The organism is Roseibium polysiphoniae (assembly GCF_014842925.1).
GTDB lineage: Bacteria > Pseudomonadota > Alphaproteobacteria > Rhizobiales > Stappiaceae > Roseibium > Roseibium polysiphoniae.
The window spans coordinates 115344-569837 of sequence record NZ_JACYXJ010000005.1 but is presented as its reverse complement, the minus strand read 5'-3'; the positions used below and the strand labels follow the sequence as shown (position 1 = coordinate 569837).

Genomic DNA, 454494 nt, shown 5'->3' with positions numbered 1-454494 from the left:
TGTCTAAAAGATCAGCGTACCTGCGTAACTCTCACTTAAAACACTCAGCAACATAAGCAACCAAGCATCCGCAAGAACAACGCCGTCCACGCTTCCCTTCCTTCAATACAAATTGTCAAAGAACACTGGACCCGAAAGCCCAGTTTGGTTTTCCCGTGCCACCCGAAGGCGTTTTCCGAAGAACCAGATGCCCCAAACGAGGCCTGAAGTGGAGCGCCTTATCGTCGAACCAAAGCCCGATGTCAACACTCATTTTCAGTAATTTTGGACGCAGTGTCCGTCCGCCAGCGACGTTGCCGCCGTCGATGAACGTGGTTATAGGACCACACCCCAAAACCGTCAACGACAAACTCCAAAAAAAACAAACTAAATAAAAATACAAAACTACAACTGTGGACAAAGAGAAAAAGAAAGAGGAGGAAGGCAGCAAAACCCTACGTAATTCAATGAGATGGCAAATTGGGACGTCATTCTTCGCTGGGGCTTCTCGGGCTGATCTCGGCTCCAGATCCGGTTGCCGGCAAAGGAAATGTCCGAAAGCCGCTAGCGACTGAGCGCCAGCGCCGTGCCAAGGCCACCGGCGGCTGCGATGCTGCAAAGCCCCGTTGCTCCTTCCACCTCGCGCTGAAGCTCATGAAAGAGACGAACGGCCAGGATTGCACCCGACGCGCCGATAGGGTGTCCCCGGCCCAGGGCGCCTCCGGAACGGTTGATCCTGTCTTCGGGCCAGCCCAGCGCAGCCACCGTGGCCATGGCCTGAACCGCATAGGCTTCCATCAGCTCTAGGCCCGCAAAGTCCTCAGGTCTCTTACCGAGCCGGGTGAGCAGGGTTCGCATGGCGTCAATCGGCACGCGTGCCGCGTCTTCGGGCGGGCCGCCCCGAGAGACGCCGTCCAAAATGCTCGTCCGCGCAAGACGTGAGGCGGACGGGGCCAGGCCCTGCACGAAACCTTCCTCGACCACAAGGACGGCTGCGGCAGCGTCTGCTTCGACGGCCACTGTCGCAGCAGAAACACCGCTCCCTCTGTCGCCTGCAAGAACCGGGGCCCTCAAAGCCGTTGCCTGTGTGAGCGGTCTGGCAAAGGCGTCCCGTTCAAGAGGAGCCTCCGGCAGGATGACAAACTCAGTGAGGTCGGGTGCTTGCTTCGTGGCAGATATGGCCTTCGCGTGTGAGCACACCGCGTAGTCGGCCTGATCCTGCCGCGAGATCTCCAACTCCGCGGCCAGGCTTGCAGCCGCCGCGGTCAGGTCCGGGTCGCGCTCGGGAAACGGCGCGAAGGCCGGACGGTCATAGGGAGCCGGCTTTTCGTCCCTTGTCGTGGGGCGATGCATTCGGATCGGCGCACGCGAATAACTCTCCATGCCACCGGCGATCACACAACGGGCCGCGCCCGAGCGGACCAGATGAGATGCCATCAAGATCGCGTCAAGGCCGGAGCAACATTGGGTGTCGAGTGTCAGGGCCGGGACACGATCTGGAAGACCTGCCCGCAGCGCCGCCAACCGCGCGGGATTGCCGCCGCCATAGAGAGCATTGCCGAAAATGACATGGTCGACGGCCTGCCTGTCGACCCCGGCATCCGCCAGCAGTGCCTCGATAACCGGTGCTGCCAGTTCGTCCGCCTGCAGGGCTCGGAAAGCCCCACCGCGCGGGGCGACCGCCGTTCTACGTGCTGCCAGGATCAGAGGGTGGGCGGTCATTGGACCTGCTCGGAATTCTGAAGCTCAGCCTCGAGCCTCATCAGATCAATTTTTCCGCCAGGCGTCAGCGGAAATTCGGAGCGAAACAGGAAAGCGCGCGGCGTTCTGGACCGCCCCAGGCGCTCCGCACAATGGCGACGAAGACCTGCCTCCGAGACAAGAGCGCCCGTTTCAAGACTTACGACCGCAACGAGCTCACTGCCGCGAATGGGGTCTGGCCGGGCAACCACCGCTGCGAGCGCCACGCCTTCATGGGAGACAAGCGCGTGTTCAACTTCTTCTGGATAGATGTTCACTCCGGAGGTCACGATCATGCGTTTTTCCCGGCCGCTCAGGAACAGGAAGCCATCTGCATCAAGGAACCCGCGATCGCCGACCGTCAGCCAGCCGTCCTCCCAGGCAATTTCAGATCCGCCGCCGCAGATATAGCCGTCGAACAGCATGCCGCTCCGGGCCCAGATCAAGCCGGTTTGACCGGGTGCCAGCGCCTCGCCCCCACTGTTCCGGATGCTGAGTGATACACCTTCGGCGGCACGGCCAACGGAACCGGAGGGGACATTGTCCTCCGGTGTTGCAAGGGTCAGGAAGCTCATTTCCGATGCTCCATAGAACTCGACAAGCCGCGCCACCGGAAAGACAGCTGCCATGGCGATCCGGTCAGCGTCGCGCCATTTCGCCCCACTCGCAAGCACCAGACGGAGGTTCGGGGCGGGGCCGGAACGCCGTAGCTCCTGGGCAACATAATGGATCTGGGTCGGCGTTGCGTAGAAGACTGCCGACCCGGATTGACGCAGACTTGCCGCCACCAGACGAGGATTGAAGCGCTCTGCCACATCCACCTGGGCCCCGACGCAAAGCCCCTGCACAGCGCCATAGAGGTGCAGCGAATGCACCATATTGCCGGGAATGATGACCTGATCGCTCGCGGCGATGGCAAATTCACGCGCACTGACACCAAAGCTCTCCAGCCACGACCGGTGCGAGCGGCAATAGCCCTTGGGCACGCCTGTGGAGCCGGAGGTAAAGCCGACATAGAAGGGATCTGCCTCATCCGGCCGATGTCGCGGCTCCTGTGACAGGGGGCCCTGATCCTTCAATGCGGTCAGAAGATCGTCAAAGCTGTCCTTCTCCAGAGTGAGCGGCGGCTGCACGGATCGGTCGATCCAGGCGCGACGTTCCAGGGGCCAGTCGGGATCATAGACCATGGCAATGGCACCTGATCTGGCGACCGCGAAAAAGGCAGCGAGCAGCAGGACAGGGTCCCTCATACACAAGGCGACCCGCGCTCCTTTCGGAACGCGGGTCTGAAGAGCCTCAGCGAGAGCCAGAACCTCGGCGAAAAACGCCGCGCGTGTCCAAAGACGGCCCGAGCAGCTTATCGCGGGAGCCTGGGGATCAGACTTGGCGAGGGCTTCAAGTGTCTCGCCAACAAATGCCATCCTAGTGCACCGAACTTCCGTCAGGCGCGCGACAGCAGCGCTCGTGGAAGTCCACGAGCAACTGTTTCCGCGACCACGGCCGTGATGGCTACCTTGATCAGGTCACCTGGAATATAGGCTGCACTGCCGATCGCCGCCGACATCAAGGGCAGATCGGCCATGAAGGCGACGCCCGGAATGCCAATCAGATACACAATACCGATACCGCCAACAGTTGCGGCGATGGCGGCCGCAGGCAAAACCCGCAGGCTACCGGTCTTCTGCATGATCAGGCCGGCGACAAAGGCACCGATCGGCCAGCCGACAAGAAAGCCGACCGAAGGCGAGGCGAAAACACCAAGACCACCACGGCCGCCGGCCAAAAGCGGCGCACCCAGAGCAACGAGAAACAGAAAAAGCAGCACAGCCAATGCGCCACGGACGGGCCCAAGCATGACACCGGCAAGCATGACGCCGAGCGTCTGCGCGGTGATCGGTACGCCGCCCATCACGGGGATTGCCACCTTGGGCAAGAGACCCAGTGCCGCGATCAGTGCGGCGTAAAATGCAATCTGGACCAGGGAACGGTCGTTCATCATTTCGTCCTCATCAAGACGCCCTGAGGCGCGTTATCGTCTTCCCTTGGACCCCATCCGGGTCAGGCTTTGTCTTGGCGAAGTCCATCGGCCCCACCGCGGGCGCTCAATGCCTCGGCGACGTTTTCCGACATCGCAAGCGACTGCAGGAGGAACGGCGCCATCAGTCGCCAGCTCGTCCGCCTGCCGCTGCGCGCCTGATAGGCTTCGCGCAAGGAGGAATATACCGACAGCAACACGGGCGCAAACCGCAGAACCAGTGTGACCGCAAGTGCCGGTTTTCGCGGTGACATTCCGAGCAGTCTCAAAGGAGCGAACAATGGCATCACCGCTTCCATCATGTCGTCCATGCGCGTCGTGATCGAAACAAGGTTCGCGAGCAGGACCATGACCACGAGCCGAAGAACCGCCGTAACGCCCTCGAGCCAACTGCCGGCGACGATATGGAGAAGAAAGATGATGACAACCAGCGAAACAAGCGGCTTTAGGGCCTTCAATTGGCGCAGGCCCTGCGGGCCCAGACTTCCGTAGAGCCCGACGACAACGATCAGCACAATGCCCAGAAGGCGTGGATCGGAGATCGGAAAGATCAGCAGGCTCGCGATGGCAAGACACAGCAGCTTCAAACGGACCGGGCATCGATGGAGCCAGCTTTGACCCGGAAGATAGAGGGAGATCAAGGTTGCAGCCCCTCCGGGTCGCGCTCAGCGCGCTGCTCTAGATCTGCTTCGTAGGCCGGAAGGACGTCACCAGGCACACTGTCCATGCGTATCTTACCTTCATCCACCCAAAGCACCCGGTCAAAATTCCGCAACAGGTCAAGATCGTGGCTGATCATCAAGATTTTCTGGTCAAGTTTGGCGAGCTTCCGCCCGATCCTCCTGGTCGCCAGTCCATCCAGCGAGGACATGGGCTCATCCAGAATCAAGAGTTTTGGCTTCATCACGAGAACCGCCAACAGACAAATGAGCTGCTTCTGCCCCTCGGACAAATCAGCGAACGGTTTTTCCGCCAAATGCCCGCAGTGATGGCGGTCCAGAAACGCGAGGGCCTGAGTACGCGCCTCGGCCCTGGCAACACCCAGCTGCGTCAGGCCGAAAGCAATCTCCTCCTCGACTGTCGGAAAAATGGCCTGGTGGTCCGGATTCTGAAACACAAAGCCAACATAGCGCGGCAGCTCTTCACGCAAGGCTTCAGTCGAAACCCCGAACATGCGCACCTCGCCGCCGGTGGGCATACGTAGGCCGTTGAAGAGACGCACGAGGCTGCTTTTGCCAGATCCATTTAGCCCGACGATCCCGACCCGCGCTTCTTGCAGGGACAAGGAGATGTCTTGAAGTACCGGCCGGCCCTCAAGCTCCAGCGAAACATTCTGCAGCACCGCATATGGCTTGTCCGAGGCGTCAAAATCGGCCGCAATGGCCGCTTCCTTCGACTTGGTGTCTTTGTTTTGTCGGGTCCAGAACGCCATTTTCCATCCGGTTCTTTCCGGTTGATCAGCCGCAGGCAGGCGGTTGATCACCAGTTTGCCTGCTTATTGACGCAGACCAGAGCAATGTCAAAGAAAGGCTGCCGCGACTATCCAACCGGCGACGCCCTGAACCGCTCTCCGGGGTCAGATGTGCGGGCCCAGTCAAGAAGCTCCAAGGCCCTGCGAAACTCGATTTCGCCGACGATCGAACCAAAAGTCACGCGCATATAAGGCTTCACGCCTCGATCTGAGACCTGAAAGTATCTTGACGACAGCGCTGCGACGCCCTGATGGGCCAGATTTGCCTCAACCACACCGGGATCAACGCCCACAGGGAGACCCAACCAAGCGAAAACCTTGTCAGCTGCTCCTTGCAAACGGGACGTGCCTAGAACCGCCGAAGCCAATTCGTAACGTATGGCGTTGGCCTTGCGCTTTTCGGCGAGCGTGCGTTTGAGGGTTCCGTCGCGCACCCAGCCCGAGATCAATTCAGCGGTGATGGGCGATGCCATCCAGGTGCTTTCGCCAATCAGGTTTCGAACCGAGTTGCCATACTCACGCGGCACATGCACGAAACCAATGCGGCTTCCAGGCGAAATCAGCTTGGAAATGCTTGCAATGGACGCGGTGAGTTCCGGCGCCAGTGCGCCAAGGGCAGGCAGCTTTGTTTCGACGAACGGCGTGTAGGGGTCATCTTCAATGATTTTCAGTCCGAACTCACGCGCAACCGCAACAATCGCCTCCCGCTCGGCCAGAGTCATCGTGTGGGTCGTCGGATTGTGCATGTTCGGCATCAGGAAGACGCCTTTGACGTCCTGGCTCCTTGCAGCTTCTGCCAGAGCGGCAGGATCCATACCGAGAAATTCCCCACTCGTCGCCTGCATCAACGGAATTGGCACCAGCTTCAGGCCGAGATGCGGCGCGGAATTCAGGATCGAAGGATAGGTGAACTCGTCGACGGCCACCCCATCCCCAGGACGAAAGAGTGCCTGAAGCAGGACCTGGATCCCATGCTGGGCGCCGCAGGTCAGAGCGATGTTGGAGGGGTCGGCCGTGAGATGAAACAGATCGAACAGCGACGCTCCTGTTTCCCGATGGCTGGCAAGGCCTTCGGATGGCACGAATCCGTTCAACCTGTCGATGCCAGGGGTCCTGGCCAGTCGTGCAAGTCCCTTGCTCAAGTCCGGATTAAGATGCGGGTAAGCGAAATTCCGGGCCAGATCGAGATCCGAGCTCCTGTCCTCGCGGGGGATCAGTGGTGACACATCCATTTCTTCGGGTGCGACGTAGGTTCCTCGCCCTGTTTCGCCGCGCAAAAGCCTTCGACGCTCTGCCTCACGATAGGCGCGCGTGACAGTGCCGAGGGTAACGCCCAGCTGGTAGGCCAGCTCCCTTTGCGGCGGCAGACGTTCGCCGACAGCGAGTGCGCCAGAGCGAATATCTGCCTCGATGGCATCTGCAACGGCCAGATAGATCGGCCCAGAGGCCATGCTGAGGTCAGGGCACCATATTGTCATGACTACAATAAATACATTGACCTGTAACATCGATCAAGAGATAGCTTTTCAGCGACCTAATTGTATCTATTGTAGCGAAATCATGGATCTCTCAACCCTTGCCGCCTTCGCCCTCTTCGTAGCGGTCATGACCGGAACGCCCGGTCCGGGCAATCTGACCTTCATGGCAATCGGGGCCACGTCAGGCTACCGAACAGCTTTTCCCGTGATTGTCGCCTCGCAGCTGGGATCGCTGGTGCTGAACCTCTGCGTCGCTTTTGGCCTGGGGCAGGTGATGGCCGAGGGCGGCCCGCTGGTGACCGTCTTCAAGGTGTTGAGCATGACCTATATGGCCTATCTCGCCTGGCGCATCGTCTCCTTGAGCATCAAACCGAAGGGCGATGTCCGCCTGCCGAGCTTTTGGGAAGGGATCCTTATCCATCCTCTCAGCCCCAAGACATGGGCCATGAGCCTTGTTGCATTCACGACCTTTTTCGCCGGCAATGGCTTGGCACTTGGGGAGAATGCGGCGCTCCTGACCGGTGGCTTGCTGATCGGCGGCACGATCGCCCATTCCATCTGGGCCCTCGTCGGGGTCTCTATCCTCGCGGTTCTGGGCGATGGCCCACTCCTGCGCGCGACGACCATCACCATGGCTGGCGGGATGCTCGCAGCGACCGCCTGGGCGATGCTGCTTTAGTATCTGACCTTCCGGCGCTGTTCGTCCGCCGCCTTGCGCGCGAGCATCACCTGCAGCTCACGCCGCCACTTGTCATCCAGATCGGTCCCACCTGAACCAACCCGATCCAAGCCAATGTCTGCGAGCGCGCGGGTCGGGAGCTGAGGGTCGACCTGGTTGATGCGGCCCCGTGAATTGCGAACACCGAGGAACTTCCGCAAAAGACCCCATATTTTGGACAAGAGGCGCAAAGGCAAAGCGGGAGCGCCCCGCCGAGCCGATCGGTTGGCGGTCATTTAACTAATTTCTCCAGTGTGTTATTGACCTCAGGATGCCAAGGAACGGGCTTTTTCGCCAACTGGTTTTGCGCTATCCTGCATAAGGAGACCTTATGCATATGATCCAACCTCTGCCCCCGCTTGCCGCGATACGTGCTTTTGATGCCGCAAGCCGGCATCTGAGTTTTACCCGCGCCGCAGATGAGTTGGGCATGACCCAGGCTGCGGTGAGCTACCAGATCAAGTTGCTGGAAGAAAAACTCGGCTTCGCGCTGTTTGTGAGAAAGCCGAGGCAGATCGAGCTGACCGAGAAGGGCAAGCGCCTGGCAGACCGCGTTACCTGGGCGTTTGAGGAAATCCGGCAGTCTTTCGATGACATTCGCGAGGAAACCGCCAACACGCTGATTGTCTCCAGCAACACGACCTTTGCCGTCAATTGGCTCGCGCACCGGATCCACGCCTTCGAGGTACAACACCCGAACCTCAATGTGCGGATCATTCCCTATGGGCCGGCCGCAAGTCCCGAATTCGACACCGCCGACGTTGTTGTCTCGGCCTGCTATCCACCACCGGCGGACTGGACCAGCCACGCCATTGTCCGAGCGCAATTCACGCCGATGCTGAGCCCAGCGCTCGCCGACACGATCGGCGGCGTCAAAGAGCCCGCCGACATTCTGAAACTACCCATCGTGGATGCACGTGATCCCTGGTGGGCGATCTGGTTCAAGGCGGCAGGCATGCCGGAGGTCAATCTGGACCATCTGCCGTTTTCGCGGATGGGCTCTCAGGCCCTTGAGGCGAACCGTGCCATTGCCGGTCAGGGAGTCGCGATCCTCACGCCCTATTTCTGCCGGGAGGCGCTGGCACAGGGCCTTCTTATTCAGCCGTTCGGCATTCTGGCAGAGGTGCCGGACGAAAAGTGGTCACTCTGCTACGCGCCAACTGTCCGGAACACGCGCAAGGTTCGCTTGTTCCGGGACTGGGTTCTCGCCGAGTTGGAAAAAGACAAAGCTGCCGAACAGGCTGCCTGAGGTCAGCGGCTTACCGCGGCAACGAGCTCACGAACCCGATCGGCATTGTCTGCGGCAAGCTCGCCATCTCTGTTCCAAAGCCCGTTCTCAAAACCGATACGCGCCTTGCCGCCATTCGAAATCGCATGGACCAGACAATCGGTTTCCCGGTGCCCGAAGGCGCATACGCCCCAATCAAGTTCAAGCTCGAGCGACGCGTCTGCCACGGTTGCCAGAAACGGGTCGAGGCCGGAGGGCACGCTTTCCTGCTGTTCTGCGTAGCGCCCAAGCACGAAGAGCAGCTGATGCTCGTGGCCTCCAAAGACATCCAACTCGACCATCTTGTAGAAACGGCCAAGGTCCTCCGCGCTGTAGAGAATGTGCTGGACCGCGATACCAGCTTCGCGAGTCCATGAATAGAAGTCGCGAACTTCGCCTGACGGGTCTTCCGGAATCATTTCCCGCACCGCTATGGAAACAAACTCCGGCACGACATCATGAACGAGCTTGCATTGCTCGGCCGGGCTGTACTTTCCGACGGCTTCGGTGGTGATCTGGACCGCCATCTTTGGGACCTGTTCGCGCATCTCCGTCAGGAGTTCACGGTAAAGGCCCGCATCCAGAACATGGGCGCCGGCTGCGTCGCGCACGTGGGCGTGCAAGCCGTCGGCGCCTGCCTCATGACAGGCAACAGCGGCAGCGACGGTCTCGCCAATCGTCATGGGAAGGGCCGGATGATCGGCCTTGGTCCGGCGCGCGCCATTGGGCGCCACCATGATCTTGGGCAGGGAGTTCATGACACTCAAAGCACCTTCTTGAAGGCAACAGCCAGCTTATCGACCACTTCGCCGACCTGCGCCTCAGTCATGATGAAGGGAGGGGCCAGAAGAATATGATCTCCTCGAACACCATCAATCGTGCCGCCCATGGGATAGCAGGCCAGGCCGGCTTCGAACGCAGCCTTCTTCAGCGCCTTGTTGACGCCCCGCTTCGGATCGAACGGCGCCTTGGTATCCCGGTCTTCCACGATCTCTATGCCGCGAAACAGGCCGCGACCGCGAATGTCGCCAACATGCGGGTGTTGGCCAAAGGCGTCCCGCAAAGCTCCATCCAGCATACGACCCAGCGGATTGACCTGATCGACCAGGCCGCCGGTCAACTTCCTGAGCACGGCAAGCGATGCTGCACAGGCTGTCGGATGGCCGATATAGGTATGGCCATGCTGGAAAAAACCGGAACCGCTCTCGATCGCGTCGTAGATCTTGCCGGAACAAAGCATCGCGCCAATGGGCTGATAGCCCGCGCCGAGGCCCTTGGCGATCGCCAAAATATCGGCGGTCACACCATCCTGCTCACAAGCAAAAAGGGTTCCGGTGCGTCCCATACCGCACATGACCTCGTCGAGGATCAGGAGAATGCCGTTGGCGTCGCAAATTTCGCGGATACGCTTGAAATAGCCCTCAACGGGCGGCACGGCGCCCGCTGTCGCACCGACCACCGGCTCAGCGACAAAAGCCATGACATTTTCAGGCCCCAGACGCTGGATCTCTACTTCCAGCTCGTTCGCAACCCTTTGCCCGTAGTCAAAGACGCTCTCACCATTTTCGCGCCCACGGTATTCGTAGCAAGGCGAGATATGTGAGGTCTCGATCATCATGGGCGCGAAGGGTTCACGCCGCCAGGCATTGCCGCCGGTCGCCAGCGCTCCCAAAGTGTTGCCGTGGTAACTCTGCCGGCGGGCAATCACCCTGTGGCGACTAGGTTCATCGATCTCGAGAAAATACTGCCGGGCCAGCTTCAGCGCGGCTTCCATTGCCTCAGAACCGCCTGAGACGAAATAAACGCGCTCAAGCCCATCCGGCGCATGTTCGATCAGAAGATCCGCAAGTTCCTCGGCAGGTTCGGAGGTGAAAAACCCGGTGTGTGCAAAAGCAATCTTATCGACTTGTGCCTTGATCGCCGCCGTCACATCCGGGTCACTGTGGCCAAGACATGAGACGGCCGCGCCGCCCGACCCGTCAAAATACCTCTTGCCCGCGCTATCGATCACATAGCAACCATCGCCTGCCACGGCGACGGGGGGACTGGCCTTCGTGTGACGGGGAAATACGTGAGACATCGGGACTGTTCCTGGCAGCAATCTTGATCCGGCCGCGCGATACGAGGCGGATTTTCAACATTCATGCCTAGCGTATCGACAGATACCCCGCCATAGGCAATTGGACGCTGCCACAAGATCGTTGTGCGGCCTTGCCGAATTTCTTAACAAACCTCGGCATTGGCGCCGCAGATTTGCTTGAACCTTAACCACGTTTTTCATGACAATTTTAACTTTATGGCCGGAAAATAAGAGCTCAAATCTGCATTTCAAACGTGGTCTGCGTCATGGTTTCGCGTATCAGATCCATTATCATCATTAGCGCCGTTTCGCTCGCCCTTGTGGGGTGTGGAAGCGTTGCGGGCGTGACCGGATTCGGTTGGATGACCGGATCCCATAGCGCGATCGCCTATAACGACACGGCCTGGTGCGTTCCGCGCAAGTTGAAGAAAGTCCTCAACCGGGTCGCAAAGCGCTACGGCTCTGTCCAGGTTCACTCGACCAAACGCTGGTGGCTAGAAAACTGGTGGAAGGGCGGGGCGAAAGATTCCTATCACCTCAACTGCCGCGCGGTGGACTTTTCCGTTCGCGGCAGCCCGTCATCTGTCGTTGCCTTTTTGAAGGCACAGCCCGAGGTCGGCGGATACAAGCATTATTCTTCGGGCCATTATCACATCGACACCGGCCCCAGACGCACCTGGTAGGTCGCTTACTTCAGCTCGCCAAGTTCGAGGGACATTTCCCAGGCGACGGGATCGAACCCGATAAAGTTCTTGCCCTGTGCTTCAACGATCGGCCGCTTGATGGTTGATGGATTTTCGATCATCACCGCCATCGCACTTTGCGCGTCGGTCACGCTCTCCTTCACGTCGTCATCGAGCTTGCGCCAAGTGGTGCCTTTTTTGTTCAGGACCGTGTCCCAGCCGAATTCCGACACGAAAGCAGTCAATTTGTCTGCGTCGACGCCTTCTTTCTTGTAGTCGTGAAAGCTGTAGTCGACACCGGCTTCTTCCAGGAATTTCCGGGCTTTCTTGACGGTGTCGCAGTTTCGGATGCCATAGAGCTTCACAGCGCTCTCCATGTTCTAGATCTCTTTGAGATGGACCTTTGCCGCTCCGCCGACAGCTTTCAAGGGCGCCTGCCGAAAGGCCGGGGAAAACCGGCCTGAGAAACCGCACAGCTATGAGACCAGTTTGCCCGGGTTCATGAGTGCGTGGGGATCGGCGATCCGCTTGAACTCGGGCTGAGGCGCGTCGACCCTCTTCCAGCCCGCGTTGTCCAGAACATAGGTATGGGGATTGGAGACCTGAGCCCCTAGGGCTTCGAGCCGCTCAATGACCTCATATAGCCGCTCATCTGTCGAGTAGGTCACAAGCGGCAGCGCAGAGCAGGTCACGCGGCCGAAACGCCTTTGAAATTCAAGGTGAAGCTGAACTTCATCGCCGAATTCCGACGCCACCCGGTTCACGATCTCCAGATTGTTTTCAGGCGGAAACTTGACCTGCAGATAGGTTATGGCCGGATCGCGCTTCAGGGCATGCAGCGTGGTGTGGTTCCAGGTGTATTCATAAAGGGGTCCGTAAGTTCCGTGACCCTCAAAGGCTGCGCTTTCCGCCTCCTTTGCTCCACGTTCAAAAACCACGTCGCCATTGTGAAGGCCAGCGATCTCGGTCATCGCACCCGCCTGAGGCTCACTGACCATCACGATCGCAGCAGCTTTTCCCTCGGGCACGAGTTTGCCCACCCGTCCCAGCTTGGGCGGTATCCGCGGATCGAAGACCGACACGAGCTTTTTCGCAATGCCGTCCGCTTCGGTAAATGCCTGCCCGAAAGCCGCCGCCTCTTCAAGCGTCGGAAAGACCACGATCTTCTCCGCCCACGTGTGCGCAGGGGCCAGGGGAACCGTCACGGAGACAATAACCCCGTTGACACCATAGGCATGGAGCACTTTGCGCACATCAGAACCTTCGAGGGTCATCACCCGGGGCTCTTCTTCGATGGTCACAACATCAACGGCAAGGACAGCGCCAGGATCGGACAGCTGCCCCCAGGTGCAAGAGCCCGCTCCGGCAGCACCGCCGGCGACAAACCCGCCGATCGTCGCCTGCTTCCTTGTTGAAGGGTAAAACCGCAGTTCCCAGCCCTTTGGAGCCAACGCCTTGTCGATTTCGAGCATGGTCGCGCCTGCTTCGAACGTCCCCACCCCCGGTTCGAGCGAGATCACCCGATCCAGCGCCCCCATGTCGAGAATGACACCACCCTCAAGCGGCACTGCCTGACCATAATTACCTGTGCCGCCGCCACGCACGGTGATCTTGCTGCGTGTTTTCGCGACAACCGCCGCGATTTTCATCACCTCTTCAATGTTCCGCGGCCTTACGACCACATCTCCTCGACAGTCTTCGAGTTGCCGTTTCAGCAACGGCGAGAACCAGAAGAAATCCCGACTCTTCAGGCGCAGGGTTGCCGGATCGTCGGCGATTTCAAGGCCGCCGAGCTCTGCAATCAGTGCGGGCAAATAGTCCATTGGGATTTCTCCTGGGAGGGGCTTGCATCCGGGCGCAAGACGGTCAGAATCCGCGCAGCGTCTTCCAAAAGCAAGGCGTGCGCCAGATTTTGGTCCAGACCGGAAAGACATCTCCAGACAATGACCGCGAAGATGAAACGGCACCCGCCAGGTGCAGGCTCCATTGAACAACAGCTTCGTCTTTACGCCGGGCTGGTTCTGTTCGTTTTCGTGTCACTGCATTTTCTCAATCATGCGCTTGGCAATATTTCTCTGGCGGCGATGAACTGGGGGCAGGATCTACGCTATTCCATCTGGCACTCAAAGATTGGCGGCTGGGTTCTCTATGGCGCCCTGACCACTCACGTCGCCCTGGCATTGTGGAAAATCGCAAGGCGCAGAACCTTCAAAATGCCAATCTGGGAGGCTGTCCAAATCGTCCTTGGCCTTTTGATCCCTTACGTTTTGATCAAGCACATTGTCACCACCCGCGGTGCAGAAGCCGCCTTTCATTCCTACATCGACTATCAACACACGCTTTCTGCTCTCTGGCCAAATCACGCCTTTTTGCAAAGCAGTCTTCTTGTCATCGTCTGGCTTCACGGCTGTATTGGACTGCACTACTGGCTGAGAATGAAGAGCTGGTATGCCGCAATCAGGATTCCGCTGTTCCTCCTTGCCGTCATGATCCCCCTGCTCGCCCTCACAGGCTGGATTTCCGCCGCGCGCCGGCTCGTCCTTGAAGGCAAGGTCAAGGTCAATATCACCGCAGCGCAGCAGGCCGAGCTTTTTACGATCACGGAGGCTGCGAGGGGCGTTTTCTATGCGATCGCAGCCGGACTCGTTCTGTTTTTCATTCTTCGCAAGGTCGTAGACGCCCTGCGTCATCGCATTTCCATTCGCTATCTCGACACCCGAACGATCAAGACGGTTCCCGGTCCGACGCTTCTGGAGATCAGCCGGATGAAGGGCATTCCGCACATGTCGATTTGCGGCGGGCGGGCGCGGTGCTCAACCTGCCGAACGCTTATCTTGTCGGGACAGGCGACGATCAAAGACCCGGGAAGCACCGAGGCACAAGTCCTCAAGCGCATCGGAGCCAGCAGCAATGTCCGACTCGCCTGCCAGATTCGTCCGACATCCGACATGACTGTCCGGCCGCTGTTCTCTGCCGGACGGGCCATCAGCGGCGAAGGCCTTCTGGATCGCTATCGCTGGGGCGTCGAACAAAAGATCGCGATCATGTTCATCGATCTGCGCGGCTTTACGTCCCTGAGCGAGGGCAAGCTGCCATTTGACGTGGTGTTCATTCTCAATCGCTACGTGGACGGCGTCGTCCGCATCATCAAGAAGAACGGCGGCATGGTCGACAAGATCATGGGCGACGGCATCATGGCCCTATATGGCGTCGAAACCTCTTTCGAAGCCGGGGTGCACTCGGCGCTCGCGACGCTTGCCGATCTTTCCGAAGAGCTCTCACGCGTGAATGACGATCTGGCCGAACATCTCGATGCCCCCTTGCGCGTTGCCGTGGGCCTTCACGGCGGGACCGCCATCCTTGGCCGCATTGGACTTGATGGCAAAAGCGGTGCCGCTTCCGGCCTGACCGCCCTTGGAGACGTGGTGAATGTGGCGGCCCGGCTCGAGGGCGTTGCCAAGGAAGAGAATGCCATGGCTGCGATCTCACGCGAACTGCTGGAGGTCGCAGCGGTCAGCGCAGGGGTCGAGAGTTCTCGCCGCTCGGTGGTTGTGCGCGGACGCCAGGCGGCGCTTGAAGTGGTCTGTTTTTCAGACTTTGGACCTTTTGAAAGACCGACGCAGACGCGAAGTGACCCTTCCAAAGCAGAAAATGCCAGTCTTTAAAGGATCTTGAAAAAGAGGTGCGCAAAGGGTTTCATTCGCGCGTCGGCCCCGACGCTTCGGCCACATCCACTCTCTTCAAGCCGGAGGTGCCATTGGCAACCCGCTATTCCCCCACCGAAATGCTGGCGAAGCTCGTCAGCTTTCCCACGGTTTCCGATCGCAGCAATCTCGATCTGATTGACTTTGTCGAGACTTATCTCGCCGACAATGACATTGCTTCCACCCGTGTCTATGACGAGACCGGTCAAAAGGCGGCCCTTTTTGCGACCATCGGTCCGGATGTGGACGGGGGCGTGGTGCTGTCAGCCCATACGGACGTCGTCCCCGTCGTCGGCCAGGACTGGACTTCGGAACCCTTTGTCTTGCGCGCTGACAACGGACGGCTCTACGGACGGGGCTCTGCCGACATGAAGGGGTTTGCCGCGAGCGTGCTCGCCGACGTGCCGAACATGCTGACATCAAACCTCAAGGCACCCATTCACATCGCCCTTTCCTACGATGAGGAAGTTGGCTGTCTCGGTGCGCCACCGATGATCGAGCGTATGCTTGAAGCGGGGCTGAAGCCGCGGTGTGTCATCGTTGGGGAACCGACCAACATGCAGGTCGTGACGGGCCACAAGGGCATCAAGGTGCTGAAGACCCGTATCCTCGGCCATTCCGTTCACTCCAGCCAGTTGGACCGCGGGGTTTCAGCAATCTCGGTGGCAGCCCGGCTGATTTCCTGGATGGATGCCCGCACCGCAGAGAACAAGGAACGGGCCGATCCCGACTGCCCCTTCGATCCCCCCTACACCACACTCCATTGTGGCACGATCAAAGGCGGCAGCGCCCATAACATCACGGCCGCTGAATGTGAGTTCGTAACGGACATCCGTCTTCTGCCGACCGAGAGCGGTGAAGAGTGGGTCGCGCGGTACCGCAGCTTCGTCGAAGAGGACGTGCTCCCGGGCATGAAAGCGATCGCCGAGGCATGTGACATCGAGGTGACGGAGACGGCCGACGTTCCAGGTCTGAGACCCGAGGAGAATGGCGCGGCCGAGGAACTCGTGCGTCAGCTCACCGGCGACAACGCCAGCCACGTCGTGGTCTACGCAACGGAAGGCGGACAGTTTCAGGAGCGAGGTCTTTCCAGCGTCGTTTGCGGTCCCGGATCCATCGACCAGGCGCACCAGTCCGATGAGTTTATAGACGTTGCGGAACTCGAGAAGTGCCAGGCTTTTCTCGAACGGTTACGAACGAAATTGTCTTGAAATTTCTTCAAGATAGGGGTGGACTGCCAAAAAATGACGCGCCATGATGCATGCTGAAATTTTTCGCAGATCGTCGTTTCTGCGTCCAAGTTCGGGCCCCGGCTGCGGGGCTTGCAAATCCGGAAACCGGAACACCGCGAGGGGAACATGAACAAACTTAACCTGGGACTTGCCTCGGCCATCTTGGCCACTGGCCTGACCGCTTCGGCGGCCCATGCCGAAACCTTGAAATTCGCATTTCAGGGCGCCTTGAACCAGCTGGATCCATACAGCTTGAATGAGACCTTCACCCTGTCGGCACTCGGCAATGTGTATGAGGGTCTGACTCGCCGCAATGAAAACCTGGAAATCGAGCCGTCCCTTGCAGAGAGCTGGGAAGTGGTCGAGCCGAACCGTTGGCGCTTCCACCTGCGCGAAGGCGTGAAGTTCCACAATGGCAACGATTTCACGGCTGAAGACGTCGCCTTCTCCGTTGAGCGTCTGCATGGCGAAGGGTCCGACCTTGCCAAGCGCGTTGGCAGCGACGTGAAGGTCGAGATTGTTGACGATCACACAGTCGACTTCGTCTTGGCTGGACCTAATCCCATTCTTCACTATGAGTGGGACACTTGGTACATCATGGACAAGGAATGGACCGAGGCAAACGATGCCGTGGCCATCACCTCTGCTTCCGATACGACTCCGAACTACGCCGCTTTGCATGCCAACGGCACCGGACCCTTCAAGCTTGTCAGCCATGAGCCGGGCGTAAAGACCGTCTACGAAAAGTATGACGGCTGGTGGGATGAAGCCACGCACAATTTGGATGGTGTTGAATTCACGCCAATCGGCTCCGATGCGACCCGCGTTGCAGCGCTGCTGTCCGGCGAGCTGGACATGGTTTATCCGATCCCGGTTCAGGACGTGAAACGCGTCAATGACAATGCCGGCACGATGGCAATGACTGGTCCTGAGCTGCGCACCATCTTCCTCGGCATGGACCAGATGCGCGACGAGCTGATCTATTCCGACGTCAAGGGCAAGAACCCGTTCAAGGACGTTCGCGTCCGCAAAGCGTTCTACCAGGCAATCGACATCGAAGGCATCAAGCGCAAGATCATGCGCGACCTGTCCACGCCGTCCGCAATCATGATTTCGCCGTTCCTGTTCGCCAAGTCCGGCGACTTCGAGCGTCTTCCCTATGACCCGGATGCGGCCAAGGCGCTTCTGACCGAAGCCGGTTATGCCGACGGCTTCTCCGTTGGCATGGACTGCCCGAACGATCGCTACGTCAACGACGAGGCCATCTGTCAGGCGGTTGCCTCCATGCTGGCACGCATCGGCATCAAGGTTGACCTCAACGCCCAGCCGAAGGCGAAGTACTTCGCCAAGGTTCTGGCATCGGGCGGTTTCGACACCTCCTTCTACCTGCTTGGCTGGACCCCCGGCTCCTTCGACAGCTGGAACATCCTGGACAACTTGATCCAGTGCCGCGATGAAGCCGGCAAGGGCGGTGCCTTCAACCTCGGCGGCTACTGCAGCGCCGAAGTCGACGCTCTCGCAGACAAGATCCTAGTCGAGAACGATCCGGACAAGCGTGATGCGCTGATCGCCGAGGCCTACACACTGTCCAACAACGACGTGGCTCATATCCCGCTTCATCAGCAGGGTCTGGCATGGGGTGTTGCTGAAGGTGTCGAGCTCGCCCAGCGCGCTGACAACCAGTTCCACTTCCGGTTCGTCACCAAGAACTAAATCGATCACCATGCCCCCGGCGCAAGCTGGGGGCATGGCACATTTCCTGGAAAGAGCCGCCATGTTTGGTTTTGCAATACGTCGCCTGCTGCAGGCGATGATTGTCATGTTGGTCGTCGCCCTGCTCGCGTTCACGCTGTTTCGTTTTGTCGGCGACCCGGTCAACCAGATGGTCGGCATCGAGACATCCATCGAGGAACGCGAAGCCCTGCGCGAGCGGCTTGGGCTCAATGACCCGATCCCAGTCCAGTTTTTCCGGTTTGTCACCGACGCCGCGCGGTTCGACTTCGGAACCTCCTATCAGTTCCGGCAGCCTGTCTCGGATCTGTTCGCCAAACGAATCCCGGCGACGCTTGAGCTCAGTTTCATGTCCGCCCTGTTCGCCCTGGTCGTCGGCATTCCCATGGGCATTTACGCGGGCCTGAACCGCGAAGCCGCCCTGTCCAAACTGTTCCTGTCGGTCTCGCTCGTCGGCATTTCCCTGCCGACCTTTTTCATCGGCATTCTGCTGATTTTCCTGTTTTCCGTGACCCTACAGTGGCTGCCCAGCTTTGGCCGCGGCGAGGTTGTCGAGGTTGGTTCCTGGTGGACCACCGGCTTCCTCACGATCTCCGGCCTGAAAGCTCTGGTCCTGCCGTCGATCACCCTTGGCCTTTACCAGATGACGCTGATCATGCGCCTGATCCGTGCAGAGATGCTAGAGGTCATTCGGACCGACTACATCAAGTTCGCCAGAGCCCGCGGCCTGCCCGACCGGATCGTAAATTTCCGCCATGCGCTCAAGAACACCATGGTCCCAGTCATAACGATCACGGGCCTGCAGCTCGGCTCGATCATCGCCTTTGCAACCATCACGGAAACGGTTTTCCAATGGCCCGGCATGGGGCTGATGTTCCTGCAGGCGGTGCAGAACGTCGACATACCGATCATGGCAGCCTATCTGCTTTTGACCGCTTTCCTTTTCGTCGCGATCAACTTCATCGTCGACATCCTGTATTTCGTGATCGACCCGCGTCTGCGGATCGGACGGGCCTGAGCGGAGAAACATCATGCCTTTATTCGGCAACGAAGACGTCAAGGCCGCGGTCGCAGACAGAACCCCGGAAGCGTCGGTGGAACCCCGGCGCAGCAGCATGTCTGCTTTCCTGGACAGCGACATCTTTCACTCGTTCCTGCGATCAAAGGTGACGGTCGCAGCCGCACTGGGAACTGCGACATTGTTTCTGCTGGCACTCCTCGCTCCTTGGATTTCTCCTCATGATCCCTTTGATCTGGCCACGCTATCGATCATGGACGCCCGCGTGCCGCCGGTCTGGATGGAATATGCGGATCCGCGTTTCCTCCTGGGAACAGACGACCAGGGCCGCGACCTGCTGTCAGGTATTTTTTACGGCATGCGGATCTCGCTGATCGTAGGCTTTTGCTCGGTGATCGCGGCGGCCGTTCTCGGTATCAGCCTTGGTCTGGTTGCAGGCTATATGGGCGGGCGCGTGGATGCCGTCATCATGCGCATCGCCGACATTCAGCTGACCTTTCCGGCGATCTTGATCGCGCTTCTCGTGGACGGGGCAGCGCGCGGCATCTTCGGTGGCATCGACCGCGAAGTCTTCTCGTTCTGGATCCTGATCTTTTCCCTCGCGCTCTCCTTCTGGGTTCAATACGCCCGCACGGTGCGCGGCTCGACCATGGTGGAAAAGAACAAGGAATATGTTCAGGCCGCACGCGTGATCGGCATTCCGTCAGTGATCATCATGGTCCGTCATATCCTGCCCAACGTCACCGGGCCGGTGCTGGTCATCGCCACGATCAACCTGGCCTTGGCGATCGTGACCGAAGCAACGCTGTCGTTCCTCGGTGTCGGCATGCCGCCCACCCAGCCTTCGCTGGGCACACTGATCTCCATCGGCAACGACTTCCTTTACTCCGGCGAGTGGTGGATCGCGATCTTCCCCGGGCTGGCCCTGGCGCTGCTGGTTCTCAACGTCAACCTTCTGGGTGATTGGCTGCGCGACGCCCTGAACCCGAAACTGCGATAGGGAGGTCAGCATGAGCGTTCTCGATATTCATGACCTCAAGGTCGAGTTCCCGGGCCGGAAGTCGACATTCGTCGCCGTGGAAGGCGTTACACTGAAGCTGGAAGCAGGCAAGGTCCTCGGCGTCGTCGGGGAATCGGGTGCCGGCAAATCAACCGTCGGCAATGCGGTGATCGGGCTTCTGCAGGAGCCGGGCCGAGTTGCCGAGGGTGAGATCTTTCTGCACGGCCAGCGGATCGACAATCTCCCCGACAAGGAAAAGCGCCTGATGCGCGGCCGTCGGATCGGGATGATTTTCCAGGATCCGCTCACGTCGCTTGATCCGCTTCAAACCGTCGAGTCTCAGCTCGTCGAGACGATCCGTACCCATATGCCCTTCAACGCAAAAGAGGCGCGGACACGAGCTATCGAATTGATCGACGCGGTCGGCATTCCCGACCCCGCCGAACGGATCAAGCAATATCCGCATCAGTTTTCAGGCGGCATGCGCCAGCGCGTCGTGATTGCGCTCGCACTTTGCGCTGAACCTGAGCTGGTGATCGCCGACGAGCCAACCACAGCGCTCGATGTTTCGATCCAGGCGCAAATCCTCGAACTGATGAAGAAGCTCTGTGAGGAGCGGAATGTCGCCATGCTGGTGATCACCCACGACATGGGTGTGATTGCCGACATCACCGACCACGTTGCCGTGATGTATCAGGGCAAGCTGGTGGAATACGGCGAAACGAAACAGGTCCTGGGTGCACCGAACCATCCCTATACCCAGAGCCTGATTTCAGCCGTGCCGCGGCCTGACGTTCGCATTAACCGCTTTCCGGTAGTGAACTACATCGAAAAGGCTGGTGTTCCGACCAAGCACATCGACATCTCGACGCATTGGCTGGGTCAATCCCGCAATTATGAAAAGGCGAACGGTGCGCTACTGTCGATCAAAGACCTCGAAATGCGGTTTGAAACCCACGGGTCAATCATACCCTCTAGGCGTCGTTATTTTCATGCCGTCAAGAAGGTCAGTTTCGACATTCAAGAAGGCGAGACCTTTGGCCTTGTAGGCGAATCCGGATCCGGCAAGTCGACCATCGCACGACTTGTCACCGGACTTTATCATCCGAGCGGCGGGTCGATCCTCTTTGCGGGGCAAGAGCTGACGTCTTTGAAAGACCGCAAGCAGGTGCTTGCCATGCGCCGCCAGATGCAGATGATCTTTCAGGATCCCTTCTCATCGCTGAACGCACGCATGCGTGTCCGTGACATCATCGCCGAGCCGATCAAGTTCCACAAATTGGCGTCATCCAATTCCGAGGTCCATCAAATCGTCGCCGACCTTCTCGATCATGTTGGCCTAGGGGCGGCGGCTGGCCAGAAATTCCCCCATGAGTTTTCGGGCGGGCAACGGCAGCGGATCTCGATTGCCAGGGCTTTGGCGACACGCCCAAGGTTCCTGATCTGCGACGAACCGACTTCAGCCCTGGACGTGTCGATCCAGGCCCAAATCCTGAACCTCTTGAAGGATCTGCAGGAGGAGCTTGGTTTGACCATGCTCTTCATCAGCCACGACTTGGCCGTCATACGTCAGATGTGCAACCGAATCGGCGTCATGCGCCACGGAGAACTATGCGAGGTGTCGGATTGCGACGCGTTGTTTGATACGCCACAGCATGACTACACCCGCCAATTGCTCGGTCTGATGCCGTCCCTCGACCTGCTGTCACGGGATAAGTTGCAGGCGGTCTAGCCTTTCTTGAAGTGGCCGAAGTGCCGCCCGATGCCGACACGACAAAAAAAGGAGGGGGCAAGCCCCCTCCTGTCTGAAATACTCAAAAAACAACACAGAATATAATGTTTCAATCCCTAAATATCGCGGATCAACTCAAATTCCGTAGGGTAAGAATAGCAACTTTTGACATGGTTTAAAACCCATAATTGCCTTCATTTTATTCAATTCCTTTTTTTGATCGCCAAAATCGACTCCACCGTGCCTCATTCTTGACAGATCCTGCCTGTTGATCGACGTGCGGGACGGACGACAGCAATGCTGTTCTCCCGTAATGTGCGCAGCCCGAGTCTGCTTCCTGACTCCGATTTCCCATTTCAGGCCTCTTTGATGACCGCGATACGTTTCAACGTGCTCTCTCGTCTGCTGACTGGCGCATGCGCCCTGCTTTTTGCCCTCTCCCTCATCCTAACCGTCCTTTCGGCAATCCGCGGCCCGCTCTTGCCGGGCGCAACGATAGAGCTGATCTCTCTGATCGTGGCCCTCGCCAGTGGAGCCGGTCTTCTGGCTTGGCAAATAGCGGGCGACTTGCGCCGCAAACTGGACGTGGCAAGTCTTGCGGTTACGACCCTCAGTCTTGCAGCCGCCGGAGCGTTCTACCTGAGTGGCACCGATCCAGAGCAGATCATCAACCCACTCTTCAGCGCCGTCTGTCTTGCAAGTGGGCGCGCGCTTGCAAATGCAGCACGCCAGAGGTTCCCCGATACCGCTGACCAAGATGAGATGTCGGCGCTGCGGCAAGCCTATGGCGCGCTTACCCTTGCCCTCGTCAGTCTGATTGGCTGGTGGGTCTTCTCAGGTCCCTTTGACGGTTTGACAGCCGGAACAGCAGCGCTTGCCCTTGCATGGCCCTACGCGCCGGAGTTCACAAAGGCCCTGATGCTGCACATTGGCGTTCGAAAAGCGCAAGACATCGGTGTCGAGTTGAATGGGGTGGATGCACTCACGGCCATTGCCGCCAGCACCGCCGTTGCCTTTGACAATCCAACATTACTTGCGGACGACCAGTGTGTCGTCACAGATGTCCACGCCTTCGACAAGGGGTCGGAGCGCCTGCTCGCCGTCGCCGCCACCACGGAACGCTATGCAAGACATCCGATCGGCGCCGCCATCCGCTCCATTTCGGAGGACTGGTCCCTGCCCCGGAACGCGCCAGATGAGTGGGAAGAGGTTTCGGGCCTCGGGGCCGTCGCCCTGATCAACGGCAGATCCGTTGCAGTTGGCAACACGGCTCTCATGGCGCAGCTGAAGGTCGACTGTTTCATGGCCAACTCGCTCTGCAAGCCGCTTCAGGCTGCCGGAAAGACCTGTGTGATTGTCTCGGTCGGCGAGCGGGCTGTCGGCATTCTCGGTCTTCAGGGCACGCTACATCCGCAAGCACATGATCTTATTAAGCGCCTCAAGCAGATGGGCGTCGAAAGCCTCCTCGTCACGGGAGCCCATCTTCAAACGGCGGAGGCGGTCGCTACAAATCTCGAGATTGGCAGTGTGACCGACGACATCAGGCAAAGAGATCGGTTCGCGGTCGCACAATCCAGGTTCTCCCAGGCAGAGGGGCTCTATGTCGGGATCGGGGCGAGCGACCGGCGCGGTGTTTTTGCCCTGTCTTCGGAAACAAGGAGCGAGGCCGTTCTGCTGGCAACCCTGCCCGAGGGGCAGCTCGAAGCCCTTGCCGACCTTTTGACCATGGCCTCGAGAATGGACGAGCAAACACGCCTGGTGCGCGGCTTTAACCTTGTCCTGCGAACGCTTGCGGGCCTTCTGGGTGCCGCCGCACTTATGCCTGGTACCGCGGCGCCAATTGTGTTTGTCGTCGGACTCTTGGGATCCTGGCTCATCGCCGACAAACTTGCGAACCGGCTGAAGTTCTGAAGCAATTGTATTTCGACAATCGAACCACTTTGATGCAATCGCGACTTTACAGACGTTGGGGTCGGTGGTGTTAATCGGTTCAAATTCAACTGCGCCGCAAAAGTCCTGAGGGGGAGAAACTCATGTCCAGCAAGAAGACACCCAAGTTGCGATCAACTGCCTGGTTCGACAATCCGGATAACCCGGGCATGACGGCGCTTTACATCGAACGCTATCTCAACTTCGGCCTGACCCGTGAGGAACTTCAATCCGGCAAGCCGATCATCGGAATCGCGCAGACCGGCTCAGATCTTTCGCCCTGCAATCGCCATCACATCGAGCTTGCCAAGCGCGTGCGCGAGGGCATTCGCGAGGCCGGTGGCATCTGCTTTGAATTTCCCGTGCACCCGATCCAGGAAACCGGCAAACGTCCCGGCGCCGCGCTGGACAGAAACCTTGCCTATCTGGGCCTTGTCGAGCTGCTCTACGGCTACCCGATCGACGGTGTCGTGCTGACGATTGGCTGCGACAAGACCACCCCTGCCTGTTTGATGGCGGCTGCAACGGTCAACATTCCGGCCATCGCCCTTTCGGTCGGACCAATGCTCAACGGTTGGCACAAGGGCGAACGGACAGGGTCAGGCACCATTGTGTGGAAAGCGCGCGAGATGCTGGCCGCCGGTGAAATCGATTACGACGGCTTCATGGACCTCGTGTCCTCATCGGCGCCGTCTGTCGGCTATTGCAACACCATGGGGACAGCGACCACCATGAATTCCCTGGCTGAGGCGCTCGGCATGCAGTTGCCCGGATCAGCCGCGATTCCAGCGCCTTACCGTGAACGTGGCCAAATCTCCTACGAGACCGGCCGCCGCATTGTCGACATGGTGCATCAGGACATCAAGCCTTCCGACATCATGACCCGAGAGGCGTTTGAAAACGCGATCGTGGTGAATTCGGCAATCGGCGGCTCAACCAATGCCCCGATCCATCTCAACGCGATCGCCAGCCACCTGGGTGTGCCGCTCGACAATGACGATTGGCAGGAGCTGGGCCACGAAATTCCCCTTATGGTCAACCTTCAGCCCGCTGGCGAATACCTCGGCGAGGACTACCATCACGCCGGCGGTGTTCCCGCGGTCGTTTGCGAATTGATGAAACACGGCAAGCTGCCCCATCCGGGCGCCATGACGGTCAACGGAAAAAGCATTGGCGACAACTGCGGCGATGTCGAGATCGAGATGGCGGAGGTCATCCTGCCGTTTGACGAGCCCCTGAAGGAAAGCGCCGGGTTCATCAACCTGAAGGGCAATCTCTTCAACAGCGCGATCATGAAAACCAGTGTGATCTCCGAGGAGTTCCGCGATCGCTATCTTCTGAACCCGGACGATCTGAACGCCTTTGAAGGCCGCGCGATCGTTTTCGAAGGTCCCGAGGATTATCACGACAACATCGACAATCCCGAGCTCAACATTGATGAACATTGCATGTTGTTCATCCGCGGCACCGGCCCGATTGGCTATCCAGGCGGGGCTGAAGTCGTCAACATGCAGCCGCCGGCGGCCCTGATCAAACGCGGCATCCATTCGCTGCCTTGCATCGGCGATGGCCGCCAGTCGGGGACCTCCGGCTCTCCCTCGATCCTCAATGCATCGCCAGAGGCCGCAGCGATGGGCGGTCTCGCCCTGATCCAGACCGGCGACCGGGTGCGGATCGACCTTGGCAAGGGTACCGCCAATATCCTGATCTCCGACGCAGAACTGGCTGAGCGGCGCTCGGCCCTCGAAGCCGAAGGGGGCTTTGCCTATGCGGAGCACCAGACACCATGGCAGGAAATCCAGCGCGGCATGGTGGATCAGTTCGACAAGGGCATGGTGCTGAAGCCCGCTGTCAAATATCAGGACGTTGCTCACTCGAAGGGTCTGCCGCGTGACAATCACTAGGTGTCCTTCGGTCCGCGCATGGATAAAGGCAGCCAATGGCCCGGTTCTGACTTGACGATTACGTAAAGGTCATGCTTCATCTCTCCCGAACCGGTGCTGCTGGCGCCGCAATGTTTATGGAGGAATGAAATGAGCCTGGAACAATTGACCGAGACGGTCCGCGGCAAGGTCGCAGGCGGTGGCATCGACGAGAGTGTGAAGTTCGACCTGGGCGAAACCGGCAAGATCTTCGTTCAAGGCTCGAACGTCAGCAATGAAGATGCCGATGCCGACTGCACCATCACGATGTCGCCCGAGGATCTTTCGGAGATGCTTGCCGGTGATCTCAACCCGACGGCGGCCTTCATGGGCGGCAAACTCAAGGTCGATGGCGACATGAGCGTCGCCATGAAGCTTGGCAGCATCGTCTGAGACACGTCCGGTCAACCGGTCTGATTTCAATAAAAGCGCTGGTCCCTCAGGGGCTGGCGCTTTTTTCGTTCAAGCCTCCGTTGTTCTGCCAGTTTTGACAAGGCCGGCCATCGGCGTTCTACTCGCTCTTCGAAAGGAACTGGCACTCAGGAGACTTCCGATGCAGACCTTACAGGATCGGCGGGCCCGTTTCATGGCTCTCCATCAAGAGACCCGCGCCTTTCTCATGCCAAACCCTTTCGACAAAGGGACAACTCAAATCCTTGAGGGCCTTCGCTTTGACGCGCTTGCCACGACCAGCGCGGGATATGCCTTCTCACGGGGCCTGAAAGACGCTGAAGGATTGATCACCCGGGATATGGCGCTGTCCCATGCGGCTGAAATCGTTGCCGCAACGACCCTGCCGGTCAACGGTGATCTGGAAAACGGGTTTGGCGACACCCCGGACGAGGTTGCCGAAACGGTTCGCGGCGCGATCGAGGCCGGTCTCAGCGGGTGCTCGATCGAGGATTTTTCGACGGATCCGGTCGCACCCTTTTATTCCCAAGAGCTTGCCGTGGAGCGCATCCGTGCGGCCGTGGACATCAAGAAGCGGCTTGCGCCGGATTTCGTGCTGACTGCCCGAAGCGAGGCGCCGATTGCCGATCCTGAACACCTCGAGATGACGATCGAACGCCTCAATGCCTTTGCAGAGGTGGGTGCAGACTGTCTCTATGCGCCGGAACTGGTGAAACACGACGACATTGAAGCGGTCCTTGGCCGGATTTCCAAACCACTGAACATTCTCGCAGGTCGGCAGCATTTCAACCTCACGCGCAAGGAATTGGCCGACATGGGGGTTGCCCGCCTCTCCATTGGCTCGGGTCTTGCGCGGATCGCCTATGGCGCGTTCACTGCTGCAGCCGAAGACATGAAGGACAGCGGCACCTTTGGCTGCTTTGACCGGGCTGTGGGGCTATCGGACTTTGACCCCTTCCTGAAGGGACAAGGATGACCCGCACAGGTGCCCTGCACATGCAACGGGCGGGCCCAAGTGATGCGCCAGCGCTCGCCGATCTGGCGAACCGCGCCTACCGGGACTGGATCGACGTCATTGGCTCCAAGCCCCAGCCCATGGGCGCCGACTACGATGATCTCATCGACAAGGACGAGGTCTGGATGACCGGCCCCCGGGGCATGCCGGAAGGTTCTCTCGTGCTGAGGCAGGAGGATGACCATCTCTTGCTCTGGAGCATCGCAGTCTCGCCGGGCACGCAGGGCACGGGTCTCGGCAATCGCTTGCTTGATTTCACCCTTGCACGGGCTAGAAACCTCTCGTTTTCAGAGGTTCGCCTCTTCACCAACATGAAAATGCAAAGCAATCGAGACTGGTATGCCCGCAAGGGCTTCCGTGAAGCCGAGCGCAAGATGATTGGCACAAAACACGTGGTCATCATGACGCGATCGGTCTGATCTGCACTTGGCGCACTCATCCTCCTGCGCTTACTGTCGACCAACGACAATGACGGGGGGACACATCAGATGACTAGCATTCTCGTAATCGGAGCGGCCGGAATGGTCGGACGCAAGCTGGTGGATGCGCTGATTGCACGCCAGCACTTGCGCGGCACGGAACTCAGCAAGCTCACGCTGGTCGACGTCGTCGAGCCCGATGTTCCAACGGATGCGCCCTGCCCAGTGTCAGCCATTGCCTGCGATTTTTCCGCCGAAGGCACGGCCGAAAAGCTCATCTCCGATCGGCCGGATGTCATCTTCCATTTGGCTGCGATCGTGTCGGGCGAATCAGAATCAGACTACGACAAGGGCTATCGGATCAATCTGGATGGTTCGCGGCATCTGTTTGAGGCGATCCGGAAAGCCGGCGATAACTACTGTCCCCGGGTGGTCTACACCTCCTCGATTGCCGTTTTCGGCGCACCCTTTCCCGACCCTATCCCCGATGATTTTCACCTCACCCCGCTGACTTCCTACGGCACGCAAAAGGCAATAGGAGAGATGCTTCTGGCCGACCTGACGCGGCGTGGCATGATGGACGGCATCGGCATCCGCCTGCCAACCATTGTCGTGCGTCCGGGCAAGGCCAATCTTGCGGCGTCCAGCTTCTTTTCCGGGATCATTCGCGAACCGCTCAACGGCCAGGAAGCTATCCTCCCAGTCGACGACGATGTTCTTCACTGGATGGCCAGTCCGCGTTCCGCGGTGGCGTTCCTGATCCACGCGGCAGAGCTGGACGGAGAAGCCATCGGCCCGCGGCGCAATCTCACCATGCCGGGCGTGGCGGCAACGGTTGCTGAAGAAATCGAGGCTTTGCGCAAGATTGGCGGTGAGGCCCGTGTAAAACTGATCCGGCGGGAGCCAAACGAGATCATTCAACGAATCGTGGGAGGCTGGCCGCGCCGGTTCGATGCTGCCCGCGCTACTAGCTTGGGCTTCAAGGCAGACAGCTCCTTCGAGGCAATTGTCCGAACCTATATCGAGGAAGAAGGTATATCGGTCTAGCGTCCCTTCAGATAGGACCGGTTGATCACAGTGTCCGGCAGGCCACCCGCCAGAACTTTGATGATGCTGTCCGCCGCAGATTCTGTAATCTGACGCCGTATGTAGGTTACGGCAGACCCCAGATGAGGCGACAGGACGGTCTTTGGTGACGTGATCAAGCGTGCCTCGATGGACCGGGGACGCTCGACACGTGCCCAATCCTCAAACTCGAAGACATCGGCCGCGTAGCCAGCAATTGTTCCGGCCTCAAGTGCATCAGCGATCGCCGCTTCATCAACCAGCGACCCTCTTGCCGTGTTGATCAGGTAGGCTTGAGGCCTCATCTGCTTTAGAAATTCTGCGTCGACAATGCCTTGCGTTTCAGCGGTTAGCGGCAGTGCGAGAACCACGGAGTCTGCCCTCCGGCATATCTCCACAGGCGAGACGTATTCAGCGGAATAGGCTTCTTCCTACTCTAAACTCAATCGTTTGACGTCATGATAGAGCCGCGGGCCGCCAAAGCCTGTAAGCATGCGCATGACTGCCTGACCAAGTTTGCCCGCTCCGATGATGCCAACGGTCGCTCCGACAAGGGACGATCCGAAAAAGGTCGGTCGCCAGCCATTGAATTTACCAGCGCGGACATGACGGTCAGCAGGCATAGAGTGCCGAGCCAAAGCGATCATCATTGCCACGGTCAGCTCAGCGGTCGGGTCCGTTAGAAGATCCGGAACGATGGACACAGCGACACCTCGCCTGGAACAGGCGTCAACGTCGATGTTGTCATAGCCCTTGAGGGCACCAGCGACAATTCTCAACTCGGGGCAACGATCCAGGAACTCCGCATCGATCCGCTCGGTCATAAAGGCCATGACAGCTGAAGCCGACTGACAGCGGTGCGCGAGCTCCTCCGAACCAAAAGGCTCTGGACCCGGGTTCATGTCCACAACGCCAGATTGTTCGAGTACGTTCACTACGTTGTTCTCGACCGGCTGTGCCAAAACAATAGATTCCATCTGCCTATTTCTCCCATTCAGCCATCTAGTTGCGTATCTGGGAGTTAACGATTCAAGATTTCATACAAATGACACGCCGCCGTTACGCAGAATGCCTACCGTTATGCTTAAGTTGCCGCGCATTGGCAAGCAGGCGGCAATATGTTGAAGACGGTATACAGAAAAAAGCTGTAAAAGAGGATCTAACCGGGTCCCAATCCGCGGTTTCCCTGAGTTCGGTCGGCGTGACCTATCCGAATGGAACAATCGCCCTTGAACCGCTTGATCTCAAGTTCAATGCCGATCAGATGACCGTGCTGCTAGGTCGCTCAGGTGCGGGGAAATCTTCGCTTCTGCGCTCGCTCAACCTACTGGTGCGGCGGACCAGCGGAACTGTGGCCACCTCGACGCTCGGCACCTTGGACACGAAAGACAAGATTCGGGATCACCGCAGGGAAACGGCAATGATCTATCAGCAGCATCAGCTGATAGGCCGCCGAACTGCCTTGCAAAACGTCCTTACCGGCCGAATGGGCCGTCATTCCACGCTGCGGACATTGTTTCCTTTTTCCAAGGAAGAGCGCCTGCTCGCGCTCGCGTGCCTTGACCGGGTCGACCTCTTCGAGAAGGCGCTGATCAGATGCGACTCTCTCTCCGGCGGCCAGCAGCAGCGGGTCGGGATCGCCAGAGCACTTGCCCAGCAACCGCAACTGATCCTGGCCGATGAGCTCGTCGCCTCGCTAGACCCGGCCTCTTCGGTCCGGGTTTTGAGCATTCTCCGCGACATCTGCAGTCAAGACTCCATTCCGGTCATCTTGAGCTTGCATCAGATCGACTACGCCCGTGATTTCGCTGACAGAATTGTCGGCCTTTCCAGCGGGCGCGTTGTTTTCGACGGTCCGCCTCAAGACCTGTCGGAAACTGCCTTGAGAGAAATCTACGGGGACAGCTGACCCCGGGATCAAAGCAAACTCAACCTTTGGAAGGGAATGAACATGTTCCGACGTCTCGCAATCGGCCTTCTGGCCGGACTCACTATGGGGCTCACTGCCGCCAGCGCCGAAGATTACAATCCCGACACCCTGAAAGTGGCTTTGCTGCCGGACGAAAATGCGGCGACCGTCATTCAAAACAATGAAGGTCTTGCAGATTACCTCGAGAACGCTCTCGGCAAGAAAATCGAGCTGATTGTTACGACCGACTACTCTTCGATGATTGAAGCCATGCGCTTTGGCCGTATTGATGTGGCCTACTTCGGTCCGGCTTCCTACACGATTGCCAAGGACAAGATGAAGGGTGGCGACCTAGACATCGAACCTTTCGCGGCGCGCCTGAAAGGCGGCTCAACCACTTATCAGTCCGTTCTGATCGCAAATGCTGACAGCCAGATCGAAAAGGTCGAAGACATCAAGGGCTCCGGCATCGAGCTGGCCTATGGTGACCAGGCATCGACCTCCAGCCACTTCGCGCCGAAGTACATGCTGCTAAAAGCTGGCGTCAAAGTCGAAGACGACTACAAGCAGAACTTTCTCGGCGCACATGACGCTGTTGCCGTCAACGTTGCGCGCGGCAACGCAGCCGTCGGTGGCCTGAGCCGTCCAATTCTGGAAAGTATGCTCGAAAAAGGCACGATCGATGCCGCCCAGATCCGCATCCTAGGCTATTCCGACCCAATCCCTCAGTATCCTTGGGTCCTGCGCACCGATCTAAACGAAGATGTGATCACAACGCTCAAAGCAGCTTTCTACAACCTGGAAAAAGGCAACGAGGCGCATGACGCTGTCCTGAAGCCGTTCAAGTCGGACGGTTTCGCAGCCATCAAAGATGAAGACTACGACATCATTCGCGAAATCCGCGCCAACGTCCAATAGTCCCATTTCTCTGAGCCGGCATTCACTGCCGCTCAGCACCTCTTCAGGATACAGCCATGACGACATCGCCTTCACTCTCCAGATCCTCAGAAGACGTCGACGCCGTTCTGGCTCATGAAAAATCTGCCCGGTTGCGCAATCTCATTGGAACCGGACTTGTGGCCCTGTTCGTTCTGGCCTGTCTGTGGCTGACCGAGACGTTGAACGGACCACGTCTTGCGGAAGGGCTGCCTGCAATCGGTGTCATTCTGGGTGAAATGGTTCCGCCTGACTTCACCCGATGGCAGCGTTGGTTGTCGCCGCTCCTTGACACTCTCGCCATGTCGGTCGCTGGTACGGCACTGGCTGTGGCTCTCTCTTTGCCACTAGGCTTTCTGGCCGCGCAAAACACCACACCGAACACGACGACCTATCATATCGCCCGGCTGATCCTGAACATCCTACGGTCCATTCCCGAGTTGATCATGGGTATCATTTTCGTCGCTGCGGTCGGCTTCGGCATGTTGCCCGGAGTGCTCGCGCTGGGACTTCACTCCGTGGGTATGGTGGGAAAGTTCTTTGCAGAAGCGACCGGAGCGTCAAAGCTGCAAGTCATCCAATCCTCGGTTTTCCCGCAGGTTTTCCCGCAGTTCGGCGACGTCACCATGTACCGCTGGGAGTATAATTTCCGCGCTTCGACGGTCATGGGAATGGTCGGCGCCAGTGGTATCGGCACGGAGTTGGTCGGATCGTTGCGGCTCCTGGACTACCCCCAGGTTGGCGCGATTCTCCTGGTTATTCTGGGCGCTGTAACCCTCGTCGACCTGCTGAGCACCCGCCTGCGCCGAGCGTTCAAATAGTTTGAGAGCGCCTACAGGCTGCGAGACTGCATTCAATGGCGCAACCATTTAGACTATCTCGCGCCGCGGGCGCTCACCAACATAGGTTGCCCTAGGTCTGATTTGTTCCGGGGTCGCATATTGTTCCAGAGCATGAGCGATCCAACCGACAATCCTGCCTGCGCAAAAGAGGCTCTTGCCGGCGTCTTCAGGCAGGCCCAACGTGCGTTGCGCGGCCGCCAGGGCAAAATCGATGTTGGGACACACGCCGAAGAGATCGTCCGCGGTCTGAACGATCTCCGGCAAGAGCCTGGCGAAGGGATGCCCGCCCGCAGACTCTTTGAGAATCCGCAAAAGACAGTCCGCTCTCGGATCTCTGCCGGTATAAATGCCGTGGCCAAAGCCAGGCAGTTCCTCACCCCTTGCCAGCCGTCCGCCAAGAACGGTTTCAATATCTCGCTCTTCAGAGATTTCAGCCAGCCAGGCTCTTGCGCGATCCGAGGCGGCGCCGTGACGGGGACCGGAAAACGCGCCGATGCCAGACAACAAGGCTGCATGCAGCGGTGCGCGGGTCGAGGCAGCGCAGCGCACAGCAAAAGCGCTGGTGTTGAGTTCATGGTCCGCAGCCAAGACCAGAGCGGCACGCAAAACCTCCTGGCCTGCGCCCGAGATGTGCCAGGCGTCCGCGAACTGGACATGGATTGGTGCTGTTTGCGGCTCTGTCTGCAGCAGAATCGCCACGCCGTAACGCAGAAGCTGAGCACCTTTCTTGCGCAACAGCTGCGGTGACAACGTATAGGCAGCGCGATCCGAGGCAGGCCAGACGGCATAGGCCCCCATCAACCGGTCGACAGCGCCCAGCCCATCCGGAACCGCAGGAAGCTTGACGTCTGGCGCTTCGGCGAAAGGATCATCGCTGCAATCCCAGAGCAGGGTCGCGACCGCTTCCAGGGTCGATGTCTGCGCCAGGTCCGTTGCGAGAAGACCCCGATAGAGAGGGCCGTCCTCTGTGATCATTGTCAGCCGCGTTTCAAGCACCGAGTGTCCCGACAAACCCGGCGTGCCGGACCCCTCATCGGTGTCCTTGCCGGTCTTGAGCCGCCGCACATCTGCAGCGTCATAGCGCTTCTGTTTGCCAGGCCCTGGAACGGACTGGATCAACCCGCGGCTGACATAGGCATAGAGGGTTGCCGGGCGAACGCCCAACTCGGCAGCGGCCTCCTGAGCGGAAAGATAGATCGGCGTCGACATATATTGATTGTATTTATCAATATTGACGATATCAAGCACGATCGGGTTATGTCGCTGCCAAATCAAGGAGCAGTACCCATGACCAAAGCCCTGAAACACGGCGAGCTGACCCCCGCCAACGCCACCGGACTGGAAGGCGTTATCGTTGCGAATACGGTTCTCAGCGACATCGACGGTATCAAAGGCGAGCTCCTCCTGCGGGGGAAACCCATCGAGGCGCTCGCCGGTCACCTTTCCTTTGAAGACGCCATTGCGCATCTTTGGCAGGATCTCGTGTCCCTGCCATCGGGAGATCTCCGGCGCGCGTTCGGCACGGCAAGAGTTCGAGCTTTTGCGGGCGTGGCGGCCATGCAGGCAGCACCAGCGGATCTGACAGTCTTTGAACGCATGCGCGTGGGGCTGAGCGCACTATCGCTTCACGAAACACAAACCCCCGATGCCGTGGCAATCTCGGGTGCCATGCCCGTTCTTTTGGCCGCAGCGCAGCGGATCAAGGAGGGACTTTCCCCGATTGCGCCGGACTCCGGCCTTCGCACCGCTGAGGATCTGCTGCGGATGCTCTTGGGTACCCCCGCGCCTGGCCATGCCGTCGAGGCCGTCGACCGCTACCTGGTTACGATCCTCGACCACGGACTTAACGCCTCAACCTTTGCAGCAAGAGTTATCGCGTCAACCCAGGCGGACATGCGCGATGCTGTCATCGGCGCCATGGGCGCCTTGAAGGGGCCTCTTCACGGCGGCGCGCCCGGTCCGGTGCTCGACATGCTTGATGCCGTGGGCCAGCCCGACAACGCCGACAGCTGGATTGAACAGGAGCTGTCCTCCGGCGCGCGCCTCATGGGCTTTGGCCACCGGGTCTACCGCACCCGTGATCCCCGGGCTGATGTGTTGAAAGCCGGACTGCGGAAACTGCCCCAGGACAATCCGAAGCTCGTTCTGGCAGAAGCCGTCGAAAGCGCCGCCCTTGCAGCGCTGGCCAAAGCCAAGCCGGATCGCGCGCTGGATACGAATGTGGAATTCTACACCGCCGTGCTTCTGGATGCGGTCGAGATCGACCGGTCCCTGTTTACACCGCTCTTCGCAGTTGGCCGGACACCGGGGTGGTGCGCTCATGTTCTGGAACAGCAAGCGGCCGGAAAACTGATCCGCCCTGCCTCGCGTTATGTCGGGCCGAAGCCTGACGCTTGAAACTATTCGCTGCCCTTCTTGTAGGCCATGCCGATGGTTGCGGGCGCGGTTTCCCGAAAGCCGAATTTCTCGTAGAGCCTGTTTGCCGGCACGTCGGCGAGCAGGTTCACATAGGCGGTATCGGGAATATTTGAGGCGATGTAATCGCTGAGCGCCTGAACAATCAGCCGACCATAGCCCTTGCCGTGATATTCAGGACGAACGACGATGTCGACGATTTGCACCGAGAGGGCGCCGTCGCCGACGATCCGTCCCATGCCGATGTCTTCGCCGTCAAGCTCCAGAACGACGCAGTGGAGTGACTTCGGAAGACCCATCCTTGCGGCCTCCAGCGAATAGCTGCTCAGGCCACCGGCCGCGCGCAGGTCCAGATATGTCTGCGGATCAGGCAAGCGTTCAACAATTTCCGGGGCCACAGACTGTTCCTCCTCATCATGGTCAGGGCCAGAGACTTGATGAAAACATGCGCGACTTCAATGAAAAAGGCCGGAGCAATGCCCCGGCCTTATTGCAGATGCGCTCGCGACACCGCCTATTGAATGACGATCTCCGGACCCATCAGGCTATAAGGCAGCCAGGTCGAAAGGATCGGTACATAAGTGACGAGGACCAGGAACAAGAGAAGCACCAGAACAAATGGCGCAGCGGCCTTGACCACCTGCACCAGGCTCATGCCGGTGATGCCCGATGTCACGAACAGGTTCAGGCCGATCGGCGGTGTGATCATGCCGATTTCCATGTTTACCACCATGATGATGCCCAGATGGATCGGATCGACGCCCAGCTCCATGCCGATCGGGAACACAACCGGTGCAACGATCAGCAGCAAGCCGGATGGCTCCATGAACTGACCACCGATCAACAGCAGGATGTTGACCGCAATCAGGAACGTGAACCAGTTGAAGCCGGCTTCGACCATCCAGTCGGTGATCACCTGAGGGATCTGTTCCGCCGTCAGCGTGTGGGCGAACAACAGCGCATTGACGATGATGAACATCAACATGATGGTCGTCTTGGCCGAGTCCGAGAAGACCTTCTTCGTGTCCGCATGGAACAGCGCAGGGAAGAACTTCAGAACGATCACGCCAAGGTTCCGGCCCCAGGCCGCTGCGCCCCTCGCATAGGTTTCCGGCAGCTGCGCCGGTGAAAGACCGGCACGCAGCATGGGATAGGCCACCATCACGGCTGCGACGACAACCCAGAACCACAAGGTCCAGAAGCTGGCCGTCACCTCGAAGGCAGCCAACAGGCCGGAGACGGCAAAAGCCGCGACGATCGAGTAAAGGTAGCTCTTGAAGCCGGTCAGCCCCAGGGCGCCATCACTTTCCTCGATCCAGGCGATGCCCGTCAGCGGACCCATGTCGCGATAGACGAAGAGTGCAATCAGACAGGCATAGACTGCCGCGACAGCGGCCGCTTCCGTCGGTGTGAAGATACCGCCGTATATACCGCCAAGAATGATCACCATCAGGAAGAGGCCAACGGCTGCTTCTGCCAGCGCGCCCCAGATCTCCTTGAAACCGGGCCATGGCTGGGCCGGCAGGTTCTTGACGCGCGCCATGATATAGATCGCGGTCATCAGCATCAGACCGGCCAAAATGCCCGGAATGACACCGGCCAGGAACATGCGGCCGACGGAGACGTTGGTTGCCGCGGCATAGACGACCATGACGATGGATGGTGGAATCAGGATGCCAAGCGTACCGGCATTGGCGATGACGCCTGCCGCGAAGTCCTTGGTATATCCGGCCTGGCGCATTCCGGCGATGGCAATGGTGCCGATGGCGACCACGGTTGCCGGAGAAGAGCCGGACAGCGCCGCAAACATCATGCAAGCAAAGACCGCCGCAATCGCCAGACCACCACGGATCGAACCGACCGTCGCAATGGAGAAGCGGATGATCCGCCGCGCCACGCCGCCGGTCGACATGAAGCTCGACGCCAGAATGAAGAAGGGGATCGCAAGCAGCGTGAAGTTCTGCGAGGCATTGAAAAGCTGCACCGCGACCGAACTCATGGAGTCGTGGCTGAACAGGGCTATGTAGAGGACTGCGGACAGCCCCAACGAAACGGCAATCGGCACGCCCAAAAACAGGAAGCCGAAGACGAAGATGAAAAGAAAGGCTGTTTCCATGGGTCTCAGTCCTTCAACGCATCTTTGTTCTCAGCCACAAGCTCTTCGGCTTCATGGGCTGCAATCATGGAATCTTTCTGTCCGGTCACGATCATCCAGAAGGCCTGGGCTGCACGGAAGCCGAGAAGGACCAGGCCGATCGGCAAGATCACATAAGGCATCCAGCGCGGGACACGCTCGCGCACCTCGAAGGTCTCCTGAACCCATAGAGGCCACTTAAGGTCCTCCATGCCGATGGGCAGCTTGTAGAACTTCGCGACATAGGCATAGGCGCCGCCGGTGGAGCCCTTGTTTTCAAGACCGAACAGCGCGCCAAACCAGCTGGCGTCGAACAGAAGCGCCGCATAGAGAACCGTCAATCCGGCGCCAAGCAGTGCGGCAATTCGGAACAGGGGTTTCGGCAAGAGGCGAATGACCGCGTCGACGCCCAGATGGGCTCCGATCTTGATGCCGTAGCTCATGCCAAAGAGAATCAGCCACGCAAAGAGAACGCGCGTGAATTCCAGCGCGCCGCCCCAGCCGGAATTAAATCCGTAACGCGCCACCACCTGGCTGAATGTAACGAGTGTCATCAGCGCCAGAATGGCAGCGATGAAATTTTCTTCTGCGGCGTCGATGAACCGCCCGAGACGGGACATGAGTGCCTCCCCCTACCCTGCAGCCTGATGGCTCCATGGACATCAATTTGTTGAATTAGGTATCCGTTTGCAACGAAGGGCCCGGAGATCCGGGCCCTTCGGCATAAGGTCGATCCTTAAGGCTTAGCTTGCCTTGTTGGATGCAACAGCTGCGTCGATCACGTCCTGACCGATGTCGTCGCGGAACTGGTCCCAAACCGGCTTCATGGTTTCGACCCATTCGTTGCGCTGTTCAGGTGTCAGGTTGCGAACAACACCACCGGCATCCATGATCTGCTTCTTGTTGTCTTCGTTGATCGAAGCAGCGCGCTGGTTGTACTCATCGCTGACTTCGGTGAAGATCTTCACGAACTGGTCACGTACGCCCGGCTCCAGGCTGTCGAGCCACTCCTGCGACGTCACAGCAAGATAGGTGAGGAGCTGGTGGTTGGTTTCGGTTGTGCCGTCCTGCACTTCGAAGAACTTCTTGGTGTAGATGTTCGACCAGGTGTTTTCCTGACCATCGACGACACCAGTCTGAAGTGCGCCATAGACTTCCTTGAACGCCAGCTTCTGAGCGTTTGCGCCCATGGCTTCGATCATGGCAACGGCCACGTCAGATGTCTGAACGCGGAACTTGAGACCAGCGGCATCGGTGGGAACGTTCAGCGGCTTGTTGGCAGAGAACTGCTTCAGGCCGTTGAAGACATAGCCCAGGCCGACGAAGCCGTATTCTGACATTGCGCCAAGCAGTTCCTGACCCTTGTCACCCTTGGTGAAGGTGGTCACGGCGTCCATGTTGGAGAACAGGAACGGCAGATCGAAAACGCGATACTTGAGCGTGTAGGACTCGAACTTCGACAGGGACGGAGCAGCCAGCTGCACATCTCCCAGAAGCAGAGCTTCCATCACCTTGTTGTCGTCGAACAGCTGAGACGACGGGAATACCTGCATGCAGGCGGTGCCGTCCATTTCGCTGTTGATGCGGTCTGCCAGTGCAGATGCCATTTCACCCTTGGGGTGGCCCTGAGCGGACACAACATGGCTGAACTTGATGACGATCTCGCCGTCGGCGCACTCATCGGCAGCCTGAGCAACACCAGTGAACGCAAAAGAGGCTGCTGCAGCGGCAGCCAGAACGAATTTTTTCATGAAATGTCCTCCCAGACATTTTACTGACACTCCGGACACGGACGCATCCGGCAGCGCGGTTTTCACGCTGGCCCTATGTTAGCAATGCCCATGCCAAGCAGGCAAAATGCCCGAATTCTGCCGGAAATTCGCCATCCTTTGTCGACAACACATCGTATTTGCGCTGGATATGGGTCGAAACCGACCCGTAAAGAGAGCGTTAATGTGTCGATATCGACACATCTGAGCTTCGTGTGCCCAATCACCGATCGAGATCAATTGATGCTCAAGCCACCGTTGGAGATCTCATGGTGCGCGCGCAGCCGCAGGGTTCGCAGCTTTTCAGGGTTGCGGGTGATGAAGATCTGGCGCGCCATGCCATCGTCCGAAAACTCGGCGCTCAGAACCGCAACGATCTCGCCGTTTTCGAATGCGATCAAGCCCTGCCGCCCGTTGATCTCGGCTCTTTCGAGCTCATATCCGGGCCACGTCTTGCACAGCACATGAAGCAGAAACTTCTCGATTGTCTCCCGGCCAGAGAGAACGCGCAATGCAGCCCGAACCTTGCCGCCACCGTCAGTGTGCAGCTCGATGTCTTCGGACAAGAGTGTGCTGAGAGACGACATTGATCCTGTCGACACCGCCTCCTGGAACGCTGCCAACAAGACCTCCTGACGCTCCGGGCTTGGGACATAGCGCGAGGCGTCCCTGCCAACGGTGCGCCGGGCTCGCGACACCAGCTGCCGGCAAGCGGCTTCAGAAAGATCGAGGGTTTCCGAGACCTCCTCATAGGAGTGGCCGAAAACCTCCCGCAGGAGATAGGATGCTCGCTCTTTCGGACTCAGCCGCTCCAGCAGGAGAAGAAAAGCTGTGGTCAGAGATGCAGCCAGCTCATGGCTTTCTTCCGGCCCGGCGACGGTTTCGGTCTGCAGCGGCTCGGGCAACCAGGGGCCGACATAGTCCACCCGCCTGCGGCCAGCAGATTTCAAAATATCGAGGCATCTGTTGGTGCAGGCCGTGGTGAGCCAGGCGTCGGGATTTCGAATGTCTGATGCCTCAACGCCTTGCCACTTCAAAAAGGTGTCCTGCACGGCGTCTTCCGCATCCGCCCAGGATCCGAGCAGGCGATAGGCCAGTCCCAACAATCGGGGCCTGGCCATTTCAAACTGATCAAGTTTGATGCTCTCATTCATGTCAGTAGTTCGATATCTGAATGCGGTTCCAGAGGTTTATCATGGCAACCGCCGATGTCAGCAGACTGATCTGCGCTTCCTCAAAATGTTCTCGGAGCGCGGCGCGCAAGGGGCCGAAGTCCCGATCAGAATCCACCACGGTCAAAGCTTCCGCCCAGGCAAGAGCTGCCTTCTCTTTGGCATCGAAATCTTCCACGTGGCGCCAGACCACAAGGCGCTCCAGACGCTCCGCCGTCTCACCGGCGTTCTGGGCTTCCTTGATGTGCATCTTGACGCAAAAGGCGCATTGATTGATCTGCGAAACGCGTAGATCCACCAGATGTTGCAGCTTCGGATCAAGCCCGTTTTGTGCGAAGGATGCCGAGACAATTCCCAAAGCCTGAAGCACCTGCGGGATCTGCTTTCGATGATCTATATGGGCTGTTTGAATTGTCATTTGTGTCACCTCGTCAATGGATCGAAATTGTTTCGATAACTGGTTGACGAGACAGCTGCCGCTGCTGTGACATGCGGTCAATTTTTACCGGTAGGACCACAGATTCCAGGTAGGCCTCTGTTTTTGAGAGGCCTGTGACGGGATCAAGAGCCGCGACCGGCATTCATTGGGCATCTTTGCGCTCAAGACCGTATTTCTTCATTTTCTCGTACAGCGCTTTTCGTGACAGACCCAGATTCTCGTAAGTCGCCTTGATCGATCCGTCGTTGCGCTTCAGTTCCGCTGCGATCAGGGTCTTTTCATAGGCCGCGACCTGATCAAACAGGTTTGAGGCCGCCTCTGTCTCAGCCTCTGCTGAACTTTCCAAGCCCAACACAAAGCGATCCGCCACATTGCGCAGCTCGCGGACATTTCCCGGCCAGTCGCGCGCCATCAGCCTGGTCAGATAACTCTCGGAGACATCGGGGATTTCCCGCCGATAGCGTGCCCGTGCTTCCACCGCAAGATGCTGGAAGAGCAAGGGAATATCCTCCAGCCGCTCCCTCAGCGGAGGAATTGCGATTGATACGACGTTAAGACGATAAAACAGATCCAGACGGAACCGGCCTTCCTTGCCGGCCTCCTCTAGATCCTCTTTCGTCGCTGCAATAAAGCGGACATCAAGCTCGATCGACTTGTTCGAGCCCAGGCGTTCAATGGTTCGGGTCTCGATCACCCGTAGCAGTTTGACCTGCAGCTCGAGCGGCATGGATTCGATCTCATCAAGGAACACCGTACCGCCGTGGGCATGTTCCAGCTTGCCGATACGCTGCCCGCTGGCACCAGTGAAGGCGCCCTTTTCATGGCCGAACAGTTCAGATTCAATGATCTCGGCTGGAAGCGCGCCGCAGTTGAGCGCAACAAAGGGCCGGTTGTGCCGTGGTCCCTCATCGTGGAGAGCCCGGGCAACCACTTCCTTGCCTGCGCCCGTCTCCCCGACGATCAAAATATCCGCATCGGTCGCGGCCAGCGCCAGAACGTCGCGCCGGAGCTTGTCCATGGCTGCGGCGCGTCCGACGAGACGGCTTTCCAGGCCATCGCGGTCTGCCAGTTCCTCGCGCAATTTACGGTTCTCAAGCACAAGCCGACGCTTTTCGATGCCGCGCTCGGCCACCGACGCGAGGCTCGACACCGAAAAGGGCTTCTCCATGAAGTCATAAGCGCCGGCGCGCATGGCCTCCACGGCCAAGGGCACATCGCCATGACCTGTGATCAGGACCACAGGAAGGGCAGGATCGATTTCAAACGCCTTGCGCATGACGGCAAAGCCATCAGTTCCGCGCATCCTGATGTCGGTCACCAAGACGCCGTAAAACCCGCGTGTGATCAGCTCGAGCGCGGCTTCGGGATCGCCCGTGGCAACAACCTTGTGGCCAGAGAGTTCCAGCCCCTGCGACAGCGATGCCCGCAAGTCTTCCTCGTCATCCACCAGCAGAACGCAGGCCTGATCCATCGTCGTTTATTCCGCCGCTAGGGTTTGCGCATCCACCACCGGAATACGCATGACAAACCGGGCCCCACCGGCCTCATCGTTTTCGGCAGCAAGTGTTCCGGAGAAATCGTGAACGATCTTGTAGGCGATCGAGAGCCCAAGGCCCAGCCCCAAGCCGACATCCTTCGTCGTGAAAAACGGGTCGAAGATCTGCGGCAGAACCTCGGCATCGATGCCACCGCCATTGTCAGAGACGGTAATGACGGCATATGAGCCGGTCTGCGCTAGCGTGAGTTCAACGCGCGGCTTAGAGGCAGACCTGACAGCATCGAGCGCGTTGGAGACGAGATTCATCACCACTTGCTCAAGGCGGATCTTGCCGCCGCGTACGATGATATCGTCTTCCGGCAAGGTGGTCCTGAGCTCGACACCGTTCTGCTTGATCTGCGGCATCAACAGCAGAAGCGCCTCGTCAATCACCTGGCGCAGGGAAACCGGCTTGATATCGGTTCCAGCACGGCGCGAGAATCCCTTCAGGGTCCTGGCGATTTCGGCCATCCGGTCGACCATCCCGCCGATGCGCCCAAGATTGGCAGCCGCCTTGTCCGGTGTTCCGCGCGCGATCAGCATTTCGGCAATCTCTGCATCTGATTTTATCGCTGCCAGGGGCTGATTGTATTCATGACTAAGCGCTGCCGACATTTTGCCGAGGGTGGCGAGCTTGGCAGCCTGCACCAGCTCCGCCTGCGCGTGGCGAAGGTCCGCTTCTGCCTGCTGGCGATCGCGGACTTCCTGCTCAAGCTGTGCATTCGCCTTGCGCAGCTCCGTTGTCCGACTTCGAACGCGCCGTTCAAGGCGCAAGGACGCTGCCCGGTTCCGCCGTGATCGGCGCGCCTGCTCCTCGCGACGGTTCAACATCGCCCACAAAATTCCGCCGACGATGACGCAAAGAAGAAGCGAGATCACCATGGCCCGGGCAGACTGTCGCCGCGCTTCGGTCGTGTCGGCAAAGATCACGACATTCCATCCGAGCACGGGAAGCGGCTTGCCCAACTCCAGCCGGCTGCTGCGGGGACGCCGGTCCGCCAGCTGGACAAAATTGGACGGATTGCCGTCCTCGATCACCAATCTCAGATCGGCATCCGTTTCAACCTCGGAGACGTTCAGGCCGCGCCAGCTCGCGACATTGCTCACCAGGATCTGGCCGTCGCCATCGATCGCGATGATCGGGTCCTTGCTGAGCGCCCAGGCCTGTTCCACAACCGCAAGGCTCACCATGACCGCGAGCACCCCGACTGTTTGACCTTCGAGGCGTACCGGAGATGAAAAGACGTAGCTTGCCGGCCGGGACGCAGACCCTTCGATAAACTCGCGCCCAAGCTGGCCCTGCATGGCCTGAGCAAACGCGTCGGGAATTGCGCGGCTTCCGCCTGCGGCGATCGACTTGTTCGATGCATTGCTTGAGGCGATCGGCGATCCGTCCGCGGACAAAAACCAGACCTCCTCTGCGCCCGCCATCCCTGCGGAGATGGAAGCCATGCCGCGGCCGGCGCTGCCGTCTTGGCCAGAAACGATCCGTGACGCATCAGGACTTCGCGCCAGAAGGGGTGACATGAGACGAAACTTGTCGAGCAGGCCTTCCAGAACAGCGGCCTGAACTTTCAGGCTCGCTTCCGATCGGGTTTTCACATCGCTGACGAAAAACCCAAGACTGATCACTCCGGTGACCCAGATCACGGCAATGCTCACGATGAACATTGCGGTTATGCTGAGGAACTTGGCCTTGCGTGCCTGCCTGCGTCGGGTCACCGTCTTCATAGGAACATTATACCAGCGTTTGCGCCGATACGGCATCATCGTTCGCGAGGCCAGACGCCGGTGCGCTCTGGCGGCGGTCGATCGCGACACTCTTGATGAGAAGATAGATCTGCTTTCCCGGCTGCAGAGCCAGTTGCGCGACGGACGCCCGCGTCAGGCGCGCACGCACATTCTGGCTGCCAGCAGAACACAGGATCTCGGTATAGGGGCCGGCTTCATCGGATATCGACTTCACCTCGCCGGCTATGGCGTTTCGAATGCTGATGCCCTCGGGCTTTTGCAAGGCGACTGCTACGTCTCGCGCGCGAATCCGCAGCCGAATGGCCTCACCGAGAGCTGCGTCGAGGCCAGGGACTTGAACAGACTGACCATCGCCGATCTCAACATGGCTGAGACCCCACTCCTGATCGATGCGGACGACCCTTCCCTCGAGCAACGCGCTCGCCTCATGACGGCCGGTTGCTCGCCCGAGGTCGACGCGCGACAGCACATCTGCCACCGGCCCATGTGCAATTGTCTCGCCCTTTGAGACGATGACCAGCGTCTGGGAAAGGCGCGCGACCTCTTCCATGGCGTGGCTGACGTAGAGGATCGGAATGCCCGCTTCGGTTCGCAGCCGATCCAGATAGGGCAAGATGTCGGCCTTGCGACCCTGATCGAGAGACGCCAATGGCTCATCCATGAGCAGAAGACGCGGACCGGACAGAAGCGCCCGGCCGATGGCCACCCGCTGACGCTCCCCGCCGGAAAGATTGCCCGGTCGCCGATCCAGCAGGCTGCCTATTCCAAGCAGCTCAACGACTTCCGAAACGGGCCTAGAGTCCGCTCGCCCTCCGGCCCATCGCGCGAACGTCAGATTGGCTTTGACGGATAGATGCGGAAACAGACGCGCATCCTGAAACACATGCCCCACCCGACGCTTTCGCACCGATAGGTCGATGCCCTTCTGGCTGTCGAAAAGAACTTCACCATCGACTGCAATCCGCCCACGATCCGGCCGCAAGAGCCCGGCGATCATGTTGGTGATCGTGGATTTGCCTGCGCCCGATTGGCCAAAGAGCGAGGTCACACCGGACGACCCGACAAAATTCGCCTTCACTTTGAAGGTGCCAACATGGCCTGTGATGTCGACGTCAATCATCAACGCCTCCGATCCGTTTGCGCAGTCGGCGGGCCCAGACTTCAGATGCAATCAGAGCGCCGAAGGCAACAATCGCCGCAATGAGGGTCAGACGAAAAGCCGCCAGATCGCCTGAAGGAGACTGGGTCGCAGTATAGAGCGCAAGGGACAGGGTCCTGGTTTCGCCGGGAATGTTGGAGACGAAGGTAATCGTCGCCCCGAACTCACCCATTGCCTTTGCAAAGCCAAGGATTGCACCGCCGAGAATGCCGGGAAAGGTCAGTGGCAGCGTGACGACCACAAACGTTACAAGGCGGTGCGCGCCCAGGGACGAGGCGGCTTCCTCCAGCTTCGGGTCGACCGCCTCGAACGCCAGACGGATCGGCCGGACCATCAACGGAAACGCCATCACGCCGGCGGCGATCGCCGCTCCCATCCAGTTAAAGGCAAAGCTGATGCCGAAGGTGTCCCAGAGGAAACGACCGATCGGACCGCTACGTCCAAAGAGGATCAGCAGAATATAGCCGGTCACCACCGGAGGCAGAACCAGAGGCATGTGTATGAGAGCGTTGACAACACCGTGGCCGGGAAACCGCCATCTGGCAAGACCATAAGCCGCAAGGATTGCGAGCGGCAGAGCGAAAGCCAAAGCGACCAGCGCGACCTTCAATGTCAGGATCAGGGCCTGCCATTCCTGGGGCTGGAGCTGAAGAAACGCCAAATTTTACCCTGTCCTTCACCGGATACCCAGCGCCGTGTCCTATTTCACTTGCGCAAATCCCAGACGCCGGAAAATGTCCTGCGCTTCGGCACGAAGTAAAAACGCCATGAAAACAGCTGCTTCTTCAGAGGCCTCTGTCGTCTCGGCCGCAGGATAGCGGATCTTCGGGTGAGATTCTTCAGGAAATACGGCAAGCACCTTCACTCTCGGCTCGACCAGGGCATCCGAGCCGTAGACAAGGCCCAACGGCGTATCGCCCCGGGCGACCGAGGCCAGCGCCACTCGCACATTGTCCATAGGGGCCAGCGTGCCTGAGACGCCTTGCCAGAGGCCGGTCGCCTCCAGCGCGTCCTTGCCATATCGACCGGCCGGAACGGTCTCGGGATCTGCTATTGCAAGACGGTTTCCCGCCAATCGTTGACTGATCTCATCAGGCTTCAGTCGGAGTGGCTTCGCTTCTTCAGAGCCGATGAGGACGAGAGTGTTGGCCGCCACCGCGCGAATTGTGTCCGGTTTGACTGCACCCTTTGCGCTTACATAGTCCATCCAGGCTTCGTCGGCTGACACAAAGACGTCTGCCGGTGCACCTGCCTCGATCTGGCGCGCCAGGGTGCCCGTGCCTGCAAACGAAAAGACGACCTCCGTGCCGGTCGAGGCTTCAAATGCCTGACCAATTTCCGTCAGGGCTTCGGTCATGCTCGCCGCGGCGAAGACCGTTATTTTCCCTGCCGCCTGCGCCTGATCGCAGAGCATCTGGCCGCACAGCATCTGGCCGACCACAAACAAGCCGGCGATTTTACTCATCAAGGACATGGAGGACCCATCGCAATCGATCTCGCAGTTGATCGTAGGCGGCGGACAATCGGGTTTCAAGTAAACCAGACACCACTCCAGCCAACGCGTCGCGTGATCCGAAACCCCTCAAGCCGAACTCATAACTCAGTGACCGGCCCGGCGATCTTCCCGGATCATGTCAGCACCCTTTTCCGCAATCATGATCGTCGGGGCGTTGGTATTGCCTGACGTGATTCTGGGCATGACCGATGCATCAATGACGCGCAGGCCGTCGATCCCCCGCACCCGTAAACGCTCGTCGACCACAGAGGCGGAATCTGCTCCCATGCGGCAGGTGCCGACCGGGTGGAAGATCGTCGTACCGATGTCGCCTGCTGCCTTTGCAAGGTCTTCGTCAGTCTCGAACCGTGCTCCGGGCAAATATTCTTCAGGCGCATGTTTCGCGAGGGACGGTGCGGCCATGATCTTGCGTGTCAATTTGATGGAATCGGCTGCCACTTGCCGATCGATCTCGGTCGAAAGGTAGTTCGGCTGTATCTCGGGCTGATCATCGCGATCCGGCGACGTAATGTGGATGTGCCCGCGGCTGGCGGGACGGAGATTGCAGACACTGGCGGTCACCGCCGGAAAATCGTGCAAGGGATCGCCAAACTTGTCCAGCGACAGTGGCTGAACATGATATTCAACGTTTGCGGTCTCGAAGGACGGATCGGTCTTGGCGAAAACACCCAGTTGGCTCGGGGCCATGGACATGGGCCCAGTCTGCTTCAGCATGTATTCCAGGCCGATCTTGGCCTTTCCGAACCAGCTGTTGGCCATCTGGTTCAGCGTGACGGCATCCTTGATCTTGTAGATTGTGCGCAGCTGAAGGTGATCCTGCAGGTTTTCACCGATCGCGGGCAGGGCATGAGCGGTTTCGACGCCGGCATCCTGCAAAACTTGCGGATTGCCGAAGCCGGACAGCTCCAGAAGCTGCGGCGACCCGACCGCACCGGCTGACAGGATCACTTCGCCGTTGGTCGAGACCATTGCCGGTGTGCCTTTGACCGTCAGCTCCAGGCCCGCGACCTTACCGTCCTCGACAACCAGACGACTTGCATGCGCTTGGGTGATCACACGCAGATTTGGCCGGCTCATGGCAGGCTTCAGGAAGCCTTTTGCGACGCTCCAGCGAATGCCGGATTTCTGAGTGACCTGAAAATAGGAGGCGCCGAAATTGTCGCCCTTGTTGAAATCAGAGATCTTGGGAATGCCGACTTCAGCGCAGGCATCGCGGAACGCGTCCAAAACGTCCCAGGACAACCGCTGTTCCTCGACCCTCACTGCCCCGCCCTGGCCATGCAGGTCATCGTTCAGGGCATAATGGTCCTCGGATTTGCGGAAATAGGGCAGGACGTCATCCCAGCCCCAACCGCTCAGGCCGAACTGGCGCCACTGGTCATAGTCCTGGGCCTGACCGCGCATGTAGATCATGCCGTTGATTGATGAACAGCCACCGATGACCTTGCCGCGCGGATACATCAGCGACCGGCCGTTCAAGCCAGGATCCTTGGCTGTGTGGAAACCCCAGTCCGTGCGCGGGTTGCCCATGCAGTAGAGATAGCCGACGGGAATATGGACCCAGATGTAATTGTCGTTCTTGCCCGCCTCGAGAAGCAGGACATTGACGTCAGGGTCTTCCGAAAGACGGTTGGCCAGGACGCAGCCGGCAGAACCCGCGCCGACAATGACATAGTCCCAAGTGCCCAGATCCTGCATGCCACCTCCCATTCGGCGTTTTCTCCCAAGGTGATGGAGCCACGTCAGACGACAAAGGGCAAGCAGAAGTCACGCACATTGGAACTTTACTGAGCGCATAATAATATCGTAAATGCCACGCCCTGTTGTGCATTTTTGCAAGGTTTACGTAAAAATTTACAGAGATGCGGCAGGATGCGCGCAGCAATCGAACCTGATCCGGAGCGACCCGTGACCCCTGCTGCCAGACTTCTGGAAACCTGTTTTCTCACTATCTATAGCGGGACCTGCAGACTTTATCGTCCGCTCCGGCATGTGATCGGCGCTTTGGTGCTCACGGTTTTCGCGCTGATGGTGGCGGCAGTCGTCCAGATCTACCCAGTCTCCAACTGGGATATGGTCGCCTATACGGCAAGCGTTCTGGAAAGCGACATTTCCGATCCGATCGAACTGCACGACCGCTCCTATGCCCTGCTGAAAGAAAACGTTTCTGAGGGCGAGTTTCAGGCTCTGACCGGCGATCGCGAATATCGCATTCGGCAGTTTGAGGATCCGGACGCCTTCGCCACCATGCTCGGCTTTTACCGGTTGAAACTCGGCTATGTGGAAACGGCGCGAGCGCTGTCTGCCTTCATGGATCCAGTCAAATCCCTCCGAATGATCTCGATGCTTTCCGCCGTCGCCGTTGCCGGGGTCCTCCTGGTCTGGCTGGCGCGGCATGGCGCGCTCATGTACGGCCCCATTGTGGTCGCCATGCTGATCATCGCCGATTTTGGCGGATCCGCAGCGCTGCTGTCACCCGACCTATATGCCTCGATCTTTCTGCTGCTGGCTGGTTTTCTTTACATCGAGCGGCAAGACCTTGCCGCAGCCGCGAGCCTCATCGCTGCACTTTTCATCAGGCCTGACCATCTCGCCTTTATCGGCGTCTTCTTTGTCTTTGCGCTGATCTATGGTCCAGGCCGATGGGTCATGACCGCGACCTTTGTCCTTTCGGCCCTGGCCTATGCCTTTGTCTTGAAGGGCGAGAGCCACCCGGGCTGGTGGATCCATCTCTGGTTCACACATGTTGAATATGTGCCGACGCTCGAAGGTTTCGACCCGCCGATGTCCCCCGTGATCTATCTGCAGATGCTGGTGCGCTCCACCGTGCGGTCGCTGATGAGCAACACCTGGCTCGCCGCCTTGTTGGCGCTCGTCATCTTCTTCGCAAAGGTGATCAAGCCAGCGCAGATGGCAGATCGTGCGAGGATCCTGCTCTATGCTATCTTCACATCGATCTGCGCCAAATATCTGGTCTTCCCGCACTACGAGACGCGGTTCTATTTCCCCTATCTGATCGCGATGGGGACGATCCTGCTGATCGCGTGGCATCAGCAGGACAAGACAGCAAGCAGATCTAACCCCGCCTGACTTCAGCGGCAAAACAGCCCCTGCGGGCATAATGCAGGTGAAGATAGTCGACCGACGGGTTGTCGAACATCCTCGCGATGATCCCTTCGACGTCACGCCCCTCAACGACCTCCGCGTCAACGATGGCGTGCTCTGCATCGAAGGCGCGGACCGACAGCAGGCGGCAGGCGATGCTTTCAGGGATCGTATTCACCTCCGGACGGTGCGAAACGGCGTCTGCCTTGACGAAAATCGCGTGGCTTGCCCGATAAGGCGTGTCATTGGGCTGATGTTCGAAGTGAAGCAGGAAGACAGTTTCACCGATCTCCGCATCTTCAAGACTGACCCGGCAGGGAAATCCCGGTTTTGCGTCAGCCACGTAGGTCTTGATGTGCCGCTCGGCGAGCTCCTCCTCTGACAAGGCGGAGAGAAAGGCGAAGTCGGTGGACGGAAGCGGATGGATTTGAAACACTTGGAAGCTCCTTGAGGTTGGTCCGACAAATTTCAAGGAACACCCCAAAGAATACGACCCGATTTGCGAGCCCGACCTGGTATGAGTCACGACGATCAAACGCTGGATTTTTATGCCAGGGAGGCAGAAGCCTACACTTCACGCGAAAAGGTGGAAAATCGACAGCGGTTGCTTACCTTCCTATCCGCTTTGCCCGATAACGCGCGCATTCTCGAACTCGGGTGTGGGGCCGGGCAAGACAGCGAATTCATGATCTCGCAGGGATTTTCCGTGCAACCGACCGACGGCTCACCCGAGATCGTCGAAGCCGCGCAAGCGCGATTGGGCGTTCCTGTCCAGCAGCTCCTGTTTGAGGACCTGGACGAACAGGCAACATATGATGGCGTTTGGGCGAATGCCTGCCTGCTCCACGTTCCACGCACGAGCTTGGCCAGTGTTCTCGCGCGGGTCTTTGCAGCGCTGCGTGATGGAGGCCAATTCTTTGCGAGTTTCAAGGCTGGCGAAGATGACGGCCGCGACCGGTTCGGCAGGTACTATAATTATCCCTCAGCCCGGAGGCTGAAGGATCTCTATGAGACGTTGCCATGGCAAAGCATCGTGATTGAGTCGGGAAAGGGCGGCGGTTATGACGGCCTTCCCACCGATTGGCTCTACGTCACAGCGACCAAAGGCGGTTAGCCGGCTTCTGCTTCGCGAACGGCCATCTCGATTTCATCAACCAGGGCCGGATCAAGGTCAAGGCGTGCGGCCAGCATCTGCAGATATGCCTTTTCCGCGCCATGGTCGGGATCAATCGCAAGCCGTGATGCCGCGTAGATTTCCGCAGCATGTTCCGGCGTGTCGGCGCTAGCCACGACCTTGTCGAGATCCAGCGGTGCGCGGAGCTCGTCCATCAGGAAGGCCTTGGCTTCACTGTCGAGGCCAGCCTCATCGATCTTCGCAAAAATCCGGTTCTGCTCATCCGCATCAATATGGCCATCGGCCTTGGCGGCAGAAATCATCGCGGTCAACAAGCTGATTGCAAAAGCGTTTTCGCCGCCTTGCGCACCAGCGGGATCAAAGGCCGTGCCGCGCGGTGCGTCCAGTGGGACAGATCCGGCGTCAGGATATTGCGGGCGCGGTGCGCCCTGCTGATTGGCCTGATAGCCCTGGTAAGCCTTGTAGGCAAGGCCGGCGACCAGCGCCAAACCACCGTATTTCACCGCCGAACCGCCGATCTTGCGGCCGGTTTTGGTGCCAAGCATCATGCCGGCGAGACCGCCAAGCGCCAGTCCGCCGCCCTGGGAGGACAGGAAGTCCTTGCCTTGAGACATCAGATCGCCTGATGCGCCGTTCCCGGACCTGCGGTCGGATCCGCCGCTCGCGGCTCCGCCCGCTCCACCGAGGAACTGGTCCAGCAAAGACTTTGCATCAAACATTCTGACTTCTCCTGCGCGTGGCCACCTGGCCGGTCATTTCAATTCCACTCCGATTTGGGGCGCCTTGCCCGCTGGCGCAAGGTTTTTTGCCAATTCTTCATGAAAGCGGCAGGGAATTGTCGTCCTTCAACGTCTCCATGGCGATGGAGGAGCGGACATTTTGGACCGCTTCATGAGGCAGCAATTCGTCGTTGATCACCCGGCTGAGCGCCTTCAGGTCTTTCACAACCACTTTCAGCATGTAATCGACATCGCCGGTCAGGGTGTGCGCCTCCTGCACCTCTGGCATTGCGGTCACCATTTCGCGGAACCTTCGGGCGTTTTCCCGGCTGTGCGCCCCGAGCGTGACCCCGACATAGGCCGTGACGCCTAGGCCGAGCGCATCCGGATCAAGCGTTGCCCGATACCGGCGGATGACGCCGTCCTGTTCGAGCCTTTGACGGCGGCGCGACACCTGACTGGCGGAGAGACCTATCCGCTCGCCGATCTCCTGATTGGTCAGGGCGGCATTGTCCTGAAGAACGCGCAGCAATTTCAGATCAAAGCCATCCAATGCAAGTGACATGCATCAACTCCATCTTTTTCGAGATTTTCATGCGCCATATTACGGATCTTTACGCGGTTTGCACACACTTTGCACGTCCGGGCGCGCATTCTGGGAGGAGCTTTTTCTGGAGGAGAGATTCATGGGCCCGTTTCCCCACGCCGCACCGGTCGCCAAAATCACCGAAGACAATCCAGCCGGCACCGACGGCTTTGAATTCGTCGAATTCGCTCATCCGGAACCGGAAAAACTGGCCGAACTCTTCACGCGCATGGGCTACACCAAAGTCGCAACCCACAAGTCCAAAGACATCTCGGTCTGGCGTCAGGGCAATGTGAACTATCTGGTGAACGCGGAGCCCGGCAGCCACGCCATGCGCTTTGTCAATGACCACGGCCCCTGTGCACCTTCCATGGCCTGGCGGGTTGTCGACGCAAAACACGCTTTCGAGCATGCCGTTTCCAAGGGCGCCGAACCCTACGAGGGCAACGACAAGGCGCTCGACGTTCCGGCCATCGTCGGGATTGGCGGCTCGCTGCTTTATTTCGTCGATCAATATGGCGACAAGGGCTCGGCCTATTCAGCCGAGTTCGACTGGACCGGGGACGTTGATCCGAAGCCGGCCGGGGTTGGCTTTTATTACCTCGACCACCTGACGCACAATGTCTATCGCGGCAACATGGACAAGTGGTGGGCCTTCTACCGCGAGCTGTTTGGCTTCACCCAGATCCATTATTTCGACATCGATGGCCGGATCACGGGGCTCGTCAGCCGCGCGATCACCTCGCCTTGCGGCAAGATCCGTATTCCGCTGAACGAATCCAAGGATGACACGAGCCAGATCGTCGAATATCTGAAGAAATACAAGGGCGAGGGCATTCAGCACATCGCGGTGGGAACCGACGGCATATATGACGCCACCGACAAGCTCGCCGCCAATGGCCTGAAGTTCATGCCCGGCCCGCCTGAGATCTATTACGAGAAGAGTGTCGACCGGGTTCAGGGCCATGACGAGCCGATCGAGCGCATGAAGCAACATGGCATCCTGATCGACGGCGAAGGCGTCGTGAACGGCGGCATGACCAAGATCCTGCTGCAGATCTTCTCCAAGACCGTGATCGGCCCGATCTTCTTCGAGTTCATCCAGCGCAAGGGCGACGAGGGCTTCGGCGAAGGCAACTTCCGCGCCCTGTTCGAAAGCATCGAAGAAGACCAAATCCGCCGCGGCGTGATCGAAGTCGATGCGGCGGAGTAGGCAACCAGCAGCCGACTCGGACGAATTTCTGGACTTAGACGGCCTTGGCAGCCAGTATCTGCGCCAATTCGCCACCGTCATGGGCCAAAAAGATTTGGGTCTTGGGGAGCTTGGGCAGACCATAATTGCCTGACACCTGAACCAACCCATCCTTGGCGAGGGAGACCGGCAAAGCAGCGACCGCGAGATCAGCACGCAGGGCGGCCAACTGGCCTGCGGATGTATCGCTGGAATAAGCGACACGATAAGGTATTCCGGTCGCATCCAACGCCTGCAGCGCAGCACGTCGCCAAGCGCAACGGATTTCGGCAATAGCGAGCGGAAGCGGTGAGCGCTCAATCGCCCGTCCACCCTCATTCATCAGCCATACAAGGGGTTCTGAGGCCAGCTCACGAACCTGCAAACCCGGTTCTTCCACTTCATTGAACAATGCGACACCCGCTTGACCATCGGCAAAGATGCTCTGCACGGCGTCGCTCGTCTCAAGCCGAACATCAACGACGATTGCCGGATGCGTCTCTGCCAATTTGTTCAGGAGGCCTGGGACCAGGGACACCCCCAGATCAAATGGTGCGACCAATCGAAGGCGCCCGGCCAACGAGGACCCACGGAAATATGCCATCGCTTCGGAGTTAACGCCCAGAAGCTTGCGTCCGTAGCCCAGCATCACTTCGCCCTGCTCCGTCAGGGCGATGTGTCGTGCATCGCGGGTCATCAGCCGAACGCCAACCTGTTCCTCCAGCTTGGCGATATGCAGACTGACTGCCGACGGCGAGAGGTTTACTCGTGCTGCGGCGCGCCGGAATGTTCCGGTTTCACAAATCGCCACAAAACTGCGCACTGCATCCAGATTGAACGCGCGGTTGCTCCCGGCAAAAGTGTCGGGACCCTGCTTTGTTGAGAAAATCTCGTCCATAGATCCTCAATGTATCGTTTTTCTGATCCTTCGTCAAAGTCTAGGTTGCCGGTACTTCAGGAGACCGACATGATCAGAACCAACAAAAACTTTGCTCTAGGGGCACTCTGGGCGATCTTCGCAATCGTGATCTGGGCCGGTTCGCTCGTGCTGTTGAGATTTGGCACGATCACACATCTCAACGCCTATGATCTGACCGCCCTGCGGTTTGGCTTGGCTGGCGTGCTGTTGTTGCCCATCGTCGTCCGGCAAGGATTTGCGCGCGATCGACTTGGCCTCAAGGGTCTGTTTGTCATGATCGGCGGTTTCGGTGCGCCCTACATCATCTTGATTTCCTATGCATTGAGGAGCGCCCCAGCGTCTGCCGCGGGCGCCGTGAACCCGGGCATTATGGCCGTCTCTTCTGTCTTGCTGGGGGCGGTCGCGTTCAAAGACAAGGTGGGCGTCAGACATGTCGCCGGCATCCTGTCGATCCTGATAGGATTGCTCATTCCGGTGCTATTGAGCTCGGCAGGCTTTACCGGCGGGCAGGCCATCCTGGTTTTGACAGGGCTCATGTGGGCGTCCTATGCCTTGATCGTGCGCAAGAGCGGTGTTGCGGCCCTCCATGCCACTGCCATCGTCGCGGTTGGGTCTGCGGCCGTGTACATGCCTGTGTACATTCTGTTTCTCCCGAAACAGATTGCTGAGGCGCCTGGCCGCGATATTCTGGTGCAGATGGGATTTCAGGGCGTTTTGGTCAGTATCTTTGCGCTATATGCCTTTAATCGCTCGAGTGAATTACTCGGGCCTGTGACCGGATCCACATTGCCTGCACTGATCCCTCTCGTCACGCTGCTCATGGGATTTATTGTTCTTGATGAACAGGCTGGCTCTATCGAAGCGATTGTTGCGATCGCGATCGGTATCGGCGTCGCGCTGATCCTTTCGGCTCGAAAACACGTCAGTTCTAGTCAGATCCAGTAAGGCGCAGACTCACGGCGCGGATTGCAGGATCAAGTCCTGCAATGACGAGGGAGGGTGGCGCCACAAGCTGTTCCTATCCACGACGTTTCACAGACCTCACGTTCGTCATTGTCGGGCTTGTCCCGGTAAGCCAGAAGGTATCGCCTGAGAGACTGGAAGTGTGGATCCTCGGGACAAGCCCAAGGATGACGATGGAGAGGTTGGCTGGGCCGTCCCCATCGCTCCTCCCTGCGACGACAGCAGGGGGTATGGAACGCTGGCCGTTCTGCCTGAACCACCGACGGTCATCCCCGCCTTGTGCGGGGATCCAATCCATGGCGCGGCAAACGGAGAGCAGTAGGAGCGGACGTGGGCAGGTCTGAAAGCTGAGGACCTTCAATACCCACACCCGCATCAGCTCTGGAAATGAATAGATCCCCGCACAAGGCGGGGATGACGGCTGAGTTGGAGGCAAAACACACTCGCTTCGCTCCATGTCTTCCCGGACGCAGCGAAGCAGAGATCAGGGGTCCAGTACGACGGGACCTCACGACTTGTGCCGCGATGCCTACGACTACTGGGTCCCTGCCTGCGCAGGGAAGGCAAGGAGGGGTGAAACAGGTTTTCCATCAGTCGCCGGGCTAGGCCTTCCGTGAGGCATTGAAACCACGCTTACTCGACGAGGAGAGGTCCTGTGGCTTCGTTCTGACAGCCGCTCAGGCGACCTTGGCTTCCAGCACGTCCCAGACCCGGGCGGCGATGTCCGGGCCGCCGAGTTTTGCGACGGCGCGGATGCCAGTGGGGGCGGTGACGTTGATTTCCGTGAGGCGACCGTCAATGACGTCGATGCCGACCAGGATCAGACCCTTTTCCTTCAGGGACGGGCCAAGGCGGGCGCAGATTTCCCGCTCCTTGTCGGTCAGCTCGCTCTCCCTGGCCGCGCCACCGCGCACCATGTTGGAGCGCAGGTCGCCTTCGGCCGGAACCCGGTTGACCGCGCCGGCAAATTCACCGTCGACCAGAAGGATGCGTTTGTCGCCATGCTTCACATTGGGCAGGAACTGCTGGATGACCCAGGGCTCGCGGAAGGTGGCGGCAAAGAAGTCATAGAGCGAGCCATAGTTCAGATCGTCGCGGGTGATGCGGAACACCGCCGCGCCGCCATGGCCAAACAGCGGTTTCATGACGATGTCGCCATATTCGGCACGGAACAGATCGATTTCGTCGCGATCGCGGGTGACGAGCGTCGGCGGCATCAGGTCGGCAAACTCTGTGACGAAGAGCTTTTCCGGCGCATTTCGCACCTCAGCTGGATCGTTCACCACCAGAGTGTTCGGATGAACCTTCTCCAGAATGTGGGTCGCGGCAATATAGGAGAGGTCAAACGGCGGATCCTGGCGCATGAGCACCACATCCACATCGGCCATGTTGAAGCGCTGCTTCTCGCCAAGCGTAAAGTGATTGCCGGTTTCGTCGCGCACCTCGACCGACTCCAGACCGCAGTAGACATCGTCACCAATCATCGCCAGACGGTCGGGCGTATAGTGATACAGCGCATGACCGCGGGCCTGCGCCTCGAGCATCAGCGCAAAGGCGCTGTCTCCGGCGATGTTGATCGAGGAAATATGGTCCATCTGGACCGCGACCTTGAGGGCCATGTGAAACGTCTCCCGGCAGGGGCGCTGAAGTTTCGCGCGAGGGAATTATGGTTTGGTTGGTCCAGATATGCGGTCGCCGCAGGGCTTTGTCCAGTGGAGCTTGGTCGCGAGATGGAAGTGCTATGCGTTTGAGGGAGGTTTGAACGTCTTTCCGCGCTTAGGAAGCAAATGCGCTGTCATTCGATCGGCAAAGCTGAGACCTAACCTTAGTGTCTCAGCTTCTTTTTCCTCGAACAAAGCGTCAACAGTCTCGTTATAGGCCAAAGCTCGAGCCGCAGAGTAAGCCGGGGGCTCTTCACCTGAGATTCGATATATCTCGGAGCGCACTAACGCCGCCTTTTCATCGGATGAACTGAGTTCAAGATCGGCAAGTAGCGCGGTGTACCGCGCACGAAATATTCGATGCTCTCTAGCGGCGGCGGCTGGGTCAATTATCAATAAAAATATGCCAATAGAAGCACCAAACAAGGCAACCCACTTCGCCAAGTTGATGCCGACGGTGCCGACAATAGCGGCGAATGCCGCTGTTGACGTAAGCACCTGCATACCAACAAGTATTTTCGCTACTCGGCTAAAAAACAATTCCCGAGAGACATGGTAATTAATGTTCCGAACCAACTCAAATTGAACATCATGAACCGTCGACATCGTTACCCTCGCGGCGGGGGCGGACGAAGAGGTAAATCACGCTTAGTTGACGGTGTCGGCCGGGGAGGAGGTGGCGGCGGCGGGGGTTTAGGTTTATCGTTCATGCTTGGCTCCCCTTCCCTATCAATTAAGTCTTCTACAACTTATAATTACATCTCAGTTTTTACAATCCAGCCCCCCAATCTCGTGACGCCTTCACTCCCACGCCTCGAAGGCGCTGACGATCCGCTCGGGCCAGCGCCAGGGCCGCACGATCATGACATCGAAGCGCAGGGTGTAGAAGCCGGCCTTGGGATGTTCTGTGACGAAGATCTTCGCGGCCTTGATGATCCGCTTCTGGCTGGCTGGCGTGACGGCCTCCATGGCCGCGTCCCGGGTCTTTCGTGCTTTCACCTCGATGAAGGCCACTGTCTTGCGCCTTTTGGCAATCAGATCGATCTCACCGGCTTTGGTCTTGTAGCGACGCTTCAGGATGCGCCAGCCGGTCAAGCGCAAGGCCCATGCAGCACGAATTTCGGCGAAATGGCCGAGACGATGGGCTTTTTGACGCCTGGCCGCGCCGCCGCCGTCCTGTCGTCCTGCCATGATCCGCTTCCGCCTCGTATCAGGTGCCCACGTCCGCCTTGAGTTCAAGCGCGCGTTTGTAGAGCTCATTGCGGTCCAGACCGGTCTGTTTGGCAACCGACTTGGCCGCGGCGCTGACAGGCATGTCCCTCAGCGCCTCGCTCAAGAGCGCATCGGCGTCCTCGGCAGCGGCTTCCGGGCCGTCTTCGGCCGGGGCGAGCATGATGACAATCTCGCCCTTCGGCGCGTCGCCGGAGAAGGTCTCGGCAAGCTCGGCCAGGGTTCCGCGCTCGAACGTCTCAAACCGTTTGGTGAGTTCACGGGCCACCGCAGCTTCGCGCGCCTCGCCCATGATTTCTGCCATGGTCGCCAGCGTGGCCCCGAGCCGACGCGGGGATTCGTAAAGGACCAGCGTCGCCGGGATCTTTGCAAGCTCCGCCAGCCTGGTCTTTTTCGGACCGCCCTTTTGCGGCAGAAAACCGGCGAAGAGCACGCTATCACTCGGCAGTCCGGAGCCAACAAGACCGGCAAGCAAGGCTGATGCGCCCGGGATGGGGATGACCTTATGACCGGCTGCGACCACGTCGCGGACGAGCCGGTAGCCAGGATCCGAAATCAGCGGCGTGCCCGCATCGCTGACAAGGGCAATCGCGTCACCGCGGTCGAGCGCTTCCAGGATCTTCGGTCTCTGGCGGTCGGAGTTGTGCTCATGATAGGGCATGAGCGGCGTTTTCAGCCCGAACCGATGGGTCAAGGTCCCCGTCACGCGGGTGTCCTCGCAGGCGATGACAGACGCTCCCGCAAGGGTTTCGAGGCCGCGCACCGTGATATCGCCAAGGTTTCCGATCGGCGTGGAAACGATATAGAGCGCCGGCTCCAGACGGGGCGCGGAAAAGGCGTGTTCCGACAAGATGTAACGGCGTTGATCGGTGCTCTCGGCGGAGGTCATGCGCTTCCCGGTTCGGTCCTGGCAAAGGTTGTTGCGCTGCAGATACTTGCAGCGCAGCGATGCCTCAATGCCGGCTAAAAATGGTCCATGTCTCTGGCTAATGGTGAGCGAACCCAAGCGCAAGCGCAAATCCGGGGACATCAGGCCCCGGCAAGAGCGGCGTGGAAACTGGACAGACGCACGGTGAATCCGTAAGTGTTTGAAAAGGTGTTCGAGGAGGCAGAATTGATCGACACAGGCGCATTCACCGGTTGGAGCCGGACCGCAGGAAGACTGAAGACATATCTGCGTGCAGGATTTGTCGGTCTTGGCGCTCTGACGCTCGCCGGTTGCATGGGGTCCACGCTCGGCTCCTATCCGGGTCAGTCGATCAACGCCGGCGAGCCGGTCACGACCACCGGCGAAGTTGTCGGCACCGGCAGCGTGCGCGTCGGCTTGCTGCTGCCCATGAGCGGCGGCGGCAGCGCAACCTCCATTGCGACAGTGTTCAAGAACGCCGCCGAACTTGCGCTTGCCAATTTCCCGAATGCGGATGTCCAGCTTCTGGTCAAGGACACGGCTGGCACGGCACAGGGTGGCCAGGCGGCGGCGCGGGCGGCCATCTCTGAGGGCGCTGAATTGATCCTCGGCCCGGTCTTCGCGCCTGCCGTTTCGGGTGCTGCCACCGTGGCAAAATCATCCGGCGTACCGGTTGTCGCTTTCTCGACCGACGTTTCCGTCGCCTCGCGCGGTGTCTATCTGCTGAGCTTCCTGCCCCAGACCGATGTCCGGCGGATCATCGGCTATGCGGCCAGCCAGTCAAAACGCTCCTATGCGGCGCTGATCCCGGACGACACCTATGGCGCGGTCATTGAAGCCGCCTTCCGGCAGGAAGTCGGCCGGACAGCCGGCCGGATTGTCTCGATCCAGCGCTACAAGCTCAACGGCACAGATACCGCGGACCTGCTTGCCAAGACCCAGGCGCTGTCGTCGGCCATGGGTCAGATCGACAGCCTGTTCATTCCTGCGGGCGGCGGCGTCGCGCCAGTGGTCATGCAGACATTGACATCAGCAGGCGCCAATCTTGGCCAGGTCAAAATCCTGGGAAGCGGCCAGTGGGATACGGCGGACATGAAGTCGAACCCGCTCATGGTCGGCAGTTGGTATCCGGGCCCTGAGGACAAGGGCTTTCAGGCCTTCGCCAGCCGCTATCAGGGCGCCTACGGCACGCCGCCTCCGCGCAACGCCACGCTCGCCTATGACGGTGTAACCCTGGCTGCCGGGCTGGTTCGTTCCGCAGGCCCCCAGCGCTTTGCGACAAGCGTGCTGACCAATCAGGACGGCTTCATCGGGATCGACGGCCTGTTCCGGTTCAAATCGAACGGCCAGAACGAGCGCGGACTTGCGGTCTATCAGCTCACCGGCAGCGGCACCCAGGTGATTTCCGCGGCGCCGAGAGATTTCCGGTCCGGCACCTGACGGGCCATCAGGAGCAAAAACAGATGCTCACCGACAAGCGTGTGGTGCTGATCATTTCCGGTGGCATCGCCGCCTACAAGTCGCTCGACCTGATCCGGCGCCTGCGCGAGCGCGGCGCACTGGTCCAGGCCGTGATGACCCGAGGGGCGCAGCAATTCATCACGCCACTCGCCGTCGGTGCTCTGACAGCCAGCAAGGTCTATACCGAGCTCTTTGATCGGGAGGCAGAACAGGATGTGGGCCATATTCGCCTCGCCCGTGACGCGGATCTGATCCTGATCGCTCCAGCGACAGCGGACCTCATGGCAAAGATGTCCCACGGCATCGCCGACGACCTGGCAACTGCGGTTCTTCTGGCAACGGACAAGCCGGTTTTGGTTGCTCCGGCCATGAACCCGAAGATGTGGTCCCATCCGGCCACGACCCGCAACGTTGCAACACTCAAGGCTGACGGTCTGGCGTTCATTGGCCCCAATGCCGGCGAAATGGCCGAAAGCGGGGAAGCCGGTGTCGGGCGCATGGCGGAGCCCATCGAGATTGCAGACGCGGCCGAGCGCATTCTTTCAGAGACACCTTCCCGGGACCTGCCCGAGCTGCCGCTTGCCGGCCGGCATTTCCTCATCACCTCCGGCCCGACCCATGAGCCGATCGATCCGGTGCGCTACATTGCAAACCGGTCTTCCGGCAAACAGGGCCACGCCATCGCAGCAGCCGCCGCGGCCGACGGTGCACAAGTCACCTTGGTTTCTGGCCCCGTCGCGATTCCCGATCCGCAGGGAGTTGCCGTTGTCCACGTTGAAACGGCCGAACAGATGCTTGCCGCCGTCACCAAGGCCCTGCCGGCAGATGTGGCCATCATGGCGGCTGCCGTCGCGGACTGGCGGGCCTCAAGCGAGGGCGCGCAGAAGATCAAGAAGGACGGCTCCGGTCAGCCTCCTGCGCTGAATCTGGTAGAAAATCCGGACATCCTGGCGACCATCGGCCATCACGAGCGACTTCGGCCCAGATTACTTGTCGGCTTTGCTGCCGAAACCCAGAACCTTCTGGAAAACGCCCGCGGCAAGCTGGAGCGCAAACGCGCCGACTGGATCGTCGCCAATGACGTCAGCCCGGAAACGGGCGTCATGGGCGGGGATGCGAATACGGTCAGGATCGTCAGTGCAGAGGGTATTGAGGACTGGCCAAACCTGGACAAGACGGAAGTCGCCCGCCGCCTTGTCGCGCGGATCGCAGATTATCTGAAGTCACAGGGCGCCTAAGCAGCTTCTGCCGACGGAAAGCGGTAATAGCTCATGCTTATCGTGCCGTGGGAGTAGCTGCGATGCAGCAGCTCCGGTGCCGCTTCTCGGCCCGAGGCACCCATGGCGAAGAAGAGCGGCAGAAGATGCTCTTCCGTCGGATGGGCGCGACGAAACTCCGGCCCGGCGCCGAGATCAGAAAACCACTCGATTTTTCCGCGGTTCAGACCCTCTTCCAGCCATTGGTCAAACCGAATGGCCCAGGGAGCCGGCTCGGTACCCTCAGGAAACAGCTCGCGCAGATTGTGCGTCGTGCTGCCGGAGCCGATGATCAGGATTCCCTGCTCTGACAATGGAGCAAGGCTTCGGCCGAGGGCATGAACGCTCTCGGGTGTGCTGTTATATGGCAGCGACAGCTCAACGACCGGAACGGGTGGATCCGGGTAGGCAAGGGAGAGCGGCACCCAGGCACCATGATCGAGACCCCATGACCCGTCCTCTTCTGCCGGAATTTTGGCGGTCTGAAGAAACTGAGCAACCTGGCTCACCAGATCTGGACTGGCTTGCGCTGGATATTGGATGTCGAACAGCGCCTGCGGGAATGCTCCAAAGTCGTGAATGGTCTTCAAGGTTCCGGGAGCGGAGATCTTCTGCCCCTCCGTCTCCCAGTGAGGTGACAAGATGACGATACCCTTTACTTCCGGCATGGTTCCAGCGAGCGAACGGAGGAACCGGTTGGCCGGGATGTCGGTGATCGCCAGCATCGGCGAGCCATGCGCCAGAAACAGCGGCGCAATCGCAGCGGAGTGAGCAGTGTCCGGGACTGTCATGACCTTCTCCATGTGAAACCCAGCCGTCTTTGAACCGCATAGCGGTAGGACGGCCTTTTCAAAACCAAGATGGGTCTCGGTCGCCGGCCTGAGAAGCCGGGAATTCGTCACATAGTCGTTCACTCATAGCGAACAATGCGCGCGTCAAAATTGCGATTGGTCAACAAATCGTCTGACCCTACCGGGGCGAGATCACGCCCCGGCAGGATCTTGGTTGCGACTGATCGTCAGAAGCCGACGTTGATCAGCTGGACGCGCCGGTTGATCTCGGCGTCCGGCTTGGAAGGGTCACGAAGCTGCTCTTCACCCAAACCAACGGCTTCAAGCTGGCCTGCAGGAACTCGGAACGTCGTTACAAGAGCGTCGCGAATGGCGTCGGCGCGGCGCTGGGAAAGATTCAGATTGTATTCCCGATCCCCCTTGGCATCCGTATGGCCGACCACAAAAAAGGTCTGGCCCATCAGATATGGCGTGTGCAGGGCATCGGCGATGATCCCGACCGTCTCGTAGGATTCAGGACGAATCCGATCCGAGTCGAAGTCGAACGTGATCTCGACGTTGAACTGGCGCAGTTGTGCCAGTTTCGCCGCCAGTGGCAATACTTCGGTCGAGTTATCGCCAGGATACTTCTTGATGTGCTCGAGCGCCTGCTTACGCAGATCGTCGGCGCTGATATCCACCTTCGCCTGAGCACCTTGAAGAGAATTGACGATCTCGTTGCGCGAAAGGGCGGTCTGAGCATTGACGGCGGAGAGACCCAGTCCGAAGACAACCGCAAAGGTCGCCAGTCCCGTGGGCAGTGGAGTATTGAATTTCATGATCTTACCTCAAAAACTGCTGGGAACGGGTCAGCGATAGCCGGCCAAGTCTATGGCCGTATTGCACTTTTCGCTGACGCTCGGCTGCGCCTTCAACAGACAGCGAAGAACGTTGCCGTTGCCCGGCTTGACCAGCTTGCAATACTGTTGAGCATCCCGGTCACAGAGCTTGGGAGCAGCTGCCTGAGCGGCAAAGCGGGCCTCCAGAAGGGCCGTTACCGTAATGCTGTCCGCCGCGCACTGAGCCGAAATCTTGGATTGATTCTGACTCAAACACTGGCCGATCTCGTTGTTTCCAAGGTTGGCGGTCTTGCAATAGGTGTTGATGTCCTTGCCGCAGCTGGCGCCCAGAATCTTGATCGCGTCTGCGAACCCAACCGTTTGTGCAGCGGCGGGCAGAACTGGTGCCATTAGAAAGCAGGTCATTATGAGCGCTAGAAATTTATTCACGTGAAAGCCTCCCGTTTTACTCTTCAAACTAGAATCATGTGCACCTTTTCATCCCGCCGCACCTACCGCAAGGGGAGCTTCCAAAAATCGGGGAGGGAGTTTCGGGACAGTTGACAAAGGCCTGACCAAATCCATTGAGTAGCCGACCATTTTCATGTTCCGCAGGAGCCTTCATGACCGTCCGCCTCGAACTCAAGCGCCTGCCCCATGGTGCCGATTTGCCACTCCCTGCCTACCAGAGCGACCTTGCAGCCGGTCTCGACCTTCTGGCCGCCGTTGATGAGCCCCTGGTGCTCTCACCCGGCAAGCGCGCGCTGGTGCCGACCGGCCTTGCCATGGCGCTGCCCGCAGGCTTCGAAGGCCAGGTTCGCCCCCGTTCCGGACTGGCAGTGAAAAATGGCGTGACGGTTCTCAACACCCCAGGCACGGTCGATGCGGACTATCGCGGCGAGGTGAAAATTATCCTCGTCAACCTTGGCGATGAGCCTTTCACGGTCGAGCGCGGCGCGCGGATCGCGCAGCTCGTTGTCGCTCCGGTCCTGCAAGCGGATCTGATCGAAGTCGAGACCCTGTCTGAGACAAAGCGCGGCGCAGGTGGCTTCGGCTCGACGGGCACCGGTTCATGAGCCCGCACGCGCCACTGTTTTCATGATGAGCTGCCAGATTGGAATTTCTTCCCTCGCAATTCACTGCGATTGCACCTAATTTTCATTCGTTAAAAGGCGATCTTTCAACGCCAAATCTGGGGGACCACCATGAGCGACAAAAAGCCGGGCCGCGGCCGGATCTATTCTTCCATCACCGAAACCATTGGCGATACGCCGATCGTTCGGCTGGACCGTTTGGCGCACGCTCATGGCGTGAAAGCCAGCCTGCTGGGCAAGCTCGAGTTTTTCAACCCGATTGCGAGTGTCAAAGACCGCATTGGCGTTGCCATGATTGAATCCATGGAACAGACCGGAAAGATCACGCCGGGCAAATCCGTGCTTGTCGAACCGACGTCGGGCAACACCGGCATCGCCCTCGCGTTCGTGGCTGCTGCAAAGGGATACCGGCTTGTCCTGGTGATGCCGGAGACCATGTCGGTTGAACGGCGCAAGATGTTCAAGATCCTCGGCGCCGAACTGGAATTGACCGATGGCGCAAAGGGCATGAAAGGCGCAATCGCGCGCGCGCAGGAACTCGTCGACGAGACTCCAGATGCAGTGATGCCGCAACAGTTCGAAAATCCGGCAAACCCGGAGATCCACCGCAACACCACCGCCGAAGAGATCTGGAACGACACTGACGGCGCTGTCGATGTCTTTGTCTCCGGCATCGGCACCGGCGGAACGATCACCGGCGTTTCCCAGATCCTGAAAGCCCGCAAACCCGACCTGCACGTGGTTGCCGTCGAGCCTACGGACAGCCCGATCCTGTCTGGCGGCAACCCGGGACCGCACAAGATCCAGGGCATTGGCGCTGGTTTTGTCCCGGGCATTCTGGACACATCTGTCTTCGATGAAGTTGCGACAGTCTCCAACGACGAGGCTTTCACGATGGCCCGGGAGGTTGCCAAGACCGAAGGCGTTCCCGTCGGCATTTCGTCAGGTGCTGCGCTCAGCGCCGCCATCAAGGTCGGCCAGCGCGACGACATGGCCGGCAAGACCATCGTGGTGATCATCCCGTCTTTCGCGGAACGCTATCTGTCGACCGCCCTCTTCGAGGGGCTGTAAGCCCACGCTCTCTTAGACAAGAGCGACACATGAAAACGGCAGGAGACGGGCCCAAACCCGCTCCTGCCGCTCAGTTTCATCGGCAAGTGGCTAGTCAAGCACACCTTCGGTCGAAAATGCGCAGACCTCAGCCATTTTCAGGTAGGCCGCCGAGAATCCGTTCAGCGAGGCGATGATCAAACTGCCTCCGGCGACGGAAACGGCCAGCTCGCCATTGCGGCGCATTGCCTGAAGGGCCAGAATATTATCCTCCTGCGCCACCCGCCCATTGGCGAAGGCAAAACCCTCTTCATCGAACCCGGCTTCGACCTTGCCCGTGACGCTATCGCCGTCATCGAATGAGAAGAAGACCGGCTCACCGTTTTTCATAAGTGTTGCGTGGCCGCGAAAGGCCCGTTCCAGAACAGAGACCTCCGGATAGCTATAGGGAGGACCAACATCTCCGCTGAAAAATGTCGCGGAAATGGTCGGGAGACCGTCGCCACCGGTGAAAATCACGCACCGTTTGTGGTCGTCCTGCTCCGATTCAACTTTCTCAATCGAAACATTCCAGTCCTTGTAGCTCCAGAAGTCCTGGGCGCCGGCAGTCTGAACGAGACCCAGGCCCGTCAGCACACAAGACAGGCTAATTGCTAAAAAACGCATATATCGTCCTTACGTCAAATGACTACGGCGTTTTTCTTGCCGCAAACTGATTACGATTCCTTGCAGGAATCGCATTGAAATCAACCTATTGCGAAGAAACGCGGCACTGTCACCGATGGTGCAGAATCCGGCCCAGCGTGTTCATCAGGATCTGGGCGGCGAGTGTGCTGGTGGATCCCGTGGGGTCATAGTCCGGCGCTACCTCGACAAGATCAAGACCAACGATGGAGCCTCGCTGCGTCAGTCCGTCGATGAATTCGAGGACCTCGTAGTAGAGAAAGCCACCGTGGCTCGGCGTTCCGGTGCCCGGCGCAATCGACGGGTCGAATGCATCGATGTCGATGGTCAGATAGTAGCGCGCGCCTTCGGGAATCCGCGCCAGCATTTGCTCCACGCCAAGCTTGCGGAAGTGGCGGACAGACTGGATGTCGGATCCCATGGCTCTCGCATCCTCATAGCCGTCCCGGGCTGTCGAGGAGACGTTGCGGATGCCAATCTGACTGAGGCCTGTGACATAAGGCTTTTCGGCGGCCCGGCGCATGGGGTTTCCATGGCCGTAGCGGACGCCGTGGCGCTCGTCGACGAAGTCCAGATGGGCATCGATCTGGACCACATGGATCGGTTCTTCAGCGTCAAAGGCGTTGATGCAGGGAATGTTGATCGAGTGATCGCCGCCAAGCACCACAGGCAGGGCACCGGCGGCCAGGATCTTGCGAACGCCGGCCTCGATGTTGGCGTGGCTGTGGATGGTGTCCGTGTGGATGATATCCGCGTCACCAAGGTCAACGATCCGCGTCGTTTCGGCGGGCAGATAGGTGATGTCGTCCTCGAAATCATAAGCCCCGGCATGGCCGAAGGAAAACAGCGTAGAGGCCTCACGAATGCCGCGCGGTCCCATGCGCGCACCCGACCGCCACTGGGTGCCCATATCGAAAGGAGCTCCGAGAACCGCAACGTCGGCGTCTATGGCATCCCAGTCCGCCTGATAAGGGTACTTTCCAAAAGTACAAATGCCGACAAAGGGCAGGTTCAAACGCCCGGTTTCATAGCCATGGGATGTCAAATTGGGATCTCCGCGACGGTTGCCATAAGTCCCTCACCGTAGAGGACAGGCTGATCTGCGACCAACAAAAAACCCCGCCCGGTTAACGGGCGAGGTTGATGTCGCAATTCTGGAAACGCGGTATCAGCGAACGTCGAGAAAACCGATGATCTTGCGAACGTCCTTAAGGACCGGCTCGGCAATGGCCGAGGCTTTTTCAGCGCCGGTCTTCAAGATTGCGTCGATTTCCGATGCGTCGGCCATCAGGCGGCGCATTTCATCGGTCATCGGCGAGAGTTTTTCGACTGCCAGATCTGAAAGGGCCGGCTTGAAAGCCGAGAACTGCTGGCCGCCAAATTCTCCAAGGACATCCTGCTTAGACTGACCTGAAAGCGCGGCATAGATGCCGACCAGATTGTCTGCCTCCGGGCGATCCTTCAGGCCATCGACCTCACTCGGCAGAGCCTCGGGGTCGGTCTTAGCCTTCTTGATCTTCCGCGAGATCGCCTCAGCGTCATCGGTCAAATTGATCCGCGAGAGATCCGAAGGATCAGACTTGGACATTTTCTTGGTGCCGTCGCGCAGGCTCATGATGCGGGTCGCGGGACCTGCGATCATCGGTTCGGTGACCGGAAAGAACAGATCTTCCGGCAGCTCCGGCGAAGGCGTCGGGTTCGGCACGCCAACGTCCAGCTCCTTGATCCGGGCGGCAAAGTCATTGTTGAACTTTTGCGCGATGTCGCGAGTCAGCTCCAGATGCTGTTTCTGGTCGTCACCGACGGGAACATGCGTTGCCTTGTAGGCAAGAATGTCGGCAGCCATCAGGCTCGGATAGGCCAGAAGACCAAGAGAGGCGTTTTCCTTGTTCTTCCCTGCCTTGTCCTTGAACTGGGTCATCCGGTTCATCCAGCCGATGCGGGCGACGCAGTTGAAGATCCAGGCCAGTTCCGCATGCTCGCGCACCTGGGACTGGTTGAAGATGATCGATTTCTTTGGATCGATGCCAGCGGCGATATAGGCCGCGGTCACTTCACGGGTCGCGGATGCCAGCTTGCCTGCATCGGGGAAGCCAGCCGTGATCGCGTGAAGATCGACAACACAGAAGATCGATTCCATCTGATCCTGGATCGGAACCCAGCGAGATACCGCTCCAAGATAATTGCCAAGATGAAGATTTCCGGTCGGTTGAACGCCGGAAAAGACGCGGGGCTTGAACGCCGTCATTTTCTGTCCTTTTTCGCAAGATGCCGGTTGGAAGGGCTCTTGGGGTGATCGATGGCACGGTCTTACGGCACCAGGCAAAGTTCTTGCAAGCACCGAGCTTGCCGATGGTGAATTCTGCATGTCAGGTGTTGCGCCGCTTCAACGCCCGGAAATGCGCGACGAGATTGCTGCCCCCGGACAGCTGGGCAAAGACACCGAAAACGATCATGCCTGTCGCGACAAGTGCGGCGAGGCCTGCAGCGCGGATCAAGAGGTTGGCCCCGGAGATCCAGGGGGCCAAACCGATTGCGGCAAAGTGGATTACAACGCCCATCAGAGCGCTCGCGATCAGGATCAGCGCGAGCTTCCTCAAAACCGTCAGGTCAGGCGTGAAATGGCCACGCCGCCACAGAACGATCACCAGAAGCCCGGTGTTCACCCATCCGGCGACCGTCGTGGCCAAGGCTATGCCCACGTGCTGCAGGAACGGGAAGAACGCAAGCGAAAGGGCGACGTTGACCGCCATCCCGATGCCAGCAAACCACATGGGCGTCTTCGTATCCTCGCGCGCGAAATAGCCTGGAGAAAAGACCTTGTTCAAGACAAAGGCCGGAAGCCCGAACGCAAAGGCGGCGAGCGCAGCAGCCGTTCCTTCGGTCGCGAGCGCATCGAACCGTCCGCGCTCAAAAAGCACGGAGACAATCTCATGGGGAACGACCGCCAGCGCCACTGCCGAGGGCAGCGTCAGCACCAGAGAGAACTCAAGCGCATTGTTTAGGCTGCGCTGGTACTGGTCTTCATGACCGGCACGCAGCTGACGGGTAAGGCTTGGCAACAGGACCACGCCGATGGCGATGCCAATCACACCGAGGGGCAATTGATACAACCGGTCGGCATAGTAAAGCAGGGCATTGGCGCCGTCCTGGAGCGAGGCAATGACCTGGCCAACGGCGACGTTGATCTGGGTGACGCCGCCGGCGATGACGCCGGGCACACCCAACGCGAGGAGACGTTTTGCCGATTTCGTGTAGCGCGGGCGATACACGGGAATGCGGAATCCCAAGCGCTTCAGGTCCCACAGGACAACCGATAGCTGGACGACGCCCGCGACGGTCACACCGACCGTCAGAATGACGCCAAGGGTGTAGGGATCCTCGATGCCGGAGAGGATCACGCCGCCAAGCACCAGGCTCATGACCACATTGAGCATGACTGGCGCAAAAGCGGCAGCCGCGAACCTTTGATAGGTGTTCAAGATACCGCCGATGAAGGCGAGCATGGACATGAAGACGAGGTAGGGGAAGGCGATCCGGGACATGAGGACCGTCAGGTCGTACTTCAGCGCGTCGCCGACGAACCCGGGGGCCAGGGCCCAGACGACTGCCGGCATGAAAATCTGCGCCAGTGCCGTCAGCACAAGCAGACAGAACAAGAGGCCAGCTCCGATTTCACCGGCAAACCTGCGCGCGGCATCATCGCCCTCTTCTTCGACGGCACGTCCGAAGAGAGGGATGAAGGCGGAGTTGAAGGCCCCTTCGGCAAACAGACGCCGGAACAGATTGGGAAGCCGGAACGCAACCACGAAGGCGTCCGCGACCGGGCCCGTGCCCACCGCAGCGGCCAGCAGTGTGTCGCGCACGAAACCCAGCAGCCTGCTTGCCATCGTCGCACCGCCAACCGTGGCGAAGTTCTTCAAAAGGCTCATGTTTCAAATCTCATGGCCTCGGGAACAACCCGCGGCGGTCAAATATCAGGTCAGGACGCCTGCCGGGCGATCGGGGCGGCCGCACTCATATCGACCTCTCCACCCACTGCAGCGGCCAGACGCTCACGAATAATCTCCTGACGGCCGATGTTGGCAATCTTTTGTCCGGTCAGATCGGTCACGTAAAACACATCGACCACGCGCTCACCAAAGGTCGAAATATGGGCTGACCCAATATTGAGGTTCAAGGTCGCGATCGACCTCGTCAGGTCATACAGAAGACCGGACCGGTCCAGACCAGAGATTTCCAGAACCGTATATTCGTCGGACCAGGAGTTGTTGACCAGAACGTCCGCCTCGACCTTGAAGGCCTTCATACGCCCCTTGACCGACGCCTTCTTGATGGTGGTCTCCGGCAGAGGCGCCTCGCCGCGCAGGGTCTTGCCGATCAACTTGGCAATTCTCTCACCGCGCCTGCGCTCATCCGCATCGTCCGGCAGCTCGCGGCTGATGAAAATCGTATCAAGGGCGAACCCATCGGTCGTTGTGTCGATCTGGGCGTCTACAATGTTCGCACCGGTCGCAAAACACGCGCCTGCGATCACCGACAGCAGGCGCGGGTGATCGGGGGCCAGAACGGTGATTTCCGTCACGCCCTCGAAGGAATGCGGCGTAACGTCAAAGGCAAGCTTGTCGTCATTTTGGTCGACCTTGCGGATCAATTCCGCATGGGCCAGAGCGCGCTGCGGGTCGATACGCAGCCAATAAGCCTTGTAGTGACGGTTCACGTAAGCGTTCCGCTCCTCTTCGCTCCAATGTCCCAGCTCGGAAACAAGCGTCTCCTTGGCCTGCTCAACAGCCTGGCGGTGGGACACCTTCGTGTGTCCACCGGTCAGATGCGGCTCGCACTCGTAAAAGAGGGTCCTCAGAAGCTGCCCCTTCCAACCGTTGAACACACCGGGACCGACCGCGCGAATGTCGGCGACGGTCAGGATCAGCAGCAATTTCAGCCGTTCCAGTGACTGAACGACATTTGCAAAGTCCGTAATGGTCTTGCGGTCGGACAGGTCCCGGGACTGGGCAATGGTGCTCATGTCCAGATGATGTTCGATCAGCCAGGCAACCGTGTCTGTCTCTGCACTGGTGAGACCGAAACGCGGGCACAGCTTTCGCGCCACACGGGCACCAGCGATGGAGTGATCCTCCGGGCGGCCCTTGGCGATGTCGTGGAGGAACATGGCCACATAAAGCAGCTTGCGGCTTTGCAGAGTGCTGATCAGATCCGACGCCAGTGGATGGTTTTCACCTGAATCGCCGCGTTCGATCTGCGCCAGAACGCCGATGGAGCGGATCAGGTGCTCATCAACCGTGTAGTGGTGATACATGTTGAACTGCATCATCGCCACGACCTTACCGAAGTCCGGAACGAAGCGGCCCAACACGCCAGCCTCGTTCATTTTCCTGAGGGTCTTTTCCGGATTGTTGCGGGACGTCAGGATCGAGACGAAAAGCCGATTTGCCTCCGGATCATTGCGCAGGCCGCGATCGACCAGTTTCAAAGACCGGCGGATCAGCTTGGTCAGTTCCGGATTCAGATTGAAATCGTTCTTGTCGGCGACCTGAAACACACGGATGAGGTTGATCGGTTCATCGGCAAAGACAGTTTCCGACGTTGCATTGAGCCGGTTGTTCTCGACCTCGAAGCCTGCAAATCCGGCCACGGGCTTTGCTGCAACTGAAGGTCGGCCGACACGAAGCCGGCGCATGAGGCCTGAAATACCCTGGCCGCGCGGTTCCTTGACATGCTGGCTTTCCAGCGCGGCGCATAGAATCCGCGTCAGGTCACCAACATCCTTGGCCACCAGGAAGTAGTGCTTCATGAAGCGTTCCACATCCTTCTGGCCGGGATGCTGCGTATAGCCCAGCCGGATGGCGATCTCGCGCTGGACCTCAAAGGAGAGGCGCTCTTCGGGGCGTCCGGTCAGAAAGTGCAGGTGGCAGCGCACCGCCCACAGAAAGTCCTCCGACTTGACGAAGCGCTTGTACTCGGAGCGAGACAGCACTCCCTTCTTCACCAGCTCAGACTGGCGGCGCACCTGATAATGGTATTTCGCGATCCAGAACAAGGTGTTGAGGTCACGCAGACCGCCCTTGCCTTCCTTGATGTTCGGCTCAACCAGATAACGGGATGTGCCTTGCCGGCGGTGACGTTCGTCCCGCTCTTCCAGCTTGGCCGCAATGAATTCAGAACTGGTGCCGGCGACGACCTCGTCATTGAACCGTCTGACAAGCTCTTCATAAAGAGCGTCGTCGCCCCAGATAAACCGTGCTTCCAGGACCGCCGTCCGGATGGTCATATCCTGTTTGGAAAGGCGAATGCACTCCTCGATGTTTCGGGTTGCATGACCGACCTTCAATCCGAGGTCCCAGAGCATGTAGAGAATATATTCGACGACCTGTTCGCCCCAGGGGGTCTGCTTATAGGGCAGTACAAACAGGAGATCGACGTCCGAACCCGGCGCAAGCGTGCCGCGGCCATAACCGCCGACGGCCACAACCGACATGCGTTCGGCGGCAGACGCGTTGGTCACACGGTAGACGTGGTGAAGCGCGAAGTCATAGATCACGCGAATCAGCTCGTCCTGCAGGAATGACAGGCGCTGTGCGCACAAGAGACCGCCACCGTCTTCATTAAGGCGCTCTTCCGCAATGGTGCGGCCGGCTTTCATGACGCTCTTCAGCTCGCCAAGAACCTTCGACCGGATCTTGAGATCCGAGCCATCGCCATCCGTATCCTTCGTCAGGTCAGACAGGCGTTGCCGCAAGGCATTCGCGTCGATCAGGCCAGCAAGGTCTTCAGCGGTGTTCTTCATCAATCAGGCCGTTTTCCAAAATGTAGATGTGCCGGTCGGTTTGCGTCGTAAAGCATTGGCGCCAGGACCAGTATGCGCAGCAAAGGCTTTACAATCGGAGAATGCCTTTAAACTCCGTCCTTTGCCGCGACAACCCTCAACTGGTGCAGGAGGTGGGCAAGGGACTCCGGCGACAGGCCTCCGATGCTCCCGGCCAGACGGTTGGCCAGCTCGGTCGCCTTCGGATCCATACCCGCGGTTTCTATCGTCACCTTCGGATCCGACAATTCTGCAAGCCGCTGGATTTCCTCGGCTTCATCCCAGATGACATTGAAAAAAGTGATGATCCTTTGCACAAGAAACCAGGTCGGCTTGCCGCGCTTGCCATGCTCAAGTGCCGATAGATAGGCGCTGGACACGGAAAGTTCCGCCGCCATGTCCTTCAAGGATATTCCGCGCTTTTGGCGCAATTCGCGGATCTTTGCTCCAAGAGGGGTCACTGTTTCACCTCCGTCTGCGGATACGCACGTAGAGCGCACCTGACCCACCGTGGGTCACATGCGCCTCTTCATAGCCGATCACGAGGGACCGCATGTCCGGCATCGCCAGCCACTGTGGCACAACGCGGCGCAGAACGCCGCGCTCATCCATGAAGCCGCCGCTTTCGCTGCGCCCGCCCTTGCCCGTGATCACCAGCACGACCTTGTAACCTGAAGCCTGCGCCTCATACAAAAACCCGCGCAGGCGCTGATGGGCCTGATGCTGGGTCAGGCCATGCAGATCTATGCGGCCATCGATGGGTTTCACGCCACGGACAAGCTTTTTGCGGTAGCGATGTTCGAGCTGATGAAGCGGAAGTGGCGCGGCCGGCTTGGGCGCTTTAGGTGGCGTGCGCATAGCCGTTTCCGTGCCCGGTTTGGGCTTCGCCGCCTGTTTCTTGCCGTCGAGCATCTCTGAAAAGTCTTCAGGCTCGACCGGTTGTGGGGCCTGAGGGTGCATGGGTGTCAGTGTTTTCGTGACCTTGGCCCAAAGCTCCTTGTCCTCGGAGGTCAGCTGGCCCTTTTTGCGCTTTTTCGGCGGTTTCATCTGTTGCCGCGCTCTGATCTGGCCGATTTGGGCAGCAGCACCGTCATGCGCGCCGCGTGGCGGATGTCGCCGGCAATTCGACCGGCGGCCAGTCCGGAGCCAACAAAGAGATCGCCCCGTGCCGCGCCCTTGATCGACGATCCGGTGTCATCGGCAATCACCAGCCTGCGCAAATCGGCCGTCAGTCCCTCGACATCCGACAGATCCTTGACGTCTGACAAGCTAGTTTCAAGAAAAATCGGCAACCCAAGGGACAGATGCGCGAGATCCACGGCCAAACTGCGCCCGGCAACCAGTGGCAACCCGGCCGCACCGATAGGGCCGTCTTTTGGATCTTCGATCTCGACTTCACGGAAGAAAATGTAGGAGCGGTTCTGGCCCAGGAGCTCGTCACGGCGATCGGGGTTGTCCACGAACCATTTGCGCAGACCGGTCATCGTAAGCTGCTCAGGGGTTCCCTCGCCACGGTTCACGAGGACACGCGCCACCGATGTGTAGGGGTGCCCGGTCTTTCCGGCATAGCCGACGCGCATGGCGGCGCCGTCAGTCAGCCGCAGGCGCGCGGAGCCTTGGACATGAACGAAAAAGGCTTCGACCGGATCTGAAAGATAGACCAGATCGAGACCTTCTTCCGCCAATGCGCCCGCCATGATCGCCGGGCGGTCGGGCAAGGGAACGATTCCTTTGGCTGTCTGCCGACCATGGCTCAGCTCTTCCGGCCAGTTCCTGGGGCGATTGCTGCTCGTGATCTGGACAAGGCCCTCGGGCGCTTTCAAGAGCGGTGCAGGGAAGGCACCGCTTTGTGTCCTGGATGCCGCCAATTCCGGCTCATAATATCCGGTCACAAAGCCTTTTGCGTCAATCACATGAGGGACGAACTCGGCTTCAAAGAACGCCCTTGCCGCGGCATTACCTGCGCCTTCGGCCGCCAGAGCGTTCTTGCAAATTTCATCTGCCCGCTCCGCAGACAGGCGGATCGGACCCTTGGACAAGAGCGTTCCCGAGGATCTGCAGAAGCGAAGAAACGCCGACAGGGCATCCGCGTGATTGTCATCTGCCCAGCCCGGCAGAGCGTCAAAGCCGGTCTCTACAAATCCGTCTGGAGTCTTGCCGGCCGGAGCGGCCTCGGTTTCTTCCGTCACCATCAAGAGCGCCCCGACACCAAGACAAAAGCCAAGAAGTCCCGCCCGGACGCACCGTCCGGAACCCTGCCGCATTACTCTGCAGATTCGGTGGCAACAAGCTTCCAGTTCGGATCGCGCGAAGAGGTGTCACGCGCAAACGTCCAGATGTCGATGACCTCGGTGACCTTGCTCGGGTCGCCGTCGACAATCTCGCCGGACTTGTCCCGGGTCGCGGAAATCAGCTGACTTTGAACCTTCACCGTCACCTGCGCCTGGGTTCCCTTGAGAGCTGCTTCCACGATTTCGGCCTTGTCGATGCCGACGAAGGTGGATTCGATGGTTTCGCCGCGCTTCTCGCGGTCATCGATGGCAGAAACAAAACCCTCGTAAACGTCCTTGGACAGAAGCGATTTCAGGGCCTTGCGGTCGCCGTCGGCAAAAGCCATGACGATCATCTCGTAGGCCGCCTTGGCGCCTTCAACAAACGGTCCCGGCTCGAAGCTGCGATCGGCAGAGAGGATCTGACGGAGCGCTTCGTTGAGAGCGGAGCCGGCCGGCGCAACCTTTTCGATCACGACGTCATCGCTCTGGCCCTGATCCAGACGTTCGGACTGCGGGGCGTTTTGACCTGGCAGCGGGATCACGTTGTCGTCGCTGTCTGCATCTCCAGCCGGTCCGGCATCCTGATCCTGCCTGTCGGACTTTGAATAAGGATCGAACGGCGGGCGCTCGTTGCCGGTACGCTTGCCCAGCACCGACCGCAAGCGGAAGATGATGAACACAGCCAGCGCCAGGAAGATGATGTTGTAAACGTCGAAAATTTCGTTCATTTCGTGCTACCGGCTATCCTGTCGTGGCACTTCGGACGGCATCAGGCTCGAAGGCCGTGCCAACCCTGAAGTGCAGGCGTTATGTCCTATGTAGGTGCCCTTGAACCAGCATCCAGAGCCAAGGGCAAGACAGTAATTTGACAAAGGTTCATTTGCGAGGCGCAAACCCCTCGCAATCCCTAGCCTAGATGACTACCTTTAGCCAGAGTAACACAGAGACGACGGAAACTTCGTGGCCCTTTATATTCTTGCATTCATCATTCTGCTGCCGCTGATCGAGATCGCGGTCTTCATCCAGGTGGGCAGTGCCATCGGCGTTCTGCCAACAGTGATCCTGACTGTCCTGACGGCCGTGGCGGGCACGATCATGCTGCGTCAGCAGGGCCTGTCGCTCATCATGCGGATGCAGAGCGAGATGGATGCAGGTCGGGTGCCCGGTCGCGACATGATGCATGGCGCGCTGATCGTTCTGGCCAGCCTCTTCCTTTTGATCCCCGGCTTCGTCACCGACGCGATCGGCCTTCTGCTGTTTGTTCCGCCGGTGCGCGATGCGGTTGCGCGTTTCATCATTGCGCGGGCCAATGTCACCATTGTTGAAGGTGGATCCATGCACCGGCGCGAAGAAGGCGTCGTGGATCTGGACGAAGGCGACTGGAGCCGAGCGGAAGACGAGACGTCGCCGACGGGCACCCCCCGTATCAGCCCGTGGTCCGGTGACGACAAGCCCGGATCCTGAGGCTCTCAGCTACGCTCCTCACACCATTGTGACGTGGAACGCCGGTTTTGGCGCCCGCTTGACCACGCCTCTTAACCCCTCTTCAGCGCACCCATCGTAAGATTTGAGGAGATCTGAACCAAGGGCGAGGCGGCGCGGATGTCTTCGACGCGCATTGACTGGGTCGATACGGCCAAGGGTATCTGCATCATTTTCGTGGTGATGATGCACTCTGTGCTGGGCGTTGAGGCCGCAGCGGGCGAAACCGGCTGGATGCATGCCATCGTCGCCTTTGCAGCGCCCTTCCGTATGCCGGACTTCTTCCTGATTTCCGGACTGTTCCTGTCGAATGTCATCACACGCGACTGGCGTCTTTATCTCGACCGGAAAGTCATTCATTTCGCCTATTTCTATGCGCTCTGGATGACGATCCAATTCGCCGTCAAGGCACCCGTCTTTGCCGCGGATCTCGGCTGGCTCGGCGCGGTTCAATACTACTTCGTCAGCTTCATCCAGCCGTTCGGCACGCTGTGGTTCATCTATATGCTGCCGGTGTTCTTCGTGGTCTGTAAGCTAACGCATGACAGGGGCCTGCCCTGGCAGCTTGTTCTGGGCATCGCCGCGCTTCTGCAGATTGCGCCAATCCACACAGGCTGGCTTCTGGTCGATGAATTCGCCTCGCGCTTCGTCTATTTTTACGCAGGCTATATCTTTGCGCCAAAGATCTTCCAGCTGGCCGATTGGGCCAGGGCACGCGTCCCGCTCAGCCTGACAGTGCTTGCGATCTGGGCTTTGGTCAACGGCGGGCTGGTCGCTGCCGGCTGGTCCGGTCTTCCCATTGTCTCCCTGGCGCTTGGGGCTGCGGGCGCAGGCGCCATCGTTCTGACCAGCACGTTGATCACAGAGGCAGGCCGGTTCAATTTTCTCTCCCACTTCGGCGAAAATTCCATCGTCATCTATCTGGCGTTCTTCTTCCCGATGGGTGTGACGCGCGTTATCCTTTTGAAACTCGGCTTTCTTGATATCGGCACCATATCGCTGATCGTCACGGCAGTTTCCGTGATCAGTCCGATGATCCTGTTCTGGATGATCCAAAAGACCAATTTCGGCTGGTTCCTGTTCCGGCGGCCGGGATGGGCCTATTTGCCGGGAACCTTGGCTCCAAAGGCACGATTGCAGCCGGCAGAATAAGCTCAATCGGCTGCGGACAGGTTGGATTAGGTCTTTTCTCACGGTCGCCTTGCAGGCATGATCCGCGCCATGTCGACAGAGAACTCCCTTCCCGCGCTCACCGCTGATGACCACCTGATCCTGGTCGATGGCTCCACGTTCATTTTCCGCGCCTATCACGCGCTGCCGCCGCTGACGCGCAAGCCGGACGGGCTGCCGGTGGGTGCTGTATCAGGCTTCTGCAACATGCTGTGGAAGCTTCTGCAGGAAGGGCTGACGCCGGAGAAGGGCGATGAGCCGACACATTTCGCGGTGATTTTCGACCATTCGTCAAAAACATTCCGCTCGGATATCTATCCTGAATACAAGGCGCAGCGGCCCGAACCGCCCGAGGACCTCATCCCGCAGTTCGGCCTTATCCGTCAGGCAACTCGCGCTTTTTCGGTCCATTCCGTCGAGCAGGAAGGCTATGAGGCCGACGATCTGATCGCGACCTACGCCGTGCAGGCCGCCGAGATGGGCGCACGGGTGACCATCGTTTCCGGCGACAAGGATCTCATGCAGCTGATCGGCCCGAAGGTGGGCATGATCGACACCATGAAGAACAAGATCTTCGGCGAAGAGGAAGTCTTCGAGAAATTCGGCGTTGGTCCGGACAAGGTGATCGAGGTCCAGTCGCTGGCAGGCGACAGCGTCGACAATGTCCCCGGCGTGCCGGGCATCGGCCTGAAGACCGCCGCGTTGTTGATCAATGAATATGGTGATCTGGAAACACTTTTGTCCCGCGCCAGCGAGATCAAACAGAATAAGCGCCGGGAAAACCTTATTGAATTCGCCGATCAGGCGCGTGTTTCCAAACAGCTTGTCACCCTCAAGCAGGATGTGCCGGTCAACGTGCCGGTGACGCATCTTTCGGTGACCGACCTGGACGGCCCCAAGGCGGTTGGCTTCCTCAAGGCCATGGGGTTCACGACGCTGACCAAGCGGGTCGCCGAGACCACCGGCGCTGAGGCTACCAACATCGAGCCGGCCGACTTCCAGGTGCCGGGCTGGGATATGCCTGACCACAAGGGCCGCCTGGTTGAACATGCCGCGCCTGCTGCCAAATCCACCTCTGCCGCAGGCGGTGATCCCGCCGATCTGCCGAAAGGCATGATGGTCCCGCAGACCGTGGCCGAAGCGCGGGCGGAAGCAGCGCGCGCGACCGTGATTGACGCCAGCGCCTATGAAACCGTGACGACGCTCGAGAGGCTGAAGGAATGGATCGCGGAAGCCTATGAAACAGGCCATGTCGCCTTCGATACGGAGACGACATCCCTGGATGCCATGCAGGCAGACCTTGTCGGCCTGTCTCTCTGCTCCGTTGCGGGCAAGGCCTGTTACGTGCCGCTGGGCCATGTCGACGGTGAAGGCGACCTTCTCGGCGGTGGCGGTCTCGTCGCCGGTCAAATCCCGATGGATGACGCGCTTGCCGCGCTGAAGCCCATGTTGGAAGACCCCAGTGTTCTGAAGATTGCACAGAACCTCAAGTACGATTGGCTGGTCATGATCCGGCACGGCATCGACATCGGCCCTGCCGACGACACGATGCTCCTGTCCTACGCGCTCGATGCGGGCAAAGGCGGCAACGGCATGGACGAGTTGTCCGAACGCTGGCTCGGCCACAAGCCCATTCCGTTCAAGGAAATCTGCGGGTCCGGCAAGTCGATGATCACCTTCGACAAGGTGGTGATCGACAAGGCGACCGCCTATGCCGCAGAGGACGCCGATGTCACCCTGCACCTGTGGCAGGTGCTGAAGCCACGGCTTGCCTCCGAACACATGGCTACGGTCTATGAAACGCTTGAACGGCCCATGGTGCCGGTTCTGGGCCGGATGGAAAAACGCGGCATCTCCGTCGACCGGCAGATGCTCTCGCGCCTTTCGGGCGACTTTGCCCAGGGCATGGCCGCGCTGGAGGACGAAATCCGGGAGCTCGCTGGCGAGAACTTCAACATCGGCTCTCCCAAGCAGCTGGGCGATATTCTCTTTGGCAAGATGGGCCTTCCGGGCGGCAAGAAGACCAAGACCGGTGCCTGGTCGACGTCTGCATCCGTGCTGGAAGACCTCGCAGCCGAAGGTCACGAGCTGCCATCACGCATCGTGTCCTGGCGGCAGCTGTCCAAGCTGAAATCCACCTATTCCGACGCACTTCCCGGCTTCATCAATCCGGAGACAAACCGGGTTCACACCTCCTACTCCCTGGCGGCGACCACTACAGGGCGCCTGTCCTCCTCCGAGCCGAACCTTCAAAACATTCCGGTTCGCACGGAAGAAGGCCGCAAGATCCGTAAGGCCTTTGTCGCCGAAAAGGGTCACAAGCTGATTTCAGCCGATTACAGCCAGATCGAATTGCGTGTGCTGGCCCATATGGCAGATATCCCGCAGCTGAAAAAAGCCTTCGAGGATGGTCTCGACATTCACGCCATGACCGCCAGCGAGATGTTCGGCGTGCCGATTGAAGGCATGGATCCGATGGTGCGCCGTCAGGCCAAGGCCATTAACTTCGGCATCATCTACGGTATTTCCGCCTTCGGTCTGGCCAATCAGCTTGGCATCGGCCGCGGCGAAGCCAGCGACTACATCAAGACCTATTTCGAGCGTTTCCCGGGCATCAAGGACTATATGGAAACGGTCAAGAAAGACGTCCATGCCAACGGCTATGTGACGACCATTTTCGGGCGCAAGGCGCATTATCCCGAGGTCAACACCAAGAACCCGAACATGCGCTCCTTTTATGAGCGGGCCGCGATCAACGCGCCGATCCAGGGATCTGCCGCCGACATTTTGCGCCGCGCGATGGTTCGCATGGAGGACCGGCTGTCCAGATCAAAGCTCGACGCGCAAATGCTTTTGCAGGTGCATGACGAATTGATCTTCGAAGTGCCGGAAGATCAGGTGGAGGCGACGATCCCGCTGGTCCGCGAAGTCATGGAAAAGGCCTGCGAGCCCGTGCTCCAGCTCTCCGTCCCGCTCCAGGTGGACGCCCGCGCCGCCGACAATTGGGACGAGGCGCATTAACGCCTGAAATGCCTCTTGGCCTTACCGGGATGATCGGCTGTGGCGGTATGCCCTGCGAGCGAAATCATCATGGAGGCGCTGAGACCACTCAATTCGCGGATCCGACTCGGCGTTCATTCGTCTCGCCTTCAAGATCTGCGATCAGCGCCTTCATCTCTGCAATCTCCTTGACCTGGGCCTCAACAATCCGCTCAGCAAGGTCGCGGACGCGCGGATCGGAAAGTTCCGCGCGGCGGCTGGTGAGGATCGCGATCGAGTGGTGTGGGATCATTGCCTTCATCCAGGCAGCGTCCTGAATGGTTTCCTGCGATCGGACCAAAAAGAGCGCTCCGGAGAAAATCACCACAGCAGCAGCAAAGATCGCGATATTCGCTGTCCGATTTCGGTACATGTGCAGCATGAAGGCGAGCATCACCACCATCATCGCCGCACCCATATACAGCGCCATGTACACCCTCGTCTCGCTGAAGAAGACATGATCGATCGCGTAGGTGTTCAGATACATCAGGGCGAGCATGAGCGCTGTCGAGGTGGCGATCATTGCGAAAAAACGAGTATAGGAGCCGTGCATAGCTCATCTCCGGGAACATCGGGTTGGGGTCAGGTGCTTCTGACAGCAACGCCGACACCCCGGATGTGTTCCCATATTTGCCTTGGCAGGCCCTGTAAAACAGGCAGGGGTCTGCTTGGCTAACTCAGCCCGGCCGCCTTTCTGAGGGTCGCATTGATGCGGTCCTGCCAGCCGGGGCCGTCTTCCTGGAAAAAAGCCAGGACATCATTGTCGAGACGGACGGACACGGTCTCCTTGCCGACCGGAATGGCCGACGTCTGGGCCTTGGGCGCTTCTTCGACCGGCTTTGTCGTGGCTTTCTTGAACAATGCCTCCGCCTTGTCGACGGCACTTGTGGAACGGCGGGGCGGATAGGCCATGATGTGCTTCCAGTTTGAAGGAGTTTGTGCCCCAGCATAGCCAAATTGAAGCGATGCGGGGGTTTTCTTTCTCACCCACCAGTATTTTACATCGTGCCCGCGAGATCCATACGCCTCGATCTTTTGTTCTTTATTCGTTCTTGTTATTTCCGAAAAAGTGTCTTAGCGTCATATGCAATCTTTGGTGGAGGCGCGTGATGGTAAGCCGTGTGACGACTGTTGCCTTTCAGGGCATCGATGCCCTGCCGGTCGATGTTCAGGTGCAGGTTGGACCTGGCATGGTTGCCTTCACGATCGTCGGGCTGCCCGACAAGGCGGTCGGCGAAAGCCGGGAGCGGGTGCGAGCTGCCCTTCATGCCTCTGGTCTCGCCCTTCCGGCCAAGCGAGTGACCGTCAATCTTGCACCTGCCGATCTTCCCAAGGAAGGCTCCCACTATGATCTGCCGATTGCGCTCGGGGTCATGGCTGCCATTGGCGCAATCCCGGCAGACATGCTCGGCGCATATGCGGTTCTGGGCGAGTTGGGTCTTGATGGCCGTCTTGCACCGGTCGCGGGCGTTCTGCCAGCTGCCATGGGCGCCAATGCCATCGGCAAAGGACTGATCTGTCCGGCGGACTGTGGCGCTGAGGCCGCTTGGGCGGATGCAGAGATGGACATTCTGGCGCCTGTTTCCCTGATCCAGCTCGCCAACCATTTCAAAGGCACCCAGGTTCTGTCCCGTCCCTCGCCAAAGCTTCAGGGCACACCCGGCAACCTGCCGGATCTCGGCGAGGTCAAAGGCCAGGAAACTGCCAAGCGGGCGCTGGAAATCGCCGCAGCCGGTGGTCACAACCTGCTGATGTTGTGGTACATTAATGGAATTGAATTCCGCTCCGGGATTCGGAAAGCCAAGCCCTGCTTTTCGCCCCGCCATGGGCGTAATGGGTTCCCGGCAAGTCACACCTTCCTCGCCCGCGCAACTGGATATTAATTCTGGTGCTCGAGAATCGAATAAGCTACCCTGATTCCCGAGTAGTGACGAATGCCGTCATGTTGAGAATTCTGAATGTCAATACCAATAGAAACAGAAAAACTTCTCGGGCCGCTCAATGACTTCGAGCGCAAACACGCACCTCGCGAGTTGTATTTGGAGGGACGGAAATCCCTTCTTCAAGACGGCCTGCGGGTTTCTGTTGTCGGCTCCCGGAAGGCCAGTGAAAATGGCGTAAGGCGCGCCCAGGCGTTAGTCAAAGCGCTCGTTGAACACGGCATTACGGTCGTCAGCGGCCTCGCCGATGGTATTGATACGGTTGCGCATGAAACCGCCGTCGCTCTTGGAGGCAACACGATCGCCGTTCTCGGCACTCCACTTGATAAAGCCTATCCGGCCAAGAACAAGGACTTGCTGGAACTGATTAAACATAAGCATCTAGCGGTGTCTCAGTTTCCAATGGGTTATCCGGCGAACCCGAAGAATTTTCCGCAACGCAATCGGACTATGGCTCTTATTTCAGATGCGACGATTATCGTCGAGGCTTCCGAGAAGAGTGGAACACGGCACCAAGGTTGGGAAGCAATCCGGCTCGGTCGACTGGTCTACATTATGAAAAATGTAGCCGATGACACTTCCCTCACATGGCCTGCTGAGTTGATCGCGTATGGCGCCCAAGTGCTGACGAGAGATGATATGCCGGACGTGCTCTACGACATCCCTAGTTTCACGGCTGGTGTTGAGAGTGCCTTCTGAGTACGTTTACGGCACGTTCGCGAACTATTCTCCTCGAGGTACTTCGGAGCTTTCGGTCAGATCCCGTAAAACCTGCGGTGGGATCAAGCGCGGCAGTACGTCGTTGATCAGAAATGCCCTTCCGAAACTGGCGACGCCCGATGCGCGGGTCTTGCAACCATTCCTGAATCCTGAGGTGACCTTGGTACCAGTGCCGCGAAGTGCTCCGCTTGCGCCTGGGGCTCTTTGGCCCGCCAAGGTCATTGCCGATATACTCGAGGCTGGTGGTTACGGAACTGTCCTTCCTGCACTCCAAAGGACTAGGGCTGTCAAAAAGTCATCGTCTTCGTCGAATGCTGGCGGACGGCCACTTATCAGCGAGCATGTCGCAAGCATGCAAGTCGATCAAGGTGGCCTATTTCAACCAGACCAAATCACGATTGTAGACGATGTCCTCACTATGGGCCGTACAACTGCCGCATGCGCAGAGCTACTCCATCAAGCATTTCCACACGCTGAGATCCGCATCTTTGCGATGATAAGGACTCAAGGCATGGTGGATGACATCGACAAGATATTTGATCCCGCCGTCGGTACCATCACCGCATATAATTCCGGGAAATCGCATCGAGAGCCATGATCAGGTCTCATCGGGAATAGGCAAACGCCGTCAGTCGCGAAACTAATTTGAAACGGAAATTATTTCCGTCCAACGTTTGATCGTTACCGGAGAGGCTTCGACCGAGATCAAGCGCTCCCGGATTCGTTCCGCGGCGTCCTTGGTTGACGTCCGTTCTGGTTGGTTGCTCCAGAAGAGAGCTTGGTCAACCGGGCGGCCCACCCTGATTAATATTGTGAGCGGCCCTCGCCCTTTCCTGACCATAGGCGAATTCCGTCTGCCGCCACGCGGGCGGTCCTTTTGCATGCCCAAACCGACACCGCATTCATGACGGATTTACCGAATCCTGTCGCTAGGAGGGTCCCTGCGTGAATCCTTGAACGAGTCCTTGCGCCCGGCTTTTGATCAGACATCGCCGGGCATCGAGTCCTTTGCTTGCACCACTTGAATCCTTAAATAAATAATCCAATACTTAAAGTAAAAAATGAGTCCTTATAAGTTAATAATGAAACAAGCAATCGTTAACAAAAACAATGAAGAGCAACTTTTATATATATCCTGAAAAAGATTCCGACATGGACTTGACTCTTTATTTAACGTGCTGGCTATAATGAACCAAGTCGCTCGAAAATTTTGACGCGACGTGTTTCAACTTCTCATGAGAAAGCAAAGGAGACTTCATGAGTGACGAGTGTAGGAAGTACCTTATCGAGCAGGACGACGGACCAGATCTGCAATTCACCGGAAAAAGAATCGCGTCTGCGGCGTCCAGCACCGACCGGCAAAGCGGGATTTACAGCGGACAGGTCGGCAACTGGGATGAGCTCGAGCTATACCGAACCAGCGCTGGCAACTTCGTCTGCGTGATTGAGAATCGCACGGCATGGCAGGGGGAACGCAACGTTCGGCGCGCTACCGTCGCCAACGATGCCAAGGCGGTCATCAACTTTTTCGGTCAGGGTTGGCTCGCGAAAATGATCTACGACGAAGCCGGCATTGAGAATGTCCAGAACGTCGCCTGACCCCTGTTCCGACAACCTGGTGCCGGAATTCCGGCACCATTTTCAAAATGTTCCTGACATGCACAGGAGAGTTGATGAAGACCACGAGCACAGAGACGGAGGAAGCGGCATGAACATCAGTTTGAAAGTCAGGTGGGTGCCGGCCATCCCCGTGATGACGGTTTTTGTGAGCACCGGACTACCGGTTCCGGCTGACATCCAAGCGCTTCTCGTTGAGCACCGTCGCCTAGCCACCGCCGACCGTCGAGGGCGCGACGTACTAGAACGGCAACAAGGCGCATACACGTCGACAATCGAGATGGCGGGTCATGAAGTCTGCGTCCGTGAGGAATTCGGTTTTCGCGGGCACGTGATCTACATCATGACCGTCCGTGAACGTGTGTCGGACACGGTGGAGGAATGGCTTGAATTTGAATGGGGGGAGCCAGATGAAGATTGATTGGACACCGGGCGTTCCTCAATCGCCTTCCGATAGACCGGATTTTTATGCGTCTGAAGCCGGAGACTATTCCGTGTGGGTGGAGATAATCCGAAATTGCCCGGAGGAGCCCGAAAGACCGGGGAACTGCTGGGTTTGGATGATCGACGGTCCGGACAATGAAGGCATAATGAGCATCCTCGCGAGCGGAGTTGAATACGGCGCCGCCTCTGCCCGGCAGACCGCGGAACGCGCGGTTCATCTCAGGCAACATGGCGTGACGTCCGACTTCACGGAGAAGCGCATGACCACATTCGAAACATTCAAAGACGGCCCTGCTCGCGAAATTTTGAGCAGGATCGGCGTCGATCTCGACGCCTGCCTCGGATGGGCCGACTTCCGGTCGCGGTTCGTCGAGCAAAACCGCGAGATGCGAGACAAAAATCCGGACGACAGCCTCGCATCTCGTGCGCGCGATCTCGACGGCATCTTAAGTACTGGCGAACGGTCCGTGCTGCATGCCGCGCTCGCGGCGGCAGATTTCGCGGATATCGCCGACGAATTGTGGAACTGGGAAGTCATTGACCGATTGGATCCAAGTCACCGCGAGGCCGTGGCTGCGGCCATTCTGCGGGAGGACGCGGTATGACGGCAGACGATGTGATTCAGGCCTACTTTGAGGCCCTGAAGCCGACTCCGGAAGAGGTACAGCGAATGATCGAAGCATGGCCCGTCCTTGCCGAGGCTGGACAAGCGGCACAGCATCCGGAACAAAAAGGAATGAAAGAAGATGTTTGAAAGACAAGTCCGCGAGAGGATTGAAGCCGTTTTGTCAGGCGAAAAAACTCCTGAAGAACTGACTGGGGCGACGTCAGTGCGATGCGCCACCGGTCTTGTTCTCGGCAGCTTGGAAGGCATCACAACGCTCTCAGAAAACGATGCGTGGGATTATCTCGATCCGGCCAATGTGTCGCGGGTCTTCACTCTCAAAGAAGAGTACCGGGATAGATTGACAGAATGGAGAAGTCGCCTCTGACGACGCTCTCCATGCGATCAACAAAAAAAGCCTTCGTGGATTTGATTCCTCGAGGGCTTTTTTAGGCACTGCGGCAGGCCGGAGGGAGGGAGCGGAGCGCGCCCATCATCATGCGCCGTAGCGAGCTCCCTTCCTCCGGCCGGACGTCGTTTCCTGAGCCACGAATTGAGATCCGAATCCCTTACCGACTTCACGGACCCGGAGGTGGCGGCGATCCGGCGTCGTCGTCACCGTTGTCTTCGTCGAACGTGTCCGGTGGCGGTGTATAACCGGGCCGGAGTTCTGGGAAGTCCCGATCCCGGCCTGCAAGCCAGTGGTCAAAATAATTTTGGTCCGATTTTGGCATCGGCGCGCCTCTCAGCCGCCATGGCTCGCGGCGTTCGTACAGTACGCGAACTAAATAGCCTTTCAATTCGTCTGGCGTGCGATGCCACAGCGCTTCCGTTTCGGGCAAGCTCATGAGATCCTTTTTCAAGCTGGCAGCCGAAATCCTCTTCACAAGCTCTCGCAAGCTCATGCCGTGTATTCGCATCTGTGCTCTTTCGCTCCAAGCCATCTGACCTCCTAGAAAAATATCCTGGGATTGGCATCCCCGAAAAAATCGTCGTGATCAGCAGGATAAGCCATGAAACGAGACCGCGCTTCCGCCGGCGACGACGTCGCATGAGGACTTGATGGCGGAGACGATCCCGGAAATCCCGACGCCGCTTCCGATGCCGGCGAGGTAACGTCGCTTTCATTTCGATTCCCCGCGTATTATCCCCCATAGAGACCTCCTATCGTGTGCCCTTCCGGCTGTAGATCGCGTTCGGCGCGATGCTCCTCAGCCAAACGAGTGGCCTGTCGGCGGCGAGCGGCGGCGGCAAGAGCCTTTTGACCACCGAAAGCAATCGCCGGATCTTCGGTGAGCGCCGCACGTGCGTCAGGGATCAGTGAGGCTTGGCTTACCATGCGTTCCCGCTCGCGGCTTCGAGTATCGTCGTGACCGCTCTGACGGACCTCTTGAGCGGTCCGCAGTATATTGATTTCGCGGCGGACGGCAGTGACCGGTATCAGGAAGCGTTCGCGCTCAGCAGATAATGCGGCGAGTTCTCGAGATGCGACGTCGTATCGTCCCGTCGCGCCGAATGCCCAAGCCCAGAAGCTACGAGGACGCCCAGAGGCGGTTCGAAGACGGAGCTCCGTAACACGAGTGCCGTTGTGAGCATCCCACGCAGCCAGTTCCTGAGCGGCTCCGGCGAGGCGGCGCCGGGCGTCTGTAAGCTCGGCAGGCTCAGGAAGGCGATCCGGACAAAAAAGTTCCGCGATCCTGCCGCTGAGATTGGCGTCGAGGCGATCGAGGAAGCTGTTCGCGGCGGCGAAGGCTTCTTCCGGAGTGCGGCGTCGAGGCTGTTTTCCGGATGAAGGATCACCCGTGGCAACTCTGGAATCGCGCTGTACGGGCTTCTCTGGACGTTGAGGGTTCCAGGAAGTGCGCCCTTTACGCGATTTTGTGGGCTTTTCGGCGTCCGGAGCCAACGCCGAGCGCTGACGGGCGTCGGGAGGCTTCTCCCCGGTCAGGCGGTCAAGAGTACCGAGTGGCACGCCATTGCGGAGGACGCGCCAGGTGCCGTCACGGTCGGGCGCGATCTCGTAACCAGCGTTCCGGAGCGCGGCGACGCCTCCGGATTCCCACGCGGTCCGGATTTCATCGCGAGTTGCCGCCGTGCGCTCGGCATGCAGGCGTCGGGCGGCGCCCATAAGCGCTTTCTCGCCACCATAGGCAAGGCCGGGGTCTGCTCGTAGAGCAGTATCGGCGGCGTCGAGAACTGCGAGCCCGCGGCGGCACTGGGCAACCTCGCGGCGGGCGTCGGCATCGGACAGCGCCTGAGAGGATTCTAGGATCGCCCCTTTAAGGGTCGCACGGCGGCCCTCGATCCAGCGGCGGGCTGCGGCGACTGCAAGACGGTCGTCAAGGCGGACGTTGTGTCCCTCGGCGAACTGACGCGCCTGCTCGGCGCTCGCTTCGGAAACCTGCTCAGCACCGCTCTTTTTGCGGCCATACAAGGGCGGACGGGTTCCGGTTCCAGATCGGACCGGACGAAAAGAGGCCGATTTTTCGGATGAAGGATCAGCCGTCGAGGGTTGAGAAACGCTCTCAGCGGGCTTCCCAGGCCGTTGAGTGTTCTCGGATTTGCTCTCTTTGCGGGAAATCCGATCCAGATCGGCTTCCATGACCAATCGGACGTCGGCGCGCTTCTCGCCCGTCAAACGATCGAGTGCGCCGATTTCGACGTTACCCGCGGAGACGATGTAGACGCCGGACTTCCGGCCGGGCGCGATTTCGTACCCCGCGGATCGCACCGCCTCGGCACCGCCGGACGTCCAGGCATCGCGGATGGCGGCGCGGGCGTCGGAAAAATTGACGCCCTGCCGGGCGAGCGCCTGACGCTTATCTGGCGAGGCTGCGGACGTCGGACGTTCAGGGTCAGGGCCGTGAATGGCTTCGAGCCACGAAGCCACGTCCTCGCGACGGTTGTTTCGAAGCCAGTGGACGGCGCTGGCGTGATGTCGGCCGAGGGTCGCCGGCTCGCCGAGTTCATGCTCAACGATCCGAGAGGCGGTCTCGATCTTGATTTTCTCGTATCCGGATTCGAGAACGCGACCCTCAGGGCTCACGCGGCCAAGAACTAAGTGGGCGTGGCGATGCCCGTCGCCGTCGCGGCGCTCTTTATCATGGAACACGAGCGCGGCCGGATGCCCCTCGGCGCCGAAGTGGCCGATCACGATCTCAGCAGCGCGAGCGAGCTCGTTGTCAGACATCGCAAGGGAGGGAGATAGAAAGATGTGAAGAGCGGCAGCGTCTGCTTTCGACGCGTCCCGGAGCCTTTCCATGTCTCGGACGGCATCGGGAAGATCGGAGGCGAGCGTACCGCCGAGAATGCGGACGCGCGGATTGTTCTCGGGCTTGAGGAGGTGCGTTACCAGCGCGCGGGAATCACGGCGCGTGCGTGCGTGACGCCCGACGCCCGCGATCATGCCTCCTCCGATCCGCCCTCATCGTGCGCGGTGACGGCGGAATGAAGTGCGACCACCTCGGCCCTTAGGCGGTCGAGCGCGGTGGCATCGACACGGCCGCCGGAGTTGGCTACGCGAGCAAGTTGATTGAGATTGTTGCCGAGCTTGCCCGCCTCGCCCGTCCATTTCCCGATTGCGCGGGATAGCTCGGTCCGGGCGACGCCGCGGGACGGAACCGGGGCGCCTGCGACACGAGTCAGCGTTTCGCGAGCCCACGTCCCAGGCCCGCAACCAGCCGCCTCGGCCGCGCGCTCTATCGCCTGACGCTCGGAGGGCAGGAGGCGGGCGCTCACGCTCGCCGTGCGTTGGCGTGTCTCGGAGCGACGACGGCGGGAAACGGCAGTCGCGGCGGATGTGATGTCGTCGGGTGTCACGGTGGCGTCTCCTTTTCTCGGCGCCTGCAAGGGCGTGGTGGGGGTCAACGGGGGCAGGCGAAGCCTCCCCCTTGCCAGATCGGGTGGTAACGGAGTTGCCGCCCGCGCCTGGCTCCCTTCCCGGAGGAAGGGTTTTGAACTCCAAAAGGATTGTTCCGCGGGAATCCGATCCAGGCAAACCGCCGGCGGAAACGCCACTCGACTGCGTTGTCGGAACGTGCGGCCAGCTAGAGCATCGTTAGTCACTGTCCTCCCATTCGACTAGGCGACGATGCTCTCTCTCCTCATTGCGACAGTGCTCGAGGTACCATTCCGTACCGAGCTTGTCGCGGACACATTCGCACACTCCGATCGTCATCCGGTTGTATGTCGCGACATAAGGCGTGCCCGCTTTTTTGCAGCTCTGGCAACGATTATCGATGAGGTCGGGCCGCTCCGTCGGATCGATGTTGTCGTGGTCGGTGTCGAAATTGTACATGTCGTCTCCGTATTCGAGGGACCTGTCCAGGTCGCTTTGAGGTCCAAGGGGAAAGCTTAGGCCCCTACCTGTGGGAAGGACTGTTGCTCACATGAAAGATTGTCGTGGAGGAAACGGACAGGAGCAAACCGCCGACGGAAATTCCGCCCGACTGCACGGTGGCTATTGGTCGACCGCCCGACGGAAACGGTGCACGCCGAATCTGCTATTTTGCTTCGTTGCAACCCAAGTCTTGGACTGAGAAATATGTTTGACGTCACGCCTGATGAAATCGCTGAACTGAACGATTCCGATCTGCGGGAACTGGTCGGACTGCTTTGTGAGGCCGAGCTTGAGCAACGCGGCCTTTCGCCCTCTGCGGTTACGTATGGCGGCAATCAAAATGCGCCGGACGGAGGTATCGATGTCCGGGTGGCATTGCCGCCCGGTTCCGAAATCGGCGGTTTCGTTCCCAGGAGCCTCACCGGTTTTCAAGTCAAGAAACCTAATATGACAAGGGCCGAAATCATCCGGGAAATGAGGCCTGATAACCAGATCCGACCCTCGATCCAGAACCTCGCCAATGAGGCTGGCGCATACGTAATTGTCAGTTCAGGAGCTTCGACGTCCGATACTGAACTTCAGGAACGCCGAACCGACGGAATGCGTGAGGCACTCGCCGACATCGAAAATCCGGATCAACTCGAAACCGAGTTCTACGATCGGACACGCCTTGCGACATGGGTAAGGCGTCATCCGGGTTACATCGCCTGGGTAAAGGAGAAGATCGGAAGGGCATTTTCTGGATGGCGTCCCTATGGCCCTTGGAGCGGAACCGCTGAGGATATGGACGCCGAATATCTGTTGGACGACAAGTTACGGCTTCACCTTGGACAACGCGGAGAACCCCGGCCTGTTTCGGACGCCTTGGACGAACTCAGGGATACACTCGCGGAGCCCGGAAAAGTCGTTCGATTGGTAGGTCTGTCTGGCGTCGGGAAAACGCGCTTGGTCCAGGCTCTGTTCGACGATCGAGTGGGAGAACGTCCCTTGGCGCCGGCGTTGGCCGTTTACGCAAACATGAACGACAATCCGGATCCCCAACCGACGGGGCTCGCATCCGACCTTTTGGCAAAAGGCGCGCGTGCCATCCTCATCGTCGACAACTGCACCCCGGATCTGCACGGGAGATTGACGGACCTATGTCGAGGCGGTGACAGTACGATCAGTTTGCTCACCGTTGAATACGATATCCGCGATGACCAGCCGGAGGGAACTGAAGTCGTCAGACTGGACACGTCCTCCACGGAATTGATTGAGAATTTGGTCCGCCGTCGATACCCGCACTTGTCGCAGGTCGATGCCAGCACCATCGCTGAAGCTTCCGGTGGAAACGCCCGAATTGCCATTGCATTGGCCGAGACGGTCGAGCAGACGGAGTCAATTGCGGGTATTTCAGATGACGATCTTTTCCAGCGGCTCTTCCGACAACGCAACGAAACGAACGATGCTCTCCTTCTTGCGGCACAGGCATGCTCTCTCGTCTATTCGTTCGACGTAGAAACAATGCTGGGAGACGGTGCCGAGCTAATGCGTTTGGGGGAAATCGCCGAACTGGGACCTGTGGCGATGTACCGTCATGTCAGGGAACTCCTCAGGCGCGACCTTGTTCAAGAACGTGGTGTTTGGCGTGCCGTGCTGCCGCATGCCATAGCCAATCGACTAGCAGCGCGAGCCCTCGAAGATACGCCCTACGAGTTCATCCATCAGAAAATTCTCGAAAGCGGGAATGACCGCCTCGCAAGATCCTTCTCTCGCAGGATTATGTTCCTCCACGATCATCCACAAGCTGTTGCCGTCGTGGAAAGATGGTTGGCTCCTGAAGGGCTGTTGGGAGACGTCGCATCACTCGACGATATGAAGCGGGCGATTTTCGAGAACGTCGCTCCCGTCCTGCCCGTGAGAGCCTTGGAAGCCTTGGAAAGAGTTGCTGACGGTGCGCCAGAAGGTGCTTCACAAGTATTGCGGCGGCACACAGCTTTGTTGCGTTCTCTCGCATACGATCCGGACCTGTTTGATCGAAGCGTCCGCATTCTTTCCCGCATCGCACTCGACGTAGATGATGAGCACGACGAAAAGGAAGCAACTGAAGCCTTCGTTTCCCTGTTTGGCCTCTATCTGTCCGGAACGCACGCCACTATCGAACAGCGCTTAAGGGTCATCGATGACTTACTTCGATCTCAGGACGAAAGTGCGTGGGCACTAGGTCTTTCAGCATTGGATGCCGCGCTGGAGGCCTCCGACTTCGGTTCCGTGTTCCAGTTTGAATTCGGAGCGAGGTCTCGGGACTACGGGTTTGAGCCCCATAGTGTTGAGGAAGCCTCGCACTGGTATTCTGCGGCATTGGAGATGATCGAACGCCTGGCGTTCGACGAAAATATCCATAACGAAAGACTTCGTGAGACTCTCGCGGGAAACCTGCGCGGCTTGTGGTCGTCGGCTTGTCCACCCGATCAACTGGACCACCTTGCTCGCAGGTTCGCAGGAAACGGCTTCTGGCGTCGCGGTTGGCTGGCTTGTCGAGCATCCCTTCGATACGACACCAACAGGATGCCGCCCGACTTGATTGCTTGCATCTCGACCCTTGAAGAGGCATTGAGGCCGACGAACCTTTGTGAACAAGTGCGGGCAATTGTTCTTGGTATCGATTATCATGACTTCGACTTGGGGGATGATGATCCCGAGGACGATGGCACGATGGGACACGAACGCGTAGTGCGGCGGAGCCAAGAGCTTGGCGAGTCGGTCGCATTGGACCAACCAGTATTTGCTGAACTGCTTCCGGACCTGCTCCGAGGAGGTGAGAGAGTCTGGCCATTCGGACGAGGCCTTGCCGGAGCTGTGCCGGATCCCCGCAACACATGGAACAGCTTTTTGGAACGGCTGAACGACGTTCCAGGACCAGAACGCGATGTCCGGGTTATCCTTGGCTTTCTTGAGGGGGTGAAGGAACGAGACGGCGAACTGCTTGAAGAGTTTCTCGATCAGGCGGTAGACCAGCCTGCACTGGTTCCGTTCTTGCCGTCCCTACACATGGCTGTCCAACTCAACGAACGTGGAGTAGAGCGTCTGACAGGTGCTCTGACGTCCGGACAAGTGCCTGTCGGGAAATTCGCGATATTGGCTGGAGGGCGAGCCACCGATCAAGTGGACGGCGGCATTCTCAGGGATTTTCTCTTCCTCATCGCGGATCAGCCTGATGGCTGGGATGTGGCCATCCATATTCTTCAGATGCGGTTCTTCTCCGACCGTTCCGAACACCGCGCATATGATCCGGAGCTCATATTCGCCGGTCAGGAATTGCTTCGCCGAGCAATCTTTAACAGGGATCAACAGCGTCGAGACCGTCACCTCGGAGAGGTTGCCGCGATTTGCCTGCGAGATGCAGATTGCGGGCCGCTCGCAGGCGAGATCGCTGGACGATTAAGGCAGGCCGTCGCGGCCTACGAAACTTATGCCATCCAAAACGATGGTCTGTTGAGGGCCATGTTGGAAACCCAGCCTGTTCGCGTTCTTGATGCACTGCTCATCGGCGATGATGCGGAAGTCAGGGCCGGTCAAAAACTCTTCAAGGACGTCGGGCGGCATGGGAATAATCCTGCGCGTATCATTTCAGACCCGGTTTTCGTTGAATGGTGCGAAGCGGATCCTTCGGCGAGGTATCCGATCGCGGCATCGATCGTGCCGCTTTCTGGTCGTTCCGAAGAGACCGGAATGCCGATATGGACGGAGGCGGCCCAAGCGTTGATCAGAGGTGCACGAGATCCCCAACGGGTGCTGGAAGTGTTGATATCACGCTTCCGACCGAGCGGTGGGGATGGGTCCTTGGCGGCAATAATGGAGTCAAATGCCCATTTGTTCGAACAATTGGAGGCGCTTGTCTCTCCTGAACTTCTGCCTTTCATCGTCGAGGCAAAAGCGAGATTCGCTGAAGAAATCGAAAGAATGAGGAGCTGGGAAACAGAAATTGACCGAGGTCGGGACGAACGTTTCGAATAGCCCTGAGAGTACGGCGCACGCACCGGATATTTGAAGCCCCGGATCGTTCTGAACGGAAATCTCCCGACGTCTAGGCTTTGCGATCGAGACCCTCGGCGCGAAAGTCGTAGTTTGGCTGCATGACGAACCGCCATAAAGGCAGGGTACCTTTGTAGTCATCCGGTATATTGAGTGAGAAAACATCAGGGTCGTGTTTCACGTCGAGTGCCACCACTGCTCCCCCGCGAACGGTGTACTCCTTGATAGCGTTGCTCACCATCTTGCTCAATGCGCCCACCATCTGAAAGCCTTGTCCCTCCACCGGGTCGCTAGGGGCATAGATGAAGCGCATGCCAACCACCTTTCCGTCCTGCATGATGGCTTGGTCGTGGTCATCCCTTTCGATCCACTCGCCGTACCGCATAAGGTAAAACGCAATGTTCTTCCCTAGGCGGTCCGTGACTTCCTTGCCTCCGCAATAAATCCGAATTTCACGGGTAGTGAACAGCACTCTTCCATCTTCGTCTGGCACCGAGCACTCGGCTGGGTCGCCCAACAAGTCGATGCGCAGATCGTGCTTCGTCGCAATCGTCTTGTCACCAAGCAGGGCCATTTCGCTTCGAGCAATTGCTTCCACGAAATTGACCCGAAGCATATCTCCATCACCATTGAATGCCTCTCGTGACAGGAGCACCCAAGAGTTCAGGTTCGGGCAGTAGATCGCCAGTTTCAACGGGAGGCCATTGAGGGCCGCGTAAGCCTCAAGCTTCGAGAAGTAGGCCGCATCGATAGTAAAGTCTTGTCTGAAATCCTTCAGACGGAAATTCTTCACCTCGACGAGGAGAATCGTTCCATCGGTCAGGATGAGTCGATAGTCGGGGATTGCGAGATCCCTCCCATTCAGGAATACCGCTCCCGCATCTTCCTGCTTGATCAGGCGGCAACGTCCCAACGCTCCTGCGATGTGGGCGAACATCGCTTCGACTCGTTTGCCATGAAGCATTATGGGGGTTGCGATCGCCTCTTTCAGGGACGTGCCGACGCGATCCAGGAACTCTTCAATGTTTCCGTCGGAATCAAGTCTATAGTCGTTTTCTCGGCCGATTGCCGTGAATAACTCCAAGGGATCGAATTTCTCTGGATCTCGCTTCTTGCGCTTCATAGATCGGCCTCCAACTCGACCACCTTACCGAGATAGTTGGTGGACCGCACTGAAATATACTCTGGATGGAGACCTCAAGACCAAGGACATCACCCGCCGTATTGTCTAGCTTTTTTTCTATACACTGAACTTTACACTTTTTCGGATCACGTCACGGTTCGTCAGATCAACAACGAAATAGCTTCGTCCCAGTGGGCGTAAATTGTCGGTCGCGACAGACCCGTTCGTCGGGATACTTCGGATTTCGAAATTTTCCGCCCCTCGGCGCGCAACACCGCGATTGCCTCCCGGATCGCCTGAACCGACTTCCGCGCCCGCTCTGCGGCACCATACCGCCCTCCGACCGCGTGGCGTTCGTGAAGATTCAGTCCTTCGACCTCGGCCGCGCAAGCACCCCGGTCTTTCCGCTCATCACGGGAAGCCCGTACTGGGTCCCACCGTGTCGCCGCGAACGGCGTGACACGGTAAAGGATCGCCAGCGCCTGTTTCGGGTGCGACGCCATGGTAACGGCTTCCGGAACGAGTCTGTCGAACAGGGCTTCCGCCAGTCGGCCGCGGTTTCCGGATGAAATGGTTTCAACGTAGATGGGGTCATTCGACGTCCGCATTTCCCTCAGGACCTCGAATGCGCGCCGCTGAAGGGTTGTGAACAGTGCGTTGGAGGCCGTCTTGTCGAGCCTGGAGAGCCTTTCCGCGCTTTCCCTGATCATTGCGTCCCGGGACGTCGAGGTATCAACCCATGAGGCCCATTCGGACAAGTCAGGAAAAGTCTGCTCGTTCCACACTTGAATGTCCCAAAAGGGGCTCATGGGATTTTTGATACGCACCGGATTTGACAGGGCACCGGGGTCTGCGCCAAGCGGCAGGAATGCCTTAGTGATGCCGGCATGGACGCCCCGCCACAAGCTCATGATGTCCCTCCGGCAGCGAGGATCCTCCGGGTCGAACCACACCTCAGACCCAAATGGGAGAAAATAGAGCAGGTGCGGCCGTTCGATCGAACCATCCGGAAGTTCGTGTCCGACGACGACATGCGGCAGGCACGGCAAGGATAGCTGCTCGATTTCGTATCGGAGCGTATCCCAGCCACGAAAGGTAATATCCAGGTCGATGCGGAAAACGCCTCGGACTTTGCCGTTGAGCACCAGCCAGGGCTCGTCCAACGCGAGAACCTTCGCGTCAGTACCCTGCATTACAGCCTTGTCCCTGCCGGATTGGAGACGTGAAGCCCGGGGCGTCAGGTGAACGAGCCGTCGCAGAACATGATAATCATCGGAGCGAAGGCCATGCTCGGTGAAGGGGACGCGATACCGTCCACCGACGGTTTCGCCGAAACACTGGAAACCGTCGTTCAATCTGCGTCGCACCGCATCCCGCCGGCTGTTTGCACGGTCAACATAGAATTCATCTACAGGTCCGGCGTTGCGTTTCGAGCGCTTTGATTCATTGCCGATCCCTCGAAGCCATTGCGCCTCAGCCCATGCGGTCTCGAAATTGAGGACAGATGCGGGTTGGTCAACATTTTTGACTGAGGGGGTATTTTTCGGCGTCGGCTCGGAGGGGGCATATCCGAGCCCGCGGTTCAAGTATCAACCGACCTGCGGTTGACTGCGATGGGAAGCAATCCGACCATGGAAACCGTCCAATAGATACACCCCAGGGAGCGGTTACCGCCGCGAAGATCTGGGGTTTATCTATTCAGGCTGGCTGTCGGCGGAACGGCCGTCAAGGGGGACTGGAGTGTTCAGATATCGGTTCCATGGGGGTGATATCCAATCAGTTGATCTGGAAACCCCGAATTGCGGCTGCTAACCAGCAATGTTTTCTGACGTCACCCCATTGGCTCAGCTTCTGAATTGATGGACGTATCGTTCTGGACGCCACTATTTATTTTTTCCGTTCGGCTTGATTGAGACGGTGCCAAGGTTGGCCAGTCGCGCGGCGATGCTCTCCTTGGTCAATGGCTCCGTAGGACCTTTGGCATTCCGATTTCGCGAGGTTGGTCTTGCGGGTGTCTGGGAACGTTTCCCGGTATTGTTCCGCCGCGGCTCCATTGACGTCGCATCGTTGAATATCAACGCCAGGAGGAAATACACCAACCGAGGCGTCCACTTGGAACCGTCAGCAGTCCGGAACCCCAGAAAATTGAGTCTGGGTGCTACGTCCTTTGGCTTTCTCGTTCCTTCACGCGCCAGCTGTTTTACGACTGGCTCCAACCGGCGATACAGTTCCTCAAACGTCACAGCTCCGCTTTCGAAATGCACCATCTCGGATTTCTGCATGTCGAGTTTTGACTTCGGTAAGACGCCCGGTTTGTCCCGGCTCGGGCCCAACCGGCTCCGATCTCCATCCCGCTTATCATTTGCCGAAGCCGATTTTCTGGGCTTCTTCCGCTTTATCAACCGGGCATCTTTCGGGGAATAAAGAGTACCAGCCAAAGGTGACGTCGGAGGCTTTCTGCCGTCTGGCTCAGGTTCTCCGTCGAGGTTCACCGACCCGCCAAATGTGAAGAACGTCGGCGACAAGGAGTGCCTGGAAACACAAGACACCTGATTTCCCTTCACGCTGATGAATTCACCAGGCGACAGGAACTCTCGATCCGAATAGCAGGCGAAACCAAACACTCCGCCCGACTTTGTATCGAGGAACTCCGCTTCGATCTGGTTTTCGTTCCCCAGCCGTCGAACCGCATGGACGACCGCCAGTGACCAAACATCCTCCTTTTTGCCTCCTGGCTTGCCAGGCTTGCTTAATCCGGCTCTTTGGGCCGCGGCCAAGAGTTCCTTGACCTCGCCAATCGGCCTTCTGCTTGGCCCCCTATTCGTCAATTCGGTGCTGGAAATCCTTTGAGGGCCATTATCCGTGCATGGATGTTTCGGCCATGGAGGCCCCAGATCGTCGAAATATACGCGACTGCCTGCTGCATTCGCGTAGAAGAAGACGGGCGCATTGCAAACCGGACAGCGCGCGTTCGGATTCACATAACATCCTGCGACCGAATTCGCGTTGTATTGCTTCAGAAGCGAGCGCGCGTCACGGTATGCGAAGGTGTTTTGGATGTCTGTGCGGCTTACACGGCTCCATCCGTAATTGACGCACCAGCCGCATGCACAGTCGGGATAATGATTGTAACCTGGCACACCATCGCACCTTCAATTATTGAGCCCTAAGGCCTTCCATCACCGCTTCCGGATCGACTGCGTCTCCACGTCGTATTCCAGACTCACGATCGATCCATCCTTGATGGCCGCGACCGCTTTGGCGACCGTGTCCGGACGCACGTAGAACCATTCTCTCGGGCGGACATTCCTGCCGAAGCGATCCGGAACGGAAATGTCAGCACGAGCGCCTTCGAAGAATGCGTGCAGGATGTGTTCGACCCGGTCACGGCGCATACCGACCAACTCGAAAGTCGCGACTATTTCGACGGGGGCAAAAAGAAAGGTCGGATCGTTTCTCGCGTCGGCAATGCGGCGCTGGACGTCGCCTGACGTCACCCCGATCTTGTGAAGGATAAGCCTGTCCCGCTGGATGTCCGGTTGGGTGGATTTACTCCGGGCAACGTAAACCACACCATTCACGATGGCCTTATCGTCCTGCCACCTGTCGTCCAGGGGGCCGAAGCCGCGCCCCTCGACGCGACGCGCAGTCGGATCATCGTACATACCCTTTTCGAAGGAACGCATCAGGATGTCGCTTTCGGTCCCGTTCGAATAGATCACGCGTAACCGGTGATCCGAGCGGCCGCCCTTCATGGTGCGTTCGCCCTTCTCGGCGACATAGGCGTATTGCCCCTTCTGGATGAAGAAGTCGCCTTCCACGGTTTCCGTGCCGCCCTTCTTCGTGAAGGGAACGAGTTCGCGATCCCCACGCTGGACGGCGGCATGAATGTCCTCGAACAGAGGTTCGAAGATCTTGAAATCCCGGCAGGGGCGGCGTTCCGCGCGATGGTCGCTCACGTTCCTTTCCGCCGCGGGCGTTACCTTCGACGGCTTGACCAATCCCGCATCGAGCTCGAAATCCTCATCATCGAAAATATCGTCGAGGGACAAGTCAGAGGCCTCGTCTTCCGGAACTTCGTCTCGCCATGAAGGTTGAGGCGGTTCCGCAGGCTCTTCTTGCAGGACAAGCATGCCGGACGCATCTTCGCCGCGAAGATCGACGGCATGGGCGCCGTCCCGGACTCGTGCCAACCTTCGTCCCAGAATCGCTTCGTTGATGTCAATCGCGTCACGGTCCGGAGCGCGGCCATTCTCCTTGAAGAAGGCGGTCGCCTGTTCAAGAACAGCCCGGTCCTTTTCCAGGTCGGCAGATACACCACCGCTTCTTCCGGGTTTCACGTCGAGTAGACCGAACGGGTCATCATCCTCGAATATGTCGTCCAATGTCCGGCGCGCCATGGATCAGGCCTCCGCCGCCCGCATGCGTTCCGCTTTTTTCGCCCGGATATAGGAATGGGCTTCGCCGAGACGCTTTTCGAGAGGATCGGCCGCGTTGGGATTGGGCGCTCGTCCCTCCTGTTCACGGAACCGTTTGATCCGGGGCCAGAGGGCGACTGCTTCCGCCTCGGTCATCTGGATCCTCTGGGCGACCATCATTGCCTGGATCTGCGACAGCACCTGACTGTCGAGTGCCTTCGATGCGACGTCATAAGATTCACGGAAGGGATTCACGCTGTCGATCAGATCGATATCGAGGTCCCGGACATTGATGAACTTCTTCACCATCCTGAGCAGACCGGAATAGTCCCGCTCGGCGCCGTCTTCGTCCATTTCGCCGCCCGAACCTTCGCCTTGAGTGTATTCGGCGTCGTTCTCTTCGGCCTGGCGCTGAGCTTCCCGGCGCGCCATGTTCATCAGGTTCATCCGGGCGGCTAGATGCTGGCGGACTTCCTCGGTCTCATCATTCGACAGGTTCTCGTAGCTGCGTTCGATGATGTCGGTCATCACCATCTGGGTGGCGACTTCCGGAGCGATGTCGTCGGCAATCGTCCGGCGATCCATCGACTGGCAGGCCTTGGCGACCAGATCGTCCATGTCGTTTTCGATGATGGCCTTGGAGCGATCCGTTGAAGGCATCGCCAGCCCTTTGATCTCGACATGGATGGTGCCGTTTTCATCCTGCCAGGCGTCGCTCTCATCGGCGTCGTCCGGACGGCGATGGAACTTGAAGCTGGGGGCCAGAACCTGCTCCATCAGCAAGGCGCCGGAGATTGCTTTCAGCATGTCGTTGACGGCATCGACCACAATGCCTTCTTCGGCAGCCGGTTCCGCGATCAGATTCGTGAATTGCGCATGAGGCTTCCCGGGGGCGTCCCGGGTCGCGCGCCCTATGATCTGGATGATTTCCGTGAGGGAGGATCGATAGCCGACCGTCAGGGCGTGCTCACACCAGACCCAGTCGAACCCCTCCTTCGCCATGCCGAGGGCAATGATGATATCGACGTCGTCCTTGTCCTTCGCCTTCTGAAGGGACGAAACGACCTTCGGTCGCGTCGCACTGTTATCATCGACAAGGTTGGCGACCTTCAGCACCTTTCCGTCCGACGCCCGCTTGATCAGGTCGTACCCGGTGTTCGGATCGATGCCCCAATGGTCGCCGATGGCGTCCATGATTGCGCCGACCTGCTGGTCCTTGTGGTCATAGGCTTCCGCCGACATGACATGCGGAATGTGAACGATGGTCTTCTTCGACGTGTCGAGGACATCCATTAGGGCGTCGACATACCGTCCCCGGTAGAAGTGATATCCAATCCCCAACGTCTTAAGGTGCTCATAGCCATCGAGCTGCTCGTAGTAGGAATAGGTGACGCTGGTGAACTTGGCTTCGTCCTCCGGGCGCAAGACGGGCGCCGTGTCACCCCGGAAGTAGGATCCGGTCATCGCCATGATGTGGGCTCGATCCCGGGCGACCAGCTCCCTTAGGATTTCACCGAGGCGGTTTTCCTCCGACGCACTGACATGATGGAACTCGTCGATGGCCACCATGGACTTGTCGAAGGCTTCGACGCCGACTTCCTCAAAGGCGAAGCGGAAGGTCGCGTGGGTGCAGACCAGGACCCGGCCGGGAGACGCCATGAAATCCTTGAAAGCCTTCACCTTGGCTCTCGCGGCGTCGCCCGCATCCGTCCCGGCGGTGCAGAGGTTCCAACGAGGTTCCACTTGCCAATCAGCGAAAAAGCCGTGGCTGGTCAGGTCCGTGGAGCTGAAGGACGATCCGATGGAGCGCTCCGGAACAGCAACAATGACCTTTTCCAGTCCCTGATGATGAAGCTTGTCCAGCCCGAGGAACATCAGGGCGCGGGATTTTCCGGCGGCCGGCGGCGCCTTCAAGAGCAGGCATTGAGCATTGCGGGCGTCGTAGACTCGGGCCTGCATGGGGCGCATACCCATTTCGTTCGTCGTCTTCGACTTGCCGCTCTGGGAATAGGTGACTTTGACGAGATCGGTCATGAGTCAGGCGCCTTTCTTCAGCTCGGCGACGCGGTCGGCATATCGCTTGAAGAGGTATTCCAGCCGCTCGGTATCGTTTCGAAAGGGACGCCCGATATACATGGATTCCAGCAGTTTATCGTTGCGCCGATGCGCCTGCCTCAGATCGTCCGGCATCTTGTCCGGATCATAGAGCTGCGCGATGGTCTTGGGGTGATGATCGGCACGCACCAGAAGGATTTCGCGCGCGCTTTCTTCAAGCGCAGATTTCTGTTTGTCCGTGAATGCCGGAACGGGGAACGTGTTCCAGCCGAGGGTATTGGAATACCGGAAATCGGATTTCAGCTTGCCGCAAACAGTTGCGATCCAAACGAGATGAAGCTTGGAAGCGATCAGCGCGATGCACCAGTCCGGGGCGTCGTAAAGGACCTGATTCAGGTCAGATGAAATTACGTCAGCACCTACTCGCTCGACCGGAAGGTAGGGACGTCGTTCAGACGTGACGCGAGGAACAAGGATGGCATGGCTTTTCGAAGTGAAAACCTGCTTAAAGCGATAGGAAAGGGGTAGGAGCTTTTCACGTACATACGCGTCTGGGCTTTCAGCCCGGAAACTCCTTACGCTCTCAACTCGTTCACGTATCTCAGGAAACTGAAGGGCATCTGAAACCGTTTCGTCAGTGATCCAAAAGCAATATCGCTGGAACCCTTTTGTGATCTCCTGTGATCCCATGAATGGGCGAAGAAATTTCGACAATTCCGGCTCTTCTTCGATGAGCCTTGACCGTGTGGTCTCGTCAACAATGAGATGTCCACCTTCGACAGGCTTGTTGCCGTAGTCCATTGCGGGAAGCCCAAACATGCCATGACGGGTCCCATGTACATATACGGTCGGTCCATTGACAAGATACGGATTGATATTGTCGACCAAGCTTGTTGTATCGCCAATAAACAGCCGCTTTCGGGACGCGCCTTGATTACGGAGTCCGACGATTGAGCATATTACCGCCGCGTTGGACGATGCATTATTCCGCCACTTGAAATCCTTGTGAGCGAATCCGATTTCCAGGTGACGCCCCAAAACGTGAGGCCAGAGCGCCGCAACCGAATATCCTTGGCAAATGGAATTGGTAGACACGAAGGCCGCCCGGACGGTCCGTCCCTCAAGATACCGAGATGCCTTGAAGAACCAAGCTGCCACAAAATCAAAAGCGGCAAAATTTTTCACATCGCCCTTAAATACATGAGCTAGATCTGCCTTCTGTTCCTTGGTCTGATAGGTCGATCCAAGGAAGGGTGGGTTCCCGGCAATGTAAACTTCCTCCACCAAGTCCGGTGGTGGACAGACAGCGTCCCAATTCACCCTCAGAGCGTTGTCGCAGACGATGTGCCCGCCATCCCGGAGAGGCAATGCAGGCGGCATGCGACCGAAGACGTCCGCAAAACGCGCATTCGCCTGATATTCGGCAATGAAGAGCGCCAGTTTCGCCGTCTCCGCGGCGAAGTCGGTAATTTCGATGCCGTGGAAATTGCTCAGGGAAACGGAGGAAAACATTTCCATGGCATGGCCCGGGTCAATTTCCTCCAACCGCTTCAGGATCCGGATTTCCCTGTCCCGAAGTTCCCGGTAGGAGACGACGAGAAAGTTTCCGGATCCGCAGGCAGGATCGAACACCCGGATCTTGGATATCCGTTGCAGGACGGCGCGCAGGGCCGACGCCTTGGTCCAGGCCTTGTCGATGGCCTCGTCCAGATCATCCAGGAACAGCGGACCGATCACCTTCAGGATGTTCGGCACGCTGGTGTAATGCATGCCGAGTTCCGACCGCGCCTTCGGGTCGGCAATGGACTGGATCATCGAGCCGAATATGTCCGGATTAATCTCCTTCCAGTCCATCCCTGCGGCTTCTTTCAGGTACTGAAAGGCTGTTCGCGAAAAGATGGGTACCGCAATTCCTTCCGCGAACAGGCCGCCGTTCACATAAGGAAAATCATCTGCCCATTTGGGCAGGTCGTGTCGCTTGTCCGACGACGTCGCCATAGCCGTGAAGGCCGCAAGGATTGCATCCTGCGCCGTCTCACCTGCGTTCCCGCCGTAGTCTGTCAGACAACGGGCAAAGAGATTGTCGGAAAGGATTCCCGTATCCTCCGCGAACAGACAGAAGACGATCCGCGTCATGAACTGGTTCATGACATGCCGGTTATCGTCTTTCCCCCATTCCGGATTGGCCTTGATCAGGGCGTCATACAGCTTCGCGAGGCGGCTGGTGGCGCGAATATCGACCGGGTTTTCATCCGCCGCCTTGAAGCGCTCGAAACCTGCAAGAGGCAGGAAGAAGCCGAAATTGTTCTTGAGTTCCGCGTAGTCGCAAAACCGTGCCTCACCGGATTTCATGTCCCGGGCGGCAACAGCCGTTCCGTCGGTGGAGATCGCGACCCGAACCTTGCGGGTCTTCGTGGCCTTGGATCCACAGAGGGTTTCCAGCGCCTCTTCAGTCTTCCCTTCTTCGGCGGGAAAGAAGTGGAACTTTCCGTTGAGCAGTGTACCGCCTGGAAGATCCGTCCGGTTCATGGCTCCAGACTTCAGCTTGGAAATGTTGGCATTTGAGGTACCGATGGCCTCGGCCAAGGCAATCGGGAAAACTTCCGGATCGAATTCTCCGGCAAAAAGCCGCTCAAATGCTTCTTCGACTTCAACGACGTTCACGAAAACACCCATCCCCAGAAGACACCGCACGAATCCTTCGACGCCTTGCAATTCTCAGTTTTAATCAGAGAGAATACCGGTTTGCATTCATAGGTCTAGGTCGGAAGCCTGGAATTCGAATCTCGTGACGGGGAGAGTTTCAAGCACACAGACTTCCGGGGCCCTCCACAACAAGAAATGGCGCCCTCTTACGGGGACGCCTTCCCCACCTACTGGATCACGAAACTTTTCGTTATGAGTTGCCAGCTTAGCCTCCCACCAAACTAGGAGGCGACAATGAAGGCTGTGGAACTATTTTGCGGCGCCGGCGGGATGACCGAGGGTCTGAAGCAAGCCGGGTGGGACATATTGTTCGGCTACGACAATTGGGGCCCAGCACTCAAGATCTATAAAGCCAATCACCCCAAAACAGTTTTCAGGGGTCACCCGCGCTCTCGTTACTCCACGAAAGTCGATGCAAACGTCGATTTAGCCGACGTACTCAAGATCGCGTATGACTTGGAAGATTATGACCTTGATGTCATTTGCGGCGGCCCGCCCTGCCAGGACTATTCAACAGCCGGGAGCCGGAAAGAGGGCGACAAAGCCCGGATGACAGTGGCCTTCGCCTCCGCCATCGTCACGCGGAGGCCTGAATGGTTCTTCATGGAAAACGTTGAGCGGGCGCAAACCTCAAAGACCTACCAGAAGGCTCGCGGAATCTTCAAACGAGCAGGATATGGGCTGACAGAAGAGGTTGTTGATGCCTCGTATTATGGTGTACCGCAATCAAGGAAGCGACTGATCGTTGTTGGACGCCTCGGCGAACGAGACGGTTTTCTGACAAGTGCTATCAAGAAGGCCAGGTCAGAACGACCAATGACATTGAGAGACGCGTTTGGCACATCGATCGGGGTTCATCCTGGTGATGGGTTTCCCGAAGATGCCAGAGCCATTCGCATATCGCGGCGAAGACGAACCACGCTGTCAATCGACGAGCCCTGTTTGACAATCGTCAGCACTGCAAGTGCGCCTCGGGCCGGTGAACAGGAGCTTCATGCTCCCAAAGGCCCAAACGGCAAAGCAGACTACGCAGATCCTGCGGCAATACCATTCCTGACATTTCAAGAGATGGCCCTCATTCAAGGGTTCCCGATTAACTACGACTGGTCAGGCGTCGCGGAGGGGAAACATGCCGGAGGGCTTGCGGTCGCAAACGCGGTGCCGCCACCGTTGGCCGCTGCCTTGGGTCGCGTCATTAAGGAACGGCACGAAGGCAAGTCGATGCCAGCAATCGAACCCGGCTTCGATACTTGGCTTCGTCAAACCAAAGGGCAATCAGATAGTGTCGCTCGAAACCGGAAGTCACAACTGAATCGAGCGCGTCGCCTGCTCAAGGGACGCACGTTTTCCAATCCGGCTCTCGAAATTGCCGAACTTGACGCTGACCCACAGTATCAATCGCTTCCTGACAGCACCCGGTCTGATCTCAAAAAAGCTCTCCAGCTCAATGTTGAGTGGCAGGATGTTTACTTGCCCCGACAGGCTCGTAGATCGTCAGAGATCAAAACGCTAAAGGGTGAGTTCAAAGAATACAGGTTTCCAGTCAGCCAAAGGAAATCGGTATTGGAACGCTTTGAAGAGCTATTTGATTCCGGTCACGATGATGCCCTCAAACAGGTTCGATTAACGCTACCTTGGAAAGGCGACTTCTACTTCGACCCGGAAGAATACAACTTTATTGATGATTTATACGAGGAAGAGCGGCGTCTACAAAATCCCACGCGGCGTTTGTTCGGAAAACGGAATTCTCGCAGCGCCGATTGATGGAAATTGAATTCCCCAATCTTAGAGGACTTCAAATTCCATCGGATCATCGCATCGACGGGCAATTGGGTGTTTACCCGGGCGTTTGCCATGGTGGTGAAGTGGCCACCTCGGTCTTCAGGTCCATTTTCACGAAATGAATGGCGACAAATCGAGACCACGCGGAATCGGCATGGATGCGATTTTCTCGATTTCTTCGGACTGTATGACCGGGAACCCATACCCCCTGCTGACGTTCGCCGGGGCATGACCGAGTTGGCGGTCGGCGGTTCGCTCGCCGAGTTCATTCGCGTACCAGTGCTTCGCGTTATGTCTCAAGGAGTGGAACGTCTGACGGTGCCGCTCATGAATGGCGATCTTTTTCATCCAATTCGTCATTTGTTTTGACGCCGCATCTGCCGGATCGCCCGCCGCGTGAAATGCGGAAAATACGAATCCACGCTTCCGGATGTCCCGGGCGTAGTCGACGAACCCAGCGTCGACCAGAAACGACGGCAGACCTACAATTCTTGGACTGGTCTCCGTCTTAAGTTGGCGATCAACTTCTTTCCGGTCGATCATCAGAGGACGTCGCAAATCAATGACAGTGTACTCGTCAAGCTCGACCAAATCGGACACCTGAAGCCAGACGATTTCTCCTCCCGAACTACCTAATTAAAGTTCCCAAATCCCCAACAATTGGGGATTTGGGAGCACTTGGGCCTGTGTTGTAGGCAAACGCTTTATGCGGAAGGTCTGCGCTTCGTTGGCGGCGAGCTAGTCATCGGAAGAGACTTTGTGGCCGGGCCACCGCCGCCCGCCTCTATGCCTGTCCAACATTTCATTGGACACTTCATCGAACATTTCGTTGAATTCCCAAGGTGCGGTACCGTTTCCGTCGTGATCCCAATTCAGATCAAGACGCCAAAGCCTCTTGGTTGAATCTCCCCAAACAAAGGGAATGTCACTCTCCTGAAGATCGGGGCGAATTTTCAGGTCGGCTTCGACGCCGATATCTGGAAGGAACCAAATTACATCAACGATTTGCCGAAGCTGCTCCGCAAGTCGTGTCCGGATCGCCGTGCGCTCCTCCGCCGTCGCATCATCCATTGCACGAGAGAGATCCACTGCATCTGCAAGTCGGGTCTTAAGTCCTGGATCGGCCGAAATCTGAGATAGCGTCTTTTCCGCCCTCGCGAGCTCAGCCTTTATCTCGTGAATCTCAGCTACAAGTACATTGAACAGCTTGACTGCGGCTTCGTCCCCGGTTGCCACAACCCGAAGCACGGCGTCGCGCTTCGCTTCGGTCGCCGTAAGTTTTGACCGAAGCGATTCAACTGCTTCGGCCTCCTTCCTGAATGTCTTACCGTGAAGGACTGCATCTACATCAATGTAAGATAGGTGCTTCAGCAAACGTCTTTCAATCACGTCCACCCGCCACCGTTTTCCGTTGTCGCATCCTGCTCTCCGGCTCGCCGTTGAGCATTGCAGGTAGAGGGCGCCCTTCGGAGGTTGCCCTTTGTTGATGATGTGCATGGGACCTCGACAACTGTGGCACTTTCCCAGCCCGATCAAAAGGTGGGAAACGCCATGACCTCGGCGGCCCCCCTTGCCACGCACAACGGTAGTCTCTCCCCCAGCTGGATTAATCCGGCGCCCGGCGATGACGCCTTGGGCTCTCCAGTAGGTGGTCTCGTCGACGATAACGGGAAAGTAGTTTTTGATCGGGTCGCCTTCGGGACGATGGTTCCGGGCCGAATTACTACCGATTCCGGGCTGGAACTCACCAAAAACAGCACGGCTCGACAGGATTTTCGCAATTGACGAGGCGTGCCACCCGTTCTTCCCCCGAAATGCCGGGACTCCTTCCTCGTTCAAACGATTCGCGATAGTGCGACGTCCATACCCTTCGATCGTCTCCCGGAAAATTCGTTTGACGATGTTCGCCCGGTCTTCATCCGGAACAAATTCGTCACCGACCAGTTCGAGCCATGCAGGCGCGCGGCGGGTCAACTTATGACTGCCATTGCGGGCGAGTTCACGCTTATTCGCCCATGCCCTGGCGACACGGATGCCCTTCACGCGCGACTCGTCGTGAGCGCGGGCCATGACCGCAAGGCTAACGATCAACGGGTTCCAATTCTCGCGAATTTCCTCTGCCGAGTACTCTTGCTTGTCGGTCAAGGTGACGATGCGGATGCCTGCATTAAGCAGGTCCAGAAATCTCGGGAGCGCAACAAGTACATTTTCACGGGATAGCCGATCCAAAGACTCAACGATTAGGATTGAGCCCCGCTCGACCTTCCCGGTCTTCACCAGCTCGAGAAAACTCCCGAGCCCGCTGCCGACTTCGGCATTCGACCCTTTATAGGCCGAAATGCCGAGGTCCCTAAGCGACTGGTCCAGGACGAGTCCTCGACCGGCACACCACTCCTCTGCATCAGCAAGCTGTCGGCGCAGAGAGTCGCCTCGCGCCTGCTCCGGTGTGGAAAAACGAATATAGGAGTATACCTTAGACACCATGACCATCCGAGATTCGAATCATCAATTAATGTACCATAACTTGCTTCAATAATGCGCCCCGGACCTGAAGGCAGAATTCACAATATATTGAAATTAAACACTTTTCGCTCTATGTGTTAAATGCACGCTAAATTGAGTGTGCTTTGTGGACGGAGAAGTGCCTAGCTCCACGCATTTTCTGTAGCGCTTCCGTTCCAGACGTTGGGCAATCTGCGTGTTGTCCATAAAGCCGAACTCCATTTTGGACGCGGTGAATTTCCGGGTTGGGAAGACCACGTACCTTCGTCCGATTTCTGCGATATCGGCTTCGAGCACGTGCAAGGCGTAAGAAGCTGTTTACGTCAATCAAGCTCGGGGCGCAGGCATCTGAATGGCAAGAGGCACGACACCTTTATCTCGCAAACTCGCCAAGCTAGCTCGTATTTTCATTCAGCCCCAAGCCGACATTAATCATACTATAGGTCGCATCAAGTTAGAATAAATCAACTAATAGTTGATCAAAGTTCGGGATTATATTACCTTACGTAATGTGTGAGGAGTAACTCGCGCAAAAATTGTAGCAATCTTATTTTCAATGTCTAGCGCCGGGGAGGCCCGATATGGCAAGTCCAAGCGGAAAATTCGACAAGAAGTCATTTGGTGATCTGAAAAGGGGAAAGGAGCCGATCGGTGCCGAGAACAAGTTCTCTATCACCCTTGATGGCATCTCCTTGGACGACCGTGGCCTTGAAGGTGTCAGAAATGCGGCGATCAAGGGCGCGCTCGAGGCAGCCAAGGAACTTGGCAAAGCGGCACCGGGCACAAGGAGCGTGGACGAATTCTCGACGTTCTCGACCTTTTCCACGTTCAGTTCAGCCGCCTAGCCCGGGCCCAAGCAACCGGCCATCGCGTGCAGATTTTCAACGCGCGATGGCTCTGCCGCGTATTTCGAAGATGCTATGGCGATGCTGACGGATATTGATTTCACAGAGCATTATGTTCCGTTTACAACGTTTGTTGTGAAGGTGGTCAGCAGGTGCAACCTGAATTGCAGCTACTGCTATATGTATAACCTTCAGGACAGCACCTACCGGAGCCAACCTGGGCGGATGAAGCTAGATGTCGCCGAAGCGATGGCCGGCCGGATCCGGGAGCATCTCCTCGGCCACGGCCTGAAAGGCACTGCGATCATCCTGCATGGCGGCGAGCCGCTGCTGATGGGCCGCAACTACATGCGCCAATGGCTTAATGTCGTCCAGGAGGGACTTGGCGGCGGCATCGAAGCCTCCTTCAACATTCAATCCAACGGCGTCCTGATCGACGACGAATGGATTTCGTTTCTCGCCGATTCCAATGTCCGCATCGGGTTGAGCATTGATGGCCCCCGGTCCGTCCATGACAGGTTCCGCCTCTATCATGATGGCCGCGGCAGCTATGATGACGTGGTCAAGGCGATCAGGCTTTTGAACGCGCATCCGCGCGGGCAAGAGATTTTTACTACGGTCATGTCGGTCGTGAACCTTGACGTGGACCCGGACGAAGTCTGGGCCGAATTCAAGTCCCTTGGCATATACGGTTTCGACATAAGCCTGCCGCATGCCAATCACGCCCATCCTCCGCCCGGCGGAAGATGGACTTACCGGGATTGGCTCATTCGCCTGTTCGACCTGTGGTTCGACGATCCGCAGACCCACGGGTTCCGGTATTTCGAGAATGTTATCCGGATGCTCGCCGGGTATCCGCACAGCAGCGACAACATTGGCGGAAAACCCGTCGGCGTCATCGTCGTCGAAACAAACGGTGACTACGAGGGCACCGATGCCCTCAAGTGCACCGAACATGGCATGACCAAACTCGGGCTCGGCGTCGTGAAGAACCCTATCGATGCGGTCTATGATGTGCCCATGGTGGCCAAACTCCAGCAAAAACATGTGCCGGTGTGTGGCACTTGTCAGGACTGCCGTGCTTCCGATGTCTGTGGAGGCGGATATTTGCCGCACAGGTATTCAACCCTTGCCGATGGTCCTCTGGAGCAGGGGTTCAACAATCCGAGTATTTATTGCAATGCCCTCTACGGGCTGATCGAGCACGCCTACGAGCGGCTGTCCGTCCATATCGAGAAAAGTCGAAACAGGGCAGGAACCGGAACCCGTCCGTGCCTGTAGCAGTGGGAGCGTCACATGGATAGCCAACTTACGCCCAGGGACTTTGTCATTGCCAACCACAACGTCGACGCAACGCGCATGCTGCGAAAGACGGCCGCCGTCCGCCAGCTCCAGGAAATCGCGCCGTTTCTTGCCCATATCGGATCGCGGCCCGATTGCGGTGCCTATTCCGAAGTTGCCCGCAATGCGCTGATGTCCGACGGAACCCGTCTTGCCGAGCTGTGCGAGTTGCCGGTCTTCCGGGCGTGGTGGCAATCGGTCGCCAGACTGCCCGACTGGGACGCAATCGATGCCCATAAACTGCGACTGCTAGGCGAGTTCGACAGCTTGCTGTTCGATCCCGAAGGCCCGTCCGACGGGAAACGCCCGGATGATGAGATCGCACTGGCAGTGGGCGCGCGCTATGCGCCCGCCCACCTGCAATGGTTCTTCCAGGCAGACAATCACGGGTGCCTGACCGTGCCGGCCGGTGCCCTGCGAAACGCTGCGGAAATTGCCGCAGAGCTGGAGCCCGGCGCGTCCGCTCAGATCGACCGGAGCGGGGTGCCCGGCCAGGTTACCCGGTCCGTGCTGATCGGCGGCCGCATGACAGTGACGAACTTTCATCCGAGTCTGAAGCTGAAACTGAGCGGCACCAACCAGCGCAATTCCGGCATTGACTGGCAGAAAGTTGACTGGGAGAATTATCCGGACGACTGGGATATGCCGACCTATCGCGCGCCCTTCGATCTTCTAGAAAAGATCTGGCCCGAGGAATTCGATGACCAGCTGGAAACGCTCGTCTGTATGGTGCCGCGGAAATTCGACGAGGGCAGCCGCTCCATCGCCTTCACCGTCTCGAGCCATCAGGGCGCGATGTTCGTGTCTCCCGGCGATCCGCGCAGGATGCTGGAAATGATCCTGCATGAAAAGGCTCATGTGAAGGAAAGATATGTCCGCGAGGTGTGGCCCCTGCTGGAAGCGGAGCAGACGCAGGAGAGGTTTTCCGTTCCGTGGCGTCCCGACCCACGCCCCATATTCGGGATCTTCGAGGGTATTTATGTCTTTCTGCAAGTCGTCATTGGCCTGGCTCGCTACCAGGATGCTGGAATCGAGGACGTAGCCGGTCGTGCCAGGAAGCTGGCCGGCGATCTGGACGCAGCGATTAGGCTGATCGAGAAACAGGCAAATCTCACGCCGGCAGGCAGGGAGTGGCTCGGCGAAATCAAGACGGTGTTTGAAACGGTGACCAGCAAAGGTACGGGAGATCCCTATGCAGCAGTCTTCGCCGAAAGCTGAACCTCCCCTTGATGAGGGCTATCATGTTACGATCTCCTTTTGTGAGATCGACCTCTCAGAGGAGGATATAGCGAAAATAAAACAGTACTTCATCGATTGCACCCGGCAACTCATCCGGGAGCGGGACCTGCGGGCGGAGAGCGGCAAACGGATCAACACCAAGGTTCGCGTGAATTCGTTCCGCCCGGACAAAGCGTAGACCGTGGCTTCCTAAAAATAGCTTCGTAGAGAAATAGCCTAGCATTCAGGTAGCCGCAAGCCGAGTCCGCTTCGCTTCATTGGATGCCTGAGAGACGAATGCCTCAATGAGCATCTGTTTCGCAGTTATCGGCAACAAGCCACCGAATTCGTTCATGAAATCCATCGGCAATCCCAACCTGCCGGTGGTGCCATAAGGCCGAGAATAACCGCAAATCGTGGTCCAGCGTTCGGGGCAGGCTCAGTAACTAATCACTATCGCAAGCGCATTGAGGATTCCAGTCGTACAACGCAATGCGATAGCTAAGAATCCTATCCACGTACGATCAGGCCAATACGGCCCGCAGTGGAGCTGCGGTGAAAAGAAAATGAAGTCAGCAGCCTCTCAGCTAGATCTCCCGGTCGGACGCAATTCAACTGAATTTAGCTTTCAGGCAACTCGTCCGTTAGGCTGCACGTTCGCGACCACCTAAACAGCAACATCGGGTGGCGAACTGTTGAACCCGAGATCCATACAAATGCTAGGTTTCGCGGTGAACGGTGATTTCGAATTCTATGCTAGCATGAAGTTATCTCATCTCAGAGAAACAATTAATGTAACATAACTTGCTCTACTTTAGAGCCCCGGATTCGGACTGATGTTCCGAAACAACGGTCCGCGAAGGCTTGATCCCTTGGCAGAACTGCCCATTCATGTTCCAACTTGACGTTGTGGATGTTGGTGTTCGGTTGGGGAGCTGCGCTTTCATGTTTCGAAGAGTGAGGAACCGTCTTCGCTGGATACGATTTGTCGACCTGACATACTGGGGTAAGTCTCTACTTTTGGCTGTTGTGATCGGTGGTCTTGCCGGTTTGTTGCAAGCCTTGGGTTTTGCGCCAAAGGTAATGGTCGAAGTGTTGGAGCAGGCTCAAGGCGCGCTTGCGGTCGTCATCCGGAACGTGAACGAGAGCTGGGGTGCTGATCGGATTGTTCCCGACTGGGCAACCTTCGGGCTGCTTGTCGGTGTGGCGGGGCTCATGGTGCTCCGCCCAATGATGCCAATTCTTTGGCCTGGGTATCCGGAAATCCTTACTCCCTTGAAAACACCTAAGGATGTTGGAGAGGATCACCCTCAATATCCCGGTAGGCCACTTGTCGGCCGCGACGAGGACAAACGTGGCTTGCGGATGTTCGCGGGTCGCAGTTCCGGCGAACACCCAAGATGGATCGTGATCAGCGGCCCCATGGGGATCGGCAAGACGAAACTTGCGCTCGAATGGATGACGGAACTTCAGGCACAAGGCTGGGACGTGGGCATTCTGTCTCTGGCTCACTCCGCAAAAGACATCGCGGATGCCCGCTTCAGGCGGGAGACTGCAATACTGATTGATGACGCGAACAAGGCTGACCTGAGGGATCGACTTGAAGCTCTCCTGGATCATAACGAACGCCTCCGCGTCCTGTTGACCTCGCAGGTCGACATTCCCGAATTCGTATCCCGGGAGATCGCAGCAGACGCACGACTGAAGGAACGCCGTTGGCCAACACGTCGGTTGGATCCGCTCTCTGATGCTGAGTTGGCCAAGATTGCACCAGACCGGAGCGAGGAAGAAGTTGCCCGGGCGGACGGGCGCCCGCTTATGGTTCTACTTGGTTCCGATCCGGAAAAAACGATCAGGGCGCGAGCCCGGGATCTGATGCCTGCCGGCTCGCCGGACGGCAACCGTTATCTGGCCTTCGCCTCACTGGCGGCGCCTGTCGACAACAAGGCCCTGCGCGCGAGCCTGCAATCGGTCCCGGGTCTTTCGGAACGGGTTGTTTTGCATCAGGGACATGAGCGGAAAGAGGTCAAGGAGTTCGTTCCGGCACTGTCACCAGAGCCATTGGCGGACACCCTCCTGTCGCTCTGGTTCGAAGAGGCTAGCCAGAGCGAATTCGAGGAACTGATATCGGCCGCATGCAACGCCAATCCGGATGCGGTCGAGGCGCGGCTGTTCAGTTTAGGGCGGGACATGCTGGGCAGTTCCGACGTTGAGGCGGTTCGAAAGAGCCTCCATTCGATCTTCTACGGCCGATATCCGGATCGGCTCCAGGCTCATCGAGACCGCGCAGGGGCAATTGTTGAATTAAGTGCTGATAATGTAACTGGGACGGAGAGCAAAGAATTTCCTGCCTTGGAACTCGAACAGTTATGGGGCTTGGCAAGTGCACTGCCCGAGGAGGCAGACATTCAGCTCTATCTGGCCATGGGCGCGGTCAACGCGATCAATCTCTACGGTGAAGCCCGCAAATTTGATCCCATGGAGGTGTGGGGTGATCGGCTCGTCGGACTTGCGAGCCTGCCGGAGCGGTCCGGGAATGCCAACATTCAGCTCCACCTGGTCATGGGCGCGTTCAACGCGATCAGCCGCTACGCTGAAGCCCGCAAATTTGACCCCATGGAGGTGTGGGGTGATCGGCTCGTCGGACTTGCAAGCATGCCGCAGTGGTCCGGGAATGCCAACATTCAGCTCCACCTGGCTATGGGCGCGGTCAACGCGATCGACAACTACGGTGAAGCCCGCAAATTTGATCCCATGGAAGAGTGGGGTGATCGGCTCGTCGGACTTGCAAGCATGCCGCAGTGGTCCGGGAATGCCAACATTCAGCTCCACCTGGCCATGGGCGCGGTCAACGCGATCAAACGCTACGGTGATGCCGGTAAGTTTGCATCTTCGGAGGAGTGGGGCGATCGGCTCGTCGGCCTTGCGAGCCTGCCGGATTGGTCTGGGAATGCCGACATTCAGCTCCACCTGGCCATGGGTGCGGTCGACGCGATCAGCCGCTATGGTGAAGCCCGCAAATTTGATCCCATGAAGGAGTGGGGTGATCGGCTCGTCGGCCTCACGAGCCTGCCGCAGTGGTCCGGGAATGCCGACATACAGCTCGAACTGGCCAGGGGCGCGGTCAACGCGATCGGCCGCTACGGTGAAGCCCGCAAATTTGATCCCATGAAGGGGTGGGGCGATCGGCTCGCCGGCCTTGCGAGCCTGCCGCAATGGTCCGAGAATGCCGACATTCAGCTCCGACTGGCTATGGGCGCGATGAACGCGATCACCGCTTACGGTGAGGCTGGTGATTTTACGTCTCTGGAAGTCTGGGGCGATCGGTTGATCGAGCTTGCGAGCCGGCCGCAGTGGTCCGGGAATGCCGACATTCAGCTCGAACTGGCCAGGGGCGCGGTCAACGCGATCCATCGCTACTGTGAAGCCGGCGAATTTGTGCCTGTGGAGTTATGGGGCGATCGGCTGGTCGGCCTTGCGAGCCTGCCGCAGTGGTCCGGGAATGCCGACATACAGCTCCAGTTAGCCAAGAGCTCGGTTAACGCGATCAGACGCTACGGCAGAGTGAACGACAATGTCTCTTGGAAGAATTGGTGGCATCGATTGAGAACGGCGGTTCAACGCGCCCCGCATTCTCCACAAATTCAGGAAATAGCTTCAGGATTTGGCATAGGTCCTACGACTGGAATTGAGTAGAAAGCCCAATTAAATTAATGTGACATAACTTGCTCATGAGCGGACCACCGGGGGCGGGTAAATCCATGCTCGCCAGCCGTCTTCCGTCGATCCTGCCGCCGCTCAGACCGCGTGAACTTCTCGAAGTCTCGATGATTTCCTCGCTTGCGGGAGAGCTCGCAGATGGCCGTCTGACCGATCGCAGGCCATTTCGTGCGCCTCATCACTCCGCCTCCATGGCCGCGCTGGTCGGCGGCGGCATCAGGGCCAAGCCCGGGGAGGTGTCCCTCGCCCACAACGGCGTTCTGTTTCTCGACGAATTGCCCGAGTTCAATCCCCAGGTGCTCGACAGCCTGCGCCAGCCGCTGGAAAGCGGTGAGGCCGTGATTGCCCGCGCCAACCATCGGGTGTCCTACCCCGCGCGCATCCAGCTCATCGCCGCGATGAACCCCTGCCGCTGTGGCTACGCGGGAGAGCCTGGCCACCAGTGCCGCCGTGGCGCACGCTGTGCAACAGAATATCAGGCCCGGGTGTCAGGGCCGCTGCTCGACCGGATCGACCTCAGGATCGACGTGCCTGCGGTGACCGCCGCGGACCTGATCACACCGACAGCGTCCGAGACCTCGACGGCTGTCGGCGCGCGCGTGGCAGAGGCAAGGCGGATCCAGCGTGAGCGCTTTCTCGCACTTGGCGTTTCTGCGTCGGCCAACGCGGAGGCCCCTGCCTCCGTGATCGAAACGATTGCGGCGCCGGATCCGGGCGGCCTGCAGTTCCTGCATGATGCAGCAAGAAGCCTTGCCCTCAGCGCCCGCGGATACCACCGGGTCTTGAAGCTGGCGCGCACCCTTGCCGACCTTGATGGCCTGGACACGGTCGGGCGAATCCATCTGGCAGAAGCCCTGAGTTACCGCGGTCAGGATCTCGCACGGCAGGCCGCCTGAGCCAGGAGCAGAGCCAAACCCGGAAAGAAACGGTTTCTCAAAGGTTGTCCGCGACACTGCTGGTTCTTCGTGACCAAGTAGAGAGTATCGGTCCTTGGCAAGCCAGAACAACAAACGCGCCGATGAACGGCAGGATTTGACGTACCGCGCCGAGTTGGCGTCCGAATCCGCCACCGGCGAGTTGAACCCTAGGGATCCCAGACCGGCTGAAAACCTGGAAGGCCGTCGAGGGCCACGTGATCTGCGGGAAAAAGTCTGGCCCAGCGCCCGTTTCAACCGGCCCGAAGCGCCCACATTTTCTGATCGGGACGAAGAAACGAACGCGGCGAAGCCTGCGGCTTCAGCCGTCAACGCACCTTCAAAGCCACTCCTCCTGCTCTCGGCTGCGGGCGCTGCCGGCGGAGCCCTCGGCGCTTTCATGCTCGTCGGCTCGCCCTCCACGCGGCTGATCGCTATCGCCTTGGCCTTTTTTGCCGGCGCCATGGCCGTCTGGCGGCTGCTGGCCGATGACCAACAGCGCGCGGCAGAGGGACTTGCGGCGAAAGACACGCGAATCAAGATGCTTCAGGCCCGTTGTGAAGAGCTTGAAGACCGCACCTGGGAACTCAGGGAAAGCGACGAACGGCAGGCGAGCATTCTGTCGACCCTCGGAGACATCGTCATTCGGCGCGATACGGACAGCACGGTTGTCTACGCAAACACAGCCGCACATGAGGCTTTCGGCAACAGGGAAGGTCCTATGATCGGCCTGCCGCTGACCCTGCCGCGGGTCAAGCAGGCAGGTATGGCGGGCGGCCATCCCCTCGAGGATCCCGAAGGCGGCTTCGGCGACGTCATGCTGGAAACCAATCACGGAACCCGCTGGTTTTCGCGGATTGACGTGAGCGTGCGTGACACCACGACAGAACAACCCCTCATCCAGACGGTTTTGCGCGATGTTACCGACCGCCGCATGATCGAGGACGAATTGCTGGCCGCGAGACACTCAGCCGAGAATTCGAATGAAGCCAAGTCCCGTTTTCTTGCCACGGTCAGTCATGAGATCCGCACTCCGCTGAACGGCATTCTTGGTATGGCCGCGCTCCTGCGTGACACCCGTGTGACCAAGGAACAGACCGCCTATATCAGCGCCCTGGAGACCTCGGGAGAAACGCTTCTCCTGCTGATCGATGAAGTTCTGGACTTCTCGAAGGTGGAAGCCGGCAAGCTTGAGATTCAAACCGGCCGGACGGCGCTCGCCGGCATTGCAGAAAATGTCGTCGAGTTGCTCGCCCCCAAGGCGCATGCGAAAGGACTGGAAATCGGCACCCGTATCGATCCGGCCCTGCCCGATCTTGTCACGCTGGACGCAACGCGCGTACGGCAAATCCTGTTCAATCTTGCTGGAAACGGGGTGAAGTTCACTGATGAAGGCGGTGTGTCCATCGAGATCGATGGCCGCGACAATCCGGACGGCGGCTGCTTTCTGGATATCTGCGTCCGGGACACCGGCATCGGCTTCAACAAGGACCAGGCTGATCGCTTGTTCCAGGAGTTCGAGCAGGTCGATCATGGTCCAGCGCGCAAATTCGGCGGAACGGGTCTTGGTCTGGCGATCGCCCAGAGGCTTGCAGGCCTGATGAATGGCCGCATCTACGCCGAGCCTGATCCTGACAAGGGCGCCCGGTTCACGGTGTCCCTGCCGATCCCCGAAACCCTGCGCGGCCCGGCAGATGCATCAACGTCGGGCAAATCCGTGGTGCTGGTCAGCACCGGGCAGATTGAGGCGCCTTTGCTCGCCTCCCGCCTTGGCGCCGAAGGGGCGCAGGTGCATCTGGTCGCGCCCGGAAGCGCTGACATGCAGGATCGGTTGGCGCATGCAGACCTGATCCTGATCGACAATTCCGCCGTCCCCGATGCCGGAGGATGGCTGGCGACCGCGCGTCTGGCCGGTTGTTCCGCCCCTGCTGTGGTCCTGGTGGCCCCACCCGAACGCGACCGGCTTGCACGTCTGCGCGAAGCAGGATACGCGGCCTACCTGATCCGGCCTGTGCGGATGGAAAGCCTTTCCCAGGTTACCTCGGGCCTGCTCAGGGACGCTGACGCCGCCCATTGCTGGGACATCGAAGCCACGGCGACGCCTCCCGGTAGCCTGACACAATCATCTCTCGTCCCGGCACGTCCCTTGCGGCTCCTCGTGGCGGAGGACAACGACATCAATCGTCTCCTCAGCGAGGCGCTTCTCAGAAAGCTCGGCCACGAACCTGTGATGGTCATTGATGGCGAAAAAGCCGTGGAAGCGGCGGCCAAAATCCAGTTTGATGCGATCCTGATGGATCTCCACATGCCCGGCCTCGACGGAATTGGCGCAATCGAGCAAATCCGGGCGCAGGAAGACGCCGCGGGCCGTCCGGCTGTACCGATTCTGATGGTCACCGCCGATGTCATGCAGGACGCCCGGGACAAGGCCGCGGCGGTCGGTGCCGCCGGTTATCTGACGAAGCCGCTTTCGGCCGAAGCAATCAGCACCGCACTGACTTCACTCCCGCGCACCGAAGCTTAAGCGACCGCACTTTCTTGCTTTTCAAGCGTCACCTTTAACCGGGTGCCAGCGTTCCCGCGCCTTTGGTTATTTCGGCATGTGTCATTTATTTGTTGGAAAACTATGGTCTACGGCACGGTCAAAGCCTGCCACCTCAGTTCGCGAGACCCTGTCGTGGCAAAGGCAAAAGGCCTGTTGAAACAATTCGGTCTGCGTGAGATGTTAACGCGCTGCCGCGGCAGATAAAATAAGGACCGCACGTCCATGATGGGGTCGGGCATGTTTTCGCCGAGGAAACTCGTTCAAAAATTTTCACCGAACAACCGGCCTTTGCCGCTTGCACCACGCTGGATGCCGGCAGGCGCGAGGCCCGCAACGCCTGGCTTTCAGGGTACGAAAGCGAGCGCAAGCCTCGGCCGGATCGGCGCCCTTGAAGTGCGCCTGGCGCGCGGCGCGAAGGAAGTGAAGAAAGCCCAGCGATTGCGCTATCAGGTTTTCTACGAGGAAATGTCGGCCATCGCCGATGCACAAACCCTGGCAACACGCCGGGATGCCGATCCCTTTGATGCCTTCTGCGACCACCTGCTGGTCATCGACCACGATTCGCAGAAACGCAACAAGCTTGGCCGGCTAAGACCCGAGATCGTCGGTACGTATCGCCTGCTCCGCCAGGATGTCGCGGATCAACATGGCGGTTTCTACACGTCCGGCGAATTCAACATCCAGGCGCTCGTTGACGCAAATCCCGACAAGCGTTTTCTCGAGCTCGGCCGCTCCTGCGTTCTCAAGCCCTACAGGAACAAGAAAACCGTCGAACTGCTCTGGCATGGCATCTGGGCCTACGTCCTGCAGCACAAGATCGATGTGATGCTCGGCTGTGCCTCGATCGAAGGCACCAACCCGGACATGATGGCCGATCAGCTTGCGTTTCTACACCACAACGCCCGTGCGCCAGAGGAATGGCGCGTGCGCGCGGTCGACGAGCGCTACGTGGAAATGAACCGGCTTCAGGCGGACGCCCTGAACCCGAAACAGGCGCTCCGCGCACTCCCGCCGCTGGTGAAGGGTTACCTTCGTCTCGGCGCCTACATCGGTGACGGTGCTGTCGTGGACCACCAGTTCGGCACGACCGATGTTCTCATCATCATGCCGGTTTCGGATCTCAATGCCCGCTACGTGAACTATTATGGCGCGGACGCCAGCCGCTACGCAAGCTGACACCGGCAACCAGTTCACCAATCGGCTATTTGGCTATTCATCCATCGCCAGGCTGCGGCCCATCATAGCCTTCAACAATGATCAGATCGCCTTCTGACGCGGGTTCCCGCAAGCTTTTCGCCCGCTCATACTCTGGCGATTTGTAGCAGGCCATGGCCGTGGCATAGTTCGGAAATTCGATCACAACGTTCCGCGTGCGCGAGCAGCCTTCCATGGTTTCGAATTGTCCTGCCCGCACAAGGAATTTCGCCCCATATTTGGCGAAAGGTTCCGCGTTTGCAGCGACATACTGTTTGTAAGCCTCGAGATCTTTCACATCGACCCGGGCAACCCAATAGGCTTTAGGCATCTTTTGCTCCATTCGCTCTGCTGACGAGACGGAAAAAGCTCCGCTCTTGCAACACATAAAGCAGAATTGGCCGCCCTTCTCCAGCGCACGCGATGGGCTCGCCTGGAGCAGCTCAAGGCCGGGAGCCTTAACACCCCCTTAAATCGCCGCACTTTAAAGTCATCTGGGGATTTTAAGGCAGCTCGCCTGGGTTTGAACGGGACATCTCAAGGTATGGCACGCAAGGCAGCGCGCAAACAGCGGATCGAACCGCGGTTTGAAGACGGGTATGACCCGTCTGCGCTCGATTTGCGGCCATCGCAACGCGATCGTCCGTCCACACCTACGGCCAAAAAGCCTCGAAAGAAGGCCGCAAAACCGGCGACCAAAGCGCCGGCGCGACGCAAGCCAACCGCCAAGAATGCTGGCGGTGGATCGGGGCGCGGAACGGGTGGCGGAAAGCCACGCAACAACACGCGAAAGCGCAGCCGCAAGACAGCCTCAAGCAAACGATCCGGTTCCTGGATCACACGGCTGATGCGCCGCGGCCTCTACTGGGGCTGCGTTCTGGGCATTTGGGGCGTTGTCTTCGCCGTTGGCATCCTTGGCTACTATGCGGCCTATTTGCCGCCAACGTCCGAATGGCAGGTGCCACAGCGGCCACCAAACGTAAAGATCGTATCCGCGAGCGGTTCACTTATCGCCAACCGTGGGGACACGGGCGGGGAAGCTGTCCGCCTTGAGCAACTGCCGTCCTATCTGCCCAATGCAGTGATCGCGATCGAAGACCGGCGGTTCCGCTCACATCTGGGCGTCGACCCGATCGGTCTTGTTCGAGCCGTTTACATCAATCTGACGGCGGGAACCTTGAGGCAGGGTGGATCGACGCTCACGCAGCAGCTGGCGAAGAACCTGTTTCTCGAACCAGACCGGACAATGAAGCGCAAGATGCAGGAACTGGTCCTGTCCTTGTGGCTGGAGGCGAAGTTCTCGAAGGACGAGATCCTCGAGATGTACCTCAACCGTGTGTATCTGGGCGCAGGCGCCTATGGCGTCGATGCCGCCGCGCGGCGCTATTTCGGCAAATCCGCACGTCTCGTCACCGTGCCCGAAGCCGCGACACTTGCCGCGCTCCTGAAGGCGCCGTCCCGTTATTCCCCTGCCAACAACCCCGATCTTGCGGAAGAGCGCGCCCAGTTGGTGCTCGCGGCCATGCATGAAGAGGGCTATATCACTGCCGACGAGGCCAAAAACGCGCTCCTGGCCCCGGCAAAAGTGGTCCGCCGGCACACCACTGCCAGCGAAAACTACGTCGCCGACTGGGTCATGGATGTGCTGCCACATTATGTCGGCTCCTTTGATACCGATATCATCGTCGACACGACCATTGATGTTTCCATTCAGCGGGCCGCCGAAGATGCGCTGCGGGACGCTCTTGCCGAAAACAGCGCGAAACTCGGCGTTAGCCAGGGCGCGATCGTCACACTGGACACCGCAGGCGCGGTCAAGGCGCTGGTCGGCGGTGCTGATTACTCGAAGAGCCAGTTCAACCGGGCCGTCTATGCCAAGCGGCAACCCGGATCCTCTTTCAAGCCCTTCGTCTATCTTGCCGCTCTGGAAAAGGGCATGACGCCGGAGACCGTACGGCAAGATGCGCCAATCACCATCCGGGGCTGGTCGCCGCAGAACTATTCGAAAAAGCACTATGGAAATGTAACGCTGACGCGGGCGCTCAGCCTGTCGCTGAACACTGTTGCTGCGCGGCTTGCCTATGAGGTCGGACCGAAAGCGATCATCCGGACCGCCCGAAACATGGGCATTTCCTCGGACATGAAGTCCAACCTGTCCATCGCCCTGGGAACCTCCGAGGTGACGCCACTGGAAATTGCTTCGGCCTATGTTCCCTTCTCCAATGGCGGCTACGGGGTCCTTCCCCATGTGGTGCGGCGGATCAAGACGATGGACGGCAAGGTGCTATACTCACGCCAGGGAGATGGCCGTGGGCGGGTGATCTCGCGTGAGCATGTTGGTGCAATGAACCGCATGATGACCGAAACGCTGCTGACGGGAACCGGCAAGAAGGCCCTTCTGGCAGACAACCGGCCCGCAGGCGGCAAGACCGGGACAAGCCAGGATTTCCGCGACGCCTGGTTCATCGGCTACACCGGAAATCTGACCACTGCGGTCTGGTTCGGCAACGACAACAATTCACCGACCAAGAAGGCCACCGGTGGCTCCCTGCCAGCAACAGCGTGGAAAAAGACCATGGAAGGCGCCCATGAAGGTCTTCCAGTCGCCGACCTGCCTGGCGTTGCCAACTACCGCGTTCCGGTGGCGACGCCCTCGACCAAGGCTCCGAGGCCGCCATCAAATGTCGGTTCGGAAGGCGAGGTTATCCGTCCGCCTGCCGGAGAAAGCCGCGGCGGGCCACTCAATCTCTTGAAAAACCTGTTCGGTGGTGGCGACTAAGGCCGTTCGCTAGCCGTAGCCGTGGAGCCTTGCGCCATTCTCCTTGAGCCATTTGCGTGCCTCAGGCGTCTGCGGGGCCAATTCCTCGCAAAGGCGCCAAAAGCGGGCGGAATGGTTCATTTCCCTGAGATGGGCCACTTCATGTGCGGCGACATAGTCAAGAATTTCGGGCGGGGCGAGGACTAGTCGCCAGGAGAAGGACAATTTGCCATTGGAGGCGCAAGAGCCCCAGCGGCTTTTGGTATCCCGCACCGTCAATCCGGCAATGTCCTTGCCAATACGCCCCGCATGATGGTGCGTCGCGCGCACGAGATCGGCTTTGGCTTCCGCCTTGAGCCAGGTCGTCAGCTTGCGCGGGATATGGTCTTCGGCGCCCGGCACAAGCAATTCGGGCATATCTGTTGTCCGGGTTTGCACCAGGCCCCGGAGTTTGCCCGTCGCCGCGATGCGATGGTCACAGCCGCGCAGAGGAACAAGGTCTCCAGGACGAAGGGCAATGTGCTCTGGGCGTTTTTCAAGCCGTTCCAGAAGCCAATCAACATGCTGGCGCGCGAAACGCTCGGCCCGGGCGAGATTGCCTCCACCTGGAACCGTCAGCACTGGACCAGAGTAATCGGCCGGGAGACGCAGGAGATAGCGGCGCGCGCGCGGGTCCGCTCTCAGGCGGATGCGCAGGGGCGCGCCGTCTGCATCAATTTCGATATGATCGGGAAGCGCCGTCTTGCGGCGCGGGCGCATCAGCATCGTGGTCGCGGGCCAGTTCGAATCAGGTCAGAAGAGCTTACGCGGTGCTTACAAACGACGAAAGCGGCACTTTTACAGCGCCGCTCTCCGTCACAACATCCCCTGTTCGTGCCAGTTTAGGCAACACGGGATTGGTCCTATCAGGCGATATCCGGTGCGCCACGTCCTTTCGCGGACATGAAACGATCGAATTCTTCCTGGTCCTTCGCCCGGCGAAGCTCGGTCAGGAAGTCGTCGAACTCGTTGCGCATCTGGTCAAGCTTGGCACGCTCTTCCTCGAGGCGCTTCAGCTCCTTCTGCCGATATTCGTCGAAAGCGACGTTGCCGGTGCGGGCATAGGCGGTTCCGGTGGCCATTTGGTCTACTGCTCCTTTAAAGGGACTTGCGCGCCATTGGTCGCGAGCATCGCGTGCCATGCCACTGAAGCGGTCACCCCAGAGGATATAGGCAAGCATTGCCAGACCGAGCGGCCAAAACGCCACGAAACCAAGGACCATCAAACCGATAGTTACCGGTGTCCAGCCCGGTTTAATCGAACAACTTGTCGTCGTCATTGTTTCACCCATGATTGACATCCACGGCAAATTACGTGGGGTCGACAAGGAGCCAGTTCAAGAAAAAGAGAGCCGGAATAACCTTCACGAGAGCAGGACTAAACCCCAAAAAAGAAAGGGAACCAAGGCGGTTAGCCCGGTTCCCAATTTTCGTTCAATTATCTTTTTGCGACCTGAAAAGACCGCTTAGCTGACAACTTCGGACAACTTGCGGGCCTGGTCGATCCAGTTGTCGCGGGCGATGCGGCCACGGAAATCAAGCTTGTCATCCAGTGCCTCGATCTGCCGATCGGTCAGGCTTGAAATCTGCCAGAAGTGGAAGATTCCGGCTTCGTTCAAGGCCTGCTCCAGTTTCGGACCAACGCCATTGATGGCTTTCAGGTCGTCAGCCACGCCTTGCGGGCTCGCCAGCAGGATTTCGGCAAGCGGATCGGCCTTTGCTGCCGCCTTCTTGGCCGGGGCTTTCCGGGCAGGTTTTTCGACCGCCGGAGCCTTCGAAGCGGCGGCTTTTTTCGCAGCCGGCTTTGCCGGTGCCGCAGCTTTGGCCGCCGGCTTGGTCGCGGCAGGCTTTGCCACAGGTGCCGCCTTGGGGGTAGCGCTCTTGCGGTCCGGGCGATTGGACAGAATGAAGTCCATCACCCGCGGCGCAATCTCGGCGCGCCAGCGAGAGCCGTTGAAGACACCATAGTGGCCGACATTCGGCTGCTCGTAGTGAGCCTTCATCTCCTCGGGCAGATTGTTGCAAAGGGCATGCGCGGCCTGGGTCTGCCCGCGGCCGGTGATGTCGTCCTTCTCACCCTCAACCGTCAGAAGCGCCGTCCGGCGGATCTTTGAGCAGTCAACCAGGGTATCGCCATGCATCATCGTTCCCATCGGCAAGGAATGCTCGATGAAAACGTTTTCGACGGTCTGGAGATAAAACTCGGCCGTCAGATCCATGACGGCCAGATATTCATCGTAGAAATCGCGGTGCTTTTCAGCGCTATCGCCATCACCTTCGACCAGATGCTGGAAGAAGTCCCGGTGAGCGGTCATGTGCCGGTCCAGGTTCATGGACATGAAGCCCGTGAGCTGAAGAAAGCCCGGATAGACATCGCGCATGAAGCCAGGGTGCGGGAACGGCACCTTCATCACCACATTGCGCTTGAACCAGTCGATGCCCTTGTCCATCGCAAGGTCATTGACCGCTGTTGGCGCAACACGCGTGTCGATCGGTCCGCCCATCAGGGTCATGGAGGACGGCACATAGGGATCGTCGCGCCCTTCCATGACAGCAACAGCGGCCAGGACCGGAACGGACGGCTGGCAGACACCCAAGATATGCGTGTCTGGGCCGAGGAAGTGCAACATCGAGATGATGTAGTCGATGTAATCGTCCAGATCGAACTTGCCGTCCTGGAGAGGCACCATGCGCGCGTCGATCCAGTCGGTGATGTAGACGTCCGCCCGTGGCAGCAGGGCCTCGACCGTCCCGCGCAAAAGGGTCGCGTAGTGGCCGGACATCGGTGCGACCACAAGGATTTTCGGATCGTCCTTCTTGCGCTCTGTTGCCCGTTCGAAATGCAGCAGATCACAGAAAGGACGGGACCAGACGACGTTCTCGTGCACCGGAACCCTCACGCCGCTGACAGTCGTCTCGCCAAGCCCGAATTCCGGCTTGCCGTAACGGCGGGTCATGCGCTCCATGACTTCACAGCCAGCCGCGATCGACTTGCCGTATTCGGTGTGGGTCATCGGATTGAGCGGGTTCTGGAAATACAGACGCGTCATGTCAGCGGCGGCCCGCATGGGGCCCATGACGGCATGGTTGAGCTCGTAGAGATGGTAGAACGGCACGCGCACGTCTCCTTGCGAAATCTCCCCCGGCTTGTGAGCCGGTCGGCATCTTCGACGCCTTATTGCATTGCAACAGAATAGGCCGAACAGGGGATCCGTAGCAATACTGCTATTTTCCGAGGGTTCTGAGACGTCTAAACACAAATTCGTTGAAAGCTCAGCGACCCCGAAATCCATTGAAGGTGCTGAGATTCAAAACGATATGGGCTTGAAGGCCGGCAGGTCAGGCCGCGAGGTCGGCAACCACCGCGTCCAGAACGGAAAAACCGTCACGTGTGGCGCGCAGGCGATTGTTACCCAATTCCTCCACCATGCCATGCTCCAGAAGAGCGGCCAGTCGGCGTGGGTCAATCTTGCGGTGCGCGAGGGCCTCATAACGGGCAAGGTCGATGCCTTCGACAAGACGCAAGCCCATCAGCAGGTACTCATCGCCCTGTTCTTCTTCGGTCAGGCCGACGTTCTCGACCATGCCGTGACCATGGGTCTCGACATTCTCGAGCCAGGTTTCCGGATGGCGCTCGATGGCGGTCGCCAGCTTGTTGACGCCGACAGACAAGCGCCCATGAGCACCAGGGCCAACGCCGACATAGTCGCCATAGCGCCAATAGACCTGATTGTGGCGGCACTCCGCCCCGGCGCGGGCATGATTGGAGACTTCATAGGCCGGTAGCCCGTTGTCCTCGGTCACACTCTGCGTCAGCTCATAGAGTTCCGCACCCAGTTCCGGATCGGGAACCTTCAGCTTTCCAGCGTTGTAGAGCGTGAAAAACGGCGTACCTTCCTCAATCGTCAACTGGTAAAGCGACAAATGATCAGCAGCGAGCGCAATCGCACGCTCCAGCTCGGCCTTCCAGGCCTCCGGAGTCTGATCGGGCCGTGCATAAATCAGATCGAACGACAGACGCGGAAAAGTTTCGCGGGCGGTTTCGATAGCCTTGATCGCTGTCTCCACGTCGTGAAGACGCCCGAGAAGCTTGAGATCCCGATCATGAAGGGACTGGACCCCAAGAGAGACGCGGTTCACGCCGGCAGACCGGTAGCCTCGGAAACGTTCGGCCTCGACGCTTGACGGGTTTGCCTCCATCGAGATCTCGGCCGTCGCGTCCACGGTCCAGAGACCGGAGATGCAATCCAGAATCCGCTCGACGGTCTTCGGCGCCATGAGCGAAGGTGTTCCACCACCCAAAAAGACCGACTGGACCGTCTGGCCTTTCGTGAGGTCGGCAAAATGGGTCAGCTCGCGTTCGAAGGCAGCGGCGAAACGGTCCTGGTCCACCGGCTGGTGTCGAACGTGGGAATTGAAATCGCAGTAAGGGCATTTGGCCGCACAGAACGGCCAATGCACATAGATCCCGAAGCCGCCATCAGGCGCCTTCACCGCAACGTCGGCCATCAATCCTCCAGGCAGGCTTTTGAGAAGAGCTGAAAAGCCCTGGCCCGGTGCGACAATGCCGGCTCGGTCCGCGACCAGCCATGCTTTTCGTCCGACGTCATCTCGCCAAAGGTGCGCTCATGTCCGTCCGGCTGGAAGACGGGATCGTAGCCGAAGCCCTTTTCGCCGCGCGGCGGCCAGACGATCTGGCCTTCCACTTCGCCGCGGAAGAACTCCTTATGGCCGTCAGGCCATGCCAGACACAAGACGGCGACGAAGGATCCGCGCCGCTGATCAGGGTTCACGGCTCCTTTCTGCTGCATCTTCTCTTCGACGTTGCGCATGGCCATTGCGAAGTCCTTGTCCGGTCCCGCCCAGCGCGCGGAATAGATCCCGGGATCGCCGTCCAGAGCCATGACACAGAAACCGCTGTCGTCCGCAAGCGAAGGGAGCCCGGAAGCTTCCGCCGAGGCCACTGCCTTCAGTTCCGCATTCGCTTCGAATGTGGTGCCGGTTTCCTCGGGCTCGGGAAGATCCAGGTCACCCGCAGAAACGACATCGAAACCGTAAGGCGCGAGCAATTCGTTGATCTCGCGGATCTTGCCCTTGTTGTGGCTGGCGACGACCAGGCGGCCCGGTTCAAGCTTGCGGTGGCTCATGGTGGTATCCTTAGAGAATGGACATCTTCTGGAGATCAACGAGACGGCCGATGCCTGTCTTTGCGAGACCAAGCAACTGACCGAACTCCTCTTCGGAGAAGGGTGCGCCTTCCGCAGTTCCCTGAATCTCGACGATGCCGCCAGAGCCGGTCATGACGAAATTGGCATCCGTCTCAGCCGTGCTGTCTTCGGCATAGTCCAGATCAAGAACCGGTGTGCCGCTGTAGATCCCGCAGGAAATCGCGGCGATGTGGTCCTTCAGGACGTCCTGCTTCTTGACCATATCGCGGGCACGCATCCACTCGACGCAATCGCGCAGGGCGACCCAGGCGCCAGTGATTGCAGCTGTCCGGGTTCCGCCATCGGCCTGGATCACGTCGCAGTCGACCGAGATCTGGTACTCGCCCAGCGCTTCCAGATCCACCACGGCACGCAGGGAGCGGCCGATCAGGCGCTGAATTTCCTGAGTACGGCCGGATTGCTTGCCTGCACTCGCCTCGCGGCGCATGCGGTCGCCGGTTGCCCGGGGCAGCATGCCGTATTCGGCAGTGACCCAGCCGCGCTGCTGGCCGCGAAGCCAGGGCGGAACACGTTCTTCAAGGCTTGCCGTGCACAGAACATGTGTGTCGCCGAATTTGACAAGACAGGAGCCTTCAGCGTGCTTGGATACCCCCCGTTCAAGGGTCACGGGACGAAGTTCGTCGACGGCGCGTTTGGACGGACGCATGGATGGCTCCCAAGTCACTGCTAAAAACCGTCCATCACGACGGCAATTGTCCCGATTATCCGGGCTTCTCCCGCGCCTTGTAGACCTTGAGCGCGGACAACGCAAAGGCCTGCTTGCAACGGAAGCAGATTTTGCGCCTATATCTAGGGTAATACTCTTTCGGCCCGATCGGGTCATTGGCAAACAAGGAGTGGCCAGCGTGAGTCTGAGCGATCTCGACAAGCGTTCTCGTGACATTTTCCGGTCTATCGTGGAATCCTATCTCGACACCGGCGAGCCCGTCGGTTCACGCAATGTATCGCGCGCCCTGGGCATGTCATTGTCGCCGGCGTCGGTTCGCAACGTAATGTCGGACCTTGAACACATGGGGCTCCTGCATTCGCCCCACACCAGCGCAGGCCGACTGCCGACAGAGATCGGATTGCGGTTTTTCATCGATGCACTGCTGGAAGTTGGCGATCTCAGCGCAGACGAACGGCAGCAGATCGAGGTGCAGGTGCGCGCGTCACAGCGGTCCAATTCTGCCGAACAGGTGCTGACCGAGGCGAGCCAGATGCTCTCCGGCCTGTCGAGCGGCGCCGGCGTCGTGCTGACCCATAAATCGGACATGCGGCTCAAACACATCGAATTCGTGCGTATCGAGCCGCTGAAAGCACTTGCGATCCTGGTCGGTGAGGAAGGCGAGGTGGAAAACCGCGTTGTGGACCTTCCGGCCGGACTGCCGCCTTCGGCCCTGATCGAGGCAGGAAATTATCTCAATGCCCATTTGCAGGGCCGGACAATCGCAGAAGTCCGAAAGGAACTGGAACGAGTCAAGGATGTCGATCAGGCCGAACTCAACCAGTTGAGCCAAAAGGTTGTCGATGCAGGCCTGGCAGTGTGGAGCGGTGCGTCCGAAGAAGAGCCGGGAACGCTGATCGTGCGCGGCCGCTCCAACCTTCTCACCGATCTGGAGGCGGTCGGGGATCTCGAGCGCATCCGCCTGCTCTTCGATGACCTCGAGAACAAGCGCGACCTGATCCAGCTTCTGGGCCTTGCTGAAAAAGGCGACGGGGTCAGGATTTTCATTGGATCGGAGAACAACCTGTTTTCCCTGTCAGGGTCATCGATTGTCGTTTCGCCCTACCGCGACCGGGAACAACGCATTGTCGGTGTCCTTGGCGTGATCGGCCCGACACGCCTCAACTACGCGCGCGTCATCCCGATGGTCGATTACACGGCCAAACTCGTCAGCCGTCTTCTGGGCTAGTGACCGGCGACTCGAATATGATGACTCCACACCGCACATCCCATCCAACCGGAATGCTCTATGCTCACACCTGCCGAACTTGAACGCTACGCCCGCCATATCGTCATGCAGGAGATCGGCGGACCGGGGCAGCAAAAACTCAAGAACGCCCGGGTTCTGGTGATCGGGGCAGGGGGGCTTGGCGCTCCCTTGCTGCAGTATCTGGCCGCAGCGGGCGTCGGCACGCTGGGCATCGTCGATGACGATACGGTCAGCCTTTCCAATCTGCAACGGCAGGTCATTCATGACACGGACCAGCTCGGCGAGCCCAAGGTGGCCAGTGCCGCCGAGGCGATTGCCCGGCTCAATCCCAACGTGAAAGTCGAGCTCTATCCGACCCGGATTGCCGGTCATAACGCCATGCAATTGATCTCGAACTACGATCTGGTGGCTGACGGCACAGATAATTTCGGCACCCGCTACCTGGTTTCGGACGCGTGTTTCTTTTCCCAGAAGCCGCTCGTGACCGCAGCAGTCGGCCAGTTCGATGGCTCGCTCACCACCCTGCGCCCTTTCGAGGAAAATGCTGAAGGTGTGCCCAATCCGACCTATCGTTGCCTGTTTCCAGATCGTCCCCGCGATGGGCTCCTGCCAACATGCGCAGAAGCGGGCATTCTTGGTGCGCTGACGGGAATTGTCGGGGCGATGCAGGCGATGGAAGTGATCAAGGAGATCACCGGCACAGGCGAGGGTCTCGTCGGCCGCCTGATGCTGTTTGACGCCCGCTCGTTTCGAATGGAAACGATCCGCTACAAGCGGTCAAAGAAAAATCCTCTTCATGGCGACGCCCCAAAAACATGGGCCGAGATGCTCGAAGAAACCTGACTGCCACCGAACGATCCCTGAAATGCAAAAGGCCGCGGCAAATGCCACGGCCTTTTTCAATTCAATCCGAAAGCAGGATCAGTTCGGCTTCGGCTGCTGATCGCCCATGTTCTGGCGATAAAGCTGGGCGAAGTCGATCGGATCAAGCAGGAGCGGCGGGAACCCGCCGTTGCGCGTTGCTTCGGCCAGAATGTTGCGCGCGAACGGGAAGATCATGCGCGGGCACTCGATCATCACGAAAGGATGCATGTGCTCGTCCGGCACGCCGGTGATGCGGAAGAGGCCGGCATAGACCAGTTCGACGTTGAACATCACCATGTCGGGACGCTCGGCCTTGGCGTTCAGGGTCAGCACGACCTCGAACTGACCTTCTCCAACCGGCTGCGCGCTGACATTGACGTTGATGTCCAGCTTCGGCTGCTCGCCCTGCTGCAGGGAGCGCGGCGCATTCGGGTTTTCGAAGGACAGGTCCTTGATGTACTGGCCAAGGATGTTCATTCCCGGTGCGGCCGGGGCGTTTTCAGCCTGCGGCTGTGCGCCGGCGTCGTTGGTATCGCTCATCGTGTCTCTGTTCCGTTTCGCGGCGCTTTTCAGGACGGGCATCCAAAATGGGGAAGACCGCCGGTTGGCGACCCGCTTCCGCCGCACAACCCGTTTTGCTGGTGGCTACCACTTAGGGCCGCCTCACACAAGGGCAACGGCCTTGCAAGCGGCCAGAAACCGCTTCAAAAAGAGGGCATGCTCGATCATCCGGAAACCCAATTCTCGCTGACTCACCGCCGTCTCAGACTTGATACGCTGGTGCGTCTTCGCTGGCTTGCAGTTGGCGGCCAGACCGCCGCGCTGCTTGTGGTGCATATCGGTCTGGGCTACCCGCTGCCGATCGGGCTCGCCTTTTCGCTGGTCGCCTTCTCCGCCTGGCTGAATGTCTTTTTGAAGATCTATTCGCCGGCTTCCCTGCGGATCTCCGAAAGGGCGGCAACGCTGCAACTTGCCTATGACATCCTGCAGATGAGCGGATTGCTGTTTCTCACGGGCGGGCTCGGCAACCCCTTTGCGTTCCTGCTCATGGCGCCTGTCATGGTGTCGGCCACCGCATTGTCGGCTCACAACACGCTCATTCTGGGCATTTTGGCGACGCTATGCGCCAGCGTTCTTGCCGTGTTTCACCTGCCGCTGCCCTGGCCCGGCGGAAGTGGCTTCAACCTGCCAGCGGTCTATTCGATCGGTGTCTGGATCGCTCTGGTCTCCACGCTCGGCTTCATGGCGGTCTATGCCTTCCGCGTCGCCGAAGAAGCGCGGCAGCTCGCCGATGCTCTGGCCGCGACGGAACTTGTCCTGGCGAAAGAACAGCATCTCAACGCCCTCGACGGATTGGCAACCGCCGCCGCGCATGAGCTTGGAACACCGCTCGCGACGATCTTTCTGGCGGCGAAGGAGCTCTCGGACGAATTCGAGCCCGAAGATCCCCGCACCGAGGACATCGCGCTGATCCGGTCCCAGTCGGAACGATGCCGGGACATCCTGCGAAAGCTGACCAGCCTTTCCAGCGATGAAGATGCGACCTATCAGGCCATGAAGGTCTCTCAGCTGATTGAAGATGTCATCGATCCTCACCGGGGCTTCGGCATTCAGATTGCCGTCTCTGCCTCTGGCCAAGGACCCGAGCCTGTCGGCAGCCGAAATGCAGCCATTCGCTATGGTCTTGGAAATCTGCTCGAAAACGCCATCGACTTTGCTGAAACGACGGTCGAAGTCTCTGCGCTTTGGGACACCAAGACAGTCAGCATTTCGATCAGGGACGACGGGCCGGGGTTCGCGCTGGAGGTGCTCGCAAAGATTGGCGATCCCTATGTGTCGGTTCGCAGCGGCAAAACCGCGCGCAAGGACGCCGGCGGCGGCCTGGGGCTGGGCTTCTTCATCGCCAAGACTTTGCTGGAACGCACGGGGGCCAAGCTTTTCCTTGAGAACCGCGCCCCGCCTGAACACGGTGCGCACATCCGCGTGACATGGCCACGTGCAGCGATAGAATCTCTCGGGCATATGGACGGGCAGGACTTTTCCTTGCATAAGGACTAGGACTTGGAAAAGCCATGAAAGACCGCGGCCAGTAATCCAAATGAACTGTGCCGGCGTAAAGCAAGAAAAACCGGACAATGACCATGACCGAGCAAATACCGGATTTGGAAACATTTGCAGACAAGAGCCTCTTGATCGTCGACGACGACACGGCCTTTCAGCAGCGTCTTGCCCGGGCCATGGAAAAACGCGGTTTTGAAACCGAAACCGCCGATGGCGTCCGCGAGGCGGTCACCAAGGTCGGCACTCAGGCGCCTGCCTTCGCCATTGTCGACATGCGGCTCGAAGACGGGAATGGTCTTGATGTGATCGAGGCGATCCGCCAGAGGCGTCCAGATTGCCGGGCGATCATCCTGACCGGCTACGGCAATATTGCCACTGCCGTCACTGCCGTAAAACTTGGCGCTGTCGATTACCTGGCAAAACCAGCTGACCCGGACGATATCCTTGCCGCGCTTTCCCGGCGCCCCGAGGACAAGGCTCCTCCGCCAGAGAACCCCATGTCCGCGGACCGTGTCCGCTGGGAACACATCCAGCGGGTCTATGAGCTTTGCGATCGCAATGTGTCCGAGACCGCCCGGCGGCTCAATATGCACCGTCGTACGCTTCAGCGGATCCTGGCAAAACGCGCTCCACGCTGATTTTTCGAAAAAGGGCGCCGGCGAGGGCCGCGAGAGCTTGCTCTTTTCGGTGTGTTTTGAGTAACTTTCCGAAAAATTGATCGATATTCTTCTGGCAGCTTACGGAGACCGTCCATGCCGCTTTCGGCGATAGGCCCTTCCCGTCCGTTCCTAACAGGGCTCGCAGGCACTCTCCTCCTCGTTGCCACGTCCACGGCCTTCGCGCAAACTGCGCCCGAGACCATCCGCATCAATGTCGAACCAGCCAAACCCGGCATCCGCTCGGTCACGATAGACCGCAAGTATCGGCCGATCATCAGCCGGGACGACGCAGGTGTCGTGATCGACACGCTGGGCAGTGCGGCGGAACTGCCCCCTTGCGACGTCGAACTTGAGGTCACCCTCGAAAACAGCCGTGTGCTCCATCGCAGCGCCGACATCTGTTCGGGCGGAACCCTTGTAGTCGACGTCACCAATGACGGCAAACCCGGCAAGGCGCGGGTCATCGGCGGAACATCGGGAACAGTTTCTGCGCCCGCAGCCCCCTCAGCGCCGAGCGCGACAACAATCACCGAGCAGGCAGCCCCTTCCTCTGGCGGCTTGCAGCCGGTCACCACCGAACAACCTGCCATCGTGACGCCTGAAACAGATCAGGCGACCTCAGAGCCAGACAGTCTCCTGAAGCCTCTGGAACAGGTCGAAATTGACGGCGGGTCTGACCTGTCCGGGATTGGCGGCGAGACAGCACCGTCTTCCGACACATTTGGCACCCCGTCCGTCGACCAGAACGGCATCACCATTTCGGCCTCTGACGCACGCGTCTGGACGGCCCAGACCGGCAGTGGCGGCGGCACGCGAACCGACCTCACCCATGGTGTGCCTGAAACTGACGACATCGATTTCCGCGCTGCCTGCCGCACGCAATCGGGTCAGGCAACCATCGTCTTCAGCCAGACATCTTCTGCCACGGCCGAGGGTGTCACGCAGCCTGTGCAGATCGTCGCTGGCGATTTTTCCGCCACCTATACGGCGATTGGTGGAAGCACGAGCAATCAGTACGGCCAGTCTTTCCCGCAGATCGCCTTGCCGATGACCGATCCGCTTTGGCAGGCTCTCATCGCCCAATCCGAACTGACGGTGCAGGTTCAAGGGACCCCGGCCTATGCCGTCTCGCTCAAGGGTAGTGCTCAGCCGGTACGTCTCTTCGTCGCCACCTGTTCCGAGCCACAGCGTATTCTTGGTGAAAGCGGTCTTCCAGGTCAGGGCGGCACACCTGTCGCGGCCGGTTCAGATGTTTCGTGCCGGGAGCTTGGCCGCGTCCGGTCTCTCGACGGCAATCGGCCGGGACAAATCGTTTTCCGCAACACAAGCCGCGACGCCGTCGACGTCCACTGGATCGACTACAACGGCGGCGAGCGGGTCTATGCCCGTCTGCAGCCCGGCCAGATCCTCGAACAGCAGACCTACGTTTCCCATGCCTGGATGGTGCGCAGCGCTGGTGGCCAGTGCCTTGGCATCTACGTCAGCAGGACACCCTATCGGGAGGTTGTCATTTCTGGTGGCAGCACCGCTCCGTCGCAGCCTTCTCAACCCCTTGGCGCGCCTCAAGAACCATTCCTCCCGGCAGGGCCAGTCCCGCCCGGAAGCGTCGGCGCCGGACCAGGCCCCTCTTTCGACAACCGTACCTCGGCGACGCTCTCCGCCAATGGCAGGGTTGCCGACTATCTCTGCACGGCAGGTGTCGATCTCCAGGTCAGTTTTTCAGCTGACGGAAGCACCGCAACTGTCGCAGAAATGGGACAAGGCGTCGTCACGCTGCCCCGCCAGGGCGGCCCCTCCAGCTTCAACTACGCGTCCCAGGGCTATATCCTTCGCGGTCAGATTCAGAACGCGACCTGGTCTCGTCCGGGCATCAGAGACGTTTTTTGTGCAATGCGGTAGTAATCTGCAATTACTGGTATAGTCTTACCCAAAGACAACCCTCTATCTATTCTATATATCGGTAATTTTAACGATATACGATTATTTAAACTATTCAGCGTTAACTTCGATCATCTTTTCGAAGTCGGATGCATGAATATGAAATTCTCCCGTCTCCCAGTACTCTGGAAAATCATCATTCCAGTTGCTACCATCTTTACGTTCACGATCGTTCTTGGTCAGGTAAGCTTGAAATCGCTGCATGACTCTATGCTGCAAGAGCGTATCACCACGATCGAGCACATCTCCGGAACAGCGAAAACCATTGCCGCGGCCTATCACGCCAAGGAAGTGGCAGGTGAGCTGTCGCGCGAAGAAGCGCAGGAGATGGCGAAGACCGCAATCGGATCGATGCGGTACGAAGGCAACAACTACATCTTCGTCTTCGACTTCGACTCCGTGACCCTAGTTCACGCCAATCAAAAGCTGATTGGCAAGGATCTCAGCGATCTCACAGATGCAAACGGAACCCGGATCATTGATGGCCTTGTAAAGCAGGCCAAAGCCGGCGGCGGCATGTTGCTTTACCAATGGCCACGTGCCGGCAGCGACGTGCCCATCGACAAATGGGGCTGGGCTGAAGGATTCGAGCCTTGGGGCTGGATGATGGGAACCGGCGTTTATGTAGATGACCTGGAAAGCGCCTATTGGAGCCAGGCTCTGTTGATCATTGCAATTGCATCCTTGGGAGCGGTCATTGCTTTCACAATTGCATTTATCTCGATCAAGAGCATTGTGACGCCGCTTTCCGCACTCACATCCAACATGAACAGCCTCGCAGAGGGCAACAGTGACATCCAGATCTCCGGCGCAGACCGGGGTGACGAGATCGGCCAGATGGCCTCTGCCATGGAAGTCTTTGTTGAGAACGAGCGCAACCGGAAGTCTCTCGAAGCCAGCCAGCAGGAAGCTCAAGAGGCAGCAGTTCACCGCGGCGAGGAAATCCAGCAGCTGTCCAGCGACTTCGACAGTCGCATCATGGAAATGATGGATGTGATTGAGCAGTCGGTCCACAACCTCCAAAGCGCTTCTGCCGAGATGACCAACGGTGCCGCTCGCACGACCGAGCAGAGCGGCCTGGTGTCGACGGCCTCCTCCCAGGCGTCTCACAACGTGGAAACTGTGGCTGCGGCTGCAGAAGAACTCTCCGCGTCGGTCAACGAGATCCGCCGCCAGGTTCAGTCCTCGAGCGAGATCGCTGCCAAGGCAGCTTCCGAAGCCAGCTCGACCAACGAGCGGATGAACGGCCTCTCCGATGCAGCCGGTCGTATCGGTGAAGTCGTGACGCTCATTCAGGCCATTGCCGAGCAGACCAACCTTCTGGCTCTGAACGCCACGATCGAGGCCGCTCGCGCCGGGGAAGCCGGCAAGGGCTTTGCGGTTGTTGCCGCCGAGGTGAAGGAACTCGCGACCCAGACCTCGAAGGCAACCGAAGAGATCTCCAGCCAGATTTCGGCCATTCAGGGCGAAACCGAACAGGCTGCAGGCGCCATCTCGTCGGTCACAGAGATCATCAACCAGATGAACGAGATCGCCAGCTCGATTTCTTCCGCAGTGGAAGAGCAGGGCGTTGCGACCCAGGAAATCGCCGTCAATGCGACGGAGGCTTCCCGGAGCACGATCGAAGTGACGACCAACATCGAAAGCGTCTCCCAAGCTGCCGAGAACACCAAAACGACCGCAGAAACAGTCGACGCTTCGGCACGACAGCTAGAAGACAATGCAAACTACCTGAAGCAGACCGTGTCTGGCTTCCTGGTTGAGGTGCGCAGCCGGTCTGCTGCTTAACACCTCAGAATAGCTCAACAAAAAACCCTGCCGGGCACACGTTCGGCAGGGTTTTCTTTTGCGTTCAAGACACTGTTCAGACCTTGCGAAGGGCGACCTTGGCGATCTTGTGGCTGGCGTCCTTGGTCAGGATCAGGTCCGCTCTCGGCCGCGTCGGCAGAATATTATCACGCAGGTTCACCAGGTTGATCTGGCTCCAGATCTGATGCGCCGTCGCCAGGGCTTCCTTGTCGTTGATGCGCGAGTATTTGTGAAAATACGATCCCGGATCGCGGAAGGCCGTTTCACGAAGCCGCATGAAGCGCTCGACGTACCAATTCAGAAGCAGTTTTTCATCCGCATCGATATAGACCGAGAAATCAAAGAAGTCGGAAACAAACGGCACAGCCCGGCCATCCTTCGGCAGCTCCCGGGTCTGCAGAACGTTCAGTCCCTCGACGATGAGGATATCCGGATTGTCCACGGTGACCGTGTGGCCGGGCATGACGTCGTAGTAGAAATGAGAGTAGATCGGCGCCCGCACATTTCGCCGACCGGCCTTGATGTCAGACAGGAATTTCAGCAGTCGTGGGCGGTCGAAACTTTCGGGAAAGCCCTTCTTCTGCATCAGGCCCTCGGCCTCCAGAACGGCGTTGGGATATAGGAAGCCGTCGGTGGTGACCAGATCCACCTTCGGACTGGCAGGCCAACGCGCCAAAAGCTCGCGCAAGACACGCGACGTGGTTGACTTGCCCACCGATACCGACCCGGCGACGCCAATGATGAAAGGCGTTTTTCGATCGCGAATGCCAAGAAATTCCTGGGTCGCCTGATGCAGGCCGACGGTCGCTTCAGCGTAGAAGGCCAGAAGGCGCGACAACGGCAGATAGATCTTCTCGACCTGCTCGATCGACATGGGATCGTTGAGACCCTGAAGCTGGGCGACTTCCGCGCCTGTCAGGGTCATGGGGGTATCGGCTCTCAACCGGGCCCATTCGCGCTCGGTGAAGACACGATACGGGGACAAGTCCATGTCCCGCTTCAACTCGACTGTCTGATCCATGTCCAATAGCAGCCCCTGCTGCAATGCTCGGCCGACCAAGCCGGGAAAGTCAATCCCGAGGTCTGGCGGCCTTCTCCTCCAGACCGGTTTGCCCGGTCCGACGTGCCAGTTCTGCCAGGACATCCTCAAGGCCGACATCGCAGACCTTCAGAACCACAAGCAGATGGTAAAGGACGTCCGCAGCTTCCCCTGTCAGCTCGTCCCGATCATGCTGAACGGCCGCGATGGCCGCTTCGACCGCTTCTTCCCCCAGTTTTTGGGCGCATTTCGCCACGCCCTTACCCATCAACTTGCGCGTATAGGACATCTCGTCGTCACTGACGGCCCGCGCCGCGATAATGGCGTCCAGATCGGCAAGAGTAAAATTCGTCATTGGTCTAGTCTTTCCGCCGAAGCCTCGGCATTGACCCAGCTCATGTCAAAAAGCGCAGCAGACCGCGCCTAGCCATTCATCCGCATGGCAACGCCAGCGTCATTCATATGCGCCTTGGCTTCATGAATGGTGTATTCGCCGAAATGGAAAATGGAGGCTGCCAGCACGGCGGTGGCATGGCCGTCGCGAATGCCTTCGACCATGTGATCAAGTGTTCCCACACCACCAGATGCAATGACGGGAACCGGGACCGCATCGGCGATCGCACGAGTCAGGGCAATGTTATAGCCGGATTTGGTGCCGTCGCGATCCATGGAGGTCACCAGAAGTTCACCTGCGCCCAGCTCCACGGCCTTCCTTGCAAATTCCACCGCATCGATCCCCGTCGGGTTGCGACCGCCGTGGGTAAAGATCTCGAACCGGTCCGGCTCACCTTCTGCATTCACCTGCTTGGCGTCGATGGAGACGACGATGCACTGGGCACCGAACTTCTCTGCCGCCTCACGAATGAACTCGGGGTTCTTGACCGCAGCCGTGTTGATGGAGACCTTGTCGGCACCGGCAATCAGCAGCTTGCGGATGTCTTCGACCGTGCGCACGCCACCGCCGACAGTCACCGGCATGAAGCAGGCTTCAGCGGTTCTGCGCACAACGTCAAAGATCGTGTCCCGGCCTTCGTGGCTGGCGGTGATGTCCAGAAAGCAAAGCTCGTCCGCACCGGCAGCGTCATAGGCCTTTGCAGCCTCGACAGGATCGCCGGCGTCAACAAGATCGACAAAGTTGACGCCCTTGACGACACGGCCGTCCTTGACGTCGAGACAGGGAATAACTCGGGCCTTGAGGGTCATGATGCTTCCTTGCGCGCGGCCTTGATCAGGGCCATCGCCTCCTGGGGGTCGAGACGCCCATCATAGAGGGCCCGGCCGGAAATGGCGCCCTCCAGAATGCCGCAGTCAGGCTGCAATAGCCGTTTGACGTCGTCAATGGACGCAAGTCCGCCTGATGCAATGACCGGAATGGAGACCGCATTGGCAAGTTCCAGCGTCGAGGGAATGTTCAACCCCTTCAGGATGCCGTCGCGGTCGATGTCGGTGTAGATGATCGCCGAAACGCCAGCGTCTTCAAAGCGCTTTGCCAGATCCACCGCCGTCAGTTCGGAGGTTTCGGCCCAGCCTTCGACAGCCACATATCCACCCTTTGCATCGATCCCCACGGCAATCTTGCCCGGGAAGCGCTTGCAGGCTTCCTTCACCAGCTCCGGATCCCGAACCGCGACCGTGCCCAGGATCACCCGCGTGATCCCTTTATCAAGCCACGCCTCAATGTGCTCCAGTGTCCGGATGCCGCCGCCAAGCTGCACCGGATTGCTGGTTGCGGCCAGAATGGCATCTACAGCCGCGCCATTGACGCTTTCGCCCGCGAAGGCACCGTTCAGATCGACCACATGCAGCCACTCGAAGCCCTGATCTTCAAAGGATTTCGCCTGGGCGCCGGGATCGTCATTGAAGACAGTCGCCTGATCCATGTCTCCAAGCTTCAGCCGAACACACTGGCCGTCTTTGAGATCGATGGCTGGAAAAAGAATGGTCATGAGCTTTTCTAGGTTCCTTCGACCACGACGAGATCCGTCTCGGCGTAGCGTTTCCGGACTTCGGCCGCGGCCTGATACTCCGGTGAGTTGTAGCAGTCGAGCGCCGTCTGATAGCTGTCGAACTCGATTACAACGTGGCGCTCGCGCTCCTGGCCTTCAAAGGTCGTGTACTGGCCACCAAGCACGAGCGAACGACCACCGAACCTGTCCAGTGAGGGCAGTCCGATATCCAGATAGGTCTTGAAGCCTTCCGGATCATGGATCTGGACGCGCGCGACGATGTAACCCTTCTTCATGGCAGCCTATTGGCCTTCAACGATGACGATTTCACCATCGGCAACCTTCTGGCGGATTTTTACAGCTTCCTGATACTCAGGAGAATTGTAACAGTCGACAGCGTGCTGGAAGCTTGGGAACTCGATGACAACGTTCCGCGCACGCCCCGGCCCTTCGATGGCGTTCGTCTGACCGCCCCGTGCGAGGAAATTCGCACCAAAGCGCTCAAACGCCGGCTTCGCGGTTTCGACATATGCCGGGTAACCATCTGCGTCATGTACGTCAACGCGTGCAATCCAATAGCCTTTGGCCATGAGTTTCCTCCTTGTTACGGCGTCCAGTTCAGGAAGTTCGCGATCAGCCCGAGGCCGAGCCGCTGGCTCTTTTCCGGGTGGAACTGGGTTCCGACCATGTTGTCCTTGGCGACCATTGCCGTGAATGCGCCGGCATAGTCAAAGGTCGCCAGACAGTCCTGCTCACGTGCCGTGGCAAAATGATAGGAATGAACGAAATAGGCGTGTAGTCCGTCCGGGCCTGTTTCGAGATCCTTGAGAACCGGATGTCCGGCACCGCGCACATCGATGGTGTTCCAGCCCATATGCGGGATCTTGAGGTCCGGATCAGCGGGTTTCATTTCGGAAACATCGCCTTCGATCCAGTTCAAACCTTCAACCGTTTCGAACTCCAGCCCGCGGGAGGCCATCAGCTGCATGCCGACACAGATGCCAAGAAACGGCTTTCCCTGCTTGCGCACTGTTTCTTCCAGCGCCTCGGGCATGCCCTCGACCGCAAACAGACCGCGTTTGCAATCGGCAAAGGCCCCAACGCCAGGCAGGACGATGCGGTCCGCCTTCAGCACCCGCTCGGGATCTGCCGTCACGATGACATCCGGGGTCCGGGCATGGTCACGCGCAGCGCGTTCAAATGCCTTGGCCGCCGAGCGCAGGTTGCCCGAGCCATAGTCGATAATGGCGATGCTCATCGGCTCGTCTCCTGGCCCAAAGTCAGACCGACAACGGTTTCCGTGCCAATTTTCGGGATCACGCGGGACGGCCGCACAATCGGGGCAGGGGGCTGGCTTGCCGGCGAAGAGCCGGAGGATTTGGATTGAAGCGACTGGAAGAAACGCAGCTCGGCTTCGGTCTGATCCGAGCCACATGCAAGGCCCAGAACCCTCCAGCCGGAGCGCTCCATCGTCCAGCGGCGTAATCCATTGGCCTCAAAGCCGAACAGCAAGGCAACAGCAAATGCTGCGACCGCCGGTGCTATACCACCGGCAAAGGCCGCGGTCACTTCCAGCGCCAGAGTGATCGCCAGATAGCCGAGCAAAACCAACCACATACGGTGCCAGATGATCCAGATGATTGAAATGACAAAGGCAGCCCAAGAGAACCGGTCGGCCACAAAGACGAGCCGATCCGCCTCATGCGGACTGGCGACGGGATCCTTCAGATCCGGCGGCGCCATGACATAAAAAGTGCTCATAATGTGTGTCCGTCCTCAGCCGCCAAGCTGGCCCTTGGTGGTCGGAATTCGGTCCGCCTGACGCGGATCGATTTCCACCGCCTTGCGCAACGTCCGTGCCACCGCCTTGAAACAGGTCTCTGCGATATGATGGCAGTTGGATCCATAGAGGTTGGCGATATGAAGTGTGATCCCGGCGTTCATCGTGAAGGCCCGGAAAAACTCCTCAAACAGCTCGGTATCGAAGTCCCCGACCTTGTCCCGGTCGAAGGTCACGTCCCAGACCAGAAACGGACGGCCAGACACATCCAGCGCGCAACGGGTCAGCGCTTCGTCCATGGCAAGGTGCGTGTCGCCATAGCGGGTGATGCCGGCCATGTCGCCCAGCGCCTCACGGATCGCCTGACCGAGCGCGATGCCCGTGTCCTCGACCGTGTGGTGGAAGTCGATATGCGTGTCGCCCTCGGCGCGTACGGTGATGTCGATCAGCGAATGTCGCGCAAGCTGCTCCAGCATATGGTCGAAAAACCCGACGCCAGTCGCCACATCATAGGCGCCTGTTCCATCCAGGTTGATTTCAACGGAAATGCGGGTTTCCTTGGTGTCACGCGAGATCGTCGCTGTGCGCATCTCTGATCCTTCCTTGGCAGCCGGGAAGTTTCCCGGCGAAACGGCGCCGTTTTAGCAGGCCAGCCCGCTTATTGAAACACTTATCAGGCTTTGAGCGATTGCTGCCAAAGGCTTGGGGCTCAATCTACCGCGAGCCCGGCGACCCAGGGGCGGAACGATTAAAATTGTAGCTGGCGAAACAGTGCCGCCAATGCTAGTAAAATCCGCATATTCTTCCAGTCTGTTTCAACGCCCGCGCCCCTTTGGCGCAACTTGGGATGCTGACCATGTTGATGACGCCCGCTCCAAGCCCCTTCAAGCCACAATCTGCTAGTGAACGGCTGATGTTGCCGGTCGACGTGCCAACCGTGGAGGAAGCCCGCGCGCTTATAAAAGCCACCGAAGGTGTCGTTGGCGTCTACAAGATCGGAATGGAACTCCAGTTTGCCGGCGGGTTGGACCTGACGCGGCAGCTGGCGGATGAAGGTCACAAGATCTTCCTGGATGTAAAACTCCACGACATCGACAACACAATCTTCTGGGCAGTGCGCAACGTCGCCAAGATGGGTGTGCGGTTCATGACGATTCATGCCTATCCGAAGACCATGCGGGCCGCTGCCAAAGCTCTGGAAGAAGACAACATCGATCATCTGTGTCTTCTCGGCGTTACGGTTCTGACCTCGATGGATGATGATGACCTGCACGACGCCGGCTACCGTGGCCGCGTCGCGGAGCTTGTCGGAACACGAGCGGAAGATGCCAGAGCCGCGGGCATGGGCGGGATCGTCTGTTCGCCTCATGAGGCCGCGGCCATGCGGCCTATCCTCGGAAAAGGGATGGTCATGGTGACACCAGGTGTGCGCCCCGCCGGAAGCAGTGCAGACGACCAGAAACGGGTCATGACACCGGGCGACGCCATTCGCGCCGGAAGCGACTATGTGGTCATCGGACGGCCGATCTCACGTGCCCGGGACCCCCGCGCCGCTGCCGAGGCTATTGTCGCCGAAATCGACGCAGCGCTTTAGGTCCCTGACACCATTTTGGCGATCTTCACCGCATAGCGATCCGTCATTCCAGAGACATAGTCGGACAGGGAGTGCAGTGCCGAATAAGGGCTGTCCACATCGCGAATGTCGATACCGGCAGCCTTGATCAGCTGGCGATGGTAGGAATCCAAATCCTCTGCCTGCCAGTTGGCGGCGTGAAGCTTCACGTAGACTTCTGAGACACCTTCCAGAACACGGTGCACGACGTTCCGGCCCTGCACTTCCAGTTCCGTCTTGCGCGGCGACGTGAAAAGGCGTTCGCGCGCCAGTTTCTTGATGGCCTTGAACTCTTCGGCCTTTTCGGACACATCGATCAGAGCATCAGAGAAGGTGCCATCCATGATGGCCTGGTAATTGTCCTTGAAGGCGGCAACGCAAGCCTTGATGGCGATGCCGATCCCCCGGGCACGGGCGTAGGCAATACGGTCCGGATCCGCCATATGGGACAAGTCCTTGCTGGATTTCCCTGTGATCGGCTCCAGATGCCCAATTACCGTTTCAGCCGAGAAGTCGCCTGAGGTGAAGGCGTCTTCGAGATCCAGGATATTGTAGCAAATGTCGTCGGCAGCCTCGACGAGGAACACCAGCGGGTGACGGCGCCACCAGATACCTTTTGCATCAGTCTCCGCAGGCAGCCCGACAGCATTGGCGACCTCTTCAAACTGATCGAACTCGCTTTCAAAAATGCCGAATTTTTTCAGGCCGCAGTAGGATGTGGACAGGCCGTTTCGGGTCTGCGCGGTGACCGGATATTTGGTGAAGGCTCCCAGCACGCCGCGGGACAGGCGCATGCCGCCTGCATTTCGATAGAGCTCAAGCCGGGTCAGAATCCGGAATCCCTGAGCGTTGCCCTCGAATTCCTCGAACTCATGCCGCAAGCCTGTGTCCAATTCGGCAAAAAGCGCTTCGCTTGTGGTGAACTTGTCCGCAAACCACTGGCCAATGGCCGCCTCACCGGAGTGTCCGAACGGCGGGTTGCCGATATCATGCGCCAGGCAGGCCGCGGAAACGATCCCGGACACGACATGTCGTTCGCCTTCCGGGATATGCCCTTCACTCTCGAGCCACTCGCCCACCTCAACACCCAGCGAGCGTCCGACACTGCTGGTCTCGAGACTGTGAATCAGCCGGTGATGCAGGTGGTCATTCTCATAGAGCGGATGAACCTGTGTCTTGTTCGCCAGACGCCGAAAAGGGGCCGAGAAGGTAATCCGGTCCGCATCCTGAAGATAAGAGGGTCGATTTGGGCGCTTGGTGAACTCCGGTTGGCTCAGAAGCCCTTCATCAAGCAATTTGGACCAGTCCACACCTGTCTCCCCGGCGTCTCACAAAATAAAGCCCGCCAATCTCGCGATCAGCGGGCCTATCCATACACGGGTCACAAAGACGGGTCGAGGCGTTCTGCCCTCAGGCGGCAGCGCCATTGCCTTTCGACTGTGAGCGCAAGACCATGCCGTAAAGATCTCGCGGGTCATCCGGGTCGGCCAGCAGGTCCAGCTTGATGAAATGGCCGGTCTTGGGCAGCAGGTCGTGCACAAACCGCAGGGCGGCAAAGTCCTCGATGGCGAAGCCGACGCTGTCAAACAGGGTGATCTGGCGTTCGGAGGTCCGGCCCGGCGCCTTGCCCGAATAGACCTGCCACAACTCGGTCACCTGATGGTCTTCCGGAAGCTGCTGAAGCTCGCCCTCAATGCGCGTCTGTTCCGGGAATTCGACAAAGATGTCCGAGCGCAGAAGGATGTCCTTGTGCAGTTCCGTCTTGCCCGGACAATCACCGCCCACTGCATTGATGTGCACGCCCGGCCCGACCATGTTGTCGGTCAGGATCGTTGCATTCTTCTTGTCCGCCGTGACGGTCGTGATGATGTCTGCGCCTTCGATGGCGTCTTCCGGCGTCTTGCAGATGGTCACATTGAGACCGGATCCGGCCAGATTGCGCGCGAGGCGCAGGCTCGCCTCCGGATCAATATCATAGGCGCGGATCTCGGTGATCCCGACCAGCGCCTTGAAGCCCAGGCACTGAAAGTCAGACTGCGCGCCGTTGCCAATCACGGCCATGGTCGTCGAGCCCTTTGGCGCAAGGTATTTCGCCGCAAGCGCAGACGTTGCAGCTGTGCGCAGGGCCGTGAGAATCGTCATTTCGGTGAAAAGCAAAGGATAGCCGGTCGCAAGATCCGACAGAACACCGAAACCGGTGACTGTCTGCAAGCCATCCCGGGTGTTGCCCGGATGACCATTGACGTATTTGAAGCCGAAGGTCTTGCCGTCGCTGGTTGGCATCAACTCGATCACGCCTTCAGGCGCGTGCGCAGGGATGCGCGGCTTTTTGTCAAAGCTCTCCCAGCGCAAAAAATCAGCCTCGATATATTCAGCCAATCCCTTGATGAATTCCTCGACACCGACGGTGGCGACATTCTTCATCATGTCGTCGACGCTGACGAAGGGGACATAAGCGAGCTCGGAAGGGGCCAGATTGGTGATCTTCGTGCTCATGAGACATCAACTCCAGGTCAGAAACAGGATCAAAAACTACGTGTGGGACGATCAAAGACGCGGCGTCCAAACAAGGACCCGACAAGGTCGACCATCAGGCGGGCGGTTCGCCCGCGGTCATCAAGGAACGGATTGAGCTCAACCAGATCGAGCGATGTAACAAGACCGCTGTCGTGGAGCATTTCCATCACCAGATGGGCTTCTCGGAAGGTCGCGCCACCAGGAACCGTCGTTCCAACGGCAGGAGCAATCTCGGGATCAAGGAAATCGACGTCCAAACTGACATGGAGAAGGCCATTTTCGGCTGAGACGCGTTCCAGGAACGGCGCCAGCAGAGAGCCAATCCCCTTTTCGTCGATCATGCGCATGTCACGGACACCAACGCCCGACTTTACCAGGAGCCTGCGCTCTTCCGGATCAATGGATCTGACGCCCAGGATCTCGATGTTCCCGGGATCGACTGGATGCGTTAGAGGCTGACCGAGAAACCCGTCAAAGCCGGGCAGTCCCGCAGCGAATGCGAGCGGCGTGCCGTGCAGATTGCCGCTCTGGGTGCTTTCGAGTGTATTAAAATCGGAATGGGCATCGAGCCAGAGAACGAAAAGCGGGCGCCCTAGATCATGGGCAGCAGCGGCATGTCCCGTCACGGTTCCAGCAGCCAGGGCGTGATCGCCGCCGAGATAAATCGGAAAAACCGGATCATTGGCAAGGTTTTTCGCGCATGAATGCAGAGATCGCGTCCAACCGACAACGTCATTGTAGTTCTTGAGGTGTGCAAGCGGCGCGCTGACACGTTCAACGGCCTCAGGAGCCAGATTGCCGAGGTCCCGCACCCTGTGACCCAGGTCGGTCAGGGCTTCAGATATGCCTGCGGTGCGGAAGGCATCAGGACCCATGACGCACCCGCGACGACCCGCGCCTGCCTCTATCGGAGCTCCGACCAGAACGATGTCTTCAGACGTCACAGCTTTGTACCCTCACGGCTCGATGAATAGGCGATGGGCAAAGCGTGACAGGCAGAACTGGCGGAGTAAATCCAGACGGTTGCTCAAATTCGCAGTCTGATTTATCATTTTGATATCCTCAATTGATCAAAATGAACCTGATGGACACTCTTGACCTACAACTCATCTCGGCGCTGAGGTCCGACGGGCGGCGCTCCGTCTCGGATCTTGCCGACGATTTGAAAGTCTCCCGAGCCACAGTGCGGGCCCGCATGGACAAGCTTCAGGCCTCCGGCGAGATCCTCGGCTTTACGGCCGTGCTGCGCGACGACTGGCGCGATCTCCCCATCCGTGCTGTCACATTGATCGAGATCGCCGGGCGCAACACGGAGCCTGTCGCCCGCGCGCTGACAGCCATGACGGAGGTGCGTGCCATCCACACGACCAACGGCAAGTGGGACCTTGTGCTGGAAATCGCGACGCGCGACCTGACCGCTTTCGATGAGGTGCTCCATCGCATCCGCCTGATCGAGGGCATATCCGGCTCCGAGACCAACTTGTTGCTTTCAACCCGCAAGGGGCCCGTAGCGTCCGCGTCGGGCTTCGGCACCTGACACAATGACCGCTGCTCTCGCAAATCGGGTGGCGAAGCGCCCCTGGCTCGCACTATGGTCCTTTTCAGACAGTTTTCGGAACCAAGCGCATGACCAAGACCCTTGATCCCAACAGCCTGACACCCAAGGCCACGCCGATATCAATCGGCCCCGACGCCGAGGCCGACTATCGCGTCGTCCGGCAAACGCTGGAACGCATTACGCTCAGCTGGCGTGAACAGCCAAGCCTGGAGCAACTGGCGAAGGAGGCCGGACTCCAGCCGATCCAGCTGCAACGTGTCTTTTCGAGATGGGCCGGCCTGACGCCAAAGCAATTTCTGCAAGCGATCACACTGGATTACGCAAAGGCCTTGCTACGCGATTCCGCCAGTGTTCTGGACGCGAGCTATGAAGTTGGCCTGTCGGGGTCGAGCCGTCTCCACGACCTCTTCGTAACCCATGAGGCCATGACACCCGGCGCCTACCGCGGCAGGGGCACCGGCCTGACCGTCTTCTATGGCTTTCATCCATGCCCCTTTGGCCAGGTTCTCCTGATGGTTACCGACAAGGGGCTTGCGGGCCTCGCCTTCGCCGATCCTGGTGAAGAGGCGGCGGCGCTGGAGGACATGTGCGACCGGTGGCCGGCCGCCCGGTTCATCGAAGACACAACCGCGACGGCCCCCTATGCGTCACGCGTTTTCGACCCTGGCGAATGGGACGGTGACACGCCACTGAATGTGGTTTTGATCGGAACCGATTTTGAGATCCGCGTCTGGCAGACCCTTCTCAAGATTCCGATGGGGCGCGCCACGACCTATTCGGACATCGCCAGGACTCTCGGAAATCCCAAGGCCTCTCGCGCGGTCGGCACTGCCGTCGGACGCAATCCAATTTCCTTTGTCGTGCCCTGTCACAGGGTGCTTGGCAAAAACGGTACGCTCTGCGGTTACCATTGGGGCCTGACCCGCAAGAAAGCTATCCTCGGCTGGGAATGCGGCCTCAACGGCCCGGTTCTGGAAGCTCTTTAGGCAGTAGTCGGATCCTAGTGGATTGGACCATCCGGCATCGGCATGTTCGCTGTGATCTGCCATCCGAACGACGCAATGCGCTCCGCCGCAAGGTCGGTGATATCCCCTGTCATGAGGAAATCAACGGCCGTTGGCGGAAACGGCAGATCTGAAAGACCTTCATTCATGGTCGCAAAGGCACTCGCCGTTGCTTCCGTCCAGGCCACCATGTCCAGAGGCATGATCAATGCGGCTGCACCGTCGCGTCTTATCGCGATCGGATAGCCGGCCACCTGCCGGATGCTGGCCAGCCCTGCGATGGTCTCGTGGTAGTGCAGCGTCAAAACGACCTTTCTCAGCTGGAAATAGGCCTCGTCGCGCCCCTGCGCGGCGGCCGCCTTCACAGCGAGGATGTCGAGACCGTCAACCATTGAAAACTGCCGCAAGTGATATGCAATCACTGCGCGTTCAGCCGGCGTATAGAATGGGTTCTTGAGCAGCTGATCAATCACGTTGTCTGAAACACCGACCTCACGCAGAGTGTCTGCGGTGCGCTGTTCCAGCTCTGCGCGCGTGCTGTCGACCAGAGATGTGCGGAAAGACTCGGCGCGTCCGGCCACCTGAGAAATCATCCCGCCCGGAACAAGCGCCAGCAAAGCGTTGACGGTCAGGCTGCCGGCTGTCGAGACGCTCGCCGCCTGATCCAGCTTGTCGGACAGCGGCTTGTAATTTGTATAGGGGTCCACGCCAAGCTTCACGGCAAGTTCCCGCCGGGCGCGCGCCTGGCCGGCAATGGATTTGGCCAGTTCAGCGGGCGATCCGGCCTCGCCGGACACCGCCTGTTCGACGCCCCTGGAAAGCCGCCCGAACATCTTTCCAACGCCGGAAATCGTGTTCTTCGCGGTGCCGACAGGATCTGAGACTGTGCTCTCGACGAATTCCGCCGGGCGCATGGCCGCCTTCTTCAAACCATCCAGAAAGCTCGCGTCGGACTCGAGCTTTTCCATTGCCGACAAGACCTTGAGTTCATGAAGGCGCAATTCCAGCAGGCCATCGCCCGATAGACGTTCGATGCCCAGATCAGTCTCAACCTCGTAGAGCCGCAAATAGCCATCGCCACGCACCGGCGACAGGACCAGATAGCCAGGACCGACCTCCCGGCCGTCCAGAACAACGGCCGGATCCTGCTCGGGAGCTGTCTCGTAGGTATCAGTAAAAGCGACGCTCAAAGGAACAGGGAGCGCCGCAAAGGCAAGCCCGGCAAAGAGGGCTGAGGCCAGGGCGGATTTGGCGCGTTTCATAGTCGATCCTTCGGCAATGCTCGCGGCACCCTTCTAGCGCGGCGGCATGTTGTTCGCGGCGAGAACCTCTCCGGCCAGATAGAGCGACCCGCAAATCAGAATACGTGGTGCCTCTCCGTCTTTTTGTGCGCAGCTCACAATGTCGGCAATGGCATCTTCAAGTGACGAAAATGGGGACGCTTCGAGGCCCGCCAGCCGCGCGAAATCTGCAAGTTCCAGCGGCCCGCGAGCGGTGGTGGTTGTCGAAATCGGAACCGTTGCCACATGGCGCGCTAGCCCGTCAAACGACCGGAAGAACCCGACTGGATCCTTTGTCGTCAGCATACCGCAGATCAAATAAACGGGCTTCGGGCTTCGCTCTTCCTGCTCGCCCATGAAGGACGCAATGGAGACACCAGCTCCCGGATTGTGACCACCATCGAGCCAGACTTCCGCTCCTTCGGGACACTTGTCTACCAAAGCGCCATTGATAAGCGGCTGCAAACGGCCCGGCCAGTTGATGGATTTGAGGCCTTCGGATGCCGCTTTTTCGCCAGACCAAAGACCGGCGGCTTTCAGGGTCGCGATTGCCATGCCTGCGTTGATGACCTGATGCGCGCCCAGGAGCGACGGCATAGGCAGGTCGTAAAGTCCTTCCTCGTCCTGGAAGGCCATACGCCCCTGATCCGCATAGGAATTGAATTCCTGGCCGAAGCGATAGACCGGTGCTTTCAAACGCGCCGCCTTGCGTTCAATGACGGCCAGCACCTCGTCGTCCTGCGGAGCAACAACAACAGGGCAGCCAGCTTTCAGGATGCCGGCCTTTTCCGCTGCGATTTCGGCCAGCGCCTCTCCCAGGAATTTCTCATGGTCCATGGAGATCGGCGTGATCACGGTTGCGAGCGGCTCGTCGACGACATTCGTGGCATCGAGACGGCCACCCAGGCCGACCTCAAGCAACAACACATCGGCCGGGTTTTCGGCAAACAGAAGGATCGCGGCGGCGGTCGTGATCTCGAAGAAGGTAATCTCTTCTCCCGCATTGGCTTCTTCGCAGGCGTAAAGTGCCTTGAAAAGCTCGGGATCGGAGACGAATTCGCCACTCGCACCAAGCCGAATTCTCTCGTTGAAAGCCACAAGATGAGGAGAGGTATAGACATGACAGCGTTTGCCATCGGCTTCGAGCATCGCTCGCAAGGTCGCTGTCACCGAGCCCTTGCCGTTCGTACCCGCGATATGGATCGTCGGCGGCAGCCGCTTTTCCGGTGATCCGAGGGCTTCAAGCAAGCGATTCATCCGCCCGAGAGAAAGGTCTATCTCTTTCGGGTGCAGCGCCAAAAGGCGATCAAGAATAGCGGTAATTTGATCCAAGACGTCCTCGCCGATCAGGTCCCAGCGGGTCGAAGCCGAGTGTGTCCGGCCTTGGTGTTTCAGGCAAGAGCCTGAGGAAAAAGTGGCAGGTAAGCGTCGCTTTTTCGACACTTACCCGTCTGTTTCGCAAAGATCAGGCTTCAGCACCTTCTGCGACCGGCTCTTCGGCAGGTTCAGGTGCGGCCGCTTCCGGGCTCGGCAAGGACGGAACCTCGACTTCACGCTTCATGAGGATACCACAGATGCGCGCGATGGTGTCTTTCAGGTCGTGCCGCTTGACGACCATATCGACCATTCCGTGCTCAAGCAGATATTCTGCGCTCTGGAAACCTTCCGGCAGTTTTTCCCGGATCGTCTGCTCGATAACACGGCGGCCTGCGAAGCCGATTTGCGCGCCTGGCTCGGCAATGTGAACGTCGCCCAACATGGCATAGGAGGCTGACACGCCACCTGTGGTCGGATTGGTCAGAACAACGATATAGGGAAGGCCTGCTTCCCGCAGCATCTGCACGCCAACAGTCGTCCGCGGCATCTGCATCAGGGACAGAATGCCTTCCTGCATGCGTGCACCGCCAGAGGCAGCGAACAGAACAAAGGGCGTGTGTTTGGCGACGGCCGCCTGCATGCCGGCCAGAATGGCCTCTCCTGCGGCCATGCCAAGCGAACCACCCATGAAGGCGAAGTCCTGAACAGCTGCAGTCAGATCCGCACCATTGACCTTGCCCTGCGCCACATGCACCGCGTCGCTCTCGCCGGTCTTGGCCCGGTATTCTTTCAGGCGATCGACATATTTTTTCGTATCGCGGAACTTGAGAGGGTCCGCCTGGACGTCAGGCGTTTCAATCACCTCGTAATTGCCGGCGTCGAAAAGCGTTTCAAGGCGCTTCTTTGCTGGCATGCGCATGTGGTGGCCAGAGGCCGGCACGACCCACAAGTTTGCTTCCAGATCGCGGTGAAACACCATCTCGCCCGTTTCCGGGCACTTGATCCAGAGGTTTTCCGGCACTTCGCGCTTCTTCAGGAGATCGCGGATTTTGGGCCGTACGAGGGAGTTGATCCAGTTCACCGGGCGTGTCCGTTCTTTTAAACAATTACTCTCAGGTCAGGCCATGGGCCGAACCTGCGGGAATTCAGGCGTTGCGCGCACGGGCGGCACCGCCAGCAAGCGACGCAACGAGATCCGTAACCGCAGTAACAGTCTTATCGGTTGCCTTTCCGGCATCATCAAGGCTGTCACGAATAGCATTCACAAGCACCGATCCAACGACCACGCCATCAGCGTTTTTGCCGATAGCCTGTGCGTCTTCGGCCGTTTTCACGCCAAAACCAACCGCGACAGGAAGAGCCGTATGACCTTTGATGCGCTGAACCGCGTTTGAAACATTGGTCACGTCAAGCGCACCGGTTCCGGTGATCCCGGTCACAGACACATAGTAGACAAAGCCGGAGGTGTTGGCGAGCACCGCAGGAAGGCGCTTGTCGTCGGTCGTCGGCGTGGCAAGACGGATGAAGTTCAAGCCTGCATCAAGCGCCGGAATACACAATTCTTCGTCGGCTTCGGGAGGAATGTCGACGATGATCAGTCCGTCAACGCCAGCATCCTTGGCCTCGACAACGAATTTCTTCGGATCGCGGATATAGATGGGATTGTAGTAGCCCATCAGGATGATCGGCGTATCCGGATCATCTTCACGGAATTCGCGCACCATCTGGAGCGTTTTGTCCATGGTCTGACCAGCGGCAAGCGCGCGTTGGGTCGCCAGCTGGACCGGAACGCCTTCGGCCATCGGATCGGAAAACGGCATGCCGAGCTCGATGACATCGGCACCTGCGGCGGGCATGGCTTTCAGAACCGCTTTGGATGTTTCAAGATCCGGATCGCCTGCCGTGATGAAGGTCACCAGAGCCGGGCGGTTTTCATCCGCACAGGCCTTGAAGCGGCGATCGATACGCGTTTCCGTCATGCTATTCCTACCCTGCTACGCTTGAAACGCGGGAACCACCAGCATTTCAGTTCCGTTTGGATGTAGTGGGCAGGATTGCCTCATGTCAATCCGCCTTCGCCACCCGACGCATCGAATTGATGGTCGCCGGAAGGTAAATTCGAACAAACAGCTTACCCGTGGTCGTAGATTTTCGCGTAGACCGTCTGCGAAATCTCATCCCGCTTCAGACCAAGGTTGGCGAGTTCTTCGTCGCTCATGCCTGCGAGATCCGCATAGAGAACCTTGGCAGCACGCGCGCGACCAATGCTTTCGCAAGTCTCCAGGAAGGAACGACCGAGGGAAGACGCAATGCTGGAAATTGTTTCGATTGGAGAAGCAGCGTGGGAAAGAGCCATTTGGCGACCTTTCTGGTTTTTCAAGATGGTGATGGCCAAACCTGAGAAAGAATTAGGCATTGGCTTAAGTCGCCCAAATAATAAGCCGTCTATTTTGCAATGCAATATATCGATGGTGCGCAGCAGCACTGCGTTCATGGCATAGCGCGCCGTCGAAAGCGGGCCCTTCACCACCGTGAAACGCATAGCGCGCAGATCAGATGCGCGATAAAAGCAGTGGCGATGCACTCAGTGCGCATTATATTAGCCAGCGTAGCCCATAGCAAACCAACAACAAGGGAGACACCCATGGCTCTTGCCCCTCAACTTGATAGCAATACCGACCTCTCCACCTTCTGGAACCGGGTCAAATCCTATGTCCCGACCGGCAAACCTGCTGAAAGCCTCTTTGAAAGAGACGTCACGACCCCAGCCAGCCAATCCGCCGAGCAAATGGATGCGCGCGGCAGGCAGGCCTTTCTTATTGCCCGTATTGCTGCAGTGGGAATGGGTGGCCGCTGATCGGGCGACCGCCTGAAAACACAAAAGCCGCCGGCAAAACTGCCAGCGGCTTTGTCTTATCTATATTTTTTCAGTGCTTTAGAGATCAAAGCCCAGCATTTCGCCGACTGCGAAGACATCCTTGTCGCCGCGACCACAGAGGTTCATGACGATAATCTGATCCTTGTCCATGGTCGGCGCCAGCTTGGTGACATGGGCCAGAGCATGAGCCGGTTCGAGGGCAGGAATGATCCCCTCCACCTTGGTCAGAAGCTGGAAAGCCTCGAGAGCTTCATCGTCCATGGCAGGAACATAGCTAACCCGGCCGGTTTCCTTGAGCCATGAATGCTCGGGGCCGATGCCGGGATAGTCGAGGCCGGCCGAGATCGAATGCCCTTCGAGGATCTGGCCATCATCATCTTGAAGCAGGTACGTCCGGTTTCCATGAAGAACGCCGGGCTTGCCTGCGGTCAGGGACGCGCAGTGCTCTTCGCCTTCAAGACCTCGACCACCGGCTTCGACACCATAGAGCTTTACGCCGGGATCATCGAGGAACGGATGGAATAGACCGATTGCGTTGGAGCCACCGCCAACAGCAGCAACCAGGGCGTCTGGCAAACGGCCTTCAGCCGCCATCATCTGCTCGCGCGTTTCCTGACCAATCACAGCCTGAAAGTCACGGACCATTTCCGGATAGGGATGCGGGCCGGCCGCGGTTCCGATCAGGTAATAGGTGTCATCAACGTTGGTGACCCAGTCACGAAGCGCTTCGTTCATGGCGTCCTTGAGCGTACCGGCACCTGCCGTGACCGGGACGATCTCGGCTCCAAGAAGCTTCATGCGGAAGACGTTCGGCTTTTGCCGCTCCACATCCGTCGCGCCCATATAGACCACACAAGGCAGACCAAAGCGGGCGCAAACGGTAGCCGTCGCGACACCATGCTGCCCAGCGCCGGTTTCCGCGATGATCCGCGTCTTGCCCATGCGCTTGGCCAGAAGAATCTGACCCAGGCAGTTGTTGATCTTGTGCGATCCGGTGTGGTTCAGCTCGTCACGCTTGAAATAGATCTTCGCGCCGCCGAGGTGCTCCGTCAGCCGTTCGGCAAAATACAGCGGCGACGGCCGTCCCGTATAATGCGTGTTGAGCTCTGTCACTTCCTCGGCAAAAGCCGGGTCGTTCTTCGCAGCTTCATAGGCCTTTTCAAGGTCCAGGATCAGCGGCATCAGGGTTTCGGCGACATAGCGACCACCAAAAATCCCGAAATGGCCGCGCTCGTCCGGTCCGGACCGCATGCTGTTCGCCATCGTGGTCAACGCAAGTTACTCCCCTGCCACTTTTGCGCCTCGGGCGGCTGCCACGAAAGCGCGAATAAGTTCTACATCCTTGACGCCTCGCTCCCGCTCCATGCCGGAGGATGCGTCGATCGCCTTCACACCACTTTGGGCAATTGCGTCAGCAACGTTTGACGGATCAAGTCCCCCCGAAAGCATGAAGGGCTTGGAAAGGTCAAGGTCTTTGAGCAGAGACCAGTCGTAGGAAACGCCGTTGCCGCCCGGTACATCCGACCCTTGAGGCGGTTTGGCGTCAAAAAGGATCATGTCAGCAACGATAGAGTAGAACTGCGCCTGTTCAAGGTCCGCGGCCTCGGAAATCGGAACCGCCTTCATGACCTTTTTCTTGTACATGACCTTTGCGGCGGCACAGGCTTCCGGCGTTTCGGAGCCGTGAAACTGAAACCAATCAGGCGCAACCAGCTCGTTGATCCGCGACAGTCCGTCCAGGTTCATGTCGACCGTCAGGGCAACAATCTCCGCCTTGCCACGCGCCATGTCCGCCAGCTTGCAGGCCTGTGACAGCGATACGTGACGCGGGCTCTTGGGAAAGAAGACAAGCCCGATCATGTCAGCGCCGGCATCCAGCGCCGCCTGCATGGTTTCTTCGGTCGATAGACCGCAGATTTTGATGATGAGATCAGCCATGGGTTCGAGATATCGCCGCTGAAGAAGACTTTGTCAAAAGAGAATGCCCGAACGCAGCAACAGAACTCAAACCGATTTCTTGCTCGACATTTGGGCCACACACGTTTTTGACGAGCGAGGCGGCACCAAGGACACTACAAGGATGTCAGATAGTGCTTCCAATGTGATCGGAAAGATCGAATGCTGAACTGGTCGCAATCGAGGTCGAGCGGACCTTCTATTCTGTTTCTTCATGCCGCCGGCTTTGACCAGCGCATGTGGCAGGAGACGATCGGCTTACTGCCTGATTACCGCTGCATCACGATGGACTTGCCTGGACATGGGCTCAGCAAAGCCACGGCTTTAAAAACCTTTGCTCAAGCCGCCGATGAGGTCGCCCTGACTATTCGGGCAATGGGAGATGGTCCGGTCCACGTCGCCGGCGTATCCATGGGTGCCTATATTGGGTTTCAATATCTGCTTCGTCATCCGGATCTGGCAAAAACCGCTGTTTTAAGTGGTTTCCAGCATAAGCCAATCCAGATTCCAAGAGCCGCATCCATCATGATGGATGCGTCATCCTGGCTCATGGGGCTAAAATCCATTCGCGAAAAGATGGCCCGATCTATGGGCATTCAAGATGTCAATCTGATCAGCGCCCTGGAGGGTTCTGCAAATTGTTCAGCCAAGACAACACGCCTCGCCAGTCGTCTTGCCTTAAATTTCGATGCGGAGGCAGCGCTACCAAAGGTGAAAACAAAGACACTTGTTCTCGCCGGGGCCAAGGAACATTCGGCGATCAAGGAAAGCCTGTCAGCGTTCAGCAGTTTGCCCAACGGCGCGGCCCGGATTGTACCGGACCTAGGCCATGGCTGGATTGGACAAGCTCCGGATCTCTTTGCTGATGCCCTAAGGGCCTGGATCCAAGATTCCCAACTTCCTCAAAGGCTCGTTTCGCAAACCCCGACCTAGACTTCCGCTTAGGTCACATTAAACGCCGCAATGGCAGCCATGTTGACGATGTCGCTGTCCTTGGCTCCCATCGGCACGATCTGAACCGGCTTGTCGAGCCCGACCAGAAGCGGCCCGATCACCGTGGATCCGCCAAGTTCCTGCAGCATCTTTGTGGAGATCGAAGCTGAGTGGAATGCAGGCATGACCAGAACATTGGCAGGGCCGGTCAGACGGCAGAACGGGTAGGAGGCCATCTTGTCCATGTTCAGGGCAATGTCAGCGGCCATTTCACCGTCATACTCGAAGTCTACCCGGCGACGGTCGAGTATCTTCACGGCTTCCTGAACCTTCTCCGACCGCTCGCCCTTCGGATGCCCAAAGGTGGAATAGGCCAGCATGGCAACCCGCGGCTCATATCCGAGCTTGCGCGCGACATGTGCTGCCTCTTCGGCGATATCGGCCAGTTCTTCCGATGTCGGCATGTCGATGACCGCCGTGTCGGCAATCAGGACAGTGCGACCACGGGCGAGGGCCAGCGAGACACCGATGACACGGTGGCCCGGCTTGGTGTCGATGCAGGCACGGACGGTGTCGAGGGCGACCGAATAGTTTCGCGTCAGGCCGGTGACCATCGCATCCGCATCACCGCGCGCCACCATGATGGCGCCCCAGTAGTTACGGTCGTTGTTGACCATGCGCTGACAGTCGCGGAGGAGGTAGCCCTTGCGCTGCAGACGGCCAAACAGGAACTGGGCATAATCGCTGTTACGATTTGAAAGACGCGCATTCTGAATGACGATGCCGGGCCGGTTGATATCGACGCCTGCGGCAAGGGCAACGGATTTAACCTCGTCCTCGCGGCCGATCAGGATGGCTTGGCCGAGTCCCTGGTTGACGAAGCTGACCGCCGCCCGGATGACTGGCTCCTCCTCGCCCTCGGCGAAGACAACACGCTTTGGCATCTGGCGGACCTTGGAGAAAATCCGCTGCAGGGTTCCTGCGACCGGATCGCGGCGCGCAGAAAGCTGCTGCTTGTAGACTTCCATGTCGACGATCGGGCGGCGGGCAACCCCTGAGTCCATCGCAGCCTGAGCGACGGCCGGCGGGATGGACGAGATCAGACGCGGATCGAAGGGAACGGGAATGATGTACTCCGGTCCGAACTTCGGGCGATTTCCGCGGTAGGCTGCGGCAACCTCATCAGGCACTTCCTCACGGGCGAGCTCTGCCAGCGCCTGGGCACACGCCACCTTCATTTCATCATTGATGGTCGTCGCCTGCACATCCAGCGCGCCCCGGAAGATGTAAGGAAAGCCAAGAACATTGTTGACCTGGTTCGGATAATCCGACCGGCCTGTCGCCACGATGGCATCATCGCGCACCTCCGCTGCCTCTTCCGGTGTGATTTCCGGATCCGGATTGGCCATGGCAAAAATGATCGGGTTCGGCGCCATTGCGCGCAGCATGTCGTGGGTCAACGCGCCCTTGACCGATACGCCGAGGAAAACGTCAGCCCCTTTCAGGGCGTCATAGAGTGAACGTGCCTCGGACTCAACCGCGTGGGCAGACTTCCACTGGTTCATGCCTTCTGCGCGGCCTTTGTAAATGACGCCCTTGGTGTCGCAGAGGATGACATTCTCATGGGGCACGCCCATGGCCTTGATCAACTCGATGCAGGCAATGCCAGCTGCGCCCGCGCCATTGCAGACGACCTTTACGGTTTTCATGTCCCGGCCGGTCAGGTGAAGCGCATTGATCATGCCCGCCGCGGCGATGATTGCCGTGCCGTGCTGATCGTCATGAAAAACCGGAATGTCCATCAACTCGCGCAAGCGCTGTTCGATGATGAAACAGTCGGGCGCCTTGATGTCTTCCAGATTGATGCCGCCAAAGGAGGGCCCGAGGTACCGGACGGAATTGATGAACTCCTCGACCTCTTCCGTGTCGACTTCCAGATCGATGGAGTCCACGTCGGCGAAGCGCTTGAAGAGGACCGCCTTGCCCTCCATGACCGGCTTGGACGCCAGGGCCCCCAGGTTGCCCATGCCCAGGATTGCGGTGCCGTTTGAAATGACCGCGACCAGGTTGCCACGCGTCGTGTAGTCGAAGGCGCGACTGGGATCATCAGCAATAGCGCGAACCGGAACCGCTACGCCGGGCGAATAAGCCAGTGACAGATCCCGCTGGGTCGCCATCGGTTTGGTTGGCGTGACTTCGAGCTTTCCCGGCCTGCCTTCCTGATGGAACTGAAGCGCTTCCTGGTCGGTGAAGCTGACGGACGTTTTGGAGGTCTTGTCGTTGGCGGACATGGTTTCGGCGTTTCCTTTTTCGGCCTTCTTGCGCGGTCGTGGGCAAGACCTTATCCCCTGAAAATTGCCCACTCAAGGCGAGATCGGGCATAGCATTTGTGAAAGCACGAAAAGGGTTTGCTACTTTCGCCTCATGTCAGAAAACCAGTCTCTCAAAGCGCCGCAGGCGGAAGCCCGCGTCACCCCGATGATGGCCCAGTTCATCGAGATCAAGACGGCCAATCCGGACAGCCTCCTGTTCTACCGGATGGGAGATTTCTACGAGCTGTTTTTCGACGACGCCGAAGTTGCTGCCCGGGCACTGGGCATTACCTTGACGAAGCGCGGCAAGCACCTTGGCGAAGACATTCCCATGTGCGGGGTCCCGGTCCATGCGGCTGATGACTATCTGCAAAAACTGATTTCGCTCGGCCATCGGGTTTCCGTGTGCGAGCAGACTGAAGATCCGGCCGAGGCGAAAAAACGCGGCTCCAAATCAGTGGTGCGCCGGGATGTGGTGCGGCTGGTGACGCCGGGAACGCTGACCGAGGAGCGGCTGCTCGATTCCAGCGCAAACAACTTCCTGTCCGCCATGACGAGGTTGCGCGGCGGATCGCTCGCAGGCGACAGCGTTTATGGCCTGGCGTGGATCGACATGTCGACGGGGTCGTTTCAGGTCGCCGAGACGGATGACCAGCGGCTTGCGGCCGATCTCGCCCAGATTTCCCCGCGTGAGTTGATCCTGCCTGACACCCTCTTGCAGGAGGCTGATCTTCGGCAAACCGCAGAACAGCTGGGCGGTGCCCTGTCGCCCGTGCCGCGTGCCTTCTTCGACAGTTCGACCGCCGCAGATCGCCTGGCTCACTACTTCGGCGTCAAGACGCTCGACGGCTTTGGCACCTTCTCCCGCGCAGAGCTGTCCGCAGCGGCCGGCATTCTTGCCTATATTGAAAAGACCCAACTGGGCGAACGACCGCCACTGGATACGCCCACGCGTGAGGCCGGCGCCGGGCGCATGCTGATCGATCCGGCGACGCGGGCAAACCTGGAGCTGACCAGAACCCTTGGCGGAGAAAAACAGGGCAGTCTGCTGGCAACCATTGACCGGACGGTCACTGGCGGTGGTTCACGGCTTCTTTCAAGCCGGCTCGCCGGCCCCCTGATCAATCCGGATGAAATCTCGCGCCGTCACGACGCGGTCGAGTTCTTCCTGGAAAATGAAATGATGCGCGAAGGCCTGCGCCAGACGCTGAAAGGTGCGCCGGATATGGCCCGCGCCCTGTCCCGGATTGCCCTGCAACGTGGTGGCCCACGGGATATTCTTTCTATTGCACAAGGCCTTACCGCCGCCCGAGCGGTTCTGAATCAAACCGGAAGCGTTTCCGCCACCATTCCTGCAGAAGTCGCGGCCGCCCGCGCAAGCCTTGATGCAGCGCCTCACGCACTGGGCGAAGAGCTGGTCACCGCGATCAAGGAAGATCCGCCCCTGCTGAAACGAGATGGCGGGTTTGTTGCGTCGGGCTACAATTCCGATCTCGACGAGCTCAGATCTCTTCGGGATGAATCGCGAAAGGTCATCGCCCGGCTCCAGGCGGACTATTCCGAAGAGCTCGGAATTCGCTCCCTGAAGATCAAGCACAACAACGTTCTTGGCTGGTTCATCGAAGCGCCAACCGCACAGTCGGAAAAACTGACCTCCGACCCGGCGCGTTTCATCCATCGCCAGTCCATGGCGGGCGCGATGCGGTTCACGACCACAGAACTCGCGGATCTGGAATCCAAGATCGCCAGTGCCGGGGAACGGGCCTTTGCGATCGAGACCGAGATCTTCGAGCGACTGGCGGGCGAAATCATCTCGGCGGGTGATGCCATCAAGGCTGCCGCGCAGGGCCTCAGCATTCTGGACGTCTCTGCAGCGCTCGCGAAATTGGCACAGGAAGACAGCTACATCCGACCCCAGGTCGATGACAGCCGCGCCTTCAACATCGTCAGTGGCCGTCACCCGGTGGTGGAACGCGCGCTCAGGACATCCGGCGGTGAGAGCTTTGTTGCAAACGACGCTGATCTTGGGCCTGAGGAAGAAGAACAAACGGGCCGCATCTGGCTGATCACCGGCCCCAATATGGCCGGTAAATCGACCTTCCTGCGCCAGAACGCACTGATTGCCGTTCTTGCGCAAATGGGATCCTTCGTTCCAGCCGCATCAGCTCATATCGGCGTTGTCGACCGACTTTTCTCACGTGTGGGCGCAGCCGATGATCTGGCACGCGGCCGGTCTACCTTCATGGTCGAAATGGTCGAAACGGCCGCGATCCTCAATCAATCCGGCGACCGCTCCCTTGTGATCCTGGATGAGATCGGCCGCGGTACAGCGACCTTTGACGGACTGTCGATCGCCTGGGCAACGATTGAACACCTGCACGAGATCAACAAGTCGCGGGCTTTGTTCGCCACGCACTACCATGAGCTGACCGCGCTCTCGCAAAAGCTCGACCGGCTGTCCAACGCCACCGTGCAGGTGAAAGAGTGGAAAGGCGAGGTGGTCTTTCTGCACGAAATCGTGCCTGGCGCCGCGGATCGCTCCTATGGCATTCAGGTTGCGAAACTTGCTGGTCTTCCGTCCAGCGTTGTCGAGCGGTCTAAAGCGGTTCTCAGTCAGCTTGAGGAGCAGGACCGACGGTCACCGGCAGAATCCTTGATCGACGAATTGCCGCTCTTCGCGGCGCTGACACCGACGCCCAGCGCTGCTACGGACTCAGGCGAGCCTGATCTTCTTGCTCAAGAACTCGATACGATTGACCCGGACGACATGACGCCGCGCGAGGCACTGGAAGCGCTTTACCGGCTCAAGGCAGCGCGCTCAAACCGGGATCAGATCTGATTTGGCTTCATCAAGGCGTGACAGAAATCGCCTAAACGCATAGGCTTCAGACGCTCTTCCTCATCTGCGTTCATTCTCGCGCAGCACCAATCGGATTGAAACATGATTGCCTTGCCTGTCCTGCCCAAGCAGGGCCTCCATATCGTGTTTCTTCTCGTCCTCGGCTCAACCTGCACCGCATCGCTTGTGCCGGCCATGGGCTATTTCATTGTCGAGGGCCTGCAACAGCCGCCGTGGAAAATCGGCCTCTACACTGGATTGGTGACGCCGCTTACCATGTTGGTGAACCGCCGGTTTGGACGGTTGCTCGACGGGTCCGTACCTGTTCGAAAGCTGCTTGGCCTGTCCGTCGGTTGCTACGTGCTCTTTGCCGGTCTGCTGGCCAGCGGCCCACGTTTTGAAGTTCTCGTCTTAGCTGGTGCACCGATGATGGCGATTGCCAATGGTGCGACAGCCACAACCTTCACCTTCGGCCGGCTATATGCAAACGCCAATGACATCGACGCAGGCCGCTTCAACGCATTGCTGCGAATGGGCGTTTCGCTCGCGTGGATGATCGGGCCAGCGCTGACCTTCGTCCTGATCGCCGAGATCGGTTTTCAAAAAACCTATTTTCTGTCGGCCGCTCTTGGCCTTGTCTGGCTGGCAAGCTGGTATTTTCTGGTGCCGGGCGGTTTCACCGCGCCGCCCAAGACCCGTAAGGATGAGCCGGCCAAGCGCATGGATTGGGCGCTTTTGCTCGCAGCTCTCTGCTGCACCATGTTTGCACTGGCCAACGTTCTCTTCACCACCGCGGCCCCGCTCTTTTTCATCAAGGAAGCAGGCCTGCCGGGCTTTACACCGGGCATGGCGCTTTCGATCAAGTGCTTTGTCGAGATCCTGGTGATTTTCGCAGCCGCCCGGCTTGCGGAACGTTTTGGCGCGCGGCAAGTCCTCCTGGTCGCCGCTCTTCTTGGCGTTTTTGCGTTCGGCCTCATGGCCCAGGTCACGACAGTGGCGGAGGCAGCTGCCTATGCTGCCCTGGAAGGGCTGTACTACGGCCTCTTTGCCGGCATCGCCATCACCTACGTCCAAAGCTTCATTCCTGAAGAGCCCGGCAAGGCGACCGCAATCTACATGAACAGCCTGTTCCTCGGTGGCATGATTGGTGGAGTTTCGATGGGCTTCATCGCCGACGTCTTCGATTTTCAGATGGTCGTATACGCTGCTGGCGGCGTCGGCGCCCTTGCCTTCGTGGTCCTGATCTTGACTAAAAGGACGGGGCGGCGCGTATCCTGACGACTATCGCGAAAGCCGATGATCAGATTTGATCTGATCAATTTCCGCCTGCATCACCCGGAAGGCATCAAGAGCGAGACGCTCCTCCTTCGTGAGATCGCCAAGCTTGGGTTCGAGCTTTTCGATGAGGACATTCAGAGCATCGCCCATGCGCCCGAGCTGGCGCCCGTAACTGCCGACTTCCTGAAGGACCTTCTGTTCGATCTCAGGTGCCGGCGACCTGCCGAGATTGATGTTGATCAGACCGAACTGACTGCCAAAGGCCTTGAACATGTCAAACCAGGGATTGATGGCCTGGGTGACGTCACCGGAAAGAGGGAGTCGGAACTCGGGCATTGCAGGAAGCCTCTTGTTACCTCGCGCAGCCTTTGCGGGACGCGGACATGAAAGGTGGCAACAAGTTACAGCAAGCCTGCCCGCTATGCGTGCTCAAATAAAAAGCGCACTACAGTAGATGCGCTGCAACGCTCAGATACTGCCTGCCTTGGCGGTGGCAAGGGCATTGGCCATCGCGCCGGCAAAACTGGTGCGATCTTCAGGGTTCAGGAAATTTCCGATGTCGATATGTTCGCCTCTCGAACTCAAAGACAACCGGGTGACGCCTTCATCTTCGAGGCGGGTCATCGACATGCGCACCCACAAGGGATTGAAGCGAAATTCCTGATGACGTTTTCCCGGCCCGACCTTTCGCACGACAATTTCGTGCGCCGAAACCACAACTTCCTCATAGGTCTTGGCCGACACATAGTTCAGCCTGAACGCCAACCAGATGAGCAGGACATCCAGGCCGAAAAAACCGAAGACCGGCCAAGCGCCGATCGCCAGAAAGGCAATTCCGGAGATGAAACTCACCGCGCCGACACACAACATGAAAACCATGAAGCCGCGCGGGCTCAACGAACGATAGGGCGTCAGCACGGCCGAGAAGAAGGGCTCTTCAGTGCTGTAGGCATCGTTTTCAGGCTCGGGTTTCGGATTGTCGGCTGTCATGAAGAAAGATTATAGAGTGGGCATGGCAGATTCAAAGATCACAAAGCGTCGCGCCACGTCTCCAGCGACTGCGACAAAGAAAAAGACCGCGCCGAAACGGAAAGCGCCGTCCGTCGACAATCCGGGCAAAGTCTTGAAGCGGTCCCGCTATACCAAGGCAGAGACCTACGCGATCTTTCAAAGATTTCATGCAGATAACCCCGAACCCGAGGGCGAACTGGACTATGTGAACGCCTACACATTGCTTGTGGCCGTGGTCTTGTCCGCACAGGCGACGGATGTCGGCGTCAACCGCGCAACAAAACATCTGTTTCAGATCGCCGACACTCCGGAAAAGATGGACGCGCTTGGCGAAGACAAGGTTCGCGAGGAAATCCGCACGATTGGCCTTTACAAAACCAAGGCCAAGAACGTCATCCTCCTTTCGCAGCAGCTGCTTCGTGATCACGGCGGCGAAGTGCCCGATGACCGTGAAGAACTGGAGAAGCTGCCTGGCGTTGGCCGCAAGACGGCGAATGTGGTGCTCAACATCTTCTTCGGCCAGCCGACAATCGCGGTCGACACGCATCTGTTCAGGCTCGGCAACCGAATTGGCATTGCTCCGGGGAAGACGCCGCTGGATGTCGAAAAGGCCATGGAGCGGATCATCCCGCCGGAATTCAGCCTGCACGCGCACCATTGGCTGATCCTTCACGGCCGCTACATCTGCAAGGCGCGCAAGCCCGAATGCAAACGCTGTCTCATCTACGATCTCTGCAAGAGTCCCGACAAAGAGCCCTATGACGCCACTCCGGAGATCGCCGTGCGCACCGCTGCGCTTGTCGCCGCCGGCAAAACCCGTCTGGATGCGGAATGAATGTCCCGAACGCGACGCAGCGACTGAAGTTTCGTGAGGCGAATGAGGCCGACGCCGCGTTCTTTCTGAAGCTGATGAACGAGCCGGACTATCACCGTTACATCGGCAACAGGCAGATCTCGGACCTCACAAAAGCTGCCAATTATGTGCGTGAGAAGCTGATCCAGAGCTATCGAAGCAATGGTTTCGGGTTTTGGTTGGTGACCAGGCTGAGCGATGGTGAGCCGCTCGGAATTTGCGGGATCGTGGAGCGCGAGGGATTTGATGGTCCGGATCTCGGCTATGCCTTTCTCGCAGAACACGGCGGATCAGGTTTTGCGCGAGAAGCGGCCCATGCAGTTCAGAAGCATGCGGAACGCGAACTCGAGTTGACGCAGCTTCTTGCCATCGTCACACCCGACAACAGCCGGTCCATCAAATTGCTGCAAAAGCTTGGATTTACGCGATCAAACGAGATGGTTTTTCCGGGAACGGACGATCTCGTTGATATCTATTGCTGGAAAGCTGCGCTCGACTAGACGAGCTGCGAGCTGGTGCAGCAGGTCCTAGTCTTTCTGACGGACCCGGACGATCACATCGACGCGAACAACTTCCATCCCGTCCGGCGCCTGCGGTATACGGCCGATGCCGACGCCTTCACCTGGAATATCGATGACCTTGTTCTCACCTTCGATGAAAAAGTGATGGTGATCCGAGACATTGGTGTCGAAGTAGGTCTTGTTGCCATCAATCGCGACTTCTCGCAAAAGACCGGCTTCCGTGAACTGATGCAGCGTATTGTAGACCGTGGCCAGAGACACGGGAACATCGGCATCGACGGCTTCTTCATGCAGCAATTCAGCTGAAATATGCCGGTCGCCCTTGGAATAAAGAATCTCGGCGAGTGAGACACGCTGCCTCGTTGGGCGCAAGCCTGCGCTCCGGAGCATGTCAGTCACATTGTGTTCGGCATGATGTGTTTGCATCGTGTCGGTCATTCCCAGATCTTGCTTCCGAGGTCTTTTGCCTGTTGCAGCACCCTACCTAAACGTAGTGTCCGCAGTGTTAATTGGCAATCAACCGGGATATTCAGCCTATAATTGGCATTTCTTGGCTCATGGATGCAAGTTTTTCCTCAACCTCATTTCGTCTATCGTCAGACCCATCCTTGAAGGAATTGCGGCTGTGGCCGGTTCAAACCGCGTATTTTGGCTTAAAGTTACGAGAAGGGTGATCTTTCGGACCGGTTTCCCCTGTGTTAGGAAGGCGCCCTAACAAATCGATCAAAACCACCATCCGGCGAGCCGTTCGGGCGAAACCGGGTGCGAGAGATAACAACGGACCTCGAATGACCGAGCGGCGATCCAGCTACGAATACGAAGACCTTCTTGCTTGCGCACGTGGCGAGCTATTTGGACCCGGCAACGCACAATTGCCGCTGCCCCCCATGTTGATGTTCGACCGGATCACGGAGATTTCCGAAACCGGTGGCGAATTCGACAAGGGCTTCATTCGCGCTGAATTCGATATCAAGCCCGACCTCTGGTTCTTCCCCTGCCACTTTCAGGGCAATCCGGTGATGCCGGGCTGCCTGGGCCTCGACGCCATGTGGCAGCTGACCGGATTTTTCCTCGGCTGGCTCGGCCTTGAAGGAAAAGGCATGGCGCTTTCGACCGGCGAAGTGAAGTTCAAAGGCATGGTCACGCCGGAAGTCAAAAAGGTCGAATATGGCATCGACTTCAAGCGGATCATGAAGGGACGTCTTGTTCTGGGTATCGCCGACGGCTGGCTAAAAGCCGACGGACAGCCCATCTACAAGGCAACCGATCTGCGCGTCGGTCTTGCCAAGGGCTAAAAGGCCTTACGACATAGCTATCAGTGCACAATTCGATCCGGCGCCCTCGCGTGCCGGATTGCCTTATGAAAACAAACCCGACCGGACGGCCGTGCACGCTGAACCGGCGGATGAGAAATCTGAATAGGAGACCGCGATGAGGCGGGTGGTTGTCACCGGAATGGGTATTGTGTCGTCGATCGGCAACAACACCCAGGAAGTTCTTGCAAGCCTTCGCGACGGCAAGTCGGGCATCAGTTTTGCATCAGACTACGCAGAACACGGCTTCCGCAGTCAGATCCACGGCATGCCGAGCATCGACATTCCGTCGCACGTTGACAAGCGGAACCTCCGCTTCATGGGCGATGGCGCGGCTTACAACTTCATTGCCATGGAACAGGCGATCGCCGACAGCGGTCTTGAAGACACCGACATCTCGAATGAGCGGACGGGTCTGATCATGGGCTCTGGTGGTCCGTCGACGAAAAACCTCTTCCAGGCGCACAAGATCGTCATTGAAAAGGGCGCACCCAAGCGCATGGGCCCGTTCATGGTGACCCGCGGCATGAGCTCGACCAACTCGGCCTGCCTTGCGACCCCCTTCAAGATCAAGGGCATCAACTATTCAATCACGTCGGCCTGTTCGACGTCGGCGCACTGTATTGGCGCTGCGACCGAGCAGATCCAGTTCGGCAAGCAGGACGTCATGTTCGCCGGTGGTGGCGAGGAACTGGACTGGACGCTGTCCTGTCTGTTCGACGCCATGGGCGCCATGTCTTCCAAGTACAACGACACCCCCGAAACGGCCTCCCGCGCCTATGACGCGACCCGCGACGGTTTCGTCATCGCCGGCGGCGGCGGCGTTGTGGTTCTTGAGGAACTGGAACATGCCAAGGCCCGCGGCGCGAAAATCTATGCGGAAGTGACCGGCTACGCTGCCAATTCTGATGGCTACGACATGGTCGCCCCATCGGGTGAAGGTGGCGAGCGCTGCATGCGTCTGGCAACATCCACCCTGGGCGAGCGCAAGGTCAACTACATCAACTCCCATGGCACATCCACGCCCGTTGGCGACATCGGCGAGATCCAGGCCATCCGCCGCGTTTTCGGCGAAAATCAGCCTCCGGTGTCCTCGACCAAGTCTCTCACCGGCCACAGTCTGGGCGCGACCGGCGTTCAGGAAGCCATCTACTGTCTGTTGATGCTGGAAAACGACTTCATCACCGCGTCGGCGAATATCACTGAACTTGACCCTGAGCTGAAGGACGGCGAGATCGCCACCAAGCGCATCGACGATGCCGGCCTCGATACGGTTCTATCCAACAGCTTCGGCTTTGGCGGCACCAATGCGTCGCTGGCCCTGTCGCGCTTCCACGGGTGAGGACTCGAATATGTCTGACATCATGAAGGGCAAACGCGGCCTGGTGATGGGTGTGGCCAACGACCACTCCATTGCCTGGGGCATTGCCAAGACGCTTGCCGACCACGGCGCTGAGCTTGCTTTCACCTATCAGGGTGAGGCCTTTGGCCGCAGGACCAAGCCGCTGGCTGACTCCGTTGGTTCCAACCTGCTTCTGCCGTGCGATGTGGAAGACATCGACAGCGTGGATGCGGTTTTCGCAAAGCTGAAGGAAGAGTGGGGCACCATCGACTTCTTGGTGCACGCCATCGGCTTTTCCGACAAGAGCGAGCTAAAGGGCAAATATGCAGACACCACACGGGATAATTTCTCCCGGACCATGGTGATCTCCTGCTTCTCCTTCACGGAAATCACCAAGCGCGCGGCCGAACTGATGCCAAATGGCGGTTCCATCATCACCCTGACTTATGGCGGCTCCACCAAGGTGATGCCGAACTACAATGTCATGGGTGTTGCCAAGGCGGCTCTGGAATCCTCCGTACGCTACCTGGCAGCCGATTATGGTGAGCAGGACATCCGCGTGAATGCGATCTCGGCCGGTCCGGTTCGCACGTTGGCAGGCTCCGGTGTTTCCGATGCCCGGCTGATGTTCAACTATCAAAAGCGCAATGCGCCACTGCATCGGACAGTTTCGCTTGAGGAAATCGGCGGAACAGGACTTTACCTGCTGTCTGATCTGTCCGGTGGCGTGACCGGTGAGATTCACTTCGTTGACAGCGGCTACAACATCATGTCGATGCCGCGTCTTGAAGAACTCAAGACCCAGGAAGCCAAGAGCGACTAGGGTTCAGGCATTCTTGCCAAACAAAAAGGGCGGCCTTGATGGCCGCCCTTTTTCATTCTGAAGATCATCAGATGACCGATCAGTCGATCAATTCATCCGGATAGACGCCAAAAAGACGCGTCTGATCGATCCAGCCGTCATATCCCTCGCCATGGACGCGGCACCAACCACCAGCGCATCCATCAACCGTGGCCAGTACATTCGCCTGCAACTCGGCCACCATTTGAGCATCCGACTTGGAACGCGCTCTCAGAGGCGTTTGAACCGCATCGTCCCACGGCGTTACCAGAGCCGTCCTGCGACCGGACAGCAAGGAATGGAACACCCAGCCTTCCTTGCCTTCCCAGTCGCGTATGCGCCGCCAGTTCTCGAATTCCTGAATGATCTCGACCGGCAGACCAGCCTGAACAAAGGTCCAGGCAACGTCGTGGTCCCTCGACGGGCCAATGCGAACATTGACGCGATCCGATTTCAGACTGACGAAACGGGGAACCGGCAATCCGCTGGCGCCCGTTTTGGTTGCCTGGGAAAAAGCCTCGATCGGCGAAAGCGCAAGGACTGCAAACAGAAGTGCGGCGGAAAGGACATCCTTCAACGAGGTCATCAATCGGGCCATATTATTCGCTTGTCCAATTGTTAAGTGTGAGCAACATCATGCAAAACCTGTAGCGAAGTTGGCGTCCGAAAACCAGCGCGCTCCAAAAGGGACCGTTGGAAAGGAGAGGGCTCCCGCATCCCCTTGTTTCTCACTTGCCATCTCGGTAAGGAGAAAGGGTGTGGCGTGCGCGTTCTCCGCAAGGTGCGCTATGGTGGAACCGTTGTGGTTAACGTGACCTCAACGATACGCAAAGGCAGGGAACATGGCGAAAAAGAAGCCAGTGGTCGTCGTGACCCGGAAACTTCCGGATGTGGTTGAGACGCGCATGCGCGAACTCTTTGAAACACGCCTCAATGAAAACGATCGGCCATTCAGCCAGGCAGAACTGGTGGACGCTGTGAAAACGGCTGATGTGCTGGTGCCGACTGTCACCGACCGCATCGATGCTTCAGTCCTGTCCCAGGCAGGGCCTAATCTGAAACTGATTGCGAACTTTGGTAATGGCGTCGACAACATCGACGTTTCAACCGCCAACAACCGCGGCATCAACGTCACCAACACACCTGGCGTGCTGACGGAAGACACCGCAGACATGACCATGGCGCTGATGCTGGCCGTGCCGCGACGTCTTGCTGCGGGCATCAAGGCCCTGGAATCAGGCGAATGGGCCGGATGGTCGCCGACCTGGATGCTTGGCCACCGGATCTGGGGCAAGCGCCTCGGCATCATCGGCATGGGCCGCATCGGCCAGGCCGTTGCGCGACGCGCCAAGGCCTTCGGCATGTCCATCCACTATCACAACCGCCGGCGTGTCACGCCCGATATGGAAGAAAGCCTTGAGGCCACCTATTGGGAGAGCCTCGACCAGATGCTGGCCCGCATGGATGTCGTCTCAATCCATTGCCCCCATACGCCGGGAACCTTTCACCTTCTGTCAGCGCGGCGTCTGAAGCTGCTCAAGAAGGATGCCTATGTGGTCAACACGGCCCGTGGTGAGGTGATCGACGAAAATGCGCTCATCCGGATGCTTGAAGCAGGCGACCTGGCTGGCGCAGGACTGGATGTTTTCGAACATGAGCCTGCGGTCAATCCGAAGCTGGCATCGCTGGAAAACGTGATGCTGCTGCCGCATATGGGCTCGGCCACCATCGAGGGCAGGATCGAGATGGGTGAAAAGGTCATCATCAACATCAAGACCTTCATGGACGGGCATCGCCCGCCGGATCGCGTCTTGCCGTCAATGCTTTGACTTGATTTGCAGCATGGGCTGGTTCCATGAAGCCTCCTGAAACCCTTGCGCATGTTTGCGCCTATGAGGGTGGTGCAGCGTGGCTGGCCCGGCTACCGGACATTTTCGATCAGTGTGTCGAAAATTGGAACCTGACCAAGATTGGAGCGCCCTATGGGGGCTCCAATGTGTCTTTCGCGGTTCCTGTCGAACGAGATGGCGACGCAGCCGTCTTGAAGATCCAGTTGCCATCACCTGAATCTGAACATGAAGCAGCGGCTCTGTCGATCTGGGATGGGGACGGAGCCGTTCGCTTGCTGGCGCATGACCCAGCGCGCTGTGCCCTTTTGCTGGAGCGGTGCGAGCCCGGTGATTATCTTGCAGACGCATCAGATGTGGATCCGCTAACGGTTGTTTCCAACCTGCTGCCGCACTTATGGAAACCGGCCGCCGCACCCTTCACACGTCTTGCCGATGCTGCTGCCCAATGGGCACAAGAGATGCCCGAAGGATGGAAAAAGGCGGGCCAACCTTGCGAACGCTATCTGGTGGATGCTGGCATCGACTACCTGACCGAACTCGGCAAAAACCAGAGAGAGTCGGTCCTGCTGCACCAGGATCTTCATGGTCACAACATCATCTCGGCTGAGAGAAACGCCTGGCTTGCCATCGACCCGAAACCATTGGTTGGCGAACGGGCCTTCTCGATCGCACCTTTGGTGAGGAGTTTTGAGTTCGGCCATACGAAAGAGGCAACGCTCTATCGGCTCGACCGGCTTTCCGATGAACTCGGTTTGGATCGCAAACGCGCTCTTGGTTGGACAGTCGCTCAGACCATGGCCTGGAGCTTTGATGGCGGCTATGTTGCGACCCACCATCAAACCGTTCGCTGGCTGCTTGGACGCTCGTCCTGATCAGGGAAGGTATTTTTTCCAGACCGCGCTGTCGCCCATGCCTTCGATAAAGGCCTTGTGGGCGGAATATTCCGTTTCCTGAAGGCGTGACGCCAAGGCTGCTGGGCGCTGGCGGGCATTGAAATTTCCTAAACCATCTTCAATGCTGACGGACTGGGACCCGGATGCTGCGGCCCGATCGTCTTCCGGCGACAAGATCAACGCTTGCTGCTTGCCGCCCATGAGCTCGAGATAGACTTCCGCCAGGATTTCCGCGTCGAGGAGAGCGCCGTGTTTGACGCGGCGGGAATTGTCGATGCCATACCGATTGCAGAGCGCATCGAGGGAATTCGGACCGCTGGGATGCCGCCGGCGGGCGATATCAAGCGTATCGATGACCTGATCGTTGGAAATCGTGCGGCGGCCCGCCCGTTCAAGCTCCATGTTGATGAAGCCCATGTCGAAGGCTGCATTGTGGATCACGAGGGTCCCATCTCCGACAAAATCAAGAAATTCATCGGCGATATGCCCGAACAGCGGTTTGTCCGACAGGAATTCTTCCGACAGGCCATGAACGTTGAACGCCTCGATCGGCATGTCGCGCTGTGGATTGATGTAGACGTGGTAGTAATTTCCGGTCGGAATATGGTTGAGGAGTTCTACCCCGCCGATTTCGACCAGCCGGTCGCCGCCTCTCGGATTAAGGCCCGTGGTTTCCGTATCGAAGGAAATTTCCCGCATCATACCGCCTTGCAGATTGTCTAACCGCAATGTGCCGACTGAGCCGGCGTGAGCCAAGCGGCTTTGCGGCTTTTCCCCGTATTGCCCATGTTCGAGACCTAGGGCATGCTCGCCAAAGCTCTAAGAATAGCCTTAACCGAGCGCCTGGCAGCCTCCATTCCCTGCCCTGTTTCGATCAGGAAGTGGGCTCGCCGCCGTTTTTCGGCATCTAGCATCTGCTTTGCCAGAATGGCTTCAAACCGCTCCACGGTCATGTCGGGCCGTGCCAGGACCCTCTCGCGTTGAACGGAGGCATCCGCCGTCACGACCACCGACACATCGACACGCCGGTCGCCGCCGGTTTCAAAGAGGAGGGGAATGTCGAGCAAGACGGCCCGGCGGCCTTCAGAACGCCCCTTTTCAAGAAACCGCTGTTCTTCTTCTCGCACCAGTGGATGAACGATCGCTTCGAGACGCTTCATCGCCTCGGGCTTTCCAAGGACCTGCGGAGACAACAACGACCGATCGACCTTGCCTTGAACGACTGTTCCTGGAAACGCAGCTTCGATCAGGGGTGCTGCGCGGCCAGCATAAAGAGCATGAACCGCTGCATCGGCATCGTGGCCTGGGACACCTGCTGCAGCAAACAAGCGCGCAGTGGTCGATTTGCCCATGCCGATGGAACCGGTCAGGCCGATCCTGATCAACCGTCCTTCTCCAGATCCGCAATCATCATTGCCCGCAACTCTTCATCCACCTCCGGGCGCATGCCGAACCAGCGTTCAAAAGCCGGAACAGCCTGATGCAGCAACATGCCGAGACCATCAACCGTGCGGTTTCCCCGCGCCTCGGCCTTCTTCAGGAGGTCCGTTTTCATCGGCACGTAAACGATGTCGGACACCAGAGCGGATTCGGGCAGCGGACCCAGATCGATTTCCAGCGGTGCCTTACCCCTCATACCCAACGACGTGGTGTTGATGAGCAGATCGGCTTTCCCGATATAATCCCCAAGGTCATCCCAGGCATGTCCAATCGTTGACGAACCGAACTTCTCGGCCATTTCCATGGCCTTTTTAGCTGTACGATTGAAGATATGCACAGTCTCGAACTTTCGAGACAAGAGCGACCAGATCACGGCGCGCGCTGCACCGCCTGCCCCCAAAACGATCGCTGTACCTGGGTTATCGTCCCAACCCGGTGCGAGCTGATCCAGGTTGCCAAGAAAGCCAATGCCATCCGTGTTGGCGCCGCAAAGTTTACCGCTGTCGTCAATCCAGAGCGTATTTGCGGCACCCATGGCCTCGGCAGCCGGATCAAGTTCTGCGCAAACCGAAGCGGCAAGCTCCTTGTGCGGCACGGTTACATTGCAGCCCACAAGACCTGAATCCTTGAAATTTCGGTAGAAGTCTTCCGCCGTTTCGGGATCCACATCGCGGCGGCCGTATTCACCTTCCAGGCCATACTTTTTCAGCCAGTGGCCATGAACCAGTGGCGAGCGAGAATAGGTTACGGGCCAACCGGTAATGGCAGCTTTTGGGGTGTTACTCATGTATCAAGCACTTTCTGGCGGCGGAGTTCTTCGAAGAGCGGCAAGAGCGGCAGTCCAAGGATGGTAAAATAGTCTCCATCGATCTTGTCAAACAACTGAACCCCGGGCCCTTCCAGCTGGTAGGCCCCAACGCTGGAGAGGGCCGTTTCGCCAACGTCTGCCAGATATTTTCCGATGTATGCCGGCGTCAGCTCGCGCATGGTCAGCCGAGCGGTCGACACGTGCCGCCAGATCGCCGATCCGTTGCGTGAAAGCACGACAGCGGACAGAAGTTCATGTGTCTTGCCCGAAAAGCGGAGCAATTGACGCCGCGCGGCTTCCATATCGTCAGGTTTGGTATGGCGCTCACCCTCGAACGCCAGGATCTGATCCGCGCCAATCACAAGATCGCCTGATCTGCGGCCGCTGACATCATTTGCCTTGGCTTCCGCGAGCACCGTCGCAAGGTCCTCGGGGGGAAACCCGGCCTCGATCAAGGGCGCTTCAACCGCCCGTTCGTCGACGTCGGCAGGATCAACCTCGAAGTTCAGGCCTGCGTTTTTCAAGAGTTCGCCGCGGATTTTGCTGCCGCTCGCCAGAACCAGTGTCATTTGAGACTTCCCATCTTTGACAAGGAGGATCACACCTCCTGATCGTCAACCTGTTTTGTTTTGGCCGCTCGATACAGCGCCATGATTTCAGCCGCGGTTTCTTCAATCGATCGGCGCGTGACATCTATGAGCGGCCACTCATTGTCGGAACATAAGCGCCTGGTCAGATTGATTTCCCGCGCGATTTCCTTCCGATCGACATATGTGTCGTTATAGTTTTCCGACTGCAAGGACAGAACCCGGTTGCGCCGGATCTGCTGAATGCGTTCGGCCGATGCAATTAGTCCAACGACCAGCGGCTTTTTCAGTTCCAGAAGCTGTGGAGGCAATGGAATGTCCGGCACCAGAGGCACATTCGCGGCCTTGATGCCCCGGTTCGCCAGATAGATGCAGGTCGGCGTCTTCGAAGTGCGTGAGATCCCCACGAGCACGATATCGGCGGCCTCGAGATCCTCCCAGATCTGACCGTCATCATGCATCATGGTGTAATTGAGCGCGTCTATACGCTTGAAATATTCCGCGTCCAGCTCGTGCTGACCGCCGATCCGGTGGGTTTGGGTCACGTTCAAGTAGGACTGAAAGACCGCAAAGACCGGATCGAGAATATTGACGAAGGGAATTCCGAGCTCACGACAGGTTCGCTCAAGCCTTGCCGATATATCCTTGTCCACCAGGGTATAGAGAACAATGCCGGGTGCCGCCTGGATCTCGCTGACAACGCGATCCAGCTGTTTTTGAGTTCGGACGAGAGGATAGACGTGCTCGATCTCCTGAACGTCTTCATACTGGACCGTCGCGGCGCGGGCGACCGTCATCAGGGTTTCGCCCGTCGAGTCCGATACCAGATGGAGATGAAAGTAGTTTCTGGACTTGTTCACGCAGTCATCCCCACCCCTGTTGAATAGCCGGGAAAATTGGCTCTTTGTCCGGTTCCGGCCCGAATTTGTGCCCGCTGACCTGTTTTTATAAACAGCACATGGTTTTCAAATGACTCCCGGCGAAACGGTCTGCTGACCATGTGGATTAACACAGTCGCCGCAAATCATGGACAGGTTTTCCACGTCTGCCCAATTCATTAATAGAGTGTTAAAATTCTTCTAAATCACTTAATAGAAACGAAATTCCGAGTTATCGACTCCTGTGGAGGGTAACTTGTCCAGAACACGCGACGATTTATCCCGTGTCGAATATGACTGTGAATGATTGTGGAAGCCAAATGATCCCGGTAATCCACTCTCAATAATAAAAAACAGATTCAAATATAGAATCTTTATTAGACAGGATTGTGGGAAAGGGGCTCCGCCTTATGAGATCCGAAGATCGTAGCGTGATGCGTGTGTTGGCAGGAGAGAAAATCTGGCCACCCCCCATCTGGATGATGCGTCAGGCAGGCCGTTATCTTCCCGAATATCGTAAGGTTCGCGCCAAGGCGCCAAACTTCCTAGACTTTTGCTACAATCCGGATCTGGCCACCGAAGTCACTCTTCAACCGATCCGCCGGTATGGCTTTGATGCGAGCATCTTGTTCTCGGACATCTTCGTCGTGCCGGACGCGATCGGCTATCCGGTAAGGTTTGAAGAAGGACGTGGTCCAGTTCTTGAACCTCTATGCAACGATCTGGTTGATCGTCTGGAACAGGAACGAGCAGAGGATCATCTTAAACCGGTCATAGAGACGGTTTCGCGTCTTCGAGCTGAGCTGCCCAAGGAAACGACGCTTCTTGGCTTCTGTGGCGCTCCCTGGACCGTTGCGTGCTATTCTGTCGCCGGACACACAACCCAGGACCAGGTCGCAGCCCGTGTGGGATCCTATCGGGACCCGGATCTTCTCGCCCGCTTCATCGACCACCTTGTTACCGCTTCGATCCGCTACCTCGTTCGTCAGCTTGATGCCGGTGCTGATGCGGTTCAGATCTTCGATACCTGGGCAGGTGTCTTGGACGATGCGGGGTTTGAGCGTTGGTCAATCGAACCGACCCGGGCTATTGTCCAGGGCGTGAAAGCTCAAAGGCCGGATGCGAAGATCATTGGCTTCCCGAAGTCATCCGCAGCGCGTATGGAAACTTACATCGCGAAGACAGGCGTTGATGCGGTTGGACTTGACTGGACCGCACCCGACAGCCTGGCTCTCGAGATCCAGAAGAAAGTTCCGATCCAGGGCAATCTCGATCCAATGCGCCTTGTCGCAGGGGGATCTGCGCTGGATGAAGGCGTTGATCACATCTTGAAGACATTCGACAAGGGTCCGCTCGTTTTCAACCTTGGCCATGGTGTGACGCCGGATGCCGATCCGGAAAACGTTGCGCGGATGGTCGAGCGGGTTAAGCGGGGGTAGGGCTGATGGGTGTCTATGAGTGGGTGAAATCCATACACGTGATTTCGATCATCGCCTGGATGGCGGGCATGCTCTACCTGCCACGGCTCTTCGTCTATCATGTCGACGCTGAGGTGGGATCAGACAAGTCGGAAACCTTCAAGGTGATGGAACGGCGCTTGCTGAAGGCCATCATCAATCCGGCCATGATCTCGGCCTGGATCTTTGGTCTGTGGGCTGCTTACGAGATCGGTGCATTCAGCCAGGGTTGGTTTCATGCAAAGCTGACGCTCGTCATCCTGATGTCCGCCGCACACGGTTACCTCTCAGGATGTGTTAAGCGTTTCGCACGAGACGAGAATAAAAAGTCGGCGAAATTCTATCGGATCCTTAATGAGGTGCCGACGGTCTTGATGATATTCATTGTTATTCTTGTCATCGGGAAGCCGTTCTGACCGCGAATTCTGTTGGATGGCAGATTTATCTGCCATCTACGCCTTTTTATGTACTTGCAGATTTTTTTGAAATCACTTAGGGTTTCGCCAAATTCCAGCTGGCGTTGTGGAGCATAAGCATCCAACGGTCCCGGCAGCCACGTCTGATCTAGACCAAACTGGCAGTCTCTCAGAATACCTTCCTATCTTCTTCTGAACTCTCGTTCCTAGTCCTGGTTTAAGAAGAACAATCAAGGCATTAATCCATCAAAATGACAGAGCCCAACTCGATTCGGGAAATGAAACTCAAAGACCTCAAACAGAAAACACCAACCGAGCTTCTGCAAGTTGCGGAAGAGCTCGAAGTTGAAAACGCGAGCACCATGCGCAAGCAGGAGCTCATGTTCGCGATCCTGAAGAACCTTGCGGCCCAGGACGTTGAAATTATCGGCGAAGGTGTCGTCGAAGTCCTGCAGGACGGCTTTGGCTTCCTTCGCTCACCAGACGCAAACTATCTTCCCGGACCTGATGACATCTATGTCTCTCCCTCCCAGATCCGCAGATTTTCCCTGCGGACAGGTGATACGGTTGAAGGACAGATTCGCAGCCCCAAGGAAGGCGAGCGCTACTTTGCCCTTCTGAAGGTCAACACGATCAACTTTGAAGATCCGGACAAGGCGCGTCACAAGGTTCACTTTGACAACCTGACCCCGCTCTATCCTGATGAAAAGTTCAAGATGGAGATTGAAGATCCAACCAAGAAGGATCTCTCTTCTCGTGTGATCGATCTGGTTGCTCCGCTCGGCAAGGGCCAGCGCGCATTGATCACCGCGCCGCCGCGCACAGGTAAGACCGTCTTCCTTCAGAACATCGCACAGTCGATCACGACCAATCATCCGGAGTGCTACCTGATCGTTCTTCTGATCGATGAGCGTCCGGAAGAAGTGACGGATATGCAGCGCACGGTGAAGGGCGAAGTTGTTTCTTCGACATTCGATGAGCCGGCAACGCGGCACGTACAGGTCGCTGAAATGGTGATCGAAAAAGCCAAGCGTCTGACGGAGCATGGCCGTGACGTTGTCATTCTTCTTGACTCCATCACGCGACTGGGCCGTGCCTACAACACCGTTGTGCCGTCTTCCGGCAAGGTTCTGACCGGTGGTGTCGACGCCAACGCCCTGCAACGCCCGAAGCGTTTCTTCGGTGCAGCCCGTAACATTGAAGAGGGCGGGTCACTGACCATCATCGCGACCGCTCTGATCGATACGGGCAGCCGTATGGATGAAGTCATCTTCGAAGAGTTCAAGGGCACGGGTAACTCTGAAATCATCCTGGATCGGAAGATCTCGGACAAGCGGGTTTATCCTGCGATTGATATTCAGCGTTCTGGCACACGTAAGGAAGAGCTTCTCGTTCCTGCCGAACGGCTCAAGAAGACGTTTGTTCTTCGCCGGATTCTCAATCCGATGGGAACTGTCGATGCGATCGAGTTCCTTCTCGACAAGCTGAAGCAGACCAAGTCGAACGACGACTTCTTCGACAGCATGAACACCTGATCTGAATCGGATCCGAACCGATTTCACAAAGGCGCGGCAATGTGGAAATTGCCGCGCCTTTATTATTTGTTAAGCATGTGTTTCACGTGAATCCATTGCCGTTGAGTCAGTTGAATCGGATGCGGGACGAAAAATGCCAGAGATGATAATGGAGACTGAGCGCCTGATCTTGCGCTCCTTCAGGGAAACCGACCGGGATGTCTTCGCGAGCATCAATGCTGACCCTGAGGTCATGCGTTACTTCCCGGCACCCCTGTCACGCGAGTTGAGCGATGCGCTGATGGACAAGGCCCTGGCAAAGGAAAAGTCCGACGGGTTCTGCTTTGCCCCGATCGAAGAAAAGGCAACGGGGGATTTTCTCGGTTTTGTCGGATTGTCCCGGCCGTCCTACGCCAAGCCTCTGCCATGCGATCCTTGCGTTGAGGTTGGCTGGCGGCTTGCGCGCAGCGCCTGGGGCAAGGGCTATGCAACAGAGGCGGCAAGGGCCTGGCTTCGATTCGGTTTCGTAACTTTGGACCTGGAGGAAATCGTCTCCTTCACCACCGTCATCAATGCTCCTTCGCGTCGGGTGATGAAGCGACTTGGGATGACCTACGATCCAGCTGACGACTTTCTTCATCCAGCTGTCGAGCAAGGTCACCCGCTGGAGCCCCACGTGCTCTATCGCCTGGGCCGGAAGGACTGGGTCGCGCAGACGGGCGGCTAGTCGACTTTCTGCAAGATTGTTTCAAGGTCTCGACGGCTTTGGATCGGGAACGAACATGCTCCCTCGCGGCAGAGATAGACGGTCGGCTTATCATCCAGCGCGTTCTTGTATTTCGCAGGGTGACCTTCTGGAAAATCATCGGTCGAGCTGACAAGGATTTGCATCAAGGCGGGATCAACCGCGCGGTTCAGAACCTTGAGAAATGGATTCGGATCCGTTCCTTCCGGCGCAACGATCACAGCCAACCGTCCGTTGGTTCGCGTATCAAAGGCCGAAAGGAGAGAGGCGGTCGCGAAGATGTTCTTCGGTATCTCTGCCGACAGAGCCATCAGCAGTTTGTCCGCCAGTGTTTTGTATCGCTCCTTGCCAGTCATCAGATAGAGCCTCGAAAAAGCTTCTGCCGCTGTTCCATTGGCGTTGGGTGTGGCTTCATCCGCAACGCTGAATGGGCGGGTGATCAGGCCCGGCGCGTCATCTGCTGTGAGGAAATAGGCGCCTTCTTCGCTCTGATAGTGCTGTTCAAGGACGGTTGCCAGGTTCTCGGCGTCCGCTATGTAGCGCTCGATCCGGTCTGGATCGGCTTCGGCAAGGGCGAGGGCTGCGACCATCATGCTTGCCTGATCTGTGGCAAAGCCCGGGAAGACCAGCGTTCCATCACGCCAGGAATGGCCGATGCGGCCGTCGCGGCTCATTTCGCTCATGACGAAGTCATAGGCTGTGCGCGCTGCCTCCAGATATGATTCACGTGAAACAAAATGGCTGGCACGGGCAAAGCCTGTGATGGTGTAGCCATTCCAGTCGGCAAGGACCTTGTCGTCCATTGACGGTCGAATGCGGCTTTCACGGCGTTTCAGAAGTTTCTCACGCATCTTGGCCAGCCGTGTTTCTTCCTTGGCAGAAACGCTCGGAGACTTCAGCCGGTTGAGGATCGTAATGCCTTCCCAGTTGCCGGAGGGATGAACGTCGTAGGCCTTGGCGAAAGCCAGGGCATCTTCCTCGCCGAGCACCTCGGTTATCTCATCCGACGACCAGACGTAAAATCGGCCTTCTTCGCCTTCGCTGTCCGCGTCCAGGCTGGAGGCAAATGCTCCGCCGGGCAGCTTCATCTCACTCAGCAGCCAATCGGCAGTCTCTTCGATTCGGCGTCGAAACAGCTCATCGCCGGTCGCCTGATAGGCATTGACGAGATGCCCGAGGTACTGGCCGTTGTCGTAGAGCATCTTTTCGAAATGGGGGACAAGCCAAAGGTGGTCGACCGAATAGCGGGCGATCCCGCCTTTGAGATGGTCATATATCCCGCCATTGCTGATCTGTCTTAGCGTATGAAGGTAGGCGTCCTTGGCGGTATCGTTGCCACCGCGCAGCCCGATGCGCCATACGAGATCGAGCACGGACGCTTGCGGGAATTTCGGCGCGCCCTTGATCCCGCCATGCTCGGTGTCGAACAGGCCGACAAGACGGTCACCCGCAGCCATCATGAGACTGCGATCGATCGGGGCAGTGGGTGTGATCTCTGCCTTCAGGGCTTGCATCAGACCGCTTCGGTTGTTTTCGATTCGCTCCCGATCCGTCTCGAAGGTGTTCGCGACAGCTTCGAGCGTATCGACGAATGAGGGACGGCCCCACTGTGCGGTCTTGGGATAATAGGTTCCGCCCCAGAAGGGTTCACCCTCTGGCGTCAGGAACATGGTCAGCGGCCAGCCACCCTGTTCGCCAAGGGCGTGAAGTGCCTTCATATAGATCTGATCAATATCGGGACGTTCCTCGCGATCGACCTTGATATTGATGAAGAGGCGGTTCATTACCTCCGCAGTCGCTGGATCCTCGAAGCTTTCATGAGCCATGACGTGGCACCAATGACAGGCTGCATAGCCTACCGACAGGAGGATCGGCTTGTTTTGGCTCTTGGCCGCTGCAAGCGCTTCTTCGCCCCATTGGTACCAGTGAACCGGGTTGTCCTTGTGCTGGAGCAGATACGGACTGGTTGATTGGGCAAGGCGGTTTTCGGTCATGGGGAGTTGCGGTCCTAACGGGATTTGCGGGTCGCTGGATGGCTAAGGTTCAGCAATTCGCCGGCGAGTGCAAGCGGGGCACGATGACCTGCTTGAATGAATGATGTGAGAGTGATGTCAGATACGATCTATGCGCTATCGAGTGGAGCCCTGCCTGCAGGTGTCGCGGTCATCCGGATGTCTGGCCCGGCTGTTGAGTTGGTCCTGAACCGTCTATGTGGGGTGGTGCCCGAGCCGCGCAAGGCCGCCTTGAAGCGCCTGGTCGATCCTGTTTCCGGAGATGTGCTTGATGAGGCGCTGGTCCTCTACTTCAAGGGGCCGGCGAGCTTTACAGGCGAGGACGTTGCAGAGCTGCAATGCCATGGCGGCCGGGCAGTTGTCGCGCGCATTCTTGATGTGCTTTCAGAGTTTGAGGGGCTGCGTCCGGCCGAGGCTGGTGAATTTACCCGGCGTGCTTTTGACCGGGGGCGGATGGATCTGACGGAGGTGGAAGGCCTGTCGGACCTGATTGCTGCTGAGACCGAGGCGCAACGCAAGCAGGCCTTTCGTCAGATGGGTGGTGGCCTTGGCCGGCTCTACGAAGACTGGCGCAAACGACTGATCCATATGCGCGCCATGATCGAGGCAGACTTCGATTTCGCCGATGAGGAAGATGTTCCAGGCAGCGTCGCGGATCAGGTTTGGGATCAGGCAGAAGGCTTGATCGGAGAAGTCGATCAACATCTGGAGCAATCGAAGAGCGGTGAGCGGCTACGATCCGGCTTGCAGGTTGTTTTGATGGGGGCGCCCAACGCAGGCAAATCAAGCTTGCTGAACGCCATTGCGGGCCGCGATGTCGCCATTGTCACAGAGGAGGCTGGAACGACGCGCGACGCGATTGAGGTTCATCTGGACCTTGGCGGTTATCCAGTGACGCTGGTTGATACGGCCGGGCTTCGCGAAACGGAGGGGCGTGTCGAGCAGGAGGGGATCCGCAGGGCCCAGGCACGTGGAGAGGCAGCCGATCTCATCCTGTGGGCGATGGAGCCCGGTGGGCTGGCCCCGGACCATTCGGTCTCCGGCCTGAGCGCGGACGTTCGTCAGTCTGTTCCGGTCTGGATCGTTCGGACAAAGGTTGATCTTGAGACTCTTCCGGAACGAGACTCTTCCGGAACAACCCTTGAGATTCCTGTATCGTGTCTGGACAAGAACGGTCTCGAAGCGCTGATTGACCGTCTTTCCGGTTTCGTTGGTGAAATGATATCAGTCGGTGAAGCGCCGCTGGCGACCCGCGCGAGACACCGCCACTTCCTGCGTGATTGCCGTGCAGCGTTGCATCATGGCTTTACGCGGGACGATCTGCCGGGCGAGCTCAGGGCAGAGGATCTTCGCTCTGCAGCTGACGCTCTTGGCCGGATCACGGGTCGGATCGATGTAGAGGATCTGCTGGATGTTATCTTCCGGGATTTCTGTATCGGGAAGTGAGACCTGTTTCACGTGAATCATTGAGGGGTTTGGCGCATCGGTTCTGACCCGGAACATGTTTCACGTGAATCATCTTCCTGTTTTCTTTTGACCAAAAATCCAGGTCAATTTATAAGGACGTCAACGGAACCGGCCAGGGGTGCTTGTGCAAATTGCTCAGCCTCTGCCGTGCGCGCCAAGAGCGCTGACAGACCAGATGGTTCCCTTGAAACTCGCTACGGTGATTTGATCCCTTTGTGCGATGGTTTGCCATCGACCGATGAATGAATATGACCATGACAAATATGATCTATGATGTGGTGGTGGTTGGCGGCGGCCATGCGGGCTGCGAGGCTGCTGCGGCATCTGCAAGGCTTGGCGCGCGGACAGCTCTTGTCACTCATCGTGCCGACACCATCGGAGTGATGTCCTGCAATCCCGCGATAGGGGGGCTCGGCAAGGGCCATCTTGTTCGAGAGATTGATGCACTTGATGGCCTGATGGGTAGGGTCGCCGACAAGGGTGGCATCCAATTTAGAATGCTGAACCGGCGGAAGGGTCCAGCTGTTCGCGGGCCTCGTGCCCAGGCAGACCGGAAGCTTTATCGCGAGGCCATGCAGGCGGAGATCGCCGCCATCGACAAACTTGATGTCGTCGAGGGTGAAGCCGATCGGCTGACATTTGATGATGGCGCGATCTCCGGGATCGTCCTTGCAGATGGACGGGAGATTGTTTGCCAGTCTGTTGTTCTGACCAGCGGCACCTTTCTGCGCGGCCTCATTCACATCGGCGACAAGAAGATACCGGCCGGACGGCAGGGAGAGGGACCAGCGATGGGGCTGTCCGTCTCCCTCGAGGAGATCGGTTTCGAGCTCGGCCGTCTGAAGACCGGTACGCCGGCACGCCTCGATGGTCGAACGATTGATTGGCAGAAGCTCGAAGAGCAGCCGGGTGATGCGGACCCGATCCCGTTTTCGACGCTGACGGAGAAGATCGAGGCGCCGCAGATCCCTTGTCATATCACACGGACGACGCCTGAGACCCATCAGATTATCCGTGAAAACCTCTCGCGCTCGGCGATGTACTCTGGCGAGATCAAGGGACGGGGTCCTCGATATTGTCCATCGATCGAGGACAAGATCGTTCGGTTTGGTGATCGCGACGGGCATCAGATTTTTCTGGAGCCTGAGGGCCTGGATGATCACACTGTCTATCCGAACGGCATTTCGACCTCGCTGCCGGAAGATGCTCAGCTGGCGTTTCTCAAGACCATTCCTGGACTTGAAAATGTCGTGGTGATCCAGCCGGGCTATGCGATTGAATATGATCATGTGGACCCACGTGAACTTTCGACCACGCTGGAGGCGAAGAAGTGCTCCGGGCTTTTCCTGGCTGGTCAGATCAACGGGACGACTGGATATGAAGAGGCGGGAGCCCAGGGCCTGATCGCAGGTCTGAACGCAGCCTTGAAAGCTGCCGGTCGCGACGCCTTCGTCGTCGATCGAAGCCAGGGGTATATTGGCGTGATGATCGATGACCTCGTCACTCGCGGGATCACCGAGCCATACCGCATGTTCACGTCACGGGCGGAATACCGCCTGTCCTTGCGGGCGGACAATGCGGATCAGCGTCTTACGCCGATCGGGGTTGAGCTGGGCTGTATCAGTGAGCAACGTCGAGTCGCTTTCGAAACGAAGATGAGCCAGATTGTTGCTGCCGGCGACTTGCTTAAGGGTCTTACCGTCACGCCGGCGGAGGCGCAGAAAAAGGGACTGCCAGTCAATCAGGATGGTATCCGTCGATCTGCCTTTGATCTGTTGTCCTATCCGGATGTGACATTCTCGCAGCTGGTCGAGGTCTGGCCGGAGCTGGAGACTGTGGGTGAGGCCATTGCCGAACAGGTGGCAACAGACGCGCTTTATGCCGTCTACCTTGAGCGCCAGGCTGCGGATATTGCAGCCTTGAAGCGGGATGAGGCCTTGGAGATTCCTGCTGGTTTCGACTTCAATGCATTGGTCGGTCTGTCAAACGAGGTTAAGCAGAAACTGGATACTGTGCGTCCGTCCACGCTCGGACAGGCGTCGCGGATGGATGGGGTCACGCCTGCGGCACTCACGCTGCTGCTGTCTCATATCAAACGTCAAAGCCGTAAGGGGGCGGCGTGATGGCTCGTCCGGTGCCTTTGAACAACTCTGCAGAGATTGTGCATAACTTCGGGGATGTTTCACGTGAAACGATCGAGCGCCTTCAGATCTACGTTGATCTGGTTCTGAAGTGGCAGCCCGCGCAAAATCTGATTGCGCCGTCGACCATCCCGGATATCTGGTCTCGCCATGTTGTCGATAGCCTGCAGACCAAGTGGACCTTGCCCGAGGCAAAGACCTGGGTGGACATTGGCAGTGGGGCGGGGTTTCCCGGTGTTGTGACGGCTATTCTGCAGGCCGACGATCCAGACGGCCATGTCCACATGATTGAAAGCAATCAGCGCAAGGCAGCTTTTTTGAGAACTGCCCTTCGTGAGACAGGGTCCAAAGGCACCGTCCATGCAGGACGGATCGAATCGGTTGCGAAAGATTGGCAGCATGGCGCCATTGATGCGGTCTCCGGCCGAGCTTTGGCCGCACTCGATTTGCTTTTGGGTTTTGCTGAGCCGTTTACCGCCGCTGGTGCGCAATGTGTTTTCCACAAAGGCCAAGATTTCCAACGAGAAGTTAACGAAGCGTCTCACGCTTGGACATTCGATCTGGTAGAAAAGGTAAGTCTTATAGATCCTACGAGCCGGATGCTTCTTTTATCCAATATCTCTCCCCGGCCCAGTAAGGAAGGTATCGCTGTATGAGCATGCTTCCAGAATCCCCGCGCGTTCTTGCGCTTGCCAATCAGAAGGGTGGTGTCGGTAAAACGACGACAGCCATCAATCTCGGGACAGCCCTTGCTGCCATTGGTGAAAAGGTTCTTGTTATCGACCTCGACCCACAGGGCAACGCTTCCACTGGTCTCGGTATTGAACGCCGTGATCGTGGGTTGTCCACCTATGACGTTCTCAGCGGCGACTGCCGCCTGGAAGAGGCGGTCAAGGATACTGCGGTTCCTCGACTCTGGGTGGCTCCATCGACGATGGATCTGCTGGGGCTCGAATTGGAAATTGCCTCGACCGGTGACCGGGCTTTCCGTCTGCGCGCAGCCATCGAGCAATTGGCCCAATCCCGGCTGTTTCAGGAAATCGGTTTTACCTATGTCCTGGTCGACTGCCCGCCGTCTCTGAACCTGCTCACCATCAACGCGCTCTCGGCATCCCATTCGATCCTGGTTCCGCTGCAATGTGAGTTCTTTGCGCTGGAAGGTCTCAGCCAGCTGCTGAGCACAGTGGAGCAGGTGCGTAACGCATTGAATCCGGAACTGACGATCCATGGCATCGTTCTGACGATGTATGACAGCCGGAACAATCTCTCCAGCCAGGTCGTGGCCGATGTGCGCGAGACGATGGGTGATGCGGTTTATGAAACCATCATTCCGCGCAACGTGCGGATCTCGGAAGCGCCGTCCTACGGAAAGCCTGCGTTGCTCTATGATCTGAAATGCTCCGGCAGTCAGGCTTACCTGCGCCTTGCATCTGAGATCATTCAGCGTGAGCGTGAGCTTCGGCGCGTTGCGGCCTAGGGCTTTGGGCTAGACTGTTGATTTCGAAGCTGTTGGATTTGGATCCGTTCCGGGTTCAACTGTGCTGAAAGCTGGCCTAGACAAATAACCTATTGAAAAATAAAGATAATTAAGAAACGGATGCGGTATGGCGGACGATAGTGGCAAGAACAAGCGCTTGGGACGTGGCCTGGCGGCGCTGATTGGCGATTCTGCTACTCAGGATACATCTCCCCCTGAGCGAACGATGCGCGACAGCCGCAAGGTTCCGATTGAGCATTTGGAGCCGAACCCACGTAATCCGCGCAAGACCTTTGCTGAGAAGGATCTGGCGGACCTCACTGAATCTCTGCGTGCAAAAGGGATTGTCCAGCCTATCCTCGTTCGCCCGGCCGCAGGAAAACAGGATCGTTTCGAGATCATCGCAGGTGAGCGTCGCTGGCGTGCCGCACAAAAGGCCGGTCTCCACGAAGCGCCGATCATCATTCGCGATGTCACCGATCAGGAAGCGCTTGAGCTCGCGATCATCGAGAATGTTCAGCGCGCAGACCTGAACCCGATCGAAGAAGCGATGGGCTATGATCAGCTGACCGCCGAGTTCAACTACAGCCAGGGTGAATTGGCCAAGGTCATCGGCAAGAGCCGAAGCCATGTCGCCAACACCATGCGGTTGCTGAAGTTGCCGAATTCGGTGAAGGACTATCTGGCTGAAGGACTTTTGACCGCTGGTCATGCCCGTGCGCTGATCACCGTGGAAGACCCGGCTGCGCTCGCGGACCTTATTGTTGCCAAGGGTCTGACCGTTCGTGACGCCGAGAAACTGGCGCAGGATCCAGAGGCGCTGCAAAAGCTCCTTAGCGGCGGCAAGAGCGAAGTGGCCAAGCCGGAAAAGGATGCCGATACCAAGGCGTTGGAGAAGCGGCTGGCGGATACGCTTGGACTGAAAGTCAGTGTTGGTCACAAGCCGGGCAAGGAAAGTGGCGATCTGAAGATCAAATACACCTCGCTTGAGCAGCTTGATGAGCTTTGCCGCAAGCTGGGCGTCGAAACTGGCTGAATGCAAGCCTGAATTCGGTTGCGTAATGATGAGGTCGGGCTGGTGCCCGGCCTTTTATGTTGCCTTGTAGCTGGCGGATTTGGGGCCGTTTGTTCTAGCGGCGTCGTGCAGAGCGCGATTTGGCGACACGAGCCAGCGTCAGGAGCGCTTCAGACAGCACTGGAGCGCCAAGGCCGGCATTTAGGCGGGAAACCTTCATCGCTTCATGGAGGCGCTCTGTGGCCTTCGACAGGTCTTCTGAGGACCATATCTGGATCTGGCGAGCAATGGCGGTCTTGCGCTTGAAAAAGACCGGAGGCCGTTGGCCGTCGACGATCGCTTGGGGCTGTATTCCGCGGTCGACGTCCGCACGCATTCGGTGAAGCCATTGAAAATGCTTCAGGGCCTGTCCTGCGATCACAGACGCATTTGATCCTTGAGCGTCCAAACGCTCAAGACCATGGTCGAGTGTTTCGAGATTTCCCATCGCCGCGGAGTCGATCAACTCCGACATTTCAAAAGCCGAAGCGTCGCCTATGATCGCTTCGACATCGTCGCTTTCAATGCGGCCTTTTCCAAAGGCGTAGAGACAGAGCTTCTTGAGCTCTCCGCGACTGGCCATTCTGTCGGCGCCGAGTAGGCTGTGAAGCGCGGTGCGTGCCTCCCGGGAAATGCTGAGCTCTGCGTCCCGGGTTTCCTGATCGATCAAAGTGTCGATGTCACGGCCCGTGTCGGCGTAGCAGGGTACGGCAACTGCGCGGCGATCAGACTCGAACAACTTGCGCAGGCTCGTTCCCTTTTTCAGGTCACCGGCTTCGACGACAACCAAAGAAGGATTGTTATCGAGTTTGAGAAGGGGAGTGACAGCTGGAGAGAGGTTCTTTCCGCCAGCATCCTTAATCCAGATGATGCGGCGGCCGCCGAAGAGCGGCACCGTCAATGCTTCGTCAATCAGCCGATTCGGGTCGGAAACGATCTCCGATGCGTCGATCTTGGCCAGGTTGAAGGGATCATCGTCCCCTTCCGAGGCTTTGGTGACCAAGGCAGACGCGCGTTCGGAGACGAGACCTGTGTCAGGGCCATAGATCAGCACCGCGCCGCCGGCTGCGGGCGGCTTTGCAAGGAAACGGTCTATTTCGCCCGCCTTGAGCGCGGTCATGAGCTCATATCCTTAGCGCTGGGATGCGAAATAACCAGCGATCCGAGCCTGGATATCGTCAGCCACCGTTGCGGCGGCCCGTTGTTTTGCGTCGCGTTTCGCGCGGATATTGGCAAAACGCTGGCTGGAAAAGTCATAGGACGCCGTGGCAAATGAGCGGCCGGTTGTCAGCGTCTTCTGGGTCTCATAGTCGGACAGCACGAAGGTCGTGTTCATGGTCAGGGTGTAGGCAGAGGGAACATCCGCCAGTTCCTCGACACCGACTGCGGCCTGGCTGATGTCCATCAGTACCTTCAGACGATACAGCTTCCGCGGGCTGGCGGCGCCGCCCTCGAAGTTGAAGGTGAGCTCGTTGTAGAGCTCGCGTGCCGCGTCGTCGTCGCTGTGCTTGTCGGAGATCGGATCTATATCAATGGCGGCAAGCTCAGCCTGTACGGTGCTATCTGCCCCCGACGGAGTGTCGAGTGAGCCATAGAGCGGGCGGACCTGGCAGCCGGCGAGCAGTCCTGCAACAGCGAGGGCGGTCACAAGACCGGAGATCGCCTTGCGGCAGCGGACGTTCAGATCAAGCAACGACATTCACGATCCTTTGGGGCACCACGATAATCTTGCGCGGAGCGCGCCCCTCGAGGGCCCGCTGTACGAAATCAAGTTCCAGCGTAGCTGCTTCGACCGCCTCTTTGGAAGCGTCTCTTGCAACGATAATTTCACCGCGCTTTTTGCCGTTGATCTGGATTGGCAGAGTAACGGTGTCGTCGACGAGGAGGCTGTCCTCGACCGCGGGCCAGTTTGCTTCTGAAATGACGCCTTCGAGGCCTAGTCGCGTCCAGCATTCCTCGGCAAGGTGCGGCATCATCGGAGCCATCATCTGGGTCAGATACTCAGCCGCCTCGCGGACGGCATAAGCCGTATCGGGGGCTTCCAGACCATCATGAACGGCCTTGCCGATCTGATTGACGTATTCGTAGATTCGGGCCACAGCGCGGTTGAAGCCGAGGCCTTCCAGATCCTTGGAAACGGCTGCCAGCGTCTTATGGGTCGATCTGCGCAGATCCAGCGCCTTGCCGGAAATCTCGGGAGCATCTCCGCGTGGTGACGTGCTGTCAGCAATTTCCTGGATCAGGCGCCAGACACGCTGGACGAAACGCCATGACCCCTGAACACCTTCTTCCGTCCAAATGACATCGCGTTCGGGCGGGCTGTCGGACAACATGAACCAGCGAGCAGTGTCTGCCCCATAGGTTTCGATGATGTCGGTCGGGTCGACAGTGTTCTTTTTCGACTTCGACATCTTTTCGATCGAGCCGATCGTGACAGGTGCACCAGTGTCTGCGTGCGTTGCCGTGCGTTCGTTTTCGGCTCCCGCAATAACAATCTCAGCTGGGCTCAGCCACTTGCCGTCTTCGGACTTGTAGGTCTCGTGCGTGACCATGCCCTGTGTGAAGAGGCCCTTGAAGGGCTCCTTCAGATCGAGAGCTCCGACCTTCTGCATCGCGCGGGTGAAGAAGCGCGAATAGAGCAGGTGCAGGATCGCGTGCTCAATGCCGCCGATGTACTGATCGACGGGCAGCCAGTCATTGGCGGCTTTCGGATCGGTGGGCTGATCGCAGCGCGGCGCGGTAAAACGGGCGAAATACCAGGAACTGTCCACGAAGGTATCCATGGTATCCGTTTCGCGCAGGGCCGGCTTGCCGCAGCACGGGCAAGTGGTATTGCGCCAGGTCGGATGCCTGTCGAGGGGATTGCCAGGCTTGTCGAAATTGATGTCAGCTGGCAGTTCAACGGGCAGGTTTTCGTCCTTTTCCGGCACGACGCCGCAGTCATCGCAATGGATGACCGGGATCGGGCAGCCCCAGTAGCGCTGACGGGAAATGCCCCAGTCGCGCAGACGGTAATTGACCTGCCGTTCGCCCTGAGGCGCGCCGCTGATCATTGTCTCTTCAAGCGTCTTTGCGACAGTCTGCTTTGCGTCCGCGATGCTGAGGCCGTCTAGGAAATGAGAATTGAAAATCGTCCCGTCGTCCGTAAAGGCCTCATCGGCGATTTCGAAGGTTGCCGGATCAGCATCCTTCGGCAAAACGACCGGCGTTACCGGCAGACCGTATTTGCGCGCAAAGTCCAGATCGCGCTGGTCATGCGCCGGACATGCGAAGATTGCGCCCGTGCCGTAATCCATCAGGATGAAGTTGGCGACGTAGACTGGAAGCTCGATCGAGGCATCGAGGGGATGCTTTACTCGCAGGCCTGTGTCGATACCCTTTTTTTCTGCCGTCTCAATGGCTTCTGCAGAAGTACCCATGCGCCGGCATTCTTCGATGAAGGACTGCAGTTCCGGGTCGGTCTCTGCCAGCTTCAGGGAAATGGGATGGTCCGGGGACAGGCCCATGAAAGATGCGCCAAAGAGCGTATCCGGCCGCGTCGTAAAGATTTCCAGGACCTCGTCGCCTGTGGGCGCGGCCTCCAGAAGCTCAAAGCGTACGCGAAGGCCCTCAGACTTGCCGATCCAGTTCTTCTGCATCAGACGGACTTTGTCCGGCCAACGATCGAGACCGTCCAGGGCATCCAGCAGATCTTCCGAATAGTCGGAAATCTTGAAGAACCATTGAGTCAGCTCGCGTTGCTCGACCAAGGCGTCCGAGCGCCAGCCTCGTCCGTCGATGACCTGCTCGTTGGCGAGAACCGTCATGTCGACCGGATCCCAGTTGACCTTGGCGTTCTTGCGGTAGACGAGCCCGGCCTCGAGGAATTTCAGGAAAAGACGCTGCTGCTGTTCGTAATATTCAACGTCGCAGGTGGCAAACTCGCGGCTCCAGTCCAGCGAAAGGCCCATGATCTTGAGCTGTTCGCGCATGAAGGCGATGTTTTCGTAGGTCCAGTCCTTGGGATGGACGTTGTTCTGCATCGCGGCGTTTTCAGCCGGCATGCCAAAGGCGTCCCAGCCCATTGGATGAAGGACATTGAAGCCCTTCGCGCGCTTGTAGCGAGCGACCACGTCGCCCATGGCGTAGTTGCGCACATGGCCCATGTGGATACGGCCGGACGGATAGGGGAACATCTCCAGGACGTAGTATTTTTGCCGCTCATCTTCGTTGGAAGTGACGAAAACGTCCTTTTCAGTCCAGACCTTTTGCCAGCGTGCTTCTACTTCGCGGGCGTTGTACCGTTCCGTTGCCATTAAAATCGCCGTTTCATGATGCGCCGTCCGGCGGCGCTTATTTGTTGATGTGTTTGGCGGACTGTCACCAGAAATAGCGCGTGGGGTCAACATGATTGCAGGAAATTGTCCGCATTTTCGCGACAGTTGCGGCAATGCTTGCAATTTGCCCTGGCGCGACCTTATCAGAAGCTTACCGCAGGACAGTTTGGCAAAGGACAAGGGTGATCGATATGGCGGAAACGGCGACTGACCGGCTGAACCAGGTTCTCAGCGATATTCGTGCGGCTGAGGCCGACAATGGTCGCACAGAGGGGAGCGCAACCCTTGTCGCGGTTTCCAAGACATTCGATGCGGACGACATTCGACCGGTTCTTGCGGCGGGCCAAAGGGTTTTTGGCGAAAACCGCGTTCAGGAGGCGATGGGCAAATGGCCTGCGTTACGCGATGAGTTTCCTGGTGTAGAGCTGCATCTGATCGGCCCGCTTCAATCCAACAAAGCGAAAGAAGCGGTCGCCACCTTTGATGTCATTCATACGATTGACCGGGAGAAGATCGCAAAAGCCCTCAAGACAGAAATGGTGAAGCAGGACCGTGATCTACCTTGCTTCATTCAGGTCAATACGGGGGAAGAGTCCCAGAAAGCCGGCATTTCGCCTGCCGATCTTGATGCTTTTGTTGCCAAATGCCGGGATGATGTAGGGCTCAATGTGATCGGGCTGATGTGTATTCCCCCGGTGGAGGAAGCACCGGGACCCCATTTCGCCCTGCTTCAGAAAATGGCGGCGCGAAACAATCTCGCCCAATTGTCCATGGGAATGTCTTCCGACTATGAGATTGCCTTGGGCTTTGGTGCGACCCACGTCCGGGTGGGGTCGGCTATTTTTGGTCACAGAGACTATCCGGCTTGATTGTTTTCAAAGTTGCGAAACAAACGAATGCAATTTTGGGTCTTATTTTGGTCTCATACACTCGAATGTGACCGCGTCTTGACGCGGCAATGGCGGGACGCCGATCCGTGCCAAGACAAGATCACAAGACGTCCTTAGCTTCGCCATCCAAGCGGCATCTTGCCACGGCAGGTTTCCAATTGTTTCGACACGCCGGGTTCTCCGGGTGTCGGGACATAAATCCAACCTGTTAGTGGGAGTAACATCCATGTCTAAACGTCTTGCAGCAACAGTGGTTTTCGGCGCCTTGACGGCTTCGAGCGCAGCCTTTTCTCAAGGTGTAACCTTTGAAGCCGTTGACGGTGATCAGGATGGCTTTCTGACATTCTCCGAGATTTCGGCGGCAGTGCCGGCGGTTACGGAAGATGTCTTCAAGGCCGCGGATTCCAATCAGGACGCAGTTCTCAGTCCTGATGAGTTTACCGCTCTCGGCCTCTAGGCCCTGCGGTGACTTGAGGCGCTTGAGCGATCCGCTCTGATAAGCGTCAAAAACGAGCAAAAAGCCTTCGCCAGCCGGACGCGGTTGGCGAGGGCTTTGCTGTTCTCAGGCAGGTATTGGCTCAGTCGCCGGTCCAAAAATCGGGCGTCAGGATGACAAGCCCGGCGATAATCTCGAGCCGACCCAGGATCATTTGAATGGCCAAGAGCCATTTGACGCCATCGGGAAGGCTCTCAAACGTTCCAGATGGTCCGATGATTGACCCGACACCGGGGCCAACGTTGGCAAGGGCAGTGATTGATCCGCTGAAGGCGGTCAAAAGATCGAGCCCAAAACAGGTGTAAGCCAGACCGAACGCCGCGAATGTTCCAGCGTAGAGCACAGCGAACACCAGGACGCCTTCGATGACGGACGGATTGACCGGCTTGCCGTCATAGTGAGGCTGCAGAACCCTGTTCGGGTACATCATCCGGCGCAGCAGCACACGGATGAAGCTGAGCAGCAGGGCGACGCGGAACATTTTGAACCCGCCCGAGGTCGATCCGCTGCAGCCGCCCAGGAAGGTCAGGAGGAAGAAGATCGCGATGACCAGAGTGCCCCATTCCAGATAGTCACCTGCGGCGTAGCCGGTGGTGGTGATCACGGACACCACGTCAAAGACGGAAATCGTGAAAAGATGGAAAGGCGTGTCGTGCTGAAGCCAGCGCTGGCTGAGGAAAATCGTGAAACTGGCAATTGCGATGATCGCGCCAAAAAGCAGGATCTGCTGCCTGTCATCGGGATGTTTGGCCTCAAGACTGCGGATGAGGAACAAGAAGGGTATGCTTGAGCAGAGCATGAAGATGATGGCCACCCAATAGACGGATGTGCCTTCGAACTGGCCGAAGGAGCTGTCTGACGTCGAGTATCCTCCCGTCGAAACAGTGGTCATGGCGTGATTGATCGCCTGAAACACACTCATGCCGCAGATCAGATAAAGCAGCGTGCAGATAAGCGTCAGGCCGCCGTAAAGCGTTAGCAGACGGATCAGGAACGGCTCAATACGGCCATATGGTTTCGTTGTATTTTCAGAGGATTCCAATGCGAACAGGTGACTTCCCCCGACGCGCAACCCCGGCAACAGCCAGATTCCGACGACGATGATACCAATGCCGCCGATCCATTGCAGGAGGGAGCGCCACAGCAAAATGCCGGGTGGCAGATGATCGAGGCCGGACAAGATGGTCGAGCCCGTGGTCGTCAAACCTGATGCGGCCTCGAAAAAGGCGTCGGTAAAACTGATGCCCAGACCGCTACTATAAAGGGGAAGGGCGCCCGCCATACAAAAGGTCGCCCATGCCGCGTTGACGAACAGGAAGGTCTCACGACGGCGCAGCCCGGGCGCATGTCCGGCGAAGGCTGCCGTCGTCAGGGCTCCGACGCAACCAAGAACGAGAGCAGAGACGGAAAAGACGATCCAGTCCGGATTGTGAGCGACGAGATCGGCGCTGGCCGGAATGAGCATGAAAACGGCAATCAGGATCAAAAGCCTGCCGATGGGGAGCGCAACTGCGCGGTAGTTCATGTCTCGATGTCCCGTTATACATGGCGTGCCTAGGCCCGCGCATGATCTTGGACGTATTGATACGCGACGCTTATTGATCCAACCGCGCCGCAAAGCAAGTGCGAAGCCCCAACGCGCATGCATGGCTGTCCAGGACCGAAAGCACAGGCTTTTCCTTGACTCACGGGTGCAATTGGGCCATTACCCGCTCCAACTCCATATGAGTGACTACATTTCGAGCCGCCGACCGGGACCCGTAAAGGTGTAAAGAGATCCCGGAGGTTACCACCCGACAGCGCGATGCGCCCTCGGGTGTGTTTCTGCTTTGCGCGGTTCTTCGTGGTCCCCATATGGTCGGGAGATCATCCCGGAATTGCAACGGTAAGGACCCTTTTATGTTCGAAAGCCTGTCCGATCGACTGAGCGGTATATTCGACAAGCTGACCGGCCGCGGTGCGCTGTCGGAGAACGATGTCAACGAGGCGCTGCGTGAGATCCGCAGAGCGCTGATCGAGGCTGATGTCGCGCTGCCTGTCGTTCGTTCGTTTACGGACAAGGTGCGCAATCGTGCCGTTGGCGCTGAAGTCGTCAAATCGGTCACGCCGGGTCAGATGGTCGTCAAGATCGTCCATGACCAGCTGATCGAGATGCTCGGCGCGGAGAGCCAGGGTGTCGACCTAAATGCCGCGGCACCTGTCGCGATCATGATGGTGGGTCTCCAGGGCTCTGGTAAGACGACCACGACGGCGAAGATCGCACGCCGGCTGACCCAGCGCGACAAGCGCAAGGTCCTGATGGCATCGCTCGATACGCGCAGGCCCGCTGCTCAGGAGCAGCTTAAGGTTCTGGGTGAACAGAACGACGTCGACAGCCTGCCGATCATCGAAGGTCAGGGGCCGGTCGAAATTGCCAAGCGCGCGATGACCGCTGCAAAGCTTGGCGGCTATGACGTGGTCCTGCTCGATACCGCGGGCCGGATCCACATCGACGAGCCTTTGATGGCCGAGATGGCCGAGGTGAAGGCAGCTGCTGATCCGCACGAGATCATCCTGGTTGCCGATGCCCTGACCGGTCAGGATGCCGTCAATCTCGCCAAGAACTTTGACGAGCGCGTCGGCATTACCGGGATTGCGCTGACCCGTATGGACGGCGACGGCCGCGGTGGTGCGGCGCTGTCCATGCAGGCGGTCACAGGCAAACCGGTCAAACTGATCGGTACGGGTGAAAAGTCTGACGCGCTTGAAGACTTCCATCCCAAGCGGATTGCCGACCGGATCCTTGGCATGGGCGACATCGTTTCGCTCGTCGAAAAGGCAGCGGAAGCCATTGATGCGGAAAAAGCCGCTGAAATGGCGCGCAAGATGCAGAAGGGTCACTTCGACCTGAATGATCTCGCGGAGCAGCTCAAACAAATGGAAAAGCTCGGCGGCATGTCGGGCATGATGGGCATGCTTCCCGGCGTCGGCAAGATGAAGAAGCAGATCGAGGCTTCGAACATCGACGACAAGATGTTCAAGCGCCAGGTCGCCATCATCCAGTCCATGACGAAGCTTGAAAAGCGCAAGCCGGAGTTGCTCAAGGCCAGCCGCAAAAAGCGTATTGCTGCTGGCGCCGGTGTGGATGTTTCCGAGGTCAACAAGCTTCTGAAGATGCATCGCCAGATGGCGGACATGATGAAGAAGATGGGCAAGGGCAAAGGCATGCTCGGCAAGATGATGGGCGGCCTTACCGGTGGCATGGGCGGCATGCCGAATGTTGATCCCAAGCAGCTCGAGGAAATGGCCAAGTCCGGTCAGCTTCCCGGCGGCATGGAGCTGCCCAAGGGCCTCCCAGGTGGTATGGCGGGCGGTATGCCTCCGGGCATGCCCGGATTGCCGGGCCTGGGCGGTCCAAAAATGCCAGGTGGCCTGGGTGGTCTGCCGGGCATGGGGAAAGGCAAGAAAAAATGAGCGTGAGTGACGCGGAAAGCCAATTGGGCCAATCCTTGGCCATCAATGAGCTGAAATTGCTGAGATCATCGATCGATAACATCGATGCGTCGCTCGTTTACATGCTCGCCGAACGTTTCAAATGCACCCAGAAGGTGGGTGTCCTGAAAGCAACCAATGACCTGCCGCCGGCTGATCCGGCGCGGGAGAAGGTTCAGATCGAACGCCTGCGCCAGCTTGCGGTGGATGCAAATCTCGATCCTGATTTTGCCGAAACCTTCCTGAACTTCATCGTGAAGGAAGTCATTCGGCACCATGAAGCCATTGCCGCTGAAACTGGCAAATGAACAAACTGGAGAACTGAAAAATGGCTACGAAAATTCGCCTTGCACGTGGCGGTTCCAAGAAGCGCCCATACTACCGTATTGTTATTGCAGACGTTCGCGCACCGCGCGATGGCCGCTTCATCGAAAAGGTTGGTTCCTACAACCCGATGCTGCCGAAGGATTCCGAAGATCGCGTTCAGCTGAACGTAGAGCGCGTTCAGCACTGGATTGCTGCCGGCGCACAGCCGACCGATCGCGTTCATCGTTTCCTCGATGCTGCCGGTCTTTTGAAGCGCGAGGCGCGCAACAACCCGAAGAAGGCAGAGCTTGGTCAGAAGGCACAGGAACGCCTTGATGCCAAGAAGCAGGCTGAAGAAGAGGCAGCCGCTGCTGCTGCCGAAGCTGCGGCCGCCCCAGAGGGTGGTGAAGAAGCTGCTGCTGAATAAGATGCGATCTGGTCTGCGCCGGATGGCTGTGAGGATGGCACCACAATATGGGTGATGTCGACAAGGACATGGTCCTCATGGCCCGCATCGGCGCGGCCCATGGCATTCGCGGGGAAGTGCGGGTCAAAGCCTTTGGCGATGACCCGCTTTCCTTCACCGACTACGGACCTTTGGTCACGAAGGATGGCAAGCGGACTTTCGAAGTCTTGCGGGCGCGGGTGCAGAAAACAGTCGTTGTGACCCAGTTCGAGGGGATCAAGGACCGGAACCAGGCCGAAGAGCTGAATGGTCTGGAGCTTTATATCTCCAGGGACCAGCTGCCGGACCCGGAAGAAGACGAATTCTACTATTCAGACCTCACCGGTCTTTCCGTTCTTGATGCGAATGGAGAGATGCTCGGCAAGCTCGTGGCTGTACAGGATTTCGGCGCAGGAGATCTGCTGGAAATTCGGCCTGCACGCGGGAAGACCTTTTACGTGCCCTTTACCAAGGCATTCGTTCCGCGCATCGATCTTGAGGCTGGAGAGATCTCGGTGGATTTGCCTGCAGATTACTTCTCGGATGAGCGTCCGGAAGAAGAGTCTGATTGAAAGGGCTCAAGCCCCATGCCTTCGAGGTCAAGTTCGACAGGCTGGCTGCGAATGGCCTGTTTTTCCTCTGAACGGATGAGCGCAATTGCGGCGACGACCATTGCAACGCCAATTCCATTGGCGACAGCATCCGACAAGGATGCCTGGTGATGGGGGACGAAGGCCTGCACGGCTTCACCAACAAGCCCCATAGCGAACGCTACCACGGCGGAAATCCGCAACCTGCAACAAAACAGGGTGTGGATGGACAGGGTCAAAAGCGCATAAAATCCAACGTGTATGATCTTGTCGTAGGGATGTCCCACGCCGGTGTTGAAGACCAGCCCGACCATGATGCCGAAGATGATCAGCGAGGCGAGCGGCAGCAGACGGCTCAGCGATAGATCGAGATAGTGTTGGTCGACACGACTCTGAACGAAACCGGGCAATTTGAAACGCAGGATGGGCACAGCCGTAGACTCCAAAGACTTAGGTCTCAGCTAAGGCGTTGAAGATTAATCCAATGCTACCTGGGCGGGACATTCTGCAGGTATTGCGGGAAAATAAAATTTAAGGTTAACAATACCTTATCCCAGTGTGGCGAAAGAGACACCATGACATTCAAGGCAAGTATCCTGACGCTTTATCCTGAAATGTTTCCTGGTCCGCTGGGACATAGCCTGTCAGGACGGGCGTTGGAGAATGGGCTTTGGCAGCTGGAAGCCCGGCAGATACGCGATGTTGCGACCGACAAGCACCGATCCGTGGATGACACGCCTTCGGGCGGAGGCGCCGGAATGGTTCTGCGTGCGGATATTCTGGCGAAGGCGATCGATAGCGCAGCGCCAGCAGATGATCCGCGTCCACGGATCCTGATGAGTCCCCGCGGCCGGCCTCTTACCCAGCAGCGGGCTCACGAACTGGCTGAAGGGCCCGGTGCGATTATCGTATGCGGACGTTTTGAGGGGGTCGACCAGCGTGTGATCGATGCGCGTGATCTCGAAGAGATTTCTATCGGTGACTACATTCTCTCCGGCGGCGAAATCGGTGCCATCACGATGCTGGATGCTGTCGTCCGCTTGATACCCGGCGTCATGGGCAACATGGAAAGTGCAGCGACGGAGAGCTTTGAAACTGGTCTGCTAGAGCATCCGCAATATACAAGGCCGGCAGACTTCGAGGGCCATCGAATTCCCGAAGTCCTGACTTCGGGCAACCACAAGAAGATTGCTGAATGGCAACATGAGCAGGCCAAAGATCTGACCCGGGAACGCCGCCCGGACCTGTGGCAGCGCTATATCTCGACGGATTCAGACGATTAATCTTCGCTGTGGCTGATTTTTCCAGCCAAGAGCTTGATTGGATTCAGAATTCACATGACAAGCGCGCGATCTTGATGTATCACGCGCGGCGAATGGATCTGATGGGGATTTCCGTGTTGTTTTGCGTGGATGTTTTCGTGGCCAAGGCCAACATTGATCCTGGAGCATTGTCACATGGCCCGAAGACGGTGAATCCGTCCCGCTTTTTCAAGTTGGACGCTCTGACCGCTTTGCTAAATCAAAAGGGAAATATGCCATGAACATTATTGAACAGCTCAACGCCGAAGAAATGGCGAAGATCGAAGAAAAGCGCAAGCTGCCGGAATTTTCTCCTGGCGACACGATCAAGGTCAATGTTCGCGTTACGGAAGGTACACGTACCCGTACGCAGGCTTACGAAGGTGTTTGCATCTCCCGTTCGGGTGGCGGCATCAACGAGAGCTTCACCGTTCGCAAGATCTCTTATGGCGAAGGTGTGGAACGTGTGTTCCCGATCTATTCCCCGATGCTTGAAGGCGTCGAAGTGGTTCGCCGCGGTAAGGTTCGGCGTGCGAAGCTCTACTACCTGCGCGACCGTCGCGGTAAGTCTGCTCGTATCGTTGAAGCAACCAACGCTCGCGCGAAGCGCCTGAACGAAGCAACCCGCGCTGACGCGGCGGCTGCCAAGGCCGTCAAGGCTGCTGAGAAGCAGGCCGAGAAAGATGCAGCAGACGCAGCTGCTGAATAAGATTGGCGCTCTTTTGCGGAATTTGAAAAGGCGGTCCCTCGGGGCCGCCTTTTTTGCTTCAATGGCTATAGCCGCCAGATTTGCGGCGGTTTCAAGCTCACTTGACAAAAGCTCAAGTCAATCCGCTTGACCTCACGGCCCCCTATGAGTCATTGAATTGCGGGAGAATGGGGAGATGCATTTGACGCGGCATCTTTCAGGGACGGTCCAAACGCCAGCAGCTTGAGTGCTGCTTTGCGACGATAAAGAACAAGGACCGCCCAGGTTTCAGGAGAGAACCAATGACTAAAGCCAGGACGCTTTACGACAAGATCTGGGACGACCATCTGGTCGACATGCAGGACGATGGAACCGGCCTGCTCTATATTGACCGCCACCTCGTCCACGAAGTGACCAGCCCACAGGCTTTCGAAGGTCTGCGCATGACCGGCCGCAAGGTGCGTCAGCCACAGAAGACGCTGGCAGTTGTTGATCACAACGTGCCCACAACGGACCGCAGCCTGCCCAATCCCGATCCACAGAGCGTGACGCAGATCGCGGCTCTTGCGGACAATACCCGCGAGTTCGGCATCGAGTATTACGACGCTTACGACAAGCGCCAGGGCGTTGTGCATATCGTCGGGCCGGAACAGGGCTTTACCTTGCCGGGTATGACGATTGTCTGTGGTGACAGCCACACGTCGACGCATGGGGCGTTCGGTGCGCTGGCACATGGCATTGGCACGTCTGAAGTCGAGCACGTGCTGGCAACGCAGACGCTGATCCAGAAAAAAGCCAAGAACATGCTGATCCAGGTGAATGGCAAGCTTCCCGAGGGCGTGACCGCCAAGGATATCATCCTGGCGATCATCGGCGAGATCGGGACCGCGGGCGGCACCGGTTATGTTATGGAATATGCTGGCGAGGCGATCCAGTCGCTGTCTATGGAAGGTCGTATGACCATCTGTAACATGTCGATCGAAGGCGGTGCGCGCGCTGGCTTGATTGCTCCTGACGAGACGACCTTCGAATACATCAAGGGCCGTCCGAAGGCGCCTAAGGGCGAAGCCTGGGATATGGCTGTTGAATACTGGAAGAGCCTCCGTTCGGACGAAGGTGCCCACTTCGACAAGGTGGTGACGCTGGATGCAGCCAACTTGCCGCCGATTGTGACCTGGGGCTCATCACCTGAAGATGTCACCTCGGTTACGGGTGTCGTGCCCAATCCGGATGAGATTGAAGATGAAAACACCCGAAAGTCGAAGTGGCGTGCCTTGGAATACATGGGACTGGAGCCAGGTACCAAGATCACCGACATCCCGGTCGATCGTGTGTTCATCGGATCTTGCACCAATGGACGGATCGAGGATCTGCGCGCAGCTGCTGCGATGGTCGGTGATCGCAAGGTGAGCGATCACGTCAGTGCGATGGTTGTTCCAGGCTCTGGTCTCGTCAAGGAACAGGCAGAAGCTGAAGGCCTGGACAAGATCTTCAAGGATGCCGGCTTTGAGTGGCGTGAGCCGGGTTGTTCCATGTGCCTTGCCATGAATGCGGACAAGCTGAAGCCGGGTGAACGCTGTGCCTCGACGTCGAACCGGAACTTCGAAGGACGTCAGGGCTTCAAGGGCCGGACACATCTGGTTTCGCCAGCGATGGCGGCAGCGGCTGCGATCGAGGGTCATTTCGTCGACATTCGCGATTGGCCGACGTCGTGATTCGACCGGAATTTTGAAAAATCGACGGGCGCCCATGAGGCGCCCGTTTTTATTTGTTATCGGTTGCCCTTGCTGGAATTTCGACGCCTCAGGCGATAGCGACAAAAAATCAAAAGGTTAACCTTCGTTAACCGCGTGTTTTCGCTGCTTTTGAACAAGTGCCTGACAAGTTGATTGCAGGCTTCACAAGAGTGTCACCAGCGCTCTACAATACTCTCGTCTCATGAGGACTGATCCTGTTGTCTGAATGTCCGGATGGCAGGCCATTCGACAGGCATGAGGAGCGGAAGGTGACGATTGCGGTTACGTCGGGTGCCCATCCGGCATTGGTACTGAATGCCGATTACCGGCCCTTGAGTTATTATCCCTTATCCCTCTGGTCCTGGCAGGACACCGTAAAGGCTGTCTTTCTGGACCGGGTGAACATCGTTTCGGAATATGAAACCGCGGTTCGAAGTCCGAGCTTCGAATTTCGACTTCCGAGCGTCGTTTCCCTCAAGACATTCGTCAAACCCAGCAGATACCCCGCCTTTACCCGCTTCAATGTTTTTCTCCGCGACAGATTTCAGTGCCAATATTGCGGTACGAAGGATGAACTTACCTTCGATCACCTGATCCCCCGCTCCAAAGGCGGTTTGACCACCTGGGAGAATGTGATTACCGCCTGTTCGCCGTGCAATCTGAAGAAGGCCAACAAGTCCTGCGAACAGCTGAACATGTGGCCGATGCACATGCCCTTTCAGCCGACCATCCAGGACCTGCACAACAACGGTCGGGGCTTCCCACCCAACTACCTGCATGAGAGCTGGCTCGACTTCCTGTATTGGGACACAGAGCTGGAGCCTTAGGCTCCGTACAGAGATCACGCTTCCGCGAGACGCTGCCTATGTGTGCCAAGACGGGGATTTCTCCGGCTTTTCCGTTGGGCGTTAACGGTATCTCTCTGGTCAATTTTACTAAAATGAAAGCCCAATGATTTAAGGATCTTCCGGTAAGTGACCCGGAGACCTGATTATGTTGAAGGCTTTTTCCAGACGGATTGCCCGCAGCTCTCGAAAACTTGTCGATGATACGCGCGGCGCGATTCTGCCGATTTTTGCCATTATGAGCCTCGTCGTCATCGTTGTCGCTGGCGCCGGGATTGACTATGGACGCGCGATCAACGGCCGCGAAGTCATGGCAAATGCACTGGATGCAGCCGCGCTGGCGGTGGCTGCGGAACTATCCACCACCATCATGAGTGACGATGAGATCGAAGAAATGCTGGAGGAAGTCTTCGCGGCCAATTTGGACTCCCTCGGTCTTTCTGCCGCCGCCGTCAGCAACATGGATTTTACCGTCAACCCGGACGACGGCGTCGTGTCCGTATCGACGTCGATCTCGGTGCCGACCTATTTTATCGGGCTTGGAGGGATCGGTCCGGACTCAATAGACGTGGCCTCGTCGACAGAGGTGAATTATTCGAAGTTCGATGTTGAACTTGCGTTGATTCTCGATGCGACCGGATCGATGAGAAACGACATAGACTCTCTACAAGAAGCTGCACAGGAACTTTTGGATACGCTTATTCCTGATGGCACATCTGATTCAGACAGCAAGGTCCGGATCTCGATTGTACCCTATTCTCAAGGTGTTAATCTTGGGTCCTATGCTGATGATGTCACCGATGATGTCGCCGGATCTGGTAATTGTGTGACGGAGCGGCCGGGTGCAGAACGCTTCACGGATGCGATCTACAATTATGACGGTGAAGATTCCCTTTTCTTTAAAGGGGCTGGCGACGCCCTTGTCTATAACGGTAAAGACAGCACTCCCTGGGGAGAATCCTGTCCTGATGAAGAATTAATTCCTCTGACTTCCAACAGGGAAGTCTTGTCGGATGCAATTGATGCCCTAGCCGCGTCAGGTGGCACGGCAGGCCAAACAGGTATTTCGTGGGGGTGGTACACTCTTTCACCTAAGTGGGCTTCTCTTTGGCCTTCAGACAGCGCGCCAGCTGAATACAATGATGATGATGTTTTAAAATTTGCAATCGTTATGACAGACGGTGATTTTAACAATTATTTCGATGAAGTAGAGACTACAGTTACTGAAGAAGATTGTGATTGGGAGTGGGTTCAAAGAAAAAATGGTAAATATAAATGGAAATACGTATGCACAGAAACAGAAACAACCGAAGATGTCTGGACTGAAGATTATAATGAGGATTCTACGATTAGCGATGAATCTGCGGTTCGTGGTCTGGAATTTTGCGAGCAAATGGCGAGCAATAATATTGAGGTATTTACTATTTACTTTGAAACGACAGGATCTGATTTTGGAGAAGAATTGATGGAGCAATGTGCTTCTGAGGATAGTAATTTCTACTCAGCTGATTCTCAAGACGAGCTAATCAACGCCTTTGGCAACATCGCAAAGAAGATCCAGTCGATCTATCTGGCAAAGTAAGCATCAGTTTTTAGGTCATAAAAAAGGCGCGTCATTGGACGCGCCTTTTGTTTTTGCGCGGGCTGATGCGTCAGCCGCGGTTCTGGCGATTGTCGATCAGGTCATCAACGACAGCCGGATCGGCCAGTGTCGATGTATCGCCAAGATTGTCGAAGCTGTCTTCGGCGATCTTGCGCAGGATGCGGCGCATGATCTTTCCGGAACGGGTCTTCGGCAGGCCGGGCGAGAACTGGATCAGGTCCGGGGACGCGATCGGGCCGATTTCAGAGCGAACGTGCTTGACCAGTTCCTTTTTCAGTTCATCCGTCGGCTCTTCGCCTTCCATCAGCGTGACATAGGCATAGATGCCCTGCCCCTTGATGTCGTGCGGATAGCCCACCACGGCGGCCTCCGAGACCTTCTGGTGGGCGACAAGCGCGCTTTCGACCTCTGCCGTGCCCATACGGTGACCGGAGACATTGATCACGTCATCCACGCGGCCTGTGATCCAGTAATAACCGTCTTCATCGCGGCGGCAGCCGTCACCGGTGAAGTAGAGGCCCTTGTAGGTGGCGAAGTAGGTCTGAACGAACCGCTCGTGATCGCCATAGACCGAACGCATCTGACCGGGCCAGCTGTCGGTAATCACCAGGTTGCCCTCGGTCGCGCCGTCCAGGAACTGTCCTTCCGCATCCACGATTGCCGGCTGGACGCCGAAGAAGGGACGTGTTGCGGATCCGGGCTTCAGTGCTGTTGCGCCGGGAAGCGGCGTGATCAGGATCCCGCCGGTTTCTGTCTGCCACCAGGTGTCGACGATGGGGCAGCGTTTTTCACCAACCACATTGTAGTACCAGTTCCAGGCTTCCGGATTGATTGGCTCACCGACAGAGCCGAGTAGCCGCAAGGATTTGCGCGACGTGGCTGTGACATGCTCGTCGCCGGCGCCCATGAGCGCGCGGATGGCTGTTGGGGCCGTGTAGAAGATGTTGACGTTGTGCTTGTCGCAAACTTCCCAAAAACGGCCTGGCCCCGGATAGGTCGGCACGCCTTCAAACATCAGCGTTGTCGCGCCGTTGGCAAGCGGCCCATAGACGATGTAGCTGTGGCCGGTGACCCAGCCCACATCCGCTGTACACCAGTAGACGTCGCCATCATGATAGTCGAAGACATATTGATGGGTCATCGAGGCGTAGACGAGATAGCCGCCGGTCGTGTGCAGAACACCTTTGGGTTGTCCCGTCGAGCCAGAGGTGTAGAGAATAAACAGCGGATCTTCCGCGTTCATTTCCACCGGTGCGCAGTGATCGGAAACCCGGTCGGCTTCTTCATGATACCAGACGTCGCGACCGTCCTGCATGGTGATGTCGCCGCCGGTGCGCTTGACCACGATGACGCTGTCGACCGGCGCCTTCTCGATTGCCTTGTCGACGTTGGCTTTCAAGGGAACCTTACGTCCGCCGCGCAGGCCCTCGTCCGCGGTCACGACGCACTTGCTGTCACAGCCGTCGATGCGCTGGGCGAGACTGTCCGGTGAGAAACCGCCAAAGACGATGGAGTGAACTGCGCCGATGCGCGCACAGGCGAGCATCGCATAGGCCGCTTCGGGGATCATCGGAAGGTAGAGCGTGACGCGATCGCCTTTCTTGACACCCTGGGAATGCAGGACGTTGGCGAAGACATTCACTTCGTGATGAAGCTGCTTGTAGGTGATGACCTTGCTTTCGCTCGGATCGTCGCCTTCCCAAATGATCGCGGGCTGGTCGCCACGGGTCTCGAGATGCCGGTCAACACAGTTGGCCGACACGTTGAGTGTTCCATCCTCGAACCACTTGATGTCCACGTTGTGGTAGTCGTAGGAGGTGTTCTTCACCTTGGTGTAAGGCTTCATCCAGTCGACGCGCTTGCCATGCTCGCCCCAGAACCCTTCGGGGTCCTCGACCGACCGCTTGTACATCTCCAGGTACTTCGCATTGTCCACATGAGCCCGCTCCGCGACCTCAGCAGGCACGGGGAATACATTGTCCGACATGTGATAACCTCCCAGACATCACTAAAAGGGCGCATGCCCAAACGGCAGACCCGACTTTGTCGGCGACATTATGCGCATGCACCCACACAGCGTCCATACGCAAGGGTTGGTACTTTCGTAGGCGTCAACCTTGGTCGAAGAGGCCTAGCCAATCAGGCCTATGATGGTGCCCTGAAGCATCAAAACACCAAGCCAATGGCCGCAATCAATCAAGGTAAGCGACCAGGGCGCGCCCTGAAAGCGGTGATTGACGATCTGGCTGGTCAGGATGAAACCGGTCCAAACCATTCCCGCGGAGATAAGGCCGGTCTTCAGGTTCGTTCCGCCAACATGGTAGATCACGCCGGCCAGGACGAAGGCCATCAAGAGTTGACAGGCAAAGGCGATGGCCATGGTCACTGGCGCCGGCTTGGTCTGTTCAGGTGACAAGCTTGCGGCCTTCATCCATGCCTTGCCAAGCGCGCCATACCAGATTGCGCCAAACACAAATGAGCCTGCGGCGGCGGCCAGCACGGCCAAGATATTGATACCGTCGAACATCATGACCGGTCTCCCCTTTCGATCAATGAGTGATGACTTAAGTCAGATTTGGATTTTATTACAACTCGGCTGAACGGCGCGCGAAATTAATCTCATGATTCCGGCGGGTGCTTGAACGATGACCCTAGAGCCCGCCCTTTTCGACGATGAATTGCACGATCTCCTGAACCCCTGCCCCCGCTTTTGTATTTGCAAAAACAAAGGGCCGCGCTTTGCGCATTTTCTTCGCGTCGCGATCCATCACGGAGAGATCAGCACCGACATGGGGGGCCAGATCGGTCTTGTTGATGACCAGCAGATCCGAGCGGGTGATACCCGGGCCACCCTTGCGCGGGATTTCCTCGCCTGCGGCGACGTCGATCACATAGATGGTCAGATCAGCCAGTTCGGGCGAAAAGGTCGCTGCCAGATTGTCGCCGCCGGACTCAATCAGGATGAGATCGAGATCGGGAAAGGCCTGATTGAGGTCGGCCACGGCGGCCAGATTGATGGAGGCGTCTTCACGAATGGCCGTATGCGGGCAGCCACCGGTTTCCACACCGCGAATGCGATCGCTGGAAAGCGCCTGGGAGCGCATCAGGGCCTCGGCATCTTCGCTGGTGTAGATGTCATTGGTGATGACGGCGAGCGAATACTGATCGCGCATCGCCTTGCAAAGCCTGTCGGTCAAAGTGGTCTTGCCGGAGCCGACCGGGCCGCCAATTCCAACACGCAAAGCACCGTTTGAAGAACTCATGAGCGGAATAACCTCGAGTATTTTGTTTCATGGGCCATGGACGCAATGTCGGCCAAAAAGCTGCAGGTGCCGAGTTCATCCAGACCGGCATCGAGTGCCTCCCTTGTCACTTCAGCGATTGTTTCTTCCAGCGCTGCCAAAACCCGCTGACCGTCGCTTTGTCCAAGTGGAACCGCCCGGACCGCAGCTGAAATGATGTTCGCACTGAAGGCGTGGAGCAGTCCCGTTGCAGTGGCATCGGTGGGTAAGTTCCAGGCGGCGGCGGTCAGCCCGACAGCGACTGGATAGGGCCAGGACTTTGGTGTGTTCTGCGACGAAATATCAGTGAGATTTGCAAAAACACAAGCGGCCGGACTGTCGCCCTCTGGCGACCAGGCCTTCACAACCGCATCGATAAAGGCTGTGCCCTGTGCGCTGGTTTCGAGATGCCGCTCCCTGGAGGGCTGCAGGGCGAGGCCAAGATCGATCAGGTCGCGAACGGCTGCTGCATCTCCGCGCGCCGCTGCAAGCATCGTTTCCTTGGCAAGGATAATGTCGCTGCGGCCTGCACCAAAGCGCAAAATATCCTCCAGCCAGATCTTGAGGCTTCGGGCGTCCGTGACCTCTTCTTCCTCGATGACCTGTTCCAGACCGTGGCTATAGGTATAGGCACCAATCGGAAAGGCAGGAGAGAGGAAGGCGAGCAGGCGATAAAGCGCTGCGGAAGACACCGCATCAGTGGTCATGCGAGTGTCCATGATGGTGACTTTCGTGCCCGTGATCATGTCTGTGGGTCTGACCATGGCCATAGGCGCCACCTTCTGGATCAAACGGCGCGCGCAGAACTGTCAATTTGCCGCCAAGGCGGACAACAAGATCTTCGATGACATGGTCCCGGCGGATCCGCAGCGTTTGCTCCATCAACTGCGTCGGCAGATGCCGGTTGCCCAGATGCCATGCGATCTTGACCAGATGACCCATGTCCTCCGCCTCGATCTCGACGAGTTCTTCGGAGGCCCCGACAACTTCGACGATGCGCCCATCTTCCAACTGAAGACCATCGCCATGGTGCAAATGCACTGCATTGGGCTGGTCGAGCAGGAACGCGGTGCCGCCTGACCCGGTCAGCACGGCTCTACGCCGATGCCGGTCTTCCCTGTCCAGAGTGATCGTCTCTGCGGGCTCGCCTTCCCAGGTTCCTGCAGCAAGAATGTCAGCGACGCGGATCATGAAGCCTCTTTGAGTTTGGCAATCATTGCCTTGAACGCAGGCCGTTCACGCAAGCGCTTGAAATAGGCGGCGACAGGCCCTTCCTTGGGCAGGTCGAACTTTGCGACGACCGCCCAGCCGGAACAATGTCCGATGATGATGTCGGCAATGGTGAAGGTCTCACCCATGACATAGGGGCGGTCTCCCAGGCGGGTTTCCAGTGTCTTGAGTGCGTTGGAGAACTCTGCCTTGCAGACGGATTTGATGTCTGGGACACGCATGTCTTTGGGATGAATGAAAGAGTTCTTGGCAGCGGTCCAAAGCGCGCCTTCCAGCTCGTCAACGGCGAACTGGGTGAAGCTGTCCTGCCTCGCGCGGTCGATGGTGCCTGCCGGAAAGGTCACCTTGCCGTGTTTGTCGGCGAGATAAGTGCATATGGCGATCGAGTCTGTCAGCACCGCATCACCGTCGATCAACACGGGGATCTTGCCGGCCGGGTTGGCGGCGCGGACGGCATCAGACTGCGGATTGGCGGGATCATGGACATAGGCCTCGCCGAGTTCCTCCAAAAGCCAGAGCACCCGCAGCGCCCGCGACTGCAGTGTCCCGATTACCTTGTACATCTTGGTTCTTTCCACACTCGTCTGTTTCGGCATTTGGATCCTCGGGACTTCGCCCGAGGATGACGACAGATACTCTCAACACTATTGGAGAGGATTGTGCCGAACAAAATGATTGAAACGATCATGCGATCAAATCTCGTATTTAATTCCCGCCTCTCCATAGTCATCCTCGGGCGAAGTCCCGAGGATCCACTAGCCGTTCAGTTGCTCATAGAGATCATGCCATTCCGGGTTCATCGCGTTGATCAAATTGAGTTTCCAGTTGCGGTAGTATCGCTTGATGTTCTTTTCTCGCTGGATTGCCCGCCCTACGTCATCGTGGACTTCGTACCAGACAAGATGCTTGCAATCATATCTTCCAGTAAAGCCGGGCACCGCTTCTACCTTATGCTCATAAACCCTCCGGGCCAGATCTGTGGTGACGCCCGTGTAAAGCGTGCCATTTCGGCTCGACGCCATGATGTAGACAAACGCCGTCACCCCTCCGTTCTGTCAGGTTTTTAGAACAGGAAGTAGCGCTGGGACATGGGGAGCACTTCGGCGGGTTCGCAGGTGAGCAGTTCGCCATTGGCGCGGACCTCATAGGTCTCGGGATGAACCTCGATCTCAGGCGTTGCGTCGTTGAGCACCATGGATTTTTTCGAGATGCCGCCGCGAACGTTCTTGACCGGCAGGACAAGACTGTCGAGCCCGGCCTTGTCCTTGACGCCGTGATCGAAGGCAGCCTTGGAAACAAAGGTGACGCGGCTTTGGGTCATCGCCTTGCCGTAAGCGCCAAACATCGGACGGTAGTGGACCGGTTGCGGTGTCGGGATGGAGGCGTTGGGATCGCCCATGGGCGCGGCGGCAATGGTGCCGAGCTTCAGCACCATGTCCGGCTTGACGCCGAAGAACTTCGGATCCCACAGCACGAGATCGGCCAGTTTGCCGACTTCAACCGAGCCGATGTGCTCATCAAGACCATGGGCAATCGCCGGGTTGATGGTGATCTTGGACATGTAGCGTTTGACGCGATGGTTGTCGTTCTCACCGGTTTCTTCGCTCAGACGGCCACGTTGTGACTTCATTTTGTGGGCGGTCTGCATGGTGCGGATGATCACTTCGCCGACGCGGCCCATGGCCTGACTGTCTGAGGCGATGATCGAAAACGCACCCATGTCATGCAGAATGTCTTCTGCCGCAATGGTCTCGCGCCTGATCCGGCTTTCTGCGAATGCAACGTCTTCCGGAATGGAGGCATCCAGATGGTGACAGACCATCAGCATATCGAGGTGTTCATCGATGGTGTTGATCGTGTAGGGCCGGGTCGGATTGGTCGAAGACGGCAGGACGTTCAGCTCGCCGCAAACCTTGATGATATCCGGCGCGTGACCGCCGCCGGCCCCTTCCGTATGAAAGGCATGGATCGTGCGGTTCTTGAACGCTGCGGTGGTGTTTTCGACGAAACCGCTTTCGTTCAGCGTATCCGTATGGATCATCACCTGGATATCGTATTCGTCGGCGACCGAGAGGCATGTGTCGATGGCCGCCGGTGTTGTGCCCCAGTCCTCGTGCAGCTTGAGTGCGCAGGCACCAGCAAGGATCTGTTCCTCCAGGCCTGCCGGAAGTGAGGCGTTCCCCTTGCCGGCAAATGCCAGGTTCATGGGGAAGCTGTCCGCGGCCTGCAGCATGCGCGTGATATGCCAGGGGCCCGGTGTACAGGTGGTGGCGTTGGTGCCCGTTGCCGGACCCGTGCCACCGCCGAGCATGGTCGTGACGCCAGACATGAGGGCCTCTTCGATCTGCTGCGGGCAAATGAAGTGAATATGCACGTCGAGCGCACCCGCGGTCAGGATCTTGCCCTCCCCTGCGATGGCTTCCGTGCCCGGTCCGACGATGATGTCGACACCAGGCTGAACATCCGGGTTGCCTGCCTTGCCGATTGCGACGATGCGGCCGTCCTTCAGGCCCACGTCTGCCTTCACGATGCCCCAGTGATCGATAATCAGGGCATTGGTGATGACTGTATCGACAGCCCCCGCCGAGCGAGGATGCTGGGACTGACCCATGCCGTCGCGGATTACCTTGCCGCCGCCGAATTTTACTTCTTCGCCGTAGGTGGTGAAGTCCTTCTCGACTTCGACCACAAGGTCGGTGTCTGCGAGCCGAAGGCGATCGCCGGTGGTCGGTCCGAACATGTCCGCATAGGCGGCGCGGGGCATTTTATAAGGCATTTACGTCCTCCTGGTCGCGGCGAGAGCCTTGCGGCCCCGCGCGGATCTTCAGTTGCCGAGACCTTCGGCGAGTTCATTCAGTTCATCGGTGCGCTTGACGGTCAGTGTTGCCAGGCAGCCGTAAATCAGCATCGGTTCCATGGACCCGCCGCGGGCGAGGAAGCCATAGGCCTCGCAAGCCTTGTCGCGATATGGAATCCAGGAGCGCTGGGCGTCACGGAGTGCGTCGGCCCCGCCCTGCATGTTGTCAGGCAGATTGGCGTCGAGGCTGCGCATGGTCGCCATTGCGGTCTGGTAGGCGGCATTCAGGTCAGCGTCAGACTGTTTCCAGGCCTTTTCGGCGCAATAGGTCATTTCCATCTGGTTCAGCGGATAGCCGCAATCGATGTTGTCCTGCGCGCTGAGTCCATCCGTTGATGTCACGAGCGCCAGACCTGCCAGTGCAAGAAGCTGATTTTTCATGATGACGCCCTCCCCGGATCGCCGTCTGCCGCCTAGAGCGCGCCCATGACTTTCTGGTTGAAGCCATAAACGGCGCGATCGCCGCGATAGGACACAAGCGATACGGACCGGCTTTGACCGGGTTCGAAACGCACGGCGGTTCCCGCTGGAATGTCCAGACGCATGCCGCGCGCAGCTTCGCGGTCGAAGGAAAGGCCTTCGTTGGTTTCGGCGAAGTGATAATGGCTGCCGACTTGTATCGGACGGTCACCGGTGTTCGAAACTTCGATGGAAATGCCCTCAAGGCCAGCGTTCAATTCGATCTCGCCGTCTGCTGGGAAAAGTTCTCCGGGGATCATTTGCCACCTTCCTGGCCGCGGCGGGCCCAGGCGATGGCGCCGGCCAGAGACAGGCCGAGTGCGACGATGACCAGTGTTTCGATCGTGAATATGCCCGAGGCATCCGTGTGCGGGTGTGCATGTTGCAGGGCGCTTGGATGGGCCAGCGCAGAGCCTGCTGATGCGAGCAAGGTGGCCGTGGAGAGAGCAATCTTTTTCATGAAAATCTCCTTTGAAACACTAGCGGATCGGTTCGTGAACGGTGACGAGTTTGGTTCCGTCCGGAAAGGTGGCCTCAACCTGAACGTCATGGATCATCTCGGCGATGCCATCCATGACCTGGTCGCGTGTCAGAACCTTCGCACCGGTTTCCATGAGATCGGCAACCGAGCGTCCATCCCTTGCCCCTTCAACGACAAAATCGGTGATCAGAGCGATTGCTTCAGGATGGTTCAGCTTGACGCCGCGTTCCAGGCGTCGGCGGGCGACCATGGCGGCCGTGGCAATCAGCAACTTGTCTTTTTCACGTGGCGTGAGATTCAACGTAACCTCCCCTTGATGATGATTATGGCGTGTTCAGCAGTGCCAGACCCGTGGCAGAGGTGCTGAACGATAGGTTTCAAGAAACGACATCAGCGCGTCACGCAGGGCCCGTCCATCGGCTGCAACGAAGCGTGCCGTCAGAACCCCGTTCCAGGCGCTGGCGGCGGCCCTGACTGAGGTTCCCGGGCCGCAGCCTTCGAGTGCACTGCGGGCACGATCGAGCCGGGTCTCGGCGTTCGGGTCGCAATCAATCAATGTTGCGAAAGCTAGACCACCTGAGGTGGTCGCGGAGCCCTTGAGAATGTCCTTGGTGTTGCCTTCAAGGCGCGCGTCATCGGCAAAGACGAGTTTTCCATCACGGTGAATGCGCCACTTGTCCCTGAAGGAGACCGTGTCGATCCTTTCACCCATGGCAGTTCGGCCCAGGACGATGGATTCGATGCCGAGAAAGCGTGCGTTGCCTTTCAGGTCGACCGTCATGGAGCGGTGCAAGGCTGATGCATTGAACAGGATCGTCTCCTGAGGCAGCCATTCAACGAATGCGTTTGCTTCGGCCGTCAGTCGCGTGATGATCGTGCCGTTTCCGGCCGAACGGCGATAGGCGCGCTCGGCAGCCTGGCTCGTAAGGATCGCGTGACCGCCTGCGGCAACCCGCGCCGAATATGAGTACTCATCCCCCCCGGTGACACCTCCGGCCGTGTTGATCAGGACGGCGACCGGTATGTTGTCATAGACCTTCGGAAGGCGGAATTTCGCTGACCCGCGTTGATACAGCTCATCCAGTCGTGTCTGGGACCCCATCTGTTTGAACGAGATGCGTGCCTCCCCCCGGGCGCGCTGCATTGGCGCGGCCTCCATCTTTGATGGGGTTGAAACAGCAACATCAAACATTCGCGAGATGTCTCCCTTTCGAGAATTAGGATGTTTGCCCCGGACCAGGGCGAATGACAGGGCCAACTTGAAACCGCTTCAGGCCGGATTGCAAGCGTCTACCTCGGAGATCAGAAAAGGTCGTGATGCAAACTCAGGGCCATACCAACCGTCAAGCGCGGAGCCAGTAGACGAGTGACGGGCTTTGCCTTTGTTGGCACGGGAAAAGTCTCACCGAGGTCCGCATTCGATTAAATTTTAGTCAGATGCATGTTTGGTGAGCTTGCCGTAACGACAAATGTGAAAGCGAATTTTTTGCAAAGCGACGACGGTATCGGTTATGCATACGCTCAACATGGGCATCAGAACCTGGGTTTTTGGGCATCGACCAGCGAGGGTATCGTGTTCGCAAGTTTATTTTGCCAAATTTTGCGCCGTTTTGGGCTCTTAAGTCTTCTTCTTGTCAGCTCCGCCGGCTTCGGTCCGGCTCTTGCGGACATTGGTGCCTATATCGTCGTTGATGCGAAAACCGGCTCGGTTCTGGATGAAAAGGATGCGACGCGAAAGTGGTATCCAGCGTCTCTGACCAAGATGATGACTGCGTATGTTGCCTTCAAAGCTGTGCGCGAAGGACATGCAACGCTCACCTCGGCGGTCACCCAGTCGCAGAATTCCCTGTCCGAGCCCCCGAGCAAGATGGGTTTCAAGGTCGGCACGCAGCTGACCCTTGATGCGGCCCTGAAGATTATCCTGATTAAGTCTGCCAATGATGTTGCCGTTGCGATTGGTGAAGCGATTGCCGGGTCGGAAGCAGGTTTCATCGCGATGATGAATGCCGAGGCACGCAGGCTTGGCATGCGGGACACGGTGTTCGTCAATCCACACGGGTTGCCGGACAATCGGCAGGTTTCCACTGCGCGAGACATGGCGATCCTTGCCATGGCGTTGCGGGAAGATTTTCCAGAGGCGCGGTCCTACTACAAGCATCCGGGAATCAAGTTCGGCAAGAAGACCCTTCGCTCTGCCAACCGTGAATTCCTGATGAGGGTGCCGGGCGCTGATGGCATGAAGACCGGCTACATTTGTAACTCAGGCTACAATGTCGCAGCATCTGCGACACGGCGCGGACGAACGATCATTGTCGTCGTCCTTGGAGCGGCCTCCGGGCTGGAGCGCATCGCATTCAGCCGTGATGCACTGGACAAGGCCTTCAAGAAGCGTTCGGGCCGAACAACCGTGACCAACCTGCGTGGCAGCGGCGGCAATCCGCCGGCAGACCGGTATTGCAAGCGCAATCCAAAGCCGGGCGCAGAAGGTGTCATGGCACTTTACGACATGCAGGACAGCAAGAGCTCCATTCTGTCGTTTTCGAGCGCGAAGAAGCAGGGCGGGATCCTCATTCCTGGCTTGCGAACCAATTCTGCCGATGCCGACACACCTTCGAAAGTTGAGTCCGTCAAGCTTCCGAACGGCAAGATCGACTGGGTGAAAGTGATGGACAGGACCATCGGACCTCGCCGGATTGCCTATGCTCCAATTACGGTCAGAACAGGTGTGCCCAAAGGGGCAAAAGCGCCGGCTGCGGCTGGCAATGTGGCGGCTGCGCCTGTTGCCTTGATCAACGTGCCCTTGCCCAATCGGCATCCAGGTCGTGCGGTTACACTCCCCCCGGCCGCCGAAGCAGCGGCAGGGCCTTCCGGTGCCGTGGCGCAAACGGATTTCTTGAAGTCGGGCCTGGCAACAGATGAGCCTGCGCCGGGGTCTTTGTTCCGGCAGGGGCAGAATTTTGCAATTCCGATCCCGGCTCCAAGTCCCCAACGCTGAAGCGAAAATCGGATTTTCGCTGCGATTAAAGAAATGTTAACTGTAAATATTAACAATACAGTTACCAATTAAATACCATGTCATGGCATTATTGCGCTGACAGATGTGATTCTGTTCTGTTGCTTGGAACAGCGGGCGTATCGGCATGGATGCCATCGCTCTATCGGGAGTAGTCTTCAATGATGGTGGAACCGAAAAGCTCCGCGACCATTCTTGCTCTGGCTGATCTTGCGGACCTTTCGGCCAAGCAGCTGGAGGAAGGACGCTCCATCGAAGAGGTGATCGAGACCCTTCGATCGGCAGCCCTGGCTGTTCGTACCGTGATTGCTCCGGAAGAAGACAGCCTCGATGCCGAGATGGAAACGGCGGACGAAGAGGAAAGCCAGAGCGAAGAAAAGAGCGATATTTCCGCCTGATTTTCCGCGTTCCTGCCGTCTTTTCAAGGCAGAGCAACACCGCCAAATCGTTTCCGGCCGACCTGTTTTCATATCCCGCACTGGATTTTTCTGACTTGCCGACTTAGGTCATGGGCACCTTCGGTGATCGTTGCCGACGGATGATCAGAGGCAGTGATGACCGATCTTCCCAAATCCGTAGAGGCGTCTGAAGTCCCAAAGCGCGGCCCCAAGCCGCCGATCCCACTGTCAGTGATCACCGGGTTTCTCGGATCGGGAAAGACCACCTTGCTCAATCGGATCCTCCAGGATCCGTCGATGGCCGACACGGCGGTCATCATCAACGAGTTCGGTGAGATCGGCCTCGATCATCTTCTGGTCGATCAGGCGAGCGACGGTATTCTGGAACTTTCCTCAGGATGTCTTTGCTGCACGATTCGAGGCGATCTTGTGACCACGCTGGAAGATCTTCTGCGCAGGGTCGACAACGGCCGCATGGACCGGCTGGCGCGTGTGGTCATCGAGACGACCGGCCTCGCAGATCCGGCGCCCATTCTGCATACGATCATGCTGCACCCCTATCTGGTGATGCGGTACCGGCTTGAGAGCGTCGTCACCTTGGTGGATGGGATCAACGGTCTCGAAACCATCGAGACCCATGAGGAAGCGCGCCGTCAGGTTGCGGTTGCCGACCGCCTCGTGCTCACCAAGACGGATCTTGCTCAGACACCTGCGCAAAGTGAAAGCCTTGCAGCATTGAAGGCGCGCTTGGTCGAACTCAATCCAGGCGCGCACATGCTTGATGCACAGGCGGGTGAGGCCATTCCCGAGCGCCTGTTCGATGCGGGCCTGTATGATCCGAAAACGAAAATCCCTGATGTTGCAAAATGGCTGAATGCTGAGGCCTATGAAGAACCTCATTCCCATGGGCATCACCAGCATGGTCACTCACATGGCCATTCTCACGGGCACGATCATGCTCACGATCACGCGCATGATGTAAATCGCCACGATGACAAGATCCGGGCCTTCACCCTCGCGACAGATCGACCCATTCCCGCGTCCGCGCTGGAGATGTTCATCGACCTGCTGCGCTCTGCCCATGGGCCAAAGCTTCTACGTGTGAAGGGCATTGTGCAAATCGCCGAAGATCCGGACAGGCCTGTTGTGATCCATGGCGTTCAGCATGTTTTTCATCCGCCCGCGACCCTGGAGGCCTGGCCGGATGAGGATCACAGAACCCGCATGGTGTTCATCACCAATGATTTGCCAGAGGGCTTTGTCAGGCGGATGTTTGAGGCATTCAGCGGCGCTTTGTTGCCAGATACCCCAGATCCCCAGGCGATGACGGAAAACCCGCTGGCGGTGTCGGGCTTCACCAGTCCTATCCGGAACTAGCCGGGCGTTCCGTCCTTGGCCTTTGAGACCTTCCGAATCAGGCCTTCCTGTGCAGTTGAGGCAATGAGAACGCCGTCACGGGTGTAAAGCGAACCGCGGTTCATGCCTCGGGAGCCCGACGCAGAGGGCGTGTCTTCAGCATAGAGCAGCCATTCGTCAGCCTTGAAGGGCCGGTGAAACCACATGGCATGATCAAGACTGGCTGCCTGAATGTCCGGGCTGAAGACCGATTTCCCATGTGGGAACAACGACGTGTCGAGCAGCGTCATGTCGGAGGCATAGGCAAGAACGCACTGGTGAATGCGGGCATCGTCCGGCAGCGGGTGGCTGGCGCGAACCCAGACATACTGAGTTGGTGGCAAAGGCTTGTCAGAGAAATAGTGGGTCAGATCCACCGGCCTCAGTTCAATGGGCCGTTCTCTTTCCCAGTATTTTCGCACGTGTTCGGGCGCGACCTTGAGAAACTTGTCTTTCAGATCCTGTTCGCTGGGCAAGTCCTCCGGCATGGGGACCTTGGGCATGTCAACTTGATGTTCCAGCCCCTCTTCCATCACCTGAAAAGACGCCGACATGGAGAAGATGGCCTTGCCGTGCTGGATTGCGACCACACGTCTTGTCGTAAAGCTGCCGCCGTCTCTGATCCGGTCAACTTCGTAGACAATCGGGACTGACGGGTCGCCGGGACGCATGAAATAGCCATGGAGGGAATGAACATGCCTGTCTTCGACAACGGTGCGGGACGCTGCGACAAGGGCCTGTCCAATGACCTGGCCGCCAAAAACGCGTTGCCATCCAACCTGGGGGCTGCGACCTCTGAACAGGTTGTGTTCCAACGGCTCCAGGTCGAGAATTTGAAGAAGGTTGTCAATGGCCGTGTTCATCGGCGCGATCCCTGCTAAATAGAACGTGATTAGGATTTCTTGTGCCACGCGGGGGTGGCAGCCTGGAGACTTGGACGCGACTTGACGTATAAGTCAAGTTGCCCAAAGGGAATGGGTCAGATGAAAGTCCGGGAGAAAAAAATGGCCGAGGCTGCTGAACGCAGTTCCATGTTTGACGTCGCGATTGCAGGCGGCGGTTACGTTGGGCTGTCCCTGGCACTGGCGTTGAAGAAGGCCGATACGACGATGGCAGTTGTCGTGATCGACCCCAAGCCGATGGATGTTCTTGGCAAGGATCCCAGGGCGTCCGCAATTGCGGCGGCGGCGAGCCGTATGCTTGATCAACTCGGCATCTGGTCGAACATCAAGGACAAGGCGCAGCCGGTCAACGAAATGATCGTGACCGACAGCAAGCTGCGGGATGTCGTGCGCCCGGTTTTCCTGACGTTTGGTGGCGAAGCGGCAGACGGTGAGCCTTTCGCGCATATGATGCCCAATGGTGTCATGCTGCCGGCTCTTTATGAAGCGGCAAAAGCGCTGGGCGTTGTGTTTGAGGCGCCGGACAGCGCATCCACCTTCCGCACGACGCCGGACCAGGTTGAAATCGACCTCGCGAGCGGCGACACCGTTTGTGCGCGACTTCTGGTAGCCGCCGACGGCGTTCGCTCCAAACTGCGTGATCTGGCTGGCATCCGGACCAATCACTGGGACTATGGCCAGTCCGGCATCGTTACGACCGTCAAGCATGAGCGGCCGCACAATGGCCGTGCGGAAGAGCATTTCCTGCCAGCGGGTCCGTTTGCGATCCTGCCATTGACCGGCAATCGCTCTTCGCTTGTGTGGACCGAACGAACGCTGGATGCAAAGCGTCTGGTCGAAAGCGATGACTTTACCTTCGAGCTGGAGCTGGAGCGCCGCTTTGGTCATCACCTTGGCAAGGTTGAGCTCGATGGTCCGCGCAATGCCTATCCTCTTGGTCTGACCCTAGCGCGCGATTTCATCAAACCCCGATTTGCGCTCGCTGGAGACGCAGCGCATGGCATCCATCCAATCGCTGGACAGGGCCTCAACATGGGTTTCAAGGACGTGGCCGCGCTGGCGGAGGTTCTCGTCGAGGCGCGTCGTCTGGGCCAGGACGTTGGCGCTTATGATGTTCTGGAGCGATATCAGCGCTGGCGGCGGTTTGATGCGTTCCAGATGGGCGTCGTGACCGATGTCCTGAACCGCCTGTTTTCCAATGACAACGACGTCTTGCGGGCTGCTCGAGACTTTGGCCTGGGACTGGTCGAGCGGATGCCTAGCCTCAAGTCGCGGTTCATCAAGGAAGCTGCCGGCTTTGCTGGCCCTGCGCCGAAATTGCTTTCGGGCGAACCTATCTAGTGGAGCCGGACGACATCACGCATGCTTGATGAAACGCTGATGTATCAAACGCCTCGGTCTGTCCTCATCACGGGATGTTCGACCGGGATCGGGGAGGTAGCTGCGCGCCTTATGCGCGGCCGCAACTGGCGCGTCTTTCCGACAGCCCGAAAACAGGCCGATGTAGACCGTCTGAAGGAGCAAGGCTTCGAGGCCTTCCTGCTGGACTATGAGGATCCGGCGACGATCAAGGTGGCGCTGGACGCCATCCTCAAGCTGACAGACGGAAAACTCGACGGCTTGTTCAACAATGGGGCCTATGCAATTCCGGGCGCTCTGGAAGACATGCCTGTGGAGGGACTTCAGACGCTTTTCCAGGCCAACTTCTTCGGCTGGCATGACCTGACACGCCAGGTTGTTCCTGTCATGCGCGCCCAGGGGTCGGGGCGCATCGTCCAGTGTTCGTCTATCCTCGGGTTCATTGCGATGAAGTATCGCGGCGCCTACACGGCGTCCAAGTTTGCTCTTGAAGGTTACTCCGACACGCTCCGCCAGGAGTTGAGCGGCACTGGCATTCACGTCAGCCTGATCGAGCCGGGACCTATCGAAACGCGCTTTACCGCAAATGCGCTCGCCAATTTCGACCGGTGGATCGGGCCTGAAGGTCTGATTGCCTCACCCCATCGTAAGAGCTACGAGAAACGGCGCAAACGGATGGAGCAGGGCGAGCCCGGCTTTTTCAAATTGCCGGCAGAAGCGGTCGTCAAACCACTGATCCAAGCGCTGGAGGCAAAGAAGCCTAAGCCGCGCTACTATGTCACCATCCCGACGACGGTGCTTGGTGTGGCAAAACGCTTCCTGAGCACCCGGGCGCTGGATCGGTTTTTGGGCAAGGCCGCCGACGCGGAAGAATGAGAGCTTTATGGGTGGTGCTATCTCCCTCGTAAAGCGTTGAATGGGGCAGACCGGCTTCTGCCAGACAGGACTGAGATATGGTTGAACTTTGGAATATTCTGGTGCCGCTCGGAATGGCGGCGGTTGCGGTCGTTCTGGTCCTGGGTATCTGGAACATGGTGCGTGGCGGGCCGGGAAATCGGTCGCAGATGTTTATGCGCTGGCGCGTCGGGCTTCAGTTCCTGGTCGTTCTGCTCGTAATGGGCGGCCTATATCTTTTCGGACCAGTGCGCTGACGGGGACAAAATGGTCGTTCTGAACAAAATCTACACGAAAACCGGTGATGACGGCACGACGGCGCTTGGCTCTGGTGAGCGCAGGCCGAAGCACGATCTGAGGATCGAGGCCTACGGCACTGTCGATGAAACCAATGCTGTCGTCGGCCTGGTGCGGCTTCATACTGCTCAGGAAGCGCCCGAACTGGATGCTGTCCTTGGGCGGATTCAGAATGATCTCTTCGATCTCGGTGCCGATCTGGCGACGCCGGATACAGGTGAAGATCTTGGATATGAACCGCTTCGTGTCACGGATGGGCAAGTTGAGGCTCTTGAACAGGCTATCGACACCTTCAATGCCGAGCTTTCACCACTGAGGTCCTTTGTTTTGCCCGGTGGAACCGCAGCTTCCGCACATCTTCACCTGGCCCGCACGGTCTCAAGGCGCGCGGAGCGGCTTATGGTTGAACTGGCGGTGCGTGAAAAGGTCACATCCCCAGCCGTGCGCTACATGAACCGCTTGTCGGATTTCTTCTTCGTCGCGTCGCGGTTCCTGAATGCGAAGGGTGATGGTGACGTGCTATGGGTTCCGGGAAAGAACCGCTAGCCGGCCTGGCGGAAGACGGAGTTCCGCATGTTTATTCCCCTGCACGATCACAACGGGCTGAAGCATGTCCTGCGGCCGGTCGTTACCTGGAGCCTGATCTTCGCGAATGTAGCGGTGTTCCTGCTGATGCAGAATGGCGGCTTCGGCGACGCGGTCAACGCTTCGGCTTATTCCTACGGTCTGATCCCCTCGGTCTTCTTCGACATCAAGGATCTTTCACCAGAGCTGCAGACCGTGCCCGAGGGCATGACGATCGTGACTTATGCTTTTATGCATGGTGACTTCATGCATCTGGGCGGAAACATGCTGTTTCTCTGGGTTTTTGGCGACAATGTCGAAGACTGCCTCGGCCACGTGAAGTTTCTTCTGTTTTATCTGCTTTGTGCAGCTGCGGGCGGTCTTGCCTATAGCCTCGCGAATTTTGGTTCCGACGTGCCCCTGGTTGGGGCATCAGGGGCGGTAGCCGGCGTGGTTGCGGCCTATCTGATGCTGCATCCGAAAGTGAAAATCTGGGTTCTTGCCCTCGGCCGAATTCCGCTGCGGCTTTCCGCTCAGTGGGTTCTGGGAGCCTGGGTTTTGTACCAGATTGTGAACGCCCTGTTCTCCGAAACGGGCAATGTTGCCTGGTCCGCCCACATCGGCGGTTTGGCGGCTGGAGCCATTCTTGTGGTCTTTCTGCGCAGGCGCGGCGTGCCACTTTTCGATCGCGGATTATAGGGCTCTTAATTCCAGTCCGTCGGGAGGTCATTCCGCGGATCTGGCAATTCTACGAAGTTCCCTTGCGCCATCGTTGACACGCGGCGAAGGGACATTTACCGTCCCGCCACATGAGCGATAACTGGCTGAAAACCGCCGTTTAAGCTACGTGGCTGTTTTGTTGGCAAAGCCAAATGGTGCGGCGCGGCGCAAATGTCGCCCAAGCGGAGATTGAACCTTATGAAAATCCTTGTGCCCGTGAAACGGGTGATCGACTACAATGTTAAAGTGCGTGTGAAGCCGGATGGTTCGGGCGTCGATCTTGCCAATGTGAAGATGTCGATGAACCCGTTCGACGAGATCGCCGTTGAAGAGGCCCTGCGCCTCAAGGAAGCCGGAAAGGCGACCGAGGTGATTGTTGTTTCCGTCGGACCCCAGCAGGCGACTGAAACCCTGCGCACTGGTCTTGCCATGGGCGCGGATCGCGGCATTCTGGTCAAGACGGACGCGACCACAGAACCGCTGGCCGTCGCGAAGATCCTCAAGGGCATTGTGGAAGCTGAAGAGCCGGGTCTCGTGATCCTCGGCAAGCAGGCGATCGATGATGATTGCAACCAGACGGGCCAGATGCTGGCCGCGCTTCTGGGTTGGGCACAGGGTACCTTCGCTTCGAAAGTTGATCTTGGCGACGACACTGTCGATGTCATTCGCGAAGTTGATGGCGGCCTGCAGACCGTGAAGCTCAAGCTTCCGGCGATCGTGACCACTGACCTGCGCCTCAACGAGCCGCGCTATGCGTCTCTGCCGAACATCATGAAGGCCAAGAAAAAGCCGATTGATGAAAAGACACCCGACGACTTCGGCGTTGATGTCAGCCCGCGCCTGACCGTGGTTTCCACCGTCGAGCCGGCGTCCCGCCAGGCTGGCGTCAAGGTCGATTCCGTTGCTGAACTGGTCGACAAGCTGAAGAATGAGGCCGGCGTCCTTTAAGGGCCCGTCACACGAGGAAAAATCAATGACAACACTTCTTGTGGCTGAACATGCCGGTGGCGAGCTGAGCGATGCGACTGCGAAGGCCCTGACCGCGGCTGTTGCCCTTGGCTCAGACGTTCATGTGCTGGTCGCCGGCTCCGATGTGAAGCCGGTTGCCGAAAGCGCTGCCGCGCTGACAGGCGCTGCCAAGGTTCTGGTTACCGAGAGCGCTGAGCTTGCAAATCAACTGGCAGAGCCGATGGCGGCACTCATCGTCGACATGGCCGGTGGCTATGACGCGATCGTCGCGCCGGCAACTGCAAACGGAAAGAACATCCTGCCGCGCGTTGCAGCGCTGCTCGATGTGATGCAGATCTCCGATGTGACCGCCGTCATCGATGCCGAGACTTTCGAGCGTCCGATCTACGCCGGCAACGCGATCCAGACCGTTAAGTCCGGTGATCCGAAGAAGGTGATCACGGTTCGTACGTCGACTTTTGCGTCCGCTGAAGCCGGTGGATCCGCTGCGATCGAAGACGTCGCTGCACCCGCCGAGACTGGTCTTTCCGAGTTTGCGGGCGAGGAACTTTCCAAGTCCGACCGTCCGGAACTGACTTCTGCGAAGATCATCATTTCTGGTGGCCGTGCGCTGGGCTCAGAAGAGAAGTTCCAGGAAGTGATCATGCCGGTCGCTGACGCTCTTGGCGCTGCTGTTGGCGCGTCACGTGCTGCTGTTGATGCAGGTTACGCTCCCAATGACTGGCAGGTGGGGCAGACCGGCAAGGTGGTCGCACCTGATCTCTACATTGCCTGTGGTATCTCCGGCGCTATTCAGCATCTGGCCGGCATGAAAGATTCCAAGGTGATCGTTGCGATCAACAAGGATGAGGAAGCGCCGATCTTCCAGGTTGCCGACTATGGTCTTGTTGCAGATCTCTTCGAGGTGCTGCCTGACCTGAAAGCAGCTGTCGAATAAGCCATTTGGCTTTAAAAGGAACTTCCTCGGGGCGGAAATGAGTTTTCCGCCCCGAGGTTCTTGCCGTCTCGCACCAGACTTGTCAAAAATAGCCCGGGCAGGACGGTCGCAGGGACCGTTACTCAAGGATCGGATTGGACGATGGTGGTCGAAATCAAGAAAATCGGCGTAATTGGCTCGGGCCAGATGGGCAGCGGGATCGCGCATGTGTGTGCGCTCTCGGGCTTTGATGTGTCCCTGAGCGACTTATCGATGGACCGCATTGAATCAGGTCTGGCTTCGATCAACGGCAATCTGGCACGGCAGGTTCAAAAGGGTCAGATCACCGAAGAGGAGCGCAGCGCAGCGCTTGGGCGGCTTTCTATGGCCCAAGATCTCGATCTCCTTGCCGATGTTGATCTGGTGATTGAGTCTGCGGTGGAGAACGAGCAGGTCAAACGCAAGATTTTTGCGCAGCTTTGCCCGATCCTGAAGCCGGAAGCGATGCTGGCGACCAATACGTCGTCGATCTCGATCACCCGCCTGGCGGCCACGACAGACCGGCCGGAACGGTTTATCGGCATCCACTTCATGAATCCCGTTCCGCTGATGGAACTCGTTGAGCTGGTTCGCGGTATCGCGACAGAGGATGAGACCTTCGAGGCGGCAAAGGGCTTTGTGAAGACGGTCGGAAAGACCGTAGCCGTTGCCGAGGACTTCCCGGCATTCATGGTCAATCGCATTCTTTTGCCGATGATCAACGAGGCGATCTACACGCTTTATGAGGGTGTTGGTTCGGTGGAATCCATCGATACCGCCATGCGCCTTGGCGCGAACCATCCGATGGGGCCGCTTCAGCTGGCCGACTTCATTGGCCTGGACACCTGTCTTTCGATCATGCAGGTCCTTTATGAAGGTCTTGCGGACACCAAATATCGCCCGTGTCCGCTTCTGGTGAAATATGTCGAAGCGGGATGGCTTGGTCGCAAGACCCATCGCGGTTTCTACGACTATCGCGGCGATGAGCCGGTCCCGACCCGCTAACAGCATCTTTTGCGATGAACCTGGCCCGCTACTGCCTGACCAATGCTGCCGCTTCTGATGAAGCTGTGGCATTGGAGGTGATCGGGGCGGATGGTTTGCTTCTTGAGCGGTGGTCCTACGGGGAAATCGAAGACACGGTTCTTCGTATTGCGTCGGGCCTTGGCGCACTCGGCCTGAAGCGGTTCGACCGGATTTTGCTGCGGCTTGGCCACTCGAGCGACTTTCCGCTGCTTTTCTTTGGCGCGATTGCAGGTGGCTTTGTTCCGGTGCCGACATCGGAAATGCTCACCGCCGCCGAGTCCGAGGCAATCCTGCGCGACAGCGGTGCTGCAGCGATCATTCATGATGGAAAGACCGTTCTCCCTGACGGTCAGGCGCGGCTGATCGGTCCGAAGGAGATCGAAGCCCTGAAGACCGCCCCGGCTGGCTCTTACGCCATGACCGAGGCCGACGATCCTGCTTTCCTGATCTACACCTCCGGTACGAGCGGAACGCCGAAAGGGGTTTTGCATGCCCAGCGGGCGGCTGCCGGACGCGCGCCGATGTATGACAGCTGGTATGGCATGCACTCGAGCGACCGGTTGCTTCATGCCGGAGCCTTCAACTGGACCTACACGCTTGGAGTGGGTCTGATGGACCCTTGGGCGAACGGGGCAACCAGCATCGTTTATGACGGTTCGAGAGATCCGGAAATCTGGCCTGGTCTGATAGAAGTCAGCGGCGCGACGCTCTTTGCAGCCGTTCCGAGCCTTTATCGGCGCATTCTCAAGTATGGCGACGTTTCATCTGAGTCTTTTCCAGCGTTGCGGCATGGTCTAACGGCCGGGGAAGCTCTGGCGGCAGATCTGCATGAAGACTGGGTGATGAGCACCGGGCGGCCTCTTTATGAAGCCCTCGGCATGAGCGAGATATCGACTTACATCTCCAGCGGGCCAACTGTGCCTACGCGTCCAGGTTCGCCCGGCAAGCCGCAGGAGGGCCGGAAAGTCGTTATTCTCAGCGAAATACTTCCGGGCGAGATGTTTGCTGAAGTCGGTGAGCCGGGTTGGCTGGCAGTGCACGAGAGTGAATCCGGGCTGATGCTCGGATACTGGAATCGCCCTGAAGAAACTGAGCAGGTCTTTCGCTCGGGCTGGTTCCTGACCGGTGACCGTGCCCGCGAAGACGAGGACGGCTACTATTGGTATGAAGGCCGGGCCGATGATCTGATGAACGCGTTCGGCTATCGGGTGGCGCCCGAGGAGGTCGAGCGCTGCCTTGGAGCTCATCCCGGCGTGTCCGAGGTTGCCGTGACATCCATCGAGATGCGGCCGGGTGTCAGCCTGATCACCGCATTTGTCGTGCCCGTTGGTCCGGATGGAATGGACGAGACCGCTCTTGCAGAATGGGCGGGCGAACACCTCGCGGAATACAAACAACCCAAAGCCTATCGTTTCATTGATGCCTTGCCGCGCACGCCGTCGGGAAAGATCCGCCGGAAAGTACTGGTTTAACGATCCTGCTAATGTCTTGTTAAGGCGGTGTTAAGCGATCTTAACCTAGAATTCGGCCAGACAGGAGGTCTTCATGGATTCTACAGGCATAGCTTCAGCGTATGTGACGATGACGCAGTCTCAGACTTCGTCGGCTATCCAGACTGAAATCATGAAGATGGCGGCAGCATCCGAAGCCAACGTGGTTGCGCTTCTGGAAGCAGGGGCTCAAAGCCTCGAAGAGACAACATCGACGCCTGCGGCTCCCGCACCTGGCCTTGGTGGCAACATCGACGTCTCTGTCTGATCCGACCTTACGCAAGGTCTTATTTTTTCCGACAAATATAATTCTGTTCGATTCCAGTGTGTTGCGCTGGAATGGATTCAATTTGAATCAAAAATTACTTCTACGGTTATTGGCTTATCTATCCTGACCCCAAGTAACTAACTGTATTTACGGATGTTTACTTCTTTTGACGCCATATAGAGCTCACTCTAGTGGTTCAAGAAATGGATCCGGAAATGCAAGAAGTCACAGGATATGGCTCCGCGCAGGTGTTTGGTCCCAAAGCGGGCGATGCCGGCCCGGAACGAACAGCTGAAAAGCTGCAGCAAATTAATGTTCAGCAGGAAAGGGTCGTGGCGGAAACTGTGCAACGCCAAGCTGACCTCAGTAGCAACCGTGCTGAAACCCTCGCCCGGCAGGCAGAACAGATCGAAGGTCGTGTCCAGGCACGAGAGGCACAAGAAGGCCTGGGAAACAGGCTGGATGTCAGCGTCTAACGCGCACTGGGCCCCATCGATGAAGGAGAATTGAACATGGTAGAAATTTCGGGTAGCAGCTCAGCAGCCGCCAGCAACTACAATGTGCGCAGCGAGCTTGCGACCAATGCGGTCAAGGACGCAAACGAACAGGAACGTCAGGTTGCTGATCGCCTGCAGGAAGCGCAGGAAACCAAACAGGAAGATCGCCGCGAAACCCGCCAGATTCCTGGTCTTGGAAATGCGGTCGACATCACGGCCTGACGCGTCTTCGATAAATGCAGTCGCCGGCTAGCCGGCGATTGACTTGAGCGCTGCTTCAATCAGCTTCTTTGCCTCGCCGGATGCCCATTCTGCGGGGCCGTACATCGTTCCGATTTCGCAGTTCTCCGGGCCGATGAGGATCGTGGTTGGAAGGCCGGTCGCCCTGCCCTTCGTGCGAAGATCGGTCATGAGCTTGTTCGACGCATCGTGATAGAAGCTCAGATGGCTGACGCCGATTTCTTCCAGGAATGCCTTCGGCTTTTCTTCGCCGCCTCGGTCTAGATTGACGGCAACCACCTCAAAATCATTACTTCCCAGATCGGCCTGCAGCTCATCCAGTGCCGGCATTTCCTTTCGGCAAGGCGCGCACCAGGTCGCCCAAAGGTTCATCAGGATCGTCTTGTCCTTGAAGTCCGACATGGTTGCCACCGTGCCATCCGGCTTCTTGAACGTCAGTTCGTCCAGCGGCAGCGCCTTTTGCGCGGGCAGGAACGCGGCGACTTCTCCGGTCGCAAACGGTTTGATGGTCTGGGCGGTTTCCTGCGCCAGCGTGCAGCTTTGCGTTTCGTGTGAGTTGCCATCAGGGCCGACGATCACGTATACCGCCGCAAGAGCGGCTATAGAGCCGGCAACACCTGCTGCGACAAGGCGTCGTTTGGGGCGTTGAGCGGTTTCGGTCGGTTTCGTCATTCTTTCAGACCTCGCAAGGGGCATCTCTCAGGGGCACAGGGCATGAGCAATCGCATGTGGGGCGGCCGGTTCGCCGAAGGACCGGACGCAATCATGGAGGAAATCAACGCCTCCATCGACTACGACCGCAAGCTATATAGGCAAGACATTGCGGGTTCGAAAGCCCATGTGGCCATGCTCGCCGCCCAGGGAATTGTTTCGGGCGACGATGCTGCGAAGATCGCTCAAGGTCTAGACACAATCCTGTCAGAGATCGAAAATGACGAGTTCAAGTTCTCGCGGGCGCTCGAAGACATCCACATGAACATCGAGGCCCGGCTTGCCGAGCTGATTGGTCCGGCTGCGGGACGCTTGCACACCGGCCGGTCGCGAAACGACCAGGTTGCGACGGATTTCCGTCTTTGGGTCCGCGACACGATGGACACGCTGGATGAGCAGCTGACAGATCTGATGCAGGCTCTGGCTGAAAAGGCGGAGACGCATGCCGGCGATGTCATGCCGGGCTTTACGCATCTTCAGTCTGCGCAGCCGGTGACATTCGGCCACCACCTTCTTGCCTATGTCGAGATGTTTGCCCGCGACCGCAGCCGCGTTCGCGACGCCCGCAAGCGTATGAATGAAAGTCCGCTCGGGTCCGCTGCACTGGCGGGGACATCTTTCCCGATCGATCGAAAGGCAACCGCGGAAGCGCTTGGCTTTGACCGGCCGATGGCAAACTCCCTAGACGGGGTCTCGGACCGTGACTTCGTCATCGAGGCATTGTCAGCTGCGTCGATTTGCTCGATGCATTTGTCGCGCCTTGCCGAAGAGATCGTCATCTGGTGTTCCGCGCAGTTCGGATTCATCAAGCTGTCCGACAAATTCTCGACCGGCTCGTCCATCATGCCGCAGAAGAAGAACCCGGACGCGGCCGAGCTGGTGCGTGCCAAGACCGGCCGGATCTACGGATCGTTGAATTCACTTCTGGTGATGATGAAGGGACTCCCGCTAGCCTATTCCAAGGACATGCAGGAAGACAAGGAACAGGCCTTTGACGGTCTCGCCAGCATTTCCCTGGCGCTTGCGGCCATGACCGGCATGGTCAAGGACTTGGAGCCAGTGACGAAAGTCATGAAAAAAGCCGCCGGGTCCGGGTATTCGACGGCAACGGACCTTGCCGATTGGCTGGTCCGTGTTCTTGGTCTGCCGTTCCGTGATGCCCATCACGTAACTGGACGGATCGTGGGAATTGCGGTCGACCGAGGGATCGAGCTTCACAAGGTCTCTCTCGAGGAGATGCAGAGCGTCGAGCCGAAAATCACCCAAGAGGTGTTCTCGGTGCTTTCCGTCGACAAATCCGTGCGTTCGCGCACCAGTCAGGGCGGCACATCGCCGGTGAATGTGCGAAAGCAGGCGCGTCGCTGGTTGAAGGACCTTTCGAAAAGCTGACGCCTTTCCGATCGTCGCAGAGCAGGACCGACGGGGTTGCCGTCGGCGTCCGGTCATGCGAGGAGAGAAGTCGAGTTTTCAAACGGATGAAAAGGGCCGGTCCATGGCGGCAAAACGCTTTGTGAACCCTGTTGTGCTTTGCAGCTTGTTTCTGGCCCTGGCATTTGTTGTCTCGGGGTGTGGTCGACGTGGTGCGCTGGAAAGCCCTGCCGCTGCGGATCCTGCCTCGGCCGCCGTTGAAGAGTCCGGGGCCTATCTGAACCCACCCGGCGCGGGCAGCGCTGTCGAGCGCCCCGGTGAGCCGTCGTCAGCCGTGCCTTCAGGCTTTATTCTGGATGCCCTGATCTAGTCAGGCTCAAGTTTCGAGGAATTCTCGTGCATCATTTTGCGTATCGTGGCGGCGCGCTTCATGCGGAAGGCGTGCCTGTGGAACGGATTGCCGAGGAAGTCGGCACGCCATTCTATTGCTATTCCAGTGCGACCCTCGTTCGGCACTACAACGTGTTTTCCGCTGCTTTCGAAGGTGTCGATTCGCTTGTTGCCTTTGCCGTAAAAGCCAACTCCAACCTTGCGGTGCTGAAGACCCTGGCGGATCTTGGCGCGGGCATGGATGTGGTGTCTGAAGGTGAACTGCGCCGCGCGAGGGCTGCCGGTGTCCCCGGCGAGCGGATCCTGTTTTCCGGTGTCGGCAAGACCGAGGGCGAGCAGTCCTACGCGCTGGATCAGGATATTCTCTGCTTCAACGTGGAATCCCTGCCTGAACTGGCGCAGCTTTCCCGCGTCGCCGGTCAGAAGGGCAAGACAGCCAAGATCTCGCTGCGCATCAATCCGGATGTGGATGCGAAAACCCATGCCAAAATTTCGACCGGCAAGGCCGAGAACAAGTTCGGCATTCCCTGGCAGGACGCGCGCAAGGCCTATGCGGAAGCAGCCAAGCTGCCGAATATCGAGATCAGCGGCATCGACATGCACATCGGGTCGCAGATCACGCAGCTGGATCCGTTCGATTCAGCCTTTTCCCGCCTTGGTGAGCTTATCGGATCGCTGCGGGCTGATGGTCATGTGATTGAGCATCTCGATCTGGGTGGCGGTCTCGGCATTCCCTATGTGGTCGACAATGATCCGCCGCCGCATCCGGATGCGTATGCCGAAGTGGTCCGGAAGCATGTGACGAAGCTTGACTGCAGGGTGATTTTCGAACCGGGCCGATTGATCGCAGGCAACGCCGGGATCCTGGTGACGAAAGTTCTGTTCGTGAAGGACGGAGCGAACAAGGATTTCGTGATCGTTGACGCGGCGATGAACGATCTGATCCGCCCGACGCTTTATGAAGCGCATCACGAGGTCGGTCCCGTGCGCGAGCCGGCGATGGAATCCGGGCGAATCAAGGCGGATGTGGTCGGTCCTGTCTGCGAAACCGGCGATTACCTGGCTCAGGAACGTGATCTCCCAGAAGTGAAGTCTGGGGATCTTTTGGCAGTCTATTCGGCCGGGGCTTATGGCGCGACGCTTTCGAGCACCTACAACAGCCGCCTGCTGATCCCCGAAGTGTTGGTAAAGGATGACGAATTTGCGGTCATCCGGCCCAGACCAACCTATGACGACCTGCTTGGCCAGGATAAAATTCCAGGCTGGCTCAAGGGTTCGTGAGCCTAAAAACCAAATTTGGTTGTTTCAACAACTTGCCGTGACCGGTCTTATGCCTCACCTTACTAAAGGGTGAGGCACGAACGGAGGCGCACTCTTGGATCGACGCGGCACGACAGACAGTTCCGGAGAGGCGGGAGCCCCGGTAACACGCCTTTCCTTCATGGCCAAGGCTACCGATCGCTTGAACAAGCTTGTCGCGCGCAGCCGCGCGGCTCTTTTCCTGGAACGGTTTTGGCGCGCTGTGTTTCCTGCCGTCATTGTCGTCTGCGTTTTTGTCGGCTTCTCCCTGATTGGTGGATGGCTACTCCTGCCCGCGTGGGCGCGGCTCATCGGTCTTTGCGGTTTTGCTCTTGCACTTGTCTGGTCGGGTCGTGATCTGCTTGTGCTGCGCTGGCCGTCCAGAGAAGACGCATTGTCCCGGATCGAGAAGACGACCGGACAGGTCCATCGACCCCTGACCGCTGTTGAGGACACGCTTGTCAGCGGCGAAGACGATCCCGCGACGCGTGCGCTTTGGGAACTTCACAAGAAGCGCATGGCGGCTGCCTTGGCCTCCATGCGGGCGGGACCTCCGAACCCCAAGGCCTATCGTCTGGATCCCTATGCCATCCGCGTCGGCGCGGCGATGCTGCTGATCGTTGGTCTCGTTTCGAGCGGCCAGGATGGATGGTCAAGGCTCGGCTCCGCGTTTCGCGCACCTGTCGACGTTGCTGCGGTCGCAAGCCGGCTTGATGCCTGGGTCACGCCACCTCTGTATACCGACAAGCCGCCAGTCTACCTGACCGGTGAGAGTGCCGCCCTACGCGACCCCGATGCCTGGATCAAGGTTCCTGAAGGTTCTGTCTTCGTCGTAAGAAGCCAGGGCGCGCGAGAGTTTCGCGTCGAGACCAGCGGTGGTGTCGAGATTGCGCAGGCTGAAGCGGGTTCCGACGAGGCGGTGATCCAGGATGATCTTCCAATTGAGCGAGATGCCGTTCTGAACGGTTCCGGCCGCATTGACCTTTATTCTGGTGAGACGCTGATCACAGGTTGGACGTTCGATGTTCTTCCCGATGATGCGCCCGAGATCAGGTTGACCGACGATCCGGAAGAACAATTGTCCGGCGCGCTGAAGTTTTCCTACCTCGTGAAGGATGACTATGGGGTGGTCTCCGCGGAAGCGATGATCCGTCCCACACCGCGCACAGGCTCAGATTCGTCTGCGCCGCGTCCCTTGGTTGACGCCCCCCAGTTTCCGCTGTCGTTGCCGCCGCGCGCTGGAACGGCAAAAACGGGCGAGACCATCCGCGACATCACGTCCCATCCCTGGGCGGGGTCTGAAGTCGAGTTGGTCATGGTTGCCCGAGATCAGGCCGGCCAGGAAGGCGTTTCACCGGCCTATGCCTTTACCCTGCCTCAACGGCCGTTCCGAAAGCCTCTGGCCCGCGCTGTTGTCGAACAGCGCCGGGATCTGGCCCTGGATGCCAACAACCATGCGCGCATTCTGACCGCTTTTGACGGGTTGCTCCTCGCGCCGGAAGCATTCGACATGGCGACAAAGGACTATCTTGGCCTTCGGTTCGCATACAAACGCCTCGTGTATGCCCAGAGCGATGAGGATTTGAAAGAGCTGCTGCCGCTGCTTTGGGATCTGGCACTGACGATTGAGGACGGTGATCTGTCCCTTGCCGAACGTGCCTTGAGGGACGCGCAGGAGGCCTTGCGCAAGGCGCTCGAAAACGGCGCTAGCGAAGAGGAAATCGCGAAGCTGACTGAAAATCTTCGGAAGGCTTTGAACGAATACATGCAGGCCCTGGCAGACCAGATGCGGCGCAATCCGCAGGCGATGCAGCCCTTCAACTCTCAGCAGCAGAAGAGCCTGAATCAGCAAGATCTCAGCGAAATGCTTGATCGGATCGAGGAGCTGGCAAGGACTGGCTCGCGGGATGCGGCGCGGGAGCTTCTGGCGCAGATGCAGCAGATGCTGGAGAATCTCCAGGCGGGACGGCCGCAGATGTCACCGGATGGCATGACGAGCGAGATGATGGAGATGCTGAACCAGCTGGGCGAGATGATCCAGAAACAGCAGCAGCTCATGGACCAGACGCATCAATTCAATCGCAATGAGGGTCAGCAACGCCAGCAGCAACAGGGCCAATCCGGTCAGCAGGGTCAGCAACCGATGACCCCCGAACAACTTGCCGAGGCGCTCAAGCAGCTTCAGCAGGGGCAGGGCGATCTCGCCCAGCAGCTGCAGCAGCTCATGGATCAGCTTGGACAGAATGATCAGGGGCAGGGCCAATCAGGCGAGCTTGGTCAAGCCGGTGAGGCCATGGGGCAGGCCCAGCAGTCCCTCGGTCAGGGACAGGGCGAGCAGGCGCTTGGCCAACAGGGTGATGCCCTCGATGCCCTTCGCCGCGGAGCGCAGGGCATGGCCGAACAGATGATGGGCCAGGGCAATGGGCCCGGAATGGCACAGGGTCGCTCACCGCTTGACGAAGATCCGCTGGGACGGCCAAGGCGGACGGAAGGCCCCGATTTTGGCAATCAGGTCAAGGTGCCGGATGAAATTGATGTTCAGCGTGCGCGCAGGATTCTGGAAGAACTGCGCCGCAGGTTCTCCGATCCGTCCCGGCCAAAGCTCGAACTCGACTACCTGGAACGTTTGTTGAAGCGCTATTGAGTTCCGGAGCGACCAGCGTCTTCAAAGATCATGAGAGACTAAAAAACCCGGCGTTTGCCGGGTTTTTTGTCGAGTTCATTTCAAGATTTCAGCACGCGGGCCCTAGCTTGCATAGCGCCTGGTCTGCTCAGGCACGACCCCGGCGATTGCGTTGCGAACGGCAAGGCGAATATCGGCCAGGGAAAACGGTTTGGTGATCACATCATGCACCAAGGCGTCCAGACCGTTCGCGCGCTCTCGCTGATCGGCGAAGCCGGTCATCAGCAGTATGGGAAGAGACGGCCAATCGCGCGCCGTATGGAGCGCCAAAGCAATTCCGTCCATTACCGGCATCTTGATGTCCGAGACCAGAAGGTCGAACTTTCCCTGCTCACGCGTGAGCACTTCAACGGCCTCAGCGCCGTCCTCGGCCGCCTTGACCGTATGACCGTCAAGTTCCAACGCACGCTGTACAAAGCTGCGGACTGCTTCGTCATCTTCCGTCAGAAGAATGCGAGCCATATGGTCAGTCTCCTTCGTTCTCCGTGTCGGCCCCGGTCTCCTCACCAGGGACGACGTAACCGATGAACGGCAATTGCCGCCAAGCGTGACCCATATCCATGCCATATCCGACGACAAACTTGTCTGGGCATGCAAAACCAACGTAATCGGCAGAAATGGCAGCTTTACGGCGCTCGGGTTTGTCCAGTAGCGCGACAATCCTCACGGATTTCGCGTCGCGTTTCAAAAGCCGCTCCTTGGCGAAGCTCAAGGTGCGACCGGATTCCAGAATATCATCGACCAGAATTATATCGCGGCCGTTAACGTCACTTTCGACGTCGCGTAAAACACGGATATTTTCTGACCCTTCGGTTCCCGCGCCATAGCTCGACAGATGCATGAACTCCATTTCCGGTGTCAGACCGGAACGATGCATCGCGCGGACCAGGTCTGCGGCAAAGATGAAGCTGCCTTTCAGAACCGCGACGACCAGCAGATTTTCCGGTTTTGATTCCGAAATGGCATCTGCAAGATCCGCGACACGTGCGGCGATCGCGTCTTCATCGAAGAGCGTGTTGATATGGACTGTCATTTTATTCGAGTACTACCTGACGTTTGCCGCGGTCTATGAACCGCACCTGGATGTCCGAGGCATCCGAAGGAGGATCCGCGAGAATGGTCCTGAATCGCGTTTCGTCCAGTCCCTTGAGAACCTTGGTTCTCGGTTCCACGGTCCAGGCGTAGATTTCCTGAAGATCACCGCCGCGTATGGACAGACGTACGGCGGGAACCGATGTGTTCTCGCCCAGTATATTGCGGATCGAGCCCTCGACCACAAGTACCTGTTCGCCCTCTTGAAGTTCGTGAAATGTCCTGAGGTCCCTGAACTCCAGGCCGCGGAGGTTTACGTCCAGCCCGACAGCCTCGAAAAGGCTCGCCAAATCAGGCGCTTGCTTGACGATGCTGTCTCGAAGCATAACCACAGATGCGCAGATGGCAATTGATCCGGCAAACAAGCCTATGCCGGCGACCCGGCGATAGTTCCGGCGCATCAGCCAATTGAAGATCGCACCGATGCGGTTTCGCTTGAACTTGTTCGGGTTGACCTTGATCTTCGGACGCTTGGCCAGTGTCTCGATATCAACCGGCTTGTCATCGTCTTCGGCGTCCGGGTCGGCGTTGTCTGCCTCTGCCTGCCTGGATGGCGGAGGTGGTGGTGGAGGCGCCGGCGTATCGTCCTCCTCTTCTTCCTCCTCGTCGGGAATGTCGTCAGCGGCAGACTCGCGGTCTTCTTCTTCGCCGTCGGCTGCCCAGTTGGCCGCATCCTCGTCCTCTGGCTCTTCATCCAGTGGGAGATCTTCGTCCTCGGGTTCCTGCTTGGGCGAAACGAACCAGCGGTTTCCACAGCGCGCGCACTTGACGCTGCGTCCCTGGTCGCCCAGGACTTGAGGCTTGATATCGTAAGAGGTGCTGCAGTCCGGACATTTGATCTTCATCTGCGAAGACCCTTCGCCTAAATTTGATGTGACGGCCGAAACACAGTAGCCGTTTGCGGTAAGATCCGGCAAAGATCCCCAGCTAAGTTGTCTGTTTTGTCCAGCCGGGCTCGCTGCCTTCTACAGGACATTTATATGTTTAATGAAGCGTTAACGCGGGCCCGTTAGCGTGCGGCCTTTCCAAGGAGGACACAGGTGATCCGTTTCGAGAACGTCGGTTTGAGATATGGCATGGGTCCGGAGATCCTGCGCGACCTGACGTTTCGGATCGAACCGCAGTCGTTCCAGTTTCTGACCGGGCCATCAGGAGCGGGCAAGACCAGCCTGATCCGTCTCCTGTTCATGTCGCTGCGGCCCACGCGTGGGCTCATCCGTGTTTTCGACAGGGACCTTTCCGTCATCAGCAAGCAGGAGCTGCCGGAGCTGCGCCGGAAGATTGGCGTCGTGTTCCAGGATTTCCGCCTGCTTGACCACCTGACCACCTACGAGAACGTCGCCCTGCCGCTTCGCGTGGTCGGGAAAGACGAGTCCGAGTATCGATCTGATGTGGTTGAACTGCTGAAGTGGGTCGGTCTTGGCGAGCGCATGCATGTTCTACCACCGGTCTTGTCGGGTGGAGAGAAGCAGCGTGCGGCGATTGCGCGCGCATTGATCACCCGCCCGGATGTTCTTCTGGCGGATGAGCCGACGGGGAACGTCGATCCGACGCTGGCGCGAAGGCTGTTGCGGCTGTTCATGGAGCTCAACAAGCTTGGCACATCTGTCATCATCGCGACCCATGACATTGCACTTCTCGAGCAGGTCGATGCGCGCCGAATGGTTCTGGCCGACGGCCGCCTTGAGATCTTTGATTGAGGCGCGGCATGGCAAAAGAGACCAAGAAAGTGCCCGCATCAAAAAAGCCAGCGCCTCAGGTGAAGGCGGCGCGCAAACCGAACCGGCCGAAGCTGCCGCGCCAGAAGACGCAGAAGAAACCTGCAGGTGAGAGGAGCAGGGCGCCGAAGTTCCGGTCGTTGACGCCGATTGTTCCGCCACAGTCGGTTGCCGGGCGGGCGCTGACGCTTGTGGTGGCGATCATGAGCTTTCTTGCCTGTTTGACCGTCGGCGGTGTGTCCGTGGTCTGGGACGCTGCAGACGATTGGCAAAACGATCTTGTGCGCGAGGTTACGATCCAGATCCGCCCTGCGGAGGGTATCGATATGCTGCGCGAGATCGACAAGGCGGTTGCCCTGACACAAGAGTTTCCCGGTGTCGAAACGGTCCGTGCGCTCTCCGATGATGAAACGCGGGCATTGCTACAACCCTGGCTGGGAGACGGGCTCGAGCTTGAGAGTCTTCCCGTCCCAAGGCTGATCCAGATTACCGTGGATGATCCCGAAGCGCTTGATCTGTCCCAACTGAGAGCGGCGCTTGAGCAGGAGGTGATCGGGGCGAGTCTGGATGATCACTCGATCTGGACGTCCCGTCTTTCAGCAATGGCGGGGGCGGTCGTCTTGGGTGGTTTTGCGATCATGGCCCTTGTCCTCGGCTCGATGGTGCTCAGTGTCGTCTTTGCGACCCAGTCGGCGATGGCGGGGAACAAGGATGTCGTGTCGGTGCTGCATTTTGTGGGGGCCGAGGACAGTTTTATCGCGCGCGAATTCCAGCGGCATTTTCTCGTTCTGGGGCTCAAGGGTGGCATTTCAGGTGGCGCAATTGCATCGCTGGCGTTCCTGATGCTCGACCTGTTCACCCGCCGTGGCTCCGGCCAGGCCGGTTCGGATCAATTGTCCGCTCTTTTTGGAACGGTGTCGGTGAGCCTTCCGGGTTATCTCGGCGTCATTGCTGTCGTCTTTCTTGTGGCTGTTCTGACGGCATTAACGTCGGGTCTCGCCGTAAAGGCACACTTGAAGCGCGTCGACTGAGGTTTTGCCTTGTGTTTGCCTCCAAATATTCCGAATCACCTATGATACTGGTGACAGAAAGCCGTTAGACGATGCTAGGGAAAGGTCCGGTCGAGGTGGAAACCGCGTCTGGTGAAAGCGGGCAAATGCCGCAAGCGGTCGATACGACCCCCGAGACCGGAGCGCCAAAGCGCCCGCCGGTGCGACGGCGCGCGCTCACTTGCCTGTTCGTTGGCGTGCTCTGTCTGGCACTTCTTGTATCGTTTCTCGATTTCGCGCAACGGGTTGGAAGCATTTCGATGCCCGGTGATCCGCGTGCGGATGCCATTGTCGTGCTGACCGGCGGCACAGAGCGTGTAGAGCGGGCTGTCTCGCTCTTGTCGGAAGGGCGCGCAATGCGCCTGCTTATCTCTGGCGTCCACCCTGGGACGACGCGCAAACAGATTGCCTCGATCACCTCCGCCGACATGCCTTTGTTCGATTGTTGTGTGGATCTCGACCGCCTCGCCTTGAATACGGCTGGCAATGCGACCGAGACAGCCGCCTGGGCGCAGTCTCACGCCTTTCGTTCCCTGCTGGTGGTGACGAGTGCCTATCACCTTCCGCGAGCCCAGGCGGAACTTGCAGAAGCCCTGCCGGATGTGGATCTCGTGGCCTACCCGGTCTATCCGTCCGGGCTAGACCTGAAAGCCTGGTATCTCAGCCCGAAGACGATCCACCTTCTCATGCGCGAATATGTGAAGTATACCCTCGCTCGTCTCAGGATCGTCGCGACGCACCTCACGTCCTTTTAACAAGACGTGTGATGTCTTCCGGCGTTCGCCGTGCTCCCTTTTGTCCGCTGCAAACGGCCAGGTAACATGCTTCTTCTGCGCTCGACGCTTTTCCAGATCCTGTTTTATCTCTCGACCTTTGTCCTGATGGTCCTCTTTTCGCCGGTGTTTTTGTTGCCGCGCCGTTGGGGCTGGTGGATTGTTCCCTTCTGGTCCTGGTTCAATCTGGCGCTGCTCAGGTTCATCGTTGGTCTGAAGGTCGAGGTTCGGGGACGGGAGAATATCCCGGAGGGCGGCTATATCGTCGCGTCCAAGCACCAGTCGGCCTGGGAGACCTTTGCGCTTATTCCCGAGTTCCCAGATCCGACATATATCTTGAAGCGAGAGCTGCGATGGATCCCGATTTTCGGCTGGTACACGGCGAAATTTCGCCAGATCCCGATCAATCGTGGCAAGCGCTCTGCTGCTCTGGCCGAAATGATGATTGCTGCCAAGGAAGCGATTTCCGAGGATCGCCAGATCATGATCTTCCCGGAAGGGACCCGACGCCCCGTGGGCGCCGAGCCGAAATACAAGTTTGGCATCGCCCATCTTTACCGGGATCTTGACTGTCCGGTCCTGCCGGTCGCGCTCAATGCTGGGCTTTATTGGCCACGGGCGTCCTGGATGCTCTATCCGGGGAAGGTTCTGGTGAACATCCTTCCACCCATTCAGCCAGGGCTGGCGCCGGATGTGTTCCACGCAACGCTTGTCGAGACGATCGAGACCGCCACCGCAGAGCTGTCTGAGGAAGCCCGGGGAGAAGCTCGCCCGTCACCCTTGCTCGCCGACTTGCGGCCGGCGGCTGCAGATTGATCAGCCGCGCCTAGCGGGTTTCGTCCAAGCGTGAAGCCAGCCAGGCGACATTGTGGTCCCGGATGCCGAGCTCCCCGAGATGGCTGGCCGTGTTCAGAACATATTCCGGATTTCGACCGGATTTGCCGACGGCTTCCAAAACGATGCCAAGCTGTTCGTCCAGCGGCAGAGCGCCCGCGTACTGGGGATGTCTCCGGTCGACCATATAGGTCAGCGCGTTCACGGTTTCGCCGTCTTGCAATGTGACCTTACGCCAGGCTTCAAGGTAGACCATGGTCACCTGTTCGCGGGCGCGCAGATATTCGATGGTCTGATCCCGGTCGGAAGCTGACACCTTGTAGGCCATGCCGCGACAGGCGCCGCCGCGATCAAGGCCAAAGACAAGACCAGGTCTTTCTTCCGTTCCACGATGGACCCAGGAGTAGACACAGAGAGAGCGATGGGCACCACGCAACAGGGCCTGTTGGCTTCTTGTATGATCAAAGCCGGGGTTCCACATCAAAGAACCATAGCCAAACACCCAGAAATCGCTCATATCCGTCCTTTGCATTGCCGTCCAAGGCGTTCGAATAACAATGGCGCATGCCTGTTGCAATGCAGAGATGGGAAACAGAGCCGTGAACGGCAACGGCCGACTGACTGAAATGGGAGAACCGTCTTGGACGCAGGGCCAAAACGCAACTTGAAGATCCGCTACATCTTGCTCGCAGCGGCGGTTCTGGTGACCATTTTGGTGTGGAGCGGTGGCTGGTTCTACATGCGGGGTGTGCTGCGCGACCAGATCGATCACCAGATGGTCCGTCTCGGTCAGACTGGGCAGACCGTTTCCTGTTCAGACATGCCGATTGGCGGCTTTCCATTTCGCTTTGAAGTCAGCTGCGCGGAACCGGCTCTTGCCGATTCGCGGGGGCGAACGGCGGATTTCAAAGCGCTGAGAACCGTCGCTCTTGTCTACAATCCCTGGCATGTCATTGCAGAAGCGGCCGGACCGGCTCGGTTTGAAGATCCACTGACCGGATTGACGGGCGAGGCGAACTGGGAGAATGCGCGCTCGAGCTTCATCTATTCGACCTCCTCCATTGAGCAGATCGATGTGGTGATGGAAAATGTCTCCGTGGCTGTCGGCGGATCGCGGCCTGAGGCTGGTTTTCTGGCCGACGGAGTTTCATTTCATCTAAGGCCCCTCCCCGGCGCGCTGAAGACGCTGGAAGTGTTCATTTCACTCAATCGGGCCGATTCAGACCTGCTGCCCTCTCTTCCAGAACCACTGGATGCCAAATTGCATCTGCAGCTGGAGGATGGAATGACCCTTCTGCAAGGTGCGCCCATCGATAGCCTGAGGCGCTCGTCCGACGGGTCCCTGCCGTTCCGCCTGGCGTGGGCCTCCGTTGGCAATCAGGAAATGGCCGTGACCGCGACGGGTGATCTCGTTTTGGACAAGGGTGGGCGGTTTTCGGGAAAGGTGGAACTTTCTCTTGCTGGAGTGGACCAGCTGGCGACGTTTGTGACATCGATCTTTCCGGAGGCTGCTCCCAGCCTGGATGCCATGCGCGGAGCTGCACTGTCGTTTGGGCAGCAGACTGCTGATGAGAATGGCCGGTCTGTGATCCGCCTGCCTTTGAATCTGCGCGATGGTCAGGTCAATCTTGGATTTTTGCCCCTGGGCATTCTCCCGCCAATTTCACTCGGCGGGAGATAGAAGGTCACGTCAGCTTCCGGCAACCCGGTCGATAGGGATGATGTAGCTGCGCACGCGGTCCGGTTCGGCGATCTTTTCGTAAAGGGCCACGGCCGGTGCTTCCTTGTCGCGCACAAGCCAGCGCAGGTGCAGCCAGCCGCGCTTCTTGCCTTCAGCTTCCAGAGACTCGATCATCTTTCGGCCGATGCCCTGATTGCGGAAGTTCGGTAGAACGTAGATATCGTCCAACTGGCCGATCCGCAGCCCGGTGATCAGCTCCGGAAGGTCGAAAAACACCGAGAAGCCGATCAGCTGGTCGCCTTCATAGGCGCCAATCACCTCGGCGGTTTTGTCGGCAAGAATCCGTTCTGCATAATATTCGTCCGGGCGTCGAGGGGCTCCGCGCTTCAAGGCCTGTGCATTCTCGGCAATCAGTGGAGCAAGCTTGTGAGCGTCTGCCGAGCTGAGGGCCTTGATTTCCGTTTTGCTCATGGTGTCTCCGGATCTTTGCGGTCCAATTTGATGCCTGCAAGATGTCCCGAAACGCCTCACACAATCAAGCAGAACCGGTCGATAGGCGTTGCAACGATTGTCGTATATATGATGTTGAGCTCAGTTCGGGTACGGATCCCTTACCTGCCAAAGATCCTTTTCTGAAAGATCCATCATGACTGCAGAAGCTGCCCGTATGCGGGCAACGATCATCGGATTGAGCGCCGTGCTGATGTGGGCGACGCTTGGACTGTTTGGAGCTGGCTCAGGATCTGTCCCACCATTTCTGCTTAACGCGCTCTGCTTTGGTCTTTCTGGCTGTCTAGCTATCATTTGGCTTGCCATGCGAGGCAAGCTATCGCTGATGAAGCAGCCACTCAAAGTCTGGGCATTTGGCACGATCGGGCTGTTCGGCTTCCACTTTTTCTATTTCACCGCGATCCGCAACGCGCCACCTGTTGACGCCAATCTGATCAATTACATGTGGCCCTTATTGATTGTGGTCTTCTCGGCTCTTCTACCGGGAGAAAGCCTTAGGCTTCATCACGTTATTGGTGCCTTGTTAGGGTTGTTTGGAGCTGCCCTGCTGATCACGGGCGGCGAGGGTTTGTCACTTGCAGGAGGATCGGCTCTTGGTTATGGGGCTGCGGTAGCGTCTTGCTTGTTCTGGTCCACCTATTCGGTTCTTTCCCGGCGCCTGGGTGAGGTGCCGACAGAAGCTGTCGCAGGGTTTTGCCTGATGACTGCTCTCTTGTCCGCCGTGTGCCATGTCTTCCTGGAAGAAACCGTTTGGCCTTCACAAGCGACGGAATGGATGTCTGTGGCGGCTCTCGGCTTGTTTCCGGTTGGTCTGGCCTTTTTTACCTGGGACATCGGCGTCAAGCGAGGTGATATTCAGGTATTGGGAGCTGCTGCCTATTCTGCGCCCTTGCTCTCGACCCTGTTGCTGATCGCATTCGGCTTTGGGTCGTTTACGCTTTCCGTTTCCCTAGCCTGTATTGCCATCACCGTTGGCGCGTTGATTGCAGCCAAGGACATGATTTTCCACCGCTCGTCTTGAGCTGCAGTTTTGGACTTGGAATGATCCAAAAGGCGAGTGGAAAAGGCCGGGTGCTGCCTGTAGCGTGCTGCAAAGCAATAGACGACATGTCCGGGAGTTTTCTCATGACCCATTCCTACAAGCCGCGCCGATCCGCTCTCTATATGCCGGGATCAAACGCACGGGCCTTGGAAAAGGCGAAAACACTCGACGTTGATTGTCTTATTCTGGATCTTGAGGACGCGGTTGCGCCGGATTCGAAGGCTACGGCACGCGACCAGATTGTCTCAGCCGTTTCCGGCGGTGGCTATGGCGAACGTGAAGTGGTGATCCGGATCAATGCCCTCGACACGCCTTGGGCTAACGAAGACCTGGCCGCAGCGATAAAGGCAGGCCCTGATGCTATCCTCGTTCCCAAGGTCAACACGCCGGCCGATTTGCAGCAGGTCGCACACAGATTGGCACTTGGTCAGGCGTCCGTAGGCATCAAGCTATGGGCGATGATGGAAACGCCGCTTGCGATGTTGAATGCCGCTGCGATCGGTGCCTGCGGCCGTGATCCGGAAGTGCGTCTGTCGTGTTTCGTCATGGGCACCAATGACTTGGCAAAGGAAACGCGTGCCCAACTGAATCCTGGGCGTGCGGTCATGATGCCCTGGTTGATGACATGTGTTGCTGCGGCGCGCGCAGGCGGGATCGATATTCTCGACGGTGTCTACAACGCCTTCAATGATCTGGAAGGATTTGACGTGGAGTGCGCCCAGGGCGTCGAGATGGGTATGGACGGCAAGACGTTGATACACCCGAAGCAGATCGAAGCCTGTCATGCGGCTTTCAGTCCGTCGGAGGAAGAAATCGCCTGGGCCCGGAAGATCAACGATCTGTTTGAGCTGCCTGAAAATGCCAACAAGGGTGCAATCCAGGTGGACGGGAAGATGGTGGAACGCTTACATGCGGATATGGGGCTGCGATTCATCGCTATTGCCGATGCGATTGCTGCTCATTCAAAAGCTTGAGTGAGATCATGAAACTCTATCGTTTTATCACCGGTCCGGACGACAGCGAATTCTGTCATCGTGTGACTCAGGCGCTGAACAAGGGATGGGAACTTTCGGGTTCGCCATCTCTCACCTTCGACGCTGAGCGTGGCCGCACTATGTGTGGACAGGCCGTGACAAAGGATGTCCCAGGCGATTATACGCTTGACATGAAACTTGGCGACTACTGATCTTTCGTCAATTCTGAACTGAAAGAGCCCCAGCGGATTGCCGTTGGGGCTTTTCTTTTGTTCGGCTGACTAGAGCGCGAACATGTGGTTGTCCCACGCAACACCTGCAGGACGGGCGAGCACCTCCGGGTAGGAGCTTGGCTCCTCAAGGTAGCTTAGTCCGCCCCTGCCGTCAGAAATCAGGAAAGCGCTTTCGTCGATCGGAGCAAGGCCGCAGCCATCGATGACATCCTGAGTGCCGAGGAGCTCTCCGGTTGCAGCCGACCAGAACATGACCTTGCCGCCGCGTGGGGCCGAGGTGGCAACAATGTCTCCGCTCGCATTTGCAACGACTGAGCCGATATAGCTCTCGAGGCCGGAGGCGATTGGGCCAGGGATTTCGGTCAGTCGGGGCGATTCGTCACGGGTCATTCTGGCGACCAGCGGAGGCGTGAGCGAGAGATCACCCTCGAATTGCCCACCGACCCAGACCTGACCCATGCTGTCCATTGCCATATGCCGAAGAGAGAGCTGGTGCAGGTCCTTCTCAAGGGCATGACTTGCAAGAAGGTCGCCATTATTCAGGTCGAGATAGACGACTGACGGCGTCATGGTGTCGATGTTCAGTTTCTCGCGAGGTTTGCCGGGGTGGGTTTGTATGCCACCGTTGGCGACGACCAGGCTCTTGCCGTCGTCGGTCAGAAGCAGATCATGCGGCCCAATGCCGCCGGTTTGGAGCTCTCCAATGCGCTGGATTTCGCGGCCGCTGACGTCATAGACCCCTATGACGCCGCGCACTGCCTCATAATCATTCTCGACGGCGTAGACGAGGCGGCCGTCCGCGGAAAAGCAGCCGTGTCCATAGAAGTGCCGACCGGGAATTGAACTCAGAACCTGGGGTTCTTTCCGCTGATAGGGATCAATCAGCAGCGCGAAAGTGCCGGGGCGGCGTGCAAAGGCCATCAGTCGGCTCTTGTCCGGCGAAATCGCCATGCCATGACCGCGGCCCGGCAAGGGCACGCGGGCAAGATCTTGGCCGGCATCATCCATGATCGAAAGGGCGAAGGAGCCATCCGCTTCACGGCGTGGGCTGACGAAGAGTGGAACATCCAGTTGTGTGCGGTCCAGGAGCCCTTCCGCGAGGGCGCTCTGGCTGAGACTGGTGCCAGCCAGCGCTGCGAGGCCGCCAAGTCCTGCCAGAAAAGCACGGCGGGAAAAGGGTGTGCGGTTAGTCGCCGTCCAGAGCATTGAAGCCTCCTGAAAGGCCAAGTGCACCTGCCAGCTCGAGGGCGATGGTGTCGCGCAGGCTGTTGATGGTGATGACCAGCAGACCCAGTTTTTGGTAAGTGTCTCCGTCCTTCAACGATTGACGGATTGGCGCATCGATCGCCTCAAGGTTGGCGATTCCATTTGCGAATTCAAAGTGGATCGAGCCCGGGATCCAGCTGAATTCCTCGTCCAGATCCGGTTCAAAATGCGCAGCGCGCAGGGCCGCCTCGATACCTTGCAATTCCGCAATCAGATAGGCCCTGCCATCGCCTGAGCGTGAAAAGGGTAGGCGATGCGCCTTGGCCTTCTTGATTTCAGTGCCAAGTGTTGGCAGGAGCTCTTGATCCTTGACGATGATCAGACCGGTCACAAGCGCGTTGAAGATGGTCTCTATGGCTTCCTTCGACGTTCGGATCTGGCCGTTGTCTGGACCGGGATTGAGCAATCGGGCGCTGTAGCCGTTCTCGTCCTGCCAGTCGGTCGCAATTTCTGCTGCGATGCGGGCGACATTTTGGGCGATCGCGGAGGCATAGCCGCAGATGTAGTCGCGGTTTTCGCCGGCATCACCGAGCACGACCTCACCGCCCTTGCTGAAGGCAATGAGCTGCAGCGCTGTCAGGCCTTGCAATGCGACACTCTTGTCGGAAAGCTGGCTTGGGTCGGTGATCGACGGATCCTTCTTGGCGAAGGTCCTGCGAATCTGCCGCTGGGTGATACCTCTCGCGTCGGGCATGAACGCCAGGCTGTCGAGGCGATGGTCTTCAATCGTCGGACCAAAGCGCAGAAAGCTGATGCCCCCGAACGCTGTCACGACCTCGCGATATCCATTGACAAAATCCGCCTTGGTCTGCGCGGTTGCCGTTGTGCAAAGAGCTTCGATCGTCGGTGGCAAGGTGCTTGCCTGTCTTGCGAACGTGCTGGTCGCGGGGCGGATATAGCCCTCGATGACTTGCCTGACATTGGCTGTGTGGGCATCGGCGGCCAATGCCGTGCCCGTCTCAAAGCAGGCCGTGGACAGAATGGCGGCGGCGATCAGAAAGTTGCGCATCAAAGGGACTCCAGGAAGCGGATCAGGGCGGCGCGATCATCAGGCTCAAGGGCGACTACGGCATTTCGAGCGGTCTCTGCCTCTCCACCATGCCACAGAACGGCTTCAAGCAGACTGCGTGCTCTGCCGTCATGGAGAAAGCGGGTGTGGCCATTTACTGTTTCCGTGAGGCCAATGCCCCAAAGCGGAGGCGTGCGCCATTCGCGTCCGGAAGCGTCTCCAACTGGCCGACCATCTGCCAGACCTTCGCCCATGTCATGCAGAAGCAAATCGGAATAAGGCCAGATCAACTGAAAGCGGTGCGCTTTATTCGCGGCCTTTCGGCTGGTCACGAATTTGGGTTGATGGCAGCTGGTGCAACCGGATTGATGGAAAACCTCCTTGCCCTTCAGAACCATAGGATCGTCAGCGTTGCGGCGGGCGGGGACAGCGAGGTTTTCAGAATAGAATGTGACCAGATCCAGTACCGGATCCGGCGCTTCGGTTGAGCCAAGGCGTTCCTGCTCACCGTGGCGCATCTCGCGGCACGCGCTTTGGTTTTGCGTGCAGTCTCCCCAAGAAGCAGGCTTGTCGGGCGAACCAATGCCGATGTCTCCGGAGAAGGCGTCGGCAGTTTGTGCGCGGACGTTGGCGTTTGAGGCTTTCCAGCCGAAGCGACCCTGCGTCAGGTCTCCGGTCTTGGGGTCGCGGACCACGCTGACCTTGCCGGAGATACCGTCGCCGTCCAGGTCTTCGGGGTCAGCAAGTTGTTCGATATCGCCGGGGTGTATCGCTTCCAAAAGGCCCATGCCGATCATGGGTGGAGCCACACGGGGTGAAATCAGGGTCTCGGGATGCATCGGGCCATAGCCGAGATCCCGCACGACGTAGGTGGGCTTTTGCAACACGGCGACTTCGCCACCATTCAGGGGAACCCTGATGTCTTCGAGCATGATGTCAAAGCGGCCCTCGCCGGCTAGGCCTGGCACCGCAAAGATTTGAAACTGGCCTCCGTAAGTCGGTTCCGGAATGCGCAGCAGCTCTTTGGTGTCAAGAAGCGCCTGCTGCCCCGATGTCTGGGCCGGGACTGAGAGGCGTAGAAAAAGGGAGACAGCTTCGTGTCCGGGGAGCGGCGGACGGCCTCTTCCATCTTTCAGATGACATCCCTGGCAGGAGCGAGCGTTGTAGAGCGGCCCAAGTCCATCCGAAGCCTGAGTGGAAGAAGGCGAGGAGACCCAGAGCTTTTTGAACAGGCCGTTGCCGACCTTGAAAGTCTGTTCTTCTTCGAAGGTGATGTTCGCAGAAGCATGGGAAAAGGAATCCCGATTGACCCGTTTTCGCGACGTTGCAGCACCCCCGGACATGGGTTCGAACTGTTCCGGTTGGGAAAAATCATCGCTGTTGGCGACAATCCGTGCGACGCGCTTGCGGTCTTTCGGTGTCAGGTCATCTCTGTGGGGCAGGATTTCATCTGCGGTGGCGGGCAGGGCAATTGCCAAAGCCGCGAGCGCAGACAAACACCATCTGGTCGGTGTCATGTCAGTGCGTAGCCATTATGTTCGCGTCTCTTCGTTGACGCCGTGTGCCCCAATTCTAACACGGCATCAAGGCTGATACCGGCGGGCGAATGGACACTGCGTCCATTCGCCCGCCGATGATCATGGTTCTTACTGGAACACAGCGTTCGGGTTGTCGAGGCTGTCGGAACCTTCAAAGGCGATTGCTTCGAGGTTCAGAGTTTCGACAACCCGTTCGATGGACTTGGTCTGATCGACAAGTGCGTCAACCACGGCCTGAACGACTGCGTTGCCTTCATCGTTGCCTTCGCCGATCATCTGGTCATAGGCTTCCCCGCCTTCGGCGCGTGCCTTCATGACTTCGAATGCGGCCAGAGTGGCGTCGAGCTTGGCTTTCATTTCTTCGGCCAGGGCTGCGTCTTTCTCGGCGACGAGATCGGCAAGAGAAGCACCGTCAACGTCGTTTCCTGCAACGCTCTTGTAAGAGCCGAAGTAGACGTTCCGGATGCCGACAACGTCATTGTAGTGAGACATGTGCGTGTTGTCGGAGAAGCAGTCATGCTCTTCTTCCGGATCATGCAGCATGAGGCCGAGCTTGATGCGTTCGCCGGCGAGTTCACCGTAGGACAGGGAGCCCATGCCGGTCAGGATGGTGGCGAGGCCGCCAGCTTCACCCTTGGCGCCAAGTTCTTCACGTGCTGCGCCACCATCGGACCATGCAGCGACCATTTCCTCAAGATCGGTGATCAGAAGCTCGGTCGCGGCCTTCAGATAGGCAACACGGCGGTCGCAATTGCCGTTTGTGCAGTTGGCCGGATCGAAGTCGGTGGCAGGGCGGTTGCCGGCGCCAGCTTCAGTTCCGTTCAGGTCCTGGCCCCAGAGCAGGAATTCGATGGCGTGGTAGCCGGTTGCAACGTTGGATTCGACTTCACCGGCTTCCTGCAGCTGCTCAGCCAGGAACACGGGTGTGATTTCCGTCGCATCGATGGTTTCGCCGCCGACCTTGAGGCTTGCATTTGCGATCACATTGGCCGCGTAGAAGGCGTTTTCTTCGGATTCTTCGCCATATGACGCATCAACATAGTCGATCAGGCCTTCGTCCAGCGGCCAGGCATTCACTTTGCCTTCCCAGTCATCAACGATGGCGTTGCCGAAACGGTAAGCTTCAGTCTGCTGATAAGGGTTACGTGCTGCGATCCAGGCTGTACGGGCGGCCGCAAGTGTTTCATCGCTCGGGTTTGCGATGAGAGCATCGATTGCAGCCTGGAGTTCCTTGGCGGTGACAAGGGAGTCCGTGAAGGTTGCTTCGGCGACGTCGCCATATGTGCTCAGGACGTCGGCTGGCGTTGCCGCCAGGGCGGGCATCGCGAACAGGGCCGTTGCGGCGAGAAGGCCGTACTTGATGGATTTCATGGTCAGTTTCCTCATTTTATCAGGAGGCCGCGCTGCTGCTGCGGTCAGTGGTGAAATCGAGAGTTGAGTTGTTTCAACGGGCACTCATCCAGGGTCATGCTGGACAGGTCGACCGTCTTGAGAAGAAGGCCGCAGTCCTTCAGGGAGGCGGCGAATTCGGTTGCGGCGAAGATGGTTTCTTCAAGCCCTTCCTGAGCCACAAGCACCGCGCTGATGCGCGCAACGGCCTCTCGGTCGTCGGCCTGTGCTGCGGCAACAAGCGCTGCAAGCAGGCACTCGTCCTGACACAGCTTCCTGCATTCATAGGGGAAGAGACAGAAATGACGCGCCGCATGGGTGTTGAGAGCGCGGGTGTAGCAGGACAGCTCCGATACGGGTCGGCGGGCGCGGCTTTTGCCGAGTTCTCCCGCGTAAAGGTCCCAGGCCATTTCCCAGCAGCTGATGTCGCCGGTCGAAAATCCCGTCATGTAGCGGCGCACACCCTCGACCACGAGCCATTCCGCTCGTTCCTGAATGTCGATTGGCAATGCCGATCCGGTCATGCCGGTGTCTCCTGAGGTCTTTCGCGCCCGAAATCTCCTAGCGGCAGAAATCATTTTATGAATATCTAAGTCAAGTATAAAACGCAGAAAAAACAATAGATTAGAATTGTTAAAAACAGGAGGCTTGCATTCCGAATTGGGAACTTTGTAAAATTTCGAATGTTGTAAACCTAGAACGAACCCCTAGCTCATAAAGTCTGTTTGCCTTGCTGGGAGCGAACTCTTAGCTTCAGATGCGGACGGCTTGGTCATATGCTTGGCCAGCCGTGAAGAAACACATATTTTGGTCGGACGTTATTCATGCTCACTGCCTTCAAACAATTCCTTCGCGAAGTAACTACCGGTGACAGTGGCAAAGTAAAATTTGCCGAAGACGACAAACGTCTTGCGGCTGCCGCCCTTCTTTTTCACCTGATCGACGTTGATGGCGTGATCGAGGAGTCAGAAAGTCAAAAGCTCCGGGAGATCTTGCAGGCCCATTACGGGCTCGACGATGCTGAGACGACCGAATTGATCAAGGCTGCGAAGCAGCGCGACAGTGAAGCCGTCGATCTTTACGGCTTCACGTCTGTGCTCAAGCGGACCGCGGACGAGAGCGAGCGTTTGGCGATCGTGGAGATGATGTGGGAAATCGTCTATGCCGACGGCCATGTCCACGAATTCGAGGACAACACAATCTGGCGGGTGGCAGAGTTGCTCGGCATTTCCACGCGGGACCGCATGGTGCTTCGGCAAAAGGTCGCCAAGACAGCGCCGGAAAGCGGTGAGAGCTCTTAAGGCTGAGCGCTGATCAGGATGCCGGTGCCTCACTTAGAGCGCGTGCGCCTCATTTATGAGCTCGAACATTGTTATGAGCTTGCGAAAAGGCTCGACCGATTTTCAAAATGGACTACACTTTAACTCCATGAGACTGGAATCCTTTACACGCTCTTCCCGACCCAAAATTCTGATCGTTCTGCATCAGGAGAATTCTTCCTCCGGACGTGTCGGTCAGGAACTGGTCAAGCGTGGATTTGCGCTGGATGTTCGAAAGCCTCGATTTGGGGACAGCCTGCCGGAGACCATGTCTGACCATGCAGGCGCCGTTATTTTCGGCGGGCCGATGAGCGCGAATGATCCGGACGGCTTTGTTCTCAAGGAAATCGACTGGATCAAGGTGCCACTGCGCGAGCAAAAGCCGTTTCTCGGCATTTGTCTTGGAGCGCAGATGATGGTGAAACAGCTGGGCGGTACCGTTTCCTCGCATCGGGATGAGCTTGTCGAGATCGGCTATTATCCGCTTCAGCCGACGGCTGCGGGCGAAATACTGATGACCTGGCCCAAAAAGGTCTACCAGTGGCACCGGGAAGGGTTCGACCTGCCTGCCTCTTGTGACTTGCTGGCGTCCGGGCCGACCTATGCCAATCAGGCGATCCGTTATGGCACCAACGCCTTCGGGATCCAGTTTCATCCGGAGCTGACCCATTCAATGCTCGTGCGCTGGACGACCAAAGGCGCGCCGCGCATGTCTTTGCCCGGGGCGCAGCAACGCGGAGACCACTTCGCCGGGCGGTATATCTATGATGCAGCGGTGCAAGCCTGGCTGGATCGCTTTCTGGATTTGTGGATCGGCACCGCCGAAGCACCGGCATCCTGCGGTCTTCGTGACCGGACAGCAGCCGAATAGACTTCCGACTTTGTCATGGTTGCAGATGCGCAGCCAATGGGGAAACCAGCGCCGACATGATGCCGGCGCTCGCTTTCACTCAGGCCTCAAAGACAATCAGCAGGTCCTTGGCATCGATTTGGGTGCCCGGGCTCACAAGAACCTCCGCGACCACACCGTCCTTTTCCGCGTGCAGCGCGGTTTCCATCTTCATCGCCTCGATGGAAAGCAGCACGTCACCTGCCGAAACGCTCTGACCAGCCTTGACCGCGACGGTCGAGATGACACCTGGCATCGGTGCACCGAGGTGGCTTTCGTCGCCGTCTTCGGCCTTGCGCTTCGCACCGGCGCCAGCAGCGCCATGGGCGCGGTCTGGTACCTTGATGATCCGTGGCTGACCGTTCAGCTCGAAGAAGACCTTCTTTTCGCCGTCCTCGTTGGTTTCACCGATGGCCTGGCAGCGAACGACCAGCGTCTTGCCCGGCTCCAGTTCGATCAGGATCTCATCGCCTGCTTCCAGTCCGTAGAAATAGACCGGAGTCGGGAGCACGGAGGTTGGGCCGTATTGCTGCTGCGCCTTGTCGAAGTCGAGAAAGACCTTCGGATACATCAGATAGGCAGCAAGATCCGTGTCATCGATCTCGCGTCCGGCGCTTTCTGCAGCGTCTGCGCGCTGGGCGGCAAGGTCAGCTTCGGGCAGCAGCGAGCCCGGGCGGACGGTGATCGGATTTTCGCCCTTCAAAACCTTTGCCTGGATGGCAGCAGGCCAGCCGCCGGGAGACTGTCCAAGGTCACCGCGCAACATTTGAACCACGGAGTCCGGGAAGGCGACTTCCTTGGCGGGGTCTTCAACGTCAGAGATTGTCAGCCCCTGCGAAACCATCATCAGCGCCATGTCGCCGACAACCTTGGAAGACGGCGTCACCTTGACGATATCGCCGAACATCATGTTGACGTCGGCATAGGTCTGGGCGACCTCATGCCAGCGGGCTTCGAGGCCGAGCGACCGCGCCTGTTCCTTGAGGTTGGTGAACTGGCCGCCCGGCATCTCGTGAAGATAGACCTCCGAAGCGCCTGAGCGCAGATCGCTCTCGAACGCACGGTACTGGGTGCGGACGGCTTCCCAATAGAAGGAAATCTGTCGAATGGTCTTCGGATCGAGGCCGGTTTCACGCTCGGATCCGCGCAGCGCTTCGACGATAGAGCCGAGGCAGGGCTGGGAGGTGAGCCCCGAAAGGGCATCCATGGCGGCGTCCACCGCATCGACGCCAGCCTCAACTGCCGCGAGAACGGTCGCCGCAGCGATGCCTGACGTGTCATGGGTGTGGAAGTGGATCGGCAGGCTGGTTTCCTGTTTCAGCGTGTTGATCAGGATCCGCGCAGCTTCCGGCTTCAACAGACCTGCCATGTCCTTGATGCCAAGGATATGGGCGCCGGCGGCTTCCAGTTCCTTGGCAAGGCCGACGTAGTATTTCAGGTCATACTTGGGACGTGCGCTGTCGAGCATGTCGCCGGTGTAGCAAAGCACGCCTTCGCAGAGTTTGTTGGCTTCCTGGACGGCGTCCATGGAAACGCGCATGTTTTCAACCCAGTTCAGGCAGTCGAAGACACGGAACAGATCGACGCCATTTTCCGCCGTCTGAGCGACGAAGAACTTCACCACATTGTCCGGGTAGTTGGTGTAGCCAACGCCGTTTGAGCCGCGCAGCAGCATCTGCAGCAGGATATTGGGCGCCTTCTCGCGGATCAGGCGCAGACGCTCCCAGGGGCTTTCCGTGAGAAAGCGCATCGAGACATCAAAGGTGGCGCCACCCCAGCACTCCAGCGAGAAAAGATCCGGCAGGCCGGAGGCATAGGCATCGGCGATCCGGACGATGTCATTGGTCCGCATCCGGGTTGCGAGAAGCGACTGGTGACCGTCCCGCATCGTGGTGTCTGTGACCAGGGTCCGGGTTTCGGCCTTCATCCAGTCCGCAAAGCCCTTGGGGCCAAGCTGATCGAGAAGCTGGCGGGTGCCGCTTGGCTTTTCGTCGCCGAAAAACGGAACTTCCGGCAGCATGGCATCTTGTGCCGGCCGCGCACGGGAACGGGTTTCCGGATGGCCGTTGACGGACACATCGGCGATGTAGGTCAAGAGCTTGGTTGCCCGGTCCTGCCGCTTGGTCTGTTCGAACAGCTTCGGCGTGTCGTCAATGAAGCGGGTCGTGTAGTTGTTCGCGCGGAAATCCGGGTGATCGATGATGTTTTCGAGGAACACCAGGTTGGTTGCGACGCCTCGGATCCGGAACTCGCGCAGCGCGCGATCCATACGCTTGCAGGTTTCTTCAGCGGTGGGCGCCCAAGCGGTCACCTTTTCCAGAAGCGGGTCATAGAACCGGGTGATGACCGCACCGGAATAGGCGGTTCCACCATCGAGGCGAATGCCGAAGCCCGTCGCGCCGCGATAGGCTGTGATCCGGCCATAGTCCGGAATGAAGTTCTGCTCAGGATCTTCAGTGGTGATACGGCATTGGAGGGCGTGGCCGTTCAGGCGAATTTCTGACTGGTTCGGCACACCGCTTTCCGGCTGTCCAATTTTCGCGCCACCTGCGATCTGGATCTGCGCCTTGACGATGTCGATGCCGGTGACTTCCTCAGTCACTGTGTGCTCGACCTGAACGCGCGGATTGACCTCGATGAAATAGACCGCGCCCGTGTCCGCATCCATCAGGAATTCGACCGTGCCGGCGCCGCGGTAGTTCACTTCGCGGCCGATCTTCAGACCGTATTCGCAGAGTTCGGCGCGCTTCTCATCTCCGAGATAGGGAGCCGGTGCGCGTTCGACGACTTTCTGGTGCCGGCGCTGGATGGAGCAATCGCGCTCGAACAGATGAACCAGGCCACCCTCGCCGTCGCCCAGGATCTGCACCTCGACATGGCGTGCGCGCTGGACCAGCTTTTCCAGGTAGATCTCGTCCTTGCCGAAAGCTGCACGCGCCTCGCGTTTTGCTGCAACGACGTCGCGCAGAAGCGTTTCCTCGTCCGGGATGACGCGCATGCCGCGACCACCGCCGCCCCAGGATGCCTTGAGCATGACCGGGTAACCGATACCAGCCGCAAGGCGCTTGATCTCATCCATGTCGTCCGGCAACGGATCGGTCGCCGGCATGACCGGTACGCTTGCTTCGATCGCCAGATTACGTGCGGCCACCTTGTTGCCGAGGCGTCGCATGGTTTCAGGTCTGGGGCCGATGAAAATGATACCGGCTTCTTCGCAAGCCTCGACAAATTCCGGGCTTTCGGACAGCAGGCCATAGCCTGGATGGATGGCGTCTGCGCCGGACAGTTTGGCAACTCTGATGATCTCGTCGATGGCCAGATAGGCTTCAATCGGACCAAGTCCCTTGCCGACCTGATAGGCCTCATCGGCCTTGAAGCGGTGCAGTGCCAACTTGTCCTGCTCGGCGAAGATCGCAACCGTCTTCAGTCCGAGTTCATTTGCGGCGCGAAATACGCGGATAGCGATTTCAGACCGGTTTGCGACGAGAATCTTGCGAATTGCCAAAAGCATCCCTCCCAATGGTGCACCAGTGCCGCCCCTGCAGCTCTGACCATGGGATTTCTACTTTGGTCGGGGAAATAAGAAAAGGGGCAGCGATTATGCCCTATTCATTTTTTGAAAATACCGCGCCGAGTTTCCTTAGAATTTCTGCCCTAGGCGATGAACTTCAATCTCATGGCCTCAGCGACCGCGTGGGTCCGGTTTCCCGTTCCAAGTTTCAATGTGGCTTCCTTGAGATACCAGTCTGCCGTATGTCGTGAGATGCCAAGGATTGAAGCGATGTCAGAGCTGGTTTTGCCCGCTGCTGTCCATTTCAGACACTCGATTTCGCGGTTTGTCAGCGAGATGTTGTCCTGTTCCAACTTGGGGGCTGTCTGGGCGATCTTCACCGTGTGGGCATAAACATAGAGACCTGCGAGGTGCAGTGCCTTCATATCATCCGGTCCGAGATCAGCATGCTCGCCGCCAAGGGCAAGAGACCCTTCCATGCCTTTCGCGCCATAGACCGGGATGAAAACGCCGTTGTTCAGCGAAAAGCTTCGTGCCTCTTCCAGGATTTCCAGTCCACGTGGCGTCACGCCCGGATCATTTTTCGAGTCGTTCCATAAAAACGGATCGGATCCTCGGGCGGCGCGCAGAACGACAGGATCATCGACGATGTATTGCCGCCCAAGATAACGGTCTTGCCATTCATCATTCCAACCCGAGGCGAGCAGATAGGGATCTGTGAGTGAGCCAGGGCCGGTAAATGTTGCGAGGACATAGATCGAGAAACCAAAGTCCGCGGCCAGTTGGCCGAGGCATTTCTCGGCATCGTCAATTGTCTGGGTCTTGGCGACCGTCTCAGTAAAATCGAGGGCGTGGTGAAAACGCTCCTTATTCATTTTGTGTCCCATTTCTCGAACTTACGGTCGCTGGATGCATCTTTGGATTCTGAATATTGGGCAGAAATCGTCCCAAATAGGAACAATAAAGTAAATAATTTTCATTAGATTGCGAACGGTATTGATTCACAACTACAATATCTAGCCAGCTGTGTGTTGAAACTGACTATACTTTGCGTGAACAAATCAAAAACCGTGCGGAATGGGTGATTCGTGCGGTTTCTGTTCTCTTTCCGTATTAGCCGTATCGGAAAGCCTCTGATTTTCGTTCGAGCTCTTAACGGGAAGTCAATGCTTGACAGGTTTCGGGTTGCTGAATCGATCTGGCAGGATTTTCGTCCAAGACTCTGCCCCGATTCAGCATTTCGTGGCTTGCCGTCCCGAGAAATCCACATGTCGTAGAGAACGAAACCTGAATCAGCGAGAGTCGCCGATTCGATCAAGTTTTGTTCCAGAGTCGTTCTTTTCGCGGTTTCTGGGAGGCAAGGCGTCGACAAATGAAGGGGGGACATGTCTTCGCCCTGTGTGCTAGACAGCCTCCACCTTGAAGCCATGGCCGCGTTCCGGGGCGCTTGCCGAACCGAACTGACATTGTAGCCTCTCCATGCCACGTTCCCCATACATGCACCTGCCTCCTGCGGCGCGGTCCAGAACTGTTACGGCGGTTCTGGGACCAACGAACACGGGCAAGACCCATCTCGCCATCGAGCGCATGCTTGCGCATAAATCAGGTCTGATCGGTCTGCCCTTGCGTCTGCTTGCGCGCGAAGTTTACGGCCGGATCGAGGAGCGCGCCGGCACGGATGCGGTCGCCCTGATCACTGGCGAGGAAAAGATCATTCCGAAGGCACCCCGCTACTGGGTGTCGACCGTCGAGGCTATGCCACTTGATCTGGAGACCGATTTCGTTGCGATCGACGAAGTTCAGCTGGCCGGAGATCTTGACCGCGGGCATGTCTTTACCGACCGGCTTCTGAATCTGCGCGGTCAGTCGGAAACGCTGCTGCTTGGCGCGGCGACGGTCCGCCCTCTCCTGGAGAAGCTTCTGCCCGGTTTGAACGTGGTCACCCGGCCGCGCATGTCGGTCTTGACTTATGCAGGCTCAAAGAAGGTTTCGCGCTTGCCGCCGCGCTCGGCGATTGTCGCTTTCTCTGCCGACGAGGTCTATGGCATCGCCGAGTTGATCCGCCGTCAGCGTGGAGGGGCCGCCGTGGTGCTCGGCTCGCTCAGTCCCCGCACGAGAAACGCTCAGGTCGAGTTGTTTCAAAACGGTGATGTTGAGCATCTTGTCGCGACGGACGCGATCGGCATGGGGCTGAACCTCGATGTTGACCATGTGGCGTTCGCGGGCAATCGAAAATACGATGGCTATCAGTACCGGCAACTCACCGCCGCAGAGATGGGGCAGATCGCCGGCCGGGCTGGCCGTCATACGCGTGATGGCTCCTTCGGAGTGACTGGCCGCGTCGATCCGCTCGACGACGAGCTGGTCGAACAGATCGAAAATCATCATTTCAACAGCCTAAAAGTGCTGCAATGGCGCAACAGTCGTCTGGATTTTGCATCTTCGACGAGCCTGCGCGCATCGCTTGATGCAGTGCCTCGCGAGGACGGGCTGGCACGCGCTCCGATCGGCGATGATATCAATGCACTCGAGCATTTGTTGCGCGATTCAGGCATTTCCGCCATGGCAAAGGGCCCAAAAGCGGTCGAAACGCTCTGGGATGTGTGTCAGGTGCCTGACTATCGCAAGATCGCGCCTGCCAATCATGCAGAGCTTTTAAGCACGATCTATACCCATCTGATGCAAGACGGTGCGATTGCAGATGACTGGTTTACCCGTCAATTGGCCTTCGCAGACCGAGCGGATGGTGATATCGACACTCTGGCAAACCGGATTGCTCACATCCGGACTTGGACATATGTCGCGAACAGACCCGACTGGCTCGCCGATCCGGCGCACTGGCAGGACGTTACCCGCGGCATTGAAGACAAACTATCTGATGCGCTTCACGATCGCCTCACGCAGAGGTTCGTGGATCGGCGCACAAGTGTATTGATGCGACGTTTGAGAGAGAACGCCATGCTGGAAGCGGAAATTACATCGAGCGGCGATGTGCTCGTGGAAGGTCAGCACATCGGGAATCTGCTTGGCTTCCGGTTTGCTCCTGATGCGGCGGCCGAAGGGCCGGACGGAAAAACGGTGCGCGCAGCGGCCCAAAAGGCCCTGGCAGCCGAAATCGAGGGCCGGGCCGACAAGCTCTCCCGCTCTGAAAATGCCGACTTCATATTGACCGCCGATGGCACGATTCGCTGGCGTGGCGAGGCGGTTGCCAAGGTTGCCGCCGGTGAAGAGGTATTGACGCCTTCCGTGTTGCTGCTGGCGGACGAGCATTTGACGGGTCCTGCGCGCGAAAAAGTGCAGCAGCGTCTGGATCTTTGGATCAAGGCGCAGATCGAAACGCTGTTGAAGCCGCTGGTCGATCTGAAATCGTCGGAAGGCCTTGAAGGGCTTGCTCGCGGCGTTGCCTTCCGGATCGTTGAAGGTCTGGGCATTCTTGAGCGCCAGGAAGCTTCTGACGAGATCCGGCAGCTCGACCAGGACATGCGGGCCTCCTTGCGCAAGCACGGTGTTCGTTTCGGCGCTTACAACATCTATGTCCCGGCGCTCTTGAAGCCGGCTCCGAGCCAGCTGCTTTCCCAGCTCTGGGCATTGAAGCATGGCGCTTTGGACATGAATGGTCTGAGTGACCTGCCTCAGCTTTCAGCGTCGGGCAGGACCTCTATTCCGGTCGATGAAACCATCGACAAGGCCCTCTACAAGGTGGTTGGCTTCCGGGTGTGCGGTCCGCGGGCTGTTCGCGTCGATATTCTGGAGCGGCTTGCAGATCTTATCCGGCCGCTTGTGGCCTGGAAGCCTCTCGATGCCGAGGTGAGTCCTCCTGAAGGCGCGATTGCCCAGGGCGGCGGTTTCACGGTCACTGTGGCCATGACCTCGCTGCTTGGCTGTGCCGGTGAAGATTTCACGGCGATCCTGAAGTCGCTTGGTTATCGCCTTGAGACCAAAGAAGTCGAGCGCCCGGTTGCGGCCAAGCCTGAAGAAACGCCCAAGTCCGAGGCTGACGCAGAAACGCCGGCCGAGGCGGCCGCAGCTCCTTCTGAAACTGTTGAGGCTCCGGCAGAGCCGACCGCCGAGGCGCCGACGGAGTCCGCGTCGGGCGAATCTACCGACGACAGTCCAGCTGCTCAAGAAACCTCGGCCGAGGCGACGGAGCCTTCGGAAAGCGTCGGTGAGCCAACGGATGCTGGCGCTGACGCAGTCGAAGACGTCTCAGCGGACGCGGCTGAAGCCGTTGAAATGGAAACGGTTACGATCGAAATCTGGCGTCCGGGGCGTGGCGACCGTCGCCCTCGGCCGCGCGGTCAAGACAACCGGCGCGGTGGTGAGAATCGCAAGGGCGGTCCGGCACGTGGTGACCAGGGCCGAGGCGATCAGCGCGGCGAGAAACGTCACGGCGGTCCGCGCAATGGTCCGAAAGGTGGCAAAGGCGGCGGTTCCAAGTCCTCTGGCGGTCCGGCACGAAACGATCGGGCACCCAAGAAGGACAAGCCGATCGATCCGAATTCGCCCTTTGCTGCGCTCATGGCTCTCAAGGAGGGCATGGACAAGAAGGACAAGTCCTGACTTCGGCGAACAGGGATACCATCCAGCCGCCCGCAGGTTCGGCCGGCGCCCTTCGCGTCGACAAGTGGCTCTGGTTTGCCAGGATCACCAAGTCACGATCGCTGGCGCAGAAGTTGGCCTCTGGTGGCCATGTCCGCGTCAACAAGGACAAGATTACCTCTGCCAGCAAGACCGTGAAGGTTGGCGACGTTCTGACAATCGGTCTGGAGCGTCGTATTCTGATCCTCAAGGTGGTGGCTCTTGGGACGCGGCGCGGACCCTTTGCGGAAGCACAGCTCCTGTATGAGGATATGTCGCCGCCTCCGCCTGAAAAGACCGACAGGCCAGTGGTTCCGGCACAGCGGGAAGCCGGCGCAGGACGGCCTACAAAGCGTGATCGGCGCCGCATGGATGCCTTCCGAGAACCTGATTGAAACAAGAATCCGGCCGACCGCCGATCTGGAGCAAGAGTTTCCAGACAGGGACATTTTGCGCAGTTGCCGACGCTTGCGCCAGCTGTCTAAACGGGATACCCAACGCGATTAGATAAAGGTGTTTTCCCGAAACCGCTTTTGAAGCGGCAACAAGGGATGGCAAAACCGCCGTCATTAGAGGATTGCGATGACCTACGTCGTCACCGATAACTGTATCAAGTGCAAGTACACGGATTGTGTCGAAGTCTGCCCGGTCGATTGTTTTTACGAGGGCGAGAATATGCTCGTCATCAATCCGGACGAATGCATCGACTGTGGCGTCTGTGAGCCGGAATGCCCTGCTGAGGCGATTCTGCCGGATACCGAGCCTGGCCTGGAGAAATGGATCGAGCTCAACGCCGAGTATTCTGAGAAGTGGCCCAACATCACTGAGAAGAAAGACGCTCTGCCCGAGGCCGAAGAATTTGACGGCAAGAAAAACAAGCTCGAAGAGTATTTTTCTGCCGAGGCTCCGGCAGACGCCTGATCGAAGCATGAGGCCGCGGGAATTCGGGGTCTTTTATCAAGAGCCAGCGCGTGCGGAGTGCGCAGAAAGCAGCCATTCCGAAGGCGCATGGTTGCGGTGACGCGTGCGTCATCTTCTCAAAGCTTTAAATTTCCGCAAAGCTGTGTTATATTTACCAGATAGTCGTTCAACCACTGGCTGATCTCCCGGTTGGGAGGTTTTGGCAACCGCAATCCGAACGGGATTGTGAGCAGGATCACGCGTTTCGTATGACTGATCGAACTTGTAGAGTGGATTGCAACGGCTGACCACCCAGACGCGCCCGATATCAACAGGCGTTCCAGCAGGGACCGCCGGTGACTTTGCGTGCGTTAAGAGAAGAACATTGAACCGCATCCAGCGGTCCAAATAACGGTCTGGCAGACCGGCAACTGCGCAGGAGTAATAACGAGAATGGCAACAGGTACAAAGAAGGCCGCGCAGCGTCAGGGGTTCAAAACTGGAGAACATATCGTTTATCCGGCACATGGCGTCGGTCAGATCACTGCCATTGAAGAACAGAATGTAGCAGGGCACAGCCTCGAACTGCTGGTCATCGTCTTCGAGAAAGACAAGATGACCCTGCGGGTTCCGGTTGCGAAAATTGCTTCTGTCGGCATGCGCAAGCTGGGTGATCCCGCTGCGGTCAAGAAGGCTCTTGAGACTGTTCGTGGCCGCCCGCGGGTCAAGCGCACAATGTGGAGCCGTCGCGCGCAGGAATATGAAGCGAAGATCAATTCTGGCGACCTGATCGCAATCTCTGAAGTTGTTCGCGATCTTTTCCGTTCGGAAAGCCAGCCTGAGCAGTCCTATTCCGAGCGCCAGCTTTATGAGGCAGCTCTTGATCGCATGGCTCGCGAAATTGCGGCCGTCGACAAGTGCTCTGAAACCGAAGCTGTGAAGCAGATCGAGCAGAATCTTGCCAAGGCACCAAGCCGTCTGAAAGCTGCCGCTGAAGCTGCCGCTGCCGCCGAATCCGGCGATGACGACGATGGTGATCAGGAAGAAGCCGCCTGATAGGCTGCCGACATAAATCCTGGCCTTTTCAGGCAATCGATTTTGAAGACCCGGCTTCGGCCGGGTCTTTTTTTATGGCTGGTCATCTTGCATGGCCGAGGGCGGTGACGCGTTGTTGGTTCACGTCATTGTGCGGCACTCGTCCCCATTGGAAGTCCGAAAGGTGATCTAGGATGGCATTCGTGACGTAAGGTATCCAAACAACACTGGAGCGGCTATCACATGTCCACTTCTCAGACAGAAAGACGCCATATGGTTCGGGCTGCTATAAAGGCGCCCTACCTTACCCGCGAAGAAGAACACGACCTGGCTGTCCGTTGGCGGTCACAGCGTGATGAAAAAGCGCTTGAGAAATTGACGCTCGCCCATATGAGGCTCGTCATTTCCGTCGCCACCCGTTTTCGAAACTTCGGCCTGCCACTCGGGGATATGATCCAGGAAGGCCACGTCGGCCTGCTCGAGGCTGCTGCGCGTTTTGAACCGGAACGGGAAGTGCGTTTCTCGACCTACGCGACCTGGTGGATCCGTGCTTCGATCCAGGACTACATCCTCAGGAACTGGTCGATCGTTCGCGGCGGCACCTCATCGACGCAAAAGTCCCTGTTCTTCAACTTGCGCCGTCTCCGGGCCAAACTTTCCAGCAATCAGCAAACGATGACCGACTCGGAGCTGCATCAAAAGATTGCCAATGCGATTGGCGTGAAACAGTCCGATGTCGCCCTGATGAATGCCCGGCTTTCCGGGCCGGATACGTCCTTGAATGCGCCGGTGTCCGATGCCGACGGGTCGAGCGCTGATCGTCAGGATTTTCTCGTGTCGGAGGCTCCGCTTCAGGATGAAGTCGTGTCACGAAGTATCGACGAAGAGCGCCGCAGTGTCTGGCTCAAGTCGGCCTTGCAGGTTCTGTCGGAACGGGAACTGAAGATTGTGCGAGAGCGCCGCTTGTCTGAAGAAGGTGCGACGCTGGAATCCCTCGGCCATAAACTTGGCATTTCGAAGGAACGCGTGCGTCAAATCGAAAGCCGCGCAATGGAGAAGCTGAAAACCGCGCTGATGGAGAGCCAGCCAGACAGGGCTGCCTACTCACTATAAAAACACGGCGCAATAACAAGAAAAGCCAATCGGCCCCATCCGACTCCTTGGCCGGGACCGGCATTGAGCAAAGCGTTGATGTCTAGTCGACGACGAGCTTGATCGCCGTGCCCGGCTCAATTTTTTCGTTTCGATCCAAACCGTTCAGAACCAGGAAGAACGCCAGCCGCCGGGACGGCTCAACACCGCTCATGCCTATGGCGAGTTGGCGGCTGGTGTCACCTGCCTTGGCTTGCACGACCTTGATCCTGAGCGATCGCAAGCGCGCGCGTTCGGTCGGCGTCAGCTGCCGGAAGGTCTCCAGGGTCTGACGATATTCCTTTTCAAAGTCGTCGCTGGGGTTCCGGCTCGCGAAGATGAAGCGATAGCCGGTGCGGCCGATGCGCAGCACGGCGATCCGGAACGACCAGCCCTGGGTGATTGCGGCTGCAACGACGCCAGGCAGGCCGTTGATCGTCGTTTCCCGAACGCTTTGCGGCAACAGACCGTTGATCCAGCCCGATGTCATGTACTCACTGAGCGAATCATGGGTGCTGAGATCCGCACCGTCGAAACGCATGGCGGTTCCATCGCCATTGCTCGCCAGAACGGCTTCCGGCGAATTCTCGAGAATGTAGCCTTTGGGGACCGTGAAACTGATTCCGAGAGCCTTGTGCAGGAAGGCACGTCCTCGCACGAAGCCCTCAAGCGGATCGTCGCCATAAAGCATACCGTCGATCTGGCTCAGATACCGGTTGCGGTCCCGCTCACCGATGCCTGGCGCGCCGACTTGCCGCGCGGATTTGACCGCGAGGGCAAAGCGTTCTGGTGTCGTTGGATGGGATGACAGGAAGTCGGGGGCGTTGTCCTTGTCGTTCTGCGCGGTCTGATAGGCCGCGTAGTCGGCCATGGATTTGAGAAACCGGGACGCGGCATAGGGGTCATAGCCAGCCTTGGCGAGTGTTCGCACACCCACCACATCGGCTTGCAGTTCCTGAACCTGGGAAAAGCGGGCGAAGGAAAGCTGGGAAGAGACGATGGCGGCCCGGGCCTTGGCCGAATCCTGAACCACATTGGTGAGGATCTTGTTCGCGAGCTCGCGGGCTTCGGCGCGCTGTTGACGTTCTATCGCGTGGTTCGAGGTGACATGGGCCATCTCGTGGGCCAAAACCGCGGCAAGCTCTGATGTGTCATTGGCCAGGGCGAGCAATCCCCGGGTGACATAGAGGTAACCGCCGGGAAGGGCGAAGGCGTTGATCGCGGGGGAGTTGAGGATCGTGATCCGATAGCTTTGGGACGGATCTTCGGATGCGGCCACGAGCCGGCCTACAACGCTCGCCACCGCCCGCTCGGCGCCGGCGTCCTTGTAGACACCGCCATAAGTTGCAACGACGCGGGGGTGTTCCCGCGCTCCGATGTCCTCGGCCAGATTGGGACGCAGCGAGCCTGGTGCAATCGATCCACCTGGTGATCCGGTATCAAGCAACTGGCAGGATGCGAGCAACAGGAACAACGAAAGCGCCGCCGGTGCCGATCGCCGAGACTTGATCGTCTCCGCGGCGGTCACCTGCCTGATCCTTGCTATTGCCTGCTTGAGAGCGCGCCGCGCAGTCACTTCCTGTCCTCTTCACGATCAAGGATCGTCAGTTGCCCGGGATGGGCAAGCCTCAGCAAGGGGCCATCCTGAACTTCTATCACACCGCGCAAACGAACTGCCTGCCCCGATAAATCCTTCCAGTCCAGCCCCTGGCTTAAAAGCGCCTTCTGAAAGGCGTCCTCGTTTGCAGCAGCGATGGTGGCGGTGAAATCGGTTTTCCAGTATCTGCCAAAGTTGAGATAACGAGTGCGGTCGGTTTTTCCAAGCGAAACGATGCGCCCCTCGACGATAACGTGTTGCCCTGCCGCCTGAACAAGCGGTTCCGGGTAGTAGCTGCTGAAGATCTTTCGGGTTTGCCAGAGGCCGCTTTTGTCCCCGCGGGCCCGGTCCTCGGCTTCAATAAGACGCTGAGTGCAGGCCCAACCGCCAAGTCTTGGGTCCACGGCGGTCAGACCCTGCTCAACAAGATATTCCTGAAGCAGCCGGTGTTTTCTGCCTGGCCCGTTGGCCTGTACGATCCAGGCCGGTATGAAACCCCAGCGGTTGGCTGGACCGGCCGAATAAGCGCGAAATTTCGCGTTTGCGGTCAGGTCCCGCTCCTTGTGCAGCGATGACCAGCCGCCGCTCGTGTCGGCGAGGGTGTAGAACGTGTTGCCGGGGCCTGGAAACAGGCCCTTCGAGGTCGGGGATCCAACGTCGACCGCGGAGGACGCCGCGTTTCCTTGCAGGCAAGGGTGAACGCCCATGTCTTCTGCCAGTGCAGGGCCTGTTATCAGGCCAAGGAATGCGAGCAGGACAGCTTCTGGAACATAAGGAAATAACCGCGTCTCATCGTCCGCCACACAGTCGGCGTTCGGTCGCGTGAGATATTTCCGGCAGCCTTTCGCCGCAATCAGTGGGATGCAGAAAGCCAAGTTTCCAATTTCCGCTGCCAACGTCTTTACTGACGTAGCCATCAATTGCGGCAGGTGAAAGACCGAATTCGCTCCATTTTGGCTGTCTTTTCAAAATGCACATGGCGCATGAGCAGAGGGCTCGCAAACCCGATCTCTTCATGTTATCTGCAAAGACATGGTCCCGTAGCTCAGCAGGATAGAGCATCAGATTCCTAATCTGAGGGTCACAGGTTCGAATCCTGTCGGGATCACCAATCTTTTCAATTCCTGATTATCTTGATTTATCCCTTTTCAGCCAAGATCTGAGCCGTTGTGCCTGCCTGTTCGGCGGCCAGTCGACAATGGGGATAGGCCCTGAAGCGGAGTTTGGCGAAGAGGCGGTAGAGGCGGCTTGCCAAAGGGTGGAGCAGGGGAAGCTGCAGCAGTCGGGCCAATAGCCGCCATCCCCTGAATTGGCCCCACAGAAGAATAAAGGCGTCGACACCACCATGGATTTGGCCCTTGTTGTCCGCGACCCGCATGAACATCAGAGCTTCCGCCTGACTGAGGCCGCTGTCGGCAAGGGTCTCGGGTGCGCGTGCAACGTCATTCCAACGGATCGGATTGCTTGCCTTGCGCTTTTGGAAAAAGGCGATCTCACGGGCGCAAAGACCACATTTCCCGTCATAGTAGACTGTCAGCATCCTTGGGTCCTCACGCGTATCAGACATTTGAATTCTGATTGATACGACTAGCTTAAGGGAGCAGATTTCTTCTGCTGCCCATCGCCTTTTCCGAAGCCGTCAGATCCGGGAGGATGATGGGTTCAATGGCGAGAGATTTTCCTTGGAATTGACGTGCCTCCGGAGCCTGGAACGGCGCCTCAATTCCTGCGCTTCCCTTAGGAGGGTCTTCCATGCCTTATCCGGTTTTTGGCGAACTTTGGTGTCCTGAGCACCGAAACGGTATCTGCCCAGCAGTGAGCAGGACGTTTCAATCGGAGTCCAGTTCAGCACCTCAATTGGGCCATCCAGCCGTTCTTGCCATATCTTCAGCCACTTGAGTGTGAGCGCGTAGTCCTGCTTTTGAAGCGCGCGTTTGAACTTCCTGAAGGCAAACTGCTCGGTGGTCGTTTGATGGGCCAGAAAGGCAGTCATTCTGGCGGAAAATTGAGGCCCGACCTTGCGGATCAATATCGTCAGGAGGCCGAGTAGGACAAAGACAAAGAGGAGCCGTATGGCAGCATGCGCCCAGTCAAATTCCTCTTGTTCCGGTCCTGCCGCCGCCGCTGGGCCAGTTACGGACAACTCGATTGCCGGAACGCTGGCGGTTTCGATTTTTTCATTTTCCAGATCATACCAGGAGAGGGTTTCTGCGGGGATCTGATAAGTGCCGGCGTTTTCAGCGACAATCGTAAGTGTTTCGGTGCGGGTTCCGGATTGTTCACCGCGATTTTCGGTCTCATTGAGAACAGGAGACGCCGGATAAACGCTGAGGCCCTCAATCGGTTCTCCGGGCTTTATCGGCGGGACAAACATGGGTGCAACGCCGGTGACCTTGATCGTGGTCGTGACCTTTAGTGCGTCTCCTGCGGTAAGGCTCTCTGGTGTTCCTTCTACCTGGCGTGCCAATGACAAGGCGTTTGCGGCCAAAAACGGCTTTAAATTCTTTGCAGTCTCTGGGGCTTCGCCGGTGATCTCGAAGGGTGAAACATCCACGTTGGCCACGATCGGCTCTCGTGTTTCCGGGTCCGCATAGGTGATTTTGATCGGCCCGCCGGGCACCTGGAACGTGCCTGGCACCATTGGGTAAAGGCGGTAGGCGCGCGCAATGCCGGACCAGGTCTCGCCATTGACCGTTTCGCTCGTCGGGCTTGAGGCGCGCGATGGCAGTCGGACAACGACATTGTGGGCTTCAAAGCTCGGGAACACGGGCGGCGTCGGCATCCAGGTCGGCACCAGAATTGTCACGCGAAAGACCAGAGGCTGACCGGGAATTGCGGTGTCTGTGTCCAGTGAGGTGCGGACCAGTGGCGTATCGGCTTGCTGAGCCTGTGAAGGTGCTGCAAAGAGCAGACAACATAGGATGAAGAGCACGCGGATCATCTCGGGCCCCGCGCGGCTTCAAGCGCGAAGCGGGATTTCAGGAAATCGCCTGCGCGGGTGTCCACCGTACGCATCCATTGTTCGGCGGTTTCCGGGGCGGCATCTCCGCTCGCCGCTTCCTGGGGCTGTTGGCTGTCGGCGCCGCGTCCCGCCTCATTGTCATAGACGACATCATCGGCGCCAATGCCGCTTTCCTGGCCGGTATCCGACTGCTCGCGAGTCGTTTCAATATAGTCCAGAATGTAGCGCGCGAGCTCCAGATTTTGCTGTGCTGCCTCGTTCTGAGGATCACGTGCGACGGCTTTTTCGAAGGCGGCAACCGCAGGTCGGTAGGACCGGGACTTCAGAAGGGCGAGGCCTTCCCCAATGGCGGCGTTCGAGCTTTCTTGCCACGCGAAGGTCTCCGCGGCTTCCGGGTATTTGCCAAGCCGGTAGAGCGCATATGCCTTCCACATTGGATCTTCAAAGAGATCGGCGGCTCTTTGGTAGTCCTTGTTGTCAAAGGCCATCCGCCCTTGCTGATCAGGTGTGAAGAACCAGCCCCGCCAGCCGTCGGCCCGTGCATCTGGGGTGGCGAAGGCAAAGCTGGCAGCCAACAGGACAACCGCCCAATGCATTGTCCAGCCACGTCGGAACCAGAGGAGAAGCAGGACAGCGGCCGGTAGAGCAAATATCCAGCCTTCATCCCGCCATTGCTGGCTTTCGTCGCGCGCAAGTGCCGCCTCATAGGCTGACTTGATCTGGCGTTGGACGGCGGCGACATCGCTCCGGTCCGCCGTCAGCTCGACGACAGGCGTCCCTGCGATCTGGTTCAACTTTTCGGCCGCGCCACTGTCGCGGCTGGCAAGCCAGAACAGGACAGTTGGTCCATCTTCAACTGTATGGTCGCCAAAGGCTGGAAGATCCGCATCGGTGATCCGGTCCAGCAGGAACAGAATTGCGCCGGGGGCCGTCTGATCCGCGAGGATTGCTGTCGCCATGGCGAGGGCGTCGCGCGCAGCTTCTCCGTCGTTCGGCATGACATTGGGATCGAGACCTTCCAGGAAGGGTATGGCCACCTGAGGGTCTTCGGTTGGTGGCACGACCTGATGTGCCGTTCCTGAATAGGCAACAAGGGCGGTCTTGGCTCCTGCGCGCTCTTCCAGAAGGTCGAGAACCTTGTGTTTCGCCCGCTCCAGCCGGCTGGGCGGGATGTCGGTTGCCATCATCGACTTGGAAACCTTCAGGACAACGACGAGCGGTGCGGTATCGGCGACAAGCGGATTTGAAACCCGTGACCATGTGGGGCCGGCGGCGGCCAGAACCAGAAGAGCCAAAAGGATGGCGACACCATCGATTGGACGCAGCTGGCTGTGTCCCTGACTGCCGATGGTCAGGGCTTTTGCCAGATGCGGGGCGATGGCATCTGGCAGGTCAATTTCTTTTGTCGCGGCCCGGCGTACCAGCCACCAAAGGGCTGCGATAAGGACAAGAATTGACAACCACAACGGGCGGAAGAAATGAAATGCTTCCAGGATATCGGTGAGACGGTCGATGGTCATGCGACCCTCCGCCGTTCTTTGCGGATATGAAGGAAAGCAACTGCGCCGACACCTGTCAGAGCTGCCAAGACCAGCAGAAAATGGCTGAGCGGCTCCCTAGGGCGGAAGGAGCGTGTCTCCACTTCCCGCGGCTTTTGAGCGTCGATCCGAGCATAGATCTCGGCAAGGCCGGCTTCATCACCTGCAAAATAGTAGGCGCCGCCGGATGCATCCGCGATGTCGGTCAAGGTGCGTTCATCCAGCCGTTGATCACCGGTGCCGTCGGGATCGCCAACGCCAATGGAGATGATTTCAATGCCTTCCCTTGCCGCGATGGCAGCCGCATTCACTGGGGTCATGCGGCTGCCGGTATCGGCGCCGTCGCTGAGCAGGATCAGCAGCCGGTCTTTGATTTGGCTCGCTTGAAATGTCTTGATGGACAGTCCGATGGCATCACCGAGCACCGTATGCGGCCCCGCCATGCCGACTTCGGTTTGCTCAAGCAGCGCACGGACCGAGGCGAGGTCTTCGGTAAAGGGTGCCTGAACGAAAGCCTTGGCCCCAAAAACGATCAGAGCGACCCGGTCGCCATCGCGGCTTTCAATGAAGTCCCCGACAACTTTTTTGACCGCTTCCAGCCTTTGGGTTCGCTCTCCCTCTGTCGACAGGAAGTCGTTTTGATCCATCGATCCTGAAATGTCGATCGCGAGCATGACATCACGGGCAGCCTTTTCCTGGACGATCGGTGCTCCAACCCGCTCCGGGGTGGCAAGCGCTGAAACCAGAAGGGCCCAAATCGCAATGGCGGCAAGGTTCTGCAAGGTCGTGCGTCGAAAGATCACCGCCCCGGCTTGCGGTGTGCGCCCTGCGGCATCGGAAAGGCGCCGGAAGAATGGAAACCGCAAGGCTGAAACCTGTTCCTTGTGCGGAGGAACCAGCCAATAGACCGCAAGCGGCAGGGGCAGGAGCAAAAAGGCCCAGGGGTGCGCGAACTCGATCAAGCTGCGTCCCCCTTGTGCGTTCTGATCCATGTTTGAACGAGGGATTTCAGCTCACTGCTGGCGGAGGTGTCCTGATAAGGCGCAGTCGCTATGGCTTTGCCAGGCCCATCAGAAAATGCGGTGCCGCCGTAGGTTCGATCCAGAAAGGAAAGCCATTCCGGGCCATGCAGGGAGGCAACCTTAGAGCGGGAATAGGCGGAAAGAGCGGTTCGGCGTAGCAATTCGGCCAACTGCTGTGGATCATTGGAGCAGCTTGTGAGTTCCTTCAGGGCCTGCCGCCGGTAGGCGGTCTTCTTGCGGTGTTTGACGACCTGCCAGATCGCAAATGCCAGGCAAGCGGCAAGTGCAGCTGCCAACCATAGCCATCCAGCTGTCTGGGGAACCATGGACACGGGCGAGGGCTCGGGCATCGGCTGCAGAAGATCGACCAGTTCGGCCAGATTGAGGCCTTTCCATTCGTCTTTCATTGCCGGCCACGTTTCCGATTGGGCGCAAGACCTGTCAACCGGCGAAGCTGTGGAACGGTGTCCTCTCCGCAACTCAAGGGAAGGACAGGCAGACCATATGTTTTCTGCCAGCTGAGCACCTCGGACAGGCGTCCCGAGGCGTATTCGGAAAGTGATCTATGGGTCTCACCGCTTGCCGTATCCAGTTCGATCTGAAGGTTGCCGTCAGAGACGACGAGCTTCAAACCGGCTGGTATTTCCTGCGAAATCGGATCGGTGACCGGGCACAGAACCAGATCATTTGTTTTCGCAAGCCGTCCGACGAGAGAGCCGGTTTTCTCATCGATGCCATCAAAATCTGAAATCACGAGGATCAGATGATTTCGACGGGCGATCTTTGCCGCCGTTTCAAGGGGAATGTTCAGGGGTGTCGGGGTTCCCACCACCGGAGCATCTGCCCGCAACATCTGATTTGCGCGCGCAATTGCGGAGAGAAACTGGTCGCGCGCACGCGCTGTTGCCTTTGGTTTGATTTCAGCGGCGAAGTCATCGCCAAAGACGATGCCGCCCACCCGGTCTCCCTGGTCGAGAATGCGGAAGGCTGCGAGCGCGGCGATTTCCGCTGCCGTTACAGACTTCATGGCGTGCCGCGTGCCGAAGAACATCGACATGCGCTGGTCAACGATGATCAGGGCCGGTCGATCGCGTTCCTCGCTATAGATCCGCACATGTGGCTTTCCGGTGCGTGCGGTCACCTTCCAGTCGATGGTGCGCGGATCATCGCCCGGCAGATAGTTCCGAAGTTCCTCGAAGTTCAGGCCACGCCCGCGCAAACGCGAGGCATGCCGGCCGTTAAAGACGCTGGCGGCGGGCTGACTTGGCAGAAAGCGCAAGGCGCGGGCTCGTCCTTCGAATGCCCGCAGTTGCTCGAGCGACACCTGAACGCGCGGATCGTCAACGCTCGGCGGTTTGGAAGACTGAGCGGCGAGACCTGATCGGGTTCTGGCTGCGCGGTCGCGCATTTCAGCTGTCCTTCGGTCGGGTTTAGGTCAGGGCAACGTTCTTGATCATTTCACGGATCACAGTGTCCGGTGAAACGCCGTCGCCTTCAGCTTCGAAACTCAGGGTTAGCCGGTGACGGAAAACGTCGGGTGCGATGGCCTGGACATCGAGCGGATCGACATAGTCTCGGCCATTTAGCCAGGCATGAGTGCGCCCGCATTTATCTAGGGCAATGGATGCCCGGGGGCTCGCCCCGATTTCAATCCAGCGGCCGAGGTCTTCAGTATAGGCCTCGGGAGTCCGGGTCGCGTAGACGAGGTCGGCCATGTATTTGGCAATGGCGTCAGACACATGAATGCCGGCAATTTGCGCGCGCGCCTCAAAGATCACGGACTGTGGGATCGCATCGCTCACTGCCTGCTGGGCGTCTTTCTTGTCGCCGCTGTCCGGTGCGGCGAAAGCCTTTTGTTCCTCGGCTCTGACGAGTTGGATCACTTTTACCTCGTCTTCGACCGGCGGGTAAGTGATCAGGACATGCATTAGAAAACGGTCCATCTGCGCTTCGGGCAGCGGATAGGTCCCTTCTTGTTCCACGGGATTCTGGGTCGCCATCACCATGAACAGCGGGTCCATCTTGTGTGTCGTTCCGGAGACCGTGACCTGGCGTTCTTCCATGGCTTCGAGAAGGGCCGCCTGCACCTTCGCCGGAGCACGGTTGATCTCGTCTGCCAGGATGATGTTCCCGAAGATCGGGCCCCGTTCGAACCGGAAGGTGCCTTCGCCGCCGGCCTGGTGATAGACCTCGGTGCCGGTCACATCAGACGGCAAGAGATCCGGCGTAAACTGGATGCGGCTGAAATCGGCTTCCAGATTTTCTGCCATCGCCTTGATGGCGCGCGTTTTGGCAAGTCCCGGCAACCCTTCGACCAACAGGTTGCCATTGGCAAGAAGCCCGATAATCAGGCGGTCTATGACGTCTTCCTGACCAATGATGGATTGCTGCATCCGTGCCTTGAGCGACTGGATCTGTTGGAGGGGAGCTGACATCAGGTCATCCAAATTGGCCGGGGAAGAACTATTGGGTCGCGAGGGCTTCCTTCAGGACACGACCGCGCGCGCCGCTGGGTGCCTTGATCTTCAGATACGCAGAAACGGTCGGCGCCACATCGACGGTTTCAACCCGGCTTGAGACTCTTTGTGCCGCCATTCCAGGTCGTGAAAATATGATCGGTACGTGGGTGTCATAGGACCAGGGTGAGCCGTGATGAGAGGCCACATGAAGACCGTCAAAATCGCCAACGAACCAATGCGGCTCAAACACCACGTAAATGTCGCCTGAGCGCGAGGGATGGAAATTCGCCAGGACGGCGTCGCTGACCGGGGTCCTTGCAATTGCGGATGCGGCCAGATCTTCGCTGGAAAATGCGTGGGCAATCGCGGGTATTTTCTGCAGTTCGCGCGCAAGACTCTTGGCGACATCGGCCTTTTTCAAGCCGTTTTCCGCAATAAACTTGTCGTTGAGATAGACATAGGGCTGTGAAAAGGACGCTATCAGATCCTGCGCGGCGCCGAACTCGGCGATAAGGGCCTCTGCAGCCGGTTCCTTGTCGACGTCATTGAAGCTGAAGAAGCCGGCCGGGATGCCGAGGTGCTCCAGATAGCCCGGGACTTCCGCCGCGCCGTGGTCGGCTGACAGCACAACGAGCGTGTTTTCAAGCCCGACCTTCTCATCCACGTGGTCCAGAAGCTGCCCGATTGTCTGATCCAGTCGGCGCAGGTTGTCCTCTGCTTCCAGGCTCGACGGGCCGAAGATGTGGCCAACGTAATCGGTCGACGAAAAACTGACTGAAAGATAGTCGGTGACGCCGTCTTCGCCGATCGCTTCATTGTCGATCAAGGTTTTCGCGAAGGATGCCGTCAGCTCATCCCCCGCCGGGCTGAGGGTCAGAAATGTCGTATAATACTTGCTGTCCGAGGCCCCAAATGGATGCGGGAATGTCCGGCCAAATCCGGGGAAATCGGTTTCCCATTCGGCATCATCGAATTCGATAAAACGATAACTGTTTTCGGAATCGGACAGCTTCCAGTCGGTATAGGCATAGGCACCCACATGTCCGGCATCGTTCCAATTGCTGACCCAGTCCGGGTAGGCATCCATGTAGTAGCTGGACGTCACAAATCGGCCTTCGCTCTTGGAAAACCAATAGGCTGTTCCGGAGTGCCCGGCCATGGAGATGGCACCGCGGTCCTTGACCGAGACACCGAATACCTTTGAAGCGCCGGCATTGGCGACAGCGATTTCATCGGAAAGGGTTGATGACAAAATCGAGGAGGGGGATCGCCCATCGGATGTTGCGGCCCGCTGTGTCGGATCGATCTCGGTTGACTGATCAACGCCGGATTTTGCCAGAAGCGGATAGTCGGGGTCCTGAACGTTGTAGAAGGGCTTGCCGGAGGCCCGGTCAAACCAGAGATTGGCGACCATGCCGTGCACAGCCGGATCTGTGCCGGTCGCAAGGGTGGCGTGGCCCACGATCGTTTCTGTGTTGGCGTGCCGATGATGGGCGTCGGTATAATAGACGCCGTTTTGAAGCAGGTATCGGAAGCCATTGTCGCCAAAATGCTCAAGGTTCCGGTCAATCAAGTCGCCGCGAAGCTGGTCCACAGTCACTTGAAGCACCAGCTTCAAAGGTTCAGATGCGGCGGCTGACTGAAAAGGCAGGACAGAAATCGCTGCCGTCACGCCCAATTTTATCCATTCCGGCTTCATGGTCAGAGCGCTGACTTGATCTTTTTGAAGGCGGTCGACAATTCGGTGCCAAGAAGGGACGTGGCCTCACCGATGTTCTCGGCGGATTCTCCGAGCTTGGCTTTCGCTTCGAAGTCTTCCCACTTGCCTTCAAGCTCGTCCCATTCGTCCTGGAGCTCCTTGCTGCCAAGATGGATCTTCAATTTGACCTCGTCACGGGTCTGCTTGAGTTCGCTGAACAGCGCGTCGATATCGGCCATGAAGTGCCTCCCGTTGGATTGAAAGGGCAGCAAGGGCTGCCCTTTCCATTTGAGGTCTATTTGGACCCGGTCGAGTCGGTCATCATTTCCATGACCTGGTCGATAGAGAAGCTTGCCGGTTTCTGCCGCGGCGGAAACTCCTGGAAGGTCTTGAGGAAATTGGCGACATACGCCTGTGCCGGGACCAGGAAGAACACGCGGTCGATCATCCAGTCGTAGTAGGTGTTGGATGTGACGTGCGCGCGTTCATAGGGATCGCGGCGCAGGTTCGTGATCAGCGGGATACGCAACACGGTCCAAGGCTCGATCCACGCCCGCAGGGTTGCATATTCCTTCTGCTCCAGGAAAATCGCCTTCCAGTCTTCGTAGCGAAGAGCGGTCAGCTCGCCCGTGTCGGCAAAGTAGAAGATCTCCTTACGCGGGCCTTCTTCCGCTTCACCTGTCAGATGCGGCAGGAAGTTGTAGCCATCAAGATGGACCTTGTATTCGCGGCCAATGGCCTGAACGCCGCCCTCTTTCAGATTTTCCTTGATGTCCGGGTCACCAGCTGCAGCGAGGAATGTGGGCAACCAGTCCATGTGGTGCATGATCTCGTTGGAGACGGATCCAGCTTCGATCCGGTCCGGCCAGCGGACCATTGACGGCACGCGCCATCCACCTTCCCAGTTGGTGTTCTTCTCACCAAAGAACGGGGACGAGGCCGCATCCGGCCATGTGTTCATATGCGGGCCGTTGTCGGTTGAATAGTGAACGATCGTGTTGTCGACGATGCCGAGTTCATCCAGAACAGCCAACAGCTGGCCGACATGGCCGTCATGCTCCAGCATGGCGTCGCTGTATTCGTCCTGACCAGAAATTCCGCGGATTTCATCCTTGATGTGGGTGCGGAAATGCATCCGTGTTCCGTTCCACCAGACATAGAACGGTTTGCCTTGGTCATGCGCCCGGCGGATAAAGTCGATGGCCGCGGTGACGGTCTCATCGTCGACAGTTTCCATCCGCTTCTTGGTCAGCGGGCCAGTGTCTTCGATTGAGCCATCGGCAGAAGACTTGATCACACCGCGTGGACCGAAACGTTCGCGGAATTCAGGATCTTTCGGGTAGTCCGGGTTCTCCGGCTCTTCCTCGGCATTCAAATGATAAAGGTTGCCGAAAAACTCGTCGAACCCATGGTTCGTCGGCAGCATCTCGTCCTTGTCACCAAGGTGGTTCTTGCCGAACTGACCGGTCATGTAACCATGCGGCTTCAGGAGACCTGCGATGGTCGGGTCTTCAACCTGCATGCCGAGATCTGCGCCTGGCAGGCCAACTTTGGACAGGCCGGTCCGGAAAACGCTTTGTCCCATGATGTAGGATGAGCGGCCAGCGGTACAGGACTGCTCACCATAATAGTCGGTGAACATCATGCCTTCCTTGGCAATCCGGTCAATGTTTTCCGTCCGGTAGCCCATCATGCCGAATGTGTAGGCGGAGATGTTGGACTGGCCAACGTCATCGCCCCAGATCACCAGGATGTTCGGTTTGCTATCGGATTGCGCAAGTGCAGGTGAAATGCCGGTCAGGGCCAGAACCCCAACAGCACAGGTCGCCAGTTTTCTGGCTACCGATTTGAGACAGGGATTCATGACTTGACGCTTCTCCCACGAAATAAAGAAAACATTAGAGCGATGGTAGCCAATATGTTGACTACAACCGATGTGATCTGAAACCGAATTGACGCTAAGGTCAACAGTGGTGCGCGAAAATAATTCGATCAAAATTTAGCCAGATAACCCGACTAATACTTTGTAATAAGTATGTGAAAATGTCTGGTTTTTACGTTTCTTTTTCATTTTTTTTGCAGTTTTAGGATAGTGATTTTGTCGATTGGTAATTTTGTCAGTTTGCACTGCAGCGCCTGCCTGATTTATTGCTGCGTAAACTGGCGCTTGAAATCCAGAAGAACCGGGTCGGTTGGATTGGCTACCAGGGCTTTTTGCAAGGTGAATTGCGCCGCCGCGAAGTCCCTTAGAGCCATGTGAATGCGGATCTGCATGACCCAGCCATCGATGAGCTGCGCGTCCAGATTCGTTGCTTCCTGAAACGCGCGCACTGCGGCTTGCGGGTTTCTCAAGGCAAGGGCGGTGCCGCCGATAACGGTGTGCGTCTCTGGAAAATCCAGTTTGGCGATCAACGCGGCCTGCCATTCTCTGTTTGCTGTCTGTGCCGAGCGCTGAGTGCTTTCATCAACGCCAATCGGCGGCGCACCGATGATCTGCCGTGCGGCTGCAATGCGGACCGACTGAACAGGGTCATTCAAAGCGTCGGCAACGGCAGCAAACCGTTCGTCGGCCGGGCGCTGTGATTGCAAGGAAACCGCCGCTTCCCGGACGATTGTGTTTTCATTGGCTATCAGGGGTTCGAGTTTGGCCAATACACCGGGTGTTGCACGGGCGCGAAGCAAGTCGATGGCCGACGCGCGTACAATTCCCGGAAATTCAGCATGCAAGGCGATTTCGAGCAGGTCGTCTTCAAATCCGTCTGGTGCCTTCCTCGCGGCGGAAAAGACCTCGGCAAAATGCGGTCTTCGGTGCGGGCTCTGCGGAAACTTCTCTTCCAGAACAGCGGCGGCCCAGGACGCCGTCTTGTCCGCATGGCAGTCACTGCAGGCATTCGGTGTCCCCAAAGACACGGACAGGTCCGGTCGCGGAACGCGGAAAGAGTGATCACGCCGACCATCAATGCCCATATAGGTGCGCTCGATCATGTGGCAGGATTTACACTGCGCACTTTCGGAACCAGTTTCATGAAAATGATGACTGGGATCATCGTAGGACTTCGTCTCTAGCGAGGAGAAGCGGCTGTTGCCGGCCTCCGAGTGGCATTGGGTACAGATTGCATTTCCGGCAGCCTTCAAACTTGCTGAATGAGGTTCATGGCAATCTGAACAGCGTACCCCCTTGTCATACATCCTGGATTGCAGGAAAGAGCCATAGACGTAAACCTCGTCCAGGATCTGGCCATCGGCGTGATAAAGTCCGTCGCGCAAGAGCGACAGACGATAGTTGTCATGATACGGCGATCCCGGCATCGGGTTGCCGTCCTGAAACGGTTCCCGGCGCGAATGACATCCCGTGCATTGCTGGATTTCGGTTTCCGCAGCATTTTCGGAAAACGAAACCAGCAGGCCAGCTTCATTGGTGCCCGGAAACGGAGAGGAAGCGTATGACTGAGGCGCTTGCGCCCACTTCAAATGCGCTTCTGCCGGGCCGTGGCAGGCTTCGCAACCCACCCCGATTTCAGCCTGGGTGCTTTGATAGCGGCGTTCGCGTGGCTGATAGTTTTTCTCAAAGCCCGTCGCGTGGCATTCCGCACAGCGGGCGTTCCAGTTCTTATATGGGCCGCTCCAGTGGAACGCGTCATTGGAGGGCAGCTTCTGGTCTGGATAAAGATGGTACCAGCGCTTCTCCTCCTGGTCCCATGCGATATCAAGGGACTGCTGCCGGCCTGGTTCGGTTTCAATGAGATATTGCTGCAGCGGGGCGATGCCGCCGACCCCGGTTACCTCAAGTACCTTTGGGCCGTCAGATACGTCCGTGGTCTCAATGAAATAGCGGCCATCTTTGACGAAGAAGCGCGTCTTGCGTCCCTGATGTTCAAAAACCGCATCGTTGAAATCGCCAGAAACCGTGGTCTCAGACGGTTCCATCCAGGCTTGCGCGTGATGACTTCCGGACCAGGCATCGTAGGCGCCATCATGGCAGGATTGGCAGGTCTGTGAGCCGACGTACTCCGGACCGCCTTGCGCCAATGTGTTTGGCCCGCCCAGAAGAAGGATAAGCGGCCAAAGGACTAATGGGATCCAGAATTTTTGCATATGCCTTAGAACCGGATTTGAACATCCAGAGTTTGTTGGCGACAACTGCCCTGGACGTTAGAATAGACGAGATGCAGCAGCAAGTTGCATTTGTGGCATACATCGCTTCACGACGAAGTTAACTGCGCCCGAAGGGTTTGGCGGCATATCAAATCAAGGCAGTATCCTGGAGAATTGTATTCAGGGAGATTGATCTGCTTCAGCTGGTTCCGGTTGTTCTGCCAAACCATCGTTGCGGAGATATTCCTCCAGGATCGACCATATGGTCAGGAACAGTCCGGCGATCACCGGTCCAAGGACAAGGCCCACTGCGCCGAAGGATGCGAGGCCGCCAAAGGTGCTGATCAACACCAGCAGGTCTGGCATTTTGGTGTCGCGCCCAACCAGGGCCGGGCGAAGAAAATTGTCGACGGTGGTCACAACTAGGACCGTCCAGACGGCCAGGCCAATTGCCGCGATCATATGGCCTTCAACTGCGAGATAGATGACGGCTGGAAAAATCACCAGGCCTGGGCCGATCCCGGGAATGATCGAGAAGACTGCCATCACGCAGCCCCAGAAGGCCGCTCCGCCAAGGCCAGCCATCCAGAATCCGAATCCTCCAAGGAAACCTTGCGCTACTCCAATCAGGAACGTGCCCTTGATCGTGGCTCTGCTGATTGAGATCACCCGGTCTGCAAGCTGGTGTTGCACGGCATGTGGCAGCGCCGAGTGGGACAAAAGTTGCCTGAAGACATTCGGCTTTTGCGGCAAAAAGAACACCATGGCGTAGATCATGATGAACATGTTGAGAAAGAAACTGACGGTTCCCTTGGTTGCCTGAGAAAGGACCGAAACGAAAAAGTCGGCAATTTGGCCGGCAGCTTCCGTGATCTTGGTGACGACGGTTGAACCGATTTCCGCAAAATCGACCTTGAAGGGGATCCAGGCGGGCAGAGACCCTTCCAGGGAATGCAGATCGACCGACTTGGCCCAGTTCGTCAGGTTTGCAGCAACACTCGCGGCCTGATGTGCACTCAAGATGATGATGGCGATCAGCGGAATCAGCACGCAAACCGCCAGCCCGGTGAGCGTGAGGCCGACCGCGAGGTTCTTCCGTTCGCCGGTCTTTTCAAACACCCACTGATAGACCGGGGCGGCGAGGATGCTGATGACCGCCGCCATGAAAAGCGCGATCAGGTAGTTCCAGATCAAGCCAAGAAAAGCCGCTGCAATGGCAAGCGATGCGAGCCCGATCAGGAACATCTGGAAGCGGGCTTTGGTCAGAGTAGGTCCGTCCCCGTGGGTTGATCTTTCCATTACCCTATCCTGCCTTTATTGAGCGGCCGACCGGCTGCAAGCGATAGAAATCATTGTATCTTTTCAGCCGTGCCAGGCTGAATGCTGCCGGACGCCACGCTCTTTGAGACGTTTGGGGATCAGGCCGTGCTGTCCTGCGTGTCGCCGACGGCCTTTGACAGCATGATCATCGAGAGGCCAGTGGACAGGAAGTTGATGCCCATGATCAGCCCGAGCACGAATAGCGATGTGCCCGGCAATTTGCTCACGATCAAAAGACCGGCAGCAATACTGATGACTGCCGAGACCAGCATCCAACCCCAGCCCGTTGTCGGGCGGAGTTCAAAGGCCGCAAAGATCTGGTAGGCGCCTTCGAAGATGAAGACGATGCCGACCGTCAGCGTCAGGAGCAAAATGCCTTCCAGAGGATTGGCAAGCAGGAAAACACCCGCAACCACCGTGATCAGGCCCATCAAAAGGGCGCCGAAGAACGGGCCTGTGCCTTTGATGGCAAAGGAGTGCCAGACACCCAGCGCGCCGGAGAACAGGAACAGGAAACCAACCATGTAGTTGGTGGTCACAGTTGCGGCGAACGGGAAGATGATGGCGATGGCGCCCATGATGGCCATCAAAATCCCGACCCACATCAGGCTGGATTTGCCTTCTTTGAGCGCCGCTTTGAAATCGGTAGGTAAATTGCTCGAAATATCAGTCATTGTGTGCCCCATTGGTCTAAATCTTGGTCGTCATCTCTTCCAGTCCTAGCCGTCTGGCAGGACGTAGTTCAAGAACGTATAAAAGCGGATCGCGACGCGGCGGATCATGGCTGTCTGTTGAACACCTTCCGATGAGTAGATCGCCGCGGCGCCGGATGCACCGGGCGGCAAGGTCTGCGCACATCGACATCGTCCAGTTTGAACTGGCCCTTGAACCTGTCGATCCACTCCTTGGGCGGCTCGACCGACTTGGTGCCGTCAAAGCCGAGGTCGCCTTGGAACCTGCTCCGACCCACGTGGTGAGCGCACTGCGATGCCGCGTGTCTTTCTATTTGGTCTGGAGGAGAGCGCTTGCCTTTCTGCCAAGGCCAGCCGGATCGAAACAGCTCTCTCCGGCCTCAAAATTTGGCCATGACACCCAACAGCGGGCCATGAGTTATTGTGTCATACTCAAAGCTTGAATTGCCGGATTTGCCGTTGTCATAGTCGACGCTCAAGACCTTGTAGTTCAAATGCGCTGACCAGGTCTCATTGATGTGATATCCAGCGCCGCCTTGTACATTCCAGCTGAAGTCGGAGCCAGCCCCGAAGCCGCCGATGTCCGCCCGGGCGTTGATCGACCATTTCTCGCCGAACCGGTGAAATCCACGCAAGCCGATGACCGGATCCCACCAATTGTCTCCGCGCGCGGTGGTGAAACTGCCGGCGATCGATCCAGTCACATTGAGATCAAGCGTGACGTCCCAGTAACGACCGCCAGCAAAGACATCGACATAGCTGGTCTCGGAGTTGTGGAGCCGATAGGACAAGAAGGTTTCGACGATGAGCTGCTTTGCACCCACGCGCGCACGGCCGCCGGTCCGGAGCAAGTCGGTCGAGCTCCCAAGTTTCATGTAGGCAATATCCAGAGTGGCGCCAAATCGTTGCTGAAACAGGGCCTCGGCATGGATCATGCCGCCGAAATGCAGATTTTCGATGATATCGCCAGTGCTGACGTCAACATCTGTTGAAGGCAGACGCCCGACCTGTGCCGTTCCGGCGATGTTCGCACCTACGAAATAGGGAGCGACTGTGAATTCCCACGCGCGGTCGATGCGCTGGTCCACATAGTCTGACGTATCATCGCCAAGATCGGTGGGAAGCTCCGCAGCTTCAGCAGTCGCCGCAACAAGCCCAAGCGCAAACGCCGTCAAACTCAAACCCGTCCCCAGCGTTGTCATTGGTCTTCCCCCAAGTCGAATTGGTTTCTTTGGACGATGCATGTGATGGGTGCCAGGTTAGGGCTGCGGATCGTTTCCTCTTCGCGGTGCCAAATTGTTCCTGCCACAAAAACGCGCGCTGTTGCAGCGTATAATTACGAAAAGCTCCTTGTTAGGCAATCGTCATCCATTCTCCGAAAGCTGCCAAATAGAAAAAGTGAAATATATGTTTCGCCACCTTCGCGGGGTTGCTTTTGAGATGGTTGTTTGAACGACTAAATTGGCGGAGTTGATGACGCCGGTGGAAAAAGTTTCGTATTTGAGTTGAGCTGCAGTCTTGGCGTCTCGGAGCGGGGACTGCACTATGGCTTTGCCGGCATTCGGGGCCAAGATGCGTGCTCCAAGACGGGGACGCTCAAGTCCGCCTTTCTTGCCTGAGGCGTTATAGGTCTTGTTGCAAATCGGAAATACCCGTGTCCGCCTCCGAGGCGCTTCTTTTCGGTCGCTATGTTTTTCCTTCAAAGAAATGTCAGACGCATCACCTTAATCGAAGGGCTAAGGCGGGTGTGACTGGCGCTTTTTAAAAAGCGCGTTAGTGTCGACCGGAATACGGTCAATCCAGGCGAAGCTGGATCAAGGAGGAGGTGCGTATGACATTCAAGGCAATGGTTGTCGAGAAGGACGAAGACGGCAAAACATCAGCATCCATCCAGGATCTTGATGACAGTCGTTTGCCCGATGGCGATGTAACGGTTGCCGTCGAGTATTCGACGGTCAACTACAAGGATGGCCTTTGCCTGGGCCCTGGTGGCGGGCTCGTCCGGACCTATCCGCATGTGCCGGGGATCGACTTTGCAGGGACCGTCGAAGCGTCTGATGATGCGCGTTACAAGCCTGGAGACAAGGTTGTCCTGACCGGCTGGCGTGTCGGTGAGGCCTGGTGGGGCGGCTACGCCCAGAAAGCCCGGGTCAAGGCAGACTGGCTGGTGCCGCTGCCGGACGGTTTGAGTGCCCGCGATGCGATGGCGGTCGGAACCGCCGGTTTCACGGCGATGCTCGCGGTCATGGCGCTTGAAGATCATGGCTTGAAGCCGGGTGATGGTCCGGTTCTCGTGACAGGTGCTGCCGGCGGTGTCGGATCGGTTGCGACCGCGATCCTTTCGAACCTGGGGTATGAGGTTGCCGGTGTCACGGGCCGGCCGGAAACCGCTGAGTATCTGAAGTCGCTTGGGGCGAGTCAGATTGTTGCGCGCGAAGATATCAACGAGACGGTGAAACGTCCGCTCGAAACAGAAACCTGGGCCGGATGCGTCGACGCGGTTGGCGGTGCGATGCTGGCTCGGGTCTTGGGCCAGATGAAATATGGTGCGTCCGTTTCGGCAGTTGGTCTTGCGGGCGGCGCAGGACTGCCGGCGACGGTGATCCCGTTCCTGCTGCGCGGGGTCAATCTTCTTGGCATCGACAGTGTGATGCGTCCCTACGAGGACCGGTTGCGCGCCTGGGAGCGTCTTGCGAAGGATCTGCCGCTCGACAAACTGCATGCCATGGTCCAGCCAGCCACGCTGGCGGATCTGCCGGAGCTGGGTGCATCGATCCTCAAGGGCGGCGTCCAGGGACGTGTCGTCGTCGACGTCAACGCCTGATCCGCCTGAACGGACCAGCGTTGCTGGAAACCTGGAAGCGACGCCTAATACGCCGCTTCCAACTTCTGCCCGAGGGCCTCGAAGACCTGCTCATAGATGCCCTCGACCATTTTGGCATGCTTAGGGCCCAAGCGATGAAGCATCGAGAGCCCGGGCGCCGCGTTTAGTTCCAGGATTGTGAAATCTGGTGACGAGGCGTCGTTGGCGCTCTGGACGATCAGGTCTGCTCCAAAATAACTGAGTCCGAGGGCCTTGCCGCTGGCGATTGCCGCCTCGGCGATTGCCTTTGGAAGGTACTGCGTGACATCGCGGGCGCTTCCGCCTGACGACAGATTGGCGGTTGGCAAGAGTGAGACTGCTACACCGGTCGCGGGAACATCGGACAGGGCATATCCTTGACCCTCGAGCGTCTGGACGAGGCGGGGATCTTCCGGGTCGATCTGATTTATCCCGCCAGCCAGCTCTGCAAGGGTCGAACGGCCGTCGCCAATGACTTCGGGCGCTGTGCGCTCGATAGCGCAGAGGATCTTGTTCCCGAGCACCAAAACCCTGAGATCGCGGCCAGTCACGGCCTGCTGGAGAAGGACCCTGTCGTGGCGCTGGAAAAGGTTGTTCAGAATGGATGACAGCTCCGCCCGGTTCCGGCCCTTGAAAACATCCGAGCCTTCCTTGCCATCATTGGGCTTTGCAAATAGGGGAAAGCCAACTTCGTCTGCGAACCTCTCAGCCGCCTGAAACCCCACAAGGGCATCCGTGTAGCCCGGTTGTCTGGACGAGAGAACGGCGATTGAAGAGGGGGAACTGATCAGCAAGCTATCTGGAACGGGGAAGCCGTCGCGCCTCAGAAATTCCGCTGTATAGGCCTTGTCCCGCGCGATTTCACTTGCGCCGAGTGGATTGAGGTCGAAGCGAGTGCCGACAAAGAACGAGCGTTTGCCAGCCTTGTTGGCAATGTAGCCGGCGTGGCCAAGCGCTTTATCGATGACCAGGGATAGGTCATGGCGGTCGCAATAATCCGCCATGAGACGAGAGACCAGCGGTTTGGCTTTAGAGGCAGGCATGCCGCTGGTCATCTGTTCAGAAGATCAGTTCTGGTTCTGGCGCGTGTTTGCCAGATAGTCGATCTTGAAGAGCTTCGGATTGGTCGGGCCGTTTGAGGTCACGTTGTAGACCGCGACCGACGTGTCGTAGCCTTGTGCGTCGGTGACGGTCCATTGTTTCAACGCATAATCCTTGGCATCGAAGATCAGGGTCAGAATACCCGAATTGAAGGTTGTCTTGTCTTCAAGCGTGACGGTCACGAGATCAGGCTCAACCAGAACATTTGTGACGTTCGCGTCTTTCTGCAGGTCGATGTTTTCGGCCAGCAGAAAGCGGAGAGGGGTCTGGCTCAGGGGCCAGATGTCCTGTGTCGCGAGCTTCCGGTCCTTCACCGAAACGGACTTGCCGTCGGCGATGATGTCGAGTTTGGCAGGCGGATTATAATAGAAGCGGACCTTGCCCGGACGCGCGAGGTAGAACTTGCCTTCGAGCTGATTGCCTTCCGGGCCGAACTGGATGAAGTCGCCATGCATGGTCTTCACCGAGTTGAAATAGGAATTCACGTCGGACAGCGTCTTGGCCTGTTTCTCCGTCAGTGCCCTTGCGCCGAGCCCGCTAAGGCTCAGAAGAAGAGCTGCGACAAGGAGGGACTTCAACGCGGTTATGGCAGAACGGTGCAGCATGTCGTGTCCTGAGTGTCTCGTTGCATATGAGGTCTCTTTCTTCAGATAGAGCGCTCATGTGGCAAAGCTTTGGCGATGGGCCTTCTAGATGTCGTCATCATTCCCGTTTTGCACAAGGATCTCGCGCTTTCCAGCATGATTTGCTGCGCTGATCAGCCCTTCCTGTTCCATCCGTTCGATCAAAGAGGCGGCCCGGTTATACCCGATGGACAGGCGGCGCTGGACATAGGATGTGGAGGCCTTCTTGTCGCGCAGGACAATGGCCACCGCCCGGTCGTAGAGGTCGTTGCTTTCATCTCCACCACCGCCGGATCCGCCTGCATCATAGGGGCTGTCGGAAGGTTCTTCTTCCTCCGTGACGGCTTCAAGATATTGAGGCGTGCCCTGAACCTTCAGATGGCTGACGATGTGCTCGACCTCTTCATCTGACACGAACGGTCCGTGGACACGCTGGATGCGTCCGCCGCCCGCCATGAACAGCATGTCACCCATGCCAAGCAGCTGCTCGGCGCCCATTTCACCCAGGATCGTTCGGCTGTCGATCTTTGACGTGACCTGGAAGGAGATACGGGTCGGGAAGTTTGCCTTGATCGTACCGGTGATCACATCCACGGACGGACGCTGGGTTGCCATGATCAGATGGATGCCCGCGGCACGGGCCATCTGTGCCAGACGCTGGATGGCGCCTTCGATGTCCTTGCCGGCGACCATCATCAGATCGGCCATCTCGTCGACCACAACGACGATATACGGCATGGTTTCGAGCGGCAGATCCTCGTCTTCGTAAATCGGCTGGCCGGTCTCGCGGTCGAAGCCGGTCTGAACGGTGCGGGTAAAGCTCTCGCCCTTCTCAAGCGCCTGTTTGATGCGTGTGTTGTAGCCGTCGATGTTGCGGACGCCGACCTTCGACATCTTCTTGTAGCGGTCTTCCATCTCGCGAACGGTCCATTTCAAGGCAACCACGGCCTTTTTCGGATCGGTCACGACCGGCGTCAGCAGGTGAGGGATGCCGTCATAGATCGACAGTTCGAGCATCTTCGGATCGATCATGATCATTTTGCACTCGTCCGGCGTCAGACGATAGAGCAGCGAAAGGATCATGGTGTTGATCGCGACCGACTTACCCGAGCCGGTGGTACCTGCCACGAGCAGGTGAGGCATGCGGGCCAGATCTGCGACCACGCTCTCGCCATTGATGGTCTTTCCGAGCCCCAGTGCCAGCTTCGACTTCGTCTTCTCAAAGTCCTGTGAGGCCAGAAGCTCGCGCAGGTAAACGGTTTCGCGGCGCGCGTTCGGAAGCTCGATACCGATGGCATTCTTGCCCGGAATGACCGCGACACGGGCGGAAATGGCGCTCATGGAACGGGCAATGTCGTCGGCAAGGCCGATGACGCGAGAGGACTTGATACCGGGTGCCGGCTCCAGTTCGTAGAGCGTCACGACCGGACCCGGACGGACCTCGATGATCTCGCCACGCACGCCGAAGTCTTCAAGAACGCCTTCCAGGATGCGGGCATTCTGCTCCAGCGCATCGGCGGAAAGACCTGGGATCTTGCCGGTGGTCTTCGGTTCGGCAAGCAGCATCAACGGAGGCAGTTCGTAGTCCTCGGGCGCGCCGAGGAGAGACGGCTGCGCCTCGCTGATGACCCTTTTGCCCTGTTTGGGGCGTGGCGCCGGCGGGATAATGCGGCCTTGCTGTGGTGCTTCGTTGGCCGGTGCGGCAATGCCGACGGGCTTGGGTAATGGAGCCTTGGAGATCAAGAGATCGTCAGGTTCGAAGCCCTCGCCTTCCTCGTCATAAGGTTCGTCTTCGCTTTGTGTTTCAGGCACCTGATCAGGGGCGCCATAATATGTGCCGAGGCCATCGTCGTCGTCAGGCATAAGCTTTCCGGCGAGCGCGCGGCGGAAGGCTTTGAGGGCACCGCCATGCTTTTCGTTGACGGGCTCGTAGTCCTCTTCTTCTTCGTCCCATTCTTCCTTGGCATCCTGGGCACGGCCGTTGCCGGTTGCCCGTCGTAGCAAGGATGCGCCCTGCAGCGACCAATGACTGACCATGCCGATCGTCGAGCTGAGAATCAGGCCAATGCGGGATTCGCTATCGTCGTCGTCATCAAGGCCGAGTTCGTCCTCGAGGCTGCGGCCGTGACCGCTCGGAATCTGGCGTCCGCCTGAGCTTTCTGAGATGTCTGCGGAGCGGAACCAGCCAGCAGAGGCAAAGAGCAGGAGAGCGGCTGGAAGGCCAAGACCAAACACGCCGATGATCGTGGCCGCGCCTTCGGTGAAATTGTCGGTGAGCAGTGCCGGGACTGCATGAACACTGTCGCCGAGGAAGCCGCCGAGACCAGTCGGCAATGGCCAGCTTTCGGGCACTGGCAGGGACGCCAGGGCACCAGAACTGATGATGGAGCCCGCGACCCAGTAAAACAAACGCTTGCGGCCGATCCGCATCGTGTGACCGGCCAGAAGCCGCCAGCCCCAAAGCACGACTGGAACGAGGAAGACGGCAGTTGCCAGGCCAATGGTCTGCATCAGGATGTCGGCAATGATTGCGCCTGGACGTCCAAGAGCGTTGCGAGCGGGTTCGGATGTCGCATGATTGAGACTGGGATCAGTGACCGACCATGTCGCAAGGCTTGCGGCGAGGGCCGCGGCAAAGGCGATGACGCACAAGCCGCCGAGACCAACGAGATTCCGCTTCAGGAACCTCTTGATGGGGCTCTGTGTGTCGAGCAGGTCGATCGATGCGCGGCGGCCATTTCCGCGGACGGCACTTGCCCGTCTCATGCCTTGTCTCCCAACCAGGATGCTATGCGCGCAAGCGCGGTTTCAGTGGTTTCAAGCGGGGCACAGAGGCCAACGCGAATATAGGATTTGCCCGGATTGCTGCCATCTGATTGATCAGACGCCAGATAAGCACCGGGCAGGACTTTGACCCCGGTGTCAGCCCAAAGGTCCCGTGTGATGGGCACGGACTCGCCCCAGCGCGAAATGTTCAGCCAGAGGAAAAAGCCTGCTTCCGGTGTGACCTTTCCCATGAGCGGCGTGAGGTGTCGCTCTGCCGCCTCGAACTTCTCGTTATAGAGGCGGCGGTTTTCGATCACATGCGCTTCGTCACCATAGACTGCTGCGGCAACGGCTTGATTTGGCAGTGGCACTTGAGGCGCGGCCAATCCGCGGAATTTGACCCAATTGCCGAGAAATTCCGGGTCTCCTGCGGCAAGTCCGCAGCGCAGACCCGCCAGATTGGAGCGTTTTGACAAGGAATTCAGGACGATGATCTTGTCGAACACCTGGGAGCTGTCGCCACCCATGGCCTTTGCTGCCTCGAGGATCCCGACCGGCGGCACCTCCCGGTAAATCTCGGAGTAGCATTCGTCGGCAAAAATATAGAAACGGTGCTTTCGCGCCAGGCCGATCAGCCTTTGCCAGTAAGCAATGTTTGCGACATGGCCTTCGGGATTGGTCGGCGATGCGACGTAAAAGGCGACCGTCCTGTCGAGGAGTTCCGGCGAGAGACCGTCGAGATCGGGCAGAAATCCGTGATCTGGAACAGCGTCCAGAAGCAGTGCTTGCGCGTCTGCAATATGAGCTGCTGCAGCGTAGGTCTGGTAGAATGGGTTCGGCAGGATGACGACCGGATGATCCAGGCCTTTTGCCAGCTGATCCCGGGCGGCAATTGCGCCAAAGGAAAGTCCTTCGCGGGAGCCGTTCAGCGGCAGCACGCCATTGTCTCTGCTGATCAAGCCATCCAGCCCATAGCGTCGATCCAGCCAGTCTGCGACGGCCGTACGGAATTCCGGGGTGCCGTTGATCGGCGGATAGCGCCGGAAATCAGCCATATTGTCATTGAAGACCTTGGCGGTGAAATCGGGGATCGCGTGCTGCGGCTCGCCAATGGTCATGGCAATGGGATCCATGCCCGGCGTCACGCCTTCGAGCAGGGACGCCAGTCGCTGAAACGGATTTGAACTCGGCAGGGCAGCGCCGCGCCGGTACTGAGAGATACTAGGGGTCATGAATGTCCCGGGCATTCCGAATGCATGATTGCTCTCAGGCTATAGCCCTCTTGGTAAAGCTCTGATTAACCAACCAGCAAAGGTGACAGATCTTTCGACCTGAAATTCGGTCTTGCGTTGAAGGGTTTCTGGCCTACTTTCTAGCCTCGGACAGACTGGCAAGGGCTTTGAAATCATGCAGAAAACCGGCGATCCAACCTCCGTCGTCTGCTTCGGCGATTCCCTGACCTGGGGGTTCAAGCCCGGAGATCGGACGCGCTATGGGCATGACCAACGCTGGACGCGCCTTCTGCAGCGTGAATTGGGTGATGCGTTTTATGTCCTGGAAGAGGGCGTAAACGGTCGCACGACGGTGTTCGAGGATCCTGTCCGGGGGGACAAGAACGGTCTTGCTCACCTGGCAACCGTTCGCAAGACCCATATGCCGATCGACATTCTCGTGCTCATGCTGGGAACCAACGATCTTCAGTCCCGGTTCAACATGAGTGCAGGCGCGATTGGCTATGCCGTGGCGCGGCTGCTCGATTACGCCCGTACGCCGACAGACGATCCGGAAGGCAAGGCACCGAACATTCTCCTGATTTCGCCTCCGCCGCTGGGCGACTTTGCAGCCTCTCCCCTTGAGTCCATGTACTGTGAGAAGAGCGTTGCCGAATCCAGAAAACTCGCCGACGTCTATGCCGAGATCGCCAAGCAATATGGCGCGGCGTGCCTTGACGCAGGCTCAGTGGTCAGCGTCAGCGATGTGGATTCGGTTCATTGGGACGCAGAGATGCAGGCGCCATTCGCGAAGGCCGTTGCCGATGAAGTGCGGAAACTGGTGACCACCTAGAAGTCCGAGGTCAGGCCTTTGACTTCCCAATCGTCGTAGCGGGTTGGTTCAAGACCGCCACGGCCGTTGATCTCCTTGGGAAGGTCTTCCTGCTTCGCGTCGATGTCCTTGCGCCTCTCCTCGGCCTCCTGCAGAGCGCGCTGGGCCGCGGGTGGCAAGTCCTCGTAGCGGCGGACAGGTGCTTCCTCGATGTTCGCCGCAAGACTGGGGGCATCGGTGGCAAGCTTGAAGTCGAGGATCTTGGCGTCCGGTTTGGGAGCGTCAGGTGTCTGATCAGTGCTATCGGTCACGGGTTTCAACCTCCTGATTTGCTCGGTTTCGATCGCCAAAGCTTGCGCAAATGTCGGAACGACACCATTTCCTATTCAACAGGAGGCTATATAGGGCCTCGATCCCGAATGCAAAAACCTGGGCTTTAGTGGCGAGGTGAACAACACGATGAATTATTTCCGTACGGCGATGCTTCTGGCTGCCATGACGGCGCTCTTTATGGGCATTGGCTATATGATTGGCGGTCAGAGCGGCATGATGATCGCGCTGATGATCGCGGCCGCCATGAATGTGTTCAGCTACTGGAACTCCGACAAGATGGTGCTGAAAATGCACCATGCGCAGGAGGTGGATGAGCGCACGGCGCCGGAGCTGTTCCGGATGATACGGCAGCTCTCCGCAAATGCGGATCTGCCGATGCCGAAGGTCTATCTGATCAACAATCCGCAGCCGAACGCTTTTGCCACGGGCCGGAATCCGCAAAATGCCGCTGTTGCCGCGACGACCGGGCTTCTGGACATGCTGACGATGGAAGAAGTTGCGGGTGTGATGGCCCATGAGCTGGCCCACGTGAAGAACCATGACACGCTGATCATGACCATCACTGCGACCCTTGCTGGCGCCATTTCCATGCTTGGCAACTTTGCGTTCTTTTTCGGTGGCAACCGGGACAACAACAATCCGTTCGGTTTTGTCGGTGTGCTTGTGGCGATGATTGTTGCACCCATGGCGGCGATGCTGGTGCAAATGGCGATTTCCCGGACCCGTGAGTATGCGGCGGACCGGATGGGCGCCGAAATCTGCGGTCAGCCCCTATGGCTTGCCTCAGCGCTCAGCAAGATTGCCGGCGGTGTGGAGCGTATTCACAACCCGGACGCCGAGCACAATCAGGCGACGGCGCATATGTTCATCATCAACCCCTTGTCCGGTGAGCGGATGGACAATCTGTTCTCCACCCACCCGAACACGGCCAATCGGATCGCCGAGCTGCAGAAGCTTGCCAACGCAGGTCTTGGTGGCGGTGGATACGCACCTCGGCAAGAAGCTCCGCAACGGGCATCTCATGACGGTCCATGGGGCGGTGCACGTCAACCAAGCAAGCCCCAACGCCCGAAGGGGCCATGGGGCTAAGCCGCAGACCGGTCATAGGCGGCGAAAAGAAATGGCTTTCGCCCGCTGATCAAGCCTTTTACAATGCAGACCTTGCGCCGGGACCGGGAAACCGATCCCGGCGCTCATTTTTTCTTCAACCGCTTGAGAGTTCCCTTGTCGAACCTGACTGACCCAAACAAGAGGGTAAAACCCTCAGATTTCGCCGGAAAGCCCCAGACTCCTGGGTTTGCCGCCCGCAAGATTGCAGCGGATCTCCTCGGCAATGTGGTTCACAAGCGGCGTCCGCTGGACAATGAGCTTGATCTCAATTCCGGCCATTCCGGGTTTCGGGAGTTGGCCTTCAACGATCGTGCATTGGTGCGGGCGATCCTTGGTGTCTGTCTGAGGCATCGTGGCGAAATCGCTGAAATCATCGATCGACTCCTGGATCGACCCATTCCTGAAAAATCTGGCCGGGTCCTGGATATCCTGCATGTCGGCATTGCCCAGATGCTTTTCATGGAGGTGCCGGATCGTGCGGCGGTGTCTCTTGCAGTTGAAAACGCGTCCGCAGATCGACGTGCGCGTCCCTACAAGGGGCTGGTGAATGGTGTTCTACGGCGGCTCGGACGCGAGCGCGAGGCGCTGACGTCCGATCTCGACAGGGCTGCGCTGAACACGCCGGAGTGGCTGCTTGAGAGCTGGACACAAAGCTATGGTGCGGAAACAGCCAAGGCAATCGCAACAGCGCATCAGAGCGAAGCGGCACTGGATCTGACGATCAAGGATGGATCTTCAGAAGTATGGGCGGAAAAGCTCGGTGGAACAGTTGTTGGTGCAGGGTCGGTTCGTCTGGTCAAGAAGGGCGCGGTCGACAAGCTTGAAGGTTTCGAAGAGGGTGCCTGGTGGGTCCAGGATGCCGCAGCAGCGCTGCCCGCGAAGCTTCTCGGTGACCTCAGGGGCAAGCGCGTCGCAGATCTGTGCGCCGCTCCTGGTGGCAAGACGGCCCAGCTTGCAGCGGCCGGCGCCGAAGTGACCGCGGTCGATATCTCGAAGGGCCGACTGAAACGCGTAAGCGAAAACCTTTCACGGCTAAAGCTCTCGTCGGAAATCGTGACCTCGGACATCCGCGAGTGGGAACCAGAGGCGCCGTTCGATGCGATCCTGCTCGATGCGCCATGCAGTGCGACGGGAACGATCCGGCGTCATCCGGATGTGCCCTGGCTGAAGCAGCTCTATGATGTCGAGACTCTTTCGAAGATCCAGGGCGAACTTCTGCGCAGGGTAATCGGCTGGCTGAAACCCGGCGGTGTGCTGGTTTATTGCACCTGTTCGCTGGAGAAAGCGGAAGGCGAGGACCAGATTGCGAGCGTGCTCGCCGAAGTAGACGGAATTGAGCTGATCCCAGTCACAGCCGACGAGATTGGTGGCCTAGCCGCATCGGTGACTGAGGAGGGGTATCTCAGGACCCTGCCATGTCAGCCAGTCACGAAAGCTGGCGATGAAACCGGACTGGATGGCTTTTTCGCTGCGCGCATCAAGAGACTTTAACGGCACATAAACCGTTCCTGCGCAGATAATGGCAAGAAAATACTAACCTTAACGGTCAGTTGCCGTTCGACCCAGAGGACTTACCCATCCGCGCTCTTTGCCTCCCATATGGCGAAATGGTGCCGTGACCATGAGCGTTGCTTCTGAAAAGGGGCGCGTGTGGCGGCTTGCGGCCGGATACGCGTGGCAGCGCCTCCTGCGATGGCTTCATGGCGGTCCGTTCTTCCGGCTGCGACCTCAGCCGGGAACGCCCGCCCGTCTGCTGATTGCGCCTCAGGACCTGAGGACGGCGGATCAGACGAATGCGGCGGATATCTACGGTGGGCGGTTTCTCTTTTCCGGCTATCTCGTTGAAACGCATGGTGCATCGCCGTTTGAACTGGAGGGCGAGCACCCTGATTGGCAGCGTCAGTTGCACGGCTTTGCCTGGCTGCGAGACCTTCGTGCCGCCGACAGCCGGATCTCCCGCCAGAACGCGAGAGCACTGGTTGATGACTGGTTGAAGCATTCGGGTCGTTGGCATCAAATCGGCTGGGAAGCGCCGGTCGTGACCCGCCGGGTGATGTCTTGGCTGGCCCATTCGCCCTTCATTCTCGAAGATGGTGATCATGACTTCTACAATCGATTTTTGCGTTCGCTCTTGCGGCAGGTGCGATATCTGCGCCGAACCATCAATGAAACGCATGATGGCGTCGAAAGACTTCAGGCAGCGCTTGCCATCGCAGCGGCCTGTGTCTCCATGTCCGGCCAGGGACGCTTCGCGCGCCAGAGTATTCGCCGACTTGACCAGGAGCTTTTGCGCCAGATCCTGACCGACGGCGGGCATATTTCACGGAATCCGCGTGCCATCGTCGAAATTCTCGCCGATCTCCTGCCGGTTCGTCAGGCCTTCGTCGCCCAGGGCCTGGAGCTTCCGGCTGCGATGCTGCAGTCGGTTGACCGGATGATGCCGATGATGCGCTTCTTCCGCCATGGCGACGGTGCACTCGCGCATTTCAATGGTATGGGATCGACGCCAAATGATCTCATAGCCACGATCATGGCCTATGATGATGCGCGCGGCGCTCCGCCGATGAATGTGCCGCACACGGGCTATCAGCGCCTGTGTGGCGGTTCGTCGGTCGTTATCATGGATACGGGAAAACCGCCGCCGCTGGGCATCAGCGAAGACGCCCACGCGGGATGTCTTTCCTTTGAATTTTCGTCCGGGCTCAAGCGGATTATCGTGAATTGTGGCGTTTCGAGCCGCAGCAACGAGATGTGGCGCAAGGTCAGCCGGTCAACGGCGGCCCACTCCACGGCGACCATTGAGGACACATCGTCCTGCAGATTCTTGAGCGAGAGGCCGTTCGGGCGCTGGTTGGGCGCACCAATCGTTGCCGGGCCAAGACATGTGCCGGTTGAACGTGAGGATGACGCAGCGGGCGTTCGCGTGACGGCGTCCCACGATGGCTACCAGCAGCAATTCGGGATCGTTCATACGCGGGATATGCGGCTTTCGGGCGATGGTACCGTCCTGGACGGGATCGACAGTTTCCCGGTCAGCGCAAAGGTCGCCGAACCCGGCGATCAATTCGCTATTCGCTTTCATCTTCATCCGGCCATCAAACCGTCGTTGCTCCGGGGAGGAACGGCCGTTCTTCTCGTCTGCCGGGATGGCGAGGCTTGGGAATTCGATGCGCCCGGCACCGAGCTCGCCCTGGAAGAATCCATCTATCTTTCTGATGTTTACGGACATCGCAAGACCATGCAGATCGTCCTGTATGGACGTATTCGCGACAGTCAGTCATCTGCCTGGCAATTCCGCCGCACAGCGACTGCCAAACTCAGCCGCCGTGGATCCAGCGAGTTTGACGAGTTGGCGCGGACTGGCGAATTGCCGCTCGCTGATCCGGACGAAGATGTCTCGCCGGAGGTTGATCAGGAAATCGACCAGGGGTTGAATCAAGACGCGCAAGAGACCGCTCCAGACGTGGACCCCAAGGTTTAGGGCACGGCGGTGGCTTCCCTCTTGGGGCCATTTCTCGTTCTTTGCCGTCGTGGCTTTTGATTTGGGCGCAATCGTGTTAGGGCGACGCCAACTTCCCCGGATCGTCCCAACCGCGAGGCAATTTCAATGGCCATTGTGTCCAAGAGCGTCCCTGTTCCTCCGCTTGTTCCCGTCAAACGGGCTCTTCTTTCCGTCTTTGACAAGACAGGCCTTGTCGACTTTGCCAAGGCCCTGTCCGAGCGTGGCGTCGAGTTGGTCTCCACGGGCGGATCCTACAAGGCGCTGAAGGATGCCGGCCTCTCGGTGCTGGACATTTCCGAGGTGACCCAGTTTCCGGAAATCATGGACGGGCGCGTGAAAACGCTTCATCCGATGGTTCATGGTGGTTTGCTCTCCATTCGCGACGATGCTGAGCATCAGGCAGCGATGAGCGAGCATGGCATCACCGGCATCGATCTCTTCTGCGGCAATCTCTATCCGTTTGAAGATGTTGTCGCCAAGGGCGCTGACTATGCGACCGGTGTCGAGAACATCGACATTGGCGGCCCGGCGATGACCCGTGCAGCCGCCAAGAACCACGCCTATGTCACCGTTGTCACCGATCCGGCCGACTATGATCAGGTGATTGCCGAACTCGACAAGAACGATGGTCAGTCACCGATCGACCTGCGCAAGATGCTGGCGCTCAAGGCCTTTGCCCGTACCGCTGCCTATGATGCTGCTGTTTCCAACTGGCTGGCCGATCAGCTTGATGAAGCCACTCCGGCGCACCGGGCAGTTGGTGGCGAGCTGGCTGAAGTCATGCGTTATGGTGAAAACCCGCATCAGTCTGCCGGTTTCTACAAGACCGGTGAAAGTCGCCCGGGCGTTGCAACGGCTCGTCAGATCCAGGGCAAGACGCTGTCCTACAACAACATCAACGATACGGATGCGGCGTTCGAACTCGTCAGCGAATTTGATCCGGCTCGCACGTCTGCTGTTGCCATCATCAAACACGCCAACCCCTGCGGTGTTGCAGAAGGTGCAAGCCTGAAGGAAGCATATGAGCTGGCGCTGCGCTGCGATCCGGTATCTGCCTTTGGCGGTATTGTTGCCCTGAACCAGAAGCTCGATGCGGCTGCGGCGGAAGAGATCGTCAAGATCTTCACCGAAGTGATCATCGCACCGGAAGCTGATGAGGCGGCCATGGAGATCATCGCGGCGAAGAAGAACCTGCGTTTGCTTCTGACTGGCGGTCTCGCGGATGCCCGCTCCAAGGGCCTGTTCGTCAAGTCGGTTGCGGGCGGCCTGCTTGTTCAGTCCCGTGACAATGGTGTCGTTGATGATCTCGATCTGAAGGTGGTGACCAAGCGCGCGCCGAGTGAACAGGAACTCAGCGATCTGAAGTTTGCCTTCCGCGTTGCCAAGCACGTCAAGTCCAACGCTATCGTTTATGCCAAGGACGGTGCGACCGTCGGCGTCGGCGCCGGCCAGATGAGCCGTATCGACAGCGCGCGTATCGCGGCTCGCAAGGCACTGGATGCGACCGAGGCTGCTGGGCTTTCAGAAGCCTTGACCAAAGGCTGTGTGGTGGCTTCGGACGCCTTCTTCCCGTTTGCGGATGGCCTGCTGTCTGCCGCTGAAGCCGGCGCAACCGCTGTTATTCAACCCGGCGGCTCCATGCGCGATGACGACGTCATTGCCGCGGCAGATGAAGCGGGTCTTGCGATGGTCATGACCGGAATGCGTCACTTCCGTCACTAGACCCCTGCTAGCGGATCAGGACGAAGATCTGCATCCTGATTCTCCGGTTTTAAAGACGACGATTTTGTTCAGCCGGTTCGTTCTGCGATCCGGCTGAAAGTGTATTTGCGGGTGGCGTTTCAATCGACGCAGCGGCAGCTTTCGCAAACTTCATTATTCGACCTTTGACCACCGTAATTTTGTCAGGTCGAAGGTCTTTTTTAATAAATGAATGGTGCAGTGCAGAAGTGTTTACACCTCATAGTTTTATGGGCTCCTGAAAAACTTGCCGTGGGATTCCGGATACATGTTTCAAAAGGCACAGGTAACGACCAAGCTCGTCGCCGTCAGCATCGCGGCGCTTGCCGCTGTACTGGTCGCAGGCATTGGCTTCATCAGTTGGAATGCGTCCCAGGTGACGCAGAAGCTCACGGTGCACCAGGCAGAGGCCGTTGCGCGTGAACAGGCGGAGTATGTTCGCCGCACGATGGAAGAGGGCCTGACCGCGGCTCGTGGTTTTGCGTTCAGTCTCAATGGCTTGAAGAGTGCCGAAATGACCGACCGGGTGGCCTGGTCGTCGGTTGTCGAAGAGACGATGAAGTCGAACACGTCGCTTTCGGGCGCCTGGGCAGCGGTGATCAACAACGCGCTTGATGGCAAGGACGGAGACTTCAAGAACGCCGAGCTGCACGACGACACCGGCGAGTGGCGGCCGTACTACTACCGTCTTCCGGACGGCAATGTCGGGTTCCGGCCTCTCTCCGATCTGGACGACACGGAAGCCAGTAACTGGTTCAACGTTCCCTACAAGACCGGCAAGGACTATGTGACCGAGCCCTACAGCTGGGAAGCTGGCGGCAAGACGGTTTCCGGCGTGTCGTTTGGTATTCCGCTGCGTGATAGTACCGGTGTTATCGGGGTGGCTGGCGTAGACATCATGCTGACGCCGCTGGCAGAGACGCTGAACGGTTTGCATCCTTTGGAAACCGGATCGATCCACCTCTTGTCGCGCGACGGAAAATGGATTTCGCATTCTGACCCGACGCTTCTTGGCAAGGACTGGGCCGAGGGCCGCTCGCCCATCGACGCCGAACAGGCGAGCGCAGTGCTTAACGCCGTCAAAACCGCTCAGCCGTTCGAATACACGGGGTATTCCAACAGCTTGAACACAGATGTGCTGCGTATCATCACGCCAGTGGCGATTGGTGATGGCGCCGCGAGCATGTCGGTTGTGGTCAATGTGCCTGTTGCGACCCTGAACGCGGCATCGGCCGGCATTGTCTACACAATCATCGGGATCGGTCTTCTGCTCCTGATCGTCGTTGGCATGTCCATCTATTTCGTCGGCAACACGATTGTCCGTCGTCCGCTGGAGAAAGTTGTCGTCAGTATCCAGGGGCTGATGGACAAGCGGTATGATGAGCCAATCCCGGGTGCGGGCCGCCACGACGAAATCGGAAAGATCGCATCCGCCCTCGAGGTGTTCCGCGAGAAAGCCCAGGAAGCAGATATGCTTGCGCACGAGCAGGAACAGCAGCAGGAACAGCAGCTTGCCCGGGCCACGCAAATCAGGGGCCTGTCTGAGAGCTTTGACGCAAAGATTTCTCATTTGGTCCAGACTGTTCTTGCTCAGGTGTCTGACCTGAACGGTGCTGCAGTTGTTCTGACCAAAGGCGCCGATCACACCAGCTCACAGAGCACGATGGTTGCAGCCGCCTCCGAGGAGGCATCTTCCAATGTTGAGACCGTGGCCTCGGCTGCAGAAGAGCTGATGGCGTCTGTTGAAGAAATTCGCAGGCAGATGGGTCAGTCAGCGGAAATCGCCGGTCAGGCAGTGCAGCAGGCGCAAGACACCAACGCGAAGATCGAAGGCCTTGCGGAAGCGGCCAGCCGGATCAACGAAGTGGTGAAGTTGATCACCGATATTGCCGAGCAGACCAACCTGCTGGCTCTAAACGCGACCATTGAGGCGGCCCGTGCGGGCGAAGCCGGTCGCGGCTTTGCGGTCGTTGCAGCGGAGGTCAAGGAACTCGCGACCCAGACGGCAAAGGCGACTGATGAGATCTCGATGCAGATCCAGTCGGTGCAGAGTGAGACTGAAGGTGCGGTCGGCGCGATACAGGGGATCTCCCTGACCATCGAAAAGATGAACGAGATAGCGAACAGCATTCAAGGTTCCGTGGACCAGCAGGGTCAGGCGACGGAAGAAATCGCTCGCAACATCCAGGAAGCAGCCAACGGAACGCAGGATGTGGCGCGCAGCATCGTGACGGTGGCTTCCTCCGCCGATGAAACCGGCAGCACGGCCCGCCAGGTCAGCTCGGTGGCTGAAGTGCTTCAGAGTGAAGCCAGCAGCCTCAAGGACGAGGTCGACGGCTTCCTGGTGGGTGTCCGGTCCGCCGCGTAGGTTCCGATCTATCTTTGAGATGCCAGAATTTCGGGTGCCGCAGCGAACCTTCGTTGCGGCGCCTTTTTTGTTTTTATCGCAGTCTTGTTAGCAAAAATGCGCCGATCCCGAAGAAAATCAGGATCGCGGACATGCCGGCGGCCTGGCTGCCGGTGGCAACCGTCAGCAGGCTGACGGAGAGCGGTGCCAGAAAACTGGTGACCTTTCCGGAAAGCGCCAGAAGTCCGAAGAATTGCGAGATCTGTTCTTTCGGAGCGAGTTGGACCAGAAGGCTGCGCGAGGCGGCCTGAAGCGGTCCAGCGGCCGCGCCAATCAGGGCACCAAGGATGAGGAAAAGCTGTTCGGGGGCCGTTGCGAACATGCCGCCGCCTGCTGCGGGGGCAGCTGTCTTGATCACAAACAGGATTGTCGTCCGGTCGATCGAGATCAATCCGAGTCCGCAGACCGTCAGAATTGCGAGCGCGCCGAAAAGGACGGCTCTTGGTCCGTAACGATCGTCCAGTCGCCCACCGGCAATTGCTCCTATGGTGCCGGTAATGGTCAGAAGAATGCCAAAGGTGCCAATCTGGATCGAACCCCAGCCGAGTTGGCCGGCGGCGTAGATACCGCCAAAGGCGAAGAGGGCCACGAGGCCGTCCTTATAGGCCATGTTGGCCAGCAGAAACACAAACAGCGGCCGGTTGCGGCGAGCGTCACGAAGGCTGGCCAAAAGGTTGGCAAGGCCCACCCTGATCGCCGGGGCGAGGTTCGCCTTCTTCGGGGCGTCCGGAACAAAGAAAAACAGCGGCACCACGAAGACCACATACCACAGCGCCGAGAACGGCCCGGAAGCCCTGTCACCCTCGCGCATTGCGGGATTGAGCCCGAACATTGGGTCAAAGCCCAGCAGGGTTTTGCCACTCTCCGGGTTCGCTGCCAGAAAACCGAGGGCGATCACGAGGCTGACCAGTCCGCCCGCATAACCGGCGGCCCAGCCAGTGCCCGAGAGCCGGCCGACGCGGTTCGGCGGCACCAGATCCGTCATCATCGCGTTGTTGAAGACAGTGGCGAATTCGATAGCAAGTGTCGCGATGGCAAAACAGGCCAGGGCGACTGGAATTGCCGATGGATTTCCCGGCTCCGTATACCAGAGCGCCCAGCAGGCGAAGACAAAGGGCAGCGAGAAGACGAAGATCCAGGGCTTGCGGTGTCCGGTTGCATCGGCAATTGCCCCGAGAATGGGTGCGAGCAAGGCGATGGCGAGGCCCGCGCCTGCAGTCGCATAGCCCCAAAGGGCCTGACCCTCTGCCGGAGTACTGGCCAGGGCCGATGCGAAATAGGGCGCAAAGACGAAGGTCGTGACCAGCGTGAAGAACGGCTGCGCTGCCCAATCGAATAAGGCCCAGGAGGCGATCGCAAGGCGGCTCGCCGGGGCAGCCATTTGGGTCATTACATTTTCCGGAGCTTGAAGCGGACGACTGGCACACTGACTGCCAGCCGTCCTTCAGGTCAAGCCCGGATCAGCGTGTTGCCTCGGCGAGCAAACTTGCTGCAACGGAGAATTTGGAGACGGAGAGGTCGCCTTCCAGAATCTCGTTCACGGTCCGGGTCGTGCGCGCCACAGATTTCTCTTGGGTTGACAGCCAAGCCTGGAAGCTTCCACTTGCGATGGCCTGCACCGCGAGACTGCGATGGGCGGACGCCAGGGTCGAGCGTGCACGGTCGAGCGCAAGGCCGTCGTAATAGTCGGCGATGGAGAGTTCTCTGGCGAGTGCGTCCATTGCGCCGATGCGGAAATGCGCGGCAACCTCGAAAAAGGCCTTTGCGACGTCATCCAGCGGCGCCCCGGTCTCTTCCGCGACCAGGACGATGTCCGGGATTGCCGCTTCGATCGGCAGCCATGCCATACGTTTCGCAAGGTCTTTTGGCACTGCGTTTTCGATGTAACGTCCAATCACGCGTTCGACTTCTGCTGACTGCGCGTCGCTCAGGAGTTTGCCCAGTTGCGGACGCAGGTTCTTGATGCCGGTCCCAAAACGCTCAACCACATCGGAAATACCATCCGCAAAGGAGACGTTGCGCTTGAACCAGACCACTTGCTCGAGCAGCAGATCCTGCACACTGGAATAGAGCTCAAGCTGCAGCGCTCCGTCGATTGCGGTGTCGAGGGCATCGATCTCGGTGTTCAAGTCCGTGAGATCGAAGCTGTTGCGTACCGCAACGAAGCTTTGGGCGATATCAGACGCGGTGGCGCCGGTCTGATCCATGAGCCGGGTCAGGAACGTTGGTCCACCCCGGTTGATCATGGAATTGGCGAGCATTGTCGCGATGATCTCGCGGCGCAGGCGGTGGGTTGTTATTTCGTCGGAATAGTCGCTGGCCATCTGGTCCGGGAAGTAGCGGAACAGCTCACGCGCGAGGTACTCATCGTCTGGCACAGTGCTGGCAAGCAGGTCATCGTAGAGCGTGAGCTTGGCGTAGGCGAGCAGAACGCCAAGTTCTGCGCGGGTTAACGTCTGGCCAGCCTTGATCATCTCGGCGAGGGTCGAATTGTCCGGCAACTGCTCGACATGACGGTCAAGAAGGCCGGCCTGTTCGAGCTGGCGCATCATCCGCGCCTGGTAGCCAAGATCTTCCGGCCCGCGCCGTTCGGTCATCGAAATAGCGAGCGTTTGCAGATAGTTGTTCCGCAGAACCAGATCTGCGACTTCGTCCGTCATTTCGGCCAGGAGTTCGTTGCGCTGGGCAATGTCGAGCTTGTTTGCCTTCACCGCAGCACCGAGGGCGATCTTGATGTTCACTTCCATATCGGAAGAGTTCACGCCAGCGGAGTTGTCGATTGCGTCGGAGTTGCAGCGACCGCCCTTTTTGTGGAACTCGATCCGGGCAAGCTGTGTCAGGCCAAGGTTCGCGCCCTCACCGATGACTTTCGCGCCGACTTCCGGCGCGACGATGCGGATCGGATCATTGGCGCGGTCGCCTGCGTCCGCATCCGTTTCGGTGGTCGCACGGATATAGGTGCCAATGCCGCCGAACCAGAGCAGATCGACATTCATGCGCAGGATCGCGGTCATGACGGCTTGCGGGGTGGCACTGGCGTGGGAAATGCCGAGCAACGCCTGAATTTCAGCCGAAAGCGGAATGGATTTCGCCGATCGCGGGAAGATGCCGCCGCCCTTTGAGATCAGCGATGTGTCGTAATCCTTCCAGGACGAACGCCCGAGGTCGAACATGCGCTTGCGTTCGGTCCAGGTCTTCGCCGGGTCTGGATCGGGATCGATAAAGATATCGCGGTGATCGAAGGCTGCGACCAGCTTTGTTGTCTTGGACAACAACATGCCGTTGCCGAACACATCGCCGGACATGTCGCCGACACCTGCGGCCGTGAAGGGTTCGGTCTGGATGTCGCGGTTCATCTCGCGGAAGTGCCGCTTGACTGCTTCCCAGGCTCCACGGGCCGTGATGCCCATCTTCTTGTGATCGTAGCCGGCGGATCCACCAGAGGCGAAGGCGTCGCCGAGCCAGAAATCCCGGCCTTCCGAAATGGCGTTGGCTGTATCGGAGAAGGTTGCAGTGCCCTTGTCGGCGGCGACTACCAGATAAGGATCATCGCCATCGTAGCGCTGGACCTCAAGGGGCGGTTTTACCGCGTCGTCGACGAGATTGTCGGTCACATCAAGCAGGGCGTTGATGAAGATCTTGTAGCTTTCCGTGCCTTCCTGGAACCAGGCCTCACGGTTGCTCATGTCCGGGAGCATTTTCGGGACGAAACCGCCCTTTGCGCCCACCGGTACAATCACGGCATTCTTGACCTGCTGCGCCTTCACCAGGCCCAGAACTTCGGTGCGGAAATCCTGCGGGCGGTCGGACCAGCGCAGGCCGCCACGTGCGACCATGCCGAAGCGCAGATGCACGCCTTCGACGCGTGGGCTGTAGACGAAGATTTCCCGGAAAGGCCTAGGCTGCGGCAGCTCTTCGATCTTGCGGGAGTCGATCTTGAAGGCGAAGGTCGGTTTCGGTTTTCCGGCGCTGTCCAGCTGGAAGAAATTGGTGCGCAGGATGGAATCGATGGCGTTCTGGAAACGGCGCAGAATTCGGTCGTCATCCAGGCTGGTGACGGTATCCAGTGCGGCGGTGAGCTCGCTTTCCAGGCGGGCGGTGCCCAGGGTCCTGTCCTTGTCCTTGGCGGTGGGCAGGAACCTGAGGTGGAACAGCTCGACAAGCTTGGCGGCGATCTCCGGATAGTTGTTGAGCGTCGTCCACATGTAGTCTTCTGAAAAGCGAATCCCGGCTTGTCTGAGATACTTCGACAGGGACCGGACGATCGCGATATCACGCCAGGCAAGACCTGCCGTCAGAACGAGAGCATTGTAGCCATCGTTCTCGGCCTGGCCGGTCCAGATCGCCATGAACAGGCTTTCAAGCCGGTCCTGCAGATCTCCCTCGAGGACAATATCGCCGCTGCGGCTGGCCTCCAGCGTCATTTCGTGGAGATAGGACAGAGGCGCATCTGATGGGGTGATCCGATAGGTGCGCTCGTTGATCACCCGGAAGCCCATGTTTTCCAGAAGCGGCACGCGGGCGGACAGCGGGATCGGCGCGCCGCGGTTGAAGACCTTCAGGGACAGGCGTGTCGCCTTCGCACCGGTGGTGCGGAAGAAGGTGATCGCCGTTGCGCGCGCCTCGGACAGGGTTTCGATCTTGACCACATCGGACAGCGCCGTTTCAGCGTTGTAGACCTCCTTGTAGCCGCCATGGAAGGCGAGGGCGTAGCGGTCTGACAGATCGCGTGCCCGAACGGGATCGAAGCGCGCCTTCATGGCGTCGCGCAGGCTGTCCGGCCAGGTTCTGACCATGGACGCGACGGCACGCTCCAGCTCGTCCTGTTCCGGCTTGGGCGTCTCGCCCTTGTCGCGGCCAATGATGAAATGCACCCGCGCGAGCGGTCCTTCCATATAGGTCACATACCAGGCCGACAGGCGCCCTTCGTAGACCGACGCCAGATAGGTGCCAATGTTGAGGCGCACTTCCGTGGTGTAGCGGTCGCGCGGCACGAAACAGAGGATCGAGACATAGCGGTCGAAGCGATCGGCGCGGGACAGCACGCGGATGCGCGGCCTTTCGTCCAGCTGCAGGATCGTGATTGCAAAATCGAACAGCGTCTCGCGGTCGATCTGGAACAGTTCGTCCCGTGGGAAGCCTTCCATGACATTGGTCAGGGCACGTCCGGAATGGCTGTCCGGGTCATAGCCGGCCTTGGCCAGAACGCTGGCCGTCTTGCGGCGCAGGAAGGGGATCGTGCTGGTCGGCTCGGTATAAGCCGTTGATGTGAACAGGCCGACGATGCGCAGTTCGCCGTTCATCTTGCCGTCGGCGTCAAACAGTTTTGCGCCGACATATTCCATGTGGACGCGGCGGTGGACCTTGCTCTTCACATTTGCCTTTGCGATGATCAGCGGATCCGGCTTCATCAGGAATTCGCGGATTTCAGGGGTGATCTGCACGAATTCGGAACCGCGGCGCAGGACGCGCACGTCGGGATCTGCGAGCAGGCCCAATCCTGTGCCATCTTCGGGTGACAGGTTGCCTTCCTCGACGCCGTCTTCGAACGTGTATTCCCGCATTCCCAGGAGAATGAAGTTGTCGTTTGCCATCCACTCGAGGAAGTGGATCGCCTCCCAGAGTTCGTCGCTGCTGCCTTCAAGTTGCGCGGTCTTGTAGGTGTTGATCGCGGTCAGCAGACGCTTGTGCATCGGGGTCCAGTCCTGAACAGCGGATCTGACGTCCTTCAGCACCGCGTCGAGACGGGCTGCCAGCTCTTCGCGTGCTGCCTCCGAGTCGAGCCGCGTCACATGAATGTGGATCAGGCTCTCCTGATCTTCCTCGCGCGGAGCGCCCTTTTTCTTGCCGGTGGCGGAGATCAGGGCGCCGTCTGCGTTCCGCTCGACGTTGAAAATCGGATGGAGTACGAGATGGACTTCGAGGCGGCTGTCCTGCAACTCAGCCATGACCGAGTCCACAAGGAACGGCATGTTGTCGTTGACGATCTCGACGACCGTCAATTCCGTCGCCTTGTTGCCGTCTGCCTTGAAGGCCGGATTGGTCACGTCGACACGATGCGTGCCTCGAGGGTGCATCTGGAAGTCGGCGAAAGCGTGTTTCGCGAAGCCGATCAGCTCTGCCTGCGAATAGGTCACGAGATCTTCAGCCGCGCCGCGCGTGTAGAACTCCCGCGCGAAGTCCGCCAGAGCGGGATCCTCCTTCTGGAGGGTCTGGTGGATGGCTTCAATGAGCCCCATTTTTGCGACTTCTCTACTGTCCGGCATTTCCAACCCTTTCGAATCCGTATTCGACGGCTTTTCGTCATGCTAGCCTCAGAACATGAAGGGAAAACTTACAGATTTATACACTAGGGGAAACGCATGACCGAAAAACGCATTACAGCGCTTGATATGGGCGACGATGGTGCGCTTAGCCCGGAGACGCAAAAGTATTTCGGCATCTGTGAGGAAAAGCTCGGACTGGTTCCGAATGTGCTCAAGGCCTACGCCTTCGACGACACGAAATTGCGCGCCTTCACGGACATGTACAATGACCTGATGCTTGCCGAGAGCGGCTTGTCCAAGCTGGAGCGCGAGATGATTGCCGTGGCTGTTTCTTCGGTCAATCGCTGCTTCTACTGCCTGACAGCGCATGGCGCGGCGGTCCGGGATCTCTCCGGCGACCCTGTTCTGGGGGAGCTGATGGTCATGAACTACAGGGTCGCAGACCTCAGCGCGCGCCACCGTGCGATGCTTGATTTTGCAGTCAAACTGACGGAAAGGCCGGCGGAAATCCTGGAACAAGACCGCCAGGACCTGCGGGATGCGGGCTTCTCGGACCGCGATATTTTCGATGTTGCCTCGGTCGCAGCCTTCTTCAACATGACCAACAGGGTTGCTGCCGCAACAGACATGCGCCCCAATGATGAGTATCACTCAATGGCCCGTTGAGTTCGTGACGCTTGCAAGATCGTGACATAATCGGCATTTGGGTGTAGGAGACACGGGTTTTAGAACCTACAGGAGAGGGAGCCGGAACCATGGTCGCGCGCGTGTTCATTGATGGCGAAGCAGGTACGACGGGTTTGCAGATCCGCGAGCGCCTCGCCACGCGCCGTGATATCGAGCTCCTTTCGATCCCTGACCACCTGCGCAAGGATGTCTCTGCGAAGGCCGATATCCTGAACTCTGCCGATGCGGCGATCCTGTGTCTGCCCGACGCGGCGGCGAAGGAAAGCGTGTCCCTGATTTCCAATGACACCACGCGAGTGATCGATGCCTCGACCGCCCATCGGGTGGCGGATGGCTGGGAATACGGCTTTGCCGAAATGGACAAGAGCCAATCATCGCGCATCGCGTCGGCGACCCGTGTCGCCAATCCGGGCTGCTGGCCGCAGGGCGTGATCGCATTTGTTCGCCCGCTGATTGCGGCGGGCCTTCTGCCTGCGGACTATCGGCTGACGGTCAACGGCATCTCCGGCTATTCCGGTGGTGGCAAGTCGATGATCGAGGCCTATGAGAAGGCCGGCGACAAGGCCAATGTGTTCCTGCCTTATGGGCTGAGCTTCAACCACAAGCATTTGCCGGAAATGAAGCGCTATTCGACGCTCGAGAACGAGCCGCTTTTCGTGCCGGCCGTCGGCAACTACTACAAGGGCATGCTGACCTCGGTGCCTTTGCAGCTTTCGACCCTCGACAAGGTTCCGACCGGTGCCGAGCTTCATGCCGCGATTGCAGATCATTTTGCAGTCGTGCCCGGCGGATTCGTCGACGTTGCCCCGCTGGCCGACCTCGAACGCGCCGGCGAACTAAGCCCGCAGACACACAACGGCACCAACGGCATGAGCTTGCACGTTTTTGCCAATGATGCGCGTGCCCAGGCCGTTTTGATCGCGACCTACGACAATCTGGGCAAGGGTGCATCTGGTGCCGCTGTCCAGAACCTGAACCTGATGCTCGGCGTCGACGAGACCACGAGCCTCGCCGCCTAAGCCCAATTCAAGAAAAACAAAGACCTCTGGAGTAACCGCCTTGGACAAGTTCGATACGCTTACCGGTGTTGCCGCGCCGCTGCCGATCATCAACATCGATACGGACATGATCATCCCGAAGCAATACCTCAAGACGATCAAGCGCACGGGGCTCGGAACGGCGTTGTTCAGCGAGATGCGCTACAATGAAGATGGTTCCGACAATCCGGATTTCGTGCTGAACAAGCCGGCTTACAAGGGCGCCAGCATTCTGGTCGCCGGTGAGAATTTCGGCTGCGGATCTTCGCGCGAGCATGCGCCCTGGGCGCTGCTGGATTTCGGCATTCGCTGTGTGATCGCGACGTCCTTCGCCGACATTTTCTACAATAACTGCTTCAAGAACGGCATCCTGCCGATCAAGGTCTCTCCCGAGATCCTCGAGAAGTTGATGGATGACGCGTCGCGCGGCTCAAACTCCACGTTGACGGTCGACCTGGTCACCCAGACCATCAAGGGACCGGACGGCGGCGAGGTTAGCTTCGAGATCGACCCGTTCCGCAAGCATTGCTTGCTGAACGGTCTCGATGACATCGGCTTGACCATGGAAAAAGCGCCGAAGATCGATGTCTACGAAAGCAAAGCTGCCGAAAACCGCCCCTGGGCGTAAGCCTGCGCTTCGGCTGGATTGATTTCGCATCAAGCTGTTTTGAGAAGGACCGGGCCAAACGCCCGGTCTTTTTCTTTGGCCACGCCTATCATCATCACATCGTCTTGAGAAACCGTTTGGTGAATTTACAGATGTTTGGCTGTAGGTCTGGAGCATGATCATGACAGCTTCTCTTGCGCATCACGCACCCTGGACGGATCGCCGAGGCACGCTGTCGCCTCTGCGGCTTGTCGTCTTTGTCGCGATCCTCGTTCCGGGGATTGCGATTTTCGCAGATCTTTTCTTCGGTCCGGTTCGGCCCGAGCCTTACGAGCATGCTCTCAACGAAAGCGGCGAATGGGCCGTTCGCTTGCTGCTGCTTTCGCTCTTTGTGACGCCTCTCCGGCGGATATTCTCCTGGAACAAGGTGATGGGTGTCAGGCGAATGATTGGCGTGTCCGTTCTGGCTTACGGGCTTTTGCACCTCGGTCTCTACATGGCCCAGGAAAACTGGGACGTGGTGAAGGTAGCGTCAGAGATCGTCGTGCGGATCTATCTCACGATCGGATTTGTCGCATTGCTGGGACTGGTGGCGCTGGGGGTGACGTCCTTCGACAGCATGGTGCGCCGTCTCGGGCCGGCCTGGAACCGGCTGCATCAGCTTGCCTATCCCATTGCCGCGCTTGGCATCCTGCATTTTTTCCTGCAGTCAAAATCGGATGTTGCGCAGCCAACGATCATGGCCGGGCTGTTCGTGCTTTTGATGCTTTACCGGCTTGCGGTCCGCAGCGGACTTCAAATCTCAAGCTGGTGGGTCTTGCTGGCGTGCGCTGGTGTGGCTGCCGTCGCGACTTCTGGTCTTGAATATGCCTGGTATGCGCTCGCAACGGGCATTCCGGCGCAGCTCGTGTTCCTGGCAAACTTTGATGTTGCAACAAGTTTCCGCCCGGCGGTCTGGGTCGGACTAGTGGGTGCGGCCGTAAGCCTGGCGGCTTCTGGGCAGCAGATCTGGCGATCCGTTCGGGGGGCTTAAGTCTCGTTTGAGCCGCGCAGGCCTCTGGACACGGACAGGCGTTCCAGCTCGGCCATGCGTTCGCCAATCGGGGCAAGGGCGCTCGCGGTGAGTTTGTAGCGCGCGGCGTGGGCTTCAAAGAGCCGCCGCGCCAGTTCCGGATATTCCTGGATCATGCGTTTGAACAGGGCGCGGCGGATCCGGATGACGCGAACGTGCCCGATCGCGACAGCGCGGCAGGGACGGGTCGCATCGACCAGCATGGCCGTTTCGCCCAGAAGCGTTCCGGTCTGGGCCAGATCGACTTCCTCGAATCCGTTCAGACCGCGTTTTTGCAGGCTTACGTCGCCTTCGGCAATAACCAGTCCGCCGTCAGCGCGTTCGCCTTCATCGAAAAGCATCATGCCGTTCGGATAATCGAGGCTTTCGGCGCTGAAGGCGAGCAGGCGCAATTGGTCATCGGCAAAATCCGACAGCATCGGAATCTTTTGCAGAATCGCTATGTCCTGAACGAGGCTCATGCGTCTGATTTACGCTTATTAGCCCTCAGGGCACAAGCTTGTATCCACCGGCTTCTGTGACCAAAAGCTCCGCATTGGACGGATCACGCTCGATTTTCTGCCGCAGCCGGTAGATGTGCGTTTCCAGCGTGTGCGTGGTGACGCCCGAGTTATAGCCCCAGACTTCATGCAGAAGGATGTCGCGGGTGACAGGCTTTTCGCCGGCGCGGTAGAGGAACTTCAGGATCGAGGTTTCCTTCTCCGTCAGGCGCACCTTGCTGCCCTTGTCGTCCTGCATGATTTTTGCTGCAGGGCGGAAGGAATAGCGGCCGATGGCGAATGTCGCGTCTTCGCTCTGCTCATGTTGGCGCAGATGGGCACGAACCCGGGCCAGCAGAACCGCAAACTTGAAGGGCTTGGTGACATAGTCGTTGGCACCTGCCTCAAGGCCGAGGATCGTGTCGCTGTCACCATCATGACCGGTCAGCATGATGATCGGTGCCTTGAAACCGTTCTTGCGCAGGAGCTTGACGGCTTCGCGGCCATCAATGTCAGGCAGCCCGACGTCCATCAGAAGCAGGTCGATATGATCGTCCTTGGCAAGGGCAATGCCGTTTGCTGCGGAATCTGCCTGGATGGTGGCAAACTCGTCATAGAGAGAGAGTTGCTCGACAAGCGCTTCGCGCAATTCGGTGTCGTCATCGACAATCAGGATGGTGCGGGCGGTCATATCGTGCTCCTCGCTCGGCCCCCGGGCCTTACCTTTGGTTTCCCGTCGCTGTTCTCACGGCGATGTGAAAAACAGATGGGGGCTGTCACGTGTTTGTGCGAGTGAAATCCTCGCCAAACAAGCCATTCGCCGTCAATTCTACTTCACGCGGGGTTTATGGACGGTTTATCAAAGGCTTCAGGGCGCTGACGTTTGGGGACGTCCGTTTGACCGGGAGAAATGACGAATTGGCCAGATACCTCGACGTTCGAGCCCTGCCGAGCTGCAAAACAAGAGGCAACCTGACGTTTGGAGCGATCACGGTTCCGTGTGCCCTCGGCCGGTCCGGTCTGACGCAGATGAAGCGAGAAGGCGATGGTGCAACGCCTATTGGGCAGTTTGAGCTGCTGAATGTCTATTACAGGGCTGATCGTGGGCGGCGTCCGCAGACAGAATTGCTCGTGGAGGCGCTCAAGCCGGCCGATGGCTGGTGCGATGCGCCAGGTCATCCGCGCTACAACCGGCCGGTGGAGCTGCCCTTCGACGCCAGCCGCGAGAAGATGTGGCGGACGGATCGGCTCTATGACATCGTCGTTGTTCTGAACTGCAACATGTTTCCGGCGGTTCCCGGCAGAGGCAGCGCGATCTTCTTTCATATTGCCCGCGAGACCTATACGCCGACCGAAGGCTGCGTGGCCGTTGCGCCCGATCACATGCGCCTGGTCCTCTCCAAGGTTCGCGCTGGTGATATCATGCGTGTGCTGAGCAACTGATTGTCGTAACCGCCGGTGTTTGGCGTTCATCACCGGAACGCTTCCTGCTATGCAGTCGTTGACCACAGGAACAGCAGGAGTTTTCCAATGCGTTGGAAGGGCCGCCGCGGAAGTAGCAACATAGATGATCGGCGCGGGTCTCGCTCCTCGGGCCGGCGGAAGCGTCTGCCGACCGGGCGACGCGCGAGGACAGGCGGTGGCCTGGGCCTGACCGGAATTGCGGTGGTGCTGGTTATCTCATGGCTTACGGGCGTCAATCCGCTCGCGCTTTTGGGAAGTATTGACGGCGGCGGTGGCAGTCCGTCCTATCAGACGCCGGTTCCGGCTGATAACGCGCGGAATGATGAGCAAGCGGAGTTCGTTTCGGTCATTCTGGCGGATACGGAAAGCACGTGGAACCAGCTTCTTGCGCGTCATTCCGTGGATTATCCCGAGCCCACGCTGGTCTTGTTCTCTGATTCCGTGGCGTCTGCTTGCGGCAATGCCAGCTCTGCGACGGGGCCGTTTTATTGTGGCGCAGACAGCAAGATCTACATTGATCTCTCCTTCTATCGGCAGCTTGCCGGTCAGCTGAATGCACCGGGCGACTTTGCGCAGGCCTATGTGCTGGCGCATGAAGTTGGCCATCATTTGCAAAATGTTCTTGGCATTCTGCCGGAATTCCACAAGGCACGGCGTACGATGGGCAAGGCAGAAGCCAACGCTCTATCGGTAAGGGTCGAACTGCAGGCAGATTGCTTCGCAGGCATTTGGGCGCATCATGCCGCCCGCCAGCGCGGCTTTATCGAGGATGGTGACGTGGAAGAGGCGCTGAATGCGGCCAGTCGCATTGGCGATGATACCTTGCAGCGTCAGGCTCAGGGTTATGTCGTGCCTGAAAGCTTCAACCACGGCACGTCGGCGCAGCGCGTGCGCTGGTTCCGGGAAGGCTTTCGATCCGGGGACATGGGTGTATGCGACACGTTCAATGCGACAAGCCTTTAACGCTGAGCTGCCGTGATCACGGCGGAGACTGGTAATTGGTCAGGGTTTCCGCCATATAGGAGCAAATGACCTGTCGTGGAGCAGGCGATTTCCAAACCCGATGAATGAAGCGAACACTGGTATGGCGCAGGCGCTCAGGCCCTTTTTGAAGATGAATGGTCTTGGCAACGACTTCCTGGTCTGGGATGCGCGGGATGAACCGCTGCGCCTGGATGCGGATGTTATTGCCAAACTGGGCGACCGCGAGACCGGGATCGGGTTTGACCAGATGATCACGGTGGAACGTTCGCCGTCCGGCGGCGACGCCTTCATGCGGATCCACAATTGCGATGGCACCCAAGTCGATGCCTGCGGCAACGCCACCCGCTGCGTCGGGCGTTTGCTGATCGAGGAATCCGGCAAAGACTTCGCAACCATCGAGACCAACGCAGGGCTCTTGCATGCCTTTGGCAGCAAGACGCCTCGAACCATCACCGTCGACATGGGTAAGCCCCGCCTTGAATGGGATCAGATCCCTTTGGCCGAAGAATTCGCCGACACGCGCGCGATAGAGTTGCAAATCGGGCCGATTGACGAGCCGATCCTGCATACGCCGGCTGCCGTTTCGATGGGCAATCCGCACGGTATCTTCTGGGTAGACGACATCGAGGCCTATGATCTGTCCAAGGTTGGCCCGTTGCTCGAGCACCACCCGGTCTTTCCCGAAAGCGCGAATATCTCGCTGGCCCATGTCTTTGCCCCGAATGAAATCCGGGTGAAAGTCTGGGAACGCGGCGTTGGTCTGACCGAAGCCTGCGGGACTGCGGCTTGCGCCGTTGCCGTTGCTGCCGCGCGTGACAGCAAGGCCGGGCGTTCGTCGACCATCCATCTGCCGGGTGGACCGCTTCAGATCGAGTGGCGCGAAAGCGATGATCATGTGCTGATGACCGGACCGACCGAAGTGGAATTCGAGGGCGAAATTGATCTCGAAACGCTGCAATGGTCGAAGACCGGCCCCGGCGACGAGGTTTCTGTCGCGGGAGCTACAGAATGACCATTGATGTCGTGACCTTCGGCTGCCGCCTGAATTCCTATGAATCCGAGGTGATGAAGCGCGAAGCGGAAGCTGCGGGCCTCAAGGACGCCATTCTGGTCAACACCTGCGCTGTCACCAATGAAGCGGTTCGTCAGGCACGGCAGGCCGTGCGAAAGGCCCGGCGCGACAATCCGGCAGCGCGTATCATCGTGACCGGCTGCGCCGCGCAGACGGAAAGCGCCACCTTCTCCGAAATGGAAGAAGTTGATCTGGTGCTCGGCAATACCGAAAAGCTTGAGCGCAAGTCCTATCAGGAGGTTGCGGCTTTCGGCATCGACGACAGCGAGAAGGTCCGGGTCAACGACATCATGAGTGTCGAGGAGACCGCGGGTCATCTGATCGACGGGCTTGAAGGACGCGCGCGGGCTTTCGTCCAGGTTCAGAACGGATGTGATCACCGCTGCACCTTCTGCATCATTCCCTACGGCCGTGGCAACTCGCGCTCGGTCCCCATGGGTGTTGTCATCGACCAGATCCGCCGTCTGGTGGAGAACGGCTACAACGAGATCGTCCTGACCGGCGTCGACATCACCTCTTACGGCGCTGATCTTCCGGGGGCGCCGAAGCTTGGGACCCTGACGGCGAAGATCCTGAAGATGGTGCCTGACCTCAAGCGCCTGCGCCTGTCGTCAATCGATTCCATCGAGGCGGACGACGATCTGATGCGCGTCATCGCCGAGGACGAACGGCTGATGCCGCACTTCCATCTTTCCCTGCAGGCTGGGGACGACATGATCCTCAAGCGCATGAAGCGCCGGCACCTGCGCGCCGACACGATTGCCTTTTGCGAGGACGTGCGGCGCATGCGTCCCGATGTTGTTTTCGGCGCTGATATCATTGCCGGTTTTCCGACCGAGACCGAAGAGATGTTCCTGAACAGCCTGCGCATCGTTGATGAATGCGGGCTGACACATCTGCATGTTTTCCCGTTTTCGCCGCGACCCGGAACGCCGGCCGCGCGTATGCCTCAGCTGCAACGCCCTGTCATCAAGGAACGGGGTGCCCGGCTGCGTGCAAAGGGCGATGCTGCGCTTCTCGCGCATCTGTCGTCTGAAGTCGGCAAGATCCGGCCGGTGCTGGTGGAAAAGGAAGGTCTTGGGCGAACGGAGCAGTTCACACAGACCGAGATTTCCGGCGGTGTGGCTGGCGAAATCCTTCCTGTCAAAATCACTGGCCATTCCGGTCGACATCTTCTGGGCGACGTGATCTCGAAAGCGGCTTAACATCACGCCGGTTTCCCCTTCACACAGATCCATCAAGGCGAGTTCATGAGCGAGAAAAAGCGCGGGTTTCTTGGGCGGTTGTTTGGCGGCAAGGACGACCAGCCGGATATCCGGCAAGAGACAGCAACGTCTCAGGGTGAGCCAGATGAGCTTGCTGACGTTGCCAGCGAGCCTGAGGTCGAAACCCCGGCTGTGCCGGAACCTGTTGCTGAGCCCGACGATACAACGTTTGAGGACACGGAAACGGTGGTTCATCCGGTCGCGGATATGAGCCCGGTTCCGGACGTTCTGGTTGCCGGAGAAGGCCCTGACCTTGCCTTGGCCCCGGTCTTTCAAGATCCGGTCCCTGCGCAAGTCTCGACTGACACGGCGGCTGAGCCGAAGCGGTCCTGGTTCCAGAAGCTGAAGCAGGGTCTTTCGCGTTCATCCTCTGCCCTGACCGATGGCATCTCGTCCATCTTCACCAAGCGCAAGCTTGATGCGACGATGCTTGAGGAGCTGGAGGATATCCTGATCCAGGCGGATCTTGGCGTCGATACGGCCATGGCCATCACCGAGAGGTTGTCAGAAGGACGCTACGACAAGGAAATCGAGCCTGAGGAAGTCCGCGCGATCTTGTCGGAGGAAGTCGAGAAGGTTCTGGAACCGGTAGCTCGACCGCTTGATCTCAACCGCGGGAAGTCTCCGCATGTGGTGCTTATGGTTGGCGTAAACGGCACCGGCAAGACCACCACAATCGGCAAGCTCTCCCAGAAGCTTGCTTCTGAAGGCAAGACCGTGATGCTGGCGGCCGGTGACACCTTCCGTGCAGCCGCAGTTGAGCAGCTGAAGATCTGGGGCCAGCGCACGGGCGCCGAGGTTGTTGCGGGTGACACAGGCGCTGATGCTGCGGGTCTGGCGTTTGACGCCATGAAAGCTGCCAAGGAAAAGGGCGTCGACGTTCTTCTGATCGACACCGCCGGTCGGCTTCAAAACAAAACCGAGTTGATGGATGAGCTGGAAAAGGTCATCCGCGTCATCAAGAAGCTCGATCCGGACGCTCCGCATGACGTCATCCTGACGCTGGATGCGACCACGGGCCAGAACGCGCTCAACCAGGTCGAGATCTTCGGAAAGGTGGCCGGTGTGACGGGCCTTGTGATGACCAAACTCGACGGCACCGCCCGCGGCGGCATCCTCGTCGCCATTGCTGCAAAGAACCAGCTGCCGGTGCATTTCATCGGTGTCGGAGAAGGCGTTGAGGATCTGGAGCCTTTCTCCGCCAAAGACTTTGCATCTGCAATTGCAGGTTTGGCGTAGCTCCCCGTCCAGGTCCCAACTGATCGGGTTTTGTTTCTGCTTTTTTGATGGCTAGGATAAAATCCGCTGCTGCTCTCAAAATATTAGTATTGGATCCAGCTCATGACTGACAAACCCGAAGGCGTTCCCTGCCCCGCTCCAGTCATTTTCTCCATGATTGGTGGCAAATGGAAACTGTCGATCCTCCAGATCCTGATCTTTCTGGGAACCAAACGGTTCGGCGAATTGCAGCGGGAACTCGATGGAATCACCCAGACGATGCTGACCAAGCAGCTCCGTGCGCTCGAAGACGACGGGTTGGTCGAACGGAAGGCCTTTGCCGAAGTGCCGCCTCGGGTCGAATATTCTGCCACCGAAGATGCCCTGGCCTTGAAGACCATGTTTGAGACGATGCACCAGTGGTGGGTGGATCGGCGCGAAACAAATTCAGACGAAAAAGTCGTTTATTTACAGCAATAGTATTATTTTCAGTACTCTATACGTTTTTATTGCCTACTTGTTAAATCGTTGTTTTGCTGCCCATTTTCCTGTTGTCAAACAGGAGACTTGTGATGCGACCAACCCTTTACAACATCAGTGGCGCTCCACGGGGCTGGCGGGTGCTGCTGGGTCTTGCCTTCAAGGGGCTTGATGCCGAGGTCCGAACACTTAGCCTTGCGGAAAAAGATCATCAAAAACCAGACTTTCTGGCGCTGAACCCGCGTGCCACGGTTCCAGTTCTACGCGACGGCGACACCATCCTTCGCGACTCCGTTGCCATACTTGCCTGGCTCGATCGGGCCCACCCTGAACATCCGCTGTTTGGTGAGACCCCGGAGGAAGCCGCGAAGATCTGGCAGATCGCGATGGAGTGCAATGACTACCTGCGCCATGCGGCTAATGAGCTGCTCTCTCGCGTGTTTACGTCAGACGGCAGTGTTCCTGATCGAGACAGCGATGCCTTCAAGGGCTTCGAAATGGCTGCGGATCTCATGCACGCGGAATGTGCCTATCTGGAAGAGCTGCTTGGCGACGGGCGTTCCTTTCTGGCTGGCGAAACGCCAAGCGCTGCCGATGCAATCGCCTTTCCGGAAATCAGACTGGTTCAGCGCGGCATCGAGACCAAGCATGCGCTTATGTCTGCCTTGGGCTTTGGTTATCCGCCCGAACTCTATCCGCTTACCGCGGCCTGGAAAGACAGCTTGAACGCCATGCCGAACGTTGTTTCGACTTTGCCCGGTCATTGGGACGAAGCGCCTAAACCCCTGTCCAAATCCGCCTGATCTGACCTGGAGAAAATGAACTCATGCAAACGAACATCGCAACACGCGAAGACTGGCTGAAAGCGCGACTTGTGCTTTTGGACCGAGAAAGAGCCCTTACCAAACTGAAAGACGAAGTTTCCGCGGCGCGCCGCGATCTGCCGTGGGTGAAGGTCGAGAAGGATTACGTCTTTGAGACTGAAGATGGGCCAAGGAGCCTTTCTCAGCTGTTCGGGCAGCGCTCGCAGCTGATCGTCTATCACTTCATGTTTGGCCGAGACTGGGAGGAAGGTTGCAAGAGCTGTTCGTTCTGGGCCGATTCCTGCGAGGGACTCGCCCCTCATCTGGCTGCGCGGGATATTGCCTTTACCGCAATTTCCTCGGCGCCGCTTGCCCGGCTTTTGGCCTTCAAAAAGCGCATGGGATGGAATTTTGACTGGGTGTCCTCAAGCGAGAACAGCTTCAACCACGACCTTGATGTCGGTTTTGACGAGGGACGGCCGAAAGACCTGTCACGGGCCTATAATTTCGGTCTGATGCCGGATGCCTTCATGGATGAAATGCATGGAACCAGCGTCTTTGCCAAGGACGAGGATGGCGTTGTCTATCACACCTATTCCACCTACGGGCGCGGCCTCGATGCGACGAACGCTGCCTATGCCTATATCGATCTGACGCCAAAGGGTCGCAATGAACCGAGTGAAGGCAACCCGATGGCCTGGCTTCGTCATCATGACAAGTATTGAGAACCTGCGGCCGCCGCGAACAGCGGTGGCCAGCCTTTTACCTGTTCTGCTTGTCGCCAGTCTTGCCTTTGCCTGCTGGGCCTTTGTTCTGAACGGCAGCGGGACGGGAATGTACGTCTGGGCAATGACCCGCCTCAACATTCCGCCGGTGTCCTCAATGGAGCCGATGGAACACATGTGGACGCAGGTCTATGTGGTTCAGATGGTGGGCATGTGGTGGGGCATGATGCTGGCCATGATGCTCTTGCCGATTGCGATCGCGTTCTATCGCGACCGTCGGACCTCTGGTGTCCGGCAAACCCTGGCTTTCCTCTTGGGTTATTCCCTGGTCTGGCTCGGGTTCGCAGTGATCGCGACAGGCCTGCAATGGACCCTGGAACGTGCCGGACTGGTTCATGCTTTCATGATGTGGAGCCTGTCCGCCGAGCTTTCTTGTGTTCTACTCGTTGGCGCTGGCGTCTATCAGATGTTGCCGGCTCATGAGAAATATCGAAGCGCATGCAAGGTCGCGACGGTTTCGCTTCAGGCGGGTCTGACGTACGGCAGATCCTGCGTGATCAGCTCAGCGCCGTTGATGCTGTTGTTCTTTGCCGGCGGGAGCATGAACCTGGTCTGGATGCTGGGACTGACTCTTTTCGTCTGCGTCGAACGTAACCTGCCGAATCCAGGGATGTTTGACCGGATTTCTGGCGCAGGTCTGATTGCACTGGGGCTCTGGTGTGGGGTTGGAACATGACGCTGGCAGGAGCGGACAACAGTTGGCCCTACTGTCCTGGTTCCCAGCCTTCCGGCGCCATTTCAAATCCCTCAAACTGAAAACCCGGGGCGACGGTACAGCCGACGAGGGTCCAGGCTCCGAGTGAGCGGGCTTGTTGCCAGCCGTCGCCTGGCACGATGCCCTGAGGGCGTTCGCCCGTGATCAGATTGTTGCCGAGAATGCTTTTTTCGACCGTTCTGCCGTCGGGGCTGATGGAAAGCTCCAGCGGACTGCCTGCGTACCAGTGCCAGGTCTCGACCGCATCTACCTTGTGCCAGTGCGACGTCACGCCCTCCGGCAGCAGGAAATAGATCGTTGTTGAGGCTGCGCGTCCCGTTTCGTCCGTGATCTCATCGCGGAAGGTCTCAACGTAGAAGCCACCTTCGGGATGCGGTTGCATGTTGAGGAACTTGACGATTTCGTCGGCAGACAGGGATGTGGTGTCGGGCATTTCCAGGCTCTTTATCGTGGCGGGACCGCAACACTAACGGGTCGCGGGCCGGCACGAAAGTCTTCTGAAATTCCTTGAGCCGAAGGGTTTCAGCCTAATTTGCGGACGTCTGCACCAGATCATCAATTGTTTCACGCAAGGCGCCCAGCACTTCCGCATGAAGTGTCAAGGTGTCGAGCTTGTGGCCTCCGCCCTGCTGGGCCGGAATAGGCTCAGCCTGCATGAGAATGCGGTGAACCACCGCTTGCGCTCGTTGTTCAGCTGTACGCGCCTCGTGCGCACAAGGTTTCGGGTCCGTCATCACAAAATGCCCCTTTCTGATGGCGAGGCTTTTCATATGGGAACGGATTTGACCTTTCGAAAGGTCACCCGTGAATTTTGGCGGATCTCATGCGTTGTCCTTGCGCGTGCGGATTTCGGCGAAGACGGCAGCGTCGGAAGCATCGGCCATGCCGAGAGCTGCTTTGACGGAAGGCTCATCCGCCCGCAGGAAGGGGTTGGTTGCCAGTTCCTGCGCCATCGTGGTCGGCAATGTGGGCTTGCCATCGGCGCGCAGGGCCTCGACCTCTTTGGCGCGGTCTAGGAGGTCGGTGTTATCGGGATCGATCGTCAGAGCGAATTTGGCGTTCGACTGAGTGTATTCATGACCGCAGTAGATGACTGTGTCCTTCGGCAGGATCCGCTTCAGTTTGTCGAGCGAGGCCCACATCATTTCTGCATCGCCCTCAAAAAGGCGTCCGCAACCGAGGGAAAACAGTGTGTCACCGGTGTGTGCAAACTTGAGCGCCGGATAGTACCAGGAGATCTGATCGAGCGTGTGGCCGGGCGTTGACATCGCCAGTGCTTCAAACGGGCCGGTCAGAACCTTGTCGCCATCTTCGACGGTCGCATCCATGCCGCTGATCTTCTGGCGCGATCGTTCAGGGCCGATGACATGGGCATCGGTCTTTTCCTTCAACGCCGACAGACCCTGAACATGATCCCAATGATGATGCGTGATCAGGATATGGGAGAGTTTCCATCCGGTCTCATCGAGGACTGCCAGATAGGGAGCGGCATCCGGTACGTCGATGGCGATGGTGGTTCCGCTTTCTGGATCATGGATCAACACGCCGAAATTGTCGGAAAGGCATGGAAACTGGCGGATCTCGACTTGTGGCGTGGCGGACGTGGACATTCCTGGGGTACTCCGGTTGCAGGTCGCGTGGCCCTAACGTGGCAAAGCCATTCGTCCGGGACAAGGGTTGGTCCTTGCGAAATGGGCCGGATCAAGGTTCAATCGCGCCAGTTTTAGATGAGCGGACCATGTATCTCGACGTTGCCGATCTGAGGACTTTCTATGATCTGCCCATGGGCCGGCTGCTGCGGGTTTTGATTGGTGGCAGGATCCGTGCGCTCTGGCCGAGCCTTGAAGGGCAAAGCCTGCTCGGGATTGGCTATGCTGGACCCTTCATGCGGCCGTATCTGGGGAGTGCGGAACGGTGTATCGCAGCCATGCCCGCACAACAGGGTGCTGTTGGATGGCCTCGCGAGGCCGATAATGCGGCGGTCCTCGTGGAGGATGGCAGGCTTCCCGTATCCGATGCGTTTTTTGACCGGGTTTTGGCGGTCCATGCGCTTGATCATGCGGCCGATCCTTCTGCCATCCTGCGTGAGGCCTGGCGGGTTTTGGCGCCAGGTGGGCGGATGATCGCAATCGTTCCGAACCGGCGTGGATTGTGGTCCCAGTCGGAGCTGTCGCCTTTTGGCTATGGCAGGCCCTATTCAAGAGGTCAGTTGAAGGGCCTCCTGCGCAGTTGCCAGTTTGATGTGGCAGCCCAGGACGAGGCGCTTTTCCTTCCCCCCACCAGAGCGCGGTTTGTTCTGCGCTCGGCGCGTACCTGGGAAGGAATTGGTCGCCGGATGTGGCCGGCATTTGGCGGCTTGTTGATCATGGAGGCGGAGAAGAAGGTCTTCCGCGGCCTCCCGGTCGAGGGCACCCGAAGCGCTCTCCGTGTGCTGAAGCCGGTCTTTGTTCCGGAGGGAGCCGCTGCCGGACTGAAGCCTGTGCGGCGCTCAAGCGCAGTGACCCAACCTGAGACTTAGGGGCGCCGCAGTTGGAAAACCGCCTGCTCGGCGATGATGTTCCAGACCCACCAAGGCGCAGCAACCGGGATTTCATTGCCCCTGCCGCTCAGTGCGACGGCCTTTTCGACCGTTGCATCCAGTTCCTTGCACAGTTCGACGAAGTCGCGCAGCGAGCAGAAGTGAATGTTCGGCGTATCGTACCACTCGTAGGGCAGGTATTTGGTCACCGGCATGCGGCCCCGGAACAAAAGCTGCAGGCGGTTGCGCCAATGGGCGAAATTGGGGATCGAAATGATCACCTGGTGGCCGATGCGCAGCAGTTCGTCCATGACGCCCTTCGGATCCCGGGTCGCCTGAAGGGTCTGGCTCATCACCACGACATCAAAGGACTTGTCTGGATAGTCGGCCAGATCGGTATCCGCGTCGCCCTGGATCACGGAAAGGCCTCGGGCGACGCACTTGTTCACGCCGTCCTGAGAGAGTTCGATCCCCCGGCCGTCCACGCCACACTCCTTGGCAAGCAGCATCAAAAGAGTGCCGTCGCTGGAGCCGATATCCAGGACGCGCGCGCCTTGGGGCACGAGATTTGCGACAACCCGGTGGTCACCGCGCACAGGAAGGTCGTTGATCTTGGCGTCGACGCTTGTCATGTCAGTCACTTCCTCCGGGCGCCGGAATGCCACGCGCGTTGGCTGCACCGGTGATGAAGCCGCGAATGGTCGAGAACATCTCCGGGACATCGAGCAGGAAGGCATCGTGGCCCCTGTCGCTGTCGATTTCGACGAAGGATACGTTGGCGGCTGCGGCATTGAGTGCCTTGACCACCGCGCGGCTTTCCGATGTGGGGAACAGCCAGTCCGACGTGAAGGACATCACGCAAAACCGGGTCTTGCTGTCCTTGAAGGCGGCGGGCAGGGAGCCGAATTCAGCCGCCAGATCGAAGTAGTCCATCGCCCGGGTGACATAGAGATAGGAGTTGGCATCAAACCGGTCGACGAAGGTCATGCCCTGATGGCGCAGATAGCTCTCGATCTGGAAATCAGCGTCGAAGCCAAAGGTCAGATCATCCCGGTCCTGCAGGTTTCTGCCAAATTTCTGATGCAGGGATTCGTCGGACATATAGGTGATGTGGGCTGCCATGCGCGCGACCGATAGCCCCTTGGTCGGTCGTTTGCCTGCCGCAATATAGGCGCCGCCGCACCAGTCCGGGTCAGCCATGATCGCCTGGCGTCCGACTTCGTGAAACGCAATGTTCTGGGACGAGTGGCGGGCGCCGGCCGCAATCGGTACGGCCGCGAACACGCGTTCAGGATAGCTCGCCGCCCATTGCAGCACCTGCATGCCGCCCATGGAACCACCGACGACGGCGAAAAGCGTGTCTATGCCAAGGCGGTCGATCAGGCGGGCCTGAGCGCGAACCATGTCACGGATGGTCACCACCGGCATCTTCAGACCATAGGGTGCATCGGTTGCCGGGTTCGTGGTCGCGGGACCGGTTGTGCCCAGACATCCGCCAAGAACATTCGCGCAGATCACAAAGTAGCGATCCGTATCAATTGGGCGTCCTGGACCGACCATGCGGGTCCACCAGCCCGGTTTTCCCGTGATTGGATTGCTGGACGCCACATATTGATCGCCGGTCAAGGCGTGGCAGACAAGGACCGCGTTTGTCTTTTCCGCGTTCATCTCGCCATAGGTCTCATAAGCAATCTGCCAGGGCGCAAGCTCTGTTCCCGCGTCGAGCTCAAGTGGTTCGTTCGCGGAGAATTCCGCCAGTTTGCTGCTCGGGCGGTCTGCTTCAATCAATGGGATGTGTACTGGATCTGTCGCGGAGGTCTCTTCGGCCATATCAGGGTCGCGGGTCGCTCTTGTGCGGTTTTGTCCGGGAAAGGCGAGGCAGTGGATTGTTTCACTGGTCCTTTGCCGCCTTGCTGGGCGGGTTCCCGGCCGGGAACCAAGCACCTAGGATCGGCAGGGGCACGGTGTCAATGTTTTCTTTTGCCATTTCGGTGTGCCATGCCTATGACTAAGGCCTTCAAAAGCTTGCTCCCACAGAGGTTCCAGGGTTCCAAATGAGCACCACTACCGACCGCGAAACATCGCTGGATGGTCTGCGTCACCGTATCGACGAGCTGGATAGCCAGTTGCATGCACTTCTCATGGAACGTGCGCAGGTCGGTGCCGGAATTGCCGCGGCGCGACTGGCCAGCGGCGCAGAGAGCGTGGTTTTCCAGCCGGACCGGGAAGCCGATCTGATGCGCCACCTGGTGGAACGCCACGAAGGTGTGCTGCCGCTGGCAACTGTCGAACATCTCTGGAGGGAATTGATCTCCGCGTCACTTCGCTTGCAGGGGGATTTTCAGCTGCATCTGGACGGCAGCGCGGACCTTCTGGGAATGCTGGATCTTGCAAGGTTCCATTTCGGTTTTTCCTGCGAGCTTGTGCCGGGCGCGGATGCGGCTGATGTGGTCGGATCTGTCGCCGCGTCTGACGGCGATCTCGGATTGATTGCGCTTCAGGACCGAGCAGATCTTCCCTGGTGGCGCGGCCTCAGCACGGATGGCGCCGAGGTTATTGCCCGTCTTCCCTTCCTCGTTTTAGACGAACGGCCGGCAGACATGCCAGCGCTGGTGATTTCCCGGTCGGTTGCCGAAACGGTAAAGCGCGACACATTGGTCTTTGATGCGCGCTGGACCGGCGTCCTGCCAGGCAATCTTATGAATGAAGGGCTCGAGGTCGTCAGCTTCCATCGCTCCGCCAGTGGCGTTGACGCCTTGCTTGCAGTCTCGGCACACTTGAGCGAAGACGAAATCTTCAAGGCTTGCGCCGATGCAGGCGCCGAGCCGGATGTTTTGAGACTGGTTGGCGGTTATTCCGCCCCGATAGACGTTGAAGGCGATGCGGATGATGATTTTGATGCCGCTGCCTCTGAAGGATTGACTGAATGACCGATGCATCGATTTCTGCGGTTGCCGTCGAGACCTCGAAGCGACCGCTGCCCCGTCCTGGTATCCTCGATATTGCCGCCTATGTGCCGGGCAAGTCCAAGGGCTCCAAAGGCGTGACGCTTCACAAGCTGTCGTCCAATGAGACGCCGCTGGGTGCGAGTGATAAAGCCATCGCTGCGGTTGCGAATGTCGCTGAGCATCTGGAGCTTTATCCAGACGGCTCATCTACCGCGTTGCGAGAGGCAATCGGCGAGGTCTATGGCCTGAACGCTGACCGGATCATCTGTGGTGCAGGTTCGGACGAGATCCTCAGTCTGCTTGCCTACACCTATCTGGCGCCAGGCGATGAAGCGATTTATTCCGAGCACGGTTTTCTGGTCTATGACATTGCAATCCGGGCGGCCGGAGCAACGCCTGTGGCGGCGCCGGAAAAGGACCTGACGACCGATGTCGACGCCATGTTGGATAGAGTGACGGAGCGCACGAAAGTCGTCTTCATCGCCAATCCAAACAATCCGACCGGTACCTATTTGCCGTTTGAGGAAGTGCGCCGCCTGCATGAAAACCTGCCGGCCAACGTGCTGCTGGTGCTTGACGCGGCCTATGCGGAATATGTGCGCAAGAATGATTACGAGAGCGGCATGGAACTGGCCGCCACTGCTGAAAACGTGGTGATGACCCGTACGTTCTCCAAAATCTACGGCCTTGCCAGTTTGCGCTTGGGTTGGGGTTTTGGCCCTGCGCACATCATGGATGCCATGAACCGCATCCGGGGGCCGTTCAATGTCAACGGTCCTGCCATTGCGGCCGGCATTGCGGCGGTGCGTGACAAGGCCTTTCTTGAGCGTGCGGTTGATCACAATGAAACCTGGTTGCCCTGGGTAACGGCAGAGCTTGAAAAGCTCGGTCTGTCGGTCACGCCAAGCGTTGGCAATTTCGTTCTGATCCATTTTCCGGACGTCGAAGGTAAACGGGCGAAAGATGCCGATGCGTTCCTTCTTGATCGTGGCTGCGTTCTGCGGCTGGTCGGAAACTATGGCCTGCCGAATTCCCTTCGCATGTCGATCGGTTCGGAAGAGGCCAACAAGACCGTCGTCTCCGCCCTTGCCGAGTTTCTTGGATAACCCACTGAAGTCCTGTTTGTCTGATGAGTGAACCACAGTTTGAACGTTTGGCCCTGATCGGCATCGGTCTGATCGGATCTTCGATTGCCCGGGTCGCCCGCGAGCGGAATCTGGCGCGGGAGATTGTTGTTTCCACGCGCTCTGCGGAAACGCTGGCCCGTGCGGAAGAGCTGGACCTCGGCGATCGCTATTGTCTCGATGCGGGCGAGGCAGTTGAGGGAGCCGATCTCGTCGTTCTCTGTGTTCCCGTCGGGGCCAATGGCGCCGTGGCCAAATGGATTGCGCCTTCCCTGTCACCAGGGGCAATCCTGACGGACGTCGGCTCAACCAAGAAATCGGTGGTGGATCAGGTCCGACCGCATGTGCCCAATGGTGTGCATTTCATACCGGGCCATCCGATTGCCGGAACGGAGCAATCCGGCCCGGACGCGGGATTTGCAACCCTGTTCGACAACCGCTGGTGCATCCTGACGCCGGAACAGGGCGTTGATGCCGCAGCCACCGAAAAGCTCTCTGCATTCTGGCGCGGTTGTGGATCGAACGTGGACCTGATGGATGCGGATCACCATGATCTGGTGCTCGCGATCGTCTCGCATCTCCCGCACCTGATTGCCTATAACATCGTCGGCACGGCGGATGATCTGGCAACGGTGACGAAGTCGGAAGTCATCAAGTATTCAGCATCCGGTTTTCGGGACTTCACCCGCCTTGCGGCGTCGGACCCGACCATGTGGCGGGATGTGTGCCTGAACAACAAGGACGCGATCCTGGAGATGCTGTCGCGGTTTTCAGAGGATCTGTCGGCCATGCAGCGGGCGATCCGCTGGGGCGACGGCGATGCCCTGTTCGACCTCTTCACCCGCACTCGCGGTATCCGACGGTCGATTATCGAAGCGGGTCAGGAAACAGACGCGCCCGACTTCGGCCGTGTGCAGTCGAAAACGGACGATTAAAGGTGCGCTAGTGGTCGCGGTTGGCGATGAAGCCGGCGATCGCGGAGAGATTGTCTGCCTTGTCTCCGAACGGGGCCAGAAGGGTCTGTGCTTCCTCCAGAAGCCTTGAAACTTCAGAGCGCGTCGCGTCGGCCCCCAGGAGCGCCACCAAAGTGGCCTTGCCTGCATCTGCGTCCTTGCCCGTCGCCTTGCCCGTGACATCAGAGCTTGCCTCGACATCCAGCAGGTCATCTGCGAGCTGAAAGGCGAGGCCGATGATCTCGCCGAAGCGGGTCAGTCGCTGGATGTCAGCTTCGTCCGCATCGGCAAGGATTGCGCCGGCGCGGCAGGCATATCGCAGCAGCGCCCCGGTCTTCATGGCCTGCAGTGTGCGGATTTCCGCTTCGGTCCTGTCCCGGTTCTCCGATTCAATATCCAGCATCTGGCCGCCGGCCATGCCCCCGATTCCAGCCGCCCGGGAGAGCTCGCGGCCAAGTCTCAGGCGCGTTGCGGCGTCCGGATGGACCATCTCACCGGTTATGACATCGAAAGCCAGGGTCAGAAGCGCGTCGCCGGCGAGAATGGCCGTGGCTTCGTCAAAGGCCTTGTGGGTGGTCGGCCGACCGCGCCTCAGGTCGTCGTCATCCATCGCCGGAAGGTCGTCATGGGCCAATGAGTAGCAGTGGATGAACTCCAGCGCGGCGCCGGCCTCGCAAACCCCTTCGTCCGTTCGTCCGAACAGGGCTGCCGTCTCCATCAAGAGCACGGGCCGCAGCCGCTTGCCTCCGCTGAGGGCAGCATAGCGCATCGCCTCGAGCAGCCGGGCCGGTCGAACTGTCTCTCCATCCATGACCTGCTCGCGAAGCAAGTCTTCAAGAGCCGTTTCCACCTGCTGTGCCTGATGGGCAAGATGCGGCTTGATGTCGAAGGTCAAGATCGGCTCCTGGATGGGTGACATGGTTGTCGAGCAAGTTTCGGTTTCCCTGAAGCCAATTGCCTGTATCGTCAAGAAAGAAAGATAAAAATCGATAGCATCAATTTGAATTGCGATTGTTTGGGCTGCTCTCTTGGATATGTGGCCAATCAGGTTTTACCGGAGGTTTGTTGAATGCGTCTTTTGTCGAGCTTGCTGAGATCCTTTGTGAAACGCGGGCAGATGCGCGTCTATGACGCAGAGGGTGACCTGCACGAGTTTGGACCAGGCACAGATGGTCCGACGGTCACGATCCGTCTGCACGACAAGAAACTCTACAGGTCGCTTTTCCTCAATCCGGAGCTTGCGGCGGGTGAAGCCTATATGGACGGAAGCCTGACCCTGGAGGAAGGCTCAACGATCTACGACTTCATGTTCCTGTTTTCGATCAACCGGGCACCTCTGGGCGCCAACCCGGTCCAGGGGCTCCTGCGGCGGTTCTGGAAGGCGTTTAGGCGGCGGCAGCAGAAGAACAACGTGGAGCGGGCAAAGGAGCAGGCACGGCATCACTACGACCTGTCAACCGAGATGTACCGCCTGTTCATGGATGAGGGCCTGAACTACAGCTGCGCCTACTACTCTTCGCCCGACGACACGCTGGAACAGGCCCAGGCGGCCAAGCTGAACCATCTTGTCGCCAAACTCGATCTGCAACCGGGCATGGAGGTGCTGGAAATTGGCGGCGGCTGGGGATCACTGGCAATCCGCATGGCCCAGGCTGGCGCCAAGGTGACCTCGCTGAACGTCTCGCCAGAACAGGTGAAGATTGCAGAAGAGCGTGTCCGAGCAGCCGGGCTGGAGGACAAGATCCAGTTTGTGCTCAAAGACTATCGCGAGTTTGAGGGCCAGTTTGACCGGGTGATTTCAGTCGGGATGATGGAACATGTCGGCATTGGTCATCTCGATGCCTATTTCGGCAAGATCAAGGACTGCCTGACCGACAAGGGCTATGCTGTCATCCACTCCATCGGCCGCATGACCCCTCCAGGCACGACGGGGCCGTTCATCCGCAAGTATATTTTTCCTGGTGGCTACGTTCCGGCGCTCTCGGAAGTCTTTGCCTCGACCGAGCGGCTTGGGCTATGGGTCTGCGACAACGAGATCCTGCGATTGCATTATTACTATACAATCCGGGACTGGCGGCTGCGCTTTGAGGCGCGCCGGGATGAAGCGGCGAAACTCTACGACGAAACCTTTTGCCGTATGTGGGAGTTTTATCTCTGCGCGGTGGAGTTGGGATTCCTGCATGGCTCAAACATGGTGTTCCAGCTGCTCTTGTCGAAAGAACGCGACGCTGTGCCGATCATTCGGGATTTCATCGTCGACAACGAACGGAAACTGAATGGCCCGAACTAAGGCCGGCTCTGCCAAATCCACGACAGGCAAGACGGGGAAGGGAAAACGGCAGGACCGAAGTGATACCAGCAGTGGCGTTCTTGCCAGATGGCTGGACAAGGCATCGTGCCGCCGTTGGGTGATCCGCGGCGCCCTCGCGATTCTGCTGCTGCCGCCGTTTCTGACCGTTGTCTATGCGGTTGTGCCGCCGGTGAGCACCTTGATGCTCGCCCGTTACGCCCAGTTGTTGTGGGTGGATCGGCAGTGGCGCTCGCTGGAGGAAATATCGCCACATCTGGTTCGCTCCGTCATCACATCGGAAGACAGCGGCTATTGCGACCATGGCGGCGTCGACTGGTCGGCACTGCAGAAACAGGTCGATGTGCTCTTGAGCGAGGGAGAAGCGCCACGTGGAGCCAGCACCCTTACCATGCAGACGGCAAAAAACCTCTATTTGTGGGGTGGGCGCAGCTATCTGCGCAAAGGGCTTGAATTACCGCTTGCCCTTACGATCGACGGGATCTTGACGAAACGCCGGATCATGGAGATCTACCTCAACATCGCGGAGTGGGGAGAGGGTATTTTTGGAGCCGAAGCAGCCAGCCAGGCCTGGTTCGGCAAACCGGCCAAGGATCTGACGAGAACCCAGGCCGCGCGTCTCGCAACCGCACTACCGAACCCGCTGGGACGCAATCCCGCCAAGCCTTCCCAAGGCCACCGCAAGCTGTCGTCCACCAACCTTTCTCGGGTCAAAGGTGCCGGCCCCATATTCGGCTGTGTGCTTGGCTCTTGACGGGCCTGCCGCTTCTGTGTACGTCGGCAGCAAGAATTTTCACTTGATGGGCTGGCAAAAGCTGAGCGTTGCCTGTATAACGCCGCCCATTCCAACACGCTGCGTGACGCCACGCCCCGGGCTTTCCCGGTCCGGGCCGCGCGACTATGGACCACGGAGAAGAACAAAATGGCCGTACCGAAGAGGAAAACTTCGCGCATGAAGCGCGGTTTCCGCCGTTCCCCGGACGCCCTGAAGCAGCCGACATACGTTGAGGACAAGGATTCAGGCGAACTGCGTCGCCCGCATCATGTTGACCTCAAGTCTGGCATGTACCGGGGCCGTCAGATCCTCGCACCCAAGGACGACGTCTAAGGGTTCAGGATTGCCGCACGGCAAACGAGATTGAGGCTGGCCTTGTTTCGACAGGCCGGCCTTTTTCTTTTTGTGGCCTGCCATCTTGAATTGGCCGGGAAGATCGTGTCAGGTCCGCAGCGTCAGCCTTTCCTGGGATCAGCGCCCCGGGCAAACGCAATCTGGAGCCTGTTCATGCGCCTTCTCTCCGCCTTGCCATTCACCCTGTTCGCGTTTCTGATCTACAACGGCCTGTCTTTCACAGCCGGCGAAACGGATCCGGGGTTCTGGACCACGCCGGTTATCACCTTCGGCATGGTCTCCGGCGCGACGTTCCAGCTGCTTGCCAGTGATCTCCTGATCACCGCAGGCCTGTTTTTTCTTTTCGTTGAAATCCTGAAGGCCACGCGTATCGGACGGGCGGCCCTGCTCGACCACATGCTGTCGGTGCTTGTGCTTGTGGCTTATCTGGTCGAGTTCCTGGTGCTGCCGCAGGCAGCGACCTCGCTCTTCTTCATCTTGATGGTCATCGCTCTGATTGACGTCATCGCAGGCTTTTCGATCTCCATCACCGGCGCGCGCCGGGACGTGGCCTTTGGCCACGGCGACATGCATTGAAGACTTCGTAGGGAGCAGACGCTTGATTGTGAAGTCATGGCCCTGCCGCGTTCGCTCTGTGAACCGTTAGATCTTTTCAATGGATTGATTGCATCTCAAGTTGATACAGCCAATCTATGTAAATATGCTATTTATGTATCTTGTGATTTTTGGTGAAATAGTATGAAGAAAATTTCGGCAATAATTATCATTATTTGCTTGATATATTTTGTGGTAGGATTTGCGGCGGTTCAATTTTCTATAGTATCTAATGATTTTTATCTAAAATATGCGGGAGTAGTAGGTGGATTGGCGTCTGTTATTGGCCTTATATCCTTTACAAGGCCGGGAATTACGACTGATGATTTGCAAAAAATCGAGGCCGAATCACTTAGATCAATAGCTGAGACAACAGATAAAATCGAGAAGTTAGAAATAAAACGTGCAACAACGAAGGATGAGATTGACAGTCTTGATCAGCGTAAAAAAGAGATGGAGCTATTAGTAAAAAAGGCAAGCATGTCTTTATTTTTGAAGGAACAAGTGGATTACTATGAAAAGAAAATAAGTATACATATAGAGAAAAATCCAGATTTAAAAAATTCAATCGAAAATATACATGATGCGCAATTAAAGCTTTCTAACTTGAATGAAGAAATTGACTCTCATCCAAATGCAGAATTGTTGCATGAAGTAATTGAATCATCTCAAAATAAGAGATCTCTTGTGGATGAAGCGGTAGAAGAATTCCCGCCTATTGTTCGCACGATGTCGCAATTGCTGATTGAGGTGGGGAGATCCTATGCCGAGTTGATTAGAGTTTTGGTTAAATAATATCGCTTTTCCTCTATTTTTACTTTTCGTCCTCGACAACGGCGTGCTTTTGAATCAGCGGCAGCTGGGTCATCGTGAACAGCAGGGTGATCGGCATGACGCCGAAGACCTTGAAGTTGACCCAGAAGTCGGTCGAAAAATTGCGCCAGACGATCTCGTTGATGGCGGCAAGCACGAAAAAGAACAGACCCCAGCGCCACGTCAGAATGCGCCAGCCCTCGTCGGTCAGCTTGAAGGCGCTGTCGAAAACATAGCCGAGAAGCGATTTTCCGAAGAGCAGGCCACCGAGCAGCACGGCGCCGAAAAGGCAGTTGATGATCGTCGGCTTCAGCTTGATGAAGAGATCATCATGTAGCCAAAGTGTGAGGCCACCAAAGACCAGCACGACAACGCCGGTGATCAGAGGCATGACCGGCAGGCGTTTGGTCAGGGCAAGAGATGCGACGAGCGAAATGGTGATGGCGACCATGAAGGCTGCGGTTGCCAGGAAGATGGGTTTGCCAAGCGCCTGAAGCACGGGAAAGGCTTCTGCAATCTGCTCGCCGCGGGAATTGAACAGGAAAAAGATCGCCAGCGGTCCAAGTTCGAGGGCCAATTTCAGGAGCGGTGAAAGCTCCTTGCGCGAGGGATCGTTCGGATCGCGTTCAAATTCCATGGGGCTCTTTCAGTCAGGAAGGGTCGCCGTTCATTTAGCAATGTCACATAGTGACCAGATGCGGGAAAGGTCAAGGGACGGTATGGTGGGAATTTCGAATGAGGTTCGGCAGGGCGGAAACATGCGGCATGCTGACGATGCCCTGAACACCTATGAGACGATTTCTGACAGCTGGATCACACGGTCGGAGCAGATCGACATCGAGGGCCTTTATCAGCCGGTGAGGGATTTGTTGCCGCCGCCACCTGCGAACGTTCTGGATATTGGCGCAGGAACGGGGCGCGACGCGGCCTGGTTTGCGGCGAAGGGGCACCCTGTGACTGCAGCCGAGCCTGCTGCGCGACTGCGATCTGCCGGAGAGGCCTTGCATGCAGGTAAGGCTATCGAGTGGTCAGATGCGCAGCTTCCTGATCTTGGTGCGCTGGGTGCCGGCAATCGCTATGATTGCCAGGTGATGATCGGTGTTTGGCAGCATCTGCCGGAGCCACAGAGACCCCCGGCCATGAAACGGCTTTATGAGCTTGCCAGTGAGAAAGGGCGTGTGGTCATGTCTCTGCGCCACGGGCCGGGCGCACCTGGACGCCCGGTGTTTCCGATTGATGCCCCGGCGACTGCGGAGCTTGCGAAGGCAAATGGCTTTTCCGTACTCAGGAGCGTGCTGATGCCCTCCATGCAGGAATGGAATCGCAAAGAGGGTGTTGAATGGACCTGGCTGGTTCTCGAGGCCTTGCCCAGGTGATCGGCGAGGGTGCGATGGCCACGGGAGATGAGACTTGATGAGGAAGATCTTTCTTGCTGCAGTCGTCACAGGTTTTCTGTTGCCGGGCCTTTTGGCGGTTGAGGCTCAGGCCGCAACGGCGATTACCTGGGAGGCCTTGAACGAAACTCCGGCGGCGCAATTCGATGATCCTTACGCGGCATTGAGCATCCAGGAGCTGCGGTCGCTCGGAACTGTCCTCAGATTGCGAAAGCAATTGTCCGGTACTGGTGTCGTGGCTGGGGAACGCGAGGAGCTTCAGAAACAGCTCAACAGCGAGGAAGCCAAGCTCGCCGCGGCAGGCGTTCGAACAGATTGGCTTCTGGAGCAACGTGAAGCGATCGGCCTTCAGCGCGCCAAGGCAGCCCTTGAGGGCAATCCGGCGCTCGATGGCAAGGACATTGCCATCACCGGCTATGTCATCCCTGTCCTGAACAGCGATGGCGTATCCATGGGCGGCTATCTGGTTCCCGAGTTTGGCATGTGCAGCCATGTTCCGGCGCCCGATCCGAACCAGATGATCCATTACAAGTTGCCCGCCGAATGGCAGGCCGACCAGATCTATCAAGCTGTTCTGTTGAAAGGCCGTCTTGAGCTGGCGGTGACCCGGCAGGCCATTAACCTGCTTGATGGCCAGGTGGAGATGATTTCAGCCTATGACATGGCCGTCTCGGAAATCCATCCGCTGGAGGAGGGCGGTCGATCCCTCAAGGATCGGATCTTCCGGTTCTTCAAGCCGGGCCAATAGAGCGGCCTGATGCTCCGGGGGGATCACTTCCGTCTGGAAGCAAAAAGGCGCCCCGAGAGGCGCCTTTCGTTCCTGGTGGCATTGGCCGTCATCAGCCGTTGGCGATGTATTGGCCGCCGTTGATGGTCATGACCGCTCCGGTCATGAAGGCCGCGACATCGGAGGCGAGATAGACCACGGTGCCGGCGATTTCTTCCGGATGGCCAAGGCGGCCGACGGGAATGCCGGAGATGATCGAGGTCAGCACCTTTTCAGGCATGGCGGCAACCATGTCCGTGTTGATATAGCCCGGGCAGATCGCGTTCACCGTGATGCCCTTGAACGCGTTTTCCTGCGCCAGAGCCTTGGTGAAGCCGATCACGCCGGCCTTGGCTGCCGAATAGTTCGCCTGGCCCATCTGGCCCTTCTGGCCGTTGATGGACGAGATGTTGATGATCCGGCCGGACCCGCGGGCGCGCATGCCTTCGATCACGGGTCGGGTCATGGTGAACATGGAATCGAGGTTGGTGGAAAGAACCGCACGCCACTGGTCGAAGGACATCTTGTGGAACATGCCGTCCTTGGTGATGCCGGCGTTGTTGACCAGAACTTCAACTGGCCCCAAGTCAGCTTCGACCTTGGCGATGCCTTCGGCGCATTCCTCAGGGTTGGCTACATCCCACTTGTAGACGTGAATGCCGGTCTCCGCCTTGAACGCCTCGGCTTTTTCGACGTTGCCGTGATAGGTGGCAGCCACCGTATAGCCAGCTTCCTTCAGGCCTCGCGAAATGGCTTCGCCGATGCCGCGCGTTCCGCCCGTGACCAGTGCGACCTTGTTCATTCCTACCTCCTCTTTCGCCCGTAGACCGGGCTTTGATAATCCCCGTGGTCGGTCTGTCATGACAAAGCCGCTTTTGCTTCGCCATGACAGATATCAAATGTGGTTAGGCCTTTTGGCCCAGCGGCTGTTACCGCTCGATGCACATGGCAACGCCCATGCCACCGCCGATGCAGAGGGTGGCGAGACCCTTCTTGGCATCGCGGCGGACCATTTCATGGATCAATGTGCAGAGAACACGCGCGCCAGAAGCGCCGATCGGATGCCCGATGGCAATGGCGCCGCCGTTGACGTTGACGATGTCCGTGTCCCAGCCCATGTCCTTGTTGACCGCACATGCCTGAGCGGCGAAAGCCTCGTTGGCTTCGACCAGATCCAGTTCGGAGGCGGACCAGCCGGCCTTTTCCAGCGCCTTACGGGAGGCGGGAATCGGGCCCGAGCCCATGATCGCCGGATCAACACCGGCAGTTGCCCAGGAAGCGATACGTGCGAGCGGCTTCAGGCCACGTTTTTCAGCTTCTGCAGCGCTCATCACCAGGATCGCTGCTGCGCCGTCGTTGATGCCCGAGGCATTGCCTGCAGTGACCGAGCCTTCCTTGGCGAAAGCTGGACGCAGCTTCTGCATGCTTTCCAGAGTCGCGCCGTGGCGAATGTACTCGTCGTCTTCAACGATCGTGTCACCCTTGCGGCCCTTGATGGTGACGGGCGTTATCTCGTCCTTGAACTTACCGGCCTTCTGGGCGGCTTCCGCCTTGTTCTGCGAGGCAAGGGCGAATTCGTCCTGCTGTTCGCGGGAGATCTGCCACTTTTCAGCAACGTTCTCAGCGGTCTGACCCATGTGATAGCCGTTGAAGGCATCCCACAGACCGTCCTTGATCATGGTGTCGACCATCTTGTAGTCGCCCATCTTGTATCCGGCGCGCATCGGGGCACAGTGAGGCGACAGGGTCATGTTCTCCTGTCCGCCTGCCATCATGATCGTGGCGTCGCCGCACATGATCTGCTGGGCGGCAATGGCGACCGTGCGAAGACCCGACCCACAGACCTGGTTGAGGCCCCAGGCAGTTGCGCCTTCAGAGATACCGGCTCCGATTGCAGCCTGGCGTGCCGGGTTCTGACCCATGCCGGCTGTAAGGACCTGGCCGAAAACGACTTCGTCGACATCGTCACCGGAGACCCCGGCCTTGTCGAGGGCGGCCTTCATGACAATCGCGCCCAGCTCATGGGCGGGGGTGGTTGCAAATGCACCGTTAAAGGAACCGACGGGGGTGCGTGTCGCGCTGACAATCACGACATCAGTAGAAGCGCTCATCATAAACTCCAGATGCTTTTCCTCCAGGAAGGGCCGCGGCGCACAATGGCAGCGTGGCAGCACTGGCGTGTTGACCCTCTCTTCGCGACTAGAAACTGTGGCCAATCTCAAGTCAACCGGAATGCCCCTTACTTGCATGCGCTTTTCGCAGGCGCATAATCATCCTTTCGTCACTGCACACAAAAAGGCTGGCAAGAGCCGCATCTATTGGCTTAGTCTCAAAGTTGGAGGAAGCGGCGACGAGCTCTATTGGCTTGTCGTCAAACGGGAACTTGCCGCGAGGCTCCTTGCAACGGAAGACGGGAATGGCAAAGACCAACGAGCCAACTATCATCAAAAAATACGCCAACAGGCGACTCTACAACACAGGTACCAGCACGTATGTGACGCTGGAGGACCTGGCCGTGATGGTGAAGGGGGAAGAGGACTTCATCGTCTATGACGCCAAAACGGGAGACGATATCACGCGCTCTGTCCTGACGCAGATCATCTTCGAGCAGGAAGGCAAAGGGCAGAACTTGCTGCCAGTGCCATTCCTGCGCCAGTTGATCCGCTTCTATGGCGACAGCATGCAGGGATTGGTTCCCAGCTTTCTGGAATATTCGATGACGTCCCTGACCCAGGAGCAGGACAAGCTGCGGGCGCAGATGACCGACGCGTTCGGCGCGACGGCCTTCGACGCGATTGAGGACCAGGTCAAGCGCAACGCGGAAATGTTCGAGCGCGCCATGAAAATGTTCATGCCGTTCTCTGCGGGAGACGTCGGCGGCGACTCTTCAGGAGATGGCGCAGCTGGTCCGCAGGCTGCCAAGACTGAGCCGTCGGATCTCGATGACATGAAGCGTCAGCTGACCGAGATGCAGGCCAAGATCAACGCGCTGAGTGACAAGAACTGATATTCTGCGTATCAGCCGGGCTTAAGTTGCCCGGCTGATCGCATGTCAGGTTGGCGTCAGCCGCAGTCGGCAACCAGATCGACCGCTGCAACACCTGCGAGCGCTGCCGCTTCGTCATTGTCGGATGTGTCGCCCGTGATGCCGACGGCACCAACAACATCGCCGTCTTCATCCTTCATCAGGACACCGCCAGCTACCGGAACAATCGCGCCGCCAGAGACACCGTTCAGCGCCTGAACGAAGTGCGGGCGGCTTTCTGCATTGGCGTTCAACCAGCGGGTGCCGGTTCCCACGGCCAGGGCGCCGAAGGCTTTGCCGCTGGCGATTTGCGGGCGCATGATGGAGGCACCGTCCTGGCGCGAGAGCGAGACGAGATGTCCGCCTGCGTCGAGAACGGCAACCGTCAGGGGCTTGAGTTTCAGCTCAGCAGCCTTTTCGAAAGCGGCTGAAATAATTTGCTCAGCCATTGAAAGAGTTAGTTTGCGCATCTGGTTGCTTCTCCCTTACAAATTGGGCACCTCAGTCCGACAGGGCTAACAGATTGCCCTCCGGGCGACCATAAGCCTGAATAACCAAAGATTTCCTCCTGGGAGGAAAAACTCCGGAGTTTGATTTTGAAACGCGATTTTGAAGCGCCAGGGCGTTCGCCGGTTTTTGCACGTGAAGCTGCCGTAGCTACCTCGCATCCGCTTGCCACGAGCGCGGCGCTTGAGGTGCTGCAAGCGGGCGGTAATGCGGTGGATGCAGCTATCGCCGCATCTGCAGTTCAGGCCGTGGTCGAACCGCAAATGACAGGAATTGGCGGTGACTGCTTTGCAATCGTTACGGAGCCGGACGGAAGAATGGCCGGTTTCAACGGATCAGGGGGCGCACCTGCGGGCATCAGCACGGACTATCTGGCCGCCAGGGGCATCGAAGAACTGACGCCGACATCACCGCATTCCGTGACGGTCCCAGGGGCCGTTCGGGCCTGGGAAACGCTCTTGAAAGCGCATGGCACGCGCAGCTTTGAGACCCTGTTCAAACGCGCCATCGACTATGCGGAGAATGGTTTTCCGGTCGCACCGCGGGTTCAGCACGACTGGAAAGACAGCGTCGACCGGGTGAGCGGGTCAGCAGCGGCCAAGGCGACCTATCTGCCCGGGGGCAAGGCTCCCGATGTCGGTCAGATCATGAAGTTTCCGAGGCTTGCAGAGACGTTGAAGGCAATCGCAACCGGCGGTGCCGATGCCTTCTATACCGGTCCGATTGCGGACGATATCGTTTCGACCCTTCAGGAGCTTGGCGCCGTCATGACACGTGAAGACCTTGCGGCCTGTCATACGACGGCGGTGTCTCCTGTCATGCGTGATTATCGCGGCTTCACCATTGCCGAGTTGCCGCCCAACGGTCAGGGCGTGATTGCCTTGGTGATCCTCGGCATTCTGGAGCGTTTTGATCTCGAAAGTCTGGACCCTCTGGGTCCGGAGCGGCTGCACCTGGAGATGGAAGCGTCGCGCATAGGCTATGCGGTCCGGGACAAGTTCGTCACGGATCCGGGCTACATGGACATCTGCCACACAAACCTGATCGCGGAAGACTATCTGGATCAGCTGGCGGCCATGATCGACCCCTACAAGAAGCTCGCGGAGCTTCCCGGCACCAGCCTCGCGCCTCAAACGGACACGGTCTATTTGACGGTGGTCGACAAGAATGGCCTGTCGATCTCCTTCATCAACTCGATCTTCAATTCTTTCGGCAGCGGGATTCTGGCGCCTGAAAGCGGCGTGTTGTTGCACAATCGCGGGGCGGTCTTCCACGCCAAACCGGGTCATGCCAACACGATAGCCGGTGGCAAGCGCCCGATGCACACGATCATTCCAGCGATGGCGTTGAAGGACGGAGCTCCCTGGCTTTCTTTCGGGGTCATGGGAGGTCACTACCAGGCTTGCGGTCACGCGCATCTGATCTCGAACATCATCGACTACGGTATGGATGTTCAGATGGCGATCGACTTCCCGCGCATGTTCTTTGATCTGGACACTCACGTGCTGGAAGCGGAAAAAATGATTCCGCAGTCCACGCTCGACGGGCTGATCGCGAAGGGACATGAAGTGCGCCGGGCAACCGGCGCGATCGGGGGAAGTCAGGCGATCATGATCGACAAGGCCAACCATACGCTTATTGCGGGGTCCGATCCGCGCAAGGACGGGCACGCGGCCGGTTACTGAGGCTGCCTAGTAGGTTGCCGAGTACTGGTGACCGGTCAGACGGCCTACCTCTCGCTGGCCGGCGTTGCGGTAAATCGCAGCGCCGGTGGTCAACGTGACAGCGTCGCTCTGGGCTGCAGTCATCCGCAGCATCTCTGGTGAATAAGCCAAAGGACTGGCTGTGCTGGTTGCCTCGCGAGCAGAGGTGGCCGACTGTCTCTTGTCCTCATTCAGCGCAAACTCTGCGCCGCGCCGTTCGCGTGCTTCGGTCTGATGCGCTTCCTGACGGGCAAAAGTCGGGCTATCATAAACTCTGGCAATGGGTGTGATCTGCATGGCGCTGATCCTCTTTCTTGGTGGCCGTTCGGCGGCCTCATGCGGTAAACGCAAGTTCAGGTTTAGAGGTTCCGCAGCGTGCAGGGCGTGTTGAGGATCACACATTCGAGGTTTGCCGGGCACGGGAGAGCCAGACGTGTTTCAGCTGGGCATGCAGCGACAGGAGTGGTTCGGGCCGACATTGCGCCGATGGCGCATGCTGAACCGGGTCAAGCAATCATCACTCGCTGCCGAAATGGGGGTTTCGCAAACCACTGTGTCCCGCTGGGAGAGTGGCCGGCTGGTTCCGGAGGGCGCGCACGCGCAGCGGCTTGAACGGCTGCTCAGCGCACGGCCGAAATCGTCGGCAGACCATGCCTTGAGCGAGCTGGTCGAAACATCCCGGCAACCGGCGCACCTCATCTGCGATTTTACCCACCGGCTGCTGGCCGCGTCTGCCGGGCGCCTCGAAGACTGGCGGGTTCCGCTCAGCGACAAGCTTGGAACGTCGCTCTGGCGCTATGCGACGGAGGGTATTCGCCTTGGCGAGGCCGGGCTCGCGGCGCGAGGCTGGATGGATGCCCATCCGCCGGAGGTAACAGTCTTGACCGAGCGCATGGACCACCGCGACCTGACCATCCGGGCCGGTGAGATCATCTACACGCGGATCGCCTTGTCGGATGGGAGCTTTGCACGCCTGGTCCGCGACGGAGCTCGTCAGAAGCTGGCATAAAACGCGGCGGCCGAGTTCCTTCAGCGCGGGCGCATAAATTATGCGTCGCCTTGCGGCAAAGGAGATGGCCGGTATCCTTTGGCCATGACCTATACGACTGCTCAAGAACCAAGCTCTGCCGAGTCAGATCGCCTCGCCCGCATCATCGATTTTATCCAGGCTGCCGAGGCGTTGAAAGACACGCTGCGAAGCGGTCGAACAGGGCAGGGACGCGCTGAAAGCACCGCTGAACACACATGGCGGCTTTGCCTCATGACCCTTCTGTTTGAGGCAGATCTGGCCGATATCGACGTGCTCAAGCTCCTGAAAATCTGCGTCATTCATGATCTGGCAGAGGCGATTTCAGGTGATGTGCCGGCGCCCAGCCAATCCTCGGACGACGGTCGGGCCGCAAGGGAACGTCAGGACTTGCTGACTTTGTGCAAGGCGTTGCCGGAAGATCTTTCTGCTGAGGTTGTCGCGCTTTGGGATGAGTACGCGGAGGCCAAGTCGCCAGAGGCGATTCTTGCCAAGGGGTTCGACAAGATCGAGACCATGCTTCAGCATGTCAAAGGACGGAACGCGCCTGACTTTGATTATGCTTTCAATCTTGGCTATGGGCGCGAAGCGACGGACCGGCATCCGTTGCTGAGGAACTTGAGATTACTTGCGGATAATCTGACACAGCTAGAGATGATCTCTCAGGCCGGCGAATGACGCCGGCCAAAGGTGCTCAATACTCGAAGGCTATGAGGTGGCCGGCTTCACGCTTGCGGGGGCTGGCTGCCGTCTCGCGGTAGCGGCTTGTGCCAATTTCAGGCTCGGTCTGGCGCTTGTACCTGGTCTGGGGGTCGCCGTCGCGCGTGGCGATGAGATGCGCCAGAAACGTGGCATTCGGGCGATAGCGGGCAACGAAACGGTCGTGATCTTCCTCAACCCGCGCTTCCTGCGGAACCAGTTGAAGCTGGAACGCGCTCTTTTCGCGTGGCTGCTCTGGCTCGTCCCGATACCGGCGCTTGCGCTTCATATTGGAACGCCCGAGGGCTTTGACCGGTTCAATACGCACTTGGATCGCCTCACCTTGTCCCACAACGGTACGAGGACCTCGTACCTGACTGGAACGTCGCAATGCTCATGCCAAACTCTAGCGTTTGTTAACCTTTGTGTCGCGGAAAACCTCGTGTCTCGTCCAAAATGGTTAACGCGAAAGGCGCAATCCGAGCAATCTGGCGGCACTGCCTGATCCCATGAACCGAACATGAATGGCAGCTTCAAAGCTCGTTCAGTACGCCCTGGCCATAGTCAGGTCATCGAAACAGAGACGAAGCGCAAAGGGTAAGATCATGTTCCAGAAATCAGCTATCGCAGTCGCCGCCGTTGTCCTGACCGGGCTGTCCGTCACCGCCCCGGCCATGGCAGACAATGCGAACAGAAGCGTTCGCGACCACCGTGTTGAAACGCAGACGTCAGTTCGGGACCACCGGCAGGAGACCAGGGTCGTGGTGCGCGATCATCGGACGAAAGCCCCGGTCGAGAAACAAGTGCGGGATCACCGGACCAAGCGTTCGAACGAGGTTGTTGCCGTAAAGCGCAAGCATTGCCGCGTCGGTTATGAAAACCTTCGCCGAGGGGGATATCGTCCGATCGTGGCCTATGACTGTCAGGGCAGCGAATATCACTATACCGCTCAGCGTGACGCCAAGCTCTATCGGGTCGCCATGAACGCCTACTCAGGTTCCATGGAAGTCATCTTCATCGGTTTGGCTCGTTGAAGGCAGCGCTCCGGCCAGATTGGCGTGTTTAGGCGCTATGCCGTATGAGCTCCGAGACCGCCCCTTGCGTAGGAGGTCATGGCGGCATGGAGATGATCGAAGACGAGGCGCATGCGCTGATCGCCCTTGAGGTCTTCGTGCATGGTGGTCCAGCTCTCCAGCGGGATCTCGATTTCATCTGCCAGCAGGCGCGTCAGTCTTGGCGCGCGTGCTGCCAGTCCAATCTGACAAAACCCGATGCCACAGCCCTGGCGAATGGCCGAAAGTTGGGCGATTTGGTTGTCGATCCTGTAGGTGAAGTGTGCGGGATCCAACGACAAGCCAAACTGCTTGAGCAGGCGGTCAGCGCCGGGATCCCGGTCGAAGCCGATGATGACGTGTTCTTTGAGCTCGTCCGTTGTTTTCGGTACACCGTGGCGATCGAGGTATTCGGGATGGGCAAAAAGCCCAAGCCTGATGTTCGGACATCGCCTTGCGATCAAGGCTTTCTGGACCGGGCGTGTCATTCGAATGGCAATATCAGCTTCCCGGCGAAGAAGGTCTGTCATCTGGTTGGACAGGCTGATCTCGAAAACCAGACCCGGATGCCTGGCTCTGATCTCCCTCAAAAATCCCGGCAGAACCTCGGCGCCAATGACGTCGCTTGCGGTGATCCTGATGACGCCGGTCATGGCAGACGGATCACCGGCCGCGCTGCGCTGGAGTGCTGCGGCGGCTGATTCCATGGCTTGGGCGTGGGGGGCAAGCCGAAGGGCGGCATCGGTCGGTGTCAGGCCCTGGGGAGCCCTGGTGAAAAGCCGTCCGGTGCCGAGATTGGCTTCGAGCTGGTCAAGATGACGGGAAATCGTTGGCTGAGTGAGCTTCAGGGACCGGGCGGCCGCTGACAGGCTGCCCTCGCGCAGGATAGCCAGAAAAGAGCGGTAGTGATCCCATGCAGCGTGTGACTCGTTCATATAATTTTCTATAGTAGAGATACGCATTACGACAATTTATTTTATCTCAAGATCTGTCAGCTTCCCGCCAGTTGAATTGATGGAGACTGGCATGACAGACAAGACGGCTTTGATACTTGGAGCGACCGGCGGATCCGGAACGGCGGTCGCGTGGGCCCTGTTGGCGAGGGGCTGGAAAATTCGCGCGCTGCATCGTCAGCCGGACGATGTGCGATCGCAGTTGCCGCAAGCGACCTGGTTCAAGGGCGATGCGCTGGATAGCAAAGCGATTGTGGCAGCAGCGGAAGGTGCCTCTCTGATTTTTCACGGCGTAAATCCACCTGGTTACAAGAACTGGCCCAAGCTGGTCCTGCCGATGCTTGAGAGCACTCTCGCAGCCGCAAGGGCAAGCGGTGCGCGGATCGTTCTTCCTGGCACCATTTACAATTATGGTGTCGGCGATGGCCCCCTGTTGAGCGAGACGACCCCTCAAAAACCGACAACGCGCAAGGGCGCAATCCGTGTCGAGCTGGAAGAGCGTTTGCGCAAGGCCAGCGAAAAGGATGGTGTGAAGGTCCTGATTGTTCGGGCCGGAGATTTCTTTGGGGCCGAGACCAAAAGCTCGTGGTTTTCACAGGTGATGGTGAAGCCAGGAAAGCCGTTGCGGAAGCTGACCTATCCGGGACGTGCGAGCGTGGGACACGCCTGGGCTTACCTTCCGGATTTTGCCGAGGCTATTGCGCAACTTGTGGCTATGGAGAGCGAGTTGGGACCGTTCGACTGCTATCATTTTCGGGGCTATTGGTTCGAGCCCGGGGTCAGGATAGCAGAGGAGCTCCGTTCCGTTGCCGGCCTACCAGATCTGCCGATAGGCTCCTTTCCCTGGTGGGCGATCAAGGCGCTCTCACCAGTCGTGCCGTTTTTTCGAGAGGTCTCGGAGATTTCCGTCTTCTGGAAGAACAGCTTGTGTCTCGACAATACCAAGCTGGTAGCGAGGCTCGGCTCCGAACCGCAGACGCCCCTCCCGCAGGCCCTTCGCGACACGCTTGAGGGACTTGGCTGCCTGCCTGTCCGATAACGCGACCAGCAAAGACAAAAAAAGGCGCGGTCCTTGCGGATCGCGCCCTTAGTCGTTTTGAACAGGCTCGACGCCAATTCGGATCTTTTTGTCCGGATCAGGCGGTCAGAGCGCCCTGAGCCTTTTCGACCAGAGCCTTGAAGGCATCCGGCTGATGAATGGCAAGGTCGGACAGAACCTTACGGTCAACTTCGACGCCAGCCTTGTTCAGGCCGTCGATGAAGCGGCCGTATGTGAGGCCCTGTTCACGAACCGCAGCGTTGATACGCTGGATCCAAAGCGAACGGAAATTGCGCTTCTTGGCCTTCCGGTCGCGATAGGCGTACTGGCCGGCCTTTTCGACCGCCTGCTTTGCGACGCGGATGGTGCTCTTGCGGCGGCCGTAGTAACCCTTGGCAGCCTTCAGAACCTTCTTGTGACGTGCATGGGCCGTTACGCCCCTTTTTACGCGCGACATGTGATAACTCCTTTAAGGATAGGTGCTTGGGCTCAGGCGTACGGCAGGAACTGCTTCACGATCTTCGCATCCTGCGGTGCCAGCGTGGTGGTGCCACGGGCGTTGCGGATGAACTTGGTCGTGCGCTTGATCATGCCATGACGCTTACCGGCCTGGGCTGTTTTCACTTTGCCGCTTGCGGTCAGCTTGAAGCGCTTCTTGGCTCCAGACTTCGTCTTCAGCTTGGGCATTTTGCATCCTTTCATTGGCGCGGAGGGTAGACCCACCGCATTCTTGTTGGTGCATCGAGAGGTCGCCACGGCATGCCCTGGTGTATCAGGAGCGATCCTGCTTTCACCTTCGGAAAACCGGAGATGGAGGCATAGAGATACTGCTCCCGAAGAGCCGGACGACTCTGGATCGGGGGCTTATAGGGGGACTCTTGTCTTCATGCAACCGAAAATCGGCATGAATTGGCCAATTTAGAGCTCATGCAGCACATGTGCAGCACGCACGGCGGCGGAGGCACGGTTTTCGACACCAAGCTTTTGATAGATCTGTTCGAGATGCTTGTTCACGGTGCGTGGACTTAGGCCCAGAATCTCGCCGATATCGCGGTTCGCCTTGCCCTTTGCGATCCACAAAAGGACATCCGCCTCGCGGGCGGTGAGACCGAAGTGCTGGCGCAAAACCTCGTCCTGGTTGGGATGATCGCTGGTCGTCATCCGAAACAGGAACTCGTCAGCGCCAATCGCGCCGAGATATTGCATCTGGAGGGTCAAGCCGTTGCCGGGCGAAAGCTCGAAGGGATCTGACTGTCCCGATGGTTTTCCGGCGTCGGCGGCGAGCCAGCTGCCAAGCTCGGCGCCAATGTCCTGCAGAAGCTTGTCGCCGTTGCCGGTCGTGCTGAGGACCTGGTGCGTTTGCGGCGTCGACCAGCGGATTGTGCCATCGCGTGCAATGGCGATGAGGTGCCGTCCCGCCGCATCAAGCGCGATACGGGCGCTTTGGACGGACCGGGCATTGGCCAGATGAACCCGGATCCTTGCCTGCAGCTCATCGATGTTGATCGGCTTGGTCAGAAAGTCGACACCGCCAGAATCAAGCGCATTGACCACATGCTCGGTTTCGCTCAATCCGGTCATGAAAATAACCGGCACATGCTGCAAATGCGGTTTGGACTTGATCTGCTGACAGGTTTCAAAGCCCGAGAGACCGGGCATGATGGCGTCCATCAAAATGATGTCGGGGGTCACTCTGTCGGCGACAGAAAGGGCAGCGGCTCCGCTGGTGGCGACGAGCACCGTGATACCGGCGGTTTCAAGGGCGGTGGTCAGAAAGCCGAGTGTCTCCGGAGAGTCGTCGACGGCCAGAACAATATCGCGCTGCGCTTCAGTCATTCTTGTCCAACTTCTCCAGAACCTTGGTGTAGCCGTCGAAATCGAAGACCTTCAAGTGTCCGCGCAGGACGGCGACTACAGCGCCGTTGTCCGGATCTTCCGCCAATTCGGTCAATTTGGCTTCAATACCATGGATGTAGCCGATTTCACCCAGACTTATCAGCTCACGGACATGACTTGCACCCGGACCCCTGCCTGGGTCGCCTGCAGGTTCCGGTGCTGACGGTGCTAGTGGTGCCTCGCTCTCCAGCCATTGCAGCGCAAGGTGCCGCTGCATCTTGTCAAGCAGCTGGCGCAGATCAAACGGCTTGGCCAAGGTGTCGTCGTGAAGATCCTTGCCGTCCGGTCTGAGAGATCCGTCTCCGATGTTGGCCGACAGCATGATGATCGGTGTGCTGACACCTCTTTCGCGCAGATTTGCAACGAGCTCCCAGCCGTTCATGCCCGGCATCAGGATGTCGATCAGGAAAAGGTCCGGGCAATGGTCTTTCATCATCTCCAAACAAGTGGCGCCGTCTTCCGCTTCCAGAATGTCAAAGCCCAGTGGGGCCAGGATTTCGGCCAGCAGCTTGCGGTGGTCCGGATTGTCGTCAATGACGGCAATTGAGCGCCGCGGGCCTTCATAGCCGCGGATTTGCCTTTCTGCGGGAATGGACTTCGGCGGGTTGGCAACGGCAGCCAACATCAGCCTGACCTCAAAGGAGGAGCCCTTGCCAGGTTCGCTGGAAAGGGCAACGGCACCGCCAAGGGTCTCTGCCAAGAGTTTGGTGATTGTCAGACCAAGGCCAAGACCCGGGGTTCTTCTTGCTTCCACCTCCTGGCTGCGCCCGAAGGGTTCGAAGATCTTGCCCTGTTCGGAGAGATCTATGCCGGGGCCGGTGTCCGTGACCGTGAAGCTGGCGACCTGGGAGCGGTAGGCGACCTTGAGGCTGACAGAGCCCTCATCGGTGAATTTTATGGCGTTGGAGAGCAGGTTGACCAGTATCTGCCGAAGACGCTTTTCATCCGTGCGGACATAGACGGGGAGATTGTCGGCACGTTCATGACTGAAACCAAGCCCCTTCGCGCTGGCCTGCATCTTGAACATGTCGACGATCTGGTCGAGGAAATCGTGAATGTTGATCTCGTTCGAATAGACCTGAAGCCGTCCGGCCTCAATGCGTGAGATGTCGAGCAGTCCGTCAATCAATCCGGACAGGTGTTCGGCGCTGCGGCGGATGGTGTTGATGTTGGACTTGCGCGCTTCGGGAATGGTGTCGTCTCGCTCTAGTACCTGCGCATAGCCTAGGACAGCGTTCAGCGGTGTCCGGAGTTCATGAGAGAGGCCGACGACATAGCGGCTTTTTGCCATATTGGCCGCTTCCGCGTTTTCCTTGGCTTTCTGCAGGGCGGCGTCGGTCTTGCCGTGGGCGTTGATTTCCTTTTGGAGCAAGGCGTTCTGGCGCTGAGATTCTTCCTCGGCCACATGCCTGGTGTCGTGGGCAAGAACCAGGAACCAGGAGGCAATCCCTGCAGCCACGGCAAAGACGAAGAAGATCAGCGTTACGGTCTGACCGATGATGACGGCGGCGTCAGGGAAGCGTTCGGCCGCCTGATTGTAGATCACCCAGAGGACAAAGCCGATGGCAGCAATGGAAAAGCTGGCCGTCAGACCATACCGACCGAGACGTGTCCTCAGATGCGCCAGGGTTTTTTCGGGCAGGAAGTGCTCGGCAACGACACCGAGCTGATGATTGATCCGGGCCTTTGGTTTGCAAAGGTCATGACAGCGAGCGTCCAGCGAGCAGCACAGTGAGCAAATCGGCGCCTGGTAGGCCGGGCAATAGGCCATGTCTTCGGGTTCGAAAGGGTTTTCGCAGATCGAACAGGTGATGGTGCTTTCGTCCTGCCAATGGGCGCGCGGCTTTCTGGCGAGATAAAACTTGCCCTTGGTGGCCACCGCGATGGCGGGAGCGGCAATGAAGGCGATGACCATTGCGAGGAAGGTCGAGAGGGCCGCGGCTTCTTCGCCAAAATGGCCGTAGTAGGCGAGAATGCCCAGGGTCGCGGCAAGCGTCATTGCGCCCGTGCCGACCGGATTGATGTCGTAAAGATGCGCGCGCTTGAACTCGATGCCGGGCGGGGACAATCCAAGCGGTTTGTTGACGAAGAGATCGGCGGAGATCGCGCTCAGCCAGGCCATCGCGATGATGGAGAAAACGCCGAGAGTTTCTTCCAGCAACTTGTAGATGCCCAGTTCCATCAGGAGCAGGGCGATGCCGACGTTGAAGACAAGCCAGACGACCCGGCCGGGATGGCTGTGGGTCAGGCGGGAGAAAAAATTCGACCATGCGAGTGAGCCCGCATAGGCGTTCATCACATTGATCTTGAGCTGCGAGACGACAACAAAGGCGGCCATCAGCAGCAAGGCCATATGTTCGGACGGTAACATGTAGCCAAAGGCCACCGCGAACATGCGCGATGGCTCATCGGCGTGTTCTGGCGGCACTCCGGCCGAGAGCACGAGGACGGCAAGGAAAGAGCCGGCGAGCATTTTGGGTGCACCCAGGATGACCCAACCGGGACCTGCCAGAAACAGCGCGAACCGATGCCTTTTGCGGGCAACTTCACCGGCTGGAACAAAGCGCAGGAAATCGACCTGCTCGCCGATCTGGGCCATGAGGGCGAGAATGACCGCAGATGCGGCTCCGACGCTGATGAGGTTGATGTCAGACAGTCCGCCGTCAGATTGAATTGGCGTGTTGGTCTGCGGATCCAGACCGGAAAATCCCAACCATTCGCCAAAAACACTCCAGTCTGCGTAGGCGATAAAGAAGAACGGAAGAATGTTGAGGACGATCCAGAATGGTTGAGTGATCAGCTGGAACTTGGAAATCAGCGTGATGCCATGTGTGACCAGCGGGATGACAGCCACCGCGCTCAGGATGTAGCCGATCCAGAGCGGCACTCCGAAGGCGTATTCCAGCGCACTCGACATGATCGACGCTTCGATCGCGAAGAGTATGAACGTGAAGCTGGCATAGATCAGCGACGTCAGCGTTGATCCGATGTAGCCGAAACCGGCGCCGCGGGTCAGAAGGTCAATGTCGACGCCATGTCGGATCGCATATTTGGCAATCGGAATGCCGACGAAGAGCAACACCAGACTTCCCAGCAGGATTGCAACGAAGGCGTTGGCAGTCCCATAGGACAATGTAATGGCACCGCCGATGGCCTCCAGAGCGAGAAAGGAGATCGCCCCAATGGCAGTTTGGGAAATTCTGCGCGAGGAAAAGCGCCGTGCGCTCTTCGCGGTGAAGCGGAGTGCGTAATCCTCCAGGGTCTGGTTGTTGACCCATTGGTTGTATTTGCGCCGAACCGGCAGAATACGTTGGCGCGCGTTCATGAAAATGCCCTTGAATTGGGCATGTGCCCGTGTATTGTGCGATCTTCGCCTGAAATCAGCGGCATTCTGCCTTAGCTCCCCGTGCTCACCCCTGTGCTAGCAGGGTTTGTGCCGCTTTATTGGCCAGCGATTATTTTGTTGCTTTGTCCCGTCTGCACATTTTGCGCAAAAGGCGCAGTTGCTTACGTCAATTGACGTATGTCGCGGTGCAGCGTTCCCCCGCACGATCCTGGCCAGACGGCAGCCCTTCCATCTGCCGCAGAATGCCAAAAGGCTTCACCAAGAGGGGACTCAACATTATGAAAAAGACACTTACAGGTCTCGCCCTAGCGGGTTTGATGACCAGCACATTCGCCGGTTTGTCCTACGCACAGGAAGAGACCATCAAGGTCGGTATCCTGCACTCGCTCTCCGGCACAATGGCGATTTCCGAAACGACACTCAAAGACGCCATGCTGATGCTCATCGAAGAGCAAAACAAAAAAGGCGGCGTCCTGGGCAAGAAGCTCGAAGCTGTTGTTGTCGATCCGGCTTCCGATTGGCCGCTGTTCGCTGAAAAGGCGCGTGAGCTGATCGAAGTCAACGGCGTTGATGCTGTCTTCGGTTGCTGGACATCTGTGTCGCGCAAGTCCGTTCTGCCGGTCTTCGAAGAACTGAACTCCCTGCTGTTCTATCCGGTTCAGTATGAAGGTGAAGAGTCCCAGCGCAACGTGTTCTACACAGGTGCTGCTCCCAACACTCAGGCAATCCCTGCCGTTGACTACCTGATGAGCGAAGAAGGCGGCTCGGTCGAGCGCTGGGTTCTGGCCGGCACCGACTATGTCTACCCGCGCACAACCAACAAGATCCTCGAAGCCTACCTGAAGTCCAAGGGCGTGGCTGAAGAAGACATCATGATCAACTACACGCCGTTCGGTCATTCCGACTGGCAGACGATCGTGTCCGACATCAAGACCTTTGGTTCGGCTGGCAAGAAGACCGCTGTTGTCTCCACCATCAACGGTGATGCGAACGTTCCATTCTACAAGGAACTGGGTAACGCAGGCATCAAGGCAGAAGACATTCCTGTCGTTGCCTTCTCCGTCGGTGAAGAAGAACTCGCAGGTCTCGACACTGCTCCGCTCGTCGGTCACCTGGCTGCCTGGAACTACTTCCAGTCCGCTGACACCGATGCCAATGCCGAGTTCATCGAAACATGGCAAGCCTTCACCGGTGACGAAGACCGCGTAACCAACGATCCGATGGAAGCAAGCTACATCGGCTTCAACATGTGGGTTGAAGCGGTCGAAAAGGCCGGCACCACCGATGCAGATGCTGTGATTGACGCCATCGTCGGTGTTTCCGTTCCGAACCTGACCGGCGGCTACTCTGCAATGATGCCGAACCACCACATCACGAAGCCGGTTCTGATTGGCGAAATCCAGGAAGACGGACAGTTCGAAACTGTTTGGGAAACCTCCGGCCTCGTCGGCGGCGACGCATGGTCTGACTACCTGGAAGGGTCCAAGGACCTGATCTCCGATTGGCGTGCTCCGATGTCTTGCGGCAACTTCAACGTGAAGACCGGCAAGTGCGGCGGTTCCGACTCCTAAGATCCTGAAAAAAAGGAGGCGGGTCTTGTGGTCCGCCTCCTTTCGCCACCACCCCTAAGTCCTCTTGCTAGGAGGGGTTTGGGGTGGTGGTCCTTCCAGAGTGCAGTCGCCGTGCGGCGGCGAGGCGCGCGAACTTGAAAGACCCGGTGGACCCATGTCCTTTTTGAAATCTTTTCTGATGTTCCTTTGCCTGATGGCCGGCCTCGTCGGCACGGGCGCGGCGCAAAGCGACCTGGAAAGCTTGCGGCCCCTGGTGAATGCGCTTGCCGAGGGCAAGTACAAAGAGACGCAAAAACAGATCGGTGATCTGGCCGCGACCGGAAACCCTGCTGTCGCACCGGCCCTAGAGGCGCTGGGCGCTGGCGAACTCTTTTTCCGGAAGTCCGACAAACAGGTTTTCATCGCCAAAAAGGCGGGCAAGGGATATGCGCTGAGCGACCCGTTGACGCTCGAAGATGCCGGCGAAACTGGCCGGCGCGCAGTGACAAAAATCAAGGTCAACAACAACCTGCGCCGGGTCATCCGCTCCGCGCTTGGTTCCCTGACCTTGCTGGCACCCGATCCTAAGGTTCGCATGGCAGCGGCTGAGGCCGTTTTCAAGGCGAAGGATCCTGAGGCCATTGAAAGTCTTGAAGCAGCGATTGCAAAGGAGATTGATGATGACGTGCGTTTGGTCATGGAACAGGCCCGGGCCGCAGCCGTTCTCAATTCCGACGGCAGTGACGGTGATAAGCTTGAAGCGATTGAAACCCTCGCCAGCATGGGAAACCGAGAGGCGCTCTCCCTTCTGATCGGCCTTCGCGACAGTTCGGAAGGCGAGGTTCAGCAGGCCGCCACGCGCGCCGTCAACACCATCAACAAGTCGCTGGCGCTTTGGGATAATGCCCAGAACATCTGGTACGGTATCTCGCTGGGGTCGGTGCTGCTGCTGGCCGCGATTGGCCTTGCGATCACCTTCGGCGTCATGGGGGTCATCAACATGGCCCACGGCGAGATGGTCATGATCGGTGCCTATGTCACCTTCGTGGTTCAGGAGCTGATCCGGTCTTCGGCTCCGGGACTGTTTGAATACTCGCTTTTCATCGCCCTGCCGCTGGCGTTCCTGGTCTCCGGCGCGATTGGGGTCGGTATCGAGCGCGGTGTCATTCGCTGGCTCTATGGGCGGCCGCTGGAGACACTGCTGGCGACCTGGGGCATCTCGCTGATCCTTCAACAGGCGGTGCGATCCATTTTCGGTCCAACCAACCGAGAGGTTGGTAATCCCGACTGGATGTCCGGGGCCTTCGAACTTGGCCAACTGACCATCACCTACAACCGGATGTGGATTGTGGTCTTCGCCATCCTGGTCTTCGCCGGATTGATGCTCGTGCTAAAGAAGACGTCCTTCGGGCTCTTTACCCGGGCCGTCACCCAGAACCGGCGCATGGCGGCTTCCATGGGCATTCGCACGCCCTGGATCGATGCGATGACCTTTGGCCTCGGGTCGGGGATCGCCGGTATTGCCGGTGTTGCTCTCTCGCAGATCGACAATGTCTCACCGAACCTCGGACAGGGCTACATCATCGACAGCTTCATGGTCGTTGTGTTCGGCGGTGTGGGCAATCTCTGGGGCACCTTGGTCGGGGCCATGACCCTCGGCGTGGTCAACAAGTTCCTTGAGCCCTACGCAGGCGCCGTTCTTGGCAAGATCCTTGTGCTCGTCTTTATCATTCTCTTTATCCAGAAACGTCCGCGGGGCCTCTTTGCCCTCAAGGGCCGGGCAGTCGAAGCATGATGACCTCCTTTCTCTTCCGCGCCCTCGACGCCAAGGCGGGCGTTTTCGTCGCGATCCTTCTGGCGGTCATTGTTGCCGTACCCGCGCTCAACCTTTTGACACCGCCGGACAGCCCGTTTCACGTGCCGACCTATGCGGTGACGCTGATGGGCAAGTATTTGACCTACGCCTTGCTGGCCCTGTCAGTCGATCTGGTCTGGGGTTTTTGCGGCATTCTCTCGCTCGGCCACGGCGCGTTCTTTGCGCTGGGCGGCTATGCCATGGGCATGTATCTCATGCGCCAGATCGGCACCCGCGGCGTTTACGGGGATCCGATCCTGCCAGACTTCATGGTGTTCTTGAACTGGAACGAGCTGCCTTGGTACTGGTACGGCTTTGACATGGCCTGGTTTGCCTTTCTCCTGGTGCTGCTTGTGCCAGGTGCATTGGCCTTCATTTTCGGCTGGTTCGCCTTCCGCTCCCGGGTCACGGGCGTTTATCTTTCGATCATCACCCAGGCGCTGACCTATGCGCTCCTGCTTGCCTTCTTCCGCAATGATATGGGCTTTGGCGGCAACAACGGCCTGACCGACTTCAAGGATATTCTCGGGTTCGACGTTCAGGCCAATACGACCCGTGCCGGTCTGTTTGCAGCTTCTGGCCTAGCGCTGATGATCTGCTTCCTGATTTGCCGAGCAATCACCCGCTCCAAGCTGGGCAAGGTTCTGGTTGCCGTGCGGGACGCCGAGAGCCGAACACGCTTCCTGGGCTACCGGGTCGAGAACTACAAACTGTTCGTCTGGGTGATTTCCGCCATGATGGCGGGGATCGCCGGCTCGCTCTATGTGCCGCAGGTCGGGATCATCAACCCGGGCGAGTTTGCGCCAGCCAACTCGATCGAAGCGGTGATCTGGGTTGCTGTTGGTGGCCGCGGCACGCTGGTCGGCGCTGTTATCGGCGCGGTGCTTGTGAATTTCGCCAAGACCTGGTTCACTGCTGCCCTTCCCGATGTCTGGCTCTTCGCTCTTGGCGCGTTGTTCGTGATCGTAACGCTGTTCCTGCCCAAGGGCATCGTCGGGACGATCAGCCAGGGCTGGACCGCCATTCGGCAGCGCAAGCTGTCCGCCGCCTATGCCGATGGATCCGACGAGCCACCTAACCTTCCGCCCAACAGTCCTGCGGCTCCTGCCAATGTGACCCGCGCCGCGCCGTCTTCCGGTGCTGAGCCTCAGCCTGCGGAGTAAGACAATGGCGAAAAGTTCCAGCCTTCTGTACCTCGATGGTGTCTCTGTCTCCTTTGACGGGTTCAAGGCCCTCAACGAATTGTCCCTGGTGATTGCACCAGGTGAGATGCGCGCCATCATCGGCCCCAATGGCGCAGGCAAGACAACCATGATGGATGTCATCACGGGCAAGACCCGGCCGGACAGCGGCGAAGTCTTCTTCGACGGCACCGTGGACCTGACGGATGAAGATGAAGCGTCTATCGCTGAATTGGGCATCGGCCGGAAGTTTCAAAAACCGACCGTCTTCGAGAGCCATACCATTTGGGACAATCTGGAATTGGCGTTGAAAGCACCACGCGGTCCCTTTGCAACGCTGTTTCATGTGATTGCGGGTGCTGAAAAGGCTCGAATCGAGGAGTTGCTCGAGTTGATCCGTCTTGGCGACAAGCGGGATGAGCTGGCGGCGAATCTGTCTCATGGTCAGAAGCAGTGGCTCGAAATCGGCATGCTGCTTGCCCAGGATCCAAAGCTCCTGCTGGTCGATGAGCCAGCGGCGGGGATGACCGATGCAGAGACGGCGGAAACGGCCGAGCTTCTGAAGGATATTGCCAAATCGCATTCTGTCGTGGTCGTCGAGCACGACATGACCTTCATCCGGGCGCTCGGCGTCAAAGTCACCTGTCTTGCGGAGGGCTCCGTTCTGGCCGAAGGGTCGCTTGATCATGTCTCGGCTGACGAACGGGTCGTTGAAGTCTATTTGGGGCGCTAGGAAACATCATGTTGAGCGTTGAAAACATTGATCTTCACTATGGCGCGGCGCAGGCGTTGAAGAATGTCTCGCTGACCGCGGAAGTGGGCAAGGTGACCTGTGTCATGGGCCGAAACGGCGTCGGCAAGACCTCGACCCTGCGCGCTGTGGTCGGGCAACATCCGGTCAGCGCAGGCAAGATCTTCTGGAATGGCGAGGACGTGTCCAAGCTCGCCGCCCATGCCAGGGCCAAGCGCGGCATCGCGGTGGTTCCCCAGGGCCGTGAAATCTTCTCCCTGCTGTCGGTCAAGGAAAACCTCGAAACAGGTTATGCCTGCGTGCCACGCAAGGACAGGACGATTCCGGAGACAATTTTCGAACTTTTTCCCGTTCTCAAGTCCATGCTGTCGCGTCGGGGAGGCGATCTCTCGGGTGGGCAGCAGCAGCAGCTGGCAATCGCCCGTGCGCTCGTGACCCGCCCCAAGCTGCTGGTTCTTGATGAGCCGACCGAGGGCATTCAGCCGTCAATTATCAAGGATATCGGCCGTGCGATTGAATGGCTGCGCGACCAAGGCGACATGGCGATTGTTCTGGTCGAGCAGTATTTCGAATTTGCCCGCGATCTTGCAGATGATTTCGCTGTTATGGATCGCGGCGAAGTGGTCATGGCCGGAACACGCGCCGAACTGGATGAAACAGAAGTGCGCAGGCATCTGACGGTCTGATTCCGCAAAGACAGTTTGACAGTCATGCTCCCGCCACGCTTTCTCCTAAACTGGGAAAGCGATTCGAGACGGGGAGCATCGTATGCGACGGCTATTGATCGGGCTTGGAGGCCTGTTCTTCCTACTGGCAACGATTGTGCTGGTGGTGCCATTTCTGCTGCCCAAGGACACCATCAAGCAGCAGGTCATTGCGGAAGTCGAAAAGGCCGTGGGTTGGCGTTTGAGGCTTGATGGCCCCGTAAGCCTTTCCCTTTTGCCTGGGTTTTCGCTTATTGCCGAGAACATTGGTCTTTCCGGTGAAGCTGGAGCTGATGGCATCGAGTTCGCCAAGGCGGGGAAAATCGAATTCGGCCTGGGCTGGGGCGGGCTCTTCGGCGGTGAAATTCAAGTTACCGGCATCACGCTGGTCGAGCCTGATATCTTTCTCGAAATCGGCGCTTCAGGCCTCACTAGTTGGGCGCCCCGCCGCGAATTGACACCGGCGGAAGAGGCTGCCGAAATACTTTCGGGTGAATTGAGCGCGCCGAGTACGCCGCAGGTGCAGGAGGCTGTAGAGGAAACGGACTTGGCGGGCTCGTCCGACGCGGATTTTCTCAAGCGGATCGGGATAGATCGGCTCGATATCGAGAATGGCACGGTGCTCTATCACGATCGTAGCACCGACCAGCGGCATGAAGTTTCTGATCTGAACCTGACGCTGATGGCACCTGATCTCGAGGGTGAGGTTTCGCTCGACAGCACGTTCGTCTGGCAGGAAAAGCCGATGGGGCTCAAGGGCACATTGGAAAATCCTCTCGGATTTGTTGCCGGTACGCGAATTCCGATGGATCTGATGTTGACGGTTGATGAGAGCAGCCTTGGTGTTGCCGGTGAGGCCGGAATGGATCCGATTTGGACCGATGTCGCCATCACGGGTCAGGGGCCATCCCTACAGCGTTTTGCCGCTCTCCTGGGAACAACGCTTGCCAATGATCCGGGCGCATTTTCGGTCTTTGCCAAGGTCACGGGCGATGAAACTGCCCTGTCTCTCGCTGATCTGACAGCAAGCGTCGGCAGTCTCGGGCTTGACGGCAATGTTGAGGCGAACCTCGGCGGCGATGTTCCGCAGGTTGCTGGCCGGGTCATCCTGCGTGAAAGCAACCTTGAGGATCTGCTCACACTTGCCGGGCAGTCGTTGCCGGCGAAGGGACAGCTTGCTGGCGATGTTACCTTTGAAGCCTCAGGGGATACGGGTGAGGCGATCCTTGCGACGCTTAATGTCAGGGGCTCTGCCCGGGTGACGGGCGGCGAAGTGTCCGGTCTGGGCTTGGCTGATGCCGTCGGAGGTGATGTTTCTGCTGACGTTATCAAGGATATCGCGCTTGAGCTGGATCTGAACGGTCTGGATGAGAAAGCCAACCTGCGCGGCGGGCTTTCCTGGCGTGGAGAGGCCTTCACGGTGACGGGCAGTGCAACCCCGGCACCCTTGCTCGATGGGCGATCTGCGCCGGTAGCGGTCAAGGTGAAGGGCGCGAAGCTGAGTGCAGGCTATGAAGGCAGTGCCTCGGGTGCGGGAGGCCTGGAAGGCGCGGTTTCCGTCGAGACGGCGAGCCTGCGCGACCTGATGGCCTGGATGGGTCAGCCGGTCGAGGCTGGCAATGGTCTCCAGGGCTTCAAGGCATCTGGGGTCTTCGCGGTTGCGGGCGATACCATTCGCTTTGATGAAACGCGATTTACACTGGATGAGACATCCGGATCGGCCAGCGGCCGGATCAAGCTGGCAGATCGTCCGGATGTGGTTGCAAAGCTCGCACTGAATGCGCTGGTGCTCGATCCCTATCTGGAATCTGCGCCCGGGAGATCCGGCGGGTCTGGGAGCACGACCTCGTCCGGATCCGGGACCAGCGCAGCGACGAGCAATGGCCCGAGCGGGTCTGGATCAGCCTGGAGCGATGCCCCGATCGACTTCTCGGGCCTGAAGGCGGCGGATGTCGACTTTGCGATCACGACCAAGGAAATTCGCTGGGACAAGATCAAGATTGATGAGAGCGCGCTGGACGCGACGATCAAGAACGGTGTGCTCGACGCGAACCTGAAGACCTTGCGCCTCTATGGGGGCAGCGGCAGCGGAACCGTACGTGTGAATGGAGCTGCAGAGGTCCCTCAGATCAGCGCCCAATTTGCGCTAAGCGATTTGGATGGCTATCCGGTTCTCCGTGACGCAGCCGATTTCGAATGGCTCGAGGGCAAGGCAAATATTGCGCTGAATGCAACGACCGCAGGCCGGTCAGAAAAAGCGATGGTGGAAGGCCTCAACGGGACTGCATCTTACAGCTTTGCGGATGGTGCGATCCGCGGCGTCAATATTCCAAAGCTTGTAAGGGGTCTCTCGGTCGAGACGCTTCTGGGCTGGCAGTCCTCCTCGGCGGAGAAGACCGACTTCAGCTCGCTGTCAGCTTCTTTCGACGTCAACAATGGTATCGCGACGACCAGCGACATTTCCCTCGTTGGCCCGCTTGTGCGCATGAGCGGTCAGGGCACCACAAACCTGCCGGCGAAGACGCTGGATTGGCGTGTTGAGCCGAAGATCGTGCCGACCCTGGAAGGGCAAGCTCCGACGCCGCGCAAGAAGGGCGCCGAAAAGCAGATGGCGGGACTGGCGGTGCCAATCGTCGTGAAGGGCCCTTGGGCAAATCCTCAGATCTATCCGGATATCCAGGGCATTTTGGAGGACCCGGAAGCGGCCTACAAACAGCTGGAATCCATGGGCGGAGAGCTGTCGAAAATCCTGAAGGGTGGGAAACCGGATGAGGCGTTGGTCGATGCCGCAAATGAGGCGATCAGCCGTGCAACTGGCGGCAAGACCCAGATCGACGTCCAGAAGGTGATCGAGGGCGATGTCGATGATCAGGAAATTCTGAAAGCCGTTGAAGACGGGTTCGGACTGCCCTCCGGTCTGCTCGGTTCCTTCGGACGGAAGAAGAAAGAATAGCGTGTCCGTTCAGATGGCTGGCGATGGTTCCGCCGCCACGGCTCAGTAGGACGGGGCGCCGTAGTCATTGCTGCCCATGGTGCCGCCCTTGAGAGACCAGTACAGCAGCAGCAATGCACCGATCAGGGGCACAAAGACGACGAAGAGCCAGAAGCCGGATTTGTCGATGTCGTGCAAGCGGCGCACCGAGACAGTCAGGCTGGGCAGGAAAAGCAGCAGATTGGCCACGGTAGAGGCCGGCGTATTGCCGGTACTTGTCGTGACGGACTGGCCAAATGCAGGGGCGACCAGAAAGGCATCCACCAGATACATGGTCCCGCCGATCAGGAACATGAACAGCATCCACCACCAATATTCGGCGCGGTTGGCTCTGCCTGAAAATGTGAAGTATTTGGCGAGTACCGTGTCAGCAGCTTGAAGCATGTCCCTTCCCCCGAAGATCTCTGTTTACCCAGAGGGACTATGGCAGAAATGCCTCAAATTCCGATTAAAAGACTAGGTTTCCGGAACCTTACTGTCAGAATTCAAGTTGCTTGAATATTTCGGCGACGCCGTCTTCGACAGTTCCAGTGTTTTCAATCCGGATGACATGCTCCGTTTCGCCAATCTCAAGATCAGCAAGTTTCAGACGCTTCTCGATGGCTTCGCGGCTTTCACGGCCCCGGCTCGCCAGCCGTTCTGCAAGCACTTCGATTGGTGCGGTGATCAGAAGAACCGCGACGTTTTGATATTTGGCAAAAGCACTAGGCAGGGCGCGGCGCGAGCCATTGGCGATTACCGTCCTGCCAGCCCGGATGGCATCGTCGTAGCGAACTGGGATGACGTAGCCAAGGTCATGCGCTGACCAGGCAAGGGCCACATTGCCGGTCTCTACCAGATGATCGAATTCCTTCTGGCTGAGGGTGTCATGGTCTTCGCTGCCCGCATCCGCCTCTCGAGTGATCGCGCGGCGGGCAAATTGCACATCGGCCCGTTCCTTGAGCCGTGCGCGGAGGCCGTCCAGCAGCGTGTCCTTGCCGGCTCCGCTGGGGCCGACGACAAGGACGAGGCGGCCGGGGCCGACCTTTTCTGCGTTGCTTTGTTGTGGTGCCTCAGGCAACGCGGCGGCCTTCGCGCCAGACGCCACGGACAATCGGCACATTGCCGACCATGCGGACCTGAACCAGATCCGCACGTCGTCCAACTTCGAGGGAGCCTCTATCCGTCAGACCTATTGTGTCGGCGGGCGTGGAGGTAACCATTGCGACGGCCTTCGGCAAGCTGATTGCCTCGACTTCGTCAGCAAGCTGGAAAGCAGCCTGGATCAGGGACACCGGCACATAGTCCGACGACAGCACATCAAGGCAGCCGGCCTCGGCGAGTTTACGTGCCGAGACATTGCCCGAGTGAGAGCCGCCGCGCACCACATTCGGGGCGCCCATTAGCACGGCCATGTTGGCGTCGTGAGAGGCACGGGCAGCCTCGACGGTGGTCGGAAATTCCGCGATGCGCGTGCCCAGATCGATGGCTTCGCCAACATGGTCAAGCGAGGCGTCGTCGTGGCTGGCGATGGCGATGCCGCGACCATGGGCGTCGGCCGCGATCTTTTTGCGGTTGTCCGGTGCAATGTTGCCCGCGCGCTCTTGGCGCGCCTTGATAAAGGCGTTCATCTGCTCGTCTGTAAAACCCTTTTTGCCCTGGTAGTAGACCTTGTAGGCATCGAGTGAAACGAACTGCCGTTGACCTGGAGTGTGGTCCATCAGGGAGATCAGGCGAATTTTATCGTCGCCCTCGAAAACTGAGTAGGCATCCAGGACGTCAGGCGCCGAGACTTCGCAGCGCAAGTGGATGAAGTGATCAGCCCGCAGCCGATTCTCTGCCTGTCCTGTCTCAATGGCATCTGCTAGTTGGCGCATATCGCCGGCCCGCAGGTCGGCATCTTCGTCCATACCGACGCGAAGGGCGTCGAAAACTGTCGTGATGCCGGCGCAAGCGATCTGCGCGTCATGGGCCTGAACTGCTGAGACCGGGTTCCAGCGCACCTTTGGTCGTGGTGCGTAGTGAACTTCCAGATGATCGGTGTGAAGTTCGACGAGGCCTGGGATCAGGTAATCGCCTTCGAGATCTTGACCCGCGGCTGTGCTCGCGGCCGAAATGTCAGCGATCTTGCCATCTTCGACCTGGAGTGCGCCGTCCATAACGCTGTCTGGCAGGACGAGACGGGCGTTCTTGAAGGTGCCTGGAGTGGCGCTCATTTTGAACCTCGGCATTTGGAAAGAGACTGATCCGGCGTTTGCGTGCCGGTCAGCGGGAAGATGGTGTGAACCTGAAAGGGGGCGCCGCGCTCGGCTTCGCAGTAGAGGCCGAGGCTTTCGACTTGCCGGAAGCGGCCGGTCAGGTCTTGAAAGTGCGCTCTGGCAGCCGCTTCAAGTGTTGTCGCTTCCCCCTCGTCCTCAAGCTTGTTGCTCAAGGTCATGTGAAAACGGAAGTCCTCAAAGATATAGGGATAACCCCATTCAACGAGGTTGCGGTCCTGATCCGGCGTGAGTCTGCTCTTGCGGCGGCGCTCGAGGTCGCTTTCGGACAGCGGCCTGCGGAATGGTTCGAACCGGCGTACACAGGTCGCAGCGAAGGCTGACAAGTCCGGCTCGGGGACATCGGGCGTCAACGCCAGAAATTTTCCGAGGCGATTGACCGAAAGGCCCTGGAGCACAAATGGCGCTGACTCGGACGCAAAGGCAGTACAAGCTGCCACCAATTCATCGGCAGTTGTTCCGTCTCGAAGCGCGAAGGGTGCCTTTAACGTGCCGTGAAAACCATAGCGTCGGGGCTCTGTCGTGAGCGCCTCAAAACGGTCGCGGCTCAGGGTGTCGAGCGATGGCTGGCTTAATGCCTTGCCTGTGAAGGGATCGCGGCCGAGCCATAGATTGCCAAGCTGCATCAGCGGGTCATTGGCGGGAGCAGCGAAATAAAGTGCGTAGCGCATCGAAAGGCTCGAACAGCGGTTGATTGCGGAGAAGGCAGGATCGGCATCATCGACCTAAGTGGCTCTCATGTCGATCCTGTGACAGTGGTTCGTGAATTTGTCTTTATGCAGCGATCTTGAATTTGGTGACGTCGATGATCCTGTCGGCGATGCGATCGCGAACATCCTGGTCATGCAGAATGCCGAGCATGGCAACGCCCGCAGCTTTCTTTTCATCGACCAGCTCCACCACCACCGACCGGTTTACCGCATCCAGCGACGCGGTGGGCTCGTCCAGAAGCAGGATCGGATAGTGGGCAATGAAGCCGCGCGCGATGTTCACACGCTGCTGCTCACCGCCGGAGAAAGTCGCTGGCGGCAGGTTCCAAAGCCTTTCGGGCACATTGAGCCGGTTCAGGAGATCTCTGGCCTTTGCGAGTGCAGCCTCTTCGCTGGTCCCCTGAGCGATCAGCGGTTCAGCAACCACCTCCGTGGCCGATACTCTGGGGATGACCCTGAGGAACTGACTGACATAGCCGATCGTGTCCTGGCGCAAAGAGAGGATCTGTCGGGGTGCGGCGTCTGCGATGTTGACGATTTCGTCGTTGCAAGTGATCAGGATCTGACCTTCGTCACAGCGATAGTTGCCGAAGATCATCTTGAGAATCGAACTCTTGCCGGCACCTGAAGGCCCTCCGAGGACGACACATTCTCCAGCTTCAACGGCAAAATCGACATTGGACACGACCGGGATCGAGGTGCCGCCCTGCAGATGCATGGTGAAGGTCTTGCCGACGGTGTTCAGATAAAGACGGACTGGCATGACTGACCTCAGACCTGGAGAATGGAAGAGACGAGAAGCTGGGTATACGGCTCGCGCGGGTCATCGAGCACTTGATCGGTCAGACCAGTCTCGATGACTTCCCCATGGCGCATGACCATGATGCGGTGGGACAGGAGCCGGGCTACGGCCAGATCGTGGGTGACGATGATGACAGACAGGCCAAGTTCGCTGACCAGCCGCCGCAGCATGTCGAGCAGACGTGCCTGAACGGATACGTCGAGGCCGCCGGTCGGTTCGTCCATGAACACGAGCCGTGGGTGTGTCACCAGATTGCGGGCAATCTGAAGCCGTTGGCGCATGCCGCCGGAAAAGGCGCGCGGATCGTCATCAATGCGGTCGACGGTGATTTCCACCCGGTCGAGCCAGTCCGTGGCGGTTTCGCGGATTTTTCCGTAGTGGCGTTGGCCGACGGCCATTAACCGTTCGCCGACATTGGCGCCGGCAGATACGGTCATGCGCAGTCCGTCGGCAGCGTTTTGATGGACGAAGCCCCAATCGGTGCGCATGAGCAGGCGCCGTTCGGCTTCGCTCAACTCATAGAGGTTGCGCATGGAGCCGTCGCGCATGCGGTATTCGATAGCGCCTGCGGTTGGTGCAAGCCGGGTCGACAGGCAGTTGAGGAGGGTCGTTTTGCCGGATCCACTTTCGCCAACAATGGCAAGCACTTCACCGGGCCAGAGCTGGAAGTCCACGTCGTGGCAGCCGATGCGATCGCCATAGTAGCGCGTGACGCCATGAACCTGCAGCAGCGGCTCCTGATTGTTCTGGTCGCTCATTGGCCCTTCTCCTGGGTTCCACCGGACAGCAGAGTGGCGGCGGGGTCGGCGGCCATGGGGCCGAGGTGTCCGTTAGCGCGCCTTTCCTCGCAATGGTCACTGTCGGAACAGACGAACATGCGCCCGCCCTTGTCGTCCAGAATGACCTCGTCGAGATAGACGCCCTCGGCGTTGCAAAGGCCGCAGGGCTTGTCGAAGGATTGGACCTCAAACGGATAGTCATCGAAATCGAGGCTCTTGACCTTGGTGTAAGGCGGAATGGCATAGATCCGCTTTTCCCGGCCTGCGCCGTAGAGCTGGAGGGCTTCCATGTTGTCGATCTTCGGATTGTCGAATTTCGGCGTTGGCGAAGGATCCATCACATAGCGGCCGTTGACCTCGACCGGATACGCATAGGTCGTTGCAATATGGCCGTTCTTGGCGATGTCCTCGTACAGCTTTACGTGCATCAGGCCGTATTCTTCCAGCGCATGCATCTTGCGGGTTTCCGTCTCGCGCGGCTCGAGGAAGCGGAGCGGCTCCGGAATAGGCACCTGGAACACGAGGATCTGGTTGGAGTTCAGAGCCATCTCCGGAATCCGGTGCCTGGTCTGAATGATGCTGGCGTCCTCGGTGCTGGTGGTGGTGGCGACGCCGGCGGTCTTTTCGAAGAAACCCCGGATGGCGACAGCGTTGGTGGTGTCATCCGAGCCCTGGTCGATGACCTTCAGCGTGTCGTCTGCCCCCAGAATTGCAGCGGTGACCTGAACGCCGCCGGTGCCCCAGCCGTAGGGCATCGGCATTTCACGGGAGGCGAAAGGCACCTGGTAGCCCGGAATGGCGATTCCTTTGAGGATCGCGCGCCGGATCATGCGCTTGGTCTGTTCATCGAGATAGGCGAAGTTGTAACTGCCCTCATCGGGCGCGATGGATTTGGATACTGGGAGTGTCATTCTGCGGCCTCCTTTCCCGTCTCGAGATCGGTTTGCGCGTATGGATCCTGCTGATCGCGGGCGGCGAACCATTCCGCACGCATCCGGCGTACGAGATCGAGTTCCGCCTGGAAATCCACGTAATGCGGCAGTTTCAGATGTTCGACAAAGCCCGTGGCCTGGATGTTGTCGGAGTGGGACAGCACGAATTCCGTGTCCTGCACGGGGGCGGTCTGTTCCTCGCCGAGTTCTTCCCACCTGAGGGCGCGGTCGACCATGGACATGGCCATGGCCTTTCGCTCGACCTGACCGAATACGAGACCGTAACCACGTGTGAATTTCGGCGGTGATTTGGCTGAGCCCGAGAACTGGTTCACCATCTGGCACTCCGTCACCTTGATGGCGCCGAGTTTGACGTTGAAACCAAGCTCTTCGGCGAAAAACTCCACTTCGACCTCGCCGTACCGGATTTCACCGGTGAAAGGGTGGGTGCGGGCATATCCGCGTTGGGAGGAGTAGGCCAATGACAACAGGAAGCCTTCGTCGCCACGTGCCAGATTCTGAAGGCGCAGATCTCGATCAGCCGGGAACGACAGCGGTTCGCGCGTCAGATCCCCAACGGCATCGCTGGCTTCGGGAAGCGGGTCTGCCTCCATCAGGCCTTCGTCGCTCAGCAGATCCGTTACGCGCGGCATGCCCTCATTCAAAGGCGTTTCGCTTTCGACTGCATCAAGTGCACCTTCATTCTCGGCGGCCATGGCGAAATCGAGCAGACGGTGGCTGTAGTCGAAGGTCGGCCCAAGCAGCTGACCGCCCGGAAGATCCTTGTAAGTGGCTGAAATGCGTCGCTCGATCAGCATCTTGGCGGTGTCGAGGGTTTCCGAGTAGCCGAAACGGGGCAAGGTTGTGCGATAGGCCCTGATGAGAAAGGCGGCCTCGATGAGGTCGCCACGGGCCTGTTTGATCGCCAGCGCTGCAAGGCCCTCATCATAAAGAGAGCCCTCGCACATCACGCGCGCGACAGAGAGCGCCAGCTGTTCGGCGATCTGATCCACTGTCAGCGATGGAACCGACGTGTCCCCCCGGCGGCGTTTAGCCAGAAGCTTATGGGCATTGCGGATCGCCTTCTCACCGCCCTTGACTGCAACATACATGGCTCAGGCCTCCGGCCGGGTGAGTTGAGTGGAGCGCGGCAAAGCCGCGATTTGTGCCTCGCCGGTGAAAATCACGTCCACGCCGCGCGGGAACTGTGCGTTGTTGGCCTGAACCTGATCCCAGAAGGTCGTCGGTACGGGGCTGGTGCTGAAGCGGGCGACATCCTTGATGCCGGGTCCCTTGAGCTTGAGAGAAGCGCCTTTGCCGAACGTCTGGTTCATGAGAACCAGGGTTGCGGACTGGTCTGGATAGTCAGGCGTTCCCTGCGGGAAATTGCCGAGGCCCGTCAGTCGCTCCGGTTCGCTGACCAGTGCGAAGGCGGCTTCGACCGGGACATCCACGATGGGCGCACCGGTGTGAAAACGCAGAAAGCTGACCGCGTCCGGTGATTTGGCCAGGGCCGGATCCAGCCAGACAGGGGTGTCGTAGTCGAGCAAGGTAAGCGCGACAGCAGCACCCATTGCCGTGAGCGGTGCGGGCAGGTCCGTCAGACCGGGTTCGAACGTTTGCAGTGTTCCGGGCCGTGCCATGGCCTGCATCACTTTTCGGAAGCAGTTTTGCGCATCGTGAACCGGATCGGCGAAACCTGCCGCCAGGCGTGCAGCGGAATTCGCCGCAGACGGGTTGATTGCTTCGGTGTTCATCAATCGTCTCCACGAACCATGGTGAAGAAGTCAACCTTTGTGGCCGCTGTTTCAGCCTTGATCTCTTCCTGCCTTTGGCGGCGGCTGTTTTCGAGTGGCGCAAGAATGTCGTCTTCGACCTTTTGCCGATGATCTGGATTCTGCCAGAGACCGTCCAGAATGGCCGCCTGAAGAGCATGCTGCTTGTGCCGGCCAAGAATGTAAGAGCTTCCGGTCTCGCCGCTTGCCAGGCGCACGACGCAGCGTGTTACGGTCACTTCGCCGAGGTTGAAGGCGCCGCCGGTGCCACCCATGCGGCCCCGGACCATGACGAGCCCTGTTTCCGGCCCGCGGACCAACTCGTGGGAGGGATGATCCGGGTAGCTTTCAAAAGCTTTTGCGAGTGCAGATGCCGGGGTTTCGGCGATCACTGCCATGATTTCCTGCCGGCGTGCGGTGGTCTGGTCAGCCGGGCTTAAGGGCGGTGAGGCCGTGGTTTCTTCGGACATGTCTTTCGACCTTTTTCGTGGCGATCTAACGAAGAGGCTTGAGTCATACAACAGATTGTCTATTTGTATAGACGAATTTTTGAATTGACACTTTGCTATCCGGGTTTGATGACGAGGACATGACGAAGCAGATGAAAATCGACCGCGGCGCCGGGATCGCCATTTGGCGCCAGATCGCCGAATGGCTGAAAGCTGAAATCGGCTCAGGAACGTTTGTGACCGGTTCCAAGCTTCCGACGGAGGCGGATATCGCCGCGCGGTTTGACGTCAATCGCCATACGGTGCGCAGGGCGATTGCTGTCTTGGTCAATGAGGGAATTCTGCGCGCCGACCAGGGCCGGGGAACCTTTGTCGCGGCAGCGCCGATGAATTATCCGATTGGCAGCCGCACACGGTTCTCGGAGATCGTTTCGGGCCAACATAAAACGCCCAGCGGACGGATGATCGGATCTGCCCTTGAAGAGGCGGATGCTCTGCTGGCGGCGGAACTCAAACTGCCACTTGGCGTGCAGCTGATACGGCTCGAAACGCTGCGGGTGGTCGACGGAACACCGGTTCTGGTCGCAACAAGCTGGTTCGAACAGGCAAGGTTTCCAGCGCTCGTGGCCGCTTATGCGGAAACGGGCTCATTCACCAAGGCGCTCAAGCAATGCGGTCTTGATGACTACAGACGTCTTGAGACCCGCGTCAGTGCCGAGCTGATCGACCCGCAGGACGCGGCGTTCCTGCAAATTCCCGAGGGGCAGCCCATTCTGATCGTCGAGAGCACGAACGTGGATGATGCTGGCCAGCCGACGCAATACACGCGCACCCGTATGGCGGCGGATCGAATCCAGCTCGTGATCGAGAGCTAACTTTCCGGCGATCCGAGCTGGCCGTTAGCGCCAGAACTTCGGTGCGCCTTTCGTTTCCGTCCAGTAGTCCTTGGCGTGACGCCACATTTGCGTCGCCTGGGCTTCATGCCAGCCAATTGCAAAGCCCATCGCAAGGGACGTATCAGATGCGCTGGCACCCTTTGCGCTGGGAAGATCAAGCAGTTTTTCCGCCATTGCGACGTCGTTCAGATAGCCAAAGATATCTTGAAGCTTTTTCATGCGCTTCAGGAATGGTTTGACCTCGGCCTTCGGGTAGAGCGAACCGAAGAACTCGATCCCATATCGCAGCTTCTTGAGTGCCTTGCGCATCTCATGGCGCTCGGGAACCGACATTTCTTCGATGCCTGAACCGTGTTTGGCAACCTTGCGCCATTGCTTGTTCTGGGCCTCGCGGGCGAAGGCCGAAATGGGCGCTGCAAGCAGCGTTGTCTGGTCGAAATTTTCTGCATCCAGCCATCCGCGCCCCTCCGTATAGGCAGCGAGAGAGAAGAGGAACGCGTTGATTTCGGTCGACTGCAGATAGTCGATTAGCTCGTTTCGGCAATTGACGCGGGTTTTCGTCAGATGTTTCAGCAATGGATCCAAGGACAGGTTCTGCGGCGCATGATCTGAAAGGGGGGCGACGATTTCGCTCGCAAGCACATCAAGATCGCGTAACTCACCGACTTTACCGGCCAATGTTCGCGCGCTTGCGTCAAGTGGTCGAAACGTCAGCGGATTGAGCACAGGTCGGAACAGCCTAAAGGCGCTGCGCAGGCGCCTCAAGCCGACGCGCAACTGATGGGGCCCCTCGGGATCGTCGCTGGTGAGCACTGCCATTCGGTTATGGGCGATTTGCTCGAGGCAAGATCTCAGAACGCTTCTGAACGCATGTTCGACGCTTTCGGAAGCCGTCAGCTCAACCTTTCTGGCAAGGCTTGGCGCATCTGCGCCAGAGCTCTCGCCACCGGCGAGGCGGAAGCCGCGTTCTGCCTTGCTATAGGGAGAAAAGTGGAAAGGGGTGTCTTCCAGAAGACCTTGAGCGGCGGCGTAGAGGTTGCCGCTTGCGCCTTCCAGCAACTCCAGCTCGACTTCGGCCAGGGGAGCGGAGCGCTCTCCGGCCTTGATATCTCCCACGTCAAAGGCAACTTCAATGCGGCTGCCGTCTTCGGCCGTCAGGACGCGAGTGGTGCGCTTGATGAGTGTCTCAAAAGTCTCAGCAAGTGCTGCGCCGTTTATGGTTTCAACGAGGTGGCGCAGGACTTGCGGATCTTCAATGACCGTCAGGTCGATTGCCCGACCATCCACGGGATGCTCTGCCTCAACGGCTGACGACATGCCGCCAATGACCCCTGTACCGATTTTGGCCGTTTGCACCCAGCTCTGGCCGACCTTGCGGACGCGGAGCGATATCCGGGCTCTTCTCAGGGCCTGATCAGCTGTATCGAAATAGATTGACTGGAGCGTTTTCGTCACCGCTCGGGAGGCTGTGAAACCTTTTGGCGCGGGAGATTTGCGCAAGGTTTCCTGCGCTTGCGGCGGCACTTCGAGCTTGAGCTCGATTTCTTTGGGCGAACTGCTCATGGACCGACACTAGCCAAGGGTCAGCGACCTGTCCAGAACACTTGCCTATGTTCCGGGCAGGTTGCGCGCCATCGTCCTGTTGCCAAGTCTTATGGTCTGGTCGGCAGCCCGAGGACCTTGAAGATCTTGTTTGCGCCGCGCGCCAGGATGTGAAGGTATGCTGGAACCGGGCGCTGGTTGAAGGCGATCTTGCGGATATAGCGGGGGACCACCCAGGTTGCCGATGTGCCCGCCGGAAAGAAAAGGCTGGTGCCGGGACGGCCAACGTAGACCTGACCTTCATCATCGGTAATGACGACCTCGCCCTCGAGAAACATGACGGTCTCATCCCAGGCATAGTGCCAGCGGAATTTTCCGGCCGTGCAAGACCAGTGATCGGTGGTTGCCCAGCCACGGCTCATGACCGAGAGATTGCGCACCTTTGCTTCCGGGTTGCCTTCGAGGATCCAGTCCGGATTGATCGGTGACGGCTGAAGCGTGTCTTTGGTCAAACGGGCGAGAGTGAAAACGCCCGTGTCATCTACGGGATCGGCAATGTCGGCGACTGAAGAGGCAGTTGCGTCAACCGCTTCGACGGGCTCGATGTCCGCCAGGTTTTTCCGTTCTTTCTCCGCGACAGCCATTTGTTCCCCCCGATAAGCGCTGTTGTCAGTCGGGGTTGCATATCTGAAATGGATCACTTTTGCGTTAAGCACCAAGTCCTGCGCGCAATTTTCGGCCTGCCAAAGCAATTTCGAAAATCGTCGTAATCAAAAGGTGAAGGGCTGCTGTGGGGAGTGGTGATACCGCAAGATGCGCCCTCGAGATGCCGGGCTGCGATCTGAAAGCTGGTGCCCCCCGCCGGAATCGAACCGGCACTTCCGAAGAAACGGGATTTTGAATCCCGCGCGTCTACCAATTCCGCCAGAGGGGCAGCGTCAAGGTCGCGCGATAATAGCCAGCGGCTGTCCGGCGTCAATGCCTTCCAGACGCTTTCCGCAAGCCTGTGTAAAGTTGCCTGGAAAACCATATTTCGTGCGGTGTTTCTCAGCTGTGTTTTGCGCGGGTGACATTGCGCAGGTGAAAGGCTATGGAGAACGGATGTTACGCCGTTTGTACGATTGGACCTTGTCCCTTGCCTCCGGACCCCGTGCGCCTGCAGCTCTGGGAACGGTGTCGTTTGTCGAAAGCTCGGTTTTTCCGATCCCGCCCGACATTCTTCTGATCCCCATGGTCATCGCCCGAAAGGAGAAGGCCTGGTTTCTGGCGCTTCTGTGCACGGTGACCTCGGTTCTGGGCGGGCTCGCCGGCTACATGATCGGGTCGTTCCTGTTCCAGCAGGTCGCCGAACCGATCCTCGGCTTTTACGGATATCTCGACAAGTTCGAGAGCTTCAGCGAGATTTTCAACGCCTGGGGCTGGTGGTTCGTCTTTATCGCCGGGCTGACGCCATTTCCTTACAAGGTCATCACCATCGCAAGCGGCGCCGCCGGGCTCAGTCTGCCGATCTTCCTGGTGGCGAGTATCGTGTCTCGCGGCATCCGGTTTTTCGTGGTCGCGGCTCTGCTCTATTTCTTCGGTCCACCCATCCGTGACTTTATCGAAAAGCGCCTCGGCCTCATGTTCACCCTGTTCGTGGTGCTTCTGGTCGGTGGTTTCGTATTGATCAAGGTGCTTTGAAGGCAGGGAGCTTCAGGAATGACCGACACTGCCAAATCGAAGGCCATCGCTCTTCTTCTTCTGGCCGCTGGCCTCGCGGTGATCTGCACGGCATGGGGCTTTCAGCTGATCGGCGGCTATGTTCCCTGCAAATTGTGCCTTGAGCAGCGGGTTCCCTATTATGCCGGACTGCCTCTGACGGTCTTTGGACTGCTCTTGATGAGCCGTAGCCGGCCCAGGCTTGCGGGCGGCGTGATGGTCGTTGTCGCTCTGGTTTTTGCCTATGGCGCGGGCCTTGGCATCTATCAGTCCGGCGCGGAGTGGGGCTTCTGGGCTGGGCCGTCTGATTGCGGCGGCGGCAGCGCCGGTCCTGCGGACGCTACCAACATGCTTTCAGCGCTCAAGTCCACGCGAGTGGTCAGCTGTACGGAGGCGAGCTGGCGCATGTTGGGGCTTTCGTTCGCGGGCTGGAATGCCGTTGCCTCTGCAGGCCTGACACTGCTGGCTGCGCTCTCGGCTGCCCTTTCGCTTCGCGGCGGGCGTCAGCCATGAGCGATCAGCGTTCCAAAGACGATGCGCGTCGTGACGAGGCCCTGCGATCCCTCGACCGTGTAGAGGCCGAGAGCGAGACGGTTGCCGGGTCGACGTTCGTGCGGATGGCCAAGCGTGCCCAGGATCATTTCGGCGCACATGATCTTGACGAAGACGACAAGGTTGAAGTCTGGGGAACGCGGATCGGGCGCGGAGCGGGGCTGATCTTTGCAGTCGGACTTTTAGTCTATCTGGCGATCACCTATCTTTAGCCATGAAATCTCGAGCCGCACCTTCGGCCACACAAGAAAACAGGAGCTGAGCGATGGGGTCGAGCCGTCCCGGGCGCAGAACCGAATGGGCAGATCGTTTCGCTCCTGATCTGGAGGTCTTCGAAGCCCTGGCAAGCGAAACTCTTGCCAACCTTCCGCACGAAATTCTGGCCCAATGCGGGCACATGCAGGTCAGTCTGGCGGACTATGCCGAGGATGCTGTGCTCAATGCCCTGGGGATTGAAGATCCGCATGATCTTCTGGGGCTTTTTGAGGGTGCAGGGCTGACGGAAGGCGCCGCGGAACTTGTAACAGGTCAGATGCCAAACCGGATCTGGCTGTTCCGCCGTCCTATACTGGACTATTGGGCGTCAAATCCTGAAACGCTCGGTGAGATCGTGTCCCATGTGCTGGTGCATGAGATCGGCCATCATTTCGGTCTGTCCGACGCGGACATGGACAGAATTGAAGCCGCAGCGGAGATTTGATCCGCTGCGGCTCCAAAAGACCTTTAAAGGAAGTCGACGTTACTCGGCGGCGTCTGCCTGAGCGCGGTCAATCGATTCCATGATCATCTTCTTGGCAATGTCCACGCCTTCGATGCCGGTGACCTTGACCCACTTGCCTGGTTCCAGATCCTTGTAGTGCTCAAAGAAATGCTTCACCTGCGCCATGGTGATTTCCGGCAGGTCGCTGACATCGTGGACATTCTCATAGCGGCGCGTCAGCTTGTTGCTCGGCACTGCAATGATCTTTTCGTCCATGCCGGACTCGTCTTCCATGATCAGAACGCCGATGGGGCGGCAGTTCATGATCGCGCCGGGGACGACTGGCCGTTGGTTCACAACAACAACGTCGATCGGGTCGCCATCACCGCAAAGGGTGTGCGGTACGAACCCGTAATTGCCCGGGTAGCGCATTGGCGTGTAAAGGAAGCGGTCGACGTACATTGCACCAGCGTCCTTGTCCATTTCGTACTTGATTGGCTCGCCGCCGACCGAAACTTCGATGATGACGTTGATGTCTTCTGGCGGGTTCTTGCCGATCGGCACTGCATCAATACGCATGCTGCTTGACTCCTGTTGGCTGTTGGTGGGTCTATTGCAGCCTGATCGTTTCAGCGCAAGCCTTTATTATTGCGTTGCAACCATATGATGATGGGTGTCACTGGCCTGCTACGCGAACGAGCGCAGAGGGCTGGATCGAGCCTTTGCAGGAGGGAACCGAGATGAAGAGCCTTTTGGGAACCCTGTTATTATGGGCGGCACTGGCTGTCGGCGCAGAGGCTGCCACCATCGACAGCGCCTATACCAAGATCAAACTGGACGAGTGCCAGATGCAAGAGGCGCCAGCAACCGATGAAGGCACCTTCGGTGGGTCCTGGCTTTGCGCGGGATACAAGGGCATGCCCGTCTATATCGCCGAGGGCGATTTGCGGATGTTCGTGTCTTTCGGCATCGGAGCAGAAGGTGAGCGCGCCGCTGAGCAGACGCTGCCGAACTTCAACACGGTCAACGAGACCCTTGAATGGCGTCTGCGTGACGGTCAGGCCTTTGCAACGATCCTGCGCTGGTTCATCGACAATCCGGAAGGCGGCACGCCAGGCAACATATTGATCGTTACACAAGTTGTCCCCGGGGCAACCTGCCAGATCGCCCGGATCGACGCCCGTGCCAACCAGAACGCAAACCAGATGGCGCGGCAGGCCGCCGACACGATGGCAGGTCACTATGATTGTGGTCAGGAGCCGCAGGTTCTCGGCACGCCTGGGGCGTTGAATTGATTCAGGTTTGAGGCCAGGCGAAGCCGGTGCTTATGCCTTGCCTCTAACGGGCCAGCCGTAGACGGCGAGCTCGAAAGGCTTTCCGGCGCTGTAATATGACGACTTCGCCGCGAGTTTCCCGCCGAGCGCCCGATAGAATGCGCGGGCGGATTGATTGTCACTCAGCACTTGAACCGCAAGACCTTCGAGTTTCTGGGCGGCGAGGGCCTCGCGCACGGTTTGGAAGAGTGCGCGGCCAAATCCCAGGCCTTGATATTCCGGCTTCAGATACAGCTCATAGATCTCGCCCTCGTAGGGCAGATTGCTCATGCGGCAGGATCCGTAGGAAGCATAGCCGGCCGGCTCATTGGCGACTTCGAGGACCTGGATCTTTACGCCTTTGGACAGGGCGCTACGCCACCATGCCGCGGGGCGTCTCGCGATCAGACGCTCGAGCTCAACACCATCGAGAAGGCCGCGATAAGCACCGAGCCAGGCTGCGCTGTGGACCGTGGCCAGGGCGTCGCAGTCACCAGCTTCTGCAGGGCGCAGATCGATGAGATCGATTGTCATGTCGACGATCGTACAGGACGATCGCGTGTGGGTGAAGAAAAAGTGACGAGGCGGGCTCAGGCACTTCGCGCCCCTGTCAAACAAGAGGGCGTTGCGGAGAGGTCATCAAAAGAGCGGCGGATATGAAAAGGGCCGGCTTGTGGCCGGCCCTTCAGTTGCCCTGACGTTCAAGTACGCGAATACAAGATCCGATCAACTCTGACCCCGGGGGGCTGGGGGGCTAATGCGTTCCGAAGCCGAGTGTTCAGGACCATCAGGGTATGATCTCAATATGGGTGGCCAAAATGGCTGGCCAAGGGCTGGAATAAGGCAAAATAATGATTTTTTTTAAGGCTAAAAAGACGCCTTTTGAACGGCTTGAAAGCCTCGCACTTGCCAAAGGTGCAAAGACTTGCGCATCATGACGGAAAGATGACGCCGAAGAGAGGAATGCTCTGATCTGGTGTCTCTGGAGGTCTCACCGAACCTGTTCAGGAGGCGGAATGAGCGAAACCGACGAGAACGCGTCTAAGCGTGGTTCACATGGCATTGCCGTGGCCACGCCATCCCCGCAGCCAACGCCCCCGCCAAAACCACTGGTGGCCTTCAACCGGCTGGAACTCAATACAATTCTGAAGCTTTATGGACGCATGGTTGCTGACGGCGAGTGGCGGGACTATGCGATCGACCTGATGAGTGAGCGAGCCGTCTTTTCGGTCTTCCGCCATAGCTCTGAAATGCCACTCTACCGAATTGAGAAAAATCCGAAGCTGGCCCGGCGTCAGGGTGCCTACTCTGTGGTTGCGACCGGAGGAATGATCCTCAAGCGCGGGCACGATCTGGCGCAGGTCCTGAAGGTTCTGGAAAAGAAGAAGCACTTGCGGTTGATCGACGCCTGAAAGGTCTTGCAGCACGCAATAAAAAAAAGCCCGGCGCGATGGCCGGGCTTTTCTTTTGTCTGGCTGAGCGTCCAGCTTATTCGCGGTTGCCGAACAGCTGAAGCAGCATCAGGAACATGTTGATGAAGTCGAGGTAGAGACGCAGGGCGCCCATGACTGACTTCTTCGTGGCCACTTCGCTGGAGTCGCCTTCGTAGTACATTTCCTTGATCTGCTGCGTGTCGTAGGCGGTGAGGCCGGCAAACACGAGGACACCGATCACGGAGATGGCGAACTGCAGGGCGGAAGACGCCAGGAAGATGTTGACCAGCGACGCGATGACGATGCCGATCAGGCCCATGAACAGGAATGAACCCCAAGCCGACAGATCTTTCTTGGTGGTGTAGCCGAAGAGGCTCAACGCACCGAAGGATGCTGCAGTGATGAAGAACACGCGGGCGATAGAACCACCTGTGTAGACCAGGAAGATCGACGACAGCGAAATGCCCATCACGGCCGCGTAGACCAGGAAGGTCGTCCGAGCCGCTGATGCGCTCATGGACTGGATCTTGAACGACAGGAACATGACCATGCCGAGCGGTGCGAGCATGACAACCCACTTGAGCGGCGAGCCGTAAAGGGCCTGGCCAAGCGGTGTCAGAGCCATTCCGCCAGCTGTCTGATCGACTGCCAGGAAGACTGTGCCAAGAGCGAAGAACCCGGTCAGCGCGAGGCCGAGGGTCATGTAATTGTAAACGCCCAGCATGTAGCTGCGCAGGCCCTGATCGATCGCTGCATCGGCCTGAGTGCCGGCCACCGAATACGACGCCTGTGAATTTCGGTTAAAGGTCGACATGGTCGTGTGATTCCCCTTCCGGTTCGAAATTGCATGCGAGATTACATGCAACGAAACTCCCTCAACATATGGGAAAGTCCTGACAGTAGCACAAGATGATTTTTCTGACAAAACTGTAACATTTTGGTCTTTGCCAGTGTTTCCATCAATATGCTTAAGCCCTTACGCCTATTTCATTGCTTTCAGACGCGATGCAATTTGTCTGTCACAGTCTCCGCGCGGATTGCGAACGACTTGTTCTGAGGCGAAATCCAGAATTTCCCGCTTCGGATCGCGCATCTGGGCGTCGGTTACACCAGGCTTGAACATCTGCAGTACGGCGTAATCACCGCCCGCGTCGGTGAAGAAACCAATCGGTGTGCCGTTCTCGACGATGCCCATGCGGCCAACCCTGACCTCTTCCACGGTGACATTGCGCTTTTCGCCGTCAATCGTGAGGGTGTTGCGGCCAAGGCTGAGCTTCTTCAGCTGGGAAGCTGTGGTGCCGACCCAATTGCCAAAGAACCGCTTGCCCTTGCCTTCGACGGACAGACAGGAATTCTTGTAGTTCGGGATCGAGAGGCGCTCGGCCGTGACTTCAAAGGCTTCTTCGCCCTTTGGTGCCACAGTGTATTTCATCGTGTGTTCGCCAGTGCGGTAGACGCGAATGCCGACTGGCGTGTAGCCCTTGTCACCGATGGAACGGGTGAAAAAGTCGAATTGGTTGGCATCGTTTGTGCCGGCGCGGCGATAAAGCCAGCGTTTTGGCAATCCATCTTCGAACACCAGCCAGTCGCTGACAACAAGACCGCGCGATCCGTCCTTGGTGTTCAACTGCCACACGCCCGTGTGGAAAGGACTTTCAGCAACAGCTGGAGCAGTGTGAGAAAAAGCGCCGACGACTGCGAGTGCCGCTGCTGCCGCAATTGATTTGAGAGTGAAATTGACTCTTGTCTTAAGCATAGATGGCCCCTTAGCTAAAACCGCTTAGTAATGGGTTAGCCAAGAAACGGGCGCTGCGCAAGTTATCAGAGGGCAAATGAGTGTTTAGGAAAATCATAGGCTTATGATCTTCCTAAACAATTCGTTAAGCAAAAACCTGCAGCGTTCTTGATTACAGGTTTCGCAGGACAGGCGCCGGTTTTTCTCCCAGAACCTTCCATGTGCCGATCAGGCCAAACCCAACGGTGAGCACAAGCGCGATCAAAGCGGCCGTCATGGCTGTCACCGGAAGCATGACGAAACTGCCTCCCATGACCTGTGTAATGACGAACCAGGCTGCAATGCCTCCTGCGACAAGCGCGAAGATCGCAGTGACAATTCCAAGGATCGCATACTCGAGAGCATAGGCGAGGATCAGCCGTCCACGCGTTGCTCCGAGCGTTTTCAAGATGACGGCATCGTATATCCGGCTCCGGTTCCCGGCTGCCAGCGCGCCTGCTAGCACAAGAATGCTTGCGATCAAGGTGATGGAAGATGCGCCGCGGATGGCCCACGCAAGTTGGGCCACCAGGTCATTGACCTGCGCAATGGCGTCCTTGACCCGAACCGCCGTGACCGTCGGAAAGGTGCCGGAAACCGACCGCAAGATGTCAAGCTCTTGATCGGTGGAGACATCCTCATCCCAACCAAGTGTCATGAGATGGGCGTGCGGAGCCCCGGCAAAGGTGTTCGGGGAGAAGACCAGGACGAAATTGATGGCGAGCGACCGCCATTCAACCTTCCGGGTGTTTGCGATTTCGGCGGTGATATCACGTCCGAGAACATTGACGGTGATTTCGTCGCCGATCGTGAGACCCAGCTCTCTTGCGGCTTCATCCTCGAAGGAAACCAGGGGTTTTCCCGAGTAATCTGCAGGCCACCAGTCCCCGGAGGTCAGTTCCGCATTTTCCGGCTGCTCCGCCTCATAGGTGATGCCGCGGTCGCCGCGCAGGATCCAGGCGACATTGGGCGGCGCGTCAATTTCACTGGTCGGTATGCCTTTGAGTGATGTCAGCCTGCCACGCAACATCGGGACGCTGCGCAGATTTGCATTGTCTGTCTCGCTGCTCAGAAGGGTCTCGAAGGCATCGCGTTCATGGCTTTGAATGTCGACGAAAAAGAAGCTCGGCGCTTCCTGTGCAATGGTCGCGGTCAGTTCGCGGCGCAAGTTGCCGTCAATCAGAGCGAGAGCGACGAGCAGGGAAAGTCCCAAGCCGAGTGACAACACGACTGATGGCGTCAGGGCGCCGGGACGGTGAATGTTCGCGATCGCAAGGCGCAGCTCTGTCGAGCGGACAGTGGGCAGACGCTTGGCAATCGCCATGATCAGGCGTGCCACCAGCACCAGCAGCACGAATGCAGATGCCGAGGCTCCGATGTAGATCAGCGCGATGCGTTTGTCGTAGGCGAGCAGAATGGCGATGCCGGCAAGCGCGAGAACTGTGACAGCGGTGGCCACGAGATAGCGTTTGCGCGGCAGGCTGCGCGCCTTGCCGGAAACCATGTCGCGAAACAGAGCCGTGGGCGGAACATCGTGGGCTCGTCCAAGCGGCCAAAGAGCAAAGGCAAGCGCGGTGAGAATGCCATAGAGAAGGCCAAGGCCCAGTTCCTGAGGATAGATCGCGGCAGCAAGATCGACCGGCAGAACGCCGGAAAGCGCTGCCCCCGCTGCAAACGGCAGAATTGCACCGACCAAAAGGCCTATGCCGATACCGATGGCCGCAAGGGACAGCATCTGGATCAGGTAGACCTGAAACGCGAACCCTCCGGTGGCACCAAGGCACTTGAAGCTTGCGATGACCTCTCGCTTTGTGTCGAGGAAAGCACGGATGGCATTGGCCACTCCGACGCCGCCCACGACAAGCGCAGTCAGGCCGACAAGGGTCAGGAATTGCGCAAAGCGGTTGATGTTGCGCTGAAGACCCGGAGCGGCATTGGCTCTTGAACGAACTCTCCAGCCCGCGTCCGGGAAGGTTTCCTCGGCTTCGGCAATGACGCCTTTCACGGCCTCTTCAGATGCGGTTCCAGGCAGTTTGACCCGGTATCGCCATCTCACAAGGCTGCCCGGCTGGATCAGGCCGGTCTCAGGAATGGCCGATTGTGAAATCATCAGCCGCGGGCCCAACTCCATGCCGCCGGCCAATTTGTCCGGTTCGTTCGCGATGACATCGCTGATCCGCACAGTTGCCCGGCCGATGGCGAGCGTGTCGCCTGGCTCAAGGCCCAGGCGCGCCAGAAGCGAGAGGTCTGCGATAGCGCCCCAAAGACCATCTTTTTGAGACAATGCGTCAGTCAGCGTGCCGCCACCTTCAAGCGCCATCTCGCCGTAAAGCGGGTAGGCGCCGTCGACGGCCTTCATTTCCACGAGCGCCTGATCGCCGGTTTCCGGCCGCCGGGCCATCGCCCGCATTGTGGCGACGCTCGAAACGTCGCCGAGCGTCTGAAGCCAGTCGCTTTCGTCTTCGCCCGTTTCACGGTGCACAATCGAAAAGGAGATGTCGCCGCCGAGAATGGACTGTCCCTCGGCGGAAATACCTTCCGTCAGTCCGCGGGAAATCGACGTGACTCCCGCGATGGCGGCAACCCCCAGTGCGATACAGGCGATGAAGATGTAAAAGCCCTTGAAGCCGCCACGCAGTTCTCTGAGCGCAAATCGAAGGGCGAGCGACAATCCGGTTGGCGCTTTGGCTACAAAGGCGTTCATAGAGGCGCCCCGGCGGTCTCGCGTGCAGGGCTGGCAGTCTTGTCTTCTTCTTCGATCTCGCCCGAGCGGACCCGGATCATCCTGTCGCAGCGCTGGGCCAGGGCCGGATCATGGGTCACAAGGACCAATGTCATCTGGCGCTCCCTTTGCGCCTTGAACATGAGTTCAACAATCTGTGTGCCGGTGTCGTCGTCAAGGTTGCCGGTCGGTTCATCGGCGATCAGGATCTTGGGATGCACAACCAATGCCCTTGCGACCGCCACACGTTGTTGCTCGCCGCCGGACATCTGGGCGGGATAGTGATGCAGGCGATGGCCAAGCCCAACGGACTCGAGTTCCTGACGGGCCTTGTCGAATGCGGCAGCGTCCCCTGACAATTCAAGCGGAACGGCGACGTTTTCCAAAGCGGTCATGTTCGGGACGAGATGGAAGGACTGAAAGATGATCCCGACGGTTTGCCCACGGAAACGGGCCAGTTCATCTTCCGATAAGGGAGAAAGCTCGCTGCCTGCGACCTGCACCTGACCGCTATCAGAGCGCTCCAGCCCCGCCATCACCATGAGGAGTGTCGACTTGCCGGATCCGGAGGGGCCGACCAGGCCGACCGCGGTTCCGTCTTCGATGGTCAGATCGATGCCCTTGAGGATATGGACCCTTCCTGCGCCCTCTCCGAGACTGAGATGTACGTCTTTGAGAGCGATAGCCGGTCCATTTGTCATCTTTGCCCCTATATACTGTCTGATGTTCCAAATGCGGAGCGAACGTGCGTCTTGGGTGCCGACTGGTCGCAACTGCATCTTTTCTGCAATATGATCAACAAGTCACCGCCTTGCCGAAACTGGTTTCTGCGACCATATGGGGACACATTGAGGAGCGATCCAGACCCGCCATGCGTACAAATTTGTATCAGTTTGTCATACTTTTCCTGCTCGCACTCGGTTTGCCGACCACGGTTGCTGCTGCGGAAGCTTTAAAGCTCGTCGTTCTGGGGGACAGTCTGTCCGCCGGATACCAGCTTGCGCCCGGGGAAGGTTTCCCCAGCCAGCTTCAAAAAGCCTTGTCCGAAAAGGGCTATGCGATTGAGGTGGTCAACGCTGGTGTCTCTGGTGACACGTCTTCGGGCGGGCTTGGCCGTCTGGACTGGTCGGTTGGGCCAGATGCTGATGCCGTGATCGTAGAGCTTGGTGCGAACGACATGCTTCGGGGCATCGCACCGGAACTGACCAGAGAGAACCTCACCGAGATCGTCTCAAGGCTGCGGGAGCGCGGTGTGGCAGTTCTCGTCGCAGGCATGCTGGCACAGCGCAATCTCGGCGATGAATACGCCGAAGCCTTCGACCCGATCTATGCGGACGTGGCCGCTGCGCATGACGCGCTGCTCTATCCGTTTTTCCTCGAAGGGGTGGCACTCAACCCGGAGCTCAACCTTCCAGACGGAATGCATCCGACCGGAGAGGGCGTTTCCGTGATTGTCCAGAATATGTTACCAAAGGTCGAAGAACTTCTGAAACGGGCCGGTTCATCCTGAAACCGGCGCCCCGGCTCAATCGTAAAATCTGAAATCTAAGGAACCAGTGATGGATTATCGCCGTCTCGGTCGCACCGATTTGAACGTCAGCTCCCTTTGTCTCGGCACCATGACCTATGGCGAGCAAAACAGCGAAGCTGAAGGCCACGCGCAGATGGACCTCGCCCTGGATCGCGGGGTCAATTTTTTCGATGCGGCGGAACTCTATCCGATCCCGCCCAACCGGGAGACGCAAGGCCGGACCGAGCGGATCATCGGCACCTGGTTCAAGGCGCGGGGAACACGTGACAAGGTCATCATGGCCACCAAAGTCGTCGGACGTTCCGACATGGACTGGTTCCGTGAGAATGGCGCGAAGGCAAAGCTGACCCGCGAACAGATCGAATTTGCCGTCGACCGGAGCCTTCAAAACCTGCAGACGGACTACATCGATCTCTATCAGCTGCACTGGCCGGACCGGAACGTCTCTGCCTTTGGTGCCAACCCCACCCAGTGGAAGGACATCGAGCCGGCTGATGACGAAAATTCGATCGAAAGCACGCTTGAGGTGCTCTCCGATCTGGTAAAGGCCGGCAAGATCCGCCACGTCGGGCTCTCGAACGAAAGCGCCTGGGGTACCATGAGTTTCGTCAGTGCTGCCGAACGCCATGGTCTGCCACGCGTTGCCTCGATCCAGAATGCCTATTCCCTGGTGAACCGCACCTTCGAGACAGGCTTCGCCGAGATCTCGCTTCGTGAAGATGTCTCGCTGCTCGCCTATTCGGCGCTCGCGCAGGGGTATCTGACCGGCAAATATCGCGACGGGGCCACGCCGAAGGGCGCCCGGAAGGCGCTGTTCAATCGACTGCAGCGGTATGAAAAGCCGGGGGCGGAAGAGGCAATCAATGAATATCTGGACCTTGCGGCGGATGCTGGTCTCGATCCTTCCCAGATGGCCTTGGCCTTCGCACATTCCCGCAGCTTCATGACCTCCGTCATTCTGGGGGCAACCCGTCTCGATCAGCTGGAGCAGGATCTGGATGCGGTCGATCTGACCCTTTCGGACGACGTTCTGGCGAAGATTGATGATATTCATCAACATCGCGGCAATCCCTGCCCATAGCATTTGATCATCTGAAATGAGATCGCGCCGCGGAGGGCATTCGTGGCGCGATTTTCATTTGTGACAGAGAATCATTTTGCCGTCGCAAAGACCTGAAATGGCCGGAGCGCGGCGATCTTAAAGACGTGAAATATCCGAAAATCGTATTTATGTCAGTAAGTTACGAATTTTCTTGCGCTTCGGGCGAAGTTGATTCCTGATGAGAAAGTCGAAACCAGCGAAGGGGCAGGCCATGCCGCGCTTGTTTACTGGCTTTGAGATTCCGTCCCAGACGGGTCTCTTGCTGTCGATGCTCCGGGGAGGCCTTCGGGGCACCCGCTGGATCGATCCCGAGAACTACCACATCACGCTCCGCTTCATTGGCGACATCGACGACCGCACGGCAGACGAAGTGGCCAATGCGCTGGATCGTGTCCGGCGACAGCCCGTCGAGATTCATCTGAACGGGCTTGGTTCCTTTGGCAATGGCAAACCGCATGCGGTCTGGGCCAGGGTCGAACCCTCGCCGGAGCTTGCGGAGTTGCAGGCTGAGCAGGAAAGGATCCTCCAGAGGATCGGTCTGCCCTGCGAACGCCGCAAATATACGCCGCATGTGACGCTTGGCCGTTGCAGAACGTCTTCCAATGAAGATGTCGCAAGGTGGCTGGCAGAACACGGGAACTTCCAGGCGGCACCCTTTGTCGCCGGGCGGTTTGTTCTCTTCTCAGCCAAGGCCAGTGTCGGCGGCGGTCCCTACCTGGTTGAAGAGGCCTATCCTCTGGCTGCGTGAGCTGTCAGCGTGGTTTGTGCAGGCCCTGATCTGGCAGCAGGCTGCGGTAGACGTTCAGGGTTTTCTCGCACATGGCCTCGACGGAAAAATTCTCGCTCACGTGGCGAGCGGCGCGGTCCGTAAGAGCCTGCTTTTCTTCATTCTTGAGATTCAGGGCCTGGCGGAGCGTTGCGGCGAGCGCTTCCGAATTTCCTGGTGGAACACGCCATCCGGTGCGCTGGTCGTCGCTTCTTTCTGGTGGAGCCAGAACCGTTTCGGGAACGGCGCCGAGATCCGAAACAATCACCGGCACATGCGCGGCCTGCGCCTCGACCGCGGCGCGGCCGAAGGCTTCAGCTTCTACAGATGCGACGACGGCGACATCAGCGAGCGACAGGGCCGCTGGAACATCAGCGCAGTGCCCGACCAGAAGAATGCGGTCCTCAAGACCGTGGCCTGCGATCTGCGTCTTCAGTTCGGCGAGGTATTTGTCACGCCCCTGGGCGTCGCCTGCCAGAACCGCGATTGTCTGACTGTCGCCTGCCTCTGCCAGCTTTGCCATGGCGTCGATCACGATGCCCTGGCCCTTCCAGGCGGTCAGGCGTCCCATGTTGAGGACGATGGGCCGGTTGGCATCGACCTTCCATGCCTCCGCCAGCGTGTTGCGGCGTTCTGAAGAGGCAGCCTCCGGTGCCAGCGCGCCGAGGTCTGATCCGCGGTGGATGACCGTGATTTTGCCCGCCGCAAGGGGATGCCGCTCCTGGATCAAATTCGCAGTGTAGCCTGAGTTGGCGATGACAGCATCACCGCGGGCCATGACGGAATTGTAGAAGGCCTTGATCCGGGATTTTTGATTGTAAACGCCGTGATAGGTCGTCACGAAGGGGATCTTTTCGCGGCGCGCCGCCAGAAGCGCCGACCACGCCGGTGCGCGGCTGCGCGCGTGGATCAGGTCGACATTCCGGTCCCGGATTACCTGGCCAAGCCGCGCGGCATTGCGCCAGATCGTGAGAGGGTTTTTCGATTTGACCGGCAGCGTGATGTGATGAGCGCCAAAGCTCTCGAGCTCCGCGACGAGACGGCCGCCTTCGCTAGCGACGAGAGCCGTCCAGCCGGCATCTGTCAGCGCCTTGGCAATGTCGACGGTCGTGCGTTCGGCACCGCCTGTCTCCAGATCGGGAATGACCTGCAGGACGACCGGCTTGTTCTTTTGAATGGACACTTTCTGCTCCGGCGCTGACACTTTGAATTTGGCCTTCGCCTGTGCCAAAGGAGAGGCACTTGGGACATAAACCAGCCAGAGCCATAGTATGAGCCAGAAAGATCCGCAATTCATCACGGTCGGAAAAAGCGCAAGTGCGCGGCAAATTGCGGTTTGTCACAGCCCTGCTGACGACGGTCCGGGTCTCTTCTGGCTGTCGGGTTTCAAGTCGGACATGAACGGTACAAAGGCGCTTGCGCTTGCTGATCATGCATCAAAGAAGAACCTGAGGTGCACCCGCTTCGACTATTCAGGGCACGGCCTGTCGTCGGGTGGGTTCGAAGACGCTTGCGTGTCTGATTGGCTCGAAGAGGCACTGGCGGTATTCGATCGTTTTTGTACCGGTCCGACGGTCGTTGTCGGCTCCTCGATGGGGGGCTGGATCGCGATGCTCCTGGCGATTGCCCGTCGCGAAACCGGACTGCTGAAAGGCATGGTCCTGATTGCGCCGGCGGTCGATTTCACCGAAGAACTGATGTGGAAGCAACGGTTCACCGATGAGATCCGTGAGGCGATCCTGCGTGCCGGGCGATGGCAACAACCCTCCGCCTATGGGGACGAACCTTATGTGATCACCGAAAAGCTGATCGAGGATGGGCGTAATCACCTGATCCTCGACAAACCTCTGGCGACTGGCTGTCCGGTGACCATCCTGCAAGGCGCGCTTGATCCGGATGTGCCCTGGCAGCATGCCAAGCGATTGGCCGAGGCGCTTCCGGACGATGATGTGACCTTTTCACTAATTCCGGATGGCGACCACCGACTGTCGCGTCCCGAAGACATCGCGCTTCTGCTGCGTGCCGTGGATGGCCTGCTTTAAGAGGCACAGAGCCTAGACCGGCAAGGTTTCCCGCCCCTGCTTTTGAACCTTGTACCAGGCCCAGAAAAGCCGCGCCGCGATACCCCGCCAGGGCGCCCAAGCTTCGGCACGTTCATCGAGTTGCCTGACGGAGGGCTTCTCCTCAAGTTCGAACGCGTCGCGGACCGCTACCTGTAGAGCCAGATCGCCGCTCGGGAAGACGTCCGGATGGCCTGCACAAAACAATAGGAAAATGTCCGCGCTCCACCGCCCGATGCCCTTGATCTGGCACAGTTCTGCGTGGGCTTCCTCCGCGGGTCGAAGGGCAAGGCCCGTCAGGTCGAGGCCGTCGCTGCATGCTTGCGAGACAGCTCGAAGGGTCTTGATCTTGGGGCGGGACAGGCCGGCACCGGCCAGCTCCAGATCCGAGTGATCCGCCAATCTCTCGGCTGTGAGTGGAGTCACGAGGTCTTCAAGCCGGCGGAATATGGCCGCGGCGCTGGCGACGGACACCTGCTGCCCCATCACGATCTGGGAAAGACCGGCAAAGTCTGCAGATCTTCGCCGAAGCGGCAGCGGTCCTGCCTGCTGGGCGAAAGGTCCAAGCTGAGGGGCTTGGCGCAGAAGCGCGGCCAGTCCTTGCTCGACATCATCCAGGGTTTCGATGGAGTTCACGAAGGTCTCACGGGTTCGGCGTTTCTCGTGGCGGGCGAAGCTGCTAGGACCATGGTTCGAACACTCCGCTGGATCTGACAACCCGTTTATCGCTTGAAACCACTGCACATGACACAGCCGGTCTTCCGTTTTGCGCCCTCGCCCAATGGCAAGTTGCATTTGGGTCATGCTTATTCGGCACTGCTGAACTTCCGGGCCGCCGAGGCATTGTCGGGAAGACTTCTGTTGCGGATGGAGGACATTGATGTCGTTCGGTGCACGCCAGAATATGAGGCAGGCATCGTTGAAGACCTGAAATGGCTTGGCATCGGTTGGGAAGAACCGATCCTGCGGCAGTCAGAGCACTTTGATGATTACAGGGCGGCTCTTGGAAAGTTGGAGGCGCTCGGTCTGGTCTATCGGGCGTTCCTTACGCGGGCAGAGATCAAACGCTACGTTGCTGATTTTGAGACCGGCGGCGTGATCTGGCCGAGGGACCCTGATGGCGCACCTCTTTACCCGGGAGATGCGGCGGTTCTGTCCGAGCGAGAGCTTGTGGCGCGCCGGAAAGATGCCGCCGCCTATGCACTCCGCTTGGATATGAAGGCTGCCCTGAGCCAGTTGAAGAAGCCGCTTTCCTGGTGGGAAGGTCCTGCGGACGTGACAACAGCGACGGAACCTGGTGACTGGAACCTTGGGCGGGATGTGATCGCAGACCCGGCTGCCTGGGGAGATGTGGTTCTCGCCCGCAAGGATACGCCGACGAGCTACCATCTTTCGGTTGTGGTGGATGACGCCCGCCAAGGCATTACGGATGTTATCCGAGGAAAGGATATTTTTCCCGCAACTTCGGTGCATCGGCTGCTTCAGGTGCTGCTGGCCCTGCCTGAGCCGCGCTATCGGCACCATGAATTGGTTTTGGCCGAGAACGGGCAAAAGCTCTCCAAATCCAACTTTGATACCAGCCTGCAATCATTGCGTGTTTCAGGTGATTCTGTGCAGAATCTTGCGAGTAAGTTGCTGCAGGGCCCTAATGGTCCAGGTTATTTTTATCGTGATAAATGACTAGGTTGATGATTGCTTCAGTTGATTGAAGTAATGATTGAGAGATATCTAGGACGATATTGAAAATTATCTATTTATATACGGGTTCCCGGGTACAAGGGGCTGAGTTCAGTCGGGTGCTTTTGAGGAACAGGATGTTCGTAAGTTTACCAGCGATACTTTGCGGTTTGTGCACGGTTGCGTTGATACAAGCTTGGGTAGAAGCCAGCAGGATCCAGGGGCAAGCGCAACTGGTCCACCTGCGCACCGGCAAGCGCGGCGCGTAGACATATGCCCAATATGAAGCACTTCCTTGAGCGCGGTCGCAATGCGCTTGGCCGCGTGTTTGTTCGCTCGACGGTCTATGTCGTCGTGTTGTTGCTGGCCTTCACGACGCTGGTTGCCTGTTTCGGTTATTTCTCACAGGTCTGGAAGATCGAGGAGCGTCTCGCGGAAAACGCTCGCAATCATGCCGTGCTGGTGTCGCGCATTGCTGCCCGGGAGATCGAGAACAAGAACTATGCGAATGTCGAGAAGCTACTCGATGCGTTGGGAGATGAAGCACTTGTTGTTGCGGCCAAGGCCTACACCCGGTTTGGACATGTGTTCGCGAGCGATCTCGATTCTCGCACCAACGGCGCGCTTCAAGTCATAGACGAAGATGTTCTTGATGCCATTCAAGGGCAAACGACACTCACGCGTGAGACTGACGCGTTCCACCAATTTGTTCTGCCTGTCTACCGGGACGGGATCGGCGTTGGCGCAGTCGAAATCACCATGTCAAAGCAGGAAATCCAGGATCTCAAGCGCGAGATCGTGATCCAGACCTTGATCCTGGCCGGCACCCTGTTTTTCGTCTTTGTGCCTTTGGCGACGTTTCTGATGTACCGCTCGACCCATGGCATCAGCCGGGTCACAGAAGCTGCCAATGAGGCGGCTCAAGGCTTTCTCGATACGAAGATGAAAGTCGACACGGTCGGCGAGGTCGGAGAGCTGCAGGAAGCGTTCCGCCAGATGGCCGTGAACTTCCGCAACAACATTCAACGGGTTGAATATCTCGCCCATGTTGACGGGGTTACAGGCCTGCCCAACCGGCTCAAGTTCAGCAACGTTGCGGCCCAGCTTATCGATCTGTCTCCCAAAGCCGAAGGGGGAATGATCTTTATCGATCTCGACCGGTTCAAGGCGATCAACGACATGCATGGACATGTGATCGGGGACCGGCTTTTGGCGCTGGTGGCCGAGCGTCTGAGTGATCTGGTCAAAACATTTGCCGATGAGCGCTTCCAGTGCAAGCCGTTCATCGCTCGTTTCACTGGTGACGAATTCATTGTCGTGCTGCCGGGAATAGCGGACCCCGAGGCACTCAAGGAGCTGTCTGATCTGATCGTGACCAAGATCAGAATGCCTTTCAGCATAGACCATTTGAAACTCATGGTGCGGGCAAGCGTTGGCGTTGCTCTCTATCCTCAGGACGGAAAATCGGCCGATGATGTGCTGCGTTGCGCAGACATGGCGATGTTCACAGCAAAGGATGCCGGACGCGATCAGACGGTCATCTTCAATGAAAGCATTCGCCAGAAGGCTGACGAGCGCGAAAAAATCGAGCGCTGCCTTCGCACGGCGCTCGATCACGATGAGTTGACGGTCTTCTACCAGCCGAAGGTGGACATCGAGACTGGCCAGATCATGGGCTCCGAAGCATTGCTGCGCTGGGAACATCCCGATCTTGGCAGCGTGCCGCCGTGGAAATTCATACCGCTCGCGGAAGAATGCGGTTTGATGCCCTCCATCGGTGAGTTCGTCCTGCGGCAGTCGCTCGAAGACATGAATGTGGTGCGAAAGCAGGGGTTCGACCTCTCGGTGGCCGTCAATGTTGCGCCGATCCAGTTTCAATCCGACAGTTTCACCGATCGCACTCTGGGCATTCTTGGCGAGAGCGGGTTTCCGCTAGACAAGCTGGAGCTTGAGATCACCGAGTCCAGCATCATGGAAGATCCGCAGCGTGTTTATCGCCAGATTGTTCCGATCAGGGATGAGGGCGTCGAGTTCGCGATCGATGACTTCGGAACGGGCTATTCAAGCCTGAATACGCTCGCGACCATGCCGTTCGATACACTGAAGATCGACCGGTCGTTCGTGATGAACATGGCCGAAAGCGAGGACCGTAGGGTTATCGTGCAGCTGATCTTGATGATGGCGCAGCAGTTGCGGATGAAGACCGTTGCAGAAGGCATCGAGACCCGCGGACAATACGATCATCTGAAAGCCTGGGGCGCGAATTTTGCGCAGGGCTATCTCTGGAGCCCGCCTGTGCCCTTTGCCGCTTTCAAAGCGATGGTGAGGGCAGGCCTGGATGATATCGACGATGCCGATGAGCTTTCAGACAAACGGCGCGCCTAGGCTTGCGGCGTAGGACAGGTTTAGCCGGCGGCGCGCCAGGCTTCCACGATTGCCACCCAGAGACCACAGGTGACCACCGCAGCGATTGTCGTCAACGTGATCGAGTTGGCTGACATGGCATGGCCGGTGCCGTATCGGTTCGCGAAGATATAGGCATTGATGCCGGTTGGGCATGCGGCGGTTACAGTGGCGACGGCCGTCCAGAGCGGCGGAAGATGCAGGACGTAGGCACCCATCAGGAACACGATTGCGGGCATGACGCCGATCTTCAGGCAGCTGAGCAACAGGCCAGGGAGGATATTGCCGCGTATCCCGTAGGGCACCATGCTCATCCCCAGGGACAAGAGAGCGACCGGCAGCGCCGTCGATGAAATGCGGCCGAGCACGTCGCTCAGGATCGGCGTGAAGGAAAGACCCGACGAACGCCATATCAACGCGCAGACCAGAGCTATGATGATGGGGTTGGTTGCAAGGTTTCGCCCGATCTTGAGGATCATTTCACCGAGAGGTGGCGGGGTGCTGATGCCATCGAGCGCTGCGGCGCGTTCCATCAAGACCGAAATGACGACGGTCATGATCGGAAGGTGCACCGAAATGATGATGAGCAATGGCACGAGGCCTTCGTCACCATAGACCGACGAGATGAGCGGCAGGCCGACCATCACCGTGTTCGCAAAAGCAGCTGAGACGCCGCCCACGACACCTGCCCTGGCCTCGCGCTTGAAGCCCTTGCGTATCAGAAGAGAGGCCAGCACCCAGGTGGCCGCAACACCGCAGAAATAAGTGGCCCAGAGGCCCCAGGGGTTTTCGTCGCCAAATTCGATCACCGAGAGCGTCTTGAAGATGAGCGCGGGGATGGCGATGACAAAGACGAACTGGCCGAGCGCCTCTCCGACGGTCTGGGACACCAGGCCTATCCTTGCGGCGGTATAGCCAATGCCGATCAGGATGAAGACGGGAAGAACGATGGACAGGATTTCTAGCGGCATTCAATCCCCGGCGGTCGTTGGATTTCAGGTTTGACAACCTGTGATCTGGCGGGATCCCGCTGGAGGAGCGTTCGGCACGGACAGGACGGCCGAAGTTGACGGTTCAGGGGACCAGAAGTGTGGGCGCGCAAATCGCGAGACGATTGCGTTTGGATATTGTCAGACAAGATGACGAGCAATTGGCAAAGTGGCAAGAGCGGTTTGCCGTTTGACTGGAAGTCATACTAGATTCATCCCATGGATGGAGATCACGACCAAAATCATGAAATTGCGCTGCTTGCGCATGACCTTCGAACGCCGCTGTCAGCCATGAAGCTGACAGCCGAGCTGATCGGGGCCGAGAAGCTGTCGCCAATTCAGGTGGAGCGTCTCAACCTTTTGATTCGAAGCATCGATGCCTTGAGCGACATGACGGGAGCACTGCTCCATACCTCCGAGACAGGAGGTCGCATGCCGGAACTCTCCGAGATCGCGGCTGATACGGCAGAGCTGTTCCGGGCACCTGCGGAGGCGAAGGGCCTCGGCTACAAAGCTGAAATTGAAGCGTCGAAGATCCGTCTTGAACCTGTTCGTGCCGGTGCCCTGCGACGGGTGATGACGACCCTTCTGGACAATGCGGTCAAATACACTGATACCGGCAAGGTCAGTATTTCCTTCGAGATTTTGCCTGGCGAGGACGGGGCATCGACCGAGATACGGCTTGCCGTCGCCGACACCGGACCGGGCATTGATCCCATGGAGCGCCGGCGTCTGTTCAAACCCTATGTGCGAGGGGCTGCCGGCAAGGCACGCAGTCCCGGGTCGGGTCTCGGTCTTTGGGGCGCTTCGCAACTGGTTGCAGATCTCGGCGGCAAGCTGCGTTTGATCAGCCCGAAGGCGGGCGGGTGCCGTTTTGAAATGAACCTGCCCTTGGCTCCGGAGACCGCAGAAAGCGTGGTCCGAGCGGATCCCGCCGATGTGTCGGATGCCGAAGCGCATGTTCTGATTGTTGACGACAATGAGACAAACCGGCGCCTGCTGTCTGCCCTGCTGGAGTCCTTCGGCATTTCCTGTGACCAAGTGCCGAGCGGCATGGACGCGCTCAAGATCATGCTAGAGACGGACTATGACGCGATCTTGCTGGATCTGCATATGCCGGTCATGGATGGCCTCGAAACAGCAGCCCGGATCCGGGAGCTTCCCAACACTGAGGCGCTGCCACTGATCGCGGTGACCGCTGCAATGGAATCCATCGGCGGCAAGCGCATGCGGCAGGCGGGCTTCGTTGAAGTGCTCGCAAAGCCGCTGTCGCCGTCCTTGTTATTTCAGGCGATGGAGCATGCCCGGCGGCACCATGCGGCACGGCTGAATGTTTCAGCAACGTGAGGCCGCTCAGTCCGTCATCATGAGGGCTTCGTCCAGGGCCTGTTCCAACCTGTCGTGACCCCAGAACAATTCGCCATTCTGCGTTACGAAACTGGGCGCGCCGAAGATGCCTTGTGTCTCGGCTTCGGAGACAGCGGCACGCAGGCCGATCTTGATGTCCATCGTTTCGGCCTGCGCCAGAACTTTCTTTGCGTCGGCTCCGACTTCCATGAGAATGCCCGCCAGGGTCGCCGGGTCGGCTATGTCGAGACCTGCCCCAAATTCGGAATAGAACACTGCCCTGACAAATTCGCCGATCCAAGGCTCATTCCGGCCGGCGTGGGCGAGACGGGCGGCCAGAATGCTGTTTTGAGGAAACGGATCAGGAGCAACAAGCGGGAGACCCAGAACCTCGCATTGCCTCTCCATATCCCGCCACATGTAGCGACCCTTGGCAGGCATCAGATTAAAGGGCGAGGTTTCCCACCCCTGCTTCTTGAAGATGGGCCCGAGCAGGAAGGGATGCCAAACGACCTCCACCGAGCGATCACCAGCCACGGTTTCGATCCGCATGGCGGAGAGGTAGCTGTAGGTCGAGGCGAAATCGAACCAGAAATGCAAACGTGGCTTTTGGTCGTGGAGTGCGGCTTCCATCAAACGCCTGCCTTTCCGATTTCCTGGAGAAAATTCCGATTGCGTATGGATTGGATTTTATTGGTCATGTGCGTCGAATGGGTTAAACAGCGCGGATGACACGATGCAAGGCCTATTGGCGCATGATTTCCGATCGTTTTGCAAAGCCTTTGGCCTGGGTGGCAGCCAATCCGATGAAGGCTGTGGGCCTCTATCTGGTGGCCGTCTCAGCTTTTTTTCTCGTTTTTCCAGCCGTTGATCTTTGGGCCAGCGGTCTGTTCTACAGCGATGAAAGCGGATTTTTTGCTCGCAATGACCCCTTCTTGCGCCGGTTTCGCCACCTGGGGCCGCATATCGTCAAGATCGTCGCGATAACCAGCGTTGTCGTGCTGCTGGCGAAGCTGTTCCTGCCGGCACGAAGTCCGCTGATGCCCCTGCGTGCGCCGGTGTTCTTGTTGACCACGCTGATTTTGGGGCCAGGTGTTCTCGTCAACCTGATCTTGAAGAACAACTGGGGCCGGCCGCGCCCGGTGATGGTCGATGTCTTCGGCGGGGACATGCCCTACCAGCCGGTCTGGCTGCCAACAAATTGGTGCGATACCAACTGTTCGTTTGTCTCGGGCGAAGCGTCTGCGGGCATGTGGCTGGTTGCTGCCGTTTTCATCGCACCCGTCGCCTGGCGCTTGGCTTTGCTGGCGTTTCTGCTGCCGCTCGGCCTTCTGCTTTCGCTCAACCGCATCGCGTTCGGGGGGCATTTCCTGTCGGATACGCTGATCTCCTGGGGGCTGACGCTTCTCGTGATCCTTGCGGTCCATCGGATCCTGTATGTCCAGGCACCAGCGTGGCTGCGCGACACTCATCTGGATGAATGGTTCACCCGAAAGGGCCGAATTCTTCAGGTGATAATGAACCGGGGCGGCACCCGGGCTGCGGCCCGGATGCGTCATTTTGTCGGAATGTTTGGTAAGCACCACTAGACCTGAGACAGGTGTGGGTTTTCAGGACTTCTGGGTCAGGATGCGTTCGATTTCAATTGGCGGATGGCCCGTCAGAGTCTTGTCGACCTCGGCAACCACGCGATCCTTGACCTCCTTGTGGAAGGCCTTGCGCAGGTCTCCAAGGATCATTGGCGGCGCTGCCACCACCAGTTTCTCGTACCTGCCCTTGTGAGCGGCTTTGTAGAGCATCTCCGCCATGTCCTTGGCAAAGCGGTGTTTCTCCAGCGTGTGCCAATCGGTTTGTTCCATGGAGCTTTTCTGAGGCCCGGGACCATCACCTTTGCGGCCCGGTGCGTCGGTGCCCTGTTCCGAGGTTTTGGGGTTTTCGCTCTCCATCTGGCGGATCACTTGCAGATTGGGAAATTCCCGGTCGCCTTCGTTCCGGAACACCAGCGCTTTTTCGCCGTCGCCGACCAGAACCCAGGCGTCGTGATCTATCTGTAAGCCAGGCATGATGAGACTCCCTTTATCGATTGTTTTGACGGCGGCACGAGCGTTGTCTGCTCACGCCACCATTAATCGATGTGATATCTGCCGGCTGAGGTTCAAGGGCTGGGCGATGGCTTACGTATTACTTCGACTAGCCGGACTTGCGTGGGCGCGTGCGCTTCAAGATGCGTGCGAACCGCATGGGGGAGCGGTCTTCCAACCAGGTGAAGAGGCTGTTGAGGCGCGGAACTCGGCGCCTGCGATTGCGCAACGCCCGGGCGGCCTGGCGGCTGGTTGCGATGATAACAATCATGCCAAGGGCCAGAAGGGGAACGCCTGTCGGGATGGGCAGCCAGACCGTTGCGAGGCCAAGCGCGATCAAGACCAGAGCGAGCGTCCAAAAGAGCAACTTCATAAACTGTACGGTCCTTCGTGCCTGCCACTGCAATACGAAGGCTTCAAGACGGGATTATGAAGATTGCGGATCGACCAGCATCTGGCTCAGGCGCTCGCTTGCCGATCTGAGCATATGAAAAACGGCTTCAAAGCCCTTATCGCCGCCATAATAGGGGTCCGGCACCTCGTGCTCGGGGGCGTCGAGAAAGAGACGGAGGTGTGCTGTTGCGTCTTTGGGGGCGATCTGGCGCAGTTTGGACAGGTTGCTCTTGTCCATCGCGAGGATCAAGTCGAAATCTGAAAAGTCCTGCTGGCGGACCTGGCGCGCGCGTTGGCCGGAGATGTCGATGCCATATCGGGTGGCCACTTCGATGGATCTCGGGTCCGGCGGGTTTCCCTCGTGCCAGGTTCCAGTGCCTGCGCTGTCAATCTGAATGCCTTCAATCCGCCCTGCTTCTTTGAGCGTGTGCCGGAAAATACCCTCGGCCAAGGGTGAGCGGCATATGTTGCCAAGGCAGACGAAGAGAATTGAGGTCATTGGACGCTGCTCCGGTCAGGCCTTGATGATCGTGAAGCGGCCGTTGTCGCCATCCTTTTCGGAGCTTTCCAGCGTGTGTCCGTCTTCATTGCAGAAATGGGGAATATCCAGAAAGGCCATGGGGTCGGTCGTTTGAACGATCATGCGCGTTCCACTCTCGACCCGGCTGAGCGCCTTGCGCGTCTTCAGGACTGGGAGGGGGCATTTCAGACCCTTGAGGTCCAGGATGGTGTCTTGGCTCACGAAATTGGCTCTCGGCGGTTTCGGCTCTTGGATTGTCATTCTAGCAAGTACATATATCGAATAAAGCTCTCAACGTCCGATTCTTGATGGAGTGCAGGATGTCCCTACCGCACGCTTTGCCGCCGATCACACCGATTGATGTCCTCGAGTTCTGGTGGCAGGCCGGCCCCAAGAAATGGTTCGCGCGTTCAGATGCGTTTGATGCCGAAATCCGGTCGCGGTTTTTCGAGGCAATCGAGGCTGCAAAGTCAGGCGAACTTGAGCTTTGGAGCGAGACCCCGCATGGCTGTCTGGCCCTGATCATCCTTCTCGATCAGTTTTCCCGCAACGTTTATCGGGATGATCCGAGAGCCTTCGAGAGTGACGGGATGGCGTTGGCGCTTGCCGAAAAGGCGGTAGAGGCAGGCTTCGACAAGGCCTTCCCGAAAGACGTGAGGGTCTTTTTCTACCTGCCGTTTGAGCACGCGGAAGATATCGCAGCGCAGGAGAAGAGCATCGACCTGACCCGGCCGCTGGGACATGAGCAGTTCTATCTCTATGCCTTGATCCATATGGATGTCATTCGCAGGTTTGGGCGCTTCCCACACCGAAATGAGGTGCTCGGGCGGGTGTCGACGCCTGAGGAGCTGGCCTATCTCGCCGACGGTGGGTTCTCGGCCTGAGTTCGTCGCTAAAATTTCCTTAAAGAGGCGGCAAAACGGCTATTCCGCTGGCGGCTGCCCTTATGGGGTGCAGAATTTCTGCCACAAAAATAGCCGCCGACTCTATTCGAGTCCTTTTTTGTGTAATTTCTATGCAAATTTTGAATTTTGCCTATTTTTTACTCTCATCTCAGGTGGTTAAACCGCCCCGTACAGGCGCAGGTTTTATCCATATTCCTCTTTTGAGCCCCTGAAACCACGGAACTCTGCGGTTTTTCGAAGTTTCTCCTGGAGTTGGCACGGTCCTTGTAATGAAAGACCCGACACCGACCCGGCTACGTACTTGTGCGGGCCTCCGTTTTCGGGGGCAGGGTTTCGGAACCCAGGGGGGAACCGAACGGGTAGGTCGGCCAGCCTTTTCGCAGGGAAGAGGCGCAGGAAAAGGAATGGGAACAAGCAATGAAAATTGTGATGGCCATCATCAAGCCGTTCAAACTCGATGAAGTGCGCGATGCACTCACGGGGATCGGCATCCAGGGCCTGACTGTTACTGAGGTCAAGGGATACGGCCGCCAGAAGGGCCATACTGAAATCTACCGCGGCACCGAATATGCCGTCAGCTTTCTGCCGAAGCTGAAAATCGAAGTCGCCGTTTCCGGCGAGTCTGTCGATAAGGTCGTCGAGGTTATCTCAGGCGCTGCCAAGACCGGTCAGATCGGCGACGGCAAGATCTTCGTTTATTCGATCGACCAGGTCGTTCGCATCCGTACCGGCGAAACCGACGCCGAAGCTCTTTGATTGTATTGAGGGTAAGAACTATGAACAAACTCGTCGCAAAAAGCGCGGCTTCGCTCGGCGCCCTCGGCCTTATGGCCGTGCCGGCTATGGCTCAGGACGCTGCTCCGGCAGTATCTCCTGAAACAGCCTATATCTTTAACACGCTGCTGTTCCTTATCGGCGGCTTCCTGGTCATGTGGATGGCGGCTGGTTTCGCCATGCTCGAAGCTGGTCTCGTTCGTTCCAAGAACGTTTCCATGCAGTGCCTCAAGAACATCACCTTGTATTCCATCGCAGGCCTGATGTTCTGGATCACCGGTTACAACCTGATGTACGCTGGCGTTGACGGCGGCTTCATCGGTTCCTTCGGTCCATATTCCTTCGACGCTGTCGGCGGCGACGCTCTCGACACCGGCTACTCCACGGCTTCTGACTGGTTCTTCCAGATGGTCTTCGTAGCAGCAACCGCGTCGATCGTTTCCGGTACCGTTGCCGAGCGTATCAAGCTTTGGCCTTTCCTGATCTTCACCGCCATCCTGACCGGTATCCTCTACCCGATTTCCGGTTCCTGGCAGTGGGGCGGCGGCTGGCTGTCCGAAATGGGCTTCTCTGACTTCGCCGGTTCCACGATCGTTCACTCCGTCGGTGGCTGGGCTGCTCTGTCCGGTGCGATCATCCTCGGTGCTCGTAAGGGCAAGTATGGCCCGAACGGCCAGGTGACCCCGCTTCCGGGTTCTTCCATGCCGCTCGCAACGCTCGGCACGTTCATCCTGTGGCTCGGCTGGTTCGGCTTCAACGGCGCATCCCAGCTCGCAATGGGCTCGATCGCTGACGTAACCGACGTGTCCCGCATCTTCGCCAACACCAACATGGCTGCTGCAGCTGGTGTTGTTGTTGCCGTGATCCTGACGCAGGTCCTTTACAAGAAGGTCGACGTGACCATGGCACTGAACGGTGCTCTGGCCGGTCTCGTCTCCATCACTGCTGAGCCGCTTGCTCCGTCCGTTCTCCAGGCTGTCATCATCGGCGGCGTTGGTGGTGCGATCGTGGTCTTCGCGGTTCCGATGCTCGACAAGTTGAAGATCGACGATGTTGTCGGTGCTATCCCGGTTCACCTCATTGCAGGTATCTGGGGCACGCTCATCGTACCGTTCTCCAACGATGGTGCTTCCTACGGCACGCAGCTCGTCGGCATCGTTGCCTACGGTGTGTTCACTCTGGTTGCGACCGCGATTGTCTGGTTCATCCTGAAGGCCGTCATGGGCATCCGGGTTTCCGAAGAGGAAGAAGCACTTGGTCTCGACAAGGTCGAGGTTGGTGTCGAAGCCTATCCGGAGTTCGGTATCGGCTCCGCACGGTAATTACCGTCTCCCAAAGTGGCCTGCTTGGTTCGGGCCGCAACTCGAGCCCGGGGTTTTCCCCGGGCTCTTTTTATTTGGACCTACAGGCGGTCGGTCATTTGCTGGAATGAGCCGATCACATCATGAGCGCCCGCGTCTGTGAGCCGGTCGGCAAGTCCGTCGTCGGCGTGGCCCGCGCCCACGAAGCCCCAGACCGTCATGCCTGCCGCTACCCCGGCCTTCACCCCATTGATGCTGTCTTCGAGGACAACGCACTTTGCTGGTGGCTGCCCAATCCGGTCCGCCGCCATCAAGAAGAGATCCGGGGCGGGCTTGCCGTGCTCGACCTGGTCGCCGGAATAGATGTGATTGTCGAAATGCTCCGCGAGCTCGGTGATCTGCAGCTTGCGCTTTAGCCCCTTCAGGCCTGAGGAGGATGCGACTGCGCGCGGCCCCTTGTGAAGCGCAAGGAAGCTCTGAATGCCTGAAACGCACGTCAGCTCGGACTCCATGCGCCGGTACATTTCGGTGGTCATACTCTCCTGAAAGTCATCGGGAAAAGGGCCTTTGGCGAGGGCTGCGTAGTCTGCCTTGATCGCAGCCATGAAGTCGCGGCCATGCAACCCGGTGAACCGGGTGCGATAGGCGATTGGCTCATAGGTCAGGCCGATCTGACCGAGAAACTCCATCTCGACCGCGTGATAGATGACCTCTGAATTGATCAGGACACCATCGCAATCGAAGATGATGGGCTGGCGAGCGAGTGACATGGAAGACTTTCTTTTGAAGGACTAGTGGCTGCCGTCGAACAGGCCTTTGACGAAGAGGCGCTGGAAGAACACCAGCAGCAAGGCAGGGGGCAGGACAGCGAGACAGGCGAGCATCATGCCGGTGAGGCTCGAGCGGCCATAGAATTGCAGGCCACGCACGATTGTGTAGCGAGCCTCTTCCGACGTCACCATGACGGGCCACAGGTACTGGTTCCAGCCGTTGACGAAGGTGACCAGAAAAAGGGCCCCCGCCATGGGCATGGACAGTGGGATGAGAATGTCGCGCAGGAACTTCAAAGGCCCGGCTCCATCTAGGCGTGCGGACTCGAGCATGCTGTCCGGGATGTTCTGCAGGAATTGGCGGAAAAAGAAGGTGCCGATCCCCGAGGCGGCGAGCGGCAGGATCAGCCCGGCTTGCGTGTTCACAAGCCCCAGGCTGGAGACCACGTCATAAGTGGGCAGAAACCGGGACTCCAGCGGCAGCATCAGCGAGAGCAGCAGAAGCCAGAAGAAGAATGCCGCGAAGCGCAACCTGAAATAGACCAGAGAATAGGCAGCCAGAAGGGAAAGGCTGACCTTTGCCATTGCAAAGCCGGCGCCCAGCAGGAAAGAGTTCCAGATCATTCCCAGAGCGGTGATGTCGCCGCGAAAGCCGCCTTTTGATTGAAGCAGGTGACCGTAGTTTGACAAACCGTGGCCACCCGGAATGAGGGTCAGGCCTGTTTCCCGAAAGGAGGCAGCGTCATGGGTCGTTGCAAGGAAGACCGCGAGCAGCGGCCCGCACATTACGATGGTGCCCACAATCAGGATGGCGTGATCGAAAACGGCTTTTCTGCGCATGAAAGTGTCCGTCCGCAGGGCCGCGGAATGCTGAAAGGTTTGGTGAGTGTAGAGCTATTTCGAAAAACTTGGCAATCGCAAGGCCTTCTCCGAGATCGAGCGCCTTTTGGGTCTGACTGCCTAGAGCACGACAATGCCCGAGTGTTTGGCCTTGTGTTCAGGTTCAACGTGGATCGTGACATGGGCGCCGGGCAGGGCCTTGCCGACGGCCTGTTCGATGCGATCGCAAATGTCATGAGCGGTGTCGACAGTCATTTCGCCCGGGACGACGAGGTGGAAGTCGACAAAGGTAACCCGTCCGGCGATGCGCGTTCTAAGGTCGTGAGCCTCCAGTGCGCCGTCGCCATGTTCGGAGATGAGATCCTTGATGGTCGCCTGGACGTCTTCGGAGGCCGCCTCATCCATGAGGCCGGAAATGCTTTCCTTCACCACCTGCCATCCGGTCCAAAGGACGTTCAAGCCAACAAGAGCTGCGAGCAGGGAATCGAGGACATGCCATCCCGTCAATACGACAAGCCCGACGCCAAGCAAAACGCCCAGAGATGTGATTACGTCGGTAACCAGATGCTTGCCGTCGGCGACAAGTGCTGGCGAGCGGGACGACCGACCGACCCTCAGAAGAATGGCGGCCCATGCTCCATTGATGACCGCTGCAAGCGCATTCATCCCCAGCCCCGATAGGGAATAGGTGACACTCGAGGCGTTGACGTAGCCCAGCCAGGCGGCCCGGAAAATGGAGATGGCGGCGAGCACGATCATCACGCCAACCAGAACGGCGGCGAAGTACTCTGCCTTGTCGTGACCGTAAGGATGGTTGGAGTCGGCGGGCTTGGACGCGAACCAGACCGCAAAGACCGCCGCGATGGAGGACGCAACGTTGACAATGGTTTCCAGGGCGTCGGAATAAAGCGCGACCGATCCGGTCAGATAGTAGGCGGCGAATTTCATCGCCAGGACGATCAGTCCGATACCTATGCTGCCGAGTGCGACCTTGAACCTGAGGTCCATTCTGCCGGGTCCCTTGTGCGTGACGCCGAGTCAGGCGCTGTCAACGCGCAAGGGGTATCAGCTTTCGGAGGCAGGGCAACCCCCAACGGCCAAGATGCACAACAGGATCTGTGTTGGATCCTAACTCGCGGGCGGCCAGTCGATTGTGCCGGCGCCGAGGATTGGTCCGGGGCCGTTTTCGTCTTCGAGCTGAATCAGGATCGCACAGCGTTCGGCGTTCGAGCGCATCAGCTCGCTCTTGGGCATGCGGAAGGTTTCAGTTCCGCCCGACCACATGCCGATAGGGTGGAGGTTGCGCACCACATTGACATAGGTGATCGAAGCGCCGGCATTTTCGCCTCGGCCGACGGCAACTTCTTCGTGTTCGATCACACTTGCGAAGAAGACGGTCGCCATCTTGACGCCTTCGGGCAGTTTCCCGACCACCTTGGCTTCAATGCCCATGTCGTTGCGTTTGAGCTCGACCTCAACGTTGAGCGGAGTGGCCCGCGCCAGGGCGCTTTCAACGGCGCGCGCGTTGCTGCCGACGACATGCTCGACGCCGTTGACGACGATCTGAGGAGTGTAGACCGACCGGTCGCCACGACGAGTAGCATAGGCGCGTTGCCGGGCAGAATTATCCGGGCTGGCCAGGGTATCCCGCCAGCCGAGGTAATCCCAATAATCAACCGGCAGCGACAGTGCCAGCACGTCGCCCTTCTCGGCGAGGTGTTCCAGAAGTCGGTCGGCGGGCGGACAGGAGGAGCATCCCTGGCTTGTGAAAAGCTCGGCGACGGCGACAGGTCCTGCCTGCGCACTGAACATCATCATGGGCGCCAAAACTATTCCGCTTGCAGCACCAAAAAGAGTTCTGCGCAAGATCTTGCGCAGGCGTTCAATGTGCATCCCCATAGGGGCCATCCTCGTTGTTCCTGATGGAAGGAAGTTAGGCGCTGCGCGGATAAAGAGCCAGTCACGACGCGGTGACTGGGCGGATTCGGTCCCGTTTTTCGACGTCAGTTCGCGCTCGACGGACTGTCCAGGACCTTTTGCAGCTCCGGCAGGAACGTGCCCTCATAAGCGCTCGCGGACAGGGGTCCGATGAACTTGTAGCGGATCAAGCCGGTGGCATCGACGATGAACGTTTCTGGAACGCCATAGACACCCCAGTCGATCGCAGCGCGGCCCTTTTCGTCGGCGCCAACCCGCTCATAGGGATTGCCGAGACTGCCCAGGAAGCGACGCGCGTTTTCCGGTTTGTCTTTGTAGTTGATGCCGATCATCTGGAAGCCATTGCGGGTCGCAAGATCTTCCAGGAACGGATGCTCCTGACGGCAGGGGACGCACCAGGACGCAAACACATTGACCACCGAGACCTTGCCCAAAAGATCATCCCGCGAGAACCCCGGGACCTCAACGCCGTTCTTGGTAAGGTCGGGCACCCTGGCAAGATCAGTCTCGGGCACAGGTCTGCCGATCAGCGCAGAGGGGATGGTGCTGGGGTCGTTGCCGAGGGTCAGCTGAAACAGAAACAGAGCGGCCAGGGCCGCGAAGAGAACCAGCGGCAGCAGGACAAGCACGGGAAGGCGGCGCTTGGGTGGGCCAGCTTCATGTGTTTCGTCGGAATTGGTCATTGCCTGTCCGGTTTCTCTGGCGTTCTGCGGGTCTTTGCAAGGCCCTGGCTCTCCAGATCCTTCAAGGTCGAGTCAAGCCGCGCCTTGTCCAGTCGCACCCACAGGATCAGCCCTGCGACGACGCCAAAGCAGATGGCATAGGATGCGATGATAAAACCGGCGTGAGGCCCAAGATCCATTTGGCTTACTCCGCCGGCTGAAGAGTTGCTGACCCGCCGGCGGGCCGGGCGGCGGAGGCTGCGCGCAGGCGAAGTGTGCGGACGCGGCGGCGCAGGATTTCATTTCTCATGGCCATCAGATGGATCACGAAGAAAAGAAGCGTGAAGGCGACCGCCATGACCGCAAGCGGCAGCAGTATGTCCGGATGGATCGTCGGACCGTCCATTCTCATGACACTTGCCGGCTGATGAAGGGTGTTCCACCAATCGACGGAGAACTTGATGATCGGCAGGTTCAGCGCGCCGACGAGGGTCAGGATCGCTGCGGCCTTGCCGGCCTTGATCGGGTCTTCCATCGTCCGCCACAGGGCCATCAGGCCGAGGTACATGATGAAAAGCACCAGGACAGAGGTCAGCCGCGCATCCCAGACCCAATAGGTTCCCCACATGGGTTTGCCCCACAGGGAGCCTGTGACGAGGGAAATGAAGGTGAAGGCGGCGCCGATCGGGGCTGCGCATTTGGCCGAGACATCTGCCAGCGGATGCTTCCAGACCAAGGTGCCGAGGGAGGAGATCGCCATGATCGAATAGCACATCATGGCCAGCCAGGCGGCGGGCACATGGATGTACATGATCCGCACGGTGTCGCCCTGCTGATAGTCTTCGGGTGCAACGAAGAAGCTCATGTAGAGGCCGACTGCAAAAGCGATCGCGCAAAGACCGACCAGCCAAGGCAGAACCAGCTGCGTCAGCTTCATGAAGCGTGTCGGATTGGCAAAGTCCAAGATACCCATGGAAACGTTCTAATCTAGAGAGCCTGCAGCTTCAATGGGTAGGCCTGTCGCAGGTGTCACAGCGCACCCCAACCTTAGTCTGACGAAAACCTCAGAGCCGCCGCCGAGGCGAAAGGACCGACCACGAGCGAAATCAGCGACAGGGAGCAGAGGATCAAGAACGGGGTCATGAAGGGCACCGGATCATTGACCGCGGCATCGGCCGCGCTGACGCCGAAGATCAGGACCGGGATTGTGAGCGGGATCACAAGGACAGCCAGCAGGAGCCCGCCTCGGCGCAGGGTGACCGTGAGAGATGCTCCGATTGCCCCGATGAGGGTGAGTGCAGGTGTTCCGGCTGCCAGTGTCAGCGTAACGGCACCGATGGCAGTGGGTTCCAGATTCAGGAAGATGGCAAGAACCGGAGCGGCTGCGACCAATGGCAGGCCCGTTGCCATCCAGTGGGCCAGGCATTTGATCAGAACCACCAGTTCGAGTGGCCGGCCGGCCATGAGGATCAGATCAAGTGAGCCGTCGTCACGGTCTGCCTGAAACAGGCGGTCCAGGCCGAGCAGCGTGGCAAGCAGCGCGCCGATCCACAAGATGGCAGGGCCGATGCGGGCCAGGAGATTGAGGTCCGGACCAACGCCAAAGGGGATCACGGTGACCACAGCAAGAAAGAACAGGACGCCGACAAGCGCGCCGCCGCCGACACGGACTGCAAGGCGCAGCTCGCGCTGAAAGAGTGAAAGCGCCCAGCTGCTCATCCGATCTCCTCCAGAGGAGCCAGGTCCTCGATGGACAAGGCCTCCAGGCGAAGGCTCTGGAGAGGCGACAGGGAAAGCGGTGTATGCGTGGCGGTGACGATCATGCCACCACGGCGCAGATGATCATTCATCAGATCGATGAGCTGGGCCTCGGAATTGGCGTCAAGTGCCGATGTCGGCTCATCCAGCAGCCAGATCGGGCGTGGTGACACGAAAAGGCGAGCGACAGCGAGGCGCCGGGTTTGGCCGGCGGAGAGATAGGCCGCTGGCAATTCACTGGTGTGGCCGATGCCCAAGTCCTCGAGAATGTCCTGCGCGCCGTATTCTTTCGGGTCAAAGTTGGAGACATGAGCGGGGGCGGTGAAATCGCGCCAGAAGGCAAGGTTTTCCTTGACGCTCAACGCCGGCTTGACCGCGCTTTGGTGGCCGAAATAGTGAGTGTGTTCGGCAACGCTGCGTTCGCTCTGCCCGCCTTCCAGATTCAGGCTGCCTTCCGACAGCGAAACCAGACCGGCCAGTGTTCTGAGCAGCGAAGACTTGCCGACGCCGTTTGGGCCGGTGACGACAAGCGCGTTGCCGCTTTCCAGCGAAAAGGAAAGCCCGGCAAACACCCGCCGGTCGCCGCGATCCACGGCCAGATTGTCAGCGATGAGTTTCAGAACGGGTCTCCGAACGACAAGGGCTCGTGCCTTGTTAGAGCGGAGCGCGCCCCAATAGCAAGTATGTGATCAGCCGCGAACAAATCTGCGCCTTGTTGTTTTTGATGTGCTTCCACGGAAAAGGCCGGCTTCAAGAGCCGGCCTTTTGGTGTTTTTAGGGCTTGATCAGCTCTTAGAAGTGCATCGAACGCGAGGCTGCCGGAGCCTGGAGAGGCGGGGCGAACTTGGTGAGGTCGATGCCTTCGACGGCTTCCTTGTACTCTTCCACGGTGGGTGTACGGCCAAGGATCGCAGACAGCACGACCACCGGAGTCGATGCCAGCAGGGATTCGCCCTTCTTGGTGTCGCTGTCAGCCACGACACGGCCCTGGAACAGGCGCGTTGAGGTGGCGAGCACCGTGTCGCCCTTGGCGGCCTTTTCCTGGTTGCCCATGCAAAGGTTACAGCCGGGACGCTCGAGGTAGAGAATGTTCTCATACTCCGTGCGTGCTGCGGTCTTGGGGGAGTCGTCGTCGAATTCGAAGCCGGAGTATTTTTCCAGCGTCTCCCAGTCACCTTCTTCCTTCAACTCGTCGATGATGTTGTAGGTCGGCGCTGCGACAACGAGCGGAGCGTTGAACTCCACCTTGCCCCGGGTCTTTTCGAGGTTCTTCAGCATCTGGGCAACGATCTTGATGTCGCCTTTGTGCACCATGCAGGAGCCGACGAAGCCCAGGTCGACCTTCTTCTCCGCATCGTAGAAGGATATCGGACGAATGGTGTCGTGGGTGTAACGCTTGGACACATCGATGTTGTTGACGTCCGGATCGGCAATCATCGGCTCGACGATCTTGTCCAGATCCACCACGACCTCGGCGAAATATTTCGCGTTGTCGTCGGGTGTCAGAGCGGGCTTTTCGCCGGACCTGATTTCGGCGATGCGCTGGTCTGCCTTGGCGATCAGCCCGGCGAGCATGCCGTTGTCATGCTCCATGCCCTTGTCGATCATGATCTGGATGCGTGATTTTGCCAGCTCAAGCGATCCGATCAGGGTTTCATCGTTGGAGATGCAGACAGAGGCTTTCGCCTTCATTTCTGCGGTCCAGTCGGTGAAGGTGAAGGCCTGGTCGGCAAGCAGCGTGCCGATGTGGACTTCGATCACACGGCCCTGGAACACGTTGTCGCCATGCTGTTCAAGCATCTGCGCCTGGGTGGCGTGCACCACATCACGGAAGTCCATGTGATCGGCCATCTTGCCCTTGAAGGTGACCTTTACCGATTCCGGGATCGGCATGGAGGCTTCGCCGGTGGCCAGGGCCAGGGCCACGGTGCCGGAGTCCGCACCAAAGGCCACGCCCTTGGACATGCGCGTGTGGCTGTCGCCGCCGATGATGATGTCCCAGTCGCTGACGGTGAGGTCGTTCAGCACCTTGTGGATCACGTCGGTCATGGCGTGATAAGCGCCCTTGGGGTCGCGGCCGGTGACCAGACCGAAGTCGTTCATGAACTTCATCAGGCGCGGCGTATTCGCCTGAGCCTTAAGGTCCCAAACAGAGGCCGTGTGACAACCTGACTGATAGGCGCCATCGACAATCGGCGAAACGACTGTGGCCGCCATGGCCTCCAGTTCCTGCATGGTCATCAGACCGGTTGTGTCCTGCGACCCGACGATGTTGACCTTCACGCGAACGTCCGAGCCTGCATGCAGGGTCTTGCCTGGTGTCACACCGACAGCGTTCTTGTTGAAGATCTTTTCAACCGCTGTCAGGCCTTGGCCTTCGTGGGAAATTTCCTTGGGCGGTGCGAAGACGAGCGGTGGCTCGACGCCGAGGGTCTCGGCCGCCAGGGTCTGCAGCTTCTTGCCGAAGACAATCGCGTAGGATCCGCCTGCCTTCATGAACTCCTGCTTCTGCGGAGTGAAGGAAGACGACATGTCGACCAGCTCTTCGTCGCCGGCCTCATTGTAGAGCTTCTGCTTCTTGGTGTTGATCGTCAGGACGGTGCCCGTTTCAACCGAGTACTTCTGCTCCAGGACAGGATTGCCGTCGTTGTTGAGGATCGGCTTGCCTTCGTCGTCGAGCTTCTTGACCCAGTTCTTCAGATCGACACCAATGCCGCCGGTCACGCCAACGGTTGTCAGGAAGATCGGGGAGATGCCGTTGGTGCCAGCGACAATCGGTGCGTAGTTGACGAAAGGCACATAGGGGCTGGCCTGCTTGCCGGTCCAAAGCGCCACGTTGTTCACGCCTGACATGCGCGAGGACCCAACACCCATGGTGCCTTTTTCGGCGATCAGCATCACGCGCTTTTTAGGATGCTGCAGTTTCAGCGCCTGGATTTCTTCCTGTGCCTTTTCCGAAATCAGGCATTTGCCATGCAGCTCGCGGTCGGCGCGTGAGTGTGCCTGATTACCCGGGGACAGAAGGTCGGTGGAGATATCGCCTTCGGCTGCGATGTAGGTGACGACCTGGATCTCTTCGTCCATCTCTGGAAGCTTGGTGAAGAACTCGGCGTTTGCATAGCTCTCCAAAATGTCCTTGGCGATCGCGTTGCCGTCTTCATAGGCCTTCTTGAGGCGGTCGGTGTCCGCGTCATAAAGGAAAACCTGGGTCTTCAGAACTTCGGCTGCGCTCTTCGCTTTCACTTCGTCATTGCCAAGTGCCACATCGATCAGCACCTCTACAGACGGGCCGCCCTTCATGTGGGACAGAAGCTCGAAGGCAAATGCCGGCGTGATTTCCGCCACAGTGATCTCGGCGAGGATGATCTCCTTCAGGAACTTCGCCTTGACGCCAGCTGCACTCGTTGTGCCCGGCAAAGTGTTGTAAATGAAGAACTTCAGGGAATCTTCCCGGTGTTCGTTCTTCAGATCCTTGATCTGCTCGACGATTTCGGCAAGGAGAGCGCCATCATCGATGGGTTTGGGGCTCAATCCCTGGGTTTTTCGAGTGTCGATTTCTTTGAGATAGTCTGCGTACAAGCTCATGATGGTCCGGCGTCCTAGTGATCGATGTAGCTTGCATACCGGATCGCAGTAAATAAAGGCTAGCCGGGACAAGCTTGCTGGCCACTACATAATTCAGTATACAATGGTATGCAATATCTTTCAGGCCTTGCAGCCCCGGGATTCAGCCGTGGGTGAGCCTTCGCTGCGTTTAGGGCAGCCGATGGTTTTTTCGTGAGAGGGGCGCTTGGAGCCAAGTCCTTGCACGAAAGTTTGACAAGGAAGCGAAAGCAATTCCTTCGGCTGCTCAAATCCCTTGGTGGCTTTTTCCGACCGGCGACCTGACAGGCGAAAGCGGCGCGTCATTTCGACTAGGCCGCAGCGTCATGTCTGGTGATCAGCGCCAAAATTGGGTATAGGGTCGGCGCAAGGTTTGCAGGGACAAAAATGGGGGAGAGGCTCTGTTGGCGTCCGTTGAGCAAGGCCCATATGGGCAGTACGGATTTCCCCTCCCGGAAATCCGCAAGTTTCTACACAGGCGGCCGGCAGGATGCGGCCAGGTCGCCACGGACCTTTAAGGAGAACGCGCGCCGTGACCCAGTCCCTTGATACTTTCAAGTCAAAAAAGACACTGACCGTCGGTGGCAAGAGCTACACCTATTTCTCCATTCCCGACGCTGAGAAGAACGGTCTGGAAGGCGTCTCCAAATTGCCTTCGTCCATGAAGGTCGTTCTGGAAAACCTGCTGCGTTTCGAAGACGGCCGAACCGTTACGGCCGATGACATTCGCGCGGTTGCCCAGTGGCTGGTCGAGCGCAAGTCGAACCACGAGATTGCCTACCGGCCCGCCCGTGTGCTGATGCAGGACTTCACCGGTGTTCCCGCCGTGGTCGATCTGGCCGCCATGCGTGACGCGGCAGTGAAGCTCGGGGGTGATCCCAAGAAGGTCAATCCGCTGGTGCCTGTCGATCTGGTCATCGACCATTCGGTCATGGTCGACTATTTCGGCACGCACGATGCCTTCAAGCGCAACGTCGAGATGGAATATGAGCGCAACGGCGAGCGCTATGAGTTTCTCCGTTGGGGGCAGTCCGCATTCGACAACTTCCGCGCTGTTCCTCCGGGAACGGGCATCTGTCACCAGGTGAACCTGGAATACCTGGCGCAAACCGTCTGGACCAAGGAAGAAAACGGCGAGACTGTTGCCTATCCCGATACGCTGGTCGGGACGGATTCCCACACGACCATGGTCAACGCTCTGGCGGTTCTGGGCTGGGGTGTCGGCGGGATCGAGGCGGAAGCCGCGATGCTTGGCCAGCCTATCTCCATGCTGATCCCGGAAGTGATCGGTTTCAAGCTGACCGGCAAACTGAACGACGGCATCACCGCCACCGACCTCGTGCTGCGCGTTGTCGAAATGCTGCGCCAGAAGGGTGTTGTCGGCAAATTCGTGGAATTCTATGGCGAAGGTCTCGATCACCTGTCGCTTGAGGACGAGGCCACCATCGCCAACATGGCGCCGGAATATGGCGCGACCTGCGGGTTCTTCCCGGTCGACAACGACACCATCGGCTACCTGAAGGCCACGGGCCGTGAAGATGAGCGCGTTGCGCTGGTGGAAGCCTACGCCAAGGCCCAGGGCATGTTCCGCACCGGTGGCGAGGAGCCCGTCTTCACCGACACGCTGGAACTCGACATCTCCACCGTTGTTCCGGCGATCTCCGGCCCCAAGCGTCCGCAGGACCGCATCAATCTTTCCGATGCCGCAACCGGCTTCGCCACCACCATGGAAACCGAATTCAAGAAAGCGGCTGAGCTTTCCAAGCGGGTTGCGGTCGAAGGCAAGGACCACGATCTCGGCAATGGCGACGTCGTCATCGCGGCGATCACATCCTGCACCAACACGTCCAACCCTTCGGTTCTGATCGGCGCTGGGCTTCTGGCCCGCAATGCCCTGGCCAAGGGGCTGACCGTGAAGCCATGGGTCAAGACCTCGCTGGCGCCGGGCTCCCAGGTCGTGACCGACTATCTGGAAAAAGCCGGTGTTCAGGACGATCTGGATGCACTGGGCTTCACACTGGCCGGCTATGGCTGCACCACCTGTATCGGCAACTCCGGACCGCTTGATCCGGCGATTTCCAAGGCGATCAACGACAATGATCTGATCGCCTGCTCGGTGCTTTCCGGCAACCGCAACTTCGAAGGCCGGGTCAATCCGGACGTGCGCGCCAACTATCTGGCGTCACCGCCACTGGTTGTTGCCTATGCCATCGCCGGCAACCTCAATGTCGACATCGCCAAGGATGCGATCGGCACCGACCAGGACGGCAATCCGGTGTATCTCAAGGACGTCTGGCCGTCGACGGCTGAGATCACCGAGCTGATCCGCAGCTCGATCACCGAAGAAATGTTCCGTCAGCGCTATGGCGACGTCTTCAAGGGTGACGAACACTGGCAGTCGATCAAGGTGGAAGGCGGCATGACCTATGGCTGGCCGGTGTCCTCGACCTATGTTCAGAACCCGCCGTATTTCGAAGGCATGACCATGGAGCCGAAACCGCTCGAGGATATCGAGGGCGCTGCGGTCATGGGACTGTTCCTGGATTCGATCACCACCGACCACATTTCTCCCGCCGGCAACATCAAGGCCGACAGCCCGGCTGGCACCTACCTTGCCGAGCATCAGGTGCCTGTGAAGGACTTCAACTCCTACGGCGCCCGTCGCGGCAACCACCAGGTCATGATGCGCGGCACCTTTGCCAACATTCGCATCAAGAACCAGATGGTGCCTGGCGTCGAGGGCGGCGTCACCATGAAGGACGGCGAGAAGAAGTGGATCTATGACGCTTGCATGGAATACCAGGACGCGGGCACGCCTCTGGTCGTCTTCGCCGGCAAGGAATATGGCACAGGCTCGTCGCGCGACTGGGCCGCGAAGGGTACCAAGCTGCTCGGCGTGCGCGCTGTCATCGCCCAGTCGTTCGAGCGGATCCACCGCTCCAACCTGGTCGGCATGGGCGTCGTGCCGCTGACCTTCAAGGAGGGTGAAAGCTGGCAGTCCCATGGCATCACCGGCAAGGAACGTGTCACCATCAAGGGCATTGCCGACATTCAGCCGCGCCAGATGATGGACGTGGAAGTCACCTATGAGGACGGCACCACGAAGACCATCGAGTGCCTCTGCCGCGTCGATACGCTGGACGAGTTGGAATACATCAAGGCAGGCGGCATCCTGCACTATGTGCTCAGGAACCTTGTGACGAGCTAGGGATTCGAAGGACAGCCTTCGAGTCTCTCGATTTCTATACGAAGTATAAAAGGTCGCCCGAATTGGGCGGCCTTTTTTGTTTGACTTGACATCTGGGGCAAAAATGTCCTAGATAATTATGTCGCCCAATATATAGTACGTACTTCAATCCTTAGTGTGAGATCCAAAGGCGATGCCGGTCAACGTCCTCAAACTGGACTCATGCTATGCCAACTCGTACGCAATTCCTTCGCGATATCCGTAAACAGGCGGTTGCACTCGGACTCGAAACCATTGTCGACACAAGGAAGGGCAAAGGCAGCCACTATCGTGTGACTGTTGGGCCCAGAACAACAACGGTTCCAGAGAAAATCTCGCCACTGATGGCGAAAATCATTCGCAAGCAGCTTGGTCTCGATTGAGGTCAAGCGGATGGAAGGCCAATGAGCACCACGTTTTACGCCGAACTCATCCCCGATCCCGATGGCGGGTTTATCGTTACCTTTCCGGATGTTCCGGAAGCGATAACGGGTGGGCAAACGCGGGCCGAAGCCTTGGACATGGCCGCCGATGCGCTGGCTGTTGCTCTGCTCGGGCGGTTGGAGGACGGAGCCAGTCCCCCTGCATTGACGGCACGAGATTCCAGCCTGGTGCCGGTGACTGTCCCTGCTCGCTTTGCAGCCAAGATCGCGCTTATCGAGGCTTTCAATGCCGTATCTGAAACAGATCCGTCCATGAACCAAAGCGAACTTGCTCGTCGACTTGGTGTCGACCATAAGGAAATTCGGCGCCGACTTGATCCGAACCACAAAACCAAGCTTCCCGCCTTGGAAGAAACGCTGAAAGCGCTGGGCAAGCGAATTGTCATCAAGATCGAAGACGCGGCCTAGGCTTCAAAAACCTGGCGACGCCGCAGTGTTTGACTTTATGCGCAGAGCCACCCGAAAGCACGGCTCAGCGTGCCAGTTAAACAGTTGGATTGTCGGCTTATTTCCAAGAAAAATGCATGCCACGTGCGACAAAGCCTGTAATCGGACGGTCGGAGAGACTGGAATGGAGCTGTTGATCTTATGTGCCGGGGCGGGTGTGAAAGACTGGGGTGGCGCGAAGTCCGATCGTCCCCTGCGCACGAAGGGCAAGCGGCAGGCCCAGAAGATTGGCGCTTGGCTTGGCAAGGAAAGACTGCGGCCAGATCTGGTGCTCGTATCGGGCAGTTTACGCGCGCGCATCAGTGCGGAAAAGGCACTGAAGGCCGCAGGATGGACGGCGGGAAACATCCAGTGCTCGGAGGCGCTTTCCGCCGGCAGCCTACCGGATCTGCCGGAAAGTGGAACGGCCCTTCTGGTTGCGCCCTCCAGTGCGGTTCGCCAGTTGGCGCTCGAGCTTGGCTGCATTCTTGAGGCGGCGCCAGGTGTCCTGTTTCGGCTGCGCCGAGGACCGCGGAAGCTTTCTTTGATCAGGCGCATTGATGCTTTTGATCTGCCTGATCTGTTCCCCTATCCCGCTCCTGACGGTCCTGCCTGCCGCGAGCGGCCAGCCTATTATTACAGTCAGTCTGCGGTCATACCCTATCGCCGTACAGCGGCGGGCCTTGAGATCCTTGTGGTTGGCTCGAGCAGCGGACGCCATCTGGTTGTGCCCAAGGGGATTGTCGAACCTGGCCTGAGCCCAGCGGCCTCTGCGCGGGTTGAGGCGCGAGAGGAGGCCGGCGTCGAGGGGCGTTTCGGCAAGACGCAACTGGGCACCTATTCCTACGAGAAATGGGGTGCGACCTGTGAGGTGATTGTATTCGGCATGGAGGTCACCCGCGTTCTTCCGGAGACTGAATGGGAAGAGGGGCACAGGACACGAAAATGGGTCTCGCCATCAGTTGCGGCCTTACGGCTTAACCAGCCGGCATTGGGCGCAATGATCGCGAAGATTGAAGCATAGTCGCCATATTTACCGTCTATTTACCATAAATGTGTTGCCTTCTAAGGGCATTTTTCGGGCGCAAGCCCTGTTATTTTAAGCGGACAGGCGCGATGACCCGCGTTGCCAGCGCCTTGAAAGGACCTGTCCATGGCATCGAAAATGAGCCGCCGTAGCTTTGTTGTTGGTCTGCCTCTTGTGCTGGGGGCCTGCCAGGGCCGTGGCCGAGGAACGGCGCCGCTTCCGGCAAGCCTGGGTTTCGGTTCGAGCGCCGCGCCAGCGTCCTCGGTGACATCTGATGTTGCTTCCGAGTATGCCAGCGCCTATGCGCCGATTACTGATGGCGGGTTCTCGCTGCCGGGCATCGATTATCAGAATTTCAACGCGCGTTACCTGCGCCAGTCAGTTCGTTATTTCACGCGCTATCCGGTTGGAACCATCGTCGTCGATCCGGGCAAGAAGTTTCTCTATCTGGTCGAGCCTCGGGGCCGCGCGATGCGTTACGGCATCGGCGTTGGTCGCGCGGGCTTTGCTTGGAGCGGCGAGGCCGTGGTTGGCTACAAACGGGAATGGCCAAAGTGGTTCCCGCCGGCGGAAATGATTGCTCGTGAGCCGAAACTGGAGAAGTACCGGAACGGTATGAACGGCGGCCCGAGCAACCCAATCGGCGCACGTGGCCTTTATCTCTATCAAAATGGCCGGGATACGCTTTATCGCATCCATGGAACCAGCGTTCCCAGCAGCATCGGCACCAACGCGTCCAGTGGCTGCATCCGCATGTGGCAGCAGGATATCATTGACCTTTATGGCCGGGTGGACATCGGTGCCAAGGTGGTTGTGCTGGGCTGAGCGCGCTGACTACTCGCTGATCTTTTCCGCCATGACGGAAATCGTCTGAACGTAGACGCTGGCCTTGTTCCATTTCTTCAGGACATTGTAGTTGGCAGAGCCCGGTGCCCAACCCTGGCCCCGGCGCCAGCCGTGTTTGGCGAGATAGTTGGCGGTTGAGGCCAGAACATCGGGCACGGAGCGGATCAGATCGCGCTTGCCGTTGCGATCACCATCGACGGCATATTTGACGTAAGAGGACGCCAGAAACTGGGTCTGCCCGATTTCGCCAGCCCATGCCCCCTTCATTTCCGCAGGCGTCATGTCGCGTCGCTGAACGATGGTCAGCGCGGCCACCAGCTCGTTGGTGAAAAACTTCGAGCGGCGGCAATCATAAGCAAGCGTAGCGAGCGAGCGGAGAACGGACATGTTTCCGGAAAAGCCGCCGTAGTTGGTTTCAAGACCCCAGATCGCCAGAATCACAGGTGACGGAACGCCGTATTTCTTCTCGACCCAGCGGAAGGTGCGGGCATAGGTCTTGCCCAGTTTCTGGCCCCGCCGGATCATCGCGTTGTTCACGCGCTTGGCGTAGAACTGGTTGAAGCTGAGCTTGAAGGATTTCTGATTTCGATCGAGCCGGATCACCTTCTTGTTGTAGGTGACATTCTGCAGGGATGATTTGACCACCCGCTGCTTCAATCCGTAGCGGGAAGACTGCTCAATGAAGGCATCGCGCCAGGCGTTGAAGCCACGTCCATCATTGCCGCAGCTGGCCGCAAGGGCCGGGGTGGCTGCCAGTACAAGGAATTGGCTGAAAAGTGCTAAAATCAAAAGGCGCATGAAAACCTCACCTCGCGGGCAGATCAAATAAAGGCATCTCTCCCGACGCTACGTCATTGCATGTGTCCCTGGCAATCCGAAATGCGGGTTAAAGCGGTGCGGCTTTGAAGGTCAAAGCGGCCTGCGCGCCTGTGCCGCGTCCAGATGCCCTGTCCCTGACGTGGGCAATGGGTGAGACTGGCTCCAGGTTTCACGATCGCAACGAACAGGAGCGCAACTGATGAAGGCGCAAGCAAACGTGAGCACTGCCGAGCTTCCGCAGGACAGTCTTTTGCACCGGCACGTTGCCGATGGCGACTTTCTCGACTGCTACAGGGTCCGCTCTGCCATGAGGGCACGGCCAGCGGCTGAAATCATCGTGGCCTTTCCCGGCTGGGCGCAATTGCTCTTGCGGCTGCGCAGGCTTGTGACGGCGCCGTTTGGCCTTTCAAACGACGGGCCGGTCGCCTCTGACAAGCTGGGCATCTTCCCGGTTGAGACGGATACGGGCGAGGAGGTCGTGGCCGGTTTCAACGACAAGCATCTGAATTTCCGCGTCAGCGTCCTGGCTCGGAATGGCTTCGTTCATTGTGCAACCTGGGTCCATCCGCACAACATCGGCGGGCGGATCTATCTGGCGACCATCCTGCCGTTTCACATCTTGATCGTGCGGGATTCACTGAGGCGCGTTGTGAAGTCTGAACTGGCGGCCGCCTGACACGTCATCGCTCTTGGGACTGCGACCATGCCGGGGACCTGCCGATTTTCTCGATGAGGAAATCGATGAAGATGCGGACCTTCGCCGTCAGGACGTTGGACTTTGGATAGACCAGCCAGAGAACCGAGGGTTCGTCGACGGTGTAGCCGGGAAGGACCTGAACCAGGGAGCCGTCCTTGAGGTTCTCGTGAACACTCCAAAGGGAATTGATCGCGATTCCGGCACCGTTCAAGGTTGCAATCTTGTGGCTGCAGCCGTCGTCGACAACGAGGCGTGCCCCAGCCTCGCCCGGATCGAACACGCCGGTGTTTCCCTCACCATCCACCAGCTGCTTGGGTGCGCGGCTGCGAAAGGCCAGGAGGCTGTGCCCGCTGAGGTCTTGTGGGTCTTGCGGCGTTCCATGCTTGGCAAGATAGGCGGGAGAGGCGCAGAGCACCCGCGTGTCATCGGCGAGCTTGCGGCCTTTCAGGCTGCTGTCCTCGATCACGGAACTGCGCAAGGCCAGATCAAAACTGCCTTCGATCAGGTTGAAGGGAATGTCCGAGAGCCGCAGGTCCAGCCGGATGCCGGGGTGAAACTCGAGAAACTCGGGCAGGAGCGGCGCAATATAGAGCTGAGCGAACGTGCTGGGCGCGGCAAAGCGCAGGGTGCCGGTTGCGGTTGCGCTGCCGTGCCCGAGGGCTGCATGGGCGGCGGCTTCCTGCGCCAGGATTTCCCGGGCGAAGGGCAGGAATTCGGCACCTTCCAGCGACAGTGAGACTTTCCGTGTCGACCGGTGGAGCAGATCTGCCCCCAGGGCGTTTTCAAGCTTCGCAAGCCGGGCACTGGCGACGGCCGGAGCAATGCCGAGTTCCCGCCCCGCGGCGCTGATGTTGAGCTTGTCTGCCGCGAGCACAAAAAGTCGAACGCTGTCTGTGTCCATAAATTATATCCTGAATGCGAATTATAGGCGATAAATTACGAGATTTATCTCCATTTCACAATAATTCAGCTTCAGTCTTGCGATATATATTCAGATGCGCGACAGCGATTGCACTGGCTTGGCGTTATCCGCGCCCACGGTAGGGAGCGACGCCCTGCTCTGGAACCCAGACGTCAGACGGCTGCGGCCCAGTCTGATAGAAGACGTCAATGGGAATGCCGCCACGCGGGTACCAGTAGCCTCCGATCCTTAGCCATTTTGGCTCCAGAAGTTCGGCAATGCGCTTGCCGATGGAGACGGTGCAATCCTCATGAAATGCGCCGTGGTTGCGGAAGGATCCCAGGAACAGCTTCAACGATTTGCTTTCGACCAGCCACTGGTCCGGCACATAGTCGATCATCAGATGTGCGAAGTCGGGCGCGCTTGTGATCGGGCAAAGCGAGGTGAATTCGGGCGCGGTGAAACGCACCAGATAGCCGGTACCGGCCTGGGGGTTCGGAACGCGCTCCAGAACGGCGTCTTCAGGCGTCGACGGCAGTTCCGTTGAGGTGCCGAGCTGGGTCAGATTTTCGTAAATGCTCTTGTCGTTCATTGTCATACTCCGCGAAGATTGCCCCAGATCAGGGTGTGCAGCTGGGGAAGGACCGTGGCTTCGAACCATCGGTCACTCGTCACCTTGTCGATCAGCCAGCGCATTCGGCTCATGATGCCGTCCAGATCGATGCTGGCGTTATCATCGCGCGATGGCGGCGGCGTGTGATTGCCCGGCTGCAAGTAGAGCGGCAGGTTTGGGTGTCTTCCCGCAACGTCCCGGGCATAAGCGTAGTCTTCGTCATTGAAGATCACGATCTTCATCACCGTACGGGTCTTCCGGCCGGCTGCATCGACACATTCGGCCAGTCTTTGCCAATCGGTGGTCATGCCGCTCGAGGGTGGCTTGGGGCTGAGCGTCAGGACGGAGAGTTCGGCAAACCAGTCTTTTGCCAGGCTTCCCTGGGTTTCCAGAGCAAAGTCGAAGCCCCGCTTTTGACCAAGTTCGATCAGGCAGGCGAGGGGCTGGATGGCGGGGTTTCCGCCAGAGAGCGAAACAGTCAAGGGCTTGCCGCCGGTCAGCACTTCAATCTGCATCATGATGGCCTGGGGTGTCATCGGCAGCCACTCATGCCGATGGGCGCTGTCGACGGCGTGGAGGGTGTCGCACCAGGAGCAACGATAATCACAGCCGCCGGTGCGCAAAAAGACGGTTGGCTTGCCGATCAGCGCGCCTTCCCCCTGGATGGTCGGGCCAAAGATCTCGCTTATGCGGATTGTCGGCTCATCGAGCATGACCGGGTTCACCGCCGTCATTGCCAGAGGCGTCATGGGCGGAACTCCGCGCAAGTCTTCGGCGTCTCACGGACCCTGACAGCGGAGACTTCCGACCAGCGCTGCCTGCACCAGTCGAAGAAGTGTTTCGCCATGCCTTCTGCGGTCACGCAATCGTCGCCGAGCACGTCGTTGAGATGACGGTGGTCGAGCGTTTCATCCACATAGGCCTTGAACGCGCCGAGCTCCTTGTAGTCCCGGACAAAGCCGGTGCTGTCGAGGGTTTCAGATTCCAGTTCAATCTCGACAACATAGTTGTGGCCGTGAAGGCGCGCGCAGGGGTGATCGTCGTCCAGGCCATGAAGCTGATGGGACGCCGAGAAGTGGAACTCTTTCCAGATCCTATACATTGCAGGCCGCCTTCCAGAACTCCGGATCTTCATAGAGGGTCGGGTCGGTGCCGCCGGCCAGGTGAAAGGCCTCGCGCCGTTCGACACAGGTGCCACAGCGCCCGCAATGGTGCTCGCCGCCCTTGTAGCAGGACCAGGTGTCTCGGAAATCGATGCCAAGTTTCAACCCCTCGGCGGCGATGTCCGCCTTGGTCTTGTGCACGAAGGGGGCGTAGAACCTGATTTCGCCCATGCCGTCGAGTGCATGCCGCTGCATGGTCTCAAACGCGTCGACGAAGCCCGGACGGCAGTCTGGATAGATGAAGTGGTCGCCGCCGTGAACGGCTGCGGCAACAGCCTGGGCACCGCGTGAAGAGGCAATGCCGAAGGCGATGGCCATCATGATGGCATTGCGGTTCGGGACCACCGTCACCTTCATGCTTTCCTCGGCGTAGTGGCCGTCGGGCACATCAAGGTCGTCGGTCAATGCCGAGCCGGACAGCAGGCGGCCGACATGGGAGATGTCGATCAGATCGTGGGTGGTGTTGAGGGCGTCGGCGCAGGCCCTGGCATAGGCCAGTTCCTTTTTGTGACGCTGGCCATAGTCGAAGGAGACCAGGCCGATGAGCTCATTTTCTTGCGCAACCTTGTGCGCAAGCGTGACGGAGTCCAGTCCGCCAGAGCAGATGACAAGTGTTTTCAAGTTTTTGACCCTTGTTTTCGCTAGGACCGGGTAGGCTGCGACCGGTCACCCGCCAAAAGGCAGGCGGGGGGGGGCTTCTAGCAGGCTTGCGCAAAAAGGGAAGGAGAAATCCTTCTCAAGCTAGCAACAAACCGGGGCAAGAAGAGCAAGAACGTCCCTATGGGGCACCTTTGACGGCACTATTGCGCCGCAGCAAACAGAGGGCTAGGCTCCGGCACCTTTCATCGAATGACGGACCCCCGCATGCTCCAGGCGGCCGGAGACTATGAAACCCTCCTTGCCAATTTCAGCTGGCAGATCCCGGAAAACTACAACATTGCGCAGAGTGTCAGCGACCGCTGGGCCGCACAGGACCCTGACCGCCTGTCCATTCGCCATGTGCGCGACGACGGGCCAAGCGAGAACTGGAGCCACCGCGCTCTTTCCCAAGCAGCCAACCGGTTCGCCAATGCGCTGAAGGCGAAGGGCGTGGTCCGCGGCGATCGTGTGGCGCTGTTGTTGCCGCAGGCGCCCCAGACCGCAATTGCCCACCTGGCGATCTACAAGCTCGGCGCCATCGCTGTGCCGCTGGCGGCGCTCTTCGGGCTGGAGGCGTTGAAATACCGCCTGTCGAATTCCGGCGCAAAGGCTCTGATCACCGATCTGGCCGGTCTGGCCAAGGTGACCGAGATCCGGGACGACGTGCCAGGGCTTCAGCTGGTGATCTCTGTCGATGGTGCGGACAGTGACGTTCTTGCCTTTGACGCGCTGCTGGAGGCTGCCGTTGACAGTTTCGAGACTACGCGAACATCTCCTGATGACCCGGCGATGATGATCTACACGTCGGGAACCACCGGCCAGCCGAAAGGTGTTCTGCATGGGCACCGCGTGCTTCTCGGGCATTTGCCAGGCATTCAGATGTCGCAGAACTTCATGCCCCGGCAAGGCGACCTGCTCTGGACGCCATCGGATTGGGCCTGGGCCGGAGGCTTGCTCAATGCGCTCTTCCCGGCTCTGCATCTGGGCGTTCCGGTGGTTTCCTTCAGCTTTCGAAAATTCGATCCCGAACGTGCCTTCCAGCTGATGCAGGACGAGGGCGTTCGCAACGCGTTCATTCCGCCAACGGCTTTGAAGATGCTGCGCGCCGTCGATCGTCCGGCGCAGCGGTTCGATTTGAGTTTGCACAGTGTCGGCTCTGCCGGTGAAATGCTGGGCCGCGAAACCTATGACTGGTTTGCCGAGGAATTCGGCTTTCAGGTCAACGAGTTTTATGGCCAGACCGAATGCAATGCCGTTCTCGGGTCCTGCGCCGAAGCGGGAGTCTCAAGATCCGGTGCGATCGGCAAGCCTGTTCCCGGCCATGAAGTCGCGATTATCGATGATGAGGGCAATGTGCTGCCGCCCGAAACGCTTGGTCAAATCGCCGTGAAGCGACCGGACCCTGTCATGTTTCTTGAATATTGGGACAAGCCTGAGGCAACTGCGGAAAAGTTCATCGGCGACTGGATGGTGACCAATGATCAGGGCCTGAAAGATGATGATGGCTATGTGCATTTCGTTGGCCGTGACGACGACGTCATCACATCAGCGAGCTATCGCATAGGACCGGGCGAAATCGAGGATTGCCTTTTGACCCATCCGGCCATTGCCTTGTCCGCTGCCGTTGGCAAACCGGATCCGCTGCGTACGGAAATTGTCAAGGCCTATGTGGTGTTGCGACAGGGTATGACGGCGGGGCCGGAGATGAAGGAAGACATCCGGTCATTCGTGCGCCAACGTCTGTCGGCTCATGAGTATCCGCGGGAAATCGAGTTCGTCGATGAATTGCCGATGACGACGACCGGCAAGGTGATCCGGCGCAAGCTGCGCGATAAGGCGCGCGCCGAAGTCGACGCCAAGGCCTAGAGATTCAATCTATACTACGACCTAGCCTGCTCGGCGCAGAAGCTTTCGCGCCACCCGCCGAATGTCCCCTTCCAGGGCCATGTCATATTTTGCCGCCATTTGCAGGGCGCGCCCCGGAACCGAGCGGGCACAAAGAAGCGTGCCATAGCTCAGCCGTCCGCGCCAAAGCGGCTCAATCATCGGGTGCCCTGGTACGGCAAGGGAATCGCCGCAGGTGATCGCCGGATCTTGAAGGTTTCGCTCCAGGGCAAAGAGCGTGATCTGCGCGCCGGGCGAGAACCGGGCATAGCTTTCATCAAAGGCGATTTTCCAGGAAAAGGCCCTGCCTGCGTCCAGCATGATGATCAGCATGGCGATCGGCTTGCCGGAAACGCTGATGGTGTCGATGCGGACGCAGCCGGATGCGGAGAGCTTTGCTATCATCTCACGCGCGAACCTTGCCGTGTTCTGGTGGCTGAGCAGCGCGGTTCCGCGCGTTCCCTTCCAGCCGGATGCTTCAAGCTGCAGAAAACTTTCGAAGTAGCGGGGCACGTCGTCGCCGCTGTGGCTTTCGAACCGGACTTCGCCTTCCTGGGAAAGCCGCCGGATCAGACGCGGCAACTCCTTGCGTCTCTTGCCGCTGAAGGCCTTGGCAAATTGTGCTTCACCTTCCGGACCAGCTGCATGGCTCGCGCGCATGGAAACCGGTCCACGCCGGAAGCTCCAGTTTCCGGTGTCCTCGATCGCTCGTGCGGTTGCGCTCTCGAACGGCAGATAGTGAAATGCAATCAAGGGGAGGCGCGTCTTTTCCGCGGTCAGGGCGAGAAAAGCGGCTGGCACACTCTGGGGGGCTTCGACAGAAAGAAGCGGCGTGCCAAGAGGGCCATACTCGGTGGCCCAGCTGCTTGCGGCCGACACGGCGAGACCAAGCCTTCGGCGGCCCATCGGCGCGGCCATAAGCCAGTCCCCGGTCCTGCCGCACCGGATGACGAACAGGCGAACGCCTGACCTGCCGGTGTTTTCCAGGAAAGGAATGAGAAAATCGGGACCGAAGAACGGGTTCGGGTCGAGAGCGCTCACGGAGAGCTTCCGCCATGCGTCCAGGTGGCCACCAGCAGTGCAGGGGTCCAGAACCAGTGGCTCCAGATGGTCCTCTCCCAAAGGGCTGTGACCGGACGCATCTGCGGGTTCAAGGATCACGGCCGCGAACCGCCCGGCAAGGCCCTCCAGGGCAGTACAAATGTCCGAACTTGCAGCTTTCGGTGTGCGGTGGTGGCGAGGCTTGCGGCCTCGAAGATGATGGAGAGGCTTGTTGCCAGGGCCGCGCCGGTAAGACCCAGCCAGGGGATCAGCAGGATGTTGAGCATGACATTGATGGCAAAGGTTGCCGCATAGATCTTGGCGCAGCTTTTCTGGTGGCCGCTCATGGTCAATAGGGCGTCCGCCGGGCCAACGGAGGCACGGGCGAGAACGCCAATGAGCAGCACCGCAATGAGCGGGTAACCCGCCTCGAAGCCTTTGCCAAACAGGCTGAGCAGCAGTGGCCCGATCAGCAACAATCCCAGGCCTGCGGCCAGAGATGGCCAGAACGTCCAGAAGGAGGCTTGCCGGACATAGGCAGCGAGGCCTTCGCGGTCATCGGAGTGGATGAATTTCGAGAACCGGTGGGCCGATGCCGCGCGGACGGCAAAATAGACGAAATGCACCAATGCGAGTGTCTTGGAGGCCGCAAAGTAGACGCCGACCTCTTCCGGGCTGTGCCAGAAGCTCACCATGATGACGTCAGCACTGGTGATCAGCTGCAGGAAGCCTTCGACCAGAAGCATCGGCAAAGAGATTGCGAGCCAGTCATTCAGTTCGATCTTGCGCGGACCGGGGGAGACTTCAACGCCAAGGCGCTTGTTCAACATGAACAGCTGATAGAATGCGACGACCCAGGTGGCGGCGATCGCCGCGGCTGCGGCAGTGAGTGCGTTCGCCGGTTTGCCGGCGAAAATGAGCGCCAGGATCAGGGCGATGATCGCGAGTGGCCGCCAGATATAGGTCGGCAGCATCGCAAGTGACGGCCAATCGTAGCTGCGTGCAATGCCGTCCTGCACCCCGCCCAGGGCAAAGAGCGGCAGGGCCAGAAAAATGATGGTCAGCGGCCAGACGTAATAGGGCTCGATTACGGGGCTGAGAAGCTGAACGGTCACCATGCCCAGTGCGGCCAGAAGAAAACCGGTGATCAGGGCGCTGAGGCGGCTGGCTTTCAGGAACCCGCGCAGGCGCGCCAGGTCGCCGTTCTGTGTGTACTCGGGAATGAAGCGATTGGGGGAGGAAGAAAATCCGATGCAGGCGAAAATGCCGAGGACGATGATCCAGGTCCACGCGAGTGAGTAGATGCCGTATTCATGGGCGCCCATCAATCGAGCGAGGAGGATCTGCGACAGAAAAGCCAGGACCGCACCCGCGATCCTGATCGCGAAGGTCGAAAGCGCCATGCGCGAGGCGCCGCCATCGAGACGGGCGCGCAAGCGATCGAACAGCGTGCCGAGCGGCCGCAAATGCTGTGTCCATGTCTCCGTGAAAAGACGCAACCGGAAAAATCCCCAAGTTAAATTCCGCATGGTTATCGCATGAGGGATTTAACATTCCGTCGCCTAATGATGACATCTGCGTGTGTTGCCGCTGTGCGGCCCAAGCCCACGGGTATTCAGGTGGTTTCAGGCGTCCAGGGGACCCGCGTCTTGCAAAGGTCTCGCCAAATCGCCAGACGGGAGCAGTCCATCAGGGTGTCGAGACGGCTTCGACGTAGTACCAGCGCCCGGATTTTTTCCGAAACAGGCTGTTTTCCCGGTGGGTTAGCAGCTTGCCGCCCGCAAGATAGCTTGCCTCGAAAAGCACTGTTCCCTCCCGGTCACGGGCCGCACCTTTCGTGCTGCCGAGAACCTTGAGGCCGGTCCAGTGGCTTTCCGACGCCCATTTTGCTGTTGCTGCAAAATCAAACGACGATTGGAACTTCGGCCAAAGCGTTTCCTTCAGATAGGCGATGTTTTCGCGGACATAGGCACTGTAACGCGAGCGCATCAATTCTTCCGCCGTTTCAGGTTTTATACGGCCGGTGAGAAAGGCTTCGCAGCACAGCTCAAAGGGTTTTCCGGAGCCGCAGGGGCAGGCATTTGAAGTCATGGCGGCGAGCTCGTTCGCGGGAATGGAGACTTGATGTGTCCTATCACCATGTGCCGGTGCAGGCTATGCTTGCATCTGCGTGACTGCCCGCCCTGGCTTGAGGAACAAGAAATGCGCCTTGCGACCTTCAATCTGGAGTCCTTTGGCGAGGACCGGTTCAGGCCGGACAATCTGATTCCACGGCTTTCTGCTCTGCGTCCTCGGCTGATCGAGCTTGATGCGGATATTCTCTGTCTGCAGGAGGTGAATGCGCAGAAGCCGCTGGGCGAGAAGCGGCGCGATTTTGCCGCTCTGGACCTTCTTCTTGCCGAAACGCCTTATGCTGATTTCAACCGAGCCGCTGGTCAAAGGCCCGATCTCCAGGGGCCGGCTGACCGGCACAATCTTCTCGCGCTGTCCCGCTATCCGATCGACGAGGTTCAGGTTCTCTATCATGCAAGGGTTGAGCCGCCGCTCTGGCGGCCGAAAACGACGGGTGCGGATGACATTTGCGAAGACCTCATGCGGTTCGACCGCCCGATCCTGCAGGTGAAGCTGGACATCGGTGCTGAGCAGTCCTTGCATCTTTTTGTGGTGCATTTGCGTGCTCCGATCGCTGCGGCTTTGCCCGGCGGCAAGTCTGGGGCGAGCTGCTGGAAAAGCAGTTCCGCCTGGGCCGAAGGGTATTTTCTGTCGGCGATGAAGCGAACGGCTCAGGCGCTGGACCTGAGGTTGGCCATTGATGCCCTGTTCGACAAGGAGCCGGATGCCTTGATTGCGGCGGCAGGCGACTTCAATGCGACCGGGGACGCGAGCGCTCTCAGGCTGATCTGCGCGGATCCGGAGGATACCGGAAATCAGGATCTGGCCACGCGTCAGATGTATCAGGTTGATGAGATTTTGCCGGCGGAAGAACGCGGCACTGTGCTGCATAACGGCCGGGCGCAGGCGCTTGACCATATTGTGGTCAGCTCATCGCTTAGGAGACGCGTGGCCGGAATTCACGTTTTCAATGAGCAGCTTGCCGACGAACTCAAGGACGCCGAGACAGACGCTCGGGAGGGCTCGTTTCATGCGGCGGTCTGTGCGGAGCTCGCTCTCTGATCAAGGCTCCAGCGTCTTGATGTAGCGGGCGATGTCAGCGATCTCCATGTTGGAGAGGCTCATGCCGGGCATTTGCGGATGCGGGTCGGCGAGGAAGGTCTTCAACGTCGCCTCTGAGATCGCGTCCTCTGCGGCCAGCTCGTAAAAGCTTGCAAGCGGAGCGTCGTTCACAACCGGCTGGTTCTTTGAGACCAGATGGCAGGCCGAACACCATTTCAGGGCGAGGACCTTGCCGTTCTCCCTCTCTGCCGCTGCGCCAGGCGTTGAAAGCAGCGGCAAGGCGGCGAGCGACAAGGCAACCATTAAGACGTGCGTCCTGAAAATCTTCATTGCTCTCTCCTTCAATCAAACAGCCGGCGACCACACCGAAAAACTGTTTGGACGTCAGGTTGAGAGCATTGCACGCAGGTGTCTTGGGGCGCTTTGCGTCTGGTCAAAGTGCCGGCCTTTTACGCCTCGACGTTTTCTTCCTGCGTCAGGCGGCGCAGATGGTTGAAGAACATCTCTGCCGCAATGGCCAGGAACGAGATCAATAGCACGCCGACATAGGTTGAGTGTTCCAGAAGTTCGGCCCGGTCACCCACGATGACATCGAAAATCGCAAAGCCGAGGAAGATCACGATGGAAAGGGCAATCGCAAGATCGGCGAGCCTTGCTGCGCCGGGTTTCCCTTTGGCCAGATGATAACCGGCATAGAGGAAGGGCAACGCGACGGCAAACTCGACAATGCCGGCAAACATCAAGGTCGGATAGACATGGGCGGCATCGATCGAAAGCCGATCGAAATACATCGTGAATTTCTCAATGCGATCGTTGCCCCACCAGCGGAAGCTGCCGAGATCTTTCCGCGCCAGGATCTTGTCCAGGGCGTTCAGCATCCAGAAGCTGAACCAGAACAGGACGATAACAAGTGAAATCGGACGCTTGAGCGCGAACATGCAAGGCTTCTCCCACCAGGCTGAAACACTGGCATGATCAGAGACATGCCTTTCCCGGTGGTTTAAGCCTCCGCGGTTTTACCGAGCGGTTTCCCGTTAGGGTAAATGAAGGCTTGTGAAGCAGGAGGGCCTGAAACCAAAAAGGCCGACGATCTTGAGATCATCGGCCTGTGCGCCATTCGGCGGAATTTGGAGCGGGCGAAGGGATTCGAACCCTCGACCCCAACCTTGGCAAGGTTGTGCTCTACCCCTGAGCTACACCCGCATTTTTTGCTGAACTTCAGTCTGTTGCCAGACTTTGGAGGCTCCCGAAGGGCCCCTGTCTCAGCGAGGTGCGCAGTATATGGACTATGAAGAGATGGATTGCAACAGGCAAATTACAGCAAAAAATTTATGCACATGCGTTGTGGATAATCGTCTCGCGAAGTTGCTTGAAAATCAAGGAATTCCGGGACTTGCAAGAGAATTTCGACCTTGAGCTTTGGGGCCGGTTCGGGCTAGATCGGACCTATTGAGCCAGGAACAGGGTAACAATTTCATGCCGGCAAGCCGCAACGACCTAATGGATTTTTTCGCCGCTCACGGCATCGAGGTGACGACGCTCGACCATCAGCCGGTCTTCACTGTTGCGGAATCCGGCGACCTGCATGAGCGCATCGCCGGCGGCCATACGAAAAATCTGTTTTTGAAGGACAAGAAGGGACGCCTCTTCCTGGTGGTTGCCCTTCATGATGCGACGATCGACCTGAAAAAGATCCACCAGATCATCGGCGCGCAGGGCCGGGTGTCCTTCGGCAATGCGGACCTTCTGATGGAGATGCTCGGTGTGACGCCGGGGTCCGTGACGCCCTTTTCGCTGATCAACGATCGGGAGGGCCAGAACGTGACACCGATTTTTGATGCCGCCATGATGCAGCACAAGGTGCTCAACTATCACCCGCTGCTAAATGATGCGACGACCTCGATCGCGCGCGAAGATCTTTTGAAATTTGCCGAAGCATGTGGACATTCGCCCCAGGTGCTTGCGGTGAGCGCCGAGGCGCAGGAACTGGGTTTGTAATTCATCTCTGGCGACGCCATGTTAGGCGCAAATGACGGCCCGTGCGGATCGCGCGGGAAAATGCGGTCTTCGGTTGAGCGAGACACGCCTGAAATCAGGGGCAGATTCGAATGAGCACTGGCAATTACTCAATGGGCGGCCAAATTGGCGCCGGTTTTGGCGGCAGCATGGGCGGAAGCGGTTACGGCGGCAATGGCGGCGGCGGTGGTAATGGTCCGGCCGCTGGGGGCGACCTTGTCTTCGATGTGACCACGCAGAACTTCATGCAGGACGTCATGGAAGCCTCGCGCAGCCAGCCGATCCTCGTTGATTTCTGGGCGCCCTGGTGCGGGCCATGCAAGCAGTTGACGCCTGTGATCGAGGGTGCGGTAAAGGCTGCCGGCGGAGCAGTCCGTCTGGCCAAGATGAATATCGATGACCACCCGGAGATCGCTGGTCAGCTGGGCATCCAGTCCATCCCGGCCGTGATCGCGTTCAAGGACGGCCAGCCGGTTGATGGCTTCATGGGCGCCAAGTCCGACAGCGAAGTGAAGGCTTTCATTGAAAAGCTGGGTGGCCAGGCTCCGGTCAGCCAGACCGAGGCGTTTCTCGAGCAGGCGGCGGGTCTGCTCGAGGCGAAAGACTTCGGCCAGGCGGCGCAGCTGTTCGGCGCAGTCATGCAGATGGAGCCGGACAACGTGCAGGCAATCTGCGGTCTGGCCCAGTGTTACCTTGGCGCAGACGAGACCGAACGGGCGGCACAGGCTCTGGAGATGGTGCCGGAAGACAAGCAGGACGACCCTGCCTATGTCGCGGCGAAAGCCGCTCTTGAACTGGCAGAACAGGCCAAAGCCCTTGGCGACCTGGCAGAGCTGCAGGCTCGCATCGACAAGGATCCTCTGGATCTTCAGGCCCGTTTCGACCTGGCACTTGGTCTCAATGGCAAGGGCGACAAGAACGGTGCGGTGGATCAGCTGATCGAAATTGTCCGCCGCGACCGCGAATGGAACGAAGACGGCGCGCGCAAGCAGCTTCTGCAGTTCTTCGAGGCCTGGGGTTTCAAGGAACCGGCGTCCGCCTATGGGCGGCGCAAGCTGTCGGCCGTTCTGTTTTCTTGACCCGGCCAATGCTGCGCCACACATAAGGTTGTAGGCGCGTGTCAACGGGCTTTGGGTCATCAAGCAGACAAAGGACGAGTGAATGCAGGCGGGAAATGCCATTTACGAAATGATTGCGGATTTGCCGCCGGTTTTGCCCGTTTTCCCCCTTTCGGGCGCGCTGCTGCTGCCGCGCACCCAGCTGCCTTTGAACATCTTTGAGCCGCGCTACATCGACATGATCGATGCGGCGCTCGCGGGCAACCGGTTGATTGGCATGGTTCAACCGGAACCTGCGCTTGGTCAGCAGGACGACGATGTGCCCGTTCTGGCGCGGATCGGCTGCGTTGGGCGGTTGACCAGCTTTCAGGAATCGGGCGATGGCCGCTATCTGATCACCCTCCAGGGGGTGATGCGTTTTGCCGTCGGACGCGAGGTGGATGCGATCACCGCGTTTCGCCAGGTGGAAGTCGATTTTGCGCCCTTCGCGCAGGACCTTCAGTCCGGTGTCGGCGAAGAAGAGGTCGATCGGAACAGTCTTCTCAAGGCGCTGAGGGACTATCTCGATGCCAACAACATGGAGGCAGACTGGGAGAGCGTTTCAGAGGCCGAGACCGAAGTCCTGGTCAACGCGCTTTGCATGATGTGCCCCTATGGCCCTCAGGAAAAGCAGGCGCTTCTGGAGGCGCGTGATCTCAAGATGCGTGCGGAAACCCTGATTGCGATCACCGAGATGGATCTGGCCCGAACGCAAAATGACGGCAGCACTACGTTGCAATAACCTATTGCCCTTATGGAGTTTTCGGCATGGCCGACACTGAACCTGCCCAGCCCGTTGATCGCAAGGTCGACCGCAAGTTGTTGGAGCTTCTCGTCTGTCCGGTGACAAAGACGACGCTGGAGTATGATGAAGAGCATCAGGAGCTGATCTCGCGTGCGGCAAAGCTCGCCTATCCGATCCGCAATGGCATCCCGATCATGCTGGCGGAAGAGGCCCGGCCTCTGGAGGTCTGATCTAAGCCGCGCTAGGTGTCAGCTCTTGCCGGACAGCAGCTCGGTGAGCCTGTCGGAAAGCTCAGCGCTGTTTCCTTCAAGACGCAATGTCTTCAAGCGGGCGGTGGCTCCTGTCTCCAGTGAGACCGCGGACTTGGGCAGCTTCAGGGTCTTGGAAATCAGTTTGACGAGGGCAGCGTTGGCGCCGCCCTTTTCAGGAACAGCGCGCACATAGGCCTTGAGCGCGGCTCGGCCATCCGCGAGCACTTCAATCCTGTCCAGCGTATCGCGTGCCGCCTTGGGCGTCAGCCGAACGGTCAGCATCAGTCCGTCGCCGGTCTGTTTCCAGGGCAACGGGCTGTCTCCGTCGGACAAGCTTAAAAGACGTTGGGATAGATGTAGCGGACGATGATGTTCTGGATCAGAAAGATTCCAAGCAGCAGGGCGATCGGCGAAAGATCGACACCACCCAGGTTCGGCATCACACGCCGGATCGGACGCAAGGCCGGCTCGGTCAGATTATAGAGGGTCTGACCAATGGTCGCGATGACCTGGTTGCTCGAGTTCACGATGTTGAAGGCGTAAAGCCAGGAGAAGATCGCGCTGGCGATGATCACGTAGGTGTAGAGGTTCAACACCAGGAGAACAACGTCGAGAATAGCTTGCATCAGGAACCGCCCGTAGCCTGTCAGAGATCGTGTTAGGCAATTCATGTAGCTTTCCCGCCCGCCAACTGCAAGGCGAAGCTTGTCTCAAGCCCCGAACTTGGTGAATTTGCCAGTTTTTGTATGGGCTTGTCCGTGAGATGCGGAAATGACACAGAGCGATAGAAAGATCGTGAGGCGAGGCTTTTTTTACAGTTGGCGTGATATGGTGACCTCAAATTCGAACCATCTGAATGTGAGTCCCTTGATGACATCAGTACTTAAGCGCTTCGGACTGCTGCTTTGCGCGAGCGTCGCTGCAGGCAGTGTTTCGGCTCAGGACCTTTCGACAGGTGCACCAGAGCGTCAGCGGCAGTTCGAGATCGACCTCGGTATCGGCGCGATGGTCAAGCCGCGGTTTTCTTCCTCTGAATCCTATCTGGTCGCGCCTTTCCCGATTATTTCGGTTGGCCGGTTCTATGTCCCGGGCCTTGGACAGGTGGTCGATGGTCGGCGCAAGTCCGGTATCTTCTTCTTCCCGTCCTTCGGCTTCGTCGGCGAACGTAGTTCTGATGATGCCAAGGATCTTGCGGGCACCAAGGATGTTGACTGGGCGCTTGAGCTCGGCCTCGGCGGTGGCTATCGGACAGAGCATTTTCGGGTCTTCGGTGAGCTGCGCCAGGGCATCAACGGACACACCGGACAGGTCGGACAGCTCGGTCTGGATGGTATCATCTATCCGACAGACCGGTTTGAGTTCAGCATCGGACCACGCGCGTCCTTCGCATCCGGCGAATATATGGACACCTACTTCGGCGTGACGTCGTCAGAAGCAACGGCAAGCGGAGGCAAGCTTTCGGCCTATAACGCCAGCGCCGGCTTCAAGTCAGTCGGCATCTCCGCGCGCGGCAGTTACGATTGGAACGACACCACCCGTTTGCACCTGCAGGCTGGCTATGACCGTCTGATCGGTGATGCGGCCGATAGCCCGATCACGGATCAGGGCTCCAAGGATCAGTTCCGGATCGGCATGGGCGTCAGCTACAAGTTCTCTTTCGATCTCTTCAAGTAGGATCGTTTGGCAGCTTCTTTGCTGATTTGAAAGATCAAAGGCGCGTCCAGGGGACGCGCCTTTTTTGTATCAGGTGCAGGGCTCGAGGGTGATGCCGTAGGGAAGGACCGTCTTGTCGTCGCCGCAAGCGCCGATGATGCGCTCTTGCGTCAGTCCGGAGACACCCGACAGATTTGCGCCGGCCAAACGGGTGCGCCGCAGAAGTGCGCCGCTCAGGTCGGCACCCGTCAGGTCTGCGTCGGTGAGATCGGCACTCGAGAGCCGGACGCCGGTCAGATCCGCGTCCTTGAAGTTTGCTCCCCGTGCAAAGACCCGATCCAGATCCGAATACTTGAGGCGGGCATCGGAAAAATCAGCACCGGTCAGATTGGTCCGCTCCAGGTCGACCTGGTCCATCTTGGCGCCGTGAAAAATCGCGTTCGAGGCGTCGCAGCGGATCATGCTGGCGTTGCGCATGTCGACCTGGGTGAAATCGGCGCCGGACAGCGAGGCTTCATTGAGGTCGGCGTCGCGCAGGTCGGCCTTGAAAAACTTGGCGCCGATGAGCGTTGCCTTTTCGAGATCGACGGAGCGCATGGAGGCCTCGGTGAAATCGCCATAGTGGAGCTTGGCCCGTTCCACTTCAGCGCGCCGGAAATCGGCCTCGCGGAAGCTGCTTTCGATGATGACGACTTCCTTCATGTCGGCTTCCCGCAGAATGGTCTCGTCGAAATTGCCGCCCGTGATCTCCAGGCCCCGCAATTCGCGCAGGCGCAGATCACAGTCCGGACATCCATTTTGCGCGATGATGTCGTCAAGACTTTGTGCGGCGGCGGGCGTCACAGCCAGGAGAGTCGCAAGCGGAAGCCAAAGGCCCAAAGCCGATGCCAAGGCTCGTATGCTGGCGTTTGACTGCATCATGGTTCGCTCCTCGCGGGTTTCCGTAATCTTTATCTGGGTGCTGCCTGCCATGGCATAAAGAGCTTTTATGTCAAAAATCCAAATTTACCCTAACCTTGCGACAGATGTCTGTCAGATAGTCTTGCGTCAGGTGTCATGCTAGGCTCTTCGCATAAGTGGGGGATTTAGTATGCGTTTTATCTTTATTCTGCTTCTTGGCAGTCTCGCCATCTTGCCGGTTTCGTCGTTTTCATCCGCTCATGCGGGCTCTGTCGTTGCCAAGATTGATCTTTCTGACCAGCGGATGAGGGTCTACATCAACGGCTTTCCGCGCCATTCGTGGCCGGTGTCGACGGCCCGCAGCGGCTATCGCACGCCGATCGGAACCTTCAAGCCGGGGCGAATGCACGAACGTTACTTCTCGAAAAAATATCACAATTCGCCGATGCCCCATTCGGTCTTTTTCTATCATGGCTACGCCATTCACGGCACAACAGCGATCAAGAAGCTGGGAAGCCCGGCATCGCACGGGTGTGTGCGGTTGCATCCGGACAACGCGAAGCGGCTTTTCTCGCTCATCGCCAAAAACGGCAAGAAGAATGCGAAAATCGTGATTACCCGCTAGGGCTTTGGACGTTTGGGGAAAGGTTGGAGGGAAGAAACGGGCGGGGTCGCAGGTGCCCGTTCCTTCCATCCACTTTGCTGACGACGCACAACCTGACAATCAGCATGCCATTGCTATTGCAAGAGGCTTGCCAACTTGATTGCGGGCCGATTTCGTCATGATCTTGTGCCGCGCTGCCCTGGAATGACAGGATGTTGATTGTCTTCAGGTTTTGATAACCACCCCTGCTTCGCAGAATGCGAGGCGGCTTGCGAGGGGCGGCTTAATGGCGGTTAACATCAGTTGAGAGACGTTAAATGAATTCCTGGCGGAGATTGACCGTCGAGTGACTTCCGACCGCATCGAAATTCTGGTCGACCCAGCTCTCAGCCGCGTTGCGGCCGATGCTCTTCAGTTCCGTCAGGAACGCCCATTCGGCATTGACCTTCGACGATGCCTGCAAGGGCTTGAGCTCGTCGGCCGTGATCCGATGGACATGAACCTTCATGTATTGCTCGGCCGAGAGCTTTTCATCCTCGATCAGACGGCTGACGAAATCGACCGCACGAAGCTCGCGGAGCAGGGTCGAGTTGAAGGTGATCTCGTTGACGCGGTTGAGAATTTCGCGGGCGGTTTTCGGCGTCTCCCGCCGCTCGACCGGATTGATCTGAATGAGGACGATGTCGGGGGTGCCTGTGTTGTAGAACAGGGGATAGAGCGGCGGATTGCCCATGTAGCCGCCGTCCCAGTAAGGCTCTCCATCGATCTCCACCGCTTGGAACAGATGGGGGAGACAGGCAGAAGCCATCACAGCGTCCAGATTGACATCGCGCTCGCTGAAGACGCGGATCTTGCCGGAATAGACATTGGTCGCCGCCACGAAGAGCCTGAGCCCCTGGCATTGATGGACCCTGTCAAAGTCGACGACCCGGTCGACCACATCGCGCAGCGGATTGATGTTGAGCGGGTTGAACTCATAGGGCGAGGAAAAGCGCGACATGAGGTCAAAGGCGAGATAGCTCGGCGAAAAGTCGAGGCTCCATTGACCCATGGCAACATCGATGGGCGAGCGCTTGATCGGGCTCAGGAAGGCTTGCTGGCTGACCTCCCACCAGAATTGATCCAGTTTCTCGCGGGCGCCCTCTGCGCCGTTTTCCTGAAATCCGCTGGCCAGGACCACCGCATTCATTGCGCCGGCCGACGTTCCGGTCAGTCCGTCAATGTGGAAGCGGTTGTCCTCCAGCAGCCAGTCAAGAACGCCCCAGGTGAAGGCACCGTGAGCACCGCCGCCCTGCAGGGCGAGATTGATCCGCTTGGGAGCTGGCGATGCCATGGTGTTTCCTTGTGCTGTCAGGCTTTGTGGATCGCGCTACTGCGCAGTCCAGCCCGCGTCGATTGGCAGGATAGATCCTGTGATGGAAGACGCTGTGTCGGTGCACAGGAAGACCGCAAAGCCAGCGACCTGCTCAACTGTCACGAATTTCTTGGTCGGCTGGGCCTTCAGGAGAACGTCCCGCTTGACCTCTTCTTCGGTGATGCCGCGTGCCTTGGCCGTGTCGGGGATCTGTTTCTCCACGAGGGGAGTCCAGACATAGGCCGGACAGATCGCGTTGACCGTGATGCCCTGTTCCGCGACTTCGAGCGCGACGGTCTTGGTGAGACCCGCAATGCCGTGCTTGGCGGCGACATATGCGGCCTTGTAGGGCGAGGCGACAAGGGCGTGAGCGGACGCGGTGTTGATGATCCGGCCCCAGCCACGCTTTTTCATGCCGGGGAGCGCCGCGCGCGTGGAGTGGAATGCAGAGGTCAGGTTGATTGCAATGATCGCGTCCCACTTGTCGATGGGAAACTCATCGACCGGTGAAACATGCTGGATGCCGGCGTTGTTGACCAGGATGTCAACCGAGCCGAGTTCGTTCTCGGCGTTCTGGATCATGGTCGCAATTTCGTCGGGCTTGAGCATGTTGGCGGCTGAATAGATGCAGCGAACGCCAAAGTCGTTTTCGATGGCGGCGCGGGTCGCTTCAATCTCATCTGCATCGCCGAGGCCGTTGATCACGACATTGGCGCCCTCTTCGGCGAAGGCGCGGGCGCAGGCCAGTCCAATTCCGGATGTGGATCCGGTGACAACAGCTGTTTTGTTCGCAAGCATTCGATTGGCTCCCAGAAATGAACTTTGGCTGACTTTTTACGATGTTTCACTGCACTGCAACAGGGCTTTCGCCCGGCGATGGAAAATTGATGCTTTCGTGAGGCAAGACCTCAACGCCGGTTGATCCGGTTGACTGAGGCAAGCGCCTTTTCTGCCTTCTCCCTGGCGGACTGACGGCTGGTGTCTGCCTGTTCGTAGACCTGGCGGGTCAAGCCGAGGCGCGCGGCGAACCGTTCGCGGATCAGACCGTAAAAGGTCGCGTGGAGACTGGCGAAGATCCAGACCGTCAGCAGCATGGAGCCCATGGGGAAGACGGCAGAGCGGATCTGTTCGAGGATCGGCTCGCCTGCGGTCAATGCGCCCGCGGCCGTCAAGGCAAGGTACCAGAGGCCGATCAGGCAGCCCGCCAGGAGGCTCATGATCAGGGCCGAGAATGCCATGGACCATCCAAGTCCGCGCGTGGCGCTCCAGCTCTCCTTCAAGGTCAAGGGATCATCGACGGCAGCCGCGGGCAGAACAACCGAAAGCTTCTGGACCACCATGAGCGAGATAAAGGGCGCCGCCAGGAAAAGCAGGAAACCCAGGCCGCCGGTGAACATGGCGATGATGGACGCAACGATGCCGAGCGGGATCAGCGCGACAATGCCGATCAGCGACAGGACAATCTGGTTGATGATGATGGACAATGTGCGCTTCGAGACTGTCAGCGGAAAGTCCCGTGCGTCGATCAAAATTCGGCGCACATAGGCAATCGCGATCGAAAAGCCGATGAGGATATTGGCAAGGATGGCGAGAAGGCGCAGGCCGCCCTCATTTGGCTCGCCGACCGGCTCGGTCATATAGGACACGGTTGAAAATCCGGCGCCGGGCGACAGCACCGAGCCAATGGCGAAGTTGAGCGCCGCCATAAGGAGGATATAGGCCCAACCGGTTCGGAACAGGGTTCCCTGATGGGCCATGGCTAGTGACAACGATCGCTCCAACAGCGTGACAAACACTTTTCCAGTCTCCCGCAGCGCGATCCTTCACCGGTCTCGCCCCAACATAGTGATTTCGGCGGAGCTTTGAAGGGCGTGTGTGGTCAGTCAGAGCGGGAGGGGCCTGCTCCTGCTCCGTGAGCCCTTTCCATCGCAATTCGGTAAGCTGCGGTGATCACGGAGATCCCGAGGACCGTGACGATGATCTGCAGCAGCAGGTTCAGGATCAGCACCTTGAACTGGATCAGGATCAGCGGCAGCCCACCACCGACGAAACCCAGCAAGAGCTGCAGGCCGACACTGACGACGATGAAAGGCAGCGAGAGGGTGAAAGCCGCACCGAACATGGACCAGCCAAGCCCCTTGCCGAGTTCATAGGCTTCCTTGAAGCCGAGCGGCCGTTCAACGGCGACTGCCGGCAGGGTGAGATAGAGACGCATGAAATGCGGCACCAGAAAAACTGCGGCCACGAGCCAGAGGACGATCATCACCGCCGGCGCCTGGAGCATCGAGCTGAGAAGGGCAAAGACAAGAACCACAGGCAACGTGCAAACCATGAGAATCAAGGCGAGCAGGATCATCTTGAGAATGAACTGGCCTTCGATTGCGCCCAATTTCAAGTGGATGAGGTCAGGTTGTTCGCCAAGAAGGCCGAACCTGTGCCAGGCGACGGAAATGGAGGCGGAAGAGGCGAGGGCAAAGACAAAAGAGATGATGGCGATCAGTGCTGCCGCCGGTGTGGTTTCGGTCGTCTCCTGGGTCTCGCCAACCAGGAGCTGGGTGGCAATGATCGGCACAAATTGAAGAACGAACCAGGCACCGCAGGCCCGGAAGACCGTCTCGAGGTTTCCAAAGACGAGATAAAAAGAATCTCTGAGAATACGTTTGAACACGGTCAACCCTTAGAAAAGTGTTTGGCAATAGCAGCTGGCAATGCCCGTCATGCGACGGCTGGGCGGGCGATTGGCGAGAATTGAGTGCGACCTTAACGGGAGACGTTTCCTTTGTCATCGACCAGCTGTGCAGTCTTTCGAAGGCCGCTCCGGCATTGCCCTTTTGGTCAAGGCGCACTAATCAGGCGGGGAAAGCTTGTGGTGCGCGCACCTGCGCCACATATGCAGCCCAAACGCAGCGAAACGGCATAGGTCCATGATCGACAATTTCGCAAAGCAGTTGCCGCGTCGGCGGTCCGTGCCGGTGAAGGTCGGCAATGTCACGGTTGGCGGCGACGCGCCAATCGTCGTGCAGTCGATGACCAACACGGATACGGCGGACGCGGATGCGACGGTCGCCCAGGTCGCAGCGCTGGCGCGCGCCGGGTCGGAGATCGTCCGCATCACGGTCGACCGGCCGGAAGCCGCGGCCCAGGTGGCGCGTATCAAGGATCGGCTGGACCGGATCGGCATTGATGTGCCGTTGGTTGGCGACTTCCACTACATCGGCCACAAGCTGCTGACCGACTATCCCGATTGCGCGGCCGCTCTCGACAAATACCGGATCAATCCGGGCAACGTCGGCTTCAAGGCAAAACGGGACACTCAGTTTTCGCAGATCATCGATATCGCCCAGAAGTACGACAAGGCCGTTCGGATCGGCGTCAACTGGGGGTCGCTGGATCAGGAACTCCTGACGCGCCTGATGGATGAGAATTCCACCAGCGACAAACCGGTTTCCGCTGCTGCGGTCATGCGTGAAGCGATCATCCAATCCGGACTTTTGTCGGGTGAACGGGCCGAGGCCCTGGGTATGGCGCGCGACAAGATCATCCTGTCCGCGAAGGTGAGCCAGGTGCAGGATCTGATCGCGGTCTATGCAGATCTGGCGCAGCGGTGTGATTACGCGCTGCACCTGGGCCTGACGGAAGCGGGCATGGGGACCAAGGGTATCGTTTCGTCCGCCGCCTCGATGGGAATTTTGCTCCAGCAGGGCATTGGAGACACGATCCGTGTCTCGCTGACGCCAGAGCCTGGCGGCGACCGCACCCGCGAGGTGCAGGTTGCCCAGGAGCTTCTGCAGGTCATGGGGTTCCGGGCGTTTGTGCCGGTCGTTGCCGCCTGTCCGGGGTGCGGGCGGACGACGTCGACGGTCTTCCAGGAATTGGCCAGCGACATTCAGGACCACATCCGTGTGTCGATGCCCGCGTGGCGCGAGCAGTATCCCGGGGTCGAGAATCTCAATGTCGCCGTCATGGGCTGCATCGTGAACGGTCCGGGCGAATCCAAGCACGCGGATATCGGGATTTCCCTGCCGGGCACCGGCGAGACGCCATCGGCGCCGGTTTTTGTCGATGGTGAGAAAGTCACCACGCTGCGGGGCGACGATATCGCTGACGACTTCAAAAAAATGGTGCTTGATTACATCGAGAACCGCTATGGCAAGGGGGCGATGAGCCCTTCTTCCGCCGACATTGCCTGACGAAAGCTGTCCTTCATGACATCGATGCCTGGTTCACAGGAGAGTTCCAAACCCGCCATTCTCGTGATCACGTCCCAGGTCGTGCGCGGCGGGATCAGTGGGCGCGGGCTGGTTTTTGCGCTCGAAAGACTGGGCCATCCGGTCTGGTTTCTTCCGACGATCCTTCTGCCCTGGCACCCCGGACAAGGTGCCGGCACTCGGATTACCGCTCCTGCAGCCGATTTTTCCGCGATCGTCGAGGATCTCGTGAAGTCGCCGAAACTCGAGGAGATCGGCGGGATCGTGACGGGCTATCTCGGCAATGCCGAACAGTCCGCTCCGATTGCGAAACTGATCAAGGCGGTGAAACAGGCTTCGCCGGACGCGCTCTATGTTTGCGATCCGGTGATGGGTGATCACTTTGACGGTGATCGCAGTGGCCTCTACGTGCCCAAATCCACAGCGGAAGCGATCCGCGATGACCTTGTGCCGCTGGCCGATATCGTCACGCCGAATTGCTTCGAGCTGGGCTGGCTGACGGGCCGCGACGTTACGACCGAGCTTCAGGCCCTTTCGGCGGCGCGGGATCTGGGCAACGACCGGGTTCTGGTGACCTCTTCTCCGGCCATGCGCCGCAACTCCATTGCGAACCTGCTGGTCATGCGTCGTGGTGCGCTGGCAGCTGAGCATGCGACCGTGCCAAACCCGCCCAACGGCACTGGCGACCTGATGGCCGGGCTCTTTCTGGTGCGCCTGCTGGAAGGCATGCAGGATGAACAGGCGCTCGTGCGTGCGGCCGGGTCGACCTTCGAGATGGTTGCGCGCAGCGTGAAAAAGGGCGCGGATGAGCTGCTCATCGCCGAAGAGCAGATGACGCTGGGCCGGCCGATGGCTCTTGTCTCCAGCCGGCGGGTTCTTGAAGCAACGGGCCGTGCCTGACCCTGGAAGAATACGGGTCGCTGGCGCCGACGGCTGCAAGGCTGGCTGGGTAGCTGTTTCGTCTGGTCTGGAAGGCGAGGGACCTCACCAACTGCAGGTTTTTGAAAACTTCCCGGCCTTACTCGCGCATCAGCCTGAATTTGCGACCGTCGCCGTCGACATGCCGATTGGTCTGCCTGACCACATCGGGCCACGAGGACGTGGATCGGAGCAGGCGGTGCGCCAACATCTCGGCCAACGTCAGTCTTCCGTCTTCGCCGTACCCTCTCGGGCCGCTGTTTATATGGCTGACTATCTCGAGGCCTGCACAGTCGCTCAGGAAACGTCGGACCCGCCGAAGAAGGTCTCCAAGCAGTGCTTTTATCTTTTTCCGAAAATTCGCGAGATCGACGCGGTGATGACGGTGGATCTGGAAGAACGGATCTTTGAGGTTCACCCGGAACTCGCCTTTTGGAGGCTGAACGGCGAGGCGCCCATGAGCCTGCCGAAGAAGATCAAGAGCCGGCCAAATGGTCCGGGTCTGGATCAGCGCCGGGATCTTCTCGTGTCCCACGGTTTTGACAAGACGTTTCTGGATCAGGCACCGCCCAGAGGCGTCGGGCGGGATGACCTTCTTGATGCGGCCGCCAATTGTCTGATCGCCTCACGAATTGCCGGGGGTACGGCGGAGCCGTTCCCGGCCGACTATTGCCGCGATGGCAAAGGCCTCAGAATGGCGATCTGGGCCTGAGCAGAGCTTCTAACTGGCAGTATCAGGCGTTCAGGGCTTTGAGGCTGGTACAAGCTCGGTCGAGATCTCACCGACTTCCGGCGACGGGGTGTCGTCTTCAGCCTTGTTCCCAAATGGCACCCAGCGCTTGAAGAACGAGCTGGTTGTGCTCGGCTTGGCAACGCTCGGCGCGAAAGCGGTCTCGACCGATGTTTCGTCGGTTGCCGGCTTTGGAGCGATTGCGCCGGGAGCAGCGGGCGTGGAGGCTGTCTGTGTCTCGGCGGTTGAGGCGGGGTCGGCTTCATCTGCTTGGGTTCCGCCACCGATCACATTGGCAATTTTCGTCTGCCGTTCTTCCCAGCGCTTCTGACGCTCTTCACGGGCATCCAGGCGGGCGACGATCTGTTCGTATTTCTGATCGTCCTGGCTTTGCTTCTTGCTGACCAGCTGCTGCAAGCGCGGTGACACCTGATAGTCAGGGCATTTCGCAGATGCGCGGAACGGGATGCCTTCAACAAGTGGCGTGGCGTCGAAGACATATTTCTTCTCACATACGGAGACTTTCGGCGGCACCTGGGTCAATTCAAAGTGGTCGTAGCCGGTCTTGAGCATGCGCCAGAATTCCATGTGCTCGCTGTCGCGATGCTTGGCCATGTTTTCCGGTGTCATTTCGAACGGATAGGCCTGGACCTGGAAAGAGCGCTGGCCACCCTTGAAGCTGTCGCGGGCCAGGGCGTAGATGTCCTGTACCTGTGCGTCGGTCATTGCGTAGCAGCCGCGCGACGAACAGGCGCCATGAACCATCAGGTGCGAGCCCGTGCGGCCATGAGAGCGGTCGTAGCTGTTGGGGAAGCCCAGGTTGAAAGCCAGGTGATAGCTCGAATTCGGGTTCATCAAGCCGGGTGTGATCTCATAGAAGCCTTCCGGCGCCTGCCGGTCGCCTTCCTTGAACTTCGGCCCAAGTTTGCCCGACCATTTGCAGATCTCGAATTCTTCCAGAAGCGCGAACCTGCCGTTGCGCTTTTCCTTCCAGACTTCGAGCGTGTTCTCTTCCTTGAAGATCCGGATGAGAATCGGCGACGTCCTGCTCATGTTCAGATCGGTGATCTTGCGCTTGATTTCGCTGGAAACCGGCCGTTGGGCCTTTGGTCCATAGCCAAGCTCATCGGCCTGACATCCTGCGAGAACACCGGCGACAAGAAGGGCGCCGCCCAGATTGCGCGCGCGCCGGAAAGACGGCTGCGTCAGTCTTGAAAACGTTGCCTTGGGATTTTGCCAATGGGCCATGAGAACGTCCCGAAAACTCCAACTCGTTCCGGTCGGCCGGAACACCAATCGGGCACCGGGCGGTGAAATCGCGCCCGACGCCAGTTATCAAAACTAGGCAGCTATGGTTTATGGCGGGTTACCTGACCGCCAAAATATGTCTCTGATTATCTCAGGGCATATCCCGCTGACAATCAAGTCCGACCTTTGCTGTGCCCCCAAAATCGGGCCAAACAACGGCAAACGGGGGCGCCGATGGTCACCCCCGCACACGGTTTCGTGAGATCAATCAGTCTCAGGACAGGGTACGTCCGATGTCGAGGAATTTCTCGCGGCGCTGCTTGCGGATCTCTTCCGGCGAGAGCTTGGAGAGCTCTGCAAGGGCGGTCTCCATGGCGGAGCCTGCACGATCGATCACCGTCTCGCGGGCACGATGGGCGCCGCCGACCGGTTCCTCGACAATGCCGTCGATGACCTTCAGCTGCAGAAGATCCTGCGCCGTCACCTTCATGTTGGTCGCCGCGTCCTGGGCTCTTGCGCTGTCACGCCACAAGATGGACGCCGCCCCCTCGGGCGAAATCACCGAGTAGATCGCGTGTTCGAGCATCAGCACCTTGTTGGCGGTGGCAATTGCAATCGCGCCGCCGGATCCGCCTTCACCGATGATGAGCGAGATGGACGGCGTGCCCAGTCCGAGACCCTTGTCTGTCGAGCGGGCGATCGCTTCAGCCTGTCCACGCTCTTCGGCGCCGACACCTGGATAGGCACCGGCCGTGTCGACCAGCGACAGAACGGGAATGTTGAAACGCTCGGCCATATCCATGATGCGTACCGCTTTGCGGTAGCCTTCCGGACGGGCCATGCCGAAATTGTGCTTCAGGCGGGACTGGGTGTCCGAGCCTTTTTCCTGGGCGAGAACTGCGACCGACTGGCCACGGAAACGGCCGAGGCCGGCGATCAGGGCGTGATCTTCGGCGAAGTTCCGGTCACCGGCCAGCGGTGTGAAGTCCTCGATCAACCCGGAGATATAGTCGGCCGCATGCGGACGGTCAGGATGCCGGGCGACCATGGTTTTCTGCCAGGGTGTCAGCTTGGAATAGAGGTCCTTGAGCGTCTGCGACGACTTGGTGTCCAGCCGCTTGATCTCATCCTCGATGTTCACGGCCTCGCCATCGGCCGCCAGGGCACGAAGCTCCTGGATCTTGCCTTCGATGTCCGCGACGGGTTTTTCAAATTCCAAATAGCTGTGCATGTACTCGTTTACCTGGAACAAGCAGCCGCCGGGCGCCTTGAGAGCAAGGTGCAAGGGCCTGTTTTGTGACGTGATCCGACAGGGATGTTGCAGTGCCCTGTTTGTCTTTAGTAGTCGGCTCTAGCAAGAGAAAGGGGCACGCGCAAGAGCGTGCCGCCGGCTTGATCACTCTTGCCCTTGCTTTGTCAGCGTGCAGCGCGATCGCTTCCGTCACCGCCAATGTTGAGTTTGGAGGCTTGAACCACCAGTCGCCCGGAGGTGGTGTCGATGGAAATCCGGTAAGGGATCAGCACGTTGTCACGGCCCATGGGCGCGAGCCAGGCTTCCATGCCGGCCTTGGCCATGTATTTGACCGACTTTTTCGACGGGCGGTGGCCTGCCACGGGAACCCACTGCGCCTTGCAGATCACGACCTTGCCATCATAGCCCTTGCCGGACACTTCCTTCGTGCCCTTGTAGCTCAGCTTGATGTCGAAACGTGTCCAACCGTCAAAAACCGGCAGCTTGCGCTTGCAGGCCTCGGGCCCAAGGGCGTCCTTGCCGGCGCGCACCGGCATCAGGGCTGCGCTCAAGGGGTCCATGGCATTCTTGCGATGGCGGCCCGTGACCTTGATGCGTTCCTTGTTCGGCTTGAACTGCGGCGTGACTTCCATGTTCCTGATGTGTCCGGATCCCTGCTTCAGCGCGACATAGAAGTCGCGGTTGGCAGCGTGGGACGCCATCTGGTAGCGCGATGGCACGACCTTCGATCCGACCAGCCAGCCGGAAGCTTCCGCGCCGCCCTTGCCTGTGGAGAAAAGCGTGCCGATGCCGGCGGGCTCCAGCCCGACCTTGGCGGAATAGGCGTTGCCCTGCAGCATGAGCGACAGGCTGCCCCGACCGACGGTGAACCCGGCGATCGAAATATTGTAGAGACCGCCGACGCTGCTTTTCTTGGCGTTCGCCGGAGCTGCAACAAGAGCGCATGCCAGAAACGGCAGAGCAAGAAATCGCCCAAATGATCTAAAACCAGACACTTCAAACCTCCACGCCGTCGGAGTTGACGACGATCTTGCGCCCCCGCGCTGTTGCCCCTGCGGAAAATTGCTTGCGCAAATCACCTGAAGCGGACGTGCCAATTGTTCGTGCGTATGGTAACTCAGTCGTTAACGTAGCACGTGATCGTGTCGGAAAACCACGGAATCGCATTCCGCGCGTTTTGAAGCCTTGACGATAGCGTGCTTGGTCAGTATAGCAGGCCAACTTTTTCCGTACAAAGCCGGAGATGCGTAGCCGGGCCTCAGGTCCGCTCCCTTCCGGTTGCAACTGCCGGGCCCGTTTCGTGGGCCGGCCAAAAGATAAAAGGTGATATCATGGCACGCCGTTGCGAACTTTCCGGCAAAGACGTGATGACGGGTAACAACGTCTCGCACGCCAACAACCGTTCCCGCCGCCGCTTCCTGCCGAACCTGTGCGTCGTATCCCTGCTGAGCGAAACACTGGGTGAGTCATTCCAGCTGCGCATCAGCGCGCATGCCCTGCGCTCTGTTGAGCACCGCGGTGGTCTTGATGCGTATCTTGCAAAAGCGTCATCCGATCAGCTCTCCCTGAAGGCGCGTCGGATCAAGACAAGCATCAAGCGTCAGCAGGCTGCTGCAGTAGCGGCCTAACGCTCTTCCCTTTGATGGGTTAAAAGAAATGACAGATTCCCGGAGTTTCTCCGTGGCCCGACTCGCCATCGCGACCCTCGCGATGGCGTCTGTCGTTGTGGCCTCCAATTTTCTGGTTCAGTTCCCGGTTCAGGGAATGCTTGGCGCGGTCAATCTCGCCGACATTCTGACCTGGGGTGCCTTTACCTATCCTGCCGCCTTTCTGGTGACCGACCTGACCAATCGCCGGTTCGGGCCCAATGCCGCGCGTTTCGTCGTGGTCGTGGGTTTCCTGGTCGCCGTGCTGCTGTCGATCTGGCTGGCAACGCCGCGGATCGCAATTGCCTCAGGCTCCGCGTTTCTGGTAGCTCAGCTGCTTGATGTGACCGTCTTCGACCGGTTGCGCCGTGCGACCTGGTGGAAAGCGCCGATTGTTTCCTCCCTGCTGGGATCAATCGTGGACACTGTGCTGTTCTTCTCTCTGGCCTTTGCCGCGATCTTCTCGGCCACATTCGGATACCACGACGATTTCGCCGCAGAAGTGGCGCCGTTGTTTGGCGTGTTTGCTCTGGAAGCGCCGCGTTGGGTCTCCTGGGCGCTGGGTGATTTCGCAGTGAAGATCCTTGTCGCTGTCGCGCTGCTTGCGCCATACCGGATTGTTCTGAGCTTTCTGCAGCCAGCACCGAACGGATCGGCTGCATAAACGCCGCGCCGAACGTCACGAATTTTTGGACTTCAGAAAAAGCCTCTCGATCCGGGAGGCTTTTTTGTTTGCGGGGCTGTTAAATCATGCGGGCGGTCAGCAGGCGCAATCCAACGCCGCCGAAGACAATCGCAAACAGTCCATTGAACCAGCGGTGCAAGCGGGCATAGCCGTTCCTCAGCGCGGGCACAGCGAACAACCAGCCATAGCCAAGGAACACGGTGGTGCTCATCATCCCGATCATCACGATGACGGGGAGAAGCTCGGCAAAGCTCGAGTTCGGCGGAACGCCAACGGAATAGAGCGATCCAAAGAAAAGAATCGCCTTAGGGTTGGTTAGGTGCAGCGCATATCCTTTGCGGAAAGCTGAGCTGCCAGAATGCACCTGGATAGGACTGACCTGTTTTTCGGCGGGGGAAAAAGCGGCTCTGGCGGATTTAAGCGCTAGAAAAATCAAGTAGCCGGCGCCGACGTAGCGAATGACCTCCAGCACCCAGGCATTGGCCAGCATCAACGTTCCGAGGCCGAGAGCTGCGGTAATCGACCAGGTCAGAGAGCCGCACAAGACGCCAAAAGCCAGCGCCATTCCGTGTTTGCGACCCAACGCCATGGACGTTCCTGCGATGGCCAAGGTTGCCGATCCAGGCGTGGCGAGTGCAAGGAGAGCAACGCTGAAAATCAAGGGATAATTGATCGTTTCCATGCGGGTTTCTCCAGCTTGCGCGTTTGAACTCAACAGGGTTGTCCCACCATTTCTCAACAGCGGAGCTGTCTTGAAAAGGAGACCTTTCAGAGACCATCCATTTTGAACCGCAACAGCAGCGTTCTTTGCAAGAGCGACCGGTTGTTGTCAGACAGGAGTGTCAGAATGGTTGCGCCGTCCGGGCCCTCATGGATGGCGATGCCTTCCATGTTGTCGATCTGGTAGCCGTAGTCGGCCTCCAGCAGGACCTGCCCCTCAAGCCGAGCTCCGGGCAGGATATCTGCGTCATGAATGAGACGTATGCGCATGCCGACCAGGTCGCGCAGATTAAAGCGCCGTTCCAGCAGCAGCAAATCGCCAGAGGGGAGGAAGGTTGCGTCGGTCACGTCATAGCGGTCCGAGCGTGCCACCGAGAGCATCTCCTGATGACCGTCCTTGAGCAGAAACCCGGGGATGCTGTCGCTGCCGCTCGGGCCGCGCTCGGCAATGGCCAGAGCGGTTCCCTGAAGGCGCGATCCTGCCGGCGCCATGGCCAAGGCCTCAAGTCCCTTGCTGCCGCGCAATGCCTTGATCTCGGCGGAAACCGCCAGCTCTTCGATCATCCGTTCCTTGCCGGTGGTCAGCGGCCAGGGAAAGCGGAAGATGTCGTTGGCCCGTTCCGCCGTGACCAGAAGGCTGTCACCGTCGATCGCGATGGCTTCCGTGTCATGCTGCCAGGCGGCACGCAGGGTCTTGCGGCTGCGGTTGAGCATCGGCGTGTAACGGGCATTTGCGACGTCGAGCGGGGTTCCGTCCGGGCTCTGCTTGATGTCGGCTGCGAACCAGAGGCCGTTGTCGGTGATGGCGAGGATCTGATTGCCGCTGTTCAGGCTCAGGAGCCCCGACAAGCCACCGACGTTGCGATCGGCGGAAATCAGTTCCAGTCCACCCAGAAATGTCAGCGGGCCGAAGGTGTGGAGGTTCCGGCCGATCTGAAAACGGTCGAAGGGCCGGGTCTTGACCTGAACAGGCTTGGCAGCCTCAAGAAGAGCCAAATTCCCGGCTTCGACAGCCGGGAATGGCAGCAGTAGACAGCAGCCGAGCGCAGCGGCGGCGAGCGCACGCAAGCGCCGGCCGCCTTCTGCCATCAGCGCCGTCCTCCGGCGCGTTTTTTTCTTCGGCCGCGGACCGGCGTCTCTGGAACCTCGTCGTCAAACAGATCAGCCAGCTGATCCGTCATGGCACCGGCCAGCTCTTCGGCATCGACGATGGTGACGGCGCGCTTGTAGTAGCGGGTCACATCATGGCCGATGCCGATGGCGATCAGCTCGACCGGCGAGCGGCCCTCGATTTCCTCGATGACATGTCGCAGGTGGCGCTCGAGATAGTTGCCCGGATTGACCGACAACGTGCAATCATCGACCGGTGCGCCATCGGAAATCATCATGAGGATGCGGCGCTGTTCCGGGCGGCCCAGAAGGCGCTCGTGCGCCCAGGTCAGGGCTTCACCGTCGATGTTTTCCTTGAGCAGCCCTTCGCGCATCATCAGGCCAAGGTTGCGGCGCGACCGGCGCCACGGGGCATCGGCGGACTTGTAGATGATGTGGCGCAGATCATTCAAACGCCCGGGCGTTGCGGGTTTGCCGGCGCCAAGCCACGCTTCCCTGGATTGACCGCCCTTCCACGCCTTGGTAGTAAAACCGAGGATCTCGACCTTGACGCCGCAGCGCTCAAGGGTGCGGGCAAGGATGTCGGCGCAGGTGGCGGCAACCGTGATCGGCCGGCCACGCATGGAGCCGGAGTTGTCGATCAGGAGGGTCACGACCGTGTCGCGGAAATTCGTGTCGCGCTCCTGCTTGAAGGCAAGCGGTGCCGTCGGGTCGGTGACCGCACGGATCAGGCGCGCCGTATCGAGGATGCCTTCTTCCAGGTCGAAATCCCAAGACCGATTCTGCTGGGCCATCAACTTGCGCTGCAGTCGGTTTGCGAGCCGCGCGACGGCACCTTGAAGGTTGGTCAGCTGCTTGTCGAGGAAGCCGCGCAGCCGGTCCAGCTCCGCCGTGTCGCAGAGATCTTCGGCGGTGACAGTCTCGTCGAACTGGGTGGTGAAGACCTTGTAGTCGGATGTGGGCGCGCGGTTGGAGAACGGCATGTCCTGCCGGTCGCTTTCGCCGGACTCTTCCGAGGCGTCGGCCATGTCGTCTTCGGAGAAGTCTTCCATTTCGCTGTCGGCGGCATCCTGCTCGCCCGCGTCCTGTTCTTCTCCCGACATCTCCATTTCCTGGGGAGCCGCTTCCTGTTCGCCGGTGTCCTCTTCGCTGTCGCCGCCGGTTTCCGCTTCGTCGTTGTTGCCGTCGTCCTCGCTCTGGTCCGGATCGTCGTCCTGATCCTGATCGCCGATTTCATCGGCCATCTCGAGGGACGTCAGCAGCTGATGGACCTGTTTGGCAAAGCTCTCCTGATCCTCGACGCGTGTGGTCAGAAGATCGAGATCCTTGGCAGCCTTTTCCTCGATCCAGCCGCGCCACATGTCGACCAGTTTGGCCGCACTCGGCGGTGGCGGCGCGCCGGTCAGGCGCTCGCGGACCATGAGAGCGATGGCGTCCTGAAGCGGCGCTTCCTCGCGGCTGACCACTTCTGGCGCATTGGCCTTCTTGTAGCGGTCGTCGAGCATGGCGGAGATGTTGTCGGCCACACCTTCCATGCGGATTGAGCCGACAGCATCGCATCGGGCCTGTTCGACAGCCTCAAAGATGGCGCGCGCTTCGGGACCGGACGGCGCCCTGCGGGCATGAAGCTTGGCGTCGTGGCAGGCAATTTTCAGGGCCATGGAATCGCCAAGGCCGCGGGTCACGGCAACTTCGCCGGCCGTCAGCTTGCGGGATGGCTCGGGCAGACGTGCGGTCGCTCCGGACAGGCCGGGACGGTCGCCGGAGAAGATGATCTCCAGCTCCGGCTCACCGGCAATCGCCCGGATGGTTCCGGTGACCGACTGCTTGAACGGTTCTGTCGACGGCGTCGACTTGCCGTTCGGATTGGAGTTGCTGCCCGGCCCTGCCATGCGGTCCTCAGCTCATCACGATGTTGGCGGAGGATTCCGGCAGTTCTTCACCGAAGCAGCGCTGATAGAATTCGGCGACCAGCGCCTGTTCCATGTCGTCGCACTTGTTGAGGAAGGTCAGACGGAAAGCGAAGCCGATGTCGCCGAAGATTTCAGCATTCTCGGCCCAGGTGATGACCGTACGCGGGCTCATGACGGTCGAGAGGTCGCCGTTGATGAAGGCGTTTCGTGTCATGTCCGCAAGGCGCACCATCTTGGAAACGGTCGCCCGGCCCTCGGCACCCTGGTAGTGCTTGGCCTTCGACAGGATGATGTCGACTTCATTGTCGTGCGGCAGATAGTTGAGCGTGGTGACGATGGACCAGCGGTCCATCTGCGCCTGGTTGATCTGCTGGGTTCCGTGGTAGAGGCCCGAGGTGTCGCCCAGACCGATGGTGTTGGCCGTGGCAAACAGGCGGAACGCGGGATGCGGGTGGATCACGCGTGACTGGTCGAGCAGGGTCAGGCGGCCGGAGGATTCCAGGATCCGCTGGATCACGAACATCACGTCCGGGCGGCCGGCATCATATTCATCGAACACAAGCGCGATGTTGCGCTGATAGGCCCAGGGCAGGATACCGTCCTTGAATTCGGTGATCTGCTGGCCGTCCTTGATGACGATGGCGTCCTTGCCGACCAGATCGATACGGGAAATGTGGCTGTCCAGATTGACGCGGATACAGGGCCAGTTCAGGCGGGATGCGACCTGCTCGATATGGGTCGACTTACCGGTGCCGTGATAGCCCGAGACCATGACGCGGCGGTTGTGCGCAAAGCCGGCCAGAATGGCGAGGGTGGTCGCCCGGTCGAAAAGATAGTCCGGATCGGCCTCCGGCACATGTTCGGACGGGGTCGAGAAAGCCGGAACCCTGAGGTCGGTCTTGAAGCCAAAGACCTCTTCCACGGAAACTTCTGTATCCGGCGTGCTCGCAGCCGCGTTCGTCATCTCAGTCATCGGTCCTCCGCTGCCTCGGCCGTGCCGGGTGGGGTGTTTTGGAAATATCTGCAGGGAAGATGCAGACTAGGTCGCGACCTAAAGGAAGCCAGCCTTTTTCAGGACATTGTAGGCCTGGATGATCTCTCGAAGACGATCTTCGGATGAGCGATCACCGCCATTGGCGTCCGGGTGGTTTAATTTCACAAGTTCTTTATAGCGCGTCTTGATTTCAGCGCCACGGGCATTTGGTCCCAGATTGAGCACATCCAGCGAGCGCTTTTCAAGAGCCAGCAGCTTGCGCTGGCGCGGTTGCCGGGTTTCGGACGCACGGCGCTGCGCGTTTGCGCGCGCTGCCGTCCGCGGATCAATTCCATCGGGACCATCGGCTGCCTGACGGTTGACGCCCATCTTCCAGGTGGGGCGGTGACCGGTCATGGAGTCCTTTTGATAGCTGCGGACGTCGTCGTCCTGCATGCCGGAAAAATAGTTGTAGGACTTGTTGTATTCCCGCACGTGGTCGACGCAGAAATTAAAATACTGGCCTTCCCGGTCGCGACCCTTGGGTGCGCGATGGGTGCCGGGACGTTTGCACCCGGGATGATCGCAGGAAGGATGTGTCTCCTCCTGCGCCTTCTCCTTGTCGGGCTTCACGCGGATGCTGTCGAATATTTTTGAGTCCAGTTTCATAAGCTAGATTATGGTCAGAGCTGAGGGCGGGAACAAGCTTTGCGATGATGCAAATTGTGGGCTGCGGCAAGCAAATTTTCGAATGCGACATTTTCGTGCCGCTGTGAGCGGCGAAGCGGGACGCATTCTACAGGATCCGTCTTGACGAAAACATGAGGCGAGGCGAAAAAGCTGCCATGAGCATGAAAGAGACTATCATCGATAAACTGAGTCAGGCATTTGCGCCAGCCTCTCTGGATGTCATTGACGAATCCGACAAGCACAAAGGCCATGGCGGCTGGCGGGAAGGCGGTGAAACGCACTTTCGCGTCCGTATCGTTTCAGAGGCCTTTTCCGGCATGAGCCGGGTGAACCGGCATCGTGCCATCAATGAGCTGCTCGCCGACGAGCTGGCGGCCAGTGTTCATGCCCTGGCCATTGAGGTGCGCGCACCTGAAGATCCCGATCCGCGCGCTGCGCGTATTTCCGGCACGTCCTGAGGGCTCAAGAAGACGCCGCTTCCGGCGGGCCTACGATCCTGCAACCGTCGGCGTTTGCGGGGGAACAACGGAAAGCGGCGGCACCTGTCGGGCTTGTTGCCCTAGCGGCATGATGCGCAGGCGGGTGACCCGGTTGCGCTCGCGCCGCAACACGGTGAAGCGGAAGCCGTGGAAAGTGAAAATCTGGCGTTCGTCCGGGATCATCCGGGCTTCATGGATTACGAGGCCCGCAATCGTCGTCGCCTCTTCGTCAGGCAATGACCAGTCCGTTGCCCGGTTGAGATCCCGGATCGGCACGGAGCCATCCACGACGACGGAGCCGTCGGCTTGAGGCCGCACGCCTTCCAGTTCCACGTCGTGCTCATCAGCGATTTCGCCGACAATCTCTTCCAGAATGTCTTCTAGCGTGACCAGGCCCATTACCTCGCCATATTCATCGACAACGAGGGCGAAATGCGACTTGTGGCGCAGGAAGGCGTTGAGCTGGTCCTGAAGCGAAGTTGTGTCCGGCACGAACCAGGTCGGTGTGATGATCTGCTCTATGTCCAGCTTTTCACTGTCGCCGCCAGCAGCATGAAGCGCGCGCAGCAGGTCTTTCGCGTGAAGAACGCCAACAAAATTGTCGGTTTCGCCCCGCCAGAGCGGCAAGCGTGTGTAGGGCGAGGCAAGGGCTGCATCGACCAGTTTCGGCAAGTCGTCGTCCGCATTGAGGGCCACCATGTTGGTCCGGTGGACCATGACGTCCGAGACTTCCAGCTCCGCCAGATCAAGCAGACCACCGATGCGGTCGCGCTCGGCCTTCACGAGGCCGCCTTCCTTGTGCTGAAGGTCGACCGCGCCGCGCAGTTCCTCGTGGGCCGACAGCACCCAGGTCTCGTCGTGAACGTCGACACCGACCAGGCGCAGCATGAGCCGGACGATAACTTCGACACCGGCGACGATCGGTCCGAAGATTGCCACGACGACACGGACGATCGGCGCCACGGCCAGGGCGAAGCGTTCCGGGTTTGAGATGGCCCAGGTCTTCGGCATGACTTCTGAGAATACCAGCACCAGTGCGGTCATGACGAGCGTTGCCAGAGCAACACCAGCCTCTCCAAACAGGTTGAGGAAGACCGTGGTTGCCAGCGCGGAGGCCAGGATGTTGACCAGATTGTTGCCCAGGAGAAGCGCCCCGATGAGGCGTTCGCGGGCGGCAATGAGCCTAGCGACCAGACCGGCGCGTTTGTCGCCGCTCTTTTCCATCTGGTGCATGCGGGCACGGGAGGCGGCGGTCAAAGCTGTTTCGGAGCCAGAAAAGAAGCCCGAAAGAAACAACAGCACAATGATGGCCGCGATTGCCAGCCAGAGGGTCAGATCGGTCATCGGGTCAGCTTCTCCGTCAGGAAGTCGCGTACGGTGGCGGGGTCGAGGCCCTTTTCGACAAAGGACCGTCCGATCCCGCGCGTGAGGATGAACGTCAGGCTGCCGCGGCTGACCTTCTTGTCCTGGGCAATGATGTCCATCAAGGTATCAGCTGGCGGCATTTGGCCCGGGATGTCTGAAATCCTGATGGGCAGGCCAACCGCACTCAGATGCGCTTCGACCCTGTCGATGGTGTCCTGTCCGATCAGGTCGAGGCGCTGCGAGAACTCGTGCGCCAGCATCATGCCGATCGAGACGCCTTCGCCGTGAACCAGCCGTTCGGTTTCGTACGAAACAGCAGATTCCAGGGAATGGCCAAAGGTGTGGCCGAGATTGAGAAGCGCCCGGCGCCCGGCTTCATGTTCGTCTTCGGCGACCACATCGGCCTTGGCCTGGCAGGACCGCGCGACTGCTTCGTCCCGCTCCGGCCCGCCGGCAAAGACGGCTTTCCAGTTGTCTTCCAGCCAGGTGAAGAAGGGCTCGTCGCCAAGCAGTCCGTATTTTGCCACCTCGGCATATCCGGCGCGGAAATCGCGCAAGGGCAGCGTGTCCAGAATGGCGGTGTCTGCTAAAACGAGATCGGGCTGATGGAACGCGCCGATCAGGTTTTTGCCATGGCGCGAGTTGATGCCGGTCTTGCCACCAACGGAGCTGTCGACCTGCGCCAGAAGCGTTGTCGGAACCTGGATGAAGCTCATTCCCCGGCGCACGGAAGCGGCAACGAAACCGGCAAGATCGCCGACAACACCGCCGCCCAGCGCGACAATGGCGTCGCCACGTTCGAGGCGGGCCGCCAGGACATCATCGCAAAGACGTTCAAAGAGTTCGAACCGCTTGGATGCTTCGCCGGCAGGCACCTTGAGAACCACATGGTCAAGTCCGGCCTCTGACAGGCTTTTGCTGAAGGCGTCCAGGTGAAGCTTCGCCACGGTCTCATCTGTAATGACGGCAAGGCGCGCGCCCGGTTTGACGGCTGCGATACGCACCCCGGCTTCCTGTAGCAGGCCGCGGCCAATGACGATGTCATAGCTGCGGCTGCCCAGATCCACGCGAACGGTTTGGAAACGTTCAGCGTCGAGATCGGCAGAGGCGGGCGTGTCAGTCATGTATTGCCTTCAGATGTCTTGTGTCGGACCGGTGTTGATATCGCCGTCCAGAAGCCGTGTTGCAAGTGCCTCGATGATCTCGTCCATGACGACTTCATGGGGCACTTCGCGTGAATGGACCGATAGGTCCGCGGTCGCATAGACCGGATCGCGCGCTGTCAGAAGCTCTCTCATGGTGCCGTCCGGATCCGGGTTTTGCAGCAGCGGACGGGTCGCTTTCTTGCGCACGCGGGTCATCACCGTGTCGAGATCCGCCTTGAGCCAGACGGAAATGCCATGTTCCGAAATGGCCTTGCGTGTCGCGTCACTCATGAAGGCGCCACCGCCGGTGGCCAGAACCTGGGGGCCTTCTTTCAGCAGCCGTGCGATGACACGCTCTTCGCCGCTTCGAAAATAAGGCTCGCCATGGGTGGCGAAAATCTCCGCGATCGTCATGTTGGCCGCTTGCTCGATTGCCGTGTCCGCATCGATGAAGCGGAGACCGAGCTTCTGGGCGAGCCGGCGGCCCACGGTGGACTTGCCGGACCCCATGATGCCGACGAGAACAATGGAGCGGTCGCCAAGTGCCTCGACAACCCGTGCCATGCGGCTGGCCGAAGGGGCCCCGCCGGTGCCGGTCGCGATTGCTGATTTTGGGTCGCTGTTGTGTTTCATGGCGGCTTTTTAGCACATTCGATCAAAAAGAAAGCTTCCCCTTGCAAAGAAACAGGCGGCGGCACAAGAGCGAAGTTTGCCGCTGCCGATCGAGACGGCTTGCGCCGATGTGACGGGCAGGGAAAACTGGCGAAATCCGATTCGTTTGAGGAGCCACCTGCCGTGCCAACCCTGACCCGTCTGATCCTGGTGCTGATCATTCTCGGTGGTCTTGGCTATGGCGCGGTCTATTCCCTGGCCAATCTGGTTGAACCCCGCGAACGGGAGATCACCGTGCGCATCAAGAAGGACGGCTTCGGCCGCTAGGGTCCGTGGCATCTGATTATTCCCTGGAGAGCTTCCTGGAAATGCTGGCCGCAGAGCGCGGCGCGGCGGAAAACACCCTGTCCAGTTATCGCAGGGACCTGGAGGATTTTTCCGACTTTCTCGGCTCCACCAAGACTGCCAAGGCCGGTGCAGACGACGTTTCCGCCTATATGAGCGATTTGACCGGGCGGGGCTTTGCGGCCACGTCCCAGGCGCGCCGTCTCTCGGCGCTGAAGCAATATTTCAAGTTTCTCTATGCGGAAGGCCTTCGGCAAGACGACCCGACCCGGTTGATGTCGGCGCCGAAAAAGCGCCAAAGCCTGCCCAAGGTTCTGACGGTCGACGATGTGGACAGGCTGATCGAGGCTGCCCGGTCGGACACACTGAAGTCCCAGAAATCGGCTGCCGCACGGCTGCGCGCGCACCGGCTCTACACCTTGCTGGAAGTGCTTTATGCCACGGGCCTTCGTGTGTCGGAGCTCGTTGCCCTTCCGGTGAGTGCCGCCATGCGCGATGCGCGGCTGATCGAGATCAAGGGCAAGGGCGGCAAGGAGCGGTTGGTGCCCCTCTCAAAGGCGGCTCAAGGCGCCATGCGTGACTATGTCGGCCTGCGCGCTGCAGAAGGTGCCTATGAGAAGAGCCCGTGGCTGTTTCCCTCACACGGTTCCAGTGGGCATTTCACGCGGCAGGCCTTCGCGCGGGATCTGAAGGATCTGGCCGGTGGCGCAGGCATCGATCGCTCGGCGATCTCGCCCCATGTGCTGCGCCATGCTTTTGCCTCGCATCTCCTGCAGAACGGCGCGGATCTTCGTGTTGTCCAGCAGCTTTTGGGACATGCGGATATTTCCACCACGCAGATCTACACGCATGTTCTGGACGAACGGCTGCAGCAGCTGGTTGAAAGCGCGCATCCGCTGGCGAAGTCCTAGGACAAGGCGGGCAGTCCGACGACCTCGCCTTCGCGGAGGTGGAGCGGGTCATAGGCCTTGCGGGCAAAGACCTCTCGCACCATTGGTTCGAAGAATTCGACCGCTTCCGTCGGATAGTCCGGGTCAAAGGACGACTGATCCCACCGCTCGCAGAAATCCGCGCAGGACCGGAAATAGATGTTGTCCTTGAAGCGGTCGCGGGCGTTCTCATCCCAGCCGTAGTGGTTGGCATAGTAGACCATCTGGAAAATGCCGTGATGTTCCACTGTCCAGGCCACTTCTTCGCGGACAAAGGGGCGAATGACCTCGGCTGAAAACCGGTCGTGGTTTTGCGGCGCCAGGCCGTCGCCAATGTCATGCAGCAGGGCGCCGACAACCCAGTCGATATCCGCCTCTTCGCGGTAGGCGCGGGTTGCAGACTGAAGACCGTGCTCCATCCGGGTGATCTTGTAGCCGGACATGGTGTCCTCACCCTGCCTGCGCAGTTCCGCCAGAATGCGGTCAGCCGTCAGCACGTGATAGGGCTTTTCCTGCTCTGCCAGCAGGTCATAGTCCGCCTTGGTGCCGTCTTTCATCTGGGTGAAGGATACGGTCTTCATGTCTGCACTCCGGAGTGTCGGTTCCCTGCCCAGAGTGACGGCTTCAGATGGGACTGTCCAGCACCGGTTATTTTGGCATCAAGGCCCAATAGTCAAAGTCGAGGATCACGTCTTCCAGGTACTTGCCGTCGGTATCCTTCAAGGGATGATCGGCGCAGGGGCGGTTCTTCGTGGCAACGAGCAGCAGGCGCAATGCGCCAACATCTGTGCGCCCTTCCAGCTCCGCCGTATCCAGGACCTCCGACCAGGCAAAGACCGTGTCGCCGGAAAACAAGGGTGCCACGTGGTGCCCGCCGTTGATCGCTGCGATATGGAAGGCGTTCCCAAGACCGTTGAACGACAGGGCCCTGGCCAGCGAAATGACATGACCGCCATAGATCAGGCGCCTACCGAAGCGGCCCTGGCCTTCCGTATGCTGGTTGAAATGAACCTTCGCCGTGTTCTGGTAAAGCCGCGTGGCGATCTGGTGCTCTGCCTCTTCCACCGTCATGCCGTCGACATGGTCGATCCTCTCGCCCTTGGCATAATCGCCAAAGCGGAAGGTGGAGCCGGCCAGATCCGTGTCCCAATGGGCAACGTCGAGCAGGGGCACTGCGTTGCCGAGGGCCTGCGGATCGAGCGCACTTGGCAATTCGGGAACAACCGGTTCCGGCGGCGGGTTGTTCGCGTCGCGCTTGTTGACCATGACCCAGCGGACATAATCCAGAACTTCGGTGCCATCGGCGGTGTAGCCGGTGGAGCGGACATAGACGACGCCTGTCCGGCCGTTGGAGTTTTCCTTCTTGCCGATGATCTCGGAAACCGCCGACAGCGTGTCGCCCGGATAGACCGGCGCAAGAAACCGTCCGCCGGCATAGCCGAGATTGGCCACCGCATTGAGCGAAATGTCAGGGACCGTCTTGCCGAAGACAATGTGGAAGGTCAGAAGGTCGTCGATCGGTGCGCGGTCATAACCGACGGCATGGGCGAAATCGTCGGAAGACTGGACCGCGAAACGGGAGCCGTAGAGCGCGGTGTAAAGCGAGGCGTCGCCTGTGGTGACCGTGCGCGGCGTCGCGTGGCGGATTACCTGACCGACGTAAAAGTCTTCGAAAAAATTGCCCGCATTGGTCTTCGCCACGTGCCTGCTCCCCGACATTCTGGTTGGTTTTTGGGATTAAACACTTCTGCAGCGCACAAGAGCAAGGCCGACGTTCGGGGGATAGTGATGGGCGTTGTCCTTTGACCGGATCACACGCCAGCGCCAGATCCGCCGCAGGATCTTTCCCCGGCGTTTTGGCTGGTCTCAGTTTCCCGTTTGAAACGGGATGGCAGGCGCTCCGGACTTGCCGGGCGATGGTTGGGAAGGTGGGATATGCAAGGCCGTCACGCCTGCCCAAGCTTCGTGTCCCAAATGACTGAGCGCGCGTCTTTCTCTTTTCTGCGCCCCGGAGGTAGAGCGTCCCCCGGTTTGCCAGATACGAGACGCATACCCGAGATCTGCGGCGTCACTCCCCGCTGCAGGTCCAAGCTGCCAGTCACCGGATAAGGCTCTGGTCCGTTACACCAGACCTCATCCTCGAAACCATGTCCCCACCACCGCGAACGGACGGTCCGCACTCGGCCCCGTGATGGCAGGAACGGGAGTGATGATACGACAGGTCCGGCAGGGGAGGATAAGTTTCGGCTATTCATAGGCAGTGGGTGTGTTTTCAATGCCTTGCGAGGGGCCTATCCCCACCCGAGTGAGGGATAAGGTTTGCTACATCCGAGTGAGGAATGAGCTCTGTTGCATCCCCTCTTTGCCTTCCCTGCGAAGGCAGGGATCCAGTAATCGCCGGCGCATCGGCATGAGCTGTGAGGTTCCGGCGTACTGGATCCCGGATCTTCGCGTTGCTGCGTCCGGGAAGGCATGGAGCAAGAGGCAAAGTCCGCAACAAACTCACTGGCGTCATCCTCGGGCTTGTCCCGAGGATCCACTCCTCCAGTTTTCGAGTTGAAGTTATTTGGATTGCCGGGACAAGCCCGACAATGACGAAGGAGGGGTTTGTTTTCAGCAGTATGGGGGATTGGCTCTGGCGCTATCCTCTTGGCCGTCATCCCCGCCTTGTGCGGGGATCCATTGGCTCCTGAAGCGTATCGAGCAAAGCAGGACGCCTGCGGCCAGTCTCCCCCCTAACACCCGTCCGGCCTACCGCAATGTGGATTGGATCCCCGCACATGGCGGGGATGACCGCCGGTGGTTCGGGGAGAGCATGGAGGACATTGAGATGTTCACTCCCGTCCACCAAACTCCGCCGTCATTGCAGGACTTGATCCTGCAATCCATGCCGTTTCGTGCCTCTAGATCGAAGCGTTGCTGCGTGGCAAGTCCACGGCATGGATGCCATG

The 454494-nt window shown here is 58.5% G+C and carries 443 protein-coding genes, 3 tRNA genes and 4 pseudogenes; 208 read left to right on the top strand and 242 right to left on the bottom strand.

The window, feature by feature from the left end; genetic code table 11:
* Nucleotides 1-543 precede the first annotated feature (543 nt).
* The 6 genes from IG617_RS15760 to IG617_RS15735 all read right to left on the bottom strand — a co-directional run bounded on the left by IG617_RS15760 (nt 544) and on the right by IG617_RS15735 (nt 6676).
* Nucleotides 544-1701 (bottom strand): thiolase family protein, encoded by a 1158-nt coding sequence (locus IG617_RS15760; RefSeq protein WP_192110180.1) that lies wholly within the window; start codon nt 1699-1701, stop codon nt 544-546.
* Entirely contained in the window at nt 1698-3140 is a 1443-nt protein-coding gene (locus tag IG617_RS15755; protein ID WP_192110179.1) for a class I adenylate-forming enzyme family protein, read from the bottom strand. Before IG617_RS15755 ends, IG617_RS15760 begins: the two co-directional genes overlap by 4 nt.
* 20 nt (nt 3141-3160) lie before the next feature.
* Nucleotides 3161-3715, bottom strand: a complete 555-nt coding sequence (locus IG617_RS15750) for a biotin transporter BioY (RefSeq protein WP_192110178.1) — start codon at nt 3713-3715, stop codon at nt 3161-3163.
* Nucleotides 3716-3777: 62 nt separating this feature from the next.
* Nucleotides 3778-4395, bottom strand: coding sequence for an energy-coupling factor transporter transmembrane component T family protein (locus IG617_RS15745; protein WP_192110177.1), 618 nt, complete (start codon nt 4393-4395; stop codon nt 3778-3780).
* On the bottom strand, nt 4392-5186 hold the full coding sequence (locus tag IG617_RS15740) for an energy-coupling factor ABC transporter ATP-binding protein (RefSeq protein ID WP_192110176.1): 795 nt from the start codon (nt 5184-5186) through the stop codon (nt 4392-4394). Before IG617_RS15740 ends, IG617_RS15745 begins: the two co-directional genes overlap by 4 nt.
* 107 nt (nt 5187-5293) lie before the next feature.
* A complete protein-coding gene (locus IG617_RS15735; RefSeq protein ID WP_209008518.1) occupies nt 5294-6676 on the bottom strand; it encodes an aminotransferase-like domain-containing protein in 1383 nt (460 codons plus the stop codon).
* 109 nt (nt 6677-6785) lie between these two features.
* Here IG617_RS15735 and IG617_RS15730 point away from each other — a divergent pair, with 109 nt between their 5' ends.
* Nucleotides 6786-7382, top strand: coding sequence for a LysE family translocator (locus IG617_RS15730; RefSeq protein WP_192110174.1), 597 nt, complete (start codon nt 6786-6788; stop codon nt 7380-7382).
* On the opposite strand, the gene IG617_RS15725 is transcribed toward IG617_RS15730, so the two are convergent.
* Nucleotides 7379-7657: a hypothetical protein gene (locus IG617_RS15725; RefSeq protein WP_192110173.1), complete on the bottom strand. Its 279-nt coding sequence runs from the start codon at nt 7655-7657 to the stop codon at nt 7379-7381. The genes IG617_RS15730 and IG617_RS15725 overlap by 4 nt on opposite strands.
* Nucleotides 7658-7758: 101 nt before the next feature.
* On the opposite strand from IG617_RS15725, the gene IG617_RS15720 reads away from it, so the two are divergent.
* Nucleotides 7759-8670, top strand: coding sequence for a LysR family transcriptional regulator (locus IG617_RS15720; protein WP_192110172.1), 912 nt, complete (start codon nt 7759-7761; stop codon nt 8668-8670).
* Nucleotides 8671-8672: 2 nt separating this feature from the next.
* Here the strand turns inward: IG617_RS15720 and IG617_RS15715 are convergent, their stop codons facing one another.
* Both IG617_RS15715 and IG617_RS15710 read right to left on the bottom strand, forming a co-directional pair.
* Nucleotides 8673-9446 (bottom strand): beta-keto acid cleavage family enzyme, encoded by a 774-nt coding sequence (locus IG617_RS15715; RefSeq protein WP_192110171.1) that lies wholly within the window; start codon nt 9444-9446, stop codon nt 8673-8675.
* Nucleotides 9447-9451: 5 nt separating this feature from the next.
* On the bottom strand, nt 9452-10768 hold the full coding sequence (locus IG617_RS15710) for an aspartate aminotransferase family protein (protein WP_192110170.1): 1317 nt from the start codon (nt 10766-10768) through the stop codon (nt 9452-9454).
* Between the two features lie 362 nt (nt 10769-11130).
* Between IG617_RS15710 and IG617_RS15705 the strand changes: the two genes are divergently transcribed.
* Nucleotides 11131-11451, top strand: a complete 321-nt coding sequence (locus tag IG617_RS15705; RefSeq protein ID WP_209008516.1) for a YcbK family protein — start codon at nt 11131-11133, stop codon at nt 11449-11451.
* Between the two features lie 5 nt (nt 11452-11456).
* On the opposite strand, the gene IG617_RS15700 is transcribed toward IG617_RS15705, so the two are convergent.
* A complete protein-coding gene (locus IG617_RS15700) occupies nt 11457-11828 on the bottom strand; it encodes an ArsC family reductase (RefSeq protein WP_209008515.1) in 372 nt (123 codons plus the stop codon).
* A 99-nt stretch (nt 11829-11927) separates the two neighbouring features.
* Nucleotides 11928-13274 carry an FAD-binding oxidoreductase gene (locus tag IG617_RS15695; protein ID WP_192110168.1) on the bottom strand — a complete coding sequence of 449 codons (1347 nt, stop codon included), beginning with the start codon at nt 13272-13274 and terminating at the stop codon, nt 11928-11930.
* 120 nt (nt 13275-13394) lie between these two features.
* On the opposite strand from IG617_RS15695, the gene IG617_RS15690 reads away from it, so the two are divergent.
* The 12 genes from IG617_RS15690 to denD all read left to right on the top strand — a co-directional run bounded on the left by IG617_RS15690 (nt 13395) and on the right by denD (nt 28611).
* The gene (locus IG617_RS15690; protein WP_192110167.1) at nt 13395-15116 is read left to right on the top strand and encodes an adenylate/guanylate cyclase domain-containing protein; all 1722 of its coding nucleotides are present in this window, start codon (nt 13395-13397) and stop codon (nt 15114-15116) included.
* Between the two features lie 92 nt (nt 15117-15208).
* The gene (gene argE / locus IG617_RS15685) at nt 15209-16366 is read left to right on the top strand and encodes an acetylornithine deacetylase (RefSeq protein ID WP_254170569.1); all 1158 of its coding nucleotides are present in this window, start codon (nt 15209-15211) and stop codon (nt 16364-16366) included.
* Between the two features lie 147 nt (nt 16367-16513).
* Nucleotides 16514-18100, top strand: coding sequence for an ABC transporter substrate-binding protein (locus tag IG617_RS15680; RefSeq protein WP_192110166.1), 1587 nt, complete (start codon nt 16514-16516; stop codon nt 18098-18100).
* Between the two features lie 61 nt (nt 18101-18161).
* Complete coding sequence (locus tag IG617_RS15675) at nt 18162-19136, top strand: ABC transporter permease (RefSeq protein ID WP_192110165.1); 975 nt, start codon at nt 18162-18164, stop codon at nt 19134-19136.
* 13 nt (nt 19137-19149) lie between these two features.
* Nucleotides 19150-20136, top strand: coding sequence for an ABC transporter permease (locus IG617_RS15670; protein WP_192110164.1), 987 nt, complete (start codon nt 19150-19152; stop codon nt 20134-20136).
* 10 nt (nt 20137-20146) lie between these two features.
* Nucleotides 20147-21868, top strand: coding sequence for an ABC transporter ATP-binding protein (locus tag IG617_RS15665; RefSeq protein ID WP_192110163.1), 1722 nt, complete (start codon nt 20147-20149; stop codon nt 21866-21868).
* A gap of 369 nt (nt 21869-22237) precedes the next feature.
* The gene (locus IG617_RS15660; RefSeq protein ID WP_192110162.1) at nt 22238-23779 is read left to right on the top strand and encodes an HAD family hydrolase; all 1542 of its coding nucleotides are present in this window, start codon (nt 22238-22240) and stop codon (nt 23777-23779) included.
* A 122-nt stretch (nt 23780-23901) separates the two neighbouring features.
* Nucleotides 23902-25701 (top strand): IlvD/Edd family dehydratase, encoded by a 1800-nt coding sequence (locus IG617_RS15655; protein WP_192110161.1) that lies wholly within the window; start codon nt 23902-23904, stop codon nt 25699-25701.
* 129 nt (nt 25702-25830) lie between these two features.
* On the top strand, nt 25831-26112 hold the full coding sequence (locus IG617_RS15650; protein WP_192110160.1) for an SCP2 sterol-binding domain-containing protein: 282 nt from the start codon (nt 25831-25833) through the stop codon (nt 26110-26112).
* A 160-nt stretch (nt 26113-26272) separates the two neighbouring features.
* Entirely contained in the window at nt 26273-27106 is an 834-nt protein-coding gene (locus IG617_RS15645) for an isocitrate lyase/PEP mutase family protein (RefSeq protein WP_192110159.1), read from the top strand.
* Nucleotides 27103-27564, top strand: coding sequence for a GNAT family N-acetyltransferase (locus IG617_RS15640; RefSeq protein WP_192110158.1), 462 nt, complete (start codon nt 27103-27105; stop codon nt 27562-27564). The genes IG617_RS15645 and IG617_RS15640 overlap by 4 nt, the downstream gene beginning before the upstream one ends.
* A gap of 69 nt (nt 27565-27633) precedes the next feature.
* The gene (denD, locus tag IG617_RS15635; RefSeq protein ID WP_192110157.1) at nt 27634-28611 is read left to right on the top strand and encodes a D-erythronate dehydrogenase; all 978 of its coding nucleotides are present in this window, start codon (nt 27634-27636) and stop codon (nt 28609-28611) included.
* Here denD and IG617_RS21690 read toward each other — a convergent pair.
* Nucleotides 28608-29606: pseudogene (locus IG617_RS21690) on the bottom strand (NAD(P)-dependent oxidoreductase). The gene denD and the pseudogene IG617_RS21690 overlap by 4 nt on opposite strands.
* A gap of 29 nt (nt 29607-29635) precedes the next feature.
* Between IG617_RS21690 and phnC the strand changes: the two are divergent.
* From phnC to phnE, 3 genes are read left to right on the top strand one after another with little or no spacing between them, the layout of a single operon-like run.
* Nucleotides 29636-30538 (top strand): phosphonate ABC transporter ATP-binding protein, encoded by a 903-nt coding sequence (gene phnC / locus IG617_RS15620; RefSeq protein ID WP_254170568.1) that lies wholly within the window; start codon nt 29636-29638, stop codon nt 30536-30538.
* A gap of 42 nt (nt 30539-30580) precedes the next feature.
* Nucleotides 30581-31456, top strand: coding sequence for a phosphate/phosphite/phosphonate ABC transporter substrate-binding protein (gene phnD, locus IG617_RS15615; protein WP_192110154.1), 876 nt, complete (start codon nt 30581-30583; stop codon nt 31454-31456).
* Between the two features lie 56 nt (nt 31457-31512).
* Nucleotides 31513-32295: a phosphonate ABC transporter, permease protein PhnE gene (gene phnE / locus IG617_RS15610; RefSeq protein ID WP_192110153.1), complete on the top strand. Its 783-nt coding sequence runs from the start codon at nt 31513-31515 to the stop codon at nt 32293-32295.
* Nucleotides 32296-32343: 48 nt separating this feature from the next.
* Here phnE and IG617_RS15605 read toward each other — a convergent pair whose 3' ends face one another.
* Entirely contained in the window at nt 32344-33525 is a 1182-nt protein-coding gene (locus tag IG617_RS15605) for a citrate/2-methylcitrate synthase (RefSeq protein ID WP_192110228.1), read from the bottom strand.
* A gap of 78 nt (nt 33526-33603) precedes the next feature.
* On the opposite strand from IG617_RS15605, the gene IG617_RS15600 reads away from it, so the two are divergent.
* Nucleotides 33604-34713: a citrate synthase gene (locus IG617_RS15600; RefSeq protein ID WP_192110152.1), complete on the top strand. Its 1110-nt coding sequence runs from the start codon at nt 33604-33606 to the stop codon at nt 34711-34713.
* A gap of 2 nt (nt 34714-34715) precedes the next feature.
* Here the strand turns inward: IG617_RS15600 and IG617_RS15595 are convergent, their stop codons facing one another.
* The 12 genes from IG617_RS15595 to IG617_RS15540 all read right to left on the bottom strand — a co-directional run bounded on the left by IG617_RS15595 (nt 34716) and on the right by IG617_RS15540 (nt 47907).
* Nucleotides 34716-35129 (bottom strand): GNAT family N-acetyltransferase, encoded by a 414-nt coding sequence (locus tag IG617_RS15595; protein WP_338109990.1) that lies wholly within the window; start codon nt 35127-35129, stop codon nt 34716-34718.
* 116 nt (nt 35130-35245) lie between these two features.
* Nucleotides 35246-36847, bottom strand: coding sequence for a TRAP transporter large permease (locus tag IG617_RS15590; protein WP_192110151.1), 1602 nt, complete (start codon nt 36845-36847; stop codon nt 35246-35248).
* A 5-nt stretch (nt 36848-36852) separates the two neighbouring features.
* Entirely contained in the window at nt 36853-37485 is a 633-nt protein-coding gene (locus tag IG617_RS15585; protein WP_192110150.1) for a TRAP transporter small permease, read from the bottom strand.
* 123 nt (nt 37486-37608) lie between these two features.
* Entirely contained in the window at nt 37609-38616 is a 1008-nt protein-coding gene (locus IG617_RS15580) for a DctP family TRAP transporter solute-binding subunit (RefSeq protein WP_192110149.1), read from the bottom strand.
* Between the two features lie 254 nt (nt 38617-38870).
* Nucleotides 38871-39788: an RNA polymerase sigma-70 factor gene (locus IG617_RS15575; RefSeq protein ID WP_192110148.1), complete on the bottom strand. Its 918-nt coding sequence runs from the start codon at nt 39786-39788 to the stop codon at nt 38871-38873.
* A 1-nt stretch (nt 39789) separates the two neighbouring features.
* Nucleotides 39790-40224: a carboxymuconolactone decarboxylase family protein gene (locus IG617_RS15570; protein ID WP_192110147.1), complete on the bottom strand. Its 435-nt coding sequence runs from the start codon at nt 40222-40224 to the stop codon at nt 39790-39792.
* A gap of 163 nt (nt 40225-40387) precedes the next feature.
* Nucleotides 40388-41716, bottom strand: coding sequence for a sigma-54-dependent transcriptional regulator (locus IG617_RS15565; RefSeq protein ID WP_192110146.1), 1329 nt, complete (start codon nt 41714-41716; stop codon nt 40388-40390).
* Nucleotides 41717-41722: 6 nt separating this feature from the next.
* Complete coding sequence (locus IG617_RS15560; RefSeq protein ID WP_192110145.1) at nt 41723-43513, bottom strand: ATP-binding protein; 1791 nt, start codon at nt 43511-43513, stop codon at nt 41723-41725.
* A gap of 7 nt (nt 43514-43520) precedes the next feature.
* Nucleotides 43521-44654, bottom strand: coding sequence for a molybdenum ABC transporter ATP-binding protein (gene modC, locus IG617_RS15555; protein WP_192110144.1), 1134 nt, complete (start codon nt 44652-44654; stop codon nt 43521-43523).
* Nucleotides 44647-45354: a molybdate ABC transporter permease subunit gene (gene modB / locus IG617_RS15550; RefSeq protein WP_192110143.1), complete on the bottom strand. Its 708-nt coding sequence runs from the start codon at nt 45352-45354 to the stop codon at nt 44647-44649. The genes modC and modB overlap by 8 nt, the downstream gene beginning before the upstream one ends.
* A gap of 39 nt (nt 45355-45393) precedes the next feature.
* Nucleotides 45394-46167: a molybdate ABC transporter substrate-binding protein gene (gene modA / locus IG617_RS15545; RefSeq protein ID WP_209008513.1), complete on the bottom strand. Its 774-nt coding sequence runs from the start codon at nt 46165-46167 to the stop codon at nt 45394-45396.
* Nucleotides 46168-46293: 126 nt separating this feature from the next.
* Complete coding sequence (locus tag IG617_RS15540) at nt 46294-47907, bottom strand: GMC family oxidoreductase (RefSeq protein ID WP_192110225.1); 1614 nt, start codon at nt 47905-47907, stop codon at nt 46294-46296.
* A 174-nt stretch (nt 47908-48081) separates the two neighbouring features.
* Here IG617_RS15540 and IG617_RS15535 point away from each other — a divergent pair, with 174 nt between their 5' ends.
* Nucleotides 48082-49299, top strand: coding sequence for a hypothetical protein (locus tag IG617_RS15535; RefSeq protein ID WP_192110142.1), 1218 nt, complete (start codon nt 48082-48084; stop codon nt 49297-49299).
* On the opposite strand, the gene IG617_RS15530 is transcribed toward IG617_RS15535, so the two are convergent.
* Nucleotides 49286-49750 carry a DUF1203 domain-containing protein gene (locus IG617_RS15530; RefSeq protein ID WP_192110141.1) on the bottom strand — a complete coding sequence of 155 codons (465 nt, stop codon included), beginning with the start codon at nt 49748-49750 and terminating at the stop codon, nt 49286-49288. The two genes, IG617_RS15535 and IG617_RS15530, sit on opposite strands and share 14 nt — an antisense overlap.
* A gap of 81 nt (nt 49751-49831) precedes the next feature.
* Here IG617_RS15530 and IG617_RS15525 point away from each other — a divergent pair, with 81 nt between their 5' ends.
* Nucleotides 49832-50428, top strand: a complete 597-nt coding sequence (locus IG617_RS15525) for a class I SAM-dependent methyltransferase (protein ID WP_192110140.1) — start codon at nt 49832-49834, stop codon at nt 50426-50428.
* Here the strand turns inward: IG617_RS15525 and IG617_RS15520 are convergent.
* A complete protein-coding gene (locus IG617_RS15520; protein WP_192110139.1) occupies nt 50425-51168 on the bottom strand; it encodes a tellurite resistance TerB family protein in 744 nt (247 codons plus the stop codon). The two genes, IG617_RS15525 and IG617_RS15520, sit on opposite strands and share 4 nt — an antisense overlap.
* Before the next feature lie 97 nt (nt 51169-51265).
* Entirely contained in the window at nt 51266-51733 is a 468-nt protein-coding gene (locus IG617_RS15515) for an Lrp/AsnC family transcriptional regulator (RefSeq protein ID WP_153771708.1), read from the bottom strand.
* Between the two features lie 121 nt (nt 51734-51854).
* On the opposite strand from IG617_RS15515, the gene hppD reads away from it, so the two are divergent.
* Entirely contained in the window at nt 51855-52967 is a 1113-nt protein-coding gene (gene hppD / locus IG617_RS15510; RefSeq protein ID WP_192110138.1) for a 4-hydroxyphenylpyruvate dioxygenase, read from the top strand.
* A gap of 34 nt (nt 52968-53001) precedes the next feature.
* Here the strand turns inward: hppD and IG617_RS15505 are convergent, their stop codons facing one another.
* Nucleotides 53002-53883: a LysR substrate-binding domain-containing protein gene (locus IG617_RS15505; protein WP_192110137.1), complete on the bottom strand. Its 882-nt coding sequence runs from the start codon at nt 53881-53883 to the stop codon at nt 53002-53004.
* 69 nt (nt 53884-53952) lie between these two features.
* Between IG617_RS15505 and IG617_RS15500 the strand changes: the two genes are divergently transcribed.
* Entirely contained in the window at nt 53953-54849 is an 897-nt protein-coding gene (locus tag IG617_RS15500) for a DMT family transporter (RefSeq protein WP_192110136.1), read from the top strand.
* A 695-nt stretch (nt 54850-55544) separates the two neighbouring features.
* On the opposite strand, the gene gshB is transcribed toward IG617_RS15500, so the two are convergent.
* From gshB to rsmI, 4 genes are all read right to left on the bottom strand, one after another.
* Entirely contained in the window at nt 55545-56486 is a 942-nt protein-coding gene (gene gshB / locus IG617_RS15495; protein ID WP_192110135.1) for a glutathione synthase, read from the bottom strand.
* Between the two features lie 120 nt (nt 56487-56606).
* Entirely contained in the window at nt 56607-57134 is a 528-nt protein-coding gene (locus tag IG617_RS15490; protein WP_192110134.1) for a hypothetical protein, read from the bottom strand.
* A gap of 195 nt (nt 57135-57329) precedes the next feature.
* Nucleotides 57330-57719, bottom strand: a complete 390-nt coding sequence (locus tag IG617_RS15485; RefSeq protein ID WP_192110133.1) for a YraN family protein — start codon at nt 57717-57719, stop codon at nt 57330-57332.
* 19 nt (nt 57720-57738) lie between these two features.
* Nucleotides 57739-58647 carry a 16S rRNA (cytidine(1402)-2'-O)-methyltransferase gene (rsmI, locus tag IG617_RS15480; RefSeq protein ID WP_192110132.1) on the bottom strand — a complete coding sequence of 303 codons (909 nt, stop codon included), beginning with the start codon at nt 58645-58647 and terminating at the stop codon, nt 57739-57741.
* A gap of 195 nt (nt 58648-58842) precedes the next feature.
* On the opposite strand from rsmI, the gene IG617_RS15475 reads away from it, so the two are divergent.
* Together IG617_RS15475 and coaBC are read left to right on the top strand one after the other, a co-directional pair.
* A complete protein-coding gene (locus IG617_RS15475) occupies nt 58843-60105 on the top strand; it encodes a penicillin-binding protein activator (RefSeq protein ID WP_338109988.1) in 1263 nt (420 codons plus the stop codon).
* Between the two features lie 23 nt (nt 60106-60128).
* A complete protein-coding gene (coaBC, locus tag IG617_RS15470; RefSeq protein WP_192110131.1) occupies nt 60129-61364 on the top strand; it encodes a bifunctional phosphopantothenoylcysteine decarboxylase/phosphopantothenate--cysteine ligase CoaBC in 1236 nt (411 codons plus the stop codon).
* Here the strand turns inward: coaBC and IG617_RS15465 are convergent.
* From IG617_RS15465 to IG617_RS15455, 3 genes are all read right to left on the bottom strand, one after another.
* Nucleotides 61361-62173, bottom strand: coding sequence for a DODA-type extradiol aromatic ring-opening family dioxygenase (locus IG617_RS15465; RefSeq protein WP_192110130.1), 813 nt, complete (start codon nt 62171-62173; stop codon nt 61361-61363). The genes coaBC and IG617_RS15465 overlap by 4 nt on opposite strands.
* Nucleotides 62174-62400: 227 nt before the next feature.
* Nucleotides 62401-62991 (bottom strand): OmpA family protein, encoded by a 591-nt coding sequence (locus IG617_RS15460; protein WP_153771699.1) that lies wholly within the window; start codon nt 62989-62991, stop codon nt 62401-62403.
* A gap of 30 nt (nt 62992-63021) precedes the next feature.
* On the bottom strand, nt 63022-63441 hold the full coding sequence (locus tag IG617_RS15455) for a hypothetical protein (RefSeq protein ID WP_289034865.1): 420 nt from the start codon (nt 63439-63441) through the stop codon (nt 63022-63024).
* Between the two features lie 173 nt (nt 63442-63614).
* Here IG617_RS15455 and dut point away from each other — a divergent pair, with 173 nt between their 5' ends.
* Nucleotides 63615-64067, top strand: coding sequence for a dUTP diphosphatase (gene dut, locus IG617_RS15450; protein WP_192110129.1), 453 nt, complete (start codon nt 63615-63617; stop codon nt 64065-64067).
* Between the two features lie 129 nt (nt 64068-64196).
* A complete protein-coding gene (cysK, locus tag IG617_RS15445) occupies nt 64197-65156 on the top strand; it encodes a cysteine synthase A (RefSeq protein WP_192110128.1) in 960 nt (319 codons plus the stop codon).
* Nucleotides 65157-65246: 90 nt separating this feature from the next.
* On the opposite strand, the gene IG617_RS15440 is transcribed toward cysK, so the two are convergent.
* From IG617_RS15440 to IG617_RS15400, 9 genes are all read right to left on the bottom strand, one after another.
* Complete coding sequence (locus tag IG617_RS15440; RefSeq protein ID WP_192110127.1) at nt 65247-65801, bottom strand: hypothetical protein; 555 nt, start codon at nt 65799-65801, stop codon at nt 65247-65249.
* Between the two features lie 109 nt (nt 65802-65910).
* The gene (gene speB / locus IG617_RS15435) at nt 65911-66864 is read right to left on the bottom strand and encodes an agmatinase (RefSeq protein ID WP_192110126.1); all 954 of its coding nucleotides are present in this window, start codon (nt 66862-66864) and stop codon (nt 65911-65913) included.
* A 123-nt stretch (nt 66865-66987) separates the two neighbouring features.
* Nucleotides 66988-68067, bottom strand: coding sequence for a tryptophan--tRNA ligase (gene trpS, locus IG617_RS15430; RefSeq protein WP_192110125.1), 1080 nt, complete (start codon nt 68065-68067; stop codon nt 66988-66990).
* A 121-nt stretch (nt 68068-68188) separates the two neighbouring features.
* On the bottom strand, nt 68189-69751 hold the full coding sequence (gene murJ, locus IG617_RS15425; RefSeq protein ID WP_192110124.1) for a murein biosynthesis integral membrane protein MurJ: 1563 nt from the start codon (nt 69749-69751) through the stop codon (nt 68189-68191).
* Nucleotides 69752-69801: 50 nt separating this feature from the next.
* Nucleotides 69802-72624: a [protein-PII] uridylyltransferase gene (locus IG617_RS15420; protein ID WP_192110123.1), complete on the bottom strand. Its 2823-nt coding sequence runs from the start codon at nt 72622-72624 to the stop codon at nt 69802-69804.
* 107 nt (nt 72625-72731) lie between these two features.
* Nucleotides 72732-73103: a helix-turn-helix domain-containing protein gene (locus tag IG617_RS15415; protein ID WP_192110122.1), complete on the bottom strand. Its 372-nt coding sequence runs from the start codon at nt 73101-73103 to the stop codon at nt 72732-72734.
* Nucleotides 73104-73107: 4 nt separating this feature from the next.
* Nucleotides 73108-73689, bottom strand: a complete 582-nt coding sequence (locus IG617_RS15410; RefSeq protein WP_192110121.1) for a Smr/MutS family protein — start codon at nt 73687-73689, stop codon at nt 73108-73110.
* Nucleotides 73686-74906, bottom strand: coding sequence for a murein transglycosylase A (gene mltA, locus IG617_RS15405; RefSeq protein WP_209008512.1), 1221 nt, complete (start codon nt 74904-74906; stop codon nt 73686-73688). Before mltA ends, IG617_RS15410 begins: the two co-directional genes overlap by 4 nt.
* Complete coding sequence (locus tag IG617_RS15400) at nt 74906-75643, bottom strand: Tim44/TimA family putative adaptor protein (RefSeq protein WP_192110120.1); 738 nt, start codon at nt 75641-75643, stop codon at nt 74906-74908. The genes mltA and IG617_RS15400 overlap by 1 nt, the downstream gene beginning before the upstream one ends.
* A gap of 232 nt (nt 75644-75875) precedes the next feature.
* On the opposite strand from IG617_RS15400, the gene IG617_RS15395 reads away from it, so the two are divergent.
* The 3 genes from IG617_RS15395 to polA all read left to right on the top strand — a co-directional run bounded on the left by IG617_RS15395 (nt 75876) and on the right by polA (nt 80588).
* Complete coding sequence (locus IG617_RS15395; RefSeq protein WP_192110119.1) at nt 75876-76379, top strand: FxsA family protein; 504 nt, start codon at nt 75876-75878, stop codon at nt 76377-76379.
* 138 nt (nt 76380-76517) lie between these two features.
* Nucleotides 76518-77549, top strand: coding sequence for an acyltransferase family protein (locus IG617_RS15390; protein ID WP_192110118.1), 1032 nt, complete (start codon nt 76518-76520; stop codon nt 77547-77549).
* A gap of 57 nt (nt 77550-77606) precedes the next feature.
* Nucleotides 77607-80588 carry a DNA polymerase I gene (polA, locus tag IG617_RS15385; RefSeq protein WP_192110117.1) on the top strand — a complete coding sequence of 994 codons (2982 nt, stop codon included), beginning with the start codon at nt 77607-77609 and terminating at the stop codon, nt 80586-80588.
* 88 nt (nt 80589-80676) lie between these two features.
* Here the strand turns inward: polA and IG617_RS15380 are convergent, their stop codons facing one another.
* Both IG617_RS15380 and IG617_RS15375 read right to left on the bottom strand, forming a co-directional pair.
* Nucleotides 80677-81159: a DUF305 domain-containing protein gene (locus tag IG617_RS15380; RefSeq protein WP_192110116.1), complete on the bottom strand. Its 483-nt coding sequence runs from the start codon at nt 81157-81159 to the stop codon at nt 80677-80679.
* A 119-nt stretch (nt 81160-81278) separates the two neighbouring features.
* Complete coding sequence (locus IG617_RS15375) at nt 81279-81518, bottom strand: BrnA antitoxin family protein (RefSeq protein ID WP_192110115.1); 240 nt, start codon at nt 81516-81518, stop codon at nt 81279-81281.
* Between the two features lie 197 nt (nt 81519-81715).
* On the opposite strand from IG617_RS15375, the pseudogene IG617_RS15370 reads away from it, so the two are divergent.
* The 7 genes and pseudogenes from IG617_RS15370 to IG617_RS15340 all read left to right on the top strand — a co-directional run.
* A pseudogene (locus IG617_RS15370) lies at nt 81716-82363 on the top strand (magnesium chelatase domain-containing protein); the annotation flags it as partial.
* Between the two features lie 201 nt (nt 82364-82564).
* Nucleotides 82565-83245 carry a DNA-processing protein DprA gene (locus IG617_RS15365; RefSeq protein ID WP_192110113.1) on the top strand — a complete coding sequence of 227 codons (681 nt, stop codon included), beginning with the start codon at nt 82565-82567 and terminating at the stop codon, nt 83243-83245.
* A gap of 1278 nt (nt 83246-84523) precedes the next feature.
* Nucleotides 84524-84865 carry a hypothetical protein gene (locus IG617_RS15360; protein ID WP_192110112.1) on the top strand — a complete coding sequence of 114 codons (342 nt, stop codon included), beginning with the start codon at nt 84524-84526 and terminating at the stop codon, nt 84863-84865.
* Between the two features lie 109 nt (nt 84866-84974).
* Nucleotides 84975-85304: a hypothetical protein gene (locus IG617_RS15355; protein ID WP_192110111.1), complete on the top strand. Its 330-nt coding sequence runs from the start codon at nt 84975-84977 to the stop codon at nt 85302-85304.
* Nucleotides 85305-85473: 169 nt separating this feature from the next.
* Nucleotides 85474-85932, top strand: a complete 459-nt coding sequence (locus tag IG617_RS15350) for a hypothetical protein (protein WP_209008510.1) — start codon at nt 85474-85476, stop codon at nt 85930-85932.
* Complete coding sequence (locus IG617_RS15345) at nt 85929-86081, top strand: hypothetical protein (protein WP_192110109.1); 153 nt, start codon at nt 85929-85931, stop codon at nt 86079-86081. Before IG617_RS15350 ends, IG617_RS15345 begins: the two co-directional genes overlap by 4 nt.
* Nucleotides 86074-86319, top strand: a complete 246-nt coding sequence (locus tag IG617_RS15340; RefSeq protein ID WP_192110108.1) for a hypothetical protein — start codon at nt 86074-86076, stop codon at nt 86317-86319. The genes IG617_RS15345 and IG617_RS15340 overlap by 8 nt, the downstream gene beginning before the upstream one ends.
* A gap of 190 nt (nt 86320-86509) precedes the next feature.
* Here IG617_RS15340 and IG617_RS15335 read toward each other — a convergent pair whose 3' ends face one another.
* From IG617_RS15335 to IG617_RS15320, 4 genes are all read right to left on the bottom strand, one after another.
* Nucleotides 86510-86875 carry a hypothetical protein gene (locus tag IG617_RS15335; RefSeq protein ID WP_192110107.1) on the bottom strand — a complete coding sequence of 122 codons (366 nt, stop codon included), beginning with the start codon at nt 86873-86875 and terminating at the stop codon, nt 86510-86512.
* 200 nt (nt 86876-87075) lie between these two features.
* Complete coding sequence (locus IG617_RS15330; protein WP_192110106.1) at nt 87076-89337, bottom strand: relaxase/mobilization nuclease domain-containing protein; 2262 nt, start codon at nt 89335-89337, stop codon at nt 87076-87078.
* The gene (locus IG617_RS21960) at nt 89334-89750 is read right to left on the bottom strand and encodes a plasmid mobilization protein (protein WP_192110105.1); all 417 of its coding nucleotides are present in this window, start codon (nt 89748-89750) and stop codon (nt 89334-89336) included. Before IG617_RS21960 ends, IG617_RS15330 begins: the two co-directional genes overlap by 4 nt.
* A 238-nt stretch (nt 89751-89988) precedes the next feature.
* A complete protein-coding gene (locus tag IG617_RS15320) occupies nt 89989-90228 on the bottom strand; it encodes a hypothetical protein (RefSeq protein ID WP_192110104.1) in 240 nt (79 codons plus the stop codon).
* 165 nt (nt 90229-90393) lie between these two features.
* Between IG617_RS15320 and IG617_RS15315 the strand changes: the two genes are divergently transcribed.
* Complete coding sequence (locus IG617_RS15315) at nt 90394-94266, top strand: hypothetical protein (protein WP_192110103.1); 3873 nt, start codon at nt 90394-90396, stop codon at nt 94264-94266.
* 70 nt (nt 94267-94336) lie between these two features.
* Here the strand turns inward: IG617_RS15315 and IG617_RS15310 are convergent, their stop codons facing one another.
* Nucleotides 94337-95407, bottom strand: coding sequence for a hypothetical protein (locus tag IG617_RS15310; protein WP_192110102.1), 1071 nt, complete (start codon nt 95405-95407; stop codon nt 94337-94339).
* Between the two features lie 161 nt (nt 95408-95568).
* Nucleotides 95569-96600, bottom strand: a complete 1032-nt coding sequence (locus IG617_RS15305) for a hypothetical protein (protein WP_192110101.1) — start codon at nt 96598-96600, stop codon at nt 95569-95571.
* A gap of 93 nt (nt 96601-96693) precedes the next feature.
* Here IG617_RS15305 and IG617_RS15300 point away from each other — a divergent pair, with 93 nt between their 5' ends.
* Complete coding sequence (locus IG617_RS15300; protein ID WP_192110100.1) at nt 96694-96849, top strand: hypothetical protein; 156 nt, start codon at nt 96694-96696, stop codon at nt 96847-96849.
* Nucleotides 96850-97290: 441 nt separating this feature from the next.
* Here IG617_RS15300 and IG617_RS15295 read toward each other — a convergent pair whose 3' ends face one another.
* Genes IG617_RS15295 through IG617_RS15280 form a run of 4 tightly spaced genes read right to left on the bottom strand, consistent with a single transcriptional unit; the run spans nt 97291 to nt 104544 of the window.
* Nucleotides 97291-98547, bottom strand: coding sequence for a hypothetical protein (locus tag IG617_RS15295; protein WP_192110099.1), 1257 nt, complete (start codon nt 98545-98547; stop codon nt 97291-97293).
* A gap of 39 nt (nt 98548-98586) precedes the next feature.
* Nucleotides 98587-99807, bottom strand: a complete 1221-nt coding sequence (locus IG617_RS15290; protein WP_192110098.1) for a GIY-YIG nuclease family protein — start codon at nt 99805-99807, stop codon at nt 98587-98589.
* 3 nt (nt 99808-99810) lie between these two features.
* Nucleotides 99811-101859, bottom strand: coding sequence for a DEAD/DEAH box helicase (locus tag IG617_RS15285; RefSeq protein WP_192110097.1), 2049 nt, complete (start codon nt 101857-101859; stop codon nt 99811-99813).
* Nucleotides 101860-101862: 3 nt separating this feature from the next.
* A complete protein-coding gene (locus tag IG617_RS15280; protein WP_192110096.1) occupies nt 101863-104544 on the bottom strand; it encodes a class I SAM-dependent DNA methyltransferase in 2682 nt (893 codons plus the stop codon).
* A gap of 276 nt (nt 104545-104820) precedes the next feature.
* On the opposite strand from IG617_RS15280, the gene IG617_RS15275 reads away from it, so the two are divergent.
* Nucleotides 104821-106350, top strand: coding sequence for a DNA cytosine methyltransferase (locus IG617_RS15275; RefSeq protein WP_192110095.1), 1530 nt, complete (start codon nt 104821-104823; stop codon nt 106348-106350).
* 129 nt (nt 106351-106479) lie between these two features.
* Here the strand turns inward: IG617_RS15275 and IG617_RS15270 are convergent, their stop codons facing one another.
* Entirely contained in the window at nt 106480-106968 is a 489-nt protein-coding gene (locus IG617_RS15270; RefSeq protein ID WP_192110094.1) for a site-specific integrase, read from the bottom strand.
* Nucleotides 106969-107106: 138 nt separating this feature from the next.
* Nucleotides 107107-108849: a recombinase family protein gene (locus IG617_RS15265; protein ID WP_192110093.1), complete on the bottom strand. Its 1743-nt coding sequence runs from the start codon at nt 108847-108849 to the stop codon at nt 107107-107109.
* Nucleotides 108850-109451: 602 nt separating this feature from the next.
* Here IG617_RS15265 and IG617_RS15260 point away from each other — a divergent pair.
* The 8 genes and pseudogenes from IG617_RS15260 (at nt 109452) to olsB (ending at nt 120629) form a co-directional block, all read left to right on the top strand.
* Nucleotides 109452-109715: a hypothetical protein gene (locus IG617_RS15260; RefSeq protein ID WP_192110092.1), complete on the top strand. Its 264-nt coding sequence runs from the start codon at nt 109452-109454 to the stop codon at nt 109713-109715.
* 75 nt (nt 109716-109790) lie between these two features.
* Complete coding sequence (locus IG617_RS15255) at nt 109791-110996, top strand: radical SAM protein (protein ID WP_192110091.1); 1206 nt, start codon at nt 109791-109793, stop codon at nt 110994-110996.
* Nucleotides 110997-111011: 15 nt separating this feature from the next.
* Entirely contained in the window at nt 111012-112274 is a 1263-nt protein-coding gene (locus IG617_RS15250; RefSeq protein WP_192110090.1) for an aKG-HExxH-type peptide beta-hydroxylase, read from the top strand.
* The gene (locus IG617_RS15245; RefSeq protein ID WP_192110089.1) at nt 112249-112473 is read left to right on the top strand and encodes a hypothetical protein; all 225 of its coding nucleotides are present in this window, start codon (nt 112249-112251) and stop codon (nt 112471-112473) included. Before IG617_RS15250 ends, IG617_RS15245 begins: the two co-directional genes overlap by 26 nt.
* A 746-nt stretch (nt 112474-113219) precedes the next feature.
* On the top strand, nt 113220-115970 hold the full coding sequence (locus IG617_RS15240; protein ID WP_192110088.1) for an ATP-binding protein: 2751 nt from the start codon (nt 113220-113222) through the stop codon (nt 115968-115970).
* Between the two features lie 23 nt (nt 115971-115993).
* Nucleotides 115994-116890, top strand: a pseudogene (locus tag IG617_RS15235) (YifB family Mg chelatase-like AAA ATPase); the annotation flags it as partial.
* 94 nt (nt 116891-116984) lie between these two features.
* A complete protein-coding gene (locus IG617_RS15230) occupies nt 116985-119432 on the top strand; it encodes a PAS domain-containing hybrid sensor histidine kinase/response regulator (protein WP_209008508.1) in 2448 nt (815 codons plus the stop codon).
* Between the two features lie 330 nt (nt 119433-119762).
* Complete coding sequence (gene olsB, locus IG617_RS15225; RefSeq protein WP_254170587.1) at nt 119763-120629, top strand: l-ornithine N(alpha)-acyltransferase; 867 nt, start codon at nt 119763-119765, stop codon at nt 120627-120629.
* Between the two features lie 37 nt (nt 120630-120666).
* On the opposite strand, the gene IG617_RS15220 is transcribed toward olsB, so the two are convergent.
* Nucleotides 120667-120978, bottom strand: coding sequence for a DUF1330 domain-containing protein (locus tag IG617_RS15220; RefSeq protein WP_192110087.1), 312 nt, complete (start codon nt 120976-120978; stop codon nt 120667-120669).
* Nucleotides 120979-121191: 213 nt separating this feature from the next.
* Between IG617_RS15220 and IG617_RS15215 the strand changes: the two genes are divergently transcribed.
* A complete protein-coding gene (locus IG617_RS15215) occupies nt 121192-123426 on the top strand; it encodes a transglycosylase domain-containing protein (protein WP_192110086.1) in 2235 nt (744 codons plus the stop codon).
* Between the two features lie 9 nt (nt 123427-123435).
* On the opposite strand, the gene IG617_RS15210 is transcribed toward IG617_RS15215, so the two are convergent.
* The 6 genes from IG617_RS15210 to rph form a co-directional block, all read right to left on the bottom strand.
* Nucleotides 123436-124170: a M48 family metallopeptidase gene (locus IG617_RS15210; RefSeq protein ID WP_192110085.1), complete on the bottom strand. Its 735-nt coding sequence runs from the start codon at nt 124168-124170 to the stop codon at nt 123436-123438.
* Between the two features lie 140 nt (nt 124171-124310).
* Nucleotides 124311-124736: a DUF2852 domain-containing protein gene (locus IG617_RS15205; RefSeq protein WP_420826152.1), complete on the bottom strand. Its 426-nt coding sequence runs from the start codon at nt 124734-124736 to the stop codon at nt 124311-124313.
* 174 nt (nt 124737-124910) lie between these two features.
* A complete protein-coding gene (phaZ, locus tag IG617_RS15200) occupies nt 124911-126521 on the bottom strand; it encodes a polyhydroxyalkanoate depolymerase (protein WP_254170586.1) in 1611 nt (536 codons plus the stop codon).
* Nucleotides 126522-126783: 262 nt separating this feature from the next.
* A complete protein-coding gene (gene hemW / locus IG617_RS15195) occupies nt 126784-127953 on the bottom strand; it encodes a radical SAM family heme chaperone HemW (RefSeq protein ID WP_192110083.1) in 1170 nt (389 codons plus the stop codon).
* Entirely contained in the window at nt 127953-128591 is a 639-nt protein-coding gene (gene rdgB / locus IG617_RS15190; protein WP_192110082.1) for an RdgB/HAM1 family non-canonical purine NTP pyrophosphatase, read from the bottom strand. The genes hemW and rdgB overlap by 1 nt, the downstream gene beginning before the upstream one ends.
* Before the next feature lie 10 nt (nt 128592-128601).
* Nucleotides 128602-129318: a ribonuclease PH gene (gene rph / locus IG617_RS15185; protein ID WP_192110081.1), complete on the bottom strand. Its 717-nt coding sequence runs from the start codon at nt 129316-129318 to the stop codon at nt 128602-128604.
* Between the two features lie 199 nt (nt 129319-129517).
* Between rph and hrcA the strand changes: the two genes are divergently transcribed.
* Both hrcA and IG617_RS15175 read left to right on the top strand, forming a co-directional pair.
* Nucleotides 129518-130567, top strand: coding sequence for a heat-inducible transcriptional repressor HrcA (hrcA, locus tag IG617_RS15180; RefSeq protein ID WP_192110080.1), 1050 nt, complete (start codon nt 129518-129520; stop codon nt 130565-130567).
* Between the two features lie 60 nt (nt 130568-130627).
* Nucleotides 130628-131431, top strand: a complete 804-nt coding sequence (locus IG617_RS15175) for a HesA/MoeB/ThiF family protein (RefSeq protein ID WP_192110079.1) — start codon at nt 130628-130630, stop codon at nt 131429-131431.
* A 78-nt stretch (nt 131432-131509) separates the two neighbouring features.
* Here IG617_RS15175 and secB read toward each other — a convergent pair whose 3' ends face one another.
* Entirely contained in the window at nt 131510-131992 is a 483-nt protein-coding gene (secB, locus tag IG617_RS15170) for a protein-export chaperone SecB (protein WP_153771674.1), read from the bottom strand.
* Between the two features lie 177 nt (nt 131993-132169).
* Here secB and IG617_RS15165 point away from each other — a divergent pair, with 177 nt between their 5' ends.
* The 4 genes from IG617_RS15165 to IG617_RS15150 all read left to right on the top strand — a co-directional run bounded on the left by IG617_RS15165 (nt 132170) and on the right by IG617_RS15150 (nt 137898).
* Nucleotides 132170-133510, top strand: coding sequence for an ActS/PrrB/RegB family redox-sensitive histidine kinase (locus tag IG617_RS15165; protein WP_192110078.1), 1341 nt, complete (start codon nt 132170-132172; stop codon nt 133508-133510).
* Nucleotides 133511-133587: 77 nt separating this feature from the next.
* A complete protein-coding gene (locus IG617_RS15160; RefSeq protein WP_192110077.1) occupies nt 133588-134151 on the top strand; it encodes an ActR/PrrA/RegA family redox response regulator transcription factor in 564 nt (187 codons plus the stop codon).
* 114 nt (nt 134152-134265) lie between these two features.
* Nucleotides 134266-136071, top strand: a complete 1806-nt coding sequence (locus tag IG617_RS15155; RefSeq protein WP_192110076.1) for a VHL beta domain-containing protein — start codon at nt 134266-134268, stop codon at nt 136069-136071.
* 138 nt (nt 136072-136209) lie between these two features.
* On the top strand, nt 136210-137898 hold the full coding sequence (locus IG617_RS15150; RefSeq protein WP_192110075.1) for a methyl-accepting chemotaxis protein: 1689 nt from the start codon (nt 136210-136212) through the stop codon (nt 137896-137898).
* A gap of 76 nt (nt 137899-137974) precedes the next feature.
* On the opposite strand, the gene coaA is transcribed toward IG617_RS15150, so the two are convergent.
* From coaA to hisB, 9 genes are all read right to left on the bottom strand, one after another.
* Nucleotides 137975-138940, bottom strand: a complete 966-nt coding sequence (gene coaA, locus IG617_RS15145; protein ID WP_153771795.1) for a type I pantothenate kinase — start codon at nt 138938-138940, stop codon at nt 137975-137977.
* A gap of 49 nt (nt 138941-138989) precedes the next feature.
* On the bottom strand, nt 138990-139313 hold the full coding sequence (locus IG617_RS15140) for a phosphoribosyl-ATP diphosphatase (protein ID WP_192110074.1): 324 nt from the start codon (nt 139311-139313) through the stop codon (nt 138990-138992).
* A gap of 68 nt (nt 139314-139381) precedes the next feature.
* Nucleotides 139382-140161: an imidazole glycerol phosphate synthase subunit HisF gene (gene hisF / locus IG617_RS15135; RefSeq protein ID WP_192110073.1), complete on the bottom strand. Its 780-nt coding sequence runs from the start codon at nt 140159-140161 to the stop codon at nt 139382-139384.
* Nucleotides 140158-140904 (bottom strand): 1-(5-phosphoribosyl)-5-[(5-phosphoribosylamino)methylideneamino]imidazole-4-carboxamide isomerase, encoded by a 747-nt coding sequence (gene hisA, locus IG617_RS15130; RefSeq protein ID WP_192110072.1) that lies wholly within the window; start codon nt 140902-140904, stop codon nt 140158-140160. The genes hisF and hisA overlap by 4 nt, the downstream gene beginning before the upstream one ends.
* Before the next feature lie 8 nt (nt 140905-140912).
* The gene (locus tag IG617_RS15125; protein WP_153771666.1) at nt 140913-141200 is read right to left on the bottom strand and encodes a DUF1330 domain-containing protein; all 288 of its coding nucleotides are present in this window, start codon (nt 141198-141200) and stop codon (nt 140913-140915) included.
* A 6-nt stretch (nt 141201-141206) separates the two neighbouring features.
* Nucleotides 141207-141494 carry a DUF1330 domain-containing protein gene (locus IG617_RS15120; RefSeq protein WP_153771665.1) on the bottom strand — a complete coding sequence of 96 codons (288 nt, stop codon included), beginning with the start codon at nt 141492-141494 and terminating at the stop codon, nt 141207-141209.
* A gap of 14 nt (nt 141495-141508) precedes the next feature.
* Nucleotides 141509-142162 carry an imidazole glycerol phosphate synthase subunit HisH gene (gene hisH / locus IG617_RS15115; protein WP_192110071.1) on the bottom strand — a complete coding sequence of 218 codons (654 nt, stop codon included), beginning with the start codon at nt 142160-142162 and terminating at the stop codon, nt 141509-141511.
* Complete coding sequence (locus IG617_RS15110) at nt 142159-142665, bottom strand: DUF2628 domain-containing protein (protein ID WP_192110070.1); 507 nt, start codon at nt 142663-142665, stop codon at nt 142159-142161. The genes hisH and IG617_RS15110 overlap by 4 nt, the downstream gene beginning before the upstream one ends.
* A gap of 15 nt (nt 142666-142680) precedes the next feature.
* The gene (hisB, locus tag IG617_RS15105) at nt 142681-143274 is read right to left on the bottom strand and encodes an imidazoleglycerol-phosphate dehydratase HisB (RefSeq protein ID WP_192110069.1); all 594 of its coding nucleotides are present in this window, start codon (nt 143272-143274) and stop codon (nt 142681-142683) included.
* A 266-nt stretch (nt 143275-143540) separates the two neighbouring features.
* Between hisB and pyrF the strand changes: the two genes are divergently transcribed.
* Entirely contained in the window at nt 143541-144278 is a 738-nt protein-coding gene (gene pyrF / locus IG617_RS15100; protein ID WP_254170566.1) for an orotidine-5'-phosphate decarboxylase, read from the top strand.
* Here pyrF and dgt read toward each other — a convergent pair.
* From dgt to rocF, 3 genes are all read right to left on the bottom strand, one after another.
* Nucleotides 144275-145606: a dGTP triphosphohydrolase gene (dgt, locus tag IG617_RS15095; RefSeq protein WP_192110068.1), complete on the bottom strand. Its 1332-nt coding sequence runs from the start codon at nt 145604-145606 to the stop codon at nt 144275-144277. The two genes, pyrF and dgt, sit on opposite strands and share 4 nt — an antisense overlap.
* 100 nt (nt 145607-145706) lie before the next feature.
* Nucleotides 145707-146792, bottom strand: a complete 1086-nt coding sequence (locus tag IG617_RS15090; RefSeq protein ID WP_192110067.1) for an ornithine cyclodeaminase — start codon at nt 146790-146792, stop codon at nt 145707-145709.
* A gap of 29 nt (nt 146793-146821) precedes the next feature.
* Nucleotides 146822-147757, bottom strand: coding sequence for an arginase (gene rocF / locus IG617_RS15085; protein ID WP_192110066.1), 936 nt, complete (start codon nt 147755-147757; stop codon nt 146822-146824).
* A gap of 140 nt (nt 147758-147897) precedes the next feature.
* On the opposite strand from rocF, the gene IG617_RS15080 reads away from it, so the two are divergent.
* Together IG617_RS15080 and IG617_RS15075 are read left to right on the top strand one after the other, a co-directional pair.
* Nucleotides 147898-148350 (top strand): Lrp/AsnC family transcriptional regulator, encoded by a 453-nt coding sequence (locus IG617_RS15080; RefSeq protein ID WP_192110065.1) that lies wholly within the window; start codon nt 147898-147900, stop codon nt 148348-148350.
* 89 nt (nt 148351-148439) lie between these two features.
* Entirely contained in the window at nt 148440-149357 is a 918-nt protein-coding gene (locus tag IG617_RS15075; RefSeq protein WP_192110064.1) for a methylated-DNA--[protein]-cysteine S-methyltransferase, read from the top strand.
* A gap of 14 nt (nt 149358-149371) precedes the next feature.
* Here IG617_RS15075 and IG617_RS15070 read toward each other — a convergent pair whose 3' ends face one another.
* The 5 genes from IG617_RS15070 to IG617_RS15050 form a co-directional block, all read right to left on the bottom strand.
* Nucleotides 149372-150637, bottom strand: a complete 1266-nt coding sequence (locus tag IG617_RS15070; protein ID WP_192110063.1) for a hypothetical protein — start codon at nt 150635-150637, stop codon at nt 149372-149374.
* Between the two features lie 33 nt (nt 150638-150670).
* Nucleotides 150671-151987 (bottom strand): bifunctional folylpolyglutamate synthase/dihydrofolate synthase, encoded by a 1317-nt coding sequence (locus IG617_RS15065; RefSeq protein WP_192110062.1) that lies wholly within the window; start codon nt 151985-151987, stop codon nt 150671-150673.
* A gap of 133 nt (nt 151988-152120) precedes the next feature.
* Nucleotides 152121-153053, bottom strand: a complete 933-nt coding sequence (accD, locus tag IG617_RS15060) for an acetyl-CoA carboxylase, carboxyltransferase subunit beta (protein ID WP_192110061.1) — start codon at nt 153051-153053, stop codon at nt 152121-152123.
* Between the two features lie 64 nt (nt 153054-153117).
* Complete coding sequence (gene trpA / locus IG617_RS15055; protein ID WP_192110060.1) at nt 153118-153951, bottom strand: tryptophan synthase subunit alpha; 834 nt, start codon at nt 153949-153951, stop codon at nt 153118-153120.
* 152 nt (nt 153952-154103) lie between these two features.
* Nucleotides 154104-154514, bottom strand: a complete 411-nt coding sequence (locus IG617_RS15050; protein ID WP_192110059.1) for a DUF1127 domain-containing protein — start codon at nt 154512-154514, stop codon at nt 154104-154106.
* A gap of 102 nt (nt 154515-154616) precedes the next feature.
* Here IG617_RS15050 and IG617_RS15045 point away from each other — a divergent pair, with 102 nt between their 5' ends.
* Complete coding sequence (locus tag IG617_RS15045) at nt 154617-154829, top strand: hypothetical protein (protein ID WP_192110058.1); 213 nt, start codon at nt 154617-154619, stop codon at nt 154827-154829.
* 78 nt (nt 154830-154907) lie between these two features.
* Here the strand turns inward: IG617_RS15045 and trpB are convergent, their stop codons facing one another.
* A complete protein-coding gene (gene trpB, locus IG617_RS15040) occupies nt 154908-156113 on the bottom strand; it encodes a tryptophan synthase subunit beta (RefSeq protein WP_192110218.1) in 1206 nt (401 codons plus the stop codon).
* Nucleotides 156114-156128: 15 nt separating this feature from the next.
* Nucleotides 156129-156788 (bottom strand): phosphoribosylanthranilate isomerase, encoded by a 660-nt coding sequence (locus tag IG617_RS15035; protein ID WP_192110057.1) that lies wholly within the window; start codon nt 156786-156788, stop codon nt 156129-156131.
* A gap of 180 nt (nt 156789-156968) precedes the next feature.
* On the opposite strand from IG617_RS15035, the gene IG617_RS15030 reads away from it, so the two are divergent.
* Nucleotides 156969-157739 (top strand): alpha/beta fold hydrolase, encoded by a 771-nt coding sequence (locus tag IG617_RS15030; RefSeq protein WP_192110056.1) that lies wholly within the window; start codon nt 156969-156971, stop codon nt 157737-157739.
* Nucleotides 157740-157747: 8 nt separating this feature from the next.
* Here IG617_RS15030 and IG617_RS15025 read toward each other — a convergent pair whose 3' ends face one another.
* On the bottom strand, nt 157748-160030 hold the full coding sequence (locus IG617_RS15025; RefSeq protein WP_192110055.1) for an NADP-dependent malic enzyme: 2283 nt from the start codon (nt 160028-160030) through the stop codon (nt 157748-157750).
* A gap of 133 nt (nt 160031-160163) precedes the next feature.
* On the opposite strand from IG617_RS15025, the gene mutS reads away from it, so the two are divergent.
* Together mutS and IG617_RS15015 are read left to right on the top strand one after the other, a co-directional pair.
* Complete coding sequence (gene mutS, locus IG617_RS15020) at nt 160164-162890, top strand: DNA mismatch repair protein MutS (RefSeq protein WP_216859586.1); 2727 nt, start codon at nt 160164-160166, stop codon at nt 162888-162890.
* 102 nt (nt 162891-162992) lie between these two features.
* Nucleotides 162993-164168: an MFS transporter gene (locus IG617_RS15015; protein ID WP_192110054.1), complete on the top strand. Its 1176-nt coding sequence runs from the start codon at nt 162993-162995 to the stop codon at nt 164166-164168.
* Nucleotides 164169-164171: 3 nt separating this feature from the next.
* Here IG617_RS15015 and IG617_RS15010 read toward each other — a convergent pair whose 3' ends face one another.
* Nucleotides 164172-164504 carry a hypothetical protein gene (locus tag IG617_RS15010; RefSeq protein WP_192110053.1) on the bottom strand — a complete coding sequence of 111 codons (333 nt, stop codon included), beginning with the start codon at nt 164502-164504 and terminating at the stop codon, nt 164172-164174.
* A gap of 132 nt (nt 164505-164636) precedes the next feature.
* Nucleotides 164637-165158, bottom strand: a complete 522-nt coding sequence (locus tag IG617_RS15005; protein ID WP_192110052.1) for a DUF2244 domain-containing protein — start codon at nt 165156-165158, stop codon at nt 164637-164639.
* A 22-nt stretch (nt 165159-165180) separates the two neighbouring features.
* Between IG617_RS15005 and nth the strand changes: the two genes are divergently transcribed.
* Both nth and IG617_RS14995 read left to right on the top strand, forming a co-directional pair.
* A complete protein-coding gene (nth, locus tag IG617_RS15000; RefSeq protein ID WP_192110051.1) occupies nt 165181-166014 on the top strand; it encodes an endonuclease III in 834 nt (277 codons plus the stop codon).
* Entirely contained in the window at nt 166011-166532 is a 522-nt protein-coding gene (locus tag IG617_RS14995) for a GNAT family N-acetyltransferase (RefSeq protein ID WP_192110050.1), read from the top strand. Before nth ends, IG617_RS14995 begins: the two co-directional genes overlap by 4 nt.
* A 27-nt stretch (nt 166533-166559) precedes the next feature.
* Here IG617_RS14995 and irrA read toward each other — a convergent pair whose 3' ends face one another.
* The gene (irrA, locus tag IG617_RS14990; RefSeq protein WP_162858393.1) at nt 166560-166991 is read right to left on the bottom strand and encodes an iron response transcriptional regulator IrrA; all 432 of its coding nucleotides are present in this window, start codon (nt 166989-166991) and stop codon (nt 166560-166562) included.
* A gap of 350 nt (nt 166992-167341) precedes the next feature.
* Here irrA and fabA point away from each other — a divergent pair, with 350 nt between their 5' ends.
* The 3 genes from fabA to fabI all read left to right on the top strand — a co-directional run bounded on the left by fabA (nt 167342) and on the right by fabI (nt 170031).
* Complete coding sequence (fabA, locus tag IG617_RS14985) at nt 167342-167848, top strand: 3-hydroxyacyl-[acyl-carrier-protein] dehydratase FabA (protein ID WP_153771643.1); 507 nt, start codon at nt 167342-167344, stop codon at nt 167846-167848.
* A gap of 136 nt (nt 167849-167984) precedes the next feature.
* Nucleotides 167985-169208: a beta-ketoacyl-ACP synthase I gene (gene fabB / locus IG617_RS14980; protein WP_192110049.1), complete on the top strand. Its 1224-nt coding sequence runs from the start codon at nt 167985-167987 to the stop codon at nt 169206-169208.
* Nucleotides 169209-169218: 10 nt separating this feature from the next.
* Nucleotides 169219-170031 (top strand): enoyl-ACP reductase FabI, encoded by an 813-nt coding sequence (gene fabI, locus IG617_RS14975; RefSeq protein ID WP_192110048.1) that lies wholly within the window; start codon nt 169219-169221, stop codon nt 170029-170031.
* A 79-nt stretch (nt 170032-170110) separates the two neighbouring features.
* On the opposite strand, the gene IG617_RS14970 is transcribed toward fabI, so the two are convergent.
* Entirely contained in the window at nt 170111-170647 is a 537-nt protein-coding gene (locus tag IG617_RS14970) for an SH3 domain-containing protein (protein WP_254170565.1), read from the bottom strand.
* 244 nt (nt 170648-170891) lie between these two features.
* Between IG617_RS14970 and IG617_RS14965 the strand changes: the two genes are divergently transcribed.
* On the top strand, nt 170892-171878 hold the full coding sequence (locus IG617_RS14965; RefSeq protein ID WP_192110047.1) for a 2-hydroxyacid dehydrogenase: 987 nt from the start codon (nt 170892-170894) through the stop codon (nt 171876-171878).
* Nucleotides 171879-171904: 26 nt separating this feature from the next.
* On the top strand, nt 171905-172771 hold the full coding sequence (locus IG617_RS14960; protein ID WP_192110046.1) for an aminoglycoside phosphotransferase family protein: 867 nt from the start codon (nt 171905-171907) through the stop codon (nt 172769-172771).
* Here the strand turns inward: IG617_RS14960 and dnaQ are convergent, their stop codons facing one another.
* From dnaQ to IG617_RS14935, 5 genes are all read right to left on the bottom strand, one after another.
* Nucleotides 172772-173491 carry a DNA polymerase III subunit epsilon gene (dnaQ, locus tag IG617_RS14955; RefSeq protein ID WP_192110045.1) on the bottom strand — a complete coding sequence of 240 codons (720 nt, stop codon included), beginning with the start codon at nt 173489-173491 and terminating at the stop codon, nt 172772-172774.
* 98 nt (nt 173492-173589) lie between these two features.
* Nucleotides 173590-174177, bottom strand: a complete 588-nt coding sequence (gene coaE / locus IG617_RS14950) for a dephospho-CoA kinase (RefSeq protein ID WP_192110044.1) — start codon at nt 174175-174177, stop codon at nt 173590-173592.
* Complete coding sequence (locus IG617_RS14945) at nt 174174-175019, bottom strand: shikimate dehydrogenase (protein WP_192110043.1); 846 nt, start codon at nt 175017-175019, stop codon at nt 174174-174176. The genes coaE and IG617_RS14945 overlap by 4 nt, the downstream gene beginning before the upstream one ends.
* On the bottom strand, nt 175016-175609 hold the full coding sequence (locus IG617_RS14940; protein ID WP_192110042.1) for a Maf-like protein: 594 nt from the start codon (nt 175607-175609) through the stop codon (nt 175016-175018). The genes IG617_RS14945 and IG617_RS14940 overlap by 4 nt, the downstream gene beginning before the upstream one ends.
* Before the next feature lie 29 nt (nt 175610-175638).
* Nucleotides 175639-176487, bottom strand: a complete 849-nt coding sequence (locus IG617_RS14935; protein WP_192110041.1) for a pyruvate, water dikinase regulatory protein — start codon at nt 176485-176487, stop codon at nt 175639-175641.
* A gap of 452 nt (nt 176488-176939) precedes the next feature.
* Here IG617_RS14935 and hemE point away from each other — a divergent pair, with 452 nt between their 5' ends.
* The 4 genes from hemE (at nt 176940) to IG617_RS14915 (ending at nt 180619) form a co-directional block, all read left to right on the top strand.
* Nucleotides 176940-177944 (top strand): uroporphyrinogen decarboxylase, encoded by a 1005-nt coding sequence (gene hemE / locus IG617_RS14930; RefSeq protein WP_192110040.1) that lies wholly within the window; start codon nt 176940-176942, stop codon nt 177942-177944.
* A 5-nt stretch (nt 177945-177949) separates the two neighbouring features.
* A complete protein-coding gene (gene hemJ, locus IG617_RS14925; protein ID WP_192110039.1) occupies nt 177950-178378 on the top strand; it encodes a protoporphyrinogen oxidase HemJ in 429 nt (142 codons plus the stop codon).
* 269 nt (nt 178379-178647) lie between these two features.
* On the top strand, nt 178648-179913 hold the full coding sequence (gene rho / locus IG617_RS14920; RefSeq protein ID WP_153771789.1) for a transcription termination factor Rho: 1266 nt from the start codon (nt 178648-178650) through the stop codon (nt 179911-179913).
* A 133-nt stretch (nt 179914-180046) separates the two neighbouring features.
* Complete coding sequence (locus tag IG617_RS14915; RefSeq protein WP_254170564.1) at nt 180047-180619, top strand: GNAT family N-acetyltransferase; 573 nt, start codon at nt 180047-180049, stop codon at nt 180617-180619.
* Here the strand turns inward: IG617_RS14915 and IG617_RS14910 are convergent.
* Entirely contained in the window at nt 180616-182631 is a 2016-nt protein-coding gene (locus IG617_RS14910) for a thioredoxin domain-containing protein (RefSeq protein WP_192110038.1), read from the bottom strand. The genes IG617_RS14915 and IG617_RS14910 overlap by 4 nt on opposite strands.
* A gap of 96 nt (nt 182632-182727) precedes the next feature.
* Between IG617_RS14910 and mnmE the strand changes: the two genes are divergently transcribed.
* From mnmE to IG617_RS14885, 5 genes are all read left to right on the top strand, one after another.
* Nucleotides 182728-184095: a tRNA uridine-5-carboxymethylaminomethyl(34) synthesis GTPase MnmE gene (gene mnmE, locus IG617_RS14905; RefSeq protein WP_209008501.1), complete on the top strand. Its 1368-nt coding sequence runs from the start codon at nt 182728-182730 to the stop codon at nt 184093-184095.
* Between the two features lie 269 nt (nt 184096-184364).
* Complete coding sequence (gene mnmG, locus IG617_RS14900) at nt 184365-186239, top strand: tRNA uridine-5-carboxymethylaminomethyl(34) synthesis enzyme MnmG (protein WP_192110037.1); 1875 nt, start codon at nt 184365-184367, stop codon at nt 186237-186239.
* Entirely contained in the window at nt 186239-186913 is a 675-nt protein-coding gene (gene rsmG / locus IG617_RS14895; protein ID WP_192110036.1) for a 16S rRNA (guanine(527)-N(7))-methyltransferase RsmG, read from the top strand. The genes mnmG and rsmG overlap by 1 nt, the downstream gene beginning before the upstream one ends.
* The gene (locus IG617_RS14890) at nt 186910-187734 is read left to right on the top strand and encodes a ParA family protein (RefSeq protein WP_192110035.1); all 825 of its coding nucleotides are present in this window, start codon (nt 186910-186912) and stop codon (nt 187732-187734) included. The genes rsmG and IG617_RS14890 overlap by 4 nt, the downstream gene beginning before the upstream one ends.
* 127 nt (nt 187735-187861) lie before the next feature.
* A complete protein-coding gene (locus tag IG617_RS14885) occupies nt 187862-188770 on the top strand; it encodes a ParB/RepB/Spo0J family partition protein (protein ID WP_192110034.1) in 909 nt (302 codons plus the stop codon).
* 94 nt (nt 188771-188864) lie between these two features.
* On the opposite strand, the gene holA is transcribed toward IG617_RS14885, so the two are convergent.
* Genes holA through leuS form a run of 3 tightly spaced genes read right to left on the bottom strand, consistent with a single transcriptional unit; the run spans nt 188865 to nt 193083 of the window.
* The gene (holA, locus tag IG617_RS14880) at nt 188865-189908 is read right to left on the bottom strand and encodes a DNA polymerase III subunit delta (RefSeq protein WP_192110033.1); all 1044 of its coding nucleotides are present in this window, start codon (nt 189906-189908) and stop codon (nt 188865-188867) included.
* A 12-nt stretch (nt 189909-189920) separates the two neighbouring features.
* Nucleotides 189921-190487 carry an LPS assembly lipoprotein LptE gene (lptE, locus tag IG617_RS14875; protein ID WP_192110032.1) on the bottom strand — a complete coding sequence of 189 codons (567 nt, stop codon included), beginning with the start codon at nt 190485-190487 and terminating at the stop codon, nt 189921-189923.
* Complete coding sequence (gene leuS, locus IG617_RS14870) at nt 190474-193083, bottom strand: leucine--tRNA ligase (protein WP_192110031.1); 2610 nt, start codon at nt 193081-193083, stop codon at nt 190474-190476. The genes lptE and leuS overlap by 14 nt, the downstream gene beginning before the upstream one ends.
* A 212-nt stretch (nt 193084-193295) precedes the next feature.
* Here leuS and IG617_RS14865 point away from each other — a divergent pair, with 212 nt between their 5' ends.
* Both IG617_RS14865 and IG617_RS14860 read left to right on the top strand, forming a co-directional pair.
* Complete coding sequence (locus tag IG617_RS14865; protein ID WP_192110030.1) at nt 193296-193973, top strand: YggS family pyridoxal phosphate-dependent enzyme; 678 nt, start codon at nt 193296-193298, stop codon at nt 193971-193973.
* A gap of 247 nt (nt 193974-194220) precedes the next feature.
* The gene (locus IG617_RS14860) at nt 194221-194451 is read left to right on the top strand and encodes a hypothetical protein (RefSeq protein WP_192110029.1); all 231 of its coding nucleotides are present in this window, start codon (nt 194221-194223) and stop codon (nt 194449-194451) included.
* Between the two features lie 121 nt (nt 194452-194572).
* On the opposite strand, the gene IG617_RS14855 is transcribed toward IG617_RS14860, so the two are convergent.
* Nucleotides 194573-196015 carry a TrkH family potassium uptake protein gene (locus IG617_RS14855; RefSeq protein ID WP_192110028.1) on the bottom strand — a complete coding sequence of 481 codons (1443 nt, stop codon included), beginning with the start codon at nt 196013-196015 and terminating at the stop codon, nt 194573-194575.
* Nucleotides 196016-196389: 374 nt separating this feature from the next.
* Between IG617_RS14855 and ffh the strand changes: the two genes are divergently transcribed.
* From ffh to rimM, 4 genes are read left to right on the top strand one after another with little or no spacing between them, the layout of a single operon-like run.
* A complete protein-coding gene (gene ffh / locus IG617_RS14850; RefSeq protein ID WP_192110027.1) occupies nt 196390-197943 on the top strand; it encodes a signal recognition particle protein in 1554 nt (517 codons plus the stop codon).
* A complete protein-coding gene (locus IG617_RS14845; protein WP_192110026.1) occupies nt 197940-198269 on the top strand; it encodes a chorismate mutase in 330 nt (109 codons plus the stop codon). Before ffh ends, IG617_RS14845 begins: the two co-directional genes overlap by 4 nt.
* 20 nt (nt 198270-198289) lie before the next feature.
* Nucleotides 198290-198694 carry a 30S ribosomal protein S16 gene (rpsP, locus tag IG617_RS14840; RefSeq protein ID WP_192110025.1) on the top strand — a complete coding sequence of 135 codons (405 nt, stop codon included), beginning with the start codon at nt 198290-198292 and terminating at the stop codon, nt 198692-198694.
* Between the two features lie 47 nt (nt 198695-198741).
* Nucleotides 198742-199284 carry a ribosome maturation factor RimM gene (rimM, locus tag IG617_RS14835; protein WP_192110024.1) on the top strand — a complete coding sequence of 181 codons (543 nt, stop codon included), beginning with the start codon at nt 198742-198744 and terminating at the stop codon, nt 199282-199284.
* Here rimM and IG617_RS14830 read toward each other — a convergent pair.
* Nucleotides 199245-199733, bottom strand: coding sequence for a VanZ family protein (locus IG617_RS14830; protein ID WP_209008499.1), 489 nt, complete (start codon nt 199731-199733; stop codon nt 199245-199247). The genes rimM and IG617_RS14830 overlap by 40 nt on opposite strands.
* Nucleotides 199734-199877: 144 nt before the next feature.
* On the opposite strand from IG617_RS14830, the gene trmD reads away from it, so the two are divergent.
* The 6 genes from trmD (at nt 199878) to IG617_RS14800 (ending at nt 205454) form a co-directional block, all read left to right on the top strand.
* Entirely contained in the window at nt 199878-200585 is a 708-nt protein-coding gene (gene trmD / locus IG617_RS14825) for a tRNA (guanosine(37)-N1)-methyltransferase TrmD (protein ID WP_192110022.1), read from the top strand.
* A gap of 8 nt (nt 200586-200593) precedes the next feature.
* Nucleotides 200594-200845, top strand: a complete 252-nt coding sequence (locus tag IG617_RS14820; RefSeq protein WP_192110021.1) for a hypothetical protein — start codon at nt 200594-200596, stop codon at nt 200843-200845.
* A complete protein-coding gene (gene rplS, locus IG617_RS14815; protein WP_192110020.1) occupies nt 200842-201312 on the top strand; it encodes a 50S ribosomal protein L19 in 471 nt (156 codons plus the stop codon). The genes IG617_RS14820 and rplS overlap by 4 nt, the downstream gene beginning before the upstream one ends.
* Before the next feature lie 281 nt (nt 201313-201593).
* Nucleotides 201594-203006: a 3-isopropylmalate dehydratase large subunit gene (gene leuC, locus IG617_RS14810; protein ID WP_192110019.1), complete on the top strand. Its 1413-nt coding sequence runs from the start codon at nt 201594-201596 to the stop codon at nt 203004-203006.
* A gap of 290 nt (nt 203007-203296) precedes the next feature.
* Nucleotides 203297-203854, top strand: coding sequence for an HNH endonuclease (locus IG617_RS14805; RefSeq protein WP_153771613.1), 558 nt, complete (start codon nt 203297-203299; stop codon nt 203852-203854).
* Between the two features lie 166 nt (nt 203855-204020).
* Entirely contained in the window at nt 204021-205454 is a 1434-nt protein-coding gene (locus IG617_RS14800; RefSeq protein ID WP_192110018.1) for a pilus assembly protein TadG-related protein, read from the top strand.
* Between the two features lie 70 nt (nt 205455-205524).
* Here IG617_RS14800 and acs read toward each other — a convergent pair whose 3' ends face one another.
* The 13 genes from acs to IG617_RS14735 all read right to left on the bottom strand — a co-directional run bounded on the left by acs (nt 205525) and on the right by IG617_RS14735 (nt 214927).
* The gene (gene acs, locus IG617_RS14795; RefSeq protein ID WP_192110017.1) at nt 205525-207462 is read right to left on the bottom strand and encodes an acetate--CoA ligase; all 1938 of its coding nucleotides are present in this window, start codon (nt 207460-207462) and stop codon (nt 205525-205527) included.
* Nucleotides 207463-207606: 144 nt separating this feature from the next.
* Nucleotides 207607-208005, bottom strand: coding sequence for a DUF1761 domain-containing protein (locus IG617_RS14790; protein WP_192110016.1), 399 nt, complete (start codon nt 208003-208005; stop codon nt 207607-207609).
* Nucleotides 208006-208126: 121 nt separating this feature from the next.
* Nucleotides 208127-208738 (bottom strand): urease accessory protein UreG, encoded by a 612-nt coding sequence (gene ureG, locus IG617_RS14785; RefSeq protein ID WP_192110015.1) that lies wholly within the window; start codon nt 208736-208738, stop codon nt 208127-208129.
* Nucleotides 208735-209463, bottom strand: a complete 729-nt coding sequence (locus IG617_RS14780) for an urease accessory protein UreF (protein WP_209008497.1) — start codon at nt 209461-209463, stop codon at nt 208735-208737. The genes ureG and IG617_RS14780 overlap by 4 nt, the downstream gene beginning before the upstream one ends.
* On the bottom strand, nt 209453-209947 hold the full coding sequence (locus IG617_RS14775) for an urease accessory protein UreE (protein WP_192110014.1): 495 nt from the start codon (nt 209945-209947) through the stop codon (nt 209453-209455). Before IG617_RS14775 ends, IG617_RS14780 begins: the two co-directional genes overlap by 11 nt.
* Nucleotides 209944-210549 carry a glutathione S-transferase family protein gene (locus tag IG617_RS14770; protein ID WP_192110013.1) on the bottom strand — a complete coding sequence of 202 codons (606 nt, stop codon included), beginning with the start codon at nt 210547-210549 and terminating at the stop codon, nt 209944-209946. Before IG617_RS14770 ends, IG617_RS14775 begins: the two co-directional genes overlap by 4 nt.
* Before the next feature lie 192 nt (nt 210550-210741).
* A complete protein-coding gene (locus tag IG617_RS14765) occupies nt 210742-211029 on the bottom strand; it encodes a GIY-YIG nuclease family protein (RefSeq protein WP_192110012.1) in 288 nt (95 codons plus the stop codon).
* Nucleotides 211030-211049: 20 nt separating this feature from the next.
* Nucleotides 211050-212762 carry an urease subunit alpha gene (gene ureC, locus IG617_RS14760; RefSeq protein ID WP_192110011.1) on the bottom strand — a complete coding sequence of 571 codons (1713 nt, stop codon included), beginning with the start codon at nt 212760-212762 and terminating at the stop codon, nt 211050-211052.
* Between the two features lie 48 nt (nt 212763-212810).
* Entirely contained in the window at nt 212811-213224 is a 414-nt protein-coding gene (locus tag IG617_RS14755) for a lysozyme inhibitor LprI family protein (protein ID WP_192110010.1), read from the bottom strand.
* A 32-nt stretch (nt 213225-213256) separates the two neighbouring features.
* A complete protein-coding gene (locus tag IG617_RS14750) occupies nt 213257-213562 on the bottom strand; it encodes an urease subunit beta (protein ID WP_192110009.1) in 306 nt (101 codons plus the stop codon).
* Nucleotides 213559-213762 (bottom strand): hypothetical protein, encoded by a 204-nt coding sequence (locus IG617_RS14745; protein ID WP_192110008.1) that lies wholly within the window; start codon nt 213760-213762, stop codon nt 213559-213561. The genes IG617_RS14750 and IG617_RS14745 overlap by 4 nt, the downstream gene beginning before the upstream one ends.
* Before the next feature lie 19 nt (nt 213763-213781).
* Entirely contained in the window at nt 213782-214084 is a 303-nt protein-coding gene (locus tag IG617_RS14740) for an urease subunit gamma (protein ID WP_153771603.1), read from the bottom strand.
* A gap of 33 nt (nt 214085-214117) precedes the next feature.
* On the bottom strand, nt 214118-214927 hold the full coding sequence (locus IG617_RS14735) for an urease accessory protein UreD (RefSeq protein WP_209008496.1): 810 nt from the start codon (nt 214925-214927) through the stop codon (nt 214118-214120).
* A 429-nt stretch (nt 214928-215356) separates the two neighbouring features.
* On the opposite strand from IG617_RS14735, the gene IG617_RS14730 reads away from it, so the two are divergent.
* The 3 genes from IG617_RS14730 to IG617_RS14720 all read left to right on the top strand — a co-directional run bounded on the left by IG617_RS14730 (nt 215357) and on the right by IG617_RS14720 (nt 218571).
* The gene (locus tag IG617_RS14730; protein ID WP_209008495.1) at nt 215357-216778 is read left to right on the top strand and encodes a D-alanyl-D-alanine carboxypeptidase family protein; all 1422 of its coding nucleotides are present in this window, start codon (nt 215357-215359) and stop codon (nt 216776-216778) included.
* Between the two features lie 179 nt (nt 216779-216957).
* Nucleotides 216958-217194: a hypothetical protein gene (locus tag IG617_RS14725; RefSeq protein WP_192110005.1), complete on the top strand. Its 237-nt coding sequence runs from the start codon at nt 216958-216960 to the stop codon at nt 217192-217194.
* 156 nt (nt 217195-217350) lie between these two features.
* A complete protein-coding gene (locus IG617_RS14720; protein ID WP_192110004.1) occupies nt 217351-218571 on the top strand; it encodes a CobW family GTP-binding protein in 1221 nt (406 codons plus the stop codon).
* Here the strand turns inward: IG617_RS14720 and tesB are convergent.
* Nucleotides 218568-219452, bottom strand: a complete 885-nt coding sequence (gene tesB / locus IG617_RS14715) for an acyl-CoA thioesterase II (RefSeq protein ID WP_192110003.1) — start codon at nt 219450-219452, stop codon at nt 218568-218570. The genes IG617_RS14720 and tesB overlap by 4 nt on opposite strands.
* Before the next feature lie 141 nt (nt 219453-219593).
* Between tesB and IG617_RS14710 the strand changes: the two genes are divergently transcribed.
* From IG617_RS14710 to IG617_RS14655, 12 genes are all read left to right on the top strand, one after another.
* Nucleotides 219594-220832: a ubiquinone biosynthesis hydroxylase gene (locus IG617_RS14710; protein ID WP_254170563.1), complete on the top strand. Its 1239-nt coding sequence runs from the start codon at nt 219594-219596 to the stop codon at nt 220830-220832.
* A gap of 21 nt (nt 220833-220853) precedes the next feature.
* Nucleotides 220854-221726 (top strand): SDR family oxidoreductase, encoded by an 873-nt coding sequence (locus IG617_RS14705; protein ID WP_254170562.1) that lies wholly within the window; start codon nt 220854-220856, stop codon nt 221724-221726.
* Between the two features lie 77 nt (nt 221727-221803).
* Entirely contained in the window at nt 221804-222001 is a 198-nt protein-coding gene (locus IG617_RS14700) for a twin transmembrane helix small protein (protein ID WP_153771597.1), read from the top strand.
* A gap of 10 nt (nt 222002-222011) precedes the next feature.
* Complete coding sequence (locus tag IG617_RS14695) at nt 222012-222587, top strand: cob(I)yrinic acid a,c-diamide adenosyltransferase (protein WP_192110001.1); 576 nt, start codon at nt 222012-222014, stop codon at nt 222585-222587.
* A gap of 27 nt (nt 222588-222614) precedes the next feature.
* Nucleotides 222615-223304 carry a rhomboid family intramembrane serine protease gene (locus IG617_RS14690; protein WP_192110000.1) on the top strand — a complete coding sequence of 230 codons (690 nt, stop codon included), beginning with the start codon at nt 222615-222617 and terminating at the stop codon, nt 223302-223304.
* 219 nt (nt 223305-223523) lie between these two features.
* A complete protein-coding gene (locus IG617_RS14685; protein ID WP_192109999.1) occupies nt 223524-224273 on the top strand; it encodes an electron transfer flavoprotein subunit beta/FixA family protein in 750 nt (249 codons plus the stop codon).
* Nucleotides 224274-224298: 25 nt separating this feature from the next.
* Complete coding sequence (locus IG617_RS14680; protein ID WP_192109998.1) at nt 224299-225231, top strand: electron transfer flavoprotein subunit alpha/FixB family protein; 933 nt, start codon at nt 224299-224301, stop codon at nt 225229-225231.
* A gap of 141 nt (nt 225232-225372) precedes the next feature.
* Complete coding sequence (locus IG617_RS14675) at nt 225373-226254, top strand: 3-hydroxybutyryl-CoA dehydrogenase (protein WP_192109997.1); 882 nt, start codon at nt 225373-225375, stop codon at nt 226252-226254.
* A 14-nt stretch (nt 226255-226268) separates the two neighbouring features.
* On the top strand, nt 226269-227747 hold the full coding sequence (locus tag IG617_RS14670; RefSeq protein ID WP_192109996.1) for a class I adenylate-forming enzyme family protein: 1479 nt from the start codon (nt 226269-226271) through the stop codon (nt 227745-227747).
* A 73-nt stretch (nt 227748-227820) separates the two neighbouring features.
* Entirely contained in the window at nt 227821-228033 is a 213-nt protein-coding gene (locus IG617_RS14665) for a putative motility protein (RefSeq protein WP_192109995.1), read from the top strand.
* A gap of 203 nt (nt 228034-228236) precedes the next feature.
* On the top strand, nt 228237-228509 hold the full coding sequence (locus IG617_RS14660; protein WP_192109994.1) for a hypothetical protein: 273 nt from the start codon (nt 228237-228239) through the stop codon (nt 228507-228509).
* Nucleotides 228510-228545: 36 nt separating this feature from the next.
* Nucleotides 228546-228752, top strand: coding sequence for a hypothetical protein (locus tag IG617_RS14655; RefSeq protein WP_192109993.1), 207 nt, complete (start codon nt 228546-228548; stop codon nt 228750-228752).
* Between the two features lie 27 nt (nt 228753-228779).
* Here IG617_RS14655 and tlpA read toward each other — a convergent pair whose 3' ends face one another.
* The gene (gene tlpA / locus IG617_RS14650) at nt 228780-229442 is read right to left on the bottom strand and encodes a thiol:disulfide interchange protein TlpA (RefSeq protein ID WP_192109992.1); all 663 of its coding nucleotides are present in this window, start codon (nt 229440-229442) and stop codon (nt 228780-228782) included.
* Between the two features lie 42 nt (nt 229443-229484).
* Between tlpA and argH the strand changes: the two genes are divergently transcribed.
* From argH to IG617_RS14630, 4 genes are all read left to right on the top strand, one after another.
* Nucleotides 229485-230870 carry an argininosuccinate lyase gene (argH, locus tag IG617_RS14645; protein WP_192109991.1) on the top strand — a complete coding sequence of 462 codons (1386 nt, stop codon included), beginning with the start codon at nt 229485-229487 and terminating at the stop codon, nt 230868-230870.
* Nucleotides 230871-230973: 103 nt separating this feature from the next.
* Complete coding sequence (locus tag IG617_RS14640; protein ID WP_192109990.1) at nt 230974-231219, top strand: lipoprotein; 246 nt, start codon at nt 230974-230976, stop codon at nt 231217-231219.
* A 26-nt stretch (nt 231220-231245) separates the two neighbouring features.
* A complete protein-coding gene (lysA, locus tag IG617_RS14635; protein WP_192109989.1) occupies nt 231246-232520 on the top strand; it encodes a diaminopimelate decarboxylase in 1275 nt (424 codons plus the stop codon).
* 94 nt (nt 232521-232614) lie between these two features.
* Complete coding sequence (locus IG617_RS14630) at nt 232615-235182, top strand: TIGR02302 family protein (RefSeq protein ID WP_209008494.1); 2568 nt, start codon at nt 232615-232617, stop codon at nt 235180-235182.
* 102 nt (nt 235183-235284) lie between these two features.
* Here IG617_RS14630 and IG617_RS14625 read toward each other — a convergent pair whose 3' ends face one another.
* From IG617_RS14625 to IG617_RS14615, 3 genes are read right to left on the bottom strand one after another with little or no spacing between them, the layout of a single operon-like run.
* Nucleotides 235285-235683: a response regulator gene (locus tag IG617_RS14625; protein WP_192109988.1), complete on the bottom strand. Its 399-nt coding sequence runs from the start codon at nt 235681-235683 to the stop codon at nt 235285-235287.
* Between the two features lie 4 nt (nt 235684-235687).
* Nucleotides 235688-236254 (bottom strand): hypoxanthine phosphoribosyltransferase, encoded by a 567-nt coding sequence (hpt, locus tag IG617_RS14620; RefSeq protein ID WP_192109987.1) that lies wholly within the window; start codon nt 236252-236254, stop codon nt 235688-235690.
* A 1-nt stretch (nt 236255) separates the two neighbouring features.
* The gene (locus IG617_RS14615) at nt 236256-237158 is read right to left on the bottom strand and encodes a zinc-ribbon domain-containing protein (RefSeq protein ID WP_192109986.1); all 903 of its coding nucleotides are present in this window, start codon (nt 237156-237158) and stop codon (nt 236256-236258) included.
* 195 nt (nt 237159-237353) lie between these two features.
* On the opposite strand from IG617_RS14615, the gene ftsE reads away from it, so the two are divergent.
* Nucleotides 237354-238013 (top strand): cell division ATP-binding protein FtsE, encoded by a 660-nt coding sequence (gene ftsE, locus IG617_RS14610; RefSeq protein WP_192109985.1) that lies wholly within the window; start codon nt 237354-237356, stop codon nt 238011-238013.
* Nucleotides 238014-238068: 55 nt separating this feature from the next.
* On the opposite strand, the gene IG617_RS21460 is transcribed toward ftsE, so the two are convergent.
* The gene (locus IG617_RS21460; protein WP_209008493.1) at nt 238069-238236 is read right to left on the bottom strand and encodes a hypothetical protein; all 168 of its coding nucleotides are present in this window, start codon (nt 238234-238236) and stop codon (nt 238069-238071) included.
* On the opposite strand from IG617_RS21460, the gene IG617_RS14605 reads away from it, so the two are divergent.
* From IG617_RS14605 to IG617_RS14595, 3 genes are all read left to right on the top strand, one after another.
* The gene (locus IG617_RS14605; protein WP_209008492.1) at nt 238235-239062 is read left to right on the top strand and encodes a cell division protein FtsX; all 828 of its coding nucleotides are present in this window, start codon (nt 238235-238237) and stop codon (nt 239060-239062) included. The two genes, IG617_RS21460 and IG617_RS14605, sit on opposite strands and share 2 nt — an antisense overlap.
* 71 nt (nt 239063-239133) lie before the next feature.
* A complete protein-coding gene (locus IG617_RS14600) occupies nt 239134-239835 on the top strand; it encodes a YdcF family protein (RefSeq protein ID WP_192109983.1) in 702 nt (233 codons plus the stop codon).
* Nucleotides 239836-239901: 66 nt separating this feature from the next.
* On the top strand, nt 239902-240669 hold the full coding sequence (locus IG617_RS14595; protein ID WP_192109982.1) for a lysophospholipid acyltransferase family protein: 768 nt from the start codon (nt 239902-239904) through the stop codon (nt 240667-240669).
* Between the two features lie 10 nt (nt 240670-240679).
* Here the strand turns inward: IG617_RS14595 and IG617_RS14590 are convergent, their stop codons facing one another.
* Entirely contained in the window at nt 240680-241204 is a 525-nt protein-coding gene (locus IG617_RS14590; RefSeq protein WP_192109981.1) for a gamma-glutamylcyclotransferase, read from the bottom strand.
* Between the two features lie 123 nt (nt 241205-241327).
* On the opposite strand from IG617_RS14590, the gene IG617_RS14585 reads away from it, so the two are divergent.
* The gene (locus IG617_RS14585; protein ID WP_192109980.1) at nt 241328-242368 is read left to right on the top strand and encodes a DUF2125 domain-containing protein; all 1041 of its coding nucleotides are present in this window, start codon (nt 241328-241330) and stop codon (nt 242366-242368) included.
* Nucleotides 242369-242377: 9 nt separating this feature from the next.
* Here the strand turns inward: IG617_RS14585 and IG617_RS14580 are convergent, their stop codons facing one another.
* The gene (locus IG617_RS14580; protein WP_192109979.1) at nt 242378-242839 is read right to left on the bottom strand and encodes a GNAT family N-acetyltransferase; all 462 of its coding nucleotides are present in this window, start codon (nt 242837-242839) and stop codon (nt 242378-242380) included.
* A gap of 175 nt (nt 242840-243014) precedes the next feature.
* Between IG617_RS14580 and yddG the strand changes: the two genes are divergently transcribed.
* The 3 genes from yddG to IG617_RS14565 all read left to right on the top strand — a co-directional run bounded on the left by yddG (nt 243015) and on the right by IG617_RS14565 (nt 245106).
* Nucleotides 243015-243899 (top strand): aromatic amino acid exporter YddG, encoded by an 885-nt coding sequence (yddG, locus tag IG617_RS14575; protein ID WP_192109978.1) that lies wholly within the window; start codon nt 243015-243017, stop codon nt 243897-243899.
* Between the two features lie 104 nt (nt 243900-244003).
* On the top strand, nt 244004-244894 hold the full coding sequence (locus IG617_RS14570) for an HpcH/HpaI aldolase/citrate lyase family protein (protein WP_192109977.1): 891 nt from the start codon (nt 244004-244006) through the stop codon (nt 244892-244894).
* 8 nt (nt 244895-244902) lie between these two features.
* The gene (locus IG617_RS14565; RefSeq protein WP_192109976.1) at nt 244903-245106 is read left to right on the top strand and encodes a DUF1737 domain-containing protein; all 204 of its coding nucleotides are present in this window, start codon (nt 244903-244905) and stop codon (nt 245104-245106) included.
* A 69-nt stretch (nt 245107-245175) separates the two neighbouring features.
* Here the strand turns inward: IG617_RS14565 and IG617_RS14560 are convergent, their stop codons facing one another.
* The 5 genes from IG617_RS14560 to IG617_RS14540 all read right to left on the bottom strand — a co-directional run bounded on the left by IG617_RS14560 (nt 245176) and on the right by IG617_RS14540 (nt 250853).
* The gene (locus tag IG617_RS14560) at nt 245176-246333 is read right to left on the bottom strand and encodes a DUF1513 domain-containing protein (RefSeq protein ID WP_192109975.1); all 1158 of its coding nucleotides are present in this window, start codon (nt 246331-246333) and stop codon (nt 245176-245178) included.
* A complete protein-coding gene (locus IG617_RS14555; RefSeq protein ID WP_192109974.1) occupies nt 246314-247402 on the bottom strand; it encodes an imelysin family protein in 1089 nt (362 codons plus the stop codon). The genes IG617_RS14560 and IG617_RS14555 overlap by 20 nt, the downstream gene beginning before the upstream one ends.
* Entirely contained in the window at nt 247402-248919 is a 1518-nt protein-coding gene (locus tag IG617_RS14550; RefSeq protein ID WP_192109973.1) for a di-heme oxidoreductase family protein, read from the bottom strand. The genes IG617_RS14555 and IG617_RS14550 overlap by 1 nt, the downstream gene beginning before the upstream one ends.
* Before the next feature lie 129 nt (nt 248920-249048).
* Nucleotides 249049-250311: an imelysin family protein gene (locus IG617_RS14545; protein WP_192109972.1), complete on the bottom strand. Its 1263-nt coding sequence runs from the start codon at nt 250309-250311 to the stop codon at nt 249049-249051.
* A gap of 44 nt (nt 250312-250355) precedes the next feature.
* Nucleotides 250356-250853 (bottom strand): hypothetical protein, encoded by a 498-nt coding sequence (locus tag IG617_RS14540; protein WP_192109971.1) that lies wholly within the window; start codon nt 250851-250853, stop codon nt 250356-250358.
* Nucleotides 250854-251153: 300 nt separating this feature from the next.
* Between IG617_RS14540 and IG617_RS14535 the strand changes: the two genes are divergently transcribed.
* Both IG617_RS14535 and IG617_RS14530 read left to right on the top strand, forming a co-directional pair.
* Nucleotides 251154-251630, top strand: a complete 477-nt coding sequence (locus tag IG617_RS14535) for a tellurite resistance TerB family protein (RefSeq protein ID WP_192109970.1) — start codon at nt 251154-251156, stop codon at nt 251628-251630.
* Nucleotides 251631-251757: 127 nt separating this feature from the next.
* On the top strand, nt 251758-252519 hold the full coding sequence (locus IG617_RS14530; RefSeq protein WP_192109969.1) for a glutamine amidotransferase: 762 nt from the start codon (nt 251758-251760) through the stop codon (nt 252517-252519).
* A 79-nt stretch (nt 252520-252598) separates the two neighbouring features.
* On the opposite strand, the gene pyc is transcribed toward IG617_RS14530, so the two are convergent.
* Together pyc and IG617_RS14520 are read right to left on the bottom strand one after the other, a co-directional pair.
* Nucleotides 252599-256048, bottom strand: a complete 3450-nt coding sequence (gene pyc, locus IG617_RS14525) for a pyruvate carboxylase (RefSeq protein ID WP_192109968.1) — start codon at nt 256046-256048, stop codon at nt 252599-252601.
* A 143-nt stretch (nt 256049-256191) separates the two neighbouring features.
* Nucleotides 256192-256923: a LuxR family transcriptional regulator gene (locus tag IG617_RS14520; RefSeq protein WP_192109967.1), complete on the bottom strand. Its 732-nt coding sequence runs from the start codon at nt 256921-256923 to the stop codon at nt 256192-256194.
* Nucleotides 256924-257527: 604 nt separating this feature from the next.
* On the opposite strand from IG617_RS14520, the gene IG617_RS14515 reads away from it, so the two are divergent.
* The 5 genes from IG617_RS14515 to IG617_RS14495 all read left to right on the top strand — a co-directional run bounded on the left by IG617_RS14515 (nt 257528) and on the right by IG617_RS14495 (nt 263674).
* Nucleotides 257528-260608 carry a helicase-related protein gene (locus IG617_RS14515; protein WP_192109966.1) on the top strand — a complete coding sequence of 1027 codons (3081 nt, stop codon included), beginning with the start codon at nt 257528-257530 and terminating at the stop codon, nt 260606-260608.
* A 20-nt stretch (nt 260609-260628) separates the two neighbouring features.
* Nucleotides 260629-261021, top strand: a complete 393-nt coding sequence (locus IG617_RS14510) for a S4 domain-containing protein (RefSeq protein WP_192110210.1) — start codon at nt 260629-260631, stop codon at nt 261019-261021.
* Nucleotides 261022-261208: 187 nt separating this feature from the next.
* Complete coding sequence (gene fdxA / locus IG617_RS14505; RefSeq protein WP_192109965.1) at nt 261209-261547, top strand: ferredoxin FdxA; 339 nt, start codon at nt 261209-261211, stop codon at nt 261545-261547.
* Nucleotides 261548-261979: 432 nt separating this feature from the next.
* Nucleotides 261980-262582 carry a CarD family transcriptional regulator gene (locus tag IG617_RS14500; protein ID WP_192109964.1) on the top strand — a complete coding sequence of 201 codons (603 nt, stop codon included), beginning with the start codon at nt 261980-261982 and terminating at the stop codon, nt 262580-262582.
* Nucleotides 262583-262804: 222 nt separating this feature from the next.
* A complete protein-coding gene (locus IG617_RS14495; protein ID WP_192109963.1) occupies nt 262805-263674 on the top strand; it encodes an RNA polymerase factor sigma-32 in 870 nt (289 codons plus the stop codon).
* Nucleotides 263675-263756: 82 nt separating this feature from the next.
* On the opposite strand, the gene IG617_RS14490 is transcribed toward IG617_RS14495, so the two are convergent.
* Together IG617_RS14490 and IG617_RS14485 are read right to left on the bottom strand one after the other, a co-directional pair.
* Nucleotides 263757-265220, bottom strand: a complete 1464-nt coding sequence (locus IG617_RS14490; RefSeq protein ID WP_192109962.1) for a M48 family metalloprotease — start codon at nt 265218-265220, stop codon at nt 263757-263759.
* 44 nt (nt 265221-265264) lie between these two features.
* The gene (locus IG617_RS14485) at nt 265265-266164 is read right to left on the bottom strand and encodes a hypothetical protein (protein ID WP_192109961.1); all 900 of its coding nucleotides are present in this window, start codon (nt 266162-266164) and stop codon (nt 265265-265267) included.
* Between the two features lie 159 nt (nt 266165-266323).
* On the opposite strand from IG617_RS14485, the gene IG617_RS14480 reads away from it, so the two are divergent.
* Nucleotides 266324-266400, top strand: a tRNA-Arg gene (locus IG617_RS14480).
* 27 nt (nt 266401-266427) lie between these two features.
* Here the strand turns inward: IG617_RS14480 and IG617_RS14475 are convergent.
* The 14 genes from IG617_RS14475 to IG617_RS14410 all read right to left on the bottom strand — a co-directional run bounded on the left by IG617_RS14475 (nt 266428) and on the right by IG617_RS14410 (nt 282278).
* Nucleotides 266428-266856, bottom strand: a complete 429-nt coding sequence (locus tag IG617_RS14475) for a thiol-disulfide oxidoreductase DCC family protein (protein WP_209008490.1) — start codon at nt 266854-266856, stop codon at nt 266428-266430.
* 72 nt (nt 266857-266928) lie between these two features.
* Nucleotides 266929-268230: a BatD family protein gene (locus IG617_RS14470; protein WP_192109960.1), complete on the bottom strand. Its 1302-nt coding sequence runs from the start codon at nt 268228-268230 to the stop codon at nt 266929-266931.
* The gene (locus tag IG617_RS14465) at nt 268227-269771 is read right to left on the bottom strand and encodes a VWA domain-containing protein (RefSeq protein WP_192109959.1); all 1545 of its coding nucleotides are present in this window, start codon (nt 269769-269771) and stop codon (nt 268227-268229) included. Before IG617_RS14465 ends, IG617_RS14470 begins: the two co-directional genes overlap by 4 nt.
* A complete protein-coding gene (locus IG617_RS14460) occupies nt 269768-270751 on the bottom strand; it encodes a VWA domain-containing protein (RefSeq protein ID WP_192109958.1) in 984 nt (327 codons plus the stop codon). The genes IG617_RS14465 and IG617_RS14460 overlap by 4 nt, the downstream gene beginning before the upstream one ends.
* Nucleotides 270748-271218: a DUF4381 domain-containing protein gene (locus tag IG617_RS14455; RefSeq protein WP_192109957.1), complete on the bottom strand. Its 471-nt coding sequence runs from the start codon at nt 271216-271218 to the stop codon at nt 270748-270750. The genes IG617_RS14460 and IG617_RS14455 overlap by 4 nt, the downstream gene beginning before the upstream one ends.
* Nucleotides 271215-272219 carry a DUF58 domain-containing protein gene (locus IG617_RS14450; RefSeq protein ID WP_192109956.1) on the bottom strand — a complete coding sequence of 335 codons (1005 nt, stop codon included), beginning with the start codon at nt 272217-272219 and terminating at the stop codon, nt 271215-271217. The genes IG617_RS14455 and IG617_RS14450 overlap by 4 nt, the downstream gene beginning before the upstream one ends.
* A gap of 22 nt (nt 272220-272241) precedes the next feature.
* Entirely contained in the window at nt 272242-273246 is a 1005-nt protein-coding gene (locus IG617_RS14445; RefSeq protein WP_192109955.1) for an AAA family ATPase, read from the bottom strand.
* Between the two features lie 28 nt (nt 273247-273274).
* Nucleotides 273275-274942 carry an alkaline phosphatase family protein gene (locus tag IG617_RS14440; protein WP_209008489.1) on the bottom strand — a complete coding sequence of 556 codons (1668 nt, stop codon included), beginning with the start codon at nt 274940-274942 and terminating at the stop codon, nt 273275-273277.
* A 29-nt stretch (nt 274943-274971) separates the two neighbouring features.
* Nucleotides 274972-275208: a hypothetical protein gene (locus tag IG617_RS14435; RefSeq protein ID WP_192109953.1), complete on the bottom strand. Its 237-nt coding sequence runs from the start codon at nt 275206-275208 to the stop codon at nt 274972-274974.
* Nucleotides 275209-275264: 56 nt separating this feature from the next.
* On the bottom strand, nt 275265-276833 hold the full coding sequence (locus IG617_RS14430) for an arylsulfatase (protein ID WP_192109952.1): 1569 nt from the start codon (nt 276831-276833) through the stop codon (nt 275265-275267).
* 281 nt (nt 276834-277114) lie between these two features.
* Nucleotides 277115-278998: a multiheme c-type cytochrome gene (locus tag IG617_RS14425; protein ID WP_209008488.1), complete on the bottom strand. Its 1884-nt coding sequence runs from the start codon at nt 278996-278998 to the stop codon at nt 277115-277117.
* A gap of 246 nt (nt 278999-279244) precedes the next feature.
* Entirely contained in the window at nt 279245-280363 is a 1119-nt protein-coding gene (locus IG617_RS14420; RefSeq protein WP_192109950.1) for an AI-2E family transporter, read from the bottom strand.
* A 119-nt stretch (nt 280364-280482) separates the two neighbouring features.
* The gene (locus IG617_RS14415; RefSeq protein ID WP_192109949.1) at nt 280483-281058 is read right to left on the bottom strand and encodes an HdeD family acid-resistance protein; all 576 of its coding nucleotides are present in this window, start codon (nt 281056-281058) and stop codon (nt 280483-280485) included.
* 398 nt (nt 281059-281456) lie between these two features.
* Entirely contained in the window at nt 281457-282278 is an 822-nt protein-coding gene (locus IG617_RS14410) for a hypothetical protein (protein ID WP_192109948.1), read from the bottom strand.
* 629 nt (nt 282279-282907) lie between these two features.
* On the opposite strand from IG617_RS14410, the gene acuI reads away from it, so the two are divergent.
* Complete coding sequence (gene acuI, locus IG617_RS14405) at nt 282908-283900, top strand: acryloyl-CoA reductase (RefSeq protein WP_192109947.1); 993 nt, start codon at nt 282908-282910, stop codon at nt 283898-283900.
* 44 nt (nt 283901-283944) lie between these two features.
* Here the strand turns inward: acuI and IG617_RS14400 are convergent, their stop codons facing one another.
* The 4 genes from IG617_RS14400 to IG617_RS14385 all read right to left on the bottom strand — a co-directional run bounded on the left by IG617_RS14400 (nt 283945) and on the right by IG617_RS14385 (nt 289640).
* On the bottom strand, nt 283945-284961 hold the full coding sequence (locus IG617_RS14400) for an ATP-grasp domain-containing protein (protein ID WP_192109946.1): 1017 nt from the start codon (nt 284959-284961) through the stop codon (nt 283945-283947).
* 24 nt (nt 284962-284985) lie between these two features.
* On the bottom strand, nt 284986-285624 hold the full coding sequence (locus IG617_RS14395; protein WP_192109945.1) for an outer membrane lipoprotein carrier protein LolA: 639 nt from the start codon (nt 285622-285624) through the stop codon (nt 284986-284988).
* 84 nt (nt 285625-285708) lie between these two features.
* Nucleotides 285709-288408, bottom strand: coding sequence for a DNA translocase FtsK (locus tag IG617_RS14390; protein WP_192109944.1), 2700 nt, complete (start codon nt 288406-288408; stop codon nt 285709-285711).
* Nucleotides 288405-289640: an aminotransferase class I/II-fold pyridoxal phosphate-dependent enzyme gene (locus IG617_RS14385; protein WP_192109943.1), complete on the bottom strand. Its 1236-nt coding sequence runs from the start codon at nt 289638-289640 to the stop codon at nt 288405-288407. Before IG617_RS14385 ends, IG617_RS14390 begins: the two co-directional genes overlap by 4 nt.
* Before the next feature lie 175 nt (nt 289641-289815).
* Here IG617_RS14385 and IG617_RS14380 point away from each other — a divergent pair, with 175 nt between their 5' ends.
* Complete coding sequence (locus tag IG617_RS14380; RefSeq protein ID WP_192109942.1) at nt 289816-290472, top strand: SGNH/GDSL hydrolase family protein; 657 nt, start codon at nt 289816-289818, stop codon at nt 290470-290472.
* Here IG617_RS14380 and IG617_RS21685 read toward each other — a convergent pair.
* A complete protein-coding gene (locus tag IG617_RS21685; protein ID WP_338109993.1) occupies nt 290469-290663 on the bottom strand; it encodes a DUF1674 domain-containing protein in 195 nt (64 codons plus the stop codon). The genes IG617_RS14380 and IG617_RS21685 overlap by 4 nt on opposite strands.
* 247 nt (nt 290664-290910) lie before the next feature.
* Between IG617_RS21685 and htpX the strand changes: the two genes are divergently transcribed.
* The 5 genes from htpX (at nt 290911) to IG617_RS14350 (ending at nt 299504) form a co-directional block, all read left to right on the top strand.
* Nucleotides 290911-291873 (top strand): zinc metalloprotease HtpX, encoded by a 963-nt coding sequence (gene htpX / locus IG617_RS14370; RefSeq protein ID WP_192109941.1) that lies wholly within the window; start codon nt 290911-290913, stop codon nt 291871-291873.
* 63 nt (nt 291874-291936) lie between these two features.
* Nucleotides 291937-293385: an RsmB/NOP family class I SAM-dependent RNA methyltransferase gene (locus tag IG617_RS14365; protein ID WP_192109940.1), complete on the top strand. Its 1449-nt coding sequence runs from the start codon at nt 291937-291939 to the stop codon at nt 293383-293385.
* A 130-nt stretch (nt 293386-293515) separates the two neighbouring features.
* Nucleotides 293516-295375: a heparinase II/III family protein gene (locus IG617_RS14360; RefSeq protein ID WP_192109939.1), complete on the top strand. Its 1860-nt coding sequence runs from the start codon at nt 293516-293518 to the stop codon at nt 295373-295375.
* Between the two features lie 126 nt (nt 295376-295501).
* Nucleotides 295502-297118 carry a bifunctional phosphoribosylaminoimidazolecarboxamide formyltransferase/IMP cyclohydrolase gene (gene purH, locus IG617_RS14355; RefSeq protein WP_192109938.1) on the top strand — a complete coding sequence of 539 codons (1617 nt, stop codon included), beginning with the start codon at nt 295502-295504 and terminating at the stop codon, nt 297116-297118.
* Between the two features lie 286 nt (nt 297119-297404).
* Nucleotides 297405-299504 (top strand): methyl-accepting chemotaxis protein, encoded by a 2100-nt coding sequence (locus tag IG617_RS14350; protein WP_192109937.1) that lies wholly within the window; start codon nt 297405-297407, stop codon nt 299502-299504.
* Nucleotides 299505-299577: 73 nt separating this feature from the next.
* On the opposite strand, the gene IG617_RS14345 is transcribed toward IG617_RS14350, so the two are convergent.
* Nucleotides 299578-300933 (bottom strand): MFS transporter, encoded by a 1356-nt coding sequence (locus IG617_RS14345; RefSeq protein ID WP_192109936.1) that lies wholly within the window; start codon nt 300931-300933, stop codon nt 299578-299580.
* A gap of 70 nt (nt 300934-301003) precedes the next feature.
* Nucleotides 301004-305809 carry an NAD-glutamate dehydrogenase gene (locus IG617_RS14340; RefSeq protein ID WP_192109935.1) on the bottom strand — a complete coding sequence of 1602 codons (4806 nt, stop codon included), beginning with the start codon at nt 305807-305809 and terminating at the stop codon, nt 301004-301006.
* Between the two features lie 96 nt (nt 305810-305905).
* Here IG617_RS14340 and IG617_RS14335 point away from each other — a divergent pair, with 96 nt between their 5' ends.
* The 4 genes from IG617_RS14335 (at nt 305906) to IG617_RS14320 (ending at nt 309173) form a co-directional block, all read left to right on the top strand.
* Nucleotides 305906-306475: a peroxidase-related enzyme gene (locus IG617_RS14335; protein ID WP_192109934.1), complete on the top strand. Its 570-nt coding sequence runs from the start codon at nt 305906-305908 to the stop codon at nt 306473-306475.
* Between the two features lie 89 nt (nt 306476-306564).
* The gene (gene argC, locus IG617_RS14330; protein ID WP_192109933.1) at nt 306565-307515 is read left to right on the top strand and encodes an N-acetyl-gamma-glutamyl-phosphate reductase; all 951 of its coding nucleotides are present in this window, start codon (nt 306565-306567) and stop codon (nt 307513-307515) included.
* A 40-nt stretch (nt 307516-307555) separates the two neighbouring features.
* Entirely contained in the window at nt 307556-308161 is a 606-nt protein-coding gene (leuD, locus tag IG617_RS14325) for a 3-isopropylmalate dehydratase small subunit (RefSeq protein ID WP_192109932.1), read from the top strand.
* A 160-nt stretch (nt 308162-308321) separates the two neighbouring features.
* Nucleotides 308322-309173: a protein-methionine-sulfoxide reductase heme-binding subunit MsrQ gene (locus IG617_RS14320; protein ID WP_209008486.1), complete on the top strand. Its 852-nt coding sequence runs from the start codon at nt 308322-308324 to the stop codon at nt 309171-309173.
* Here IG617_RS14320 and IG617_RS14315 read toward each other — a convergent pair.
* The gene (locus IG617_RS14315) at nt 309170-309673 is read right to left on the bottom strand and encodes a cyclic nucleotide-binding domain-containing protein (RefSeq protein ID WP_192109931.1); all 504 of its coding nucleotides are present in this window, start codon (nt 309671-309673) and stop codon (nt 309170-309172) included. The two genes, IG617_RS14320 and IG617_RS14315, sit on opposite strands and share 4 nt — an antisense overlap.
* A gap of 25 nt (nt 309674-309698) precedes the next feature.
* Nucleotides 309699-310382: a response regulator transcription factor gene (locus IG617_RS14310; RefSeq protein WP_153771535.1), complete on the bottom strand. Its 684-nt coding sequence runs from the start codon at nt 310380-310382 to the stop codon at nt 309699-309701.
* A gap of 227 nt (nt 310383-310609) precedes the next feature.
* Here IG617_RS14310 and IG617_RS14305 point away from each other — a divergent pair, with 227 nt between their 5' ends.
* From IG617_RS14305 to IG617_RS14265, 9 genes are all read left to right on the top strand, one after another.
* The gene (locus tag IG617_RS14305; RefSeq protein WP_254170561.1) at nt 310610-311134 is read left to right on the top strand and encodes a L,D-transpeptidase family protein; all 525 of its coding nucleotides are present in this window, start codon (nt 310610-310612) and stop codon (nt 311132-311134) included.
* Nucleotides 311135-311221: 87 nt separating this feature from the next.
* The gene (gene ypfJ / locus IG617_RS14300) at nt 311222-312118 is read left to right on the top strand and encodes a KPN_02809 family neutral zinc metallopeptidase (protein ID WP_192109930.1); all 897 of its coding nucleotides are present in this window, start codon (nt 311222-311224) and stop codon (nt 312116-312118) included.
* A gap of 100 nt (nt 312119-312218) precedes the next feature.
* Nucleotides 312219-313151 carry a diaminopimelate epimerase gene (gene dapF, locus IG617_RS14295; RefSeq protein ID WP_254170560.1) on the top strand — a complete coding sequence of 311 codons (933 nt, stop codon included), beginning with the start codon at nt 312219-312221 and terminating at the stop codon, nt 313149-313151.
* Nucleotides 313148-314416 carry a tRNA (N(6)-L-threonylcarbamoyladenosine(37)-C(2))-methylthiotransferase MtaB gene (mtaB, locus tag IG617_RS14290; RefSeq protein WP_192109929.1) on the top strand — a complete coding sequence of 423 codons (1269 nt, stop codon included), beginning with the start codon at nt 313148-313150 and terminating at the stop codon, nt 314414-314416. Before dapF ends, mtaB begins: the two co-directional genes overlap by 4 nt.
* A gap of 45 nt (nt 314417-314461) precedes the next feature.
* Nucleotides 314462-315715, top strand: coding sequence for a signal recognition particle-docking protein FtsY (ftsY, locus tag IG617_RS14285; RefSeq protein ID WP_192109928.1), 1254 nt, complete (start codon nt 314462-314464; stop codon nt 315713-315715).
* A gap of 102 nt (nt 315716-315817) precedes the next feature.
* On the top strand, nt 315818-316174 hold the full coding sequence (locus IG617_RS14280; protein WP_192109927.1) for a winged helix-turn-helix transcriptional regulator: 357 nt from the start codon (nt 315818-315820) through the stop codon (nt 316172-316174).
* 92 nt (nt 316175-316266) lie between these two features.
* On the top strand, nt 316267-316977 hold the full coding sequence (locus tag IG617_RS14275) for a glutathione S-transferase family protein (protein WP_192109926.1): 711 nt from the start codon (nt 316267-316269) through the stop codon (nt 316975-316977).
* A 23-nt stretch (nt 316978-317000) separates the two neighbouring features.
* Complete coding sequence (locus IG617_RS14270; protein WP_192109925.1) at nt 317001-317702, top strand: DUF899 domain-containing protein; 702 nt, start codon at nt 317001-317003, stop codon at nt 317700-317702.
* Nucleotides 317689-318438, top strand: coding sequence for a DUF2182 domain-containing protein (locus IG617_RS14265; protein ID WP_192109924.1), 750 nt, complete (start codon nt 317689-317691; stop codon nt 318436-318438). The genes IG617_RS14270 and IG617_RS14265 overlap by 14 nt, the downstream gene beginning before the upstream one ends.
* 28 nt (nt 318439-318466) lie before the next feature.
* On the opposite strand, the gene IG617_RS14260 is transcribed toward IG617_RS14265, so the two are convergent.
* From IG617_RS14260 to gloB, 3 genes are all read right to left on the bottom strand, one after another.
* Nucleotides 318467-318910, bottom strand: coding sequence for a cupin domain-containing protein (locus IG617_RS14260; protein WP_192109923.1), 444 nt, complete (start codon nt 318908-318910; stop codon nt 318467-318469).
* Nucleotides 318911-319004: 94 nt separating this feature from the next.
* Nucleotides 319005-319211, bottom strand: coding sequence for a hypothetical protein (locus IG617_RS14255; RefSeq protein WP_192109922.1), 207 nt, complete (start codon nt 319209-319211; stop codon nt 319005-319007).
* A gap of 87 nt (nt 319212-319298) precedes the next feature.
* A complete protein-coding gene (gloB, locus tag IG617_RS14250) occupies nt 319299-320087 on the bottom strand; it encodes a hydroxyacylglutathione hydrolase (RefSeq protein ID WP_192109921.1) in 789 nt (262 codons plus the stop codon).
* Between the two features lie 128 nt (nt 320088-320215).
* Here gloB and IG617_RS14245 point away from each other — a divergent pair, with 128 nt between their 5' ends.
* Nucleotides 320216-320995 (top strand): class I SAM-dependent methyltransferase, encoded by a 780-nt coding sequence (locus IG617_RS14245; protein ID WP_192109920.1) that lies wholly within the window; start codon nt 320216-320218, stop codon nt 320993-320995.
* Here IG617_RS14245 and metW read toward each other — a convergent pair.
* Nucleotides 320992-321627, bottom strand: a complete 636-nt coding sequence (gene metW, locus IG617_RS14240; protein WP_192109919.1) for a methionine biosynthesis protein MetW — start codon at nt 321625-321627, stop codon at nt 320992-320994. The two genes, IG617_RS14245 and metW, sit on opposite strands and share 4 nt — an antisense overlap.
* 1 nt (nt 321628) lies before the next feature.
* On the bottom strand, nt 321629-322825 hold the full coding sequence (gene metX, locus IG617_RS14235; RefSeq protein WP_192109918.1) for a homoserine O-acetyltransferase MetX: 1197 nt from the start codon (nt 322823-322825) through the stop codon (nt 321629-321631).
* 224 nt (nt 322826-323049) lie between these two features.
* On the opposite strand from metX, the gene IG617_RS14230 reads away from it, so the two are divergent.
* Genes IG617_RS14230 through IG617_RS14220 form a run of 3 tightly spaced genes read left to right on the top strand, consistent with a single transcriptional unit; the run spans nt 323050 to nt 326002 of the window.
* Nucleotides 323050-323925: a chorismate mutase gene (locus tag IG617_RS14230; protein ID WP_192109917.1), complete on the top strand. Its 876-nt coding sequence runs from the start codon at nt 323050-323052 to the stop codon at nt 323923-323925.
* Nucleotides 323922-325049 (top strand): histidinol-phosphate transaminase, encoded by a 1128-nt coding sequence (hisC, locus tag IG617_RS14225; protein WP_192109916.1) that lies wholly within the window; start codon nt 323922-323924, stop codon nt 325047-325049. Before IG617_RS14230 ends, hisC begins: the two co-directional genes overlap by 4 nt.
* A 23-nt stretch (nt 325050-325072) precedes the next feature.
* Nucleotides 325073-326002, top strand: a complete 930-nt coding sequence (locus tag IG617_RS14220; RefSeq protein WP_192109915.1) for a prephenate/arogenate dehydrogenase family protein — start codon at nt 325073-325075, stop codon at nt 326000-326002.
* 7 nt (nt 326003-326009) lie between these two features.
* Here the strand turns inward: IG617_RS14220 and IG617_RS14215 are convergent, their stop codons facing one another.
* On the bottom strand, nt 326010-326939 hold the full coding sequence (locus IG617_RS14215) for a polyprenyl synthetase family protein (RefSeq protein WP_192109914.1): 930 nt from the start codon (nt 326937-326939) through the stop codon (nt 326010-326012).
* Between the two features lie 150 nt (nt 326940-327089).
* Between IG617_RS14215 and IG617_RS14210 the strand changes: the two genes are divergently transcribed.
* The 5 genes from IG617_RS14210 (at nt 327090) to IG617_RS14190 (ending at nt 330846) form a co-directional block, all read left to right on the top strand.
* On the top strand, nt 327090-328310 hold the full coding sequence (locus tag IG617_RS14210) for an SAM-dependent methyltransferase (protein ID WP_192109913.1): 1221 nt from the start codon (nt 327090-327092) through the stop codon (nt 328308-328310).
* Nucleotides 328297-329082: a monofunctional biosynthetic peptidoglycan transglycosylase gene (gene mtgA / locus IG617_RS14205; protein WP_192109912.1), complete on the top strand. Its 786-nt coding sequence runs from the start codon at nt 328297-328299 to the stop codon at nt 329080-329082. The genes IG617_RS14210 and mtgA overlap by 14 nt, the downstream gene beginning before the upstream one ends.
* Nucleotides 329083-329250: 168 nt before the next feature.
* The gene (gene rpmF / locus IG617_RS14200) at nt 329251-329436 is read left to right on the top strand and encodes a 50S ribosomal protein L32 (protein WP_153771517.1); all 186 of its coding nucleotides are present in this window, start codon (nt 329251-329253) and stop codon (nt 329434-329436) included.
* Between the two features lie 174 nt (nt 329437-329610).
* On the top strand, nt 329611-330033 hold the full coding sequence (locus IG617_RS14195) for a hypothetical protein (RefSeq protein WP_192109911.1): 423 nt from the start codon (nt 329611-329613) through the stop codon (nt 330031-330033).
* A gap of 162 nt (nt 330034-330195) precedes the next feature.
* Nucleotides 330196-330846 (top strand): hypothetical protein, encoded by a 651-nt coding sequence (locus tag IG617_RS14190; RefSeq protein ID WP_192109910.1) that lies wholly within the window; start codon nt 330196-330198, stop codon nt 330844-330846.
* A gap of 19 nt (nt 330847-330865) precedes the next feature.
* On the opposite strand, the gene IG617_RS14185 is transcribed toward IG617_RS14190, so the two are convergent.
* Nucleotides 330866-331501 (bottom strand): septation protein A, encoded by a 636-nt coding sequence (locus tag IG617_RS14185; protein ID WP_192109909.1) that lies wholly within the window; start codon nt 331499-331501, stop codon nt 330866-330868.
* 121 nt (nt 331502-331622) lie between these two features.
* Between IG617_RS14185 and IG617_RS14180 the strand changes: the two genes are divergently transcribed.
* Complete coding sequence (locus IG617_RS14180; protein WP_192109908.1) at nt 331623-332240, top strand: class I SAM-dependent methyltransferase; 618 nt, start codon at nt 331623-331625, stop codon at nt 332238-332240.
* 37 nt (nt 332241-332277) lie between these two features.
* The gene (locus IG617_RS14175) at nt 332278-333006 is read left to right on the top strand and encodes a DUF3299 domain-containing protein (RefSeq protein ID WP_192109907.1); all 729 of its coding nucleotides are present in this window, start codon (nt 332278-332280) and stop codon (nt 333004-333006) included.
* Between the two features lie 91 nt (nt 333007-333097).
* Here the strand turns inward: IG617_RS14175 and phbB are convergent, their stop codons facing one another.
* Both phbB and IG617_RS14165 read right to left on the bottom strand, forming a co-directional pair.
* Nucleotides 333098-333826, bottom strand: a complete 729-nt coding sequence (gene phbB, locus IG617_RS14170) for an acetoacetyl-CoA reductase (RefSeq protein WP_192109906.1) — start codon at nt 333824-333826, stop codon at nt 333098-333100.
* A 127-nt stretch (nt 333827-333953) separates the two neighbouring features.
* Nucleotides 333954-335135, bottom strand: a complete 1182-nt coding sequence (locus IG617_RS14165; protein WP_192109905.1) for an acetyl-CoA C-acetyltransferase — start codon at nt 335133-335135, stop codon at nt 333954-333956.
* Nucleotides 335136-335440: 305 nt separating this feature from the next.
* Between IG617_RS14165 and phaR the strand changes: the two genes are divergently transcribed.
* The gene (phaR, locus tag IG617_RS14160) at nt 335441-336031 is read left to right on the top strand and encodes a polyhydroxyalkanoate synthesis repressor PhaR (RefSeq protein WP_192109904.1); all 591 of its coding nucleotides are present in this window, start codon (nt 335441-335443) and stop codon (nt 336029-336031) included.
* Between the two features lie 56 nt (nt 336032-336087).
* On the opposite strand, the gene IG617_RS14155 is transcribed toward phaR, so the two are convergent.
* The gene (locus tag IG617_RS14155; RefSeq protein ID WP_192109903.1) at nt 336088-336519 is read right to left on the bottom strand and encodes a GlcG/HbpS family heme-binding protein; all 432 of its coding nucleotides are present in this window, start codon (nt 336517-336519) and stop codon (nt 336088-336090) included.
* Nucleotides 336520-336645: 126 nt separating this feature from the next.
* Between IG617_RS14155 and ggt the strand changes: the two genes are divergently transcribed.
* Nucleotides 336646-338241: a gamma-glutamyltransferase gene (ggt, locus tag IG617_RS14150; RefSeq protein WP_192109902.1), complete on the top strand. Its 1596-nt coding sequence runs from the start codon at nt 336646-336648 to the stop codon at nt 338239-338241.
* Between the two features lie 6 nt (nt 338242-338247).
* Here the strand turns inward: ggt and IG617_RS14145 are convergent, their stop codons facing one another.
* Complete coding sequence (locus tag IG617_RS14145) at nt 338248-338556, bottom strand: hypothetical protein (protein ID WP_192109901.1); 309 nt, start codon at nt 338554-338556, stop codon at nt 338248-338250.
* 136 nt (nt 338557-338692) lie between these two features.
* Between IG617_RS14145 and IG617_RS14140 the strand changes: the two genes are divergently transcribed.
* Both IG617_RS14140 and IG617_RS14135 read left to right on the top strand, forming a co-directional pair.
* Entirely contained in the window at nt 338693-339268 is a 576-nt protein-coding gene (locus IG617_RS14140) for a helix-turn-helix domain-containing protein (RefSeq protein ID WP_209008485.1), read from the top strand.
* A gap of 84 nt (nt 339269-339352) precedes the next feature.
* Nucleotides 339353-339964, top strand: a complete 612-nt coding sequence (locus tag IG617_RS14135) for an HD domain-containing protein (protein ID WP_192109899.1) — start codon at nt 339353-339355, stop codon at nt 339962-339964.
* Nucleotides 339965-339980: 16 nt separating this feature from the next.
* On the opposite strand, the gene IG617_RS14130 is transcribed toward IG617_RS14135, so the two are convergent.
* A complete protein-coding gene (locus IG617_RS14130) occupies nt 339981-340313 on the bottom strand; it encodes a hypothetical protein (RefSeq protein ID WP_192109897.1) in 333 nt (110 codons plus the stop codon).
* 277 nt (nt 340314-340590) lie between these two features.
* On the opposite strand from IG617_RS14130, the gene IG617_RS14125 reads away from it, so the two are divergent.
* Nucleotides 340591-341019, top strand: coding sequence for a hypothetical protein (locus IG617_RS14125; RefSeq protein ID WP_192109894.1), 429 nt, complete (start codon nt 340591-340593; stop codon nt 341017-341019).
* Between the two features lie 35 nt (nt 341020-341054).
* Here IG617_RS14125 and IG617_RS14120 read toward each other — a convergent pair whose 3' ends face one another.
* Nucleotides 341055-341972 carry a LysR family transcriptional regulator gene (locus tag IG617_RS14120; RefSeq protein ID WP_192109892.1) on the bottom strand — a complete coding sequence of 306 codons (918 nt, stop codon included), beginning with the start codon at nt 341970-341972 and terminating at the stop codon, nt 341055-341057.
* Nucleotides 341973-342063: 91 nt separating this feature from the next.
* Here IG617_RS14120 and IG617_RS14115 point away from each other — a divergent pair, with 91 nt between their 5' ends.
* Entirely contained in the window at nt 342064-343029 is a 966-nt protein-coding gene (locus tag IG617_RS14115) for an NAD-dependent epimerase/dehydratase family protein (RefSeq protein WP_192109890.1), read from the top strand.
* A 97-nt stretch (nt 343030-343126) separates the two neighbouring features.
* Here IG617_RS14115 and rplT read toward each other — a convergent pair whose 3' ends face one another.
* The 4 genes from rplT to IG617_RS14095 all read right to left on the bottom strand — a co-directional run bounded on the left by rplT (nt 343127) and on the right by IG617_RS14095 (nt 348250).
* Complete coding sequence (gene rplT, locus IG617_RS14110; protein WP_153771501.1) at nt 343127-343486, bottom strand: 50S ribosomal protein L20; 360 nt, start codon at nt 343484-343486, stop codon at nt 343127-343129.
* Between the two features lie 32 nt (nt 343487-343518).
* Nucleotides 343519-343716, bottom strand: coding sequence for a 50S ribosomal protein L35 (rpmI, locus tag IG617_RS14105; protein ID WP_153771500.1), 198 nt, complete (start codon nt 343714-343716; stop codon nt 343519-343521).
* A gap of 231 nt (nt 343717-343947) precedes the next feature.
* Entirely contained in the window at nt 343948-344865 is a 918-nt protein-coding gene (locus IG617_RS14100) for a response regulator transcription factor (RefSeq protein WP_192109887.1), read from the bottom strand.
* Nucleotides 344858-348250, bottom strand: coding sequence for an ATP-binding protein (locus IG617_RS14095; RefSeq protein ID WP_192109885.1), 3393 nt, complete (start codon nt 348248-348250; stop codon nt 344858-344860). Before IG617_RS14095 ends, IG617_RS14100 begins: the two co-directional genes overlap by 8 nt.
* Nucleotides 348251-348588: 338 nt before the next feature.
* On the opposite strand from IG617_RS14095, the gene urtA reads away from it, so the two are divergent.
* From urtA to IG617_RS14065, 6 genes are all read left to right on the top strand, one after another.
* Entirely contained in the window at nt 348589-349842 is a 1254-nt protein-coding gene (gene urtA / locus IG617_RS14090) for an urea ABC transporter substrate-binding protein (protein ID WP_202981314.1), read from the top strand.
* A gap of 154 nt (nt 349843-349996) precedes the next feature.
* Nucleotides 349997-351616: an urea ABC transporter permease subunit UrtB gene (urtB, locus tag IG617_RS14085; protein ID WP_192109883.1), complete on the top strand. Its 1620-nt coding sequence runs from the start codon at nt 349997-349999 to the stop codon at nt 351614-351616.
* On the top strand, nt 351613-352839 hold the full coding sequence (gene urtC, locus IG617_RS14080) for an urea ABC transporter permease subunit UrtC (protein WP_192109881.1): 1227 nt from the start codon (nt 351613-351615) through the stop codon (nt 352837-352839). Before urtB ends, urtC begins: the two co-directional genes overlap by 4 nt.
* 4 nt (nt 352840-352843) lie before the next feature.
* Nucleotides 352844-353590, top strand: a complete 747-nt coding sequence (gene urtD / locus IG617_RS14075; protein WP_192109879.1) for an urea ABC transporter ATP-binding protein UrtD — start codon at nt 352844-352846, stop codon at nt 353588-353590.
* Nucleotides 353591-353598: 8 nt separating this feature from the next.
* On the top strand, nt 353599-354294 hold the full coding sequence (gene urtE, locus IG617_RS14070; protein WP_192109876.1) for an urea ABC transporter ATP-binding subunit UrtE: 696 nt from the start codon (nt 353599-353601) through the stop codon (nt 354292-354294).
* An 82-nt stretch (nt 354295-354376) separates the two neighbouring features.
* Nucleotides 354377-357265 carry an AsmA family protein gene (locus IG617_RS14065; RefSeq protein WP_192109874.1) on the top strand — a complete coding sequence of 963 codons (2889 nt, stop codon included), beginning with the start codon at nt 354377-354379 and terminating at the stop codon, nt 357263-357265.
* A gap of 42 nt (nt 357266-357307) precedes the next feature.
* Here the strand turns inward: IG617_RS14065 and IG617_RS14060 are convergent, their stop codons facing one another.
* The 10 genes from IG617_RS14060 to phnG all read right to left on the bottom strand — a co-directional run bounded on the left by IG617_RS14060 (nt 357308) and on the right by phnG (nt 365027).
* The gene (locus IG617_RS14060; RefSeq protein WP_192109871.1) at nt 357308-357688 is read right to left on the bottom strand and encodes a DUF805 domain-containing protein; all 381 of its coding nucleotides are present in this window, start codon (nt 357686-357688) and stop codon (nt 357308-357310) included.
* Nucleotides 357689-357782: 94 nt separating this feature from the next.
* Nucleotides 357783-358364 carry a phosphonate metabolism protein/1,5-bisphosphokinase (PRPP-forming) PhnN gene (gene phnN / locus IG617_RS14055; RefSeq protein ID WP_254170559.1) on the bottom strand — a complete coding sequence of 194 codons (582 nt, stop codon included), beginning with the start codon at nt 358362-358364 and terminating at the stop codon, nt 357783-357785.
* The gene (locus IG617_RS14050) at nt 358357-359499 is read right to left on the bottom strand and encodes an alpha-D-ribose 1-methylphosphonate 5-triphosphate diphosphatase (protein WP_192109867.1); all 1143 of its coding nucleotides are present in this window, start codon (nt 359497-359499) and stop codon (nt 358357-358359) included. The genes phnN and IG617_RS14050 overlap by 8 nt, the downstream gene beginning before the upstream one ends.
* Nucleotides 359496-360230, bottom strand: coding sequence for a DUF1045 domain-containing protein (locus tag IG617_RS14045; protein ID WP_192109865.1), 735 nt, complete (start codon nt 360228-360230; stop codon nt 359496-359498). The genes IG617_RS14050 and IG617_RS14045 overlap by 4 nt, the downstream gene beginning before the upstream one ends.
* Before the next feature lie 103 nt (nt 360231-360333).
* A complete protein-coding gene (gene phnL / locus IG617_RS14040; RefSeq protein WP_192109863.1) occupies nt 360334-361032 on the bottom strand; it encodes a phosphonate C-P lyase system protein PhnL in 699 nt (232 codons plus the stop codon).
* An 8-nt stretch (nt 361033-361040) separates the two neighbouring features.
* Nucleotides 361041-361829 carry a phosphonate C-P lyase system protein PhnK gene (gene phnK, locus IG617_RS14035; protein ID WP_192109861.1) on the bottom strand — a complete coding sequence of 263 codons (789 nt, stop codon included), beginning with the start codon at nt 361827-361829 and terminating at the stop codon, nt 361041-361043.
* On the bottom strand, nt 361826-362761 hold the full coding sequence (locus IG617_RS14030; RefSeq protein WP_192109859.1) for an alpha-D-ribose 1-methylphosphonate 5-phosphate C-P-lyase PhnJ: 936 nt from the start codon (nt 362759-362761) through the stop codon (nt 361826-361828). Before IG617_RS14030 ends, phnK begins: the two co-directional genes overlap by 4 nt.
* Complete coding sequence (locus tag IG617_RS14025) at nt 362758-363894, bottom strand: carbon-phosphorus lyase complex subunit (protein ID WP_192109857.1); 1137 nt, start codon at nt 363892-363894, stop codon at nt 362758-362760. The genes IG617_RS14030 and IG617_RS14025 overlap by 4 nt, the downstream gene beginning before the upstream one ends.
* Nucleotides 363895-363897: 3 nt before the next feature.
* Entirely contained in the window at nt 363898-364539 is a 642-nt protein-coding gene (gene phnH, locus IG617_RS14020; protein ID WP_192109856.1) for a phosphonate C-P lyase system protein PhnH, read from the bottom strand.
* Entirely contained in the window at nt 364539-365027 is a 489-nt protein-coding gene (gene phnG, locus IG617_RS14015; protein WP_192109855.1) for a phosphonate C-P lyase system protein PhnG, read from the bottom strand. Before phnG ends, phnH begins: the two co-directional genes overlap by 1 nt.
* 119 nt (nt 365028-365146) lie before the next feature.
* Here phnG and phnF point away from each other — a divergent pair, with 119 nt between their 5' ends.
* Entirely contained in the window at nt 365147-365881 is a 735-nt protein-coding gene (gene phnF, locus IG617_RS14010) for a phosphonate metabolism transcriptional regulator PhnF (protein ID WP_192109854.1), read from the top strand.
* Between the two features lie 24 nt (nt 365882-365905).
* Here phnF and IG617_RS14005 read toward each other — a convergent pair whose 3' ends face one another.
* From IG617_RS14005 to IG617_RS13995, 3 genes are all read right to left on the bottom strand, one after another.
* Complete coding sequence (locus IG617_RS14005; RefSeq protein WP_192109853.1) at nt 365906-367465, bottom strand: CYTH and CHAD domain-containing protein; 1560 nt, start codon at nt 367463-367465, stop codon at nt 365906-365908.
* A gap of 89 nt (nt 367466-367554) precedes the next feature.
* Nucleotides 367555-368088 (bottom strand): cupin domain-containing protein, encoded by a 534-nt coding sequence (locus IG617_RS14000; RefSeq protein WP_192109852.1) that lies wholly within the window; start codon nt 368086-368088, stop codon nt 367555-367557.
* A gap of 205 nt (nt 368089-368293) precedes the next feature.
* Nucleotides 368294-368378: transfer RNA gene (locus tag IG617_RS13995), tRNA-Leu, on the bottom strand.
* Nucleotides 368379-368545: 167 nt separating this feature from the next.
* Between IG617_RS13995 and IG617_RS13990 the strand changes: the two genes are divergently transcribed.
* From IG617_RS13990 to IG617_RS13975, 4 genes are read left to right on the top strand one after another with little or no spacing between them, the layout of a single operon-like run.
* On the top strand, nt 368546-369124 hold the full coding sequence (locus IG617_RS13990) for a YqaA family protein (protein WP_192109851.1): 579 nt from the start codon (nt 368546-368548) through the stop codon (nt 369122-369124).
* 18 nt (nt 369125-369142) lie between these two features.
* Nucleotides 369143-369655 (top strand): disulfide bond formation protein B, encoded by a 513-nt coding sequence (locus tag IG617_RS13985; RefSeq protein WP_192109850.1) that lies wholly within the window; start codon nt 369143-369145, stop codon nt 369653-369655.
* Complete coding sequence (locus tag IG617_RS13980; RefSeq protein WP_192109849.1) at nt 369652-369906, top strand: hypothetical protein; 255 nt, start codon at nt 369652-369654, stop codon at nt 369904-369906. The genes IG617_RS13985 and IG617_RS13980 overlap by 4 nt, the downstream gene beginning before the upstream one ends.
* Before the next feature lie 53 nt (nt 369907-369959).
* Nucleotides 369960-370394, top strand: a complete 435-nt coding sequence (locus IG617_RS13975; protein ID WP_192109848.1) for a metallopeptidase family protein — start codon at nt 369960-369962, stop codon at nt 370392-370394.
* Nucleotides 370395-370433: 39 nt separating this feature from the next.
* On the opposite strand, the gene ppa is transcribed toward IG617_RS13975, so the two are convergent.
* The gene (gene ppa / locus IG617_RS13970) at nt 370434-370973 is read right to left on the bottom strand and encodes an inorganic diphosphatase (protein ID WP_153771474.1); all 540 of its coding nucleotides are present in this window, start codon (nt 370971-370973) and stop codon (nt 370434-370436) included.
* Between the two features lie 161 nt (nt 370974-371134).
* Between ppa and IG617_RS13965 the strand changes: the two genes are divergently transcribed.
* On the top strand, nt 371135-371689 hold the full coding sequence (locus tag IG617_RS13965) for a hypothetical protein (RefSeq protein ID WP_192109847.1): 555 nt from the start codon (nt 371135-371137) through the stop codon (nt 371687-371689).
* 30 nt (nt 371690-371719) lie between these two features.
* On the opposite strand, the gene IG617_RS13960 is transcribed toward IG617_RS13965, so the two are convergent.
* On the bottom strand, nt 371720-372241 hold the full coding sequence (locus tag IG617_RS13960; RefSeq protein WP_192109846.1) for a GNAT family N-acetyltransferase: 522 nt from the start codon (nt 372239-372241) through the stop codon (nt 371720-371722).
* Nucleotides 372242-372723: 482 nt separating this feature from the next.
* On the opposite strand from IG617_RS13960, the gene IG617_RS13955 reads away from it, so the two are divergent.
* Nucleotides 372724-373119: a DUF2794 domain-containing protein gene (locus IG617_RS13955; protein ID WP_192109845.1), complete on the top strand. Its 396-nt coding sequence runs from the start codon at nt 372724-372726 to the stop codon at nt 373117-373119.
* 76 nt (nt 373120-373195) lie between these two features.
* Here IG617_RS13955 and IG617_RS13950 read toward each other — a convergent pair whose 3' ends face one another.
* The 4 genes from IG617_RS13950 to IG617_RS13935 all read right to left on the bottom strand — a co-directional run bounded on the left by IG617_RS13950 (nt 373196) and on the right by IG617_RS13935 (nt 378337).
* Nucleotides 373196-373954, bottom strand: a complete 759-nt coding sequence (locus IG617_RS13950) for a Bax inhibitor-1/YccA family protein (protein ID WP_192109844.1) — start codon at nt 373952-373954, stop codon at nt 373196-373198.
* A 168-nt stretch (nt 373955-374122) separates the two neighbouring features.
* A complete protein-coding gene (locus IG617_RS13945) occupies nt 374123-374896 on the bottom strand; it encodes a hypothetical protein (RefSeq protein ID WP_192109842.1) in 774 nt (257 codons plus the stop codon).
* Nucleotides 374897-375047: 151 nt separating this feature from the next.
* Nucleotides 375048-377618, bottom strand: a complete 2571-nt coding sequence (locus tag IG617_RS13940) for an ABC transporter permease (protein ID WP_192109840.1) — start codon at nt 377616-377618, stop codon at nt 375048-375050.
* A complete protein-coding gene (locus IG617_RS13935; protein WP_192109838.1) occupies nt 377615-378337 on the bottom strand; it encodes an ABC transporter ATP-binding protein in 723 nt (240 codons plus the stop codon). Before IG617_RS13935 ends, IG617_RS13940 begins: the two co-directional genes overlap by 4 nt.
* Before the next feature lie 170 nt (nt 378338-378507).
* Between IG617_RS13935 and IG617_RS13930 the strand changes: the two genes are divergently transcribed.
* From IG617_RS13930 to thpR, 3 genes are all read left to right on the top strand, one after another.
* Nucleotides 378508-379146, top strand: coding sequence for an arylesterase (locus IG617_RS13930; RefSeq protein WP_192109836.1), 639 nt, complete (start codon nt 378508-378510; stop codon nt 379144-379146).
* 49 nt (nt 379147-379195) lie between these two features.
* Nucleotides 379196-380248 carry an aldo/keto reductase gene (locus tag IG617_RS13925; RefSeq protein ID WP_192109833.1) on the top strand — a complete coding sequence of 351 codons (1053 nt, stop codon included), beginning with the start codon at nt 379196-379198 and terminating at the stop codon, nt 380246-380248.
* 232 nt (nt 380249-380480) lie between these two features.
* A complete protein-coding gene (thpR, locus tag IG617_RS13920; RefSeq protein WP_192109831.1) occupies nt 380481-381017 on the top strand; it encodes an RNA 2',3'-cyclic phosphodiesterase in 537 nt (178 codons plus the stop codon).
* A 4-nt stretch (nt 381018-381021) separates the two neighbouring features.
* Here the strand turns inward: thpR and IG617_RS13915 are convergent, their stop codons facing one another.
* Nucleotides 381022-382218 carry a glycosyltransferase family 4 protein gene (locus IG617_RS13915; RefSeq protein ID WP_338109979.1) on the bottom strand — a complete coding sequence of 399 codons (1197 nt, stop codon included), beginning with the start codon at nt 382216-382218 and terminating at the stop codon, nt 381022-381024.
* Between the two features lie 88 nt (nt 382219-382306).
* Here IG617_RS13915 and IG617_RS13910 point away from each other — a divergent pair, with 88 nt between their 5' ends.
* Nucleotides 382307-383077 carry an alpha/beta hydrolase gene (locus IG617_RS13910; RefSeq protein WP_192109827.1) on the top strand — a complete coding sequence of 257 codons (771 nt, stop codon included), beginning with the start codon at nt 382307-382309 and terminating at the stop codon, nt 383075-383077.
* A gap of 12 nt (nt 383078-383089) precedes the next feature.
* Here the strand turns inward: IG617_RS13910 and IG617_RS13905 are convergent, their stop codons facing one another.
* Entirely contained in the window at nt 383090-383731 is a 642-nt protein-coding gene (locus IG617_RS13905) for a DNA glycosylase family protein (RefSeq protein ID WP_192109825.1), read from the bottom strand.
* Nucleotides 383732-383839: 108 nt separating this feature from the next.
* Between IG617_RS13905 and gluQRS the strand changes: the two genes are divergently transcribed.
* Together gluQRS and IG617_RS13895 are read left to right on the top strand one after the other, a co-directional pair.
* Nucleotides 383840-384775 (top strand): tRNA glutamyl-Q(34) synthetase GluQRS, encoded by a 936-nt coding sequence (gluQRS, locus tag IG617_RS13900; RefSeq protein ID WP_192109823.1) that lies wholly within the window; start codon nt 383840-383842, stop codon nt 384773-384775.
* Nucleotides 384776-385045: 270 nt separating this feature from the next.
* On the top strand, nt 385046-387157 hold the full coding sequence (locus IG617_RS13895; protein ID WP_192109821.1) for a putative bifunctional diguanylate cyclase/phosphodiesterase: 2112 nt from the start codon (nt 385046-385048) through the stop codon (nt 387155-387157).
* Between the two features lie 20 nt (nt 387158-387177).
* Here IG617_RS13895 and IG617_RS13890 read toward each other — a convergent pair whose 3' ends face one another.
* Nucleotides 387178-388146 (bottom strand): AEC family transporter, encoded by a 969-nt coding sequence (locus IG617_RS13890; protein ID WP_192109818.1) that lies wholly within the window; start codon nt 388144-388146, stop codon nt 387178-387180.
* 237 nt (nt 388147-388383) lie between these two features.
* On the opposite strand from IG617_RS13890, the gene IG617_RS13885 reads away from it, so the two are divergent.
* Nucleotides 388384-389511 (top strand): hybrid sensor histidine kinase/response regulator, encoded by a 1128-nt coding sequence (locus IG617_RS13885; RefSeq protein WP_192109816.1) that lies wholly within the window; start codon nt 388384-388386, stop codon nt 389509-389511.
* A 6-nt stretch (nt 389512-389517) separates the two neighbouring features.
* Here the strand turns inward: IG617_RS13885 and IG617_RS13880 are convergent, their stop codons facing one another.
* Nucleotides 389518-390144: a 2-hydroxychromene-2-carboxylate isomerase gene (locus tag IG617_RS13880; RefSeq protein ID WP_192109814.1), complete on the bottom strand. Its 627-nt coding sequence runs from the start codon at nt 390142-390144 to the stop codon at nt 389518-389520.
* A 95-nt stretch (nt 390145-390239) separates the two neighbouring features.
* Here IG617_RS13880 and IG617_RS13875 point away from each other — a divergent pair, with 95 nt between their 5' ends.
* Nucleotides 390240-391100: a phosphatase PAP2 family protein gene (locus IG617_RS13875; protein ID WP_209008482.1), complete on the top strand. Its 861-nt coding sequence runs from the start codon at nt 390240-390242 to the stop codon at nt 391098-391100.
* Between the two features lie 21 nt (nt 391101-391121).
* Here IG617_RS13875 and IG617_RS13870 read toward each other — a convergent pair whose 3' ends face one another.
* From IG617_RS13870 to IG617_RS13855, 4 genes are all read right to left on the bottom strand, one after another.
* Nucleotides 391122-391574, bottom strand: coding sequence for a baeRF12 domain-containing protein (locus IG617_RS13870; protein ID WP_192109812.1), 453 nt, complete (start codon nt 391572-391574; stop codon nt 391122-391124).
* Nucleotides 391575-391701: 127 nt separating this feature from the next.
* Entirely contained in the window at nt 391702-391965 is a 264-nt protein-coding gene (locus IG617_RS13865; protein WP_153771455.1) for a hypothetical protein, read from the bottom strand.
* A gap of 54 nt (nt 391966-392019) precedes the next feature.
* A complete protein-coding gene (locus IG617_RS13860) occupies nt 392020-392484 on the bottom strand; it encodes a low molecular weight protein-tyrosine-phosphatase (protein WP_192109810.1) in 465 nt (154 codons plus the stop codon).
* Nucleotides 392485-392499: 15 nt separating this feature from the next.
* Nucleotides 392500-392727, bottom strand: coding sequence for a sulfurtransferase TusA family protein (locus IG617_RS13855; protein ID WP_338052228.1), 228 nt, complete (start codon nt 392725-392727; stop codon nt 392500-392502).
* 98 nt (nt 392728-392825) lie between these two features.
* On the opposite strand from IG617_RS13855, the gene IG617_RS13850 reads away from it, so the two are divergent.
* From IG617_RS13850 to IG617_RS13840, 3 genes are all read left to right on the top strand, one after another.
* Complete coding sequence (locus IG617_RS13850) at nt 392826-393389, top strand: DUF924 family protein (protein ID WP_192109806.1); 564 nt, start codon at nt 392826-392828, stop codon at nt 393387-393389.
* A 438-nt stretch (nt 393390-393827) separates the two neighbouring features.
* Nucleotides 393828-394166 (top strand): P-II family nitrogen regulator, encoded by a 339-nt coding sequence (locus IG617_RS13845; protein ID WP_153771451.1) that lies wholly within the window; start codon nt 393828-393830, stop codon nt 394164-394166.
* Nucleotides 394167-394186: 20 nt separating this feature from the next.
* Complete coding sequence (locus IG617_RS13840; RefSeq protein ID WP_192109804.1) at nt 394187-395506, top strand: ammonium transporter; 1320 nt, start codon at nt 394187-394189, stop codon at nt 395504-395506.
* Between the two features lie 80 nt (nt 395507-395586).
* On the opposite strand, the gene IG617_RS13835 is transcribed toward IG617_RS13840, so the two are convergent.
* The 10 genes from IG617_RS13835 to IG617_RS13790 all read right to left on the bottom strand — a co-directional run bounded on the left by IG617_RS13835 (nt 395587) and on the right by IG617_RS13790 (nt 405038).
* The gene (locus tag IG617_RS13835) at nt 395587-396255 is read right to left on the bottom strand and encodes an HAD family hydrolase (protein ID WP_192109803.1); all 669 of its coding nucleotides are present in this window, start codon (nt 396253-396255) and stop codon (nt 395587-395589) included.
* A 21-nt stretch (nt 396256-396276) separates the two neighbouring features.
* A complete protein-coding gene (locus IG617_RS13830) occupies nt 396277-397095 on the bottom strand; it encodes an ABC transporter permease subunit (RefSeq protein WP_192109802.1) in 819 nt (272 codons plus the stop codon).
* A gap of 120 nt (nt 397096-397215) precedes the next feature.
* Nucleotides 397216-398103 (bottom strand): cation diffusion facilitator family transporter, encoded by an 888-nt coding sequence (locus IG617_RS13825; protein WP_192109801.1) that lies wholly within the window; start codon nt 398101-398103, stop codon nt 397216-397218.
* A 120-nt stretch (nt 398104-398223) separates the two neighbouring features.
* On the bottom strand, nt 398224-398994 hold the full coding sequence (locus tag IG617_RS13820; RefSeq protein WP_254170558.1) for a DUF1223 domain-containing protein: 771 nt from the start codon (nt 398992-398994) through the stop codon (nt 398224-398226).
* A gap of 104 nt (nt 398995-399098) precedes the next feature.
* On the bottom strand, nt 399099-399716 hold the full coding sequence (locus IG617_RS13815) for a DsbE family thiol:disulfide interchange protein (RefSeq protein ID WP_192109800.1): 618 nt from the start codon (nt 399714-399716) through the stop codon (nt 399099-399101).
* Complete coding sequence (gene ccmD / locus IG617_RS13810) at nt 399713-399895, bottom strand: heme exporter protein CcmD (protein ID WP_192109799.1); 183 nt, start codon at nt 399893-399895, stop codon at nt 399713-399715. Before ccmD ends, IG617_RS13815 begins: the two co-directional genes overlap by 4 nt.
* Before the next feature lie 5 nt (nt 399896-399900).
* The gene (locus IG617_RS13805; RefSeq protein WP_192109798.1) at nt 399901-400668 is read right to left on the bottom strand and encodes a heme ABC transporter permease; all 768 of its coding nucleotides are present in this window, start codon (nt 400666-400668) and stop codon (nt 399901-399903) included.
* Nucleotides 400669-400742: 74 nt separating this feature from the next.
* On the bottom strand, nt 400743-401414 hold the full coding sequence (gene ccmB / locus IG617_RS13800; RefSeq protein WP_192109797.1) for a heme exporter protein CcmB: 672 nt from the start codon (nt 401412-401414) through the stop codon (nt 400743-400745).
* Nucleotides 401411-402073 (bottom strand): heme ABC exporter ATP-binding protein CcmA, encoded by a 663-nt coding sequence (ccmA, locus tag IG617_RS13795; protein WP_192110201.1) that lies wholly within the window; start codon nt 402071-402073, stop codon nt 401411-401413. Before ccmA ends, ccmB begins: the two co-directional genes overlap by 4 nt.
* A gap of 172 nt (nt 402074-402245) precedes the next feature.
* On the bottom strand, nt 402246-405038 hold the full coding sequence (locus tag IG617_RS13790) for a bifunctional aconitate hydratase 2/2-methylisocitrate dehydratase (protein WP_192109796.1): 2793 nt from the start codon (nt 405036-405038) through the stop codon (nt 402246-402248).
* 550 nt (nt 405039-405588) lie between these two features.
* Between IG617_RS13790 and acnA the strand changes: the two genes are divergently transcribed.
* From acnA to IG617_RS13765, 5 genes are all read left to right on the top strand, one after another.
* A complete protein-coding gene (acnA, locus tag IG617_RS13785; RefSeq protein ID WP_338109977.1) occupies nt 405589-408264 on the top strand; it encodes an aconitate hydratase AcnA in 2676 nt (891 codons plus the stop codon).
* A 206-nt stretch (nt 408265-408470) separates the two neighbouring features.
* Nucleotides 408471-408665 (top strand): hypothetical protein, encoded by a 195-nt coding sequence (locus IG617_RS13780; RefSeq protein ID WP_192109794.1) that lies wholly within the window; start codon nt 408471-408473, stop codon nt 408663-408665.
* 21 nt (nt 408666-408686) lie between these two features.
* Nucleotides 408687-409133 carry a type II toxin-antitoxin system HicB family antitoxin gene (locus IG617_RS13775; RefSeq protein WP_192109793.1) on the top strand — a complete coding sequence of 149 codons (447 nt, stop codon included), beginning with the start codon at nt 408687-408689 and terminating at the stop codon, nt 409131-409133.
* Between the two features lie 163 nt (nt 409134-409296).
* A complete protein-coding gene (locus IG617_RS13770; protein ID WP_192109792.1) occupies nt 409297-410175 on the top strand; it encodes an NUDIX domain-containing protein in 879 nt (292 codons plus the stop codon).
* Between the two features lie 129 nt (nt 410176-410304).
* Nucleotides 410305-411003: a L,D-transpeptidase gene (locus IG617_RS13765; protein WP_192109791.1), complete on the top strand. Its 699-nt coding sequence runs from the start codon at nt 410305-410307 to the stop codon at nt 411001-411003.
* A gap of 9 nt (nt 411004-411012) precedes the next feature.
* Here the strand turns inward: IG617_RS13765 and IG617_RS13760 are convergent, their stop codons facing one another.
* A complete protein-coding gene (locus IG617_RS13760; protein ID WP_192109790.1) occupies nt 411013-411822 on the bottom strand; it encodes a lytic murein transglycosylase in 810 nt (269 codons plus the stop codon).
* A 220-nt stretch (nt 411823-412042) separates the two neighbouring features.
* Here IG617_RS13760 and IG617_RS13755 point away from each other — a divergent pair, with 220 nt between their 5' ends.
* Nucleotides 412043-412519: a DUF2867 domain-containing protein gene (locus tag IG617_RS13755; protein ID WP_192109789.1), complete on the top strand. Its 477-nt coding sequence runs from the start codon at nt 412043-412045 to the stop codon at nt 412517-412519.
* Between the two features lie 4 nt (nt 412520-412523).
* Here the strand turns inward: IG617_RS13755 and IG617_RS13750 are convergent, their stop codons facing one another.
* The 5 genes from IG617_RS13750 to queC all read right to left on the bottom strand — a co-directional run bounded on the left by IG617_RS13750 (nt 412524) and on the right by queC (nt 415838).
* The gene (locus IG617_RS13750) at nt 412524-413441 is read right to left on the bottom strand and encodes a LysR family transcriptional regulator (protein ID WP_192109788.1); all 918 of its coding nucleotides are present in this window, start codon (nt 413439-413441) and stop codon (nt 412524-412526) included.
* Between the two features lie 124 nt (nt 413442-413565).
* Nucleotides 413566-414033 (bottom strand): preQ(1) synthase, encoded by a 468-nt coding sequence (gene queF, locus IG617_RS13745; RefSeq protein ID WP_192109787.1) that lies wholly within the window; start codon nt 414031-414033, stop codon nt 413566-413568.
* A gap of 2 nt (nt 414034-414035) precedes the next feature.
* Nucleotides 414036-414803 (bottom strand): 7-carboxy-7-deazaguanine synthase QueE, encoded by a 768-nt coding sequence (gene queE / locus IG617_RS13740; RefSeq protein WP_192109786.1) that lies wholly within the window; start codon nt 414801-414803, stop codon nt 414036-414038.
* Nucleotides 414800-415156 carry a 6-carboxytetrahydropterin synthase QueD gene (gene queD, locus IG617_RS13735; protein ID WP_192109785.1) on the bottom strand — a complete coding sequence of 119 codons (357 nt, stop codon included), beginning with the start codon at nt 415154-415156 and terminating at the stop codon, nt 414800-414802. The genes queE and queD overlap by 4 nt, the downstream gene beginning before the upstream one ends.
* Nucleotides 415149-415838, bottom strand: coding sequence for a 7-cyano-7-deazaguanine synthase QueC (gene queC, locus IG617_RS13730; RefSeq protein WP_192109784.1), 690 nt, complete (start codon nt 415836-415838; stop codon nt 415149-415151). The genes queD and queC overlap by 8 nt, the downstream gene beginning before the upstream one ends.
* A gap of 243 nt (nt 415839-416081) precedes the next feature.
* Between queC and IG617_RS13725 the strand changes: the two genes are divergently transcribed.
* Nucleotides 416082-417722, top strand: coding sequence for an acyl-CoA synthetase (locus IG617_RS13725; protein WP_192109783.1), 1641 nt, complete (start codon nt 416082-416084; stop codon nt 417720-417722).
* Nucleotides 417723-417743: 21 nt separating this feature from the next.
* Here the strand turns inward: IG617_RS13725 and IG617_RS21885 are convergent, their stop codons facing one another.
* The 4 genes and pseudogenes from IG617_RS21885 to IG617_RS21825 all read right to left on the bottom strand — a co-directional run.
* On the bottom strand, nt 417744-418901 hold the full coding sequence (locus IG617_RS21885; protein ID WP_192109782.1) for a GNAT family N-acetyltransferase: 1158 nt from the start codon (nt 418899-418901) through the stop codon (nt 417744-417746).
* Nucleotides 418898-420280 (bottom strand): lipopolysaccharide biosynthesis protein, encoded by a 1383-nt coding sequence (locus IG617_RS13715; protein ID WP_209008481.1) that lies wholly within the window; start codon nt 420278-420280, stop codon nt 418898-418900. The genes IG617_RS21885 and IG617_RS13715 overlap by 4 nt, the downstream gene beginning before the upstream one ends.
* Nucleotides 420281-420470: 190 nt before the next feature.
* Nucleotides 420471-420797 carry a YchJ family protein gene (locus IG617_RS13710; protein ID WP_338109992.1) on the bottom strand — a complete coding sequence of 109 codons (327 nt, stop codon included), beginning with the start codon at nt 420795-420797 and terminating at the stop codon, nt 420471-420473.
* A gap of 18 nt (nt 420798-420815) precedes the next feature.
* Nucleotides 420816-420872, bottom strand: a pseudogene (locus IG617_RS21825) (SEC-C metal-binding domain-containing protein); the annotation flags it as partial.
* Between the two features lie 111 nt (nt 420873-420983).
* On the opposite strand from IG617_RS21825, the gene IG617_RS13705 reads away from it, so the two are divergent.
* On the top strand, nt 420984-421955 hold the full coding sequence (locus tag IG617_RS13705; RefSeq protein ID WP_192109780.1) for an endonuclease/exonuclease/phosphatase family protein: 972 nt from the start codon (nt 420984-420986) through the stop codon (nt 421953-421955).
* Here IG617_RS13705 and IG617_RS13700 read toward each other — a convergent pair whose 3' ends face one another.
* The 3 genes from IG617_RS13700 to IG617_RS13690 all read right to left on the bottom strand — a co-directional run bounded on the left by IG617_RS13700 (nt 421956) and on the right by IG617_RS13690 (nt 423158).
* Nucleotides 421956-422285: a c-type cytochrome gene (locus tag IG617_RS13700; protein ID WP_192109779.1), complete on the bottom strand. Its 330-nt coding sequence runs from the start codon at nt 422283-422285 to the stop codon at nt 421956-421958.
* 119 nt (nt 422286-422404) lie between these two features.
* Nucleotides 422405-422893: a hypothetical protein gene (locus tag IG617_RS13695; RefSeq protein ID WP_192109778.1), complete on the bottom strand. Its 489-nt coding sequence runs from the start codon at nt 422891-422893 to the stop codon at nt 422405-422407.
* 190 nt (nt 422894-423083) lie between these two features.
* Nucleotides 423084-423158: transfer RNA gene (locus tag IG617_RS13690), tRNA-Gly, on the bottom strand.
* Between the two features lie 273 nt (nt 423159-423431).
* Here IG617_RS13690 and IG617_RS13685 point away from each other — a divergent pair.
* The 4 genes from IG617_RS13685 to IG617_RS13670 all read left to right on the top strand — a co-directional run bounded on the left by IG617_RS13685 (nt 423432) and on the right by IG617_RS13670 (nt 426043).
* On the top strand, nt 423432-423953 hold the full coding sequence (locus IG617_RS13685; RefSeq protein ID WP_192109777.1) for a prolyl-tRNA synthetase associated domain-containing protein: 522 nt from the start codon (nt 423432-423434) through the stop codon (nt 423951-423953).
* Between the two features lie 110 nt (nt 423954-424063).
* Entirely contained in the window at nt 424064-425050 is a 987-nt protein-coding gene (trxA, locus tag IG617_RS13680; RefSeq protein ID WP_192109776.1) for a thioredoxin, read from the top strand.
* 82 nt (nt 425051-425132) lie between these two features.
* Nucleotides 425133-425810, top strand: a complete 678-nt coding sequence (locus IG617_RS13675; RefSeq protein WP_192109775.1) for an LON peptidase substrate-binding domain-containing protein — start codon at nt 425133-425135, stop codon at nt 425808-425810.
* A gap of 26 nt (nt 425811-425836) precedes the next feature.
* Nucleotides 425837-426043, top strand: a complete 207-nt coding sequence (locus IG617_RS13670; RefSeq protein ID WP_192109774.1) for a Trm112 family protein — start codon at nt 425837-425839, stop codon at nt 426041-426043.
* 18 nt (nt 426044-426061) lie between these two features.
* Here IG617_RS13670 and IG617_RS13665 read toward each other — a convergent pair whose 3' ends face one another.
* Both IG617_RS13665 and IG617_RS13660 read right to left on the bottom strand, forming a co-directional pair.
* Nucleotides 426062-426376: a DUF167 family protein gene (locus IG617_RS13665; protein ID WP_254170557.1), complete on the bottom strand. Its 315-nt coding sequence runs from the start codon at nt 426374-426376 to the stop codon at nt 426062-426064.
* 23 nt (nt 426377-426399) lie between these two features.
* A complete protein-coding gene (locus IG617_RS13660) occupies nt 426400-426690 on the bottom strand; it encodes a YggT family protein (protein ID WP_153771422.1) in 291 nt (96 codons plus the stop codon).
* Nucleotides 426691-426934: 244 nt separating this feature from the next.
* Here IG617_RS13660 and IG617_RS13655 point away from each other — a divergent pair, with 244 nt between their 5' ends.
* Nucleotides 426935-427738 carry a MipA/OmpV family protein gene (locus IG617_RS13655; protein WP_192109773.1) on the top strand — a complete coding sequence of 268 codons (804 nt, stop codon included), beginning with the start codon at nt 426935-426937 and terminating at the stop codon, nt 427736-427738.
* A gap of 69 nt (nt 427739-427807) precedes the next feature.
* Here IG617_RS13655 and IG617_RS13650 read toward each other — a convergent pair whose 3' ends face one another.
* Nucleotides 427808-428638 carry a pentapeptide repeat-containing protein gene (locus IG617_RS13650; RefSeq protein ID WP_192109772.1) on the bottom strand — a complete coding sequence of 277 codons (831 nt, stop codon included), beginning with the start codon at nt 428636-428638 and terminating at the stop codon, nt 427808-427810.
* A 169-nt stretch (nt 428639-428807) separates the two neighbouring features.
* Here IG617_RS13650 and IG617_RS13645 point away from each other — a divergent pair, with 169 nt between their 5' ends.
* Nucleotides 428808-429242 carry a L,D-transpeptidase gene (locus IG617_RS13645; protein WP_192109771.1) on the top strand — a complete coding sequence of 145 codons (435 nt, stop codon included), beginning with the start codon at nt 428808-428810 and terminating at the stop codon, nt 429240-429242.
* Between the two features lie 292 nt (nt 429243-429534).
* Here the strand turns inward: IG617_RS13645 and IG617_RS13640 are convergent, their stop codons facing one another.
* The 4 genes from IG617_RS13640 to IG617_RS13625 all read right to left on the bottom strand — a co-directional run bounded on the left by IG617_RS13640 (nt 429535) and on the right by IG617_RS13625 (nt 433243).
* Nucleotides 429535-430554 carry a patatin-like phospholipase family protein gene (locus tag IG617_RS13640; RefSeq protein WP_192109770.1) on the bottom strand — a complete coding sequence of 340 codons (1020 nt, stop codon included), beginning with the start codon at nt 430552-430554 and terminating at the stop codon, nt 429535-429537.
* A 36-nt stretch (nt 430555-430590) separates the two neighbouring features.
* Nucleotides 430591-431373: a 3-hydroxybutyrate dehydrogenase gene (locus IG617_RS13635; protein WP_192109769.1), complete on the bottom strand. Its 783-nt coding sequence runs from the start codon at nt 431371-431373 to the stop codon at nt 430591-430593.
* Between the two features lie 110 nt (nt 431374-431483).
* Nucleotides 431484-432344, bottom strand: coding sequence for a hypothetical protein (locus IG617_RS13630; protein ID WP_209008480.1), 861 nt, complete (start codon nt 432342-432344; stop codon nt 431484-431486).
* 110 nt (nt 432345-432454) lie between these two features.
* A complete protein-coding gene (locus tag IG617_RS13625; protein WP_192109767.1) occupies nt 432455-433243 on the bottom strand; it encodes a hypothetical protein in 789 nt (262 codons plus the stop codon).
* A gap of 256 nt (nt 433244-433499) precedes the next feature.
* On the opposite strand from IG617_RS13625, the gene ispG reads away from it, so the two are divergent.
* Genes ispG through IG617_RS13610 form a run of 3 tightly spaced genes read left to right on the top strand, consistent with a single transcriptional unit; the run spans nt 433500 to nt 436413 of the window.
* Nucleotides 433500-434765, top strand: coding sequence for a flavodoxin-dependent (E)-4-hydroxy-3-methylbut-2-enyl-diphosphate synthase (gene ispG / locus IG617_RS13620; RefSeq protein ID WP_192109766.1), 1266 nt, complete (start codon nt 433500-433502; stop codon nt 434763-434765).
* A gap of 15 nt (nt 434766-434780) precedes the next feature.
* Nucleotides 434781-435683 (top strand): pyridoxal kinase, encoded by a 903-nt coding sequence (pdxY, locus tag IG617_RS13615; protein WP_254170556.1) that lies wholly within the window; start codon nt 434781-434783, stop codon nt 435681-435683.
* Nucleotides 435676-436413, top strand: a complete 738-nt coding sequence (locus IG617_RS13610) for a DUF429 domain-containing protein (RefSeq protein ID WP_192109765.1) — start codon at nt 435676-435678, stop codon at nt 436411-436413. Before pdxY ends, IG617_RS13610 begins: the two co-directional genes overlap by 8 nt.
* 30 nt (nt 436414-436443) lie before the next feature.
* Here IG617_RS13610 and IG617_RS13605 read toward each other — a convergent pair whose 3' ends face one another.
* The 3 genes from IG617_RS13605 to IG617_RS13595 form a co-directional block, all read right to left on the bottom strand.
* Entirely contained in the window at nt 436444-437679 is a 1236-nt protein-coding gene (locus IG617_RS13605) for a L,D-transpeptidase family protein (protein WP_192109764.1), read from the bottom strand.
* 274 nt (nt 437680-437953) lie between these two features.
* Entirely contained in the window at nt 437954-438910 is a 957-nt protein-coding gene (locus tag IG617_RS13600) for an acetyl-CoA carboxylase carboxyltransferase subunit alpha (protein WP_192109763.1), read from the bottom strand.
* Nucleotides 438911-439095: 185 nt separating this feature from the next.
* A complete protein-coding gene (locus tag IG617_RS13595) occupies nt 439096-439926 on the bottom strand; it encodes a DUF3108 domain-containing protein (protein ID WP_192109762.1) in 831 nt (276 codons plus the stop codon).
* Between the two features lie 336 nt (nt 439927-440262).
* On the opposite strand from IG617_RS13595, the gene rpmB reads away from it, so the two are divergent.
* Both rpmB and IG617_RS13585 read left to right on the top strand, forming a co-directional pair.
* A complete protein-coding gene (rpmB, locus tag IG617_RS13590) occupies nt 440263-440559 on the top strand; it encodes a 50S ribosomal protein L28 (RefSeq protein ID WP_192109761.1) in 297 nt (98 codons plus the stop codon).
* 28 nt (nt 440560-440587) lie between these two features.
* Nucleotides 440588-441241: a queuosine precursor transporter gene (locus IG617_RS13585; protein ID WP_192109760.1), complete on the top strand. Its 654-nt coding sequence runs from the start codon at nt 440588-440590 to the stop codon at nt 441239-441241.
* Between the two features lie 79 nt (nt 441242-441320).
* Here the strand turns inward: IG617_RS13585 and IG617_RS13580 are convergent, their stop codons facing one another.
* From IG617_RS13580 to IG617_RS13560, 5 genes are all read right to left on the bottom strand, one after another.
* Nucleotides 441321-441944 carry a LysE family translocator gene (locus IG617_RS13580; protein ID WP_192109759.1) on the bottom strand — a complete coding sequence of 208 codons (624 nt, stop codon included), beginning with the start codon at nt 441942-441944 and terminating at the stop codon, nt 441321-441323.
* Between the two features lie 86 nt (nt 441945-442030).
* Nucleotides 442031-443071, bottom strand: coding sequence for an esterase-like activity of phytase family protein (locus IG617_RS13575; protein ID WP_192109758.1), 1041 nt, complete (start codon nt 443069-443071; stop codon nt 442031-442033).
* On the bottom strand, nt 443071-444984 hold the full coding sequence (gene cobT / locus IG617_RS13570) for a cobaltochelatase subunit CobT (RefSeq protein WP_192109757.1): 1914 nt from the start codon (nt 444982-444984) through the stop codon (nt 443071-443073). Before cobT ends, IG617_RS13575 begins: the two co-directional genes overlap by 1 nt.
* 7 nt (nt 444985-444991) lie before the next feature.
* A complete protein-coding gene (cobS, locus tag IG617_RS13565; RefSeq protein WP_192109756.1) occupies nt 444992-445978 on the bottom strand; it encodes a cobaltochelatase subunit CobS in 987 nt (328 codons plus the stop codon).
* 78 nt (nt 445979-446056) lie between these two features.
* Nucleotides 446057-446647 carry a J domain-containing protein gene (locus IG617_RS13560; protein WP_192109755.1) on the bottom strand — a complete coding sequence of 197 codons (591 nt, stop codon included), beginning with the start codon at nt 446645-446647 and terminating at the stop codon, nt 446057-446059.
* 176 nt (nt 446648-446823) lie between these two features.
* On the opposite strand from IG617_RS13560, the gene IG617_RS13555 reads away from it, so the two are divergent.
* Nucleotides 446824-447126 carry a BolA family protein gene (locus tag IG617_RS13555; protein ID WP_192109754.1) on the top strand — a complete coding sequence of 101 codons (303 nt, stop codon included), beginning with the start codon at nt 446824-446826 and terminating at the stop codon, nt 447124-447126.
* Nucleotides 447127-447156: 30 nt separating this feature from the next.
* Here IG617_RS13555 and IG617_RS13550 read toward each other — a convergent pair whose 3' ends face one another.
* The 3 genes from IG617_RS13550 to IG617_RS13540 are packed head-to-tail and all read right to left on the bottom strand — an operon-like array spanning nt 447157 to nt 450290.
* Nucleotides 447157-448491, bottom strand: coding sequence for an HlyC/CorC family transporter (locus IG617_RS13550; RefSeq protein WP_192109753.1), 1335 nt, complete (start codon nt 448489-448491; stop codon nt 447157-447159).
* Nucleotides 448488-449636, bottom strand: coding sequence for a 3-dehydroquinate synthase (aroB, locus tag IG617_RS13545; RefSeq protein WP_192109752.1), 1149 nt, complete (start codon nt 449634-449636; stop codon nt 448488-448490). Before aroB ends, IG617_RS13550 begins: the two co-directional genes overlap by 4 nt.
* A gap of 9 nt (nt 449637-449645) precedes the next feature.
* Entirely contained in the window at nt 449646-450290 is a 645-nt protein-coding gene (locus IG617_RS13540; RefSeq protein ID WP_192109751.1) for a shikimate kinase, read from the bottom strand.
* 162 nt (nt 450291-450452) lie between these two features.
* On the opposite strand from IG617_RS13540, the gene IG617_RS13535 reads away from it, so the two are divergent.
* Both IG617_RS13535 and xerD read left to right on the top strand, forming a co-directional pair.
* The gene (locus IG617_RS13535; RefSeq protein ID WP_162858391.1) at nt 450453-450596 is read left to right on the top strand and encodes a hypothetical protein; all 144 of its coding nucleotides are present in this window, start codon (nt 450453-450455) and stop codon (nt 450594-450596) included.
* Nucleotides 450597-450601: 5 nt separating this feature from the next.
* Nucleotides 450602-451525: a site-specific tyrosine recombinase XerD gene (xerD, locus tag IG617_RS13530; RefSeq protein WP_192109750.1), complete on the top strand. Its 924-nt coding sequence runs from the start codon at nt 450602-450604 to the stop codon at nt 451523-451525.
* Here xerD and IG617_RS13525 read toward each other — a convergent pair.
* On the bottom strand, nt 451522-452124 hold the full coding sequence (locus tag IG617_RS13525; RefSeq protein WP_209008478.1) for an HD domain-containing protein: 603 nt from the start codon (nt 452122-452124) through the stop codon (nt 451522-451524). The genes xerD and IG617_RS13525 overlap by 4 nt on opposite strands.
* A gap of 67 nt (nt 452125-452191) precedes the next feature.
* Nucleotides 452192-453244: a MaoC/PaaZ C-terminal domain-containing protein gene (locus IG617_RS13520; protein WP_192109749.1), complete on the bottom strand. Its 1053-nt coding sequence runs from the start codon at nt 453242-453244 to the stop codon at nt 452192-452194.
* Nucleotides 453245-454494: the final 1250 nt, after the last annotated feature.

Bases quoted from the DNA above. Each gene is read 5' to 3' on its own strand.
- rpmB (WP_192109761.1), top strand. From the start codon at position 440,263: ATGGCACGCCGTTGCGAACTTTCCGGCAAAGACGTGATGACGGGTAAC.
- IG617_RS14455 (WP_192109957.1), bottom strand. From the start codon at position 271,218: ATGAAAGACGAATGGAAAGGCCTCAATCTGGCCGAACTGGTCGATCTT.
- IG617_RS13670 (WP_192109774.1), top strand. From the start codon at position 425,837: ATGGCCGACACTGAACCTGCCCAGCCCGTTGATCGCAAGGTCGACCGC.
- IG617_RS14495 (WP_192109963.1), top strand. From the start codon at position 262,805: ATGTCCACTTCTCAGACAGAAAGACGCCATATGGTTCGGGCTGCTATA.
- IG617_RS15695 (WP_192110168.1), bottom strand. From the start codon at position 13,274: ATGGACTATTTGCCCGCACTGATTGCAGAGCTCGGCGGCCTTGAAATC.
- mtaB (WP_192109929.1), top strand. From the start codon at position 313,148: ATGACCATTGATGTCGTGACCTTCGGCTGCCGCCTGAATTCCTATGAA.
- holA (WP_192110033.1), bottom strand. From the start codon at position 189,908: ATGACCGCGCTCAAGGCGGGCGAAATAGACCGTTTCCTTGCAAAGCCG.
- IG617_RS15540 (WP_192110225.1), bottom strand. From the start codon at position 47,907: ATGCAGGATCTGGGCACTTGGGACTATGTCATTGTCGGCGCGGGTTCT.
- IG617_RS15365 (WP_192110113.1), top strand. From the start codon at position 82,565: ATGTCAATACCAATAGAAACAGAAAAACTTCTCGGGCCGCTCAATGAC.
- IG617_RS13825 (WP_192109801.1), bottom strand. From the start codon at position 398,103: ATGGACCTCAGGTTCAAGGTCGCACTCGGCAGCATAGGTATCGGACTG.
- IG617_RS13815 (WP_192109800.1), bottom strand. From the start codon at position 399,716: ATGACCAATTCCGACGAAACACATGAAGCTGGCCCACCCAAGCGCCGC.
- hisF (WP_192110073.1), bottom strand. From the start codon at position 140,161: ATGACCCTCAAGGCCCGAGTTATTCCCTGTCTCGACGTCAAGGACGGC.
- murJ (WP_192110124.1), bottom strand. From the start codon at position 69,751: ATGAGCCTTTTGAAGAACTTCGCCACGGTTGGCGGTGCGACGATGGCA.
- IG617_RS15380 (WP_192110116.1), bottom strand. From the start codon at position 81,159: ATGCACGGCTCCTATACTCGTTTTTTCGCAATGATCGCCACCTCGACA.
- IG617_RS14750 (WP_192110009.1), bottom strand. From the start codon at position 213,562: ATGATCCCCGGAGAACTTTTCCCAGCAGACGGCGAGATCGAATTGAAC.
- IG617_RS15670 (WP_192110164.1), top strand. From the start codon at position 19,150: ATGCCTTTATTCGGCAACGAAGACGTCAAGGCCGCGGTCGCAGACAGA.
- coaA (WP_153771795.1), bottom strand. From the start codon at position 138,940: ATGGATCAGACAGTCGAGTTGAAGCGGGACATGGACTTGTCCCCGTAT.
- irrA (WP_162858393.1), bottom strand. From the start codon at position 166,991: ATGACCGACACGATGCAAACACATCATGCCGAACACAATGTGACTGAC.
- urtB (WP_192109883.1), top strand. From the start codon at position 349,997: ATGTCCTTTTTGAAATCTTTTCTGATGTTCCTTTGCCTGATGGCCGGC.
- IG617_RS13675 (WP_192109775.1), top strand. From the start codon at position 425,133: ATGCAGGCGGGAAATGCCATTTACGAAATGATTGCGGATTTGCCGCCG.
- IG617_RS14695 (WP_192110001.1), top strand. From the start codon at position 222,012: ATGGTCGTTCTGAACAAAATCTACACGAAAACCGGTGATGACGGCACG.
- IG617_RS13750 (WP_192109788.1), bottom strand. From the start codon at position 413,441: ATGGACACAGACAGCGTTCGACTTTTTGTGCTCGCGGCAGACAAGCTC.
- IG617_RS14185 (WP_192109909.1), bottom strand. From the start codon at position 331,501: ATGGAATTTGAACGCGATCCGAACGATCCCTCGCGCAAGGAGCTTTCA.
- IG617_RS15600 (WP_192110152.1), top strand. From the start codon at position 33,604: ATGACCAAAGCCCTGAAACACGGCGAGCTGACCCCCGCCAACGCCACC.
- fabB (WP_192110049.1), top strand. From the start codon at position 167,985: ATGAGGCGGGTGGTTGTCACCGGAATGGGTATTGTGTCGTCGATCGGC.
- IG617_RS15725 (WP_192110173.1), bottom strand. From the start codon at position 7,657: ATGACCGCCAACCGATCGGCTCGGCGGGGCGCTCCCGCTTTGCCTTTG.
- IG617_RS14415 (WP_192109949.1), bottom strand. From the start codon at position 281,058: ATGACTGATATTTCGAGCAATTTACCTACCGATTTCAAAGCGGCGCTC.
- IG617_RS15210 (WP_192110085.1), bottom strand. From the start codon at position 124,170: ATGCTGATGCGCCCGCGCCGCAAGACGGCGCTTCCCGATCATATCGAA.
- IG617_RS13585 (WP_192109760.1), top strand. From the start codon at position 440,588: ATGACAGATTCCCGGAGTTTCTCCGTGGCCCGACTCGCCATCGCGACC.
- phnG (WP_192109855.1), bottom strand. From the start codon at position 365,027: ATGTCCGAAGAAACCACGGCCTCACCGCCCTTAAGCCCGGCTGACCAG.
- urtD (WP_192109879.1), top strand. From the start codon at position 352,844: ATGGCGAAAAGTTCCAGCCTTCTGTACCTCGATGGTGTCTCTGTCTCC.
- IG617_RS15660 (WP_192110162.1), top strand. From the start codon at position 22,238: ATGACCGCGATACGTTTCAACGTGCTCTCTCGTCTGCTGACTGGCGCA.
- IG617_RS14430 (WP_192109952.1), bottom strand. From the start codon at position 276,833: ATGAATCCCTGTCTCAAATCGGTAGCCAGAAAACTGGCGACCTGTGCT.
- IG617_RS14445 (WP_192109955.1), bottom strand. From the start codon at position 273,246: ATGTCAGCTCCCCTCCAACAGATCCAGTCGCTCAAGGCACGGATGCAG.
- IG617_RS14500 (WP_192109964.1), top strand. From the start codon at position 261,980: ATGGCAACAGGTACAAAGAAGGCCGCGCAGCGTCAGGGGTTCAAAACT.
- IG617_RS15640 (WP_192110158.1), top strand. From the start codon at position 27,103: ATGACCCGCACAGGTGCCCTGCACATGCAACGGGCGGGCCCAAGTGAT.
- denD (WP_192110157.1), top strand. From the start codon at position 27,634: ATGACTAGCATTCTCGTAATCGGAGCGGCCGGAATGGTCGGACGCAAG.
- IG617_RS14710 (WP_254170563.1), top strand. From the start codon at position 219,594: ATGGCCGAGGCTGCTGAACGCAGTTCCATGTTTGACGTCGCGATTGCA.
- lptE (WP_192110032.1), bottom strand. From the start codon at position 190,487: ATGTCGTTGCTTGATCTGAACGTCCGCTGCCGCAAGGCGATCTCCGGT.
- IG617_RS13830 (WP_192109802.1), bottom strand. From the start codon at position 397,095: ATGCGCAGAAAAGCCGTTTTCGATCACGCCATCCTGATTGTGGGCACC.
- rpmF (WP_153771517.1), top strand. From the start codon at position 329,251: ATGGCCGTACCGAAGAGGAAAACTTCGCGCATGAAGCGCGGTTTCCGC.
- IG617_RS14025 (WP_192109857.1), bottom strand. From the start codon at position 363,894: ATGTATGTTGCAGTCAAGGGCGGTGAGAAGGCGATCCGCAATGCCCAT.
- ureC (WP_192110011.1), bottom strand. From the start codon at position 212,762: ATGCCTTATAAAATGCCCCGCGCCGCCTATGCGGACATGTTCGGACCG.
- dnaQ (WP_192110045.1), bottom strand. From the start codon at position 173,491: ATGCGGGAAATTTCCTTCGATACGGAAACCACGGGCCTTAATCCGAGA.
- IG617_RS13950 (WP_192109844.1), bottom strand. From the start codon at position 373,954: ATGTCGACCTTTAACCGAAATTCACAGGCGTCGTATTCGGTGGCCGGC.
- IG617_RS13635 (WP_192109769.1), bottom strand. From the start codon at position 431,373: ATGCTTGCGAACAAAACAGCTGTTGTCACCGGATCCACATCCGGAATT.
- phnL (WP_192109863.1), bottom strand. From the start codon at position 361,032: ATGCCAGTCCGTCTTTATCTGAACACCGTCGGCAAGACCTTCACCATG.
- IG617_RS15240 (WP_192110088.1), top strand. From the start codon at position 113,220: ATGTTTCGAAGAGTGAGGAACCGTCTTCGCTGGATACGATTTGTCGAC.
- IG617_RS14865 (WP_192110030.1), top strand. From the start codon at position 193,296: ATGGCGGAAACGGCGACTGACCGGCTGAACCAGGTTCTCAGCGATATT.
- IG617_RS13560 (WP_192109755.1), bottom strand. From the start codon at position 446,647: ATGAAACTGGACTCAAAAATATTCGACAGCATCCGCGTGAAGCCCGAC.
- IG617_RS14685 (WP_192109999.1), top strand. From the start codon at position 223,524: ATGAAAATCCTTGTGCCCGTGAAACGGGTGATCGACTACAATGTTAAA.
- cobS (WP_192109756.1), bottom strand. From the start codon at position 445,978: ATGACTGAGATGACGAACGCGGCTGCGAGCACGCCGGATACAGAAGTT.
- pyc (WP_192109968.1), bottom strand. From the start codon at position 256,048: ATGCTTTTGGCAATTCGCAAGATTCTCGTCGCAAACCGGTCTGAAATC.
- metX (WP_192109918.1), bottom strand. From the start codon at position 322,825: ATGGCCGAAGAGACCTCCGCGACAGATCCAGTACACATCCCATTGATT.
- IG617_RS14045 (WP_192109865.1), bottom strand. From the start codon at position 360,230: ATGCGCTACGCACTTTATTTCGCTGCTCCCGCCAATGACCCGCTGATG.
- IG617_RS21460 (WP_209008493.1), bottom strand. From the start codon at position 238,236: ATGATCGCCACCACAAGCGTCAGCGCCCGCCCGGCAACCGACTGTGGC.
- phnD (WP_192110154.1), top strand. From the start codon at position 30,581: ATGTTCCGACGTCTCGCAATCGGCCTTCTGGCCGGACTCACTATGGGG.
- IG617_RS14005 (WP_192109853.1), bottom strand. From the start codon at position 367,465: ATGAGCAGTTCGCCCAAAGAAATCGAGCTCAAGCTCGAAGTGCCGCCG.
- IG617_RS14725 (WP_192110005.1), top strand. From the start codon at position 216,958: ATGATGGTGGAACCGAAAAGCTCCGCGACCATTCTTGCTCTGGCTGAT.
- IG617_RS15015 (WP_192110054.1), top strand. From the start codon at position 162,993: ATGATTGCCTTGCCTGTCCTGCCCAAGCAGGGCCTCCATATCGTGTTT.
- IG617_RS14670 (WP_192109996.1), top strand. From the start codon at position 226,269: ATGAACCTGGCCCGCTACTGCCTGACCAATGCTGCCGCTTCTGATGAA.
- IG617_RS14155 (WP_192109903.1), bottom strand. From the start codon at position 336,519: ATGCGCAAACTAACTCTTTCAATGGCTGAGCAAATTATTTCAGCCGCT.
- IG617_RS15410 (WP_192110121.1), bottom strand. From the start codon at position 73,689: ATGAAACCGCCGAAAAAGCGCAAAAAGGGCCAGCTGACCTCCGAGGAC.
- cobT (WP_192109757.1), bottom strand. From the start codon at position 444,984: ATGGCAGGGCCGGGCAGCAACTCCAATCCGAACGGCAAGTCGACGCCG.
- IG617_RS13985 (WP_192109850.1), top strand. From the start codon at position 369,143: ATGACCGACACTGCCAAATCGAAGGCCATCGCTCTTCTTCTTCTGGCC.
- trpS (WP_192110125.1), bottom strand. From the start codon at position 68,067: ATGACGGCGTTCAAGCCCCGCGTCTTTTCCGGCGTTCAACCGACCGGA.
- IG617_RS13875 (WP_209008482.1), top strand. From the start codon at position 390,240: ATGACACGATGCAAGGCCTATTGGCGCATGATTTCCGATCGTTTTGCA.
- IG617_RS14115 (WP_192109890.1), top strand. From the start codon at position 342,064: ATGACAGACAAGACGGCTTTGATACTTGGAGCGACCGGCGGATCCGGA.
- IG617_RS15075 (WP_192110064.1), top strand. From the start codon at position 148,440: ATGACCAAGACCCTTGATCCCAACAGCCTGACACCCAAGGCCACGCCG.
- IG617_RS15760 (WP_192110180.1), bottom strand. From the start codon at position 1,701: ATGACCGCCCACCCTCTGATCCTGGCAGCACGTAGAACGGCGGTCGCC.
- IG617_RS13805 (WP_192109798.1), bottom strand. From the start codon at position 400,668: ATGGGTATCTTGGACTTTGCCAATCCGACACGCTTCATGAAGCTGACG.
- IG617_RS14420 (WP_192109950.1), bottom strand. From the start codon at position 280,363: ATGGAAAGATCAACCCACGGGGACGGACCTACTCTGACCAAAGCCCGC.
- IG617_RS14885 (WP_192110034.1), top strand. From the start codon at position 187,862: ATGGCGGACGATAGTGGCAAGAACAAGCGCTTGGGACGTGGCCTGGCG.
- leuS (WP_192110031.1), bottom strand. From the start codon at position 193,083: ATGGCAACGGAACGGTACAACGCCCGCGAAGTAGAAGCACGCTGGCAA.
- hisA (WP_192110072.1), bottom strand. From the start codon at position 140,904: ATGACCATTCTTTTTCCAGCCATCGATCTCAAAGACGGCCAGTGTGTT.
- polA (WP_192110117.1), top strand. From the start codon at position 77,607: ATGATCCGCGCCATGTCGACAGAGAACTCCCTTCCCGCGCTCACCGCT.
- IG617_RS15680 (WP_192110166.1), top strand. From the start codon at position 16,514: ATGAACAAACTTAACCTGGGACTTGCCTCGGCCATCTTGGCCACTGGC.
- IG617_RS13890 (WP_192109818.1), bottom strand. From the start codon at position 388,146: ATGCCGCTAGAAATCCTGTCCATCGTTCTTCCCGTCTTCATCCTGATC.
- IG617_RS14120 (WP_192109892.1), bottom strand. From the start codon at position 341,972: ATGAACGAGTCACACGCTGCATGGGATCACTACCGCTCTTTTCTGGCT.
- IG617_RS14320 (WP_209008486.1), top strand. From the start codon at position 308,322: ATGACAGCTTCTCTTGCGCATCACGCACCCTGGACGGATCGCCGAGGC.
- IG617_RS15320 (WP_192110104.1), bottom strand. From the start codon at position 90,228: ATGTACAATTTCGACACCGACCACGACAACATCGATCCGACGGAGCGG.
- IG617_RS14030 (WP_192109859.1), bottom strand. From the start codon at position 362,761: ATGACACTCCCAGTATCCAAATCCATCGCGCCCGATGAGGGCAGTTAC.
- rplS (WP_192110020.1), top strand. From the start codon at position 200,842: ATGAACATTATTGAACAGCTCAACGCCGAAGAAATGGCGAAGATCGAA.
- purH (WP_192109938.1), top strand. From the start codon at position 295,502: ATGGCCATTGTGTCCAAGAGCGTCCCTGTTCCTCCGCTTGTTCCCGTC.
- IG617_RS15215 (WP_192110086.1), top strand. From the start codon at position 121,192: ATGGCACGCAAGGCAGCGCGCAAACAGCGGATCGAACCGCGGTTTGAA.
- IG617_RS13910 (WP_192109827.1), top strand. From the start codon at position 382,307: ATGAGCCAGAAAGATCCGCAATTCATCACGGTCGGAAAAAGCGCAAGT.
- gloB (WP_192109921.1), bottom strand. From the start codon at position 320,087: ATGTCCACGTCCGCCACGCCACAAGTCGAGATCCGCCAGTTTCCATGC.
- IG617_RS15390 (WP_192110118.1), top strand. From the start codon at position 76,518: ATGTCTTCGACGCGCATTGACTGGGTCGATACGGCCAAGGGTATCTGC.
- IG617_RS13930 (WP_192109836.1), top strand. From the start codon at position 378,508: ATGCGTACAAATTTGTATCAGTTTGTCATACTTTTCCTGCTCGCACTC.
- IG617_RS14970 (WP_254170565.1), bottom strand. From the start codon at position 170,647: ATGGCCCGATTGATGACCTCGTTGAAGGATGTCCTTTCCGCCGCACTT.
- IG617_RS13645 (WP_192109771.1), top strand. From the start codon at position 428,808: ATGCGTTTTATCTTTATTCTGCTTCTTGGCAGTCTCGCCATCTTGCCG.
- IG617_RS15735 (WP_209008518.1), bottom strand. From the start codon at position 6,676: ATGGCCTCTGGGCCGATCTATCTGGCCGTTGCAGATGCCATCGAGGCA.
- IG617_RS14265 (WP_192109924.1), top strand. From the start codon at position 317,689: ATGACAAGTATTGAGAACCTGCGGCCGCCGCGAACAGCGGTGGCCAGC.
- ccmB (WP_192109797.1), bottom strand. From the start codon at position 401,414: ATGAGCAGCTGGGCGCTTTCACTCTTTCAGCGCGAGCTGCGCCTTGCA.
- IG617_RS14735 (WP_209008496.1), bottom strand. From the start codon at position 214,927: ATGCAGCGCGCCCGGGGGGAGGCACGCATCTCGTTCAAACAGATGGGG.
- IG617_RS14125 (WP_192109894.1), top strand. From the start codon at position 340,591: ATGTTCCAGAAATCAGCTATCGCAGTCGCCGCCGTTGTCCTGACCGGG.
- gshB (WP_192110135.1), bottom strand. From the start codon at position 56,486: ATGGCCCTCAAGGTCGCGGTCCAGATGGACCATATTTCCTCGATCAAC.
- IG617_RS13685 (WP_192109777.1), top strand. From the start codon at position 423,432: ATGCCGGCAAGCCGCAACGACCTAATGGATTTTTTCGCCGCTCACGGC.
- IG617_RS14915 (WP_254170564.1), top strand. From the start codon at position 180,047: ATGCCAGAGATGATAATGGAGACTGAGCGCCTGATCTTGCGCTCCTTC.
- IG617_RS14260 (WP_192109923.1), bottom strand. From the start codon at position 318,910: ATGCCCGACACCACATCCCTGTCTGCCGACGAAATCGTCAAGTTCCTC.
- IG617_RS15260 (WP_192110092.1), top strand. From the start codon at position 109,452: ATGGCAAGTCCAAGCGGAAAATTCGACAAGAAGTCATTTGGTGATCTG.
- IG617_RS14165 (WP_192109905.1), bottom strand. From the start codon at position 335,135: ATGAGCGCTTCTACTGATGTCGTGATTGTCAGCGCGACACGCACCCCC.
- ypfJ (WP_192109930.1), top strand. From the start codon at position 311,222: ATGCGTTGGAAGGGCCGCCGCGGAAGTAGCAACATAGATGATCGGCGC.
- IG617_RS13925 (WP_192109833.1), top strand. From the start codon at position 379,196: ATGGATTATCGCCGTCTCGGTCGCACCGATTTGAACGTCAGCTCCCTT.
- IG617_RS14335 (WP_192109934.1), top strand. From the start codon at position 305,906: ATGACCGAAAAACGCATTACAGCGCTTGATATGGGCGACGATGGTGCG.
- dapF (WP_254170560.1), top strand. From the start codon at position 312,219: ATGAATGAAGCGAACACTGGTATGGCGCAGGCGCTCAGGCCCTTTTTG.
- trpB (WP_192110218.1), bottom strand. From the start codon at position 156,113: ATGGCGAACAGCATGCGGTCCGGACCGGACGAGCGCGGCCATTTCGGG.
- fabI (WP_192110048.1), top strand. From the start codon at position 169,219: ATGTCTGACATCATGAAGGGCAAACGCGGCCTGGTGATGGGTGTGGCC.
- IG617_RS15285 (WP_192110097.1), bottom strand. From the start codon at position 101,859: ATGACCGATCTCGTCAAAGTCACCTATTCCCAGAGCGGCAAGTCGAAG.
- IG617_RS15690 (WP_192110167.1), top strand. From the start codon at position 13,395: ATGACCGCGAAGATGAAACGGCACCCGCCAGGTGCAGGCTCCATTGAA.
- IG617_RS13660 (WP_153771422.1), bottom strand. From the start codon at position 426,690: ATGCAAGCTATTCTCGACGTTGTTCTCCTGGTGTTGAACCTCTACACC.
- mnmE (WP_209008501.1), top strand. From the start codon at position 182,728: ATGAATGATGTGAGAGTGATGTCAGATACGATCTATGCGCTATCGAGT.
- IG617_RS13960 (WP_192109846.1), bottom strand. From the start codon at position 372,241: ATGACAATCGATCTCATCGATCTGCGCCCTGCAGAAGCTGGTGACTGC.
- IG617_RS13975 (WP_192109848.1), top strand. From the start codon at position 369,960: ATGGGGTCGAGCCGTCCCGGGCGCAGAACCGAATGGGCAGATCGTTTC.
- IG617_RS14640 (WP_192109990.1), top strand. From the start codon at position 230,974: ATGGCGGCAAAACGCTTTGTGAACCCTGTTGTGCTTTGCAGCTTGTTT.
- queD (WP_192109785.1), bottom strand. From the start codon at position 415,156: ATGTATAGGATCTGGAAAGAGTTCCACTTCTCGGCGTCCCATCAGCTT.
- ureG (WP_192110015.1), bottom strand. From the start codon at position 208,738: ATGAGTTCTTCAAACGGTGCTTTGCGTGTTGGAATTGGCGGCCCGGTC.
- IG617_RS15575 (WP_192110148.1), bottom strand. From the start codon at position 39,788: ATGAATGAGAGCATCAAACTTGATCAGTTTGAAATGGCCAGGCCCCGA.
- IG617_RS15490 (WP_192110134.1), bottom strand. From the start codon at position 57,134: ATGTCGACGGTTCATGATGTTCAATTTGAGTTGGTTCGGAACATTAAT.
- IG617_RS14410 (WP_192109948.1), bottom strand. From the start codon at position 282,278: ATGACAACGCTGGGGACGGGTTTGAGTTTGACGGCGTTTGCGCTTGGG.
- IG617_RS15330 (WP_192110106.1), bottom strand. From the start codon at position 89,337: ATGATCGCGGGCGTCGGGCGTCACGCACGCACGCGCCGTGATTCCCGC.
- rsmG (WP_192110036.1), top strand. From the start codon at position 186,239: ATGGCTCGTCCGGTGCCTTTGAACAACTCTGCAGAGATTGTGCATAAC.
- thpR (WP_192109831.1), top strand. From the start codon at position 380,481: ATGCCGCGCTTGTTTACTGGCTTTGAGATTCCGTCCCAGACGGGTCTC.
- IG617_RS15300 (WP_192110100.1), top strand. From the start codon at position 96,694: ATGCTCGGTGAAGGGGACGCGATACCGTCCACCGACGGTTTCGCCGAA.
- IG617_RS15070 (WP_192110063.1), bottom strand. From the start codon at position 150,637: ATGAAACGCGCCAAATCCGCCCTGGCCTCAGCCCTCTTTGCCGGGCTT.
- IG617_RS14600 (WP_192109983.1), top strand. From the start codon at position 239,134: ATGCTAGGGAAAGGTCCGGTCGAGGTGGAAACCGCGTCTGGTGAAAGC.
- phbB (WP_192109906.1), bottom strand. From the start codon at position 333,826: ATGAACAAGGTCGCACTGGTCACGGGCGGAACGCGCGGCATCGGCGAA.
- acuI (WP_192109947.1), top strand. From the start codon at position 282,908: ATGACATTCAAGGCAATGGTTGTCGAGAAGGACGAAGACGGCAAAACA.
- rsmI (WP_192110132.1), bottom strand. From the start codon at position 58,647: ATGACCTCCGCCGAGAGCACCGATCAACGCCGTTACATCTTGTCGGAA.
- phaR (WP_192109904.1), top strand. From the start codon at position 335,441: ATGGCAAAGACCAACGAGCCAACTATCATCAAAAAATACGCCAACAGG.
- pdxY (WP_254170556.1), top strand. From the start codon at position 434,781: ATGACATCGATGCCTGGTTCACAGGAGAGTTCCAAACCCGCCATTCTC.
- IG617_RS15125 (WP_153771666.1), bottom strand. From the start codon at position 141,200: ATGAAGAAGGGTTACATCGTCGCGCGCGTCCAGATCCATGATCCGGAA.
- IG617_RS14680 (WP_192109998.1), top strand. From the start codon at position 224,299: ATGACAACACTTCTTGTGGCTGAACATGCCGGTGGCGAGCTGAGCGAT.
- IG617_RS14340 (WP_192109935.1), bottom strand. From the start codon at position 305,809: ATGCCGGACAGTAGAGAAGTCGCAAAAATGGGGCTCATTGAAGCCATC.
- rph (WP_192110081.1), bottom strand. From the start codon at position 129,318: ATGCGTCCGTCCAAACGCGCCGTCGACGAACTTCGTCCCGTGACCCTT.
- IG617_RS13580 (WP_192109759.1), bottom strand. From the start codon at position 441,944: ATGGAAACGATCAATTATCCCTTGATTTTCAGCGTTGCTCTCCTTGCA.
- IG617_RS14050 (WP_192109867.1), bottom strand. From the start codon at position 359,499: ATGAGCGCCACTCCAGGCACCTTCAAGAACGCCCGTCTCGTCCTGCCA.
- IG617_RS15440 (WP_192110127.1), bottom strand. From the start codon at position 65,801: ATGCGTTTTTTAGCAATTAGCCTGTCTTGTGTGCTGACGGGCCTGGGT.
- IG617_RS15515 (WP_153771708.1), bottom strand. From the start codon at position 51,733: ATGTCACTTGCATTGGATGGCTTTGATCTGAAATTGCTGCGCGTTCTT.
- IG617_RS13860 (WP_192109810.1), bottom strand. From the start codon at position 392,484: ATGACCTCAATTCTCTTCGTCTGCCTTGGCAACATATGCCGCTCACCC.
- hisC (WP_192109916.1), top strand. From the start codon at position 323,922: ATGACCGATGCATCGATTTCTGCGGTTGCCGTCGAGACCTCGAAGCGA.
- IG617_RS15045 (WP_192110058.1), top strand. From the start codon at position 154,617: ATGGCTCTTGCCCCTCAACTTGATAGCAATACCGACCTCTCCACCTTC.
- queF (WP_192109787.1), bottom strand. From the start codon at position 414,033: ATGAACGACAAGAGCATTTACGAAAATCTGACCCAGCTCGGCACCTCA.
- leuC (WP_192110019.1), top strand. From the start codon at position 201,594: ATGACTAAAGCCAGGACGCTTTACGACAAGATCTGGGACGACCATCTG.
- IG617_RS15350 (WP_209008510.1), top strand. From the start codon at position 85,474: ATGAGCATCCTCGCGAGCGGAGTTGAATACGGCGCCGCCTCTGCCCGG.
- secB (WP_153771674.1), bottom strand. From the start codon at position 131,992: ATGAGCGATACCAACGACGCCGGCGCACAGCCGCAGGCTGAAAACGCC.
- pyrF (WP_254170566.1), top strand. From the start codon at position 143,541: ATGTTGATGACGCCCGCTCCAAGCCCCTTCAAGCCACAATCTGCTAGT.
- IG617_RS15650 (WP_192110160.1), top strand. From the start codon at position 25,831: ATGAGCCTGGAACAATTGACCGAGACGGTCCGCGGCAAGGTCGCAGGC.
- hemW (WP_192110083.1), bottom strand. From the start codon at position 127,953: ATGGCCGACGTTGCGGTGAAGGCGCCTGATGGCGGCTTCGGGATCTAT.
- IG617_RS15560 (WP_192110145.1), bottom strand. From the start codon at position 43,513: ATGAAGACGGTGACCCGACGCAGGCAGGCACGCAAGGCCAAGTTCCTC.
- IG617_RS13980 (WP_192109849.1), top strand. From the start codon at position 369,652: ATGAGCGATCAGCGTTCCAAAGACGATGCGCGTCGTGACGAGGCCCTG.
- IG617_RS14855 (WP_192110028.1), bottom strand. From the start codon at position 196,015: ATGAACTACCGCGCAGTTGCGCTCCCCATCGGCAGGCTTTTGATCCTG.
- IG617_RS15590 (WP_192110151.1), bottom strand. From the start codon at position 36,847: ATGGAAACAGCCTTTCTTTTCATCTTCGTCTTCGGCTTCCTGTTTTTG.
- IG617_RS13790 (WP_192109796.1), bottom strand. From the start codon at position 405,038: ATGAGCTTGTACGCAGACTATCTCAAAGAAATCGACACTCGAAAAACC.
- htpX (WP_192109941.1), top strand. From the start codon at position 290,911: ATGAATTATTTCCGTACGGCGATGCTTCTGGCTGCCATGACGGCGCTC.
- aroB (WP_192109752.1), bottom strand. From the start codon at position 449,636: ATGACTGACACGCCCGCCTCTGCCGATCTCGACGCTGAACGTTTCCAA.
- IG617_RS15505 (WP_192110137.1), bottom strand. From the start codon at position 53,883: ATGGACGAGATTTTCTCAACAAAGCAGGGTCCCGACACTTTTGCCGGG.
- IG617_RS13695 (WP_192109778.1), bottom strand. From the start codon at position 422,893: ATGTTCGCGCTCAAGCGTCCGATTTCACTTGTTATCGTCCTGTTCTGG.
- mltA (WP_209008512.1), bottom strand. From the start codon at position 74,906: ATGCGGCAGGGTTCCGGACGGTGCGTCCGGGCGGGACTTCTTGGCTTT.
- IG617_RS14220 (WP_192109915.1), top strand. From the start codon at position 325,073: ATGAGTGAACCACAGTTTGAACGTTTGGCCCTGATCGGCATCGGTCTG.
- IG617_RS13605 (WP_192109764.1), bottom strand. From the start codon at position 437,679: ATGGCCCATTGGCAAAATCCCAAGGCAACGTTTTCAAGACTGACGCAG.
- IG617_RS13780 (WP_192109794.1), top strand. From the start codon at position 408,471: ATGCCAACTCGTACGCAATTCCTTCGCGATATCCGTAAACAGGCGGTT.
- modC (WP_192110144.1), bottom strand. From the start codon at position 44,654: ATGATTGACGTCGACATCACAGGCCATGTTGGCACCTTCAAAGTGAAG.
- queE (WP_192109786.1), bottom strand. From the start codon at position 414,803: ATGACGCCTCTGGCAATGACGGCGGTGAACCCGGTCATGCTCGATGAG.
- IG617_RS14535 (WP_192109970.1), top strand. From the start codon at position 251,154: ATGCTCACTGCCTTCAAACAATTCCTTCGCGAAGTAACTACCGGTGAC.
- IG617_RS15120 (WP_153771665.1), bottom strand. From the start codon at position 141,494: ATGGCCAAAGGCTATTGGATTGCACGCGTTGACGTACATGACGCAGAT.
- IG617_RS15205 (WP_420826152.1), bottom strand. From the start codon at position 124,736: ATGGGTGAAACAATGACGACGACAAGTTGTTCGATTAAACCGGGCTGG.
- IG617_RS13840 (WP_192109804.1), top strand. From the start codon at position 394,187: ATGAACAAACTCGTCGCAAAAAGCGCGGCTTCGCTCGGCGCCCTCGGC.
- IG617_RS14275 (WP_192109926.1), top strand. From the start codon at position 316,267: ATGCGACCAACCCTTTACAACATCAGTGGCGCTCCACGGGGCTGGCGG.
- trpA (WP_192110060.1), bottom strand. From the start codon at position 153,951: ATGACGGAAACGCGTATCGATCGCCGCTTCAAGGCCTGTGCGGATGAA.
- IG617_RS15570 (WP_192110147.1), bottom strand. From the start codon at position 40,224: ATGACAATTCAAACAGCCCATATAGATCATCGAAAGCAGATCCCGCAG.
- olsB (WP_254170587.1), top strand. From the start codon at position 119,763: ATGCCGGCAGGCGCGAGGCCCGCAACGCCTGGCTTTCAGGGTACGAAA.
- IG617_RS14515 (WP_192109966.1), top strand. From the start codon at position 257,528: ATGCCACGTTCCCCATACATGCACCTGCCTCCTGCGGCGCGGTCCAGA.
- IG617_RS14960 (WP_192110046.1), top strand. From the start codon at position 171,905: ATGAAGCCTCCTGAAACCCTTGCGCATGTTTGCGCCTATGAGGGTGGT.
- IG617_RS15025 (WP_192110055.1), bottom strand. From the start codon at position 160,030: ATGTCCGCCAACGACAAGACCTCCAAAACGTCCGTCAGCTTCACCGAC.
- IG617_RS14520 (WP_192109967.1), bottom strand. From the start codon at position 256,923: ATGAATAAGGAGCGTTTTCACCACGCCCTCGATTTTACTGAGACGGTC.
- IG617_RS13655 (WP_192109773.1), top strand. From the start codon at position 426,935: ATGACATCAGTACTTAAGCGCTTCGGACTGCTGCTTTGCGCGAGCGTC.
- IG617_RS13895 (WP_192109821.1), top strand. From the start codon at position 385,046: ATGCCCAATATGAAGCACTTCCTTGAGCGCGGTCGCAATGCGCTTGGC.
- IG617_RS14270 (WP_192109925.1), top strand. From the start codon at position 317,001: ATGCAAACGAACATCGCAACACGCGAAGACTGGCTGAAAGCGCGACTT.
- IG617_RS14615 (WP_192109986.1), bottom strand. From the start codon at position 237,158: ATGAAGATCAAATGTCCGGACTGCAGCACCTCTTACGATATCAAGCCT.
- phnF (WP_192109854.1), top strand. From the start codon at position 365,147: ATGACGAAGCAGATGAAAATCGACCGCGGCGCCGGGATCGCCATTTGG.
- hppD (WP_192110138.1), top strand. From the start codon at position 51,855: ATGGGCCCGTTTCCCCACGCCGCACCGGTCGCCAAAATCACCGAAGAC.
- gluQRS (WP_192109823.1), top strand. From the start codon at position 383,840: ATGACACAGCCGGTCTTCCGTTTTGCGCCCTCGCCCAATGGCAAGTTG.
- hemE (WP_192110040.1), top strand. From the start codon at position 176,940: ATGCGTGTGTTGGCAGGAGAGAAAATCTGGCCACCCCCCATCTGGATG.
- IG617_RS13955 (WP_192109845.1), top strand. From the start codon at position 372,724: ATGAGCGAAACCGACGAGAACGCGTCTAAGCGTGGTTCACATGGCATT.
- IG617_RS15580 (WP_192110149.1), bottom strand. From the start codon at position 38,616: ATGAAAAAATTCGTTCTGGCTGCCGCTGCAGCAGCCTCTTTTGCGTTC.
- rpsP (WP_192110025.1), top strand. From the start codon at position 198,290: ATGGCTACGAAAATTCGCCTTGCACGTGGCGGTTCCAAGAAGCGCCCA.
- ccmD (WP_192109799.1), bottom strand. From the start codon at position 399,895: ATGGATCTTGGGCCTCACGCCGGTTTTATCATCGCATCCTATGCCATC.
- ftsY (WP_192109928.1), top strand. From the start codon at position 314,462: ATGAGCGAGAAAAAGCGCGGGTTTCTTGGGCGGTTGTTTGGCGGCAAG.
- IG617_RS14665 (WP_192109995.1), top strand. From the start codon at position 227,821: ATGGATTCTACAGGCATAGCTTCAGCGTATGTGACGATGACGCAGTCT.
- modA (WP_209008513.1), bottom strand. From the start codon at position 46,167: ATGTCCTTGATGAGTAAAATCGCCGGCTTGTTTGTGGTCGGCCAGATG.
- IG617_RS15710 (WP_192110170.1), bottom strand. From the start codon at position 10,768: ATGTCTCACGTATTTCCCCGTCACACGAAGGCCAGTCCCCCCGTCGCC.
- IG617_RS13990 (WP_192109851.1), top strand. From the start codon at position 368,546: ATGTTACGCCGTTTGTACGATTGGACCTTGTCCCTTGCCTCCGGACCC.
- IG617_RS14655 (WP_192109993.1), top strand. From the start codon at position 228,546: ATGGTAGAAATTTCGGGTAGCAGCTCAGCAGCCGCCAGCAACTACAAT.
- IG617_RS14210 (WP_192109913.1), top strand. From the start codon at position 327,090: ATGCGTCTTTTGTCGAGCTTGCTGAGATCCTTTGTGAAACGCGGGCAG.
- IG617_RS15585 (WP_192110150.1), bottom strand. From the start codon at position 37,485: ATGTCCCGTCTCGGGCGGTTCATCGACGCCGCAGAAGAAAATTTCATC.
- IG617_RS13770 (WP_192109792.1), top strand. From the start codon at position 409,297: ATGGAGCTGTTGATCTTATGTGCCGGGGCGGGTGTGAAAGACTGGGGT.
- IG617_RS14180 (WP_192109908.1), top strand. From the start codon at position 331,623: ATGCGGCATGCTGACGATGCCCTGAACACCTATGAGACGATTTCTGAC.
- dut (WP_192110129.1), top strand. From the start codon at position 63,615: ATGACCGTCCGCCTCGAACTCAAGCGCCTGCCCCATGGTGCCGATTTG.
- IG617_RS14675 (WP_192109997.1), top strand. From the start codon at position 225,373: ATGGTGGTCGAAATCAAGAAAATCGGCGTAATTGGCTCGGGCCAGATG.
- IG617_RS14565 (WP_192109976.1), top strand. From the start codon at position 244,903: ATGAAACTCTATCGTTTTATCACCGGTCCGGACGACAGCGAATTCTGT.
- IG617_RS14530 (WP_192109969.1), top strand. From the start codon at position 251,758: ATGAGACTGGAATCCTTTACACGCTCTTCCCGACCCAAAATTCTGATC.
- IG617_RS15705 (WP_209008516.1), top strand. From the start codon at position 11,131: ATGACCGGATCCCATAGCGCGATCGCCTATAACGACACGGCCTGGTGC.
- IG617_RS14390 (WP_192109944.1), bottom strand. From the start codon at position 288,408: ATGAGACGGGCAAGTGCCGTCCGCGGAAATGGCCGCCGCGCATCGATC.
- IG617_RS14395 (WP_192109945.1), bottom strand. From the start codon at position 285,624: ATGCTGCACCGTTCTGCCATAACCGCGTTGAAGTCCCTCCTTGTCGCA.
- IG617_RS15310 (WP_192110102.1), bottom strand. From the start codon at position 95,407: ATGAAGCGCAAGAAGCGAGATCCAGAGAAATTCGATCCCTTGGAGTTA.
- trxA (WP_192109776.1), top strand. From the start codon at position 424,064: ATGAGCACTGGCAATTACTCAATGGGCGGCCAAATTGGCGCCGGTTTT.
- IG617_RS15150 (WP_192110075.1), top strand. From the start codon at position 136,210: ATGAAATTCTCCCGTCTCCCAGTACTCTGGAAAATCATCATTCCAGTT.
- cysK (WP_192110128.1), top strand. From the start codon at position 64,197: ATGAGCGACAAAAAGCCGGGCCGCGGCCGGATCTATTCTTCCATCACC.
- IG617_RS14690 (WP_192110000.1), top strand. From the start codon at position 222,615: ATGTTTATTCCCCTGCACGATCACAACGGGCTGAAGCATGTCCTGCGG.
- IG617_RS14315 (WP_192109931.1), bottom strand. From the start codon at position 309,673: ATGAGCCTCGTTCAGGACATAGCGATTCTGCAAAAGATTCCGATGCTG.
- IG617_RS15275 (WP_192110095.1), top strand. From the start codon at position 104,821: ATGAAGGCTGTGGAACTATTTTGCGGCGCCGGCGGGATGACCGAGGGT.
- IG617_RS14540 (WP_192109971.1), bottom strand. From the start codon at position 250,853: ATGACCGGATCGGCATTGCCAATCGACATTCAGGAACGAGCGGAATGG.
- hisH (WP_192110071.1), bottom strand. From the start codon at position 142,162: ATGAGCATCGCCATTATCGACTATGGCTCGGGCAACCTGCGCTCGGCG.
- IG617_RS14660 (WP_192109994.1), top strand. From the start codon at position 228,237: ATGGATCCGGAAATGCAAGAAGTCACAGGATATGGCTCCGCGCAGGTG.
- IG617_RS13640 (WP_192109770.1), bottom strand. From the start codon at position 430,554: ATGGCATCGCCAGCTCCCAAGCGGATCAATCTCGCCCTGCAGGGCGGC.
- IG617_RS14890 (WP_192110035.1), top strand. From the start codon at position 186,910: ATGAGCATGCTTCCAGAATCCCCGCGCGTTCTTGCGCTTGCCAATCAG.
- IG617_RS13760 (WP_192109790.1), bottom strand. From the start codon at position 411,822: ATGCGCCTTTTGATTTTAGCACTTTTCAGCCAATTCCTTGTACTGGCA.
- IG617_RS14590 (WP_192109981.1), bottom strand. From the start codon at position 241,204: ATGAGCGATTTCTGGGTGTTTGGCTATGGTTCTTTGATGTGGAACCCC.
- IG617_RS15700 (WP_209008515.1), bottom strand. From the start codon at position 11,828: ATGGAGAGCGCTGTGAAGCTCTATGGCATCCGAAACTGCGACACCGTC.
- IG617_RS15290 (WP_192110098.1), bottom strand. From the start codon at position 99,807: ATGGCGCGCCGGACATTGGACGACATATTCGAGGATGATGACCCGTTC.
- IG617_RS14385 (WP_192109943.1), bottom strand. From the start codon at position 289,640: ATGACCCCTAGTATCTCTCAGTACCGGCGCGGCGCTGCCCTGCCGAGT.
- IG617_RS13940 (WP_192109840.1), bottom strand. From the start codon at position 377,618: ATGAACGCCTTTGTAGCCAAAGCGCCAACCGGATTGTCGCTCGCCCTT.
- phaZ (WP_254170586.1), bottom strand. From the start codon at position 126,521: ATGGGCCCCATGCGGGCCGCCGCTGACATGACGCGTCTGTATTTCCAG.
- IG617_RS14380 (WP_192109942.1), top strand. From the start codon at position 289,816: ATGCAGAAAACCGGCGATCCAACCTCCGTCGTCTGCTTCGGCGATTCC.
- argH (WP_192109991.1), top strand. From the start codon at position 229,485: ATGAGCAATCGCATGTGGGGCGGCCGGTTCGCCGAAGGACCGGACGCA.
- IG617_RS14280 (WP_192109927.1), top strand. From the start codon at position 315,818: ATGACTGACAAACCCGAAGGCGTTCCCTGCCCCGCTCCAGTCATTTTC.
- IG617_RS15535 (WP_192110142.1), top strand. From the start codon at position 48,082: ATGCGCGCAGCAATCGAACCTGATCCGGAGCGACCCGTGACCCCTGCT.
- IG617_RS14475 (WP_209008490.1), bottom strand. From the start codon at position 266,856: ATGTCTGATACGCGTGAGGACCCAAGGATGCTGACAGTCTACTATGAC.
- IG617_RS15715 (WP_192110171.1), bottom strand. From the start codon at position 9,446: ATGAACTCCCTGCCCAAGATCATGGTGGCGCCCAATGGCGCGCGCCGG.
- IG617_RS13880 (WP_192109814.1), bottom strand. From the start codon at position 390,144: ATGGAAGCCGCACTCCACGACCAAAAGCCACGTTTGCATTTCTGGTTC.
- IG617_RS14910 (WP_192110038.1), bottom strand. From the start codon at position 182,631: ATGACCGAAAACCGCCTTGCCCAATCAACCAGTCCGTATCTGCTCCAG.
- IG617_RS15460 (WP_153771699.1), bottom strand. From the start codon at position 62,991: ATGAAATTCAATACTCCACTGCCCACGGGACTGGCGACCTTTGCGGTT.
- IG617_RS14190 (WP_192109910.1), top strand. From the start codon at position 330,196: ATGAAGAAAATTTCGGCAATAATTATCATTATTTGCTTGATATATTTT.
- IG617_RS13705 (WP_192109780.1), top strand. From the start codon at position 420,984: ATGCGCCTTGCGACCTTCAATCTGGAGTCCTTTGGCGAGGACCGGTTC.
- ispG (WP_192109766.1), top strand. From the start codon at position 433,500: ATGATCGACAATTTCGCAAAGCAGTTGCCGCGTCGGCGGTCCGTGCCG.
- coaBC (WP_192110131.1), top strand. From the start codon at position 60,129: ATGCTCACCGACAAGCGTGTGGTGCTGATCATTTCCGGTGGCATCGCC.
- IG617_RS14350 (WP_192109937.1), top strand. From the start codon at position 297,405: ATGTTTCAAAAGGCACAGGTAACGACCAAGCTCGTCGCCGTCAGCATC.
- IG617_RS15730 (WP_192110174.1), top strand. From the start codon at position 6,786: ATGGATCTCTCAACCCTTGCCGCCTTCGCCCTCTTCGTAGCGGTCATG.
- IG617_RS14000 (WP_192109852.1), bottom strand. From the start codon at position 368,088: ATGGCTGTCGCGGAGAAAGAACGGAAAAACCTGGCGGACATCGAGCCC.
- IG617_RS14400 (WP_192109946.1), bottom strand. From the start codon at position 284,961: ATGCCTGCCTCTAAAGCCAAACCGCTGGTCTCTCGTCTCATGGCGGAT.
- IG617_RS15030 (WP_192110056.1), top strand. From the start codon at position 156,969: ATGCTGAACTGGTCGCAATCGAGGTCGAGCGGACCTTCTATTCTGTTT.
- IG617_RS15165 (WP_192110078.1), top strand. From the start codon at position 132,170: ATGCTCGATCATCCGGAAACCCAATTCTCGCTGACTCACCGCCGTCTC.
- IG617_RS15565 (WP_192110146.1), bottom strand. From the start codon at position 41,716: ATGGATCAGGCCTGCGTTCTGCTGGTGGATGACGAGGAAGACTTGCGG.
- IG617_RS15110 (WP_192110070.1), bottom strand. From the start codon at position 142,665: ATGAGCACTTTTTATGTCATGGCGCCGCCGGATCTGAAGGATCCCGTC.
- IG617_RS15400 (WP_192110120.1), bottom strand. From the start codon at position 75,643: ATGAACGAAATTTTCGACGTTTACAACATCATCTTCCTGGCGCTGGCT.
- IG617_RS15160 (WP_192110077.1), top strand. From the start codon at position 133,588: ATGACCATGACCGAGCAAATACCGGATTTGGAAACATTTGCAGACAAG.
- IG617_RS15665 (WP_192110163.1), top strand. From the start codon at position 20,147: ATGAGCGTTCTCGATATTCATGACCTCAAGGTCGAGTTCCCGGGCCGG.
- IG617_RS15080 (WP_192110065.1), top strand. From the start codon at position 147,898: ATGGACACTCTTGACCTACAACTCATCTCGGCGCTGAGGTCCGACGGG.
- IG617_RS14560 (WP_192109975.1), bottom strand. From the start codon at position 246,333: ATGCTCTGGACGGCGACTAACCGCACACCCTTTTCCCGCCGTGCTTTT.
- IG617_RS14095 (WP_192109885.1), bottom strand. From the start codon at position 348,250: ATGAACGCGCGCCAACGTATTCTGCCGGTTCGGCGCAAATACAACCAA.
- mtgA (WP_192109912.1), top strand. From the start codon at position 328,297: ATGGCCCGAACTAAGGCCGGCTCTGCCAAATCCACGACAGGCAAGACG.
- IG617_RS15010 (WP_192110053.1), bottom strand. From the start codon at position 164,504: ATGCCCGAGTTCCGACTCCCTCTTTCCGGTGACGTCACCCAGGCCATC.
- IG617_RS14065 (WP_192109874.1), top strand. From the start codon at position 354,377: ATGCGACGGCTATTGATCGGGCTTGGAGGCCTGTTCTTCCTACTGGCA.
- fabA (WP_153771643.1), top strand. From the start codon at position 167,342: ATGACCGAGCGGCGATCCAGCTACGAATACGAAGACCTTCTTGCTTGC.
- IG617_RS14435 (WP_192109953.1), bottom strand. From the start codon at position 275,208: ATGGCCGATATCGACGCGCTGTTCAGCGAACTCAAGCAGACCCGTGAC.
- fdxA (WP_192109965.1), top strand. From the start codon at position 261,209: ATGACCTACGTCGTCACCGATAACTGTATCAAGTGCAAGTACACGGAT.
- IG617_RS14965 (WP_192110047.1), top strand. From the start codon at position 170,892: ATGGCGAAAAAGAAGCCAGTGGTCGTCGTGACCCGGAAACTTCCGGAT.
- acs (WP_192110017.1), bottom strand. From the start codon at position 207,462: ATGTCGGACAATGTATTCCCCGTGCCTGCTGAGGTCGCGGAGCGGGCT.
- IG617_RS15375 (WP_192110115.1), bottom strand. From the start codon at position 81,518: ATGGCCTATCCGCCCCGCCGTTCCACAAGTGCCGTCGACAAGGCGGAG.
- IG617_RS14945 (WP_192110043.1), bottom strand. From the start codon at position 175,019: ATGAGTAACACCCCAAAAGCTGCCATTACCGGTTGGCCCGTAACCTAT.
- IG617_RS14470 (WP_192109960.1), bottom strand. From the start codon at position 268,230: ATGATCCGCGTGCTCTTCATCCTATGTTGTCTGCTCTTTGCAGCACCT.
- IG617_RS15360 (WP_192110112.1), top strand. From the start codon at position 84,524: ATGAGTGACGAGTGTAGGAAGTACCTTATCGAGCAGGACGACGGACCA.
- IG617_RS13850 (WP_192109806.1), top strand. From the start codon at position 392,826: ATGTCCCTACCGCACGCTTTGCCGCCGATCACACCGATTGATGTCCTC.
- IG617_RS14230 (WP_192109917.1), top strand. From the start codon at position 323,050: ATGAGCACCACTACCGACCGCGAAACATCGCTGGATGGTCTGCGTCAC.
- IG617_RS14720 (WP_192110004.1), top strand. From the start codon at position 217,351: ATGACCGATCTTCCCAAATCCGTAGAGGCGTCTGAAGTCCCAAAGCGC.
- IG617_RS15750 (WP_192110178.1), bottom strand. From the start codon at position 3,715: ATGAACGACCGTTCCCTGGTCCAGATTGCATTTTACGCCGCACTGATC.
- tlpA (WP_192109992.1), bottom strand. From the start codon at position 229,442: ATGACGAAACCGACCGAAACCGCTCAACGCCCCAAACGACGCCTTGTC.
- IG617_RS13525 (WP_209008478.1), bottom strand. From the start codon at position 452,124: ATGAAGACCGTATCCTTCACCCAGATGAAAGACGGCACCAAGGCGGAC.
- IG617_RS14060 (WP_192109871.1), bottom strand. From the start codon at position 357,688: ATGCTTCAAGCTGCTGACACGGTACTCGCCAAATACTTCACATTTTCA.
- IG617_RS14940 (WP_192110042.1), bottom strand. From the start codon at position 175,609: ATGACACTGGTTCTGGCGAGCGGCAGCAAAATCCGCGGCGAACTCTTG.
- IG617_RS13775 (WP_192109793.1), top strand. From the start codon at position 408,687: ATGAGCACCACGTTTTACGCCGAACTCATCCCCGATCCCGATGGCGGG.
- IG617_RS15645 (WP_192110159.1), top strand. From the start codon at position 26,273: ATGCAGACCTTACAGGATCGGCGGGCCCGTTTCATGGCTCTCCATCAA.
- IG617_RS13725 (WP_192109783.1), top strand. From the start codon at position 416,082: ATGCTCCAGGCGGCCGGAGACTATGAAACCCTCCTTGCCAATTTCAGC.
- IG617_RS15500 (WP_192110136.1), top strand. From the start codon at position 53,953: ATGATCAGAACCAACAAAAACTTTGCTCTAGGGGCACTCTGGGCGATC.
- IG617_RS15465 (WP_192110130.1), bottom strand. From the start codon at position 62,173: ATGACAGTCCCGGACACTGCTCACTCCGCTGCGATTGCGCCGCTGTTT.
- phnK (WP_192109861.1), bottom strand. From the start codon at position 361,829: ATGAGCGACCAGAACAATCAGGAGCCGCTGCTGCAGGTTCATGGCGTC.
- IG617_RS15520 (WP_192110139.1), bottom strand. From the start codon at position 51,168: ATGTTTGATGCAAAGTCTTTGCTGGACCAGTTCCTCGGTGGAGCGGGC.
- IG617_RS13870 (WP_192109812.1), bottom strand. From the start codon at position 391,574: ATGCCTGGCTTACAGATAGATCACGACGCCTGGGTTCTGGTCGGCGAC.
- rdgB (WP_192110082.1), bottom strand. From the start codon at position 128,591: ATGAGCCACCGCAAGCTTGAACCGGGCCGCCTGGTCGTCGCCAGCCAC.
- mnmG (WP_192110037.1), top strand. From the start codon at position 184,365: ATGACCATGACAAATATGATCTATGATGTGGTGGTGGTTGGCGGCGGC.
- IG617_RS14555 (WP_192109974.1), bottom strand. From the start codon at position 247,402: ATGCGCAACTTTCTGATCGCCGCCGCCATTCTGTCCACGGCCTGCTTT.
- IG617_RS15035 (WP_192110057.1), bottom strand. From the start codon at position 156,788: ATGGCTGATCTCATCATCAAAATCTGCGGTCTATCGACCGAAGAAACC.
- urtE (WP_192109876.1), top strand. From the start codon at position 353,599: ATGTTGAGCGTTGAAAACATTGATCTTCACTATGGCGCGGCGCAGGCG.
- IG617_RS14800 (WP_192110018.1), top strand. From the start codon at position 204,021: ATGTTGAAGGCTTTTTCCAGACGGATTGCCCGCAGCTCTCGAAAACTT.
- yddG (WP_192109978.1), top strand. From the start codon at position 243,015: ATGACTGCAGAAGCTGCCCGTATGCGGGCAACGATCATCGGATTGAGC.
- IG617_RS15675 (WP_192110165.1), top strand. From the start codon at position 18,162: ATGTTTGGTTTTGCAATACGTCGCCTGCTGCAGGCGATGATTGTCATG.
- IG617_RS15345 (WP_192110109.1), top strand. From the start codon at position 85,929: ATGACGGCAGACGATGTGATTCAGGCCTACTTTGAGGCCCTGAAGCCG.
- IG617_RS13765 (WP_192109791.1), top strand. From the start codon at position 410,305: ATGGCATCGAAAATGAGCCGCCGTAGCTTTGTTGTTGGTCTGCCTCTT.
- phnE (WP_192110153.1), top strand. From the start codon at position 31,513: ATGACGACATCGCCTTCACTCTCCAGATCCTCAGAAGACGTCGACGCC.
- IG617_RS13820 (WP_254170558.1), bottom strand. From the start codon at position 398,994: ATGGGGATGCACATTGAACGCCTGCGCAAGATCTTGCGCAGAACTCTT.
- trmD (WP_192110022.1), top strand. From the start codon at position 199,878: ATGACATTCAAGGCAAGTATCCTGACGCTTTATCCTGAAATGTTTCCT.
- IG617_RS14745 (WP_192110008.1), bottom strand. From the start codon at position 213,762: ATGAAAAAGATTGCTCTCTCCACGGCCACCTTGCTCGCATCAGCAGGC.
- IG617_RS14700 (WP_153771597.1), top strand. From the start codon at position 221,804: ATGGTTGAACTTTGGAATATTCTGGTGCCGCTCGGAATGGCGGCGGTT.
- IG617_RS14775 (WP_192110014.1), bottom strand. From the start codon at position 209,947: ATGATCCGCGTCGCTGACATTCTTGCTGCAGGAACCTGGGAAGGCGAG.
- IG617_RS15525 (WP_192110140.1), top strand. From the start codon at position 49,832: ATGAGTCACGACGATCAAACGCTGGATTTTTATGCCAGGGAGGCAGAA.
- IG617_RS13935 (WP_192109838.1), bottom strand. From the start codon at position 378,337: ATGACAAATGGACCGGCTATCGCTCTCAAAGACGTACATCTCAGTCTC.
- IG617_RS13540 (WP_192109751.1), bottom strand. From the start codon at position 450,290: ATGAAACACAACAGCGACCCAAAATCAGCAATCGCGACCGGCACCGGC.
- IG617_RS13885 (WP_192109816.1), top strand. From the start codon at position 388,384: ATGGATGGAGATCACGACCAAAATCATGAAATTGCGCTGCTTGCGCAT.
- IG617_RS14195 (WP_192109911.1), top strand. From the start codon at position 329,611: ATGCGCCTTCTCTCCGCCTTGCCATTCACCCTGTTCGCGTTTCTGATC.
- IG617_RS13755 (WP_192109789.1), top strand. From the start codon at position 412,043: ATGAAGGCGCAAGCAAACGTGAGCACTGCCGAGCTTCCGCAGGACAGT.
- IG617_RS14135 (WP_192109899.1), top strand. From the start codon at position 339,353: ATGACCTATACGACTGCTCAAGAACCAAGCTCTGCCGAGTCAGATCGC.
- tesB (WP_192110003.1), bottom strand. From the start codon at position 219,452: ATGAACACGGCCATTGACAACCTTCTTCAAATTCTCGACCTGGAGCCG.
- IG617_RS14450 (WP_192109956.1), bottom strand. From the start codon at position 272,219: ATGCGCGACCGCGCAGCCAGAACCCGATCAGGTCTCGCCGCTCAGTCT.
- IG617_RS14770 (WP_192110013.1), bottom strand. From the start codon at position 210,549: ATGTACAAGGTAATCGGGACACTGCAGTCGCGGGCGCTGCGGGTGCTC.
- IG617_RS15340 (WP_192110108.1), top strand. From the start codon at position 86,074: ATGTTTGAAAGACAAGTCCGCGAGAGGATTGAAGCCGTTTTGTCAGGC.
- hisB (WP_192110069.1), bottom strand. From the start codon at position 143,274: ATGCGCACAGCGACGATCTCGCGTGACACCAAGGAAACCCGCATTTCC.
- IG617_RS13600 (WP_192109763.1), bottom strand. From the start codon at position 438,910: ATGCACAGCTATTTGGAATTTGAAAAACCCGTCGCGGACATCGAAGGC.
- nth (WP_192110051.1), top strand. From the start codon at position 165,181: ATGGCAGATTCAAAGATCACAAAGCGTCGCGCCACGTCTCCAGCGACT.
- rplT (WP_153771501.1), bottom strand. From the start codon at position 343,486: ATGTCGCGCGTAAAAAGGGGCGTAACGGCCCATGCACGTCACAAGAAG.
- IG617_RS14995 (WP_192110050.1), top strand. From the start codon at position 166,011: ATGAATGTCCCGAACGCGACGCAGCGACTGAAGTTTCGTGAGGCGAAT.
- IG617_RS13700 (WP_192109779.1), bottom strand. From the start codon at position 422,285: ATGAAGATTTTCAGGACGCACGTCTTAATGGTTGCCTTGTCGCTCGCC.
- ppa (WP_153771474.1), bottom strand. From the start codon at position 370,973: ATGCGTATTGATGCAGTGCCGATCGGCAAGAACCCGCCAGAAGACATC.
- IG617_RS14625 (WP_192109988.1), bottom strand. From the start codon at position 235,683: ATGGCTCGCATTCTTCTGACGGAAGATGACGAAGCAGTCCGCAGCTTT.
- IG617_RS14580 (WP_192109979.1), bottom strand. From the start codon at position 242,839: ATGAGCAAAACGGAAATCAAGGCCCTCAGCTCGGCAGACGCTCACAAG.
- IG617_RS13835 (WP_192109803.1), bottom strand. From the start codon at position 396,255: ATGTCACTCGCTCGCCAGCCCATCATCTTCGATTGCGATGGTGTCCTG.
- IG617_RS14310 (WP_153771535.1), bottom strand. From the start codon at position 310,382: ATGACCGCCCGCACCATCCTGATTGTCGATGACGACACCGAATTGCGC.
- IG617_RS14465 (WP_192109959.1), bottom strand. From the start codon at position 269,771: ATGACCATCGACCGTCTCACCGATATCCTGGAAGCATTTCATTTCTTC.
- IG617_RS13550 (WP_192109753.1), bottom strand. From the start codon at position 448,491: ATGACCGATCTGACCCTCTGGCTGGCAATCGCGGCCATCATTGTGCTG.
- metW (WP_192109919.1), bottom strand. From the start codon at position 321,627: ATGACAAGCGTCGACGCCAAGATCAACGACCTTCCTGTGCGCGGTGAC.
- IG617_RS15305 (WP_192110101.1), bottom strand. From the start codon at position 96,600: ATGCAGGGTACTGACGCGAAGGTTCTCGCGTTGGACGAGCCCTGGCTG.
- IG617_RS15245 (WP_192110089.1), top strand. From the start codon at position 112,249: ATGCAGCAGTCTTCGCCGAAAGCTGAACCTCCCCTTGATGAGGGCTAT.
- IG617_RS14595 (WP_192109982.1), top strand. From the start codon at position 239,902: ATGCTTCTTCTGCGCTCGACGCTTTTCCAGATCCTGTTTTATCTCTCG.
- IG617_RS15250 (WP_192110090.1), top strand. From the start codon at position 111,012: ATGGATAGCCAACTTACGCCCAGGGACTTTGTCATTGCCAACCACAAC.
- IG617_RS13965 (WP_192109847.1), top strand. From the start codon at position 371,135: ATGAAGAGCCTTTTGGGAACCCTGTTATTATGGGCGGCACTGGCTGTC.
- IG617_RS15175 (WP_192110079.1), top strand. From the start codon at position 130,628: ATGCTCACACCTGCCGAACTTGAACGCTACGCCCGCCATATCGTCATG.
- IG617_RS15220 (WP_192110087.1), bottom strand. From the start codon at position 120,978: ATGCCTAAAGCCTATTGGGTTGCCCGGGTCGATGTGAAAGATCTCGAG.
- IG617_RS14755 (WP_192110010.1), bottom strand. From the start codon at position 213,224: ATGAAAAATCAGCTTCTTGCACTGGCAGGTCTGGCGCTCGTGACATCA.
- IG617_RS14175 (WP_192109907.1), top strand. From the start codon at position 332,278: ATGAGGAAGATCTTTCTTGCTGCAGTCGTCACAGGTTTTCTGTTGCCG.
- IG617_RS13945 (WP_192109842.1), bottom strand. From the start codon at position 374,896: ATGCTTAAGACAAGAGTCAATTTCACTCTCAAATCAATTGCGGCAGCA.
- IG617_RS15355 (WP_192110111.1), top strand. From the start codon at position 84,975: ATGAACATCAGTTTGAAAGTCAGGTGGGTGCCGGCCATCCCCGTGATG.
- IG617_RS15050 (WP_192110059.1), bottom strand. From the start codon at position 154,514: ATGCGTTTCACGGTGGTGAAGGGCCCGCTTTCGACGGCGCGCTATGCC.
- IG617_RS15655 (WP_192110161.1), top strand. From the start codon at position 23,902: ATGTCCAGCAAGAAGACACCCAAGTTGCGATCAACTGCCTGGTTCGAC.
- IG617_RS15005 (WP_192110052.1), bottom strand. From the start codon at position 165,158: ATGACAGCCGACAATCCGAAACCCGAGCCTGAAAACGATGCCTACAGC.
- IG617_RS14245 (WP_192109920.1), top strand. From the start codon at position 320,216: ATGTATCTCGACGTTGCCGATCTGAGGACTTTCTATGATCTGCCCATG.
- rimM (WP_192110024.1), top strand. From the start codon at position 198,742: ATGGGTGATGTCGACAAGGACATGGTCCTCATGGCCCGCATCGGCGCG.
- IG617_RS15605 (WP_192110228.1), bottom strand. From the start codon at position 33,525: ATGTCGACGCCGATCTATCTTTCCGCTCAGGAGGCCGCTGCCGAGTTG.
- IG617_RS13650 (WP_192109772.1), bottom strand. From the start codon at position 428,638: ATGATGCAGTCAAACGCCAGCATACGAGCCTTGGCATCGGCTTTGGGC.
- IG617_RS13555 (WP_192109754.1), top strand. From the start codon at position 446,824: ATGAGCATGAAAGAGACTATCATCGATAAACTGAGTCAGGCATTTGCG.
- IG617_RS14790 (WP_192110016.1), bottom strand. From the start codon at position 208,005: ATGATGTTCGACGGTATCAATATCTTGGCCGTGCTGGCCGCCGCCGCA.
- IG617_RS14145 (WP_192109901.1), bottom strand. From the start codon at position 338,556: ATGCAGATCACACCCATTGCCAGAGTTTATGATAGCCCGACTTTTGCC.
- IG617_RS14255 (WP_192109922.1), bottom strand. From the start codon at position 319,211: ATGACGGACCCGAAACCTTGTGCGCACGAGGCGCGTACAGCTGAACAA.
- IG617_RS15155 (WP_192110076.1), top strand. From the start codon at position 134,266: ATGCCGCTTTCGGCGATAGGCCCTTCCCGTCCGTTCCTAACAGGGCTC.
- IG617_RS15255 (WP_192110091.1), top strand. From the start codon at position 109,791: ATGGCGATGCTGACGGATATTGATTTCACAGAGCATTATGTTCCGTTT.
- ffh (WP_192110027.1), top strand. From the start codon at position 196,390: ATGTTCGAAAGCCTGTCCGATCGACTGAGCGGTATATTCGACAAGCTG.
- IG617_RS15140 (WP_192110074.1), bottom strand. From the start codon at position 139,313: ATGACGAATTTTACTCTTGCCGATCTGGACGCCATTATCGCGGCGCGG.
- IG617_RS13865 (WP_153771455.1), bottom strand. From the start codon at position 391,965: ATGAAGTTGCTCTTTTGGACGCTCGCTCTGGTCTTGATCGCGCTTGGC.
- IG617_RS14705 (WP_254170562.1), top strand. From the start codon at position 220,854: ATGCTTGATGAAACGCTGATGTATCAAACGCCTCGGTCTGTCCTCATC.
- IG617_RS14570 (WP_192109977.1), top strand. From the start codon at position 244,004: ATGACCCATTCCTACAAGCCGCGCCGATCCGCTCTCTATATGCCGGGA.
- IG617_RS14365 (WP_192109940.1), top strand. From the start codon at position 291,937: ATGCAGACCTTGCGCCGGGACCGGGAAACCGATCCCGGCGCTCATTTT.
- IG617_RS14550 (WP_192109973.1), bottom strand. From the start codon at position 248,919: ATGACACCGACCAGATGGTGTTTGTCTGCGCTCGCGGCTTTGGCAATT.
- IG617_RS14545 (WP_192109972.1), bottom strand. From the start codon at position 250,311: ATGAAATCCATCAAGTACGGCCTTCTCGCCGCAACGGCCCTGTTCGCG.
- IG617_RS15720 (WP_192110172.1), top strand. From the start codon at position 7,759: ATGATCCAACCTCTGCCCCCGCTTGCCGCGATACGTGCTTTTGATGCC.
- IG617_RS15090 (WP_192110067.1), bottom strand. From the start codon at position 146,792: ATGAGCACGAAGATCACCAATCTGGCCCCTTCCGAGCTCGCTTATGTC.
- IG617_RS15335 (WP_192110107.1), bottom strand. From the start codon at position 86,875: ATGGCTTGGAGCGAAAGAGCACAGATGCGAATACACGGCATGAGCTTG.
- phnH (WP_192109856.1), bottom strand. From the start codon at position 364,539: ATGAACACCGAAGCAATCAACCCGTCTGCGGCGAATTCCGCTGCACGC.
- IG617_RS14845 (WP_192110026.1), top strand. From the start codon at position 197,940: ATGAGCGTGAGTGACGCGGAAAGCCAATTGGGCCAATCCTTGGCCATC.
- IG617_RS15755 (WP_192110179.1), bottom strand. From the start codon at position 3,140: ATGGCATTTGTTGGCGAGACACTTGAAGCCCTCGCCAAGTCTGATCCC.
- mutS (WP_216859586.1), top strand. From the start codon at position 160,164: ATGTCAGAAAACCAGTCTCTCAAAGCGCCGCAGGCGGAAGCCCGCGTC.
- IG617_RS15485 (WP_192110133.1), bottom strand. From the start codon at position 57,719: ATGGCAGGACGACAGGACGGCGGCGGCGCGGCCAGGCGTCAAAAAGCC.
- IG617_RS13575 (WP_192109758.1), bottom strand. From the start codon at position 443,071: ATGGCAGAAGGCGGCCGGCGCTTGCGTGCGCTCGCCGCCGCTGCGCTC.
- IG617_RS14860 (WP_192110029.1), top strand. From the start codon at position 194,221: ATGTCTAAACGTCTTGCAGCAACAGTGGTTTTCGGCGCCTTGACGGCT.
- IG617_RS15740 (WP_192110176.1), bottom strand. From the start codon at position 5,186: ATGGCGTTCTGGACCCGACAAAACAAAGACACCAAGTCGAAGGAAGCG.
- rpmI (WP_153771500.1), bottom strand. From the start codon at position 343,716: ATGCCCAAGCTGAAGACGAAGTCTGGAGCCAAGAAGCGCTTCAAGCTG.
- IG617_RS14780 (WP_209008497.1), bottom strand. From the start codon at position 209,463: ATGACCACTGATGCGGTGTCTTCCGCAGCGCTTTATCGCCTGCTCGCC.
- hemJ (WP_192110039.1), top strand. From the start codon at position 177,950: ATGGGTGTCTATGAGTGGGTGAAATCCATACACGTGATTTCGATCATC.
- IG617_RS14100 (WP_192109887.1), bottom strand. From the start codon at position 344,865: ATGACTGAAGCGCAGCGCGATATTGTTCTGGCCGTCGACGACTCTCCG.
- IG617_RS15420 (WP_192110123.1), bottom strand. From the start codon at position 72,624: ATGAAGAACACCGCTGAAGACCTTGCTGGCCTGATCGACGCGAATGCC.
- IG617_RS14605 (WP_209008492.1), top strand. From the start codon at position 238,235: ATGAGCTTTCTTGCCTGTTTGACCGTCGGCGGTGTGTCCGTGGTCTGG.
- IG617_RS14360 (WP_192109939.1), top strand. From the start codon at position 293,516: ATGAGCGTTGCTTCTGAAAAGGGGCGCGTGTGGCGGCTTGCGGCCGGA.
- urtA (WP_202981314.1), top strand. From the start codon at position 348,589: ATGACCAGCACATTCGCCGGTTTGTCCTACGCACAGGAAGAGACCATC.
- hpt (WP_192109987.1), bottom strand. From the start codon at position 236,254: ATGACAGTCCATATCAACACGCTCTTCGATGAAGACGCGATCGCCGCA.
- IG617_RS14215 (WP_192109914.1), bottom strand. From the start codon at position 326,939: ATGTCACCCATCCAGGAGCCGATCTTGACCTTCGACATCAAGCCGCAT.
- IG617_RS13845 (WP_153771451.1), top strand. From the start codon at position 393,828: ATGAAAATTGTGATGGCCATCATCAAGCCGTTCAAACTCGATGAAGTG.
- argC (WP_192109933.1), top strand. From the start codon at position 306,565: ATGGTCGCGCGCGTGTTCATTGATGGCGAAGCAGGTACGACGGGTTTG.
- IG617_RS14345 (WP_192109936.1), bottom strand. From the start codon at position 300,933: ATGACCCAAATGGCTGCCCCGGCGAGCCGCCTTGCGATCGCCTCCTGG.
- urtC (WP_192109881.1), top strand. From the start codon at position 351,613: ATGATGACCTCCTTTCTCTTCCGCGCCCTCGACGCCAAGGCGGGCGTT.